The sequence below is a fragment of the Streptomyces sp. NPDC014889 genome (genome assembly GCF_043081205.1).
GTDB lineage: Bacteria > Actinomycetota > Actinomycetes > Streptomycetales > Streptomycetaceae > Streptomyces.
The window spans coordinates 45,189-499,794 of sequence record NZ_JBIBWH010000002.1 but is presented as its reverse complement, the minus strand read 5'-3'; the positions used below and the strand labels follow the sequence as shown (position 1 = coordinate 499,794).

Genomic DNA, 454,606 nt, shown 5'->3' with positions numbered 1-454,606 from the left:
AACCGCATGGGGAGGGGGATGCATGGCAGCGTCAGGATCGATCCCGAACGTGACCGATGAACGCCTGTGCTGGCTCATCGTTCGCGATGAACTCCGCCGGAAGAGCAGCAAACTGCGCTTCCTCGGATGGTTCACAGTGCTCGCCAGCCGCCAATCCGTGGGCGCCGAGATCGGCGGAGACATTCGACGCGAGCGGCTGTCGGACAAGATGACCGACTACTCGATCGCTGTAGACGCCTCCGCGCAGACACTTTCCCCTGATGAGCGCCAGCACTTGCGGACGGCCGCTCAAGTGCCCGACTGGTTCATGGCGGACGTTGAGCGGCGGTACCAGGAGATCCGCAAGCGCCGTTGACGCTGCACCAGCGCTGCCGAACCTCAGCGCCCGCGGCGCAGGCGCTTGGCAGCGGCCTTGCCACCCCGACAGTGAAGTACCGTCAGGGGCCTGATCCAGTTAGTGGATCAGGCCCCTGACGGGTTTCCGGCACGCTCACTGAGGCCGCCGGAACAGCGTTGGCGACGTGAACCCGCCGCTCAGCCCCCGTGAGGCCGGGCCAGGCCGTGGTCGTAGGCGAAGATCACCGCCTGGATGCGGTCGCGGGCGCCGATCTTGGCCAGGACGCGGCCGACATGAGTCTTCACCGTGGACTCCGACAGGACGAAACGGGCGGCGATCTCGCCGTTGCTCCAGCCCTTGCCGATGGCGACGAGGATCTCGCGCTCACGGTCGGTGAGGGAACTCAAGCGCGGGTCCTCGGCGGAGCCGTCGCCGCCGACGGGCACGAGACGGGCGAACTCGTGCAGGAGACGACGGGTGAGTGCGGGGGCGATCACGGCGTCTCCGACGGCCACGGCCCGGATGCCCGCGAGGAGTTCCTCGGGGCGGGCGTCCTTGAGGAGGAAGCCGCTGGCTCCGGCGCGCAGGGCCGCATACACGTACTCGTCCAGGTCGAACGTGGTCAGCACCAGGACGCGGGAGCGACCGCCGGCGGCGACGATGCGGCGGGTGGCCTCGATGCCGTCCATGCCCGGCATGCGTACGTCCATGAGGACCACGTCGGGGCGGAGTTCGGCGACCTTGCGCACCGCTTCCGCTCCGTGAGCGGCCTCGCCGACCACCTCCGTCTCGGGCACGGAGTCCAGGAGCATGCGGAAGCCGTACCGCTGGAGCGGCTGGTCGTCGACGACGAGCACGGTGGTCACCGGGCATCGCCCTGGGGAGTGAGGTCGAGTGCCGCCCGTACGGTCCAGCCGCCACCCGTGGGACCCGCGCTGACGTGTCCACCGTAGAGAGTCGCTCGTTCCCGCATGCCCACCAGGCCGTGTCCTTCCTCGTTCGCCGTGCCGGGACGGTCGGCCGGGACGACTGGGCCGGAGTCCTGGACGGTGATGGTCAGCCGCGTGTCCTCCACGGCGACAGCCAGGTTCACACGCGCGCCGGCACCGGCGTGTTTCAGGGTGTTCGTCAGAGCCTCCTGCACGATGCGATGGACCGTGAGCTGGACCCCGCTGTCGAGAGCGTCGACGTCTCCGGCGGTACGGTAGACGACCTCCAGGCCGGCGGCGCGCACCCCTTCGCACAGCGCGCCGATGTCCGCGAGACCGGGCTGCGGGCTCAGCTCGGGCTCGGTCGGCCGTCCGTCCGCCTCGCGCAGCACGCCGAGTACCCGGCGCAGTTCCCCCAGGGCCTGGCGACCTGTGTCGCCGATGAGGTGCAGGGCCTCCTTGCCCCGCTCCGGAGCGGCCCCGGCTGCATAGGCACCCGCGTCGGCGAGCGTGATGATGACGGACAGGTTGTGACCGACGACGTCGTGCATCTCGCGGGCCACCCGCGCCCGTTCGGCCGCGACGGCGAGTCTGCCGCGCTGGTCGCGTTCGATCTCCAGCCGGGCCGCACGGTCCCGAAGCCCGGCCAGCTGGGCCCGCCGGATACGGATCATCAGGCCGAGCGCGAGGGCCGCGGTCGCCGTGCTGAGCAGGAAGAACAGCGCGTCCCCGACCGACACCGCCGGCGACACCCGTGCCGCGACCAGGCCGAGCGCACCCGCCGTGGCCGCGCAGGCCCACGGCAGCTGCCGTAGCCGCCCGTGCAGGGCCAGGCTGTACAGGGCGACGAAGAGGGCGACATCCGCACGGAGCGCGGCGCCGAGGGACCACTGGAGGGCGAACACGGCCATGACCGCGCCGAACGCGACGGCGGGCGCCCGGCGCCGCCACAGCAGCGGCAGCACCAGCCCGGCCTGCAGGGCCAGCATGCCCGCCACGGGCAACCGGGTGAACACCAGGCGGAAGCGGCGCGGACCGTCGCCTTCCCCGTCGATCGCGCCGACCTCGTGCAGCAGGTCCGGCAGGCAGAACATCAGGATGACCAGCACCACCACCGCGGTGTCCAGCACCCACGGACGGGCCCGGTCGGCGTGCCGGAGCCGCTGGCCGGTCCGGCCGAGCCGGGCGACCAGCGGCCCCATCCCGCTGAGATCTTCGGTGGTCACGGAGTTCACCAGACCATGATGCGGGTGGCTGCCGCTCAGACGTCGCTGCGCAGCAGCCGGTACGCCGCTCCGGCCAGCGCCAGTGCCGTCCAGCCGAGAAAGACCCAGAGCCCGGCGACCGGCGACAGGGTGGTCGAGTCGTGGGTCAGGGCGAAGATCGACTCGCCGGCGTGGCTGGGCAGGTAGGGGTCGATGTTCCCGCTCCATGAGCTGGGCAGCAGGGAGATCAGTCCGGGTACGAGCATGAAGGCGGCCACCAGGACCGAGATGCCGCCGGCCACGGACCGCAACAGCGCGCCCAGGGCGGTGCCGATCACACCGACCAGGCCCAGGTAGAGCCCGGCGCCCAGCAGACTGCGAAGGACACCTGCGTCGCCGAGGCTCATGGCGGCCGGCGTGCCGGAGACGACCTGGCTGCCCACGAGGAAGGCGACGAACGCGCCGACGGTGGCGATCACCAGCGCGACCAGCCCGTACACAGCCGCCTTGAACCACAGCACGGGCAGCCGGCGTGGCACCGCGGCCATGGTGGAGCGGATCATGCCGGTGGAGTACTCGCCCGCCATGACCAGTACGCCGAGCACGCCGAGGGCCAGCTGGGCGAAGTTCGTGCCGAAGAGGGACAGACTCACGGCCGTCGCGTCGGCGAAGTGGCCGTCCATGGGGCGGCCGGAGTCGATCCCGGACTTGTAGCGGCTCGCGGCGATGATGCCGAAGGCGACGAGGAACAGCAGGCCCAGGCCGAGAGTGATCCAGGTGGAGCGCAGCGACCACAGTTTGGCCCACTCCGAGGCCAGCACGCGCCGTCCGGTCACCCGGTAGGCGGGGCGGGCCGGCGTGGCCCGGGCGGTCTCAGGGGATTCGGGGGCTGCCGTGAGGGTGCTCATGCCGCGCTCCCGGAGATCTCGTTGCGGGTCGTGGAGCCGTGGTACTCCACGGCGTCCCTGGTCAGTTCCATGAATGCCTCCTCCAGCGACACCGCCTTCGTGGTCAGCTCGAACAGCGGGATCCCGTGCTCGGCCGCCTTCAGCCCGATCTCGCGGGCCGACAGCCCGGTCACCTGCAGTTCCTCGGAGCCCACGCGGCCGGTGATCTCCACGCCGTGTCCGGCGAGTACGTCCCGCAACCGAGCGGGGTCGTCCGTCGCGACCTTCACGGTGTCGCCGCCGGCCTCGCGGACCAGGTCCCGTACGGTCGTGTCGGCCAGCAACCGTCCACGTCCGACGATGATCAGGTGATCAGCGACCAGTGACACCTCGCTCATCAGGTGCGAAGAGACGAACACCGTGCGCCCTTCGCTCGCGAGGGAGGTGAGCAGGTTCCGGATCCAGAGGACGCCCTCGGGGTCCAGTCCGTTGACCGGCTCGTCGAGCATCACGGCCTGCGGATCGCCGAGCAGAGCGGCCGCGATGCCGAGCCGCTGGCCCATGCCGAGGGAGAAGGCACCGGCCCGCTTCTTCGCGACGCTGCCGAGGCCGGCGAGTTCGACGACCTCGTCGACCCGGCGGCGCGGAATGCCGTGGGTGAGGGCGAGGGCCCGCAGGTGGTTGTAGGCCGAGCGGCCCGGGTGGATCGACTTCGCCTCCAGCAGCGCCCCGACCTCCTGGAGCGGCGCCTGGTGGCGGGCGTAGCGTTGCCCGTTCACCGTGACGGAGCCGCTCGTCGGCGCGTCGAGCCCGACGATCATGCGCATCGTCGTCGACTTGCCCGCTCCGTTGGGGCCGAGGAAGCCGGTCACCGTGCCCGGCTTCACGGTGAAGTCAAGCCCGTCGACGGCTGTCTTCTCCCCGTACCTCTTGGTGAGCTGCTGTGCCTCGATCATTCGCGTTCTCCCCTTCGGACTCCGGCGCGCCCTGTACGCCTGACGCCTCCTCCGTCACGCTAAGTCCGCGATCTGCCGGATCCGGTGGTACCGGGGGCTGAACACTGTCAGGCAGGTGGTACCGGGGTACTACGGCCTGGTGTCCCTCGATCACTTTGAGACTGGTTGCCCGTTCGACCCGCGTGGGCCCACCCCGTCGACGAGATTCCGAACCGGGCGCGGAAGCGCCTGGACCCCGCGTGCGGCGGGTGTGATGATCGCCGGGACGTGGTCGGGGATGGGGGGGGAGCCGATGGCAGCGCGGGCGATGGCTCGCAGTGCGGGCAGACAGCCGAACAGGAACGGTGCAAGCCGGAAATCGCCGTGAGTACCTGGCAGATCACCGTCGTGAAAACAGAGGAGACCGGCACCAGATCCAAGACCTACAAGGCGACCCTGAAGTACGAGGGATCCTGGCAGGGATACGTGGATTTCCATAGCCAGGGGCCGCTTTTCGAGCGGCTGAAGCCGGGTGACCAGGTCACCGCCACCCTCTGGCGCCGCCGCATCGTGGCGCTCAGCAAGGACGGCGTCGAGCAGAACACCACTGAAGTACCCGGGGACGACCTCCAGATGAAGGCCGCCCTGGGCACGCTCGTCGCGCTCCTCGCGGCTGAGATGCTGGTGTTCGGCGCGGTACGCCTTGTCAGGCCTCGTTCCCACGAGCCCTTCACCTTTTACCCCTACGGTGGGCAGATCCTCTTCACGGTCCTCGGCGCCTGCCTCGTGGTGGGGTTCCTGGCGAATTGGACGGGCGTTCCGTGGTGGTTCGTGCCTCCCGCCGCAGTCGTGGTGTGCGTGGCGGTGATGCTGTGTCCCCCCATGCGGCGCAGGCCCCCAGTCCGATGGCCGGAGGAACGCCGCAAAGCGGTCTGAAGGCCTGCGGCCGTGCCGCCGGCCGTCCGCCCCGCCCGCGCCCCGCCCGCGCCTCATCGCGTCGGAGTGAGCGGAAGGGCGTCGGTGTAGGCGTTCGCCGGCTTGGGGATCTTGTGCACGGAACGGCCGTCGAGCGCGGCGGGTGCGGAGCTCGTGCCCAGGGTTCCGCCGGGGTGCCAGGTGCCCGTGACGGCCACCCAGGTGTTGGCCGGCGGGGCCGGGGTGCCGTGGATCCGTACCTTCACGGACTGGGCGTCCGCCGCACAACAGGAGATGACGATCCGGGTCAGGGTCCAGCCGTCGCCCTGCTTGCCGGAGCCGGCGAAGCCGGTCAACCGGACCGTATGCCCCTCGATGGCCCCCGTGCGGTCCTGCTGCACACGGCGGATGAAGTCCGAAAGCGTCATCGGAAGCGGCGAGGTCGCGGGCAGCGGGTCGAAGTCGTCCTCGTGCGTGATGGCCTTGGGCGGCTGACGGGAGGCGGTGTACGCGCCAAGGGCGGGCGGGGCGTAGAACAGCAGGCTCAACGCCGGGAGGAACAGCAGCCACGCGGCCCCAGGTGCCCCTGAGTGGTGGTGCCCGTGACCGTCGTCGTTGTCCTCATGGTCGCCGTGGTCCGTGTGTTCGTCGCCCTCGCCCCGTCGTGCGTACGACACCGCGTCCGCCATGCCGAGCAGAACCAGCAGGGCGCCGGAGGCGATGAGCAGCCAGCGCATCCCCTCATTGACGTACCGCAGGTACAGGTCGGTGAACAGGGACACGCGCAGCAGACCGACGCCGCTGAGGACGAGCAAGGTCATCTGGAGCGGGCGTCTCACAGCAGTGCACCTCCGATCAGCGCGCTGAACACGACCGCCACCACCACCGTTGTGGCGGAGAACCGGACCGCGAAGGCCCGGCCGAACGTCCCCGCCTGAAGGGCGAGCAGCTTCAGGTCGACCATCGGGCCGACGACCATGAACGCCAGCCGCGCGACCGGCGAGAACCCGGTCAGCGAGGCCGCCACGAACGCGTCCGCCTCCGAACACACCGCCAGCACGATCGCCAGCCCGGCCAGGAACAGCACCGAAAGCCAGGGCGAACCGGAGAACGCGTCCAGCACGGAGCGAGGCACCGCGACATTGAACGTGGCCGCCGCCATCGCGCCCACCACCAGGAAACCGCCCGCGTGCAGGAAGTCGTGCTGGAAGCCCTCCCGGAACTCCCGCCACCGGCTGCCACCCGCCCGATGGCCACCGTGCCGCACGACCGGCCGCAGCCACTCGGCCCGCCCCAGCCAGAGCCACAGCCAGCCCACCCCCAACGCCGTGCCCAGCGAGGCCAGCAGACGGGCCGCGACCATCGCCGGGTTCCCGGGGAAGGCCACCGCGGTCGCCGTCAGCACCACCGGGTTGATCGCGGGCGCCGACAGCAGGAACGCGAACGCGGCCGCGGGCGGGACGCCCCGCCCGATCAGGCGGTTCGCCACCGGCACCGACGCACACTCGCAGCCCGGCAGCACGGCTCCCGCCACGCCGGCCACCGGCACGGCGAGCACCGGCCGGCTCGGCAGCGCGCGGCTGAACACCCCGGCCGGCACGAACGCGTTGATGGCGCCGGAAAGGGCCGTACCCAGCAGCAGGAAGGGCAGCGCCTGAACGGTCACCGCAAGACACACGGTCCGCCACGCCTGCATCGCCGGTGTCTCCATCCACCGGCCCCCGAGGTAGAGCACCGCGCCGGGAAAGGTGGCCGCCCCCAGTAACAGGAGCGGCCAGTACCGGGGCCAGCCGGCAGCGGCGTCGTCCCCCGCCGCTCCGTCCGCGTCGGCGGTCTCCGCCTCCTCGACCCGTTCTTCTGATCTCTGCATGCCGGCCCCACCTGTCGGATGTTCCCGTCAACATAGCGGGCCCCGAACCGACGAACGGTGCTCAAACAACCTCACTGAAAGGGCAACGGACCTCCGCCCAGACCGTCTTGCCCAGCGGTTCCCTCGGCGTGCAGCCCCAGCGTGCGGCCAGGACGTCCACCAGGAGCAGGCCGCGGCCCGACTCACCGTCGGGGTGCGACGAAGGGGCGGTCACCGGCGGGCGTTTGGCCGAGGCGTCCGCCACCTCGACGCGCATCACGCCCGTCGCCGCGTCGAGGGCGAGCCTGAGAGCGAAGTCATGTCCCGGCGCCCGGCCGTGCCGTACGGCGTTCGCCACGAGTTCGCCCACCACCAGCGCGATCGTGCACGACGTGTCCGAGTCCGGTGGATACCCCCACTCCTCGATCTGCCGCACCGCCAGGCGCCGGGCCAGCCGTGCGCCTCGCGGAGTCGCGGCGAACTGCGCCGCGACGTGACGGGAATCGGGCGCTACGCCCTCTTCCGGTGTGGTCGTTCCTGCCCGCACGGCCTGCCTTCCTTCCCGCCAAGTACACGAGTCGTCACGTTCCGTGCTCAAGAGTCGTCCACCGGCCCTACGCTCGGAAGACGGCGCAGCCTTACCTTTCAGCTCGTAAGAAACGGAAGTAACGCCTTGGCCAAGGGAATCGACCCCAGTACCTCCATGGCGGCGCTGTTCGGTGCGCGGGTGCGCAGACTCCGCATCGCGGCCGGACTCACCCAGGCGGAACTCGGAGCCATGACACACGTGGTGAGCAGCCGGATCACCCAGATCGAACGCGCCTCCGGGGCCAGGCCGACCCTGGAACTGGCCCGCGCGCTCGACGTGGCCCTCGGCGCGGACAACCTGCTCGTCGAGTTGTGGCCCTATGTGTATCGGGAGGCGTTCCCGGACTGGTCGAGGGCGTTCATGGCCTACTCCGAGCGCGCGTTGTCCATCAGGCAGTACGCGGCGCACGTCGTGCCGGGTTTGTTCCAGACGGAACAGTACGCGCGAGCCGTTCTGAGCCTGGACGCGCTACTCGCCGACGAGGACCAGTTGGAGGAACGCGTCGCGGCCCGGCTGGGGCGACAGGAACGGCTCCGCTCACCCGACCGACCGGAGCTGTGGGTGATTCTCGACGAGGCCGTGCTCCGGCGTCCGATCGGCGGCCTGGCCGTGATGCGGGAGCAGTTGGGGGAACTGCTCAATGCGGCAGCGGACCGTCGCACCACCGTGCAGGTGCTGCCCTTCGACCAGGGCGGCCACGAGGCGATGGGCGGATCACTGACACTTCTCACGCTCCCGGACGGTTCAGAGGCCGCCTACACGGAGAGCTCGGACTATGGCCGACTCATTGAGGAACCGACCAACGTCAGTCGCTACACGGTGATTTACGATCGGCTACGGGCAGCCGCCCTGCCCCCTCTCATGTCGCTCGACATGATCCGAAGCGTGATGGAGGGCAACCACCGTGGAGCCAACGTCCCGTCCCGATCCGAACGACGCCGCTTGGCGCAAGAGCAGCTACAGCAATCAGGCAGGGGGCGACTGCGTGGAGGTCGCGGACGCGGTCAAGGACATCGTCCCCGTCCGTGACAGCAAGGCCCCGGACGGCCCCTCGCTGGCCTTCGCCACCGGCTCCTGGGCCTCGTTCATAGGCGAGTTGAAGTCCGGCGCCACCGCATCGAACTGACGCCGGGCGCGGGTGGTTGAATGCGGTGGCCGTGAAAGATCACGGCCACCGAATTCATTTATGACCTGCAATTCTCACGCTCTCCCCACAACCCGGTCGAACATTTGCACTCTCTCCACAAACAGCCGACACATGCCCGCAGCCTGCGGGATCATGAGACCTGATCGCGATCAAAGCCTGGTTGCCGGGCGGAAAATATCCGGACATCAGAGGCAGGCGAAGGGATCTTTCGCGTGGCGTATATCACTGGCCGATGTCAAGCAGTTCGGCCGGAAAACCCAGTCGGGTTGCCCGGGGTACCGGGAAAGTGGTTCCATCACGGCTGAACGCGGTGACCGGCAGTCACAATGCGGCTCTGTGCCGAATTCCCGGACGTTTTGTGATCGTCGATCGGGCGCGGCAAGGACAAGAACCAGGAAACGGCGACCGCCCTTCGTTCACGGGTGGCCCGCGCCGGTCAGGAGGGAGCAACGTGGGTTGCTCGCACGCCGTGGCATGCCCCCTTTTCCCCTTGCTCAGGGCGAGCTTGCAGGGTTGGCGCGACTACTACTGCGACAGCGCGGACCAGTGGCACGACTGTGCCCGCTACCGGTTGTCGCTCACCGGCGAGCGGGTGCCGATCAGCCTGCTGCCCAACGGAGCGACGGCGCGGCACCTCGAAGGCGAGAACCGTGCGGGCCGGTCCAGCGCGACCAACCGCACGCAGGCGCCCCGGCAGGCTCCGCCGCCTCAACCCCAGCCACACCCGTACCCGCAGCCGCAGCCGCACCCGGACGCCTGGTCCCAGGCGGTACCGGCCGGTCCGCCTGAGCCGGTGTCACCTGGAACCGAAGACCGGGGAAGCTCGGCCTGGTTCGGGGCGGCGCCCCCGGCGCCGGTCCGGCCCCACCAACCGTCACCACCGCACATACCGACCCCCCGGCCTTCGGACCGCCCCGCTCCGCACACGGGGCGAACTCCCGGTCCGAAGCGCGGGCTGCTGGGTCGGCTCGCCGACTGGATGAGAGGTCCGGCATGAACTACTGGCCCTGGTGGGCGGGCGCGGTCGGGCTCGCCCTCGTCACCGTCAACTACACCCTCACCACCGACCGGTCCTTCGGAGTGTCGTCCGCCTGGGACCGTGTGCTGCACTGGCGCAGCGAACGCCGTCTCGAGAAGATGGACGACGAGTTCGCCGACGATGAGGCGCTCGCCGAAGCCCTCGCCGCGGCCACCGCGGAGCACTTCGGAACGCTGCCCGGCGCGCCGGCCTCGTACACGGAGTCGCAGGCCCCCTACGCGGAAGCCCCGTACGCGGAATCGCACGCCCCGTACGCGGCGCCGCCGCAGCCTCCCGCGCCCGACCCCGGCGTCGAACCGGTCACCAGCCAGCGCCCCGCCCCCCTCGTCACGCAGGCCGCCCTGCTGGTGTCGATCTTCCTGGGCGGGCTGATCGCCTCGCTCGTGTCCGGGCGGTTCGAGATCCGCCACGACATGGGCCCGGGTTTCCGGGACCTGGTCACCTCCGACCCGGTCACCATGGTCGGCCTGCTGTTCCTGGGCGGCGTGCTGGTCGGCTTCGGCACCCGGCTGGCCGGCGGATGCAGCTCCGGCCACGGGCTGAACGGCTGCGGCCGGCTGCGCCCGGTCAGCATCGTCGCGACCGCCGTGTTCTTCGGCACCGCCGTCGGGGTGTCGTTCCTCCTGTGGAAGGTGATCTGATGCGTACGCGCGGCGCGATTCTGCTGGCCAACGTCATCACCGGGCTGGCCCTCGGCTTCACCGTCTCCAACATCGGCTTCGGCGACTACGCCGAGCTGAACCGCATGTTCACCTTCCAGGACCTGCGGATGTTCCTGTCCTTCGCGGGCGCCGTCGCGATCATCGTGGTCGCGTTCGCCCTGCTGCGGGTGCGCCGGACCCCCGGGCGCATCCATGCCGGTGTGATCCCCGGCGCGGTGCTGTTCGGTACGGGGTGGGCGATCTCCGGCGGCTGCCCGGCCATCCCGATCGTCCAGGTCGCCGCGGGTTATCTGCCCGCCCTGGTGACCATCGCCGGTGTCGCCGTCGGCATCTGGCTGTGCCGCTGGGCCAACGCCCGGTTCTTCCACCTGGACCGCGGCTCCTGCGGGCTGTGATCGGGGGCGTCCACGCCCCACCCGTGAGGTATTTGCCCCGTTTTGACCTAAATCGCCATCCGATTCCTGATCCGGGACGTATCCCCTAAGAGACATGTTCCATCAGGAGGAAAGCCATGGCGATCTTCACTGCACTCTTCCCCGCTCTGAACCGTGATCACGGTGGCGGCCACGGCGGCGGCCACGGTGGTGGCCACGGCGGCGACCACGGCGGACGCGGCGGACGCGGCGACCACGGCGGACGCGGCGGACGCGGCGGACGCGGCGGCCGTAGCGGACGCGGCGGACGCGGCGGACGTGGCGGACGTGGCGGCTACTGACTTTGGCCCCCCAAGCTGACTCGGAGCGGAGCGGACCGGAGCCCCAGGGAGCCGGTCCGCTTCGTCAGTACGTCCTGAGTCGCCTGTTGTCGGTGGGGGCGGACGACCAGACCGTGGTCACAGCCGCTCCGCCGCTGCCCCTGCGCGAGGTGTTCCGGCGTTTCTGGCCCTACACCCGGGGGCGCCGGGGATGGCTCGCGCCGCTTCTCCTGCTCAGCACGACGGGTCCCCTCGTCGACGCGGCCGAACTGTGGCTGTTCAAGATCCTGGTGGACGAGGTCCTCGTCCCGCGGGACCTGCACCCCTTCGTCTGGATCGCGCCCACCTACGTGGGACTGATCCTCTTCTCCGGCATCCTGGGGTTCGCCGACGACCTGACCTCCGCGTACGTCAGCGAACGCTTCCTGCTCTCCTTGCGCACCGATGTCTTCCGGCACGTCCAGAGGCTGTCGCTGGGGTTCTTCGAACGGCGGCGGCTCGGCGACGTGCTGTCGCGGATCACGGGGGACGTGGACGACGTCGAGACGTTCCTGCTCTCCGGCGTGGCGGACGTGTTCTACGACCTGCTCCAACTGGGCGTCTTCCTCGGCCTGCTCTTCTATCTGAGCTGGGACCTCACCCTCCTCGCGATCGTCATCGTGCCGCTGTTCTGGGGCGCCGCCCGCCACTTCTCCCGGCTGACCAAGCAGGCGTCGCGCGAGCGCACGCGCCGCACCGGCTCGCTGAGCGCGGTGGCCGAGGAGTCGCTGGGCAACGTGACCCTGGTGCAGGCGTACAACCGGCAGGACTGGGAGCAGCAGCGCTTCGAGCGCGAGAACGTGGGCCGCTTCCACGCCGCGATGGCCACGACGCGGATCCGGGCCGTGTACCGGCCGCTGGTGGAGCTGATCGAGGTGTGCGGCGGCCTCGCCGTCATGGGGCTCGGCACCTGGAAGCTCACCCAGGGCCAGCTCACCCTGGGCGGGCTGCTGGTGTTCCTGGCGCTGATCGGCAAGCTCTACGGCCCGGTCCGCGACCTGTCCCGCCTCGGCCCCGCCTTCTACGCCGCCTCCGCCTCCGCCGAACGCATCGTGGAGCTGCTCGACCAGCGGCCCCAGGTCCGCGAGGCGCCGGACGCGCGGCGGATCGGCCGGGCCCGCGGCGAGGTCGAGTTCGACGCCGTGTCCTTCCGCTATCCCGAGACGTCCCGCTGGGCGCTGTCGGACGTGTCGTTCCGCGTCCGCCCCGGCGAGACGCTGGCCCTGGTGGGCGCGAGCGGGGCCGGGAAGTCCACGGTGGCCAAGCTGCAACTGCGCTTCTACGACCCCGACCAGGGCACCGTCCGCCTCGACGGCACCGATCTGCGCGAGCTGGCACTGACCGATGTGCGCGACAGTGTCGCGGTGGTGCTCCAGGAGACGCTCGTCCTGCACGGCACGGTGCGGGAGAACATCGCCTACGGCCGGCCCGACGCCAGCGACGCGGAGATCGTCGAGGCGGCCCGCGCCGCGGACGCCGACGAGTTCATCCGGCTGCTGCCGGACGGCTACGACACCGTGGTCGGCCAGCGCGGCCGGACGCTCTCCGGCGGACAGCGCCAGCGGCTCGCCATCGCCCGCGCGATGATCAGGGACGCGCCGGTGCTGCTGCTCGACGAGCCCACCACCGGCCTGGACGCCCTGTCCGGCCGCCGGATCCTGGATCCGCTGCGCCGGCTCATGGCCGGCCGGAGCACCGTCGTCATCTCCCACAACCTGCTCACGGTCCGCGACGCCACCCGGATCATGGTGCTCGACCACGGCCGGGTCGTCGAGTCCGGGACACACGACGAGCTGTTCGCGCGCGGCGGCACGTACGCGCGACTGCACCGGCTGCACACCGCGGCCACGCCCACGGGGCCGCCGCCCCAGGGCACGGTGCTGTCATGACCGCCACCACGAAGGCGGCCGTCGAGCCGCCACTGCCCGCGGGCGCCCGCCCGCTCCCCGGCTACGAGATCCTCGGGCATCTGGACCGCACGGCGTGGCTGGACCTGTACGACTCCTGGAGCGAGGAGCGGGCCTGCCGCTGCGTCATCAAGGTGCTGCGCCCGGACCTGCGCGACGATCCGGAACTGGGCGCCGAGCTGCTGCGGGAGGGCGGGTGGCTGCGCGACTTCACCCACCCGCACCTGGTCCGCGCGTACGAGACGTTCGCGGAGCCCGAGCCGCTGGTCGTCATGGAGACGCTGACCGGGGAGACGCTCGCGCATCTCCTCGGCCGGCTGCGGCGCCGGCCGGGCGCCACCGACGTGGCACTGCTCGGGGTCCAGCTCTGCTCCGTGGTGCACTACCTGCACGGCCGGGGTTTGCTCCACCTGGACCTGAAGCCGTCCAACATCGTCGTGGACCGCGGACACGTCAAGGTGCTCGACCTCAGCCTGGCCCGACCGCCCGGGAACGCGCCGCGCGGGACGGGCACGTTGTACTACCGCTCGCCGGAGCAGGCGCGCGGCGGCCCGCTGACGGCCGCGGCCGACGTGTGGGGCATCGGCGTCACGCTGTACGAGGCTGCGTGCGGCGACGTGCCCTTCCCGGACGAGGACGACGAGGACGACGAGGACGAGTACGGCACGGAAGGCCTCCGCTGTCCGCAACTGGAGGACGCCGCCCCGCCGGTCGCGTCGCACCGGCGCCTGCCGCGCACGCTCGCCGAGGCCGTCGACGCCTGTCTGAGCCTCGATCCGGCGGACCGGCCCACGCTGCCCCGACTGACGGCGGCCCTGAGCACGGTGCTTCCAGCTCTGTGAGCAGCCCTCCTCGGCAGCCCTCAGGACGTCTCCTCGCCCGTGGCGAAGTGGGTTCTGGCCAGGACCATGCCGTCCGGGGCGAGGATCCGGGCGCCGGCCAGCTTCGCCGGGTCGACGGTGGCCGGGCCGCCCCAGGAGCCGCGGCCGTGGTGCAGGGTGAAGTCGCCGACGCGGACGGTGGTGCCGTCCTTGCGCACCAGCCGGCAGGTGACCTTGCCCTCGTGGGGCGTGCCGGTCCTGGAGAGGTCGACGGTCATGTAGATCCAGCCCGGGGAGCCGGGGTGGGCGTAGACCTCGCCGGCCGGCTTTCCGGCCGCGTCGGCCGAGGTGAAACCGCCCCACAGCATGCCGGAGCCGACGGCGGCGGTCGCGGCGGGCCCGGCCATCGTGGACTCGATCGCCGTGCCGACCGCCCAGCCGCCGAAGCCGACGGCGAGGACGACCGCGCCCGCGGCGGCGGCGACCCGCGGCCGTACCCAGCCGAGCACGCCCGGACGCGGGATGCCCGGCGCCCGGGTGTGCGCACCCTTCTCGTGCGCCGCCCGCTGCGTCAGCGCCTGCGCCACCCGGCTCTCGAACCCGACCGGTGGCTCGCTCCCCGGCAGCAGACCGATCAGCCGGTCGCCGAGGAGAGTCAGCTGTGCGACGTACTCGCGGCAGTCCGCGCACCTCTCCAGATGCGCGACGGCGCCGGCACGCTCGCGGCCGGGCAGCACGCCCAGCGCGAGCTCGGCGCCGATCTCGCGGAGCTTCTCGCAGCTGATCTCACTGGCCATGGTCGCCTCGCTGGAAGGACGCGAGGGTGGTGCGCAACTTCCCCATCGCCGTCCTGACCCTGGTCTTGGCGGTGCCCAGCGGAATGTGCTCCCAGTCGGCGATCTGCTGGGCGGTCATGCCGTAGATACCGGCCATCACCAGGGCACGGCCCTGTTCGCGCGGCAGCTCGGCCACTGCGGCCCGCAGCCGGGACGACGCCTCGTCGGCCAGTGCGTGCCGCTCGGGGGTGTCGCTGACGACGTCCAGGATCGCGTCGAGGTCCTCAGGAGCCACCGGCTCCTGACGCCGTGACCGTACGGCGTCGATGGCGAGGTTGTGGGCGATGGTGGTCAGCCAGGTCGTGACCGACCCGCGGCGCGAGTCGTAGATCTGCGCGTGCCGCCATGCCCGCTCGAATGTCTGTTGTGCGATGTCCTCCGCCAGTTGGGGATCCCCGGTGACCGCGACGGCGACACCGAAGACCCGGTGCTGAAACCTTCTTACGAAACTGACCGCGAGTTCCGGATCACCGGTGGCGAGCCCGGACAGCAGAGCCTCGTCCGGGAGCCGGCCCACGGGGAACCAGAATCTCGACACATCCGTATATACGGACCATCCCCGCCCAGGGATTGCCCGACCGAAACGGAATCCCATGCTCCGATTCTCTCGCGGTACCGCCCTCCCCGCGCTCTGTCGCGGAACGGCCCAGGACAGACGGCCTTCGAGATGACCGCGCGGAGCCGGGGTGGAGGGTGGAACCACCCGTCCAGGTACGGCAGTCTCTTCCCTCGTGGCAAGCGTTCCGTATCAGGGTGGTGTGCCGGACGGCACGGGCGCGCACATGGTGGTGTGCGGGGACGACGGGCTCGCGCACCGGCTGGCCGCCGAGTTGCGGGGGGTGTACGGCGAGCATGTGACGCTGGTCGTGCCGCCCTCGGAGCGCACGGTGCGGCCGCCGGTGGTGGGCCGGACCCGTACGGCGTCGGCGCTCCTGGACCGGGTGGACCGGGTGGTGAGCGCGGCCGTGAGCCGGGCGGGAGTCGGGGCCGGGGGCGGGGGCAACGGCGGGGGCAACGGCGCGGGCGGCGGCACCGGCGGTCAGCCGACCGGTCCGGACCGGCTGCTGGAGGCCGCCGAACTGACCGATGCCGTGCTCGCGGACGCGGGCGTGGAGCGGGCCGCGGCGCTGGCCCTGGTGTACGACGACGACGAGACCAACATCCGCGCCGCACTGACCGCCCGCCGCCTCAACCCGCGGCTGCGGCTCGTGGTGCGCCTGTACAACCGGCGGCTGGGCCAGCACATCGAGGAGCTCCTCGACCAGGCCGCCGCGCTGGCGATCGGCGGCGACGCGACGGCGGGCACCGACGCGTCCACGACCGTGCTGTCCGACGCGGACACCGCCGCGCCCGCGCTGGCCGCCAGTGCCGTCGTCGGCACCAGCAAGGTCGTCCAGACCGACGGACTGCTGCTGCGCGCGGTGGAGCGGCCGCCGCCCGCGCCGGGACACGTCGCCGACCCCGGGCTGTGCACCCTGGCGCTGCTGTCGGCGACGAGCAGCGACCCGGCCGGCGCGGACGGCTCCGAGGACAGCGGCGACCAGCGGCCGCAGCTGCTGCCGGACGAGGCCGCGGTGGAGGCGGCCACCGGGCGCGGGACCGTGGTGCTGGAACAGGTCTCGTACGGCGCCGGTGAGCCGCTGTCCGCCCGGCGCGTGGTGGCTGCGGCCGTGCCTCCCCTGACGTCGCTGTTCTCGCGGCGGCTGCGGTGGACGGTGGCGGGGCTGCTGGCGTGCGTGTTCGCGCTCGCGGTGGCGCTGTGGGTGGTCGCCGGGGTCCATCCGCTGGGCGCGGTGTACCTGACGCTGCTCGACCTGTTCGCCATCGACGACCCCGCGCTCGGCGAGCCGGTCGGACGGCAGCTCCTTCAACTGCTGACCGGCCTGGTGGGCGTGCTGCTGCTGCCCGTGGTGCTGGCCGCTGTGCTCGAGGCGCTGGGCACGTTCCGTTCGGCGTCCGCGCTGCGCAGGCCGCCGCGTGGGCTCGGCGGCCACGTCGTCCTGCTGGGACTCGGCAAGATCGGCACCCGGGTGCTGACGCGGCTGCGAGAACTGCGCATCCCCGTGGTCTGCGTGGAGTCGGACCCGGAGGCGCGCGGTGTGGCCACGGCGCGGCGGCTGCGGGTGCCGGTGGTGCTCGGGGACGTCACGCAGGAGGGCGTGCTGGAGGCGGCGAAGATCCACCGCGCACACGCGCTGCTCGCCGTGACCAGCGCGGACACGACGAACCTGGAGGCCGTGCTGTACGCGCGGTCCGTGCGCCCCGACCTGCGGGTGGTGCTGCGTCTGTACGACGACGACTTCGCCACCGCGGTGTACCGCACCCTGCGGGCCGCGCACCCGCACGCCCTGACCCGCAGCCGAAGCGTGACGCACCTGGCGGCGCCCGCGTTCGCCGGCGCGATGTTCGGCCGGCAGATCCTGGGGGCGATCCCGGTGGAGCGGCGGGTGCTGCTGTTCGCGTCCGTGGACGTGGGCGGGCATCCGCAGCTGGAGGGCAGGACGCTCGCGGAGGCCTTCCGGCCCGGGTACTGGCGGGTGCTGGCACTGGACGTGGGGGTGACCGCGGACGAGCGGCGGGAGCCGGCCGCGCCGGAGGCGGCCGACCACCCGGACCGGGCCTCGGGCCTGGTGTGGAACGTGCCCGGCACCTACGTCCTGCGCGGGGAGGACCGGGTGGTGCTCGCGGCGACCCGGCGCGGGCTGGCGGAGCTGCTGGGCCGCAGGCCGCGGGAGCGGACGGGTACGCAGGGCACGCAGGGGCTGTAGGAGGCGCGGGGCGGACACGGGTGGCTCACGGGTGCTCCGTCCTGAGCCGCCCCCGCCCCGCGGCGCGGGACTCCCTACTTCGGCAGATGCCGCTCCGCGAAGTCCAGTTCCAGGCGGATCTGCTTGATGCGTTCGTCGACGACCAGGGAGCCGTGCCCGGCGTCGTAGCGGTACACCTCGTGGATGACCTCGCGCGCCTGAAGGCGCTTGACGTAGTTCTCGATCTGGCGGATCGGGCAGCGCGGGTCGTTGACCCCGGCGGAGATGTAGACGGGCGCCCTGACCTGGTCGACGTACGTCAGCGGCGAGGAGGCCTCGAAGCGCTCGGGCACCTCCTCGGGGGTGCCGCCGAGCAGGGTGCGGTCCATGGCCTTCAGCGCTTCCATCTCGTCGTGGTACGCCGTGACGTAGTCCGCGACGGGGACCACCGCGATGCCCAGCGCCCACAGCTCGGGCTGGGTGCCCAGACCGAGCAGGGTGAGATAGCCGCCCCAGGAGCCGCCGGTGAGGATCAGGCGGGCCGGGTCGGCCAGTCCCGAGCCGACGGCCCACTCGCGGACCGCCGCGATGTCCTCCAGCTCGATCAGGCCCACCCGGTGCTTGAGCGCGTCCGTCCACGCCCGGCCGTAGCCCGTCGAACCGCGGTAGTTGACCCGGACCACCGCGTACCCGTGGTCGACCCAGGCGGCCGGGCCCGCGGCGAAGGAGTCGCTGTCGTGCCAGGTGGGGCCGCCGTGGATGTCGAAGACCGTGGGGAGCGGCCCGGTCGCGCCCGCGGGCCTCTGCACCAGGGCGTGGATGCGGCCGCCGGGGCCCTCCACCCACACGTCCTCCACCGGCACCGAGCCCGGGGACTTCATGCCGGGAGGGTCGAGGACCACCCCGCCGTGCGTCGAGCGGACCGCGGAGGGCTCGGCCGACGAGGACCACAGGTACTCCACGCTGCCGTCCGGGCGGGCGGTCGCTCCGGAGACCGTGCCGGGCGGGGTCGGGATCCGCGTCAGCTCGCGGGTGGCCAGGTCGTAGCGGAACAGCTCGCTGCGGGCCTCGAAGCCGTGCACCACGAGCAGGCCGCCGCCGTCCGGGCACCACTCGGCGCTCACGTCACCGGGCAGGTCGAGGGCCAGGTCGTGCTCCTCACCGGTGGCCACGTCCCACACCAGCGGCTCCCAGCGGCCGCGTCTTTGGTGGCCGACGAGCAGCCGCGTGTCCCCGTCGACCGGGGCGAAGCCCAGGACCTCCAGGCCCAGCTCGACCGTCCCGCCCTTGGTGTCGTCCAGCTCGGCGACCGTCGTGCCGTCCGGGCGGAGCACGCGCAGCGCCGAGTGCATCGCGTCGCCGTGCTCGGTGTGCTCCAGGGCGATCAGCGAGCCGTCGTGGGAGAGGTCGCCCACGCCCGCCGACTCGCGGTGCCGGTAGATCTCCGTCACCTGCCCGTCGCGGGCCAGGTGGAGGGTCGTGCCGTCCTCGTCCGTGGAGCGCCCCACGACCGCCGTGCGGCCGTCCCGGCCGAGCGCGAGCCCCGCCGGATACGACGCGCCGAGGCCGGGCACGGCCGCCTCGTCGGGCCCGCCCTCGAAGGGCTGCCGCCGCCAGACGCCGAACTCGTCGCCGTCCTTGTCGTCGAACCACCAGATCCAGCGCCCGTCGGGCGAGAGCACACCGTCCGTCGTGCCGTTCGGCCGATCGGTGACCTGCCGTTGGCCACCCGTCACCCGGTCCCAGGCGTACAGCTCGTACGTCCCCGTCGCGTTCGACACGAACAGGGAGCGTTCCGGCGCGTCCTCGGCCCAGTCGGGCAGCGACACCCGGGGCGCTCGGAAGCGCTTCTCCCAGTCCGGCATCTCCTCGATGAGTGGCCGCCGGTCGAGCTGCTGCGGCGAGTCGGACCCGTTGCTCTCAGTCATGACCCCATACTGCACGCTTCCGGGGACAACGCGCTGTGCGGTCTCCCCAGCCTGTGGAAAACTCCGCCCGGACCCTTCGCATTCTCTTGCCGTTTCCACACCGTTCCCGCCCGACCGGAGCCCCGCGGCCCGTCCGCCGGGCGCGGCGCCCGGCCGACCCCGCGACCGGAGTGCGGCGCGCGGCACCGTACCGTTGAGGGCGTGTACCGGTTTCTGCTGACACCTCGCTGGTGGGGCATCAACGTCTTCGTGCTGCTCGCCATCCCCTTCTGCGTGTTCATGGGGTCCTGGCAGCTCAGCCGGTTCGAGGCGCGGGTGCAGGACCACCGGACCGCGAACGAGCAGGCCGCCTCCTACCGCAAGGAGACCCCGCGCCCGCTGGACCGGCTGCTGCCCGTGGACAAGCGCACGTCCGGCATGCAGACCACCGCGACCGGCCGGTACGGCGATCAGCTGCTGGTCCCGGACCGCGATCTCGACGGCACGTCCGGGTACTACGTGCTGACGCTGCTGCACACCGGCTCCGGAAAGGCGCTGCCGGTCGTACGCGGCTGGCTGCCGGGGAAGCCGGACCCGGCCAGGGTCCCGGCGCCGCCCGCGGGCCAGGTCACGGTCACCGGGGCGCTCCAGGCGTCGGAGACGCCGGGTGACAACGGGGTCAGCTCCCAGGGCGGGCTGCCGTCCGGGCAGACCGCGGCGATCAGCGCGGCCTCGCTGGTGAACCTCGTGCCGTACCGCGTCTACGACGCCTGGGTCACCCTCAACCACGCGGACGCCGGGATGACGGCGGTACCGGCGAAGGCCCCGGACAACACCGGCCTCGACCTGAAGGCGTTCCAGAACCTCGGCTACACCGGCGAGTGGTTCGTCTTCGCCGGCTTCGTGGTCTTCATGTGGTTCCGGCTGCTGCGCCGCGAGGTGGAGGCCGTACGGGACGCGGAGCTGGGCCTCGCGCCCGAGCAGGCCCCGCTGCCGGCGCCCGCGTCGAGCGGCGCGTCCGGCGCCTGAACGGGCCCCCGCCCGAGCGGGCCCTCGGCCGACCGGAGCCGGCACTAGGACGCCGGGAGCACCCCGGTCCGGTAGACCGTCCCCGCGCACGCGTTCGTCACCGTGACCGAGTCCGAGGGCGAGCCGGCGTCCGGGGTGTGGGAGACCACGACGCTGCCGTCGGCCGTGCCGTCCGCCAGGAGCATCTGGGTGGAGACGCCGGAGTCGCCGCCCGTGGTCGCGGCACCCGTGGTGCTGACACCCTGGGTGGGGGACGGGTCGGACGAGGGTCCGCCGGTCTCGGTGCCGCCGCTGCCGCCGCCGCTGGTCGGACAGGTCTGGGAGGGCACCCAGGCGAACTTCACCTCGTACGCCGAGCCGGACGGCAGGAGCAGTCCGGGCACCTCCGTGGAGGGGTCGGGCAGCCCGGCCGCCCCGTCGCCGGAGGTGTGGGCGACCACGACGATCCTGGTGGGGTCGGCCGCGCCCTGGGCGAGGGTGCTCACCGAGCCGGAGCCGCCGACCCGGCAACTGCCGACGGAGACGTTGGTGACGCGGAAGGTGCCGTAGACGACACCGGCCGAGTCGGGGGCGTCGACGGTGGCGGTGGCGGATCCGAGCTGGGAGGCCGCGCACACCGGGGCGTCGCTGCCCGAGGCTGCCACGGGGCTGTCCGGACCGCCGGTGGGCCCGCTGTCGGCGGCGCTGCCCGGACCGTCCTTGCTGTCGTCCTTCCGTTCCTTCTCACCGCCGCCGACGGCCTTGCCCGAGGAGCCGCCGATGCCGCTCTCGCCGCCGTCCGGGCCCTTGCCCTGGCCCGCGCCGGCCTGGGGCTTTGAGGCCTGGCCCGCCATGGCCGGGTTGGCGTCGGAGTCGGCGGTGTCGGAGACGTGCACGAGGGCGGGGATGGCGGTGCCGACGAACAGGGCGGCGGCCGCCATGCCGACGGCGGCCTGCCGCTTGCGGGCCCGCCGCGCCGGGACCGCCCGCCGCAGGTGGTCCAGCGTGCCGTCCCGGGGCTCGACGTCCTGGACCGCCTCGTGCAGCATCCTGCGCAGTGCCAGCTCGTCCGAGTCGAGCCCGCCCGGGCCGAGTTCGTCGGGGCTGTGGTTCACGGTTACGTTCCCAGCGTGCGATGACGTGTGCTCTTGATGGTCCGGCTCGCGGGACGCGTCGGGTTCGTGTTCCCCGGACGCGTCACGGTCCTCGTCGTGCTCCCTCATGCCGACGCCCCCATCGCGACCCGCAGCGCCGCGATGCCGCGCGAGCCGTAGGCCTTGACCGAGCCCAGCGAGATCCCGAGGGTCTCGGCGACCTGCGCCTCGGTCATGTCCGCGAAGTAGCGCAGCACCAGGACTTCGCGCTGACGGCGCTGGAGGCCCTTCATCGCCTTGATCAGGGAGTCGCGCTCCAGCTGGTCGTAGGCGCCCTCCTCGGCGCTGGCCATGTCCGGCATCGGCTTGGACAGCAGCTTCAGGCCGAGGATGCGGCGGCGCAGGGCCGAACGGGACAGGTTGACGACCGTCTGCCGCAGGTAGGCGAGGGTCTTCTCCGGCTCCCGGACGCGTTTGCGGGCGGAGTGGACGCGGATGAAGGCCTCCTGGACCACGTCCTCGCAGGAGGCGGTGTCGTCGAGGAGGAGCGCGGCCAGGCCCAGCAGGGAGCGGTAGTGCGCGCGGTAGGTCTCGGTGAGGTGGTCGACGGTGGTGCCGGCCGCCACGGTGTCCTCGGCGGCCTCACGCTGACTGGGTATGCGGGCGGGCCGCGCGGCAGGCATGGGCGCGATCACCGGCATGCCGCCGGGCACGCGCGGACGGAGCGCCGCGCGGGGCGGTCGCAGGGCGGCACCGCGGGCCGCCGCCGGGGATGCCCCCCGCTCGAAGAGCTTGGGGGTGAACTCGAGAACCTCTGCCACGCCAGTTGGACACGTCTCCCCCCACTGAGGTTGTACGTGCCGGGCAAGTCGATTGCGCCATATGACACGTCCGGCACCGTTCTCGTGGCAGGTGGCACAACCGAACGCGCCCTGTATGCCCTCATACGTCCCGCTCATCCCCTATGCCTGAATCGCCGGGACGTCCCCACGTCCCGCAGCGTCCCCACGCCCGCGAAGGGCGACCGCAAAGACGCTCCCCGTCCTTCGCGCGGTTGCAAAGGGCGGGGAGGCAAATCATCGGCCGCCGAACAGCGAACAGCATGGGTCAAGTGGCCCAGCCCACCAGCCGGATCGATTCTCACATGGATCGTACAAACGGAAAGGCCCCTGGCCACGGTATTTCCGGCGGCGACGCCCTCGTGCGACAGGAGTCACGGTGTCTCGGCGGCCACCAGCTCCGCGATTTGCGCGATGTTCAGCGCCGCCCCCTTGCGCAGATTGTCACCGCACACGAAGAACTCCAGCGCCGTGGGATCGTCCAGCGCCCGGCGCACCCGCCCGACCCATGTCGGATCGGTGCCCACCACGTCGGCGGGCGTGGGAAACTCGCCCGCAGCCGGGTCGTCGTAGAGCACCACCCCGGGTGCCGTGGCAAGGATCTCCCGTGCCCCGCCGACCGTGACCTCGCCCTCGAAGCGGGCGTGCACGGTCAGGGAGTGGGTGGTGACCACCGGGACACGCACACAGGTCACGGCGACCGGCAGCCGCGGCAGCCCGAGCACCTTGCGGGACTCGTCCCGCAGCCTCATCTCCTCCGAGGACCAGCCCTCCTCGCACAGCGACCCGGCCCACGGCACGACGTTCAGCGCCACCGGCTCCGGGAACGGACCGGTGTCGTCCCCGACGGCCCGCCGCACGTCACCGGGGCTGGTCCCCAGCTCGGTGCCCGCCACCAGGGACAGCTGCCGGCGCAGGGTCTCCACGCCCTCGTCCCCGGCCCCGCTCACCGCCTCGTACGAGGAGAGGACCAGCTCGCGCAGGCCGAACTCGGCGTGCAGCGCGCCCAGCGCCACGATCATGGACAGGGTGGTGCAGTGGGGGCTGGAGACGATCCCGCGCGGGCGCCGCCGCACCGCGTGCGGGTTGACCTCGGGCACCACGAGCGGCACCTCCGGATCCGCGCGGAAGGCGCCCGAGTTGTCGACCACCACCGCGCCCCGGGCGGCGGCGAGCGGCGCCCAGTGCGCGGTGGCCTCGTCGGAAAGGTCGAACAGGGCGATGTCGACCCCGTCGAAGGCGTCCTCGGCGAGCGCGGCCACCTCGACCTCCTCGCCGCGCACGGTCAGCCTGCGGCCGACCGCGCGCTCGGGCTCCCCGCCGGCCGGACGCGGGTGAGAGCCCGGGGAAGAGCCCTCAGCAGGGGCGAGCAGGCGGATGTCACCCCAGATGTCCGCGCGCTGGGACAGGATCCGGAGCAGTACCGTGCCGACGGCTCCGGTCGCTCCCACGACCGCGAGCGTCGGTCGGTCGCTCATCGCCCGGTGCCTCCGTAGACGACGGCCTCGTCGCTGTCGGAGTCGAGCCCGAAGGCGCTGTGCACGGCGCGCACGGCCCCCGGCACGTCGTCCTTGCGGGTGACGACCGAGATACGGATCTCGGAGGTCGAGATCAGCTCGATGTTCACCCCCGCGTCGGACAGCGCGGTGAAGAAGTCGGCGGTGACGCCCGGGTTGGTCTTCATACCCGCGCCGACCAGGGAGATCTTGCCGATCTGGTCGTCGTAGCGCAGGGAGTCGAAGCCGATGCCGGCCCGGTTCTTCTCCAGCGCGTCGATCGCCTTGCGGCCCTCGGCCTTCGGCAGCGTGAAGGAGATGTCCGTCAGGCCGGTGGAGGCGGCGGACACGTTCTGCACGACCATGTCGATGTTGATCTCGGCATCGGCGATCGTACGGAAGATGGAGGCGGCCTCGCCGGGCTTGTCGGGCACGCCGACGACCGTGATCTTGGCCTCGGAGGTGTCGTGTGCGACACCGGAGATGATGGCCTGCTCCACCTTCTTGACCCCTTGCTGAATCGGCTCGCTGCTGACCCACGTGCCCTGCAGCCCGCTGAAGGAGGAGCGGACGTGGATCGGGATGTTGTACCGGCGCGCGTACTCCACACAGCGGTGGAGCAGCACCTTGGAGCCGGACGCCGCCAGCTCCAGCATGTCCTCGAAGGAGATCCAGTCGATCTTCCGGGCCTTCGCCACCACGCGCGGGTCGGCGGTGAACACACCGTCGACGTCGGTGTAGATCTCGCACACCTCCGCGTCGAGGGCGGCCGCGAGCGCGACGGCGGTGGTGTCGGACCCGCCACGCCCCAGCGTGGTGATGTCCTTCCCCGCCTGGCTGACGCCCTGGAAACCGGCGACGATGGCGATGTTGCCCTCGTCCAGCGCGGTCCGGATACGGCCCGGCGTGACGTCGATGATCCGGGCTTTGTTGTGCACCGAGTCGGTGATGACACCTGCCTGGCTGCCGGTGAACGACTGGGCCTTGTGACCCAGGTTTTTGATCGCCATGGCCAGCAGGGCCATGGAGATCCGCTCTCCGGCGGTCAGCAGCATGTCGAGCTCGCGCCCGGCAGGCATCGGGGAAACCTGCTCGGCGAGATCGATCAGCTCGTCCGTCGTGTCGCCCATCGCGGAAACCACGACAACCACGTCGTTGCCGTTCTTCTTGGCTTCCACGATCCGCTTGGCGACGCGCTTGATGCCCTCGGCATCGGCTACGGAGGAGCCTCCGTACTTCTGCACGACAAGGCCCACGTGCGCTCCTCGCTCAGTCCGTGTCCATCGCACTCGCGCATACGCGGTGCGGTCGGCTCAGTCTATCGAGCGTCCGAATTTCCCCTTCGCGATATCGCATGGTGAGATACCCGGCCGCCCGCTGGTCAGAACGGCTCATGCCCAGGCACCGGGGCACCACTCGGAAAGTGCGCCGGGTCACACCGGGCGGTCGGCGCGGTCGGCGCGCAGTCCCAGCGGGTTCGCGATCTCCTGCGCCATGACCCTGCCGGCCTCGAACTCCAGCGTCTCGTCGCCCATGCCCTGGTCGGTGTCCAGGCCGTCCAGCTCCTCCAGGGGCTGGTTGAGGCGGACGTGGGCGACCAGGGACTGCAGGGCGCGCAGGGTGGCGGAGGCCGTGGAGCCCCAGTTGGAGAAGTAGGAGAACTGCCACCACCACAGGGCCTCGGTGGTGCGGCCCGCGCGGTAGTGGACCATGCCGTGCCGCAGGTCGGCCACGACGTCCGCCAGGTCGTCGGAGATACGGGCGGGCACGGGCGCCCGGCGCGGCTCGTAGGGGTCGAAGACCTCGGAGTAGACGTCGATCGGCTCCAGCAGGCGCGCGAGGTTCTCGCGGAGCTGGTCCACGTCCTGCTCCGGTCCCGGGTCGGGTTCGTAGCGCTCGTCGGGGACGATGTCCTCGTGCGCGCCGAGCCGGCCGCCGGCCAGCATGAGCTGGGAGACCTCCAGCAGCAGGAAGGGCACCGCCGAGTCCGGCTCGTCGCCCTTGGCGACCTCGGTGACCGCGACCAGGAAGCTCTCCACCTGGTCGGCGATCTGGACCGCGAAGTCGTCCGGGTTCTGGCTGGTGGCGTGCAGCGTGGCGTCAGACATCTAGGAGTCGTCTCCCCTCGAAGGCGCGGCCGAGGGTGACCTCGTCCGCGTATTCCAGGTCACCGCCCACCGGGAGGCCGCTGGCCAGGCGGGTGACCTTCAGGCCCATGGGCTTGATCATGCGGGCGAGGTACGTCGCCGTCGCCTCGCCTTCGAGATTCGGGTCCGTGGCCAGGATCAGCTCGGTGACCGTGCCGTCCGCCAGACGGGCCAGGAGTTCCCGGATGCGCAGGTCGTCCGGGCCGACGCCCTCGATGGGGCTGATCGCTCCGCCGAGGACGTGGTAACGACCGCGGAACTCACGGGTGCGCTCGATGGCGACGACGTCCTTCGGCTCCTCGACCACGCAGATGACCGAGAGGTCGCGGCGGCTGTCGCGGCAGATACCGCACAGCTCCTCCTGCGCGACGTTGCCGCAGGTGGCGCAGAAGCGGACCTTCGCCTTCACCTCCAGCAGGGCCTGGGCGAGCCGCCTCACGTCCGCCGGTTCCGCCTGGAGGATGTGGAAGGCGATCCGCTGCGCGCTCTTGGGACCGACGCCGGGCAGCCGCCCGAGCTCGTCGATGAGGTCCTGGACCACGCCTTCGTACAACGGACTGCCGCCCTTCCTGGGTCGCTTCGGTACGTACGGTAGTTGCCCGGCGGCCGCCTCAGAAAGGCAGCCCCGGGATTCCGGTGCCGCCGCCCATGCCCTGGGCCAGCGGGCCGAGCTTCTGCTGCTGGAGGGTCTGGGCGTTCTCGTTGGCCGCCTGGACGGCGGCGACGATCAGGTCGGCGAGGGTCTCGGTGTCCTCCGGGTCCACCGCCTTGGGGTCGATCTTCAGCGCGCGCAGCTCGCCGGCGCCGGTGACGGTGGCCTTCACCAGACCGCCGCCCGCCTGGCCGTCGACCTCGGTCCGCGCCAGCTCCTCCTGGGCCCGCTGAAGATCCTGCTGCATCTTCTGGGCCTGCTGGAGCAGCTGCTGCATGTTGGGCTGGCCACCACCGGGAATCACGATCAGCTCCTGCTTTCGTACGACTGTCCGGGCGGGGCCGATGGGCCGGTTCCCCGCTGGCACGAGCCTACGTGGTCCGGGCATGCAGCGCCCCGCCACTCTTTCGAGTGAGTCGCGGATGAGCCCTGTACCTGATCAAGGCCCTCTTACGAGCGGAAAAGCCGTGCTTCCCGGCGCCTCGCCACCCATTGGGGGGTAGGAAGGGTCCGGCGTGTGAGCCAGCGTCACGGATCGTGATCATTAGGGAGTGCCGGGTGGGTCAGCCGGAGATGCAGCCCGAGCGTCCGCCGCAGGACGGGCGGGGCGACGGGGCGGCCGGGCTGCGGCCGGGCGATCTGACCGGGCGGCCGTTCCCGCTCGGCGACTGGGGCGAGCCGGCGCAGCGGCTGGACGAGCTGTACCGCTGGGTCGAGCGCGGGGCGCTGCAGACCGTGGCCTGGTATCTCGGGGAGCGGGTGTGGAAGCGGCGCGGGGCCCGTGCGCTGCGGGTCGGGGCCGCGGCCGGGGCGGTGACCGGGGCGGCGCTGCCCCTGCTCGATCCGGGGCGGCCGACGGCGCGGCGCCGTGGGGGTATGTGGCGCTGCTGCTGTGCGTGGCGTGCGTGGGGATCGACCGGTACTTCGGGGTGACGGCCGGGTGGATGCGGGACGTGGCGACCGCGCAGGCCGTCCAACGCCGGTTGCAGGCGCTCCAGTTCGACTGGGCGTCCGAGAACGTGCGGGAGGTCCTGGGCCCTGCGGAGGGGACGGCCGGTGAGGCCGCCGAGCGGTGTCTGGGGGTGCTGCGGCGGTTCTCGGAGGACGTCACGGAGCTGGTGCGCACGGAGACGGCCGACTGGATGGTGGAGTTCCGCATCGGCTCGGCGCCGATGGGACTCCAGGCGGCGGGGCCCGGGGCCGCCGGGCGGTCCGAGCCGGGCGGCGGGCACGGGCGCCTGCCGCTGCCGCCGGGTGCCGCGCGGCCGAACATGCCCCGGCAGCGGCCGCCGGAGCCGCGCTGACCGCGGTCGCTGTCCGGTGCGACGGCTTCCGGTCACTGCCTGGTGTACGTCAGCTTCTCCCCGCTGCCGGTGTTCACGCGCTGGAGCGTGCCGTCGGGCAGCAGGACGACCTGCGTGGCCGCGCCCGGGTTGCACCCCTGGCTCTGCCGTCCGGTCGTGACGACCGAGGGGCCGATCTCCAGCGGTCCGCCGCCGCTCGGCCGCTGGGCGAGCCGGGCCTCGAACACGCAGTGGTAGGTGCCGCCGCCGTCGGTGGGGCCGTCGGCGACGAGGGTGAGCACGGTGTCGCCCACGTTTCCCTGGGTGATGGTGAGCCGGCGGCTGTTCGCGCCGTAGGCGTTGTCGATGGTCGCCGTCCAGCTCCCGAGGTAGCCGGTCGGGACCGCGCCGTCGGACGGTGACTCGGACTCGGACGGGGACTGGGGTTGCGAGGCTGCCGGGGACGGGTCGGAACCGTCGGGGCCCGTGGCGTCGTGCGTGGACGCGCTGACGGTCGGCGTGGGGCCGGGCCCGCCGCCCTTGTCGTCGCCGTCACCGCCGCCCCGCATCAGCGCGTACACGGAACCGCCGGCGCCGAGCGCCACCACCAGGGCCACCGCGACGAGTGCCGCGGTGGAACGGCCGCTGCGACGCGGCTCCCGCTCCGGGGACGGACCCGGACCGTAGGGCGGTGTCGAGCCGATCGGAGGCGGGCCGTACGGCGGGGTCCGGGCCAGGCCGCCGTACGGGTGATGCCCGGCCTGCGGGTAGCCGTAGGCGGCGGGCTGGGGGTGCTGGTGGGGGTAGCCGTACGGGGCGGGAGCGGGCGGTGGCGCCTGCCCCGCGATCATGGTGGGCGGGTGGTCCACCGGCGGCGTGTGCGCCCCACCGCCGGTCTGTCCGGGCGGCGGCACGGAGGCATCGGCGACGGCCGCGTGCTCGGCCGACCCGTACGGCGGCGCCCAGACGGCACCGTCGGGCGCCCCCGGCCCCTGAGCGCCGGAACGGGCCCCGACGTCGCCGAAGGCACCGGACGGCGCGGACGGTTCCTGAGCGCCGGCCCCACCCGAAGCGGCGCCCTCGAACCCGGCCCCAGCTACACCGGGGGGTGACGCGGATGATCCGTGCGGGCCGGGCGCAGCCGACGCGGCGCCGGGTGCGTCGGAGGCCGCAGGCGCACCACGAGGGCCGGGCACACCCGGAGCCCCGACGGCTCCCGGAGTTCCGGCGGATCCCGGTGCGCCGGGCGGCGTGGACGGTCCGTGCGGGCCGGATACGCCCGAGGCGGCAGCCCCGGCGGGCCCGATCCCGGCAGCGGGCACGCCCGACACGCCCGCGTCCTCACCGGCTCCCGAGGCGCCGGGCGCACCGGACCAGGCAGACGGTCCGTGAGGGCCGGGCATACCCGGAGCCGGCCCGGCAGCCCCGGGCGCGCTGCCCGGCGCGGGAGCCCCGGAGGCGGCTGACGGTCCGTGAGAACCCGGTGCTCCGGAACCGGGCGTGCCCGGTACCGACCCGGCGGCAGACGCCGCCCCAGCGCCCCCGGGAATCCCGGGTGCGCCGGACGGCGCGGCCCCGGATGCGCCGGACGGTCCGTGAGCGCCGGGCGCGGCGGGACCGGGCGTGTCCGGTGCCGGAACGGCGCTCGACGCCCGGGGCTCTCCCGCCGCCGGCGCAGCGCCTGCCGGCTGGGCTGCGGGGCCCGTTGGCTGCTGGGCTGCGGGGCCCGTCGAGCCCGTCGGCTGCTTGGCGAGGGCAGCGGGTGCCCCCGGCACGGCCGCGGGGGCGCCCGGCGTGCCGGGTGTGCCGAGCGCGCCGGACGACGGGGACGTGCCAGGTGTGCCGGGCGGCGGGGTGGCGCCGGGCGTACCCGATGTGCCCGGCGACGGAATCGCGCCAGGTGTACCCGGCGTGCCGGGTGGCGGGGTCGTGCCCGTCGGCTTTCCCAGTTCCTCCGGGTTTTCCGTGTCGAGGAGTTGGACCGCGTGGCGGCCGAGTTGGGCTACCAGGGCGCCCGGGAGCCAGGGGTCGCGGAGGCGGCCGTCGGCGATCGTGTCCTCGGCGCCGGTGCGCTGGATGATCGAGTCCACGGTGGGCCGGGCCGCCGGGTCCTTGCGCAGGCAGGCGCGGACGAGGTCGGCGATGCCCTCGGGCAGCGCCCCGAGGTCGGGTTCCTGCTCGGCGATGCGGTACATCAGCGCGTGCACTCCGCTGTCGGCGCCGCCGAACGGAAGCGCGCCGGTCGCCGCGTACGCGAGGACCGAGCCCAGGCAGAAGACGTCGCACGCGGTCGTGACCCGGTCGCCGCGCACCTGCTCGGGCGCCATGAACCCGGGCGAGCCGACCAGCGCGCCGGTCCGTGTGAGCCCGCCGTCCGTGACGGTCTCCAGCGCGCGGGCGATGCCGAAGTCGATGACGCGCGGCCCGTCGATCGTGACCAGCACGTTGGAGGGCTTGAGGTCGCGGTGGATGAGACCGGCGGCGTGGATGTCCTTCAGCGCGGCCGCCAGGCCGGCCGCGAGGATCCGCACCGACCGCTCGGGCAGCGGACCGTGGTCGCGTCCGATGACCCGTTGCAGGCTCGGCCCGGCGACGTACCCCGTGGCCACCCACGGCACGTCGGCCTCGGTGTCCGCGTCCAGCACCGGCGCGGTCCAGTACCCGCCGACCTGCCGCGCAGCCCGCACCTCCTGCCGGAACCGCGCCCGGAACTCCTCCTGCTGCGCCAGTTCCCGCCGCACCAGCTTCACGGCGACGGTCCGCCCCCGGTCCGACCGGGCCAGGAACACCTGCCCCATGCCGCCGGCCCCGAGCCGCGCCAGCAGCCGGTAGGCACCGATCTCCTGCGGATCGCCAGGCCCCAGCCTGTCCATGGCCGAACCGCCTCCCCCCGACATCCCCCGAAACGGTCCCTGTGCGTCAGACCGAGAATAGTGCGGCGGCCCGGCGGGCCGGGCGACCCGGCGTCTACGGTTCCGTAACAGGTCCGCCCCGCGCGGGCCACTCCCGACAACCTGTCGCTAAAACCCCGCGTCCACAGACAGGCCGCCGATGTCGCGCCCCCGGCCGCGCCGTTTACCCTCGGCCGCATGACCCCTCAGCCGAATCCCGAAGCCGGCGCAGTCGTCAAGGCCGCGGACCGGGCGCACGTGTTCCACTCCTGGTCCGCACAGGACCTCATCGACCCGCCGGCCGTGGCCGGTGCCGAAGGGTCCTACTTCTGGGACTACGACGGCAAGCGTTTCCTGGACTTCACCAGCGGACTCGTCTTCACCAACATCGGCTACCAGCACCCCAGGGTCGTCGCCGCGATACAGGAGCAGGCCGCCACCCTGGCCACCTTCGCGCCGGCGTTCGCCGTCGAGGCCAGGTCCGAGGCGGCGCGGCTGATCGCCGAGCGGACACCGGGCGACCTGGACAAGATCTTCTTCACCAACGGCGGCGCGGACGCCGTCGAGCACGCGGTGCGCATGGCGCGGCTGCACACCGGGCGCCCCAAGGTCCTCTCGGCGTACCGCTCGTACCACGGCGGCACGCAGCAGGCCATCAACCTCACCGGCGACCCGCGGCGCTGGGCGTCGGACGCCGGCTTCGCGGGCGTGGTGCACTTCTGGGCGCCGTTCCTCTACCGCTCCCGCTTCTACGCCGAGACCGAGGAGCAGGAGTGCGCGCGGGCCCTCGACCACCTGGAGGCGACGATCGCCTTCGAGGGCCCCGCAACCATCGCCGCGATCATCCTGGAGACCATCCCCGGCACCGCCGGGATCATGGTGCCCCCGCCCGGCTACCTGGCCGGGGTGCGCGAGCTGTGCGACAAGTACGGGATCGTCTTCGTCCTGGACGAGGTCATGGCCGGTTTCGGACGGACCGGTGAGTGGTTCGCCGCGGACCTCTTCGACGTCGTGCCGGACCTGATGACCTTCGCCAAGGGCGTGAACTCCGGATACGTGCCGCTGGGCGGCGTCGCCATCTCCGGGAAGATCGCGGAGACCTTCGGCAAGCGGGCCTACCCCGGCGGTCTGACCTACTCCGGGCACCCGCTGGCGTGCGCGGCGGCCGTCGCAACGATCAACGTGATGGCCGAGGAGGGCGTCGTCGAGAACGCGAAGCGGCTCGGCGCCGAGGTCGTGGAGCCGGGGCTGCGCGAGCTGGCCGAGCGGCACCCGAGCGTCGGCGAGGTGCGCGGCACCGGCATGTTCTGGGCCCTGGAGCTGGTGAGGGACCGCGAGACCCGCGAGCCGCTGGTGCCGTACAACGCGGCCGGCGAGGCGAACGCCCCCATGGCGGCCTTCGGCGCCGCCGCGAAGGCGAACGGCCTGTGGCCCTTCATCAACATGAACCGCACGCACGTCGTCCCGCCGTGCAACGCGACCGAGGCCGAGCTGAAGGAGGGCCTGGCGGCCCTCGACGCCGCGCTGACGGTGGCCGACGAGCACACGGTGTAGCGGCGCGGGCGGCGACGAGCCGGATTCGGGGGCATCCCGAACGCGTAAGGTGGCGTGCTCGTAGACATGGACGTACGAGTACGCCACCCGCACGCGCAAGGAGACGCCCCGACCATGCCCGGCATCAGCGGCTACGGCGCCGTGACGCGCAGCACCCTGCGGCAGCAGATCGCGGACGCGCTCCGGGACGAGGTGCTGGCCGGGCGGCTCCAGCCGGGGCAGGAGTTCACGGTCAAGGAGATAGCCGAGCAGTACGGGGTGTCCGCGACCCCGGTGCGCGAGGCGCTCGTCGACCTGTCCGCGCAGGGCCTGCTGGAGGCCGACCAGCACCGCGGCTTCCATGTGCGCGAGTACTCGCTGCACGACCTCTACGACATGATCAAGGCGCGTGCCCTCATCACCGACGGCATGTTCCGCGCCGTCGTCTCGGCGCCCCAGGAGTTCCGCCGGCCCGACGAGCCGTACGTCAAGGCCACGCTCACCGGGGTGCGCCGGCGCGGCGAGGAGGCCCAGCGCGCGGCCAACGCCGGCGACCTGACCGTCCTGATCGGCTACGACCTGCGGTTCTGGCGGGAGCTCGGCGCCCTGTTCGGCAATCCCTACCTCTCCGACTTCCTCAACCGGCTGCGCGTGCAGTTCTGGGTGTGCGCGGTGCAGCACCTGCGCCGCCGCGGCGATCTGCGCGGCCTGCTGTGGTCCTCCCACACCGAACTCGTCGACGCCATGACGAGGGGCGACGCCCCGGCCGCACGGGCGATCGTCGCCGCGTACAACGCGCACGACCTCGCTCTCGTCGAGCGGCTGGCCACCGCATGAGCGCGACCGTCACCGAGGCCGTCGACCTGTCCGTCGTCATCCCGGCCTACAACGAGGAACGACGCCTCGGCCCCACACTCGACGCGGTCACCGCGTACCTGGCCGGCCACGAGGACCGCTTCGGCTCGTGGGAGGTCGTCGTCGCCGACGACGGGTCCACCGACGGCACCGGCGGCCTCGTCGCGGACCGCGGGGACCCGCGCGTCCGGCTGGTCGCCGGCGACCGCAACCGCGGCAAGGGCCACGCCCTGCGCCTCGGGGTGGCCGCCACCCGCGGCCGCCGGGTGCTGGTCACCGACGCCGACCTCGCCGCCCCCATCGAGGAGCTGGAACAGCTCGACAAGGCGCTCGGGGAGGGCGGCGCGGCCGCGATCGGCTCCCGCTCGGTTCCGGGCGCGACGATAGCCAGGCGCCAGCACCGGGTGCGCGAACTGCTGGGCCGCGCCGGGAACTTCCTGATACGGCGGGTCGCGGTGCCCGGCATCCGCGACACCCAGTGCGGCTTCAAACTCTTCGAGGGCGAGCAGGCCCGCGAGGCGTTCGCCGCCTCCCGGCTGAGCGGCTGGGGCATCGACGTGGAGGTCCTCCAGCACTTCCGCCGCCGTGACTGGCCGGTGGCCGAGGTGCCGGTCCGCTGGGCGCACCAGTCCGGTTCGAAGGTCGCCCCGCTGGACTACCTGCGGGTCCTCGCCGAACTGGGCCGGCTCAAGGCCCGCTCCGTCCGCCCGGCCGACCTGCTGGCCGGCGCGCTGTTCCTGCTGATGGCGGTCACCCTCTACTCGGGCCGTCTCTTCGACCCCGGCCACCGCTACCTCCCCGACTCCCTCCAGGACCAGAACCAGTGGGAGTGGTTCTTCGCGGTCACCGCCGACAGCGTCGCCCATCTGAGCAACCCCCTGTTCACCGACCTCCAGAACTTCCCGGACGGCGTGAACCTCATGGCCAACACGGTCATGCTGGGGATGTCCGTCCCCCTCGCCCCGGTCACGCTGGCCTACGGACCCGCGGTCTCGCTGACCGTCTGCATGACCCTGGGGCTCGCGGCCACCGCGGCCGCCTGGTACTGGCTGATCGTCAAACGGGTCGTACGGCACCGGGGCGCCGCCTTCACCGGCGCCTGCCTGGCCGCCTTCGCCCCGCCGATGGTCAGCCACGCCAACGCGCACCCGAACTTCGTGATCCTGTTCATGATCCCGCTGATCGTCGACCGGGCGCTGCGCCTGGCCGGGGGCGCCCGGGTGCGGCGGGACGGGATCGTGCTCGGCCTGATGACGGCGTACCAGGTCTTCCTCGGCGAGGAGCCGCTGCTGCTCGCCGCGATCGGCATGACCCTGTTCGCCGCCGCCTACGGCGTCGTCCGCCGGGAGGTCGCACGGGCGGCCTGGCGGCCCCTGCTGAAGGGCCTGCTGATCGCCGCGGCGGTGTGCCTGCCGATCGTCGCCTACCCGCTGTACTGGCAGTTCGCGGGACCGCAGAGCTACAAGAGCGTGCTGCACGGCGACAACGCGGGCAACAGCCCGCTCGCCCTGATCTCCTTCGCCGAGCGCTCCCTGTTCGCGGGCGACGCCCAGAAGGCGAACGCGCTCTCCCTGAACCCCACGGAGCAGAACGCCTTCTACGGCTGGCCGCTGCTGCTGCTCGCCTTCGGCATCACCGTACGGCTGTGGGAGCACGCGCTGGTGAAGGCGCTGGCGGTCACGACGGCCGCCGCGGCCCTGCTGTCCCTGGGGCCGAAGTTCCGCGTCCCGCTGACCGACACGGTCTACCCCGGCCCGTGGGCGCCGCTCGCCCGTCTGCCGCTGTTCGAATCGGTCATCGAGGGGCGTGTGGCGATGATCTGCGCGCCGGCCCTGGGCATGCTGCTGGCGATCGCCGTCGCCAGGATCACCGCCGCCGGCCGCGTCGGCACGCTCTACGGCGGTCTGCTGACGGTCTGCCTCGCGCTGCTGCCGCTGGTGCCCGCCCCGCTGAAGGCCGAGGACCGCGCCCCGGTGCCGGAGTTCATCACGGCCGGCCTGTGGAAGTCCCACGTCCGCGACGGCGAGTCCCTGGTGCCGGTGCCGCTGCCCGACCCCGGCAACGCAGAGGCCCTGCACTGGCAGACCGCGGCCCACCTCGGCTTCAAGCTGCCCGGCGGCTACTTCAACGGCCCTTACGGCCCCGACCGAGTCGGCATCTACGGCGCCGTCCCCCGCTACACCTCCAACCTGCTGCGGGACGTGAGCTACACCGGGTCCGTACCGGCCATCGACAAGGAATGGCAGGCCCAGGCGCGGCGGGACTTCGCCGACTGGCACGCCGGCGTCCTGGTCCTGGCGCCCCAACCGCACGAGGAGCCGCTGCGGGAGGCGGTGACGAAGCTGGTGGGCCGTCCGGGCACGTGGACCGGCGGGGTGTGGGTATGGGACCTGCACGAGGTGAGCTGAGCGGCTCCGCACCGACTAGGCTTCTACACTCTTCGACCACCGAACACGCTGAACGTCCTGCCCTCCCCGAGGAGCCCTCTTTGGCCTGTGACCTGTGGCTGGTACCGCTCGTCGACGTCTTGTGCCACACCCCGGACAACCCGTTCGCCGAGGAACTCGCGCAGTACAACAAGGTGCTCGCCGAAAACGGACTCCCACCGGTGCCGGTGTACCAGTACATGCCCGGCCTGTCCGGGGAGGTGGCACCGGTGGCCGGCTTCGACTACGACGCGCTGCACTTCCTGCGCCGCGCCCACCTCCTCCAGGTCTGCGGCCTGCCGCTGACCCCGGTCGACGAACTGGGCGGCGACTACGAGCAGTTGCTGGAGATGTTCGAGACGACGGCCCAGCAGTCCCACCTGGTCTGGCACTACGACCACGCCGGCGCCTACGTCCCGCTGGACTTCCCGCACCCCCTGTCCAACGAGGAACTCCTGGCAGCCGGAGGGCCGTTGGGCTCCTCGCAGGCGCTCCTGCGCGAACTGGAGCACGTGGCACCGTCGTTGGGTATCGATCCGGCCAACCCGCCGACGGCTCCCGACCCCCCGCTCGGCCCCACGGAACTGGAACAGCCGGCCGCCCCCGCCCCCTACGACCCCAGCCCGTTCGCCCGGGAACGCCATGTCTGGCTGGGCCTCCACGCGGCGGCGACGCGGAGCCTGGCCCAGGGCTCGATGATCGTCTTCAGCTGAGGACCCCGGCTTCGAGCTCTTGCGGCCGGGTGACGGCGTCGCCGTCACCCGGCCGCAAGAAAGACGCGTCAGATGAACGAGTTGATCTCGATCGTCTCGTCGCGGCCCGGACCCACGCCGATCGCGGAGATCGGGGCGCCGGACATGTCCTCCAGGGCCTTGACGTAGGCCTGGGCGTTCTTCGGGAGGTCGGCGAAGGCCTTGGCCTTCGTGATGTCCTCCTGCCAGCCGGGGAGGTACTCGTAGACGGGCTTCGCGTGGTGGAAGTCGGTCTGGGAGTACGGGAGTTCCTCGACGCGCTCGCCGTCGATCTCGTAGGCGACACAGACCGGGATCTGCTCCCACCCGGTGAGGACGTCGAGCTTGGTGAGGAAGAAGTCGGTCAGCCCGTTGACCCGGGTGGCATAGCGGGCGATCACCGCGTCGAACCAGCCGCAGCGGCGGTCGCGGCCCGTCGTCACGCCCCGCTCGCCGCCGATCCGGCGCAGCGCCTCGCCGTCCTCGTCGAACAGCTCGGTCGGGAAGGGGCCGGAGCCGACGCGGGTGGTGTAGGCCTTGAGGATGCCGATGACGCGGCTGATCTTCGTCGGGCCGACGCCGGCGCCCGTGCAGGCGCCGCCCGCGGTCGGGTTGGAGGAGGTGACGAAGGGGTACGTGCCGTGGTCGATGTCCAGCAGCGTGCCCTGGCCGCCCTCGAAGAGGACCACCTTGTCGTCGTCCAGCGCCTGGTTGAGGATCAGGACCGTGTCGGCGACGTACGGCTTGATCTGGTCGGCGTAGCCCAGCAGCTCCTCGACCACCTGGTCCACGGCGATCGCGCGCCGGTTGTACAGCTTGGTGAGGATCTGGTTCTTGACGTCGAGGGCCGCCTCGACCTTCTGGGTGAGGATCGATTCGTCGTACAGGTCCTGGACCCGGATGCCGACGCGGTTGATCTTGTCTGCGTAGGTCGGGCCGATGCCCCGGCCCGTGGTGCCGATCTTCCGCTTGCCGAGGAAGCGTTCCGTCACCTTGTCGACGGTGACGTTGTACGGCGTGATGACGTGGGCGTTGCCGCTGATCAGCAACTTGGACGTGTCGACGCCGCGCTCGTTCAGACCGCTCAGCTCGGAGAGCAGGACCGACGGGTCGACGACCACACCGTTGCCGATGACAGGCGTACAACCGGGCGAGAGGATTCCGGAAGGGAGGAGGTGCAGTGCATACTTCTGATCACCGACGACGACGGTGTGGCCGGCGTTGTTTCCGCCTTGGTATCGCACTACATAGTCCACCGAGCCACCGAGCAGGTCGGTGGCCTTCCCCTTGCCCTCGTCACCCCACTGAGCACCGAGCAGCACAAGTGCGGGCACGCGCGTACACCCCTTCCGGGCGGGGCATGTCCAGGGTCAGGGGCGTACGCGGAGGGTTCACCGCCGCGTGCACCGCGACCGTCGTCGGCCGCTCAACCGTCGGACCGGATGCCCCGGAATAGACGAAGCCCCTGGCGCAATAGCGCAAAGGGGCTCTTGCACAAAGATGCTACCCGAGGAAGCGAGGCAGGACCGAGGTGGCGACTTATCCGACGTCCGATCAGCTGCTGGTGGTCATCGACCCGGTCGCCCGGAGGACGGACGGTGAGTCCGTACGGATCGCGAAAGACGTGCTCAGCGCGGGTGCGGCCGCCAAGGTGTGCCTGCCGGACGGTCCGGAGGAGTTCACCCGCGCGCTGGCGCGGCGCGGCTCGCGACGGCCGGTGGTGGTCGGCGACGACCGTGCGCTGCTGCGGGCGGTGTCGGCGCTGCACCGGCAGCGGGAGCTGGCCGGCTGCGCCCTGTCGGTGGTGCCGGTCGGCGGCGCCCTGTCGCTGACCCGTGCGCTGGGGGTGCCGACGGGGCCGGTGGCGGCGGCGCGGGCGGTCCTGGAGGGCGCCGAGCGGCGGCTCGACCTGCTCGTGGACGACAGCGACGGGGTGGTGCTGGGCACGCTGCGCATCCCGCCGGTCTCCGCGCGCCAGGAGGATCCGGACGGGGCCGCGGCGCTCCCGCCGGGGCAGGGGCACCCCTGGCTGCGGACCTGCCAGTCCCTCGTACGGACGCTGGTGACCCGCCCGCCGAGGGCCACGGCGGTCGCCGGGCCCGGTCCCTCACGGCTGCGGGTCGAGGTCGACGGCGAGACGGTCGTGGACCTGGAGCAGCCGGTGGAGGCGGTCTCGGTCACTCCGGGCGGCACGGGGAAGGCCGAGGTGGAGGTGCGGCGGCTGTCGGTGGGCGCGGAGGCCTCGCCGCTGCTGGCCCGGGGGCGCACGGTGACCGTCTCGGGAGCCGGCTTCCGCTACCGGGCGGACGCGGTGGTGTCGGGACCGGTGCGGACGCGGACGTGGCGGGTGGTGGAGGGTGCGTGGGGCCTGACGCTGCCGGTGGCGGGGTGACGTCGGCCGGCAGCGGGGCGACGCCCCCGGTGACACCCGGACGCCGCCGGTGGCGGGGTGAGCCGGGTCGGGGAGTCCGGCCGGGTCAACCGCCGAGGTTCTCCTCCTGGTGGCGGCGCCAGCGCTCCATGATTCCGGCGACGTCCCGCTCGATGAACTCGAAGAAGGCCAGCGTCTCGGCCAGCCGGCGTCCCGCCGGGGTCTCGGCCCCCAGGCCGGCCACACCGTCCCGCAGGGCGTCCTCCCAGCGCTTGATGAGCGCGTCACGGCTGGTGAGCGCCTCGTACCACTGGTCGCTGCGGACCCGGTAGCGCTCCCGCCGCGAGCCGGGCTCCCGCTCGCGGGAGACCAGGTGCACCTGGGCGAGGTAGCGCACCGCGCCGGAGACGGCCGCGGGGCTGATCTTCAACTGGGCGCCGAGCTCGGCGGAGGTCAGGGCGCCGGTGTCGGAGGCGAGCAGCGCGGCGAAGACCCGGGCCGGCATGCGCGGCACGCCCGCCTCGACGAGCTGGGCCGCGAAGTGCTCGACGAACTGCGAGACCACCTCGGGGTCCCGCTCCACCGCCGTTTCCCGCTCCGTCATCCGGGCCCCTCTCCCCTGCTCAGCCTGTTGGACGCACCATCTAGTCTAACCTTGCTTTTATACGCTTCCTTAACTTCACAAATTTGTGAAGTTCACGTACGTTCCAAAGCATGACCACGGCAAACTCCGCCATCGAGGCGTCCGGCCTGTGCAAGTCGTTCGGCGGCACGCGGGCACTGGACGGCCTCGACCTGAACGTCGCCGCCGGCGAGGTACACGGCTTCCTCGGCCCCAACGGCGCCGGCAAGTCCACCACCATCCGGGTCCTGCTCGGCCTGCTGCGCGCCGACTCGGGCGCCACGCGGGTGCTGGGCCGCGACCCCTGGGCGGACGCGGTCGAGACGCACCGCCGGATCGCCTACGTGCCCGGCGACGTGACCCTGTGGCGCAACCTCTCCGGGGGAGAGGTCATCGACCTGTACGGCAGATTGCGCGGCGGCCTCGACGGGCGGCGCCGGGACGAGCTGGTCGAACGGTTCGAGCTGGACCCGACCAAGAAGGGGCGGACGTACTCCAAGGGCAACCGGCAGAAGGTCGCCCTGGTCGCCGCCTTCGCCTCCGACGTCGACCTGCTGATCCTGGACGAGCCGACCTCGGGCCTGGATCCGCTGATGGAGGAGGTCTTCCAGCGGTGCGTGGCCGAGGAACGCGACCGGGGCCGCACCGTCCTGCTCTCCTCCCACATCCTGAGCGAGGTCGAGGAGCTGTGCGACCGGGTGAGCATCATCCGGGGCGGCCGCACGGTGGAGAGCGGCTCTCTGGCCGACCTGCGCCACCTCACCCGCACCAGCGTCACCGCGGAACTGGCGGGACCGCCGGGCGGGCTCTCCGGCCTGCCCGGCGTGCACGACCTCGACGTACAGGGCCGGCGGGTCCGCCTCCAGGTGGACACCGACAAGCTGAACGAGGTGCTGCGCTCCCTGAGCGAGTCGGGCGTGCGGTCGCTGACCTCCACCCCACCGACGCTGGAGGAGCTGTTCCTGCGGCACTACCAGGACGAAAACGGGGCCGGGGCCGGGGCCGAGGCCGGCTCCGGGACGGACGCGGAAGCCGCGGATGTGGCGCGATGACCGCCGCGGTCACCACGCCGGCCGCCGTGCCCGCCGGCCGCTCCCGCAACCTCGCCGGCACCGGCACGCTGCTGCGGTTCGCGCTGCGCCGCGACCGCGTGATGATCCCGGTGTGGGTCGCGGTGAACGCACTGATGGTCCTGTCCATGCCGAGCACGCTGGAGGGCCTGTACGCCACCCCGGCCGAGCGCGCCGACCTGGTCCGCCAGATGACGACGAACGCCTCCCTGCGCGCCATGGTCGGCCCGGTGTTCGGCGATTCGCTGGGCGCGCTGACGGCCTGGCGGGCGGGAGTGTACGCGGGTGCCCTCGCCGCCGTCATGAGCCTGCTCGTCGTCGTCCGGCACACCCGGGACGAGGAGGAGAGCGGACGGCAGGAAATGGTGTCGTCCGGGATGGTGGGCCGCCGCGCACCGCTGACGTCGGCGCTGCTGGCCGCGGCGGTCGCGAACGCGGCCCTGGCCCTGCTGATCACGGCCGGTCTCGCCGGGCAGGGCGCCGCCGGTGCCCTGGCCCTCGGACTCGGGGTGGCGGGCGTGGGCATGGTCTTCGCCACGATGGCGGCGATCGTCGCCCAGCTCACGGAGAGCGCCCGGCTGGCCCGGGGCCTGACGTCCGCCGTCCTGGGCGCCGCCTTCGTCTTGCGGGCCGCGGGCGACTCGGGTACGGACGACGGCTCGTCCGTGCTGACCTGGCTGTCCCCGCTGGGCTGGCTGGAGGACATGCGCGCCTTCGCCGCCGAACGCTGGTGGGTGCTGCTGCTGTTCGCCGCGGCGACCGCCCTCCAGGCGGGCATCGCCTACGAACTCGCCGGGCGCCGGGACATCGGCATGAGCTTCCTGCCCACCCGGCCGGGCCCCGCCCGGGGCCGCCTCGCCACGGCGGGCGCGCTGGCCTGGCGCCTGCAACGCGGCAGCGTGCTCGGCTGGAGCATCGGCTTCTTCGTCGCCGGAGTCGTCTACGGCGGGCTGGCGGACGGCGCGGCCGAACTCGTCGGCGACAACGCCAAGGCGCGGGAGATCTTCGAGCGGATGGGCGGGCAGTCCGGTATGACGGACGCCTTCCTCGCCGCGATCACCGGGATGCTGGGCATGGTCGTCGCGCTCTACGTCGTGGCGTCCGTGCTGCGCCTGAACGGCGAGGAGACCTCCGGCCGCGCCGAACCGGTGCTGGCGGGCGCGGTGGGCCGGCTGCGCTGGGCCGCCGGGCACCTGCTGATCGCCTTCGGCGGCTCCGCGCTGATCATGCTCCTGGCCGGACTGGGCATCGCGGCCGGCCACGGCAAGCAGGTCGGCCCGGTGCTCGGCGCGTGCCTCGTGCAGGTGGCCGGGGTGTGGGTGATCGGCGGCATCGCCGTCCTGCTCTACGGCGTCCTGCCGCGGGGCGCCGTGGCCGCGTGGGGAGTGGCCGGAGCGGTCCTGCTGATCGGCTGGATCGGCCCCGCCCTGAACGTCCCCCGGTTCGTTCTGGACCTCTCCCCCTTCGGCCACCTGCCCAAGCTTCCGGGCGGCCGGATGGAGTGGGGGCCGGTCGGCGTCCTGCTGGCACTCGCGGTGCTCCTGGTGACCGGAGGGCTGGCGGGTCTGCGCAGACGGGACATCGCCGGCTGAGCCTCCGGCTCAGTCGACGTACCCCTTGAGGTCCTCGGTGTCGAGTTCGAATCCGAGGGGTTCGGGGAGGGTCGCCCTTTCGCCGAGTTCTACGACGCGGACGTTGTGGTAGCCGATCCGCGGGTCCGGGTCGCTGTGGACGACGATCTTCAGTCGGTCACGGTCGATCAGAAGGTAGACCGGGATGCCGGCCTCGCCGTATGCCTGGGGCTTCTCGACCCGGTCGCGGCGGTGGGTGTCCGAGTCGTACGACGTGATCTCGACAACCATCAGGACACCGTCGGGAGCGGCCCATTCACCCTGTCCGTTGAAGTGGCCCACCGGGGCGAGCACGGCGTCGGGCCGTGCTCGCCCGTTCCGGTACGCCTCGACCTTCAGCCCCTGACCAGTGGTGTTGAGCGTGAGATCCGGCCGAGCATGCTTGCACTGGAAGACCAACCACATGGCGATCTCACCGTGACTGCCGTTCGTCATGCCCTTGATCCCGACCCGTCCGTCGACGAATTCCAACCTGACGGCGACGAACCTCTCGGCCACGTGTGCGGCGAGTTCCTCGAACTCCTCCACGGACATCTGGGACGGCATGTGCTGCGCCATAACCGTCATGGTGCCTCCTCCCGCAGGCCGGCACCAGCTTGCCGGGCCTGCTGTCACGACCGGACGTATCCGTACGGAGATCAGCCGAACGGGTGAGCTGGGCCGCGGCGTCAGCCCACCGTCACATTCAGGCCCTCCAGTCCGCGGATCACGAAGTTGGGCTTCCGCTGGGGTTCCGCGGCCAGGGCGAGGGTGGGGGCCTGGTCCAGGAGGGCGGCCATGGAGGCGGCCAGTTCGATGCGGGCCAGGGGGGCGCCGATGCAGTAGTGGATGCCGGCGCTGAAGGAGATGTGGGGGTTGTCCCGGCGGGCGAGGTCCAGGCGCTCCGGGTCGGTGAAGACCGCCGGGTCGTGGTTGGCCGAGCCGAAGAGCATGGCGATCTCCGTGCCCCTCGGGATCGTGGTGCCCGCTATCTCGATCTCGTCCAGCACCCAGCGCTCGAAGAGCTGGAGCGGGGTGTCGTAGCGCATCAGCTCCTCGATCGCGGAGGGGATCAGGGAGTGGTCCGCGCGCAGGGCCGCCAGCTGCTCCGGGTTGCGGAACAGTGCCCACCAGCCGTTGACCGTGGCGTTCACGGTCGCCTCGTGACCGGCGTTGAGCAGCAGCACCGCAGTGGAGATCATCTCCTGCTCGGTCAGCCGGTCGCCCTCGTCGTGCGCCGCGATCAGTCCCGAGACGAGGTCCTCGCCCGGCTCCTTGCGGCGCTCGGCGATCAGCTCCCGCAGGTAGCCGGAGAACTCGACCGACGCCCGTACCGCCTTCGCCGCCGTCTCCTCGGACGGGTTCAGCTCGTACATCCCGCAGATGTCCGCCGACCAGGGCCGCAACTGCGCCCGGTCGGACTCGGGGATGCCCAGCATCTCGGCGATCACGGCCACCGGCAGCGGTTCGGCCACGTCCCTCAGCAGGTCACCGCCGCCCGCCGCCACCAGTGCGGAGACCAGCTCGCCCGCCAGGTCGTGCACATACGGCTTGAGCCGCTCCACCGTGCGCGGCGTGAACGCCTTCGACACCAGGCGCCGGATCCGGGTGTGGTCCGGCGGCTCCAGGTCGAGCATCCCGTGGTCGTTGAGGACGTGGAACGGCTCGTGCTCCGGCGGGGGCGGCGTACGGCCGAAGTCCTCGTGCGTGAAGCGGTGCTGGTACGTCCGGCCCAGCCGCCGGTCCCGCAGCAGCGCCGAGACGTCCGCGTGGTGCGGAACCAGCCACTGGTCGGTGGGCTCGTAGTGGAGCACACGGCCCCGCGCGCGCAGCTCGGCGTAGGCCGGGTACGGGTCGGCGAGGAACGCCGGGTCCCACGGGTCGAAGGCGAGGCCGGAAAGAGCGGACATGCCCGGACGTTAGCCCGGCCACCGCCGATCCGACCAGGGGAGGTCGGTCACAGACCTCGCGCGGCGCGCCCCGGCCCGTGGGCGCCCCGGGGACCGGCCGGGACGGCTCACCTCGGTGTGACCAGTCTCGCCTCGTAGGCGAACACCGCCGCCTGGGTGCGGTCCCGCAGGCCCAGCTTGACCAGGACCCGGCTGACATGGGTCTTGACGGTCGACTCGGCGACCACCAGCCGCCCGGCTATTTCCCCGTTGGACAGTCCCTGTGCGATCAGCACCAGCACCTCCGTCTCCCGCTCGGTCAGCTCCCCGTACGCCGCCTGCGCGGTGGCCGCCAGCCGCGGGGGCTCGGTCAGCTTCGAGAACTCCGTGATCAGCCGCCTGGTGACCGAGGGGGCGAGCAGCGCCTCGCCGGCCGCGACCACCCGCACGCCGTCGGCGAGCTGCCGCGCCGAGGCGTCCTTGAGCAGGAACCCGGAGGCCCCGGCCCGCAGCGCCTGGTACACGTACTCGTCCAGGTCGAACGTGGTCAGCACCAGCACCTTCGCGGTGCCGTCCGCGGCGACGATCTCCCGGGTCGCCTCGATGCCGTTCAGCTCCGGCATGCGGATGTCCATCAGCACGACGTCCGGGGCCAGTTCGCGCACCCGCTCCACCGCGTCGCGGCCGTTGACGGCCTCGCCGGCGACCTCGATGTCCGGCATCGCGTTCAGCAGGACCGAGAAGCCCTCGCGCACCATCATCTGGTCGTCCGCGACCAGCACCCGGATCGTGCCCGTTCTCATGCGCCGGCCTCGTCGTCGTCCGCCGTCTCCACCGCCGTGGCGACCGGCAGGAACACCGCCACCTCGTATCCGCCGTCGTCGGCCGGGCCCGCCGTCATCTCGCCGCCGAGCATCGACACCCGCTCCCGCATGCCGGTGATGCCGTGCCCGGACCCGGGCGAGGGCTTGAGCAGGGACGGCTCGGGCACCGGGCCATTGACTATGCGCAGGGCCAGTCCGCCGAGTACGTAGCCGATCTCGACGCGGGCGCTCGCGCCGGGCGCGTGCCGCAGGGTGTTGCTCAGGGCCTCCTGGACGATCCGGTACGCCGACAGCTCGACGCCCTGCGGGAGTTCGCGCACCGCGCCCATCGTGGTTCTGTCCACCGCCAGGCCGGCCTCCCGCACGTTCTCCAGCAGGGTGCCGAGATCGGCGAGTGTGGGCTGCGGGGCGTCGGGGGCCTCGTAGTCCTCCGCGCGGACGACACCGAGGACGCGCCGCAGCTCGGTGAGGGCCGCCACCGCGTTCTCCCGGATCGTGGCGAAGGCCTTCTCCAGCTCAGGCGGCGGGTTCTCCACCCTGTAGGGGGCGGCCTCGGCCTGGATGGCCACGACGGACATGTGGTGGGCCACGACGTCGTGCAGCTCGCGGGCGATCGTCGTGCGCTCCTCCAGCAGGGTGCGGCGGGAGCGCTCGTGCGCGGTCACCGTCTGCTGGGCGGTCACCTCCTGCTCGGCGTCCTTGCGTATGTGCCAGACGGTGACGGCGAGCAGGACGAGTGCGGAGAGGATCAGCAGGGGCGCCGAGTTGTTGCCGTAGGCGTAGCCGAACAGCCCGTCGGCGATCACGGCGTAGAACGCGGTGGTCGCCCACATCCACGCCGCCGTGCGCGGCCGGGTGCGTATCGCCACCACCGTGAGCACCGCCAGGTGCGCGATGTAGCTGCCGGGCTGCCACGGCCAGTCCGCGGGGTTGCCGACGACCCACGCCGAGGCCGTCGCCGCCATCAGGGAGACCCAGAACGCTCCGACCGGGCGGGTCAGGGTGAGCAGCACCGGGGCGAGGGCCAGCAGACCCGCCACCGGGGCCGCCCTGTCCGCCCAGCCGACGAACAGCGCCAGCAGGCCGACCGCCGCCACCACGGCGTGCCGTCTCCAGGCCGCGTAGGGACGCAGGCGGTCTGGCAGCCGCCGGATCAGCGGGCCGTCGACACCCGCGGGCCGCAGCGGACGGTAGGCGAAGGCGTCGTGGAACAGGCCTTGCCTCAGCCCGCGCAGAGCCTTCGCGGCGAGCTTGTACTCCGGGCTGCGCGGCTTGTATGGGCTGAAGGCGCCGTCCGGCGTCGTCTGCTGCGTCTGCTGCGTTTCGGTCACGCTGAAAAAGGTAGGCGCAGGCGGTGGCCGCGGTCGTCCCCTGCGAGGGGGGTCCTGCACGGTCCGTCTCAAGTACTACGGGTATCGCCTCTTACGGGTGTCGCCTCTTACTGGTATCGCCCTGCTGCCCGCGCTCAGTGCCCGGAGGGGCGGACCAGTCCCGACTCGTAGGCGAACACCGCCGCCTGCGTGCGGTCCCTGAGGCCCAGTTTCACCAGGATGCGGCCCACGTGGGTCTTCACGGTCTGCTCGGCGACGACGAGATGCCCGGCGATCTCCGCGTTGGACAGGCCCTGCGCGATCAGTGCGAGTACTTCCGTCTCTCGCTCGGTCAGTACGCCGACGCGCGCCTTCAGCGGGGCGCGCGGTGCGTCCTTCTTCAACCGGGAGAACTCCGCGATCAGCCGGCGCGTGATCCCCGGTGCCAGCAGCGCGTCTCCGGCCGCGATCACCCGGACCGCCTCGGCCAGCTGGTCCGCGGAGGCGTCCTTGAGCAGGAAGCCGGACGCGCCGGCGCGCAGCGCCTCGTACACGTACTCGTCCAGGTCGAAGGTGGTGAGTACGAGGACCTTCATGTCCGGGGTGGCGGTCGTGATGCGGCGGGTGGCCTCGATGCCGCCGAGTTCGGGCATGCGGATGTCCATCAGGACGACGTCCGGGGAGACCTCGGCGGCCCTGGCGACGGCGTCCAGGCCGTCCACCGCCTGGCCCACCACCTCGATGTCCGGCTGCGTGTTGAGCAGCACGGTGAACCCCTGTCGCACCATCTGCTGGTCGTCGGCGATGAGGACGCGGATGCTGCCGCTCGTCATGGAGTGTCCTCTCCTGTCGGGGACGGTGAGCCGGGAGCGGGCGCGGCGTCGTCAGGGCTGGGGCTGGGGGCGGTGACCGGGGCGGGGTCGGCGGGCGCGCCGGGCGGCTCGACGTGGACGACGGGGCCGTCGGGCGGGTCGGTGTAGATGACGGGCAGGCGGGGCGGACTGATCCCGGTCAGGGGCGCGATGCCGTCGTGCGGGAGGAAGGCCGTGACCGCGAAGCCGCCGTGCAGTGTCCTGGCGGCCGTGACGTGCCCGCCCAGCATGGTCGCCCGCTCGCGCATGCCGAGCAGGCCGTGCCCGGCGCCCGGGGAGGGCTGGACGGGCCCACGGGGCCGGGAGTTGACCACGCTCAGGAACAGGCCGTCGGGCACGTGGCTGACTTCCACGCGGACCGTCGACCCCGGGGCGTGCCGCAGGGCGTTGCTCAGGGCCTCCTGGACGATGCGGTACGCCGACAGCTCCACGGCCGGCGGATACGGCCGTTGCTCACGCCGCGAGTCCTCGATGTCCATGGTGACCGTCAGACCGGCGGCGCGGGTGTTCTCGACGAGGGCGTCGAGGCGGTTCAGGGTGGGCTGCGGGGCGTCCGGGGCGGCCCAGGTGCCGGGTTCGCCGAGGCCGTAGGGGTCCTCGGGGTTTTCCGAACGGAGCACGCCGAGCACCCGGCGCAGTTCGCCGAGCGCCTCCAGCGCGTTCTGCCGGATGCCGTCGAGGTTCTCCTTCAGCTCCGGCGAGGGGTCCTGTGTGAGGTGTGGTGCCACCTGCGCCTGGATGGAGATCACCGACATGTGGTGGGCGACCACGTCGTGCAGCTCACGGGCGATGCGGCTGCGCTCCTCCAGGAGCGTGCGGCGGGCCCGCTCCTCCGCGGTGAGCGTGGTCTGCTGCACCAGTTGCGCACGGGCCTCGCGGCGGCCGTGCAGGGCGGTGCCCAGCACCACCACGACCGCGAACAGCGCCAGCGCGAGAACACCGGTGGGCTCGTAGCGCGGGGCGCCCCACACGCCCTGGAGGACGTAGGTGACCAGGGCGGTCAGGGCCAGCGCCTCCGCGGCGACGCGGGTGCGCACCCGCAGGGCGAGCAGCAGCAGGACGAACAGGTGGGCGATGATCCCGGACGTGGTCCAGGGCCAGGTGAAGCCCTGCAGATCACCGGCGACCAGCGGGCCGTGCAGGGCCACCGCCCCCAGCAGCGTGGCCGCCATGGACAGCCACCACGCCGGGATGGGCCGCCACAGGGCCAGCACCATCGCACCGGCCTGTCCGAGCGCGACGAGGAAGGCATACCCGAAGGCCAGCCGCGCGCCGCTCCAAAGGTGGCCCGCGGCGCCCAGCAGCACCGCGAACGCGGCCAGCCACACGACGCCGTGCGGAAGCCAGCGCAGCCAGACGGACGGGGGCAGCGGATCCGGCCGTGCGGTCCACAGGTCGTCGCGCAGCACCCGCAGCCCACGCCTGACGCGGCTTTCCCATCGCATCACGCGCCCACTTTAGGGTCTGGTGCGGTGGCCGTCCCGGGACGGTGAGCCCGGACCACCCGGGAACGGCGCCGGCCACCGCCCTGCTCACAGGTGCGGAACGCGGTCCAGCAGACGGCCAGCGCGAGGGCGAAGACCGGGAGCCAGGCCAGCCGGGCCACCACCCAGCCGGGGCCGTCGGGAAGCGTGTGCAGTCCCGGGAGGCGGCCGGCGAGCAGGCCCGTGGCGGAGGTCGCCATCAGGGCCGTCTGATGCCAGAGGAAGATCGTCATCGCGGAGAGGTTGACCAGTGCCACCGCCGCCCAGGCGAGCGGGCGGGACATCGCGCGGCGCAGCCGCTCGCGCAGCAGCAGGGCCAGTCCGCACTGGGCCAGGCCGAAGGTGACGGCCGCCAGTGTCGGCGGGTTGAGGTTGGAGACCGCGGCCCCGGGAACGCCGACCATCGACGCGGAGTAGCCCGCCCAGGCGACGAGGGCCGCGGTCGCCGCCGCGCCGCAGATCAGCAGGGTCCAGCCCGCGCGGCGGCGGTCCAGCTCACCGCGGGTCCAGGCCGCTCCCAGGGTGTACGGCACGAGCCAGCCGGCCGGCAGGTTCAGCCAGCCGAGCCAGGAGGGGGCGCCGAGGCCGAAGCGGAGGAGGTCCACGTGCAGGACGACGGCCAGGGGCCACAGGGGGCTGAGCCGGGTGAGCAGCGGGGTCGCCGCCGTCAGTACGGCGAAGACCAGGAGGAACCAGAGGGGGGACAGGGCCAGCTTCACGAGGGTGTGGACCGTGTCGAGGTCCGCGCCGGTCAGGAGGAGGGCGGCGGCGGTGACCGTCCACAGGGCCAGTACGGCCGCGACCGGCCCGAACAGACGGGACAGGCGGGCACGGAGCCACTGCGGGTAGCCGGTGCCGCGGGCACGGGCCGAGAGGTGGCTGCGGGTGGCGACGTGCCCGCCGACGAGGAAGAACACGGCGAGGGTCTGGAACGCCCAGGAGATCGGGGCCAGGGCGGGCATGTAGTGGAGGGGGCTCGCGGTGTGCAGGGTGGGGCGGGGCTGGGTGCTTGTGTCCGCGACCAGGGCCGTGACCAGCCAGTGCCCCAGGACCACACCGAGGATGGCGAGTGCCCGCAGGGCGTCCACCGCACGGTCCCGGTCCGGCGGGGTCCGGAGGTGGAGGCGGTGGGCTGCGGCTCGTATGCGGGTGAGTGCTGGTGGGAGGCGGTCAGTCACCTTGCACCTCGTTCGTGGCGCCCAGGACTATCCGGGCCAGGTTGGTCAGGGACGGGGAGCCGGGGGTGAAGTAGGCGCTGTGGCCGCCGCTGCCGGCCGTGAATCTGCGGGCGCCGAAGGCCGGGTCCATGGGGTCGGCGCCCAGGCCGACGGTCGTGCCGAAGAGGTCGGCGCGGACGTGCGGCACGTTCGCCACCCAGTCGCCGGCGCCGCGGGCCGCCCAGACGCGGGCCCGGGTGTGCAGGGCGGGTACGGAGTCCGCGCCGGTGCCGGGGCTGCCGATGAGGGCGATGTCGTCCACGTCCAGGCCGGACGCGGCGCGGCCGCACACCACCGAACCGTAGGAGTGGCACACCAGGGTGATGTGCGGCGCCCGGCCCGCCACGGCGCGCAGGTCGCGTATCAGCTCCCTCAGACCTGGGGCCGCCTGTTCGGCGCGGCCCGTGGTGAGCACCGTGGTGCTGACCGTGCCCGGCGTCTCGTAGCCGAGCCAGGCGACGACCGCCGGGTGCGAACCGGGCGCGGCCTCGCGGCCGAGTTCCTGGTACAGGGCGAGCGCGCCCTTGCGGAAGCGGTCGTAGGTGTCCAGGGAGGTGTCGGAGCCCGGGACCAGGACCGCTGTGCGGTCGGCGTGCGCCAGGTCGCCGAACACCTCCGTCGCGCGACCGGAGCCTCGGCCGTCGAAGGCGAGCAGTCGACGGGATGCCGACGCCAGCGCCCGGTCCACGGCCGCGCGGTGCGTGTCGCCGTGCGCCGCGGCCATGTCGGCGGCGCGGGCGGCGTCGGCGCGGTTCGCCCCGTAGGCCGCGTCCAGGGTGGTCGGGGTCAGGGGCGCGAGAGTCGCCGGGGCGGGCGCGGGAATCCGGGGGCGGGCCGCGGCCGACAGGGGCACCACGAGGGCACTGGTCACGAGGAGAGCGAGCAGGACCCGACGCCATCTGCCACCCCCGGCCCCGACACCGGGCATCGCACGCGGGCCGGCACTCGGGTCCGCACCCGGACCGGTACCCGGACCCGCGCCCGGGCCGGCACTAGGTCCCGGCCCCGGCCCCGGCTCGACATTCGGACCCGCCCCTGGACCGGCACCCGGGTCCGCGCCCGGGCGGGCACTCTTGCCCGCCCCCGGGCCGGCGCTCAGGCCCACTCCCGGGCGCGGCCCGGCTCCCCGCGCGGCACTCGGACCGGCCTCCGGGCCCATCGCCATGCCGGCATCGGAGCCCGCTCCCGGGCCGGATTTCAGGTCTGCTCCCAGGCCGGCACTCGGCCCCAGGCCCACGCCGGTACTCGGCCCCGTTCCCGGGCGGGAACTCAGCTCTGCTCCTGAGCCGGCACTCAGCCTCGCCACCGGGCCGGCATATGGCCCCGCACCCAGACCTGCGCTCGGCCTCATCACCGGACCGGCATGCGGCCCCGTCCCCGGACCAGCACCCGGCCCGGCACCCGGCCCGGGCTCCGCACCCGCACCCCGTCCCCCAACCTCGCCCAGGCCCGCGACCTCGCCGCCCAGGCCCGCGGCCCCGCCCGGCCTCGCGGCCACGCCCCGCCTCTCCCGCTCACGCCCCACGGCTCATTCCCCTCCGGCTTCGTCCGGCCAGTGGGCCGGGATGGGAGGGAAATTACGGAGCCGGAGTCGTAGCTCGCGTCACGCCAGGGAGGTGTTCGCGGCCGTAGCTCTCAAGTACTACGGGTACGACCACTACGGGTACGACCGGGACCGCGGTGCCCGGGCGGAGTCACCACGCGAGCTGGGCGATCTCCTCCGCCACCACCGCGCACGCGTCGGCCGCCGGGTCGATCAGGGGGAAGTGGCCGACCCCCTCCAGGAGGGTCAGGCCCACCACCTCGCCCGCCTTCGCCGCGGCCTCGGTGTAGGACTCCGCGACCACCTGCGGTACGTCCAGGTCCTCGCGCCCCTGGACGAGGGCAGTGGCGATGCCGGTCGGCAGCAGCAGAGCCGGGTCGGCGTAGGGCTGCCGCTCGACGAACCCCTCCTCGCCGCCCAGCAGTTGACGGGCCGCCCCGCCGCACACGTCCAGCTTCTCGGCGACCGCGAAGTCGGCGATGGGGGCGAGCGCGACCACGCCCCGCAGGGGGGCCGGACCGTCCGTGCGCCAGGGCGCGTCCGCGGGCAGGACGTGCCGGGCCGCCGCCCACAGGGCCAGGTGGCCGCCCGCCGAGTGGCCGGTGAGCACCGTGCGGCGTATGTCGGCCTGCGGGAGCGCCTCCCGGGCCAGCGCGGGCAGCGCGTCGAGCGCCGCCGCCACGTCGTCGAACGTGTCCGGCCAGCGGCCCGCGACCGGCTCCTCGCCCGGCCCCGCCGGGGTGGCGCTGCCGCGCCGGTACTCCACGCAGGCCACGGCGAAGCCCCGGCGGGCGAGGAAGTCCGCGAACGGGGTGATGTGGCGACGGTCGTACGGGGCCCGCCAGGCGCCGCCGTGCAGCACCACGACGAGCGGGGAGGACCCCGAGGGGCCGGCCGCGCCGCGCGGGCGGTAGAAGTCGACGACCTGGTCGGGGTGGTCGCCGTAGGCGGCCGTACCGTCGGGTTCGACGGGCGCGTGCGAGAAGACCGACTCCTCCTCCGCGGCGGCACGCGCGGCCGCGTCACGGCCGCCGGTGTTCCCCGGTTCCGCGGCGGTGGGGTTTCCGCCCGTTCGCTCGGACTCGAGCGCTCGGGGGAGGGGGGCGTCGGCTTCCGGCATGCTCCAACCTCTCAGCGGTGAAACGGTTTTGGGGATCCGGGAAAGAAATCAACCGGCTGTTGGCCGGGACGGTATCAGGCGGGTGACGTGCGCCGACATGGGGATGTCACGCTGGGTGAGGCCAAGCGGTCCTGCCGCACGATCCGGGACCGTGCGGCAGGAAACCTCCGTTCCGGTACGCCCGGCAGGGGCCACCGGCACGACGGCGCGGAAGCCGGCCGTACCGCGGCGCGGAAGCCGGCCGTACCGCGGCCCGGAGGCCGGCCGCCCGCGCTACGTCAGCCGGCCAGTTCCTCCGCCAGCGCCCGCGCCGCCCGCTCCACGTCCGCGAACCCGACGTAGAGCGGGGTGAAGCCGAAGCGCAGGACGTCGGGGTGCCGGAAGTCGCCGACCACCCCGCGTCCGATCAGCCGCTTCATCACGTCCCCGGCGTCCGGGCAGCGCAGGGCCACCTGGCTGCCGCGCTCCCCGTGGGCCGCCGGGGTCAGCACCTCCACGCGCCCTGCGGGGACGTACGCGGCGACGCACTCCAGGAAGAAGTCCGTCAGCGCGAGGGACTTGGCGCGTACGGCCTCGACCGTCACCCCGTCCCAGACCTCCAGCGCCGCCTCCAGGGCGAGCAGGGAGAGGATGTCGGGGGTGCCGACCCGGCCGCGCAGCGCGCCCGCCGCCGGTTCGTAGCCGGGCCGCATGCCGAAGGGCTCGGCGTGCGAGTTCCAGCCTGGCAGCGGGGACTCGAAGCGGTTCTGCACCTCGTCGCGGACGTACAGGAAGGCCGGCGAACCCGGACCGCCGTTCAGGTACTTGTAGGTGCAGCCGACCGCCAGGCGGACCCCGTGCTCGTCCAGCCCCACCGGCAGGGCGCCCGCGCTGTGGCACAGGTCCCAGACGGCGTACGCGCCCGCCGCGTGCACCGCGGCGGTCAGGGAGGGCAGGTCGTGCAGCCGGCCGGTGCGGTAGTCGACGTGGTTCAGCAGGACCGCGGCGGTGCGCCCGGACAGCGCGCCGGGCACATCGGCCGGCGTCAGCGGGCGCAGCACGCAGCCCGTCATCCGGGCGGCGGACTCCGCGATGTACCCGTCCGTCGGGAACGTCGTCGCGTCGACCAGGATCTCGTCCCGCTCGCCCGCACCGGACTCCCGGGCCATCCGGACCGCCGCCACCAACGCCTTGAACACGTTCACGCTGGTCGAGTCGCCCACCACGATCTGGCCCGGCGCGGCCCCGACCAGCGGGGCGATCCGGTCGCCGACCCGCTCGGGCGCGGTCCACCAGCCGCTCTCCGTCCAGGAGCGGATGCGCAGCTCGCCCCACTCACGGCGGACGACGTCGCCGACCCGGTCCGGGACGTGCGCCGGGAGCGCGCCCAGCGAGTTGCCGTCCAGGTAGACGCCCTCGTCGAGGACGAACCGGTCGCGCAGCCCGGCGAGTTCGTCGGCGGCGTCCAGCTTCTCCGCCCTGATCGTCGGCTCAGACATGGGACCTCGCCGTCCACAGCTCGGGGAAGACGTTCTTCCGGGCCCGCTTCTCCAGCCAGGCCACCCCGGCGGAGCCGCCCGTGCCTGCCTTGGCTCCCATCGCGCGGCGGGTGGCCACGAGGTGGTCGTTGCGCCAGCGCCACACCAGTTCGGCGACGTCTGTCAACGCCTCGCCGAGCCGGGCGAGTTCGTCGTCCTGGTCACCGGAGTAGAGCGCCGTCCAGACGGCCTCGACCTCCTCGCTGGGCTCGTAGCGCAGCGACACGTCGCGGCTGAGCACGGCGTCCGGGACCGCGTGCCCGCGGCGGGCGAGCAGCCGCAGCACCTCGTCGTACAGGCTCGGCTCGTGCAGCGCCTTCTCCAGTTCCGCGTGGACGCGGGGGGCGCCGCGGTGCGGGACGAGCATCGAGGCGGACTTGTCGCCGAGCAGGAACTCCATGCGGCGGTACATCGCCGACTGGAATCCGGAGCCCTCGCCGAGGGCGCCGCGGTAGCTGTTGAACTGGGCCGGAGTGAGTCCGGCGAGCGGCTTCCAGGAGGCGTTCAGCGCCTGGAGCTCCCGTACGGAACGCTTCAGCGCGGCGATCGCCGTCGGCACGTCGTCCGAGCGCAGGGCGCGGGCCGCGGTCTCCCACTCGTGGACGACGACCGTGAACCACAGCTCCATCACCTGGGTGGTGACCAGGAAGACCATCTCTCCGGGGTCGTCGGAGAGGGTGTGCTGGAGGTGGGTGAGCACGTCCGCCTTGACGTAGTCCTCGTACGGCGTCGTGCCCGCGAAGTCGAGATGCGGGGTCTCGGGCTCAGAAGCCTCAGCGGGCTGAGGAGTCGGGTGAGCCGGTTGGGACATCGCTGTCTCCTGTTGTACTCCGGGTAGCGGTCCGCCCCTGCCGATTCCGGCACGGGGGCCCCGGTCCCCATCCGCATCCTGCGCATCACGTGGACAGATCGCAAGGCCCGCCCGGTCGAGGGGGCGGGCCTCACACGCGTACGGGGTCAGCCCAGCGTCTGCGCGGCCGTCTCCGAGGAGTCCTTCAGGAACTGCGTGCAGCGCTGGTACTCCTCCTGCTCGCCGATCGCCTGGGCGGCGCGCGCGAGGGCGTGCAGGGCGCGCAGGAAGCCACGGTTGGGCTCGTGCTCCCAGGGGACCGGACCGTGGCCCTTCCAGCCGCTGCGGCGCAGGGCGTCCAGACCGCGGTGGTAGCCCGTACGGGCGTACGCGTACGACTCCACGGCGGCCCCCCGCTCGAAGGCGTCGTCGGCGAGTTGCGCCCAGGCCAGCGACGACGCCGGGTACCGCGCCGCCACCTCGGCCGGCGAGGTCCCCTTGGCGAGGAGCTCACGGGGCTCCGGGTCGTCGGGAAGGTGCGTGGGCGGCGGACCGCCCAGGAGGTTCTCGTGAATGCTCATGGGGTCCAGTCTGATGCATGGCCCGCCGCCGGTGACGGCCGATCCCGGCCGCAGCGGAACGGCCCCTTCCACGACTCATGGAGCCGGACCGGCGCCGGGGGCCGCACCCCCGCGGCCCGTTTCCAGCGGCGGTGTCGTCACACTGCCGTGGATGCGGCACTCGGGCCGGCGGCAGCCCTTGGCCGGGCGGCGGACGGCCGCGAAGGCGAGGACCGCCCCGACCACCAGGATCGCCGCGCAGATCGGCATGGCCCGGCGGAACGCGGCGTCGAAGGCGTCCGCCGAGCGGTACGCCTCCGGGCCCATCCCGGCCAGCAGCGGCAGCGCGGCCACCGCGATCAGACCGGCGGCGCGGGCGGCGGCGTTGTTGATGCCGCTGGCCAGCCCGGCACGGGAGGTGTCCACCGAGGCGAGCACGGTGGCGGTGAGCGGGGCCACCAGGGTGACCATGCCCGCGCCCATGACCAGCAGGGCCGGGAGCACGTCCGTGAGGTAGTCCGCGCCCTTGCCGACCCGCAGCATCAGCAGCATCGCCACCGCGCACAGCAGCGGCCCGACGGTGAGCGGCAGGCGCGGTCCGATGCGGTCGGCGAGGGCGCCCGAGCGGGCCGAGAACAGCAGCATGAGGACGGTGGTCGGGAGGAGGGCGGTGCCCGCCTTCAGCGGTGAGTAGCCGGCCACCACCTGGAGTTGCAGGGCGGTGAGGAAGAAGAAGCCGCCGAAGGCCGCGTACACGCACAGGGTGACCAGGTTGACGGCGGTGAACTGGCGGGAGGCGAAGATGTCCGGCGGCACCATCGGATCGGCGCGATGCCTCTCCACGTACACGAAGGCGACGGCCGCGAGCACACCCGCGGCGGCGGTCAGGGCGACGGCCAGGGTGCCGTGGCGGGCCTCGATCAGGGCGTACGTCACCAGGGCCAGGGACAGGGCGCCGAGGGCCGCGCCCAGCACGTCGAAGCGGCCGTGCGCGGCGCCTCCCCCGGGACCTCGGCCGCGCTCGGGCGGGGCGGCGCGCCCGGCGGCGGCACCGGCCCCACTGGACTCGGGGACGTGGCGCACGGCGACGGGGGCGCAGACCAGGGCCAGCGGGACGTTGAGCAGGAAGACCCAGCGCCAGCCGGGGCCGGCCACCAGCCAGCCGCCGAGGAACGGGCCGACGGCCGCGCCGATGCCGCCGAAGCCGGACCACAGGCCCACCGCCCTGCCCCGGTCGTCCGGGTGGAAGGAGGCCTGGATGAGGGCGAGCGAGCCGGGGGTGAGGAGGGCGCCGCCGATCCCTTGCAGGGCGCGGGCGGCGACGAGGATGCCCACGTTCGGGGCGAGGCCGCACAGCAGGGAGGCGGTGGCGAACCAGACGACGCCGAGCACGAAGATCCTGCGGCGGCCGTAGTGGTCGCCGAGTGAGCCGCCGAGGAGGATCAGGCCGGCCAGGGTGACCATGTAGGCGTTGACCGTCCACTGCAGCGCGGCGAGGTTGGCGTCCAGGTCGCGGCCGATGCGGGGCAGGGCGACGTTGACGACGGTCGAGTCCAGCATGGCCATGCTGGAGCCGAGCACGGTGGTGAGCAGGATCCAGCGGCCGGTGGGACTGGAGATCCTCACGGCGGGGGCGTGCTGTGCGGTGACAGCCATGAGGGGATCATCCCGCGCCGGCCGGCTCCGGGCCAGACGAGCGGGCTCGCGGACTCGCGGACTCGCAGACTGACAGGCGGCCGGAACGGACGACGGGTCCGGTGCCGTGGCACCGGACCCGTCGGGAAAGACTCGCGGGAGAGCGGGAGTTACTTGATCTTCGTGCCGGTGGAGCGGAGGTTGCCGCAGGCCTCCACCACGCGCTTGGCCATCGACGCCTCGGCCGGCTTGCCCCAGGTGCGCGGGTCGTACGTCTTCTTGGAGCCGACCTCGCCGTCGACCTTGAGGACGCCGTCGTAGTTCTTGAACATGTGGTCGGCGACGGGACGCGTGAAGGCGTACTGGGTGTCGGTGTCGATGTTCATCTTCACCACGCCGTTCTCCAGCGCCGTGCGGATCTCCTCCTCCGTGGAGCCGGAGCCGCCGTGGAAGACGAAGTCGAACGGCTGGCTGCCGGCCGGGCGGCCGTACTTGGCGGCGACGCCCTCGTTCAGCTCCTTCAGCAGGTCGGGGCGGAGCACGACGTTGCCCGGCTTGTACACGCCGTGCACGTTGCCGAAGGACGCGGCGAGCAGGTAGCGGCCCTTGTCGCCCAGGCCCAGGGCCTCGGCGGTGCGGATCGCGTCCTCGACCGTGGTGTACAGCTTGTCGTTGATCTCGTGGGTGACGCCGTCCTCCTCGCCGCCCGTCGGGGTGATCTCCACCTCGAGGATGATCCGGGCGGCGGCGGTGCGGACGAGCAGTTCCTGGGCGATGGCCAGGTTGTCGGCGAGGGTCTCGGCGGAGCCGTCCCACATGTGGGACTGGAACAGCGGGTTGCGGCCGTCCTTGACGCGCTCCTCGGAGATCGCGAGCAGCGGACGCACGTACCCGTCGAGCTTGTCCTTCGGGCAGTGGTCCGTGTGCAGCGCGATGTTGACCGGGTACTTCTCGGCGACGATGTGCGCGTACTCGGCCAGGGCGACGGCGCCGGTGACCATGTCCTTGCTGTACTGGCCGCCCAGGAACTCCGCACCACCCGTGGAGATCTGGACGATGCCGTCGCTCTCCGCCTCCGCGAAGCCGCGCAGGGCCGCGTTCAGGGTCTGGGAGGAGGTGACGTTGATGGCCGGGTAGGCGAACTTGCCTGCCTTCGCCCGGTCGAGCATCTCGTTGTAGACCTCGGGGGTTGCGATGGGCATCTGTCCGCTCCTTGTATGTGCGGGGTGCGTTCTGCGTACTTACGGCCCTGACCTAGGGAGTGACGTCATCGTCGGCCCCATCTTCGCAGACGTTGCCTGTTGTGGAGGACACCCTGCCCGGCCGGTGGGCGACCGGGTCGCGCGGTGCGGACCCGGGCCGTCCCGGTCCGGTCCGGCTCAGTCGAGTCCGAGGTCGTCCTTCGAGTACGCGAAGACGTAGGGCACTCCGGCGCCCTCGCTGATCTTCTCGGCCGCGCCCGTGGCCCGGTCGACGATCGTCGCAACGGCGACCACCTCGGCGCCCGCCTCGCGGACCGCCTCGACGGCGGTGAGCGGGGAGCCGCCCGTGGTGGAGGTGTCCTCCACCACCAGGACGCGGCGGCCCCTGATCTCCGGGCCCTCCACGCGCCGTTGCATACCGTGCGCCTTTGCGGCCTTGCGGACCACGAAGGCGTCGAGCCTGCGCCCGCGCGCGGCGGCGGCGTGCAGCATGGAGGCCGCGACGGGGTCGGCGCCCATCGTCAGGCCGCCCACCGCGTCGAAGTCGAGGTCGGCGGTCAGGTCCAGGAGCACCTGACCGACCAGCGGGGCCGCCTCGCCGTCGAGGGTGACGCGGCGCAGGTCGATGTAGTAGTCGGCCTCAAGACCGGACGACAGCGTCACCCTGCCGTGCACCACGGCCTTGTCCTTGATCTGCTGCAGCAGCTCGCCGCGAACGTCGCTCATGACAGTCAGCTTAAGCGCGGTGCCAGGTCCAGGTCGTCGAGGCCTCCAGCGGCTCCAGCGGGGTGACCAGGCGCGGGAGGGTGTTGAGGCCGTTGGGCGGGCCGGTCTGCGGTTCCACGCACACCGCGGCCTGCTGCTCGTCGTAGACGACGACCCATTCCTCACGGCTGGTCACCCTCAGCTCCAGCTGTCCGGGCCAGGTGAGCGTGACGTCGACTCCGCCGGGCATGCCGAAGCAGTCGTCCCAGGGGCCGGGCTCGGGCTCGACGCGGTGGCCGGTGGGCAGGTGGTCGTCGCCGCGCTCCTCCTGCCAGGCGGGCTGGAAGGCGACGCGGGCGTCCTGGGCGCCGGGACCTTCGAGGGTGCGGTTGAACCAGGGGTGCCAGCCGATCTGCGCCGGGAAGGAGGACTCGTACGTCTCCACGGACATCGTCAGCGTCAGGGCGTCCTCGGTCAGGGCGACGGCCTGGGTGACGCGGCCGGGGTAGGGCCAGGGGGCGACGAGGTCGTACGTGATCACCGCCTCGGTGGCGGAGGTGCGGGCGGTGCGCCAGGCGCCGTCGCGGGCGGTGCCGTGGATGGCGTGCGGTGGGGAGTTGAGCGGCATCTGGTGGACGGTGGCGCCGTCGTGGAAGCGGCCGTCGCGGATCCGGCCGCACCAGGGGACCATCGGGAAGCAGCCGAAACGCTCTCCCTGGCGGAGCAGTTCGAGCCCGCCGACGCGCAGACTCCCGACGCGCCCGCCATTGCCCGGCTGCACGACCGCTTCCGCGTCACCCGCGGTCAGCGTGATGTCTTCGTTACTCACCCCACGAGGCTAGCGGGCAGATCAAGAAGGCGTTTTGCGCCGCGGTCGGGTGGGGGGCGGGAGCGATGCGGGAGGGGCCGCGCTCAGCGGCGACGCCTGAGGCTCCGACCCACGACGATCGTGGACGCCACGACCGCCGCGGGCGCCGCCCGGCGGAGGGTCGGACCGGCGGAAACGGTCGGCGGCGCCGGGACAGGAGCGCGAAGCCGCGGGCGGCGCTCAACGGCCGGGCCGGGCGGGAGACGTGGCGTCCAAGCCGCCCTCAGCGGCCCCGCCCGGGGCCGCCCATCGGGGGCCCCGGGGCGGGGACGGAAGCGCAAAGCGGTAAGGACGCCGCTCGGCAACCGAGCGGGAGGCACGGCGCCGGGGCCATGCTCAGCGGCGGCGCCTCAGGCCCCGGCCCACGACGAACACCGACGCCACGACCAGCGCGCCGCGGGCGCCGCCCGACGGAGGGGCTCGGCGAAAACGGCCGGCGCCGCCGGGACCAGAGCTCGAAGCTGCGGGCGGCGCTCAACGGCCGGCCGGGAGACGCGGCATCGAGGCCACCCTCAGGACGGCACCTGAGGCCACGGCCCATGATTGATCACCGACGCCACGACCAGCACCGCCGCGGGCGCCGCCCGGCGGAGGGTCGGACCGGCGGAGACGGCCGGCGGCGCCGGGACAGGAACCGCGAAGCCGCGGGCGGCGCTCAACGGCCGGGCGGGAGTCGCGGCGTCGGGGGCTCGGCGGGGACGGCAGCGCAAGCCGTGAGGATGCCGCTCGGCGACCGAGCAGGCGGCACGGCGCCGGGGCCGTGCTCAGCGGCGGCGCCTCAAGGCCCGGCCCGCGACGATCACCGACGCGACGACCAGCGCCGCCGCGGGGACCGCCCAGCGGAGGGTCGGGCCGGCGGAGACGGTCAGCGGGGCGGGGACGGGGGCGTAGCGGCCGCGGGGCGGGGCGTGGTCGACCTCCTCGGCGCTGCGGCCGATCATCGTCCGCCGGGCGTGGGCCGCCTCGGCGGGCGGCTCGGCGGTCTCGGCGAAGTCGTCGGAGACGGGAGGCTCGTCGTCCTCGTCCTCTTCGTCGGCCAACGGGTCGAGGGAGGAGGGCGGAACATCGGCGTCGAAGAGGGAACCGCGCCCGGACGGTCCGGCCGGGCGGGCCCCACCGTCGTCCCCGAGCGGCGGCGCGGGGGCGTCGTCCGCGTCCGGCGCGGCCTCGAAGTCCCCACTCGACAGCGGAGCGAAGTCCTCGGTCGCCTCCTCGGCCAGCCCGACGACCCCGTCGTCCTCGGACGGATCGGATCCTTCCGGTTCGGGCTCCTCCGGCTCCCCGCCGCCGTCCGAGTCGTCGGCAGCCGACTCGGCGGCCTCCTGCCCGCTGTCCTCCGACCGGGCGGCCGCCGGCTCGGCCCCCTCCCGCTCCGCGCCGTCCGAGTCCGCGGTGGCCGGTTCCGGCTGCTGCGAGCCCGAGGACAGGTTCTCCGTGAAGCGGGTCAGGAGGCGGTTCGCGGCGGTGTGCACGGAGTCCGCGGGGAGATCGGTGACGCGGCCATCGGCCGAGGCCGTGCCGTCGAAGGTGACGGTGGAGCCGCCGTCTGTGTCGCGGAGGCGCAGCGTGAGCGCGAATTTCACGGAGCCGCTGCCGCGGGACTCCGTCGCGTCGCCCTCGACGGCGTAGGAGCCGTCACCGAGCGCGCGGACACGCAGCGTGCCGCGGTACGTGATGGAGTGGCCGCCGATCCGCAGCTTGAGCCGGCCGGTGACGGGCTCGCCGCCCGCGTCCTGCTGGAGCCCGGGAACCGCCCGGGCAACCCGCGCCGGATCGGCGAGCGCCTTCCGCAGTTGCCGAGCCGGAACCGGAACGAACACCTCGTGCTCCATGTCAGCCGAGGGTACCCAGTGCCGCCCCCGATTACCCTCCCCTCGCCCACAACCCGTCCCCCCTCCTCGCGTGCCGGCCGCGCATCCCGTTCAGTCCGTGTACCGGGGGTGAACGAGCGTCGATGGCGGAACGCCGGGGACGCGGGTGCGGGCCGCCGCGCGGGCGGCCGCCGTGAGCGACTCCGGCGTGAGTGTGCGGGGAGCGGGCGCCCGCGGGTCCAGGCGGAGGGCGGGCGGCATACGGGACGCCAGCACGAAGCCCCAGTCACGCGGGGGGCGCGAGACCGTACCGTCGGGCCCGGCCGCCACACCGGAGTCGCGGCCGTCCACGCGGTACGGCAGCGTACGCAGCCCGGCGGCCCGGACCGTGGCCTCCACCGTCCAGAACGCCCGGGGCCGGGAGGAGACCGGCCCGGCGTGCACCACCAGCCGCCCGCCGGGTGCCAGCGCCCGCCGGGCGAGGCCGTAGAACTCCTGCGCGTACAGCTTCGTGCTCGCCGTGATGGCCGGATCCGGGAGGTCCTCGATCACCACGTCGTACGCCGCCGCCGGCGCCCCGCGCAGCCAGTCGAAGGCGTCGGCGGTGCTCACACGCACGCGCCGGTCGTCGAAGGCGTGCTCGTCGAGCCGGGCCAGTGCCGGGTCGCCGCGCGCCAGCCGGACGAGGGCCGGGTCGCGCTCGACGACGTCCACCCGCTCGACGCCGGGGTGCCGCAGCACCTCGCGCGCGGCGAGTCCGTCGCCGCCGCCGAGGATCAGCACCCGCGCGTGCGGCCCGGTCATCGCGGGGTGGACCAGCGCCTCGTGGTACCGGAGCTCGTCGCGGCCGCTGACCCGCAGCCGCCCCTCGAGGAACAGGCGCAGCGGACGGCCCCGGGTGCCGCCGGTGAGGACCACCTCCTGCTCGCCGGTCCGCAGCGCCACCCGGACGTCCCCGCCGTACATCGCCTGCCGCGCGGCCCGTTCGAAGTCGCCGACCAGGGCGGTGAGCGAGGCGAGCAGGCCGAGCACGGCGAGGTTGGCGACGATGAGCAGCCAGCGGCCGCGCGGGGTCAGGTCCCGTGCGAAGAGGCCGAGTACGAGGACGCCGCCCGCCACGGCGTTGACGGCGCCGGTCACCAGCGCCCCGGTCAACTGCCCGAGCAGCGGCAGCAGGAGGAACGGGAAGGCGAGACCGCCGACGAGCGCGCCCACGTAGTCCGCCGCGAACAGGTCGGCGACCGCGCCGCCCGCGTCCTGGCGCCGGATCCGCTGGATCAGCTCCATCAGCAGCGGCACCTCCGCCCCGATCAGCAGGCCGATGGCCAGGGAGAAGGCGACCAGCAGACAGCGCGGACCGTTGGCCCACACACCGCCCCAGCCGCCGGTCCAGGCGAACACCGCGTACAACGCCATGGCGCTGCACCCGCCCACCAGCGCGAGCGTCGCCTCGATCGCGCCGAAGGCGACGGCGGCGTGCCGGCGCAGCCGCTTCGCGGCGAGCGAGCCGATGCCCATCGCGAACACCATGACGGACAGCACGATGGACGCCTGGGTGACCGAGTCGCCGATCAGGTACGAGGCCAGCGCGACGAGTTCGAGCTCGTACACGAGTCCGCAGGCCGCGCAGACGAACACCCCCGCGAGGACGAGGAACCGGCCGGTTCCCGGCCGGACGGGCAGTCGCGCGGGGCCGCCGAAGGGCGGCGCCGCGCCGGGCGGGGCCGGGGCGTGCGATTCGATCACCCCAGTGACGTTACGTCACAGGAGTGGGACGCTTCGTCACCCAAACGAGTGGGGACGGAAGTTGACGCTCAGCGCAGGTTTACCCGCGCTCAACTCGCTCCCGCCAAGGCGGAGCGGCGCACCCCCACTCTGGTCCTGGTCGCCACCAACTGCCCGTCCTGCGGGTAGGCGTGCCAGGTCCGCCAGTGCACCTGGCCGTCGTGCCACTGGGCCAGCATCGCGGTGAACGCGTTCGGGCTGCCCGGGAAGACGCCCGCCAGGCCGTGCGGATGCTCGGAGACGAGGGCCAGCAGCTCCTGGGCGCGGCCGGTGAACGAGCCCGGCGAGAGGAACTCGACGCGGGCGGCGAACTCGTACTCCCAGTCGTCGGACCGCTTGGCGACGCCGAGCGGCAGCGGGGTGCTGGAGCCCGGGATGCACGCCACGGTCTCCGAACAGCTTCCCCGCTCCTCCTCGAGGAGCACCTGGTGGGACGCGCCGAGGAGTCTCAACTGGAGTTTGGCCCCGGCGTGTTCGAGGTCGAGGGTGGCCAGTGCGGGCAGCGGCTCGCGTCCCAGGGCCCAGGCGAGGTCGGCCGCGCGCGTGTCGGTGTAGGAGGTGTTCAGGGTCGTGAGCATGGATCGGCTCCGCTAGCACGCAAAGAAAAAGAAAGGGAGGAACGGGCCGGCACGCCCCGGTGGACACGGGGACGGCGGTCCGGTCAGCCCAGCTCGGGAGGGGGGTGTGCGGGACGTCCGAGGGGCTGCGTCGGTAGAGGCAATCATGAACTGCGGTTCCACCACAGGGTTTTTACCCAACTTCGTGCGGTTTCCATCCCTCAGAGGGCCCCACAGCTCAACTGTTCAACCTCGGCGAGTGGCAGGAGCCGCGTGCCGGGGCCGGTGCGCCCGCCGGAGACTGCCTCCCGACGGGCGCGCCGGCCCGGATGCGGTTCCCCCGTGGAGCTCGGCTGCCCCGTGTCAGCTGCCTCCCCCGCATCCGCCTCCTCCGCACGACGATCCGCCCCCGCACGACGAGCCTCCTCCACAGGAGTGACCCCCACACGAGTGATGTCCCCCGCCCGAGTGACCCCCTCCCGAGTGATGGCCGCCACCGGACGAGCAACCGCCACCACTGTCCGACGAGGCCCACCAGCCGGCGGCCCCGCCCCTCACGCCTCCCCCGGCCGACCCCGTGCGCCGGCCGCGGTACGACTTGGCGAACCGGTCGCGGCGGGCCCTGCGGCGCCCCGCCGCCGCGGCCGCCAGGCACAGCACCGCGATCACCGCCAGGACGATGCCCAGAACCATGGCGTCACCCTCCCTCCGGCCCCGGAACCCGCCGACCGCGTCGGGGACCGTTCCCCCGGACGCCCGCCGGACACCGCCGGGACGTTGTTGCCGAAGCGACCCCCCGTGGGCGCCTCGCAGCGTGCCCGGGAGATGCCCGGCCACCGGACCGGCCAAAGCACACTTGAGCAACTTCTGAGGCTCCCTGCGATGAAACCGCGAGCGCACGGCGAGCGCCTCGTGGGTGGCCTGTGCGCTCGACGAAACAGGGACAGTCACCGATGTCAACTGACTTGATTTGCCTGGTAGTTGACGTCTTGCCATGCCCTGGTAGAGCTGCAACCCCCCGGGCTAGCATCCCGAGGTCCGTCAATCAGAGATACAAGGAGCCTCATATGAGCATGCTCAAGAAAAGCCTGACGACTGTGGCCGTGGCCGGCGCACTGCTGGGCGGCACCTTTGCCACACCGGCTGCGGCGGCCGATCCCAATACCTGCCCGAAAGGGAACGTCTGCGGATGGTCGGGGACGAACAGGACCGGCACCAGGACCGTTATGTCTGTAACGCCCGGTTGCTACCCCTTCACGGGCGCCAAGTCCGTCTCGAACCAGACGTCCTACCGCATTGAGTTCTGGCACATCACGCCCGGCACCGGCTGCGGCTACGGCACCCGGCTGGTCACTCTGCAGCCGGGCTACTACTCGGACAACCCCGGTAACACCGTCACGGGGATTGAGGTCTGGGCGAAGTAGTACCACCTCATGAATTGCTCTTAGGAGAGGGGCAGGCCGGCGGTACGCACGCCGCCTGCCCCTTTCAAAACCCTGGGCCGCAACGCGGCGGACACCGGGCCGTCCGTGGGCCGTCCGGTCCGTGAGGGTGAGTTGAGGAAGTCCAGGGCTTGGACGGAGGATGGCCGCATGACCTCCAGCGCACGCCCGCTCCTCAACCGCCGGCTCGCCGAGTTCGGTACGACGATCTTCGCCGAGATGTCCGCGCTCGCCGTGCGGACCGGGTCGATCAACCTGGGGCAGGGCTTCCCCGACACCGACGGCCCCGAGGAGATCCGGGAGGCGGCCGTGCGCGCCCTGCGCGACGGGCGGGGCAACCAGTACCCGCCGGGGCCGGGCGTCCCCGAGCTGCGCACGGCGGTCGCGGAGCACCAGCGGCGGCGGTACGGGCTCTCCTACGACCCGGACACCGAGGTGCTGGTCACCGCGGGCGCCACCGAGGCGATCGCGGCGGCGCTGCTGGCACTCCTGGAGCCCGGCGACGAGGTGATCGCCCTGGAGCCGTACTACGACTCCTACGCCGCCTGCATCGCGATGGCGGGCGCGAAGCGGGTGCCGGTGACCCTCCGGCCGCACCACGGGGAGAACGCCGGGTTCCGGCTCGACCTGGACGAACTGCGCGACGCGGTGACCCCGCGGACCCGGCTGCTGCTCCTGAACACCCCGCACAACCCGACCGGCACCGTCCTCACCCGCGCCGAGCTGGCCGAGATCGCACGGCTCGCCGTCGAACGCGACCTGCTCGTGGTGACGGACGAGGTGTACGAGCACCTGGTGTACGACGACGCCGAGCACATCCCGCTCGCCATCTTCCCCGGCATGCGCGAACGCACGGTCGGCATCTCTTCGAGCGGCAAGACGTTCTCCTTCACGGGATGGAAGGTCGGCTGGGTCACCGCCGCCGCTCCCCTGGTCGCGGCGGTCCGCTCGGCCAAGCAGTTCCTCACCTATGTGAGCGCCGGGCCGTTCCAGTACGCGATCGCCGAGGCGCTCGCCCTCCCCGACAGCCACTTCAGCGGCTTCCGCGACGACCTGCGCGCCAAGCGCGACCTGCTCGCCTCCGGCCTGGCCGACGCGGGCTTCGAGGTCTTCCGCCCCCGGGGCACGTACTTCATCACCACCGACATCGCCCGGCTCGGCGAGAAGGACGGCATCGCCTTCTGCCGCGCCCTGCCCGAGCGCTGCGGCGTGGTCGCCATCCCGAACGCCGTCTTCTACGACGACCGGGAGGCCGGCCGCACCCAGGTCCGCTTCGCTTTCTGCAAGCGGACGGACGTCCTGAGCGAGGCCGTGTCCCGCCTCGGGAGCCTGTGAGCCGGGATCCGCGCCACCACGGCGAAGAGCCCGGTCCCGGACACGGTCAGTGCTGACTCGCGTCCGGGGCCGGGCTCCCGCCGTTGTGCGTGACGGGCGGGGGACTACTCCTCGTCGTCCTGGGGCTTGTCCGCGTCGTCGACGTCCTGTTCAACGGGCTTGTCCGCCTCGTTGAGCTCCTCTTCGAGGCCGAGCTGCTCGACGAGCCACCGGTCGAACTCGATGGCGGCCCGCACCCAGCTGACCGTCGAGGAGACGAAGTGCTCCAGGCTCACGCCCATGCCGATCAGCATCTGCGCCTCGCCGATGAGGCGGACGGTGCCGTCGTCGTGGGTGTGGGTGTACACCTTGGGCCACAGGGTCCGCCGGTTCCAGTCGTCGACGGACTCCAGCAGCTGCGGCTTCTCGTCGATCTTGTGGGACCGGTCGTAGAACGTCCGCACCGAGAAGACCTGCTGGTCCGCCTCGCCGCGGAACATGAAGTACGTACGGAACTGCTCCCACGGCGCCGCGAGGTCGCCCTCGTCGTCGACGACGTACTTGAGCTCCATCTGGTCCAGGAGCTGCTTCACGAGGTCCTGATCCGGGACGACGGGGCCCGCCGGTCCCTGGGGCTGCGGCTCGGGCTGGCCCCCGAAGTTCGGAATCGAGGACGGGTCGATGCTCACCGTGTTTTTCCCTTCGTACGGATCTCGCCATCCTCCCTCATCCGGGGAGGGGGGTGGCAAGCCCTCCGGGAGGCTGTCAGCCGTGGGCTGACATGATCCGGCCGTCAGGTGGACGTCCGGCGAACGGAGGGGGAGGCCATGAGGGTGCTGTCCGCCTCCGAGTACCCACTGAACGGCCGACCCACGGCACTTCCCGCGCCGGCCCTGACACGGTTTCCGGCGTTCACGGTGTGACGCGGTCCGCCACCCGCCGTGGTGGCGGACCGCGCGGGGCCAGGGGGTGTCTGACACATGAGCGCGGGCGACGCCGCGGGCATGTGTCAGACACCGGTGTATTGACCTGGAGCGTTGTTGACGCGGCTGATCGGTGGCTTGCCTCCGAGTGCGGTGTGGCAGCGGTGGTGATTGTAGGTGTGCAGGAAGTCTGTCAGGGCGTCGGTGCGTTCGGTGTTGCTGGTGTAGGGCCGCAGGTAGGCCCATTCGTCGAGCAGGGTGCGGTTGAAGCGTTCGACCTTGCCGTTGGTCTGCGGCCGGTAGGCGCGGGTGAGCTTGCCGGCCGCGCCGAGGTCGTCCAGCGCCTGCCGCCAGGCGAAGCTCTTGCGGTAGGGCCACGCGTTGTCGGTCAGTACGCGTTCGATGCGGCCGATGCCGCAGGTGGCGAAGAAGGCTGCGGCCCGGGTCAGGAAGGCCGCGCAGGTGGCGGCCTTCTCGTCCGGGTGGACCTCGCTGTAAGCCAGGCGGCTGTGGTCGTCGACAGCGGAATGGATGTAGTCGAAACCGGTCGTGCGCCGTCGGTCGGGGCAGGCGGCTCGGCCGTGGACGCGCCAGCCTCCGCCGTCGGGGATGCGGCCGAGTTTCTTGACGTCGACGTGGATCAGTTCGCCGGGCCGGCTGCGCTCGTAGCGGCGGATGACCTGTCCCGTCGGCCGGTCCAGGAAGGCCAGACGGTTCAGGCCGTGCCGGGCCAGGACCCGGTGCACGGTCGAGGCGGGCAGTCCCAGGATCGGACCGATCCGGGCCGGACCCAGCTTGCGGTCTTGTCGCAGGCGGCAGACCTGGGCCTCGATCGCAGCGGGAGTGCGGTGCGGCGTCTTGCGGGGCCGGCTGGACCGGTCGTACAGACCGGCTTCCCCCTCCTGCCTCCAGCGGCGCAGCCACTTGTGGGCAGTGGGCCGCGAGATGCCCATCTCGGCGGCCACATGCGCGACGGGACGGCCAGAGCGGACACGCTCGATCAGCAGCCGCCTGCCGTGAACGGTCAGCCGGGCATTACGGTGGGACACGAAGGCCTCCGTGCGGTGAAGATTCGACACCTCCACCACACACGGAGGCCTTCGCCGTGATCAAGCCTGGCCCGCGTTAACAACGCTCGTGATCAATACACCTAGAGCGTCTTGCCGGTCGCTGGGCCCACCAGCAGGCCCTCGCCGAAGCGGTCGACGCGGACCGTGTCGCCGTCCTTGATCTCGCCGGAGAGGATCTCCTTGGCGAGGCGGTCGCCGATGGCGGTCTGCACCAGGCGGCGCAGCGGGCGGGCGCCGTAGGCCGGGTCCATGCCCTCCTCGGCGAGCCAGGCCAGGGCCTCGGGGGTGACGTCCAGGGTCAGGCGGCGCTCGGACAGGCGGCGGGCGAGCCGGTCGATCTGGAGCCCGGCGATCCGGCTCAGCTCCTCCTTGGACAGGGCCGAGAAGACCACCAGGTCGTCCAGGCGGTTGAGGAACTCCGGCTTGAAGGAGGTGCGGACCGTCTCCAGGACCTGCTCCTTCTTCTCCTCCTCGCTCGTCAGCGGGTCGACCAGGTACTGGCTGCCCAGGTTCGAGGTCAGCACCAGGATGGTGTTGCGGAAGTCGACCGTGCGGCCCTGGCCGTCCGTGAGGCGGCCGTCGTCCAGCACCTGCAGCAGGATGTCGAAGACCTCCGGGTGGGCCTTCTCCACCTCGTCGAGCAGCACCACGCTGTACGGGCGGCGGCGCACCGCCTCGGTGAGCTGGCCGCCCTCCTCGTAGCCGACGTAGCCGGGCGGGGCGCCGACGAGCCGGGCCACGCTGTGCTTCTCGCCGTACTCCGACATGTCGATGCGGACCATGGCCCGCTCGTCGTCGAAGAGGAAGTCGGCGAGCGCCTTGGCGAGCTCGGTCTTTCCCACGCCGGTCGGGCCGAGGAAGAGGAACGAGCCCGTCGGCCGGTCGGGGTCCGCGATGCCGGCCCGGCTGCGGCGTACCGCGTCGGAGACGGCGCGCACCGCCTCGGACTGGCCGATGAGCCGCCGGCCGATCTCCTCCTCCATGCGCAGCAGCTTCTGCGTCTCGCCCTCCAGCAGACGGCCGGCCGGGATCCCGGTCCAGGAGGCGACCACGTCGGCGATGTCGTCGGGGCCGACCTCCTCCTTGACCATGGTGTCCTTGGCGGCCTCCTCCTCGGCCTGCGAGGCGGCCTCCAGCTCCTTCTCCAGGTCCGGGATCTCGCCGTACAGCAGCTTGGAGGCGGTGTCGAAGTCGCCGTCGCGCTGGGCACGTTCGGCCTGGCCGCGCAGGTCGTCCAGCCGTTCCTTCAGCTCACCGACCCGGTTGAGGGCCTGCTTCTCCTTCTCCCAGCGGGCGGTCAGGCCGCGCAGCTCCTCCTCCTTGTCGGCGAGGTCGCGGCGCAGCTTCTCCAGCCGCTCGCGCGAGGCCGCGTCGGTCTCCTTGTCGAGCGCCAGCTCCTCCATGCGCAACCGGTCGACACCGCGCTGGAGTTCGTCGATCTCCACCGGGGAGGAGTCGATCTCCATGCGCAGCCGGGAGGCGGCCTCGTCGACGAGGTCGATCGCCTTGTCGGGCAGGAAGCGGGAGGTGATGTACCGGTCGGACAGGGTCGCGGCGGCCACCAGCGCCGAGTCGTTGATCTGCACCTTGTGGTGGGCCTCGTAGCGGCCCTTGAGACCGCGCAGGATCGCGATGGAGTCCTCCACGCTGGGCTCGGCGACCATCACCTGCTGGAAGCGCCGCTCCAGCGCCGGGTCCTTCTCGATCCGCTCCCGGTACTCGTCGAGCGTCGTGGCGCCGACCATGCGGAGCTCGCCGCGGGCCAGCATGGGCTTGAGCATGTTGCCGGCGTCCATCGCGGAGTCGCCGCCCGCGCCCGTGCCGACGACGGTGTGCAGCTCGTCGATGAAGGTGATGATCCGGCCGTCGGAGTCCTTGATCTCCGCCAGGACGGTCTTCAGCCGCTCCTCGAACTCGCCGCGGTACTTCGCCCCCGCGACCATCGCCCCGAGGTCCAGCGCCACCAGCCGCTTGTCCTTCAGGGACTCGGGCACGTCGCCCTTGACGATCCGCTGGGCGAGGCCCTCGACGACGGCCGTCTTGCCGACGCCGGGCTCGCCGATGAGGACCGGGTTGTTCTTGGTGCGGCGCGACAGCACCTGCACGACGCGGCGGATCTCCTGGTCCCGGCCGATCACCGGGTCGAGGCGGCCCTCGCGCGCCGCCGCGGTGAAGTCCGTGCCGAACTTCTCCAGGGCCTTGTACTGGCCCTCGGGGTCGGGTGTGGTCACCCGGCGTCCTCCCCTCGCCTTCGAGAAGGCGTCTTGCAGCTTCCTGGCGTTGGCGCCCTGCCCGGACAGCACCTCGCCGGCCGCGCCGCCCTTCGCGGCGATGCCGATGAGCAGGTGCTCGGTGGACAGGTACTCGTCCCCGAGGTCGGCCGCCCTGCTCTGCGCGTCCGCGATCACGGCGAGCAGCTCGCGGTTGGGCTGCGGCGGCGCGACCGTGGAGCCGGTCACGCTGGGCAGGGACGCGAGCACGCGCTCGGCGCCTGAGCGGACGGAGGCCTGGTCGGCGTCGACGGCCGACAGCAGATCGATGATGTTCTCGTTCTCCTGCCCCTCGAGCAGGGCGAGGAGCAGGTGGGCGGGGGTCAGGTCGGGGTGCCCCTCCCGTACGGCCCGGTTGCCTGCCGCGTTGATCGCGTCACGGCTCCTGTTGGTCAGCTCGGCGTCCACGGTCGCTTCTCTCCTCCTTGACGAGCGCTCTCTGCCACATCTCCCAGTGCTGACTCAATCAGCGTACACAAACTTGAGTCTATTCCACTCAAGGTGAAGCCGGAGCTTTCCCGGGGCAGGAAGGGCGAGGAAGGAGTGCGCCTCCGCGCGGCGGCACGCGGAGGCGAGGCGGCGGTACGCCGGGCGGTGGCCATTTTCGGCCAGTGATCGAATCCGCCGGTACCCGAAGATTTCCGGGGAAAACAACAGCGGCGTCACCGTGTTCAGGTCACGGTGACGCCGCTGCGGGGGGAAGCACCTGAGCGATCTGTTACGACGGGGGAATCGCGTCAGGCACTGCGGGGGGTGGCGGAGATGGTTCTGAGGACCGAGGGTGGTGCCGCCACCTGGCGGTGGTCCCTCTGGTCCAGATTGACGAAGATCATTCCGTAACGGACGGCACACCGTACGGGCTGCGGCGCCCCCCGAGGCCGCCGCAGACACCGGTACGCCCGGACGTCACCGTCCTCGTCCCTCGTCACGACGACCGGTTCACCGAAGACGGTCACCATCAGCGAGTCGCCGCTGTGGGGGATGGCGGTGACCAGGTCGATGAAGTGCCAACCGGAGCGATAGGCCGTGGCCATCTCGCGGCGGAAGGAACGGTCGTCGGGTGGAGTGGTCACATCAGCTCTCCGGATTCAACTGCCGCGGGAGAGCCCGGCCAGTGCGAGTCGGCAGGACCCGCGATCACGACTGCCGGCCAGTGCGAGTCGGCAGGACCCGCGATCACGACCGCCGGCCAGTGGCTGTCCGCCCGATCGTCGCTCTTAGCTCCGGAGTGACCACTCATCGCTCCGAAGACCGCAACGGCGGAGAAGGCGGCCACAAGCACCGAGCGAAGCATTCTCTTACGCATAGTCGGCTTCGTCCTCACTTGAAAGTCTCCTTTTCCCCCGTCGGATAAGACGATGGCTCATTCCAGCACGTCATGGCCACAGGATCGATGCATCATGTTCCTGCATGTTCAGGACCCTGGGGGGTGGAGATTTCGTGGCAAATCAGACTAAGGCGACGCATCCCCATGCGGTGACCGAACTTTGTGAGGAAGGTGGCCGACTTTACGCGAACGCCCTCCGCCGGGGGAGGATCCGCCGGGCGGATGCCGAAAGTGCCCCCTGCCTCGTGGAGTTCGACCTTCTCCACCCGGATCCGGACGACACGGACTGGCTGTGCCCCGTACACCCGTCGGTCGCGCTGGCCGAGCGACTCCACCCGATCGAGCGGGAGATCACGGACCGCCGACGGCTGTCCATCCAACTTGCGGACCTCTTTGAGCCGTTCCTCGCGCTCAGCGCGCAGTCGGCGACGACCGACCACTCCATCACGGTGCTGGAGGGAGGCGCGCGGATCAACGCCGCGCTCAACGCGGCCACGGCCCAGTGCCACACCGAGATGCTCACCATCCAGCCGAGCGACGACCGCTTCTCCGAGCGCAGCCTCACCCAGGGCCTCGAGCGGGACCGGCCGCTGATCGAGCGCGGCGTGCGCATCCGGACCCTCTATCAGCACACTGCGCGCTACAGCCCCGAGAAGCTGGCCTACGTGGACCAGTTGTCGAAGGGGAAGGCCGAGTACCGCACCATCGACGAGGTGGTGGAACGGCTCATCGTGTGCGACGAGACCGTCGCCTTCATCCCCGCCCGGGACGATCAGCAAGTCGCTCTGGAACTCCGCCATCCGGGCCTCGTCCGTTACCTGATCAGGGTCTTCGAGTTCATGTGGGGCCGCTCGGTCCCCCTGAGCGCGGGCGCACCCTACGAGACCGCGCCCGGCGGTATCAACGACATCCAGCACTCCATAGCGAAGCTCCTCATCGAGGGCCACGTCGACGAGGCCATCGCCCGCCGCCTCGGAATGAACGTCCGTACCTGCCGGGCCCACATCGCCAAGCTCGCCGCCATCCTCGGCAGCGGCAGCCGCGCCCAGCTCGGTTATCTGATTGCCCAGTCGGGGATTCTGCAGCAGAAGCACTGAAGCCACAGGGAGGACCGGGGTGGGCCCGACACGTCATCCGGAGCACGGCCCGGAGGACCTGTGCCCGGCGGGCGCGGAGGTGTACGAACGCGCCCTGCGGAGCGGATGGGTGCGTGCGGGGGAGGCGGACGAGGCCCCCTGCCTCATCGACTTCGGTCTGCTGCACCCGGCGGTCGAGGATCTCGGTCGGCTGGAGCCCGTGGCGCCCGCCGCCGCCCTCCACCGACTACTGCGCGCCGCCGAGGAGCGCATCGCGGAGGAGCGACGGCGCGAGGACCGGCTGGCCCGGACCTTCGAGCCGCTGATGCGCATCGACGGCCGGCGCACCGGGGAGCCGGACACCTCGGCGCTCGTGATCCTCAGCGGTACCGCGCGGATCAACCAGGCCATCACCGAGGCCATGGCCGAGGCGAGCGAGGAAGTCCTGTGCGTACAGCCGCACTCCGGTCTCCTCGGCCGCAGGGGCGAGGCGGCACACGGAGTGGCGCTGGACCGCGATCAGGCGCTGCTGGACCGCGGCGGGCGTATTCGTACCCTCTATCAGCACACTCTGCGCCATGTCCCCGCGATACCCGCCTACCACGAGCAACTCACCGGTGATGTCCAAGCCCGCTCCCTCGACGAAGTCACCGACCGGCTCATCGTCGTCGACCGCAGAGTCGCCTTCGTCCCCGCCAACGCGGACGGCACTCTCGCTCTCGCGGTCCGCCACCCCGCCCTGGTCGGCTACTTCGCCACCGCCTTCGACCGTTTCTGGCGCCTGGCCACGCCCATGTACCCGCTGATAGTCCATCAGCCGTCGCCCGGAGGCGTCACCCGCCGCCAGCGCGCCATCGCCGCCCTCCTCGTCGAAGGGCACACCGACGCCGTCATCGCCGACCGCCTCGGCATGAACGTACGCACCGCCCGTGAGCACATCGCCAAGCTCGCCGCCACTCTCGGCAGCGGCAGCCGCGCCCAGTTGGGCTACCTCATCGGACAGTCGGGACTTCTTGACCCGGAACCGTGAACGGCCCCACGGCGGCGGTGCGCGGCGGCCCGTCGAGCCCCGCCTGGGCGATCTTCACGCCCAACTGCGTACGACTGGCGGCGCCCAGCGTCTCCGACAGCCGGGCGATGTGGGCCCGGCAGGTGCGGACGCTGATGCCCAGCCGCTCGGCGATCACCGCGTCCTGGTGGCCCTCGGCCAGCAGCGCCGCGATGGACCGCTCGCGGTGGGAGATGCCCTCGATGCCCGTGTCGGGCAGCGGAGCGGTCAGCGGGATCGCCAGCCGCCAGAACCGGTCGAAGACCGTTCCCAGGTACCCCACCAGCGCGGGATGGCGCAGTTCCAGCGCCATCGTGCAGTCGGCGTTCGCGGGCACGAAGGCGACCGTGCGGTCGAAGAGGATCAGCCGGTCGATCACCTCGTCCAGCGTGCGCGCCTCGACCGCGTCGCCCATCAATTCCAGGTAGTTGAGCAGCCCCTGGCCGTGCCGGGCCACATGCGTGTACAGGTCCCGCATGCGCACCCCGCGCCCGCGCAGCGCCAGCGCCCGGTGCAGCCCCTCGGACAGCTCGTGCTCGCGACGGATGCCGCCCGGCTGGACGGTCAGCACCTCGGTGGTGCACGCCTCGGTCGCCTCGTCCATGGCCGCCTGGATCCGGGACAGGCCGTCCAGGACCCGGATCGCCGTGCCCTCCACGGCCGCGGAGGGTACCCGCGCCCGGCGGCCGAGCCCGCCGTACCGCTCGACGGCGGCCACCACCGAGCCCACCCGCCGGTGGCTCTCACTGATCTCGTCGTACATCCCGCGCAGCAGCCGGGTCATGACCTCCTGCGGCGCGGTCGGCACCAGGAAGCCCATGTCGTCGGGGTCAGGGTGCAGCAGGGCGAGTTCGAGCAGGCAGGGCACCGGTTCGGCGAGCCGGCGCGGGACCCTGCCCCGCCGTACGGCCCGGGCGTACACGTGCTCTCCGGCCTCGCACAGTCGGTCGGCACCGTGTGGATGCTCCTCCGTCCCGTGCCCGGTCATGCCCCATCACACCCCCGGTCTCCGCGTCTTCCGCAGCGCAACTATGCGCGGAGCGTACCGGCTGTGCAACACGGCTCTTCCCCGCGCGATCCTCGAAAACCAGCGGTTTCGACCGGTGTGTACCGGGCCTGTTTTCGGCGGATCGCGGCGGGGCCGCGGCTGCTGTCGCACCCGAACGGGCCGGGCCCGCCCGGCAGTTACTTCACGAGGCCGATCGCCCTGCAGGACGCCAGGTACTTCGGGGTGCAGATGTCGTCCACCTTGTAGATCTTGTCGGTGACGACCGTGCCCTTGATGTTCTTCTGGGTCAGGGCCACCACGGAGACCAACTGGGCCGGAATGTTCTTGTGGGTGGGGCTGCTGACCCGGTCCCGGGTGAGGGAGTCGAACTGGATGTCCTTGCCCTGGACCTTGGCGACCGCCATCTGGGCGGCCGTCTCGGCCTCCGTCGGGTAGGACTTGTACACGCTCATGTACTGCTCGCCGGTCACGATCCGCTGCACGGCGTCGAGTTCGGCGTCCTGGCCGGTGATGACCGGCAGGTCGGTGAAGCCCTCGTCCTTGTAGGCCTTGATGACGCCCGCCGCCATGCCGTCGTTGGCGGAGTAGACGGCCGCGATGTTGTCCTTGCCGAGCTGGGCGAGTGCCTGCGCCATGTTCGCCTGGGCGTTCTCCGCCTTCCAGTCCTTGGTGTCGTAGGACTTGGCGATCGTGACCTTCCCGCTGAGCTGGGAGAGCGCGCCCTCCTTGAACTGCTTGGCGTTCGGGTCGGTGGGCGAGCCGTTCATCATGACGATCTTGTCGGATGGGCCGGCCTTGGAACCCAGCGCCTCGATCAGGGAGCGGCCCTGCACCTCCCCCACCAGTTCGTTGTCGAAGGAGATGTACGCGTCGATCGGGCCCTCGGAGAGCCGGTCGTAGGCGATGACCGGGATGCCCGCGTCCTTGGCCTTCTGCACCGTGTCGGCGATGGCGTGCGAGTCGACGGCGTCGAGCAGGATGACGTCGACCTTGTTGTCGATCATCCGCTGCATCTGGCCGGCCTGCCGGCTCGCGTCCGCCTCCGCGTTGGCGTACTCGACCTTGCCCTGCTTCCCGGTCAGCTCGGCGACCTTCTCCTTGATGATGGGGTAGTCGAACTTCTCGTACCGGGTGTTGTCCGTCTCCGGCAGCAGCAGGCCCACCGTCAGGTCGTTGCCCTTGGTCGGGCTCGCGTCACCAACGCTCCCCGACCCGTCGAGCGCCCCGCAGGCGGCGAGCGAGAAGGTCAGTGTGGGCGCGGCCACGGCTATGGCGATACGACGCATCAAGGTGCTCACTTCTGGTGCCTTCCGGACGAGGGCGCAGCATTGCGACCCAGGTGACTGAAAAGCCAACGCGGAGGCGCCCATCGGCGTCAAGCGGAACCACTTAACGAGATGGCAACGTAACGCTCCGCTGCGATGGTGAAGACTTCGCGGAGCCTTGCGGAATCATCTCCAAACTCCCTTTACGGGCGCGCACGCGAAAGACACGACGAGGGGCCGGGAGGCTGTACGGCCTCCCGGCCCCTCGTCGTCGTTCATGACCGAGTGCGTGTCAGTCCGGCTGCTGCCGCTTCGGCCGCCACACCACCAGCGCGCTGCTCTGCTGGACCTCCTGATACGGGACCAGGTCCCGGCGGTAGGAGGCGTGGACGGCCGCCTCGCGCTGCCGCATCGCGGCCGCCGCGCCGTCCAGCGCCGCCTGGAGCTCCGCGATCCGGGACTGGAGCGCCGCGACTTGGTTCTCCAGTTCGATGATGCGCTTGATTCCAGCCAGGTTGATGCCCTCGTCCTGCGACAACTGCTGCACCTGGCGGAGCAGTTCGATGTCGCGGGCCGAGTAGCGGCGCCCGCGCCCGGCGGTGCGGTCGGGGGACACCAGGCCCAGCCGGTCGTACTGACGGAGTGTCTGCGGGTGCAGTCCGGACAGCTGGGCGGCCACCGAGATGACGTACACCGGTGTGTCTTCCGTCAGTTCGTACGGGTTGCGGCGGCGGCCGTCCATCTCACTCATGCTCCCTTCGCGGCCTCGAACAGCTCGGCCCGCGGGTCCTCGCCCGCGGAGGCCTCGCGATACGCCTGCAGCGCGTCACGAGCCTTCCCCGACAGGTCCTTCGGGACACTCACCTCCACGGTGACCAGCAGGTCCCCGTGGCTGCCGTCCTTGCGGACCGCGCCCTTGCCGCGGGCCCGCATCGTACGCCCGTTCGGAGTGCCCGGGGGCAGCTTCAGCGTCACCGGCGGACCGCCCAGGGTGGGCACGCGGACCTCGCCGCCGAGGGCCGCCTCGGCGAACGTGACCGGCACGGTGACGGTGAGGTTGTCGCCCCGCCGGCCGAAGACCGGGTGCTCCCCGACGTGCACCACCACGTACAGGTCGCCCGCGGGTCCGCCGCGCTCGCCCGGGGCGCCCTTGCCGCGCAGCCGGATGCGCTGGCCGTCGCTGACCCCGGCCGGGATGCGGACCTGCATCGTGCGGGACGACTTGGCCCGCCCGGAGCCCACGCAGACCTCGCAGGGGTTCTCCGCGATGAGCCCGCGGCCCTTGCAGTCCGGGCACGGGTCCGTCAGCGAGAACCCGCCGCCGGAGCCGCGCGCCACCTGCCCGGTGCCGACGCAGGTCGGGCACACCCGCGGGGTGCCGTTCTTGTCGCCGGTGCCCGAACAGGCCTTGCACGGCTGCTGGCTGGACATGCGCAGCGGCACCGTGGCGCCCTCGATGGCCTCCGTGAAGCTCAGCGTGACCTCGGACTCGATGTCCTGGCCGCGCCGGGGCTGGGCGCGCGTGGTGCCCGCCCCGCCCCGGTTGAACAGGCCCCCGAAGACGTCACCGATCCCGCCGCCGAAGCCGCCGCTCCCGCCGCCGCCCTGGGCGCCTCCGAAGAGGTCGCCCAGGTCGAAGTTGAAGGAGCCGCCGCCGGCGCCCGGCCCGGGGCGGAAGCCGCCGTTGCCGAACAGGGCGCGGGCCTCGTCGTACTCCTTGCGCTTCTTGGCGTCGCCGAGCACGTCGTTCGCCTCGGAGATCTCCTTGAAGCGCTCCTCGGCCTTGGCGTTGCCCTTGTTGGCGTCCGGGTGGAACTCGCGGGCGAGCTTCCGGTACGCCTTCTTGATCTCGGCCTCGGTGGCGTCCTTGGGGACGCCGAGGACCTTGTAGTAGTCCTTCTCGATGAAGTCCTTGGTGCTCATCCCCGACGTCCCTCCTCTCGTGCGTCGTCCGTTATCGCGTCAGCCCTCCTCCGGGCCACCGTTCTCCTCGTCCTCGCCCTGCTCGGCTGCCGGGGCCGCGTCGGACTCCTCGGCCGGCTTGACCGTCTGCGCGCCGGGCTGGGGCTCGGCCACCGCCACCCGCGCGGGGCGGATGGTGCGCTCGCCGATCCGATACCCGGGCTGCAGAACCGCCACGCACGTCGTCTCCGTGACGTCCGGTGCGTAGGAGTGCATCAGGGCCTCGTGGATCGTCGGGTCGAAGGACTCGCCCTCCTTGCCGAACTGCTGCAGCCCGAGCTTGGCCACCACGGTCTCCAGCGACTCGGCGACGGACTTGAAACCGCCCACCAGTTCGCCGTGGTCGCGGGCGCGCCCGATGTCGTCGAGCACGGGCAGGAGCTCGGACAGGATGTTCGCGACAGCGACCTCCCGTACCGCGATCCGGTCCCGGTCGACGCGGCGCCGGTAGTTCTGGTACTCGGCCTGGAGCCGTTGCAGGTCCGCCGTGCGTTCGCCGAGCGCCTTGCGCACCTGGTCGAGCTGCGCCGTCAGCGCGGCCGACTGGTCCGCTTCACCGGCCGGGGCCGCGCCCTTGTCCTGGGCGGCGGCCTGCGCGGCGTCCTCCGAGGCGCCGGAGGCGGCGTCGGACTGAGGCGGAGGCTGCGGCTGATGCTCCTCGAAGCCGGGGGTCTCCTCCGTCACGCCGCACCGTCCTTGCGCTCGTCGTCGACGATCTCGGCGTCCACGACGTCGTCGTCGGCCCTGGCCTGGCCCGCACCGGCGTCACCGGCACCGCCCGCGGCCTGCGCGGCCTGGGCGTCGGCGTACATGGCCTGGCCGAGCTTCTGGGAGACGGCGGCGACCTTCTCCGTGGCCGTACGAATCGCGGCGGTGTCCTCGCCCTTGAGCGTCTCCTTCAGCTCGGCGACGGCGGACTCCACCTCGGTCTTGATCTCGCCGGGGACCTTGTCCTCGTTGTCCTTGAGGAACTTCTCGGTCTGGTAGACGAGCTGCTCGCCCTGGTTGCGGACCTCGGCGGCCTCGCGGCGCCTGTGGTCCTCCTCCGCGTAGCGCTCGGCCTCCTCGCGCATGCGGTCGACCTCGTCCTTCGGGAGCGAGGAGCCGCCGGTGACGGTCATCTTCTGCTCCTTGCCGGTGCCGAGGTCCTTCGCCGTGACGTGCATGATGCCGTTGGCGTCGATGTCGAAGGACACCTCGATCTGCGGGACGCCGCGGGGCGCCGGCGGCAGACCGGTCAGCTCGAACATGCCGAGCTTCTTGTTGTACGCGGCGATCTCGCGCTCGCCCTGGTAGACCTGGATCTGCACCGACGGCTGGTTGTCCTCGGCCGTGGTGAAGATCTCCGAGCGCTTGGTCGGGATCGTGGTGTTGCGCTCGATCAGCTTGGTCATGATGCCGCCCTTGGTCTCGATGCCGAGGGACAGCGGGGTGACGTCGAGCAGCAGGACGTCCTTGACCTCGCCCTTGAGGACACCGGCCTGGAGCGAGGCGCCGATGGCGACGACCTCGTCCGGGTTCACGCCCTTGTTGGCCTCCTTGCCGCCGGTCAGCTCCTTGACGAGCTCGGCGACCGCGGGCATACGGGTGGAACCACCGACGAGCACGATGTGGTCGATGTCGCTGACGGAGACGCCGGCGTCCTTGATGACGTTGTGGAACGGCGTCTTGCAGCGCTCCAGCAGGTCGGCCGTGAGCTGCTGGAACTGGGCGCGGGTGAGCTTCTCGTCCAGGTGCAGCGGGCCCTCGGCGGACGCGGTGATGTAGGGCAGGTTGATCGAGGTCTCGGTGGACGAGGACAGCTCGATCTTGGCCTTCTCCGCCGCCTCACGCAGACGCTGGAGGGCCATCTTGTCCTTGGACAGGTCCACGCCGTGACCGGCCTGGAACTGCTTGACCAGGTAGTCGACGACACGCTGGTCCCAGTCGTCACCACCGAGGTGGTTGTCTCCGTTGGTGGCCTTCACCTCGACGACACCGTCGCCGATCTCCAGCAGCGAGACGTCGAACGTACCGCCACCGAGGTCGAAGACGAGGATCATCTGCTCGTCCTTGTCGAGGCCGTACGCCAGGGCGGCGGCCGTCGGCTCGTTGACGATGCGCAGCACGTTCAGACCGGCGATCTCGCCGGCCTCCTTGGTGGCCTGGCGCTCGGCGTCGTTGAAGTACGCCGGGACGGTGATGACCGCGTCGGTGACCTTCTCGCCCAGGTAGGCCTCGGCGTCCCGCTTCAGCTTCTGCAGCACGAAGGCGCTGATCTGCTGCGGGTTGAAGTCCTTGCCGTCGAGGTTGATCTTCCAGTCGGTGCCCATGTGGCGCTTGACCGACCGGATGGTCCTGTCGACGTTGGTGACGGCCTGGCGCTTGGCCACCTCACCGACCAGCACCTCGCCGTTCTTGGCGAAGGCGACGACGGACGGCGTGGTCCTGGCGCCCTCGGCGTTGGTGATGACGGTGGGCTCGCCGCCTTCGAGAACGCTGACGACGGAGTTAGTCGTGCCCAGGTCGATGCCGACCGCACGTGCCATGGTGAATTCCTCCAGCTGACTTGAGTGGAACGGACTCAAGTGTGCCCGAGGCTCCTCGCCGGGTCAACAGACCTGAGCCCACCCGACTCAAGACTTATCCATCCCTTATGCGCAAGGGAGCTCTGACCTGCGGCGATGTGGATTGCCGGGGCGGAGGGGGCGGATATTCAAGTCGACGACGGGGGGTCTGCACCCCGGCTGCACCGGGTCCGCCGGCCTCCGCGTCGTACGGGGCCCCCGCACCGGACTGCCGCTGGCCGCGGAGGACGGCCCAGAAGGGCTCGCCCCGCGCGCGCGAGCCGGGGGCGCCGGCACGCGCGCGTGGCGGCACCGCACCGGACGCCTCGCCGCGCGGGCGCGTGGCACTCCCGGCGGCGGGAAGGGCCCGGGCCGTGCGTTCCTCGGGCCGTCCCCGGGTGCCGGGCACCCGGGTCTGCCCCCGGCTCCCGGGAAGCCGGGACTGTTCCCGCGTGCCGGGCACCCGGGACTGGGTCCGCGTACCCGGGACCGGGAACTGCGCACGGGCGCCGTTGAGTTCGGTCGGGCGCCGCGACGCGTACGCCGGCACCCGCAGCAGTCCGAGGACGGCCACCAGGGCAGCCCCGGCCACCCACGCCACGGCCCGCGGTCCGGCCCAGCCCGTGTGCACCAGCACCCCGACCAGGACCGCGCCGAAGGTGCCGAGGCCGAGCAGGACGGTCGCGCCGGGCGGGGTGGGCCCGAGCCGGCGTAGCCGGTGCGCGAGATGGTCCGGGCCGCGGCGCAGCAGGGGACGCCCGGCCAGCTTCCGCGACACCAGGACCAGGACGGCGTCGGCGCTCGCCGTGGCGGTGAGCGCGAACAGCACCGCCACGGTGGAGACCGTGTCGTACCCGGTTCGGGTGAGCAGGGCCGCGGAGGCGAGCACGAAGCCGGTGAACAGCGAGCCGCCGGACCCGAACGCGACCCGCGCCGGATGCCAGTTGTGCATCAGGAAGCCGGTGAGGGCGGCGGCCAGCACGCTCAGCAGCACCGCGAGGTCGTCCATCACCTCGGCCGCCGCGCACGCGCCCACCCCGAACGCGGTGAGCACCCCCACCGTGCCCGCGAGGCCGTCCGCGTGATCGAGCCCCCGGAAGGCGGCGGCCACACAGGCGATCCAGGCCACGGCGGCGACCCCGGCCACCGGCCCGGTCTCGTCGTACGGCACCACGCAGGCCGCCGCGAGGGCTGTACCGACAAGGAGGAACGGTGTCTTCAGCCGCCACACGTCCGCGGCGGTCCCGAGCAGGGCGACCGCGGCGCCCGCGGCGAGCAGCCTGCCCACCCCGTCACCCAGCGGGGCGGTGCCGGTCCAGCCACCGGCCGCGGCGACCAGGCAGGTGCTGAGCACCACGGCCAGGCCGCCGAGCAGCGGCAAGGGGCGTGAGCGCCTCCTGCGGTCGACGAGGCCCAGCCGTAGCGCGAGCACTCGGAGCAGCGCCGAGAGCAGGGCGGCGAGGAGGAGAGCGGTGATGGCGGTGGCGATCCCGTAGAGCACGGTTCTTAAATTAGGGGTATATGGGGCGATCGGGTGCGAATAACACGATCGGCACGCAACCGGATCCCCTGGGGACCCTCCGGTACCCCCGGACGGCCCCCCACGAGGGCTCTCAGCGACCCAGATCACCCCGCGCCCGGCTGCATTGCGACAGAAGATGGGGGTAGTCTCAGACGGACTACATAAGTTACCGCTCAGTAATCTCGAGGCCGCCTCAGGAGCCCCCATGCAACTCGCCGCGATCATCGTGTCGCTGGTCCTGACCGTGGTCGGCGTCGCCCTGCTCGCCCGTGCCATCGGCCAGTTCGTCCGGTACTTCAAGCTGGGCCAGCCCGTACCCGCCGGCGCCCGTACCGACAACCCCTACCAGCGCAGCGTGACCCTGGTGAAGGAGTTCCTCGGCCACACCCGGATGAACCGCTGGGGCATCGTGGGCGTCGCCCACTGGTTCGTGGCCATCGGCTTCCTGACGCTGCCGCCCACCCTCGCGCAGGCCTTCGGCCAGTTGTTCCGGGCCGACTGGACACTGCCGGTCATCGGCGACTTCCTGCCGTTCGAGATGTACATCGAGTTCATCGGCGTGATGACCGTCCTCGGCATCGCCGTGCTGATCGCGATCCGGCTGCTGAGCCTGCCGTCCCGGCCCGGCCGCAAGTCCCGCTTCGCGGGCTCCAAGGCCGGCCAGGCGTACTTCGTCGAGTACGTCATCCTCACCATCGGCCTCGCGATCTACGTCCTGCGCGGTCTCGAGGGCGCGCTGCACCACGTGGGGCACTACGAGGCCGGGTACTTCGCCTCGTACCCGCTGGTGCTCGCCTTCAAGGGCCTGTCGGCCGGCACCCTGCAGAACCTGGTCTACCTGACCGCGATGATCAAGATCGGCACGTCCTTCGTGTGGATGATCGTGGTCTCCCTGACCACCAACATGGGTGTGGCCTGGCACCGCTTCCTGGCCTTCCCGAACATCTGGTTCAAGCGCGAGGCCGAGGGCGGTACGGCCCTGGGCGCCCTGCAGCCGATGACCTCCGGCGGCAAGCCGATCGACTTCACCGACCCCGGCGACGACGACGTCTTCGGCGTCTCCCAGGTCGAGCAGTTCTCCTGGAAGGGCCTGCTGGACTTCTCCACCTGCACCGAGTGCGGCCGCTGCCAGTCGCAGTGCCCGGCCTGGAACACCGGCAAGCCGCTCTCCCCCAAGCTGCTGATCATGTCGCTGCGCGACCACGCGCACGCCAAGGCCCCCTACCTGCTGGCCGGCGGCGGCAAGACCATGGAGGGCGAGGAGAAGGCGAGCGAGGAGCAGCTGGCGGGCGTGCCCGCCTCCGCCCTGGCCGAGGCCGAGCGCCCGCTGATCGGCACGGCCGAGGCGAACGGCGTCATCGACCCGGACGTGCTGTGGTCCTGCACCACCTGCGGCGCCTGCGTCGAGCAGTGCCCCGTCGACATCGAGCACATCGACCACATCGTCGACATGCGCCGCTACCAGGTCATGATCGAGTCCTCGTTCCCGTCCGAGGCGGGCACGATGCTCAAGAACCTGGAGAAGAAGGGCAACCCCTGGGGCCTGGCCAAGAAGCAGCGCCTGGAGTGGACCAAGGAGGTCGACTTCGAGGTCCCGGTCGTCGGCAAGGACATCGAGGACCTCTCCGAGGTCGAGTACCTGTACTGGGTCGGCTGCGCCGGCGCCCTGGAGGACCGCGCCAAGAAGACCACCAAGGCCTTCGCCGAGCTGCTGCACATCGCGGGCGTGAAGTTCGCGATCATGGGGGGCGACGAGAGGTGCACCGGTGACTCCGCCCGCCGCCTGGGCAACGAGCCCCTGTTCCAGGAACTCGGCATGGAGAACGTCGCCGCGCTGAACATGGCCTTCGGCGAGGAGACGGACGACGAGGGCAACGTCACCCCCGAGTCCAGGAAGCCGAAGTCGGCGAAGAAGATCGTCGCCACCTGCCCCCACTGCCTCAACACGCTCGGCAACGAGTACCCGCAGCTCGGCGGCGACTACGAGGTCGTCCACCACACCCAGCTGCTCCAGCACCTGGTGGACGAGGGCAAGCTGGTCCCGGTCACCCCGGTCGAGGGCATCATCACGTACCACGACCCCTGCTACCTGGGCCGCCACAACAAGATCTACACGCCTCCGCGCGAGATCATCGGCAAGGTCCCGGGCCTCAGGAACGAGGAGATGCACCGCCACAAGGAGCGCGGCTTCTGCTGCGGCGCCGGCGGCGCCCGAATGTGGATGGAGGAGCGGATCGGCAAGCGCATCAACGAGGAGCGCGTCGACGAGGCCCTCTCCCTCAACCCGGACATCGTCTCCACGGCCTGCCCGTTCTGCCTGGTCATGCTCACCGACTCGGTCAACGGCAAGAAGAACGACGGGAAGGCCAAGGAGTCCGTCCAGGTCGTGGACGTCGCCCAGCTCCTGCTGGACTCCGTCAGGACGCCGGTCGACCCGGCGGGCGAGGCGGCCGACGAGACCGAGCCGGAGCCCGAGCCGGTGAAGTAGCCGGTCGGACCAGGTTCTGGCGGGCGGCCCGGCCGTCCGACGTCCGACGCCCCCGTGTCCGTATGGGCACGGGGGCGTCGCCGTGTTCACGGGAGCGGTCTGCGGGGGTGTCTCCGGGAGGGCTGCGCGCCCGGGCTACGCGCTCTTGGGCGCGGCCTGCTGCACGACCTCGAACGACCACAGTGTGGAACCGGAGGCCGCGGGCTTCGGCCGCTCCCCTCCCTCGCCCGCGCCGGCGCCCTGGTGCGCGGACTTCATCGGCCCCTCCATCCAGGCCTGGAACGACTCCTCGTCACGCCAGCGCGTGTAGACGAGGTAGGTGTCGGTGCCCTCGACAGGGCGCAGGAGCTCGAACCACTCGAACCCGTCCGAGTTCTCGACCGCGTGCGCCCGGGAGGCGAACCGCTTCTCCAGCGTCTCGCGCTGCTCGGCGGGCACGGTCAATACGTTGATCTTGACTACGCTCATGGTCCCATCCTGCCCGGTGGTCCCCGGACCGCCACTCAGCGCCTCGCGAGCCGGGAAGCGGTGCCTGCGGGCATCCCGGGAACGCCCCTGAGAAGCGCCCGGAACGCCCCTTAGGGGATGTCACAGCTCGGACCCAAAGCCCTGCCGGAACACCCGGGCCCCGCACGCGATTCGGCGGGCTCGGGTACGTTCGATGACGTGGCTGGATTCAGGAGCGGACGCGGCGGCCGGAACGACCGGGCCCCGCAGGCGCGGACCCAACGACCTCCGTACGGGCAGCAGGCACCCCAGGCCCCCTCGTACGGCTATCCCCCGGCGCAGCAGCCGTACCCGCAGCAGCGGCCGCCGTACGGAGGCGGGGGTGCCCAGTGGCCCCAGGCCGACGGCGGTGGCTACGGCGAGCCGGAGTACTTCGGCGGCGGGCACCCGCAGGGCGGCCCCGACCCGTACGCGGCCGACCACCCCGGCCACACCCAGGCCTTCGCGGTCGGCGAGGACCCCTACAACCAGAGCGGGACCTACCGCGCGGGCTCCGCGCCGGCCGGCCCGATAGGCCCCCGACTGCACTGGACGGACCTGCTGCGGGGCATAGTCCTGTCCCCCAACCAGACCTTCCTCCAGATGCGCGACTACACGATGTGGGGCCCCGCCCTCATCGTGACGTTCCTCTACGGGCTGCTCGCGGTCTTCGGCTTCGACGGCGCCCGTGAGGAGGCCATCAACGCCACCCTCACCAACGCGATCCCGATCGTCCTGATCACCGCCGTGGCGCTGGTGATCAGCGCCTTCGTCCTCGGTGTGGTCACCCACACCCTGGCCCGCCAGCTCGGTGGCGACGGGGCCTGGCAGCCCACGGTCGGCCTGTCCATGCTGATCATGTCGGTCACGGACGCGCCGCGTCTGCTCGTCGCGATGTTCCTCGGCGGTGACGCGGGCTTCGTCCAGCTGCTCGGCTGGGCCACGTGGGTCGCGTGCGGCGCCCTGCTGACCCTCATGGTCAGCCGCTCCCACGACCTGCCCTGGCCCAAGGCCCTGGGCGCCTCGGCGATCCAGCTCATCGCCCTGCTGTCGATCGTGAAGCTCGGTACGTTCTAGCATTCCGGCCTTCCAGCAGCCCACCAGCACACAAGGGGCCCGGCGATGCGCCGGGCCCCTTGCTCGTCTCTGCTGGTCTTCGCTCGTCTCTGCTGGTCTTCGCTCGTCTTCGCTCGACTCAGCCCGTCAGAGCTTGCCGCCGATCTCACACGCCCGGCACGGCGGCTGCCCACAGGTGCACTGCATGACGGCCTCGACGACGCCTCGGTCGTGGTAGAGGCACTGGTCCTTGCAGGTGTGGCGCGGTATGAACCCCGCCGGGATCTCGCCGGGCCACGGCTCGTGGCCGTCCCGGCAGCGGGCGAACCGCTCGGGGTCGGTGGCGTGCAGGTCCTGCATGGTCGACCGTGCCTTGTCCTCCAGCTCCCGCACCCGCTCCACCAGGCTCTTCAGCTCGGTGGCGATACCGGCGTACTGGTCCGTGCCGGTCCTGACGTGTGCGGCCCGCAGGGCCATCGCCGCGTTGCCCAAAAACCTGCCGGCGTCCTGGAGGTCGGTCACGTGATGCAACTGAATGCCGTTCACGCCTCGTACCCACACGGCGTCCATGTTGCTCACCGATCCGCCCTCCTTGGTTTTCTGCGAGACACTATGCGAGGCACCGATGCCTCCGCACAAGGGAAAATCAATCTATTTACCGAAGCTAAAGGTCTCGGTTGCAACCGTCCAGCAAAATTCGGAGTGAGTCGGCTCACAGCGGGCTTCGAGGCCGCAGCGGACACGGCATGTCCAAGGTCCATTACTCCCGCACGTTTTGGATCTTCTCGCGGTACCACGCGGCATCCGACTGATCAACGCGGTCGCTCGGTTCAGCCGACTTCCGGCGGTCCTTGGCGCACGTCGCCGGCCGTGCCGGAGCAAGAGAGCGGCGGGCGACCCGCCCCGACTTGACACGCCCATTGACGAGACGTCTCCTTGAAGAGAGGAAACATCCGCGGCACACGCTTTTCCAGGCGCGCCGCCAATCGTTTCGTAAGCGTCGGCGATTTCCGGAGCGATAATGGCCACTTACGAATATCTGTGCAGCCAGTGCGGCCCTTTCGATGTGAAACTGACGATCGGAACGGCCCCCAGGACGCATGGCTGCCCTGTCTGCACGAACGCTGCGCGGCGCGTGTACTCCGCGCCCGGCCTGTCATCGGTTTCGCCCGTGTCCGCCGCCCTCCGCGAACGGGAGGAGCAGGCCCGTGAGGCCCCGGCAGTGGTTTCCGAAGTGCCCTCGCGCACAAGGCCGGAACGGCGACCGCACCCCGCGCTCTCGCGGCTGCCGCGCCCCTGACTTGTCTCTATCCCCCTCCGGGTCAGGAGGTGCGTCATCGTGGGGAATGTGGGACTGCTCTTTGTCGGTGCGGTGCTCTTCATCAATGGGCTGCTGCTTCTCGGCAAGGTCGATGCCCGGTCAGGAGCAGTGTTCAATCTTTTCGTAGGCACACTGCAGGTACTGACGCCGACCTATCTCATCTTCACCGCCGGCGACGACCCCAAGAAGATCCTGGCGGCATCCGGCCTCTACCTGTTCGGATTCACCTACCTGTATGTGGGTATAGGCCTTCTCGCCAACCTCGACACCACCGGGGTCGGCTACTACTCATTGTTTGTGGCAATTGCCGCGCTGGGATATTCGTACGTCAATTTCCGGCTCCTGAAGGACTATCCCTTCGGAGTAATCTGGCTCTACTGGGCTCTGCTGTGGCTCCTGTTCTTCCTGCTGCTCGGTCTCAAGAAGGAGCACCTCACGACCTATACGGGCTGGATCACCGCGATCGAGGGCTGGGTCACCGGTGTCATTCCCGCGGGGCTGCTGCTCTCCGGCTACTGGAAGCACCCCACCGAGACCGCCATCGCCCTGGGGGTGTTCGGCGTGCTGATGTTCGTGGGGCTGTGGCCGCGCACCCATCAGTCCCCTCAGCCGGCCCAAGCCGCTCCGCCGGCCAGCGGTACGGGCCCTCCAACGTCACCGGATCACAAGTGAGGAGCTGTCATGCCCGAAATCATCTTCAGTGTGGACCAAAGCAAGTCGATGCGTGAGCAGGACGTTCCCGGTCACAACAGGTGGCACCCCGACATTCCCAACGTCACCATGGTGAAGCCGGGAGCGGAGTTCCGGATCGAGTGCCGCGACTGGACCGACTGCCAGATCGGCGACAACGACTCCGCCAACGACGTGCGCGACATCGACCTGACCATCCCCCACATGCTCAGCGGGCCGATAGGCGTGGAGGGCGCCGAACCCGGCGACCTGCTCGTCGTCGACATCCTCGACCTCGGTCCCGTGCCGCAGCAGAGCGGGGACGCGGCGGGCCAGGGCTGGGGCTACACCGGCATCTTCGCCAAGGCCAACGGCGGAGGCTTCCTGACCGACTACTTCCCGGACTCCTACAAGGCCATCTGGAACTTCCACGGCCAGCAGGCGGTCTCCCGTCACCTGCCCGGCATCCGCTACACCGGGATCACCCACCCCGGACTGTTCGGAACGGCCCCGTCCGCCGAGATGCTCGGCCGCTGGAACGCCCGTGAGAAGGCGCTGATCGACACCGACCCGAACCGGGTTCCGCCCCTCGCCATCCCTCCGGACGCCACCCACGCGCTCGCCGGAACGGCCACCGGAGACATCGCCACCCGCATCGCCGAGGAAGGCGCACGCACGGTGCCGGCCCGTGAGAACGGCGGCAACCAGGACATCAAGAACATGACCCGTGGTTCGCGGGCCTTCTTCCCCGTGTACGTCAAGGACGCCAAGCTCTCCGCGGGCGACCTGCACTTCAGCCAGGGCGACGGAGAGATCAGCTTCTGCGGCGCCATCGAGATGGGCGGCTTCATCGACTTCCATGTCGACCTGATCAAGGGCGGCATGGAGAAGTACGGCATCACCACCAACCCGGTGTTCATGCCCGGTAACGTCGAGCCGCGCTACACGGAGTTCATCAGCTTCATCGGGGTCTCCGTCGACCACGACACGGACACCAACTTCTACATGGACGCGACGCTGGCGTACCGGCGGGCCTGCCTCAACGCCGTCGAGTACTTCAAGCGGTTCGGCTACAGCGGCGAACAGGCCTACCTGCTGCTCGGCTCCGCGCCCATAGAGGGACGCATCAGCGGCATCGTGGACATCCCCAACGCCTGCTGCTCGCTGTACGTCCCCACCGCCATGTTCGACTTCGACGTCCGGCCCTCCGCCGCCGGCCCGACGAAGGCCGACCGCGGCCAGGCCGCGCTGACCAGCACCTGACCACCACCTGACCGGACCAGGCACAGGTACGGCCTCGCAGCGGCAGACGCTGCGGGGCCGTACGGCGTTCGACGCTGCCGCGGGGCCTCTCGCTACAGGGCGTCCTTCGAGGGCGTGATCGGCGTGCCGGCCTTGCGGCACGGGGGCAGCACGGACCAGGCTGACTTAACTGGATGACAGTAGTAACCTGACCCCTGCTCAGGAGGTAGGGGAGGGCCGAACGTGGCACGCAGGGTGGGGATCTACACCCGCATCTCGCGGGACGACGAAGGCGAAGCGCTCGGTGTCGGGCGACAGCAACAGGACTGCGAGCGTCTAGCAGATCTCCGATCCTGGCAGGCCGTGAAGGTCTACGAGGACAACGACGTATCCGCGTTCAAGCGCAACGTCGTGCGCGAAGAGTTCGAGCTGATGTTGAAGGATCTCCGCGCCGGCCTCATCGACGGCATCGTGGCGTACGACCTTGACCGACTGACTCGACAGCCACGCGACCTTGAACGCCTCATCGAGATCTACGACGAGCGTCCACGGCTGGAGTTCGCCACCATCACGAACGACATCAACCTCGGGACGCCGGACGGCCGCACCATGGCGCGCATCATGGTCGCGTTCGCCAACAAGTCGTCACACGACGCCTCACGCCGTATCAAGCGCAAGCACTTGGAGTTGGCCCAGCAGGGCAAGGACAGCGGCGGGCCAGCACCGTACGGATGGAGAAAGGACGATCGCACGAAGGTCGACCCGGAGGCGGCCAAGGCGATCCGCGAGGCACAGCGCGAGATCCTTGCCGGCGTCCGCATCGGCACCATTCGCACCCGGTGGCAGGAGCAGGGCTTGGGTAACCCTCGGGAAGGCACCAAGCGGATGGCTCACCACGGGGTCGAGCAAATCCTGACCAATCCCAGGCTCGTCGGCTACCGGACCTACCACGGCGAGATCCTTTACGGCGACGACGGCCAGCCCGTCATGGGCGAGTGGGAAACAATCAACACTCTCGAAGATTGGGAAGCAGTGTGCGCCGCCGTCGCTGAGCGGAAGCAGAAGCACCCTGGCAGGTCGCTCGCTCGTAAGTATCTGCTCTCAGGGGTCGCTCGTTGCGGCCTGTGCAAGGCGAAGATCCGGGGCCAGGTCAACCAACGCTGGAAGCCAGGGTCAAAGGCGGCGAAGTTCAGTTATCAGTGCTCGGTGGTGAATGGTGGCTGCGGCAAAGTCGCCCGCATCGGCGAACCCGTTGACCGGCTGATAGCTCAACTCGTGCTTGAGGAGCAGCGCTCACGAGCGTTGGTGACGGCTGCCCCGGCCGACCAACGTTGGCCGCGAGAGCCCGACTTGGAGCAAGTCAACGAAGACATCGCCCAACTGGTCGAGGCCGAGAGGACGAAACAGATCACCGTTTCCACTCTCCTGCAGCTCTTGCCCGCCAAAGAGCGCTTGCGCGACGAGCTGAAGTTGGAGCGCGCCCGTTTCTACAAGGAACAGAGGCAGGCGGAGACCAAGGGCGATGCGGCGAACCTGACGGTTGACGAGTTCTTCGGTCTGCCGATCGAGCGCCAACAGGAAATCACCTTGCACAGCCTGTCGGCCGTGATCATTCACCCGGCAGGGCGGGGACGGCGCATTTTCGACCCCGGCCTGATCGAGCCGGTGTGGCGATAATTTGAGCCTCTACCTCTCAGTACGCGACTTTTTGAGAACTAGGCCAATCACGCCAGAAATGACGGCAACGGCCACCACAGGGACAGCAATGAGCAGCGCCACTCCATGTCGGACATCCAGGATGTTGATAACGCCAGACACGACAGCCGCGGCTACGGAAGCCCCTGAACTCACCACAGACAAAACTAGCACCGCCCTGCTCTGGCCGCGAGGTTCCCTAGGCTCCATACGTCTTCACTCCCGCGACGACCGAGGAGAACAAGAAAGCCATGCCAGCTAGATCCAGGCCGACAATATGCTTCCACCCTTTTATGTTTCCGCTCGCGTCATAACAAAGATCACGAACAAAGTTGGGCAGCATCCCGACACCGAGAATTCCGACAATCAGAGCAATACTGACCGTCATTGGCTCAACAGGCTTATGCTTCAAGGATGCGTCGATCAAAGAATAACAAAGGGCAACGGCAGAAGTGACGGTCCAGTCAATATAGAAGACCCAATCGTCCTTTTTCAGCCCATGGCTACTCGCCGTCTTACGCGTGACCCATTTCCAATAGGTCTGGATCGCAGCTACGAGGAGAGCCAAAGCTCCCGTCAAGATCCAAGTGGCCAACCCCAAGTCCCCCACACAAGCAGCATCGTTGCTGCGCCTAGGGTGTCAGACGTTCCATCAGCCCGCACCCCTTTCACTGAGCGTTTTCAGCGTGGCCACCGGTCGGGTGACGCCGGTGAGGTCGAGGTGAGGGCCGCAACGTACAAAGCCCCCGGGCCGTTGGGGGAGGTGTTCGAAGTCTCAACCCATCGGCACAGGAGCCCTGTTGGTTCCCTATCCTGCCGCACTCGACCTCCCGCATGCCCTCGTCGAGTGGGTCACGATGCTCATCGTGACCCGTGAGGGTGACCGACGGTGCAAACTCCCGCCGCACCAGCGGGCGCTCGTCGCTCTGGTGTACCTACGCCGCCACGACACCCTTACCCGGCTCGCATCCGGCTTCGGGATATCCGTCGGCACCGCCCACGCGTATGTCACCGCCGTGACCGCCCTGCTCGCCGAACGGGCCCCGGGCCTGATCAAGACTCTGCGCGAACATGATCCGGAGTTCGTCCTGCTGGACGGGACCCTCGCCGAGTGCGACCGCGTCGGCGACAGCCGAGCCGACTACTCGGCCAAGCATCGCCGGCACGGCGTGAACGTCCAGGTCGTCACCGACCCCGCCGGTGAGGTCCTGTGGATCTCGCCCGCGCTGCCGGGCCGCACCCACGACCTGACCGCAGCCCGCACCCACCGCATCATCCGGATCTGCGAACGCCAGGGTGTCCCGATCCTCGCCGACCGGGCCTACCAAGGTGCCGGCCCCTGGGTCACCACCGGACTCAAACGGCCACCGGGTGGTGAACTCACCCACACCCAGCGCACCGTCAACCGGGCCCTGGCCGCGGCGAGAGCACCAGTCGAACGCGGCATGGCACGGCTGAAGTCCTGGCAGATCTTCCGCAGGTCCCGGATCAGCCCCAACCGCATGACCGTCATCACCAAAGCTGTCCTCGCCCTGGAGAGACAACGCTGAAAACGATCAGTAAATGCTGTTCGGATTTGCTTCTCAGCCGACGAGGTACTCGATGTCGACACGGTCGGTGTGGCCCGGCCATGACAGGGTGAACTGCCAGCAGCCTGGTTTCGGCATGTCGATCAGTGAGGGGCCCGGCCCGCCGGCTACCGAACGTGACACCACCTGGCCGGAACCCGTTAGCGTGGCCTTGATGGTCAACTTGGCGTCCGGGGAGTCCTGGCCGCCCGACGACTCCTTCGCGACCCAGAGAATCTTGTTCGCGCGACCGTTGCCAGCAGGAGCGTGGTACGGGTAGCCGAAGAGCACCGCCGCGATCTCGCCGTTGTCACCGACGATGTGCCGCGTCGAACTGGTCCCCGAGAAGCCCCTGCGGGCCCACGCCGGGAGTTGGCCCTGCTCGACAGCGGGGTGGCACGTGCTGTGCGCGCTTGGGGCTGTTTGTGCATGAGCCGACTCCGTTCCCTTGGTCGAGGCGGTGCAGCCACTCACGAGGATCGCGAGCACGACGACGGACAGCACTGAGCATCGGCCGGGACTGGCAGGCATCCACATCTCCACTTCGGCAAGGAGTCAGCCAATGGGGGGTAAAGAAAGGAGAGCGGCTGAATTGTTTCTGATCAGCACTCAATTACCATTTCATGACTCCATGGCAGGGACACCCGGCTAACCGGTCATGCGTCAGCGGGCTCCCTGCAGGGCGCCCGGGGCAAGAGATGGGACTTCCGCATGCGGGACCTGGTCCGGCAGGCGTGATCCGTCGGCTTCAGTCCGAAATCTCGAATACCGCAGTCGGGCTTCATCGCAGGCATGGCTCCGTGCCAGAGATCTGCTCCGCATAATGCTGAGCGACCCTTCGGCCTTGAGATTCCACTTCGCAGTCCTCGGGTTCGGCCGGACCGGGGTCGTGGGCTCAAGGGGGTGCCGAACGGCTGTCTCGAAATCGACGGCCCGCTGTGGGGTTGCTGTGCATGACTGTCATCACCAAAGCTGTCCTCACCCTGGAGAGGCAACGCTGAAAACGCTCACTCACACAACCCCTTAGCTGCGGCCATGGAGGATCAGTACGCGACGAGCCCACTCCTCATCGCGTTGTGGAGCCCGCCGGAGATGCATGGCTACCCACTCCTCAGTCGTCATGATCTCCGGAGCTGCCACATCCCTCCTGCATCGATGCTCCTTACCTTCCGTCCTCACTGAGCCCACCTCCTGTCAGTTGCTCGCGGGCGATCTCGCGGCCTTGTTGGATGTCACGGCGGATGTTGGCGGCGAGCCAGGATTCGCCGGGAGTGTGGCCGTGGCCGGCGTAGATCCAGTGGGCAAGGGTGAGGGTGGTCGCTGCGTCCTCGTCGTCGGGGTCAGGCAGGCCGAGGGCTTCGCGTTGCTGGGCGGCGCGGTAGTCGGCGCGAACCTGACGGAGAGCGCCGAGGGTGGTGGAGTAGCGGCGGGACTTGGTGGAGAAGTGGCCGCGGAAGCCGAGCATGTGAGCCCAGTCCCGTAACTTCCGGTCCGGGTAGAGCGCGTGCAGGTCGAGGCATGCAGCGATGAGCCGGGCTGGATGCTCGGGGACGCCGAGCAGGTCAAGGGCTTCCTTGTTGCCGATGCGGCGGTCCACGGTGCCGGTGGTTTCGGCGGCTTTGGTGGCGTACTTGGCCACGTAGGAGGCGACGGCCTGTTCGGTGATCTCTTCGCCGTGGCCGAAGGCGCCGATGGGCTGTACGTCGAGCTGGGTGCCCCACCGCAGTGTGCGGGCGGGTTGGTCCCCGGCCGGGGGCACGTCGACTGCCACGCGGGCGGCAGCGGCGTGGATGGCGTCGGTGAGCAGGTCGAGGGTGGCCCAGGCCGGCGGGGGGTCGTCGGGTCCCTCGGGTCCGTCGAAGCGGATCACGGCGTGGAAGTGGACGGCTCCGCGCTTTTGGTATTCGGCGACCTTGCCGAAGGAGACGCGGGACTGTTCGCGGGCGGCTTTCTGGGTGAGGCCGGCCCGGCGGGCGATCTCGCGGCGCAGGTAGATCGTGAAGTAGCGCCACAGGTCGGATGCGTGGTTGTTCCACAGCACGGCGCCCGCGTAGTCGTAGGTGTCCGGGTCGAGCGGGGTGCCCAGTTCGGGGGCGTCTTCGGCGTGGTGGGTGCCGCAGCGGCACGGCCGGTTGCCGGGCCGGTTGTGGACCGGGCCGAACGAGGGGGCGGTGAGGGTGGCGAACACCCGCGGGTGGTCGCGGATCGTCTCGGGGGTGCCCTTGTCGGGGTCGCCGACGAGGCCTGCGCGGATGAGGTGGTAGGTGTCCCCGGCGTAGGTCCAGGCGCAGGCCGGGCAGCGCGAGGCCCGGCGGTTGCCGCACGCGACGCGGAGGACGCCACCCGGTTCGGTGTCGGTCGTGTACGAGTGCAGGACGTGCCCGGTCACGCGGTCTCGGGTGACGGTGGCGCCCTGGAGATGAATCGGGTCGGTGCAGCCGCCGGTACGGCGGATCTGGTCTTGGATGCGGTCGAAGCCGGTGGACCCGGCCAGCCTCAGCACGTCGGCGAGGGTGGCCGGGTCCAGGCCCGCCATCGTGGCGGTGTCGGTCACGCGTCACCGTCCGCGGCAGTGTCGGCGATCTGGTCGAGGGCCGTGGCGGCTTCGTCGGCGGCACGGGCGAGGGCGCGCAGGGCGTCGGCGGTGCCCGGTCGGGCGATGAGCGCGATGTCGACCCGCTCGCCGCCGATGCGGAGGCTGACGAAGGGCCCGCTGTCGTCCGTCACGCCGAACACGCTCACGCGGCTGGTGCTGTCCGGCTCCAGGTGCGCTGAGGCGGTCAAGGACTTCACTTCTTGTCCTCCTTGGGCGGGTGGCGGTCGATCCACTCCTCGGCGCAGACCTTGTGCACGGGCTTGCCGCGGTCGGAGCGGAGCGGGGTGGGCTTGGTGCAGATCACGCACGGCTTGTCACCGCTGTGGTCGAAGTGCTCGGGCGAGCGCCAGTCGAGGAGCGCCACGGCGGTCACCTCCCCGCGCGGGCGAAGTCGGCGGCGGGGGTGGTGTGGCCGGTGCCCTTGCAGGTCGGGCAGGTGACGCGGAGGGTGGCGCGGGTGCCGTCGTTGTGGCGGGTGCCGGTGGTGATGGCGACGGAGGCGAAGCCGTCGCAGTCGCGGCAGACGCGCGTGTTCTGGGCGCGCTGGGGCATCATGGGATCTCCCTTTCGGGTCCGTTGGATCTGGAAGGTGGGAAGGCGCCCGGAGCGGCGGAAACTTGGCGGTTGAGGCCGCTCCGGGGGCCGTCAGCGTCGGCGGGTGCGGCGCTTGGGGGTGACCGGGGGGATCGCGTCGTAGGACTGGCGGCCCTGCTCGAACGAGGCGTGGTCGTTGTCGCTCATGTCGGCGGTGCCGATCTGCCGGTTGATGCGGTTGACGGCCTTGCGGTCGCCGTGGCGCTTGGCGATGGCGTACTCGCGGCCCAGTTCGGCCATCTCGGGGTTGGTCGGGGCGTCGTTGCTCTTACGGCCGAAGAGGCCCATGTCAGCGCTTCCTCTCCTGGCTGATGAGCGAGCGGACGACGAGGGCGCACACCGCCACGGACATGCCGGTGATGGCGACGGCGAGGAGCATGGAGACGAGGACCGCGCCGACGACGAGGACGACGGCGCCGCCGCCGGCCGCGAGGGCGAGCGCGCTGCCCGGGGTGAGCTGGACGGTGGGCCAGGCCGGGGCCGGGACCACCGGAGCCGGGGCCGAGGCGGGAACCGGGACCGGGGCCGGCGTGGTGGTGGCCGAGGTGTCGGTCACGGGCGCCGGGGCCGGGGCCGCGGGGGCGGTGTCCGGGGGCGGGTACTTCGGAGTGAACACGGGATCTACCTCCTGTCAGGCGTTGCAGCGGTGGGTGCGGGCGGCGAGTTCGGCGGCCGAGCGGTCGCGGTGCTCGGTGGAGAAGCCGCAGCCGGGGGCGGTGCAGGCGGCGGTGTGCCTGGTCTGGCCACGGCCGTTGTGGTAGGTGCCGACCTGGACAGGCCCGATGCGGATCACGTCGTAGAAGCGGTTCGGGCGCACGGTTGAACCTCCTTCGGGTGTCAGGTGAGTTGGAGTTGGGCGGCGATCGCTTGGCAGGTCGGGGCGGGCAGGCCGAGCCGGGCGGTAAGGGCGTCGGCGGTGATCGGCTGACCCGTGGTGTTCCGGTGTGCGTCGGCGATCGATCGGGCGTGGTCGAGCAGGGCCGGCGGGACCGCCGGACCAGAAGCGGGCGGCTTGACCGAGGGCGGGTCCAGTTCCGCCGTCGGGGCGGAGGCCGGGGCCGGGGCGGGTGTGTCGGTGCGGTGCATCTCGACTTCCGGCGCCGCCGGTTCGCGGTCCGGCTCCGGGGCCGGTTCCGGGGTGGCCGGGGCCGGGGTGGGGGCGTGGACCAGGAGGGTTCCGCCGAGGAAGGCCAGGGCAGGCCAGCCGGCGACGAGGATGCGGAGCCAGGCGGGCACGTGGTCCAGGTCGAGCAGGCCCGCGGTGGCGATGTTGGCGCCGAGCGAGGCGGCTAGGGCGATGGCGAACCAGGTCCAGGAGGAGCGGTCCCGGCCGGCGCGCAGCCGGCGCCAGGCGGCGACCAACAGCAGGTCAACGGAGATCGGGTAGGCCCATGCCTTCCAGCCGGACTGTCCGGCAGCGGCGGCCAGGTCGTGTAGGTGGGCGAAGGACAGCGCTCCGGCGATCACAGCCTGAATGAGCACGGCGTCGGGACGGATCGAGCGGTTCACGGTCTTCACCTCCTTTGAGGAGTTGGGCCGGGTGGGAGCGGGGATCAGGTCGCCCGCCCCTGTCCGGCGGGTTCAGTCGGCGGGGGCGTTGCCGGAGCCAAGGCAGTTCAGGCACAGGCCCGCCTGTTCGCCGACCGCGCGATGCTTACGGCCGACTCGGACCGTGCGGGACACCTCTCCGGTGCCGTGGCAGACCGAGCACTTCGCCGGTTCCGGCACGGTGGTCTTGCCGCGGGTGGTGGTCTTCCGCACGGTCACGGTCACCACCCCTCGCCGGGGTACTTGGGGCCGTCGTTGGGGTCGAAGCCGGGCGGGAAGACGCCGGGCGGCGGCTCGGGCAGCGAGGCCGACAGGGCGGGGCCCACGGCGTCGATGAACTCCGGGTCGGCGCCGGGGACGTGGGTGTACACGGCCAGGGCCACGAGCAGGGACACGGTGCGGTGGAAGTCGTCGACGGACTCACACATGGCGGTGGATCTCCCTTCTTCAGGCATGGCAGGGGTAGGGACTTGGCGCGAAGCGGTCGCGCCGGCCGGTGAGCAGGTGAGAACTACGTGGTGACGGGCAGGGCCGGCACGGTCTCCGCATCCGATGCGAGTCGGGAGACGGGCCGGAAGGGGGCGAGGAACGGCAGTTCCGGTGTCAGGTCGGCGAAGTCACGGCAGACGGCCGCTGCTTCGTCGGGGGTAATCTCCGGGGTGCGGATGCGGGACCAGCGGCCCGAGGAGTCACCGGCGACCGCGATGCCGGGACGGTCCGGCCGGATCGTGGTGACCGCAGCCACCGCGTCCGGGGCGATGTCCCCCAAGCCCATCTCGGCGGTCTGCTTGTCGTTGACCCGGTGCACGACCCGGCCGGTGAGCTGAGCCCGCAGCGCGGTCGCTCCCTTGCCGAGATCGGACCCGAAACGCTGCCCGCAGACCTCCAGGTAGATGCCGACCGCACGGGCCATCTGACCGAGGCGGACCAGTTGCATGACGGTGTGGTCGCGGGCCGGCTCCTCCTTCTTGGAGGTCACCCAGAACAGTTCCGCCACCTCATCGATCAGGACGACCAGCGGAATGGGCCGCTCCTTCTCGGGCAGGTCCCACATGTCCGAGACGCCGTAGAGGGCGAGCAGGTCGAAGCGGTCTTCCATCTCGCCGACCAGCGCGTCGATCAGGGTCCCGGCCGTCTGCGGGTCGGTGGCCAGGGCCGACAGGCGGGGCGCGTACCGGTTGTGCTCCACACCGCGCTTGCAGTCGATCCCGACCAGGCCGACCGGCAGGCGAGCCAGGCCCGTGATCAAGTTGCGCTGATACATCGACTTGCCGGACTGGTTGGCGCCCAGGGTCAAGGCCATGGGGACCTTGCGGTAGTCCCGCTCATAGACCGTGCCGTCCTCGCGCAGCGCGACCGGAACGACCAGGTCACGGGCGCGGGCGGCACGCGGCATGCGGACCCGGCGGAGCACGTCGTACCCGGTCATCCGCAGCTCGACATACCCCGGCCTGGTCTCCAGCACGGACACCGACTGCACCCCGAAGGCGTGCCGAAGCCGCTCGGACGAAGCCACGATGTCCGCCGGCTCCAGGCCGGCCGGAAGGCGCAGCGTGATCCGCAGACCGGTCGACGTCGGCGAGATGCGGCGGACCTTCGGCGGGACCGGCCGCACCTCCCGGCGAGCCACGTTCCGGGTCACGAACGCCCGCAGCCGCGACGGCTGCACCGTCAGCCCACAGACGTCCATCGTGGAGCCGTAGTTCCAGGTGAACCGGCCCCAGGTGACCGGTAACCCGACCAGCGACCAGTACACCCGCGGCGCGCGGACCTTCGCGTAGCCCAGACCACCGGCCCCCGCGAGGGCGCCCGTGGCCTCCAGCCACATCGTCAGGTCGCCCATGGTCAGGCCACCGAGGTGATCGCGACCGCGCGGAACGAGATCCCGTGCCGCTTCTGGCCGTTGAACTCGTTCTCCCAGTCACGCGCCTTGAGGCCGATCACCTTCACCGGCATACCCGGCGCCAGACCCTCCGGGTAACCGGTCTCCGGGATCGTGACCTGGTACAGGTTGCCCTCCCCGTCGTCCGAGACCAGCAGGCCCACCGTCGACAGGCCGGCACCGGTCTCCCGGTCCATCGCACGCTCACCCGTCTTCGCGTTGGCCAGCTTCGGCGTCGGCGCGGTCGCCACGAACACCACAGCGGTCGAGGTGTCGATCTTGAACGAAGGCATAGCTCACTCCTGAGCACGTCAGAGTTGGGCCTCTTGGACCCCTTGCTCAACTTGTTGGTACAAGCTGACACCTAGAGATTGACGCATGGAGAGTGAGGCGTCAAGCACTTCTGCGGCACATGTACCAACAAGTTGGCTTGGTGCGTCATGATGGAGCAATGAGTAAGCAGCCGAAGTACCAACAAGTGGCCGACGCGCTGCGTCGTGAGATCGACAACGGCACGTACGCGCCTGGGGCTCGGCTGCCGTCGGAGGCCGAGTTGGCCATCCGCTTCGACGCGTCCCGGAACACCGTCCGCGCAGGTCTAGGCGCGCTCGTGAGCCAGGGACTCATCACATCGAGCCAGGGGCTGGGCTACGAAGTGCGGAAGCACGAGGTGTTCAAGCTGAACGCTTCCCGGTTCGAGAACCTGACTTTCCCGCAGAACGGCGACGCCTACTCAACCGACGTGACGAACGCTGGCCGTCGCCCTCACCAGACATTCCGGGTGGAGGTGACGACCACCCCCGGGGACGTCGCCGAACGGTTGAAGGTCGAGGCAGGCTCTCGGTCAGTACTCCGGTTCTGCCATCGCTTCGTGGATGACGTGCCGTGGTCGACGCAGGCCACGCACTACCCGGATTGGCTGGTGCAAGAGGCACCCCGACTGACCGACCCGGGAGACATCGACGAGGGCACCACCCGCTATCTCGCCGGCCTAGGCGTTGAGCAGGTCGGGTACGCGGACGAGATCTCCACTCGTATGCCCACTCCCGAGGAGGAGCGTCTGTTGGAGATCGGCAGGGGGGTCCCTGTCCTGATCTGGACGCGCACCGGCTACACGACCGAGCGACCCGTAAGGTGCACAGTCACCACCTTCCGCGGCGACCTCAACCGCATGAACTACGAGATCGGCGACCTGTCCGCCCGGGATGAGAACGAAGCCCAGTGAGAATCACCAACGCCACACCGGCAGACCTCGACCTGTTGCTCACCTTCCGGAAGGAAGCAGCGGGGTGGATCAGCAAACTCGGCAGTGACCAGTGGAGTCGTCCCTACCCGGCGAACCGCCTCTTGGCCACGATCGAGGCCGGAACGGTCTTCATGCTGCGGGATGGCGAATGCACCGCTGGCACTATCACCCTTACCCCGGAAGCGGAGGAGGGGCTGTGGTCCGCGGAGGAACTGGACGAGCCCTCCATGTTCATCAACAAGTTGACGGTCGCGCGAGGCTACGCAGGTCGGAACCTCGGTGGTGTGCTGCTCGATTGGGCCGGCGATCGCGCGTACCGCGCGGGCGCAAAGTGGTTGCGACTCGACGCGTGGACCACCAACACGCGGCTACAGCGGTACTACTTGGATCAAGGCTTCCAGCATGTGAGGACCGTCCTCGAAGGCAGCGCCGTCAACGGCGGACCGCGTGTCTCTGGTTGGCTTGCCCAGCGGCCCACCCGGCCAGCCGAACACGATCTCAGCGACGAGACACCGGCTCCTGAGCCGCTACGCGCCTGAGCTGTTACAGATTTCTCTACCTCATCAAGGCCCGCGCACGGCGCGGGCGCGCGCCGCCTCTGCGGCGCGGCCTGCCTCCTGTCTCCGCCCCGGCTGGCCGCGCCCGGCGGCGCGCTGCGTGCATGCGGGCAAGGGCGGGATGCCATCCGCGGGTACAAGATGATGCCTCCGGCGGGGGATCGGCCGGCACCGGGATGGAGGGGGCGCCGTTCCCGGCTGCGGGCCTCTAGGGGCGTGCGTGGGGAGCTCCCATCCCGTCCACCGTCGACCCAGGCGGAGCCGAGCAGACGCGGCCCCTGGCGTCCAGGTCGTTCGTACAGTGGCGCGCTCCACCTGGACGCCAGGAACCACGCCCGCTCCACGGTGTGTGGGTCGACGGCGAACGGGATGGGAGCTGGGGTAGGTGTGTGGTTGAGCTGGTCAGGCGAGGGACAACCGGATCCGGTCGATGGCGCGCAGAACCTCATCCCTGTTCTTCGCACTCTTGATCCAGGTTGGTAGCCGCGCGACGAGCGTCATCTTCTTTACTTGCGCATCCCATGGGGCTCGCTCACGCAACGGCGCCTGTACGAACTTCCGGATCAGCTCCAGGTGTTCCGGGTTGTAGGCCCACAGCCAGCCGTGTCGCATCTCTGCCTGCAACCACAACGGCAGACCGAAGTAGGGGTCTGTCGCTTCGCCTCGCCCCCGGAAGAGGCGGAACCCTCCCCCAGCGACATCTCGCGACAGACCGCACGCCCTACAGACGAGACGGCGGCGCGCGAACACCGAGGGAACCGCGTCCTCAGCCACCGGGGCAACGTGTGCAATCCCAGCGCACTTCGGACAGCGCACGAGCACATGATCAATGAAGTGGTACTTCGTGTGCTGGGCATCCCGGAACCGCTGTGGCGAGAGCATGACGCCAGTATGCGATCCCTCTGCCTGCCCATGCTCATGCACGGAACAACCGTGCCCCTTCCGTGCCCGATCAGGCGGGGAATCGCGGGGAACCACGGTCGCTCGCGGCGAGGAGGAACGAGGAGAGCCTCCGACCGAACCAGCTGGTCAGAGGCTCTCCATCACTGCGGTGGGTGTGGGATTTGAACCCACGGTGGCTCGCGCCACGACGGTTTTCAAGATTGCTTAGGAGCTCACCACGTACTCCAGTGGCCCCAGCGCCCCGCTGTAGGGCAATAGAGCAGGTCAGAGCGCTTCCTTGTTCTGCTTGACCGCTTCCCCTGACCTATGTACTGGAGGCAAAACACTCCACGGGAAGTTGATCCAGTCGTCAGTGCGCTTCCAGACGTACTCGCACTTCACCAGCGACTGGGACTTCTCGTAGATGACGGCGCTGCGCACCTCGGCGACGGTGTCCAGGCAGAAGTCGCGGACCAGCTTGAGCGTCTTGCCGGTGTCGGCGACGTCGTCCGTGATCAGGACCTTCTTGTCGGAGAAGTCGATGACGTTCGGCATGGGCGCGAGCATGACGGGCATCTCGAGCGTGGTCCCGACACCGGTGTAGAACTCGACGTTGACCAGGTGGATGTTCTTGCAGTCGAGGGCGTAGGCGAGACCGCCCGCGACGAAGACACCGCCGCGCGCGATGCTGAGCACGATGTCCGGCTCGTAGTCGTCGTCGGCGATGGTCTGCGCGAGCTCGCGCACGGCGATGCCGAAGTCCTCGTAGCTGAGGTTCTCTCGTATCTCGGTCATGTCGTGGGCGCCTCTCACACCTGCGTGCGGTGGAAGTTGAGGTAGGAGCGGGAGGCGGTGGGACCGCGCTGCCCCTGGTACCGGGAGCCGTAGCGCTCACTGCCGTACGGGGCCTCGGCGGGCGAGCTGAGCCGGAACATGCACAGCTGGCCGATCTTCATCCCGGGCCACAGCTTGATCGGCAGGGTCGCGAGGTTCGACAGCTCCAGGGTCACGTGCCCGGAGAAGCCGGGGTCGATGAACCCGGCGGTGGAGTGGGTGACCAGCCCGAGCCGCCCGAGCGAGCTCTTGCCCTCCAGCCGGGAGGCGAGATCGTCGGGAAGCGAGATGACCTCGTACGTCGACGCCAGGACGAACTCGCCGGGGTGCAGGATGAACGGTTCGTCCCCCTCCGGCTCCACGAGCCGGGTGAGGTCGGGCTGCTCGACGGAGGGGTCGATGTGGGGGTAGCGGTGGTTCTCGAACACCCGGAAGTAGCGGTCGAGCCGCACATCAATGCTCGACGGCTGCACCATGGATTCGTCGAAGGGATCGATCCGCACCCGCCCGGCGTCGATCTCGGCCCGGATGTCCTTGTCTGAGAGAAGCACGTAGCGAGGATACGCAAGGCGCGCGGAGCCCCCACAATCAGGACGACTCCACGCGCCGGTACCGCGTTGCTGCCGCTGCCGCTGCTGAGCCGCCGCTACCGCTTCTGAAGTCCCACAGGCACCACACTGCGGAGCCTGGCACACCGTGGACACCTCATGAGCCGGCCGGGGCCGAGCCGCTCGGCCTGCTGCATCGGGAACGAAGCGGTACTGAACACGTGCCCCTCGGCACAACGGACGACGGTGCGCTCCATCAAGTCCCTTAAGTCCCTTCCCCAGAACCGCGTCTGGCCTCTCGCCGCCTGACGACAAAAGCCACAGTACGGGATCAAAGAGACGTGCCACCAGACGGCACTCCGGCCCCACAGGACCCCAGCCGCGCACCCCCACCGTACGCCCCAACTCCGTTCCCCCGCAGCGCCGCTCCCCCTTTCGGGAACGCACGCCGGCCCCACGGTTCGAGCACCGGGGGCCGGGGATGGGGTACAGTGAGCGCCGGACCCGAACTCCGGTCGGCGTCTTACGCGGGTGTAGTTTAATGGTAGAACATCAGCTTCCCAAGCTGAGAGCGCGAGTTCGATTCTCGTCACCCGCTCCATGCGAAACCCCCAGGTCAGAGACCCGGGGGTTCTTTGTTGTCCAGACCAGCGGATGGGTGCCGCACCACGACCGCACCATCAGCTCTCGGACGGCTCCGCCCTGCGGTGCACGGGATCGTTCTTGCGGTCCTTCGCACGTTCGGCGCGAACGAGGCCGCCGAGCCCGGCGGCGACTTCGCGCTGCGGGTCCTCGTCGGAGTAGGGCCAGGCATCGGCCATCACGAAGGAGACGACCGTTCCCCCGAAGCGGCTCGGCCCGGAGCGCCAGGATTCGGCAATGGAGTCGACCAGGAGCAGACCGCGCCCGTGCGTGTCGTCGGCGTCCGGCCGGCGGGACGCACGCTCGCCGGGAGTACCGGGTTGTGCACCTCCACCCGCAGCGAAGCCCCCTCCCGGAACCATTCCACCCGTACGAGCCACTCCTCGTCCGACCGTCCGTAGCGGATCGCATTGGTCACCAGCTCCGAGATCATCAGCATGCAGTCGTCGACCGAGCAGAGCGTCACCGGCGGGACTTCGCCACCCTCGGCGTGCCCGCGCAGCCGGCCGCCGATCTCGCATTACTGACCGCTCACCGCACTGACCTGGTCACCGACCGGGTGCGGACGGTCAACCGGCTTCGCGACGTGCTCACCGGCATGTTCCCCGCCCTGGAGCGGGCCTTCGACTACTCGGCCCGCAAGGGCGCGCTGGTGCTGCTGAGCGATTCCGGTCGCCGCACAGGCAGCCTGCACCGCCCCAAGCGCTACAGCCGCTGCCTACGCAGAGTCTTCTACCTCTCCGCGCAGACCAGCATCATCCGTGATGCCCCCAGCCGGGAGTACTACCTCAAGAAACGCGGCGAGGGCTGCAAACACGTCCAGGCCGTCATCGCCCTCGCACGACGCCGCACCAGTGGGCTGTGGGCCCTCCTACGCGACGACCGGGCCTTCACTCCCAACCCGCCCATCACGCAGACGGCTTGACTCAGCCCGAGGCCACAAAGCCGGCAGCGTGGCTGAGGCCGGCGGGGCCCAGTGAGACACACGCGCACCTGATCGGTCGGCGCGCCCGCCGTCGTGGCTGACTTCCGCTGGCTGAGGCACAGACGATTTCCAAGACGAGGTGCCGCCCGCGCGGCTGCAGCCAGGCCCAACGCGCCGACCATGCGTTGGCTGGGCAGGGCCGATGCCATGGATGTGGCAGAAGCCACTTGAGAGGCCGCTGTGATGCTTGCTAAAGCTCCAGCGCTTACTTAGTGAGGCTTGACGGCCTCCCCAAAAGCAGCCCTCAAGGACGGCTACCGCAGGTCGGCCCGTGACTGGGCCGACCTGCGGTAGCCGTCTGGGTGACCAGGTCCTTGGAGCTGGAGTCACGCGGGGTGCTGTCCGGCACGGACCAGGTACACGCAGGTCACCGCAGTGATGGCCAAGGGGGAGATGGCCGCTGCGAGGATCGTCCACTCACCCCCCGCGACGCCACTGGTGGCGGTCTCGAGGCCGAGCAGGAGGCCGAGCAGCGCGAGCAGGATCGGCACCAGCAGGGCGGCTGCCGTGCCGATCACCTTGTCGCGGGTCTGCCACTGCGGGGTCGCCCACAGTGCCACGACGGCCACGATCGCCAGGACGACACCCACCGCGGGTGCGGTGACCGTGGCTATCCCTGCGAGTGCCAGCAGCACCAAAGGCACGACGGTGTGACGACGGCGGGCGGGTACTGCGGCAGGGCTCTCTCCCAGCGCGCTGGCCGCGATCGAGCGGGGGTCGCCCAGGCGCGCGAGCACGGCGCGGATCGCCTGGTCATCGGGGTCGGCCTCCTCGGCCAGGGCGACGGCGATGTGTTCGTCCAGGTCGGCGATCAGCTCATTGCGGTGCTCCTCGTCGAGTTCGGCCGTCTCACGTGCCACGGCGGCCAGGTAATTCTTCACCAGCGGATGCTGTGCGGTCTTCATGGTGGCTTTCCCTCTCGGTCGGCGGATCAGCAGGCCGGGTGATGAGACGGCTGTCAGGGGGCGATGAAGTGGTCGACGCCGTCACGGAAGCGCGGCCACACGGTGGCGAATTCGGCGAGGGCGGCCTGCCCCGTGGCCGTCAACTCGTAGTAACGGCGCGGTGGTCCACTGGGAGACTCCTGCCAGCGGGTGTCCACGAGGCTGTCGCGGCGCAGCCGCGACAGCAGCGGATAGATGGTGCCCTGGCTGGTGGTCATCACATCCACCGCGCCGAGCGCCTCCAGCAGCTCCACCCCGTAGCGCGGGCCGTCCCGCAACAGCGCGAGCACGCAGTACTCGAGCACCCCTTTGCGCAGCTGGCTCTCCGCCTTGCCCCCAGCAAGCTTGGCTGCATCGTCAGGTTCCATGCAAAGCATGGTACCTGGTGTCAGCTATGACCGGGAGAGGCGCGCCAGACCCGTGCCAGATCGGGCGGGGAACCACGGGGAACAGCGGGGATCGCCACAGAGACTGGCCGCAGCCCGAGACCTCTCGGCTGCACGTCAGGGCGGCGACCGACCCGAGATTTACCTGAGCTTCCCAAGCTGAGAGCGCGAGTTCGATTCTCGTCACCCGCTCCATGAGAAACGCCCAGGTCAGAGACCGGGGCCTTTTTGCTTTCCGCGGCGATCACTCGCCGCGTGCCAGATTCGTGCCAGAAGGTTTGTCGGCCGCCTTCTCGCCACCTCATTCTCGGAGGTCTGCCCGGCGCGCACCATCGTGTCCTTGAGGGTGGCACCGGACCGCGTGGACAGCGTGTGCCCCGTGTGGCGGAGATCGTAGAACCGGAAGCCCTCGGACATGCCGACGATCTCACACGCCCGTCGCCACTTCCGCCCGAAGGTGCTGCGCCGGAACGGCGCTCCCTTCGCAGGAAGCGGGCCGTCGAGAGTCACCTTCGGACTGGCGGCGTTTTGTCGGGTTGCTGCTTTCTGGTGCACATCTGGGCCATCAGGGTGATGCTGAAAAGAGAACGTCCGATTCGATATCCGCAGGAGATCCAATGGTGGACGCAGCAAAGGTTGAGCTGTACGCAGTGGACCTGACTGATGTGCACTGGGTCAGGAGCAGCTACACCAACAGGTGGACAAAGACGTGTGTGGAGGTCGCAGACCTCGGCGACGGGGCGGTTGCGGTCCGTGATTCAAACAACAGGGAACTGCCGCCGCTGCGATTCACCGCAGAGGAGTGGGCAGCGTTCCAACGGGGCGTGCGTGACGGCGAATTCGGCTAGGTGGTACCTTCCGCGCGCTAATATCGACATGAGCGATGCTGCGCCGTCCCGGTTTGAAGCTCTGGACCGGTGGATCGCGGAGGAGGAGCAGCCCCCGCCTGTGAGCGTCGTCCGCCTCCGGATGCCGGCTCCCCTCCCGGAACCACTCGATGCGCACCAAGCGAGTAGCTCATGGCAGCGGACTTACGCTCGCGCGGGAGCGCCCCGCGGCGCGTGGCTGCGGGGCGCCTTGTGGGGTTTAGTCGACCGGCTGCCCGTCGTACTTACCGCCCTTGCAGGGGTTGCCCGGCTCATTGATCATGGGCGTCCCGCCGCCCTGCTCGCACTGAGAAGGGGTGACGTAGGACGGGGCACCCTGTGCGGTCGCGGCGGTGGCGGTGGCGGCGCCTGTGAGGCCGAGTCCGGCGAGGGCTGCCGTGGCGATGACGGCGGCGAGGCTTCGTCGAATGCGCATTTGGTTCCCCTTTCACGGATGCCTCGGTTGGGGCACTAGCCAGCGTGGCTTTCACCCATGTGGGCGGCACGCCATGTTGCGCCATTCGGGTGACAGCGCTGGCGGGCGCGGGGTCGGTGACGCGACCCGTCGGACAGGCCCCAGAACGAAGAGACCACTCCAGCCGGATGGGTGGTCTCTTCGTTGTTCCGGAGGGGGCAGCGCCCGCAACGAGCCCCACGCTAAAAGCCGGGTTGAACTGCGGAACGCACCCTTGGGTGACCGCTGGGATCACCAGAGTCTTCACGTGGGAGGAAGGCGCACGCATCGAGGTCCGCGACCTGGGCGGAGAGATGAGAGGTGCGACGACGAATGACTCGTGCCGGACGCGTGCCAGGTTCCCGCCAGAACCAGTGCGACGTCGTTGATCTTCGGGTGGATCACCTCGACCAGCACTGCGGCTGAGGTGATCACTGGCAGGTCCGCGTCGCGAGCCGCCGTCAGCCACTCGTGGATTTCCCGATCACGCTGTACAGCCTTCTCCGGGCCCTCGCTGTCCAGGACCAGGGCACGGCTCACTCGGCCGCCCCAACAGAGGCGCCGCCGGTCAGCCGGGCGTGCTTGGCGGCCAGGGCCTCGGGGTCGGCCGGGCCGTGCACCTTGTCGAAGTCCGAGATCAGCTCGTCCAGGTTGTCCCGCTCGATCTGCCGCTGGGCCGCCTTCTCCAGGTACGCCGAGACGCCCCGCTTGCCGACCCGCTCACGGATCGCCTGCAAAGTTCCGGTGGTCAGGGTGACGGAGATACCGCTGGTGGGGTCATCGCCGGGCAGGAAGTCGACGTCGTCATCAGCCACACTCCAAGTATGCGATTTAAAAATTGCATAACGGGTGGCGAGTACGCCACGAGGCTCTGCCCGGGTGACGAAGGGGCCCGGTGCCGGGGAGCCGCGTCGACCAGTAGCCGTAGTACCTGGGACGGTTGGTGGCTATTCCGCTTGCGAGCGCCGAGGGCAGCTGGGCCATGATGATCCGATGAGCATGGACACGGACAGCGTGGCTGAGGCGATCGCGCGAGAATTGCAACTGATGAGTCCCGGCGTCCGGGCGTCGAGGGCACTTGCGGATCAGCTTCTCGATCCGGAATTTACAGAGGTGGGTGCCTCGGGGCGCAGGTGGGACCGTGAGGCGATGCTTTCTGCACTGCCGGATATGCAGGGTGCGGACGAGGGTGGCCCGCAATATGAACCCACGGGCATGACAGGCACCGTCCTGGCACCCGGGTTGGTGCATCTCACCTACGAAACCACGCTCGACGGACGGCGAGCGCGAAGAAGTTCGATCTGGCGGAAGCTGGATGACGCTTCCGGTTGGCGGATGTACTACCACCAGGCCACTCCCGTTCCTGGCGAACAGACGCGGGGTCGTGGAACGGGCCCCTGACCATTGCACCTGGTCAGGGGCCGTTCACGTGCGCGGTGGCTACCCGGGGCGATGTCACCAGTCGATGGCGTCGTCCATCGACTGCTGCCAGAACGTGACCTTGAGCGAGTCGTCGACGTAGACGCCGTTCACGGGCAGCGACGGGTGGGCGCCGGTACCGACGCTCTCGTTGCCGGAGGGGCCGCGGAAGTAGACGGTCAGGGACTTCACGGTGTGGCCGTTCGTGCCGCTGCCGTCGGCGGCGGACAAGTTCACGGACGCGTACCCGGACTCGCCCGGCTTGAGCGTGACAACCGCCTGCGGCTGCGACTCCTCGATGACCGGAGGCACGGCCTGGGCCTCCCCGAAGCGGACGGCCGGGTAACCGTAGAGGTAGCAGCTCTTGCTCCCGGTGTTGGTCACCGTGAGCAGCATGTGGTTCACGGGGCGGTTCAGCGGGGCCGCGACCGTCTTGGTGTTGGACCCCTCGCAGGTGACCGGCTTGCCGGAGGAGGCGGGCGCCTTCGGCGCGGGAGTCGGTGTGGACCTCGAATCGGCGGCCGGCGTGGCGTTGGAGGAGCCCGAGGCATTCGAGGAGCCCGCGGAGGAGTCCGAGCCGGAGGAGGAGTTGGAGCCGGAGTTTGAGGAACCGGCGCCGGAAGAGGGGCTCTTGGTGGTGGAGGGCGGTGCGGTCGTGCCGGTGGTCGCCGCGGCGCCCTCGTCGTGGGCGCCTGTCCCGTCGCTGCACGCGGTCAGGGAGAGCGCGGCGAGAACGACGGTCGCGGCGGCGCCGAGGAGACGGGTACGGGGGTTTCGGATGCTGGACATGCAGTCGTGCCCTTTCGCTGTCCGGGTGGGTGCGGTGCTTGGATGACTGGAGCTTGTGGGGTGATCCGTCCCAGCCGCCAGGCACGGCGGGCAGTTGGGGATGCTGGAACACCGAAACGTGCTGTGACCAGGGGGAATACGGTGTCCTTGGAACGCCTGAATGGGACACGGGGAGAGGGTGGAACGGGTGTCAGGGGCTGCGGGGGCCGGGAGGACCGACGAGTTCGCGACGCTGCTCCGGGAGCTCAAGGACCGCTCGGGCCTGAGCTACGGGGTGCTGGCCAAGCGGCTGCACATGAGCACGTCGACACTGCACCGCTACTGCAACGGCACCGCGGTCCCGAACGAGTACGCGCCGGTGGAGCGCCTCGCACGGGTGTGCCGGGCGACGCCGCAGGAGCTCGTGGAACTGCACCGGCGCTGGATCGTGGCGGACGCGGCACGGGGGCGCAAGGCGGACCAGGCCGCGGCGACACGGGCGGGGGCGGGCGGCGCCGGCGCGGAACCCACCACAGCGAACGACGCGCCCCAAGGGGGCGGTTCGGCCGGGGTGGCTCCTGCGGCCGGTTCGCCGCGGACGGTGGACACCGGACCGGGCGAGGGCGGTGAGCCGGGTGAGCCGGTTGTCGTCGACGTGGCGGGAGGACCCGCGCTGCCACGGCGTCGTCGCACGGCGCTGATCGCTTCCGTCGCGGTGGCCGTCGTCGTGGGAGCGGTGGTGCTCGTCGTGCAGCCGCTGTCGGGCGGAGGCAGGAACGACGCACGGAGCGAGCAGGCAGCCGGCGCCACCGCGAGCGCCGGCACGGCCGACGTCAAGGAGCCGGCCCCCTCGCCGGCCGCGAGCGGGCAGAGCCGCACACCGTCCGCGCCGGCCTCCGCCTCCGCCACCGGGTCCGGCAGGGCCGGCTCCGGCGCTTCGCGCGGCGGCGGCGAGCAGAGCGTGGCCAAGCCCGCCGACGGCACCGGCGCCGTCCCGCTCACCGTCGGCACCCGCCCGTACGTCTACGACAACCCGTGCAGCCAGCACTTCCTCGTCGACAGCGAACCCGAGCAGGTCGGTCCGCCCGCGAACGAGCAGGACGCCCCGCGCTGGGCCGCCGCGTACGGTGCGGTCTCCTCGGGCGAACAGCGAGTCGCCCTCACCGTCCAGGGCACCGGCGCGGAGACCGTCGTCCTGGAGGCACTGCACGTACGCGTCGTCAGCAAGGGCGTGCCGCTCGCCTGGAACGACTACGCGATGGGCGTCGGCTGCGGCGGCGGCGTCGACACCAAGTCGTTCGACATCGACCTGGACAACGGCAGCCCCACGGTCACCGTCAAGAACGGCCAGCGCGACTTCCCGTACAAGGTCAGCGAGTCCGATCCGGAGGTCTTCTACGTCACCGCCCACGCCAAGGCGCACGACGTCCGCTGGGATCTCACCCTGGACTGGTCCAGCGGCAGCCGCCGCGGCACCGTCCACATCGACAACAACGGCACCGCGTTCCGCACCAGCGCCGACAGCGGCCGTCCCGGCTACGACTACCCGCTGGGCGGCGGCGAGTGGATCAAACGGGAGAGCTGACAGGCCCCGGGCCCGAGGACCGCGGCGAGGGCCCCGCTGGGGGTCCTCGCCGCGGTCCACCTCTGCACAACGCGGCGGAGCAAAAACTCGTCGCACCTGCTCGCCTCGCCCGGTACGGTCTCGATCGCATGCCCGCTGCGGGGAGCCCAGGAGTTCCGCGCGGCCGCACCGGCAGTTCCCAGGCTGAAAGTAGGTTCGTCCATGGCATGTCGTATCAGTGAGGTCGTGCTCGGTTGCCACGATCCCGAGGTGCTGGCGCGGTTCTGGTGCGAGGTCCTGGACTTCGTGGTGCTCGAGCGCGAAGGGAACGAGTGCATCGAGATCGGGCCGCGCGAAGGGTTCGGCGGCCCGCAGCCGACGATCATCCTCAGCCGCAGGGACGAGCCGGAGCCCGGGAAGTCCCGGCTGCACATCGACGTCAATGCCACCGACCGCGATCAGGACGCCGAACTCGAACGCCTCCTGAAGCTCGGGGCGCGCCCGGCCGACATCGGCCAGACCGGCGAGGAGTCGTGGCACGTTCTCGCCGACCCCGAGGGCAATGAGTTCTGCCTGCTCAAGGCGCGCCTCAACCCGCTCTGACGGCGGGAGCGCGCAGCGGGCTCGCCCCGGTGTGTGCCTTACGGAGTCGTGACGTGCGGGTGCGAACCCGTGGTGCGGTGGCGGTGCGGGCCTAGCGTGGCCGTATGCGCGTACTGGTCACCGGCGGTGCCGGGTTCATCGGGTCCCATGTCGTCGCCGCGCTCCGGGAGCGCGGACACGACCCGCTCGTGTTCGACGTGCGGGAGGTCCCCGGAGCCGACGTGCGGGACCCCTCGGCCGTCGGCGGCGCCCTGGCCGGTGTGGACGCCGTGTGTCACCAGGCCGCGATGGTCGGGCTCGGCGACGGGGTCGCCGACGCGGCGGAGTACGTCTCACGCAACGACCTGGGCACCGCCGTGCTGCTCGCCGCCATGGCGGAGGCCGGCGTCGGGCGCCTCGTGCTGGCCGGGTCGATGGTGGTCTACGGGGAAGGGCGGTACGAGTGCCCGCGGCACGGGGTCGTACGGCCCGGGCCGCGTTCCGTCCCCGACCTCGACGCCGGCCGGTTCGAGCCCGTCTGCCCCGCGTGCGGGGACGGCCTCTCGCCCGGCCTTGTGGACGAGGACGCCCCGGCCGATCCCCGGAACGTGTACGCGGCGACCAAGCTCGCCCAGGAGCACCTGGCCGCCGCCTGGGCCCGCTGCACCGGCGGATCGGCGGTGTCGCTGCGCTACCACAACGTGTACGGGCCCGGAATGCCCCGCGACACCCCGTACGCCGGCGTCGCCTCCTTCTTCCGCTCGGCCCTCGCCCGGGGCGAGGCACCGCGCGTGTTCGAGGACGGGCGGCAGCTGAGGGACTTCGTGCACGTCCGGGACGTGGCGGCGGCCAACGCGGTGGCGCTGGAGGCGGAGGCCGCCCGGGGTGCGCTGACGGCGTACAACACCGGCAGCGGTGAACCGCACACCGTCGGCGAGATGGCGCGGGCGCTGGCCGCCGCGTACGGCGGCCCCGAGCCGGTCGTCACCGGCGAGTACCGGCTCGGGGACGTACGGCACATCACCGCGGACTCGTCGCGGCTGCGGGCCGGGCTGGGCTGGAAGCCGGAAGTCGGTTTCGGGGAAGGCATGACGGAGTTCGCGCGGGCCGGGATGCGCGGGGCGTAGGCGCGCGGTCAGGGAGCGGCGGCGGTGGGCAGCACCACCTCGAAGCGGCAACCGCCGGGAATGTTGCGCACGGTGGCCCGGCCCTGGTGCGCCTCCACGATGCCCCGGACGATGCTGAGGCCCAGGCCCGCGCCGGCCGGGGGCGTCCGCGCGTGCGTGCCGCGCCAGCCGGTGTCGAAGACGCGCGGCAGATCCTCCTCGGGTATGCCGCCGCAGCCGTCCGTCACCGACAGCACCACGCCCTCGGGGGAACGCTCCGCGGCGACCGCGACCGTGCCGTCGGCGGGAGTCCGGCGGATGGCGTTGACCAGCAGGTTGCCCAGCACCCGGCTCATCTCCTTGCCGTCCACCTCCACCGGTACCGGCTCGACGCGGTCGCCCACCAGCCGCACCCCGTGCTCCCGGGCGAGCGGGTCGGCTCCCGCCAGCGCGTCTCCGACCAGGTCGTACAGGGAGATCCGGGTGGGAACCAGGGCCAGGGTGCCGGCGTGGATGCGGGAGAGCTGGAAGAGGTCGCCGACCATGTCGTTGAGGCGCTCGACCTCGGTGCGCATCTGCCGCAGGTAGCGGTCGGGGTCGGCGGCGACACCGTCCTCCAGAGCCTCCGACATGGCGCGCAGGCCGGCCAGCGGGGTACGCAGGTCGTGCGAGATCCAGGCGACGAGTTCGCGCCGGGAGGTCTCCAACGCCCTTTCCCGCTCCCGGGATTCGGCGAGTCTGGCGCTGGTGGCGACCAGTTCGCGGCTCAGTTCGTCCAGTTCGGCGGTGGTCGCGCCCCGGGGTGCGGCGAAGTCGCCGCCGTCGCCGAAGGAACGTGCGGCCACGGCGAGTTCGCGGCTGCGGGCGACGACCCAGCGGCCCAGCAGCAGCGCGGTGGCCAGGGAGACGACGGCCGCCATGGCGACGACGGTCGTGACGACGGTCAGGTCGTGCGGCGACAGGAACATCGCGCGGGCGACGGCGAGCGTGCCCGCGAGCATCGCGACGACCCCGACCGTCGCGACCACGGCGAGCGAGGCGGTCAGCGAGCGGCGCCGGATCAGGCGCAGTACGCCCGCTCCGGCCAGGCCCGTGGCGGCGGCGCCGGCGAAGGCGTACAGGGCGATGAGGAGGGTGTCACGCACGGTCAGTCCTCGTCCTCGGTGGGGCCGAAGCGATAGCCCACGCCCCACACGGTCTGGATCAGGCGGGGCCGGGCCGGGTCGTCCTCCACCTTGCCGCGCAGGCGGCGTACATGGACCGTGACGGTCGACAGGTCGCCGAAGTCCCAGCCCCACACCTCGCGCATCAGGTCCTCCCGGCCGTAGGCCCGCCCCGGATGGCGCAGGAAGAAGGAGAGCAGGTCGAACTCCCGGAGGGTGAGCGCGAGTTCGGTGCCGTTCTTGGTGGCCCGGCGGGCCGCCGGGTCGACGGTCAGACCGGCCGCCCCCAGTCGGTGTCCCGCGGCGGCGGGCCTGCTGCGGCGCAGCACCGACTCCACGCGCAGCACCAGCTCGCGGGGGCTGAAGGGCTTGGTGACGTAGTCGTCGGCGCCGACTTCCAGGCCCAGGATGCGGTCGTCCTCCTCACCGCGGGCGGTGAGCATGATGACGGGCACGGGTCCGTGACCTCGGATACGCCGGCACACCTCCAGGCCGTCCATGCCGGGCAGCATCAGGTCGAGCACGACCAGGTCCGGCCGGTGCGCGGTGGCGCGGGCAAGGGCCGCCGGGCCGTCGTCGGCGCGGTCGACGAGGTAGCCGGCGCGGTCCAGATACCCGGCGACGACCTCGGCGACGGTCGGATCGTCGTCGACGACCAGGATGCGGGGGGACCCGTCGGCGGCTTGCGCCCCGAGGCGCTCGTACGGCTCCTGCTGCATGCCTCCAGCCTGGCACCGCGCCGTCGCGGGGGCGCACCCGAAGCCCGCCCCGGCCTCGGACGTCCGCGTTTCGTAAGGAGCGAACGCCCGGTATGCCCCGATTCGCATTCGTAGGGTGAGACCGTGACGACGACTCCTTCGGACGTCGACGTGGTGCTGCCCTGCCTGAACGAGGCCGAGGCCCTTCCCTGGGTGCTCGAACGGATTCCGCCGGGCTGGCGCGCGCTCGTCGTCGACAACGGTTCCACCGACGGCTCGGCCGAGGTCGCCCGCGCGTGCGGCGCCACCGTCGTGCACGAGCCGCGCCGGGGCTTCGGCGCCGCCTGCCACGCCGGGCTGACCGCCGCCACCGCCGACGTGGTCTGCTTCTGCGACGGCGACGCCTCCCTCGACCCGTCGCTCCTCGTCCCCTTCGTCCGTGAAGTGCGGGACGGCGAGGCCGACCTGGTGCTCGGCCGACGGCGTCCGCGGGGCCGGGGCGTGTGGCCCGCGCATGCCCGGGCCGGCAACCTGGCGCTCGCGCGGTTGCTGCGCCTCCGCACCGGGCTGCGCCTGCACGACCTCGGTCCCCTGCGCGCCGCCCGCCGCGAGCACCTGCTCGCCCTCGGCCTCACCGACCGGCGCAGCGGCTATCCGCTCCAGATGGTCGTGCGCGCGGCCGACGCCGGCTGGCGGATCGCCGAGCACGACGTGCCGTACCTGCCGCGCACCGGGGTCTCGAAGGTGACGGGCACCTGGCGCGGCACCTGGCAGGCGGTACGGGACATGAGCCGGGTGTTGAGCGAACCCCCCGCGCACAGAGGAGGAACCGTCCGTTGACCACGCTCCTCGTCATCGCCAAGGAGCCGCGGCCGGGCCGGGTCAAGACCCGGCTCACCCCGCCGTTCACGCCCGGTCAGGCGGCTCGGCTGGCCGAGGCGGCCCTCGCGGACACGCTGCACGCCGTGGCGGCCGCGCCCGCCTTCCGGCGCGTCCTCGTCCTCGACGGCGCCCCCGGCCCCTGGCTGCCGCGCGGCTTCGACGTCGTACCACAGTGCGCGGGCGGTCTTGACGAGCGGCTGGCGGACGCCTTCGCGCGCTGCGCCGGCCCGGCCCTGCTCATCGGCATGGACACCCCGCAGGTGACGCCGGAACTGCTCACCGTGGACTTCACCGGCTGCGACGCCCACTTCGGCCCCGCCGAGGACGGCGGCTTCTGGGCGCTCGGCCTGGCGCGCCCCGAACCCGGCCTGCTGCGCGGCGTGCCCATGTCGACCTCGGTGACGGGAGCCGCCCTGCGGGACCGGCTCCGCACCGCCGGTCTGCGGGTGCGCGACCTGCCCTCCCTGCGTGACGTCGACACCGCCGCCGACGCCCACGCCGTCGCCGCCCTGGCCCCGCACGGCCGCTTCGCGGCACGGCTGGCCCGGTGCACGGCGGTCGTGGAGCCGGCCCCGAACCCGGCCGGGCGCCGATGAGCGCCCGTGCGCCGATGAGCACCCCGCCCTCCACCGCCCTCGCCTGGGCGACCGCCGACCCGTACGACGCCGCCCTGCGCGCCGGCCGCGGCCCGCTGTTCCTGCGCCGCGCCGACGGCTGGCTGCTGCCGCTGGAGGTGGAACGCTGGTGCGCCCGGGCCGACGCGGTCGACCGGGACGTACTGGACCGCTGCGAGGGAACCGTGCTGGACGTGGGGTGCGGGCCCGGGCGACTGGTGGCGGAACTCGCCGCCGGGGGCCGGACCGCCCTCGGCATCGACGTCAGCGAGGCCGCGGTGGACCACACCCTGCGACTCGGGGGCCGGGCGCTGCGGCGCTCGGTCTTCGAGCCGCTGCCCGACGAGGGGCGCTGGGGCACCGTCCTGCTCATGGACGGCAACGTCGGCATCGGCGGTGACCCGCGTGCGCTCCTGGACCGGGTGGCCGGGCTCCTGCGCCCCGGTGGCCTGCTCATCGCCGAGACCGCCCCGGTGGACGTCGACGAACGCGCCCAGGTGCAGGTCGTCGACCTCACCGACGCCGGTGGAACCGACGCCCTCTTCCCCTGGGCGCGGCTCGGCACGCGGGCGCTGCTCCGGTACGCGCAGGGCTGGGAACCGGCCGGTCAGTGGACGGCCGGCGGACGGTGCTTCGCCGCCCTGCGCAGCCGCAGCACCAGCAGCAGCGCGGAGCCGCCGAAGAGGACGGCGGTGATCAGCAGCCAGCGGGCGAGGAACACATCCACCGGCAGCCCGGTGGCGAGCCGGTAGCGCCGCTCCACCATGCCGCTGATCAGCGGAAACCACACGAGAAGGAGCAGCCCGGAGAGGGCCGCCGGTACGCGCACGTACGACGCCCGCCCCCACTGCGTCCCGGGCGCGGCCGGTGCCCCCTCGCGGCGCCGGACCGCGCCGAGCCCCCGTACGACCGCACGGTCCGCGACCGCGTAGAGGGGCAGCAGCACGAGGTCGTGCAGCAGCGCCACCCCCACGAACCACAGCGTCACGCCGAACCAGTCGTCCGCGAGCAACCGCACACCCGCGTAGGCGGCGAGCGCGAACGAGCAGGCGAGCAGCAGGAGTTGCAGGGGGCTGCCGCCGAGCGGAATGCGGGGAAGCCGGGAAAGCCGGGGAAGCATCACAGGTCTCCGAACGTCATCCGGGCCACCCACTTGGTGTTGAGCACACCGGGCGCGGCGGGCACGATGATCCGCGCCGGGTGGCCGTGGTCGGGGGAGAGTTCCTCGCCGTTGACGTACAGGGCGAGCAGGGAACGCGGGTCGGCCACCTGGTTGGCGCGCAGGGCGGCCTTCCGGAAGGCGCCGCTCCGCTGGAGGGACTCGACGAACAGGTCCGGCGGGTCGTCGTACCCGACGAGCGCCGCGAGGTCGCGCAGCCGCACCCCGCGCCACCACTGGTCCGACGTCGACCAGCCCTCCACACAGGCGATGGGCAGTGCCGCGCTGTACAGGGGGAGCCGGAGCAGCTCCTCCCGGCGGAGGCGGACGGTGCCCGTGCGTCCCGTGACGACGAGCCGCCATGTGTCCTCGCCCGTCTCGGCCGTGTCGATCCCGGCGTAGGCGGCGGTCTTGTTGATCTGGAAGCCGTTCGGGCCACTGCCGGGATCGCCGCCGCCGTGCGGCGCGAGGAGCGCGGTACGCCGCAGCGGACCGTCGAAGCTCCGTCCCACCGTGGTGGCGAACAGCAGCAGCGAGCCGCCCCCGACGAACCACAGGGCGCCCCTGCGGGAGACGGTCGGCTCGGCGGGGCGCGGGGACACCAGGTCGTTCCCCTCCTCCCGCGTGCGCCGCAGACTGTGCAGCGCCGTGGGCGTCTTCAGCGCCGCGTGGGCGGCGAAGGCGGCGAAGAACACCCACGCTCCGTAGAAGTGCAGCGGGTAGAACGAGCCGGGGAAGACGTAGTCGAGCTGGACGTTGAGCACGCCGGTCACGAACTCGAACAGGGCGCCGCCCACCAGGAGCAGCAGCGATATCCGCTCCAGGGCGTGCGTGAGCGAGCGGGCCGGCGGCAGCGCGAACAGCCTCGGCACGACGGACCACAGCTTGGCCAGCAGGACGGGGATCAGGGTGATGCCGAGGGTGACGTGGACGCCCTGGGTGAGCCGGTACAGCCAGTGCGGGCTCGTCGGCCAGGCGAAGAGGTAGAAGCCGAGGATCCCCTTGTCCGGCGTCTTGTCGTTCACCGGCGACAGACCGGGGTTGTAGGCGGCGTACGAGACCAGGCCCGTCACGAACAGCACGGTGATGCCGACGAGCAGGACGAGGCCCAGCACCGAGGTGAACCAGGGGCCGCGCAGGGGGCTGCGCCAGAAGCCGGGCGAGGAGGGAAGCCGTGGGGCGTCGCGGTCGCGCATGTCCCGACGGTAGGCCGGAAGCACCGCGCGAAAGGCCGCGCAACCCATGACGAAATGCTGACGTCGGGGCCGGACAGCGGTCCGTGGCCGGCCGTGCGGCCTAGCGTTCCGGTGTGATCCGCACCATGACCTCCACCGAGCCCGGCACCACGCGCTCCGGCGTGCCCCGTGGCCGTCGCCGTGACCTGTACGCAGCCGGGGCCGCCGTGCTGCTCGTGACGACGGCGGTGCTGGTCGGCCGCCACATCCAGGGGACCAGCCGTACGCTGTTCGTCGACTGGCCCCCGCTGCTGGCGTCCTGGGAACCGCATCTCGGCCCCGGCACCCCGATGGCCGTCCTGGTGGCGCTCGCCACCGTGGCGTACGGGCCTGGGCTCGCGGCCCGTCTCCCCTGGCGGGCCCTGGTTCCCCTGACGTGGGGCACGGCCATGGCGTGGATCTACTCCCTCGCCCTGATCGACGGCTGGCAGCGGGGCATCGCCGGCCGGCTCACCACCGGCAACGAGTACCTCCAGGTCATCGACCGCTTCCAGGACATCCCGGCGGCGCTGCGGGGCTTCACCCAGCACATCCTGCTCGGCTCCCCCGACAACTGGCCCGCCCACGTCGCCGGCCACCCGCCCGCGGCCACGCTCACCTTCGTCCTGCTCGACCGGGTCGGGCTGCGGGGCGGGGGCTGGGCCGGGGCGTGGTGCATCACCGTCGGGGCGACGGCCTGCGTGGCCGTGCTGATCACGGTCCGCGCCCTGGCCGACGAGTCACTCGCCCGAGGGGCGGCGCCCTTCCTCGTCCTGGCCCCGGCGGCCGTGTGGATGGGGACCTCGGCCGACGCGTACTTCGCGGCGGTGGCCGCGTGGGCGGTCGCGCTGCTCGCACTGGCGGTCACCGGACGGTCCCTGTGGTCGGCGGGGGCGTCCGGGCTGCTGTTCGGCCTGACCTGCTACCTGTCGTACGGCCTCACGCTCGTCGCGCTGATAGCGGCGGCGGTACTGGTGCTCGGCCGGCACGGGATCCGGGGGCGCCCCGCCCTGCTGGTGCCCCTGATCGCCGGGCTGGCCGTGGTCCCGACGGCGTTCATGCTCGCCGGGTTCGACTGGTGGGAGGCGTACCACCTGCTGGTCACGCGCTACTACCAGGGCGTGGGCGGGGTCCGCCCCTACGGCTACTGGGTATGGGCCAACCTCGCCTGCACGGTGCTCATCACGGGCCTGGCGACGGCGGCGGGCCTGCGGCGGACCGGTGCGGTGCTCGTCCGGCGCCGCGGCGACGACGCCCCCGGCCGGACGGCCGAGGCCCGCCTCGCGCTCCTGGTCTCCGCCGCCCTCCTCGCCCTGCTGGCCGCCGACCTGTCCGGCATGAGCAAGGCGGAGACGGAACGCATCTGGCTGCCCTTCGCGCTGTGGCTGCTCCCGGCGTGCGCGTTCCTCACCCGCCCCCAGGCTCTCGGTTCCACCCGAACATCCTGGGCTTCCACCCGCGCCTGGCTCACCACCCAGGCACTGCTCGCGCTACTCCTCAACCACCTGCTGCTCACGGGGTGGTGACCGCCACCGAGGAGGTCGGAAGGGCCCGGTCGCTTCGGCTGGATGCCACAGCCGTCACCCTTGACAAGAAGATTCTGGCGAGGGCCGAGGTCATCCCGGCCGGCCGACAGTCCGGACGTGCCGGCGATCTCCCGGCATGACGACCCGCTCCCGGACAACTCCCACGCCGTACTGGTGGTCAACGCCTCCGAGTGACCCACCGGAGGCCCGTCCCGGGAACCCCGGTTCACCAGGGCCTCGGCGAGACGTCGGCACGTGATCAGGTGTCGGACGGGCCTGGCGTGGGGCGGGGGGATTCCAGGCGCTGGACCAGGGCGCGGAGGGCGTGGAGTTCTGCGTCCAGGGCCTGGGCGCCGGGGCGGGTGAGGGTGATCCAGGTGCGGGGGCGGCGGCCGGCGTAGCCCTTCTCCAGGGTGATCAGGCCGGAGTCCTCCAGCACCTTCAGGTGCCGGGAGAGATTTCCGTCGGTGACGGCGAGCTGCTTCTTCAGAAAGCCGAACTCGACGCGGTCGGCCTCTCTGGCGATGGTGAGGATGCCGAGCCGCACGCGCTGGTGGACGGTGTCGTCCAGCGACCGGGTCGGATGGAGTCCTTCCTGTTCGGCCCGCTCAGCGGTCGAGTCCCCGGCACTCATGGGGCAACCGTACCCGCGTCGGCGGGGCCGGGCGTGGCGCGCCGACGGGCCGCCGCCCGCTCGGCCAGGCCGGCGACCAGCAGGACGGCGGCGAGCAGGAGCGCCTTGGCCTGCGGTCCGTCGGTCCAGCCGGGGTGGGCGGGGTGCTGCCAGGGAAGCAGTCCGGTGCCCCAGGAGGCACTGAGGTAGGCGGTGAGCAGCAGGGCATGCGCGATGCCGGCGACCGCGGCCGTCCAGTTGCGTTCGGCCGTCCCTAGGGCGAGCAGTCCGATGCCGACCAGGTACCACGGGGAGGCGTAGCTGTTCTCCAGCAGCTCAACCTCCCAGGGCTGGTCCCTGGCGAACAGCAGGCACAGCAGGGCGCCCGTGATCACCACGGTGGCGATGGCGGTGGTGCTGAGCCACATGCCGCGGCGGGGGACGACCCCGCGGGCCTCGCCGCGCAGGCGGTACCGGCGGGCGAAGACGAACCAGGCCAGGGGGAGGAGCGCGAACCACACGCCCCATCCCACGAAACGCAGGAAGGCGCCGTCGAACTCGCCCCTCAGACAAGGGGTTCCCGGTTCGTGGACGACGCACAGACCGGTCAACTCGGCGTAGGCGAAGGCCGGATAGGAGCCGATGTTCCGGCCGTGGGCTCCGAAGTTGAAGGCGTACCGGGCGATCGGAGCGGCCGCCAGCGCGAGAAGGCCGAAGCCGAGGAGGGAGACCCATGAGCCGTTCATCTGCGCGCGGGTACTGGCCCGCAGGCCTTCCGTCGCCGCCAGCAGGCCGGCCGCGCGCGCCCTCGGTCCGGATTCCGCGCTGATCGGCGACGGTGTTCCCATTCCCACGATGTCCCCCTTGTGGTCGCGCCCGGGCGGCGCCCGGTGGCGGGCCGCCGGTCCGCCGCCCGCTCATGATCCTCATTTACTCTGCATTACAAAGTACATGGCATGCAAGAGTAAGTTGCCGCGCCGGGGAAGCGGGGAGGCAGGAAGGCGGGCACATCAGCTGCGCTGTTCGGGCCTTCGGGGCTCTGCCGTGTGCGCGGCCGCCAGTTCCCGCAGTTCGTCGACCGACCACTGGTCGTAGGCGTGCTCGCCGTACTTGGCGGCCAGGACCCGGCCGTCGGGCGCGACGAGGAAGTCGGCGGGGAGGCCGAGGCGGCCGCCGTGCGGGCTGGTGGCGGGCAGGTGCTCCCGCCCGCGGACGACCTCCCGCAGACCGCTCACGACCGCCCGGAGGATCGGCCACCAGGCGCGCGGATCGAGCAGGGCGCGGGGCGAGCTCTCCACGCCGAACTCCCGGTACAGCCGCCTGTCCGGGTCGGCGACGACCGCGAACGGAAGATCGGCGGTGTGGGGCAGCAGCTCGTCGGCGGGCGAGTGGAAGACCACGACCTCGCGGACACCGGCCGCCTCGATCTCCTCGTGACGCCGCACCACCGAGCGCAGATGCAGGTTGCAGACCGGGCAGCCGGCGAACCGCCGGAACTGGAGGTGGATCAGCCGACCGGGATCGGGCACGGCGACCCGCTCGCCGGAGACGGCGGTGAGACGCCTTTCCCGGACGGTCGAACAGGGCCTCACCGGACTGCGGGACATGGGCACGACGCTCCCCCTTCGTAGGCGTACGGCATACGCTTACCAGCGTAGGCGTATGCCGTACGCTGTCAACCGCCATGCCACGCCCACGTTCACTCACGCCGGACCAGCCCGCCACGGCCGCCCTCGCCGTCATCGACCGGGACGGACTCACCGGACTGTCGATGCGCGCCGTCGCCAACGAACTCGGCATGAGCACGATGGGGCTCTACCGGTACGTGGACGACCGCGAGGAACTGGAACGGCTCGTCGTCGAACTCGTACTCGCCGGTGTGGACGTCGAGCCGCCGGACCCCGGCATGCCGTGGCGCGAGCGGGTCGAGGTCATGGTGCGGCGACTGCGCGACGCGGTTGCCGCCCACCCGGCGATCGTCCCGCTCGCCATCACCCACCGGCACCACTCCCTCGGGGTGCTGCGCTGGTCGGAGGCGGTGCTCGCCGTCCTCACCGAGGCGGGCGTCGAGGGCGAGCGGCGGGTCGTCGCCCTGCGCGGACTGCTCAGTTACGTCATCGGAGCCATCCAGCTCGAACACCTCGGGGCCCTGTCCGGTGCGGGCACCGTGGCCATCACCGAGCTGCCGGCGGCCGAGTTCCCGCACATGACGGAGACCGCCCGGCACGCCCGGAGAGTCGGCGCCGACCAGGAGTTCCTTGGCGGGCTCGCCCTGCTCCTCGACGGCCTCGGCGGTCCCGGCGACCTCGGCGCCTGAACGCAGCCGGAGCCCCCTGCGAGAAGGTTTCCCCGGGCGGGCCCTGTCCCGCCCGGCCCCGTCCTGGCCGGACCCGTCGGCCGGAGCCCGGTGTGACGGGAGACGGTCTCCATACGCTGAGGCAGTCGGAATGAGCAGCGAGGGCGTCGGATCCGTAGAGCGTACGAGTAGCGACCTCATGGAATGGACACGGGTATGGGCGACCGACACAGCGACGGTGGGGGCACGGACCGCCGACGCGCCGGCACGGGCGGCCACGGGTCCGGGGCCGACGACGACACCCGCGCCGCCGCGCTGGAGCCCGTGCTCCGCCGCGCCCTGCGCGCCGAGGCCCTCGACGCGTCGGCCGAGCGGCGGGCCGTGGCCGCGTTCCGGGCCGCCCGGGAGGAAGGCGTCCACCGGCAGGCACGGGCGCGGAGGCGGGACGACTGGCGTTCGCGGCGCGTCCTGGGGCGGCGGTCGCTGCGGACCGCCGTCGCCGTGCTCCTCGCCGGCCTGACGTTCAGCGGCGTGGCGATCGCGGCGATCGGCTCACCGGAATCCGACGGGAAGGCGGAGGACGACGGCCGGGTACGGCGGCACCCGTCGCCCACCGCTCCCCGGGCCCCGGCTCCCGCATCGACACCGGCGACCGCCGGCGCCGCACCGTCCGAGCCCGGCTCCCCCACGCCCACGCCCACGCTGACCGAGACCCGGGACCGCCCGCCCACGGCCAAGGACATCCAGGCTCACTGCCGCGCGTACGCGTCGGTGAAGGGGAGGGGCAAGGCGCTGGAGTCGACGGCCTGGAAGCGGTTCATCGAGGCCGCCGGGGGCGAGGACAACGTCGACGCCTACTGCGCCGACCAGCTGTCGCAGGCCCGGACGGGCAACGCGGGCCACGCGGGCAACGGGAACGCCTCGGGCGGCGGGAGCGGCCCGGACAAGGAGAACGGGCAGTCGAACGGCAACTCGGCCGACGAGAAGAACGCGCAGAACGGGAAGAGCGCGCAGAACGGGAAGAACGCGAACAACGACAAGCCCGGACAGGCCAGTCCGCCGGGTCACGCCCCCCAGGCCGGTGCGGCGAAGACCGAGTGACGGATTGGGCGCATCGCCGCACAGTTGTGTTGACTTCGTGCCAGTGCCCCCGCACCCGTGACAGTCGGCGCTCGCGCGACGCTGAACCCAGTGACCCCCGCGCGGGGTCGGGCCGCCTGCTCTCCGGGGGGAGGCACGCGGGCGGCATCATGCAGGGGCAGACTCGTTCGCACCCCCCGTGGCGGGTCTGCCCCTGCCTCAGCCGCATCAGCGGCTTCGAGAGGCGTTCATCACGTCGGGGGCAATGCGACGGCGCCTGAGGCAACCGGATCCCCAACTGCTACCGTCTACCAATCTGTAGACGTTCATCCCTCGGACGGCCCGGCTTCACGAGGGTTCCACTTCTGCGTCCGCGTGTGTTCGCACGCGTTCCCCGGAGCGCTCACGCACGTGGACCCACGGCCCGGAGATCCACCTGATGACGACTTCCTCCCCGCCCGCCACGGGGCTCGACGGCGCGGCCATCGACGGCGGCCTCTACACCGACGTCACCAACTTCGCTCGGGACACGCACTGGCTGAACGAGCCCGCCGCGGTCTTCTCCGACCTCGGCATGGGCCTGTTCGCGCTCTTCCTGCTGGTGGCCTGGTGGCGTGCCCGGCGCCAGGGGAACACGGTCATGACCGCCGTCCTGGCCACGCCGTTCGCCGTGATCCTGGCGTACGTCGTCAACAGCGGGATCAAGAACGTCTTCCAGGAGCCGCGCCCCTGCCGGGCCCTCCCGCACGACTTCCTCATCGAGGCGTGTCCGCCGGTCGACGACTACGCCTTCCCCAGCAACCACACCACGGTCGCCTTCGCGTTCGCGGCGGCCCTGCTGCTCATCAGCCGGTGGCTCGGGTCCGTCGCCCTGCTCGCGGCCGTGGCGATGGGGGTCTCGCGCGTCTACGTCGGCGCCCACTACCCGCATGACGTCGGCGTCGGCGCGCTGGTGGGGACCGTGGTCACCCTGGTCGTCGTCCTGCTGGCACGGCGGCTGGCCGTGCCGCTGATGGAACGGATGAGCACCGGGCCACTGGGCCCGCTGCTCGTCGCCAGGACCGCGAAGCGGGCCCGCCCGACGTCCCGCGCGGCAGCGCGGGCCCGGGTGTAGGGCCACTCGTTCGCATTCAGGATCGGACGGCCCGGCCGGCCTTGGCCCAGTTCGCGTGCAGCTCGTCGAGGTAGGACCGGGCCTGGCTGCCGGGGGTGGCCCCGCGGGCGAAGGCGAGCATGTTGCCCTGGCCGGTGTTGTAGCCGAGGGCCAGCAGGTCGTCCCTGCTGTACGGGGCCGCCCACCGGGCGGGCAGCACGGCCGCGAGGTCGTGCAGGTACCAGGCCGCGGCCTCGATGGCGAGGTCGCGGTCGTCGGGCAGTTCGTCCCAGGAGCGGTTCGCGAAGTCACGGTCCTTCTTCGTGGCGTCGAAGGTCGCACGGTGCATGTTGGCGATGCCGAAGGCGGCGTCCGGCTTGTACTTCTGCCAGGCCCGTTCGAGACCGGGCTCGTGGGGTTTGTACGACTCGTTGTAGAGGATCGCCATCAGCAGCCGGGCGCTGACGCCCGCCTGGCCGGCCCTCCGGCGCACCTGGGCGGCCTGGTCGGCCGGGTCGTACGGACCCGCGGTCGCCGCCGTCGAGGGGCGTGCCGGGCCGGTGGGCGAGGCCGGGGCCGGGACCGTCGGTACGGGCCGGGGAGCGGATCCGGAGGGCGGCAGGCCTGCCGCGCGCACGGCGACGTAGCAGGCAGCGGCCAGAAGCACCACCGCCGGCCAGCGCCGCCGCGACCGGGTACCGGTCATGTCCGCCCTCCCTGCTCCGCTCCCCTGCCCCGTTCCCCGGCTCCATGGGAGCCGGTCACTCCTCGTAGTAGTTGTTGATCACCACGTCCGGCTCGTCGTCGTCGAACGCCTCGTTCAGCAGGGCCCCGCCGACCAGACCGGCCGCGCCGGCGCCGATGAGCGCGCCGGTGCCGAAGCGGCGGCCGCCCTGCTGCTGGTCGCCCTGGGGTGCCGGGTAGCCCTGCTGCGGGTAGCCCTGCTGAGCCTGGGGATATCCCGGGCTCATCGGCTGGGGCGGTGTGTAGAACGGCGGCGCGGTGGTCTGGACGCGCTGCGCGCACTCGGCGCACGTCTGGACCGGCCGGGGCACGCCCCACTGCGGGTACCAGTGGACGCTCGTCGTGCCGGGGCCGTGGCCGGGGTCGAAGAAGCAGGTCATGGCGGGACTCCTCGTGGGCTGCGGGGGTGCGGTGACGGTCGGCGGCAGCGGGGACACCAGGGTCGGCGTCGGTGTCACGGGGACCGCGGGCGCGGGCGGGGCGGGCGGCGCGGGAACCGGTGGGGGCGTCGTGGGCATCGGGGCCGGCGGGGCCGGGGCGTACGCAGCCGGGCCGGCATCCGGGCCGGACGCGGCTGGGCTCCCGTCCGGGTCGGTGGTCTCCCGCAGGATCTCCACGCCGTAGTCGGCGGCGATGCCCGCGAGGCCCGAGGCGTAGCCCTGGCCGACCGCTCGGAACTTCCACTCCGCGCCGTGCCGGTACAGCTCGCCGAAGACCAGCGCCGTCTCACCGGACAGGCCGCCTGCCGCCAGGTCGTACCGGGCGAGTTCGGCGCCGCCCTCCTGGTCGAGCACGCGGATGTGGGCGCGCCGCACCTGGCCGAAGGCCTGCCCGCGGGCGGCTCCCTCGTAGAGCGAGACCGGGAAGACGACCTTGGTGACCTCGGCGGGCACGCGGGTCAGGTCGACGTCGATCCGCTGGTCGTCGCCGCCGGCGGGGCTGCCGCCGCCGTGGCGGACCGAGCCGTCGGGGCTGCTCAGGTTGTTGAAGAAGACGAAGTGCCGGTCGGACAGCACCTTTCCGGACGCGTCGCACAACAGTGCGCTGGCGTCCAGCTCGTATCCGGCATCCGCCTCCCAGCCCAGCCCGACCGTGACCGCCGTCAGGCCGGGGGCCTGCTTGCTCAGCGAGACGTTGCCGCCCTTGGTCAAGGGCACACTCATCGAACTCCTCCGCAGCTTTTCCGGTCCCCCGTGTTCATGTGGATCAACGCGCTCGCCCTCCCCGGCAGTTCCGGAGTTGCGCAAGGATGAAAACATGTGGCCGATACGGGCCGGCCGGGCAACCGCCGGCGCCTGGCCTCGCGTCCTGGCCATTGCGGGCATCCGGAACCACGCGACCGGGCAACCAACACTCCTGGAGAAGAGGCGACGTGAGCATCATCGGCTGGATCATTCTCGGACTGCTGGCCGGGGCCATCGCCAAGATCCTCCTGCCGGGGCGGGACCCGGGCGGGCTGATCGGCACGACACTCATCGGCATCGCGGGCGCGTTCGTGGGCGGGTGGCTCTCCGCCAGGTTCCTCGACCGGCCCGTGGAGAGCAACTTCTTCGACCTCTACACCTGGGGCGCGGCCGTCGGCGGTTCGCTCGTGCTGCTCATCGGCTACCGCCTGCTGTTCGGCAACTCGCGGAACTGATCCGGCGGCGCCGTACGGGAGGCGCTCACTCCTCCTCGGCCGGCGACGTGCACCGGTAGGCGTGGGCGCGGCGGCGGTCGCGGCGCACCAGGACGGTCGTACTGGCCGCCACGATCAGCGTGGCGGTGCTGAGCGGGACCAGGAAGGGCGTCATCACGGCCATCGCCGCGGTGACCGCCGTCATCGTCTCCATCGTCGTCACTCCTCCGTTCCGGGTTCGGCCGCGTGCCGGGCCCGGGAGGCGGCGCGGCCCGTGAGGGCGGCTTCGATGGCGCCCATCCGGTCGGCCAGCAGGGCAAGGGCGGCGCTCGCGCGCGTGAGGGGGTCCCCGGCCGGGCCGCCGAGGGCCTGCGCGCGGATGTGGGCGGACTTCAACTCGGCCCAGCGAGTGGCCTGTCGCGGGGTCTGGGTGCCGCGCAGCTCGCCGAGTTTGAGCAGGTTGGCCTCGGCTCCCGTGGTGAGGGTCTGTGCCTCGGCGGTGAAGTGGTCGTCGAGGACGGCGGACAGTTCGGCGTCGTTCATGACGGGCCGCAGCCGCTGGGCGATCTTGTTCATGGTGCGGTAGGAGCCCTGGAGCCGGAACGGCGGCTCGGTGCGCGTCTCGTCGGACTGGGCGGCGGAGGCGATGTAGGCGGCGTTGACCGCGAGGACCGTCTCGCGCGCGCTGAGCAGATGGCGCAGCACGGACACGATCTGCTCGACCTCGGCGGGTGCGTAGGGGTGCCCGAGCCGGTCCGCGCGGGCCGCGGGGTCGTCGCCCGCGAGCCGGAGGAACAGGTCGAGGTCGCGGCGGTCGCGGCCGGCCAGCGGGGCCAGCACCGGGTTCGCGGTGAGCGCGTTCTCCAGGAAGCTGAGCGCGAAGACGTCCTCCTTGCCGGTCAGCACGTCGCCGAGGTTCCAGACGTCGGCTCGGTTGGCGAGCATGTCGGGGACGCGGAAGCGCTCGCCGGACTCGGTGTAGGGGTTGCCGGTCATGCAGACGGCGAACCGCTTGCCGCGCAGGTCGTAGGTGCGCGCCTCGCCGTTCCACACGCCCTCGACCCGGCGGGTGGCGTCGCACAGCGGGATGAACTTCTGGAGCAGCTCCGGCGAGGTGTGCTGGATGTCGTCCAGGAGCAGCAGGGTGTTGTTGCCGGCCGCCAGCGCGAAGTTGATCTTCTCGATCTCCTGGCGGGCGGTGGCGTTCGGGGCCTCGGCCGGGTCGAGCGAGGTGACGGTGTGGCCGAGCGCCGGGCCGCTGATCTTGACGAGCATCAGGCCCAGGCGGTCGGCGACGTACTCCATCAGCGTGGTCTTGCCGTAGCCGGGCGGCGAGACGAGCAGCAGCAGGCCGCCGGTATCGGTGCGCTTGGTCTCGCCCGCGGTGCCGAGCTGGCGGGCGAGGCTGTCGCCGATGAGGGGCAGGTAGACCTCGTCGATGAGCCGGTTGCGGACGAACGCGGCCATGGAGCGCGGGCGGTGGTCGTCCAGGCGCAGCCGGGCGCGTTCGGCGTCGACCAGGGCGGTGCGGCGGCGCTGGTAGGCGCGGAAGGCGGGGGCCTCCCGCGTCTCGAAGCGTTCGGTGCGGGCCAGGAACTCGTCGATCCGCAGGGTGAGGGTGCGGTTCACGATGCGCGGGTGGGTGCCGAGCAGGCCCTCGACGGTGGTCTGCGGGGAGACCTCGGACTCGTAGCGGGGCAGGTCCGGGCACAGCCCGGCGGCCACCGCCTCGGCCAGGTCCCCGGCGGTGATCTCGGTACCGGTGGAGGTGACGTACGCCGACAGCCACGCCCCGGCCAGTTGGCGGCGCGCGGCGAGGTCGCCGAGCGCGGCCAGGTCCTCGTCGTAGGCGGAACTGCCCACGGTGCGGCGGAACTTGTCGAGCAGCGTGCGGGTCGCCACGCTGATGACGAACCCTTCGGGCCCGCTCGTCAGCTCCTCGAAGAGGTAGGCCGCGGCCGCGGGCGCGAGCTCGCCCGCGCCCAGCGGAGCGGGCCCGCGGCCGCCGCCGGCCCCCGGCCCGAAGCCGTTCGTCACCGCTGCCGCGTGTCCGCCCCCGGACACCGGACCGAAGCCGCCCGCCGGGGAGGGACCGCCGGTGGCCGGCAGCCCGAAGCCGTTCGTCATCGCGGCCGCGTGTCCGCCCCCGGACACCGGACCGAAGCCGCCCGCCGGGGCGGGACCGCCGGTGGGCGACGGCCAGGTTTCCAGGGCCGTCGCGAGTTCCGCGACGAGTTCGGCGATCGCGGGGGACGGGCCGAAGGTGTCGCGGGCGCGGGCCAGGGAGGCGGCGCGGCGGGTCCAGGCGGTGCGGGCCTCGACGGTGGTGCCGTGTGCCCAGAAGAGCTGGGCGGCGGCTCGCGCGGCGGGCTCGTGGCGCAGCGGGCCTGCCTGCTCGTACAGGGGCAGCAGGGCGGTGAGGATCGCCGTCGCGTCGTGGTCGTGGACGCCGCGCTCGTAGCCCTCGTCGTACGCCTCCTCCGCGGCCCCGCGCACCAGGGCGGGCAGGTCGGCCGGGGCCGGCGCGGCCGCGCCGTGGCGGCGCAGCAGGCGGGCGGCGAGGTGTTCGGCGCGGTAGACCTCGGGCGACTCGGACGGCAGCCGCCGGTCCCAGTACGGGCGTGTGTCCGCGAACGCCGGATCGGTGACGGGGGCGCGGTAGTCGGTGCCGGACAGGGCGAAGGCGAGGCCGTCGCCGTGCGGGACCAGGGTGAGGTCCAGCGGGCGGGTGGTGACGGCGAAGCGGTGGGTGCCCAGGCGGATCGTGCGGCCGCCGTCGGCGTACAGGTCGGTGCGGTCGCGCAGCGCGCGGGCCGCCTCCTGGCGGGCCGACTTCAGGCGGCCGTCCAGCTCCTCGGCCCGTACGGGGTCGCCGAGTTCGCGCAGTTCCTCGGCGGTGCGGCGGGCCTTGGCGACCAGCGGGTCGGAGGCGAAGAAGGTGCTGACGGCGTCGGTGTCGGCGAGCGTGGCCGCGCGCCGGGCGATCGTCTCCAGCACCCGTCCCGCGGACGCGGCGAGTTGTTCGGCGCGGCGGGCGCGGGCGTCCAGCAGGCCCTGCTTGCGGCCGGAGAACGCCTCGTAGATCTCGGTGCGCTTGTCGGCCAGTTCGCCGAGGAAGTCGTCGAACTCCGCGAAGCGGGACTCCAGGTTCTCCAGCCGCACCAGCAGGGAGGCGAGCTGCTCGTCGCAGGCGTCCGGATCGTCCGCGGCCGCGAGCGCGCCGGTGACGGCCTGGCCGAGCAGCGCCGACTCGGCCGCGAACTCGGCGCGCCCCTCCCGGTCGCTCAGTTCGCGGCGGCGGGCGTCGAGCAGGGCGCGGGCACGGTTGACACCGCCCAGCACCTCGGCGATGCGCTCCAGGACGGAGGTGCGCACGGTGGCGTCGCCGATGTCGAGACCGGCGACGACCTCCGTGACCGTGCGCAGCGTGCCGGCGAGGTCGTCGAGCCGGCCGGCGACCGGTGCCGCCTCGGCGACGCTGCCGATCGACTCGGCGTCCGCGGCGAGGCGTTCGACCTCCTCGTGGTGGTCGGCGAAGGCGTCCTCGCGGGCCAGGAAGGCGACCGCCCGCTGCCCGAACGTGGCGAGGTCGGCCTCCGCCTCGGCGGCGAGTTCGTCGATACGGGCGGTGTCCGCGTACCGCATCTCCTTCAGGGTCAGCAAGTGGCCCTGCGCCTGCCGCAGTTCGCTCAGGCCGCCGACCCAGGCGGCGGCGCCGCGCGGCGCCTCGCCGCGCAGCCGGCGCACCACCGCGGCGAGCCGGCCCGCGGCCGCTTCGAGCGCGTCGGCGGCCTGCCGGGTCAGCGTCTGTACGGTGCGGAACTCCTCCAGCACCTGCTCGGCGGTGGCCCGTACGGCGTCCAGCGGGGTGCGCAGGTCGCCCAGCTCCTCCTCGCCCAGCCAGTGGTGGGTGTCGAGAGCGCGGACGCAGGCGGCGGCCAGTGCCTCGTACACCTCGGCGGTCGGCGTGGTCTCGGCGACGGCGCGGCCGATGGACAGGCAGTCGGAGATGCCGCGTACGAGGTCGGCGTTGCCGATCCGGCCGAGGGGTCCGGTGCCCGTGGCGGCGGCGTGGGTGTCGGAGACGTAGGGGGAGCTCCAGAGCTGGAGGGGGTGCACGCGGCCCGGCTCGTCGGGTCCGGCCGACGGGTCCGTGCGCAGCGCCATCAGTGTGCCGTCGTCGAACAGCGCCCAGCCGTGGCAGGACAGCGGGGTGGCGACCTCCTCGCGGATGGTGTTGTACGACAGCAGCAGGCTGCGTCCGTCGGCGGGCGCGTGGAAGGCGTACAGCACGTCCTCGCCGTAGGGCGAACGCACCTCGCGCTCGAACTCCAGCCCCGCGCCGTCGAGTTCGTAGGTCTTGTGGGCGCCGGTGGCCAGGCAGTAGCCGCCGGGGAACACGATGCCCTGGTCGTCGGGCAGACGGCGGCATGCCTGCCCGACGCCGTCGATGCGGACCACGGTCCTGGTGAGGGTGTGGAAGACGAGGTGGCGGTGGGCCTGCTCCTTGTAGGGGCGGATCCGCAGCAGGATCAGCGGGCCCACGCTCGCGTACGCGATGTCCGCGTCGGCGAGGGCCTGCAGCGGCTCGTCGACCGGCTCGCTGTGGATGCCCTCGCCGGTCTCGGTGTCGTCCTCCGTCTTGACGGTGAGGCGGCCTCCGACGGTGGAGACGAAGACCTCGCCGCGCACCGAGACGTGCGGGTGGCGGCCCAGGACGTGGTCCTCGCGGCCGGTCGCGGTCCACTCGAAGTCGTGCGACGGCGGCGGCACGTGGTCGCGCTCGCCGCGCCCGTCCAGGAACGTCGCCCGGCCGTCGGCGGTGAGCGTCCAGCGCAGCACCCGGATGTCGCCGGCCTTCTCGCCGGTCCGGAAGACGGCAAGCAGCCGGCCCTCGGCACGGCGCAGGCTCAGCAGCCGGGCCTGCCGGTAGTAGCGGTGCAGGGCCTCGAACTCCCGCACGAAGGCGGGGTCGTCGAGCAGGCCGGGCACCGCGTCCTCGGGGAGCCGGTTCAGCTCCCGGTCGTGCAGCGCGAGGACGTCGCCGACCCGGGGTTCGGGCAGGTTGCCGTTGTATCCGAACAGCAGGCGGTCGCCGACGGCCACGACGTCGCGGGGCACGCTGGGGTGCTCGGTGCGCAGCCGGCCGGTGCCGGTGAGGTCCAGGCGCGTGGCGCCGAACTCCTCGGCCCGTCGGGCGTTGAGTCGCTCGGCACCGCGGGCGAGCTCGGCGGCCTGCGCGGTCAGCCGGTCGCGCAGCACCTCGTACGTTCCGGTGTCCACGGAGTCGTACGAACCCGTCTCCAGGGCGGTGGCCATGGGTGGTGCGTCCCTTCGCGAAGAGGTGCGGGCCCGGGGTCCGGCCCGTCCGGTGGATCAGGCGGGACCCCGTCGGCGGGGCCGGTTCCCGGCCCCCGAATCCGGCGTGATCCGTGGGGCGGGCCCCCGGCCGCGGTGTTCAGGCGGCGGCTTGGGGGCCCTCCGCTCGGGTCGTCAGGCCCGGACGGCGCCGTTGAGGGCGGTGAGCGGGGTGTCGGCGAGGCCCAGCTCACCGGCGCGGTCGAGGAGTTGCTGGAGCTGACCGGCGTTCGTGCCGCCCGACTGCATCATCTTCATCAGCAGCGCGGAGACCGTCAGGTTCTTGACGTCGGCCGAGCCCAACTGGCCCAGGATTTTTCCGAGGTCGTCGGTGAAGTTGGACGAGCCGTCCAGCCAGGGCGCCGCAAGGGCCTGCGCGGTGCGGGAGTTCTCCATGAACCCGTCGACGCCCTTGCCGAACGAGATCGCGCTCATCAGCCGGTCGAAGAAGACCGACTCGCCGCCGACGATGTCGATGTCGGCGTGCTCGAGACCGGTCGCGAGGACCGTGGCCTGCGCCTCGGCGACCTGCCGCTGCGCCTCCAGACCGGCCAGCCGGATCTCCTTCTCCGCCTGGAGCCGCAGCCGGTACTCCTCGTGCTCGCGGGAGGCCTCGTCCAGGGCGGCCATCGCCGCCGCCTTCTCGGTCAGGCCCGCCGCCTCGGCCTTCAGCTTCTCGCCGATCGCGGCGGCGTCGGCGAGCGCCTTCGCCTGGGCGCCCTCGGCCTCCGCGCGCAGCCGGGCCTCGGTGCCCCGGGCCTCGGCCAGCGCCTTGGCCTGCAACGCCTCGGCCTCGGCGCGGCCGGCCTTCTCGATGACCTCGGCCTCCTGCTCGCGGACCTGGATCGCGGCCAGTCCCTCCGCGGCGGCCTCGGCCTTGACGGCCTCCGCCAGGCGCAGCTTGGCGCGGGCGTCGAGGTCGGCGGTCTTCAACCGGGCCTCGGCCAGGGTGAGTTCCTCGGCGGCGCGGTGGGTGGCGGCCTGCTCGGCGGCCTCGGCTGCCTTGATGTCCTTGACCAGCTTCTCCTGCGCCTCCGCCTCGGCGGCGATGATCACGGCCTGGCGCTCGCGCTCCGCCTCCTCCACGGCGCGCAGCTTCTTGATGGACTCCTCCTGCTCGGCGACCGTGCGGTCCACCGCGACCCGCTCGCGGACGACCTCGGCGATCTCCCGCTTCTCCGCCTCGACCTCCTTGTCGGCGGCGATCCGGGTGAGCTGGGTCTCCCGCTCCCGGGCGATGACCTCCAGGAGGCGGTCCTTCTCGATGCGCTCGTTCTCGATGGCGATGACCCGCTCGCGGTTCTTCGCGGCGACCGCGACCTCACGGGCCTGGTTCTCGCGCTGGACGCCGAGCTCCTCCTCGGTGTGCAGGAAGGCGCTCTGCGCGCGCAGCCGCTCCTCCTCCACCACGCGTGCGGTCTCGGCCTCCTCGCGGGCGCGGGAGGTCTCGATCTCCCGCCTCTGCTTGATCTCGGCGTCCGCCTGGCGGCGCTCCAGCTCCAGGATGGCCTCGCGCGCGTCGACGTTCTGCCGGGTGATCTCCTTCTGCTCGGTGCGCTGCGCCTCGTTGGTGCGCACGTGCTCCACGGCCGTCAGCTCGGTGATCTTCCGGATGCCCTGGGCGTCGAGGACGTTGCCCGGGTCGAGCTGGGTCAGCGGCGTCTGCTCCAGGTAGTCGATCGCCGCGTCCTCGAGGTGGTAGCCGTTCAGGTCGACACCGATGACCTCGATGATCTGGAACCGCAGTTCCTCACGCTTGGTGTAGAGGTCGGTGAAGTCCATCTGCTTGCCGACGGTCTTCAGCGCCTCGGAGAACTTGGCGTGGAACAGCTCCTGCAACGTGTCCCGGTCGCTGGCGCGGGCGGTGCCGACGGCCTGCGCGACCCGGACGACGTCCTCGACGGTCTTGTTGACCCGTACGAAGAACGTGATGCGGATGTCGGCGCGGATGTTGTCCCGACAGATGAGCCCCTCACGGCCGGTGCGCGTGATCTCGATGGCCTTCACCGAGATGTCCATGACCTCGGCCTTGTGCAGCACCGGCAGGACGACCTGGCCGGTGAAGGTCACGTCGACCTTGCGCATCTTGGAGACGATCAGGGCCTTGCCCTGCTCCACCTTCCGGAACAGCCGGGAGAAGGTGAACAGCAGGAGGAGAACCACGAGCAGGCAGCCCGCGACGAGTGCGCCGATGACATCCATGGCATACGTCCTTGACGGTAAGGAACGGTGAGTAAGGGAGAGACCGGGTGGCCGGGTGCGACCCCCGCGGTGTCCCGGCGGCTCGGGCGCCGGGAGACGGCGGGAGGCGGGTGCGCCGCGGAAACGTCAAGCCCCCTCTTCCCCCTGCGACGCACCGTGCGGCGGTACTACCCGTGCCGGCTCCGGCACCGGACATCTGCCGGTGCCCGGCACCGGAACCGTCCGCGGTGCTCCCCTGGCGACATGATGCCCGACCGGTACCGCCTCGCACATTGCCGGTTTCCGGCAGTGTTCGACGGGGCTTCAGTGCCGGTGGGACGACAGGGTGCATCAAGACCGGCCGGGCCGGGGCGGGGCACCCCACGAGATCACGGGGAGGGCGTCCAGCCGGGTGCGGTGCGGGCCCAGGCGCTGTCCCAGGCGGCGAGATTGCGGCGGCGGAGCAGCAGCCCGGCGGCGCCGTACACCGCGGCGCCGGTGACCGGGACGGCCAGGGCGGCGAGGATCGCCCAGCCCCGGCTGTGACTGCGTACCTGAGTGGTGGTCAGGGGCGGCTCGGTGATCCGTCCGTCGGTGTCGGCCCACACGTCGACGGGGCTGCCCGCGGGCAGTCCGGGCTCGACGTGGGTACGGGCCGTGCGGGCGAGCCCGCCCGGGTCGGTGAAGCGCACCGGTACCGGGTAGCGGGTGTTCCTGGCCTCCTCCGAGCCCGGCTCGGGATGGCGTGGAGCGTCGTGCAGGAGGACCGCGGTGGTCTGCCACCGCGTCCTCTCCTGGTGCTCGGCCGCCCGCTCGTAGTGACGCAGGGCCCTGTCGCCGGCGAAGAAGAGGGCCACGGGGGTGCCGGCCAGCACGGCCAGCAGGATGCCGAGGCCGATCCACGCCTGGAGCAGGTCGCTCGGGCGGCGCATCGGGTTGCGCCGCAGGCGCCAGAGCACGCGGCGGGGCGGTTCGTCGGGGAGCGGGTCGTCGGGGGACAGTCCTTCGGGGGGCGGCTGTGCCCGAGGGATGCCGCCGGCCATGGCGCGGCCCTCCTTCTGTGTCCTCGTTCTCCCTGTGCGGTGGGGACGGGGGCTGGTCTGCGGGTCTACGGGGCTACGGGTCCGCGGGTCTACGGATCTACGGGTCTACGGGCCGGTCGGCCCGGAGGGGTCGCCCGCCGGGCCCGCGGCGAGGTCGTGCGCGGAACGCAGCAGGGTGGCGGCGCCACGGACGGCGGCGGTGTGCGGCGCCGCCACGGCCTTGAGCGGCGCGTGCAGCCTGCCGGTGAGGTGGTAGGTGATCTCCGGGCGCAGGGCGCCGCCCCCGGCCAGCAGCGCGCCCCGGCGCAGGGCGTCCACGGTGAGCGACGTACGGTCCTGCCGCAGCATCGCGGTCACCATCGTGGCCACCGCCTCGCAGATCTGCACCGGTGAGGTGGATTCGAGGTCGCTGGTGCCCAGCGCGGTGCGGCGCGCGTCGACGACGGCGCCCTCCGAGAGCAGCACCACCTCGGTCAGGTGCGCGCCGATGTCCACCACGAGCAGCGGGCGGGCCAGGTCCGCACCCGCGGCCAGGGCGACGGCCCGCGCGCTGGGAATGGTCAGCACCCCGCGCGGCCGCAGCACCTCCACCGCCGTACGGGCGTCGTTGCGGAAGGCCACCCCGTCCAGTACGGGGGCGGTCAGCACGACCAGGGGGCGGGTGAACCGGGGCAGGCGGTTGCCGAGGAGGCGGTCGAGCATCCGGGCCGTGCCCGCGGTGTCGATGATCGTGCCGCGCTGGATCGGATACACCGCCCCGGAGCCGGGGAACGTCACCGTGGGGACGTCCAGGACAAGACCCCGCCCGGCGACCCAGGCGCGGGTGCGGGCGCTGCCCATGTCGAGGGCGACGCCGCAGCCCTGTCGGCCCAGCGGCCACGGCCGGTGCCAGGTGGCCGCGGCGGCACGCGAACGCTGGGTGACGGTCACCGCCCTGCCTCCCTGACCTGCTGGCAGCGCGCGCAGTAGCGGGCCTGCGGCACTATCTCCAGGCGTTCCCGCGCGATGGGACGCCGGCACAGGTGGCAGATGCCGTAGCCGCCCTCGTCCATGCGCGCCAGGGCCGCCTCGACGTCGGCGAGGACCATGCGCGCGGAGGCCGCGAGTTTCACGCGGACCTCCACCTGCGAGGCGGCCTGCTGCTGGAGCAGGGCGTCCGCGCGGGACGTCGCGGCGGCCGAGATCTGCTCCAGCTGCTCCTGGCGGAACAGGCGCTGCTCGTCGAGGTTCGCGCGCAGCGCGGCGAGGTCCTCGGCCGTCAGATGCGCGTCGCGGTCGCCGATGATCTGGTTGTTCACCGTTTCACCCCTCGGGCAGGGCGGAGGACGAAGGCAGGACGGACGGGGGACCGGTTCGGGCGGTCCGGTTCAGGCGGTACGGCGCCGGCACGAGACGCAGTGCCCCGTGTACGGCAGGATCTCCAGGCGCTCCGCCGGGACCGGCTTGCCGCATTCCAGGCAGGTCCCGTAGGTGCCGTCCTCGATACGGGCGAACGCCTCGTCGATCTCCTTCAGCACCCGCTGGATGGCCTCGCGCTGGGAGGACGCCAGGTGGTCGTCCGCCGTCTGCCCGGTCTCGCCGAGGGCTTCCAGCTGGACCAGCCGGGTCCCGCGGGCGTGTTCAAGGCGCCGGCGGGCCTCCTGAGCGGACAGGCGCTCGCGGGGTTCGGTCCGGGCGGCGTCGAGCGACATCGTCAGTGCCTTTCTTCGTACAACGGGGGACGGGGGTCGGTCACACCTCAACCCTGGTCGAGCCGGCCGTGCTTTCCCATCGGGTCCAGAACCCATTTGCGGCCGGTCGGGGGATCCACTCGACCCGTCCATGGGTAGGCCGCACCCGGCGAAATGGGGACCGAGCCCCATCGATCCCGGCGGCCGGCGGACGGCAGACTGGCGGCAGGCCCGGTCGGGACCAGGGGCCGCGGCTCGTCCGGGATGCGCGATGCCCGACAGTAGAGGCAGACCGCATCACGGAAGGAGGCGTGACCCTGGTGTCCCTGTTCTGGCGGATCTTCGGGCTCAACGCCGTGGTGCTCGGCTCGGCCACCGCGCTGCTGCTGTGGGCCCCGGTGACCGTCTCGGTGCCGGTCGTGCTGACCGAGGCCGTCATCCTGGTGGGCGGCCTGGCCGTCATGCTGGTCGCCAACGCCGCCCTGCTGCGCTGGGGACTGGCCCCGCTGGACCGGGTGACGAAGCTGATGACCACCGTGGACCTGCTGCGCCCCGGCCAGCGGCTGCCCGAGCAGGGCGGCGGCGAGGTCGCGGAGCTGATCCGCACGTTCAACGCCATGCTCGACCGGCTGGAGAACGAGCGGGCCACGAGCAGCGCCCGGGTGCTGCTCGCCCAGGAGGCCGAGCGGCGCCGTATCGCGCAGGAGCTGCACGACGAGGTGGGCCAGAGCATGACCGCGATCCTGCTCGCGCTCAAGCGGGCCGCGGACGAGGCGGCCCCGCCGCTGCGCGACGAGCTGCACCAGGCGCAGGAGATCACCCGGTCGAGCCTGGACGAGGTCCGCCGGCTGGTGCGCCGGCTGCGGCCCGGCGTCCTGGACGACCTCGGTCTGGTCGCCGCGCTGACCTCGCTGACCCACGACTTCGCCACCCACACCGGGCTCCAGGTGGTACGGCGCTTCGACACCGACCTGCCCGCCCTGGAGCCGGAGACCGAGCTGGTCCTCTACCGTGTCGCCCAGGAGAGCCTGACCAACGTGGCCCGGCACGCGGACGCCGAACGGATCGAGGTCAGCCTGCGGCGCACCGACGACGCCGTGGTGCTGGCCATCACCGACGACGGCCGCGGCATCAAGGCCGCGTGCGAGGGCGCCGGCATACGCGGTATGCGCGAGCGGGCCCTGCTCATCGGGGCCGGCCTCGACATCGCACCCGCCCCCGCGGCCGGAACCGAGGTCCGGCTCACCGCGCCCGTCGTCCCCAGGAAGCAGACCTGATCATGTCCGACCCGACCACGATCCGCATCCTGCTCGCCGACGACCACGCGCTGGTACGGCGGGGGGTGCGGCTCATCCTCGACCAGGAGCCGGACCTCGAGGTGGTCGCCGAGGCCGGTGACGGTGCGGAGGCCATCGAGATGGCCCGCACCCACGACATCGACCTGGCCGTGCTGGACATCGCGATGCCCCGGCTGACCGGGCTCCAGGCCACCCGCGAACTGGTCGCGCTCAAGCCGGACCTGCGCATCCTGATGCTCACCATGCACGACAACGAGCAGTACTTCTTCCAGGCGCTCAAGGCCGGAGCCAGCGGGTACGTGCTGAAGTCCGTCGCCGACCAGGACCTCGTCGCCGCGTGCCGGGCGGCGATGCGGGACGAGCCGTTCCTGTACCCGGGCGCGGTGACCGCGCTCATCCGCAACTACCTCGACCGGGTCCGCCACGGCGAGGAGACGCCGGACCAGGTCCTCACGCCCCGCGAGGAGGAGGTCCTGAAGCTGGTCGCGGAGGGGCACTCCTCGAAGGAGATCGGCGAGATCCTCTTCATCAGCATCAAGACGGTCCAGCGGCACCGCGCCAACCTGCTCCAGAAGCTCGGGCTGCGCGACCGCCTGGAGCTCACCCGCTACGCCATCCGGGCCGGTCTGATCGAACCCTGACCGCCCGCCCACGACCACCTGGGGTCCCGGCTGTCCACTCCCCGGCCGGGACCCCGGGTACGACACCCGCGTCCGACCACGAGTGCCACACGAAAGGGGACGGTGGATGCACCCGGCGCCGAGCACCGCCCCCACCTCCCGTGCCCTGGCCTTCCTGACGGCCGCCCTGCTCACCCTCCTGACGGTCTTCACCACCGGCAGCCCCCCACCACTGCCCGCCACCACGGCGACGACCTCCCCCGTGGACCTGGCACCCACGGGCCCGGGAACAGCCGCGTCACCCGTGGCCCGCCTGGCGCCTGGAACACCTGGAGACCCCGCAGCACCCGCGGCGCCGGAAGCACTCGGAGCGCTGGGCGAACCTGCAGCGCCCGCAACGCCCGCAGGGCCTGGTGAAGCCGCAGCACCTGGAAGGCCAGGCGAACCTGGCTGGCTCGAGGCACCCACAGCGCCCGCGGCGCCGGGAACACGCGGAGCGCCCCGGGCACCCGCAGCGCCCGCGGCACTTGGCGCGCCAGGCGAACCCGAGGCGTCCGCCGCGTCCGCAGCACCAACGCCGCCCGGAGAACGCGGAGGCGCCCCCGCGCCCGGAGACCCCGCAGCGCCCACAGGGCCTGGCGCGGCCGGAGCACCCGCAGGGCCCGGAAACGCACCCGCGCCCGCAGCACCAACGGCGCCCGTAGGCGCCTCCGCGCCCGGAGATGCCGTAGCTCCCGGGGATCAGTCCGGGCCGGTGCCCGGCTCCGCTCCCGGGAACGGCGGCGCCGGTGCCGGTGGCCGCGGATCCGGTGGGGGGCCGCTGGATGCCCCGTATGCCGGGCAGGGGTGCACCGTCGTGTGCTCCGCGCAGGACGGGACCCGGCAGGAGTTCCACGGGGACCGGCCCTTCGCGCACGGGCAGTTCGCCACCACCGAGGACGTCACGGACGTCCCCCTTCCCGTACCCGGGCGGACGCGTCCGGTCCCGGTGACCGTGGCCGCGCGCACGGTGCACGTGGTGCAGGACGGCGGCCGGGCGCCGCCGCGGGCCTTCGGCATCTGACGTCCCCCGTTCGCCCCTCGACCGCCGTGACCGCGTCGGCCGCAGTCGCGGCGTGCCTGCCGGAGGCCTCCGTTGACCCCCAAGACACGCATGAAACGCACAAAACGCACATCCCGGGTGAGAGCGCTGTTCGCCCTCGCCGTGATCGCCCTGTCCGTGTACGTCACCGCCACTGTCCCCGTCCGCCTCGGACTCGACCTGCGCGGCGGCACCCAGATCGTCCTGGAGACCCGCTCCACCGCGACCACCAAGGCCGACCGCGAGGCCACCGACCGCGCCCTGGAGGTACTGCGCGGCCGGGTCGACGCGCTCGGCGTCGCCGAACCGACCCTCGTCCGCTCCGGCAGCAACCGGATCATCGTCGAGCTGCCCGGCGTGCAGGACCCGAAGAAGGCGGCCGACGTGCTCGGCCGTACCGCCCAGCTGACGTTCCACCCGGTGGTCGGCGTCGCCGACGGCACCGAGGACGCCGCCGAGTCGAAGAAGCCCGAGGCCCCGAAGAAGCCCGAGGCGTCGAAGGAGCTCGTGCTGCCCGACGAGTCGGGGCAGAAGCTGCGCCTTCAGGACAGCGCCATGACCGGCAAGGACGTCAAGGGCGCCCAGGCACGCTTCGAGCAGGAGACGGGCGCCGGCTGGACCGTCACCGTCGACTTCGACAAGGCGGGCCGGTCCGCGTGGGCCAAACTGACCAGTGAGGCCGCCTGCCGCCAGGTCGGCGACCCCGCGCGCCGGGTCGCCATCGTGCTCGACGACCGGATCATCTCCTCCCCGCAGGTCGCCCCGTCCGTCGCCTGCGGCACGGGCATCGCGGACGGCTCCACGCAGATCACCGGCTCCTTCGACGACGCCGAGGCCCGCGAACTGGCACTGCTCATCAACGGCGGCGCCCTGCCCGTACCGGTCGAGACGGTCGAGCAGCACACCATCGGCCCCACCCTCGGCGCCGGCGCCATCAAGGCCACCGCCTGGGCCGCGGTGATCGGCACCGCCCTGACGATCCTGTTCATCGTCACCGTCTACCGCCTCACGGGCTTCCTCGCGGCCGTGGCCCTGCTCTGCTACGGAGCGATCTCCTACGCCGCCCTGGCCGCCCTCGGCGCCACCCTGACCCTGCCGGGCCTGGCCGGTTTCGTCCTGGCGATCGGCATGGCCGTGGACGCCAACGTGCTCGTCTTCGAACGCGCGCGTGAGGAGTACGCCGGTATGCACCGGCCGAGCCCGCGTTCGGCCCTCACCGCCGGATTCCGCAACGCCTTCAGCGCGATCGCCGACTCCAACATCACCACGCTGATCGCGGCCGGACTGCTGTTCTTCCTGTCCACCGGGCCGGTGCGCGGCTTCGCCGTCACCCTCGCCATCGGTGTCGGCGCGTCCATGATCAGCGCGCTGGTCATCACCCGGGTGCTCGCCGAGTTCGCCGTGGACCGCGCCTGGGTGCGCCGCCGCCACCTGCTCACCGGCCTGGCGACCACCGGCCGGGTCCGCGATCTGGTCATGCGCCGCAACCCGGACCTGATGAGCCACCCGCGTCGCTGGCTGGCCGTCTCCGCGGTCCTGCTGGTGCTCGCCGGCTCGGGCATCGCGGCCCGGGGCCTGAACTTCGGCCTGGAGTTCACCGGCGGCCGCCTGATCGAGTACACCACCACGACCCCCGTGAACCCCGACCGCGCCCGCACCGCCCTCGCCGACGCGGGCTTCCCCGGCGCGCTCGTGCAGTCGTCCAACGACAACGGCCTGACCGTGCGCACCGAGGACCTGACCGACGCCGAGGCCGCCAAGGTCACCGGGACCATCGGCGAACTCGGGGGCAAGACCGAGAAGGTCCGTGACGAGCTGATCGGCCCGAGCCTGGGCGAGGAGCTGCGGCGCAACGCGCTCATCGCCCTCGGCGTCGCCCTCGGGGCCCAGCTGCTGTACCTCGCGGCCCGCTTCCGCTGGCTGTTCGGCACCGCGGCGGTCGCCGCGCTCGCGCACGACGTCGTCATCCTCGTCGGCGTCTTCGCCTGGCTCGGCAAGCCCATCGACGGCGTGTTCCTGGCGTCCCTGCTCACCGTCATCGGCTACTCCGTCAACGACTCGGTGGTCCTGTTCGACCGCATCAGGGAACTGCTCGGACGCGACCGCAGGACACCGCTGGAGCAGATCACCAACCAGGGGATCCTGCAGACGCTGCCCCGCACGATCAACACGGGCATGGGCGCGTTGCTGATCCTGGTCTCCCTGACGGTCTTCGGCGGGGACTCACTGACCGACTTCGCGCTCGCCCTCCTCATCGGGCTCGTGGTCGGCACCTACTCCTCGGTGTTCACCGCCTCCCCGCTCGCCATCGAGCTGCACCGCCACGAGCGCGGCAGCCGGCGCCGCGGTGGGGGCGGCGGCTCGGGCGGCGGCAGGCCGGCCCGGCGCAGCGCACCGGCGGCGCGGGTCTGAGGTCCGGCCGGTGGGCGGCGGTGCACCCCGCCGCCCACCGGAAATGGGTACTGCGACCGATGGCCGCTTCGTCTTCACGCGGCCACGCTGGAGGGTCAGGAGGGGGGCCGTACGTCACCGCGGCCCCCCTCGTCACCGGCTCTTTTGCCAGAAGGGACCGTATCGCCGATGTCGTGGGAGACCACCAGCAGTGCCTCCGCGGCCGAGCGCCTGAGCGCGCACGATGCCCGGCAGCGCCTCGAACACGAGCGCAACTCCCGCCTCGCCCAACTCCGGGCCGTCCAGGAGACCGAGGACAGCGGTCAGGAGGCCGACGACCTCCTGAGCGCGCAGAAGAACGCCCTGAAGCAAGCGCTGAAGGACATCGAGGCCGCCTTCGCGCGGCTGGACGGCGGCTCCTACGGGAACTGCGAGGACTGCGCCAAGCCCATCCCGGTGGAGCGCCTGGAGATCCTGCCGTACGCGCGCTGCTGCGTGCCCTGCCAGCAACGCGCCGGCTGATCCCCCTCCCCCCGCGCCCGCGTCCACTGCCCGAGGCGAAGGAGGCCGACCGGTGATCCTCGGCGACAGCACGGCGACCGCCGCCCCGGGGGGCCGCGGGCCCGAAGGCCCGGTCCGCGTGCACGGTTCGGGCGTCGCCCTCGACCTGGGCAGTGCCCGGACCCGGGTCTGGACGGAGGGCCTCGGCGGCATCGTCGACGTGCCCACCGTCACCCACCGGGGCTCCACCGCGGCGCGGCCCGTCCGGCGCGGGACCATCGTCGACCCGGCCGGTGCAACCCGGCTCGTCTCCCGGCTGCTGGCCGACCGCGTACCGCACGACGCACGGCCCGTCGTCGTCCTGACCACCCCGGTCCTGAGCGGTCCGCGGACCCACGCCACCGCCGTCGGCGTCCTCCGGGTCCTGCGGCCGCGGGCCGTCCTGACCCTCGACGGCGTCCGGGCCGCCGCCCTGGGCGCGGGCGCCGACCTGTCCGGAGTGCTGCTCGTCATCGACGTCGGCGCGCAGCTCAGCGAGGTGGCCCTGCTCACCGACGGCCGGGTGGCCGCCGCCCGCCGGGCCACCGCGGGCACCGACGACGTGCGCGCCGGCGCCCTCGGCGAACTGGTCACCACCGTCGCCGCACTGGTCACGGGGCTGCTGCGGGACGATCCACGGCCCGCGCTCGTGGACGCTCTCGACCGGGGCCCCCTGCTCACCGGCGGCGGCGCCCTGCGCCCCGAGTTCGCCTTCCGGCTCTCCGCCCGACTGCGCAGCCACGTCCGGGCGGTGCCGAAGCCGCAGACCGCGGCGGTGCGCGGCGCCGTCGAAGCCCTGCACTCGGTCCTGCGCCATCCCGCGCTGAGCCCGCCGAGGCCCCTGCCGCCGCTGTGAGGCCGTCTGTGGCAACGCGGCGGCCTGGATTACGGTCCATACGGTTGTGCGCACGGGGTGGGGGAACTGCTAAGGAGCCGAACGGCGGTGCAGCAGCACAGCGATGTGAGGGACACGAGGGAACGGACAGGACGTCCGGAGCGACCGGGGAGACCGGAGCTACCGGGGAGTCCGGGGGGATCGGCGCAGCGCGAGCGGCGGGACCCCGGACGGCGGAACGAACGGGCGGACACCGGACGGACGGACACCGGACGGACGGGCAGCGGGACCCCGGACGGCGGACCGGTGCGGGTGCGTGATGTGGCCGCCCGGTGCGCACGGTTCACCGTGCGGACGCTGCGCGGCGAGTGGCACGGCATCGTCGTCGACCCCGTACGGCGGTTGGCGCACCGGGGGCTGTCCGGGCTGGTGCTGGCCTTCGTAGCGGCCTTCGGCGTCATCTTCTTCCACGCGGTGGCGCAGCGGCCGGCCGGGGAGGCGGTGGTACGGATCGCCGGCGGTGTCCAGGCCGACCTGCCGCTGTGGCTGGCCCTGCTGCGCACCCCGGTGTCGCTGTACGTCCCGGCGCTCGACCTGCCGGTGTGGGCGGGGATCACCCAGCTCTTCCTCGCCTTCGCGCTGGCCGAACTCACCCTGGGCCGGGGCCGGACGCTGTTCATCTCGTACGCGACCACCCTGGCCGGCACGCTCACCGTGCGGGTGATGATCGCGCTCGGGCCGGGCTGGTGGGGCCTGGGGCTGCCGCCCGAGGCGGGGCGGGTTCTCGACACCGGGCCGTCCGCCGCGGTGGTGGGCCTGTTCACCTATCTGTCCGTGGTGCGGCGCGCCCCGGTCGTGTTCTTCCTGACCGGCGGCTCGATGGTGGTGGAGTCGGTGGTCAAGCCCAACCTCGCCGGCCGCGAACACCTGATCGCGGTGGCCGCGGCGATCGTCCTCGCGCTCTTCCACGGCCGCGGCCCGGGACGGCTGCCGGGCCGGGCGGCCGCACTGGCCCGGTGGCGGCGCTCCCCGGCGCCTTCGGCCGCCCCGGCGGCCGCCCCGGCAGGCCCGCGTCCGCACCGGCCGCCGCGTCCGCGACGCCACCCGGTCCTGCCGGGCGCGAATGTCCGGGATTCCTCCTAAAATCACGAGGGACTCCACGGGGGAAGGGTGAGGGCCGATGGGCTGGATCTGGTGGGTGCTGATCATCTTCTGGACCGGTGGTTTCGCCTGGCTCGGCGACAACATCCGCACCGCGCTGCGCAACCGGCACGAGCGCAAGCTCGAACTGATGGAGGCGGCGAAGGCCGAGCGGCTGGCCGTCGAGGCGGCGCACAAGCCGCCGGAGCCGGTGTGCGGGTGCACCCACCATCTGGCCAAGCACGACAAGAGCGGCCGGTGCCACGAGCGTGTCGAGGTGCCGACGGCCTGGGACGAGAACAAGAAGCCGCTGCGCTTCGAACCGGGGCAGTGCAACTGCCAGCAGTACGTGGGGCCGCAGCCCCTGTCGCAGGTGTACGCGGACGAGCTGACCGACCTGGCCTGACGGGCCGGCCGGGTCCCGGTGCCGGGAATCCGCGCAGGAGCGTCACACAGGCTGCACACAGTCCACCGCGAGCCTTGTTAGCGTGACTGGCCGCTCGGCAGGCCTAGTCAGGAAGACCGGATGGACTACTGCTCCACGTGCCGTAGGCACCTCAACGGCGCCCTGGTGTGCCCCGGTTGCGGTGCGTACGCACCGGACATAGCACCGGATGTCACCGCGCCCCTCACGACCGACACCGCGGCCGGTTCACCGACCGGCACCGCGGCCGACATCGCGGCCGTTCCCGCGACGGCTCCCGGAGCCGGCCTCGCGGCGAGGGGGGCCGCGGGCTCCGCCCCGGGCCTCCCACCCGTCGGCGGCCCCGGCGATGTCCTTGGCGACGTTCCCGCCGACGTGACGGACGCTCCGTCACCGCGGCAGCGGCCCGGGCGGGCGGCGCGGCGCCGTCAACTGGCCCGGTGGAAGAAGACCCAGCGCAGGGCCCTGGTGGCCACCGCCGTCGCCCTCGTCGGGGGAGGTCTGACCGTCGCCTCGATGGACCGGCAGTCCACCGACCGCACGCAGGCGGCGCAGGCACCGGAGGTCCCGCACACGGGCACCGTGGGAGACAGCCGGCCGGCGCAGCCCGGCGACCCGGCCGCGACCCCCTCCGACTCCGGGCAGACGTCTCCCGCCGCGGGCGCCCCGCACCAGCGGTCGGTGCCGCGCAGTGCCACGCCGCAGGACGTGCACCCGGACGCCATCGTCTCCCGTACGGCGCAGACCGCTCCGTCGGCACCCTCCGACGTGCCCGAAGCGCCGGCCCGGACGGTACTGACCGCCCCGCAGCCCGACGACACGGCACCGGCCGCCGGAGACTCCTCCGCCGCCGACCGGTCGACCCAGTCGGTTCCGGCGGACCAGTCGAGCCAGTCGGCCTCCCAGTCCTCCTCGACGGCGACCCAGCGGACGGCTCCCGGGTCCACCGCGTCCGACGGCACCGCCCAGCAGGCCCCGCAGGCCCCGCAGACGAGCCCCACGGACACGCGCACCTCGCCGTCCCACCTCTGCCTGCTGGTGATCTGCCTGGGCTAGTGCCGCTCGTCGAAGCTGGCGAAGTACGCCGCGGCCATGTCCTCGTCGGCATGGCCGCGCGCGGCGGCGCGGGCGAAGCGTTCGGCGCTCGCGGCGGCCACGTCGAGACGGACGCCGTGGGCCTCGCCCGCCTCGACGATCAGCCGGGCGTCCTTCTCCGCGGTGGCCACCGCGAAGCTCGGGGGCAGATACGCGTCGTTGAGGATGAGATCGGCCTTGGCGTGCAGGTAGCCCATGTCGAGCGGGCCGTCGACGATGAGGTCGAAGAAGCCCTGGGGGTCCACGCCGAGCCCCTTGGCCAGGGCGAGCGCCTCCCCGGTCGCCGCGGTGGCCGCGACGACCCAGCTGTTGGCCACCAGCTTCAGCCGGGTGGCGGTGGCCGCCGCGGCGTCCTCGCCGGTCCACACCGTGCGGGAGCCGACCGCCTCGAACACCGGCGTCACCGTCTCCCGGCCCTCGGCGGGACCCGCCGCCAGCACGGTCAGCCGGCCCGCCTCGGCGGGCTGCCGGGTGCCGAGCACCGGGGCGTCGTAGAGGACCAGTCCGTGCTCGCGGGCGAGGGCGGCCAGCTCACCGGCTGACTCCAGGCCGACCGTGGTCGACTGCGCCCAGACCGTGCCCCGGCCCAGCGCGGGGGCGGCCTCGCGCATGACCTGGAGCACCGTGCCGCCGTCGTAGAGCATCGTCAGGACCACGTCGGCGTCGCGCACCGCCTCGGCAGGGGTGCCGGCGACGTGCGCGCCGTCGGCGGCCAGCGGCTCGGCCTTGGCCCGGGTGCGGTTCCACACCCGGACGGTGTGCCCGGCCTTCACGAGGTTGCGGGCCATCGCGGAGCCCATGATCCCGGTGCCCAGGACGCCCACGGTACGGGTGTCGGTCATGTCGTCCTCCTCGTGGTCGATGCGGTGGGTGTCGCAGGTGCGGGTACCCGTACCCGGTCGTTCGCTTCCGGGCACCGCCCCGGACCAGCGCGACACCGCCGGGGTCAGGCCATCCAGAAGAAGACCGCCGTCATGCGCTTGTCCTCCATGCTCCGGCCGCAGTAGCCGGTCGCGCTGTGCACGAGGTTGGCGTGGTAGAGGAGCAGCCGGTTGGCCTTGTGCGGCACGCGGACGTCCTCCTCGAAGGCGTCCGGCGCGACGAACCGCGTGCCGAGGGCCTCGACCAGGTTCTGGTGCGGGGGCTGCACGACGTTGCCGCCGAGCCGGCCGCCGGGCAGACGCTGCCGGTAGAAGCCGGTCCCGCAGTCCTTGGGCACCGAGGGGTTGAGGTAGAGGACGGCGGCGTACCGGCACAGCGCCCGCGAGTCGGTGTGCGGCCTCGGCTCGCTCTCGCCCTCGCCCACCACCTGGACGCAGTTGTGGTTGAGGGTGCCGCCGCCCGGCGCCTGCTGCACCCACAGCTCCTTCGCCCCGGTCGCCTTCCTCACCAGCCTTTCGACGCGGGCGAGTTCGGAGGGCTCAAGACCGGGCATGGTCCGCAGTCCGGGCCAGGTCTGGGAGGTGTACGGGTAGCCCTTCACCCAGTCGTCCGCGGCCAGGCAGCGCTGCCGTACGGCGTCCGCGTCGGGCAGGACGTCGTCCAGCACCCAGTAGTCACGGCCCTTGGTGGGCTTGCGGTAGGGCAGGACGGTGAGCGCGGCGGGCACACCGCGGGGCTGTGGGGGCATGCGGCCGAATGTAGGGCGGACCCTCCCCAGGCCTCTCCCCACGGCCGGTCAACATTTCGTCAACCTTGATCAAGGGCAGGGAACTTGGCCACGGCGATCGGCGAAGGGGGCCCAACTGCCCATCCGCGTGAGCAGCCTCACCTCGTGTTCGATATTTTTTACCGAATCAAAAGGTTCTTCGGGCTTCCGGCCCCGTACATCTGGGTGTTCGAACCGCCCACGGCGGGACCACGACCGGGCAGGAGGCACGGTGCGCTTTTCGCGGAACGCGACGGGAACTCTTTTCGTGGGCGGGGCGCTCAGCCTGACCCTGGTCGCGCTCGCCTATCCGAGCATGCTGGGCCTTGAGAAGGTCTCCAGCGACGGCTCCCGGATCATCGCCCAGACCCAGTGGGGGCCGCTGACGGAGAGCGACCGGGACTTCGTGGTCAAGGTGCGCGCGGCCGGGCTGTGGGAGTACCCCGTCGGCGAGATGGCGGTGAAGAAGGGGACCACCAAGGAGGTGGTCAGGGCGGGCGAGCACCTGATCGACGGACACGCGGCGCTGGACGTCAGCTGCCGCAGGATCGCGCCCATGCTCAACATCACGCTGCCGAACGTGGCCAGCCCCCAGCAGCAGGGCTTCGTCACCCAGCTCGCCGCGGACAACGGCAAGCAGTTCGACTCCGACATGGCCAACATCCTGCGGGTGACACACGGCTCGATCTTCAACACCATCGCGAAGATCCGCTCCACCACCAAGAACAGCCTGGTCCGCGAGCTCGCCAACCAGGCCAACGCCACCGTCCTCGACCACATCACGGTCATGGAGGAGACCGGCCTGGTCAACTTCGACCAGGTGCTCTTCATGCAGACGACCCCGCCCAAGCTGCCCAACTCGGACCTGACCCCGCCGCCCCCCTCCGGCGGGCAGCCCGAGGTCGTGCTCACCCCGCCGCCGAACGCCACGTCGAGCCCGCTGGTGCTGCCCGGCGACCCGAGCCCCAGTCCGGCGGCGGGCTGAGCCGGAACCCGCGCGCGGGCCTACGCGAGCCACACGGTGGTGTCCGGGTCCAGCCGGCGCCCCGTCAGCGGTGAACTGCTCAGCAGCACCTCCCCCGGCGGCAGCGGAACGGCCCGGTCCGACAGGTTGGTGACGCACCGCCGGCCCCCGGAACGGGCGAACGCCAGCACCCCGGCCGGGCCGTCCTCCACCCAGGTCAGCGTCTCGCCCTCCAGCAGCTTGCGGCGAAGCCGCAGCGCCGAGCGGTACAGCTCAAGGGTCGAGCCCTCCACTCCGTCCTGCGCGTCGACGGCGTACGCGGCGAAGCCCGGCGGCTGCGGCAGCCAGGCGGCGCCCGGGCCGAAGCCGTACGACCGTCCGGTGCTCGTCCACGGCAGCGGCACCCGGCAGCCGTCGCGCCCCTTGCGGGCGTGGCCGGTCTGCTCCCACACCGGGTCCTGGAGGACCTCGGCGGGCAGGTCCGCCACCTCCGGCAGGCCCAGCTCCTCGCCCTGGTAGAGGTAGGCCGAGCCGGGCAGCGCCAGCATCAGCAGCGTCGCCGCGCGGGCGCGGCGCAGCCCCGCGGCCTCGTCGACGGCCGGGGCGCGGCCGCCGGACAGCAGCCAGGCGTTCTCGTCGGTGCCGGGCGGGAGCATCAGGCGCGAGGCGTGCCGTACGACGTCGTGGTTGGACAGCACCCAGGTGGCCGACGCGCCCGCGGCCCGCGCCGTGGCCAGGGAGTCGGTGATGACCTGCCGCAGTTGCCCGGCGTCCCAGCCGGCTTGCAGGTACTCGAAGTTGAAGGCCTGGCCCAGTTCGTCCGGCCGGGCGTACAGCGCCCGCCGGGCGCCCGGCACCCAGGCCTCGGCGACCGCCGTGCGCGGCGGGGAGTAGGAGTCGAGGATCCGCCGCCAGTCGCGGTAGATCTCGTGCACTTCGTCCCGGTCGTAGTACGGATGGCTGCCGGGCGGCACGAGCAGCAGCGCTCCCTCGCCGGTGGCGCCGATGTCCCCGACGTCCCGCAGCGGCTCGTCGAGGTCCTTCGCCAGCGCGTGCGCCACGTCGACGCGGAAGCCGTCCACGCCGCGGTCGGCCCAGAACCGCAGCGTGGCGCGGAAGTCGGCGCGCACCTCCTCGTTGCCCCAGTTCAGGTCCGGCTGTTCGGGCGCGAACAGATGCAGGTACCACTGCCCGTCCGGCACCCGCCGCCAGGCGCTGCCGCCGAAGACGGACGGCCAGTCGGTGGGCGGGAGTTCGCCGTGCGCGCCGCGGCCGTCGCGGAACACGTAGCGGGCGCGGGCCGGGGATCTGGGGCCGGACCGCAGCGCCTCCCGGAACCAGGGGTGCCGGTGGGAGGTGTGGTTGGGGACGAGGTCGACGATCACCTTCAGGCCCAGGCGGTGCGCCTCGGCGGTCAGGGCGGCGAAGTCGTCCAGGGTGCCCAGGCGCGGGTCGACGTCGCGGTGGTCGGCGACGTCGTAGCCGCCGTCGGCCAGCTCGGAGGGGTAGAAGGGGCTGAGCCACACGGCGTCCACGCCGAGGGCGGCCAGGTGCGGCAGCCGTGCCGTGACACCGCGGAGGTCGCCGAGTCCGTCGCCGTCGGAGTCGGCGAAGCTGCGGGGATAGACCTGGTGGACGACGGCCTGCCGCCACCAGTCCGGGTTCCTGGACGACAGGTCGGAGGCGGTGTCCTGCGGGGAGTCGTGCGTGGTGGCGGGGTCGGTCACGCGGTCTCCTCTTCGGTGCGTACGCGGGCGTACGGATGGCTACGGGCGGGACGAGAACTCTGTCCGCAACTCAACAAGTCTGTCCACATGGCCCGGAAAGTGAACGCGGCCGCGCGGCAGGGCGGGTCGCCCCCTATGTGACACAAGTGTGATGAAGGCGTGAAGTCCCTTTGTGGCCCGGCAGATTGACAGGTTCGTTCGCACACACGAGCATGACCTCACACTGTGGCGCATGTGACCGATGGGCCCGCTGTCCTCTTCGGCCTTCCGTCGGCCCGTCCTGGTCCGTGCCGTTGCCCCGCGACCAGCCACCCCGCGCACAAGCAAGATGGGATCCGTATGTCGATAGCCAGTCGTGTCTCCGCCGCCCGCCTGCTGGGAACGGGCGCCGCGACGCTCGCCCTGTGTGCCGCCTCCGTCGCCGCCGCCTCCGGTGCCTGGGCCCACAGCGCGCCCGGCGGCGAGGGCTGGAAGGGCGGCGGCCGCTACCAGCCCGGCACCGGCGCCGGCACGGTCACCGAGAGCGACCGCTGCCAGTTCTCGCTGGACGGCAAGAACTTCTTCGACGCCGTCAAGGTCGACGACCAGAACCTGCGGCCCACCGAGGACGGCAAGGTCCACATCAAGGTCCGCACCGCCCACGACGCCACGACCTGCACCGCCTCCCTGGCCTCCTACCTCGCCCACGGCGCGACCTTCGCCAGCTCCGGCGAGCAGGTGTTCGTCGACTTCGACACGGTGACGGTCAAGCGGGGCCAGACGGACTCCCTCGACATCGCCGTCCCGGACGCGGGCTGCTTCGCCCAGATCGACCTGTACCGCGGCGCGGTCAAGTTCGACGGCAAGAAGGACGCGAACGACGGCTTCGAGCACGGCGACGTGCCCAAGGGCCCGGACCGCCCGGTCATCAAGGACAAGCTGATCGCGGCCTGGAACGGCGGCACCAAGGACTGCACGGCCACCGAGGAGCAGCCGCCGTCCACGCCGGCCCCGTCCGAGTCCGAGTCCGAGTCCTCCGAGCCGTCGTCCCCGGCCGAGGAGCCGACGACTCCGGCCACCCAGAGCCCCGCCGAGACGGAGAGCCCGTCGTCGGCCCCGGCGACGCCGTCGAGCGAGGCCCCGGCCCCGTCGGCCTCCGAGTCCACCACCGCGCCGGCCCCGGCCCCGAACGGCGGCAGCGGTGACCTCGCCGAGACCGGCGGCGGCAGCGGCACCGGCCTCATCGCCGGCGGCGCGGCGGTGCTGCTGGCGGGCGGCGCCGCGCTCGTCGTCATCACCCGGCGCCGGGCGGCGAAGCAGTCCGCCTGATCCCCGCGGGGCGGCTCGCGGAACACCGGCCACCACGGTTCGCCGACGGTGGCCGGTGTCAGGGCAGTTGACCTAGGCACCGTCCCCGGTGCCCTCGACGGTGGCCAGGTACAACCGGACGTACCGCTCGGGGTCGACGTCCAACGCCACGTCCACCAGGGTCTGTTCGCGGGCCTCGCCGTGCAGTTCCGCCTCGCCGGGGCGCGGGCGGCGGTCGACGACCGTCTGCCCGCGGGCCGGGCCGGGCGCGAGGTTCACCTCCACCGGCAGCCGGTGGGTGGTCAGCCCGTCCGGGTCGGCCACCGAGCACACGGTGCCCGCGTCGCCGAGCCCGCCGTGCGGGACTTCGTCGCCGGTGGCCGGGCCGGGGTGGGACAGCAGCCGTCCGGCCAGCCGGGCGCCGGGCTCGTCGCGCCCGCACAGCCGCCGCAGGTCCGCCTCCGGCACGAGCACCCGCTGGAACACGTCGAGCCCGTACATCGTGATGGGCACCCCCGCGGTGAGCAGGACGGCGGCGGCCTCCGGATCGTGCCAGACGTTGAACTCGGCGACCGGCGTGGCGTTTCCGGTGGCCACCGCGCCCCCCATGAACACGATCCGCTCGATGTTGCGGGTGACCCCGGGGTGGGTGCGCAGCAGCAGGGCGATGTTCGTCAGCGGCGCGGTGGGGACCAGGGTGACCGGGCGGTCACAGGCCAGGATCTCGCGGTGCAGCAGCGTCACCGCGTCCACGTCGACGGGCCGGCGGGCCGGCGCGGGCAGCCCGAGGTCGCCCATGCCGTCGTTGCCGTGCACATGATGGGCGGTGCGCAGGGGTTCGAGCAGCGGCCGCTCGGCACCCCGCGCGACCGGCACGGCGGGAGCGCCCGCCTGCTCCAGGACCGTCAGCGTGTTCCGCACCACCTGGTCCACGTTCGTGTTCCCGGCCACGCAGGAGACCGCGCGCAGGTCGAGGCCGGGGTGGCGGACGGCGAACAGCAGGGCGAGCGCGTCGTCGACGCCGGTGTCGCAGTCGATGATCACGGGCGTGGGCCGCGAGGTCACAGCACGCTCCTTCCGTCGTCGAGGTCCGTCGTACGCGGTCCGCCGTGCGAGACCCGTCGTACGCGGTCCGTCATACGGGGCCACCACCATCGTCACGTGCCCGGCCCGCCACCGCGCGCCCGGCCCCTTCCCCGCCCCCGGTGGCGCCGCTCACCCGGACGGACCGGCGCGCTGGTGGGCGGGGCCGCCCGGTGATGCCGTGGAAGGAGCGCCACCGCCCGGACGCCAGGTCCGCAGTGCGGGTCCCGTCCGTCTGGAGGCCTCCATGTCCCGTACCCCGGCCCGTGTCCTGGCCGCCTCCGCGCTCGGCGCGGCCGTCCTGCTGACCGGGGCCGCCTGCACCGCCGGGCAGTCTGGCGGCACCCTCCGCGGCACCGCGCCGGCGGCCACCCGTCAGCCGGGCCCCGCCGCCGCGGCCCCGGCCGCCGCGCTCACCCAGGACCAGGCGCAGGCCGCGCTGCTGACCGAGGCCGACCTCGGAACGGCGTGGGCGCCGACCCAGGGCGCGGCGACCTGGCGGGACGGCATGCTCAAGGCACAGGCCGACAGCTCCGAGTGCGGGCGGCTCCTCGACGCCCTCTACACCGAGCAACCGTTCGGCGCCCCCTCGGGCGCGCACGCGGTGGCCGCCTACGACGACGGCGAGGACGAGGCCCAGTTGCGCCACCAGGTGCTCGCCCTGCACGCGCAGGACGTGGACCGCATCCTCACCTGGCTCAGGACGATGCCGCAGACCTGCGCGGGCTTCTCCGCCACGACCGCGAACTCGGACGTCCTGGACGTGCGGGTCGCCGGCCTCGCCCTGCCGAACACCGGCGACGCCCGCCAGGGCCTGCGCCTCACCCTCACCGACGCGTCGTACGGGGACACGCTCACCCTGGACCTCGCCACGGTGCGCGTCGGCGACGACGCGATCGTCCTCACCACCGGCGCCCTGGGCACGCCTCCGCAGGACACCACCGAACAGGCGGTCCAGCACGCCGTCGACCGGCTGACGGCGGTGCACCGCAAGGCACGGGCCCAGGCCTGAGCGGCGGTCCGCGGGGCCCTACTCGCGGTCGAATCTCATCCTGTGCGTGATCACCTCGTGGGCCACGTCGAGTGCCGTGCGGCCCTGCGCGAAGGCGTGGGCGCGCAGCAGGGCCAGCGCCTCGTCGGCGCAGACGCCGAGCTGGGCCATGATCATGCCGATGGCCTGGTAGACCTCGTCCTGCTCGGCGGCGACCACGTTCAGCCAGGACGCCTCGGCGGCGTCCTCGTCGTCCTCGTCCAGCGGCAGGGACATCAGGGCCAGCGTCATCACACCGGCCACGAGCCGCGCGGTGTGCAGCTCCCGCCCGCTGAGCTCGTGCGGTGCGTCGCCGTACAGGTCGAGCGTGCCCACGCAGACGGCGTCGTCGCCCAGCGGAACGGAGTACACGGCCCGTACGCCGGCCTCGGCGGCCTGCTGGGCGAACACCGGCCAGCGCCGGGCGTCGCGGCCCCCGGTCAGGTCGGAGGCGAGCACGGGGGCGCCGGCCTCCGCCGCGTACAGCGAGGGCCCGTCGCCCAGGGTGGCCTGGATCTCGGCCAGACGGGCGGCCGCCGCGTCGCTGGCGCCCATCCGCACGGGCATGCCGTTGCCGCGCAGCGAGACGCTGGCGCCGGTCACCGGCAGCAGTTCGACCGCGACCGCGCACAACCGGCGCGGGATCTCGGCGGCCGGTACGCCCCGCACGCCATCGGCGATCACGTCGGCGACGTCCAGCGGGCCGCCCGCCCGGTCCTGTTCGCGTGGCGTCCCGCCCGCGCGTTCCCGGTGGCGCTCGTCCCCGCGGCCGGCCGGGCCGTCCCGGCCGGGTTCCTCGTCCGGGACGCCGAGGCCGTCGTCCCTGGACCTCACGGCCACCGCCTCCTCACGTCGTCGGCGCGGCCGTCGTCGCGCGTCCGCGCACCTCGCCAGGACCGGACGCACCCGCACGCGCCGAACGACGAGGACCGCGCGAACGCGGGTCCCCGGACCGGGGCACGCGGCGGGTACCCCCGGCCCATACCGGGAAACCGCCCCGAAAACCGCCCCCGCGCACACGGAACCCGCCCCGGCGGTGGCCGTCACAGCGGCGGCTGCGCCGGGGCCGGGCCCAGGGTCGTGGTGCCGGGGGCGGTGCGGTGCCCGAGGCCGGTGCGGTAGGCGTCCATGGCCGCCTCCACGCGGCCGGTGCGGCGCAGCAGATCACCGAGGAGGCGGCACAGGTCGGCCAGGTCGCCGGCCGCGCCCGCCCGCTCCAGCAGGCTCAGGGCCCGCACGTAGTGCTCCTCGGCGGTCTCCGTGTCGCGGGCGTCCTCGGCGATGATGCCGAGCAGCCGGTGCGCGGCGGCGGCGTGCACGGCGCCGCGCTCGGGGGAGAGGTCGCCCAGGACGTTCCGCAGCAGGTCGGCCGCCTCCTCCGACTTGCCGCACCGGTGCAGGACGTCGGCCAGCTCGACCGCGACCTGACTGGTGTAGAGCGCGGCCCGCTTGGCGGACAGCATGGACTGGGCGGCCCTCAACTCCTGTTCGGCGCGCTCCAGTTCGCCGTTCTGGGCGCAGACGTAGCCGCGCATCCAGTGGCAGTTGGCGAGTTCGGTGCGCAGTTGGAGGGTCCGGTACAGCTCGGCGGCCTTGGCGAGCGAGGCGTCGGCCTCGGCGATACGGCCCTCGGCGAGCAGGGTGCGGGCCACCGACCGGTGCATCCGGGCCACCAGCGCGGGATCGCCGGCCTGCGGGGCCAGCGCGAGCGCGAACTCGGCCGCCTGGGCCGCCCGCGCGTGCGCCCCCATGTCCATGTACGGCCCGATGACACCGGCGTAGAGCAGCAGCAGCGCGTCCGGGTCGTGCAGTCCGCCCCGGTTGAGCTCGTCGAGGGTGGACTCCATCAGATAGACGGCGTACCGCAGTTCCCCCGCCAGGTAGTGGGAGACGGCGCGGCCACGCAGCGCGGGGACCCGGGCGGGCAGCGGCGCGTCGGCGAGGGCCTGTTCGGAGCGCTCGAAGAACTGCCGGCCGCTCTCCAGCTCGCCGGTCTCCAGGGCGCACTCTCCGAGTCCCAGCAGCGCCTCGGCCTGGACGTCGACGAGTTCGTGCTCCTCGGCCTCCGCCAGCAGCCGGGCGTACTGCTCGGCCGCCTTCTCGGACTCCCCGGTGGCGAGCGTGCGCCGGGCCTCGGTCATCCTCAGGCGCAGATCGGTGGCGAGGTGGGCGGGGCGTCCGGTGGCGAGCTCGTCGAAGCCGACCCCGAGCCGCTCGGCGACGTGCCTGAGCGCCTCGTCGGAGGGCCGGACCCGTCCCGCCTCGAGCGTGGAGATGTATGCGGGGGTGTACGCCGGCTCCGCCAACTGCCGCTGGGTCAGGCCCTGTTCCCGCCGCAGCCGCTGCACCCTGCGCCCGATGGTCTCCGGGTCGTCCCGCTTCGCCATGCGCTTCATCATGCCAGTAAGCCGACTGGTGAAGAGCCCTGTCGGACTGACCTGGGGTCAGCACCGGACCTTACGCCCAGCGGCTCCCAACTCACCCTGGCGCCCTTTTCGTGCGGCCTTCTCACCCCCTACGTTGGAGACAGCGTTAAACGCGCTTAATCCATCACTGTCGTTGCGAGGTCGGTTGCCGTGCTCGGACGCACTGTCGCGCGCCAAGGACACTTCCCCGCACGTTGCGTCAGGGGATTCGGTGCGGCCCTCATAGCCGTCGCCGCCCTCGTCGCGGCGGCCAACGCCGGACCGGTCGCCGCGACGGACCCGGCCCCCGCCTCGCAGGCCGTGCAGAGCCGCTGACCCCCCCACGGCGGCACGCCCGTCGCCTCGCGCTCAGCCCGGCAGCGCCCGGCGCAGCGCCTCGTCCAGCCGTCCGGCCAGCACCGCGTCACTGGGCGGGTCGTCGGTGAACAGGGCGCCCAGCTCGGCGGTGAAGGTCTGGGTGAACGCCCCGTAGAGCGGGGTGCGCGGGCGGGAGACCGCCCGCTGGAGGGCGGGCAGCAGGATGCCGCGGGCGTAGCCGGGACGGCCGGCCGCGTCGCGGGGCATGTGGTCGGTGCTCTCGCCGGTGGGCGACGCCGACGGCGAGCCGCCGGAGGCGGGCACGGACGTGCAGCGGACGTGGTCGTCGGTGTACGCCGACGTACGGGTCGCGGCGAAGCCCGCGTCCAGCAGGCAGCGTTCGCTCTGGGGGCTGGTGAGGAACGTGATCAGCTCGGCCGCCTTCCCGGCCCGCTGCGAGGACCGGGTCACCGCCAGGTTCTGTCCGCCGAGCACCGCCCGGCCGGGCAGCGGGGCGACGCCGAGCTGCTGCTCGGTGAAACTCTGGTGCAGCGCGCCGTAGGCGTACGGCCACTGCCGCAGGAAGGCGGTGCGGCCGTCCTCGAAGTCGCTGAGCGAGGACGCCTCGTCGGAGCTCAGCGCGCTGTCCAGGGTGTACGGCTTGTCGGTGCGCCGGCGCAGCTCCGCGATGCCGTCGGTCAGCTCCCGCAGATCGCCGGTGTAGCGGCCGGAGCCGTCGGTGAGCGCGAAGTCGTCGGTCGCCGAGGCGAACGCCTCCACGGCGTTGACCGTACGGCCCTCGTAGGCGGCGAGCTGCGTGGTCCAGAGCTTCTCGTACCCCTTGGGCGGGCGCGCGTCGAGGGTGTCGCCGAGGCCGAGCAGGTCGTGCCAGGTGCGGATCGCGTCCGGACCGGTGCGCTGGACGCCCGCCCGGCTCAGATAGTCGCGCCGGTAGTAGAGCAGGCCGACGTCGCTGTTGAACGGCACCGCGTACACCTTGCCCTTCCAGCGGGCGGTGTCGGCCACCGACGCGATGACGTCGTCGACGGCCTCGTCGGGAAGCTGCCCGACCAGGTCCGCCTCGGCGAACTCCGGCACCCACGTGACGTCCAGGTTGACCACGTCGTAGTGGGCGCTGCCCGACTGGAGGGCGCCCAGCAGCTGGCTGCGCTGCTGGTCGGCTGAGCCCGGCAGTTCCACCAGGCGGGCGTGGTAGCCGGAGTCCTGCTGCTCCTGCTGCCGGTTCCAGGCGTCGATGAGCTGCTGGCGGACGCCGTTCTTGCCGGTCACGTCACGGCCGCTGGCCACCACGATGTCCCCGGGCACGTCGGCGGCGGGCGTCCGCACGTCCCGCGGCCCGCCCCCGGTGCAGGCGGCGACCGCGAGCAGCGGCGGCACCAGCAGCCGGGCGAGCGTCACGGCAAGTCGTCGTGCCATCAGTGCTCCCCCGTCCCCACTCGGGCGACCTCGTCGCGCAGGCCCCTGCCGGGATCGTCGCCCGCGTCCAGGCAGCGGCCGCCGCTCGCCTCGGCGATCCGGGCGTCCGGCCGGTCCGCGTCGCAGGAGCCGCTGATCAGGGACACCATGTCCACCGGCACCTTCGCCTTCCGCGCCCGGGCCAGCACCTCGTCCAGGTTCTTGCCGGTCAGCCGGTTGTTGTCCTCGTCGTCGGTGATGTAGACGATCAGCTGCGGCCGCTGGTCGTCGGTGCCGCGCCCGTCCATGTCGTCCAGCGCGTCGAGCAGCGCCGCGTGCGGGTCGGCCTCGGCGTCCCGCACCTGCGCCTCGGCGTCGACGACATGCTCGGCGTCGGCGCGGCGGTGGTGCCCGAAGGGAAGCAGCTCCTGGTGGGACCGGCCGCCGGAGGTGCCGTAGACCGCCCACACCCCGTAGTCGTCCTGGGCGCCGAGCCCGCCGAGGGACTGCTTCAGGATGCCGGGGCCGCCGCTGGGCCCCGGCCACCGGGTGTTCATCGAACCGGAGCTGTCGAGGAGGTAGAGGACCCGGCCGGGTCCGTGGGCGTTGCGGTACCGCGTGAGGGCCTCCTCCATCGCCGTGCGGCGGGCCGCGCCCGGCAGCGGGCCGGGGCCGCGCAGCACGCCCACGCCGACGTGGGCGGCGTCGAGCAGCGGATGGCCGGATTCCGACGCCGACCGGAAGCCGGCGGTGGCGAACGCGGCCAGGCCCTCCTTCCCGGTGAGCCAGGCGCGGAAGCGGCCGACGGCGTCGTCCCGGGCCGCCGCGTCCCGGTCGCCGCCCTCCCAGCGGACCCGCACGAAGGTGGGCGTCAGCGCCGGTACGTCGACGGGGTACTCGGCGATTCGCGACACGCGCGTCGTCCGCGCGCAGCCCACCCCGCTCCTGAGCAGGAACTCCGGGACGAGCGCGGCGGTACGGCCGTCCGCGGCACGGTCGGCCGGCAGCGCGCACAGCAGCCCGGCGGCGGTCGGCGAGGGCGGTCCCGCGGGGCGTACGCGCTGCTCGGCGGCGCGCGAGTCGGCGGTGTCTCCGTACAGGCCGATGGTGGCCAGCAGGGCGGAGTCGGTGAACTCCGGGTCGGGCCGCAGCACTCCGGCGTTCCGGTCCTGCTTCGTCAGGTTCGCGATCAGCCGGGACAGCGGCAGCCCGACGCGCTCGTCCAGTTCGGCCCCGGCGAGGTTCTGCGGGACGGCGAGCACGAGCGGCGAGTAGACGAACGGCTTCTCGTCCGGCTGGAGTTCGACGTAGCTGCGGGTGGTCCAGTCGGTGGTGACCCGGGCCGCGTCGGTGCCCGAGGCGGGGATCCACACGTCCGGCTGCGGCCCGACGTCCCGCTGCGGGTTGGTGTCCTCCACACGGGGCTCCTGCCAGGCGTCGCTCTGCCGGCGCAGCGCGGTGACCGCGGCGGTCGCGCCCGCGCTGTAGACGGTGATGCCGCTGCGGCGGCAGCCGTGCCCGGTGGTGTTGGCCCGCGAGGTCAGATACGCGTCGGAGGCGGCCCGGACCGTCGGCTCCAGGTCGGGATCGGTCAGCAGGCGCAGTTCGAGCGGCGGCGCGCAGGGGTGGCCGCCGCCGGGCCCGAGGAGTTCGTAGCCGCCGGCACCGAGCGCGGCGAGCGCGAGCGCCAGCAGCGCGCTCACCACGATCCGGGCCCTGATGCGCAGTCCGAGGAACCAGTCGATCACAGCACGCGCCCGGGCGCGCAGCGCGGCGAGCAGGGCCACCAAGAGGCGGACCGGGGCCCCCGCGCCGGTCTCCGGCCGGGAGCCGGACTGCCCGCCCGGCGGCTCGGTGCGCGGGGGCTCGGTGCGCGGTGGCTGTTCGGAGGACTGCGTCGAGGGCCCGGGCTCCTCGGACGACTGCGCCGGGTCCGGTGCGGGCGAGGACGGCTCCTCCTGGCCGTCCTCGCGGCCTTCCTCCCGCTCGTCCTCCCGCGCCGTCAGCAGTACGTCAGTGCCCGGCTCGGCAGCGGACTGCGGCTCCCACAGGTCCCCGAGCGGGGTGGTGCGGCCCGCTTCGGCCATCTGCCCGCGTAGCTGATCGAACAGCTCCACAAAGGACAACTCCCCGTCCACGTCGAGGAGTTGTACGAGCTCTTCGGTGAACGGGGTGGCTCTCATGCCGTCGCCCGAGTCGATGAGCCGGTTGGCCTGCACGCTCATCAGCAGCAAAATCCGGTGCCGGCGGTCGGCGAAGTCGTGCCACACCTTGCCGGCGTTGCCCGCGTAGCAGCAGTCGAGGATCACCACGATCCGCTCGGCCTGGCTCCCGGCGAGCACGGTGAGCACCCCGGTGAACGCGTCCGCGCCGGGGAACACGGCCCGGCCGCCGGCGACCACGCGCGCGTTGCGCATCTGCAGGAACAGCTCGTTGCCCGCGCTCGGCACGGCGCCGTGTCCGGCGAAGTAGCACAGCAGCAGTCCCTCGGCGTCCTGGGCGGCGGTGCGCAGCGCCTCACTGAACTGGTCGAGGGAGGGCGAGCGCAGGACGGTGATCTCCTCGCGCCCGTCGCCGTCCCCCTGCCCGTCGCCGGCCTCGCGCCCGCCGAAGATCCCGCCCCGGCGCAGCACGTCCTCCAGCCGCCCGAGGTTGTGCCGGACGGCCGGCAACTGGCCGGGCACGCCCTCCGGGTCGTCCGGCTGCGTGTGCTCGTACTCCTCCACACCGACCAGCAGCGCCCGGTTCACCCGCCCGCGCGGGTCGAAACGGTCCACGGGGCTACCCCTCGTCGTGGTGCACCGGATCGACGTGGGTCTCGGGTGAGTCGCCGGACTCCACCCGGCGGCGGTTCTCCAGCCAGGCCGCCACCGCCCGCCTGGTCTGCGCCACCAGCTCGTCGAACACGGCCTCCGCGCCCGCGCCGAGCAGGAACAGCAGGATCTCCATGCCGGCGCCCATGCGACCGGGCGGCACGTCAGAGCGCGGCCGCTCGTCGATCCGCAGCCGCCCCTGCCGGACCAGGTCCTCCAGCGGTTTCTCCCGCTCCAGCCACGCCTTCAGCGCGCCGACGTCCTTGCTGCTCGCACTTCCGTCCAGCCGGACCCGTACACCTCGGCCGGCCACGCCATCCCCCTCAGCCATAAGTCACCATTCTGGCACCGGGGCACAACTCTCCGGGAGGGCGCATTTCGGCCACAGCGGAAGCGGACCGGCACTACGGAACCAGGGCCGGGCCCGAGCCGCACCCCTGTGCGAGAGCCGCGTCAGGTGTACGAGAGCCGCGTCAGGCCTGCGTCTGCAACTGGCTGAGCTGGCGGCGCACATGGTCGAGCGCGCCCTGCCGCCGGCCCGGCACCCGTCCACGCAGGTCCGCGAGCACCGAGCCGAGTTCGCGGGCGCGTCCGGGGTCGTGGATCAGCCCCCACTGGTGGTGGGCACGGTCGACGGCGGTCTCGACCGCCACGGCGTCGGCTGCCTGGCCCATGTCCAGGCGGGTGGCGGCCACGGTCAGCCAGGCCCGGCAGCTTCGGGCGGCGTCGCCCGCGAACATCGCCAGGTCCGCGCGGACCTCGGCCCAGTGCAGCGCGTCCTCCGAGGCCGCTCCGTGCGCGAGGGCGGCGGCCCGCTCCCAGCGGGCGGCGAGCGCGTCGGCGTCGCCGTGCCGGCCGGACCGCACACAGGCGGCGATGGCCGTGTGCGGGTCGGCCGGCGCCGTCCCGGGCGCGGTGAGCACGAGGCCGGGGCCGCCGTCCTCCTCGGTCAGCCGCGCCAGCGCCTGCTCGTGCAGCTCCGCGGGCGGCGGCCGGTGCCCGCTGCGCAGGATCGTCGCCACCGCCTTCATGTACGCCGGTGCCGCCACCGTGCGCCGGGCCGGCGGCGGTGCGACCCGGCCGTACAGGGCGATGTTGCGCCCGCAGTCCAGGGGGCGCCCGCGCAGCAGCGCCCAGCTCTCCGCGTCCGCGTGCAGATCGGCCACGACCGTGGTCGTGCCGTCCGGGCGCAGCCGGAGTTCCTCGCGCAGCCAGTGCCAGGGCAGGGCCGTGTAGCGGACGGTCGCCGGTGCGGTGCGGGCGAGCGCCAGGTGCAGCAGGTGCTGGCGGCGGTCGAGCTGGAGCTGGCCGGCGACGAACACGGTCAGCGGGCCGGGCGCCGCCGCGGCCGCGCGCAGCCGGGTGAGCACGGCCTGCGGCTCCAGCGGATCGGCGAGTTCCACCACGGTCGCGGTGTCCGTGCCGGACAGCACGGAGGGCGCCACGGCGGCCAGCACGGGCAGCACGGACGCCGCGTCCACCAGGCGTCCCCTGCCCACGGGCGCGGCCGCGAGCAGCAGCACGGTTCCGGGCATCGTCCCCCCCGTGTCGTGATCCGGTCGGTCGATTACGTCAGCACGTTAACCGCTCCACCGACTTGCCAGGGCCCCTTCCCCGGTGTGCTCTGGTAGGCGGGGGCGAGGAGAGAGAGGAGCGCTCTCATGGCTCACGCGGCACCAGCGTCCGGTATCACCACCCGTACCACCCGCCCGCCCGATCTGTTCAGCGCCCGCGCCCATGCCATCGGCCGGTGGGCGGGACCGCTCGCGCTGGGGCTCGTCTACGGCTACTGGGCCGCGGCCGACCGGCGCCACGGCGGGCCGATCACGGGCTGGAACGTGCTGTTCGGCTTCGTGACCACGATCGTGTTCACGGTGCTCCTGGCGGCCGTCCTCATGGTGGGCCCCCGGTTGCGGCGGGAGCAGCACGCCGCGCTGTGGTTCGCGTTCATCGGCGTGGCGTTCGGCTTCCTCTACAGCCAGAGCGGCCACGCGATCATTTCGGCGGTCGGCCTGTCCCTGGGGATCGGCATCGTCGCGGGCCTCTTCTGCTTCTACTGGTTCTACACGCACGAGGACGAGGCGGGCCATCGCGTCGGTTGACCCGCCGGGGCCCGACCCGCTGACGCACGCCGGCCGGCCCGGGACCGGCCGGCCCGCCCTCCCGTCACCCGAATGCCGTCCCTCCGCTCGCGCGGGTGCGGGTGACGGCCTTCGCTGAGTACGTGTCCCGACGTATGCGAAGCGGCCTGTCGGCCGTGCTCATCGCGCTCTCGTGCCTGCTCGTGCCGCTCGGCGCGCTGTCGGCCTGGGCGGCGTACGGGCTCTCCGACACCAGCCGCTACGTCACCGCCATGGCGCCGCTCGCCGACGACCCGGACGTGCGCGACGCCATCGCGGACACCGTCGGGAACGGGATCGTCCAGGAGTTCGGGCAGCAACTGGACGCCCACGTGCGCCGCGGCACCATCACCCCCTTCGTGCACGACGCGGTGCGCTCGTTCACGCAGACCGAGGCCTTCCGCACGGCGTGGAACGAGGGCAACCGGGCCGCCCACGACGCCGTCCTGCGGGCCCTGCGCGACGAACCCGGCCGACGTGAACGCCCGGTCACCGTCGACCTCGCGCCCGTCACCGCCCAGGTCAAGGCCCAGCTCGCCCAGGACCACGTACCGCTCGCGAACCGCATCCCCGTCCAGCACACCGAGGTCGACCTGCTTCCGGCCCAGCAACTGGGCCGCCTGCGGAAGGGGTTCCACGTGCTCGAAGTCGCCGGTTTCTGGCTGCCGATCGCGGCCGTCGCGTTCGCCGTGGCCGGCATCGCCCTGGCCGCCCGCCGCCGCCGTGCGCTGACCGCCACCGCGCTCGGCACCGCCCTGGGCGGCGCGCTGCTCGCCCTCGCCGTCGCCGTCGGACGCAGCCTGACCCTCGCCGACCTGCCCGCCGAGGTCTCCCAGCCGGCCGTCGGCGCCGTCTACGACGCCCTCACCGCCACCCTGCGCACCACCTCGTGGATCCTCGTCGCCCTCGGCCTGACGGTGGCCGCCCTGACCTGGCTGACCCGCCGCACGCGCCTGCCCTTCCGCCGCCGGCCGCCCACGGCCCCGACCACCCGGAGCCGCCCCGAGCAGCCGCCGCCGCGCGTGCGCGTCTGACCCGGCGCCCGGCCTCGCGCACAGGGCGCCCGGTGCCCGTGCCGACCCCGTAGGCTCGTCGTCGTGACCAAGCAGGGGGGACGGTTCGCGAGCTGGTGCGCCGGGCTGATGTTCGCCGGGGTGAGCGTCGTCGTCGGGTGCCGGATCGCCGACAGCGACGGCATCACGCCGGTACCGCAGCTCCTCGCCTTCCTGCCGTGGCTGCTCGTGCCCACCGGGCTCGGCCTGGCGTTCACGCTGCGCGGGCGCTGGTGGGTCGGGGCGGTGTGGGGCATGGCCCTGCTGGGGCTGCTGGCCTGGTACATCGAGCCGTACGGCAGAGTCTCCGCACCGGCCGGCCCTGCCGTGGCCGGAGTGCGGGTGCTGACCTCGAACGTGCAGTTCGGACGCGGCACCCCGGCCCTCGTCCCGGTCATCCGCCGCGAGCGGCCCGACATCGTCTTCGTCGAGGAGTGCGAGTACACCTGCCAGTCGACGCTGGACCGGGAGGTCGGCGGCGACTACCCGTACCGGCGGGCGGTCCGGGCGGGCGGTTCGGAGGGGTCGCTGATCCTCAGCCGCTACGCGCTGCGCGGCACCGCCGGGGTGCGCGGCACGATGGGCATGCCGGGCGCGGTCGCCGACGTGCGCGGACACCCGGTGCGCCTCCAGCTCGCGCACCCCATGCCGCCGCTGCCCGGCCAGGTCGCGCTGTGGCACCGGGAACTCGCCCGGCTGCGCGCCTTCGCGGCGGCGGACCGTACGACGCCGACCGTGCTGGCCGGCGACTTCAACGCCTCCCAGGACCACGCGGCCTTCCGCCGCATCATGGACACCGGTCTGCGCGACGCGGCCCGTCTGTCCGGCGCCGAGCGCGACCCGAGCTGGCCGGCCCGCACCACGCCCGCCCTCGGCGCCCAGATCGACCATGTGCTGGTCTCACCGGACTTCTCCGCGACCGGAGCCCGCTTCCTCGCCGTGGCCGGCACCGACCACCGCGCGCTGCTCGTCGACGTCACGCTGCACGACGGCCGGGGAGCGCGTTGACAGGAGCCGCCCGCGAGTGCTTGCCCCTGCCCAAGATCACTACTGAGGGCCGCTAACCTTACGTGTCCGTCCTGGCCAGGGATTGACGGGCATCAACTCACGAAGGGTTGCGCACATGGGCATTCTCACTCTCCTGCGGAACGCGTTCGGCCGACCACGCAAGGGGCCAACAGCCGAGGCGGAGGGTGCGGAACAGGCTCCTGCCCAGGAGCCGGCACCCACCGCTGCCCGGCAGCCGGAACCGAAGGTCCCCGCGCAGTCGTCCACGGACGACGAACACGAACTGGTCTCGGCCGCCTTCGACAACATCGCGGTCCCCAAGCCCGCGGCCCCCGCGGACACAGCCGAGGCCCCGACCGAGACCCCGGCCCCGGAACCGGCAGCCGAGGAGCCGGAGTCGGAGCCCGAACCGGCCCCGGAGCCGGTGGCGGAGGAGCCGACGCCGGAGCCCGAGGCCGCGCCCGAGCCCGAGGCGGTGGCGGAGGAGCCGACGCCGGAGCCCGAGGCCGCGCCCGAGCCCGAGGCGGTGGCGGAGGCGGAGGCGGAGCCTGAGGCGGACGCACCGCAAGCCGCCGACGGCGAGCAGGCCCCACAGGGGCCACCCGCACCCGACAACGAGACCCGCACGGGTGGTGCGGGTGGGAACGACCCGGCCGAAGGCGAAGCCGAGGCCGAACAGCCACCGTCGGACCCGGAACCCACCGCCGAGGCGGAGCCTGAGGCGGACGCACCGCAAGCCGCCGACAGCGAGCAGGCCCCACAGGGGCCACCCGCACCCGACAACGACCCGGCCGAAGGCCAATGCGAAGCCGAGGCCGGAACCGAAACCGAACCCGCGGCCGAGGAACCGCAGCCGGCCGCCGAAGAGACCGCGGCGCCCGCAACCCCCCTCACCCGGCTCAAAGACCACGCCCCCGCCCTCACCACCGCCTACTACGCCGCCGCATCCGCCCTCGCGAAGTACGACCTCACCGGCACCCGCGCCAAGGTCTACCTCGTCCTCGACCGCTCCGCCTCCATGCGCCCGTACTACAAGGACGGCTCCGCACAGGCCCTCGGCGAGCAGACCCTCGCCCTCGCGGCCCACCTCGACCCCGAGGCGACGGTCCAGGTCGTGTTCTTCTCCACGGAGGTGGACGGCACCGGCGAGCTGACCCTCGCCGAGCACGAGAACCGCGTCGACGACCTGCACGGCGGCCTCGGCCGCATGGGCCGCACGAGCTACCACGCCGCCGTGGACGCCGTACTAACCCACCGCGCGGAGTCGACCGACGACCCGGCGACCCCCGCGCTGGTGATCTTCCAGACGGACGGCGCGCCGGACGCGAAGACGCCGGCCACTCAGTCCCTCACCGACGCGGCGAAGAACCACCCCGGCGTCTTCTTCTCCTTCGTCGCCTTCGGCGAGCACGACAACAAGGCCTTCGACTACCTCCGCAAACTGAAGACCGACACCGCGTCCTTCTTCCACGCGGGACCCACCCCCCGCGAGCTCACCGACCAGGAGCTCTACGAGGGCGTACTGGCCAACTGGCGCCCGTGACCCACGGGACCACGCGCCCGTGACCCACGGGACCACGCGCCCGTGACCGACGGGCCCCGCGCCGCACCAGGGCCGCCCCTTCCCACCTCTTGAAACGGGAAGCGGGCGGCCCACCCGTGTCGGCTACGATTTCAAGGTTCCGTAGACGACCCGCACCCCCACGAGATCGTCACCCCACGTAGCGACTTGGGAGCAGCCCGCGATGGCTCGACACCTCATCACCAGCGCCCTTCCGTACATCAACGGGATCAAGCACCTGGGCAACATGGTGGGGTCCATGCTCCCGGCGGACGTGTACTCCCGCTATCTGCGCCAGCGCGGCCACGATGTCCTGTACATCTGCGCGACGGACGAGCACGGCACCCCGGCGGAGCTCGCGGCCAAGGAGCAGGGCCTCCCGGTCGACGAGTTCTGCGCGCAGGCGCACGACGCGCAGAAGGCGGTCTACGACGGCTTCTCGCTGGCGTTCGACTACTTCGGCCGCAGCTCGTCCCCGCAGAACCACGAGATCACGCAGGAGATCGCCCGCGAGCTCAAGGCGAACGGGTTCATCGAGGAGCGGGCCATCCGCCAGGTGTACTCCAACACCGACGGCCGCTTCCTGCCCGACCGCTACATCATCGGCACCTGCCCGCACTGCGGCTACGACAAGGCGCGCGGCGACCAGTGCGAGAACTGCACCCGGGTCCTGGACCCGACCGACCTGATCGAGCCGCGCTCCGCGATCAGCGGCAGCAGCGACCTCGAGGTCCGCGAGACCAAGCACCTCTTCCTCCTCCAGTCCGTGCTGGCCGGCGAGGTCGAGGCCTGGGTCGACGAGCGCGCCGACAACTGGCCGGTGCTCGCCTCCTCGATCGCCCGCAAGTGGCTCACCGAGGGCCTGCACGACCGTGCGATCACCCGTGACCTGGACTGGGGCGTCCCGGTCCCGGCCGACACCTGGCCGGACCTGGCCGCCGAGGGCAAGGTCTTCTACGTCTGGTTCGACGCCCCGATCGAGTACATCGGCGCCACGAAGGAGTGGGCGGACCAGGACCCGGAGAACCGGGACTGGCGCTCGTGGTGGTGGGAGTCCGACGCGGACGTCCACTACACGCAGTTCATGGGCAAGGACAACGTGCCCTTCCACAGCGTGATGTTCCCGGCGACCCTCCTCGGCACCCGCTCGCCGTGGAAGAAGGTCGACGTCATCAAGGCCTTCAACTGGCTCAACTACTACGGCGGCAAGTTCTCCACCTCGCAGCGGCGCGGTGTCTTCACGCACGACGCGCTGGAGATCCTCCCGGCCGACTACTGGCGCTACTTCATGATGGCGAACGCGCCGGAGTCCGACGACTCGTCCTTCACCTGGGAGCACTTCACGGCCACGGTGAACAAGGACCTGGCGGACACGCTCGGCAACTTCGTCAACCGGGTGCTGTCCTTCTCCCGCAAGCGCTTCGGCGACGCGGTCCCGGAGGGCGGCGAGCCGGGCGAGGCCGAGGCGCGCCTCGGTGAGGAGATCGCCCGCCTCCTCGCGGAGTACGAGGAGCACATGGAGGCCATCCAGTTCCGCAAGGCGGCGGCCTCCCTGCGCGCCCTGTGGTCGGCGGGCAACTCCTACCTGGAGGAGAAGTCCCCCTGGCTGGAGATCAAGACCGACAAGGACGGCGCGGCCCTCACCCTGCGCACCGCGATGAACCTGATCCACCTCTACGCGGTGGTCTCGGAGCCGTTCATCCCCACCTCGTCGGCGGCCATGCGCGCGGCGTTCTCCCTGGACGGCGACACGGCGGCCTGGGTGACCCCCGCCGAGGCGGCCTCCCTGACCACCGTCCCCGCCGGCACCCCGTTCACGGTCCCGCCGGTCCTCTTCGCCAAGCTCACGGACGACGACCTGGAGACCTACCGGGAGCGCTTCGGCGGCGAACCCGCGTAAAGCGGGAGCGCACGGAGCACCACGGCTCCCCGTGACCGGACGTCCGGTCACGGGGAGCCGTTTCCCCACGTTCGCGCTCCCTCCCGTGGTTCCTCACCGGCCCGGGGCGCGTGAAAAGAGCTGGAAAACTCCTGGTAAGGTCCGCCCACTTGGGCGAGGGCAGGGGACCTCGCCGGGAGGGAACCTCACGTGGGCAGACATGCCCTGGGGCGGGGCGGACTGGCCGCCGCCGTCACCACACTCACGGTCGCCGTGGCGGCCGCGTCCGTCACCGTCCTCACGGGAAGCGGCGACGCCGCCCGGGCCGCGGGCGCGCAGAGCGCGGCCGGCACCACCGAGATCACGCTCACCGCCCCGACCTCGTCCACGGCCCAGCCGCGCTTCGACCAGCCGTTCGCGGCCGGTCCCGGCGGCTTCCTGCACGGACAGTCCGGGATCGCCGGACTGCTGTGGACGAGCTACGCCGACGGCACCACCGTCCGTGTGCGGACGCCGGACGGCCCCTTCGAGCCGACGGGACCGTGCAGTACCTTCAGCTCGACGTGCCAGCAGGCCTGGTACGGCTCGGACGGCGACCTCGTCGCCCTGCCGTCGAGCACGTCCGACACCACCGTCACCCTGTGGGATCCGGCCACACGCAAGACGTCGACCGTGACGTCCCAGTACCCCTACCGGGCGCTGGCCGGGAACACCGTCGTCACCAGCCGCACCCTCATCGACACCGTGGACGGCGAGCGCCGCGAACGCTCCTTCAGCCCCGCCGACATGACGGTCAACAACGGCTACGTCATGGCCGCCGACGCGGCCGGGGTGCTGGTCAGATGGGGCACCAGCCTGTACTACATCGACGTCGAATCGGCCGTCGTCACCAAGGCGTTCAGCGCTGTCTCCGCCACCGCCCCCGCCGTCCTGAGCGAGGGCCGGCTCGGCTACTACGGCGACGGCGGTCTGCACGTCAAGCCACGCACCGACCCGGGCGGCGAGGAGGAGTTCGTCGCGCTGCCGGGCCCCTATCAGTTCGCCAGGCCCGTCCTGACGGGTGACTGGCTCCTGCTGCCTCCGCAGACGGGTGCCGGCACCAGTACCACCGCTCTGACGGCCTTCTCCCTCGTCGACGGCTCGTCCCGCACCCTGCTGGACAAGGCCGGCAAGTCCGCGGTCCACGGACCCGGCGACACGGCTCTCGTCACCGGAGGCGGGAGCCCCACCGACTGGTGGGTGCAGCGGGTGAGCCTGACCGCGGACGGCACGCCGAAGCTGACGAAGCTGTACCAGGTGCCCGCGAAGGAGAACGACAAGACGGGCATCGCCCTCAGCCGCGGCAGCCTGCGGGTCGCCGAGCGCGACCCCAAGGTCACCAACGGCTTCAGCACCACCTCCGTACGGACCCTGACGACCAACGGCGGCACGGCGCTCACCGCGTCCGCCGCCACCGAGAGCGTCAAGTTCCTCCCGAAGTGCCCCTCCCCGGACACCCCCTGCCCGGCGTTGTGGGGCAACACGGTCACCTCGCCCAGGGACGTCTACCTGGAGGAATCCTGGGCCGGCCCCGCGCCGGCGGACTCGGACCAGCTGGTCTCGATCGGCTACCACCCCCTGGGGTTCAACACCACGGGCGGCAGCATCGTCGACGTCTCCGACGACTACGTGGTCTACAACTCCGGCGGTGCCGCCCCGGCCCAGTACGTCGGCCGGTTCGGCTACGGCCAGTTGCTGAAGCGCCCGGTCCAGACGGCCGCCCTCAACGGCCCCGTGCTGTGGAGCGCCGCCACCACCGCCGGCAAGGTCACCTCCTACAGCCTGACGGAGAAGAAGACCCTCAGCACGGTCACCGTCCCGGGCGCGGGCTGCGTCCCGAGCGAGTTGCAGGCGGCGGGCCGCTGGCTGTACTGGGCGTGCGGCACCGCCTCGGCGGGCGTGTACGACACCAAGGCCGGCACCTCCCGTGCCGTCGCCCCGGGTGACGTGCTGCTCGGCGACGGCTTCACGGTCCGCCACGACCACGCGGGCGGCACCCTCGTCCTGACCGACGCGGCCACCGGCGCCACCCGCGTACTGGCCACCGAGGTGCCGGACACCGGCCCGGCCGCCGACCGCCGCCAACGCTGGACCGTGGACGAGTACACGGGCCTGGTGGCCTGGTTCGACGCGTACGAGCGCACCCGTGTCGTCACGACCGGGTTCACTCCGTCGGCCCTGACCGCGATGGAGACGGACGCCGGCGCCTGGGCGCAGCCGGCCTCCTCGGAGCCCTGGACCGGCACCTGGCTGCTGTCCCGCCCCGTCACCTCCTGGTCGCTGACGTTCACCTCGGCGGAGAGCGGCGAGACCGGCAGGGCCACCCGCACCTTCACCGGCGGCGCGGCCACCGCGCAGGTGACGGCGCAGTGGAACGGCAAGACGGCGGGCGGCGTGCGCTTCCCCAACGGGCAGTTCAAGTGGACCCTGAAGGCGACCGGCCTCGGCACCTCCACGGCCGTGACCGTCGGCAGCGGCAGCGGCAGCGGCACGCTGAGCGGAGGCTCGCCCGTACGCCACGACTACCTCGCTTCGGACGGCATCGGCGACCTGCTCACCATGAGCTCCAAAGGAGCCCTGACCATCCACCGGGGAACGGCCAAGGGCACCCTCACGACCAAGGTCGGCGGCACCGGCTGGCCGAAGGGGACCACGGTCGTGCCGTTCGGCGACCTGAGCGGCGACCGCTGCAACGATCTCGTCGTGCGGCCGGCCAACGGCTCGCTGCGGCTGTACAAGCCGAAGTGCGGGGCCGCGCTGAAGGCGTCGACGCCGTACACCACACTCGGCAAGAGCGGCTGGAACCAGTACGACGTCATGGTCTCGACCGGTGACATCACCGGGGACGGACTCCCGGACCTGATCGCCCGCAAGGCCTCCACCGGGGAGATGTACCGCTACAAGGGCACCAGCGCGGGGAAGCTCTCCGCCCGCGTCAAGATCGCGAGCAACTGGAAGCAGTACAAGAAGATCGTCGCCGTCGGGGACATCACCGGTGACGGCATCGGCGACCTGATCGCCCAGGACAAGTCCAACAACCTCTACCGCTACGACGGCAAGCGCACCGGCACCTTCAAGGCCCGCGTCAAGATCGCCACCAAGTGGGGAGCCTCGTACAACGCCTGCGTCGGCGTGGGCGACCTCAACCGCGACGGCATCGGCGACCTGATCTGCCGGGACACCTCCGGCAAGCTGTTCCGCCTCTACGGCAACGGCAAGGGCGGCTTCGGCGCGCGCACGCAACTCGGCACCGGCTGGGGCGGCTACAAGGCCCTGTACTGACCCCGCCCGAACAGAACGAAAGCGGCTCGGAACCGAACACCGGTTCCGAGCCGCTTCCATGCGCGTGACGTTCGCTCCGCGGCTTCGTGCGCGCAGGTGACGCCCGTCAACAGCATCCGGGAGACCTTGCGGGCGAAAGGCTCGGCGGGGAACGGGCCGTGCCGGATCAGTTCCCCGTCGTTGAAAAAGTGAGCCCTGCACCGGCCTGGCTTCCCCCGTCCGCCGGAACTCGACCACCGGTCTCCGGAACCCCAGTCAAACCGGCTGCGACGTGAACGTTTCTCCGGTCCTCGAAAGAGTGAACACTCCCGATCTTCCGAACAACCCACTTCTTGAGCGACCTAGGTTGCCCGCATGGTCACTTCGACACACGAGGCCGCACACCGGATCTTCCAGGAGCATCCGGAGGTCCTCGCCCCCGTCTTCGAGGCGCTGGGCCTGCCACCGCCGGTGAAGGCGGACATTGCAGCGCTCTCACCCGACGTCACGGAGTTCCGCCCCATGGAGCGCCGCGTGGACACGGTGCTCAAGGTCGAGCCCACTGACGGGGACGGCTTCATGGTCGCCGTCGAGATGCAGACGAAGCGCGCCCCGGACAAGGGCGCCAACTGGGCCTACTACGTGGCGTATATGCGCGCCAAGTACGACCTTCCCGTGCTGCTCGTCGCCGTCTGCAAGAACCGGCCCACGGCTTCCTGGGCGGCCGGGCCCTTCGAGTGCCGTGTCGGCCCCTGGGCGACCCAGGTCACACGTCCGTTCGTCCTCGGTCCGGACACGGTTCCGGAGATCACGGACGAATCGATGATTGTGCGGGAGCCTGCGCTGGCGACCATCGCGGCCATCGTGCACAGCGAAAGCAAGCACATCGCCGCCATACTGGACTTGCTGGCCCGCGGCATGCGGTCCTTCGACAAGCCGACGGCGAAGTACTGGTGCGAGTTCCTGGAAGTCGGTCTGGAGGACACTCCGGCCAGAGAGACATGGAGAGGATTGCAGAAGATGGTCGCCACTTACTTCCCCGGCCGGGGAACCCTCTTCGAGGAAACGTACCTGGAGGGCAAGGCGGAAGGCGAAGCGAAGGGCGAGGCCAAGGGCGTCCTGCGCGTTCTCGAGGTGCGCGGTCTCCATGTCTCGCACGATGCCCGTGAGCGCATCACCTCGTGCACCGATCTCGATCGCCTGGCCGACTGGCTGGACCGGTCCGGCACGGTCGAACGCGCTGAGGACCTGTTCGTCGGGAATCCGGAGATCTCCGAGGACGACCCCGGCAATGCCTGAGCCCCGCACATCCCACTCCCGCGACTGCATCGCCGCATGAGCCTGGGCCGCCGGTTTCGCCGAGGGGCGGGCCACGGCAGTCCTGCGGCTCCTGCAGGGTCGGGACATCGAGGTCACCGGAAACACCTGGGGACGCGTGACCGCCTGCTCCGATCTGGCCACCCTCACCCGGTGGTTGAGGCTGGCCACCACGGTCACCCATGCCGAGCACCTCTTCGCCGAGTCCCCGGACTGACTTCTCGGTGACCGCTCATACAGACGGAGCGGCCCGGAGCCCTCGAGGGGGTTCCGGGCCGCTTCCCTGTCCGGCGACCTACTTCGGCTGCGGCTTGCGCACCGACAGGTGGAGTTCCCGCAGGCGGGACTCGTCCAGTTCGGTCGGGGCGCCCATCATCAGGTCCTGGGCGTTGCCGTTGAGCGGGAAGGCGATGGTCTCGCGGATGTTGGGCTCGTCCGCGAGGAGCATCACGATGCGGTCGACGCCCGGCGCGATGCCGCCGTGCGGAGGGGCGCCGAAGCGGAACGCGCGGAGCATGCCGGCGAACTTCTCCTCGACGGTCTCACGGTCGTAGCCCGCGATCTCGAAGGCCTTGAGCATGATGTCCGGCTCGTGGTTCCGGATGGCGCCCGAGGACAGCTCGACACCGTTGCAGACGATGTCGTACTGCCAGCCCAGGATGTCCAGCGGGTCCTGGGTCTGAAGGGCCTCCAGGCCGCCCTGCGGCATCGAGAACGGGTTGTGGGAGAAGTCGATCCCGCCCGTCTCCTCGTCCTTCTCGTACATCGGGAAGTCGACGATCCAGCAGAAGCGGAAGACGTTCTCCTCGAAGTGGCCGGCGCGCCTGGCGGTCTCCACCCGCACCGCGCCCATGATCTTCGAGACCTCGTCGAACTCGCCGGCGCCGAAGAACACCGCGTGGCCGGGGGCCAGCGACAGCCGCTTGGTCAGCTCCGCGACGTTCTCCTCGGTCAGGAACTTCGCGATCGGGCCGGTCAGCGCGCCGTCCTCGCCGACCCGCACCCACGCCAGGCCCTTCGCGCCCTGCTCCACCGCGTACTCGCCGAGCTGGTCGAAGAACTTGCGCGGCTGCCCGGCGGTGTCCGGCACCGCCAGCGCGCGCACGTGCTTGCCCGCGAACGCCTTGAACTCCGAGCCCGCGAAGACGTCGGTGATGTCGACGAGCTCCAGCTTGGCGCGCAGGTCCGGCTTGTCGGAGCCGTACTTCAGCATCGCCTCGCGGAACGGGATCCGCGGGAAGGGCGAGGTGACGTGGCGGCCGCCGCCGAACTCCTCGAAGAGCTCCGTCATGAGCTTCTCGATCGGCTGGAAGACGTCCTCCTGCTCGACGAAGCTCATCTCGACGTCGAGCTGGTAGAACTCGCCCGGCGAACGGTCCGCGCGGGCGTCCTCGTCGCGGAAGCAGGGCGCGATCTGGAAGTAGCGGTCGAAGCCCGAGATCATCAGCAGCTGCTTGAACTGCTGGGGAGCCTGCGGGAGGGCGTAGAACCGGCCCGGGTGGACCCGGGAGGGGACCACGTAGTCGCGGGCGCCCTCGGGGGAGGTGGCGGACAGGATCGGCGTCGCCATCTCGTTGAAGCCCATCGCCGACATCTTCTGGCGGATGGCGGAGATGACCGCCGTGCGCAGCAGGATGTTGCGGTGCATGCGCTCGCGGCGCAGGTCCAGGAAGCGGTACTCCAGGCGCCGCTCCTCGTTGACCCCGTCCTCGGTGTTGATGGTGAAGGGGAGCGGGGCCGCCGCGCCGAGCAGCTCGACCTCGGTCACCTCGACCTCGATCTCGCCGGTCGGCAGGTCCGGGTTCACGTTCTCGGTTCCACGTGAAACAACGGCGCCGTCGACGCGGACCGTGGACTCCTTGGAGAGCTTGTCGAGGGCCTCGTAGGCGGGCGTGCCGGGGCGGGCGACGAGCTGCGTGATGCCGTAGTGGTCGCGCAGATCGATGAAGAGGATGCCGCCCAGGTCGCGCCGATTGTGCAGCCAGCCACTCAGCCGGACGTCGGAGCCGACGTCAGAGGAGCGGAGCTCGCCGCAGGTGTGGGACCTGTACCGATGCATCGTCGTTCATCCAGTCTTCGCGGATCGGGGATCACCGGGCGGGCACGGCCCGGACCTACCAAGCGTACCGGGCAGCTCAAGATCGGCTCCCCACAATAAGGAGCGGTCCCCGTACGGTCCCGGGCGGCGCCGGGGCGGTACGGCCGTACACCCATCGGTGGCAGTGTCCGATCGCCTCTTCATACAGTGGGGCAATGCGCACTGGTGAGCCCCTGCCCGCCGTGGGGGACGTACTCGCCTCCCTCGCGACCGGGATGTGGCACTGGGACACGGCCACCGGCCTGGTCTCGGTCGACGCCGAGGCGGCCCGGCTGCTCGGGCTGCCTCCCGAGGAGACCACGCTCAGGGAAGCCCAGGTGCGCGCCCGCCTCCACCCGGTCGACTGGAACGAGATCACCGGCGTCGTGCAGCTCGCCGTCGCCGAGGGCAGCCTCGCCGAGGTGCGCATCCGCATCATGGACGAGCACAACCGGATCATCCGCGTCGTGCGCAGCCGCTCCAAGCCGACCTTCGACGCCGGCAAGAAGGCGTACAAACTGATCGGCACCCTTCAGGAGGTCGCCGAGCCGGCACCCGGCTCGCCCGCGGGGCGGCGCGCGGTCACCGGCGACTGGCGGCGCTCCCGGGAGGCCTTCCTGCTCGACGCCGGCCGGGCGCTGGCCGAGGCGCGCTCCACGGCCGAGGTGCTGCGGGTGGCGGCCGGCCTGTCGATGCCGGGGTTCTCGCCGGACGGGCTCGCGGTCTTCGGCGTCCAGGGCGACCGGCTGACGATCATCGGCCACCACGGGCAGCGGCCCGGCGACGAGGGTCCGTTCCTGAACATGGCGCTGGAGACGGACTACCCGGCCGCCGAGGTGGTCCGCACCGGGCGGGCCGTCTACCTCTCCTCACCGGGGCAGTACAAGGCGCGCTATCCGCTCACCTGGCCGCTCGCCGAACGCTTCCACCGCCACTCGTGGGCGTTCCTGCCGCTGACCGTCGCCGGCCGCACGATGGGCGCCTGGCTGGCCGCCTTCACCTATCCGGTGGCCTTCACCCCCGACGAGCGCTCGGTGCTGACCACGGTGGCCCGCATGCTCGCCCAGGCACTGTCCCGGGCCGAGACCGCCGAGAGCGAGCGGGAGCTGAGCGAGGGCCTCCAGCGCGCGATGATGCCCACGCTGGGCCCCGAGGTCCCCGGCATGGACATCGCCGCCCGCTACGTCCCCACCGGCGGCGGCCTCCAGGTCGGCGGCGACTGGTACGACATGATCCCGCTGCCCGGCGCCACCTCGCGGTCCCGCACGTCCTCCGGATCGGGACGCTTCGCCCTGGTCATGGGGGACGTCCAGGGCCACGACGTGCGCGCCGCGGGGCTGATGGGCCAGCTGCGCATCGCCCTGCGCGCCTACGCCTCCGAGGGGCACCGCCCGGACGCGGTGCTCGCCCGCGCCTCCCGCTTCCTGCACGGCATGCTCTCCGGCGACGGCGACGGCGGCGACGACGGCGGCGGCGGCGACGAGGACGATGACGATGTTCCCGACCTGCGCTTCGCGACCTGCCTGTACGCCGAGGTCGACCCGCGCACCGGGGTCCTGGAGGTGGCCCGCGCGGGACACCCGGACCCGGTGATCCGGATGGCGGACGGCACGGTGCTGCAGCGGCTGACGGCGGGCGGGCTGCCGCTCGGCATCGACCCGGACGCCGACTACCCGACCACCCGGTTCACCCTGGAGCCGGGCGAGACGATGATGATCTGCACGGACGGCCTGATCGAGACCGGCGGCCACGACCTGGACACCGGCTGGCAGCGGATCCGCACGATCCTGGAGCGGCACGGCGGCGACGCCGAGGAACTCGCCGACGCGCTGGTGCAGGCCGTGCACGGGCCCTCCTCGCACCACACCACCGGGCCCCTGGCCGACCGCCGCGAGGACGACATCGCCGTGCTGCTGCTCAGTCGGCACCGCGACGGCCGGGTGGCCCGCCCCAGGCTGCGGCACACCCTGATGACGGTCGCCCAGGCCGAGCCCGAGCGGGTCTCCGTGGCCCGCCGGCAACTGCGGGATCTGCTGCACGACTGGTCGAACGAGGAGCATGTGGACTCGGCGGTGCTGCTGCTGTCGGAGACCCTCGCCAACGTCCTGCTGCACACCGACGTCGACGCGCTGGTGCTGGCCGAGGTCAGCGGGGAGAAGGGGGAGCGGCGGCTGCGGGTGGAGGTCACCGATGCCGGCGACGACCTGCCGCACAAGCGCCGGCCCGGGGAGCTCGCCTCCTCCGGGCGCGGACTGGTGCTGATCGAACTGCTCGCGGACGCGTGGGGCGTCGTGCCGCGCGGCAAGGGCAAGAGCATCTGGTTCGAGCTGTACGAGTCCTCGGCGGCCAGGTGAGCCTCTTTCCCGGTGCGCCCTACGACGCCGCCGCGTACCGTTCCCGCAGTTCGTGCGCGGTTCCGAAGGCCGCCGCCGTCAGCGGCACCGCCAGCAGCATCCCCACGATCCCGGCGACCGAGGCGCCCCCGGTGATCGCCAGCAGCACCGCGGCCGGGTGCATCTGCACGGTCCGGCTCTGGATCACCGGCTGGAGCACGTGCCCCTCCAGCACCTGGACCGCCAGCACCACCCCGAGCGCCCACAGCCCGACGACGAACCCGCGGTCGGCGAGCGCGACCAGCACGGACACCGTGCCGGAGAGGAAGGCGCCCAGGTAGGGAAGGTAGCCGCCGATGAAGACCAGCGCGCCGAGGCCGAGCGCGCCGGGCACCCTCAGCACGAGCAGGCCGACGGTGATGCAGCCGGCGTCGATCAGCGCGATGAGCGTCGTGCCGCGCATGAAGCCCTCCACGGCCGCGAAGGCGCGCCGGGCCATGGCCTCCGCGGTGTCGCCGGTCCCGCGCGGTGCGAGCGTGCGCAGAACGGCGGCGGCCTTGTGCGAGTCGCGCAGGAAGAAGAAGAGGAGCAGCAGGGCGAGTACGGCCATGGCGAGCGACTCGCCGACGACGCTGACCCCGCTGATGACGTTGGAGGCGGCCGTCCCGGCGAACTTCTCCAGCAGCCGCCTGCCGTGGGAGGCGAGGTCGTCCAGCGAGGTACCGGCCGCCCCGAAGTGGGTGGCGAGCCACTGCGCGGCCTTCTTGAGCGAGGCGACGATCTGGCCCCCGCTGTCGATCAGGGCGGCCACCACGATGTACACCGCCCCGCCGACGACCACGACGACCACCACACAGGTGATCCCGGCGGCGAGCGACCGGTTCATCCCCGCGCCCGCGAGCCGCCGGAAGAGCGGCCGCAGCAGAGCCGTGCCGAGCAGCGCCAGCAGCACCGGGATCACCGCGGTCCGGAACACCACGCACAGCTCGGCCCCGATCCACACCACCCCTGACACCAGCAGAACGGCGGCGCACCAGGCGGCGAGACGCCGGACGGGCTCGGGCAGCAGCGGAGCGGGGGCCTGCACGCCTCAAGACGACCACACCCCGGGCGGGCTGTCCTGCACGGGCGGCCCGCCCGGGTGACACCGCGTCAGCTAAGGGCGGCGCGGGACCGGCGACGGAAGGGCCCCGCCCACAGGTGGACGGGGCCCTCGCGCGGCGGGAGAGGCCTACAGCCCGCCCTCGCTCATCCCGTGGACCGCCGGGACCGTGCCGAGGCGGCCCTTCTTGAAGTCCTCGAAGGCCTCCATGAGCTCCTCCCGGGTGTTCATGACGAACGGGCCGTAGTGGGCCATCGGCTCCCGGATCGGCTGCCCGCCGAGGAGGACGACCTCCAGGTCGGGCGTGTGGGAGTCCTGCTTCTCGTCCGCGCGGACGGTCAGCGAGGAACCGGCGCCGAAGACCGCGGTCTGGCCGAGGTGGATCGGCCGGCGCTCGGCGCCCACGGTGCCGCGTCCCGCCATCACGTACGCCAGCCCGTTGAAGTCCTCCCGCCAGGGCAGGGTGACCTCCGCGCCCGGCGCCACCGTCGCGTGGATCATCGTGATCGGCGTGTGCGTGATGCCGGGGCCCGCGTGACCGTCCAGCTCACCGGCGATGACGCGCAGCAGCGCGCCGCCGTCGGGGGAGGTGAGCAGTTGGACGCTGCCGCCGCGGATGTCCTGGTAGCGCGGCGCCATCATCTTGTCCCTGGCCGGCAGGTTCACCCACAGCTGGAGTCCGTGGAAGAGGCCGCCGGACACCACCAGCGACTCCGGCGGGGCCTCGATGTGCAGCAGTCCGCTGCCCGCCGTCATCCACTGGGTGTCGCCGTTGGTGATGGTGCCGCCACCGCCGTTGGAGTCCTGGTGGTCGAAGGTCCCGTCGATGATGTACGTGACGGTCTCGAAGCCACGGTGCGGGTGCCAGGGAGTGCCCTTGGGCTCGCCCGGCGCGTACTCCACCTCACCCATCTGGTCCATCATGATGAACGGGTCGAGGTGGCGGTAGTTGATGCCGGCGAACGCCCGGCGCACCGGAAAGCCCTCGCCCTCGAAGCCGCTCGGCGCGGTCGTGACGGTGAGCACGGGGCGGGCGACGGCGTCCGCGGACGCGGCCACACGGGGCAGCGTCAGCGGGTTCTCGACGGTCACTGCAGGCATGTCGGTTCCTCCTTGTGCGCTCACTTTAGTTGAGCGTTGAACTTTCTGCCAGCCCCAACAGAAGAAGCCCGGAGGGCATTCCCTCCGGGCTCCACGACACCCACGTGCCGACTTCTAGCCGTACATCCGGCGCATCGCGAAGTCGACCATCTGCTCGACCGCCTTGGCGTCGAACACCATCCGGTGCTCGCCCTCCATGTCGAGCACGAAGCCGTAGCCGGTCGGCAGCAGGTCGATCACCTCGGCGCCGGTGATCACGAAGTACTTGGACTCCTTGCCCGCGTACCGGCGCAGCTCCTTGAGCGAGGTGAACATCGGGATCACCGGCTGCTGGGTGTTGTGCAGCGCCAGGAACCCGGGGTTGTCGCCGCGCGGGCAGTACACCTTGGAGGTCGCGAAGACCTGCTGGAAGTCCTCGGCGGCCATCTGCCCGGTGGTGAAGGCGCGCACCGCGTCCGCGAGCGAGGGCGGCGAGGGCTCGGGGTAGGCCGGGGCCTGCTGGCCGTACCCGCCGACACCGCCGGGCATCTGCTGCTGCGGAGGGACGTACCCCTGCTGTGCCGCCCCACTGTCCATCGGCTGGCCGTATCCGTACATGAGCCACAGCGTACTGACCCGCACGAGGGCTCGGTCACACATGGCGGCATCGGGGTTGCTTCTTATTACCGACGGGTAGCATCATCGGAGCTACTAGTTGGTACGTGAACAAGATGCGAGGAGTCAGTGCCTCGCCAAGTCCTCGACGGGAGCCGTGGCCATGGGGCACTACAAGCCGAACCTCCGCGACATCGAGTTCAACCTCTTCGAAGTGCTCGGACGCGACAAGCTGTACGGCACCGGTCCGTTCGAGGAGATGGACGCCGACACCGCCAGGAGCGTCCTCGAGGAGCTGACCCGCCTGGCGGAGAACGAGCTGGCGGAGTCCTTCGCCGACGCCGACCGCAACCCGCCGGTGTTCGACCCCGAGACGAACACCGCGCCCGTGCCGGCGACCTTCAAGAAGAGCTACAAGGCCTTCATGGACTCCGAGTACTGGCGGCTCGGCCTGCCCGAGGAGATCGGCGGCACCACCGCTCCCCCGTCCCTGATCTGGGCCTACGCGGAGCTCGTCCTCGGCGCCAACCCCGCGATCTGGATGTACTCCTCCGGCCCGGCGTTCGCCCGCATCCTCTTCGAGGAGGGCACCGAGGAGCAGAAGAAGATCGCCTCGATCGCGGTCGAGAAGACCTGGGGCTCCACCATGGTGCTCACCGAGCCCGACGCGGGCTCCGACGTCGGCGCCGGCCGCACCAGGGCGGTCCAGCAGGAGGACGGCTCCTGGCACATCGAGGGCGTGAAGCGCTTCATCACCTCCGGTGAGCACGACATGGAGGAGAACATCCTCCACTACGTCCTCGCCCGCCCCGAGGGCGCCGGACCCGGCACCAAGGGCCTGTCCCTCTTCCTCGTCCCGAAGTACCTCTTCGACTTCGAGACCGGCGAACTCGGCGAGCGCAACGGCGTCTACGCCACCAACGTCGAGCACAAGATGGGCCTGAAGGCCTCCAACACCTGCGAGATGACCTTCGGCGACCGCCACCCCGCCAAGGGCTGGCTGATCGGCGACAAGCACGACGGCATCCGCCAGATGTTCCGCATCATCGAGTTCGCCCGCATGATGGTCGGCACGAAGGCGATCTCCACGCTGTCCACCGGCTACCTCAACGCGCTGGAGTACGCCAAGGAGCGGGTCCAGGGCCCCGACCTGGCGAACTTCATGGACAAGTCCGCCCCCAAGGTCACCATCACGCACCACCCCGACGTGCGCCGCTCGCTGATGACGCAGAAGGCGTACGCGGAGGGCATGCGCGCCCTCGTGCTGCACACCGCCGCGGTCCAGGACACGATCGCGGTCAAGGAGGCGAACGGCGAGGACGCCTCGACCGAGCACGCCCTCAACGACCTGCTCCTGCCCATCGTCAAGGGCTACGGCTCCGAGAAGGGCTACGAGCAGCTCGCCCAGTCGCTGCAGACCTTCGGCGGCTCCGGCTTCCTCCAGGAGTACCCGGTCGAGCAGTACATCCGGGACGCCAAGATCGACACCCTGTACGAGGGCACCACGGCCATCCAGGGCCAGGACTTCTTCTTCCGGAAGATCGTCCGCAACCAGGGCGCCGCGCTGAACTCGATCGCCGAGGACATCAAGGAGTTCCTGGCCCTCGGCACCGGCGGCGAGGACCTGGCCGGCGCCCGCGAGCACCTCGCCAGGGCCGCCGCCGAGCTGGAGGCCCTCGTCGGCCTGATGCTGACCGACCTCGCGGCCACCGAGAAGGACGTCAAGAGCATCTACAAGGTGGGCCTGAACACCACCGGCCTGCTGCTCGCCTCCGGTGACGTGATCGTCGGCCACCTGCTGCTCAAGGGCGCCGCGATCGCCGCCGAGAAGCTGGAGACCGCGTCCTCGAAGGACCGGGCGTTCTACCAGGGCAAGATCGCGGCGGCGAAGTTCTTCGCGGCCAACGTCCTGCCGGGCGTCACCCTGGCCCGCAAGGTCGCCCAGAACGTCGACCTGGACCTGATGGAGCTGGACGAGGCCGCCTTCTAGAAGGGCCCGGCACCGGCGCCCGTCCCCACCTCGCCCGCGCCCGCCCCACCCCACGAGGGTCCGCTCCCGGCACCGGGAGCGGACCCTCGTGACGTCGTTAAGGTGAACCCATGAGTACAAGCCAGCGCTTCGACCGCGGCCACACCGACGACCTGATGTCCTTCCTGGCGGCCGGCCCGTCGCCGTACCACGCCGTGGCGAACACGGCCGAGCGGCTGGAGAAGGCCGGCTTCCGCCAGGTCTCGGAGACGGACGCGTGGGACGGCACCGCGGGCGGAAAGTACGTGCTGCGCGGCGGGGCGATCGTGGCCTGGTACGTCCCCGAGGGCGCCGCACCGCACACCCCCTTCCGCATCGTCGGCGCGCACACCGACTCCCCCAACCTGCGCGTCAAGCCGCTGCCCGACACCGGGGCGCACGGCTGGCGCCAGATCGCCGTCGAGATCTACGGCGGCCCGCTGATGAACTCCTGGCTCGACCGCGACCTGGGCCTGGCCGGCCGGCTCACCCTGCGTGACGGCTCCACCCGCCTGGTCAACGTCGACCGTCCGCTGCTGCGCGTCCCCCAGCTCGCGATCCACCTGGACCGCCAGGTCTCGGCGGAGGGTCTCAAGCTGGACAAGCAGCGGCATTTGCAACCGGTGTGGGGCCTGGGCGACGACGTCCGCGACGGCGACCTGATCGCCTTCCTGGAGGCGGAGGCGGGGCTCGCCGCGGGCGAGGCGGCCGGCTGGGACCTGATGACGCACTCCGTGGAGCCCCCCGCCTACCTGGGCCGGGACCGGGAGCTGATGGCCGGGCCCCGGATGGACAACCTGCTGTCGGTGCACGCCGGAGCGGCGGCGCTCGCGGCCGTCGCGACGGGGGCGCCGGAGCTGCCGTACATCCCGGTGCTGGCCGCCTTCGACCACGAGGAGAACGGCTCCCAGTCGGACACCGGCGCGGACGGCCCGCTGCTCGGAGGCGTGCTGGAGCGCTCGGTGTTCGCGCGCGGAGGGTCCTACGAGGACCGGGCGCGCGCCTTCGCCGGCACGGTCTGCCTGTCCTCCGACACCGGCCACGCCGTCCACCCCAACTACGCCGAGCGGCACGACCCGACCCACCACCCGCGCGCGGGCGGCGGCCCCATCCTCAAGGTCAACGTCAACAACCGCTACGCGACGGACGGTTCGGGGCGCGCGGTGTGGGTGGCGGCCTGCGAGAAGGCCGGTGTGCCCTTCCAGTCCTTCGTCTCCAACAACTCCATGCCGTGCGGCACGACCATCGGCCCGATCACCGCGGCCCGGCACGGCATCCGCACCGTCGACATCGGCGTGGCCATCCTGTCGATGCACAGCGCCCGTGAACTGTGCGCCGCCGACGACCCGTTCCTGCTGGCGAACGCGCTGGTGGCGTTCCTGGAGGGCTGAGCGGCCCGGCCCCAGGCCCATGAGATGCCGTCTCCGCATGGTCACCCGGCTTGCGGGTACCCGGAGTTGACCGGAAGGGACCGGCACGGCCCGGACCCGCCGGATCCGACACCGGACAGGGAGGCGACACTCATGGGCCTCGGCGGCTGCATCATCCTCATCGCCGTGGGAGCCATCCTCACGTTCGCGACCGACTGGCACATGCAGGGGGTCAACCTGCACATGGTCGGCGTCATCCTGATGATCGTCGGCCTCATCGGCGTCACGACGTTCAGCAGCATCTACCGCCGCCGCCGCGTCATGGTGCCCCCCACCACGGTCGTCGAAGAGGACCACCACCACGCACGCGACGGCTACAGCGACGGCTACGGCCTCTGACCCACATCCCGGGCCGACCCCGTCGGCACGGAACATGACGGACAGTCGGCGACAAGCTTGAGCATTCCGTTACGCCCACCCCCTTGTCGTGTTGTGTGAATATCGTGAAGACTTGGCGTCCTTGAGTCCGCAGGGGAGAAACCGGGCGTCAAGTCACATCACGACGGGGGACTGTGCCGTGCTCGACTTCGCCGCACCCGGCGGCGCCCTCGGCGCTGCGCCGACAGCGCGGCCGCGACCCACGGGGCGGCACGCCGCCCGCCGCGCGCACGCCGCCGAGGAGGAGCCGCCGGGCATACCGCGGCTCGCGGTGCTGGTCCCCGCCCACAACGAGCAGGACCGCATCGCCGCCGCGATCGAGGGCCTGTGGCGGCAGACCCGGCGGCCGGACCTGATCGTCGTCGTCGCCGACAACTGCACCGACGACACCGCCCGGATCGCCGTCGCACACGGCGCACAGGTCTTCCACACGCAGGGCAACACCCACAAGAAGGCGGGCGCCCTCAACCAGGCCATCGCCTGGATACTGCCCCACCTCGACGACCGGGACCTGCTGCTGGTGCAGGACGCGGACACCGTGCTCAACCCGTGGTTCGCCGAGACCGCCCTGAGCACCTTCAACCGCAAGGTCGGAGCCGTCGGCGGGGTCTTCTACGGCGAGGAGGGCGGTGGTCTGCTCGGTCTGCTCCAGCGCATGGAGTTCCACCGCTACGCCTGGGAACTGGAGCGCACCGGGGGCAAGGCACAGGTGCTCACCGGCACCGGCACCATGTTCCGGGCCCGTGTGCTGCGCGAGGTGCGGACGGCCCGCCGCGCCGGAGTCATCGGCGGCGGCAACGGCTACTACAGCCTCGCCTCCCTCACCGAGGACGACGAGATGACCAAGGCGGTCAAGACCCTCGGCTACCGCGCCATGTCACCGGCGGGCTGCGCGGTCACCACCGAGGTCATGCCGACGCTGGGCAAACTGTGGCACCAGCGGCTGCGCTGGCAGCGCGGCGCCCTGGAGAACCTCCGCGACTACGGCTGGACCCGCGTCACCGCCCGCTACTTCGTCCAGCAGTTCCTCATGGGGTTCGGTGCGCTGTCCTTCCTCGTCTACCTGACCTTCATGATCACGTCCATCACCCTGTACGGCCCGCCGGGCCTGTCGCCGGTGTGGACCTCGATCGGTCTGATCTTCGTCGTCGAGAAGGTCGTCTCCGTGCGCCGCGCCGGCCCCCTGCCGATGCTGGTGGCGCTGCTGATGATCCCGGAGATGCTCTACGACCTCTTCCAGCACGCCGTGTACTTCTCCTCGCTGTGGGGCCTGCTGCGCCGCAGCGAGGAGAAGTGGGTGGCCACCTGACCACCCCCACGCACCCCCACACCCGGCGCCGCACCCACGGCGCGATCTCACCGCACCCGCACCAGAGCAAGGAGAACGACATGTACGGACGAGTCGTCGGCGCCGGCACCACCGGCGCCGGAGGCGCCACGCTGGCCGCCACCGGCGTGTGGATGAACAGCATGGCCATGATGGTCGCGGCCACCACCCTGGTGGCCGCGGGAGTGGCCCTGTTCAAGCTGGCGCCGCGCCCGCGGCGCCGCTAGTAGCGACAGGCGACGTCTGCCCCGTCGCGGCACCAGAACCCTTCGGCGATCAGCCCGCCGCGGTCTCGTCCATGCCCGCGAGGACGAGCGGCAGCCGGTCCGTCGCGCCCTCGGTGAGGCGGACCGGAACGCCCCAGTCCTGCTGGTGGACGTGGCAGGCGGGGTACTCGTTCGCGGGGTCGTCGTCGCACGACGCCGCCATCGCGGAGATGTGCAGGACACCCTCCGCGACGGCGGGGTTCAGCTCCAGTTCGCGGCACAGGTCGGTGTCCGCGCCCTCGCCCTTCAGCAGCAGCTCGGGCGGGGTCGAGGAGACCAGCAGCCGGGTCGACGGCCCGTACCGGGTGTCGAGCTTCTGACCCGCCGGGGCCTGGAAGATCACGTCGAGGCGGAGGCGGCCGGGGGCGACGTCCGTGGCGGAGCGCTGGGTGCGGTGGGCGACCGCCTCGACCCGTACCGCCTCCTCCGGCAGGCGCAGCCGGGTCAGCCGGTGCCGCGCCGACTCCACCACCACGATGTCGTCGCCGACGAGCACCGCGTCGCTGGGCTCGCGCAGATCGGTGGCGAGCGTCGTGACCTCACCGGTCGCCGGGTCGTAGCGGCGCAGGGCGTGGTTGTAGGTGTCGCTGACGGCGACCGAGCCGTCGGGGAGCGCGGTGACGCCCAACGGGTGCTGGAGAAGCGCCTGTTCCGCCGCGCCGTCCCGGTGCCCGAAGTCGAACAGACCGGTGCCGACGGCGGTGTGGACGTGACCGTCGAGGTCCACCCAGCGCAGCGCGGACGTCTCCGAGTCGGCGAGCCACAGCCGGTCGGGCGTGGCCGCGAGCCCGGAGGGCTGCGCGAACCAGGCGTCCGGGCCGGGCCCGTCGACGAGCCCCTCGTTCGTGGTCCCGGCGGTCACGGCGACGGTGCTGTCCGCCGGGTCGTAGGCCCAGAGCTGGTGCACGCCCGCCATGGCGATCCACACCTTGCCGTTCCACCAGGCCACGTCCCAGGGCGAGGACAGCTTCACGTCCAGGGCGGGACCGGACGTGGCCTCGCCCTGCATCCACTGGTGTCCGGTGCCGGCCAGCGTCGTGGTTTCGCCCGAGTCCGGGTCGAAGCGCCGCAGGGCGTGGTTGACGGTGTCGGCGACCACGACGGTGCCGTCCGGCAGGAGCGCGAGCCCCTGGGGCTCCTGGAACCGGGCCCGGTCCGGGGCGCCGTCGGTCATCCCCCGGCCGCCCTGGCCGATCCGCCGGACCACGGTCTCGCCGTCCGCCGCCAGCTCCACGAGCTGGTGCCGGGTGGTGTCGCTGACCAGGAAGGTCCCGGACGGCAGCAGCAGTGCCTTGCCCGGGAAGCGCAGGGTGGTGGGCTCCGGCTCCGGCGCCACGTACGGCCCGTCACCGCGGCGCAGGGTGCCCTTCGCCCCGTGCTCGGCCTCCAGCTCCTCCACCAGCCGCTCGATCGCGTGCGCGTGCCCCTCGCCGGCGTGCTGCGCGACGACGTAGCCCTCCGGGTCGATGACGACGAGCGTCGGCCAGGCCCGTACCGCGTACTGCTTCCAGGTGGCGAGCTCCGGGTCGTCGAGCACCGGGTGCTCCACCCCGTACCGCTCCACCGCGTCGACCACCGCCCGGTGCTCGGCCTCGTGCACGAACTTCGGCGAGTGCACCCCGACGACCACGACCGTGTCCCGGTGCCTCTCCTCCAGCTCGCGGAGCTCGTCCAGGACGTGCAGGCAGTTCACGCAGCAAAACGTCCAGAAATCCACAACGACGCACTTGCCGCGCAGGTCGGCGAGCGTGAGGTTCTTCCCGCCCGTGTTGAGCCAGCCGCCCTTGCCGATCAGCTCGGGGGCGCGTACGCGGACGCGTCGGGGTGCCGTGTCGTTCATGGGACCAAGGGTGCCACCCGTCCGGCGCGGTGCCGTACTGGGCCCGTCGGACCACCGGCGGCGTCGCGGGGGCGGAGCCGGGGAAGCGGTGAGGACATGAGATTCCTCGTACGCGACCGGATTTTCGGCATCGGCGACGACTACTGGATCGAGGACGAACACGGCCGCAAGGTCTTCCTCGTCGACGGCAAGGCGATGCGGCTGCGGGACACCTTCGAGCTGAAGGACGCCCACGGCCGGGTCCTGATCAACATCCACCAGAAGATGCTCGCGCTGCGGGACACGATGGTGATCGAGCGGGGCGGGGAGGCCCTGGCGAAGATCAGGCGCAAGCGGCTGTCGCTGCTGCGCAACCACTACCGGGTGTCCCTGGTGGACGGCACCGAGCTCGACGTCAGCGGCAAGATCCTCGACCGGGAGTTCGCCGTGGAGTACGACGGCGACCTGCTCGCGGTGATCTCCCGGCGCTGGCTGAGCGTCGTGGAGACCTACGGCGTCGACATCGTGCGCGAGGACGCCGATCCCGCGCTGCTGATCGCGGTGGCGGTGTGCGTGATCCACCTGGCGGAGAAGGAACGCGAGGAGCGGTAGGCACCGGGAAGGAGCCTGGGCGCGAGGGGCGGTGGGCGCCCAGGCGGAGCCCGGCCGCCAGGAGTCGTCCTGGCCACGGGGCGGAGCCCGGGCGCCACGAGTTGCCCTCGCGGCGCGGAGGAGCCCAGGCACCAGGAATCCTCCCGGCCACGCGGCGGAGCCCGGGCGCTAGGAGTTGTCCTCGCGGCGTGGAGGTTCCAGGCCGAGGACCCGGTCCTTCAGGGCCGGGAACTGGTCCCGGGTGGCCGCCACCCTCGCCGGGTCGAAGTCGACCATGAGGACCTCCTCGCCGGGCCCGGCCTCGGCCAGCACCTCGCCCCACGGGTCCACCACGATCGAGTGACCCGCCTGCGGAACTCCGGCGTGCGTCCCGGCCGTTCCACAGGCGAGCACGAACGCCTGGTCCTCCACCGCCCGCGCCCGGGCCAGCAGCGTCCAGTGCGCACGCCGGCGCTCGGGCCAGCCCGCCGGGACCACCAGGGTCTGCGCCCCGGCGTCGACGAGCCCGCGGAAGAGTTCGGGGAAACGGAGGTCGTAACAGGTCGCGAGGCCCAGGGTGGTGTCCGGCAGAGGCACCGTCACCAGTTCCCGCCCCGCGCTCATCAGCACGGCCTCGCCCTTGTCGAAGCCGAAGCGGTGGATCTTGCGGTAGACGGCGGCCAGTTCGCCGGAGGGGGAGAAGACCAGGGAGGTGTTGTAGAGGGAGTCCGCGCCCAAGGCCGGGCCGCCGTCGGACGCGGCGCGCTCGGGGATCGAGCCGGCGTGCAGCCACACACCCGCGTCGCTCGCCGCCTTGGCCATCGCCTCGTAGGTGGAACCCTCCAGCGGTTCGGCCTCGCGTTCGAACTCCGCGAAGGCGAAGGCTCCGGTGGTCCACAGCTCCGGGAGCACCACCAGATCGACCCCGGCCTGCTCGCACACCAGTGCGGCCGCCCGCCGACGCCGCGAATCGACCGATTCGCCCTCGTCCACGGCAATCTGGATCAGCGAAGCGCGCACACTACCACCGTCCTGGCACTCGAGTCGTCCGGACGGGCCTACGATCGTCACACGAAAGCACTGCCGGGCTGCCTCACAGCAGCGTAACTTAGCGTCTCAAGACACCCGCCGACCGCAGCCACCTGCCCACTGGCAATGCCATCACATCCTGCCCGTGTACCGACCGCCGAGGGGTCCCGTTCCGTGAGTCTGCATCCCACCCTCCAGCCCTACGCCGATGCCTGGACCCACTCCGTCGAGGCGATATCGGAGCTGATGCAGCCCCTGGTGGAGGCCGATTGGAACCGGCGCACCCCGTGCCCCGGCTGGTCGGTCCGCGACGTGGTCTCGCACATCATCGGCATGGACTGCGAGATGCTGGGCGACCCGCGGCCCATCCACGCGCTCCCGCGCGACCTGTTCCACGTCACCAACGAGCACCAGCGCTACATGGAGATGCAGGTCGACGTCCGCCGCCACCACACGTCGCCGGAGATGACCTCCGAGCTGGAGTACACGATCATCCGCCGCAACCGCCAGCTGCGGAACGAGTCCCGCGACCCCGGCACCAAGGTGCGCGGCCCGCTCGGCGCGGAGTTCACCCTCGAAGAGGCCATGCGCTACCGCGCCTTCGACATCTGGGTGCACGAGCAGGACCTGCGCGTGGCCCTCGGCCGCCCCGGCAACCTCGACTCGCCCGGCGCGCACGTCGCCCGGGACCACCTGCTGGCGGCCCTCCCGGACGTGGTCGCGGTCAAGGCGGACGCCCCGCGCAGCTCGGCGATCGTCTTCGACGTGAACGGCCCGGTGGAGTTCCTGCGCACGATCCGCGTCGACATCCAGGGCCGCGGCACGCTGGAGACGGCCCCGGCCCTCGGCCCGGCGGCGACCCTGACGCTCGACTGGGAGACCTACGTCCGCCTGGCCTGCGGCCGGACCACCCCGGACGCGGTCGCGGACCGGGTGAAGACGGAGGGCGACCTGGACCTGGCGGCGGCGATCCTGCGCAACTTCGTGGTGACGGCCTGAGACCTGGCGGGCGTGCCTGCCTCTGGGTGCGCTGCCTCCCCCCCGCTCCGTGAGGGCCGGGGGGAGGCGCTTTCCGGCCGGGCGAACACACCGGCTCCGCCCCGGCCCCGCCTCGCGGCGGCCCAGCGCACGGTCACGCCGGCACGTGCACCGTCTCCACCCGGCTGGCGACCAGCCGCTCCCGCTCCCGGCGGGCCGCCCTCCTGCGCAGCCGCAGGATCTGGCTCACGCCCAGCGCCTGGAGCACGAACACCACCGAGAAGGCGATCCGGTAGTCGTCCCCGGTCGCGTCCAGCAGCACCCCGACCGCGAACAGCGTCGTCATCGAGGCCACGAAGCCGCCCATGTTGGTGATGCCCGACGCCGTCCCCTGACGCTCCGACGGATTCGCCGGCCGCGCGAAGTCGAACCCGATCATCGAGGCCGGCCCGCACGCGCCGAGCACCAGGCACAGCACGACCAGCAGCCACACCGGCGCCCGTCCGCCCGGATACGCCAGCGTCACCGCCCACATGGTCGCGGTCGCCGCCACCGTGCCGAGCGCGAGCGGCAGCCGTGCCGCGTGATGGCGGGCGACGATCTGCCCGTAGACGAGCCCGACGGCCATGTTGGACACCACGACGAGCGTGAGCAGTTCCCCCGCGTCCGCCCGCGACAGGCCCTGGGCCTCGACCAGGAACGGCAGCCCCCACAGCAGCAGGAACACCATCGCCGGGAACTGCGTGGTGAAGTGCACCCACAGCCCGAGCCGCGTCCCGGGCTCCCGCCAGGCCGCGGCGATCTGCCGGCGTACGTAGGCGGCGCCCTGGTGGGGCAGCGGCTCCGGTTCGTGGCCCTCCGGGTGGTCCTTGAGGAACAGCACCAGCAGCACCAGCACCACCGCTCCGGCCAGCGCGCTGCCCGCGAAGGCGGCCGTCCAGCCCACCCCGTGCAGCAGCCGGGCCAGCACCAGCGTGGACACCAGGTTGCCGGCCATTCCGACCAGCCCGGCGAGCTGGGCGACCAGCGGACCACGCCGGACGGGGAACCAGCGGGTGCCCAGCCGCAGCACGCTGATGAACGTCATGGCGTCCCCGCAGCCGAGCAGCGCGCGTGAGGCCAGCGCGGTGCCGTACGACGGGGAGAACGCGAAGCCGAGCTGACCGGCCGTGAAGAGCACGGCGCCGATGGCCAGCACCTTCTTGGTGCCGAGCCGGTCGACGAGCAGGCCGACCGGTATCTGCATGCCCGCGTAGACGAGGAGTTGAAGGATGGAGAACGTCGACAGCGCCGAGGCGCCCACGTGGAAGCGGTCGGCGGCGTCGAGACCGGCCACGCCCAGGGAGGTGCGGAAGATGACGGCGACGAAGTAGACGGCGACGCCGATGCACCAGACGGCCACGGCGCGCCGGCCGCCGGGCGGATCACCGGGCAGGGCGGCCGGCGAGGACGCCGACGAGGACGAGGCGCTCACCGGACCTCACCCCGTGCGAGGTGGGAGAACCAGTTGACGTGCCGGTGCACGACCTCGACGGCCGCCTCCGCGTCCCCCGAGCGCAGCGCGTCCAGGATCTGCTCGTGCTCGGCGAGCGTCTTGGCGAGCCGGTCGGGGTGGGAGTGCATGACGGCGACGCCCATGCGCAGTTGCCGGTCGCGCAACTGGTCGTAGAGCCGGGACAGGATCTCGTTGCCGCCGCTGCGGACGATCTCGGCGTGGAAGCAGCGGTCGGTGACGGCGGCCGCGGCGAAGTCACCGGCGGCGGCCTGCTCCTGCTGCTTCAGCAGCAGTTCCTCGAGCCGCTCGATGAGCCCCGGCGGCGCGGGTACGGCCTTCCTGGCCGCGTGCTCCTCGACCAGTTGCCGGGTCTCGACCACATCGGCGATCTCCTGCGCGGAGACCGGCAGGACGAGGGCGCCCTTCTTCGGGTAGAGCCTGATGAGCCCCTCGACCTCCAGCCGCAGCAGAGCCTCGCGCACGGGCGTGCGCGAAACCCCGACGGCCTCGGCCAGCTCACCCTCGGTCAGCAGGGTGCCGCCCTCGTAACTGCGGTCGAGGACGGCTTGTTTGACGTGTGCGTACACGCGGTCGGCGGCGGGGGGCTGCTTCACGGCCAGGCTCATGCCCACAGCATAGATACAACACGTACGCAAGGCCCGCCCCATCCAGCATGCGGACCATACGGGCCCGACGGGAAATCCACCCCGGAAGCCGCACAACCTTCCATGGCACCCGTGAGTCAGACAGGTGCGGCCCCACCTTGTGGGCTCTCAACTCTGCCGCACCGCAGAGGAATTCGACATAATCGGGGTACCTCACTTGAAAACCGGCATCCAGGGCATCCGTATCCGCAGAGCCGCCGCAGTCGCCGTGACCGCGGGCGCCGTGCTCGCCGCCGGAGCCCTCACCGCGGCACCCGCGCAGGCCGTCGCCACGCCCTCGATCGTGGCCAAGGGCGGCTTCGTGATGGACGACGCGACCGGCAAGTCCCTCTACACCAAGGCCGCGGACACCACGCGCTCCACGGGCTCCACCACGAAGATCATGACCGCCAAGGTCGTGCTGGCCCAGCCGAAACTGAACCTCGACGCCAAGGTCACCATCCAGAAGGCGTACAGCGACTACGTCGTCAAGAACAACGCCTCCCAGGCCCACCTGATCGTCGGCGACAAGGTGACCGTCCGCCAGCTGCTGTACGGCCTGATGCTGCCCTCGGGCTGCGACGCCGCGTACGCGCTGGCCGACAAGTACGGTTCGGGCTCGACGCGGGACGCGCGGGTGAAGTCCTTCATCGGCAAGATGAACAGCACCGCCAAGAGCCTCGGCATGACCAAGACGCACTTCGACTCGTTCGACGGCATCGGCAAGGGCAACAACTACTCGACGCCGCGCGACCTGACGAAGCTGGCGCGCAGCGCGATGAAGAACTCCACGTTCCGCACGGTCGTGAAGACGAAGTCGTACACGGCCAAGACCGTCACCAAGACGGGCAGCACCCGCACGATGGGCAAGTGGACGAACACGAACACGCTGCTCAGCAGCTACAGCGGCGCGATCGGCGTGAAGACGGGCTCCGGCCCGCAGGCCGGCGCCTGCCTCGTCTTCGCCGCCACCCGGAACGGCAGGACCGTCATCGGCACGGTCCTGGCCTCCTCCACGTACGCGCAGCGCGCGACGGACGCGACGAAGCTCCTGAACTACGGCTTCGCCACGAAGGGCTGACCGCCGCTCACCGGCCCCACCGGGCCAGAAGGGCCCGCCGCTGACACCAGCGGCGGGCCCTTCTGCTGTGCCCCGCACCTCCGTCCGAGGACGCGGGGCCCCGTTTCGCCGTGGGCCGTCAGGCCCAGGTGATCAGGCGCTTCGGCTGTTCCAGGATCGCGGCCACGTCGGCCAGGACCTTGGAGCCGAGTTCGCCGTCGACCAGGCGGTGGTCGAAGCTCAGTGCCAGCGTGGTGACCTGGCGGGGCTTGACCTTGCCCTTGTGGACCCACGGCTGGAGCTTGATCGCGCCGACCGCGAGGATCGCGGACTCGCCGGGGTTGAGGATCGGCGTGCCGGTGTCGACGCCGAAGACGCCGACGTTGGTGATCGTCACCGTGCCGCCCTGCATGGCCGCCGGGGACGTCCTGCCCTCGCGTGCCGTGGCCACCAGCTCGCCGAGGCCCTCCGCGAGCTGCGGCAGCGTCTTGGCGTGGGCGTCCTTGATGTTCGGCACGATCAGGCCGCGCGGGGTCGCCGCCGCGATGCCCAGGTTGACGTAGTGCTTCAGGACGATCTCCTGGGCCGCCTCGTCCCAGGACGCGTTGATCTCCGGGTTGCGCTTGATGGCGACCAGCAGGGCCTTGGCGATCAGCAGCAGCGGGTTGACCCGCAGCCCCTGCATGTCCTTGTCCTGCTTGAGCTCCTCGACCAGCTTCATCGTGCGCGTCACGTCCACCGTCACGAACTCCGTGACGTGCGGGGCTGTGAACGCCGAGCCGACCATCGCCGCCGCCGTCGCCTTGCGGACGCCCTTGACTGGGATGCGGGTCTCGCGCGCCCCGTCGAAGCCCACGACGGGAGCCGGAGCCGCGGCCACCGGGGCCGGCGCCGTCTGCGGTTCGGGCGCAGCGGGTGCGGCCGTTGCCGCCACCGCCGCGTGCACGTCCTCGCGGGTGATGATGCCGTCCGGGCCGGACGGCACCACCGTGGCGAGGTCCACGCCCAGGTCCTTGGCCAGCTTGCGCACCGGGGGCTTGGCCAGCGGGCGGGGCCCGGCGGGCGCCGCGGCCGCCGCGGTGCCGTGCCCGTTCAGCTCCGCCCTGGGTGCCGTAGCCGCCGGGGCGGCCGCGGCCTCCGGGCCCTTGCGCGGACGGCGCTTGGTGGAGGACACCGAGACGCCGTAGCCCACGAGCACCGGCTGGCGGCCCTGCGGCTTCTCCTCCCCGTCCGTGCCCGGCTCGGTCCTCGGTTCGGCCACCGGAGCGGCCTGCGCCGGGACCTCGGCCGGGGCCGCGCCCGCCACCTGCACCGCGATGATGGACGTGCCCACGTCCACCGTGGTGCCCTCGGCGAAGTGCAGCTCGCGCACCACCCCGTCGTAGGGGATGGGCAGCTCGACGGCCGCCTTGGCGGTCTCGACCTCGCAGACCACCTGTCCGTCGGTGACCGTGTCACCGGGCTGGACGTACCACTTGAGGATCTCCGCCTCGGTCAGACCCTCGCCGACATCCGGCATCTTGAACTCGCGCACGGACGCATCGGTCATCGTCGTCACGAACCTCTCCCTCAGTACGCCAGCGAGCGGTCGACGGCGTCGAGCACGCGGTCCAGGTCCGGCAGGTAGGACTCCTCCAGGCGGGCCGGCGGGTACGGCGCGTGATAGCCGCCGACCCGGAGCACCGGGGCCTCCAGGTGGTAGAAGCAGCGCTCGGTGATCCGGGCGGCGATCTCCGCGCCGGAGCCGAAGAACACCGGCGCCTCGTGGACCACGACCAGACGGCGCGTGCGCTCCACCGAGGCCTGGATGGTGTCGAAGTCGATCGGGGAGACCGAGCGCAGGTCCAGGACCTCCAGGGACTTGCCCTCCTCGGCGGCCGCGGCGGCGACCTCCTGGCACAGCTTCACCATCGGGCCGTAGGCCGCCAGGGTCAGGTCCGTGCCCTCGCGGACGACCTGCGCCTTGTGCAGCGGGGCGGGGATGGCCTCGGTGTCGACCTCGGCCTTGTCCCAGTAGCGCCGCTTGGGCTCGAAGTAGATCACCGGGTCGTCGCTCTGGATGGCCTGCTGCATCATCCAGTACGCGTCGGACGCGTTGGAGGGGCTGACGATCTTCAGGCCCGCCACGTGCGCGAACAGCGCCTCGGGGGACTCCGAGTGGTGCTCGACCGCGCCGATGCCGCCGCCGTAGGGGATGCGGACGACGACCGGCAGCTTGACCTTGCCCAGCGAGCGGGCGTGCATCTTCGCGAGCTGCGTGACGATCTGGTCGTACGCCGGGAAGACGAAGCCGTCGAACTGGATCTCCACCACCGGGCGGTAGCCGCGCAGGGCGAGGCCGATCGCGGTGCCGACGATGCCGGACTCGGCGAGCGGGGTGTCGATGACGCGACTCTCGCCGAAGTCCTTCTGGAGGCCGTCCGTCACCCGGAACACACCGCCGAGCTTGCCGACGTCCTCGCCCATGATGAGGACCTTGGGGTCGTTGTCCAGGGCGCGGCGCAGCGACTCGTTGATCGCCTTGGCCAGGGCCATCTTTTCCGCAGCCATGTTCAGACCCCCTCTGCGTCCGCGAACGACGCCTGGTAGGCGGCGAACTGGGCGCGTTCCTCGTCGACGAGCGCATGCCCGTCCGCGTACACGTTCTCGAAGATGGCGAAGAGGTCCGGGTCGGGCATGGCACGGACCGCTTCGCGCACTCGTCTGCCCAACGCCTCGCTCTCGGTCTCGAGTTCCGCGAAGAATCCCTCGTCCGCGTGGTTTGCGGCCTCCAGGTGGCGGCGAAGGCGCAGGATCGGGTCCTTCGCCTCCCAGGCCAGGCGCTCCTCGTCGCCCCGGTACCGGGTGGGGTCGTCGGAGGTGGTGTGGGCGCCCATGCGGTAGGTGAACGCCTCCACCAGGGTGGGGCCCTCGCCGTTGCGGGCGCGCTCCAGCGCCCACTTGGTGACCGCGAGGCAGGCCAGCACGTCGTTGCCGTCGACGCGGACACCGGGGAAGCCGAAGCCGGCGGCCCGCTGGTAGAGCGGGACCCGCATCTGCTTCTCGGTCGGCTCGGAGATCGCCCACTGGTTGTTCTGGCAGAAGAACACCACGGGGGCGTTGTAGACCGCGGAGAAGGTGAAGGCCTCGGCCACGTCGCCCTGGCTGGAGGCGCCGTCGCCGAAGTAGGCGATGACCGCGGAGTCGGCGCCGTCCTTGGCGACGCCCATCGCGTAGCCGGTGGCGTGCAGCGCCTGGGAGCCGATGACGATCGTGTAGAGGTGGAAGTTGTTGCTGTTGGGGTCCCAGCCGCCGTTGTTCACACCGCGGAACATGCCGAGCAGGTTGGTCGGGTCCACCCCGCGGCACCAGGCCACGCCGTGCTCGCGGTAGGTCGGGAAGACGTAGTCGTCCTCGCGGGTGGCGCGGCCGGAGCCGATCTGGGCGGCCTCCTGGCCGAGCAGCGAGGCCCACAGCCCCAGCTCGCCCTGGCGCTGCAGGGCGGTGGCCTCGGCGTCGAAGCGGCGGGTGAGCACCATGTCGCGGTACAGGCCGCGAAGCTCCTCGGCGGTGATGCCGGCGACGTACTTGTCGTACTCGGCGTTCTTGACGCGCTCGCCCTCGGGCGTCAGCAACTGCACGAGTTCGGGGTCGGCGCCCTTCTTGGCGCCGGTACGCCGCCTGGTGCCGGCGGCTTTCGTGCCGGCCGCTCCGGCCTTGCTTGCGGCGCTGCGTCGCGATGTGCGCGCGGCACTGCTCTCCACGGTCACGTGTGCTCCTCCGTCGGTCCGGCCCCGGGGTTGCCGGTGGCCTGGGGGTCCCCCCTGCTCGCCAGAGCTCGGGGGAGGCTCACCTGTTTCCGGACCACCGGGCACGGGGTGGGTGCCACTCGGCCGGGAACAGGCGTGACAGGTGCCCCGGCGAGCGCCCTGCAGCAGTCACGTTACCCAGTGCTCCACAATTCTGGGAAACCCCTCCTGACCTGGGCGTTTCATTGGATTTCCAAGTATTTTCGCTTGGACGTCCAAGTACCTCGCCGGGCAGTCGGAGCAGCCGCTGGTCACAGCCGTGCAGGGGGCCGGAACACCGGCACGTTATCCCGGTCACCCCTGAGTCGGGAAGGGTCGACGAATGGCCGGAACTGCTCTTGATGGATGACCCCACCCGGGGGATGGCGAAAAGGGACGCGGCCAGGGGTCGAACGGGGCCCGCCTGCGGCGACAAGGGGGACTCGGACATCGGCGCACCGGCGCACGGCGAGTAGTCGCGGGACGGCATCGCGACCTCATGTGACCGAAAGCGACCATCGATGACCGTCTGTGACAAGCCCCAGCTCACGGCCGTCGACGGTGCCCTAGCATCTGGCGCGTGCCGCGCCCATGTGTACCACCCCCCGTGCCCCACGCGCCCCCTCTGAGCGCCTTGCTGCGCCAGTACGCCGCCGGTTCCCCGCTCACCTGCGAACCGGTCGACCAGGGCCTGCTCAACCGCGGCTACCGGCTGTGCACGACCCGCGGCCGTTATTTCCTCAAGCACCATTTCGATCCGGACACCGCCGATCCCGACGCCATCGCGCGCCAGCACCGCGCCACCCAGCGACTGGCCGACCTCGGCGTCCCGGTGGCGCCGCCGCTCACCGGCCGCGACGGGCGTACGGTCGCCGTCGTCGGCGGCCACGCCTACGCCCTGCACCCCTGGATCGACGGCCGGCACCGGCACGGCGGCCAGCTCACCACCAAGCAGTGCACCCGCCTGGGCGCGCTGCTGGGAGCCGTGCACGCCTGCCTGGAGCGGGTGATGCCGCCCAAGAGCCGCACCCGCCCCGCCGCGAGTCCCCACCCCGTGGAGAGCGCCGATCCCTCCGACACCTTCTCCCTGATCGACGACCTGCTCGCGCACGTCCGCCGCCACCGGCCCGCGGACGCCTTCGACGAACTGGCCAGGCACCGGCTCCTGGAGCGCCGGGAGCTCCTGGAACGGCACGCGGACCGGCGCCCGCCGCCCGGCGGGCCCGTCGGCTGGGTGCACGGCGACTTCCACCCCTTCAACCTGCTGTACCAGGGGGACGCCCCCGCCGCGATCGTCGACTGGGACCGGCTCGGCGTGCAGCCCCGCGCGGAGGAGGCGGTGCGCGCCGCCGCGATCTTCTTCGTCCGGCCCGCCGGCACCCTGGACCTGCCGAAGGTCAGGGCGTACGCACGCGCGTACCGGCTGTCGGCCGGCGCCACCGCGTCGGAGCTCGCGGCGGCCGTGCACCGCGTGTGGTGGGAGCGCCTGAACGACTTCTGGATGCTGCGCTGGCACTACGAGCGCGGCGACACCCGCGCCGACCCGCAGTTCCCTGCCGCCTCGGCGCTCGCGGTCTGGTGGACGCGGGAGTACGGCGCGGTGTGCGGCGCGTTCGCGGAATGACACACGGGGTGACGCCGGGAAAGCCGCAGAAACACCACGCGCGCGTGGAGCCCGTACGGCCCCACGCGCGCGTGAAGGATGATCGGCCCCCTGCGGGACTCAGGCGCCTCCGCCGACGTTCCCCACGGTCCCCGCGGAGGTACCGGCGGCGTCGCCGCCACCGCCGCCGCCGCCGTCCCCCGTGCCGTCGCCCGAACCGCCGCTCGTGTCCGTGGGCTGCGACGCGGGCGGGGGATCGGCCGGTTCGCTGGAGGTCTGCGGGTCGGACTGCTGGTCGGAGGTCTGCGGGTCGGACGGCTCGGACGGGGTCCACGACGGCCGGGACGACGGCGTGTACTTCCAGTTGCCGCCGCCCGAACCGTAGCCCCGGCCCGTCGACGTGTCCGACGGCTGCTCGTTCGACGAGTCGCTCGGGGTGGTGCTGGGCTGCTCGTCGCCGGTGGACTGCGTGTTCGACGGCGACTTGGTGGTGTCGACCTCGCCGCCGGTGTCGCCACCGGTTCTCTGCATCGCGAGCGCCACGCCCGCGGCGATGGCGATCACCGCGAGGACGGCCAGGATCCACAGCTTGCCGCGCCCGCTGCCCTTGTTGCCGTGCCCCTCGAAGCCGCCGTCGTCGCCGGCGCCGTACCCGGCGGGCAGGATCGGCTGGGGGATCTGCGTGGTGCCGGAGCCGAGGTCGGTCGGGTGCGGCATCACGCTCGTACCCGCGAAGCCCGCCGCCGGGGTGTGCCGGCCGTCGTGCGCGTCGACCGGGCCGGTGTTCCAGGTGCCGGTGTGGCCGCCCTGGTCGTACAGCATCTGCAAGCCGTACTGGACCAGCCCGCGCATCTCCTCGGCCGTCTGGAAACGGTCGTCGGGCTCCTTGGCCAGCGAGCGCATGACCAGGCCGTCGAGCTCCGGCGGGCAGGTGCCGCCGGGGATCTGCGAGGGCGGCACCGGCATGTCCTGGACGTGCTGGTAGACCACCGACAGCGGGGTCTCGCCGGTGAACGGGGGCCGCAGCGCGAGGAGTTCGTACAGCAGGCAGCCCGTCGCGTACAGGTCGGAGCGGTAGTCGACGGCCTTGCCGAGGGCCTGCTCCGGGGAGAGGTACTGCGGGGTGCCCATGACCATGCCGGTCTGCGTCATCGTCGTGGACGCCCCGTGCAGGGCGCGGGCGATGCCGAAGTCCATCACCTTCACGGCGCCGTTGTCGGTGATGATGACGTTGGCCGGCTTGATGTCGCGGTGCACGATGCCGTGCTGGTGCGAGTAGGCCAGCGCCTCCAGGACACCGGAGACGATGATCAGCGCCTGTTCCGGGCCGGGCGCCTCGGCGTTGAGCAGCAGATCGCGGATGGTGCGGCCCTCGACCAGCTCCATCACGATGTACGGCACGGCCTGGCCGCCCGCCTGGTCCTCGCCGGAGTCGTACACGGCGACGATCGCGTGGTGGTTGAGGCCGGCCACTGACTGGGCCTCACGTGTGAACCGGGCCTTGGAGACGGGGTCCTCGGCCAGGTCCGCGCGGAGCAGCTTGACCGCCACGGTCCGACCGAGACGCACGTCCTCGGCGGCGAACACCTCGGCCATGCCGCCCCGGCCGAGTCTGTGCGTCAGCCGGTACCGGCCGTCGCCGACCACGCCGTCGTTGCCCCAGTTCTCCGGCGCGTCCGACATACCGCCGCCACTCGCCTCGGGGTCGGACGGGCCCTGGGCGCGATGCTGCTGTGCCATCAGTCCTCGCCGTCGTTTCTGCCCGCGGTGCGCGCGGTGTTGTCACGGTCTCCGTCGGCCACGCTACAGGCTCCGCGGGGGCCGCCGGTCCAGGATCGTCGCGGTGAGCACCGCCGGAACCGGCCCGAGACGGACCGGCCATGAAACCCCCTGCGGGTGCCGTGGTGCAAATTGCGTGTACCAGCGGTACGCCCGCTGTAACGCTTCCGCGACGCTTCTTTCGCGTACGGTCACGGAACGGGCACTGAGCTTGACGTGTCAGTGCCCTCGGGCAGACTTGGCCGGGAATGACTCATTCGATCAACGAGGGCGCCTGACGGCCTAGTGGGGGACGCGGAGACATGAGCCAGGACGGCGCACACGGCCAGTATCCGGGACGGGCACTGGCCGGCGGCCGCTACCAGCTGCGCGACCTGCTCGGCGAGGGCGGCATGGCCTCGGTGCACCTCGCCTACGACTCCGTGCTCGACCGCCAGGTCGCGATCAAGACACTCCACACCGAACTCGGCCGCGAACAGGCCTTCCGCGAGCGGTTCCGCCGCGAGGCCCAGGCAGTGGCGAAGCTCACGCACACCAACATCGTCTCGGTCTTCGACACCGGCGAGGACGATGTGGACGGCATGGCGACGCCCTACATCGTCATGGAGTACGTCGAGGGCCGTCCCCTCGGCTCCGTGCTGGAGGAGGACATCCGGCAGTACGGCGCGATGCCCGCCGACAAGGCCCTGAAGATCACCGCGGACGTGCTCGCCGCACTGGAGATCAGCCACGAGATGGGCCTGGTCCACCGCGACATCAAACCGGGCAACGTGATGATGACCAAGCGCGGCGTCGTCAAGGTCATGGACTTCGGCATCGCCCGCGCCATGCAGTCCGGCGTGACGTCGATGACGCAGACCGGCATGGTCGTCGGCACCCCGCAGTACCTCTCGCCGGAGCAGGCGCTCGGCCGGGGCGTGGACGCGCGGTCCGACCTGTACTCGGTCGGCATCATGCTGTTCCAGCTGACCACCGGGCGGCTGCCGTTCGACGCGGACTCTCCCCTGGCCATCGCGTACGCGCATGTGCAGGAGGAGCCGGTGGCGCCCTCCTCCGTCAACCGCTCGCTCCCTCCGGCGGTGGACGCGCTGGTCGCCCGCGCGTTGAAGAAGAACCCCAACGAGCGCTTCCCCAGCGCCGAGTCCATGCGCGACGAGTGCCTGCGCGTGGCGGCCTCCTTCCAGGCGGCCGCGCCCAGCATCGTCCCCGGCGCCCCGACGGCGAGCGGCGCGGGCGTCGGCTCGGCCGTCTTCCCGCCCGTCGACCAGACCGGCCCGGTGCCCCAGGGCCAGGTGCAGACGCCGTACCAGCCGGCCCCGACGCCCAACCCCTACAGCACCGGCGCCCCCGGGAGCCCCGGCTACGGCTACCCGCAGCAGCCCGGCTACCAGACGCCCGTCGCGTCGCCGTACGCGCAGCAGCAGGCACCGACCCCGCCGCCGTACGGCGTCCCGTCCCCGCACACGCCCCCGCCGGGCGGCGGCAGGAACACCAGGCCCGTGGTCATCGGATCGATCGCCGTCGCCGCCATGGCGGTGCTCGGCCTGGTCGTCGCGCTGAACCTGGAAAGCGGCGGCGGTGGCGACGCCAAGGGCGGGGGCGGCGGCGCGAGCGCGTCCACCTCGGCGGTCGAGGGCCACCGCGGTCCGGACACCTCGCGGACGATCAAGTCCGACGAGTGCAAGGAGCCTCGGCAGTCCTATGACGACGAGAACAAGATCAGGCTGCCCGACTTCCGGTACAAGAACCTCGCCTCGGTCAAGGAGTGCCTCCAGGCCGGGGGCTGGAAGCTGAAGAAGGTCGACGTCGACGAGAACACGTACGGCCAGGACACGGTCCTCAACCAGTTCCCCTCGGCCGACACGGACGTCGACCCGAAGAACATGCCGGTGATCCAGCTCGACGTCTCGACCGGCAACCCTCCCTCCTCCTGACCGGAATTCGCCGGTCACGGCGGCGGCGGTCACGCAAGTCGAAGGCCCCGGCAGGACTGCCGGGGCCTTGGCACGTCGGTGTCGCGAGAACGGGTGCGGGTGCGGGCGGGTGCCTACAGGTACGGTCCGCCCGAACGGCCGCCCGTGCGGGGGTCGTCGCCGCCGTCCGGTCCGATGCCCGGGGGAAGGGCACGGCGCATCTGCTCCAACTGGGCGCGTGCGGCCATCTGCTGGGCGAACAGGGTCGTCTGGATCCCGTGGAAGAGACCCTCCAGCCAGCCCACCAACTGGGCCTGCGCGATGCGCAGTTCGGCGTCGCTGGGGGTTCCCTCGTCGGTGAACGGCAGAGAGAGCCGCTCCAGCTCCTCGACGAGTTCCGGCGCCAGGCCGTCCTCCAGCTCCTTGACCGAGCTCGCGTGGATCTCCTTCAGCCGGACCCGGCTGGCCTCGTCCAGGGGAGCCGCGCGCACCTCTTCGAGAAGCTGCTTGATCATGCTGCCGATCCGCATGACCTTCGCGGGCTGCTCCACCTGCTCCGTCACCGGGGTCTCACGGGAGTCGTCGTCCCCGCCTCCGCCGAGCGCCATGCCGTCCTGGCCCACGACCAGGATCTGCGGATTCTCCGGCGACCGTTCGTTCCTCGGCATCTCCATGCCCCCATTGTCTCGCACCCGTGCCCGCCACCTCCCTGGTGCCCCCACGGAAAGCGGTCCACCGCGTGGCCGAACCTGGAATGCCGGATTGATCCAGCGATGTGACCGTGGTCGCAGGAATGATCCGATTCGCCGGCCAGACACCGTGAGGGGGTCCCCGACGTGATTCCAGAGCCGCGCGCTCCGCTGCGCGCGACGGTACTGCTGATCGCGCTGGCCGCGGCCGTCCCGACCGGTGGCTCCGCCTGGGCGCACGGCGCCGTGCCCGCGCTTTCGGCCTCCGCGGCGCCGTACGACATCGCGTCCGCGGCCGCCACGGATCCCTCCGGCGCCTCTGCCTCCGGCACCTCGTCGTCCGGCACCGTCGCCCCCGGGCCGGCCGCCGGTTCCCGGTCCTCGCAGGCCCGGGCGTCCTCACCGTCGTCCGCGCCGTCTCCCCCTGCCTCACACGCGGCCTCACCCCCTGCCTCACCCCCGGCCCCGTCCCTCTCCGCCTCAGCCTCTCCCCCGTTGCTGCCCTCCGACGACCCGTCGCGGGCCGGGAGCCTGCCGGGTGAGGGGCGGCTGCGGCCGGGGCGGCCGCACGATTGGCGGACGGAACGGGAGGACGACGACTCGGACGGACCGGGGGAGCACGCCCACCGCGGTGGGCGCTTCGGGGGCGACAGCGTGACCCCGGAGGCGCCGAGCGTTTCCCCGTCGGGTCAGGAGGCCGCTCCCCTGCCGTCCGGAACGGGCAGCCCCGGCGACCTGCCCGTCGCGCAGGACGAGACCGGGACCGGCCCCGTGCTGCGGTATCTGCCGCTGGGCAGCGGGCTCGTACTGATCGGCCTCGGCCTCGGTCTGGCGTTCATCGCTCTACGGATGCGCCGGAGCTAGTGCCTCAGGGCGTCACCAGGAGCACCTTGCCGATGTGGCCGCTCTCCTCGACGATCCGGTGGGCGGCCGCGGTGTCGCTCATCGGGAGCTCCTGGTCGACCACGGGCCGGACGTGCCCGTCGGCGATCAGCGGCCAGACGTGTTCGCGTACGGCGGCGACGATGGCCGCCTTCTCCCCGAGCGGGCGGGCGCGCAGCGAGGTCGCGCTGATCGCGGCCCGCTTGCTGAGCAGCGTCCCGAGGTTCAGCTCGGCCTTGATTCCGCCCTGCATGCCGATGACGGCGAGCCTGCCGTTGACGGCGAGAGCCCGGACGTTGCGGTCCAGGTACTTGGCGCCCATGTTGTCGAGGATCACGTCGGCGCCGTTTCCGTCCGTGGCCCGCCGGATCTCCTCGACGAAGTCCTGCTCGCGGTAGTTGATCAGGATCTCGGCGCCCAGTTCGGCGCAGCGCTCCAGCTTCTCCTTGGTGCCCGCGGTCACGGCGACCTTCGCGTCCACGGCCCGGGCGAGCTGGATCGCCATGGTGCCGATGCCGCTGGAGCCGCCATGCACGAGCAGCGTCTCGCCGGGGCGCAGCTGGGCGACCATGAAGACGTTGGACCAGACGGTGCAGGTGACCTCCGGCAGTGCCGCGGCCTGCCGCAGACCGACGCCGTCGGGCACGGGCAGCAGCTGACCTGCCGGGACGGCGACCTTCTCGGCGTAGCCGCCGCCCGCGAGCAGCGCGCACACCTCGTCGCCGACGGCCCAGCCGGACACCCCGGGGCCGAGCGCCGCGATCCGCCCGGAGCACTCCAGGCCGGGGTAGGGGGAGGTGCCGGGCGGCGGGTCGTAGAAGCCCTGCCGTTGCAGGATGTCGGCCCGGTTGACGGCACTGGCCGCCACCTCGACCAGCACCTCACCCTCGCCGGGCACGGGATCCGGTACCTCGTCCCACACCAACGCCTCGGGCCCACCGGGTTCGGGAATCGTGATCGCATGCATGGGCCCGACGCTACTGCTTCGCCCGCGGCGGCGTCAGTCCTGGCGGAGCGGCCGGATGTCCGGGGTGACCTTCGTGCCCGGTGTGGCCCGGACGATGGTGATCAGACGGTCGGTCAGTTCCAGCTCCCGCACCGACGGGTCGTCGTATCCCAGTACCCGGTGCCCGCGCAGGACGCTCACCACCAGGTCGTCCATGTCCCGTGGATCCTGGCCCACCTCGGCCTTTATGACGGGCCGTTCGACGATGTCCAGGCCGCTGCCCTGCTGGATGAGGTCCTCCAGGACCATGCTCGCGGCCGGGCTGAGCACGGACAGCCCGAGCAGCCGCCCCGCCGCGCTCGCGCTGGTGACGACGGCGTCGGCACCGGACTGCTTCAGCAGTGGCGCGTTCTCCTCCTCGCGCACCGCCGCGACGATCTTCGCCGCCCGGTTGATCTGCCGGGCCGTCAGCGTGACCAGCACGGCGGTGTCGTCCCGCTGGGTGGCGATGATGATCTGCCGTGCCCGCTGTACCTCGGCCCGCATGAGCACCTCGCTGCGGGTGGCGTCTCCGACCACGCCCGCGTAGCCCTCCGCCGTGGCCGCGTCGACCACCTTGGCGCTGGGGTCGACCACGACGACCTGCTGCTTCTTCAGTCCGGCCGCACAGACGGTCTGGAGCGCCGACCTCCCCTTCGTGCCGAATCCGACGACGACGGTGTGATCGCGCAAAGTGGACCTCCAGCGATTCAGACGCCATTCCTCACGGGTGCGTTCGGTGAGGACTTCGAGCGTGGTGCCGACCAGGATGATCAGGAAGATCACGCGCAGCGGGGTGATGACGAAGATATTGGTGAGGCGCGCGCTGTCGCTGACGGGGGTGATGTCCCCGTATCCGGTGGTGGAGAGGGTCACCGTCGCGTAGTACGCCGCGGCGATGAGATCCACCGGGGCTTCTTTGGCACTGTCCTGGTATCCCTCACGGTCGACATAGACGATCAGGACCGTCAGGAGCAGCACCAGCACCGCCAGGAACAGCCGTTTGCCGACCTGACGTATCGGGCGCTCCACCACTTTTCGGGGCAGCTTCACCCGATGGGTCACGAGATGCTCGTCCGCCTGGCGGGCGATCGCGTCATGGCCCGGAAGTTTCACGTGAAACACACCCCGATTCCGGCGGCGGCCCAGGGCAGGTCGAGGAGTTCGGCCTCCTCGCCCGGCCGGGCACCACCCGGCGGTACGACGGCGAGGGCATCGGCCGCCGCGACGCCGCGCAGCATGGCGGGGCCGTTGTAGTGCAGCGGAACGGCGTGGTCGCCGCGCAGCACCACGGGCACGAGCCGGGTGTCGTCCGGATGCCCGTGCACCACGTCCGTCAGCGGCAGCGTGTACGGCTCCGGCGCGGGGCGCGCGGCCAGCGTGCGCAGCAGCGGTTCGGCGAGCGTCAGCAGTCCCGAGACGGCCGCGAGCGGGTTGCCGGGCAGGCCGACGAGGTGCTGGTTCTCCTTGGTGCGGGCCAGGAGCATGGGGTGGCCGGGGCGCACCTGGACGCCGTCCACCAGCAGTTCGGCGTCGATGCGGCGCAGGGTGGGGTGGATGTGGTCGACCGGTCCGGCGGCGGTTCCCCCGGTGGTGACGATCACGTCGGCCTTCGACCCGGTGATCGCCTTGTGCAGGGCCCTGGCGTCGTCGCCGATCCGGCGCACGCCGGTGACCTCGGCGCCCAGCGCCCGCAGCCACGGCGGCAGCATCGGGCCGAGCGCGTCCCGGATCCGTCCGTCGTACGGCAGGCCCTCGGTGAGCAGTTCGTCGCCAAGCACCAGGACGTCGACGCGGGGACGGGGGACCGTGGTGACGGTGTCGTACCCGGCGGCCGCGGCCAGACCGAGCACCACCGGGGTCACCAGGGTGCCGACGGGCAGCAACTGGTCCCCGCTGCGGCACTCCTGCCCGCGCGGGCGGATGTCCTTGCCGTGCCCGGACTCCTCGGTGGCGTACAGCCGGCCCTTGGCGTCGGTGCGGCCGTGTTCGCTGCGCAGCACGGCCGTGGTGTCCTGCGGGACGCGGGCGCCGGTGGCGACCCGTACCGCCTCGCCGTCGGTCAGGGGCTCGGGCTCGTCGTGCCCGGCCAGGACGCCCTTGTCGCGTACGTCCCAGGGGCCGGGGCCGGCGACCGCCCAGCCGTCCATGGCGGAGGTGTCGAAGGAAGGCAGGTCGCACAGGGCGGTCAGGGGCGCGGCCAGGACCAGCCCGAGGGCGGCGTCGAGGGGCACCGGGACGGGGGCGCGGCGGGCGCCGGCGCGGGCCGCGCGGGCGGCGGTCTCGCGGGCCTGCGGCCAGGCGATGACCTGGCGGTGGGCTTCCCCGGAGTGCGCGGTGTGCGGGGTGCCGGGACCGGCCGCGGCGCTCCCGTGCTCCTCACGGGAGGCGGACGTGGGGGAGCCGCCGTGTGCCGCCCGGCCCCGGCCGGGCTCAGGAGCACGCCGGCTGCTGCCTTCGTTCACCAGGGCGAGCGCCTCCTCCACATCGAAATCCTCGGCGTCCTCGGCGGTCTCGGCATCCTTGCCGACCCGCGCGCCACGAGCGGGCATCAGACGTCCGGGCGGGTGTCGGGCCTGGCGTCGGGCGCCACGCCGGGCCCGCCGGTGGTCTCGTCGGCCCAGCGCCGGGCGAGGGCGGCGGCCTTGCGGGAGGCCTCGGCGACGGCTTCGGGGCCGCCCTTGCCCTGCGCGGCCGCATACCCGACGAGGAAGGTGGTCAGGGGTGCCGCGGGCCGGTCCACGCCGTGGGCGGCGTCCCGGGCGAGGTCGAGCAGGGCGCGGATGTCGACGTCCAGCTCGATGCCCAACTCATCCTTGACTGCGGAAATCCATTCGTCCAACACGTTCCCATGCTCCCTGATGCGTGCCCTGGCGATGGCGATGTCGTCCCAGGTGTCGCAGTCGAAGGACGCGACGTCGTCGGGGACGCGGGTGAGGTCGAGTGCGGCGGTCAGCCGGCGCAGTGGCAGCCCGGTGAGGGCCCCGCCCTCGTCGGGGCCGTCGGACGCGGTGCGGGCGAGCGCGGCCAGCGCGCGGCGCAGCGCCTGCGCGCGGTACGCGGCCACGAGGGGCTGGTCACGGCCGTCGGAGTCGGTGATCAGCACGCCGTCGGTCCGGCCGGCCCGCAGGGCTGTCAGCAGCCGCCGGACCGTGTCGCGTTCGAGGAACGGCAGGTCGGCGGAGAGAACCACGACATGGTCCGCCGTGGTGTGGCGCAGCCCGGCGTCGAGCGCGGCGAGTGGTCCGGCGCCGGCCGGTTCCTCGCGGGTCCAGCGCACGGGCCGCGCGGTGGGGCGGGGGTCGGCGACCACCACCGTCGTGTGCGCGTCGGCGCAGGCGTCGAGCACACGGTCGAGCAGGGCGCGGCCGCCGACGCGCAGGCCGGGCTTGTCCGCGCCGCCGAGCCGCCGGGCGGCTCCTCCGGCGAGCACGACTGCGTCGTGAGCGAGGGGCTCGTAGGAGGTCACCCCACGAGTATGCGTCCCGCCCGCGATCAAGGGGAACGCGGGCGGGACACTGTCGTCACAGCGTGCGCAGCAGCACCGCCGGCTGTTCCACGCAGTCGGCCACATATCGCAGGAAACCGCCCGCCGTACCGCCGTCGCACACCCGGTGGTCGAAGGTCAGCGAGAGCTGGACGACCTGCCGCACCGCCAGCTCGCCCTCGTGCACCCACGGCTTGGGGACGATGCGGCCGACCCCGAGCATGGCGGCCTCGGGGTGGTTGATGATCGGTGTGGAGCCGTCGACGCCGAACACGCCGTAGTTGTTCAACGTGAAGGTGCCCCCGGTGAGTTCGGCCGGGGTGAGGGTGCCGGCGCGGGCCGCCTCGGTCAGCCGGGCGAACTCGGCGGTCAGCGACTCCGCGTCCCGCGTGTGCGCGTCGCGTACGACCGGGACGACGAGTCCGCGTTCGGTCTGCGCGGCGAAGCCGAGGTGCACGGCGTCCAGCCGGACGATCTCCCTGGCCTCCAGGTCGACCCGCGAGTTGAGCTCGGGATGGCGGGCGAGGGCGGCCGTGCAGATCCGGGCCAGCAGCGCGAGCAGGGAGATCTTCTGTCCGCCGGAGGCGTTCATGGCGGCCCGGGCGCGCATCAGCTCCGTGGCGTCGGCGTCCACCCAGCAGGTCGCGTCCGGGATCTCGCGACGGCTGCGGGAGAGCTTGTCGGCGACGGCGCCGCGCACCCCCTTGAGCGGAACGCGGGAGCCGGAGCCCTGCGCCGGCCCGGCAGCGGGCGCAGTCGCGGGAGCGGCCGGTGCGCCGACGCTGTGGCCCTGTGCCGCGTCGGCCCTGAGCACGTCCTCGACGTCCGCGCGCAGGATCAGCCCCTCGGGCCCGGAGCCCGTCAGCTGCCGCAGGTCCACGCCGTTCTCCCGCGCGAGGCGGCGCACGAGCGGCGAGATCACGGGGACCGGACCGTCGACGGGCCGCCCGGCCACCGCGGCCGCCGGGGCGCCCGTCGTCCGCGCGGTCCCGTTGGCGGCCGGTGCCGCGGGCGCCGAAGGCGCCGCGGCGGCGCTCGTACCCGGGCGCGAGCCCTGCGCCATCGGTGCCGGGCGCACCCTGCGGCGGCGCGCCGGAGGCGCGCCCGTGCCGTAGCCGACCAGGACGTTGCCGGAGCTCTCGGTGTCGCCACCGGTCCCACCGGCGTCCTGCTCCCCGACCGCCACCGTCAGCAGGGGCGCTCCCACGGGCAGTTCCGTGCCCTCCTCGCCGAAGCGGGCGGTGACCACGCCGGCATAGGGGCAGGGCACCTCGACCATCGCCTTGGCCGTCTCGACCTCCACGACCGGCTGGTCGATGGCGACCACGTCGCCCACCTCGACCAGCCAGCGGACGACCTCCGCCTCGGTGAGCCCCTCCCCGAGGTCGGGGAGCCTGAACTCCAGCACCTGTGCCATCAGCTCTCCGCCTCCCACTGCAGACGCGCCACGGCGTCCAGGATCCGGTCGACGCCGGGCAGGTGGTGCCGCTCCAGCATCGGCGGCGGGTAGGGAAGGTCGAACCCGGCCACCCGCAGCACCGGCGCCTCCAGGTGGTGGAAGCAGCGCTCCGTGACCCGGGCCGCGATCTCCCCGCCCGGGCCGCCGAACCCGGTCGACTCGTGCACGACGACCGCGCGCCCGGTGCGCCGCACCGACGCGCACACCGTCTCGTCGTCGAACGGGACCAGCGAGCGCAGGTCGACGACCTCCAGCTCCCAGCCCTCGGCCCGCGCCGCCTCGGCGGCCTCGAGGCAGACGGGCACGGACGGGCCGTAGGTGATCAGCGTGGCGCTCCTGCCGGTGCGCCGCACCACGGCGCGGCCCAGCGGCTCGACGGTCTGCGGGTCGTCCGGGTTCCAGGTGTCCTTCGACCAGTACAGCCGCTTGGGCTCCAGGAAGACGACCGGGTCGTCGGACTCGATGGAGGCCCGCAGCAGCCCGTAGGCGTCGGCGACGGTCGCGGGCGTGACGACATGGAGCCCCGGAGTCGCCATGTAGTACGCCTCGGAGGAGTCGCTGTGGTGCTCCACACCGCCGATGCCGCCGCCGTAGGGGATGCGGATGGTGATCGGCAGGGGCATCTTGCCGCGGGTGCGGTTGCGCATCTTGGCGACATGGCTGGCGAGCTGCTCGAACGCCGGGTAGGCGAAGGCGTCGAACTGCATCTCGACCACCGGACGCAGCCCGTACATGGCCATGCCGACGGCGGTGCCGAGGATGCCGGCCTCGGCCAGCGGGGTGTCCGTGCAGCGGTCCTCGCCGAACTCCTTGGCGAGGCCGTCGGTGATGCGGAAGACACCGCCGAGGGTGCCGACGTCCTCGCCCATGACGTGCACGGCGGGGTCGGCGGCCATCGCGTCGCGCAGCGCGCGCGTGAGGGCCTGGGCCATGGTGGCCGGCTTGAGCGCGACGGTGGTCATCGGGCCGTACCCTCCTCCGACTCGGCCTGGAGCTCGGCGACCAGCTGGTCGCGCTGCTCGCGCAGCTGCGGGGTCGGCTCCGCGTAGACGTGGGCGAACAGGTCCATGGGGTCGAGCGGCGCGTCCTGGTTCATGCGCTCGCGCAGCCGCGCGGCCATCGCCTCGGCGTCCTCGCGGGCGGCGCGGACGCCGTCCTCGTCGAGCAGGCCGCGCCCGGTCAGCTCCCGCTCCAGGAGCTGGACCGGATCGTGCTCGCGCCAGGCCTCGACCTCGGCGTCGCCGCGGTAGCGGGTGGCGTCGTCGGCGTTGGTGTGGGCGTCGATGCGGTAGGTCACCGCCTCGATCAGGGTGGGGCCGCCCCCCGCGCGCGCGTGCCGCACGGCGTCGGCGAGCACCTCGTGCACGGCGGCGGCGTCGTTGCCGTCGACCAGGCGACCCGGCATGCCGTACCCGACGGCCTTGTGGGCCAGGGACGGAGCCGCGGTCTGCTTGGCGAGCGGGACGGAGATCGCGAAGCCGTTGTTCTGCACGAGGAAGACGACGGGGGCCTGCCAGACGGCGGCGAAGTTCAGCGCCTCGTGGAAGTCGCCCTCGCTGGTGCCGCCGTCGCCGATCATCGCCAGCGCGACCACGTCGTCGCCCTTGAGGCGGGCGGCGTGCGCGAGGCCGACGGCGTGCGGGAGCTGGGTGGCGAGCGGCGTGGACAGCGGGGCCACACGGTGCTCGTAGGGGTCGTAGCCGGTGTGCCAGTCGCCGCGCAGCAGCGTCAGGGCCTCGACGGGGTCCACGCCGCGGGCCACGACGGCGAGCGTGTCGCGGTAGCTCGGGAAGAGCCAGTCGCGCTCCTCAAGGGCCAGCGCCGCGGCGACCTCGCAGGCCTCCTGACCGGTGCTGGAGGGGTAGACCGCCAGGCGGCCCTGCTTGGTCAGGGCGGTGGCCTGCGTGTTGTAACGGCGGCCCAGGACCAGCTGCGCGTACAGACGCCGCAGCAGCTCCGGATCGGCCTTCGCGGCCGCCTCCGTCCCCAGGACGCGGTAGGGCTCCGCGTCGGGCAGCAGCGGCGCGGGGTCGGTACGGGGCTGCCAGGCGGGCGGCGGCGAAGGCCGGTACGCGCCCCGCTGCTCCATGACCGTCATGACGGCACCTCCTCGTGGGAGCGGCTACGAAGGGCGCGTCGGCTGTGACGCGCCCCACCTACCGATTGTTCGGTCGCCGGCACATTTTGGCTACAGGCGGGCCCAGGCTGTGGACAAACGGTTCTCCACAACCTGAGATGTACGCACTACGTCCACAACGGAAAGGCGGGGGGACATGGCACCTGAACAAATGGCCGAGAACGCCGGGACCGCCGAGAGCAGGGACGGCGCCCTGCCGCCGCCGCGCCCGCTGGACGCGATCGACCAGGACATCCTGCGCATGCTCCAGACGGACGGGCGCGCGTCGATACGGTCGGTCGCCGAACGGGTCCACGTCTCGCGCGCCAACGCCTACGCCCGGATCAACCGGCTCATCGAGGACGGCGTCATCCGCGGCTTCGGCGCCCGCGTCGACCACGAACGCGCGGGCCACGGCACATCCGCGTACGTCACGCTGAAGATCGTGCAGAACACCTGGCGCACCGTGCGCGAGCAGCTCAGGCAGCTCCCCGGCGCCCATCACATCGCGCTGGTCGGCGGCGACTTCGACGTCCTGCTGCTCGTGCACGCCCCGGACAACCGGGCGCTGCGGGAGCTGGTCCTCACCCGGCTCCAGGCCATCCCCGAGGTGCTGAGCACGCGCACGCTCCTGGTGTTCGAGGAGGAGGACCTGGAGCCCCAGGGGTGAGGCCGGTGCGGGGTCAGTCCCCGCGCAGCCCCGAGAACACCAGCCGCGTCACCGCGTCGGCGACCTCGCGCTCCGACATGCCGCGCCCGTCGGGCCGGTACCACTCCACGATCGAGTTGATCATCCCGAAGACGAGCCGGGTCGCCAGCCGCACCTCCACGTCGGCGTGCACGTCCCCCTCCTCGGCCGCCGCCCTCAGCAGATCGGCCACGCGGTGGTCGAAGTCGCGGCGCCGCTCCAGCGCCCAGCGCTCGGTCTCGGTGTTGCCGCGCACGCGCAGCAGCAGCGTCACGTAGGGCAGCTCGCCGATGAGCACCTCGACCATCCGCCGCACCACGTACTCCAGGCGCTCGACGGCACGCCCCGTGCGCGCGTGCTCCTCGTCGAGGATCCCGAACAGCTCGTCCAGGGCCCGGCTGACCGCCCGGCGCAGCAGCTCCTCCTTGCCGGCGACGTGGTGGTAGATCGACGACTTGGAGATGCCGGCCGCCCTGGACAGGTGCTCCATGGAGGTGCCGTCGTAGCCGCGCTCGTTGAACACCCGCACGGCCACGGACAGCAGCGTCTGAGGGGTGTACGTGTCGCGCCTGGCGGTGGTCATGAGGTGCCCTCCCGCTTGTCGGTGGCGTAGGCGTGGCGGTAGAGCGCGAGCGACGGCGCGTAGCGGCCGGACGGCTCGCACTCGTGCAGGTTGTCCAGCACGGAGCAGGCCCAGGTCCCGCCGAGTCTGCGGCTCCACTCGAAGGGCCCGAGCGGGTAGTTGACGCCCAGGCGCATCGCGGTGTCGACGTCCTCCTCGGTGGCCACGCCCTTGGCGACGGCGTCGTGCGCCAGGTCGACAATCCGGGCGACCGTGCGGGCGACGATCATGCCGGGAACGTCCCCGATGACGCTGACCTTCTTGCCGAGCGCCTGGAAGAGGCCGATGGCCTCGGCGACGGTCCGCGGGGAGGTGTCCTGGGAGGCGGACAGGGCGATCCGGGTGGCCCTGCGGTAGTCGAGGGCGAGGTCGAAGTAGACGACGTCCCTGAACTCCACGGATGTCTGCCCGTCGGCGAGCACGAGCTGGCCGCCGCTCGGCAGCACCAGGCGGGTGCCGTGGTCCTCGTCCTCCTCGCGCACCTGGATGCCCGCCTCCCGGATCATCGCGAGCAGCTCCGAGGCGGGCCCGAGGTCCCCCTCGGCGACCACGTGCGCGGGCGGCGCCTCCTGTTCCGCGGTGTGCGGCTCGGGGCGCTCGGCGCCGTCGCGGTGGTCGTACCAGCCCCGGCCGCTCTTCCGGCCGAGCCGGCCGGACTCGACCAGGCGCCGCTGGGCGAGCGAGGGCGTGAAGCGCACGTCCTGGAAGAACGACCGCCATACCGAGTGGGTGACGGACTCGTTGACGTCCTGCCCGATGAGGTCGGTCAGTTCGAAGGCGCCCATCCGGAAGCCGCCCGACTCGCGCAGGACGGCGTCGATGGTGGCGGGGTCGGCGGCCTGGAACTCGTACACCGCGAAGGCCTCGGCGTAGAAGGGCCGGGCGATCCGGTTGACGATGAAGCCGGGGGTGTCCGCGCAGGCCACGGGGGTCTTGCCCCAGGCGCGGGCCGTCTCGTACACGCGCGTGGCCGACGTGACGTCGGTGGCATACCCGGAGACCACCTCGACCAGCGGCATCAGCGGGGCCGGGTTGAAGAAGTGCAGGCCCACGAGGCGGCCCGGGACGCGCAGCGCACCGCCGACGGCCGTCACCGACAGGGAGGAGGTGTTGGTGGCGAGCAGGCAGTCGTCGCCGACGATGCCCTCCAGCTCCTTGAGCAGTTCCTGCTTGACGTCGAGCCGCTCCAGGACGGCCTCGACGACCAGCGCGCAGTCGGCGAGCTCCGTGAGGCCGTCGGCGGCCAGGAGCCGGGCGCGGGCCGCGTCCCGCTCGGCGCCGGTCAGGCGGTCCTTCTCGACGAGCCGGTCGAGCCGGGCGCCGATGGCGGCGGCCGCCTCCCGGGCCCGCCCGGGCACGGCGTCGTACAGGCGTACGGTGTGGCCCGCGACCAGCGCGACCTGGGCTATGCCCTGGCCCATGGTGCCGGTGCCGACGACGGCCACGGGACTGCTGAGGTCGAGTGCTGTCATGTGCGCGATCCTCCCGCACGGCGCCGTCCACGGATGCGGCGGACCCCTTGTACCGACCGATCGTTCGGTTACTCTAACTCTGACCGCCTGTCCCTGCCCATGGCCGTGACCATGGAGATGCCAGATCACGGGCTCGACGAGGAGCTCTTGAGACGAGGAGTTGGTCCCGCATGGCCGCCGAACTGACCGCACACGAGCTGATCGCCAGGCATCGGCCCACCCTGGACCAGGCGCTGGAGGCGATCCGCACCCGCGCGTACTGGTCGCCCCACCCCGAGCACCCCAAGGCCTACGGGGACAACGGCAGCCTCGACGCGGCCGCCGGCAAGGCCGCCTTCGACGCCGTCCTGGGCACCCGACTCGATCTCGGCCAGCCCGGCACGGACGACTGGGTGGGCGGGGAGGTCTCGCCGTACGGCATCGAACTGGGCGTGAGCTACCCGCACGCGGACGTCGACGTGCTGCTGCCCGCCATGAAGGCCGGCCAGCGGGAGTGGCGGGACGCGGGCGCGGAGGCGCGCGCCGTGGTCTGCCTGGAGATCCTCAAGCGGATCAGCGACCGGACGCACGAGTTCGCGCACGCGGTCATGCACACCTCGGGACAGGCCTTCATGATGGCGTTCCAGGCGGGCGGCCCGCACGCCCAGGACCGCGGCCTGGAGGCGGTGGCGTACGCGTACGTGGAGCAGGTGCGCACCCCCGACACCGCCGAGTGGACCAAGCCGCAGGGCAAGCGCGACCCGCTCGCCCTCACCAAGCACTTCACCGCCGTCCCGCGCGGCATCGCGCTGGTCATCGGCTGCAACACCTTCCCCACCTGGAACGGCTTCCCGGGCCTGTTCGCCTCCCTCGCCACCGGCAACGCCGTCCTGGTCAAGCCGCACCCGCGCGCGGTGCTGCCGCTCGCGCTCACGGTGAAGACCGCCCGCGAGGTGCTCGCCGAGGCCGGCTTCGACCCGAACCTGATCGCGCTCGCCGCCGAGCGGCCCGGCGAGGGCATCGCCAAGACGCTCGCCACCCGCCCCGAGATCAGGATCATCGACTACACGGGCTCGACGTCCTTCGGCGACTGGCTGGAGGCCAACGCCCGCCAGGCGCAGGTCTACACCGAGAAGGCCGGCGTCAACACGGTGCTCGTGGAGTCCACCGCCGACTACAAGGGGATGCTCGCCAACCTGGCCTTCTCGCTGTCCCTCTACAGCGGCCAGATGTGCACCACCCCGCAGAACCTGCTGATCCCGCGCGACGGCATCCGCACCGACGAGGGCCCCAAGTCCTTCGACGAGGTGACCGCCGACCTCGCCAAGGCGGTGGACGGCCTCCTCGGCGACGACGCGCGCGCCAACGCGCTGCTCGGCGCGATCGTCAACCCGGACGTCAAGGCCCGCCTGGAGGCCGCCGCGGGACTCGGCGAGGTCGCCCTCGCCTCCCGCGAGATCACCAACCCGGACTTCCCCGGCGCGGTCGTCCGCTCGCCGGTGATCGTGAAGCTGGACGGCGCCAAGCCGGACGCCGAGGCCGCCTACATGAGCGAGTGCTTCGGCCCCGTCTCCTTCGCCGTCGCCGTCGACTCGGCCGCCGACGCGGTGGAGCTGCTGCGCCGCACCATCCGCGAGAAGGGCGCGATGACGGTGGGCGCGTACACGACCGACGAGGAGGTCGACCAGGCGGTGCGGGAGGTGTGCCTGGAGGAGGCCGCCCAGCTCTCGCTGAACCTCACCGGCGGGGTGTACGTCAACCAGACCGCCGCCTTCTCCGACTTCCACGGCTCCGGCGGCAACCCGGCGGCCAACGCGGCCCTCACCGACGGCGCGTTCGTCGCCAACCGCTTCCGCGTGGTGGAGGTCCGCCGGGAGGCGTAGGGCCTTTCGTTCGGATCAGGCCCGCTCAGGACGCGGGTGCGCCCCCGGTGGCGCTCCAGTGGTACAGCGTCATCGCCACACTGGTGGCGAGGTTGTAGCTGGAGACCTGGGGGCGCATCGGCAGCGCCAGCAGGTGGTCGGTGCGCGAGCGCAGCCCGGCGGACAGGCCGCTGCGCTCGGAGCCGAAGGCGAGCACGGCGTCGTCGGGCAGCTTCACCCCGCGGATGTCCTCGCCCTCCGGGTCGAGCGCGAACAGCGGTCCGCGCGGGAGCTCGCCGACGTCCAGCCGCTCCACCGCGGTCGCGAAGTGCAGCCCCGCCCCGCCGCGCACCACCGTCGGATGCCAGGGGTCGAGGGTGCCCGTGGTGACCACTCCGGTCGCCCCGAAACCGGCGGCCAGGCGGATCACCGCGCCCGCGTTGCCCAGGTTGCGCGGCTGGTCCAGGACGACGACCGGCGCGCTGCGGGGCGCGTGCGCCAGCCTCCGCAGGTTGGCCTCGCGGGACGGCCGTACCGCGAGGGCCGCCACGGCGGTGGGATGCGGGCGCGGCACCAGGGAGGCGTACGTCTGCCGCGGCACCTCGCTCAGCAGCGCGTCCAGCGCGTCCCGTACGTCCGGCGCCAGTTCGTCGGCGAGGGCGAGCGCCGCGTGCCGGTCGGCGGTGACGGCCACCGGCACCTCGGCCCCGAAGCGCAGGGCGTGCTTGAGGGCGTGGAAACCGTCGAGCAGCACGGAGCCGCCGGCCAGCCGGTGCCAGGCGCGTACGGGGTCGTTCATGCCGGGAAGCCTACGCGGGCCGGCCCGGTGTCCTCCGGGGAGCGCGGATCCTTCGCGGCGGGCCGGTCCCCGCCCCGCCGCAGCCGCGTACGCGCGCGTGCCGCCAGACCGCCCAGGCGGCGCAGGAAGGAGGTCGGCAGGAACACCGCGTCCGCCGCGATCATCGCCAGCGAGAAGAACGGCAGGCCCAGCACCACCGCGATCACGGCGTGCTCGGTCATCATGACCGCCAGCAGGACGTTCTTCACCCGCCGGTCGAACAGCGTGAACGGGAAGGCGACCTGCGCCATCACCGTCCCGTAGGTCACCAGCATCACCAGCGTGCCGCTGGCGGACAGCAGACCGGCCAGGGCCGGCCAGGGCGAGAAGTAGTCCAGGTGGAGCGGGTAGTAGACGGCGGTGCCGTCCTGCCAGCGCGAGCCCTGGATCTTGTACCAGCCGGCCGTGGCGTAGATCAGGCAGGCCTCCGCCATGATCACGAGCAGGGCGCCGTTGTGGACGACGCGGGCGACGACGTCGAGCAGCATCCGCGGCTGCGCCGAGCGCGCCCACCGCCCGACCGCCCACCACAGGGCCAGGCCCAGCCACACCGTCCACAGCAGGACGGGCACGAACGGCTCGCCCTGCGTCCGGCCCGCCGCGGTGACCACGGCCAGGAACAGTCCCAGCACGCCCCACAGGAGGGGGCCGGCCCGGTCGGGCACCCGCTCCCCGCGCGCGTGTGCCGCCCGTACCCGCGCGGCCCGGCGCGCGTCGAGCGACCAGACCTGGCCACAGCGGGTGAACACCAGGTACAGCGACATCAGGTGGAGCACGTTGTCGCCGCCGTCGCCCACGAAGACGCTGCGGTTCTGCACTGAGAGCACGCCGACCATGAAGAGCACGGACGTCGTGCGGGTGCGCCAGCCCAGCGCGAGCAGCAGGCTCGCCAGCACGGCCAGCGCGTAGCAGGTCTCGAACCAGAGGCTGCCGCGGAACCACAGCAGGGCCGTGAAAGCGCCGTTGTCCGAGGTCAGCTGTTGGGCCAGGTTCCAGCTCCAGGGGCCGTCGGGGCCGTAGAGCTCATGGCGGTGGGAGAACTCGCGGAGCAGGAACAGCAGCCAGGTCAGTGAGAAGCCGATGCGTATGACGGCGGTCTGGTAGGGGCCGAGGGCCGACTCGGTGACCCGGGCGATCCCGCGCGAGAGCGCCGGCGCGAGACGGTTCACCGCACGCCTCCCCGGGCCTCGCCGGCCGGCACCGTCCACCAGGGCAGCGTGCGGTAGGCCGGCTTGCCCGTCGCCTTCTCGTCGCTCCACGGGGGCGGGGGCACGTTGCTGGTGCGGCTGCGGACCTGGACGCGTTCGAGGGAGCCGCCCGCGCCGGCCGCGTCACCGCGTTCCAGGCGCAGCACCACGATGCGGCGCAGGTACTGCTCGGCCAGGGCGCCGCGCAGGCCCACCGCACGGTTGTCGGCGTCGTGGGCGGACCCGTAGAAGTCCCAGGCGCGGCGCAGCTCGTTCTGCTGGGTGTGGCTGGGCAGCAGATTGCCGTCGATGGCCCGGCCGTCCTCGGCGGACAGGTCGTACCAGCCGGTGGTACGAGTGCCGCCGTCCGGCGTCCCGACCTCCGCGCGCACCTGGACGGCGATGTTCTGCTGGAGCGGGTTCGGCGCGAACAGCTTCCAGTTCTGCTCGAACTCCGGGTAGATCCACCCGTCGACGGCCTCGGCGTGCTGCCTGTTCACCGTGTTCGACGGCGTGATGTGCAGGAACACCATCCCGAGGTGCACGCACACCGCGACGGCGACCGCCGCGAGCGCCAGCAACGCACCCACCTGATACGGCACGGCCAACGCGGCGACACCAGCGGGGGGCGCCGCCGGATCGCCGGGGGCGGGAGCGGGCTCGGGCTCGGGGACGGGAGCAGGCACCCCGGGTATGGGGGCGGGAGTCGGGGCCGAGCGGGGAGCAGGGAGGTGGACGGAGGCCTGGGCGTCCCGGCCCTGACCTGCGACGGTCTGGGCGTTCCCGTCCGGGCCGTCCGCCGGGCCGTCCGGCGCGTTCGTCGGGCCGTCCGGGCCGTCAGCGGACCCGACGGCGGTCCGGGACGCCTCGTCCGGCCGGGCGCCCGGGCGGCCGGGGGCGCGTGAGGCGGTCGAGTCGTCGTCGTGCGCGTTCATCCCGCCCCGTTTCCGCTCCCGGTCCGTCCTTCGGCCGCCGCCCGGCCGCGGGGCGCCGTACCGCCGCGGGCACCGCTTGCCGGCGCCGTACCGGAACGGTACTCAGGGCCGCCCTCCGGGCACACCCCCGGGGCGTACCGGGCTCTCACGCGCGTCCCGCCCGTCCCGCGTCCGACACGACGTCAGGTACCCCTGCGGTACTCGTGGTTCAGGCTCGGGTCCGGTGTCACACCACCTGGCCGGGACGCCCCTCGTCGGTCACCACGGGCCGGCCCGAGGCGGCCCACACCTGCATGCCGCCGTCGACGTTCACCGCGTCGACTCCCTGCTGGACCAGGTACATGGCGACCTGGGCCGACCGCCCGCCGGAGCGGCAGATCACATGGATCCGCCCGTCCTGGGGCGCCGCCTCGGTCAGTTCGCCGTACCGGGCCACGAACTCGCTCAGGGGGATGTGCAGCGCCCCCTCGGCGTGGCCCGCCCGCCACTCGTCGTCCTCGCGGACGTCCAGCAGGAAGTCGCCGTCCTCGAGGTCCTGAACGCCGACCGTGGGCACACCAGCTCCGAAATGCATGCTGCGACGCTACCCGAAGCGCGCCGGAGGGGTCCGGAACGGACCCGCCCCCCGATCACGCACCGAGACGCGGGTGACGCGGGTCACTCCTGGCCGACCAGCTCGGCCAGTTCCGCCTCCCGCTCCGTGATCTCCTTGCGCAGCTGCTCGGCGACCTCGTCGAGGAGACCGTCCGGGTCGTCGGGGGCCAGCCGGAGCATCCCGGCGATCGCGCCGTCCTCCAGTCCCTTGGCGACCAGCGTGAGCACCTCCTTGCGCTGCGCGAGCCATTCGAGGCGGGCGTAGAGCTCCTCGCTGCGGCTCGGCGGCTGCTCCTTGGGCTTCGGTCCTGCCGCCCACTCCGCGCCCAGCTCCCGCAGCTCGTCCTCGTCGCCGCGCGCGTAGGCGGCGTTGACCCGGGTGAGGAAGTCCTCGCGCCGCTTGCGCTCGTCGTCCTCCTGCACCAGGTCGGGGTGGGCCTTGCGGGCCAGCTCGCGGTACAGCCGGCGGGCCTCCTCGCTGGGGCGCACCCGCTGCGGCGGCCGCACCGGCATGTCGGTGAGCATCGCCACGGCCTCCGGGTACAGACCGCCGGAGTCCATCCAGCCGTTCAGCAGCTCGTCGACCCCGGGGATCGGCTGCAGCTCCGCCCGCGCCTCCTGCGCCTTGCGCAGGTCCTCGGGGTCACCGGTGCGCGCGGCCCGGGCCTCGGCCGTGAGGACCTTCAGCTCCTCCAGCCGGGCGTAGAGCGGTCCGAGTCTCTGCTCGTGCAGGCGGGCGAAGTTCTCGACCTCCACGCGGAAGGTCTCCACCGCGATCTCGAACTCGATGAGCGCCTGCTCGGCGGCCCGCACGGCCCGCTCCAACCGCTCCTCGGGCCGCGCCGAAGCGCCTTCGGACGTCGCCCGGTCCGCCCCGGCGACGTCACCCTGCTCAGCTTCCGGGGTCGTCACCCGACCAGACTAGTGCCCCAACAGCCGACGTTGGCCCCTTGGCACCGCCGGGCCCCCGAGGCACCCGCCCACCACGTGAGATACCTCACGCGCCCGCGAGCCGCCCGCCGTGTGCGTTCCCTCACATGCGCCGGCACAACGAGAAACGGGCCCCCACCGTGACTTCCGTCACTGGCGGAGACCCGTCCATCGGTATCTCATGGTGCGCGAGGGGGGAGTTGAACCCCCACGCCCTTGCGGGCACTGGAACCTGAATCCAGCGCGTCTGCCTATTCCGCCACCCGCGCATTGGGTGTGTCCTCCGGCTCCGTCCCCCTGGGGGCCGGCGCCTTCCGACACGCAGAACATTAGCACGCCCCGGACGGTGGATTCACATCCCTTTCCCCAGGGCAGGCGCCCGGCTGTGCCCGCTGCCGGTGCGCCCGCGGCGGCGGCCCGCCGGCCCCGGCCGGGCCGTCCGGACAGCGTCCCGTTCCATGTCGAGGGGCACCCGTTCACGTATCAACCTCGTACCGGTCACCCCCGTCTGCCCCCGAGCCGGGCAAGGTCGGTCGCCGGGTGCGGGACACTGGTCTGCGACCCCCTCTACGATCCTGGGCAGAAGTACCGAGCGACACCGGGCACGCGACAGGCGTCGACACCCGCCGACAGGGCCGACAGGGGGAACCAGCCGATTCACCGGCGCGTGGATACGATCAGTAAGCAGTACCAGGCAGGCAATACGCAGCACGACGGCAAGACCCGCAGCGACGGCAACTACGGAGGAGGTGCCCCATGGGAGTCCTGAAGAAGTTCGAGCAGCGTCTCGAAGGTCTGGTCAACGGCACCTTCGCCAAGGTCTTCAAGTCCGAGGTCCAGCCCGTCGAGATCGCAGGCGCGCTCCAGCGCGAGTGCGACAACAACGCGACGATCTGGAACCGCGACCGCACCGTCGTACCCAACGACTTCATCGTGGAGCTCAGCGCGCCCGACTACGAGCGGCTGAGCCCCTACTCCGGCCAGCTCGGCGACGAGCTGGCCGGCATGGTGCGCGACTACGCCAAACAGCAGCGCTACACCTTCATGGGACCGATCAAGGTCCACCTGGAGAAGGCGGAGGACCTGGACACCGGCCTCTACCGGGTGCGCAGCCGTACGCTCGCCTCCACCAGCAGCCAGCAGGCGCCCCAGGCCCCCCCGGCCGGCCCGGCAGGCCGTCCCGCCGCCCCCGGCGGATACGGCTACCCGCCCGCCGCGGGCCCCTCGGCGGCGCCGCCCATGCCGGCCGCGCCGCCGCCCGGCGCCCGCCCCGGCGGCTACGGCTACCCGCCGGCCGCCCAGCGGCCCGCGCCCGCCCCGGCGGCCGGCGGCCGCACCCGCTACTGGATCGAGGTCAACGGCACCCGCCACCAGATCTCCCGCCCGACCCTCGTGCTCGGCCGCAGCACCGAGGCCGACGTACGGATCGACGACCCCGGCGTCTCCCGCCGGCACTGCGAGATCCGGACCGGAACGCCCTCGACGATCCAGGATCTCGGGTCCACCAACGGCATCGTGGTGGACGGGCAGCACACCACCCGCGCTACGCTCCGCGACGGCTCGCGGATCGTCGTGGGCAGCACCACCATCATTTACCGGCAAGCCGAAGGGTGAAGCGGGGGCAATGTCAGAGCTGACCCTCACGGTCATGCGGCTGGGTTTCCTGGCCGTACTGTGGCTGTTCGTGATCGTGGCCGTGCAGGTCATCCGCAGCGACCTGTTCGGTACGCGCGTCACCCAGCGGGGGTCCCGCAGGGAGCCCGCCCGGCCGCAGCAGGCCGCGCGCCAGGCCGCGGCACCGCCGCAGCAGCGCGGTCAGCAGGGCGGCGGCCGCCAGCGCCGCAACGCCCCGACCAAACTCGTGGTGACCGAGGGCATCCTCACCGGCACCACCGTCGCGCTGCAGGGCCAGACCATCACCCTGGGCCGCGCGCACGACTCCACGATCGTGCTGGACGACGACTACGCCTCCAGCCGCCATGCCAGGATCTACCCGGACCGCGACGGCCAGTGGATCGTCGAGGACCTCGGATCCACCAACGGCACATACCTGGACCGGACCCGGCTGACGACCCCCACACCGATTTCGCTGGGCGCGCCGATCCGCATCGGCAAGACCGTCATCGAGCTGCGGAAGTAGTACGACTAATGAGCGAGCGGAGCGAGCACGCAGCGGCGGCCGGCACCCCGGGCCTCGGCGCGCTCCCGACCGGAGGGTGGGCACCGTGCGGATGTACCCGGAGCCGACGGGCGAGGTGCGCATGAGTCTGTCACTGCGCTTCGCCGCCGGATCGCACAAAGGCATGATCCGCGAGGGCAATGAGGATTCCGGTTACGCCGGCCCGCGCCTGCTCGCGATCGCCGACGGAATGGGCGGCCAGGCCGCCGGCGAGGTCGCCTCCTCCGAGGTGATCTCCACCATCGTCGCCCTCGACGACGACATCCCCGGCTCCGACATCCTCACCTCGCTCGGCACCGCCGTACAGCGCGCCAACGACCAGTTGCGCGCCATGGTCGAGGAGGACCCCCAGCTGGAGGGCATGGGCACCACGCTCACCGCCCTGCTGTGGACCGGCCAGCGCCTCGGACTGGTGCACGTCGGCGACTCGCGCGCCTACCTCCTGCGCGACGGCGTGCTGACCCAGATCACCCAGGACCACACCTGGGTGCAGCGCCTCGTCGACGAGGGACGCATCACCGAGGAGGAGGCCAGCACCCACCCGCAGCGCGCCCTGCTCATGCGCGCCCTCGGCAGTGGCGAACGCGTCGAGCCCGACCTCTCCATTCGCGAGGTGCGCGCCGGCGACCGGTACCTGATCTGCTCCGACGGCCTCAGCGGCGTCGTCTCCCACCAGACGATGGAGGAGACCCTCGCCGGCTACCAGGGCCCGCAGGAGACCGTGCAGGAACTGATCCAGTTCGCGCTGCGCGGCGGCGGCCCCGACAACATCACCGTCATCGTCGCCGACGTCCTCGACCTGGACACCGGCGACACCCTCGCCGGACAGCTCTCCGACACCCCGGTCGTGGTCGGCGCGGTCGCCGAGAACCAGAACCACCTGCACGACAACGGCATCATGCAGACCCCCGCCGGACGCGCCTCGGGCCTCGGCCGCCAGGTGCCCGGACAGGGCGGCGGTGGCGGCGAGTTCGGCCCGCCCGGCTCCGGCGGCGACACCGCCGGCTACGCCCCCGCGGGCGGCTTCGGCGACTACGGCGAGGACGACTTCGTCAAACCCCGCAAGAGCCGCAGGTGGCTCAAGCGCTCCTTCTACAGCGTGCTCACGCTCGCGGTCCTCGGCGGCGGCCTCTACGGCGGCTACCGCTGGACGCAGACGCAGTACTTCGTCGGCGCCAACGAGGAGCACGTCGCCCTGTACCGGGGCATCAGCCAGGACCTGGCCTGGCTGAAGCTGTCGAAGGTCCACACCGACCACCCCGAGATCGAACTCAAGTACCTGCCGCCCTACCAGCAGCAGCAGGTCAGAGCGACGATCACGGCGGGCGGTCTGGCCAACGCCCAGAAGAAGGTCGACGAGCTGTCCGTGCAGGCCTCCGCGTGCAAGAAGGAGGCCCAGCGCCGCACCGCCGAGGACAAGAACGGCGCGAAGACGGAGGAGGGCCGGGCGGGCGGTACCGCCGGCACCGACGCCACCACGGGAACCACCCGCACCGCCTTCACGTCCAAGGCGACACCGGCGCCGAACCCGTCGTCGACGGCCAAGTCCCCGTCCTCCCCGTCCACGTCCGCCACCGCGTCCACTCCCAGCCCCGGCCCCACTCTCTCGGAGGAAGAGCAGAAGGTCGTCTCGCTGTGCGGTAAGCAGTAGGCAAGCCGTGAGAGGCCCTGTCACACGATGAGCAGCACTACCAACCCGTCGACGCAACACACGTCCACGATCGGCGCGATCGGCGCGCCCAGCCGCCGCAACACCGAGCTTGCGCTGCTGGCCTTCGCCGTCGCCATCCCGGTGTTCGCCTACGCCAACGTGGGCCTGGCCCTCAACGGCCAGGTGCCCGCGGGTCTGCTGAGCTACGGCCTGGGCCTCGGCCTGCTGGCCGGCGTCGCGCACCTCGTCGTCCGCAAGTTCGCCCCGTACGCGGACCCGCTGCTGCTGCCGCTGGCCACGCTGCTGAACGGGCTCGGACTGGTCGTCATCTGGCGCCTGGACCAGTCGAAACTGCTGCAGGCCATCGACCAGGCGGGAACGGCCGCGCCCCGTCAGCTGCTGTACACGGCGCTGGGCATCGCACTGTTCGTGGTCGTGATGATCTTCCTCAAGGACCACCGCGCCCTTCAGCGCTACACCTACATCTCCATGGTCGGCGCGCTGATCCTGCTGCTGCTGCCGCTCGTGCCGGGCCTCGGCGCCGACATCTACGGCGCCAAGATCTGGATCTCGGTCGCCGGATTCTCCATCCAGCCCGGTGAGTTCGCCAAGATCGTGCTCGCCATCTTCTTCGCCGGCTACCTGATGGTGAAGCGGGACGCGCTCGCCCTGGCCAGCCGCCGCTTCATGGGCCTGTACCTGCCCCGCGGCCGCGACCTCGGACCCATCCTGGTCGTCTGGGTGATGTCGATCCTCATCCTGGTCTTCGAGACCGACCTCGGCACCTCGCTGCTGTTCTTCGGCATGTTCGTCGTCATGCTGTACGTGGCCACCGAGCGGACGAGCTGGATCGTCTTCGGTCTGCTGATGTCCGCCGTCGGCGCCGTCGGCGTGGCCAGCTTCGAACCGCACGTCCAGCAGCGCGTCCAGGCCTGGCTCGACCCGATGAAGGAGTACGCGCTCAGCCAGAAGGGCGTCAGCGGCCACTCCGAGCAGTCCATGGAAGCGCTGTGGGCGTTCGGCTCCGGCGGCACCCTCGGCTCCGGCCTCGGCCAGGGCCACTCCGACCTCATCAAGTTCGCCGCCAACTCCGACTTCATCCTCGCCACCTTCGGCGAGGAGCTGGGCCTGGCCGGCCTCATGGCGATCCTGCTCGTCTACGCCCTGATCGTGGAACGCGGCGTGCGCACCGCGCTGGCCGCCCGCGACCCCTTCGGCAAGCTGCTCGCCATCGGACTGTCCGGCGCCTTCGCCCTCCAGGTCTTCGTCGTGTCCGGCGGCGTGATGGGCCTCATCCCGCTCACCGGTATGACGATGCCCTTCCTGGCGTACGGCGGTTCCTCCGTGCTCGCCAACTGGGCCCTGATCGGCATCCTTATCCGGATCAGCGACACCGCCCGCAGACCGGCGCCCGCACCCGCCTCCAACCCCGACGCCGAAATGACCCAGGTGGTCCGCCCGTGAACAAGCCCCTGCGCCGAATCGCGATCTTCTGCGGTCTCCTCATCCTCACCCTGCTCATCCGGGACAACTGGATCCAGTACGTCAAGGCGGACACCCTCAAGAACGACAAGCACAACCGCCGCGTCACCATCGCCCGATACGCCACCCCGCGCGGCGACATCATCGTCGGCGGCAACCCGATCACCGGCTCGGTCGAGACCAAGAGCAACGGGCTCAACGACCTCAAGTACAAGCGCACGTACAAGGACGGCCCCATGTGGGCGCCCGTCACGGGTTTCGCCTCACAGTCCTACGGCGCCGACAAGCTGGAGAGTGTCGAGGACGGCATCCTCACCGGCAACGACGACCGGCTGTTCTTCCGCAACACCCTGGACATGATCACGGGCAAGCCCAAGCAGGGCGGCAACGTGGTCACCACGCTCAACGCGGCCGCGCAGAAGGCCGCCTACGACGGCCTGAAGAAGGTCGGCGGCAAGGGCGCCGCGGTGGCCCTCGACCCCGCCACCGGCAAGATCCTCGCCCTGGCGTCCTACCCGTCCTACGACCCGTCGTCGTTCGCCGGCAGCTCCAACAAGGACGCCGAGGCCTGGAACAAGCTCCAGAAGTCGGCCGACCCCAACGACCCGATGCTGAACCGGGCGCTGCGCGAGACCTACCCGCCGGGCTCCACCTTCAAGGTGGTCACCGCGGCCGCCGCGCTGGAGAACGGCCTGTACAAGTCGGCGGACGAGGCCACCAAGTCGCCGCTGCCGTGGATCATGCCGGGCACGACGACGCCGCTGCCGAACGAGGGCAACATCCCCTGCGAGAACGCCACCATGCGCGTGGCGCTGCGGGTGTCCTGCAACACCGTCTTCGGCAAGATCGGCGCGGACCTCGGCAACGACAAGATGCTCGAGGAGGCGAAGAAGTTCGGCTTCGACAGCGAGCAGTTCACGCCGGTGCGCAGCAACGCCTCGGTGTTCTCCGACAACATGAACGCGTCGCAGACGGCCCTGTCCTCCATCGGCCAGTTCAACACCGCCGCCACCCCGCTCCAGATGGCCATGGTCGCCTCCGCCGTCGCCAACGACGGCAAGCTGATGAAGCCGTACATGGTCGACAAGCTCCAGTCGCCCAACGTGGACACCCTGGAGCAGACGGAGCCGCAGGAGCTGAGCCGGCCGCTCAGCTCGCAGAACGCCCAGATCCTGCAGTCGATGATGGAGACCGTCGTCAAGGACGGCACGGGCCAGAGGGCGCAGATCAACGGCGTCACGGTCGGCGGCAAGACCGGTACCGCCCAGCACGGCGTCGACAACAGCGAGAAGCCGTACGCCTGGTTCATCTCCTACGCCAAGCTCGCCGACGGCAGCTCGCCGGTCGCCGTGGCCGTGGTGGTCGAGGACAACAACGCCAACCGCGACGACATCTCCGGTGGCGGCCTGGCGGCGCCCATCGCGAAGAACGTCATGGAGGCGGTCATCCGCGCCAGGCAGTGAGCCCCGTCACGTCTCCTTCACATCGGTGCACGTTGCGATACCGGTCCTGTATCGGGTGACGGGCTTGGCCAGGTCACACAGAGCGAGCCGGGTACGGTAGGCCCGGACAGCAGCCTCCGGCGGCACAAGGGTGCCGGTCGGGACCGACGGAGAGGGCTGGTAGGTAGCTATGGAAGAGCCGCGTCGCCTCGGCGGCCGGTACGAGCTGGGCCATGTGCTCGGCCGTGGTGGCATGGCGGAGGTGTACCTCGCGCATGACACCCGGCTGGGACGCACCGTGGCGGTGAAGACGCTCCGCGCCGACATGGCGCGCGACCCTTCCTTCCAGGCCCGGTTCCGCCGGGAGGCCCAGTCGGCCGCCTCGCTCAACCATCCCGCGATCGTCGCGGTCTACGACACGGGCGAGGACTACATCGACGGGGTCTCGATCCCGTACATCGTGATGGAGTACGTCGACGGCTCCACGCTCCGTGAGCTGCTGCACAGCGGTCGCAAGCTGCTGCCGGAGCGGTCCATGGAGATGACCATCGGCATCCTCCAGGGCCTGGAGTACGCCCACCGCAGCGGCATCGTCCACCGCGACATCAAGCCGGCCAACGTCATGCTGACCCGCAACGGCCAGGTCAAGGTCATGGACTTCGGCATCGCCCGCGCCATGGGCGACTCCGGCATGACCATGACCCAGACCGCGGCCGTCATCGGCACCGCCCAGTACCTGTCTCCCGAGCAGGCAAAAGGCGAGCAGGTCGACGCGCGCTCGGACCTGTACTCGACGGGTTGCCTGCTCTACGAACTGCTGACGGTCCGGCCGCCCTTCGTGGGCGACTCCCCGGTCGCGGTGGCCTACCAGCACGTCCGCGAGGAGCCGCAGCCGCCGAGCGTCTTCGATCCCGAGATCACGCCCGAGATGGACGCGATCGTGATGCGGGCACTGGTCAAGGACCCCGACTACCGCTACCAGTCGGCCGACGAGATGCGTGCCGACATCGAGGCCTGCCTCGACGGCCAGCCGGTCGCGGCCACGGCCGCCATGGGCGCGGTCGGCTACGGCGGCTACCCCGACGACCAGCCGACGACCGCCCTGCGCCCCGACGCCGGAGCCGCGGGCGCGACGACGATGCTGCCGCCCATGAACCCGGACGACGGCGGCTTCGGCTACGACGACCGCCCCGACCGGCGCCGTCAGAAGAAGTCCAACACCTCGACGATCATGCTGATCGTCGCCGGCCTCCTGGTCCTCGTCGGCGCGATCTTCATCGGCATGTACGCCTTCAGCGGGAACGACGCCGGCAACGACAAGCTGACCGTGCCCAACTTCATCGGCCAGACGAAGACCGAGGCGCAGAACTCGGCCGACAACGCCGGCATCGAAGTGGCCTTCACCCAGGACACCTGCGACGACCAGCCCAAGGGCAAGGTCTGCTCGCAGGACCTCAAGTCCGGCGAGGACATGAAGAAGGGCGACACGGTCAACCTGGTGCTGTCGACCGGGGCACCGAAGGTGACGGTGCCCAGTGTCCTCGGCCTGAGCTTCGACGCGGCGCAGTCCCAGCTGAAGGACGCGGGCCTCAACGTCGAGAAGGAGACCCAGGAGTCCAACCAGGAGCCCGGCGTCGTCATCGCCCAGGACGTCAAGGGCGACACGGAGGTGGAGAAGGGCTCCACCGTCACCCTCACCATCGCCAAGCCCGTGGCGAAGTCGACGGTCCCGGACGTCACCGGCCAGACCTGCGACGAAGCTGTGGCCCAGATGGAGCAGAAGGACCTCAAGGGCGAGTGCGTCGAGGACCCCACGCCCGTGACGGACCCGAACCAGGACAACAAGGTCACCTCGACCGTTCCGGGCGCCAATGAGTCGGTCGACAAGAACTCCAAGGTGACCATCAGGATCGGCAAGCTCCAGCAGCAGAAGGCACGGGTGCCGAAGGTCGTAGGCCTGCGCCTGGCGGACGCCAAGCAGCTTCTGGCGCAGAACGGCTTCACCCAGATCCAGTTCGCCGAGGGAAGCAACCAGGACGACAACGCCCTGGTCTTCAAGCAGGATCCGCCGGAAGGCCAAGAGGTCGACGACCCCGGCAGCACGCCGATCACGCTGACCGCCTTCGGAGGCGGCGGTAACAACGGCAACGGCAACGGCGGCTTCTTCGGCGGCTGACCTCGCCCCACCGACACGCAGAGCCCCGGTTCCCCTCCTGCGAGGGGAACCGGGGCTCTGCGGTACGCCAGGTCAGCTCACCGCAGTTCCGCCGGCGGAGTCCGCTCGGCGTCCACCTTCTCCGTGCGGACCAGTTCGCCCCAGACCACGTACCGGTAGCGGGAGGTGAACACCGGGGTGCAGGTCGTCAGGGTGATGTAGTGGCCGGCCTTCTTGACGCCCGACTCCTCGGGGACCGAGGACAGGACCTGGACGTTGTACTTGGAGGTCTCCGGGAGGATGTCGTAGACCTTGTAGACGTACCACTTGTCCTTGGTCTCGAAGACGACCGGATCGCCCACGCGCACCTTGTCGATGTTGTGGAACTTCGCGCCGTGGCCGTCCCGGTGGGCGGCGAGGGTGAAGTTGCCGGCCTTGCCGGACGTCGGAAGGGTCGCCTTGGCGGGATCCACGTAGTAGCCGGCCACCCCGTCGTTCAGCACCTCCGCCGACGTGCCCTTCTTGATCAGGACCTCGCCGTTGTGCATGGACGGCACGTGCAGGAAGCCGATGCCGTCCTTGGTGTCCAGCGCTCCGGGGCCGCCCGGCACGGAGTGGGCCCATTCGTCGCGGACCTTGCCGCCCTCCCGGTCGGCCTTGCGGTCCGCCAGGACGTTCGTCCACCACAGGGAGTAGACGACGAACAGGCCGAGGACCAGACCCGCCGTGATGAGGAGCTCACCGAAGACGCTGACGGCGAGGGCCAGCGGGCCGGTACCCCGGGGGCGCCGCCCCCGGCGGGCGCCCGACGCGTCACCGTCCCCTTCGCGGCCCTCGGTGTGCCCTGCCGTGTCGTCCGTGGTCGCTGCCACTGTTCATCCGCCCTTTAACTGACGAGCGCATCCGGCTTGCCCTTGCTGCGCGGCCGTTCCTCGACCATCTTGCCCCAGACGATCATCCGGTACTTGCTGGTGAACTCCGGTGTGCAGGTGGTCAGCGTGATGTAGCGGCCGGGCCCGGTGAAGCCCGATCCCTTCGGAACGGGATCGAGGACGCTGATGTTGGCCGGCGAGGTCACCGGCAGGATCGACGCCATCTTGTAGACGTAGTACGTGTCCTGCGTCTCCACGACGATCGGGTCGCCCGGCGAGAGCTTGTTGATGTACCGGAACGGCTCACCGTGCGTGTTGCGGTGGCCCGCCAGCCCGAAGTTGCCCGTCTTCGCGTCCGGCATCGCCGTGTTGAGGTCGCCCTGCCCGTAGTGCCCGACCATGCCCTTGTCCAGGACCTTCGCCTTGCTGGTGCCCTCCGCGATGGGGACCACGACATCCAGCTTCGGGATGTGCAGGAGGGCGAAGCCCTGCCCCGGCTCGAACGTCCCGGGGCTGCGCTTGCCGCTCGCCCAGTCGTCCTGCAACTGGTGCGCCTCACTGCCCGCCTGCGCGTGCGCCCTGACGTTCGTCCACCACAACTGGTAGGTGACGAAGAGCAGCATCACCACACCGGTGCTGATGAACAGCTCGCCGATGACGCGGCTCGCGATCACGGCCGGGCTCGCCCTGCGCGCCCGCGCCTGCCGCCGCGCCTCCACCCGGGACAGCGGCGCCGACGGCCGGTCCGCCGGGCTCTCCTCCTCCGGTACCGGGCCGCCCTCGGCCCCACGACGGCCGTGACGGCGCCTGGCGGCCTTTCTGCGGGCCGCGCGCCCACCCGGCGGGGGTTCGGCGGCCCGCGCCCCGGAAGACGCGCCAGGCGGCGGTTCCGGGATCCGCAGCGCCATCGTCTCCTCGTCGACGGGAGGCAGATACGCCGTCGCGTCGCCCGAGGACCCGTACGACGCCCCCGCCGCGCCCTGCTGGGGCGCCGCGCTCGACTGGGGCACGTTCTTCTGCTGGGGCGTCGCCGCCTGAGGTCCGTAGGAGGGTGCGTAGGGGTCCTGGGGCACGCCCTGCGCTCCGGCGCCGTACCACTCCTCGAACGCGTCCGGCCCCCCGTACGACTGCTGCCCGTACGAGGTGTCCGTCTCGCGCTCGGGGCGCAGCGCGGTCACGCCGTGGCCCTGCCCACCACCGGGGCGAGCCCCGCCGACCTCGCCACGGCCTCCTTGTCGCCGCACTCCGCCAGCCAGTTGGCCAGCATCCGGTGCCCGTGCTCGGTCAGCACCGACTCGGGGTGGAACTGCACGCCCTCGACGGGGAGTTCACGGTGCCGCAGGCCCATGATGATGCCGTCGTGGGTGCGTGCCGTGACCACCAGCTCGTCGGGCACGGTCGCCGGCTCGGCGGCCAGGGAGTGGTAGCGGGTCGCCGTGAAGGGCGAGGGCAGGCCCGCGAAGACGCCCGTGCCCTCGTGCTCCACCAGCGAGGTCTTGCCGTGCAGCAGCTCGGGCGCGCGGTCCACCACACCGCCGTAGGCCACCTGCATCGACTGCATGCCCAGGCACACGCCGAAGACGGGGACACCGGTCGCGGCGCAGTGCCGGACCATCTCCACGCAGACACCGGCCTGCTCGGGCGTGCCCGGCCCCGGTGAGAGCAGCACGCCGTCGAACCTGTCCTGCGCGTGCGCCGTCGACACCTCGTCGTTGCGCAGCACCTCGCACTCGGCCCCCAGCTGGTACAGGTACTGGACCAGGTTGAAGACGAAGCTGTCGTAGTTGTCGACGACGAGAATCCGCGCACTCACTGGTTGTCCACCGTCACATCGTTGAAGGGAAGCAGCGGTTCGGCCCACGGGAAGACGTACTGGAACAGGGCGTAGACCACGGCCAGGACGAGCACCAGTGAGATCAGGGCCTTCACCCACACGTTCCCCGGCAGATGCCGCCAGATCCAGCCGTACATGCCGTCCCTTCCGTCTCCCACGGCACCAGACTCACGCCGTACGCCACCAGACTAACGGCGCGGCGCCCGAGGTTTCCCGGCCTCCGCGAGCCGTGCGGAAACCGCCTGCGCCCGGACGTACGTGGCAACAGCGTCGATCACCTCAACGACCGCGGACCCTGTTTTGTACGGCCCTTTGTCGATCCGATACGCGAACCAGGCCGTTTGGTTCACCAGTGCGACCGACGCGCCTACTTCACGGGCTTCGCGTAGTGCAGGTCCACCGTGCCCGAGTAGCCGGGCAGGGTCGCCGTTCCGTCGTCGGTGACCTTCCAGCCCAGGCCGTAGACGTTGACGTACACCATGTAGTTCTGGATCGCCGGGGAGTCCGCGAGCGCCTTCTGCAGCTTCTCCGGATCGCCCACCGCCGTGATCCTGTACGGCGGCGAGTAGACGCGGCCCTGGAGGATCAGCGTGTTGCCCACGCAGCGCACCGCGCTGGTGGAGATCAGCCGCTGGTCCATCACCTTGATGCCCTGGGCGCCGCCGTTCCACAGCGCGTTGACCACGGCCTGGAGGTCCTGCTGGTGGATCACCAGGTAGTCGGGCTGCGGGTCGGGGTAGCCGGGGAGCTTCGCGGTGGCGTCCGGCGGGGCGTCGTTGAGCGTGACGGTGATCGCCCTGCCCTTGAGCTTCTGTGTGCCCGCGCCCTTCTCCAGGCCGGTCAGCCTGCCGTCCTGGGGCTTGCCGCCGTCGTCGCGCGCGGCGAGGGACTCGATGTCGTCGCGCAGGGCGGCGTTGGACTCGTCGAGTTCCTTGTTCTTCCGGCTGCGCTCCTGGACGAGGTCGGACAGCTTCAGCAGGGACGTGTCCGTGCGGATGTTGGTGCCCTTGGCCGTGTTGAAACTGGTGAAGAAGATCAACCCGGCGAGGGCGAAGACGGCCACGGTCATGATCCGCACGGGCCTCGGGCGGCGCGTGCGGGCCGGGCCGGCACCCGTCCCCGGGAAGTCGGCGGAATTGCTCAACGTACCCTTATCTCCTTCGGCGCCGCGGAAGCACTACGCTAACGGACGTCCGGGGGAGTGCTCAGTGTGCCCTTGTACGCTGCTCCGGAGCCAGCCCAGTTCCCTGCGCGGCCACCAGCGCATCGACAGGAGAGACCCTCGTGCCGAAGTCACGTATCCGCAAGAAGGCCGACTACACGCCGCCGCCCGCCAAGCAGGCGGCGAGCATCAAGCTGGAGGGCCGCGGCTGGGTCGCGCCCGTCATGCTGGCGCTGTTCCTCATCGGCCTGGCCTGGATCGTCGTCTTCTACGTGACGGACGGCTCACTGCCCATCGAGGCCCTCGGCAACGTGAACATCGTCGTGGGCTTCGGCTTCATCGCCGCCGGGTTCGCCGTCTCCACGCAGTGGAAGTGACGTCGTCCTGCCGGTGAACGCAGCACTGCCCACGACTGTCCGCTGAGTTATCCACAGGCCGGTGAAAATTTCCACATGCGGCCTGGGGAAAACGCTGATGATCTGTGGATAACCCGCCTGCCGTTGACACCGGTATGACTGTCACACTGCTCATCCAGAACGCGCACGCCCCCTGCCTGACCTGCGGCAACACAGGTCATCGGCAGGGGGCACACGCGTTCCCGCACGCTATGCACAAGATCCGACACCGGCTGTGGACAACGGACGCTCTCAGGTGAGCTGAACCGTTCTGAGCAGCGTCAACACGACGACGACCGCCAGCACCAGCGCACAGGTGCCGTACTGCACCAGGTTCCGCCGTTCGCGGGGAGCGTGCACCATCGCGTACCCCACCACCAAACCGGCGACCAGACCGCCGATGTGCGCCTGCCAGGCGATGTGGAAGCCCGGGGTGAAAGTGAAGATCAGGTTGATCACCAGCAGGACGATGATCGGCCGCATGTCGTAGTTGAGCCGGCGCATCAGCACCGCGGTGGCGCCGAACAGGCCGAAGACGGCCCCCGAGGCGCCGAGCGAGGCCTGGTCGGGCGAGGCGAGCAGATACGTCAGCGCTCCGCCCGCGAGCCCGGAGACGAAGTACAGCGACAGATAGCGCAGTCGGCCAAGGGCCGCCTCCAGGGGGCCGCCCAGCCACCACAGGCTCAGCATGTTGAAGCCGATGTGCCAGATCTCCTGGTGCGTGAACATGGAGGTCACCAGGCGGTACCACTCGCCGTCCGCGACACCCGAGGTGGGGGTGAAGGGCGCCGGCGGCCAGGCGCCGAGCAGGACCAGATCCCCCAGGAGCGAGGAGTCGACGTTGACCGCGATGAACACGGCGACGTTGATCCCGATGAGGATCTTGGTGAGCAGACGGGGGTCGGCGGTCATGGTGCCGCCGGCCAGCGTGCGGGGCCGGGTCGCGGCGGGCGGGTGGCCGGTGCCGGAGCCGCCGCGGACGCAGTCCGGGCACTGGAAGCCCACGGACGCGTCGACCATGCACTCGGGGCAGATCGCCCGGTCGCAGCGGGCGCAGCGGATTCCGGTCTCGCGACCCGGATGGCGGTAGCAGGCCGGCAGGCGGTGGGCGTCCGGCGGGTTCTGGTCCGCCGGGTCCTGGCCCGTCGGGCTGCCTGGTGCCTGGTCCATGGGGTTCCCCTCGATTCGTCCTGCTGGTCCTCCGCGAAGCACGGCCGCGGCTGCTCGTGGGCAACGCACCGCCCCGCCCATCCTTACGGACAAGCGGGGCGTTTGGTTCCCTCGCGGAGCTGTCGGGACGAGCCCTTCACTCAGCCTTCGCGGGTCTCGACGACGACCGACTCGATGACGACGTCCTTGAGCGGCCGGTCGGTGCGCGGGTTGGTCTGCGCGGCCGCGATGGAGTCGATGACCTTCTGGCCGGCCGTGTCGGTGACCTCGCCGAAGATGGTGTGCTTGCGGTTCAGCCAGGCCGTCGGAGCGACGGTGATGAAGAACTGCGAGCCGTTGGTGCCCGGACCCGCGTTGGCCATGGCCAGCAGGTAGGGCTTGTCGAAGGAGAGGTCCGGGTGGAACTCGTCCTTGAACTGGTAGCCGGGACCGCCGGTGCCGTTGCCCAGCGGGTCACCGCCCTGGATCATGAAACCGCTGATCACCCGGTGGAAGACCGTGCCGTCGTAGAGCTTCGCCTTGGACTTCTCGCCCGTGGCGGGGTGGGTCCACTCACGCTCGCCAGTGGCGAGTTCGACAAAGTTCCGGACCGTCTCGGGAGCGTGGTTCGGCAGGAGCCGGACCTCGATGTCGCCGTGGTTGGTCTTCAGGGTGGCGTAGAGCTGCTCAGCCACGATCTGCCTTCCGTTGTCTTCCTGTGACTCCCCGATCCTCGCACGGCCCGTGCCGTGCGTCGCCCGGCGGTCGGTTCCTCGGGCGGATCCGCCGGATTCGGTTGCGGAAAACCGGGCTGCTTCTCCCGGGCGGGAGCGCGGCGCGGCGATCCGTGGCATTGTCGACGACAAGCTCCTGTTGCTCCGTATTCATCCCCCACGACTGATCCCCTGCCGCACGTGGCCGTCTACGGGCGGACTCCCGATCGGCAGGGCCGGCGCGGTGACCACGGTCGTCACTCGTGACCCGGATGCCCGGTCGCACATGCCGCCGGGCCCGTTGGCAGGCATGATCCGTAAAAGGGTGGAAAGTCGAATTACCGTACGCCACCGAGGAGGAGGAACCCGTGACCCGCATCAACAGCGTGCGCGCCGCGACCGGCTCGGCGAAGGACAGCGTGCTGCACGCCGCGGAAGTGGTGGCGCCCTACGCCGACACGGCCAGGGAAAGGGCCGCGCACTACGCACACGAGGCACGCGTACGGCTCGCGCCGAAGGTGACGCTGGCCGCCGACCAGGCCCGCGTCCAGTACGGCGCCTATGTCGCACCCCGACTGGAGCAGGCCCGTACGCAGGCCATGGCCCATGTGCCGCCCAAGGTCGATCAGGCCGCCCAGGACGCCGCCGAACGGACCCGCCGGGCCGCTCGGCAGGCCGCCGAGTACTCCCGGCCGCGGATCGAGCAGGCGCTGGCCGCGGCGACGCCGGTCGCGGACGAGGCCGCCGCGCGCGGTGCCGCCGCGCTGGTGGCGCTGCGCGGTCAGGTCCCGGCCCGGAAGATCCAGAAGCTGGCCCGCACGCACCAGCGGCGTGCGCGGGCCGGCCGTGTGGTGAAGCTGCTTGCGCTGGCGGGCGCGCTCGCCGGCGGCGCCTTCGCCGCCTGGAAGTGGTGGGACAAGCAGGCCAACCCCGACTGGCTGGTGGAACCGCCGGCCGCGACGGAGGTGCCCGAGTCGGGCCGGCTGACGTCCGTGGACGGCACCGGCCAGTCCGTCCTCGACCCCGAGGTCCAGGCGAAGCAGGACGAGGAGGCGGCCGACCGCGACGAGCAGGGCTGACCCTCCGCCACCGACGAAAGAGCCCGCCCGACCGGTGTTCCCACAGGTCGGGCGGGCTCTCGCCGTGTTCGCGCGGCTCACGAAAAATGCCCCCCGAAGCCGCGTTTTCGCAGGTCGGAGGGCATTTCACCGGTGGAGCCTAGGGGAGTCGAACCCCTGACATCTGCCATGCAAAGACAGCGCTCTACCAACTGAGCTAAGGCCCCGGATGCCGACATCCGGCCGGAAGATCCGTCCACCGGTCGGGTGCCGCAGACCAGAGTACCGGGTCACCCCCCGGATCTCGCAAAAAGATGGGGGCTCCCCGCGGCCGACCACTCTCCGTAAGATGCTCCGCGTGGTTCGCTACAGCGAACCGCGGTATTTGGGGAAGCGATGGGGAGACGCAATGGACGCCGCACAGCAGGAAGCCACCGCAAAAGCGCGGGAACTGCAGCGGAACTGGTACGGGGAGCCGTTGGGGGCGCTCTTCCGTAAGCTCATAGACGACCTCGGGCTCAACCAGGCCCGGCTGGCGGGGGTTCTGGGACTGTCCGCCCCGATGCTGTCGCAGCTCATGAGCGGCCAGCGCGCGAAGATCGGCAATCCGGCGGTGGTCCAACGGGTGCAGCTGCTCCAGGAGCTGGCGGCCCAGGTGGCGGACGGCAGTGTCAGCGCGGCCGAGGCGACCGAGCGCATGGACGAGATCAAGCGGTCGCAGGGCGGCTCGGTGCTCAGCAACTCCACGCAGATGTCGAACACTTCGGGGGCGCCGACGGTCAAGCGGGTGGTCCGCGAGATCCAGTCGCTGCTCCGCTCGGTCGCGGCGGCCGGTGACATCATCGATGCCGCGAACACCCTCGCCCCCACCCACCCCGAACTGGCGGAATTCCTCCGGGTGTACGGCGCGGGCCGCACCTCGGACGCGGTCGCGCACTACCAGTCCCACCAGAACTGACGCCCCCGGGGAGTCGTATCGCGCGTCGGGGGGATGCGAGGGGGACAGCCGCAGGGGGAGGAGCGACGCACAGCCATGGGTGAGGTCTTCGCCGGCCGGTACGAGCTGGCCGACCCGATCGGGCGCGGTGGAGTCGGCGCGGTCTGGCGGGCCTGGGACCACCGCCGTCGCCGGTACGTGGCCGCCAAGGTCCTTCAGCAGCGCGACGCGCACTCCCTGTTGCGGTTCGTGCGGGAGCAGGCGCTGCGGATCGACCACCCCCATGTGCTCGCACCGGCGAGCTGGGCCGCCGACGACGACAAGGTCCTGTTCACCATGGACCTGGTGGCCGGCGGCTCCCTGGTCCACCTGGTCGGGGACTACGGTCCGCTGCCCCCGGCGTTCGTCCGCACCCTGCTCGACCAGTTGCTGTCGGGCCTCGCCGCGGTGCACGCGGAGGGTGTCGTGCACCGCGACATCAAGCCCGCCAACATCCTGCTCGAGGCCACCGGGACCGGCCGGCCCCGGCTGCTGCTGTCGGACTTCGGCATCGCGATGCGGCTGGGCGAACCCCGGCTGACGGAGACCGACCTGGTGGTGGGGACGCCGGGTTACCTCGCTCCCGAGCAGATGATGGGCGCCGAACCGGACTTCCCCGCCGACCTGTTCGCCACCGGTCTGGTCGCCCTCTACCTGCTCCAGGGTGCCAAGCCGGACGCCAGAGCGCTCGTGGAGCATTTCGCCGAGCATGGAACTCCCGGTGCGCCCAAGGGCGTTCCCGAACCGCTGTGGCAGGTCGTGGCCACCCTGCTGCAACCCGATCCGCAGGCCAGGTTCCGTACGGCGACGGGCGCGCGCAAGGCTCTTGTCGCGTGCGCCGAGCTCCTGCCGCAGCCGGGTCCCGACGACGAACTGATCGAGATCTTCGACCAACTCGGCCCGCTGCCACCGAGCTTCGGACCCGAGGGTCCACTCACCCGGAGCCCTGGGGTGACGGTCGGGCAGGCGGCGGCGTCCGCTTCCGCCGGTTCGGACACTGGTTCCGGGGCTCCCGGTGCCGGGGGCGTGCCGGATCCGCGTCCCGACCCCCGGGTCGGGACCGGGACGGGGCCGAAGGCGGCCGGCAGCGGTGTGCCGCCGGGGCCGCCCCAGCCCTCCACCATGTCCGACACGGGCAGCTTCCACCTGCCACCGCCTCGGACCGCCGCCCCGGCACTGGAGGTCCCGCCGCCCCAGGCCGCTCCCCCGCAGGCTGTTCCATCCCCCGCTGTGCCCCCGCGGGCCGTCCCCCCGGCACCCACGGCCCCGCCCGCGGTCCACGTCTCCCCTCACGACCCCACCCAGGTGCCGTCCTCCCCCGAGCCGCGGCAGCGCGCCGATGTCTCCACTGCTTCGTACACCGCCCAGGACCCGCGTGTTCCCGTTCCGGCGCGGGGAAGCTCGCGCCACCGCGCCGGACGCCCCCGCCGCCCGGGCCCGCCCAAGGCGGTGGCGATCCCGCTGCTGCTTCTCGCGCTGACCTGCTACGCCGTCGGTTTCTGGGCGCTGAGCCGGTTGTAAGGCGCGCCACGGGCCGCCCTACGGGGCTTCGGCCCTGCGCCGGGCGAGCACGGTCCACACCCCGAGGACGGCCAGCAGGACCGTTCCCGCGCCGATCCCGCCCACGGCGAGCGCCCGGAGCGCCGCGGAGCGGTCCGCCGCCCCGGCCGGGGCCGCCGCGGCCCGGTCGTGGGCGGTGACCTCGAAGAGCTGCTCCGGTTCGGGCCGGCCCGCGTAGTCCGGCCCTGGCTGGGCCGTGCCGTCCACCCGTACGCGCAGGACCAGACCGTAGGGCCCCTCACCGAAGGAGTCGGCGGTCTGGGCGGCGAGGTGCACGACCAGGTAGTGGAGGCCGGCGAACCGCATCCCCTTGACCTGGGCGGTGATGCCGTGGCGGTTGGCGTGGGCGACCGGCGGCACGGGTGCGAGGACGGCGGACGTCTGCCGGCCGCTGTAACCGGCGTACGCCTCCTCGACGTATCCGCGCACCGGGTTGTAGAGCGACAGGGTCAGCGCACCGTTCACGTAGCCGCTGCCGCCGCTGGAGCTGCCCAGTTCGGCGCCGGCGTTCAACTGCTGTCCCCAGTCGACCGGGACCTGGTAGAAGAGGGTCTGGCCGGGCCGGATCCGGGTGCGCCACACGCCTTGCCCGACCGTGCTCGCCCCGGCGAACCCGGCGCCGCCGGCCCGTTCGGCCGCCTGGCCGGTGACCGGCTCGGGCGAGGCGGAGTTCCAGGACCCGGGTGCGCTCGTGGCCGCGGCGCCTTTCAGCGGCGGCTCCGAGACGGCGGCGAGTTCCAGGGGCCAGGTGCCGGACGAGGATCCCTCGGCGCCGACGCGTTCAACGAGGACGTAGTACGAACCGGCGCCCTGGCACAGGGTGCGGCCGGAGGAGACCTCGCGCGCGCCCCACACGGCGACGGGATGCGGACTGCGGCTCGGGCCGAAGCGGGCGGTCTGCGCGGAGCAGGAGGCGCCGCGGGCGTCCTGGACCGAGATCCTGAGGCCGTCGGTGGCGGCGACCTCGGTGCCGGCTCCGGGCACCGCCGTGGCGGAGACGTAGGCGGTGGAGGCGGCGTCCAGGTCGAGGCGGTAGTAGAGCCCGCCACTGCCCGGCAGGGAGCTCCGGTAGGTGTGGCCCGGTTCGAGGCGTGCGGCGTCGGTGGTGCTCGTGGCTCCCGCGACGGACCGGGCGCCGTCGGCGAAGGCGTACGGGTCCGGTTCGCCGGCCGCGAGGGCGCTCGGCCCGGGGGCGGCCGCCGCGAGGCACAGCGCCGCCGCGGCCACGGCCAGACGCACGGCGAGGCCCCGCAACGGATGCCGGTCACGCCGGGGGCGCCCTGCCGTCGCCTGCCGTCCCGCCCCACGCCGTACCATCCCGCGCCACCCCTCGCGTTCCGTCCCTCCGGACGTCGCCCATCATTCCCCGAGGGCCGCTACGCCATCCGCACCTTCACTGGGCGCACAGGCAACAGCGGTCTCAATAAGCGACGCCTACCCCACCCTCCGCGACCCCGCAACACGAGAACCGGCCCTCCCCAACCCGGGGCCCCACAACACAAAACCCCGACCGCTACGGCGGTCGGGGCCTGCTCAGTTCGGGATGTCGGTGCTCACGAACCCGTGGGCACGGAGTCAGTCGCCTCCGTCCACAGATCCTGCTCGGCGCGATCCGCCTGGATCTGGCGGTACACGAGGAGCCCGCCGATGGCGGCCAGTGCGACCAGGAGAAGCTTCTTCACCGCGCGACCTCGTCTTTCCTTGACGTAGGGGACCTCTGGCGCCCGACTATACACACCGGCCGATACCGATCGGTGACCTGCGTCGGCTGTCAACTGCCGTGCGCGCGAGCGCAGTAGGCGAGGACAGGACCGCTCCGCTCGGAGGGTGATCGCACCCGTACGGACGGTCACTTTGGCCACCCTCCTCCCGGCTTCGCACCTTTTCACCGCTCATGCGCCCATCCGAGTGGTGTTCATCCGAAGAACGCCGCGCCACGAGCGTCGGTCCACCACTTCGCGGCGCTCATACACATGATGAGCAAAGTACGCAAATCGCCCAACCCGAAAGTGAGGGGCCATGGACCAGCACAAGATCATGAAGCTGTGGACCGCCATCGTCACCGCCTTCCTCGCGCTCTGCACGGCGCTCGGACTCATCACCACGACGGCCGCCTCCGCCGCCGCGGCCGCACCGCAGCCCGAGGCGGCGCCCAAGAGGACCGCACCGGTGCCGGCCCAGACGACGTCGTCCTTGTCCAAGCCCCACACCCCGTCACTGCCCCCGACGATGAAACAGCGCATTCGCGCCGAGGCCCACGGAAGAACCCCCGGCTGCCGTCACCGCCCGCCGACCGACGCCTTCTCCCTCGCCGCAGAGCCCCGATGCCTCCCGGCCGAACCGCCGGCCCGGCCGACCATCCCCCTCCAGCGCTGACAGGACCGCACCGGCCCGGCCGGTGCACCATCCGCACCCATGACGTAACGGCGATTCGCGTACAGCACCAGCCGCAGAACGCGAAGCTCCCCGGCCACCACGGCCGGGGAGCTTCACCTGCGTCCTCACCGGCGTCCTCCAGATTCCCGCCACCGGTCCAGCGGCTCTCCGTCCGCGCCGGACACCTTTGCTGAAGCCCCCTCGACACTCGGCAAGGACGCCCGCACCAGGCGCACGCGTCTCCGTCCCCGCCTCCACGACGGGGAATCCGGCCCCTCCACCCACCACGTGGCCCGACGGCTGATTGTCGGCCCCTGAACGCCGAAAACCCCCAACCGTGATCGGTTGAGGGTCTTCATGCTGGTGGGGCTAACAGGATTTGAACCTGTGGCCTCATCCTTATCAGGGATGCGCTCTAACCAACTGAGCTATAGCCCCGCCGCGCTCTGCGGTGTGTGTCCCGCGCGCTGACTCCTGAAGATTAGCGCACGAGGGGGGCAGTCCCAAAATCGGTTGTCGCAGGACCTTCAGCGGACGTTTCGCGACACTGCGACAGGCGCCGCCAAGGCACCACAGGGGGACCGTGGAGGCGCCGTCGCCCGGTCCTACTCGTCCTCGGCCAGCGTCAGCTCGACGCCGCCGACGAAGCCCGCGGAGAGGTTGTAGATGAAGGCTCCGAGGGTCGCGAGGGCCGTCGCCAGGACCACGTCGATCACGGCGATGATCGAGGTGAACATCAGCACGTGGGGGAGGGACAGGAACGTCTGGAGGTCGAAGCCGTTCGACTCGTTCGAGCCGGTGGCCTCGGAGATCGTCCCGCCGACCGTGGAGAACACGCCCATCGCGTTCATGACCATCCACAGCACGGCGGACGCCACGATCGTGCAGATGCCGAGGGCGATGGAGAGCAGGAAGCTGACCTTCATCACCGACCACGGGTCGGCCTTCGCCACGCGCAGCCGGGCCTTGCGGGTGCGCGGTGCGGTACGCGCGCCCGTACGCGGCCGGCGCACCGCCTGGGAGGCGGGCTCGGCCGCCGGGTAGGCCTGCGGCGGGTGGTACGGCCCGGAGGGCTGCTGCGGCTGCCGCTCACCCGGCAGCGGCGAACCCGCCGCCTGCTGACCGGCCACGGGATTCGCCTGCTGGGCCTGCGGGCCTCGGGTGTCCGTCACCGGTCCCCCCTGGGATCCATGAGTGTGGGGCGTGTGCGCGTCGGTCGCGGGCGACTTGATCGCTTGCAGATTGGTCGTATGCGTGTCCGTCGCAGGCGCGGCGGAGCCACGGCCGCCGCCGTCCGCTCCCGTACCCGTGGAGGTACCGGCCGATCCGGCGCCCGTGGCTCCGCTCACGATGACTCTCTCCTCGTGCTACTCGGCCGAGGACACCTCGCCCTCGTCCGTGCCGCTGGTCGCGGCCCCCTCGACGGTCTCGTCCACGGCCACGTCGCCGTCGACTTCCTCCGCCTCGCGCCCCGCCTCGGCGTTACGTGCGATACCGACGACGGCATCGCGCTTCCCCAGATTGATCAGTTGGACGCCCATGGTGTCACGGCCCGTCTCCCTGACCTCGTTGACTCGCGTACGAATCACACCGCCCGAGAGCGTGATGGCGAGGATCTCGTCGGTCTCCTCGACAATCAGCGCTCCCACGAGCGAACCGCGGTCCTCCACGATCTTGGCGGCCTTGATGCCGAGGCCGCCGCGACCCTGGACGCGGTACTCGTCGACTCGGGTCCGCTTGGCGTACCCGCCATCGGTGGCAGTGAACACGAACGTACCGGGTCGAACAACATTCATCGAGAGCAGTTCGTCGCCACCGCGGAAACTCATGCCCTTGACACCCGAGGTGGCACGGCCCATCGGACGCAGGGTGTCGTCGGAGGCGGTGAACCTGATCGATTGCGCCTTCTTGCTGATCAGAAGCAGATCGTCATCGGCGGAGACCAGCTCGGCTCCGATCAGTTCGTCGTCGGAACCGTCCTCCTGCTCACGCAGGTTGATCGCGATGACGCCACCGGAGCGAGGAGAATCGTAATCCTTCAGAGGCGTCTTCTTGACCAGGCCCGCCTTGGTGCCGAGCACCAGGTACGGCGCCGCCTCGTAGTCGCGGATCGCGAGGATCTGGGCGATCGCCTCGTCCGGCTGGAAGGCCAGCAGGTTCGCCACGTGCTGGCCGCGCGCGTCCCGGCCGGCGTCCGGCAGCTCGTAGGCCTTGGCCCGGTAGACCCGGCCCTTGTTGGTGAAGAACAGCAGCCAGTGGTGCGTGGTGGAGACGAAGAAGTGGTCGACGATGTCGTCTTCCTTCAGCTTCGTACCGCGCACGCCCTTGCCGCCGCGCTTCTGGGCGCGGTAGTCGTCGGTCTTGGTCCGCTTGATGTAGCCGCCGCGGCTGACCGTGACGACGATGTCCTCTTCGGCGATCAGGTCCTCGATGGACATGTCGCCCTCGTAGGGGATCAGCTTCGTCTTGCGGTCGTCGCCGAACTTCTCGACGATCGCCGCCAGCTCCTCGCTGACGATGCCGCGCTGGCGGACCGGGGAGGCGAGGATCTGGTTGTACTCGTTGATCTTGGCCTGGAGCTCGTCGTGCTCCTGGACGATCTTCTGCCGCTCCAGGGCGGCCAGTCGCCTCAGCTGCATCTCCAGGATGGCGTTGGCCTGGATCTCGTCGATCTCCAGCAGGCTCATCAGGCCCTCACGCGCGACCTCGACGGTCGCACTGCGCCGGATCAGCGCGATGACCTCGTCGATGGCGTCCAGGGCCTTCAGCAGACCGCGCAGGATGTGCGCCCGCTCCTCCGCCTTGCGCAGCCGGAACCGCGTACGGCGGACGACGACCTCGATCTGGTGCGTCACCCAGTGCCGGATGAACGCGTCCAGCGACAGGGTGCGCGGCACACCGTCGACCAGCGCCAGCATGTTGGCGCCGAAGTTCGTCTGCAGGTCGGTGTGCTTGTAGAGGTTGTTCAGGACAACCTTGGCGACCGCGTCCCGCTTCAGGACGATCACCAGGCGCTGACCGGTGCGCGAGCTGGTCTCGTCGCGGACGTCCGCGATGCCGCCGATCTTGCCGTCCTTCACCAGATCGGCGATCTTCTGCGCGAGGTTGTCCGGGTTGACCTGGTACGGGAGCTCCGTGACCACCAGGCACTGGCGGTTCTGGATCTCCTCGACCTCGACCACGGCGCGCATGGTGATCGAGCCGCGGCCGGTACGGTACGCCTCTTCAATGCCCCTGCGGCCGACGACGAGCGCGCCGGTGGGGAAGTCCGGGCCCTTGATCCGCTCGATCAGCGCGTCGAGGAGTTCCTCGTGGGATGCCTCCGGGTTCTCCAGGTACCACTGGGCACCGGAGGCGACCTCGCGCAGGTTGTGCGGCGGGATGTTGGTCGCCATGCCCACCGCGATACCGGCCGAGCCGTTGATCAGCAGGTTCGGGAAGCGGGCGGGCAGTACGGTCGGCTCCTGGGAGCGGCCGTCGTAGTTGTCCGTGAAGTCGACGGTGTCCTCGTCGATGTCGCGGACCATCTCCATCGACAGCGGCGCCATCTTGCACTCGGTGTAGCGCATGGCCGCCGCCGGGTCGTTGCCCGGCGAACCGAAGTTGCCGTTGGAGTCCACCAGCGGCATCCGCATCGCCCACGGCTGCGCGAGGCGGACCAGCGCGTCGTAGATCGAGGAGTCGCCGTGCGGGTGGTAGTTGCCCATGACGTCGCCGACGACGCGGGCGCACTTGTAGAAGCCGCGGTCGGGGCGGTAGCCCCCGTCGTACATCGCGTACAGCACGCGGCGGTGGACGGGCTTGAGCCCGTCCCGGACGTCCGGCAGCGCACGCGAGACGATGACGGACATCGCGTAGTCGAGGTACGAACGCTGCATCTCCGTCTCGAGCCCGACGGGCTCGACGCGCATGGCGAGGTCGCCGCCCTCTTCAGGGGTGACTGGAGTGTTCTCGTCGGCCATTGCTGGTGAGGATCCTTCCTGGTGCGGTCAGCTGAGACCGACTCAGATGTCGAGGAAGCGGACGTCCTTGGCGTTGCGCTGGATGAACTGGCGGCGGGCCTCGACGTCCTCGCCCATCAGGACCGAGAACAGGTCGTCGGCCTGGGCGGCGTCGTCGAGGGTGACCTGGCCGAGCACGCGGTGCTCCTGGTCCATGGTGGTCACGCGCAGTTCCTCGGCGTTCATCTCGCCGAGACCCTTGAAGCGCTGGATCGAGTCCTCGCGGACCCGCTTGCCGCGCTGCCGGCCCATCTCCAGGAGCGCGTCGCGCTCCCGGTCCGAGTACGCGTACTCGACGTCCTCCCGGCCCCACTTGATCTTGTAGAGCGGCGGACGGGACAGGAACACGTGCCCGGCCTCGACCAGCGGCCGCATGAAGCGGAACAGGAAGGTCAGCAGCAGGGTGTTGATGTGCTGGCCGTCGACGTCGGCGTCCGCCATCAGGATGATCTTGTGATAGCGGAGCCTCTCGATGTCGAAGTCCTCGTGCACACCCGTGCCGAACGCGGAGATCAGCGCCTGGATCTCCTGGTTCTGCAGGATCTTGTCGATCCGCGCCTTCTCGACGTTGAGGATCTTGCCGCGGATCGGGAGGATCGCCTGGTACTCCGGGTTGCGGCCGGACTTGGCCGAGCCGCCGGCGGAGTCGCCCTCGACGATGAAGATCTCGCACTTGGTCGGGTCGTTCGACTGGCAGTCGGAGAGCTTGCCCGGCAGCGAGGCGGACTCCAGCAGACCCTTGCGGCGGGTGAGGTCGCGGGCCTTGCGGGCCGCCACGCGCGCGGTGGCCGCCTGGATACCCTTGCGGATGATGTCCGCCGCCTCGACCGGGTTGCGGTCCAGCCAGTCGTTGAGGTGCTCGTAGACGGCCCTCTGGACGAAGGTCTTCGCCTCCGTGTTGCCCAGCTTGGTCTTGGTCTGGCCCTCGAACTGCGGCTCGCTCAGCTTGACCGAGATGATGGCGGTCAGACCCTCGCGGATGTCGTCGCCCGTGAGGTTGTCGTCCTTGTCGCGCAGCAGCTTCTTGTCGCGCGCGTACTTGTTGATCAGGCTCGTGAGAGCCGCGCGGAAGCCCTCCTCGTGCGTGCCGCCCTCGTGGGTGTGGATGATGTTCGCGAAGGAGTACACGCCCTCGCTGTAGCCGCCGTTCCACTGCATGGCGACCTCGAGGGACAGGCTCTTGTCCTTGTCCTCGGCCTCCAGGTCGATCACGGTGGGGTGCACCACGTCTCCCTTGCGGGAGTTGAGGTACTTCACGAAGTCGACGATGCCGCCGTCGTAGCGGTAGACGACCGCCTTGACCTCGTCCTTCTCGTCCGCGCCCGCCTCGTCCGCGCCGGAGGTGGCCTTCGCCGACTCGCGCTCGTCGGTGAGCTTGATCGTCAAGCCCTTGTTGAGGAACGCCATCTCCTGGAAGCGCCGCGACAGCGTCTCGAAGGAGTAGTCGGTGGTCTCGAAGATGTCCGGGTCGGCCCAGAAGGTGACCGAGGTCCCCGTCTCCTCGATCGCCTCGTGCTGGGCCAGCGGCGCGGTCGGGACACCCATCTTGTAGTCCTGCGTCCAGCGGTGACCGTCCGTCCTGACCTCGACGGAGACCTTCGAGGACAGCGCGTTCACCACCGAGACGCCGACGCCGTGCAGACCGCCGGAGACCGCGTAGCCGCCGCCGCCGAACTTGCCGCCCGCGTGCAGCACGGTGAGCACGACCTCGAGGGCCGGCCTGTTCTCGGAGGGGACGATGCCCACCGGGATGCCACGGCCGTTGTCGACGACGCGCACGCCGCCGTCGGCCAGGATCGTCACGTCGATGGTGTCCGCGTGCCCGGCCAGTGCCTCGTCGACGGAGTTGTCGACGACCTCGTACACAAGGTGGTGCAGACCGCGCTCGCCGGTGGAGCCGATGTACATACCGGGTCGCTTGCGGACCGCGTCCAGACCCTCGAGGACGGTGATGGCGCTGGCGTCGTACGAGGCCGCCGTGGCCTCACCGCTCGGAGAGGCCACCGGCTCATCGGCGCCGGTGTCGGTGGACGGGATGTTCTCGTTGGGGTTGCCGGAATCGGCCACGAAGCGCCCTTTCTGGCACAGCACGAGCCGGGCTCCTGGGGGTGCCCCCTCCGGGGGAGGGTTGCCGGAGCGGCTGCGGCATGTTGCGTTGGTAAGCCTTGATCAGCGTTGCTCAGCTTTTCCCGGACGGTCCCCACGATTGGGGCGGGATCGCCTTCCAGTCTACCGGTAGCGCCGACAGTGATGGGTGTTTGCCGGTACCTGAGTACGCATGTGGCGCCCTCAACCGGTCTTGGCCGGGTCCCGATATGTACAAGGGGTCTCCAAGAGGCTCACAGCGGCACTCAGCGCTTCCGGGCGTCAACACTTCGCTACTCCCGGGTCAGGTAGGGATTCGCAAGAGCGTGCGGGTGCACGAAGGACGGTCGTCACGCGCCCCGAAAGGGCCGCCGGGGCCTCTTTGTGTGACGTCTGTCACCCATAGGTGTCGCCGGGCCCCGTACTGCCCGGAACCCGCAGCGGACCGTACCGGCGACCACCGCCGCCCGGCCCGAACACCTTGATCGTCCGCACCGCGCCGTGCCCCAGGTCCTCGTTGAGCCTGGCCACCAACGTCGGAGCGAGCAGCCGCAGATTCGTCGCCCACGCCGTCGAATCACAGCGCACCGACAGCACCCGCTCGTCCTCGTCGTACCGGTCCGGCACACAGTGCTTGGCCAGGTCCGCGCCGACGATCTGCGGCCAGCGCCCCATCACACCGCCCACCGCGGCCGGCGCCTCCCAGCCGCGCTCGGTGATCAGCCGGTTGATCGCCGCACCGAGAGCCATCGGGTCACGGCCGTCCGCCCGCGCCCCGGAACGCAGACCACCACGCCGCGCCTGCCTGCGCTGCTGCGCCGCGTCCCCACGCGCGCGTGCCGCCTCCTTCGCCGCACGCAGCGCCACACGCGCGAGGTCCACGCCCGACGGCTCGGGCGCCTTTCCCCGGCCCGCGTCCCGCTCGCCGCTCATACGCGCTCCACCGTCCCGTCCGACACGGCGAACCGCGTACCCGCCAGCACGTGCGGCACGTCGTCGTCGACGGCGGCGGTCACCAGCACCTGCTCACCGGGCGCCACCAGCTCCGCCAGCCGCTCACGGCGACGGCTGTCCAGCTCCGCGAAGACGTCGTCGAGGATCAGCACCGGCTCATTGCCCTCCGCGCGCAGCAGGTCGTACGACGCCAGGCGCAGCGCCAGCGCGAACGACCAGGACTCCCCGTGCGAGGCGTAGCCCTTCGCCGGCAGCGGGCCGAGCCTGAGCACCACGTCGTCCCGGTGCGGCCCCACCAGCGTCACGCCCCGCTCGATCTCCTGCTTGCGGACCTCCGCCAGCGCGGCCGTCAACTGTGCGAAGAGATCCTCACGCGTGTGCGCCTCGCCCGGCGCCGACGGCTTGTACTCCAGCACCACCGGACCGCCGCCCGGCGCCAGCTGCTCGTACGCCTTGTCCGCCAACGGCTGCAGCGCGCCGACCAGGTCGAGACGCTGGGCGAGCAGCTCGGCGCCCGCCCGCGCCAGATGCTGGTCCCACACGTCCAGCGTGGACAGGTCCATCGAACGGCCGCCGTGCCGGCGCGCCAGCGCGGCCGACTTCAGCAGCGTGTTGCGCTGCTTGAGCACCCGCTCGTAGTCCGAGCGCACCCCCGCCATCCGCGGGGAACGCGCCGTCACCAGCTCGTCGAGGAAACGCCGCCGCTCCCCTGGATCGCCCTTGACCAGGGCCAGATCCTCGGGCGCGAACAGCACGGTCCGCACGATGCCCAGCACATCCCGCGGCCTGACCTGCGAGGACCGGTTGATACGGGCGCGATTGGCCCGGCCGGGGTTCAGCTCCAGCTCGACCAACTGCTGCCGCTCGCCCTGCCGCACCTGTGCCCGGACCACCGCGCGCTCGGCGCCCACGCGGACCAGCGGGGCGTCGGAGGTGACCCGGTGACTGCCGAGCGTGGCGAGGTAGCCGATCGCCTCGACAAGATTCGTCTTGCCCTGGCCGTTCGGGCCGACGAACGCCGTGACACCCCGGTCCAGCGGCACCTCGGCCCGGACGTACGAGCGGAAGTCGGCCAGCGACAGATGCGTGACGTGCATGGTCGTTCGCCGACCTCCCCCGGCGTTGCGGACCGCCGAGGCGGCCCGGTGAACTACTTCTTCTCCACGGCGTGACCGCCGAACTGGTTGCGCAGCGCGGCGATCATCTTCATCTGCGGCGAGTCCTCCTGACGCGAGGAGAACCGCGCGAACAGCGAGGCCGTTATCGCGGGCAGCGGGACGGCGTTGTCGATGGCCGCCTCGACGGTCCACCGGCCCTCGCCGGAGTCCTGCGCGTAACCCCTCAGCTGCTCCAGGTGCTCGTCCTCGTCGAGGGCGTTCACCGCCAGGTCGAGCAGCCAGGAGCGGATGACGGTGCCCTCCTGCCAGGAGCGGAAGACCTCGCGGACGTTCTCCACGGAGTCGACCTTCTCCAGCAGCTCCCAGCCCTCGGCGTAGGCCTGCATCATCGCGTACTCGATGCCGTTGTGGACCATCTTGGCGAAGTGGCCCGCCCCGACCTTGCCGGCGTGCACCGCGCCGAGGTCGCCCTCGGGCTTGAGCGCGTCGAAGACCGGCTGCACCTTGGCGACGTTCTCCGCGTCGCCGCCGTACATCAGCGCATAGCCGTTCTCCAGGCCCCACACACCGCCGGAGACGCCGCAGTCGACGAAGCCGATGCCCTTGGCGGCCAGCTCCTCGGCGTGCCTCTCGTCGTCCGTCCAGCGGGAGTTCCCGCCGTCCACGACCACGTCGCCGGGCTCCAGCAGCTCGGCGAGGGCGTCGATCGTGCCCTGCGTGGGCTCGCCGGCCGGGACCATCACCCAGACCACGCGCGGGCCGTGCAGCTTGCCCACAAGCTCTTCCAGGCTGTGGACATCGGCGAGGTCCGGGTTGCGGTCGTATCCGATGACGGTGTGGCCTGCGCGGCGGATCCGCTCGCGCATGTTGCCGCCCATTTTGCCGAGGCCGACGAGACCGAGCTCCATCAGTTGCGTTCCTTAGGTTTCACGACGTGGCGTTCCGGCACTTTCGTACCTGCGTCCGAGCCTAGACCCGGACGCTCGCGCACATCCGTGGGCATACCCGCTCATACGTATGCCCGGACCTGGGGCCGCCACCTGTGGAGAACGCGCCCGGTCGGCAGCCCGCTCAGCCGCTCAGGCGCACCGGCATGATCAGGTACTTGTAGGCCTCGTCCGCCTCGGCGTCCACCGCGGGCTTGCCGCTGAGCAGCGCCGGCTTGGTGGACGTCGTGAAGGACAGCTGCGCCACCGGGGAGTCGATCGCGCTGAGGCCGTCCAGCAGGAACGTCGGGTTGAAGGCGATCGAGATGTCGTCGCCCTCGAGCTGCGCGTCGACCCTCTCCACAGCCTGTGCGTCGTCGCTGGAGCCGGCCTCCAGGATCAGCACGCCCTGCTCGAAGCTCAGGCGCACCGGCGTGTTGCGCTCGGCGACCAGCGCCACGCGCTTGACGGCCTCCACGAAGGGGGCGGTCTCGATGACGGCCACGGAGTTGAACTCCGTCGGGAACAGGGTGCGGTACTTCGGGAGGTCGCCCTCCAGCAGCCGCGTGGTCGTACGCCGTCCGGCGCCCTCGAAGCCGATCAGGCCCTCACCGGCGCCCGAGCCGGACAGTGCCAGGATCACGCTGTCGCCGCTGGTCAGTGCCTTGGCGGTGTCCAGCAGGGTCTTGGCGGGCACCAGGGCGACCGCGGAGGCGTCCGGGTTCTCCGGCTTCCACAGGAACTCGCGGACCGCGAAGCGGTAGCGGTCGGTGGAGGCCAGCGTGACGGTGTCGCCCTCGATCTCGATGCGGACACCGGTCAGCACGGGCAGCGTGTCGTCGCGGCCGGCCGCGATCGCCACCTGCTGCACGGCGGAGGCGAAGACCTCGCCGGGGACCGTGCCCGTCGCGTTCGGCATCTGCGGGAGCGCCGGGTACTCCTCCACAGGCAGGGTGTGGAGGGTGAAGCGCGAGGAGCCGCAGACCACCGTCGCCCGTACACCGTCTGTGGAGATCTCCACCGGCCGGTTGGGCAGGGCGCGCGAGATGTCGGCGAGCAGGCGTCCTGAGACCAGGACTGTGCCCTCCTCCTCGACCTCGGCCTCCACGGACACGCGCGCCGAGACCTCGTAGTCGAAGCTGGACAGGCTCAGCTGGCCGTCCTCCGCCTTGAGCAGCAGGCCGGCGAGAACAGGCGCCGGCGGACGGGCCGGGAGGCTGCGTGCCGCCCACGCCACTGCCTCCGCGAGTACGTCGCGTTCCACCCGGATCTTCACCGTAAGCCGCCTCCTGCTGTTGCTACTGAGTCCTCCGACTCGGTGTCACCGCCCACTGGGACGGGAAGGACACCGGGGACCAGTCTGACGCACGGCACTGACAGTAGGCGCCTGTCGGGGTCAAGTCGCTGCGAGGCGCGGTCGGGCTCAAGAGCTCGAGTTGTGCACAGGCCCCGCTTCGAAACGGATTCCGCTCTCTCTCTGGTTGGGAGTAGTAGTAGGGCCTGTGGATACCGTGGATAACCACGTTTGCCCAGCTCAGCGCGGGAATTTTGTCCACCGGCCCTGTGGGTGGGACCGGTGGACAACTCACCGTCTCTGTGGAGAACGGGAAGTTCTGCACACCCCGCCCACAGGCTGAGGGCAGTTCTCCCCAGCTGCGTCCCCAGCTTTACCCGGGTTTCCCACATGCCAACCGCGCAGCTCGGTGTGACGGCTTTCACTCGACGCGGTGACCGGGGGCATCGCGTTGCCGAACAGTGGACAGGGGTGTGGAGAAGCAGCCGAATCTTGGGGACAACGGCCCCCAGCCTGTGGGTTGCCGGTGGACAACTGCGGCGGCGGCCTGTGGACATCCACTTCGTCCACAGTCTGTGGAGATCGTTCGTCCACCGTTCCACAGGCCTTTGAGCTGGGCGGATCATGAGCCGGCCGCACAGTCTGTGGATGCGATCTGGACAACTTCCCGGTCCCCAGGATGTGGACGGAAAAAAGTCGGGGAATCTGTGGAGGGCGGCCGTAACCCGCTGCGGATTCGAACAGCGGCGGACTCCCACAACGACTCAGGGCGCCTCCGGGATCCGCTCCCGGAGGCGCCCTGAGCGCCGTTGCAGGTGTTCTCAGCCGTTCTTGATGCGGTTGGTCAGCTCCGTGACCTGGTTGTAGATGGAGCGCCGCTCGGCCATCAGCGCACGGATCTTGCGGTCCGCGTGCATCACGGTGGTGTGGTCGCGGCCGCCGAACTGGGCGCCGATCTTCGGCAGCGACAGGTCGGTCAGCTCGCGGCACAGGTACATGGCGATCTGGCGGGCCGTGACCAGCTGGCGGCCGCGCGAGGTGCCGCACAGGTCCTCGACCGTGAGGCCGAAGTAGTCGGCGGTCGACGCCATGATGGCCGTGGCGGTGATCTCGGGGGTCGAGTCCTCGCCGCCGGGGATGAGGTCCTTCAGGACGATCTCCGTCAGCCCCAGGTCCACCGGCTGCCGGTTGAGCGAGGCGAACGCCGTCACCCGGATCAGGGCGCCCTCCAGCTCGCGGATGTTGCGCGAGATCCGGGAGGCGATGAACTCCAGCACCTCGGGCGGGGCGTTCAGCTGCTCCTGCACCGCCTTCTTGCGCAGGATCGCGATGCGGGTCTCCAGCTCGGGCGGCTGGACGTCGGTGATCAGGCCCCACTCGAACCGGTTGCGCAGCCGGTCCTCCAGCGTCACCAGCTGCTTGGGCGGCCGGTCGCTGGAGAGCACGATCTGCTTGTTGGCGTTGTGGAGGGTGTTGAAGGTGTGGAAGAACTCCTCCTGCGTCGACTCCTTGTCCGCGAGGAACTGGATGTCGTCGACGAGCAGGATGTCCATCTCGCGGTAGCGCTTGCGGAAGCTGTCGCCCTTGCCGTCGCGGATGGAGTTGATGAACTCGTTGGTGAACTCCTCGGAGCTCACGTAACGCACGCGCGTGCCCGGGTACAGGCTCCGCGCGTAGTGGCCGATCGCGTGCAGCAGGTGCGTCTTGCCGAGCCCCGACTCCCCGTAGATGAACAGGGGGTTGTACGCCTTGGCGGGGGCCTCGGCGACGGCGACCGCGGCCGCGTGCGCGAAGCGGTTGGACGCGCCGATGACGAACGTGTCGAAGAGGTACTTGGGGTTCAGGCGCGCGGTCGGCTCGCCGGGGCCGGCCGCCGGTGCGGGCTTCGCCGCCATTGGACCGGGGGCGCCGGTGGCGGGCAGGTTCGGGCCCACCGGGCCGCCACGGTGCACAGGGCCGGGGCCGGCCGGCTCCGGCGGCTCACGGTGGCCGGTGTCGCGCTGGTCGTAGTCGCGCTGGTCGTAGTCACGGGCGTCGTACTCGCCGCGGGACGGGTCGTAGTCGGAGCGCGGCTGGTCGTACGGCGGGCGCTCCATCGACGGGGAGCGGTAGTCCTGCCCGTAGGAGTCCTTGGCCGGCCCGTACCCGTCCTGATGGCCGTAGGCGTCCTGGGACGGTGAGGCATAGGGGTCCCGCTCGGGGAAGCCGAGCCGCTGCTGCTGCCACCCGTAGTCGTCCTGGTGGCGGCGCGGCCAGGCGCCGGGCTCGGGACGCTGGTACTCGCCGTACTCCGAGGGGTAGGCGGGGCGGGCGGTCGGGAGGTGGTCGCCGCCCTCCGCCGGCTGCCCCGTGCGCGGGGGCGGCATCTGGTCGCCCTGGGAGCCCTGGTACGGGTCGGGGCGTGCGGGGCGATGGGCGTCCGCCCGGCGCCGGCCGTAACCCTCGTAGCCGCCGCCCTGGCCCGTGGGCGGCTCCTGGTCCTCGTAGCGCGGTGCCGGGGCGGGCGCGGGGGGCTGGGACTCGCCGACCGAGCTGTCGACGGTGATCGCGATACGGATCGGGCGGCCGCACTCACGGCTCAGCGTCTCGCTGACGGCCGGGGCGAGGCGCCCTTCGAGTACGCCCTTGGCGAATTCGTTCGGCACGGCGAGCAGGGCGGTGTCCGCGACCAGCGCGAGCGGCTGGCAGCGCCGGATCCAGTGCTCGTCCTTCACCTCGACGCCCTGTCCGCGTCCTTCGCCGAGAAGCTGCTCCAGAACTCGTGGCCACACTGCGGCAAGATCGGCAGGTACGTCAGCCACAGGGCACGCTCTCTCACAGGTCCCACGCACGTGTGGTGCGGGACAGGTCGGTATCTAAACGGGTGGGGCGGGGGACATGGGAACGAATCGGAGTCCAGTCACGGTAGTCAGCGCGACGGCTGCGGTTCAAGTCGTTGTCCCCAGGCTGTGGACAGTGTCCCTCGCGGGCGGCTGGTTTGACCGGATGGCGTAGCCGCGCGTACCGTAACCAGGTCGAGTTGTCGATGGCTGCTGCCGCCTGCCTCCGAAGGGCACAGATCGCGCCAAGGGTGATCGGAAAGCGGTGCACTCGAGCGTTACTGCGAGCTACTCGTGGGCGCACGGTGACAGCCAGGACGGCACCCCGCCACTACTGATTCTTTCTGGAGCCCCCGAGTGAGCAAGCGCACCTTCCAGCCGAACAACCGTCGTCGCGCAAAGACCCACGGCTTCCGGCTGCGTATGCGCACCCGTGCCGGCCGCGCGATTCTCGCGTCTCGCCGTAGCAAGGGTCGCGCCCGTCTGTCCGCCTGATTCCGGTCAGGTCATGACATCGTGCTGCCCACCGAGAACCGGCTGAGGCGGCGCGAGGACTTCGCGACCGCGGTACGACGAGGGCGTCGAGCCGGACGCCCGCTTCTCGTCGTCCATCTACGCAGCGGTGCCACGGACCCGCACGCGTCAGGGGAGAGCGCTCCCCCGCCGCGTGCGGGTTTCGTCGTGAGCAAGGCGGTGGGTGGCGCGGTCGTCCGCAACACGGTGAAGCGCCGACTTCGCCATCTGATGCGTGACCGAGTCGCCTTGCTGCCCCCCGGTAGCCTGGTAGTCGTACGAGCGCTGCCCGGTGCGGGCGACGCCGATCACGCACAGCTGGCCCGAGACCTGGACGCCGCTTTTCAACGGCTGCTGGGAGGGGGCGCGCGATGAAGTACCCGCTGCTGGCTCTGATCAAGCTGTACCAGTGGACCATCAGCCCGTTGCTCGGGCCGGTGTGCAAGTACTACCCGTCGTGTTCCCACTACGGCTACACGGCCATCGACCGGCACGGTGCGATCAAGGGAACGGCGCTCACAGCGTGGCGCATCCTACGGTGCAATCCGTGGTCGCTCGGCGGTGTGGACCATGTTCCGCAGCGCAAGCGTCCGCGGTGGCACGAAATGCTGCGCGACGCCTGGCGTGCGCGCAGGGGCGGGCCCTCCGCCGCCGAAACGGCCACCGACGGGAAGATGCCGGCGGTCCCGGCCGCAGAGACCTCGCCCCATGCCCAAGGAGCATGATTAGTGGACACGATTGCCAGCCTCTTCAGTTTCATCACCTGGCCCGTCTCCTGGGTCATCGTCCAGTTCCACACGGTGTACGGGACGATCTTCGGGCCGGACACCGGGTGGGCCTGGGGCCTGTCCATCGTGTCCCTGGTGATCCTGATCCGCATCTGCCTGATCCCGCTCTTCGTGAAGCAGATCAAGGCGACCCGGGCGATGCAGACGCTCCAGCCCGAGATGAAGAAGATCCAGGAGCGCTACAAGAACGACAAGCAGCGCCAGTCCGAAGAGATGATGAAGCTGTACAAGGAGTCGGGTACCAACCCGCTCTCCTCGTGCCTTCCCATCCTGGCGCAGTCGCCGTTCTTCTTCGCCCTGTACCACGTGCTCAACGGCATCGCGACGGGCAAGACGATCGGCGTCATCGACGATCAGCTGCTCGCCAGTGCCCGTAAGGCGCACATCTTCGGCGCCCCGCTCGCCGCGAAGTTCACGGACAGCGCCGACAAGGTCGCCCAGCTGGGTGCCTCGCTGACCGATGTCCGGGTCGTGACCGCGGTCATGATCGTGCTGATGTCGGCGTCGCAGTTCTACACGCAGCGCCAGCTGATGACGAAGAATGTCGACACGACGGTGAAGACGCCGTTCATGCAGCAGCAGAAGATGCTGATGTACGTCTTCCCGGTCATGTTCGCCGTCTTCGGCATCAACTTCCCGGTCGGTGTCCTCGTCTACTGGCTGACCACCAACGTGTGGACCATGGGCCAGCAGATGTACGTCATCCACAACAACCCGACCCCGGGTTCCAAGGCCCAGGCCGCGTACCTGGAGCGGCTCTTCAAGCACGTCACGCACCATGGCAAGACCCGCAACCGGCGGGAGAAGGCCATCGTCAAGGCGATCGTCGTCAAGGGCCGTGACCGCAACGACTTCGAGCGCAAGTTCATCAACGGTCTGAACAAGGCGGGCCTCGCGGCCCAGGCCGACGGCTCCGTGATGAAGAGCGAGAGCGCCGCCGTCGCGCAGGCCGAGGACGGTACGACCACTACCGCCACCGCCACCGCCACCGCTCCCCGGCGTCAGCAGCCCAAGCGGCAGAGCAAGGCGCAGCGTCAGTCGGGCGGTACGAAGCCTGCCGAGGAGGCGACGGAGTCCTTGTCGCTGACCAAGTCCGACGCGCCGCAGGACGCTCCGGCCGCCCCCGGCAAGAAGGCCGCCTCGAAGCCCGGCAACGGCACCCGCAGCAAGGCCCAGTCCGGACAGCGTAAGGGCCCGCAGCGGCCCAAGTCCCCGTCCAAGAAGTAAGAAGGAGCCCATCCCGTGACGGAAGGCACCACCTCCGCCGCTGCCGAGGGCGCGGACGCCCTGACCCGCCTGGAGCAGGAGGGCGAGATCGCGGCGGACTACCTCGAGGGTCTACTGGACATCGCCGACCTCGACGGTGACATCGACATGGATGTCGAGGCCGACCGCGCCTCTGTCTCGATCATCAGTGACGCGGGCGGTCGCGACCTGCAGAAGCTGGTCGGCCGGGACGGCGAGGTGCTGGAGGCACTGCAGGAGCTCACGCGCCTGGCCGTGCACCGGGAGACCGGCGACCGCAGCCGTCTGATGCTGGACATCGCGGGCTACCGCGCCAAGAAGCGGACCGAGCTGTCCGAGCTGGGTGCGAAGGCCGCCGCCGAGGCCAAGAGCAGTGGCGAGCCCGTGAAGATGAAGCCGATGACTCCGTTCGAGCGCAAGGTCGTGCACGACGCGGTCAAGGCCGCCGGCCTGCGCAGCGAGTCGGAGGGCGAGGAGCCACAGCGCTTCGTCGTCGTGCTTCCCGCCTGAGCGGTCCCGCGTTCCACCGGCCCCGTCTGTTGCGCAGGCGGGGCCGTACTTTGTCAGCCTGGTAGTTCTGATGGTCGGCGTCGTGAGCGTCGATGCGGTACGGAAGGACGGTCCCCGTGACGGCGGAAGCGGAGCTCCCCCCTGCACCTGAGCAGGCACGTGACGTATTTGGTGATCGCTTCACGGATGCGGTCCGGTACGCCGAGCTGCTGGCCGAGGCAGGAGTGCAGCGAGGGCTGATCGGCCCGCGTGAGGTACCCCGTCTGTGGGAGCGGCATCTGCTGAACTGTGCGGTGCTCTCCGAGGTGGTTCCCGAGGGGGTGACGGTGTGCGACGTCGGCTCGGGCGCAGGCCTGCCGGGCATTCCCCTGGCCCTGGTCCGCGAGGACCTGAAGATCACGCTGCTGGAGCCGCTGCTGCGGCGCACCAACTTTCTCACCGAGGTCGTGGAGCTGCTGGGTCTCGACCACGTCACCGTCGTCCGGGGGCGTGCCGAGGAGGTGATGGGCCAGCTTCCGCCGGTCCATGTGGTGACCGCCCGTGCGGTGGCGCCGCTGGACCGCCTGGCCACGTGGGGCATCCCGCTGCTGCGGCCCTACGGGGAGATGCTCGCCCTCAAGGGAGACACCGCCGAGGAGGAGCTGAAGAGCGCGGCCACCGCCCTGAGCAAGCTCGGCGCGGTGGAGACGTCCATCCTGCATGTGGGTGAGGGCGTGGTGGATCCGCGCTCCACGGTCGTGCGGGTCGAGGTCGGGGAGAGCCCGGGTGGCGTGCGCTTCGCGGCCAAGCGGGCGAAGGCGGCGCGGACGGGACGGACACGACGGCGCCGATAGCCGGCCGTACTCCACACAAGCTGCCAAACCTCCGCATGTCGGAGTGTCGCGACAGTCCGGCCACGGCCGCTGTGCATCGTGTTTCACGTGAAACGTCGCTCACTGCTGCACGGCATCATCAACCGTGGCCGCGCTGCGGCCCAACCTCGCGACCGTAAGCCTCTCGGTTCGCTCGGACAGGGAACAGGGTTGTCCACAGAGGTGGATTTCTCCACAGAACGTCAGGCCTCACTGGTTCGCGACCCCGAAGGCATGGGAGGCTCTGTGCATTGCGAGCCTGAAGTCGAGGAGAGTGAATCCTTGCGGTCCGACGCCAACATTGCGGGACCGATGACCGATCCGGTCCCCGGTCCCCGTACCGAATCAATGGGGGAGGATGTTTCACGTGAAACGCCGCCCCCAATGGACGACACTCCCATCGGTCGTGCTGCCCAACTGGCGGTCGAGGCTCTGGGTCGCGCCGGCGAGGGTCTGCCCCAGCCCGAACAGACCCGGGTCATGGTGGTCGCCAACCAGAAGGGCGGCGTGGGCAAGACGACGACGACCGTCAACCTTGCCGCTTCGCTGGCTCTGCACGGCGCCCGTGTCCTGGTGATCGATCTCGACCCGCAGGGCAATGCCTCCACGGCGCTGGGTATCGACCATCACGCCGAAGTCCCCTCCATCTATGACGTCCTGGTGGAGAGCAGGCCGCTGTCCGAGGTCGTTCAGCCCGTCCCCGATGTAGAGGGTCTCTTCTGCGCCCCCGCCACGATCGATCTCGCCGGTGCGGAGATCGAGCTGGTGTCCCTGGTGGCGCGGGAGAGCCGGCTTCAGCGGGCCATCCAGGCCTACGAGCAGCCGCTGGACTACATCCTCATCGACTGCCCGCCCTCGCTCGGCCTGCTGACGGTCAACGCGCTCGTCGCCGGCCAGGAGGTCCTCATTCCGATCCAGTGCGAGTACTACGCGCTGGAGGGCCTGGGCCAGTTGCTGCGCAATGTCGACCTGGTCCGGGGGCACCTCAACCCCACTCTGCATGTGTCGACCATTCTGCTCACCATGTACGACGGCCGGACGCGCCTTGCGTCCCAGGTCGCGGAAGAGGTGCGCAGCCACTTCGGTGAGGAGGTGCTGCGGACGAGCATTCCTCGCTCCGTCCGTATCTCCGAGGCGCCGAGCTATGGGCAGACGGTGCTGACTTACGATCCAGGGTCAAGCGGTGCCCTCTCCTATCTGGAGGCGGCACGAGAAATCGCGCTGAGGGGCGTCGGCGTCAGCTACGACGCCACGCACGCCCACGTCGGCGCACAGGGTGATCCGAACATGGTGGAGGGGATTCAGTGAGTGAGCGACGGAGGGGGTTGGGCCGTGGTCTAGGCGCGCTGATCCCTGCTGCCCCGACCGGGGAGAAACCGCCGGCTCAGGCGACGGCTGGAGGCGCGGGTTCCCCGTCGTCCACGGCCGTCCCGGTGCTGACCGGTGACCGCGGTGATCGGGGGGTGGCGGCGGCGAAGGTGACCACGCTGCCGTCTGTTTCACGTGAAACATCGCAGCCGCAGGCGAACAGCCCGGCCGAGATGACCGCGTCGGTGATGGGCGCCCACTTCGCCGAGATTCCCCTCGACGCCATCACGCCCAACCCGCGCCAGCCGCGTGAGGTCTTCGACGAGGACGCGCTGTCCGAGCTCGTCACCTCCATCAAGGAGGTCGGGCTCCTCCAGCCCGTCGTCGTCCGGCAGCTCGGCCACGCGCGCTATGAGCTCATCATGGGTGAGCGGCGCTGGCGGGCCTGCCGTGAGGCCGGGCTCGCGGCCATTCCGGCGATCGTCCGGGCCACGGACGACGAGAAGCTTCTCCTGGACGCCCTGCTGGAGAACCTGCACCGGGCTCAGCTCAACCCGCTGGAAGAGGCAGCCGCCTACGACCAGCTCCTGAGGGACTTCAACTGCACGCATGACCAGCTGGCGGACCGGATCGGCCGTTCCCGCCCGCAGGTCTCCAACACCCTGCGTCTGCTGAAGCTCTCGCCCGCCGTACAGCGCCGGGTCGCCGCCGGAGTTCTCTCGGCCGGACATGCGCGGGCGTTGCTCTCCGTCGAGGACTCGGAGGAGCAGGACCGGCTGGCCCATCGGATCGTCGCCGAGGGCCTGTCGGTTCGGGCGGTCGAGGAGATCGTGACCTTGATGGGGTCGCGGCCGACGGCGGCTCCCCGGTCCAAGGGCCCGCGTGCCGGTGGGCGGGTCTCTCCGGCGCTGTCCGATCTTGCGACACGTCTGTCCGACCGCTTCGAGACGCGGGTGAAGGTCGATCTGGGACAGAAGAAGGGCAAGATCACCGTCGAGTTCGCCTCCATGGAGGACCTGGAGCGCATCCTCGGCACGCTGGCACCGGGCGAGGGCCCGGTCATGCAGAAGAGCCTTCTGGACGGCGAGGAGCCGGAGGAGGAGACGGAGGGCTGAGCCCGTCCCAAGGGACGGTTCTGCTCGATCGATCGGCACAGGCGGGTCGTGTCCGGTGTGTACCGGAACACGGCCCGCTCTTTGCTTTCAGGCGGTATCGATGCAATCGCATCGTCGATACGATGCGTTCGGGTATGACGCATCCACCCGGCGGTACCTCTAGAGGGAGGCAGGGCATGCGAACGGTGAGCCGCACCGGAATGCTCGGCGCGGTCCTGGGGCTGGGTGCGGTCGGCGGATTCGTCGGCAGCCTCCTCAAGGAACGCAGCGCTCTGACAGCCGCGCGTGGCGTCGCGGGCGAAGGAAGCGAGGAACAGCCTTCATGGGCCGTAGGCTCGTACCGCTCACGCTGGACAACCTTCAAGACCTCCCCCAGCGCTGCCGCGCGTGCGTCTTCTGGGAGCTCGACCCCGTCAGCGGTGAAGCAGCGCTGAAGGCCGGCACGGCCACGGCGGAAAAGGAAGCGTGGATCTCCGCCGTCCTGCTGGACTGGGGCTCGTGCGGCCGCGTCGTCTACGTCGACGACGTCCCCGTGGGCTTTGTGCTCTACGCTCCCCCCGCCTACGTCCCTCACTCCACGGCGTTCCCCACGAGCCCCGTCTCTCCGGACGCCGTGCAGCTGATGACGGCGTTCATCATGCCGGGCTACCAGGGACAGGGTCTGGGCCGTGTGATGGTCCAGACGGTCGCGAAGGATCTGCTGCGGCGGGGCTTCAAGGCCATTGAGGCATTCGGGGACGCCCGCTGGAAGGAACCCGCCTGCGTGCTCCCTGCCGACCATCTGCTGGCCGTGGGGTTCAAGACGGTCCGGCACCATCCGGCCCACCCGCGGCTTCGGCTGGAGTTGCGGTCGACGCTGTCCTGGAAGGAAGACGTGGAGATGGCGATCGACCGGCTTCTGGGAGCGGTGCAGAAGGAACCGGCGCTGAGGCCGCTGTGAGCGAGCCGCCCCAAACGAACTGCTCCATACGCACTGCCCCATAAGAATGGGCCAACCCTTCAGGGTTGGCCCATTCGTGTTTCACGTGAAACATCGCCGCCGTCTCGGCGGCCCTGCCGCGTCTACTCGGCGACGAAGTCCTCGAGGTCGCGGACGATCGCGGCCTTCGGCTTCGCCCCCACGATGGTCTTGGCGACCTCGCCGTTCCGGTAGACGTTCAGGGTCGGGATGGACATGACCCCGTACTTGGCGGCGGTGCCCGGGTTCTCGTCGATGTTGAGCTTCACGACCTCGATCTTGTCGCCGTACTCGGCGGCGATCGCCTCGAGGGACGGAGCGATCTGGCGGCAGGGACCGCACCAGGCGGCCCAGAAGTCCACCAGGACGGGCTTGTCGCTCTTCAGGACGTCCTGCTCGAAGGAGTCGTCGGTCACGTTCTTCAGGGTGCCGGCCACAGCGGGCTCCTTAACTGGTCGTGCGATGGGGTGGTGGGGGCTCAGATGGTGGACTTCTCGGGCTCGGCCTTCTGCTCGTTGTCCGCGAGGGCCGCGAGGAAGCGCTCGGCGTCGAGGGCGGCGGAGCAGCCGGTACCAGCCGCGGTGATCGCCTGGCGGTAGGTGTGGTCGACCACGTCGCCGGCGCCGAAGACGCCGGTCAGGTTGGTGCGGGTGGACGGCGAGTCGACCTTCAGGTAACCCTCCTCGTCCAGGTCCAGCTGACCCTTGAAGAGCTCCGTGCGCGGGTCGTGACCGATCGCGATGAACAGGCCGGTCACCGGCAGGTCCGACAGCTCGCCGGTCTTGATGTTGCGCAGCTTCAGTCCGGAGAGCTTCTGCTCGCCCTGGATCTCCGCGACCTCGCTGTCCCAGACGAACTTGATCTTCGGGTCGGCGAAGGCGCGCTCCTGCATCGCCTTGGAGGCGCGCAGCGTGTCCCGGCGGTGGACGACGGTGACGGACTTGGCGAACCGGGAGAGGAAGGTGGCCTCCTCCATGGCGGTGTCACCGCCACCGATCACGGCGATGTCCTGCTCCCGGAAGAAGAAGCCGTCGCAGGTGGCACACCAGGAGACGCCGCGGCCGGAGAGCGTGTCCTCGTTCGGCAGGCCGAGCTTGCGGTGCTGCGAGCCGGTGCTGACGATGACGGCCTTCGCGCGGTGCACCGTGCCCGCGGTGTCCTTGACGGTCTTGATCTCACCGCTCAGGTCGACGGAGACCACGTCGTCCGGGATGAGCTCCGCGCCGAATCGCTCGGCCTGCGCACGCATGTTGTCCATGAGCTCGGGGCCCATGATGCCGTCGCGGAAGCCGGGGAAGTTCTCCACATCGGTGGTGTTCATCAGGGCACCACCCGCGGTGACCGCACCCTCGAAAACCAGCGGCTTCAGCGACGCGCGCGCGGTGTAGAGCGCCGCCGTGTAGCCGGCGGGCCCGGAGCCGATGATGATCACGTTACGGACATCGCTCACGGCTTGATTCCTCGTCTCTGGACTGTGTCGTACGGCCGGGGGAGCCTCTCTCACAGCTCTCACCCCACCCAACGGATCCTAAGGGGCATGCATTCCCGGCGTGCCGGGGCACACGGAGGCGCGACAGTGCACGGGATGCCGTGCGGAGCGACGACCGAGCGTGCCGGCTCAGGAACGCGCGTAGGAGTGCGACAGCAGCACCTTGGCCGTGATCGCCGGGCGGCGGACACAGGTCGCGTCCACCAGGTAGGCCGTGACGCGGGTGCTGTCGCCGGAGGCGTCGGGCAGCACGACGAGATAGGCGTCCTTGCCGTCATAGGTGCCTGCCCGGGCGGCGAGCGGGGTGCCGCTGCCGTTGATGCCCTGCCGTACGCACGAGGGCACGGTCGGCGGGCTCTTCAGCAGCTTGGGCCTGTCGGTACCGGCAGCGGATTCCACGCCGAAGTCATGGGGTGTGTGGGCGTCTCTGCGCGGCTGCTGCTCCCGGGCGAGGAGATCGGCGACCTCGCTCTTGAGGGTGCTCGCGGAGAAGGTGTCCGCGGACGCGCTTGGACGATCGTGCGCCGCGGTGTCGGACCGCTTGTCGTCGTGGAGCGTCGCCAGGACCACGGATGTCACCCCCAGGGCGGCGAGGGCGACGACGGAGCCGAGAACGGCGCCCCTCCGGCGTCCCCGGCGGATGCCTGTCCTGCGACCCGGGCCAGTGCTGGAGGCGCGGGGGCGACCCGAGGGTCGGTCCACGGCCGATGTTTCACGTGAAACACGCGCGCCACCGGTGACAGGAGCCCCCGTGGCTGGGGCCTCGGCGGCGAGAGCCGCGTCGATTCGGTCCGCCACGTCGGCCGGCATGGCGGGCACATCCGGCAGGGCGCCGAGCAGAGCACGGATCTCCGTCAGCGACGCGTGGACGTCGGCGCACAACGCGCACTCGTCCAGATGCCGCTGGAGGTCCTCGGCCCGGGAGGGGGCGAGGAGGCCCTCGGTGAGGTCGGAGATCTCCGTGACGTCCGGGTGCCCGGCCGCGTCTGTCGTGGAAGTCACGCTCGCCCACCTCCGCCCTTCACAGCAGCTGAATCGCCTGATCCTGTGCCCTGCGCGTCTCTGCCCTCGGGGCGCGTGCCGCCAGGATCCGTCTTCGGTGGGACGGATGTCCCCTGGGCCCGGTTCCGTCCCGCGCCCGATTCCTTCTCCACACGGGTGCGCCCCGGTCGCAGATGGGTGAGCAGCGGCAGGAGTCTCGCTCTGCCCCTGGCGCAACGGCTCTTCACCGTTCCGGTCGGCACCTCGAGGATGCGGGCGGCCTCGGCCACCGGATAGCCCTGCATGTCCACGAGCACCAAGGCGGCCCGCTGATCCGAGGGGAGAGTCTCCAGCGCCTCGACGAGCTGCCGCTGCACGTCGTTCCTCTCGGCGGGCGCCGAGGCCGACTCGTGCGGCTCCAGCAGCTGCTCCAGGCGCTCGGTGTCGTTCACAGGGGAGGTCTTGCGGGAGGCGGCCTTGCGGACCCGGTCCAGGCAGGCGTTCACCGTGATCCGGTGCAGCCAGGTCGTGACGGCCGACTGGCCGCGGAAGGTGCCGGCGGCCCGGTAGGCGGAGACGAACGCGTCCTGCACGGCGTCAGCGGCCTCCTCACGGTCGCCCAGCGTGCGCAGGGCAACCGCCCAGAGACGGTCACGGTGACGGCGCACGAGCTCACCGAAGGCTTCGGGGTCGCCCTCCACATGGCGGGCGAGCAGCTCCTGATCGCTCGCTCCGCCGTATCCGGCGCCGTCCGCCATCTGACCCCTTCCCCCTCGGTGGGACGTCAGCCCGTGAACTTCACGTCGGTGATGGCCTGTTTGTAGCCGGATCCGCTGAAGCCGTCACTGGGTGCCAGGGGCACGTCCGTGATCCACAGGAGCACGTACTGCGTCTTGATCGGCTTGGTCGCCTTCACCGTGAGAGAGGACCCGCTGGTGGTCGCGGTTCCGATCTCCTGCATCCCGTCGACGCCGATGGAGGGGCTCAGGGAGTCGGTGGCATAGAGATGGACCGTCGTGTGGTCACCGGCGTAGCGCAGCCCTATCGACGCCGTCGAGATCTCCTTGTCCGCGCCGAGGTCGTAGACGATGCCCACACCCGGTTTGTAGGGAGCGAGCCGGGGGCCGTCGTTGTAGCGCTTGGTTCGCCAGTACGTGGAGCTGTCCCCGTCATACGTCTTGTCGACGTCTCCGGGAGCCTGTGCGTCACCGCTGGCGATGTACTCCTGCGCCCCCTGGATCTGGAGCGGCTTGGTCGGCTTCGGCTGCTCCTCGTTCTTGTCGCTGCCGTCCTGGGTCTGCGTCTGGGTGTCGTCGGACGTGCCGCCGTGGTCCAGGAGGGCGTCCGCGAGCTGCCAGCTGCCGAGGCCCAGGGCGGCGATGAGGAGGGCCGAGACGGCCCACTTCAGGGCCTTGCCGGTGCGGCTCTGCAGCGGGGGCGGCGGGGTCGGGACCGGCTGGGTGACCCCGGGACGCGGTGCCGGACGGCCGTAGGAGCCCTGCTGGTAGGAGGTGCCCTGGTACTCCGGCGGTGCGGTGAACGTCGGCTCAGGCGGCCGGACGCGCGGCATCTCGCCGATCGCCTTGACCAGTTCCTCCGGAGTGGTGCACGCCGACTCATGCCGTGAGGCGGTGGCGCCGTCGTTGACGAGGGCGCGCATGGCGAGTTCGGACAGGCCGCGGTGGACGCCCGCGCGTACTTGGTCGGGAGCGATGAGACCGATGTCCTTGGGCAGGCCGGACATGCCGTAGGCGTCGTTTTCGTACGGCCAGCGCTGAGTGAGCGCCGCGTACAGCAGTGCGCCGATCGCCTCGGTGTCGGTGCGCTGCGGGGTGTCCGAACTGATGCCGCGCAGCGCGGCGTTCACGGCGAGGCCGCGAACCCGCCACTGACCGGTGGAGGTGCGCAGTACGGCGTTGGGGTTCAGACGCAGATGGGCCAGGCCCTCGCGGTGCGCGGCGGCCATGGCGGAGGCGATCTGGCTGACCAACTGATAGGCGTCGTGCGGCTCCAGAGGGCCCGCGGCGAGAAGCGTGGTCAGCTCCGTCGCGTCGGGCAGCCACTCGTGGACGACGTAGACGAGGTCGTTCTCCTCGACGGCGTCGAGTACCTGCACGAAGCGGGGATCGCCGAGCAGTGCGGACGAGCGGGCCGCGGCCAGCACGGACCGGGCTCGCGCGTGGTCCGCGGGCAGGATGTGCACGCCGACGGCGCGACGGAGTTTCTCGTCGACGGCGCGCCAACTGCTGAATCCGTCCAGACGGGTGACGCATTCCTCGAGGCGGTAGCGTCCGGCCAGCTTGTGACCGCTGTGAAGATCGGGCGGTGCGGCCTTCCTCCCGGGGCTGTCCGTCCTGTCGCTCCCTTGTGCCTCGTCGTTCTCCGTGCCCCGCTCCCGGTGCTGGGCCACCCCGTCGGACGTGGACTGGTCCGCCTCGGCGGTCAGCGACTGCTCGCCGCTGTTGTCTGCCACGTCGACGGCAGCCGTGATCCGTTCCGCCACCGTCGCTCCTGCCTCCCCATCCATCGCGCGCTGTCCGACGCCGAATCCAATTGTGCCCACAGTCCGGCGCTATGCACGACACACAGCTGCGGACGATGGTTGTGCGCCTACCCCCGACTCAACGCCCCAGGCGCCCGCGGACCATACCCACGAGCCCGTTGATTTCCTCGATGCGCATCCGGCGGGCGGCGACGAAGAAGACTCCCAGCAGCAGTGCGCCACCGGCCAGCAGCGCGACGAACGACCCGAAGGCGCCCTGGCCCAGCGTGTGGCCGATGCCGTAGCAGGCCGCGCCACTGATCAGTGCCGCCGGCACCGAGGCGATGCCCAGTCGCGCGTACGTCCGCAGCACACGGGAGCCGTCGAGGTCGCCGCCAAGCCGCTGGCGCAGCCGGCGCCAGGCGACACCGACGCCGATCGCGTACGCGAGACCGTACACGGCCGCCATGCCGGCCACGGACCAGCGGGCCGGGAGCAGGAAGTAACACAGGAGCGAGGCACCCGCGTTGACCGCGGCCACGATGACCGTGTTGTAGAAGGGCGTGCGGGTGTCCTCGTAGGCGTAGAAGGCGCGCAGGACGACGTACTGCACGGAGTACGGGATCAGGCCGAGTCCGAAGGCCATCAGCATGTAGCCCATGTTGGTGGCGGCCGCGGTGCCCGAGGAGCCGAAGATCAGCGTGCACATCGGGATGCCCAGGGCGAGGAACCCGAAGGCGATCGGCACGATGGCGACCGCCGTCGTGCGCAGACCCTGCGAGATGTCGTCGCGGACCGCGCCGGCGTCGTTCTCGGCGGCCGAGCGCGAGATGCGGGGCAGCAGGGCCGCCATCAGCGAGACCGTGATGATGGCCTGGGGCAGTCCCCAGATCAGCTGGGCGTTGGCGTAGGCGCTGAAGCCGGTGCCGTCGATGTGCGTGCTGGCCACCGAGGCGGTGGCCAGCTGGGTGACCACCAGGGCGCCCGCCTGGTTGGCGAGGACGAAGAGGACCGTCCACTTGGCCAGCATGGCGGCCTTGCCGAGGCCGTGCCCCTTCCAGTCGAAGCGCAGACGGATCCTGAACCCGGTCTCGCGCAAATAGGGGATCATCGCGAGCGCCTGCACGACGAGGCCGAGGAGCACGCCGACGCCCAGCAGGCGCTGGCCCTCCGGCGGGATGTTCGTGACGGTCATGTGGGAGTTCGCGGATGTGCCGTAGACCCACAGGAACGTGCCGAGCGTGAAGATGATCACGATGTTGTTCAGGACCGGCGTCCACATCATCGCGCCGAACCTGCCCCGGGCGTTGAGGATCTGCCCCATCACCACATGGACGCCCATGAAGAAGATCGAGGGCAGGAAGTACCGGGTGAAGGTGATGCCGACCTCGTTGGCCGCCGGATTGCTGGCGACCGGATTTGAGAGCATCCGGACCAGGAGCGGCGCCGCGAACATCGTGAGGGCGGTGAGCGCGCCGAGTGCGACCATCACCAGGGTGAGCAGCCGGTTGGCGAACGCCTCGCCCCCGTCGTCGTCCTCCTTCATGGCGCGGACGAGCTGGGGGACGAACACGGAGTTCAGACCGCCGCCGACGGTCAGGATGTAGATCATCGTCGGCAGCTGGTAGGCCACCTGGAAGGTGTCGCCCAGCAGGGCCGTGCCCAGCGCGGCCACGATCATCGCCGAGCGGATGAACCCGGTGAGCCGGGAGACCATCGTGCCGGCCGCCATGACGGCGCTCGACTTCAGCAGTCCCGAGGCCTTCCCGCCCTTCTTCGCCGCCGGAGCGGGGGCGGGCTCGGCCGCCGGGGCGGGGGCCTCGGCGACGGCCGGTGCGGGCGCGTACGGCCCCATCGGTCCCTGACCGGCGGCCGGGGCCGGGGCGGGGCCGGGAACCGAGGGGACGGCCATCTGCGGGCGTCCGCCCATGTCCTGCGGTGGCCGGTAGCCGTGCTGCCCCGGACCCTGGTGGCCGTAGCCGCCCTGGCGCATGTCCGGACCGCCCTGCTGCTGGTCGCGGAAGAGATGGGCGAAGGCGTCCGGCTCGTGGCGGTCCTCGCCGGAATGGCTGACCAGGTCGTCGACGCCGACGAACTCAGTGGTGCGGGGATCCTCGCCGTGCGGCAGGTACTGGGTGGTGCCCGACGGCTCCGGCGGCGGGGTCGGCGCCCACACGCGCGGGTCGGGGGCGTGGGGCGACTGTGCGGGGCGGCCGTACAGCGGCTGCTGCGGCCCGTTCGTGCCCGGGGGAGGCGGGGGGTGCGCGGCGCGGTCGTACAGCGCCTCACCGACCGGGTCCTGGGCCGTGAGGTCCTGTGCCCGGTAGGGGTCGTCGTCGTAGGCGTCCTGGAGGTACGGGTCCACGGGAGGCTGCTGCGGCGGCGTCCGGCCGTTTCCGGGCGGCGGCGCGTCGGGGTGGCCCGAGCCGCCCACGGCCTGGCCGCGGTCACCGTCGTACGGCGCGTTCATGCTTACCCCACCTCATCGTCCCGGGCCCTCCGGGCCACGACATCCTCAACGGTCCACCTTCTCACCCGTGCCGGACGGGTCTGCGCTTTCCGCTGCGGTGTCCGGTGTCGGGTCACTCGGCTGCTCCGGGTCGTCCGCCCGGGACCGGGAGCCGGACTCTTCCGTGCCTTCCGTGGGACGAGCGGCGGCGCCTTCGGGGTTCTCGGGCCCGGCGCCTTCCGGCCCGTCCTCGCTGTCACCGGCTTGTCCGTCGCCGTCCTCGCCGCCACGCGCTTCCTCGGCGTTGTCGGTGTTCTCAGCGTTCTCGGCGTTCTCGGCGTTCTCGGCCGTTTGGGGGTCCTGAGCGGCCTGGTTGGCCGCCGCGCGCTTGCGCTGGGTGTACATGCGGAAGCCGGCGAGGACGAGCAGCAGGACACCGCCGCCGATGACCAGCATCACCGTGGCCGTGATCTCCGTGACCTTCACGTCGAAGGTGACGGGCGCGCCGTACTCCCGGCCGTCCTGCGTGTAGAGCTGGGCCACCACCGTCACGGGGCCGTTGGCGTTGGCCGACGTGGTGAACTTCACGGACTGGCTGTGCCCGCCGGAGACCGCGACGGGCTGCTCCGAGTACGCCTTGCCGCGGATCTTGAGGCGGGTGGGGTTGGTCGAGGTGAGCCGCAGCACCAGGTGGTCGACGCCCTGCACCAGGTTGTTCTGCACGGTCACCGGGATCGTGGCGCTGTGGCCGGAGAGCTTCGTCTCCGACTTGTCGATCAGCTTGACCTGTTCGGAGAGGTCGTCGAGATACGCCTCCACGCCGTCCCGGAAGTCCGTCGCCCCGCCGGACCGGCCGCGCCACGACGTGGCCATCTCCCGGTTCATGGCCCGCCCGAAGGGCGTGACGACCCGGGACGGGTCGGTCAGGACGACCCGGAAGTTGTCGACCTTGTCCTGCGTCCTGGCGATCGCCCTGAAGGCGGCAGGCCTCAGTTCCTTCCTGCGCAGCGAGGAGGGGTAGTCCGCGCCGGACGGGATCTTCGTGGTGGCGCCGGGGTCCGGCTTGGCCGCGGCGGCCGCGGCCAGGTCCTGCGACTGCGACCAGTTGCTCTGCTGGAGTGCCGTCAGCGCCTGCGCCATGGCCTGAGCCTGGCTCGCGCTGGGCATGCGCTGCGGGGCCACGACGATGCTGCGCCGGCGGCTCGTCTGGTTGTCGATCTCCAGGCTCTGGGCGAGGAACTCCTGCACGGCGAGCGTGGAGGCGCCGGCCTGTGTCAGGTCGCCCTCGAACGCCGTCGACAGGCGGGCGTCCGTGACGATCGCCGTGGTGCCGCCGCCGATCGGGCGGGCGGCAGAGGGCGTGTAGGGCAGCCCGCCGGTCTCCTGGAGGCTGTCGCTGCGTGTGATGATCTTGTCGGCACCCGCGGAGGTGGCGACCTTGACGATGGACGGGTCGACGGCGCCGTCCACGGGCCAGGCGAAGTCCGTGCTCGGCTTCACGTGGAGCACCGTCTCCACCGTGCTGGCGGCGACGTCGGTGGCGTCCTTGAGCTGGCTCAGCGAGCCGGTGGCGCTCGTGCCGTGGTGGGCGAGGGAGGCCAGGTCCGGGTCGGCGAAGGGCAGTGCCACGACGTCCTTGCCGGTCACCGCCTGCTGGAGTCCGGAGAGCCACTTCTTGGCGACGTCCTGGTGGGTGCCCGGCACAGCCGTGCCGTTGGCGCCCTGGACGCGGTAGGTGCGGGTCATGGCGTCGACGGACGCCAGCAGGTCCGGGTCGATCACCCAGGTGACGTCGAGGTCCTTGCCCAGTGACAGCATCCGTTCCAGGCGTCCGCCGGGCGAGAGTTCCTTGGCGAGGTCGTCGTTGAGGAAGACGGGCGTCTGCAGTGCTCCGGGGCTCGTCTCGGCCGTCATGTGCACACTGGACACCAGCGGCCACAGGTAGGTCGTCTTCGTCTTCGCGCCCGCGTCGTTCGGCTGCCACGGCAGGAACGTGCGCTGGATGCCCAGGACCTGCTCCCAGGGCTGGACGGACGTCTGGCCGGACAGCGAGACGGAGAACTCGTAGACCCCGTTCGTGCCGAGGTTCAGCTTGTCGACCGGCACGGAGATGCTGAAGTGCTCCGCGACGCCCGGAGCGAGCTGCGTGAACTTCTGGACGTACTTGTCGCCGACCTCGGGGCCGTCGGCGCCCGGATCGAACTGGGTGCGCTGAGCCACGGTGTCGATCGCCGAGCGGGTGTTCAGCTCCGGGCCCAACCGCAGACCCACGTGGGCGTCGGTGACGGCCTGCTTGCTCTTGTTCGTCACCGTGCCGGAGACGGTCAGCGTGTCCCCGTCCGAGGGGGCGCTGGGGCTGAACGAGTCGACGGAGACGGCGACCGTGCGCGAGCCCGACGCGGTCTGCGGGGACTCCTGCCCGGCGGCGTGTGCGGACGGTGCCGCGGGCAGTTGGAGCAGGGCGGCCAGCAGCGGTGCTCCGGCGAGCAGCGCCCCGGCACGCCGCAGCCTTCGGCGGGCAGGTGAGGGACTGGTCCCCTGGAAGTCTGCCGCCTCGGCCACGCGCTCGCCCGTCCCTCGTCGTCAGTGGTCGTCGGAATGTGCGTCCCCGCATGGTAACGATGTGCGCCGAGGGGATGTGCCTCGGAGGCGGTCACAAGATCGCTGGACGCGGGTGGACGCCCTGGATGTGCCCGTATCCGAGGATGCTGTTTGTTCCGTCACAAAGGCATGGGTTGAGCAGGTAATAAGGAGCGGATGAGCAGATGGAGGAGGGGGTCTGCCGGGGTGCCCCGCATGACGTCGCTGCCGCACCGGCCCAGGCCGGCGCCGAACAATGACGGCGCGCTCCGGCGCCCGGGCCACGTACCCTTTTCTGTTGTGCCGAACGCCAACGAACACACTTCCCCTGCCCTGAGCCAGGTGCAGCAGCGCGCGGTGAGCGAGCTGCTGCGGGTGGCCCCTGTCGCCGACGACCTCGCACGCCGTTTCCAGGAGGCCGGGTTCTCTCTTGCCCTGGTCGGCGGCTCGGTCCGGGACGCGCTGCTCGGCCGGCTCGGCAACGACCTGGACTTCACGACCGACGCCCGCCCCGAGGACGTACTGAAGATCGTGCGGCCCTGGGCGGACGCCGTCTGGGAGGTCGGAATCGCCTTCGGCACGGTCGGGGCGCAGAAGCAGGCCCGCGTCGGGGACGTCGACCGGTGCTTCCAGATCGAGGTGACCACCTACCGGTCCGAGGCCTACGACCGCTCCTCACGCAAGCCCGAGGTGGCGTACGGCGACTCCATCGAGGAGGACCTCGTCCGCCGTGACTTCACGGTGAATGCCATGGCCGTGGCGCTGCCGGAGAAGACGTTCATCGACCCGCACGGCGGGATCGGCGACCTCGAGGCACGTGTGCTGCGCACCCCGGGCACACCCGAGGAGTCCTTCTCCGACGATCCGCTGCGCATGATGCGGGCCGCGCGCTTCGCCGCCCAGCTCGACTTCGATGTCGCCCCCGAGGTCGTCACGGCGATCAAGGAGATGGCGGGACGTATCGAGATCGTCTCGGCCGAGCGGGTCCGGGACGAGCTGAACAAGCTGATCCTGTCGGCCCACCCGCGCAAGGGCCTGACCCTGCTCGTCGACACCGGTCTGGCCGGCCATGTCCTGCCCGAGCTGCCCGCCCTGCGCCTGGAGAGCGACGAGCACCACCGGCACAAGGACGTCTACGACCACACGCTGATCGTGCTGGAGCAGGCGATGGCGCTGGAGGAGGAGCCCGATCTGACGCTGCGCCTCGCCGCCCTTCTGCATGACATCGGCAAGCCGTGCACGCGTCGCTTCGAGAAGGACGGCCGGGTCTCCTTCCACCACCACGAGGTGGTCGGCGCGAAAATGACCAAGAAGCGTATGACCGCGCTGAAGTACTCCAACGAGCTGGTGAAGGACGTTTCGCAGTTGGTCGAACTCCATCTGCGTTTCCATGGCTACGGCACCGGCGAGTGGACGGACTCGGCTGTCCGCCGCTATGTCCGCGACGCGGGCCCGCTGCTCGACCGCCTTCACAAGCTGACCCGCTCGGACTGCACCACCCGCAACAAGCGCAAGGCGGCCGCACTGTCCCGGGCGTACGACGGTCTGGAGGAGCGCATCGCCCAGCTCCAGGAGCGGGAGGAGCTGGACGCGATCCGCCCGGACCTCGACGGCAACCAGATCATGGAGGTCCTCGGCGTCAAGCCCGGACCGGCCGTCGGGAAGGCGTACAAGTACCTGCTGGAGCTGCGGCTCGAGAACGGTCCGATGGACCACGACGCCGCGGTGGCGGCCCTCAAGGAGTGGTGGGTCGAGCAGGAGGAGCAGGGCTGAGGCCGTGTGAAGAGGGCTCGTGTTTCACGTGAAACACGAGCCCGGGCAACACCGAGGGGCGATGTTTCACGTGAAACATCGCCCCTTCGCTGGGTGCCGACAGGCTGACCGGCTACGCGTTCTTGAAGGTCTTGTACGTCACGGAACCGTAGACGTTGGCCTCCATGGTCTGCTTCTTGTCTACCTGGAACTCATAAGACGGACCAGAGACGGTGCCCTCCCACACAACTGATGCGCCAGCGAGGTGGCCGTGACTGCACGGCTTGCCCTTTTTGCAGAGCTTCCACTGGCCGAGCCATGTCTTCGGACTGTCGTGGGCGACCTTGATTAGGCCACTCAGATTCTTCTTGGACGCCTCGGCGTAATTGACCTTGGTGACGTCTTTTCCATTACTGTGGAAGTTCACCGAGAGCTTGAGCTTGAGCACGGTGATTCCCTTGATCTTGAGGTCCTGGGTATAGCTTGCCCAGTGATTGCCCTTCGGGAGGGGCTTAGCCGTCGACGTCGCTGCGGTGATGTCACGCCGCGACACGAAGGTGACGTCTCCCCCCTTCACTGTGGTCGTATGGCTGCTGTTGTACGTGGAGGCGGTGATTCCCTCTTCTTGCTTCACAGGCTGATTCAGGAAGGAGGCGAACAGAGCCGGGTCGTGGAGGTGGGTGACAAACTGCTTCTGCTCGTTTGGAGACAGAGCATCGAAGGCCTTGCTTGCCTGTGCTGCTCCGTCTTCGTTCGAGTGACGGAGGTAGTCGGCGTAGGCGGCCGGGGTGCTCGTCGTATCAGTCTTCACCAGGTCGGTGGCCAGCGCCTGCGTAGTGGATCCTGCCAAAAGCGTGAACGTGCCGAATCCTACTGCCAGCCTGCGTATGCTTCGCCTGTTCATGTGCGCTCCCCGTCTTCTGCGGTCTACTTGTTGCCGTATGGACTGGTCATGTCCACGTAGGTTGATGTTCCTTGGTGCGGTCCCTTAAACGCAACGGAGTTGAGGTTTTTCAGAGCCTTGGCGGTAAAGGGGGTAAGGCTCAAGGGCAGTTGCTTCGGTGGGCCATAGCGGCCGCAACCGCCCCATAGATCACGGCGACCATCACGACGAGCACGGCCGAGCGGCCGTCCGATGGCAGCATCAGCGCGGCGACCCCCGCGGCGCCGACGAACGCCACGTTGAAGAGCACGTCGTACACCGAAAAGATCCGGCCGCGGAAACCGTCGTCGACTGCGGACTGCACCATCGTGTCCGTGGCGATCTTCGCGCCCTGGGTGGTCAGCCCCAGCACGAACGCCGCGACGAGCAGGGGGCCGGTGGCGAACGGCAGGCCGAGGGCGGGCTCGAGAACCGAGGCGGACCCGGCGCACACGGCGATCCAGCGGGCAGGTCCGAGCCGGCCCGCCGCCCAAGGCGTCATCACGGCCGCCGCGAAGAACCCGGCGCCGGAGAGGGCCAGCGCCAGCCCGAGCAGACGCAGTCCCTCCCGTGTGTTCGAGGTCAGGCCGTAGCGGCACAGCATCAGGACCAGGACGGTCAGGGCCCCGTAGCAGAAACGCATCAGGGTCATCGAGGCCAGTGCCCACGCCGCCTGCCGCCGAGACGGCGCGGCCAGGTGCCGTACGGCCGCCATCAGCTCGCGCGCGGTGACGTTCAGCGTCGCCGCCAGCCGTGGCCGCCGCGGTCCGCGGTCGGGCCCGAGCAGATCCGGTGCCATGAGCAGGGAGGCCAGGGCCGCGCACAGATACAGGGCGGCCCCCAGCAGCACCACGGCCGCGTCGGAGTCCGCTCCCACCAGCCGCACGACGAACGCGAGGCCGCCACCCGCGAACGCGGCCAGTGAGCCGGCGGTCGGCGACAGCGAGTTGGCCATCACCAGCCGCTCGGCGTCGACCACGCGCGGCAGCGCGGCGGACAGCCCGGCGAGCACGAAGCGGTTGACGGCGGTGACGCACAGCGCGGAGACGTAGAACAGCCAGGCCGGCACGGCGGCGACCATCAGCACGGCCGTAACGGTCGCCATCACGGCACGCGTCAGGTTGCCGTAGAGGAAGACCTGGCGACGGCGCCAGCGGTCCAGCAGGATGCCGGCGAAGGGGCCGACCAGCGAGTACGGCAGGAGCAGCACCGCCATCGCGGAGGCGACCGCGGCGGGCGAGGTCTGCTTCTCCGGGGAGAAGACGACGTAGGTGGCGAGCGCGACCTGGTAGACGCCGTCGGCGCTCTGGGAGAGCACCCGCACGGCGAGCAGGCGTCTGAAGTTCCTCAGGCGCAGCAGGACACGCAGGTCACGGACGACGGCCATGGGGCACAGCCTCACATGTGGGAGGGCCCCCGGGTGCACGCGCGGCGTACACGGACGGGGGCCCAACAGCCCTGGCAGGAGCGGTTTTGTGAAGCGCTCTCTAGCGCTCGACCTCGCCGCGGATGAACTTCTCCACGTTCTCGCGGGCCTCGTCGTCGAAGTACTGCACCGGCGGGGACTTCATGAAGTACGAGGACGCCGACAGGATGGGACCGCCGATGCCCCGGTCCTTGGCGATCTTCGCGGCACGCAGGGCGTCGATGATGACACCGGCGGAGTTCGGGGAGTCCCAGACCTCGAGCTTGTACTCCAGGCTCAGCGGGACGTCGCCGAAGGCGCGGCCCTCGAGGCGGACGTACGCCCACTTGCGGTCGTCGAGCCAGGCCACGTAGTCGGACGGGCCGATGTGGACGTTCTTCTCGCCGAGGTCCCGGTCGGGGATCTGGGAGGTGACGGCCTGGGTCTTGGAGATCTTCTTGGACTCCAGCCGGTCGCGCTCCAGCATGTTCTTGAAGTCCATGTTGCCGCCGACGTTCAGCTGCATGGTGCGGTCCAGAATGACACCGCGGTCCTCGAACAGCTTCGCCATGACGCGGTGCGTGATGGTCGCGCCGACCTGCGACTTGATGTCGTCGCCGACGATCGGCACGCCCGCCTCGGTGAACTTGTCCGCCCACTCCTTGGTGCCGGCGATGAAGACCGGGAGGGCGTTGACGAAGGCGACCTTGGCGTCGATGGCGCACTGGGCGTAGAACTTCGCCGCGTCCTCGGAGCCCACCGGCAGGTAGCAGACCAGGACGTCGATCTGCTTGTCCTTGAGGATCTGGACGACGTCGACCGGGGCGTCGGCGGACTCCTCGATGGTCTGCCGGTAGTACTTGCCGAGACCGTCGAGGGTGTGGCCGCGCTGAACCGTCACACCGGTGGTGGGCACGTCGCAGATCTTGATGGTGTTGTTCTCGGAGGCGCCGATGGCGTCCGCGAGGTCCAGGCCGACCTTCTTCGCGTCGACGTCGAAGGCGGCGACGAACTCGACGTCACGCACGTGGTAGTCGCCGAACTGCACGTGCATGAGGCCCGGGACCTTGGACGCCGGGTCGGCGTCCTTGTAGTACTCGACGCCCTGCACCAGCGACGCGGCGCAGTTGCCCACGCCGACGATGGCTACGCGAACCGAACCCATTCCGGTTGCTCCCTGTGTGTAATCGGTGAAGCCCCGACGGGACCTCACGTGGCGGTGTCGTCGGGCGTATCCGGCCGGGAGGAGTCCCCGGACCGGGGCAGGCCGCCCGTCGCTCCAGTGGTGGTGTCCAGCGACGCGGGTTCCCCGGAGACGGAACCCTTGAGGTCCCGCCCGGCCCGCTCGCTCTCGATGAGCTCGTTCAGCCAGCGCACTTCGCGCTCCACGGACTCCATCCCGTGGCGCTGGAGCTCGAGTGTGTAGTCGTCGAGGCGCTCCCGGGTGCGCGCCAGGGAGGCACGCATCTTCTCCAGACGCTCCTCCAGCCGGCTGCGGCGGCCCTCCAGTACGCGCATGCGTACGTCGCGCGACGTCTGCCCGAAGAAGGCGAAGCGCGCGGCGAAGTGCTCGTCCTCGTACGTGTCGGGGCCCGTCTGCGAGAGCAACTCCTCGAAGTGCTCCTTACCTTCGGCCGTCAATCGGTAGACGATTTTGGCGCGGCGGCCCGCGAGCGCGGCGGAGACGGCGTCCTCAGGAGCGCTCCCAGGCTCCTCGATCAACCAGCCGTTGACGACCAGCGTCTTGAGGCAGGGATAGAGCGTCCCGTAGCTGAACGCACGGAACACACCCAGTGACGTGTTGAGTCGTTTGCGCAGCTCGTAGCCGTGCATCGGGGATTCACGGAGCAGGCCGAGTACGGCGAACTCGAGGATGCCGGAACGCCGGCCCATCGTCGCCTCCTCTCTGCCGTGGATCCGGTGGCGGCGGGGGCCGCTCCGGGTGCCGTGACGATGCTTATCTCGCGCTGATGTATCGACTCGATACATCACGACGATAGATCCCAGCCCCGGATGCGACAAGAGGGGGTGGGGTGAGCGGGGTCACATCGCCGGTCGGTCGGAGGCAAGTTGCCTGGTTTGGGGTGAACTTCGGGGCTCAACGGGTTTTGCCAGTGCGTAGTCTGTGCGCCATGCAGACCGCCGGGAACCGAGTGACGCGTGGGGAACGTCCTTGTCCTCGGTGCGGTACGGGTGAATGTGTGACCGACCACATCCGTACTTCGGGGGGACCGGAAAACAGCCGCCGTCTCCAGGCGTGCAAGAGCGCGCCTGCCCGAGGAGTAATCGTTCGATGAGCGAGCACCGTCGCAAACCGCCGCAGCCGCAGGGAGGCGGACGCGCCGCGGCCCGACGTGGCCAGTCCGGCTCGTCCTCCGGCCGCCGAGCGGCACCGCGAGGCGCCACCGGATCTCCTGCCGATTCCGGTTCACATGGCGCGGGAGGTGGAGAGCGCCCGTACGGCAGCCGTGCCGAGGCCCGGCGGGCAGCGCAGAGAAACAGCGGCCGACGTGGCCGGCCGGACGGTCCCGGACGCGGCCGGGGGCGGCCGGAGACGCCCGCCAAGAAGCGGTTCATCGACTACCCGCGCGCGGGAGCGGACGGATGGCGCCGCTGGATACCGTCCTGGAGGCTCGTCTCCGGGCTGTGCATCGGCTTCGTCGGCAGCATCGTGGCCGTCGCCGGCGTCGGGTACGCGATGGTGAGCGTGCCCAGTGAGGCGCACGCCGCGGCGGTGTCGGAGAACAACGTCTACTACTGGGCCAACGGCCAGCAGATGGTCGCCACCGGCAGCGGTCAGAACCGGCAGAACGTGACGATCGACAAGATTCCCAAAGCCATGCAGCTCGCGGTGATCTCGGCCGAGAACAAGAGCTTCTACAAGGACTCGGGTGTCGACCCGATGGGTATCGTCCGCGCGCTGGCCAACATGGCGACGGGCGGTGACACGCAGGGCGGTTCGACGATCACCCAGCAGTTCGTGAAGAACACCTACCTGAGCCAGGATCAGACCGTCTCCCGGAAGTTCAAGGAGATGTTCATCTCGATCAAGGTGGGCACGAAGCTCTCCAAGGACGACATCCTCCAGGGATACCTGAACACCTCGTACTACGGCCGGGGCGCGTACGGCATCCAGGCCGCCGCCCAGACGTACTACGGCAAGGACGCGAACAAACTCACGCCCAGCGAATGCGCCGTACTCGCCGCTCTGCTCAAGGGCCCGACGTACTACGACCCGGCGGGCAACGAGAACCTCGACTCCACGGCCACCGCCGAGGCCAACCACAAGCGTTCGGAAGTGCGGTGGAGCTGGATCCTCGAGCAGATGCACAAGTCCGATCTGGAGGATCACCTCACGGACGCCCAGTACCAGGAGGCGATCAAGAAGTACCCCGAGCCTCAGGGCCGTAAGGCGGTCAAGGGTATGACCGGGCAGGTCAGCTACCTCGTCGACGCGGCGAAGCGGTACGTCCTGAAGCACTCCGAGCTCACGGAGGCGCAGTTCGACCGGGGCGGGTACCAGATCTACACCACCTTCGAGAAGGACAAGGTCGACGCGCTGGCCAAGGCCGTGAAGAAGGTGGAGAAGGAGAACATCGACCCGAAGCGCGAGCTGGACAAGCATGTCCAGTTCGGTGCGGCGTCGGTGAAGCCCGACGACGGTGCGATCGTCGCCCTCTACGGTGGCGTCGGCTTCGAGAACGGCCACTTCACCAACAACGCGGACACCTCGGGCGTCCCCGTCGGCTCGACGTGGAAGCCGTTCGTGCTCGCCGCGGCGATGCAGTACGGCACCTACAAGACCGATGGCGTCGGGGTCTCACCGCTCAGCAAGTACAACGGTAACGACCACCTGAAGATCAGGAACAACGACGGATCCTTCGTCCTCAAGAAGGACAACACGCCGTTCTTCCAGGCGAACGAGAGTCCCCATCCGTGGGGCTACATCACACTGCGCAAGGCGATGGAGCAGTCCATCAACACTCCCTTCGTCCAGCTCGGCATGGACGTGGGGATGAGGAACGTGGCTGACGTGGCGGAGAAGTCGGGCATCCTGAAGGACAGCTTCGCCGACCTCAACGCGTCGTTCGCCCTCGGTACGTCGACTCCCAGCGCGATCCGCATGGCCGACGCCTACGCGACGTTCGCGGCCTCGGGGAAGCAGGCCGACCCGTACTCGGTGACGATGGTCAAGCACGACGGTTCGGAGATGTCCGGCTTCGAGAAGCCGCGCATCAAGCAGGCGATGCCCGAGGCCGTGGCCGACAACGTCACCGACGTCCTCGAGAACGTCATCGAGAACGGCACGGGTACGAAGGCGCTCGCCCTGGGCCGCAAGGCCGCGGGCAAGACGGGTACCACCGACAAGAACAAGTCCGCGTGGTTCGTCGGCTACACCCAGCAGCTCTCGACCGCGGTGACGATGTTCCGCGAGGAGCCCAAGACCCACAGTCTGCTCTCCATGAACGGCACGGCGGGCAAGGACTCGATCCACGGTGGTGACATCCCCACCCAGGTGTGGACCGAGTACATGCAGGCGGCCCTGGAGGGGAAGAACGACCCCGGCTTCCCCAAGGCCGAGAAGATCGGCGAGATCGCGGACGGGATCGGCGCACCCTCGCCGACTCCGACCCCGACGGCCACCGAGACCGCGGAGGAGAGCCCGACTCCCTCGCCCACGCCCACCCAGTCCGAGCCCGACCCGCTTCCCTCGCCGACCCGGAGCCGCTGCGGCTTCTTCGGCTGTGACAACACCGGCGGTCAGACCGGCGACGGCGGCGTGGACGGCGGCACCGACACGAGTCCCTCGCCGACCGAGTCGGACGGCAGCAACGGCAATGGCAACGGAGGCGGCGGCAACCGGGGCAACGGCAACGGAGGCGGCGGTCTCTTCTCAGGGCCGACCGGCGGTTGATCCCCAGCGAGCGCGCGCCCCGGCCGATGGTCGGGGCGCGCGCTCGTTCGTGTGAGGGGGCGTTTCGGGTGCGGCCTCGGCGAGGCGGACGCACCGTTGCGCCCTCCGCGGTGCCGACCGGGCACATGCCCCAGGGTCGTACGGCAGGATGTGCCTCATGCCCAGTGCTGAATCGACGCAAGCGAGCGTGCACGAGCCGGACCCGGTGCGGCCCACCAAGGAGGACGAGGTCGCGGCGGCCGGCAGCGAGCTGATCGGCGGCCCCGTCGGCAGGCGGGCCCTGCTCGGGAAGTCCTGGTGGACCCCCGTACGGGTCGTCGCGCTCGTCGCGATCGGCATGTTCGCCCTCGGCCTGGTCCAGAAGGTGCCCTGCTACCACGGCGCCTGGTTCTTCGGCGCGAGTTCCCAGTACACGAAGGCGTGCTACTCGGACATTCCGCACCTCTACCAGGGCCGCGGCTTCGCCGAGGGCCTCGTGCCCTACTTCGACCGGCTCCCCGGCGACATGCCGTACCTGGAGTACCCCGTCCTGACCGGGGTCTTCATGGAGGTGGCCTCCTGGCTGACCCCGCACAGCGGCAGCATCCAGCACCAGGAACAGTGGTACTGGATGGTCAACGCCGGGATGCTGATGGTGTGCGCGGCCGTCATCGCCGTCTGTGTGTCGCGCACGCACGCCCGGCGGCCGTGGGACGGGCTGCTGGTCGCCCTGGCGCCGGCCTTCGCGCTGACCGCCACCATCAACTGGGACCTGCTGGCGGTCGCCCTGACGGCCGCCGCGATGCTGATGTGGTCCCGGGGGCGCTCGGTCGCCTTCGGCGTCCTGCTGGGCCTCGCCACGGCCGCCAAGCTCTATCCCGTCTTCCTGCTCGGCCCGCTGTTCGTGCTGTGCTGGCGGGCGGGGAAGTGGCGGGACTTCGGCAGGGCGCTCGCGGGCGCCGTCGCCGCCTGGCTGGTGGTGAACCTGCCGGTGATGGCCTTCGCCTCGGAGGGCTGGTGGCAGTTCTACAGGTTCAGCCATGACCGGGGCGTCGACTTCGGCTCCTTCTGGCTCATCTGGGCCCAGAACTCGACCAGTCCGCCGAGCACCGACTTCGTCAACACCACGGCCACGCTGCTGGTGGTGCTGTGCGCCCTCGGCATCGCGGCGCTGACGCTGTACGCCCCGCGCCGCCCGCGCTTCGCCCAACTCGCCTTCCTGATCGTGGCCGCCTTCATCGTCACCAACAAGGTCTACTCGCCGCAGTACGTCCTGTGGCTGGTCCCGCTGGCCGCGCTGGCCCGCCCCAAGTGGCGCGACTTCCTGATCTGGCAGGCCTGCGAGGCCGCGTACTTCCTCGGGATCTGGATGTACCTCGCGTACACGACCAGCGGAGACGCCCACAAGGGTCTGCCGACCGACGGCTACCACTGGGTGATCGCCGTGCACCTGCTCGGCACGCTGTACCTGTGCGCGGTCGTCGTGCGCGACATCCTCATGCCGGAGCGTGACGTGCTGCGCCGGGCCGGCGACGACGACCCCTCGGGCGGTGTCCTCGACGGTGCCGAGGACGTCTTCGTGCTGGGCACCCGGGCCCGTCCACCGCAGGAGGCGGACTTCGGCGGACCGCAGGTGGAGTGGGGCGGACAGGGCCCGGCCGCGCCCCGGAGCGGTTCGCTCTGAGCGAACACCGCTTCAGGAGGTCATGCGAAAGGCCGTGTCCGGCAGTGCCCGACACGGCCTTCGTGCGAGAACGAGTCCCGGTACCGCCGCTCAGTGGTCCATGAGCCGGTCGAACTGCGTGGTGGTGTGGCGCAGATGGGCCACCAGCTCGTCGCCGACCTTGGGCTCCTGCGCGTCCGAGGGGACGAACAGGATCGACACCTGCATGTGCGGCGGCTCCGCGAACCAGCGCTGCTTGCCGCTCCAGACGAACGGGGAGAGGTTGCGGTTCACCGTGGCCAGCCCGGCGCGGGCGACGCCCTTGGCGCGCGGCATCACGCCGTGCAGCGCCTTGGGGGCCTCCAGGCCCACCCCGTGCGACGTACCGCCCGCCACGACCACCAGGAAGCCGTCCGAGGCCGCCTTCTGCTGGCGGTAGCCGAAACGGTCGCCCTTGCCGACCCGCGTGACGTCCAGGACCGCGCCCCGGTACTCGGTGGCGTCGTGGTCCCCCAGCCAGAGCCGCGTGCCGATGCGGGCACGGAAACGCGTCTGCGGGAACTGCTGCTGCAACCGGGCAAGTTCATCCGCCTTGAGGTGGCTGACGAACATGGTGTGCAGCGGCAGGCGGGCCGCGCGCAGCCGGTCCATCCAGCCGATGACCTCCTCCACCGCGTCCGAGCCGTCCGTGCGGTCCAGCGGCAGGTGGATGGCGAAGCCCTCCAGCCGGACGTTCTCTATGGCGGCGTGCAACTGCGGCAGGTCCTGCTCGCTGATGCCGTGCCGCTTCATCGAGGACATAACCTCGATGACGACACGGGCCCCGACGAGGCCGTACACCCCGTCGATCGACGACACCGAGCGGACCACGCGGTCGGGCAGCGGCACCGGTTCCTCGCCGCGGCGGTACGGCGTCAGCACCAGCAGGTCACCGCCGAAGAAGTCCTTGATGCGTGCGGCCTCGTAGGTCGTGCCGACGGCGAGGATGTCGGAGCCCAGCCGGGTGGCCTCCTCCGCCAGCCGCTCGTGCCCGAATCCGTAGCCGTTGCCCTTGCAGACCGGGACCAGCCCGGGGAACTGCTCCTGCACGTGCTTGTGGTGCGCCCGCCAGCGCGCGGTGTCGACGTAGAGCGTGAGCGCCATGGCCGGACCTGGAACCTCTCTCGTGGATGCGGTGTATCAGAAGTATGGAAGGCGTCGACGGGGTCGAAGCGAAGGGCGCCGGGTCAGCGGCGCGACATGTAGATGTCGAGCGCCTTGTGGAGCAGCTTGTTCAGCGGGAAGTCCCACTCTCCGAGGTACTCGGCGGCCTGGCCGCCGGTGCCGACCTTGAACTGGATCAGACCGAAGAGGTGGTCGGTCTCGTCCAGGGAGTCGGAGATGCCGCGCAGGTCGTAGACCGTGGCGCCGAGCGCGTAGGCGTCGCGCAGCATCCGCCACTGCATCGCGTTCGAGGGCCGGACCTCACGGCCGATGTTGTCGGAGGCGCCGTAGGAGTACCAGACGTGCCCGCCGACGATCAGCATCGTCGCCGCCGCCAGGTTCACGCCGTTGTGCCGGGCGAAGTACAGCCGCATGCGGTTGGGGTCCTCGGTGTTGAGGGCCGTCCACATGCGCTGGAAGTACGACAGCGGGCGGGGCCGGAAGTGGTCGCGCACCGCAGTGATCTCGTACAGCCGCTGCCATTCCTCGAGGTCCTGGTAGCCGCCCTGGACGACCTCGACCCCGGCCTTCTCCGCCTTCTTGATGTTGCGGCGCCAGAGCTGGTTGAAGTTCTTGTGCACCTCTTCCAGGGACCGGTTGGCGAGCGGCACCTGGAAGATGTAACGGGGCTGCACGTCGCCGAAGCCGGCGCCGCCGTCCTCGCCCTGCTGCCAGCCCATACGGCGCAGCTTGTCGGCGACCTCGAAGGCGCGGGGCTCGATGAAGTCGGCCTCCAGATCGCGCAGGCGCTTGACGTCCGAGTCCTGGATGCCCTTCTTGATGGTCTCGGCGTTCCAGCGGCGGATGATCACCGGCGGGCCCATCTTCACCGAGAAGGCGCCCTGCTGCTTCAGGTGCGCCAGCATCGGCTGGATCCAGTCGTCGAGATTCGGCGCGAACCAGTTGATGACCGGGCCTTCGGGCAGATAGGCGAGATACCGCTTGATCTTGGGCAGCTGGCGGTACAGGACGAGACCCGCGCCGACCAGTTCGCCGGTTCGTTCGTCGAACCAGCCCAGGTTCTCCGAGCGCCACTCCGCCTTGACCTCTGCCCAGGCCGGGACCTGCATGTGACTCGCCGCGGGCAGGTTCTGGATGTAGGCCAGATGCTGCTCTCGACTGATGGTCCTCAGGGTCAGGCTCATTCGGGGCGCTCCTCGGGCTGGCTTGTCCCCATGGGTACAGGGGCTCCGGCTCTCGCGCCGAAGCCTACTGCGCCCCGGGAGCGCGCAGACTGGCCGCACGCAACCTTCGGCCCGGCCCGTTCAGAGCCGTGGCGTCGGCCGTGCGGTCTTACAGGCGGCGTCCGCGGTGTCCGGCGGACGCCGTCCCCGAGCAGCGGCCGGGCGTGCCCGGTCTCAGCTGAAAAGGCCGCCGAAAAGGCCGCCGTGCGCCAGGCCGAGGTAGAAGCCGACCGCGGAGGCGCCGAGGCCGAGCACCAGCCCGAAGCGCTCGCGCGTCGTCACGGAGATCCACTGGCCGTACGCGCCCGTGAGGATCCCCGCCAGGCCGGCCCAGGAGCTCAGCAGGTGCAGGCTGTGGAAGAGGAGCCCGGTGATGAACGCCAGCACGCCCAGTACCAGGGTCACCACGAGCAGGGTGTCCTGGACCGGGTGGGACTTGCCGTCGGTGGCGAAGAGGCCGCCGCCCGCGGCGGTGTTCGGTCGCATCGTCTGTGCCATGGGGCACCTCCAGCGAAAAGCGGCGCATCCTAGCGCCGTGCACACCCGAGGTGTCCAGGTTGACGGGTCCGACGCCCCGATTTCAACCGGAAGCAGGTGTGCGGGTAGTCTGTACGTTCTGCACGGTGTCTGCCCAGGCTGAGCCACGGCCAATCTGGAGAGTCCGTCAGCGGCCCTCGTTGTCAGTGGCGGCTGATGTACTGCAAGCACTGTTGCGTACGCATCACAACCCTCCTGCCACGGAACGACCGTGGCCGTTGAGTCCAGAGGAGGTGGGTTCCACATGCGTCACTACGAGGTGATGGTCATCCTCGACCCCGATCTCGAGGAGCGTTCTGTCTCCCCGCTGATCGAGAACTTCCTTTCCGTCGTCCGTGACGGCGGCGGAAAGGTCGAGAAGGTCGACACCTGGGGCCGTCGTCGTCTCTCGTACGAGATCAAGAAGAAGCCCGAGGGCATCTACTCGGTCATCGACCTGCAGGCCGAGCCTGCGGTCGTCAAGGAGCTCGACCGCCAGATGAACCTGAACGAGTCGGTCCTCCGGACCAAGGTCCTCCGCCCCGAGATGCACTGAGCCCTTCGCTCAGCTGATCTCGGGATTCGAGTAGCAAGCAGCCAGAGCAAACCCGCCGAGAGGTTCCCCCATGGCAGGCGAGACCGTCATCACGGTCGTCGGCAATCTTGTCGACGACCCCGAGCTGCGCTTCACCCCGTCCGGTGCGGCGGTCGCGAAGTTCCGCGTCGCGTCCACTCCCCGCACCTTCGACCGTCAGACGAACGAGTGGAAGGACGGCGAGAGCCTCTTCCTGACCTGCTCGGTCTGGCGTCAGGCGGCGGAGAACGTCGCCGAGTCGCTCCAGCGAGGCATGCGCGTCATCGTGCAGGGCCGGCTGAAGCAGCGGTCCTACGAGGACCGTGAGGGCGTCAAGCGCACGGTCTACGAACTGGACGTCGACGAGGTCGGTGCCAGCCTGCGCAACGCCACGGCCAAGGTCACCAAGACCTCGGGCCGCGGTGGCCAGGGTGGTTACGGCGGCGGTGGCGGCCAGGGCGGCGGCCAGGGTGGCGGCGGCTGGGGCGGTGGCCCCGGTGGCGGCCAGCAGGGCGGTGCTCCCTCCGACGACCCGTGGGCGACCGGTGCTTCCGCCGGTGGCAACCAGGGCGGCGGCGGTGGCTGGGGCGGAAGCTCCGGTGGCGGTGGCGGCTACTCGGACGAGCCCCCCTTCTAGGCGGGCCGTACCCCAACTTCTTGATCACACAGGAGAAACACCATGGCGAAGCCGCCTGTGCGCAAGCCTAAGAAGAAGGTCTGCGCTTTCTGCAAGGACAAGGTCACGTACGTGGACTACAAGGACACGAACATGCTGCGGAAGTTCATTTCCGACCGCGGCAAGATCCGTGCCCGTCGCGTGACCGGCAACTGCACGCAGCACCAGCGTGACGTCGCCACGGCCGTCAAGAACAGCCGTGAGATGGCGCTGCTGCCCTACACCTCCACCGCGCGCTAAGGGAAGGGTGAGCCAAACATGAAGATCATCCTCACCCACGAGGTCTCCGGCCTCGGTGCCGCGGGCGACGTCGTGGACGTCAAGGACGGCTACGCTCGCAACTACCTGATCCCGCGGAAGTTCGCTATCCGCTGGACCAAGGGCGGCGAGAAGGACGTCGAGCAGATCCGTCGTGCTCGCAAGATCCACGAGATCCAGACCATCGAGCAGGCCAACCAGATCAAGGCCCAACTCGAGGGCGTGAAGGTCCGTCTGGCCGTTCGCTCCGGCGACTCCGGCCGCCTGTTCGGTTCCGTCACCCCGGCCGACATCGCCTCGGCGATCAAGGCCGCCGGCGGTCCCGAGGTCGACAAGCGCCGCATCGAGCTGGGCGCGCCGATCAAGTCCCTGGGCGGTCACGAGACGTCCGTGCGTCTTCACCCCGAGGTTGCCGCCAAGGTCAACATCGAGGTTGTCGCCGCGTAAGGCGTTCCGCTCTGCTTGAGCAGTGAAGAAGGGGCCGCATCCGTCGACGATGCGGCCCCTTCCTCGCGACTGAGGTCGCAGCGGCAGCGGCGTTTCATGTGAAACGTGACATCCGATCGTGTTTCACGTGAAACAGTCAGCGTGTCGCTCCTGTGACGATCCAGCGGCCCGAGCGGGAACGCAGCCACAGCGTCAGCATCCGCACCGCCATCATCAACGTCATGGCCGCCCAGAGCGCGGTGAGCCCGCCGCCCAGAAAGGGCACGAGCAGGGCCACAGGTGTGAAGACCGCCAAGGTCACCAGCATGGCCCCGGCGAGATAGGGACCGTCCCCCGCACCCATCAGCACACCGTCCAGGACGAAGACCACGCCGCAGATCGGCTGGGAGAACGCCACCAGGAGCAGTGCTCCCAGTGCCGTGTCCTTGACGAGGGCGTCACTGGTGAACAGTGACAGGAAGAGCGGTCGGCTCAGGATCACCATGAACCCCAGGGCGAATCCGACGGCTGTTCCCCACTGCACCATGCGCCGGCAGGCCTCGCGAGCACCCTGGGGATCGTCGGCGCCGAGATAGCGGCCGATGATGGCCTGTCCAGCGATCGCGATGGCGTCGAGGGCGAATGCGAGCAGGCTCCACAGGGACAGGATGATCTGGTGGGCGGCGATGTCCGCGTCACCGAGGCGGGCCGCCACGGCTGTGGCGATCATCAGGATCGCCCGCAGGGAGAGCGTACGGACGAGCAGTGGGGCGCCGGCCTGTGCGGATGCCCTGATGCCGGCGCGGTCGGGCCTCAGGGAGGCATGGTGCCGGCGGGCTCCACGGACGACCACGCAGAGGTAGACCGCCGCCATGCCGCACTGGGCGATGACGGTGCCCCAGGCCGAACCGGCGATGCCGAGCCCGGCTCCATAGACGAGCCCGACATTGAGGACGCCGTTGGCGACAAACCCGGCGACGGCCACATACAGCGGTGTCCGGGTGTCCTGAAGTCCACGAAGGACTCCGGTCGAGGCCAGCACGACGAGCATGGCCGGAATGCCGAGTGAGGAGATGCGCAGATAGGTCGTCGCATAGGGCGCCGCTGTGGGCGAGGCGCCGAAGAGGTCCACCAGGGCGGGAGCGGTGGGCAGGACGACCGCGATGACGGCGGCCCCGAGCAGCAGCGCCAGCCAGATGCCGTCCATGCCCTGGCGGATGGCGGCCGGGATGTCACCCGCGCCGACGCGGCGGGCGACCGCCGCCGTGGTGGCGTAGGCGAGGAAGACGAAGACGCTGACGGCGGTGGTCAGAAGGGCCGAGGCGATGCCGAGTCCAGCGAGTTGCGCCGTGCCGAGATGGCCGACGATCGCGCTGTCGGCCATCACGAAGAGCGGTTCGGCGACGAGCGCGCCGAAGGCCGGAACGGCCAGCGCGACGATCTCTCGGTCGTGCCGGCGCCGGGTGGCCGGGCGGCGTGCGGGGGCCTGTGTCATGAGCACTAATGTAATCGTCCACAGGTAAGAGATGCAAAGCCTGTGCAGTCCTTACTTGGGCTTGGGTGGCGTTCGCTTGTGCGTACCGTTCGAGGCGATCTTGGTCCGACTGGGAAAGTTTTTCTTCTGCACAGCCGGTGGATGGGAAAGTGGCAGGTCAGAGGGGGTCCGTGCGTGGTGCCGAGTGCTTTTTCACAGGGCTGTCCACCGGCTCGTGCACAGGTTTCGGCGAGTTCTCCACAGCATCGGGGCGGTCGTCCACATGGCCTGTGGATAACCAGATTGGCTGACGCCGTCCTGGGCCCTACCGTGGTCCGGCGCCCGCTCCGTCCGCCGGCTTCCAAAGCGTCATAAACCTGACGCGCCTGAAGCGGAGTTGGGCCTCTCATTTTGTCAGTGCCGTCCCGTACAAAAGAGGGGCACGGCGAGGTCCGCTCGGCGGACGGGAGGAGGCTGCTCGGTGAGCATTTCCGAGCCCTTGGACGACCCGTGGGCCGACAGCGGCCCAAGTGATCGTCTGCCCGCCTCCCGCCGGCGCCCCGACACGGACCGCGGCCGGGACGACCAGCACGACCGCGGCCGGGAGAACGGCACGTGGGACGACGGGGGCTCCGCCTTCGAACGCGTTCCCCCGCAGGACCTCGACGCCGAACAGTCGGTGCTCGGTGGCATGCTCCTGTCCAAGGACGCCATCGCCGACGTGGTGGAGATCCTCAAGGGCCACGACTTCTACAAGCCGGCCCACGAGACGATCTACCAGGCGATCCTCGACGTCTATGCCAAGGGCGAGCCGGCCGACCCCATCACCATCGCCGCCGAGCTCACCAGACGCGGGGAGATCAACAAGGTCGGTGGTGCCTCGTATCTGCACACGCTCGTACAGACGGTGCCGACGGCGGCCAACGCCGCGTACTACGCCGAGATCGTCCACGAGCGTGCGATCCTGCGCCGCCTGGTCGAGGCGGGTACGCGCATCACCCAGATGGGATACGCGGCCGACGACGACGTCGACGAGATCGTCAACCGCGCCCAGGCCGAGGTCTACGCGGTCACCGAGCAGCGCACCAGCGAGGACTACCTGCCGCTGGGCGACATCATGGAGGGCGCGCTCGACGAGATCGAGGCGATCGGCTCACGCAGCGGGGAGATGACCGGTGTGCCCACCGGGTTCACCGACTTCGACTCGCTGACGAACGGTCTGCACCCGGGCCAGATGATCGTCATCGCCGCGCGACCCGCGATGGGCAAGTCGACGCTCGCGCTGGACTTCGCGCGGGCGGCGTCGATCAAGAACAACCTGCCCAGCGTCATCTTCTCGCTGGAGATGGGGCGCAACGAGATCGCGATGCGTCTGCTGTCCGCCGAGGCCCGGGTCGCCCTGCACCACATGCGTTCGGGCACGATGACCGACGAGGACTGGACGCGGCTGGCCCGCCGGATGCCCGACGTCTCGGCCGCTCCGCTCTACATCGACGACTCCCCGAACCTGTCGATGATGGAGATCCGGGCCAAGTGCCGGCGCCTGAAACAGCGCAACGACCTCAAGCTGGTCGTGATCGACTATCTCCAGCTGATGCAGTCCGGCGGTTCCAAGCGTGCCGAGAGCCGGCAGCAGGAGGTCTCGGACATGTCCCGTAACCTCAAGCTGCTGGCCAAGGAACTGGAGATCCCGGTCATCGCGCTCTCGCAGCTCAACCGTGGCCCCGAGCAGCGCACCGACAAGAAGCCGATGGTCTCCGACCTGCGTGAGTCGGGATCCATCGAGCAGGACGCCGACATGGTCATCCTGCTGCACCGCGAGGACGCATACGAGAAGGAGTCGCCGCGCGCAGGCGAGGCCGACCTGATCGTCGCCAAGCACCGAAACGGCCCGACCGCGACCATCACGGTCGCCTTCCAGGGCCACTACTCACGCTTCGTGGACATGGCACAGACCTGATCCGGCGGCTTGTGGCGTGAGACAGCGGGAAGCTGCTCAGCGCCTCGTCTCGTACCTGGTCACGACCACGCCGCCGGGAAACGTCCGCGTCTCCACCACGTTCAGGTTCACCCAGCTGTCCAGCGTGGTGAAGAACGGCGTGCCGCCGCCCACCAGGACCGGATGGGCGGCGATCACGTACTCGTCGATCAGCCCGGCGCGCATGGCCGCCCCGGCAAGCGTTGCGCCGCCGATGTTCATTGGGCCGCCGTCCTCGGCCTTGAGCCGGGTGATCTCGTCGATCGCGTCGCCGGTGACCAGGCGGGTGTTCCAGTCGACCTTGTCGATCGTCGAGGAGAACACCACCTTCGGCGTGTCTCGCCAGTTCCGCGCGAACTCGATCTCCGCCGGAGTGGCGTTGGGCTGCTGGTCGCCGGTCGGCCAGTAGGAGCTCATCGTCTCCCACAGCTTGCGCCCGTACAGCGACAGGCCACTCGCCTGCTCGTGGTCGAGCCACCACTGGAACAGCTCGTGGCTCGGCGGTCCGCTCCAGCCGATGTCGTCGCCGGCCGCGGCGATGTAGCCGTCCAGAGTCAGGTTCATGCCGTAGATCAGTTTCCGCATGGCCCAGCCTTCCGTCCGTGGGTGTCCGTCGTATAGACCGGCGCGGCTCGGGAAACTCATCGGTGCGCGATCCGGGCTCGCCGGTAGTCCTCGTGCTCGGGGCTCAGCGTGGTGTACTCGGCCGACACGGGCAAGCCGCCTGATCTCGACCTCGCCCTCGCGAGGAGATCGGCGGCAGCCAGGGCCGGGGCGGCGGCAAGACCGCCGGCAGCCGCAGGACCCGGATGAGCACGTCCGGAGAAATGTGCTCGACGTGTGCCCGGTGCTCCGGGTGGACTGAGGGCATGACGACATCTCAGGACGACCTGCTTCCCAGTACTCGCCGGGCGTTGCTGCACCGGATCGCCGTGGCCCAGGCCGAGGGGCGGGCGCCGTCGCTCGTCGCCGCGGTCGTGCGGGAGGGGCGGACGGTCTGGTCCGGTGCGCGGACGTCGGTGGACGGACACGCACCGGACCAGAACACGCAGTACCGCATCGGCTCGATCACCAAGACCTTCACCGCCGTTCTCGTTCTGCGGCTGCGCGACGAGGGCCTGCTCGACCTCGCGGATCGGCTGGAGAAGCATCTGCCGGGCACCGGTGCGGGGGAGGCGACCGTGGCTGAACTGCTGGCGCACACGGGCGGGTTGGCCGCCGAGTCGCCGGCGCCCTGGTGGGAGAGGTCACCGGGCGCCCTGCGTCCCGAACTGGCCGATGTGCTGGGCGAGGAGCCGTTGCGGCATCCGGTCGGCCGGCGGTTCCACTACTCGAATCCCGGCTACACCCTGCTGGGCGCGCTCGTCGAGGAGTTGCGGGGCGCTCCCTGGGAGGAGGTTCTTCGGCGGGAAGTGCTCGAACCCCTGGGTCTGCACCGCACGGGTGCCCGTCCCGAGGCGCCGCACGCGGGCGGCTGGGCGGTGCATCCCTGGGCCGATGTGCTGCTGCCCGAGCCCGCCGAGGACCTCGGGCGGATGGCTCCGGCCGGGCAACTGTGGTCCACGACAGGGGATCTGGCCCGCTTCGCCGCCTTCCTGGTGCAGGGGGACGACCGGGTGCTGAGCGCCGGGTCGCTTCGCGAGATGAGGACTCCGGCGGCGCCGCCCGAGGCGGCGGACGTGGCGTCCGGGTACGCGTACGGTCTGGGGCTCGAGGTGCGGCGGTGGGGCGAGCGGCTCCTCGTCGGGCACGGTGGGTCGCTCCCGGGCTTTCTGGCCTCGCTCACCATCGGCGTGGAGGACGACGTGGCCGCGGTGGTGCTGGCGAACTGCACGTCCGGGCCGGCCCTCGCCACGGTGGCGGCCGACCTCGTGCGGATCGTCGCCGACGCCGAGCCGCGGATCCCGGAGCCCTGGCGGCCGCTGCGGAAGGTTGAGCCGTCGGTGCTGGAACTGGCGGGGCAGTGGTACTGGGGGACGTACGGCTTCGGCCTGCGGCTGACGGCCGACGGGCTCGCCTCGCTGGAGCCGCTGTCCGGCAACGGCCGGCGCTCGCGGTTCCGGGCGAACGGTGACGGGACCTGGACGGGGCTGGAGGGCTACTACGCGGGAGAGGTGCTGCGCGTGGTGCGGCGGCCGGACGGGTCCGTGGACCATCTGGACCTCGGGTCGTTCGTGTTCACGCGTCAGCCGTACGACGTGGAGGCTTCCGTGCCCGGCGGTGTGGACCCGGAGGGGTGGCGAGGCATCGGATAGCGCCAGGAAGGCCCCCACGACCAAAGGGTGGGCGTTTCACGTGAAACGCCCACCCCTCGGCTTGTTTGTCTTCGTCGTACTCACAAGGGGAGCTTGAATCCCACGTGTGAGGCTTCGAAGCCCAGCCGCTCGTAGAAGCGGTGGGCGTCGGTGCGGGTCTTGTCCGAAGTGAGCTGGACCAACTGGCAGCCCTCACGTCGTGAGGTGTCGACGGCCCACTCGATGAGCCGCGTGCCCAGCCCGCTGCCGCGCTCGTCCGCGTGGATGCGGACGCCTTCGATGATCGACCGGGTGGAGCCGCGCCGGGACAGGCCCGGAATGATCGTGAGCTGGAGCGTGCCGACGACACGGCCCTCCCGTTCGGCGACCATCAGGTGCTGGTGGGGATCGGTGCTGAGCCGCTCCAGCGCGGCCAGGTAGGGCGCGAGGTCGTCCGGGGACTCGCGCCGTGCCCCCAGTGGGTCGTCCGCGAGCATGGCCACGATGGCGGGAACGTCGGCGGCGACAGCGGCTCGTATGGCGAGATCTTCCATGGTCCGCACCCTATGCGGTGGTGCGGTTCCCGCCGGGGCTATGCCGGGGCGGTCGCGTGCAGGGACTCGACGGCCCGGACCAGGGGTGCCAGATCCGGGTTCTTCGCGGCTTCGTCGAGTGCCTCGCGCAGGGCCCCGTCGTTGGTGGGCCGGGCCTCCGCCAGGAGCTTGAGGCCGGCTTCGGTGACATTGGTGTAGATGCCGCGGCGGTCGGTGGGGCACAGGTAGCGCTCCAGGAGACCGCGGTCCTCGAGCCGGGTGACCAGACGGGTGGTGGCGCTCTGGCTGAGGACAACCGCGTCCGCGACCTGCTTCATCTGCAGATGGCCGCCCTCGCCGTCGTGCTGCCGGCTGAGCACGTCGAGCAGGGAGTATTCGCGCACGCTCAGATCGTGCCCGGCCTGCAGGGCTCGCTCGATGCGCGTCTCGATCCTGCCGTGCAGCAGGGCGAGCGCGGACCAGCCCTGGGCAAGGGCGGTCAGCGCGGGATCCGTCGCTGTCATGGGCGTCTCCTCCGTCCCGGAGCGGCTGAGTCCAGGATAGAGCAGCGCAGCAATAGACGGCCTTTAAAGATATCGCGTGCCTGCAACTACTGAGCTCGTCTCTCAGCCCGCCGCGACAGTGAGCGGAGCGAACCGGCGGGTCCAGTCCCCGGGCGGCTCCGTGATGCCGTACATCATGACGTCGTTGCTGGACACCGGTGCCAGCCCGCGTTCCGTCACCCAGGACAGCAGCTCCTCGTGGCGTACGTCGATGTCGGTACGCAGCCGGCGGTCGGTTCCGGCGGCAAGGGAGGCGATCAGGGCCTTGGCCGTCTCCGTGTCCTGGGCGATCAGGGGGCCCACGACATGGGTGTCCATGTTGGGCCAGGCCGCCGCGTACCCGATGATCCGGCCGCGTTCCTCGGCGACGCGCAACTGGTCGGCGAACGCGGGCAGTCGCGTGATGGCCGGGGTCCGATCGACGCCGAACACCTCCTCGTCGAGCCGGAGGATGCCCGGGAGGTCCGCCGCGGTGGCCGCGCGCGTGGCGATACGAGATCGCGGCTCGTCCGGCCCGTCCGGAGAGAAGTGCCCGACCACCATCTCCGCCCTGCCGGTGACCTTGAACCCCAGCTCTTCGTAGAGCGGGCGGCCGAACGGTGTCGCGTGGAGGGTGAGGGGGGTGCTGCCCATCGACGAGACGACATGGCGCATCATCCGCCGTCCGATTCCCTGGCGGGCATGTCGTTCGGCGACCAGGACCATGCCGATGGCGCCGAGATCCGGGCGGCCCTGCGGTCCGTACTCGCTCACGACACACGCGGCGACGAGCCCTCCGGCCAGGTCGTCGATGCCGTAGCCCGTCCCGGCCGTCAGGAGGAAGCTCCACTTGTGCTCCTCCCGCGGCCATCCCCGGTTCTCGGACAAGTCGGCGCAGGCGGTGAGATCGCGGAGCGTCAGGCGGCGGATGGGGAAATGCGCGGGAGAAGGAGTCGACACGCAGGTCAGGCTGTCCGAAGGACCCCCTCGGCGTCCACCTGTTTGGGATCACACATACGTGCTTTTGGCCACGCGGGGCCGATCGGTGTCTCAGCCGAGGTCGGGAGCGTGCATGGCCCGCACGCCTTCGATGTTCCCGTCGAGGTAGTGGCGCAGCGACAGCGGGACCAGGTGGACGGAGGCGATGCCGACCCGGGTGAACGGCACACGCACGATCTCGTACTCCCCGGCGGGCTGGTCCACCTCGGGGCCATGCCGGTGGGCGGGGTTCATGGACTCCAGCCGGCAGACGAAGAAGTGCTGAACCTTCACACCGGTCGCGCCGCCGTCCTCGCCGATGTGCTCCACGGTGTCCACGAAGCAGGGCACCACATCGACGATCTTGGCGCCGAGTTCCTCGTGCACCTCGCGGTGCAGGGCGTCGACGACAGTCGCGTCTCCGGGCTCGACCCCGCCCCCGGGAGTGACCCAGTAGGGATCGACACCTGGCTTGGTGCGCTTGATCAGGATCAGGTCGTCACCGTCGAGGAGAACGGCGCGTGCGGTGCGCTTGACCACGGGTCGGACGGTCATGGGGGAAATGTGGCCCGGCTGGTTCCACGTGAAACATTGCACGCCGCCTCGGTCTCACTCCGCGCCCCTCTCTTTCGCTCAGTACCAGGCGGCCGCCGCCCGCAGCAGCCACTCATGGGCCCGCGCGATGTGCGGCAGCGCCAGCGTTCCGGCGCGGACCGCGAGGAAGTAGGTGCGCAGCGGCGGTACCGCCGGCTCATGCAGGGGCACGATCTCGCCCCGCCCCAGGGCGGCCGCGCACAGATACCGGGGCAGCACCGCGAGCCCCGCGCCCGCCACCACGCAGGCGAGGACCGCACGCAGATCGGGGACGATCACCGTGCCGGAGGCCGCGGGCCGGGTGTCGAAGACCGAGCCCCAGTAGCGGGAGGTGAAGGGGAGCGACTCGTGGACTTCGATCACGGGGATGGTCTCCAGGGCGGGCGCGACCGTGTGGCGCGGTGTCGCCGGGGCGATCCGCTCGGCCCAGCGCGGAGCGGCGACCAGGACGTGCTCCTCGTCGCACAGCGGAGCCGCCGTGAGCAGCCCGCCGCGCGGCCGGGCCGTGCTGATGGCCAGATCGTGATGTCCGGCGGACAGTCCGGCCAGGGCCTCCTCGGCGGTCCCGAAGGAGGTGCGCAGCGCGAAGCCCTGACCGTCGTCGCCGGTCAGCCCGGTCAGTGCGGGAAGGGCCCGTTCCGCGACGAACTCCGGCGGCCCGGCCAGATGCAGTGTGCGCAGGGAGGACTCTTCGTCCAGGCCGGTCTCGGTGATCTCCACGAGCGCGTCCAGGTGCGGCGCGGCCTTGTGTGCGAGCTCGTCGCCGATCGTCGTGGGCGTCACACCACGGGCCCTGCGCAGGAACAGGGGACGTCCCAACTGCCGTTCCAGCGTGCGGATCTGTGAGGTGACGGCCGGCTGGGAGAGGCCGAGGAGCGCCGCGGCGCGGGTGAAGGAGCCCGCGCGGTGCACGGTCACGAACGTGCGCAGCAACGCCAGATCCATGGCACGCCCACCCCTCTTGGTGCCCTGTCGCACACGACCCCCCGGCCCCGCCCAACTATAAATATGTCGATAGGTCTCTGTCGCTACCGTGATTGGACACTGACAGAGAGTCAACTAGCCTGGTTCGCGCGGTTCTTGCGCGCGGAACCGAAGGCGGTCCGAGCCACGAGGGGGGAGGCTCGGACCGCCTGCCGTACAAGGACGAAAACGGACGGGAACGGACGGGAACCGACGGCGAGTCAGGGATCCGCGGGGCGGTCCACCAGGGACCCACCGGGAAGCGGCTGCTGTCCGGGAAGCGGTCAGTGGGCCGACTCCGCCGACTCCTCCAGAGCCCGCAGCACATCCGCCACCAGGTCCTCGGCGTCCTCCGCGCCCACGGACATCCGGATGAAGCCCTCCGGCACCGCGTCGCCGCCCCAGCGTCCACGCCGCTCGGCGGTGGAGCGCACCCCGCCGAAGCTCGTCGCGGGGTCCACGAGCCGCAGCGCGTCGAGGAAACGCTCGGCACGCGCACGCGTGGGCAGCGTGAAGGACACCACGCACCCATAGCGCCGCATCTGCCGTGCGGCGGTCTTGTGCGAGGGGTCGTCGGGCAGCCCGGGGTATCGCAGCCCGGTCACCTCGGGGCGTCCGCGCAGCGCCTCGGCGAGAGCCAGGGCGGAGGCGTTCTGCCGGTCGACCCGGAGTTGCAGGGTGGCGATCGACCGGTGGGCGAGCCAGGCCTCCATCGGCCCCGGGATCGCGCCGACGATCTTGCGCCAGCGGCGTACGGCCGCCATGGCCTCGCCGCCACGGCCCACGACGTACCCCAGCAGGATGTCGCCGTGCCCGGTGAGCTGCTTGGTCCCGCTGGCCACGGAGAAGTCCGCGCCCAGGGCCAACGGCCGCTGCCCGAGCGGGGTCGCCAGCGTGTTGTCGACGGCGACCAGGGCGCCACGCGCGTGTGCCGCCTCGACCAGCCGCCGGATGTCGCACACGTCCAGGCCCGGGTTCGACGGGGACTCGATCCACAGCAGCCGTGCCCCGTCCAGCGCGTCGAGCTGGGCGTCCCCGCCGGTCGGTGCCGTACGCACCTCGATCCCGTACTCCTGAAGCTGCTCGCGCACCAGGGGCAGCGCCTGGTAGCCGTCGCTGGGCAGCACCACCGCGTCCCCGGCGCGCAGCTGGGAGAAGAGCACCGACGAGACGGCGGCCATGCCGGAGGCGAACACCAGCGTCTCGACGCCCTCCTGCCCGGGTGCCTCCAGCTCGCCGATGGCGCGCTCGAGCAGCGTCCAGGTCGGGTTCTCGTCGCGGCCGTAGGTGTAGGGGCCCGTGGGATCGCCCGGCAGATGGAAGTGGGCGGCGAACACCGGCCCCGGCAGCGTCGGTTCGTGCTTGACCGGTTCGGGCAGACCGGCCCGCACCGCACGTGTGCCGTCGCCCGCACCGGTGGGGAAACGGGGCTGCCCCCGCGTGCCGTTCGGGTCGTCCGCAGCGGAGTGGTTCATGCCGGCCTGCCTTCCTTCGCCTGCTGTCGTCCTGCGGTGGGCCGAGCGCGGCCCGCCGCCCACTTCTCTCTCGGGCTGCTTTCCCGGCCCCTCGGGTCAGTCCTCGTCCGGCAGGACCAGGTTCAGCGCCCAGGAGACGACCGAGACGATCAGGCCGCCCAGGACGGCCGTCCAGAAGCCCTCGACGTGGAAGCTCAGATGGAGCCTGCCGCACACCCACGACGTCAACAGCAGCATCAGCGCGTTGACCACCAAGGTGATCAGGCCCAGTGTCAGGATGAACAACGGGAAGGTCAGCACCTTCACCACCGGCTTGACCAGGAAGTTCACCAGGCCGAAGATCAGGGCGACGACGATCAGCGTGCCGGCCTTCTTGGCGGTGCTGTCCCCGGTAAGGGTGATCTTGTCGAGCACCCACACGGCGACCGCCAGGGCACCCGCGTTGGCGATCGTCTTGACTACGAAATTCTTCATGTGTCTGATCGTGGCAGACCAGATCGATTACGAGTACGGGCGAGGACGATGAAGGCATTCCGGCTGGACGAACTGGAGGCGGAACGAGCCGCCAACGAGGGCGCCTACCTTCAGTTCCTGCGCGAGCGGAACATGTCGGTCGGTCTGTACGCGCTCGACGCCGGCGGGCACGACCCGCAGAAGCCGCACAGCCAGGACGAGGTGTACTTCGTCGTGAGCGGCCGTGCCTCGATCACGGTCGGTCTGGAGACGACCGAGGTGGCCCGCGGCAGCGTCGTGTACGTACCGGCCGGAGTCGCCCACAAGTTCCACCACATCAGCGAGGATCTGCGGGTCCTCGTGGTGTTCTCTCCCCCGGAAGCCTGAGGCGGCGTCTCGGGGTTCCCTAGGGGACCGGTCAGGGCAGGACAAGGGATGCGAGGGCCCCGCGGGCGCCTTCTCGGCTCTAGCATCGAATGCAGAACACCGGCAGGGCCCGCACCGGGGAGTGCGGGCCGCCGACAGGACCCGGCCCCGCGCCGGCGGAGAGATGAGGACGAGGGCAATGCGAGAGATCTTCGCGGGTCTGCCGTGGTGGGTGAAGTGGATCGCGGTGCCCGTCATCGCTCTGGTCGTCTTCGGCGGCGTGATAGCGAGCGTGATCGGCTTCGTGGTCTGGCTGCTGTTCAAGGTGCTGATCTTCGTGGCCCTGGTCGGCGGGCTGATCTACATCGTGCGCAAGTTCCTGGCGGGTTCGTCCTCACGCAGCGACTGGTGAGTGGCAGGGGGCACCGGTGACCGGTAACGGGAATCGCCGGTTCCCTCGCGGGAGGGAAGTTTCCCGGACAAGCCGTCCGTGTGCGGTGACAGGCGGATAAGGTCCGGAGATCGACGCGGGGACCGGCCCCCGCGGGCGGCGCACACCCCCTTCGTGTTCCCGCACGGCTGCCCCCTCGCGCTACGGGAGTGACCCCTTGGCCACGGTTGACACCGCACCCGCAGAACGGCACGTGCCGCCCGTACCCCGGGAGCCGTCCCGCTCGACGGCCCTCCCGGCGCAGCCGCGTTCGTCGGCCCCCGTGGAACGGCCCGGGTCCACCGTCCCGGAGCAGCCGCAGCCCCAGCAGCCCCCGACCCTCATCGGGTCCGTGCAGCGCGCGATGCGCCTGCTGGAGACCGTCGCGCGGCACGAGCACGGAGCGCCCGCCAAACAGCTCGCCCGTGAGACGGGCCTGGCCCTGCCGACCGCCTACCACCTGCTGCGCACCCTCGTCCACGAGGGCTATCTGCGCCGTGACCGGGGCCTGTTCTTCCTCGGCGAGGCCGCTGAACGGCTGAGCAGCAGCGGCGCCGCGCAGAAACGTCGCTCCACGATCGTCGAGGCGCTCGCCCAGTGGCGGGATTCCATCGGTGCCCCGGTGTACTACGCGATGTACCGCGAGGGCGAGATCGAGCTCATGTGCGTCTCCGCCACGGCCGCCGCACCGGCGGTCGAGGAATGGGCCGGCTTCCGCGAGACCGGGCACGCGCACGCGATCGGCCAGTGCCTGCTGTCCCAGCTGGACGACAGGGACCGCCGTGACCATCTCGACCGCTACCCCGTGCAGTCCCTCACCCCGTACACGGTCCGTGACGGCCACTCGGTGCTGCGGCGCCTGGAACGGATCCGGCCGATGGAGCCGGTCACCGAGCGGCAGGAGTACGCGCTGGGGGCGGTCTGCGCGGCGATCCCCATCACGGTGGGCACCACGGCGGCCGCGATGGCCCTCTCACTGCCGGCCCATCAGGCGGATCGGCTGCTGCCCGCGGCGCGCCAGTTGCAACGCGAGGTCGGGCGGCGTCTGGGCTCTCTGGCGCTCTCTATCAGTATCTGAAAACTCACTCCTTGTGATCCGATGTGTACGTTCAGCAAGATGCACCAGTCACGGGATGGATTCCCGGCCAGTCGACGGCAAACACCGGGGTAACGATGCGCGAGTCCGTACAGGCAGAGGTCATGATGAGTTTTCTCGTGTCCGAGGAGCTCTCCTTCCGCATCCCGGTGGAGTTGCGGTACGAGACCTGCGATCCCTATGCCGTGCGGCTGACCTTCCATCTGCCCGGAGACGCCCCGGTGACCTGGGCGTTCGGGCGGGAGCTGCTGATCGACGGGGTGGCGACCCCGTGCGGGGACGGTGATGTGCGCATCTCACCGGCCGGCCGCGACTCGCTGAGCGAGGTCCTGATCCGGCTTCAGGTCGGCTGTGACCGGGCGTTGTTCCGCTCTTCGACGGCGCCCCTGGTGGCGTTCCTGGACCGCACGGACAAGCTGGTGCCCCTGGGGCAGGAGGGTGCGCTGGCCGACTTCGACGCCCACCTCGACGAAGCCCTGGACCGCATCCTGGCGGAGGAACAGAGCGCGGGCTGAGACCTTGCGGCAGGGGATTTGGGCGTAACGCTTCGCCTCGGCCTCAGGGGGTGCAGGAACGCTTCGCCGACCGCCCCGAGGGCGGACCGCCCGGAGGCCGACGGCCCCCGGCCCCGGCGTCAGCGCCTGCGGCGCCTGCCCCTCCCCCCGCGTGCCGGGGCGGGCAGGGCGGCCGGTGCCGCGGCCTCCAACCGCCCCGGACGGTCGGCCGAGACCACGAGTGCCGCCAGCGCCGTGGTGACCGGCACCGAGGCGACCAGGCCGATCGAACCCACCAGTGTGCGCACGATCTCCTCGGCGACGAGCTCACTGGTGGCGACGGTCGTCACACCGCTCTGCGCGATGGAGAACAGCAGCAGCAACGGGAGCGCGGCACCCGCGTACGCGAGGACGAGGGTGTTGACGACCGAGGCGATGTGGTCGCGTCCGATGCGGATGCCCGCGCGGTACAGCCCGCGCCAGCCCATCGCGGGGTTGGCCTCGTGCAGTTCCCAGACCGCCGAGGTCTGGGTCACCGTCACATCGTCCAGGACGCCGAGCGAGCCGATGATGACACCGGCGAGCAGCAGGCCGCTCATGTCTATCGACGGATACAGGCCGTGGATCAGGCCGGTGCTGTCGTCGGTGTTGCCGGTCAGCGCCGCCCATCCGATGAACAGCGAGCCCAGGAAACCGATCAGCATCAGCGAGATCAGTGTGCCGAGCACCGCGACCGAGGTACGGGCGGACAGGCCATGGCACATGTACAGCGCGATCAGCATGATGGCGCTGGCCCCCACCACCGCCACGACCAGCGGGTTCGAGCCCTGAAGGATCGCGGGCAGGATGAAGAGGTTCAGCACCAGGAAGCTGATGGCGAGCGCGACCAGCGCCATGACGCCCCGCATCCGCCCGACGACCACGACGGCGAGTGCGAAGACACCGGCCAGCAGCGCCATGGGGAAGCGCCGGTCGACGTCCGTGACCGAATACTGCAGGTCCGCGGGTGCCGAGGGCTCGTAGGCGACCACGACCTTCTCGCCCTGGTGCAGTTGCCGCGACTGGTCGGGCTGTACGACCTCGGTGAAGGTGCGGCCCTTGTCCTTGCCGGTGTCCACCCGGATCGTGGCCTTCTTGCAGGCCCCGGACTGCTGCTGCTGAGCGGAGGAACCCTCGGCGGTGGAGGTGTCGCCGGTCGGGGTGTCCCCGGAGGCGTTCACCGACCTGCAACTGACCGCGAGCACCTCCACGACGGTGGCCTGCTGGGTCTGCCGGTCGAAGCCCACGCCGGTGCGCTCGTGCGACGGGGCACCGCCCGGCCACAGCGCGGCGAGTCCGGCCACCACCAGGGCGGCGAACGGAATCAGGATCGCCGCGATCACCTTGCGGAGATGCTTCGACACCGGTGCGGCCGGCCCGTGGCTGTGACTGTGCCCGTGCCCGCCACCGCTGCCCGGGCCGTGCTCGTGGGCGTCCCCCGGGCCGTGCCCGCCGCCGTGCCCATGGTCGTCCCCCGGGCCGTGCCTGGCGCCGTGCCCGTGGCCGGTGCCGGTGGCTTCCTGGCCGTGCCGGAAGTCCTGTTCGCGTCGGGGTTCGGGCGGCGGATGGGGGAACTGCTCTGTCGTGGTCACCGCCCGATCATCGCAAGAACGGCACAGGCCCACTGTTCACCGCGCCACAAAGGACGCTAGCGTGGAGCCACCTTTGCACACGCGGGAGCTCGGAGCACCGGGCTGAGAGGGCGCTGACCTCCGTCTTCGCGATGTTTCACGTGGAACGTGCGATGTTTCACAGGAAACGCCGACAGACGGACACCGCTGCGTCGACCGCCGAACCTGTTACCGGGTAATGCCGGCGTAGGGAGTAGGTCTCATGACCAACAAGGACGTACGCACGCCTGCCTCCAAGGAGATCTCCAGCGACGCGGAGCAGATCGCATCCGCCGCTTCCGACGGGGAGGCCGGGAAGTCCATCGGCTGGCACAAGGGTTACGTGGAGGGCTCACGGCCCGATCTGCGGGTGCCGGTCCGTCAGGTGCACCTCACCAACGGGCAGTCGGTCACGCTGTACGACACCTCCGGCCCGTACACCGACCCGCTCGTCGGCACCGATGTCCGCAGGGGCCTGCCGCCGCTGCGGGAGAACTGGATCGTGGCCCGCGGCGACACCGAGGAGTACGCGGGCCGTCCGGTCCGCCCCGAGGACGACGGGATCAAGCACACCTCGCCACGCGGCGGTCTGCGCAACCTCGACGCGGTGTTCCCCGGACGGCCGCGTCAGCCGCGCCGCGGGCGCGGCGACCGAGCCGTGACACAGCTCGCGTACGCGCGCCGTGGGGAGATCACTCCGGAGATGGAGTTCGTGGCCATCCGGGAGAACGTCGCTCCCGAGACCGTCCGCGAGGAGATCGCGGCGGGCCGTGCGGTACTGCCCGCCAACGTCAACCACCCGGAGATCGAGCCGATGATCATCGGCAAGCGGTTCCTGGTGAAGGTCAACGCCAACATCGGCAACTCCGCGGTGACCTCCTCCATCGAGGAGGAGGTGGAGAAGATGACCTGGGCGACCCGCTGGGGCGCCGACACGGTCATGGACCTCTCCACCGGCCGCAACATCCACACCACCCGGGAGTGGGTGCTGCGCAACTCCCCCGTCCCCATCGGCACGGTCCCCCTCTACCAGGCCCTGGAGAAGGTGGACGGCAGGGCCGAGGAACTGACCTGGGAGATCTACAAGGACACCGTCATCGAGCAGGCCGAACAGGGCGTGGACTACATGACCGTCCACGCCGGGGTGCGCCTCGCCTACGTGCCGCTCACCGCGAACCGCAAGACCGGCATCGTCTCGCGCGGCGGCTCGATCATGGCCGCCTGGTGCCTGGCGCACCACAAGGAGTCGTTCCTCTACGAGAACTTCGAGGAGCTCTGCGAGATCCTCGCCGCATACGACGTCACGTACTCGTTGGGAGACGGGCTTCGGCCCGGTTCGATCGCGGACGCCAATGACGAGGCCCAGTTCGCGGAACTGCGCACGCTCGGGGAACTCGGGCGGATCGCCAGGCGTTTGAACGTACAGACCATGATCGAGGGCCCGGGCCATGTCCCGATGCACAAGATCAAGGAGAACATCGACCTTCAGCAGGAGATCTGCGATGAGGCTCCGTTCTATACGCTCGGCCCGCTGACGACGGACGTCGCACCGGCGTACGACCACATCACCTCCGGCATCGGCGCGGCCATGATCGCCTGGTGGGGCACGGCGATGCTCTGCTACGTCACGCCCAAGGAGCACCTGGGCCTGCCCAACCGCGACGACGTCAAGACCGGCGTCATCACCTACAAGATCGCCGCCCATGCGGCCGACCTCGCCAAGGGGCACCCGGGCGCGCAGGAGTGGGACGACGCCCTGTCCGACGCCCGCTTCGAGTTCCGGTGGGAGGACCAGTTCAACCTCTCCCTCGACCCGGACACGGCACGGGAGTTCCACGACGAGACCCTCCCGGCGGAACCCGCCAAGACGGCCCACTTCTGCTCGATGTGCGGCCCGAAGTTCTGCTCGATGAAGATCTCGCAGGACATCCGTCGTGAACACGGCGCCGGCCGGGACGAGATCGCGGAGGGGATGGCTCAGAAGTCGAAGGAGTTCGCGGAGGCGGGGAACAGGGTGTACCTGCCCATCGCGGACTGAGGGAGCGACTGGGCAGCTCTCCCTCGGGCCCCGGCCCGCAGTGCGGGACGGGGTGGTGGGACGCGCTCCGGGCGTCGGTGGGCGGCGGGAGCGCGGCCTCCGGCGATGACGCCGATGGTGGTCACTCCGGCTGGTTTTCCGGGCCTCCGAAGTCCGGGCTGGTGAAGTCGGGGCTGGAGAAGCGCGGGCGGCGGGTCGGGGCCCCGTCGTCCGGGCTGCTGAAACCTGGCCGGTCGTAGCCAAGTTGAGGCATGCGGCCGGTCGGTGCGGCCGGCCCCGCGTACCCCGGTGCGGGGGAGCGGGAGTCGGCGACCGCGTCGCGCAGGAACGGCAGGATGCCCCGTTCGAGCAGAGCCTCCTGCCAGGCGTCCCTCGCCTGGGCGACCTCTTCGCCGAGTTCGGCGTAGGCGCCGCTGTCGAGCGAGGGGCGGTTGCGCAGCGCGGTGAGCAGCAGCCCGGCGGCGGCGGCGAGGATCGCGGCCGCGGTCAGGGCGCCGAACACCCAGCCCGCCGTGATCATGGACTGGGCGAACGCCTGGGCCGGGTCCAGCATCCTCAGGATGTAGCCGACGAGCAGGAAGAGGGCCGCGGCGGTTCCGGCGAGGACGGGGGCGAGCACCGCGACGACGGCGCCCGCGCCCGCGCCGTGGGTCTCGGCGGTCTCGCCCATGGTGGCCGCGAGCCGGACCGGCGCGCCCGGCTCGGCGGAGCCGGCCTCGGTGAGGGAGGGCGGGACGGCCGGCGCCGGCCGGCGCAGTTCCTCGCGGATCTTGACGTAGTGGTGGTACTCGGTCGCCGCGGCCGCCGTTATGACCGCGGTGGCGCTCAGCGCCATGGTGCGCAGTTGTTCCGAGTTGAGCCGCTGCCCGGCAGCGGCCAGTTCCGGGTCGTGTGGGGCGGAGCGCAGCGCCTCATCGAGGATCCGCTCGTATTCCTGGCGGTCCTCGCTCAGCAGGTGCTGCGGAACGCTGTTCATGTGCATCCCCCGATGCTCCGTAGGGCTTGGGGCTCGCATGGCGGCGAGCCGTCGGGCAGAAACGGAGGGGAGCCTGCTACGGATAAGCCGATGGTAGAGCCGTGACGGCGCGCGGTGACAGGGGGTTTCCACAAATTGGGTGGCGACCTGCGCGGTCGTCTCCGCTGGGCGGGCTGCCCGGTGAACGGTCAGGCGTCGAGGGGCAGTTGCTGGACCAGCAGTTTTCCGGCCATGGTCACGCCGCCGTCCATGGCGATGGCGAGTCCGTCGGCGTAGACGTGCGGTCCCTCCACGACCGGACCCGCGGACTCCTCGCCCTCCTCGGAGCCGACTTGGCCCAGCAGATAGGGAATGGGGCTGTGGCCGTGAACGATACGGGTACCGCCGTACGTATCGAGCAGGGAGCGTACGGCGTCGGCGCCGCCCTCGTCCCGGAAGGAGAAGCGCTTGGTGAACTTGCGGAACAGTTCCCAGACTTCGTTCACGTCGTTGCGCGTGAGCGTCTCGCGGACGGTGTCGTTGACCTCTTCGATCGAGGCACCGTAGTCGAGGTAGGAGGTGGTGTCCGAGTGCACGAGCAGGTAGCTGTCGACCGCCTCGATGGCGTCGAGCCGGGCCATCCACTGCAGGTGGTGGTCCTGGAGGCGGTCCATGTCGGACTTCTGGCCGCCGTTGAGCAGCCAGGCCGCCTGGAAGGTCGCGGTGCCCGCGCCGGAGTTGACGGGGGTGTCGCCGAACCGCCTGGCGCCGAGCAGCAGCAGCTCGTGGTTGCCCATGAGGGCCTTGCAGTAGCCGCCGGCCGCGGCCGCCTCCGCGGACAGCCGCATCACGAGGTCGATGACGCCGATGCCGTCCGGGCCGCGGTCGGTGAAGTCGCCGAGGAACCACAGCCGCGCGGTGCCCGCGCACCACTGGCCGGCGGAGTCGACGAGCCCCTTGGCCTGGAGCGCGCCGACGAGCTGGTCCAGATAGCCGTGCACGTCACCGACGACGTAGAGCGGCCCCGGGACGGCGGCGGACTGCCGGGGCTGCGCGGCGGCCGGGTCGGCCGCGGCCTGAAGCGTGTCACCGCGCTTGATGACCGGCAGATCGCGCTCGGTGGGCGTGTACGCGGCCGAGTAGCCCTTCTTGGGCGCCGCGGGCGCCTCCCCGGCCGACCGGACCGTTTCGGCGGGATGCGTGCCGTGGTCGTACGGGCCGGTCTCGTTCACGTACGCGGGAACCCGGAAGTCGCGCAGCGTAGCCGCCCGCTCCACGTCGGGTCCCTGACCGGCCCCCTGAGTCATCGACCCCTCCACCATCGCGCCGCCTCTGCACCGCTTCGGACTGCCTGGTCGCAGCGGCCCGCGGTGTCGTGGGCCCATCATAGGAACGCGGATCGCGCCATGTGATGACCCAGGGGTGGTGAATCGGCACTGGACTCCGGTTCACCGTGGCTTTCGCCCCGATTGGGCAGTCTTCGGCGACCCCGCGGCCACCCGTGTCCCGGGCGGCCGCGGGGTCACTCGTGTCCTGCGCGGCCGGTGGCCGCACGTGTCCTAACGGTCCTCCGACACGCGGGGCGGGCTGACGGTCCTGCGCTGGGTGCGCCGCTGGGACGAGGTGCGCACGATCAGCTCGGTCGGTATGACCTGCTCGACCGGCCGGTCCGACTCGACCCCTTCGATGGCGTCGATGAGGAGCTGGACGACCGCTGTGCCGATCCGGCGCGGCTTAAGGGAGAGCGTGGTGATGGGCGGCTCGGTGCTGGCGTACACCGTGGACTCGCTGCAGCACACCAGCAGCAGGTCGTCGGGGACGCGCAGGCCGTAGCGGCGGGCGGCGGCGAGCAGATCGGTGCCGTTGGGGTCGAACAGTCCGTAGACGGCGTCGGGCCGGTCGGGGCGGGCCAGCAGCCGGTCGGCGGCGACGGCGCCCGCGCACGGGTCGTGGGCGGGGTAGGCCTCGTACACCGGGTCCTGGCCGACGCGCTTGCACCACTGGAGGTAGGCGGTCGTCGACAGGTGGGTGTAGGTGTCCGTCGTGGTGCCGGTCAGCAGACCGATGCGGCGGGCGCCGGCCTCGGCGAGGTGGTCGAGGATGCCGAGGACGGCGGCTTCGTGGTCGTTGTCGACCCAGGCGGTGACCGGGAGCGCGCCGGCCGGGCGGCCGTCGCTGACCACCGGTAAGCCCTGCCGCACCAGTTCGCTGACGACGGGGTCCTGGTCGGAGGGGTCGATGACGACCGTGCCGTCCAGGGCGACGTTCGACCACACGTCGTGGCGCGAGGTCGCGGGCAGGATGACGAGGGCGTATCCGCGGGCGAGCGCGGCCGAGGTGGCGGCGCGGGCCATCTCGGCGAAGTACGCGAACTCGGTGAAGGTGAAAGGTTCATCCCCGTACGTGGTCACGGTCAGACCGATGAGGCCCGACTTGCCGGTACGGAGCGTGCGGGCCGCGGCCGAGGGGCGGTACCCCAGCCGGTCGGCGACCTCGCGGACATGGCGCCGGGTGGCGTCCGGGAGCCGTCCCTTGCCGTTGAGGGCGTCGGAGACGGTCGTGATGGAGACTCCGGCGGCGGCGGCCACGTCTCTGATGCCCGCCCGGCCCGGCCGGCTGCCTCGGCGTGAGGTTTCCGCGCGGCTCACCTGGTGCTTCCCTGCTGCTGTCATGGCGAGCCGATAGTAGGGCTCTTGCGGTGGGGTAGTGCGGACGCATATGCACGCGTTGACAGGCACGTTTCTGCATGGTCGTTGGGGGTCAAGTGCCTTTGAAACCATGTCAGTTACCCGGCATCAGGTTAGGACGTGACGTGGTGGCACGCATGGGCCTGTCGACCCTTCGATGTTTCGAAGAGGTCTCAACTCACCTTCACGGGGGACGCGCGCCACGGCGCAAGCCACCGGCGCATAGATATATGTGTGACGCGCCCCCCAATTCGTACGTGTTCGTACGTGCGTGCCGCCGATGTCGGTGTGACGGAAGAGGCCGGTCCTCGCACGAGGTGATGGTCGCCGACCCATACGCAGCGGCGCCCAATCCTCTTAAGGTGTGCAGTATTGGATGCCGGTGGTGGTCACGAGGAGGACTGCGGTGAGTGAGACAAGCCCGAAGCTGCGTGCCGAGCTGGAGGGTATCCCCACCTACAAGCCGGGGAAGCCCGCCGCGGCCGGCGGCCCGGTGGCCTACAAGCTGTCCTCGAACGAGAACCCCTATCCGCCGCTGCCGGGGGTCATGGAGACGGTGACGGCGGCGGCCGCCGCCTTCAACCGCTACCCGGACATGGCGTGCACGGGCCTGACCAGTGAACTGGCCGAGCGCTTCGCGGTGCCGGCCTCGCACGTGGCCACGGGCACCGGTTCCGTCGGTGTCGCCCAGCAGCTGATCCAGGCCACCAGCGGGCCCGGCGACGAGGTCATGTACGCCTGGCGGTCCTTCGAGGCGTACCCGATCATCACGCAGATCAGCGGGGCGACCTCCGTGCAGGTCCCGCTGACGCCCGGTGACGTGCACGACCTGGACGCGATGGCGGACGCGATCACCGAACGCACGCGTCTGATCTTCGTCTGCAACCCGAACAACCCGACCGGCACGGTGGTGCGGCGGGCCGAGCTGGAACGGTTCCTCGACCGCGTCCCCTCCGACGTGCTGGTGGTCCTGGACGAGGCCTACCGCGAGTTCATCCGCGATGCCGAGGTGCCGGACGGGGTGACGCTCTACCGCGACCGGCCGAACGTCTGCGTGCTGCGCACGTTCTCGAAGGCGTACGGCCTCGCCGGGCTTCGCGTCGGCTTCGCCATCGCCCACGAGCCGGTGGCGGCGGCGCTGCGCAAGACGGCCGTGCCGTTCGGCGTGAGCCAGCTGGCACAGGAGGCGGCGATCGCCTCGCTGCGTGCCGAGGACGAGCTGCTGGGCCGGGTCGGCTCGTTGGTCTGCGAGCGCATCCGGGTGGTCGACGCGCTGCGCGCACAGGGCTGGACGGTGCCCGAGACGCACGCCAACTTCGTATGGCTGCGGCTGGGGGAGCGGACGGTCTCCTTCGCCGAGGCCTGTGAGCGGGCCGGCGTGGTGGTCCGGCCGTTCGCGGGTGAGGGCGTGCGGGTGACCGTCGGGGAGGCCGAGGCGAACGACATCTTCCTGAAGACGGCGGAGGCGTTCCGCAAGGAGCTCTGATCCGGCCGGACACGCGCCGGTCCTCGGCCGGCCGAGGACATCGCGGCAGCGTGTAAGAAGGGGGTTCCCCAGGTTCTGGGGGACCCCCTTCTCCGTCTGAAAATCGGTGGGTCATAATTGCTTGTGAATGTGAACGCGTTCACAAGCGAGTCCGATTGTTGCCTGTTGTGCAGGTCACATCGGGATGAATCGCCACCGTGATCGCGGTGACGTAAGGAGAGTGACGACGTGAACCTGGCTTTGGCGCCGGAGACACTGGCGCGCTGGCAGTTCGGCATCACGACCGTCTACCACTTCATGTTCGTTCCCCTGACGATCTCGCTGGCCGCCCTGACGGCCGGGCTGCAGACCGCCTGGGTGCGCACGGAGAAGGAGAAGTACCTCAGGGCCACCAAGTTCTGGGGCAAGCTCTTCCTGATCAACATCGCCATGGGCGTGGTCACCGGCATCGTGCAGGAGTTCCAGTTCGGCATGAACTGGTCGGACTACTCACGCTTCGTCGGTGACATCTTCGGCGCCCCGCTCGCCTTCGAGGCGCTGATCGCGTTCTTCTTCGAGTCCACCTTCATCGGACTGTGGATCTTCGGCTGGGACAAGCTGCCCAAGAAGATCCACCTGGCCTGCATGTGGATGGTGTCGCTCGGCACGATCCTGTCGGCGTACTTCATCCTCGCAGCCAACTCGTGGATGCAGCACCCCGTCGGCTACCGGATCAACGAGGCCAAGGGCCGTGCCGAACTCACCGACTTCTGGGCGGTGCTGACCCAGAACACGGCGCTCAGCCAGGCCTTCCACACGCTCTCCGCCGCCTTCCTGACCGGTGGCGCCTTCATGGTCGGCATAGCCGCCTACCACCTCACCCGCAAGAAGCACGTGCGCGAGATGAAGACCTCGCTGCGGCTCGGCCTGGTCACGGTCGTCATCGCCGGCCTGCTCACCGCGGTCAGCGGCGACGTCCTCGGCAAGGTCATGTTCAAGCAGCAGCCGATGAAGATGGCCGCGGCCGAGGCGCTGTGGGACGGACAGCAGCCGGCGCCGTTCTCGGTCTTCGCCTACGGCGACGTCGACAAGGGCCACAACACGGTGGCCATCGAGATACCCGGCCTGCTCTCCTTTCTCGCCAACGACGACTTCACCTCCCACGTCCCCGGCATCAACGACGTCAACAAGGCCGAGCAGAAGCGGTTCGGGCCCGGCGACTACCGGCCCAACATCCCCGTCGCCTACTGGGGATTCCGCTGGATGATCGGCTTCGGCATGGCGTCCTTCGCCATCGGCCTCGCGGGACTGTGGCTGACCCGCAAGAAGTTCCTGCTGCCGCAGCACCTGCGCGTCGGCGACGACGAGGTGCCCCATCTGGTGCTGCTGCCGAACAAGGCGCTCAGCCCGAAGCTGACCACCTGGTACTGGCGCATCGCGATCTGGACGCTGGCCTTCCCGCTGATCGCCAACTCCTGGGGCTGGATCTTCACCGAGATGGGCCGCCAGCCGTGGGTCGTCTACGGCGTCCTGCAGACCCGGCACGCGGTCTCCCCCGGCGTCTCCCAGGGCGAGGTCCTGACCTCGATGACCGTCTTCACACTGCTCTACGCCGTTCTCGCCGTGATCGAGGTCAAGCTCCTGGCGAAGTACGTCAAGGCCGGCCCGCCCGAGCTCACGGAGGCCGACCTCAACCCGCCCACGAAGATCGGCGGCGACGAGCGTGACGCCGACAAGCCGATGGCCTTCTCGTACTAGGCAGAGGGAGCTGCACAGCCATGGAACTGCACGACGTCTGGTTCGTTCTCATCGCCGTCCTGTGGACCGGCTACTTCTTCCTGGAGGGCTTCGACTTCGGGGTCGGCATCCTCACCAAGCTGCTGGCCCGGAACCGGCCCGAGAAGCGGGTGCTGATCAACACCATCGGCCCGGTCTGGGACGGCAACGAGGTCTGGCTGCTCACGGCGGGCGGCGCCACCTTCGCCGCCTTCCCGGAGTGGTACGCCACCCTCTTCTCCGGTTTCTACCTGCCGCTGCTCGTCATCCTGGTCTGCCTGATCGTGCGCGGAGTCGCCTTCGAGTACCGGGCCAAGCGGCCCGAGGAGAACTGGCAGCGCAACTGGGAGAACGCGCTCTTCTGGAGTTCGCTGATCCCCGCCTTCCTGTGGGGCGTGGCCTTCGGCAACATCGTGCACGGTGTGAAGATCGACCGGAACCTCGAGTACGTCGGCGGGGTCGCCGACCTGCTCAACCCGTACGCGCTCCTCGGCGGAGTGGTCACCCTGACGCTGTTCACCTTCCACGGCACGGTGTTCACGGCCCTGAAGACCGTCGGTGACATCCGTGAGCGGGCGCGGAAGCTGGCCCTGCGCGTGGGGCTGGTGACGGCCGTGGCGGCGTTGGCCTTCCTGCTGTGGACCCAGGCCCACTCGGGCAACGGCAGGAGCCTGGTGGCGCTCGTCGTGGCGGTGGTCACCCTGGTGTCCGCGCTGGCGGCGAACCAGGCGAGGCGTGAGGGCTGGGCGTTCGCGCTGTCGGGCGTCACCATCGTGGCCGCCGTGGCGATGCTGTTCCTGTCGCTCTTCCCGAACGTCATGCCGTCCACGCTCAACGGGGACTGGAGCCTGACGGTCACCAACGCCTCGTCCAGCCCGTACACCCTCAAGATCATGACCTGGTGCGCCGGGATCGCCACGCCGATCATCCTGCTCTACCAGGGGTGGACCTACTGGGTGTTCCGCAAGCGGATCGGCACGCAGCACCTCGCCGAACCCGCGCACTGAGTCCGATGAGGGTGTGTTTCACGTGAAACACACCCTCGGGGCCGAAGGGCATGTTCTCCATGAAACCGATTGATCCGCGACTTCTGCGTCACGTCCGTGCCACCCGGTTCTTCCTCGCGGCTGTCGTCGGGCTGGGCGCCATCGGGGCATGCCTGGTCATCGCTCAGGCGATGCTCATCGCCGAGGTGGTGGTGGGCGCCTTCCAGCACCGGATGCCGGTCGGCGAACTCCGCACTCCGCTGCTGCTGCTGGCCCTCGTCGCCTGCGGCCGGGCACTGGTCGCCTGGCTGACCGAGCTTGCCGCGCACCGGGCGAGCGCGGCGGTGAAGTCCGAGCTGCGCGGGCGGCTGCTGGAGCGTGCGGCGGGGCTCGGCCCCGGCTGGCTGAGCGGCCGGCGCACGGGCTCGCTCGTGGCGTTGGCGACGCGGGGTGTCGATGCCCTGGACGACTACTTCTCGCGCTATCTGCCTCAGTTGGGGCTGGCCGTGGCCGTCCCGGTGGCGGTGCTCGCCCGGATCGTCACCGAGGACTGGGTCTCGGCGGCCATCATCGTCGCCACCCTGCCCCTCATCCCGGTCTTCATGATGCTGATCGGCTGGGCCACGCAGTCCCGCATGGACCGCCAGTGGCGCCTGCTGTCCCAGTTGTCGGGGCACTTCCTGGACGTCGTCGCCGGGCTGCCGACCCTCAAGGTGTTCGGCCGGGCCAAGGCGCAGGCGGAGTCGATCCGGCGCATCACCGGGGAATACCGGCGAGCGACCATGCGCACGCTGCGGATCGCCTTCCTGTCCTCCTTCGCCCTGGAACTGCTCGCCACCCTGTCGGTGGCGCTGGTCGCCGTGACGATCGGCATGCGGCTCGTGAGCGGCGACATGGACCTCTACATCGGGCTGGTCATCCTCGTGCTCGCGCCCGAGGCGTACCTGCCGCTGCGCCAGGTGGGCGCGCAGTACCACGCGGCGGCGGAGGGCCTGGCGGCCGCCGAGGAGATCTTCGCCGTGCTGGAGACCCTCGTGCCGGAGTCCGGCACCGGGGCCGTACCCACCGGGGCCCTGACCTTCGAGGACGTGAGCGTCCGCTATCCCGGGCGGTCCGCGGACGCGGTGACGGACGTGTCCTTCTCCGTGCGGCCGGGGGAGACGGTCGCGCTCGTCGGGCCGAGCGGCGCGGGCAAGTCGACGCTGCTGAACGTCCTGCTGGGGTTCGTGAAGCCCAGCGCCGGCCGGGTGCGCGTCGCGGAAACGGATCTCGCCGACATCGACCTGGAGCAGTGGCGCTCGCGCATCGCCTGGGTGCCGCAGCGGCCGCACCTGTACGCGGGGACGATCGCCGAGAACGTACGGCTGGCCCGGCCCGACGCGGACGACGCCGCCGTGCGCGGGGCGCTGGCCGACGCCGGCGCGCTGGAGTTCGTGGACGCGCTGCCGGAGGCAGTGGAGACCCGGCTCGGGGAGGACGGGGCCGGGCTCTCCGCCGGGCAGCGGCAGCGGCTCGCGCTCGCTCGGGCGTTCCTCGCCGACCGGCCCGTCCTGCTGCTCGACGAGCCGACGGCCGCCCTGGACGGAGCGACCGAGGCGGAGGTCGTGGACGCGGTGCGGCGGCTGTCCGCGGGCAGGACGGTGCTGCTTGTGGTGCACCGGCCCGCACTGCTGGACGTGGTGCACCGGGTCGTGCGTCTCGACGGGACCGAGTCGAGCGGGCCTGCGCCGGCCAAGGCTCTCACCGCCGAAACACATGTCGCCGAAACACGCACCGACGAAGCACGCACCGCCGAAACACGCTCCACGCCCGGGGCGGAGACCGGACCGCTCTCGGCGCCGGCCGGACCCGGGACCGAGGGCGGCCCCGTCGCGCGAGGCGTCCTCTCACGGGTGCGGGCCATGTCGGGCCCTCGACGCGCTCGGCTCGCCCTCGCCCTGCTGCTGGGCAGCCTGGCGCTCGGCAGCGCGGTCGGGCTGATGGCCACCTCCGGGTGGCTCATCTCCCGGGCGTCCCAGCAGCCGCCCGTGCTCTACCTGATGGTGGCCGTCACGGCGACCAGGGCCTTCGGCATCGGGCGTGCGGTCTTCCGGTACGCGGAGCGGCTGGTCTCGCACGACGCGGTGCTGCGGATGCTCGCCGACACACGGGTGGCCGTCTACCGGAGGCTGGAGCGGCTGGCGCCCGCCGGGCTGCGCCGGATGCGCCGCGGTGACCTGCTGACGCGGCTCGTCGCCGATGTGGACGCGCTCCAGGACTACTGGCTGCGCTGGCTGCTGCCCGCCGGTGCGGCACTGACCGTGTCCGCCGCTTCCGTCGCCTTCACGGCCTGGCTGCTGCCGGAGGCCGGGGCGGTGCTCGCGGCCGGACTGCTCGCGGCCGGGGCAGGCGTCCCGCTGATCACCGCGGCCGTGGCCAGGCGCGCCGAGCACCGGCTCGCCCCCGCGCGCGGCGCCCTGGCCACCCGTGTGACCGAACTGCTCACCGGAACCGCCGAACTGATCGTCGCCGGCGCCCTGCCGGCCCGTACCGCCGAGACCCGGCGGGCCGACTGGCTGCTCACTCGGATCGCCTCGCGCGCCGCCACCGCCACCGCGCTAGGCGACGGGCTCACCGCGCTGGTCTCCGGACTGACCGTCGCCGCGGCCGCCCTGGTCGGCGCGCAGGCGGTCGCCGACGGGCGGCTCGGCGGCGTGGCCATGGCCGTCGTCGTCCTCACCCCGCTCGCCGCCTTCGAAGCGGTCCTCGGCATGCCGCTCGCCGTGCGCCACCGGCACCGGGTACGCCGTAGCGCGGAGCGGGTGTACGAGGTGCTGGACGCCCCCGAGCCCGTCCGTGAACCGGAGCGGCCGCGGCCGGCGCCCGCCTCGCCGTTCCCGCTCGTCGTCAGCGACCTGACGGCGCGGTACGCGGGGCAGGACCGGGCGGCGCTCACCGGACTCGGCCTGACGCTCCAGGAGGGCCGCAGGGTCGCCGTGGTCGGCCCGTCCGGCTCCGGCAAGACGACGCTCGCCCAGGTACTGCTGCGCTTCCTCGACGCGGAGACGGGCACGTACACCCTCGGCGGCGTCGACGCCCGCGCCCTGGCCGGCGACGACGTACGGCGGCTGGTCGGGCTGTGCGCCCAGGACGCGCACCTCTTCGACAGCTCGGTCCGCGAGAACCTGCTCCTCGCGCGGAAGGACGCGACCGAGGCCGACCTGCGGGACGCCCTCGCGCGGGCCCGGCTGCTCGGGTGGGTCGACGCCCTGCCCGACGGGCTCGACACGCTCGTCGGCGAGCACGGCGCCCGGCTGTCGGGCGGCCAGCGTCAGAGGCTGGCCCTGGCCCGCGCGCTGCTCGCCGGCTTCCCGATGCTGGTGCTCGACGAACCCGCCGAACACCTCGACGTGGCGACCGCCGACGCGCTCACCGCCGATCTGCTGGCCGCCACCGAGGGCCGTACGACGCTGCTCATCACCCACCGTCTGGCCGGTCTTGAGGCCGTGGACGAGGTGATCGTCCTCGACGAGGGGCGCGTCGTCCAGCAGGGACCGTACGCGGAACTGGCCGCGCTGCCGGGACCGCTGCGGCGGATGGTCGAACGGGAGGCGCAGACGGAGCTGCTGGTGGGCGTGGGGTAGCGGCCCGTTCCCGGACCGACCCCGGCGGTTGGCCCGCCCGTTACGGCCGCTCCCCCAGCAGCCGCTCGATGACGACCGCGACGCCGTCCTCGTTGTTGGCGACCGTTCGTCCGGACGCCGCGGCGACCGCGGCGGGGTGCGCGTTGCCCATGGCGTAGGACCGGCCGGCCCAGGTGAGCATCTCCACGTCGTTCGGCATGTCGCCGAAGGCGACGACCTCCTCGTGGGAGATGCCGCGCTCGGCACAGCACAGGGCCAGAGTGCTCGCCTTGGAGACGTCCGGACCGCTGATCTCCAGCAGGGCGCTGGGGCTGGAGCGGGTGATGGTGACGTGCGCGCCGGCGGCGAGGCGGGCGACGGTGAGGAAGGCGTCGGGGTCCAGCGCGGGGTGGTAGGCGAGGATCTTCAGGATCGGCTGGTCCGCACCGACTCCGCCCGGCGCCAGCAGTTCCTCGGCCGGCGCGAGGACGTCGGGTGTCTCCATGTGCAGCTTCGGATAGGCCGGCTCCTGGTGGAAGCCGTAGGTCTGCTCGACCGCGAACACCGTCCCCGGTGCCGCCTCGCGCACCAGCCGTACGGCGTTCAGCGCGTTCTCCCGGGCCAGGTCCCGCACCTTCACGAAGCGGTGGGCGCCGGGGCCGCCGTGCAGGTCGACCACGGCGGCCCCGTTGCCGCAGATCGCCAGACCATGGCCGTGCACATGGTCGCTGACCACGTCCATCCAGCGGGCCGGGCGGCCGGTGACGAAGAAGACCTCGATGCCCGCCTCCTCGGCCGCCGCCAGGGCGGCGATCGTGCGCGGGGAGACCGACTTGTCGTCGCGCAGCAGGGTGCCGTCGAGATCGGTGGCGATCAGCCGAGGCGGAACGCCGGGGGTGCCCCCCGGCTCGAACGAGGTCGAGAGCTGGGATGAGGCCGGGGTCTCTGGCTGTCGAGTCGCTGAGGTCACCGCGTCATTGTCGCCTATATGTCCGCACGATCGTGCGAGAGTTCGCACATTTGAGGGGTTGTCTCGGTCACGTCAGCTGGGAGGGCGCTTCCATGGCGATCCGTTCGAAGACCTTCTGATCCGCGGCGAAGTCCGAGCCGGGGATGGGCCAGTGGATCACGATCTCGGTGAAGCCCAGCTCCTGGTGGCGGCCCGCGAAGTCGACGAACGCGTCGAGGGACTCCAGCGGACGACCGCGGTCGGGGGTGAAGCCGGTGAGCAGGACCTTGTCGAGCGCGGAGGCGTCGCGGCCCGCCGCGGCGCACGCGTCCGCGAGCTTCTCGGTCTGGACGCGAAGGGCCTGGACGGACTGCTCCGGTGTGCCGTTCTCGTACAGCTTCGGGTCGCCCGTGGTCACCCAGGCCTGCCCGTACCGTGCGGCGAGCCGCAGCCCTCGCGGCCCGGTCGCGGCCACGGCGAACGGCAACCGGGGCCGCTGCACACAGCCGGGGATGTTGCGCGCCTCGTGCGCCGAGTAGAAGTCGCCCTCGTACGACACCGCTTCCTCGGTCAGCAGCCGGTCGAGCAGCGCGACGAACTCGGCGAAGCGATCGGCCCGCTCCCGCGGCGTCCAGGGTTCCTGCCCGAGCGCGGTGGCGTCGAAGCCGGTGCCGCCCGCGCCGATGCCGAGCGTGATCCGGCCCCCGGAGACGTCGTCGAGGGAGATCAGCTCCTTGGCGAGGGTGACCGGGTGCCGGAAGTTCGGCGAGGTCACCAGGGTGCCCAGCCGCATCCGCTCCGTCACGGCCGCGGCGGCGGTCAGCGTCGGTACGGCCCCGAACCACGGGCCGTCACGGAAGCTGCGCCAGGACAGGTGGTCGTAGGTGTAGGCGGCGTGGAAGCCGAGCTGTTCGGCGCGCGTCCATGTCGCACGGCCGCCCTCGTGCCAGCGGCGGTACGGAAGGATCACGGTGCTCAGGCGCAGACTCATGGACCCGAGCCTAGACACTCGCGGGTGTTTCACGTGAAACGGTCACCGCGGGTGACCGGCGGCGACGGGCTGGGACGGGTCAGCGGGTCTCGGAAAACCGCAGGTACCGGGGCGGCACGGACTGCGTCAGCCACACACCGTTGGCACTGACGTGGAAGACATGGCCGTCGCGGTGCATGGCGGCCGCGTCCACCGCGAGGACGACCGGGCGACCGTGGCGGGCGCCGACACGGGTCGCCGTCTCGCGGTCGGGCGAGAGGTGCACGTCATGCCGCTCCATGGGCCGCAGCCCCTCGCTGCGGATCGCCTCCAGCTTGCCGGCCACGGTCCCGTGGTAGAGGTACGGCGGCGGCATCGCGGCCGGCAGGTCGACGTCGACGTCGACGGTGTGGCCCTGACTGGCACGGATGCGGCTGCCCTCGATCGCGAACCGCCGCTTGTCGTTGGTGGCGACCACGTGGTCCAGTTCCTCGCGGGTGAACCGGAAGCCGTGCGCGGCCGCCGCCGTGATCAGTGCGTCGATCTCCACCCAGCCGCCCTCGTCGAGCGTGAGCCCGATCCTCTCGGGCCGGTGGCGAAGGTGTTTGGAGAGGTACTTCGACACCTTCACGGCGCGTCTTTCGTCCATGCCACCAGCGTGCCGGGAGAGACGCGCATCACGCAGGTCAATTTCGCCCCGGAGGTTTGATCCACAGCAAAGCCATGTTGTCCACAGGCCGGGAGCCCCACGCTGTGGACAACTGGCCGCCGATTCAGACGCGTTGGCCCGGATCCGCGGTACCCAGGGGCGGTTTCGCCCTCGCGAGCCGGCGCCGCGCCCGCGGGCTGAAGCGGGACATCGCGCGCAGGAGACGGGCCTCCGGCGTCACCGGCACCACCGCCTCATTGCGCACCACCGCGCGCAGGACCGCGTCGGCCACCTTCTCCGGCGGGTAGCCGCGCAGTCCGTACAGACGGGCCGCGCGCTGTCGCCGACGCTCCTCCTCCCCGGCGTCGACGCCCGCGAAGTGCGCCGTGGATGTGATGGCGGTATCGACGAAGCCGGGACAGACCGCCGTGACGCCGATCCCCTGTCCGGCCAGCTCCGCGCGCAGGCACTCGCTCAGCATGAGCACCGCCGCCTTGGAGGTGCTGTAGGCGGGGAGGGCCTTCGACGGCTGGTACGCCGCCGCGGACGCGGTGTTGACGATGTGGCCGCCCTGCCCCCGCTCGGCCATCCGCCTCCCGAACAGGCGGCAGCCGTGGATCACTCCCCACAGATTGACGTCGAGGACCTTCCGCCAGTCCTCGGGGGTGTGGTCGAAGAAGGAGCCGGACAGGCCGATGCCCGCGTTGTTCACCAGGACGTCCACCACGCCGTACTCGGCGTGGACCTTCTCGGCCAGCTTCTCCATGGCCTGCTCGTCGGAGACGTCCACCGTATCGGCCCAGGCGGCCGGAGCGCCGAGCTGCCGGGACTGCTCGGCCGTGCGGGCCGCGGCCCCGGCGTCCCGGTCGACGGCCACCACGCGCGCGCCTGCCCGGGCGAACGCGTACGCCGTGGCCCGTCCGATGCCGCTGCCCGCGCCGGTGACCAGGACGAGCTGCCCGGCGAAGCGGTCGGTGTACTTCCCGGTGGCGGCGGGCTGCGGCTGCCCGCCCTCGGTGGCGGTGACGAACTGGGCGATCCAGGCCGCCAGCTGGTCGGGCCGGGTGCGCGGGACCCAGTGCCCGGCGGGGAGCGTGCGGCGCACCAGGCCGGGGGCCCACTGCTCCAGGTCGTCGTACAGGCGCTCCGAGAGGAAGGCATCGTCGAGCGGCGTGATGAGCTGCACCGGCGCGTGCGCGTGGGCGTCCGCCCGTGGTCCGCGCAGCCGGGCCCGCACGTTGTCCCGGTACAGCCAGGCGCCGTGGGCTGCGTCCCGGGGCAGCGACGAGGTCGGGTAGTCGTCGCCGGGGATCTTCTCGACGCGCCTCAGGAGGTCGGGCCAGCGCCTGCCGAGCGGGCCGCGCCAGGCCAGCTCGGGCAGCTTGGGCGTGTGCAGCAGGTACACGTACCAGGACTTGGCGCCCTGGCCGAGGAGTTGGACCGCCCGGCGCGGGGTGGGGCGCCTGACGCGCCCGGCGATCCAGTGGCCGACGTGGTCGAGGGACGGGCCGGACACCGACGTGAAGGAGGCGATCCGGCCCTCGGTGCGCCGGACGCTGACGAACTCCCAGGACTGCACCGAGCCCCAGTCGTGGCCCACCAGGTGCACCGGCCTGCCTGGGCTGACCGCGTCCGCGACCGCCAGGAAGTCGTCCGTCAGCTTCTCCAGGGTGAAGCCCCCGCGCAGGGGCCGCGGCGCGGTGGAGCGGCCGTGGCCGCGGACGTCGTAGAGCACGACGTGGAAGTGGTCGGCGAGGCGCACGGCGACCGTGGACCAGACCTCCTTGCTGTCCGGATAGCCGTGCACCAGGACGACCGTGGGCCGCCCGGCATCGCCCAGTTCGGCCACGCACAGCTCGACCCCGCCCGTGCGCACCCGGCGCTCCCGCGCGCCCTTCAGCGTCGTCACTTCTCCTCCGCCCGGGTCGGATCCGACTGCCGTACCTACCTGTGCTGTGTCTGTGCTGTTCCTGTGCTGCGGTCCCGGCGACTCTGGCACTTGTTAGACCAGTCGTCAACAGCGTTGTCCGGGTGCCGGAACCCCCGGGCTGCCCCACCCTCAGGGGCCGACCCCTAGGGTCCCCGTAATACTCGAGGGGGACTCCAAGACGGCTCTGGGGTCTGACGACCGGCGTGGTCCGGATCACTACCGTCTAAGACGTGACTGTGATCGCGACCGAAAGCCTGAGCAAGCGGTTCCCCCGGGTGACCGCGCTTGACCGGCTCTCCGTGGACGTCGGACCGGGTGTGACCGGGCTCGTCGGCGCCAACGGAGCCGGCAAGTCCACACTCATCAAGATCCTGCTGGGTCTGTCCCCCGCCACCGAGGGCCGCGCCGAGGTGCTCGGCCTCGACGTCGCCACCGAGGGCGCCGCCATCCGTGAGCGCGTCGGCTACATGCCGGAGCACGACTGCCTGCCACCCGACGTCTCGGCCACCGAGTTCGTCGTCCACATGGCGCGCATGTCCGGCCTGCCCCCGACCGCCGCGCGCGAGCGCACCGCGGACACCCTGCGCCATGTCGGCCTGTACGAGGAGCGCTACCGCCCCATCGGCGGCTACTCCACGGGCATGAAGCAGCGCGTGAAGCTCGCCCAGGCCCTGGTGCACGACCCGGAGCTGGTCTTCCTCGACGAGCCGACCAACGGCCTCGACCCGGTCGGCCGCGACGACATGCTCGGCCTGATCCGCCGCATCCACACCGACTTCGGCATCTCCGTCCTGGTCACCTCCCACCTGCTGGGCGAACTGGAACGCACCTGCGACCACGTCGTCGTCGTCGACGGCGGCAAGCTCCTGCGCTCCAGTTCCACCACCGACTTCACCCAGACCACGACGACCCTCGCCATCGAGGTCACCGACAGCGACGAGCACCCGGACGGCACCCGCGCGGTGCGCGAAGCGCTGCACGCGCGCGGGGTGGAGACCGAGGACGGCACCGGCCTGCCGGGCGCGGGACACGTCCTGCTCCTCACCGCCCAGGGCGACGAGACGTACGACCTGGTGCGGGACGTGATCGTGGACCTCGGCCTGGGCCTCGTGCGCATGGAGCAGCGACGGCACCACATCTCGGAGGTCTTCCGGGACAGCGACGAACAGCACGACACCCAGCGGAAGGAGGCGGTCGGCCATGGCGGTTGAACACACCGCGGCAGCGCCCACGGGTGACCAGACCCGTATCCACAACATCGGCTACCGCAGCTACGACGGCCCCCGCCTCGGCCGCGCCTACGCCCGCCGCTCGCTGTACTCGCAGTCCCTGCGCGGCGCCTACGGCCTCGGCCGCTCGGTGAAGTCCAAGGTGCTGCCCATGCTGCTGTTCGTGGTGATGTGCGTGCCCGCGGCCATCATCGTCGCCGTCGCGGTCGCCACCAAGGCCAAGGACCTGCCCATCGAGTACACGCGCTACGCCATCATCATGCAGGGCGTCATCAGCCTGTACGTCGCCTCGCAGGCACCCCAGTCCGTCTCGCGCGACCTGCGTTTCAAGACCGTGCCGCTGTACTTCTCACGCCCCATCGAGACCGCCGACTACGTGCGCGCCAAGTACGCGGCGCTGGCCTCCGCGCTGTTCATCCTGACCGCCGCCCCGCTGCTCGTGCTCTACGTGGGCGCGCTGCTGGCCAAGATGGACTTCGCCGACCAGACCAAGGGATTCGCCGAGGGAGTCGTCTCCGTGGCACTGCTCTCACTGCTCTTCGCCGGCATCGGCCTCGTCATCGCCGCCGTCACCCCCCGGCGCGGCTTCGGCATCGCCGCCGTGATCGCCGTGCTGGTCATCTCCTACGGCGCCGTCTCCACCCTCCAGGCCATCGCGGAGGTACGGAACAACTCCGGCGCCATCCCCTGGATCGGCCTGTTCTCACCGGTCACCCTCGTCGACGGCGTGCAGACCGCCTTCCTCGGCGCGACCTCCTCGGCACCCGGCGGCGTCGGCCCGGGCAGCGGACAGGGCATCGTCCACGTCCTGGTCGCCCTGGGTGTCATCGCCGCCGCATACGGCCTCCTGCTGCGCCGCTACAAGAAGGTGGGACTGTGACGACCCTCAGCATCGACCACGTCTCCCGCTGGTTCGGCAACGTGGTCGCCGTCAACGACATCACCATGACGATCGGCCCCGGCGTCACCGGACTGCTCGGCCCCAACGGCGCCGGAAAATCCACCCTGATCAACATGATGGCCGGCTTCCTCGCCCCCTCCACCGGCACGGTCACCCTCGACGGGCAGCCGGTGTGGCGCAATGAGAAGATCTACCGGCACATCGGCATCGTCCCCGAGCGGGAGGCGATGTACGACTTCCTCACCGGCCGCGAGTTCGTCGTTGCCAACGCCGAACTGCACGGCCTGGGCGCCAAGGCCGCCCAGCAGGCGCTCGCCACCGTCGAGATGGAGTACGCGCAGGACCGGAAGATCTCCACCTACTCCAAGGGCATGCGCCAGCGCGTGAAGATGGCCTCCGCGCTGGTCCACGACCCCTCGCTGCTCCTGCTCGACGAGCCGTTCAACGGCATGGACCCGCGCCAGCGCATGCAGTTGATGGACCTGCTGCGGCGCATGGGCGACGAGGGCCGCACCGTGCTGTTCTCCTCCCACATCCTGGAGGAGGTCGAACAACTCGCCTGGCACATCGAGGTCGTCGTCGCCGGACGGCACGCCGCCAGCGGCGACTTCCGCAGGATCCGCCGCCTGATGACCGACCGGCCGCACCGCTATCTGGTGCGTTCCAGCGACGACCGGGCACTGGCGGCCGCGCTGATCGCCGACCCGTCGACGTCCGGCATCGAGGTCGACCTCGCCGAGGGCGCGCTGCGCGTCCAGGCCATCGACTTCGGCCGGTTCACGACCCTGCTGCCACGGGTCGCGAGGGACCACGGCATCCGGCTGCACACGGTCTCGCCCTCCGACGAGTCCCTCGAGTCCGTCTTCTCGTATCTCGTCGCGGCGTAGGAGGCCGAAGATGTACGACCCCACAGTCGCCCGGCTCACCTACCGGGCCCTGCTCGGCCGCCGCCGAGCACTCATCCTCGGCGCGCTGCCGCTGCTGCTGATCGTGATCGCCACGGCCGTCCGCGCCCTCGCCGGAGCCGACGACCAGACCACGGTGAACGTCCTGGGCGGGTTCGCGCTCGCCACCATGGTGCCGATCATCGGTGTCATCGCCGGCACCGGAGCGATCGGACCGGAGATCGACGACGGCTCGGTGGTGTACCTGCTGTCCAAACCGCTCAAGCGGCCGACGATCATCTTCACGAAGCTGATCGTGGCGATCGCGGTGACCATGGTCTTCTCCGCGGTGCCGACCCTGGTCGCCGGGCTGATCCTCAACGGCAACGGGCAGCAGATCGCCGTCGCCTACACGGTGGCCGCGCTGGTCGCCTCCATCGCCTACGCGGCCCTCTTCCTCCTGCTGGGCACGGTCTCCCGGCATGCGGTGGTCTTCGGGCTCGTCTACGCGCTGGTGTGGGAGGCGCTGTTCGGCTCCCTGGTGGCCGGGGCGCGCACGCTGAGCGTCCAGCAGTGGGCGCTGGCCGTGGCGCACAAGGTCTCCGGCGGGGACATGGTCACCTCCGACGTCGGGCTGCCGACGGCGACGGTGCTGCTGGTGCTGGTGACGGTTCTGGCCACCTGGTACGCCGGACAGAAGCTGCGGTCGCTGACCCTCGCCGGCGAGGAGTGAGGCATCCGTTCGAGGCCGGGCGGTCCTGCCCGGCCTTGACGGGGGCTTCACCTCCACCCCGGCACACTGGGCAAAGCGGATGAAACGGCAGGAGGGTGTGATGGCGGGCGACGTGCCGGAGAGCGAGAGCCGGGGGGCGACCGGGGAAACCTGGGACGACGTCGTCCTGGACGCCGACTTCATACGGGCCGCCGGGACCGCCGAGCCGTCCGCCCGGGCGCGGATGCTCGCCGCACGCTGGCGGCGCGAGGAGCCCGAGCCCCGGCCGTGGCGCTCCGACGAGCCGCCCGCCGGATGGTTCTTCAGCAAGGCCCGCCGGCGTCGGTGGCGGCGCAGGTGAAGTGGCCCGGGGCGCCCGGTAATTCGGTGGCGCCGAAGCGGTCGTAACGGCACAGTGGTGGTGTTCACCGCGCCGGATCGGGCCGGCGCCACGTTCTGGGAGAGGAGTTGGGCGATGCCGATGCACGGCAGTACGCCGAGCTCCCGACAGGGCAGCCCGCGGCGGGTTCCGGAGTAACTACCGGCTCCGTCGAGCCCGCCCCGCACGGGGAGCTGCCCGGGGCGGCCGCTTCGAGCACGCGAATCCTTCGCGTGGGCCGCCCACCCGGAGGATTGGCCGAGTGGCAAGGCACCGGCTTGGTTCAGCCGCGGTCGGGGGTCACCCCCGCGCACGTTCGATCCGTGCATCCTCCGCCGAGACCGAAGGTTCAGCCCGCCAGCTTTTCCAGCAGCACCGCGATGCCGTCCTCGTCGTTCGAGGCCGTCACCTCGTCCGCGACCGCCTTCAATTCCTCATGGGCGTTGGCCATCGCCACGCCCCGGGACGCCCAGGCGAACATCGGGACGTCGTTGGGCATGTCGCCGAAGGCGATGGCGTCCGTGGCCTTCAGGCCCAGCCGCCGCGCGGCGAGCGAAAGCCCCGTCGCCTTCGACAGGCCCAGCGGCAGCAGTTCGACGATGCCTTCGCCGGCCATGGTGACCGAGACGAAGCCACCGGCGGTCCGGCGGGCCACTTCGGCCAGTTCGTCGTCCGTCAGGTCCGGGTGCTGGATGTAGATCTTGTTGAGGGGCGCGCTCCACAGGTCCGCGACGTCCGTGAACGGCGTCGCCGGAAGCGGGCCCACGACCGCGTAGCCGGGACCGACCAGCACCTCGCCGTCCAGGCCGTCGCGGCTCGCCGCCAGATACAGCGGACCGACCTCCGCCTCGATCTTGGCCAGGGCCACCGCCGCCAGTTGCCGGTCCAGGGTCACCGAGGTCAGCAGGCGCTGCTCCCCGGCGTCGTACACCTGGCCGCCCTGGCCGCAGACCGCGAGGCCCCGGTAGCCGAGGTCGTCCAGGACGTGCCGGGTCCACGGCACCGCGCGACCGGTGACGACGAGGTGCGCGGCACCCGCCGCGGTGGCCGCGGCGAGCGCCTCACGGGTGCGCCGGGAGACCGACCCGTCGGAGCGCAGGAGCGTCCCGTCGAGGTCGGTCGCGATCAGCTTGTAGGGGAACGGCCCGGCGGCGGGTCTCACTTGGCCACCGGTTCCAGGACCTCCCGGCCGCCGAGGTAGGGGCGCAGGACTTCCGGCACCCGCACGGAGCCGTCGGCCTGCTGGTGGTTCTCCAGTATCGCGACGATCGTGCGCGGGACGGCGCACAGCGTGCCGTTGAGCGTCGCCAGCGGGCGGACCGCCTTGCCCTCACGGAAGCGGATCTGGAGCCGGCGGGACTGGAACTCGGTGCAGTCCGAGGTCGAGGTCAGCTCGCGGTACTTGCCCTGGGTCGGAACCCACGCCTCACAGTCGAACTTGCGCGAGGCCGAGGCGCCCAGGTCGCCCGAGGCGACGTCGATCACGCGGAACGGCAGCTCCAGCGAGGTCAGCCACTGCTTCTCCCACTCCAGCAGCCGCCGGTGCTCCTCCTGCGAATCCTCGGGATTGACGTAGGAGAACATCTCGACCTTGTCGAACTGGTGGACGCGGAAGATGCCCTTGGTGTCCTTGCCGTGCGAGCCGGCCTCGCGGCGGAAGCAGGGCGAGAACCCGGCGTACCGCAGCGGCAGGCGCTCGGCGTCGATGATCTCGTCCATGTGGTACGCCGCCAGCGGCACCTCGGAGGTGCCGACCAGATAGAGGTCGTCCTTGTCGAGGTGGTAGACGTCCTGGGCCGCCTGGCCGAGGAAGCCCGTGCCTGCCATCGACTGGGGGCGGACCAGCGCGGGGGTCAGCATCGGCGTGAAGCCGGCCGCGGTGGCCTGGGCGATCGCCGCGTTCACCAGCGCCAGCTCCAGCAGGGCGCCGACACCGGTGAGGAAGTAGAAGCGCGAGCCGGAGACCTTCGCGCCGCGCTCCACGTCGATCGCGCCGAGGAGCTGGCCGAGCTCCAGGTGGTCCTTGGGCTCGAAGCCCTCGGCGGCGAAGTCGCGGATCGTGCCGTGCGTCTCCAGCGTGACGAAGTCCTCCTCGCCGCCGACGGGCACCTCGGGGTGGATGAGGTTGCCGAGCTGGAGGAGGAGCTCCTGGGTCTCGGCGTCGGCCGCGTCGCGCTCGGCGTCGGCGGTCTTGACGTCGGCGGCGAGCCCGCTTGCCCGCTTCAGCAGCTCGGCCTTCTCGTCACCCGAGGCCTTGGGGATGAGCTTGCCCAGCGCCTTCTGCTCGGCGCGCAGCTCGTCGAAGCGGACGCCGGACGACCTGCGCCGCTCGTCGGCAGACAGGAGGGCGTCGACGAGCGCGACGTCCTCTCCACGGGCACGCTGCGAGGCGCGCACACGGTCGGGGTCCTCACGGAGCAGACGAAGGTCAATCACGCGGTCAAGGCTACCGGTGCGAGGTTCCACCCCACGACCCAGTATTCCGAACCATGCCTTACGTACCGTTATGGGGGAATTGCTTCCCGTGTCAATAATGGAGGCCTGCCTCCCTGGAACGAGGCAGGCGACGGGCGCCGGGTTGACCTGATTCCCTTGTGCGGAACGGGACTTGGGGGTGAGTTGTCCACAGGATCCACAGCCGCCGGAGAGTTATCCACAGGCTGTGTGGAAGATCTGTGGATTTCGGAATTGATCACTCCGGAAGCGTGGGGCGGAGGGAGGAATTCCCGTCTCGATGCGCCTGGACGCCCACTTTCGGGTGGAAAGAGGTCGCCCCAAAAGATGAACCAAAGGAGACAGGTGGACGAAGGGTGACCTGTGGGCTCCCGACCGCTCTTGTGGCCTGAAGGGCGATTTGTCGACCGAGTCCCCATTGGATGTCGACTTGTCCCCAGGTCGAGAGCGGCGAGAGCGGGAGGGTGTGGATAACTTCTGTGGACAACGCACATCCGCAGGCAGCACCGGCCGGAATCGGCGGGACCGGCTAGAACGGGACCGGCTAGAACGGGACCGGCTAGGACGCAACCGGCTAGAAACGGCCGTCCTGGCAGCGTGCCACCCAGTCCGCCGCCGCCACGAACTCCTCGTCCGAGGTCCCGGCCGGCGGAGGCCGCAGGTCCGCCGTGTCGGCGTCCGCCCGCGGGTACGAGCCCAGGAAGCGCACCTGGAGGCAGATCCGCTTGAGCCCCATCAGCGCCTCCGCCATCCGGCGGTCGGTGATGTGCCCCTCGGCGTCCACGCAGAAGCAGTAGTTGCCGATACCGGCGCCCGTCGGACGGGACTGGAGCAGCATCAGGTTGATACCACGGGTGCTGAACTCGCCGAGCAGGTCGCGCAGCCCGCCGGGATGATCGTCGCGCTGCCACAGCACCACGGACGTCTTGTCCGTGCCGCTCGGTGCGGCGGGCCGCGCGGGCCGGCCGACCAGCACGAACCGGGTCTGCGCGTTCTCCGCGTCGTGGATGTTCGTCTCCAGGGGCACGAGCCCGTAGCGCGCGGCGGCGAACTCACCGGCGAACGCGGCGTCGTAGCGGCCCTCCTGGACCAGGCGGGCGCCGTCCGCGTTCGAGGCGGCCGACTCCCACACGGCGTCCGGGAGGTTCGCCGAGAGCCAGTTGCGCACCTGCGGCTGGGCGGCCGGGTGGGCGGTGACCGTCTTGATGTCCGACAGCGTCGTACCGGGCCTGACCAGCAGCGCGAAGGTGATCGACAGCAGCACCTCGCGGTAGATCATCAGCGGCTGGCCCGCGACCAGTTCGTCGAGCGTGGTGGTGATGCCGCCCTCGACGGAGTTCTCGATCGGCACGAAAGCGGCCTCGGCCTCGCCGGCCCGGACGGCGTCCAGCGCCGACTGCACGGACACGTACGGGACCAGTTCCCGGGTGGCCGTCTCGGGAAGGGTGCGCAGGGCGACTTCGGTGAAGGTGCCCTCGGGGCCGAGATACGCGTAGCTCGCTGGCATGACCTCACCCTAATGGCCCCGGCCGGACCCGGCTCGCGTGTCTCACGGACGCCCCTCCGGCGGGTGAACCTGGTGTGACGGGTGTGATCCCGCCACCTCCCGCCGCACTCACCCCTCCAGCAGTCGCTGCCCCACGTACTCGCCCTTCGCCGCCCCGCCCGGGACCGCGAACAGACCGCTCGCCTCGTGCCGGATGTACGCCGACAGCGCGTCGCCGCGGTCCAGCTTGCGCTGCACCGGCACGAAGCCGCGCAACGGGTCCGCCTGCCAGCAGATGAACAGCAGGCCCGCGTCCGGGGTGCCGTCGGCGTCGAAGCCGTCGTGGTAGGAGAAGGGGCGCCGGAACATGGCCGCGCCCCCGTTCTGGTCGGGCCGGGTGATCCGGGCATGGGCGTTGACCGGGACGACGTAGGCGCCGTCCTCGCCGGTCTTCTCCAGGTCCATCGCGGTGGTCTCGGAGCCGCCGCTGAGCGGCGCCCCGTCGGACTTGCGGCGCCCGATGACGTCCTCCTGCTGGATGAGCGACAGCTTCTCCCAGTCGTCCAGGAGCATCCGGATGCGGCGTACGACGGCGTAGGAGCCGTTCGCCATCCAGGCCGGCTCGCCGTTCGCCGGCACGAAGAGGCGCTGGTCGAAGTCCGGGTCGGCGGGCTTCGGGTTGCGGGTGCCGTCGATCTGCCCCATCAGGTTGCGGGCCGTCATGGGACGCGCGGTGGCTCCGGGGGAGCGGTTGAAGCCGTTCATCTGCCAGCGCACGCGAGCGGCGCCGCCCGCGTCCTTCTGGAGGGCGCGCAGGGCGTGGAAGGCGACCAGCGCGTCGTTCGCGCCGATCTGCACCCACAGATCGCCGTTGCTGCGGGCTTGGTCGAGCCGGTCGGAGGAGAAGTCGGGCAGCGGGTCCAGAGCGCCGGGCCGCTGCCGGCTGAGATCCGTCCGGTCGAAGAAGGAGTGCCCGAAGCCGAAGGTGACCGTCAGCGCCGAGGGGCCCGCGTCCCGAGCCACGTCGGTGTCGTCGTGCGAGGCCGGTTCGCCTGCCATCAGCCGCTCGGCCGTCGCCGACCAGCGGCGAAGCAGCGCGGCGGCCTCCCTGCGGCCGGCTCCGGGTACGAGGTCGAAGGCGACGAGATGGCCGCGGGCCTGGAGGGCGTCGGTGATGCCGGGCTGATGTTTCCCGTGAAACATCGCCCGGTCCGCGCCGAGCGAGGTGAGCGGGGTGGCACCGGCGGGCGCCGCGGTGTAGCCGAGGCCCGCGCCGGCCGCGCCGAGGACGAGCCCGGTGGCTCCGGCCGTGCCGAGCAGCCGCCGTCGCGACACGCCGGCTCCGGTGCCGGTGCCCGTGCCGGCCTGCGCGGCCGCGGTCGCCGCGCGTGCGGCGTGGGGGGAGGTGGCCTCCGAGGTGGACTGGTCGATCATGGTGCGGTTCAGCCGATCTGCGCGTTCTTGGTGACGGTCACCTGGTCGATGTCGGAGGTCCGCACGGTCGCGTCGACCTTCCAGTCGCCCGCCATGGGGATCTGCACTCCGCTCGCCACCCAGTGTCCGGTGGTGACGTGCTCCGGGTTCACCGGGAGCGGTCCGATGTTCTTCGTGGCCAGGGTGAAGGTGATCTTGAGCTCGGCGACGTCGCGGAGGCGCCCGTTCGGCCCGAGGGCGAAGATGTGCAGCTCGTTGCCGCCCACGCGTGCGGGGTCGATGTCGATCCGTACGACGCCCTTGCCGTCCTTGCCGCCGGTGTCGAACGGCATGTCGAGGGTGACCGCGCCCGCCGCGGAGGACGAGGACGACGACGTGGCGGCCTTGGCCTCGGTCTCCGTGCGTCCCGGTTCGGTCTGTGTCAGGACGGTGGTGACGACGAGCAGTACGACGGCGACACCCGCTTCCATCAGCACGGACCGGCGCAGTCCGAAGCGGTGGGGGTCGGAGTCCCGCAGCCTCTTCTGCTGGGCGGTGTCCACGGCGGCCTGCTGCCGGGCGAGCTGGGCGGCCCGCCGGGCGGCCTCGCCCTTCGCCGCCTTCCCACCGGCCTGCGCCTTGCCGCCGGCCTTTTCCGGGGCCGCGTCCTTCCCACCGGCTCCGGCCTGCCCGGCTCCGGCTTTCCCGGCCTCCGTCTTCCCGACCCCGGCTTTTCCGCCCACGGACTTCCCGGCACCGGTCTTCGAGCCGGTGTCGGCGGCGGCCTTCGCGTCCGAACCGGACTTCCTGCCCGCGGCCGCCGCCACCTTCACGCGTGCCTTGCCCGGCGCCTTCGTGGTGGCCGCTTCTGCCAGTCGGCCCGTCCAGCGGCGGGAGGTGGCGGCGATGCCCACCATCAGCAGCACCAGGGCGACCTTGACCAGGAGCAGCTGCCCGTAGCGCGTATCGGTGAGCGCCGACCAGGAGCCCACCTGGCGCCAGGACTGATAGGTGCCGGTCGCGACCAGCGCGAGGACCGATCCGAAGGCGAGGCGGGAGAAACGGCGTACGGCCGCGCGCTCGATCGGGGTCTCGGCCGGTGCCCGGTACAGCGCGACCAGGAGCGCGGCGAGCCCTCCCAGCCAGGCGGCCACGGCGAGCAGGTGGATGACGTCGACCGGCATCGCGACGCCCGGCTGGAGCCCGGTCGAGGCGTGCTCGGCCATGGCCCAGCTCGCCGCGAGGCCGACGGCGACCACGGTGCCGCCGATCGCGAGCCCGAAGGTCAGGTCGCGCTTCTCGTCGTCCGCGCGCTTCTGGTACTCCCCGAAGAGCACCGCGACGAACAGCGCCGCCGCGGCGAGCAGCAGCAGCCGGGAGACGAGGGCCGCGCCGGTCTTGGTCTGGAGCACCTGCCCGAGGAGCGTCAGGTCGAAGACGTCCCCGATCTTTCCGGAGGTGGTGTAGGAGCCGCGCAGGAGCAGCAGCGCGAGCGTGGCCGCGGTGAGGGCGACCCAGCCGGAGACGACGAGCCGTTGCACCGCCCGCACTCCCGAGCCGCGCTGCCAGCAGGCGAGTACGAAGGCGGCGCCGCCGGCCAGGACGATGAAGCCGGCGTACGACACGTACCGCCCGACCCCGTAGAGCGCGCCGACGATCCCGCCGCCCACCGTCTGGTCGCCGACCGTGGCGGACGTCTTGGAGGGGGCGCCGATCGAGAACGTGTAGGCACCGCCGACGGGGTGGCTGTCGGCCGAGACCACCTGGTAGGCAACGGTGTAGGTGCCGTCCGGCAGTCCGCTGTGCAGGCGCACGGCGTACGTCGTCCCGCTGACGTTGGCGGGCTTCCCGGTGTCGACGCGGTTGCCCTTGGGGTCCAGGACGCGCAGCGAGTCGTCGTTCATCGCGACCTGCTCGGAGAAGGTCAGCGACACCTGGGAGGGAGCCTTGTCGACCACCACCCCCTGCTGCGGATCGCTGCCGGTCAGCGCGGCGTGCGCGGAGGCCGGGGCGGCTCCGGCGAGGAGCACGCCGGCGACGGCCAGGAACAGCAGCATCAGGGCCCGGAAGCGTGGGGCGATGGTCTGCGACAAGGTGGTCCCTCCCTCAGTGTCCGGTCGCGGGGTTGTACGTGGCCGACTTCACCGGCATCTCGACCTTGACGGTGCCGGATTCGGCGAAGTGCAGTTCGACGGGGACCGTCCGGCCCTGCCGGGGAGCACTCTTGAGCTGGTCGAACATCAGGTGGTTGCCGCCGCTCCTGAACACGAGCCGGCCGTGGGCGGGGACGGTCAGGGGGCCGGCTTCCTTCATGACCCCGCCGCTCGTCCGGTGCACGGTGACGTCCTCGGCCTCGGTGCTGGTGACCGAGGTGAGTTCGTCCTTGGCGTCGCCCTTGTTCTCGACGGTCAGGAAGCCGGCCGCCATCGTGGCCGAGACCGGCTGGGGCATGTAGGCGGAGTGGACGGACAGCTCGGGCTTCGCGTCGCCGGTGCCCGAGGACGAGCCGCAGCCGGTCAGCAGGCCGGTGCCGGTCAGGGCCGCGGCCATGACCGCGGCCGCCGCTGTCGGCCGCCTCACGGGTTCTCTCCCTTGACGATCCGGGGGAGATCCTTGGTGTAGTCGTCGGCGGTGGCGTCCTCGCCGTAGAGGACGTACCCGGCGTCGGTCTTCGGTGAGAACGCGATCACCTGGGTGCCGTGCATCGACACGAGCTTGCCGTTCTTGTCCTTCGTAGTCGGCTCGATGGAGATGCCCAGGGTGCGCGCACCGGCCTGGATGGTGGAGAAGTCGCCGGTCAGTCCTATGAACTGCGGGTCGATCATCTTGAGCCACTTGCCGAGTTCGGCCGGGGTGTCGCGGTCCGGATCGGTGGTGACGAACACCACGCGCAGGTCGTCCTGCTGGGCCTTGGGCAGCGCCTTCATGGCGAACGCGATGTTGCTCATGGTCAGCGGGCAGGCGTCGGGGCAGTGGGTGTAGCCGAAGTAGACGAGCGTCGGGTGGCCGGCGGTCTCCTTGCGGAGGTCGTACTTCTTTCCCCGGGTGTCGGTGAGGACCAGGTCCGGCTTCTCGAACGGCTGGTCGAGGACCGTCGCGGCCCTCTGCGAGCTGTCCTCGGAGACGACGGCGACGGGCTTTCTGCCGTCGTCTCCGCTGTCGCAGGCGGAGAGGGTCATGGTGGCCGCGGCGAGCAGCGCGGCCGCGACGAAGGTCTTGTTGCGCATAGAGAAATGTCCCAGATGTGATGACTCCGGCGCGCACCGGGGGCCGTACGCGGAAGTCGGACGACCCCCGGAGCGCGTGACGGAACGAGCCGCGGATCAGGCGGTGGTGCGCCTGCGGCCGGCGAGCACGCCGTAGGCCACGCCGGCCGCGCCGACGAGGATGCCGACGATGCCGAGAACGCGGGCGGTGGTGTCGCTGCCGCTCTTGGTGGAGTCGGCGGCGGTGGTCTGGGCGGCGGGCTTGGTGTCGGTGGCGTCCTTGGCCGACGCGTCGTGTCCGTCACCGTCCGAGGCCGCGGTCAGCTGAAGAACCGGCGCCGGGGTGTCCGGCTCCTCCTGGCCCTTCTGCGGCACCTCGATCCAGCGCACGACCTCCTTGTTGGAGTACGTCTGGATCGCCTTGAAGACGAGCTGGTCGGCGTCCTCCGGCAGCGTGCCGACGGAGACCGGGAACTTCTGGAAGAAGCCGGGCTCGATGCCCTTGCCGTCGGCGGTCCAGGTGACCTTGGTGACGGCCTCGGAGATCTTCTTGCCGTGCATCTCCAGCGGCTTGTCGAGCTGGGACTTGGTGACGTCGACCTTCCAGCCGGGCACCGGCTGCGGCATCACGGAGGCCAGCGGGTGGTCGGTCGGGAAGTTGACCTCGAGCTTGGTGGTGGAGGCGTTGTCGCGCTCGTTGGGGACCTTGAAGTCGACGACGGCGTAGCCGCCCTTGGCGGCGGCGCCCTCCGGCTGCACGCTGACGTGTGCGAACGCGGGGGCGGACAGGGTGAGGACGGCCGAGCCGGCGACGGCGGCGGTGGCGACGAGTCGGGAAGCCTTCATAGGGGTGCACTCCACTTCGAGTGGGTTCCGGTGTGTGGGGGTGCGCGTGCGGGGCGGGGGACCAGTGGTGTTCCCGCCGGGCGGGCACGCGCGCGCGTACCGCACGACGGCGGCCGCTCCCCCGGCGGAAGCCCGCTCGGTGGGGTGGTGGTCGCGTCGCGTCAGGCAGCGAGGGCGAGTGCGGCGGCGGCCGGCGGGCCGCGGCGGATCACCGTGTGCTGGAGTGCGGTGGTGTGCGGGGTGAGGGGTGCGGAGTCGGCGGTGCGCGGCAGGCGCGGGCCGGTGCCGGTGGCCGTGGGCAGCCCGGCGCACAGGGCGCGCGCCAGGGCGAGCGCACCGCGCAGGGACCGTACGAGCGCGGCCTCGGCGACTCCGTGCGCCGACAGTTCGATCAGCCGCAGCAGGGCCAGGTCGCCACGCCGCAGCACCCAGCCCGTGGCGATGGCCGCCAGGACGTGGACGAGCAGCATCGGCAGGGACGGCAGCAGGGCGGCCACGCCGCTGGGGAAGGGGGAGGCCGCCGGGTGGTGCGGGGCGTTCGGGCCCGCGCCGGCGCCGTTGTAGGCGTGTGCGTCGACGAGTATCCGGTAGGCCTGGGCCGGGCTGATCACGGCGGCGGTGGCCCCGCAGACGTACCGGGCGGCCCGCTGGACGAGTTCGGCGTCGGACAGCGCGGGCGCGGAGCCCGTCGATCCGGCGGAGCCCATGGCCATGGCGCCCATGCCGCTCTGCCCCATGCCGAACAGGGCGTGCAGCACGGTCTGGCCGACCACCAGCAGCGCCGCGATCCCGGGCAGGGAACGCGCGCGCCCGGCGAGCGGTGCGACCACGACCAGCGCCCCCAGGAACCCGGCGCCGAGCGTCCACAGCGGCACCGTGGCGCAGGAGGCCAGCGTGTGCCCGGCCGCGGCCAGCACGACGCAGACCGCGGCGAACACCGCGGCCCGCAGGATCCTGAGACCGCGTCCGGCGGGTGCCGTGCGCGGGTGGAGGGCAGACATGGCGGCCTCATCATCCCACTGCACCCGGGTCCGCCGTATGGCAGGTCCACAAGATGCGGTAGATCCGGAACGTCATGGTCTGATGACGTCGGCCCGCACATACACCGATTCACCGTCCCGTCGCGTCCGCCGATTGTGCGGTGTCGAGTCAACGCCGTGCTTATGGGCGGGCACTCGGGGCAATACGTAACGGTATGTCGAGCCGCGGCCGGGAGGCTGGAGCATGAGCATCTGGTGGTCACTCCATCTGCGGCGTGACGCCGCGAGCGTGCCGCTCGCCCGGCGGCTGCTGGTCGGCACGATGGAGACCGCGGGCGTCGACCCCGAGATCTCCTACGACCTGTCCGTGGCCCTCAGCGAGGCCTGCGCGAACGCGGTGGAGCACGGCGGGGACACCGGGTCCTCCGACGCGTTCCGGGTCACCGCCTTCCTCGACGGGGAGAAGTGCCGCATCGAGGTGGCCGACACGGGCCCCGGCTTTCCGCCGGCGGGCCGCCGGCGTCCGGTCCGCGCCGCGCGCGCCGAGGCGGAGCACGGCCGCGGCCTGTACCTCATCCAGGAGCTCGCCGACCATGTCCACATCCGCAACAGGCCGGGCCGGGGCGGCGCGGTGGTGATCTTCGACAAGATCCTCAAGTGGCGTGAGGACGCCCCGCTGGTGGCGGTGTAGCGCAGCGAAGGAGGCCGGCCGGACCATTCGGCGTGTCCCGGGTCCGACGTGTCCCGGGTCCGGCGCGGCCTCAGGAGTCCGCCAGGAGCTTCGCCAGGGCTTCGAGGGCCTCGGGGTAGACCCGTTCCCGCGGAGTGCCGTAGCCGACGACCACGCCCTGGGCGCGGTCCCCGCCCGGGGTGTGCCAGTGCTCGGCCAGGCTGCCGAGGGCCAGGCCCTCCGCCTCCGCGCGGGCCAGCGTCTCCGCCTCGTCGGCGACCTCCACCAGGGCGTGCAGGCCGGCCGCGATGCCGCGCACCCGGCGGGGGCCCAGCCGGCCCAGGAGCTGGTCCCGGCGGCGCCGGTAGCGAAGACGGCACGCGCGTATGTGCCGGTCGTAGGCGTGGCTGTCGATCAGTTCGGCGAGCGCCAACTGGCCGATGGTCTCGGTGTGGTGGTCGCTGTGCAGTTTGGCCTCGGCCACCGCGTCGACCAGGTGCGGCGGCAGCACCATCCAGCCCAGTCGCAGGGCGGGCCCCAGGGTCTTGGACGCGGTGCCCAGATAGGCGACCTGACCGGGTGCCATGCCCTGGAGCGCGCCCACCGGCTGGCGGTCGTAGCGGAACTCGCCGTCGTAGTCGTCCTCGACGATCAGCCCGCCACGCGCGTGTGCCCAGTCGGTCAGTGCCCGCCGCCGCTCCGGGTGCAGGGTCGCGCCGGTCGGGTACTGGTGGGCGGGGGTGACGACGACGGCCCTCTGCTCGCCCAGGTCCCGTGTGCACACTCCCCGTTCGTCGACCCGGACCGGGACCACGCTGCCGCCGGCCCGCCGCACGACCTCCCGGTGGAAGGGCAGTCCGGGGTCCTCCATGGCGACCTCGGCGCCGTCCAGGACGCGGGTGAGGAGCGCCAGCCCCTGCACGTACCCGGAGGTGATGACGATCCGTTCGGGCGGAGCGATCACGCCGCGCGCCCTGCCCAGGTAGCCCGACAGCGCCGTGCGCAGCTCGATCCGGCCGCGCGGGTCGCCGTAGTCGTACGTCAGTGAGGGCGCCGTCGCGATGGCGCGGCGCAGGGCGCGCAGCCAGGCCGCCGCCGGAAACGTGCCGACGTCGGGGCTGCCCGGCCGCAGGTCGAATCGGGGAGCACGCGCGCGTGCCGCGGCTCCCGGCTCCTGCGTGTCGACGGCCGGCAGGTCGGCGACCCGGGTGCCCGATCCCTGCCGCGCCGTCAGATAGCCCTCGGCGACCAGTTGGTCGTACGCCGCCTTGGCGGTGCCCCGCGAGATGCCGAGTTCGGCGGCCAGCCGGCGGGTCGCCGGGAGCCGTGTGCCGGGTGCCAGCCGTCCGTCCCGCACGGCGTCGCGGAGCGCCTTCTCCAGCCCCGCCCGGCGGCCCGCCGTCGCGTCCGGTTCCAGATGCAGGTCCAACCCGGCGCCGGACCAGGAGTCGTCCACGAGAACCCTCCCCCCAGGTACGTGAATTCACCGGGCACGGCCCGGCGCGGGAAGGCCGGGCACCCCGCGGGTACCCGGCCTTCCCTCCGTGTCAGCCCTTCAGCGACGCCATCCAGGCCTCGACCTCGTCGGAGCGGCGCGGCAGGCCCGCGGAGAGATTGCGGTTGCCGTCCTCGGTGACCAGGATGTCGTCCTCGATGCGGACGCCGATGCCGCGGTACTCCTCCGGGACGGTCAGGTCGTCGGCCTGGAAGTACAGGCCCGGCTCGACGGTGAGGACCATTCCCGGCTCCAGCGTGCCCTCGACGTACGTCTCGGTGCGGGCGGCGGCGCAGTCGTGGACGTCCATGCCGAGCATGTGGCCGGTGCCGTGCAGCGTCCAGCGGCGCTGCAGACCGAGTTCCAGGACCCGCTCGACCGGGCCCTCGACCAGGCCCCACTCGACGAGCTTCTCCGCGAGCACGCGCTGGGCGGCGTCGTGGAAGTCGCGGTACTTGGCGCCCGGCTTCACCGCCGCGATGCCGGCCTCCTGGGACTCGTACACCGCGTCGTAGATCTTCTTCTGGATCTCGTCGTACGTGCCGTTGATCGGCAGCGTGCGCGTGACGTCGGCGGTGTAGAGGGTGTGCGTCTCCACGCCCGCGTCCAGCAGGAGCAGGTCGCCGGAGCGGACGGGGCCGTCGTTGCGTACCCAGTGCAGCGTGCAGGCGTGCGGGCCGGCCGCGCAGATGGAGCCGTAGCCGATGTCGTTGCCCTCGACGCGGGCGCGGAGGAAGAACGTTCCCTCGATGTAGCGCTCGCTGGTCGCCTCGGCCTTGTCGAGGACCTTCACCACGTCCTCGAAGCCGCGCACGGTGGAGTCGACGGCCTTCTGCAGCTCGCCGATCTCGAACTCGTCCTTGACCAGGCGGGCCTCGGAGAGGAAGACGCGCAGTTCCTCGTCGCGCTCGGCGGTGACCTTGTCGGTCAGGGCGTCCTCGACACCGGCGTCGTAGCCGCGCACGACGCGGACCGGGCCGGTGGCCTCGCGCAGCTTGTCCGCCAGTTCGCGCACGTCGGAGGTCGGGATGCCGTACAGGGTCGCGGCCTCGGACAGGGAGTGGCGGCGGCCGACCCACAGCTCGCCCTGGCCGGAGAGCCAGAACTCGCCGTTCTCACGGTCGGAGCGCGGCAGGAGGTAGAGCGTCCCCCGGTGACCGTCCGCGGTGGGCTCCAGGACCAGGACGCCGTCCTCGGTCTGGTTGCCGGTGAGGTAGGCGTACTCGACCGAGGAACGGAAGGAGTACTCCGTGTCGTTCGAGCGGGTCTTCAGGTTGCCCGCGGGAATGACCAGGCGCTCGCCGGGGAAGCGTGCGGACAGCGCGGCGCGGCGGCGGGCGGTGTGCTCCGCCTGGGCGACCGGTTCGAGGCCGTGCAGCTCGGTGTCGGCCCAGCCGGACTTCATGTTCTCGGCGAGCTCGTCGGACACGCCCGGGTACAGGCCGTTCTTCCGCTGCTTGATCGGTTCTTCTTCGGCGGTCTCCGGGGTCTCCGGCAGCTTCTGCGCCACGGTCTTCCTCCTCGATACAGCCACTGGGCCGTCCCCCATCGTACGGTCGTGCGGAAGGGGGCCAGAGGCGGAAGCGCCTGTTACCGGGCGGCCTACTCGAAGCGCGCCGCCAGCAGCGCCACGTCCTCCGTGCCGTCGGTCATGTCCAGGCCGTTCGGCAGGACCGTGTGCAGCACGTGGTCGGCGACGGCCGCCGGGTCGTGGCGCAGCGCGCGCGGGACGCCGGCCGCTGCCGTGTGCAGCCGGGCGAAGGCGCGGTCGACGGGGTCGCCGGTGCGGTGCAGCAGCCCGTCGGTGTACAGCAGCACCGTCTCGCCCTCGGACACCCGGAACTCCACGCTCGGTGCCTCCCAGCAGGCGAGCATGCCCAGCGGAGCGGACACCGACGTCTCCACGAACTCCGTGCGCCGTTCGCCGAGCACCAGCGGCGGGCAGTGCCCGGCGCCCGCCATCGTGACGCGGCGCAGGGCGGGCTCGCAGTAGGCGAACAGGGCCGTGGCGGAGCGGGCGGGCTCGGTCAGCCGCAGGAGCAGTTCGAGGTCGGACAGGACGGCGACGGGATCCTCGCCCTCCATCACCGCGTACGCCCGCAGGGAGGCCCGCAACCGGCCCATCGCGGCGATCGCGCCCGGCCCTGCGCCGGTGACCGAGCCGACCGCGAGGCCGAGCGCGGCGTCGGGCAGCGGCAGCGCGTCGTACCAGTCGCCGCCGCCGCGCGGCCCGGTGCGGTGCCGGGAGGCGAGCTGGACACCGGGGACGCGGGGCAGCCGGGAGGGCAGCAGCTCCTCGTAGACCGTCGCCATGCACGCGCGCGTGCGCTCGGTGTCGAGCAGGCGCGCCAGGTGCTCGGTGGCGAAGCGGAGGTAGAGGCCGACGAGGTGGCGCCGGCGCTCGTCCGGTTCGGCGGGCTCGTCGTAGAACCAGACGGCGGCACCGAGGCGTCCGGCGGCCTCGGTGGACAGGGGCAGCGCGTAGCTGGCGGCGTAACCGAGGCGGCCGGCCACCTCGCGGTGGCGCGGATCGAGGCCGGCCTCGGCGAACAGGTCGGGGCGCACGTCCTCGCCGTCGCCGCCGGGCAGTCCGGCCGCGGTGTCCAGAAGCGTCCCGTACGGCATGGCGCTGCGCGGCACGGTCTCGATGTGGCCGAGATCGGCCCGTGCCAGGCCGAGGCCGATGGTGGTGTCGGGGCCGAGTCCGTCGTCCGGTTCCAGTACGGCGAGGCCGCGGCGGGCGCCGACGAGGGCGGCTCCGGCGCGCAGCAGTTCCTTCAGGGCGGCGTCGAGTCCGTTCGTACGGGCCAGCCGTTCGGTGAGCTCGTTCAGGGTGGTGAGGTCGGAGACCCAGCCGGCGAGCCGGTCCTGGAGGAGGGCGCCCGGTGCGCGGGGGGCGTGCGGGCCGGACGGACCGCTCGGGGAGGGGTCCGGGGCGGCGGGTGAGGGCGCGACAGTGTGTGCGGGTGCCGGGACCGTCGAATCGATTCCAGCCACTTTCGGAGGGTGGGGGGCGTTCATGGCGCCCGGCCTTCCGACCGGTGCGTATTGCTGAAAAGCATCGCAAACCCCCATGTCATTCTGCGCCGCCAGCAGTGTCTCCACATGTACACGCACTCGTGAGGGGATGTCCAGCATTGTCCTGCCGGGATTCCTGGTGTCAGAGGGCTTCTCGGGGTCTTCTTCCCGAGCTCTTGCTAAAAAGGGAAGTTGGCTTGAAACTGCCTCGGGTGACGGCCTGTTGCGGTCGACTGGGTCCGCTCGACAGAGCGTCACAGCGGTCGTGATGGGTACGTACTCGGAGAAGGCCAGGGGTGGTTGGGGGCCACCCGGAACCTGGCGACGGACCCGGGCGTCTTAACCACCGACGACCGTGCCCCATCCTTGCGCGACGGCGGCGGAGAGCAGAAGACAAGACGGCGTAACGCCATGCTCCGCCACCCCGCGCCACGCCCATGCTTCTGGTAGACGCAGTATGGACGGGGCTGCCGTGGAAGCAGCCGATGCTCGGCCCATAGGGGTTCCCCGTGCCTGAAGGCAGGGGTGTGATGCGCCAACAGGTACGCACAGTCAGTGATCGACACATGGTGTGAGTGGTCCACGGTGTTGCCAGCGGTGCAACGGAAAGGAACGAGCGCTCATGCGCGAGATCCCCGGAAGGCGACGCGGGCTCCTGTCCCAGCGCAGCGACGAGAGGCCTGAGCCGATCAGCGCGGCCCTGACCTTCGCGACCCGGTGGCAGTGGCCCGTGCTGCCGGGCGTGGCACCGGACACGCGGCGCAGCGGCCGCTGCGGCTGCCCCGACCCGGAGTGCACGGTGCCCGGCGCGCACCCCTTCGAACCCGGCCTCCTGGCCGCCACCACCGACGCCCGCATGGTGCGCTGGTGGTGGACCAACCGGCCCACCGCGCCGATCGTCCTGGCCACCGGGGGCAAGGCCCCCTGCGCGGTGAGCCTGCCGGCCCTCCCGGCCGCCCGTGCCCTCACCGCGCTCGACCGCGTCGGCATGCGCCTCGGGCCGGTCGTCGCCTCGCCCAAGCGCTGGGCGATCCTCGTCAAGCCCTACTCCATGGAGCAGTTGGGCGAGCTGCTCTACGCCAAGGACTTCGTCCCCGGCTCGCTCCGCTTCCACAGCGAGGGCGGCTACCTCGCCCTGCCCCCTTCCGAGACCGGGACCGGCCCGATCCGCTGGGAGCGCGCCCCGCTGCCCGGCTCCGCCTCGCCCTGGGTGCCCGACGTGGAGGCCGTGGTCGACGCGGTGGTGGAGGCCCTCACTCGTACGGGTGTGAGCGCCCCCGAGTTGTAGGGGTGTCGCGGCCGCGGCGGGCGAAGCGCCCGTTCCGGGTCGTTATCGTCCCCTCATGCTGTGTCCCCCCGCCGGACCCGGAAGCCGAGTGCCGGGCGGCGGCCCCGATCCCCGGCGCGTCCGCCTGCTCGCCCTCCTGGGCGTCGTCGGCTGCGCCCTCGTACTGCCGCTGGCCGGCGCGTCCGCCGGCCAGGTGGGCGAACGGAGCGGCGGGGACGCCCGGTCCGCGGTGCGCGTCCTGCCGGGCGACGACAAGATGCCATCCGCCGCGCCCGCCCGTTCCCCGCGGGTGCTCGGCCTGGGGCTCGCCACCGCCGCGCGCTGCGGCCCCGAGGTCACCTCGCCCGGCGGAGTCGAGGCGCAGACCTGTGTGCTGACCCAGGGCGGGGACACCTGGGCGCGCACCTACTACCGCAACGCGCCCGGACGGCCCCTGGACGCCGGCCTGACCCTCATGGGTCCGGGCGGGCGCACCGTGCGGACGCACTGCGCGCCGGCCGGGGGCGAGGAGCCGGAGACCTGTGAGACGCCGCGGGAGCGCAGCCGGGGCGCGGCGGCGGCGTACAGCGCCGTCGCGGAGTTCGCCGAGCGCGGCGGGCGGGCCGCGCTGCTGCTGCGGTCGGGGAGCAACTCGCCGATGACGACGGGCGGTTGACACGCGACTGCGCTCGGTGAGTGACGGCGGACACGCAAGCGCCCGGTTGCTGGCGACGGGGGATGCACCAGCAACCGGGCTACTGGAACGGTAACAAGAGATCGGCAGTTCGCAAATTCGATCCCGGCTTTCCAGTCACCGGGCGTACGGCCTTTCCGGTCACCGACTCGTCCGCGCCGTCGGCTCGTTGTGACGGGGGTCACCCGCTCCGCGGGAGCCGGGCGGCCGATCGGACGGCGACCGGACGACTGGCCGGCTCACGCGGAGCGGGCGGCCGATCGAGGACCGGCCGCCCGGTCGTCGTCTCAGCTCAGAGTGACCTGCCGGTTGGTCAGACCGCCGCGGGCCCGGCGCTCGTCCCCGGTGAGCGGCGCCTCGCTGGCCAGCGCGGAGGCCAGTTGCTCGGCGAACTCGGCGGCCGGCTTCTCCACGTCCTGGGCGCCCATCCCGCTCGGCAGGTCCCACACGGGCACGGTCAGGCCGTGCGCCCGGAAGGAGCCCACGAGACGGGTGCTCTCACCGAGGTTCGAACGGCCCGCCGCGTGCAGCCGCGCGAGGGCGTCCAGAAGCTGCTCCTCCGGGTGCGGCATGACCCAGCGCAGGTGGTTCTTCTCCGGCGTCCGGCACCAGTACGCCGCCTCGACGCCCTCCAGGCGCACGGTCGGAATGGCCGCCGCGTTGGCCCGCTCCAGGGAGGCGGTGACCTCCGGCGTCGCGTTCTCCGCGTCCGGCACCCAGAACTCGAAGCCCTCGTGCACCACCGGCTCGAAGGGCGCCTTCAGGTCGAGCAGGTCCTGCAGTCGCGGGCCGTCGGCCGGCGCGCGGCGGCCCTGCACCGGGGTGCCGGGCTTGGCCTCCAGGGCGCGCAGCAGAGTGTCGGCGAGGTCGCGGCTGATGTCGCCGGACGCCGTGTCGTTCTGCAGGCCGAGCAGCACCGAACCGTCGTCGCGGCGCAGCGCGGGCCAGGCCATCGGCAGGACCGTGGCGAGGGTGACGGCCGGGACGCCGTCGGGCAGGCCGTCGCGCAGGGCCAGCCCGGCCGTGGCGGCGGGGACCAGCTCGCGCAGCGCCACCCAGTCGCACTCGCCGGGCAGTCCCTCGAAGGGGCGCTGCACCAGCTCGGTCACCGCGTGTGCGGCGGCCCGCCCGTGGCATGCCTTGTACCGCCGGCCGCTGCCGCACGGGCAGGGCTCGCGCGCACCGACGACCGGGATCTCTCCATCCGTGAGCTGCGGGCGCTTGGCCTTCGTCTGGGGTCGCTTCTTGGCCATCTGGGTGTCTCCCGGTTACGGCTCGTCTCGTACGGGCGCGAGCCTAGCCGTTCACGCCGTCAACGACGGGACCCTGTGGACGCGCCGGGAAATGTGGACAACCGGGCGGCCCCGCGGGCGGGCGTCCGAGGCGGAGCACGCCGACCGACCCGAGGTCTCCCTCCGGCCGGCCCCGCGGGCACGCGCCCACGGCGCCTCCGGCCCGGGCGGTGCCCGGGCGCGGCGTACGCGTGCGTGTGTCAGTCCAGGTCGCCGAAGGCGTCCGTGAAGCCCAGGTCGGGCACCGCCGTCACCACCGCCGGCGCGGTGATCCGGGAGGCGAAGTCGTCGCGACGGTGGCCGGCGTCCGGGTCGTGCACGTCGTCGTGGACGACCACCCATACGGTGACCTCGCCGCCGACGCCGTCCCGTACCCCCCAGTCGTCGCAGAGCGCGCTGATGATGTTCAGCCCGCGGCCGCCGTGCGCGGTGACCGAGGGGGTGGCCGGGGACGGGCGGGTCGGGCCGCCGCCGTCGGTCACCTCGATGATCAGCCTGCCGCCCGCGTCCACCCGCCACGCGGCCCGGACGTCGCCGTCGCCGGCCAGGGCGCCGCGCAGCGGCCGGCCGTGCTTGCAGGCATTGCTCAAGAGTTCGGAAAGGATCAGTACGGCGTCGTCGATGACCGATTCCGCCACGCCACCGCCGCGCAGTTGATCACGCATCCGGTGTCTTGCTTCCCCCACGCCCGCAGGGCCATGGGGTACGGCCATGCTCGACGACGTGGGCACCTCCTGTGCCACCACAAACGCCACCCCCGAGACCTCCTTCGCCCCACGCCACGGAGTGGATGCCCCACCGGCCTGTACCGGAAACCGGCCGAATCGCGTCCGGCGACGCATTTGGAACGATCGGTCACTCACCGAACGCGCCGGAGCACTCCCTGTCATCATGGCTGGATCCGAGGCAGGTCAGCGGCCGAGCCGGTGCAGGACCGCGCGCGGGCGGTTGGTGATGATGGCGTCCACCCCGAGGCCCACGCAGAGGTCGACGTCCTCGGGCTCGTTCACCGTCCACACGTGCACCTGGTGTCCCGCCTGCTTGAGCCGCTCCACGTACGCCGGCTGGTTGCGCACGATCCGGATCGAGGGGCCCGCGATCCGGATCCCCGCCGGCAGCCGGCCGTCCCGCAGCCTCGGTGTGACGAACTGCACCAGGTAGACCGTCGGCAGTGCCGGCGAGGCCGCCCGCACCCGGTGCAGCGACCGCGCCGAGAAGCTCATCACACGGACCGGCGACCTCGCCGCCGAGGCGGGGGCGTCCAGTCCGAACCGCTTCAGGAGCGTCAGCAGCCGCTCCTCGACCTGCCCCGCCCAGCGCGTGGGGTGCTTGGTCTCGATGGCCAGCTCCACCGGGCGCCCGGCGTCGGCGACGAGTTCGAGCAGCCGCTCCAGGGTGAGGACGGAGGTGTCCTCGGGGTCCTCGGGCCGTACCTCCCAGTCCGGCTCCTCGGCCCGGCCGCGCCAGGACGCGCGCGTGCGCCACGACCCGAAGTCCAGCGCGGCGAGGTCGGCGAGCTCCAGGGCGGACACCGCACCGCGGCCGTTGGACGTACGGTTGACGCGGCGGTCGTGCACGCAGACGAGATGACCGTCCGCGGTCAGGCGCACATCGCACTCGAGGGCGTCCGCGCCGTCCTCGATGGCCTTCCGGTAGGCGGCCAGCGTGTGCTCCGGGGCGGCTTCGGAGGCTCCGCGGTGGGCGACGACCTGGATGTGGTGCTGCCGTGCGTGGGTCACCGAGTCATGGTGCCACCGCGGCGGAATGGGAGGGACGGCGGAGAGCCGTCGATAATGTGTCCGTTTCATGTGAGATGACCTATATAAAGAATGCACCCGGACCCACAGCATCGGCTTATGGTGCTCTGACGGCCCGTGGGAAAAGCTGACTACGTACATCTGCAGCACATGCACAGCTGAGCGCGCCGGGTCGCCGGCGGGCATGACGAGCGTGACCGAGTGCGACCGACAACAACAGCCGTGGACCAAGGAGAAGAGCTGTGAGCACCGAGAACGAGGGCAACACGGTACCGCCGGCGCCGTCCGCACCTCCCGTGCCGGTGGAGACTCCCGCTGCTTCCCCGCACCCGGCCGCCCCCCAGGGCGGCCCTGCCGCACCCCCGCCCCCGGACGTGCCCCCGTACGTCCCGGGAGCCCAGGGCGGCCCCGCACCGCAGGGTCCCGGCGCGCCCGTCGACGGCTCCTGGCCGCCCCCGTCGCCCGCCACGCCCGCCTACATGGACGGCGGGGACGGCGGCGCCGGAGGCTCCGGCTGGGGCGCGGCGTACCAGCAGCAGCCCGCGCCCAAGCCCGGCAGCCGGCGCGGCGGCCTGGTCGCCGCGGTCCTGGTGGCCGCGCTGGTCGCCGGCGGCCTGGGCGGCGGCCTCGGTTACACCCTGGCCAGGAACGACGACAGCGGCTCCACCACGGTCTCCGCCTCCGACACCGGTGCCTCGCAGGTCAAGCGCGACCCGAACTCGATCGCGGGCGTGGCCGCCAAGTCCCTGCCGAGCACGGTCACCATCGAGGCCGAGGGGAGCGGCGGCCGGGGCGGCACCGGCACCGGCTTCGTCTTCGACACCCAGGGCCACATCGTCACCAACAACCACGTGGTGGCCGACGCCGTCGACGGCGGCAAGCTCAGCGCCACCTTCCCCGACGGCAGGAAGTACGACGCCGAGGTCGTGGGCCACGCCCAGGGCTACGACGTCGCGGTCATCCGGCTCAAGAACGCCCCCTCGGACCTCAAGCCGCTCGCCCTCGGCGACTCCGACAAGGTGGCCGTCGGCGACGAGACGATCGCCATCGGCGCGCCCTTCGGCCTCTCGAACACGGTGACGACCGGCATCATCAGCGCGAAGAACCGTCCCGTCGCCTCCAGCGACGGCGGCTCGGACAGCAAGGCCTCCTACATGAGCGCCCTGCAGACGGACGCCTCCATCAACCCGGGCAACTCCGGCGGCCCGCTCCTCGACGCACGCGGCGCGGTCATCGGCATCAACTCCGCCATCCAGTCCGCGAGCAGCGGCGGTCTCGGCAGCGCCGGCCAGTCCGGCTCGATCGGCCTGGGCTTCGCCATTCCGATCAACCAGGCCAAGTACGTCGCCCAGCAACTCATCAAGACCGGCAAGCCCGTCTACGCCAAGATCGGCGCGTCGGTGTCCCTGGAGGACACGATCAACGGCGCCAAGATCACCGACCAGGGCGTCAGCGGCTCGGCCCCGGTCGAACAGGGCGGCCCCGCCGCCGAGGCCGGCCTCAAGCCCGGCGACGTCATCACCAAGCTCGACAACCGGGTCATCGACTCCGGCCCCACCCTCATCGGCGAGATCTGGACCCACAAGCCCGGCGACAAGGTCACCGTCACCTACAAGCGCGGCGGCAAGGAGCACACGGCGGAGCTCACCCTCGGCTCCCGCATCGGCGACAGCTGATCCCACGCCCGCCTGCCAACCCGTTAGTCTTGTCCCCGCGCCGCCGCACACGAGCGGCGCCGGGTGGGTTGCCCGAGCGGCCTAAGGGAACGGTCTTGAAAACCGTCGTGGCAGCGATGTCACCGTGGGTTCAAATCCCACACCCACCGCACATGTGAACGGCCCCTGACCAGGTCATATGGTTTGGGGCCGTTGTGCTGCACGCTGCCCGCTCGTCACCGTGTTTCCCCGCGGTTTCCCGCTCGATCGGGCACGGAAGGGGCACGCCAGGGGCACGGTGAACAGCGTCGGCGCCTGCACCTCAGTCGCCCGCGAACCACACGTAGCTGCCCGGGGTTGCCACGCACTGTTCCAGTACCGCCGCGAGATCATCCAGTGCCGCGCGTTGTCGCTCGTCCGCACATTGCTTGCTCAGGCCCGGCAACTCGCTAAGGGCTGCTGCGGCTTCCTGCTCGTTCATTACCGTGTCCCCGTAGGGATCGACGGCGGGAAGCCGACCGCGGACGCCGAGATAGTGAAGCGAGCCAAGTGCGTCGGCCAACGCGTCGCCGTGGCCGTAGCACCCTTGCAGGAATGTCCGGCGCGCCTTCTTCCAGTCGCGGGCCGGCCGAGCCGAGTGCAGTTCCACATCAATTCCCACGCCCGCCATGATGCCTGTTGCGGCGAGTCCCGTGTGGGGTGAACGATCAGCGATTGATCGGGATCTCGTAGACGATCTCGCAGTGAGCGGCAGGCACCACGATGTCCGCGGTCTCCACCGGCCGCCCCTGGTCGCTGTAGTACGTCCGCCGGATGTGCGTGACGAGCGCGGCCTTCTGAATGCCGAGTAGCGACGCCTCCTCGGCGGTCGCCTGCCTGGGCTCCGGCTGCTCCACGGTATGGCTGACGGTGATCCCGATGGCGGCCATGCGGTTCACGACGCCTGCCCCGGCGTGGGGGCCTCCCTCGGGGAGGACGACGAGGGTGCCGACGGTGAGGTCGTACGGCTCCCAACTGGTCGACAGCTGTACGGGCCTGCCGTCGGCCAGGAACTCGTACGCGGTCCGGACACACAGGTCGCCCTCGTCGATACCGAGTCGGGCAGCGATTCCCGCCGGGGCCGGCACCTTGGCGTCGGTCCTGCTCTCCCAGTCACCCTGCCTGCCGACGGCCTTCATGTCCGCCCGGAACGGCGAGCCTTCGGGCTGCTCACGCGCCGACGACCGGACCACGCGCACGCGTTGCCGGGGCTCGGCGACGTACGTACCCGACCCGGCGCGGCCCTCCAGCACGCCTTGCGAGATCAGCAGCTCCTGAGCCCTGCGGACCACGTTCTCGCCCACGCCGCACTCCTGGCCGATCTGGGCGCGGGAAGGAAGTCGGTCCCCCGGCTCCCACACGTGCTCCGCGATCCGCCGCCGTAGTTCGTCGGCGATGCGGAGATAGGGCGGCTGCTCAGGCATATGGAAAATCTAGTCCACTAGCCCTAACCTAGTTAACTAGCTTCACTCAAAGTGATCGCCGGTAACGGAGGCTGCCCTGTGCCCGCTTCGGGATTGAGCGCGGCGGCCCTTGCCGCCCGGCTGTCCGCCCTCGGGTTCTCCACGCGAGTGGAGGAACACCCCTGGCACACGTCGGTGGAGGCGGAGTTACCGGAATCGCTCTCCACCGAGAGCTGGCGGGAGGTCCTGGACGCGGTGGCTCCGGCCGACCGGTTCGGCCTGCTCGCCACCAGCATGAACGGCCGCACTCTCTGGGCGGTCGTACGCAGAACGGTCCCCACGACGGGCGATGTCGGGGGACCGGGCCATCAGCGATAGGAGCTGACCAGCGTGCTCAACCGTATCCGCCGTGCCCTCTCCCTCACCAGGGTGCGGAACTCCTCCAGTGGCAGGCACCGCCGCCCCTTAACGCCCTCTTCGCTTCCGGTGGTTCCTGCCGTCTCCCCTGAACCCGGCGGCGCGCTGATCCCCGCGCTGAGCCGGGACACTGCCGGGGCAGCGGGGCGACCCCTGCTCAGGGGTGAGGACGTCGCACTCGTCCGCCCGTACGTTCTGGCCTGGGAGAGGCGTGAGCGGACCCGCACGGTCATCGTCGCGCCCCACTTGCCGGCTGATGTCTGGCCCCCGGTCCTCGTGGGGGTCCGCTGATGTCCCCCGGCCGGAAGTCGCACCTCACGGGCACCTCGTCCGTCCCCTACCGCTCGGCAGCCTGCCGGATCGGCACACACCCCGTCTGCGCGGAGTCCTCCCCGGTATCAGCACCGATCGACGTACCGGTGATCTACGAGGTGTGCGACTGCCCGTGCCACTCGGCGGTAGACCTGTCCACGCCGGTGGGGGTGGCGTCGTGATCGACCGAATTCTCGGCGGCGCGCTGGTCTCCAACGTCGAGATCACTGCGGCCACCGTGCAGCGAGGCGACATCATCCAGCTCGGTGGCCGGGCCTGCCGAGTGAGAGACCTCTTCCAGCTTCCCCAGGGAGCGAAGCAACTGGTCTTCGATTCGGGTGAGCTGCTGACCATACACACGCGTACCCGGCTCGTCGCCGTGCGATCGCTGAGAAGGCGGTGAGCGGACTCGTGCCTTCCCGTCACCACGACATCGCCGACGACCTCCGGCAACAGATCACGACCGGCCGAGTCCAACTGGGCGAACGGCTGCCGTCCGAAACCGTTCTGGCCGAGCGATACGCGGTCAGCACGGTGACACTGCGACACGCCCTCGCGGTGCTCCAGGGCGAAGGCCTCGTTGAGAAGATCCACGGCAAGGGCAACTTCGTCCGCCGCCCTCTACGGAAGATCACGTACGTGGGTGGCTGGGGCATCCTGGACCCCTGGACCGCCGCTGAGCCGTCCTTGCGCGTCACCGTTCGCAGCGCCACGGTTCAGGCCGCCGCAGACCTGTCGGCCCTGTTGAGAGTTCCCTCGGGCAGTCCCCTCGCGGAGTTCAGCTGCCTCAGCCTCGAAGGGGAGTCACCGCGCGGGTTGGCCCGCATCTACATGCCGCGAGATCTGGCTCCTGCTGGAGTGCTCGACGACGAATCCGGTTGCCGGGCGGCGGTCAGACGCTTCGCCGTTCTCGGTCCGCCGCCAGCCGCCGTCCGGGAGACGGTGTGTGCTCGTCCCCCGACGCCGGACGAGGCAACGGCCCTCCGGGTCGGCGCCACCGCGGCCGTGCTCGCGATCACCCGCATCACAACTGACGCCGCCGGCCGCGTCGTCGAGGCCGCGCTGTTGTCGTTCCCGGGGGATCGCGTCGACGCCGTATTCACCGTTCACCACGTGACCGACGACAGGAAGACTCGGGGATGACCACACCGAACAAGCTGCGGCTACTCCCATGGACGGGTCCGGAGGGCAAGCCCTGTTACCTGAGCACCGACGACCGGGGCGGTTACATGTCCCGCCTTGCGGACAACATCGAAGCGGTCCAGCTCGGTTCAGCAACCGATCTGCTGGAGCAGGCGTTGGAAGTCCTCGGCGACAAGGACACAAACCCGGCGGAAGTCCAGCGACTGGCGAGGGAGCTGACCAGGGCTCTCCGAGACGTCCTTCGCGTAGCTGCCAGCCGCGGTCACCGTCTGGCGACGGGTGAACCTCAAGGGCTCTGAAGGGCGGACTCGAACGACGCACCTGCAGATGACAACTCTCCCGAGGGGGAGGGGAGCCGACAACGCACCGCGGCTCCCCTCCCCCTCGGGTTTGTGCCGACCCTGGCTCATGCGCCAACGTCGATGCCGAGAGCCGCTGGCGCATGCCCGTTCGCACCTCAGCCGACGACAGCCAACCACGCTGGTGAGAACGCCAACGGACCACGTCCGCGTGTGCCTCGAAGTAACTCCACCCCGCTCAGCCACGCTGATCTGTGTCGCCGACTTGAGCCATGCGCGTCCCTGCCCCAAGGACAGACGAAGACCAACACGCTTTCCAACTCTATTGGTGCGATGGTGGCGCTTGTACAGAGCCGTTCACCTGTGCTCATGGATGGCCCGCCACCGGGAGAGTGTCGGCTCCTGGTCTTGGTTGGACGCCGGTGAACCAGGCTGAACGAGACGGAACCGAGATGGGGCGCTCCTGCCCGTCCATCGCGCTATCGGGCATCCGGGCAAGCTGGCGTCGCGGGTTGGCGAGTTGAGAGCCCTATGAGCAGGGACGCTTGTCGGCTGTCCGTGCGACTGTCGTGTGCGCCACTGTGACCACTCCCTGCGGAGGCCCAACGAAGACCGGCATGCCCTCCGCAGTGAACACATGGTTCACGACGTCCGTCACCCGCGGGTCGAGGCGCCACAGGAGGAGTTCGTATTGCTGTCCTTCTGGACTGGTGGCGCCGCCGACCTGGAGGGAGCCGACGATCCAACCACTGCCGCTGGCATCCGGCTGGACCTGCCGGGACAGGTAGTAGCCCCGGTTGCCGATTCCATGAACCACGAGCCATAGTGTCCCCTCTTTCGGCACGTGGCCGGCGCCCTTGACGGAGCGGAGGCAAAGACCGATGCGGTCCGCTTCACCGGGCGTTGTGATCGAGTACCCCGTGGACGTCTCCTTCGGCGAGGCAGGAACCGCGAGGTAGATGCCCAGGCCGCTGAGAGTCAACGCGGCGATCCCGGATGTAACAGTCCAGACGTTCATGGTCAACCAGGCAGGTCGAAGCCAGGCCATATTGCCCCCTATGCGCGTGTTAGCCAGACAGTAAGGGGCACTACTGAAGTCTCGTAGCGGCCTGACCACATTTGATAGGGAAGTTAATGGTCATGAGTTAAGTAGACGGATTTCATCCGAATTGAACTGCGCTCCTGGCAGGACATATCACCCTGAACTGACATTTTCAGCTTTGGAAGCTCGGGTGATTCAGGAGTGGGGACCTTGCTGAACTGCGGCAGAACGGCGCCGACACTCGATGGCCGCGGATCGCGTCCCCCGTCGCTGCCTGCACTATCTGCCACGAGCAGCTGGGAGGGTGCGTGACCACTTTCGTGGAAAGAAACACCCCATCTTGCCGTACCGCCACCCCTGGGAGGAAACGCGTGCGGTCGGGGGGCTGTGACCTGGGGTTTCCCACTAGTCGTCCTCGACTCGCCTGTCACTGCCGGTCACCATCGGTCGATCTCGGCCACCCTCGCACGGCCCAGAGACGGCCCAGGACAGGGAGTGTCGCCGCCCTGCCACGTCGGACTATGGTGCGGCCGTGACAAGCGCAGCGGAGCGCCCCATCCTCTTCCTCGACGTCGACGGACCCCTTATCCCGTTCGGGACCGGCTCCAGCGGCCTGCAAGCCCCAGCTTCCGACTCTGAGGTGTCCATCGACCAGGGGAACCCCCTGCTTGGGCGTCTTGACCCTGATCTTGGATCGCGCCTCACGGCCCTGGGCTGTGATCTCGTGTGGGCCTCGACATGGATGGAAGAGGCGAACGAGGTCGTCGCCCCACGCATCGGACTACCAAGGCTGCCCGTGGTCGAGTGGCCGGACGCCTGTGCCGACGGCAGTCCGCGGGGCCTGCACTGGAAGACCCGTCATCTCGTCGAGTGGGCCAACCGCCGGCCGTTCATCTGGGTCGACGACGAGGTCAGCAGCATGGACCGCCTCTGGGTCGCCGCCCAACATGCCGGGCCGTCTCTTCTCCATCGCGTCGACCCGTCGAAGGGCCTGGAAGACACCGACTTCTCCGTGCTCGCCGATTGGCTGGGTGCACTGAAGGCGAGCTGAGGGGCAGGCGCTTAGAAGATGCGGGCAAGCCCTGATAGTCCGGTCCGATGGCACCCTGCAGGAACCGTGCCAGGATGCCGGGTGCCGCTGTCGTCCGCCGTCGTTGCCGTCATTGCCGTCGGCTGCGGCGTCGTGTGAGCACCGTTTCAGGAGCGAGGTTGGCGATCAAGGGCCTGGCCGGCGGGTCCCGCCTTGGACGGAGCCCGGCACCACGTACCCCTACATACCCTGATTCCCCGTGAGTCCCCGTTCCATCTGGCACGACTGTGGCGGGCCTGTCAGCTACTCCGCGCATAGAGGCTGACGGGACCTCAGGGTTTCCTGAGATCCACCTGGGCAGGCAGCTGGGGCGGGCGAAGCCGACCGGATTCGAACCGGCGTCCTCGCGATTTTGGAGACCGCGCGCGACGACCTCTGCGCTACGGCTTCGCCCGGCGGGGATCCTAGCCCATCGCGTTCGGGACAGACCCGGCTTTCGGCACTCCCAGCGCTGCTAGGTCGGCGGGGTCTCAACGACCGAGTCAAGTCGTTGGGCTGACCCTCGATGCGAACTATGGGCAGGGTGGTCGCAGAGGTCTGGCCGGCGCGTCAGACGGTCGCTCAGGGCCGTTGATGTTCGGGGCTGATTGCGCTGGTTGCTGTACTTCCGTGCTGTACAACAACCGTGCTGACCACCGCTTTAGGAGTTCGATCTCCCCTCGGCCTGGTCGGGTCCCGCCTCGTGCACCGGTGCCATGACCGGCTGCGGTGTGTCGCCGCCGTCCGGGGTCGTTGATGTCAGCGTTGGATGTCAGCGGAACAGCTCCGGCACCGGGCAGGCCTCCAAAGGTGCGTCGGGCTGGTCGGCCCAGCGCCACCAGACATGCCGACCGGTACACCTCCATAGCGTCCGGCAGGTCCGCCGGCCGTCGTCCTCCCGTTGAGAGAGGACGAAGCCGCCGGACCTCATGGGCTGGCTGCACTCGGGACAGGCCGGGGCGTCGTCGGTCATGCCGCGCACCTTAACGGAGCGACCGCTTCGTCCCGAAGCAACTTGGGCGGGGGCTCTGCCTTGGGTTGGTGTCCCCCTCACCTGCTGCAATGGTCCGCAGGCGTCCGCACTTGTCCGCCGCTGTTCGCCTGCGTTGTCACGCAGTTAGACACTCACTCGGGACGCGAACCACTTGGAAGGCGCTGCGAGGATTCGACGGGGAGCCTGCTGCTCGCGTCAGATGGCTGTGCCGTCAAGGCACGAGAAACCGTGCTGCTCACGGGTGGCCCGTGCGCGTACCGGCGGTCTGAACCATGGGGGTGGAAGTCTGTGTTGTACGCACACGAGGTGATCCTGAACGAACTCGCACAGGGGCGTAGACCGGTGACCGAGGGCGTTGAGTGGTTCGAGGGCCTCTCAGAGGCTGACCAACGCAAGGTCCTGCACGCACTGGTGCTGTTCTGCGGGCAGGCCCGCGCCTGCGAGGAGGACGTGCTGGAGAGCATCGCGCGTTCCGGCATTCGCCCCACCCACACGCCGGCGGTGATGCTGACGAAGTGGCGCTTCGGGATGGAAGCACTTCCGGCCTACGAACTCAACAAGTCCTTCCGCCTGCTCGTCGCCCTCTTCAGCATTGCGGACACCCGCAGGCGGTCGCTGTACTGCGCTGGGGGATGTGGCCACGCGTGGCACAACCTGCCGGATCCACCACGGGACGTAACCCCGGTTCGACGTGCGTTCGACAGAAGCCAGTGATTGCTCCGGGACGGCGGAGGGCCGGTCTACGTGCGCCGCGCCCGCGGCACCGCTGATGCGGACATTCCGGGCCGAATCTAGACTGACCAAGGCATAGAAAGTCCTGAACTAGGGAGATGTGCACCGTGGCTAAACGAGGTAACAAGCGACGCGGCCGTAAGAAGAAGAAGGCCAATCACGGCAAGCGCCCCAACGCCTGAGCCAACCTGAGCAAGACGGCCGAGGGGTCCACCCCCGCCGGACGGCGGTGATCAGGTCGTGCGGGTCGGCGAACGCGTGGTTGGCCGTGGTGGTGCGCCGAAGTGCCGAACGCACCGGCCCGCCCGGTCGAGCCGCGCAACGTCTACCGCTCCTTCACCCGCGTCGCCCAGTCCGCCGGCCTCCGCGTCATCCGCCTGCACGACGCCCGCCACGGCACCGCCACCCTCCTCACGGCGGCCGGGGTCGCACCCCGCGTCGTGATGGAGATCCTCGGCCACTCCCAGATCAGCATCACCATGGATGTCTCCACGCACGTCGTGCAGGACACCCAGCGCGAGGCCATGGCTGCTGCGGAGGCGCCCTGGGCGTCAGTGACCGCCCCCGTTGGTGTCAAAGATGTCAAAAGGCCACCTACCAAGATCGGTAGGTGGCCTTTGACTGGTGCCCCCGGCAGGATTCGAACCTGCGACACCCGCTTTAGGAGTTCGATCGCTCCTCGGCACTGCCGGGGAACCACCCGGTCACACTGGCCGTGTCGGACCGCCTAGGAGTGCTGGCGTCCGGCTTCGTTGATGTCACTCGTGGATGTCAGAACGCAGCAACCCGCGCGCTCGCTGGCACGATGATCCCGTGGTTGACCTGGAGCGCATCAAAGCAGAGACCGTGGCGTACTTCCGAGCACTCGATGAGAACGCCACCCTGCGGCACCACTTCCGCGGCACTGACGAGGAGGGCGGCTTGTGGTACTTCGAGGCCATACCCGACCGCGGCGAGTTGATCGCCGTCAAGCAAGCCGAGCTGACTTCAGCCAGCCAACTCTACCGGTACAGCTGGGAGCACCTGGAGGACGAGCACGGCTTCCTGACAGACCAAGCGATCGACCCTGAAGAGGACTTGCTGGAGACCATCCCGGCCGAGGAGTTCCAGCGGGTGTGGACTCGGTGAGCGGGCTGGACAACCACTTTAGGAGAGAGGCTGGGTTATCTCCCTCCTGAGCTGCGGCTTCACCGGGCCAGGAAGGGGGCGAGTACTCGCCCATGAGGCACCGGTGTTGGCCGTGGCTGACCCCTGAATCTGGCACGGTTGTGGCACGCGACCTCTTCGCGGCGAGATGCACCACTGAGCGGCTGCGATGGTCCGTGGAGCCTTGCCGCGAGTGCTGCGTCAGGAGCTCAGGTGCTGGGCTGTCCTTCTGACGCGGTGGCGCTCACCGACTCAGGGCCTGCTTGGGACCGTTCTAGGCGCCGCTGACGGGCACGGGCCACGCGAGCTGGGGACTGAAACAGGTCGTTCAGCACCTCATCCATGAGGGTCAAGATTTCTTCGGCCGCCTCGTGATCAACGCGGGAGAGATCGCCATGGGCTACCTCATTGCCGCCGAAGCGCACCTCGTGTGCTGCTTCCTTGATGTGCCCGCGCAACAGACCTAGTTGGTGGAGCTCATCGATCTTCGCGATCAGGCTCCCTCTGGTAACACCCTTTTCCTTCGCGGACGCCTCGACCACTGCACGGGCTAGTGCCACGGCAGCTCGGTCAGCCATGATGGTCAGACAGTCGTGCGCCTCAACCGCGAGCGACTCGATCGCTGCAGGGACATCTGGGAACGTCCTGTTGGACTTCGCCGGGGGAAGCCATCGTGGCTGCTGGGCCTGAGGATGGTCCCAGAGATCAGAAGGTGCGTCGTCCCAATCATTCGTAGGCTTGAAGTCGGTCCACCCGTGGGCGAGGACCAGCCGGCGGCAGTTGGCACATCGATAGGCTTCGAATCCCACGTTGAGGCGGCTGTTCTGATCGGGGACCACTTCGGCATCGCCGACCGGTCTCATGTGAGCCAGCCGTCCGCACCATCCGCATGTCGTGCTCGCCATAGTCGGAGACTAGTGCGCAACGCCCCGATGGGCATGGGGTTTGTACCGTTGTGCTCGCTGACCAGAGCAAGCCGCAGTGCAGGCCCGTGCCAACAGCTTCGGAGCTTTCAGCTTGGGAAGCTGAGGTGATCCAGGGGCCGGCATGAGCTTGGCCTGCGGTGGGTGCCGACTTGCGCCGTGCCTCTGACTTGTTGCCTGGTGTTTCCCGTGATTCCCCGCACGATCAGGCACACCTAGCACGTGGGGCCTCGGGCAGTTGCGGTCTCGCGGTTGTTGATCAAGTGCACAGGCCCGACCCTGCGGCTCCCCGTCACCGCCGTGACGAGCTGCCCGGGGCCGTCGCCGTCCGCGGGCGTTGCCGTCGGCCGCCGGGTGCCGTACGGCCTTGCTGAACCGTCCGCAGACGGCAACGCGACGAGCTGATATCGGGAGCGAAGCTATACGGCGATATTAGAGTCCGGACCACCTAGGTCTCTGACATTCACGTCAAGCTCAGAAACAGCTCGCAGCTTGGGCCAATCTTCCCACGCTTCAGTGTAGGGAGATTGAGAGCCGATTTTGAACCTGAGAGGTGCCGTCGAGCCAGATATCACTGCGCCGGTAAAAATGATTTGCTTACTGCGCAGTGGCGGCATGCCGGCGCCAGCTAGGCCTGCTGGAGTTCGCATCACATATTCACGTCCGCGATAATCGGTGTATGAAAACGACCCTCGTCGAGCCGAATCGGCCGAGTATCCGGCACAACTGAAAACCATGGGGTAGATGCCAGATTGCTCGATGAGTTCGAGGAAATCCTCGATCGCCCTAACGCATCGATTCATCTCCTCTGCGTCGGGGAAGTCCTCTCGCTGGTGCTCGAGCCGGTTTCTCACGCCAGCCACTTGCCCCAATTCAAGAATCTTTGTAGCCTCGCCGAGGTTTACTAGCAGTTTCTCCTGCGATTCCTCGTCGAGATTCAAAAAAGGTAGCTTATAGGGGAATGCGAAGGGAGTTAGTTCAGCCTTCTGCGCATAGCTCGGCATTTCATTCGCGTCACGCAAGTAAATCTCCCGTTCGTCCATCTGTGCGGACAGGTAGTCGCGAAGACGTGAGAAACCAGAGATGAGAGGAAAGAGCGTGTTCAGTCCCTGAGGTGAGTAGATAATTGCATCACCCCCCTGAGCGGGCGCTCGACTGAGGATATGGGCCATTTGGGCTCGGCCATCCTTAGTGAGGTACACAAAGCGTGGATGAGCAGCCCAATGATCGTGCGTCAATGCCCATACGCAGTAAGAGAGAGCCGCATCAAGAGTGTGCTCCAAGGCAACGAACAGATTCGGCGAATAACTCCGAATTCGTGAGCGATCTGATTCGCTGTAGCCTGCGAAATTGGCTACGACTTGAGAAAACATTTCGCGACGCTGGCGAAGAATGCCAGCGTTGCCGTCGGATCCTACTGGCTCAAACCCTAGCTTCCAAAGGATAGTGTTGCTGAGTTCTTCGTCATCCATGGCGCTCGCTTCGATCTGGCCAGAAATGCCGCACATGCGGGCGGCGGTTGCGAAGGAGCTCGGACCAACCAGGACTAGGTCACGAATCACATTGCTAGGCTGTTCATCGGTTAGGTAGCTGTCGAGTTTGTCCTCTAGCGAACTTCCCTCAACGCGTCGCAACCGCCAGCTCAGATTCTCGTGAGCGCGAGAGTCATTAAGGTCGTAGATACTGAGTACGAGTCGCTTCAGCCTGAGAACTGCCAGCGATGCGTCGTTCGGAATAACGCGGGCTCCGAACCTGGAGCACTCGGATGTTGTACTGTAAAACCCTGACTTGATGGGCATGATCCGAGGCACGCGGACTTCAGCAGGCGGGATTTTAATATCCCCCTCATGTATTGCAGAATCGATGCAGGCGTATAGATGTTCGCTTTTCATTAGAAGTAGAGACTGAATGACCCCCGCCTTACTTAGGGGTTCGAGGAAATCTTTGGGGTCCCGTACGATGATCTGATTCGCTGTCAAGTTACTGCGCAAGTACGACTGTCGGCCCTTGAATCCGCGCATTGCGATTGCGTCGAGCTCTTCGCGCGTGAAGCACTCATCAAGGAAAGCAATATCGTTGGCCGTCCTCATGTCGTCGTAATATCCAACTAGCGGGTGGGTGACTTCATTTAGGAAGAGCGCAAACTGTGACACCTTGCCGTACTCTTTATCGAGGATTTCAGATGCCTTAGCTCGCACTTTGTGGATCTGACTTTCAGTGGTGCGGAGGTAGGTCCGATGCACTTTTATGCAGCTAACTTTGGAGCAGTGGAATAGCGGCACATTAACCGAAGCCGGAAGCAGTCTGAATTCTTCGCTTCGAAGGATCCCCAGTGGACCCGTGACAAGGTCCATTTCTTGGAAGACTCCCCTGGGTGTTCCCTCGAGGAGTCGTGCGGTCTCTGCCGCGGATACCTGAGAGGGTTCGTGAGGGAAGAGGTCGTATGCTTTGTCATACAGACCCCTGCCCCAAATGTAGGGGTGGACGATCTTTCCCTCAGAGATTTCGCTGTTGAGTGCCGCGATTAGCGCGGGAGTGTCCGTTTTTAGATGATCTACAAATAGCTCTTCATGGTAGAACTCTAGAAAACAGGCGAGGCGCACCTCGGGCCATTTAAAATTGCGCACCCGAATTAGCCTCTTGCAAAAATCATCCCCGCGAGAGGTTAGTGCGATAGGATCGTGAAGGGAGGAGGGAACTCGGTACCTGTACGGCAGAATCGAGCTTCCCATTAGGTTGCTGATCCCGTAAAGCCGAACAAGGTTTTTTCGTTCCTCCGGGTCAGAGTAGAGAGAATGCAGCTCGGCCGCGCTGTAACTCATTGTGTGCCCCCTCCACGTGGACCCCATATAGGGTACTTACGGGGGGTGCTGGTGTCAGCGGGTTGCCAGAATCTGACGAGCTGGAGTACGTGAGGTCGGCGGAGCGGGTTTGGCCGGTGGCCTGCCCGGTCTGGGGTCGAGCATGATCAGGGGGCCGTACGCTGGTTGGCAACTCGGGCAGGCTTTGGACCTGCCCGCAATGTGCACGAGTGGCCCCCTGGTCTTGCTCGACGCGGGACCCGGACCGGGGAGGTGGCTAAAGCCGTGGAGCCGACCGGCCTCAGCCACAGAGGGTTTCCGCCGCTCTGCCCGCTGCACGTAGCGCGCCGCCGGGCGCGGCCAGCCGGGGCGAAGACAGGAGGCAGGCCGCGCCCGGCGGCGCGCGCCCGCGCCGTGCGCGGGCCTTGATGAAGTAGGGAAAGTCTTATGCTGTCTTGTCTCGGTTGATGTGTCTTGTCTCGGTTGATGCTTGACGTTGTGGCTTCACCTGATGCTTGACACCGCTTGCCTCGGCTTGGCTGTGCGCATCTGATCCGCGTGCAGGGAGGGCCGGGGCCGTGCTGGTGGAGTTGAGCGTGGTCGAGCAGCGGTATCACGCGGTGATGGAGGTCGCCGCGGGGGTTCCGGTCACCCAAGTCGCCGCCCGGTATGGGGTGTCGAGGCAGTCGGTGCACTCCTGGGTGCGCAAGTACGAGCAGTCGGGCCTGCCGGGATTGGCGGACCGGTCGCACCGGCCGGCCTCGTGTCCGCACCGGATCGCCGGGGAAGTGGAGGCGGTGGTGTGTGAGTTGCGGCGCCGGCATCCTGGCTGGGGTCCGCGCAGGCTGGTGCACGAGCTGGAACGCAGGGGCATCACGCCGGTGCCGTCCAGGGCGACGGTCTACCGGGTCCTGGTCCGCAATGCTCTGGTCGAGCCGGGAGTGCGCAAGCGGCGCCGGTCGGATTACCGCAGGTGGGAGCGGTCGACGGCGATGGAACTGTGGCAGATGGACATCGTCGGCGGGATCCTGCTGGCAGATGGCAGCGAGTGCAAGATGGTCACCGGGATCGACGACCACTCCCGGTTCATGGTGATCGCGAAGGTGGTGCAGCGGGCCACGGCCCGGGCGGTGTGTCTGGCCTTCGGCGAGGCACTGGTGCGGTTCGGAGTGCCCGGCGAGGTGCTGACGGACAACGGCAAGCAGTTCACCGCCCGCTTCAGTCCCGGCAAGCCCGGAGAGACGATGTTCGACCGGATCTGCCGGGAGAACGGCATCGCTCACCGGCTGACGAAGCCGCAGTCCCCGACGACCACGGGGAAGATCGAACGCTTCCACCAGACCCTGCGGCGTGAACTCCTCGACGACCACGATCCGTTCTCCGACGTGGCGACGGCGCAGGCGGTGGTGGATGCCTGGCTGGAGGACTACAACCGGATGCGGCCGCACCAGGCCCTGGACATGGCCGTCCCGGCCAGCCGCTTCGTTCCCAGGCCTCGGTCCGAGCAGGACGCGTTGCCGGTGGTGCTGCCCGCCCGTCTCGACCCGGTCCCGGCTCCGGCATCCGCGGCGCCTGAGCCAGAGCCCGTGCCGCGGGCCTGGCCGATGGCCGAAGGCGAGGTCGGTGCGATCGAGGTGGATCGGGTGGTTCCCGCGTCGGGGAACCTGAGCCTGCGCGGGCAGCAGATCTGGTTCGGGCCGGCCCTGGCCGGCACCACGGTGACCTTGCGGATCGACGTGAACCGGCTGCACGTCCTGATCGGCGGCGGCCGGCACAAGACCCTGCCCTCGAAGCTGTCTGGCCGGGATCTCAAAGCCCTGCTGGCAGGCGGAGGCGCCCGACCCGCCGGCCCCTGGGCGGACGACCCCGGCCTGGCGAAGGACACGAAGGGGGCGGTGGAGGTTGACCGGACCGTCAACGCGGTCGGCTACGTCGGTCTGGCAGGTGACAAGGTCCTGGTCGGCTGGCCGTTCGCCGGACAGCGGGTCACTCTTCGGCTCGACGGGAAAGTCCTGCAGGTCCTGGACGAGCAGCGTGTCCTGCAAGCCACCCTGCCCAGCCCGCTGCCGCCCTCGGCCTGCGGACGTCTGCAAGGCGCTCGTCCGGCCGGGCCGTCACCGCTGCTGCCTCCGCCCGCCGAGCAGATCGCCGAGCGGACGGTCAGCAGCGTCGGCGGCTTCATGGTCGCCGGACAGCGCGTCCAGCTCGGCCGCGGCTATGCCCACCAGGTCGTCACCGCCCACCTGGACGAGGAAACGATCCGGGTCTTTCACAGCGGCGAGCTGATAACCACCGTCCCGCGTGTCACCAGGAAGGAGGTGGTGGTCCGCAAATCCGGCGAACACAACCGCCGGAAGATCGTCTAGGGCAGACGTCAAGCATCACCCGACGCCAACCCGTCAACCATCAACTGAGACTCGACAGGGATGAGTTGCTTGCCGTCGTGGCTCCGTACGTGGGGGCCGTTGCCGTCCAGGGCGTCCAAGAGCCGGATCGCGTAGACCTCGGACATGCGCTCGCTGACCTCGTCGGGCGTGAGCCAGGAGACGGCTGTCGACTCGCTTGAGGTGCGTTCGGTGCCGCCGGAGGGCTTGCAGCGGAAGACCAGGGCGACGACGCCTCGTGTCGTGTTCTTGTAGACGCCGGTGAGTTCGTCTACCTCGACGTGGATGCCCGTCTCCTCCCAGACTTCGCGGGCGACGCCGGCCTCTGGGGTCTCGTTGAGTTCGAGTACGCCGCCGGGGAGTTCCCAAGTGCCGTTGTCGGCTCGGCGGATCGCCAGGAGGCGCCCGTCTTCGCGCACCACTACCCCGGCTACGGATACGGAGTGCAGGGGCGTCGACGTTGCTTCCTGTGGTTGACTCATGTACAGGAGCATAGGAGGCAGAGAAGGACTATGGGAACCGCGCTAGAAGGGGGCAGGTCCGGGCCTCGGTACGTGCAGATCGCGGATGAGATCGTGCAGCAGATTCGGGCGGGTGTGCTCAAGCCCGGTGACATGGTGCCGAGTGAATCGGAGCTGGTGGAGCGCTACGGCGTGTCCGGCGGCACGATCCGTAAGGCCATGGTCGAGGTGCGGGCGAGTGGACTCGTCGAGACCCGGCACGGCAAGGGCTCGATCGTGAAGGACCGGCCGCCGGTACGGCACCGCTCCTCCGACCGCTTCCGGCGCTCGCTCCGCCAGAGCGGCAAGGCCGCGTACCTCGCGGAGTCCGCACAGTCCGGCGCCACCGCCAAGGTGAGCGTCCTCTACATCGGGCCTATGGAGGCCCCCGCGGATGCCGCCCAGCGGCTGGGCGTCCCCGCCGGCACTCAGGTGCTCGCCCGGCGGCGTCTCTACTTCCGCAACGGCACCCCGGTCGAGACCGCCTCCTCGTATCTCCCGTGGGACGTCGTCAAGGAGATTCCGGAGCTGTTCGCCGAGAACCCCGGCGGCGGTGGCATCTACGCCCGACTCGAAGACCACGGGCATGAGTTCGCCGAGTTCGTCGAGACGCTGCAAGCTCGACCGGCCTCCAAGGCGGAAGCCTCCGAGCTGGCGCTCAGCCCGGGTGCGCCGGTGGTTCACCTCATACGGGAGGCCCGTACGACGGCCGGCATCGTGGTCGAGGTCTGCGACACGCTTATGGCTGCTGACCAGTTCGTTTTCGAGTACCGGATCCCCGCCGACGACTGACGCCCACTCAACTTCCTGCAACCCGTCGTGACTTCGATGTCGCGGCGGGTTGACTCATGTACAGGAGTGGTGCACTCTTCTTCATGTCACTCATGTACATGAGTGGCGGAGTCCAACATCTATAGAGGAGTGATCCGCTGTGCGTCAGATCCCCGTCGACACCTCCGGCGCGACCGTGATGGTTGCCAAGGCCCCGCAGCTCAAGGTTCGTGACCGCCGTACCGGTGAGATCGCCACCGACGCCGAGACCGGCGCGAAGCTGATGACCGTGGACGTGATGTTCGCGGCGAACGACGAGGTGGAGATCCTGTCCGTCACCGTCCCGGAGCCCGGCATCTCCGGTGACCTGGTCATGGGCACCCCGGCCGCGCTCACGGGGCTGATCGCCCGGCCGTGGGAGAACGAGTTCAACGGCCAGAAGCGGCACGGAATCGCCTTCCGCGCCGTCGCCGTCACCTCGCTGGCCACCACGGGCACTGGCTCGAAGGCGGCCTGAGCCATGACGTGGCCGATGGTCTTACTACTGGTGGTCGTCGCCGCTGCGGGTCTCCTGCGGTGGCGGCGTCCCACCTGGTACTGGTTGACCTTCGGGGTCACCCTTGCTGCCGTGCGGGTTCTGGTCCGGTACGGCTCGGTCATGGAGGCCTGCGGGCTGACGGTCCCGCCCTCGCGCTGGCGGCTGGTGCTGGCCCGGATGGCCAACCGCCCGGCGCCGGAATCCCGCGCACCGCGCATCCTGCGGCTGCGGCCCACCCGGACCGGCCTGGTCCTCAGGCTCAAACTCCGCCCGGGACAGGACGCCTTCGACGTCGCTGCAGCCTCGGACCGGTTGCGCCACTCCTTCGGGATGTACGGCGTGACCTCCCGTGAGCTGCGCTCCGGTGTGGTCGAGATCCGGATGACCGGATACGACGTGCTCAAGCGGGTGCAGATGCCGGCCAAGACCGATACCCGACCGATGCGTATCCCGGTCGCGCTGCGGGAGGACGGCTCGGTTCACTACCGCGACTACCGTGCGGTCCCGCACGGTCTGACCCTCGGTGCCACGGAGTCCGGCAAGTCCGTCTACCAGCGCAACCTCGTCGCCGGGCTCGCCCCGCACCACGTCGCGCTGGTCGGCATCGACTGCAAGCAAGGGGTCGAACTGTTCCCGCTGGCCCGCCGGTTCTCCGCGCTCGCCGACAACCCTGACACCGCGCTGGAGCTGCTGGAGGCGTTGGTGTCCCACATGCAGGACGTGTATCAGCTCATCCGTGCCGAGCAGCGGATCAGTGTCGCCGTGCCGGATGGGGAGATTGCCGCCGACATCTGGGACCTGCCCGAAGATCTGCGGCCGGTATCGGTCGTCGTCCTGGTCGACGAGGTCGCCGAACTCGCGCTCTTTGCCAGCAAGGAGGAAGAGAAGCGGCGGGACCGGATCATCACCGCCCTGGTCCGCCTCGCCCAGCTCGGCCGCGCGGCCGGCGTCTACCTGGAGATCTGCGGGCAGCGGTTCGGCTCCGAACTCGGCAAGGGCATCACCATGCTCCGCGCTCAGCTCACCGGCCGCACGGCGCACCGCGTCAACGACGAGACGTCCGCGAACATGGCCTTCGGGGACATCGCCCCGGACGCCGTCCTCGCCGCCATCCAGATTCCTGCCGAGACGCGCGGCATCGCGATTGCCGGGGATTCCACCGGCGGCTGGCACCGCATTCGTGCCCCGCACACCTCGCTGCGCCAAGCCGTGAACGTCTGCAACAAGTACGCCGACCGCACTCCCGAGGTGCCCGCCCTCGCGCCCTTCCGGCCCGTGGTCGCCCCGCTACCCTCGGCCGCCCGGGTGTCGCTGGTCAAGACAGCCCCCGCCACCGCCTGACCCACCCCCTCCCACGGTCGGCGCGACCGTCCTTCGCGCCGGGTCCCTACCCCCGTCATGCCTGATCACAGGAAGGAGCCGTGATGGCCCGCCCCGCCCTCCGTATAGACGCCGTGCTCGTACAGGCCGTCATCGCCGGGGCACTGTCCTTCGCCCACCTACACGACCTCGCCGCCGCTGCCGGACAGACCGGCTGGAAGGCCTGGGCCTACCCGGTCAGCGTTGACCTGCTCCTGGTCGCCTCCTGGCGTCGGCTGCGTGCCGATGGGCCGTCCCGGCTGGCCTGGTGCTGGTTCCTCATCGCCCTGGTCGCCTCGCTGGGCGCTAATGTCGCCACCGCCGGACTCCTCGACCTGAACGACGTCCCGGCCTGGCTCCGGATCCTTGTCGCCGCCTGGCCCGCCCTGGCCTTCATGGGCGGCACCCTCCTCGCCCACTCGCCCGCGGACTCCTCCCCGGCCCCGCCGGCACTCTCCGACCCGACTCCGGACCCCGCGCCCGAGATGGAGCCCGAACCAGCCGCCGTCATTGAGCCGGACCGGGTGCCTGAACCCGTCGCCGTCCCGGAGACCGAGGAAACCCCGGCCCTGCCCGCGACCGTGCCGGTCCCGGCCGCGCTGGTCGACCACGCGCGCAAGGTCGCCGACGACCACCACGCCCGCACCGGCGCCCGGATCGACACCGACACCCTCCGCGCCCGCCTCGGCGTCCCACCGCAGCTCGCCGACGCCATCGCCGCCCAACTCACCTGATCCGGAAGGCAGACACGCCGTGATCCGCGGCCCGGCCGACCTGACCACCGCCGACTACCTCGACGGCGCCCGCGAGATGACCGCCGCCAACCGGCCCTACCTCGCCCACCTGCTCGCCGAGGAAGCCGCCCAGCGCACCACTGACCCGGCAACCGCCGCCGGCATCCGTGCCTCCTTCCCCGACCCGACCACCACCCGAGAGGAGACCGCCTGACATGCCCGCCCGCGACTTCTTCCACTCCGTGATGCGAATCGGCCCCGTGCAGATCGGCACCCACCGCGACCGCCGCGGCCAGACCAAGCACGCCGCCGTGTGCACCAACGACCGGTGCGGCTGGTCCGCCGACTACTCCAGCCAGTCCGCCGCACAGCTTGCCGCCCGCACCCACCGCTGCCGCGTCAACTGACCGAAGGATCCGTCATGGACGTCCCGCTCTGGCTCGCCCTGATCATCGTCGGCTGGCTCGGCGTCAAGCTCATCCGCCCGCCCTGGTGGCTGATCGCCGTGCTCCTCCTCGGCGGCTACCTCCTTGCCGACAGCCTCCTGTCCCCGGTCATCGGCACCGCCGTCAAGTAGTCCCAGGAAGGGGATCAGTTGATGTTCCGGCCCAAGCTCCCGACCATGCCCCAGCCCACTGGCCTGGTCACCCCGCTCACCGTCGTGGAGCCGACCACGGTCACCCCGGGCACCCCGACCACGCCGCCGGCCCCCATCGCCCCGGCTCCGGTCCCGGCCTCGACCCGGCCCACGGTCCAGCTCACCCCGGGTACCGCGCTCGCCCTCGTCGGCGGCGGTACGGCTGTCGTCCTGGTCGTCGGCGCCGTCCTGGTCTCCATGCTCCTGGCGGTCGCCATCACCGGCGTCTCGGTCGCCGTCTGCGCCCTGGTGATCCGCTCCCTCGTCCACGCCGACGCCAAGCGACGCTGACCGGCTCCCGGGCGGCCTCGATACCGCCAAGCATCCGCCGCCCGGGCGCCGTCCCTGTCCGATCTCACAACCGGAAGGAAGAACCCAGCATGGCGCATCGCGCCTCGCCCGTGCCTGCCCCGCTGCTCGACCCGACCACCCTCGGCGACCTCCTACGGGTCGCCTCGGCCCCCGACTACACCCGCTGGGAAGACCAGATCCGCCGCACCGGCGGCTGCTCCGACCCCATCCACCTGACCGGCTGGACCCTCCACAAGGACAAGACCACCGGCGAGACCCTGCACCACTACACCACCGCCAACGAGCCCGGCGGACGCCTCCGCGTCGCCTGCGGCAACCGCCGCGCCTCCCGCTGCCCCTCATGCGCCTGGACCTACGCGGGCGACACCTACCACCTCATCCGCGCGGGCCTGGCCGGAGACGACCGCCGTGACGTCCCCACCACCGTCCGGGACCACCCCCGCGTCTTCGCCACCCTCACCGCACCCTCGTTCGGTCCGGTCCACAACCGGCCCGACCACGGCACCTGCCGCTGCGGTGCCCAGCACGCCCCCGATGCCCCGGAGCTGGGCACTGCCCTCGACCCCACCACGTACGACTACGCGGGCGCCGTCCTGTTCAACAACCACGCCGGACAGCTCTGGCAGCGCTTCACCACACGCCTGCGTCGCGAACTCGCCGCCCGCGCCGGCCTCACCCGCCGTGAACTCGCCGACCGCCTCCGCGTCTCGTACGGCAAGGTCGCCGAATTCCAGAAGCGCGGTGCCCTGCACTTCCATGCAGTGATCCGGCTCGACGGACCGGAGGGGCCGGGTACGCCGCCGCCCGCCTGGGCAACGGTCGATCTTCTCGCCGACGCGATCCGTGCGGCTGCGGCGCACTCGTACACGTCTGTCTCCGTTCCGGCTGCCGAGGACCAACCGGCCCGGTCCTTTCGTTGGGGCACTCAGCTCGACGTCCGGCCGGTGAAGGCCTTCGGTGACGGCTCCGACATCACCGAACAGGCGGTCGCCTCGTACGTCGCCAAGTACTCCACCAAGGCAGCCGAGACCACCGGCACCCTGGACCGCCGTATCGGGGAGCTCGCCGAACTCGACCGGCATCAGGTCCCGGACCACACCCGCCGACTCATCACCACGTGCCGCGACCTGGATCGCCTGTATCCGGACCGGCGCCTCTGGGCCTGGGCCCACATGCTCGGCTTCCGCGGTCACTTCTCCTCGAAATCCCGCCGGTACTCCACCACCCTCGGCGCCCTCCGCCAGACACGCGCCGACTACCGCGCCACCCAAGAGGCCGCTGTCCTGGGCCTGGAGGACCGCGAGCCGGACACCGTCCTCGTCCTCGCCGACTGGCAGTACGCCGGCCACGGCCACACCCCCGGTGAATCCGCGCTCGCCGCCTCCATCGCCCGGGATCTCCAGCTCAACCGAGAGACGGCACGCGACGCCTTGGCCGGACTGCCCGCAGACGAGGGGGAGTGGTGACCATGGACCGACTTCTCACCGTGGACCAGGTCGCCGAACGCCTCGGCACGGGGGTCCGTTTTCCGCGGCGCCTCATCGAGGAACGCCGCATCACCTTCGTGAAGGTCGGCCGGCACGTCCGGATCCCGGAGACCGCCGTGGAGGCGTACGTGAGCGCCAACACCGTGGAGCCGATCCTCCTGCGGCCCACGGGGCTCAGGAGGGCTGCCTGATGGCGGGCAAGCGCAAGACCCGCCGGAGCTTCGGCCGTGTCCGCAAGCTGCCGTCCGGCCGGTTCCAAGTCCGCTACCCGGGGCCGGACGGAGTGCTGCGCCCTGCGGACCGGACGTTCGCCACGACCACGGACGCCGATCGCTGGCTCATGCGGAAGCGCATCGAGATCGAAGAGGGGCGCTGGCTTGATCCGGCCGAGGGGCAGACGACCGTCCGCGACTGGGCGGCCCGCTGGCTCGCTGCCGTTTCGCCGCAGCTCAAGCACAAGACTCAGGCGTCGTACCGGTCCCTGATCAACTCGCTGATCAATCCGGCGCTCGGAGATCGTGAGCTGTCCAGCCTTCGGCCGATCACTATCGCCGAGTGGGTCGGCGGGATGAAAACCAAGGGCCTCAGCGCATCGCGGATCAGGCAGGCGTACCGCGTGCTGTCGCAGATCATGCGGTCGGCCGTGGACAACGACATGATCCCGCAGACGCCGTGCCGAGGCGTGAAGCTGCCTCGGATGCCGCAGACCGAGCCGCATATCCTCACGCCGCTCGAAGCGTCACGGGTCGTGCGGAACGCGGTGGCTCCCCATGACCTGCTGATCGCGCTTCTCGCATACGCGGGGCTGCGGGTGGGGGAGGCGTTCGCGCTGCGGCGGGCGGATATCGACGTCGCTGGCGGCTTCGTCCTGGTCGACGAGAACTTGGCGGAGGCGAACGGGGAGTTGGTCTTCGACACCCCCAAGACGCATCAGAAGCGGCTCCTTCGGGTCGGGCCTTCGCTGGCGAAGCGGCTCGGCCGGCACCTGGACGGGTTGCCCGGCGGGGAGGACGCCCTGTTGTTCACCACTCCGGACGGGAAGCCCCTGCGCTACAACCAGTGGCGCAAGGCGTACTTCGACCCGGCGGTGTCGGCGGCCGGACTGACGGACGTCACCCCGCACGACCTCCGTGCCTCGCACGGCACCTGGGTCGCCGACCGGTACGGCGTGATGACCGCCGCTCACCGGCTCGGCCACTCGAACGCGAGCGTGACGACCCGGCACTACGCCCGGCCCGTCGCCGGCCGTGACGCCCAGGTGGCAGAGGCTGCGGACGCCTGGCTCACCGGCGGTAACGAGACCGGCGTCGCTGACTGAGCTTCCACCGCATGCGAATGCCCCCTGACCACTGGATCGGTCAGGGGGTTCGTGCTGTCCCGTGTCGGGTCTGCTTCGGGCATGAGGAAATCCGCTACAGAAAGTGACTGGTTACCGTCTGTTGAGGTCGACGGCCGGTCGCTACTGTGCGTGGTCATGGGCAAAGTGGTGCGTCTGTACTGGGGATACATGGTGGCTGCGGCTCTGATCGTTGGGTGGAGCCAGCAGTGGGCGTTGCCGGTCATCGCGGTTCTGTCGATCGCTGTATCGGCCTATGCCGCCTTTCAAGTGCCGGTCTGGTGTGGTGCGGTCAACCGTGACGGGCGAACGTACTGTCGCAACAATGCGTACGGCGTCCTGATGGGGTGCGGAAAACGTCAGCATCGGTGGCAGAAGCTCAAGATGATCGTTATGCGCAACAAGGTCGGCGACTTCAGCCGCTCCGCGTTCCCGACGGCCAAGGAGAAGTTCAACGCCTTCCTGGCTGTCGGGGGTCTGCTCTCGGCTGTTGCTGCGGTGATTGTTCCTGTGGTGACCGGCTGAGACTCGTCCGTCGGGAGTGCTGGGGCAGTTCACTCCTGGCTCAGCGGGCACGACGGCCAGCGAGGGGCACGCAAGGGGCACAAGGGAGACGGTGACGGGGTCGCCGGAGTCCTGGCGCCCGTCTGACCTGCGACGGAGTCGGGCCGCCACTTGGCTGCCGAAAGGTCTTGAAAACCGTCGTGGCGCGAGTCACCGTGGGTTCAAATCCCACACCCACCGCAGCAGGTCAGAAGGGGTGCCACTCTCAGGAGCGGCACCCCTTTCGTGTGACCTTGCTCAGAAGAACACCCAATACCACTTGATCGTTGATGGGCAGTTTCCGTGCGTGTTCGGCAGCTCTGTAATCTTCGCGCTCTCAGCTCCCGAGTCACCGAGGAAGTCCACGTGGGTGAAGTGCCCGATCTTGTTCCAGATGCCTCAAAAGGTAACTGGCTCACCCAAATCCGGATTCTGCCCCGATGGCAAGGCGTACTCGCGGCCCTTCCCCTGGGGTTGGCCCTCATCTGTGGACTGATCGGTGGCCTCATTGGCGTGCTCGGCGCGGTCGTCAACCTGAAAATCGCACGCACCGCTCTGGCCCCCACCTTGAAAGTTCTCGCCATGACGGGCGTCATCCTCGGGGCCGTGATTGCTTTCTTCTTGATTGCTGCCGTACTGGTGGGGTTCTAGGACGCGTATGGGCGCGCCAACACCCGATCCGGGCCGGAAGCCTGGGGTTCCAACGCGCCGGGCCTACGGGTGGTGGCCCGTCAGGCGGGCCGCGGAGGCTGTGGTGGCGCGGGCCTCGCGTTCGGTCAGGCCGGTGTGGAGGGCCGCGGCGACCAGGGCGTCGACGAGAAAGGGGCCGATGCCGTTCTCGTAGGCGCGGCAGGCGGCCCAGAACAGGCGGGTGTTGCGCTGGCCCTCGCGGGCGTCCAGGACGAACCGCACCAGGCCCTGGCCGTGCCGGCCCGCCGAGGGCGGTGCCGGGTGTCGAAGGGCGCGGGGCGGCGGGAGCAGGAGACGCAGGAGGGCGCGCGGGCAGGGGGCCGGGGCGAGGTGCGCCGTGCCGGGGGCGGTGGCGTAGACGCCGTGGCCGGTGCGGGAGCCGGGGCCGACCAGGTAGCCGCCGGCGCCGCGGATGTCGATGCCGGGGGCCAGGCGTCCGGCCGAGTTGGGGACGACGACGTCGGGCGGCCCGCTCAGCCACAGGTGGCGGCCCCCGCTGGGGGTCAGCACGACCACCGTGGCGGGGATGGTGAACAGATGGCGCAGGGCGAGCTCACGCAGGGCCGCCGAGGCGTCCGTGCCGGTCTTGGTGTCCAGGTCGACGCCGATCAGATGGTGCGGGCGCAGTCCGCAGGCGATGCCGTGGCCGGTGGCCCAGGGCGCGGCGGCGAACAGTTCCCGGACCCGGGCCGGGTCGCTGGAGGCGTCGTACACCCCGTGGCCGAGGCGGCCGCACTCGCCGTGGCAGGGCGGACCGGGCGGGCCCGCCGGGTCGGGGGCGTCGCGGTGCGGGGAGCGCAGGGCCGGGAGTTTCGTCCGGGCCAGGGGGATGACGGCCAGCCCGCGTTCGGCGGCTGACAGGGCGTGCGCGAGGGCCAGCGTCGTGGCCTGCCGGTCGATGGTGGCCATGCTTCTATGTTCGTACGTACGTTCGAGAAAGGGAAGGGGGCGGGCACGGCGCGCCGTGCTGCCGGGGTTTCGGGCGGCTTCCTGGAAGATGTCTCGGCCCCTTGCGGCCCCTTGCGGCGCTTGGGGAGCAGCGGTCCCCGCCGTCCCCGCCGGGACCCGTGGCGACAGAAAAGGTGGCGAAAGGGGTTTATCGACTTGTCCTCACGCTTGCGTGCGAATCGGGCGCTCCGGGGTGGTTCGCCGGGTTCCGGTGGGCAACTCTGATCTCGCGACGTCGTGAGAAGGCCCGGGTGGTCGGCCAACTGCCCAGGTGAAAGCCGTACTTCATGTACGCCCGGCAAGGCAGCCGGCGCGTACCTCGTACTGGAGGAGCAACATGGCAAGCATCCGTACCGCCCGTGTTCTCGCCGCCGCCGCGGCCATCCCCCTCGCCGCGGCGCTCTTCACCGGCGTCGCCGTCGCGGACACGGGAGCCATCGCGGGCGACGGATCGAACGCGGGCGTCGCGGGCCTCGTCGGCAGCGGGGTCGGCCGCGACAACAGCGGCAACTCGTCCACCACGCAGCAGCAGGCGGTCGGCTCGGGCGCCACGAACCAGAGCAACACCGCACAGGTCAACCGTTCCGCGTTCACGGCCATCCAGCAGGGCAACAGGAACGTCGTGGTCCACTTCACCCGGCTGTGGTGAGCCGGGGCGGGCCGGCGCGCAGTTCGGGGACCAGCCGGCCCTGACCTCTCCTGGTGGGTGTGCTCGTGGGGACGCAACACACCACTGCGCGGCGGTACTCCGGTACCGCCGCGCAGTCGTGTTCCCAGGGGCACGCGGCAGGGTCGCCCGGGATGCCGGCCTGGACGTCCCCCAGGGGTGAACCCGCAGTACACGCGCCCCGTTTCTCCACCTATAGGAGGTGCGGCCGGCCCCGCCCCTACAACCTGAGGCGGAGTCTGCTGCGGGACCTGCGGGCGATCCGCGGGAGCGGGTGCCGCTCCTAGCGTGGAGCCATGACCACATCCGTCTGCACCAGCGTGTCGAAAGCCGCCGTACCGGCGACCCGGGCCGCGGCGTACCCGTCCTTCGCGTCGTACGTGCGGGACCGGCAGCCGGTGCTGCTGCGCGCCGCCCGGTCGCTGACCGCGAACCCGAGCGACGCGGAGGACCTGCTGCAGACCGCGCTCACCAAGACGTACGTGGCGTGGGAGCGGATCGAGGACCACCGGGCGCTCGACGGCTATGTGCGCCGCGCGCTGCTGAACACCCGCACCTCGCAGTGGCGCAAGCGGAAGGTCGACGAGTTCGCCTGTGACGAGATGCCGGAGCCGGAGCCCGCGCCGGGCGCGGCCGATCCGGCGGAGCAGCAGGCGCTGCGCGACGCCATGTGGCGGGCGATCATGAAGCTGCCCACCCGGCAGCGGGCGATGGTCGTCCTCAGGTATTACGAGGACCTCTCCGAGGTACAGACGGCCGAGGTGCTCGGAGTGTCCGTGGGGACGGTGAAGTCGGCGGTGTCGCGGGCCCTCGGCAAGCTGCGGGAGGACCCGGAGCTGGGCCGCGTGCGCTGACCGCGGGGGAACGTTGTGTGATCGATCGTCCGGGGCTAGTGACATACCGCGCGGTATGTGAGCAGAATCAACGCATCCGTTACCACCGCGTAGGCGACGCTGCCCCGGGAGGACGCCGTGCTGAGCACCATGCAGGACGTACCGCTGCTGATCTCGAGGATCCTGACCCACGGGTCGACGATCCACGGGGCGTCGCAGGTGATCAGCTGGACCGGTGAGAGCGAGCCGCACCGCCGCTCCTTCGCCGGGATCGGCGAGCGCGCGGCCCAGCTGGCGCACGCCCTGCGCGAGGACCTCGGGGTCGCGGCCGACGACCGCGTGGCCACTCTCATGTGGAACAACGCCGAGCACACCGAGGCTTACTTCGCGATCCCCTGCATGGGCGCCGTGCTGCACACCCTCAACCTGCGCCTGCCCGCCGAGCAGTTGGCCTGGATCGTCAACCACGCCGCCGACCGCGTCATCATCGTCAACGGCTCCCTGATCCCGCTCCTCGGCCCGCTGCTGCCGCATCTGAAGACGGTCGAGCACGTGGTCGTCTCGGGCCCCGGCGACCGCACCCCGCTCGACGGGTCCCACGCCCGGGTGCACGAGTACGAGGACCTGATCGCGGCCAAGCCGGTCACCTACGACTGGCCCGAGCTGGACGAACGCCAGGCCGCCGCGATGTGCTACACCTCCGGCACCACGGGCGACCCCAAGGGCGTGGTCTACAGCCACCGTTCGGTCTACCTGCACTCCATGCAGGTCAACATGAGCGAGTCCATGGGCCTGACCGACCGGGACACCACGCTCGTGGTGGTCCCGCAGTTCCACGTCAACGCCTGGGGCCTGCCGCACGCCACCTTCCTGTCCGGCGTCAACCTGCTGATGCCGGACCGTTTCCTCCAGCCGGCCCCCCTCGCCGAGATGATCGAGCAGGAGAAGCCGACCCACGCGGCCGCCGTGCCCACCATCTGGCAGGGCCTGCTCGCCGAACTGACCGCCCGGCCCCGGGACGTCTCCTCCCTCTCCCAGGTCACCATCGGCGGCTCGGCCTGCCCGCCCTCCCTCATGGAGGCCTTCGACCGGCTGGGCATGCGGGTCTGCCACGCCTGGGGCATGACGGAGACCTCCCCGCTCGGCACGGTGGCCCGCCCGCCGGCCCACGCGATCGGCACGGACGAGGAGTTCGGCTACCGGCTCACCCAGGGCCGCTTCCCGGCCGGAGTCGAGGCCCGCCTGACCGGGCCCGGCGGCGAACGCCTCCCGTGGGACGGCGAGTCAGCGGGCGAGCTGGAGGTCCGCGGACCGTGGATCGCCGGCGCCTACTACAACGGCCCCGGCGCCGAACCGCTGCGCCCGGCCGACAAGTTCAGCGAGGACGGCTGGCTGAAGACCGGCGACGTCGGCACCATCGGCCCCGACGGCTTCCTCACCCTCACCGACCGGGCCAAGGACGTCATCAAGTCGGGCGGCGAGTGGATCTCCTCCGTCGATCTGGAGAACGCCCTGATGTCCCACCCGGACGTCGCCGAGGCCGCCGTCGTCGCCGTCCCGGACGACAAGTGGGGCGAGCGCCCGCTGGCCACCGTCGTCCTCAGGGAGGGCGCCACCGCGGGCTTCGAGGCACTGCGCGCGTTCCTCCAGGAGGAGGGCGGGATCGCCAAGTGGCAGCTCCCGGAACGCTGGACGATCATCGAGACCGTGCCGAAGACCAGCGTCGGCAAGTTCGACAAGAAGGTGCTGCGCAGGCAGTACGCGGCCGGGGAGCTCGACGTCACCCGGCTCTGACCGCGGGCGCGCCGGCACACGCGCGCGTACGCGTACGACGCCGGGCGGGGAGCGTGCGTGCTCCCCGCCCGGCGTCGTACGCGATGTGGGCCGGCCGGTCGGTCAGTTGGTGCCGACCCGGGCCAGCAGATCGACGAGCCGGCTCTGCACCTCGTCGCTGGTGGACCGCTCCGCGAGGAACAGCACCGTCTCGCCCGAGGCGAGCCGCGGCAGGTCGGCCTGGTCGACGGAGGCCGTGTAGACGACGAGCGGGGTGCGGTTGAGCTGCCCGTTCGCGCGCAGCCAGTCCAGGATCCCGGCCCGGCGCCGGTGCACCTGCATCAGGTCCATCACGACCAGGTTCGGCCGGAACTGCCCGGCGAGCGTCACCGCGTCGTTGTCGCTCGCGGCCCGCGCCACCTGCATCCCGCGCCGCTCCAGCGTCGCCGTCAGCGCCAGCGCGATCTCCGCGTGCTCCTCGATCAGCAGCACCCGCGGCGGGTGCTGCTCGCTGTCGCGCGGTGCGAGCGCCTTCAGCAGGACGGCCGGGTCGGCGCCGTAGGCCGCCTCGCGCGTCGCCTGCCCGAGTCCGGCCGTGACCAGCACCGGCACCTCGGCGGCGACCGCCGCCTGCCGCAGCGACTGCAGCGCCGTGCGCGTGATCGGACCGGTCAGCGGGTCGACGAACAAGGCGGCGGGGAACGCCGCGATCTGCGCGTCCACATCCTCGCGGGAGTTCACGATGACCGGCCGGTAGCCGCGGTCGCTCAGCGCCTGCTGGGTGGTGACGTCGGGGGCCGGCCAGACCAGCAGCCGGCGCGGGTTGTCCAGCGGCTCCGGGGGCAGTTCGTCGTCCATCGGCTGCGGCCGCGGGGTGTCCGCGACCTCCACCGCGCCGCCGGGGCCGTCCAGCGGCTCGGGGCCCTCGGCGGCGTTCTCGTCCGGGGCCCCGATGGCGTACGACCGTCCGCCGCCCTCGGTGCCGGGGACCACGGCGGGCCCGCCCAGGGAGGGTTGCGCGGGGGGCTGCTCGGCCGACGGGTGCGGGCGGGCCGTCTGCTCCGGCCGCTGCGCCTGGGCTTGGGCCGGTGTCTGCGTCTGGGCCTGCGTCTGCGGGGCCGCGGCGGCCGGGTCGGTCCGCGTGCCCAGCTTGCGGCGGCGGCCGGAACCGCCGCTCGCCTGCGGGGGCGGGGTGGCCGACGGCGGCTGCGGCGCCTGCGCCTGGGCCGCCTGACGACTGAACGGTACGCCCTGTCCCAGCGTGCGCACGCTGATCGCCCGACCCTGCGTCGAGTGGGGATCGACGGGCACGGCGGCCTCGGCGGGCAACGGCTGGGCCGCGCGCGGTGCCGCGGCGCCGGGGCCGGGCTGCTGCCCGGTCGGCTGGGCCTGTACGGCTGCGTGCTCGGGCGGGAGAGCGGTGCCGGCCGGGACGCCAGGGGCAGCGGGGGCGGCCGGCTGGGGAACGGCCTGGGCCGGGGGCATGGGGGCGCCCATGGCGTGTGGCGGCACGGGGCCGCCGGCCGCCCCGGGCACCGGCTGCGCGGCGGGCACCGCCTGAGCCGGGGCCCCCGGGGCCGGGACGCCCTGCGCGGGAACGGGCTGTCCGGGGAGCGGTCCGGCGGGGGGCTGCGGGGCCGGCGCCGGGGCCTGGGCCGCGGGGTTCTGCATGTGCGCGAGCGCGGGAGGCTGCGGGGGGAGCGGCTGACCGGCGATGCCGGGAGCGGGCACCATGCCCGCGGCCCCGTGCTCCGGCGACGGCACCTGTGCGGGCAGGGCCGCCTGCCCGGACAGGTGCGGCGCGGGCAACGCCTGCCCCGGAACGGGCTGCTGCCCGGGAACCTGCGGCGCGGCACCCGGCTGCACGGGGGCCGCCGACGGCACGGCGGGCTGGCCGGGCAGGCCCTGGGGAGCGATGGGTTGACCGGCGTTCACCTGCGGCGCGGCGGGTTGGCCGGGGGGCACTTGGGCGGCGGTGGACTGCCCCGGGGCGCCCTGCGGGACGGGCTGTCCCGGCACCGCCTGCGGCGCGGCGGGCTGAACGGGGACGCCCTGCGGTGCTGCGGGCTGACCAGGGAGAGCCTGTGGTGCTGCGAGTTGACCCGGCGCACCCTGAGGCACCGGAGCGGGCTGGCCGGGCAGGCCCTGTGGTGTGACGGGCTGACCGGGAGTCACCTGTTGCGCGACGGGTTGTCCCGGTGCCCCCTGCGGCGCGACGGGCTGAGCCGGGACGCCCTGCGCTGCCGCGGGCTGCCCAGGCATGCCCTGCGGCATGACGGGCTGGCCGGGCAGACCGTGGGGAGCGACGTGCTGAGCGGGGGCCACCTGTGGCGGGGCGGCCTGTACGGGTACCCCGTGAGCGCCCGGCGGCACGGCAGGCTGCCCCGGAGTCATCTGCGGAACGGCCTGCGCGAGCGCCTGGACGCCACCCGGTGCGGCCTGCACCGGAACGCCCGGGCCCGCCGCCGCCTGCGCGGGCGCCCCCGGCAGGGCCACGGGACCGGCCCCGGCAGGCACACCGGGCGCAAGGGGCACAGCCGGCGCACCAGGCGCCCCTTGCACACCATGCGCCTCCTGCACAGGAGTTGCGCCGGCCGCCGCGGCGTCCTGCGGCTGGGCCACCGCCCGCCGCCGGCGTCCCGTGGGCGAGCTCGTGGGATGCGGCTGCGGCGGCGTGTGGTCGCCGGCCTGGTCGTGGGGCACGGCGTCGTGCTGCCCGTCGCTCCCCAGGGGAACGACGGCGACGGCACCGTGCGCCGCCTCCGGGCCCTCGGCGGTCCGGTCCGCCTCCGCGGGCGGCAGGGCGAACACCGGACGGGGGGCCGCCTCCTGCGCGGTGGCACGCTCGGTCGCCGCGGCCAGGGCGCGCCGACGGCGCCCGGTCGGCTGCTGGGCCGGATCTGCCGTGTTCTCGCCGCCCGCCGCCCCGGTCTGCGCCGCCTCCGCCTGTGCGGCCTCTGGCTGCGCGTCGCCGGCCGCGGGCAGCGCCGCCGGAAGTGCCTCGGGCTGTTCGGTCCCACGTCGCGTGCGCCGCCCGGCGGACGCGGTAGGCGCGGGCACGCCCTGCGGCGGCACCGTACCGCCGAGTCCCGTACCCGAGGCCGCCGTTCCCGCCCCGTGCTCGCCCGCCATGACCACGGCGCCCTCGGACACGCCCGCCGCGTCGTCGGCGGACCGTCCGCGCCGCCGTCCCGTACCGCCGGAGCCGTCCGCGGCCTGGACCGGAAGCTGCCCGGTTTCCGGCGACGACTCGGCCCCACGCCGCCTGCGCCTACCGGTCGGAGCCGTAGGTGCTCCGGTGGCCTCCGCGTCACTGTCACTCTCGAGGAACGCGTCCGTCGAGGACCGGCGGGCCCGCCGCCGCCCGCCGCCCGGAGGCTGCTCGGGCACGCCGGGCTCCGCCGGGGCCGGCTGTTCGACGGCCGGGGCCGGCTCCAGGGCATGGACCGGCGCCGGAGCCGGGGCCGCGACGACACCCGCGCCGCCGCCGAGCGGCACCTCCAGGACGTACGCGCTGCCGCTCATGCCCGGCACCTCGTGGGTCTGCAGGACACCGCCGTGCGCCCGGACGATTCCGCGCACGATCGGCTCGTGCACCGGGTCTCCCCCGGCGTACGGCCCGCGCACCTCGATCCGTACGACCTCACCGCGCTGCGCCGCCGCCACCACCACGGTGTTGTCCATGTAACCGCCCGCCGAGACGGGCGAGTTCCCGGTCGCGTCGACGCCCGCGACGTCCGCGACGAGGTGCGCGAGCGCGGTGGCCAGACGCCGGGGGTCGACCTCGGCCTCGATGGGCGGCGCGTGCACGGCGAACTGGACCCGCCCGGGGCCGATCAGCTCGACGGCGCCGTCGACACCGGCGGCGACGACCGCGTCCAGCATCACGTTCGTCCGGATGATCTCCTCGCTGCCGGCGTCGAGACGCTGGTAGCCGAGGACGTTGTCGATCAGCGTCGTGATCCGGGCGTACCCGGCCGACAGGTGGTGCAGCACCTGGTTGGCCTCGGGCCACAGCTGCCCGGCGTCGTCGGCGGCGAGAGCGGCCAGCTCGCGGCGCAGCTCGTCCAGGGGGCCGCGCAGGGAGCCGCCGAGCAGGGTCAGCAGTTGCTCGTGCCGGCCGGCCAGCGCCTCGTAACGGTCCTTCTCCCGCTCGCCGAGGGCGGCGTAGCGCTCCTCGTTCGCGGCGAGTTGCTCCGCGTGCCGCTCGGTGAGCTCGTCGATCTCGGCGACGTGCTGCTGGCGCAGGGCGGTGAGCTCGGAGGCGTGCTCCTCGGCGAGCTGCTCGAGCTGCTCCTCGTGGCGCTGCTCGTCGGCGGCCTTCTCGTCGGCGAGCTGGTCGTAGGGGCGCCGGTCGGTGAAGGTCATGACGGCGCCGACGAGCTGGTCGCCGTCCCGCACCGGCGCGGTGGTCAGATCGACGGGAACCTTGTCGCCGGCCTTGGACCACAGCACCTGCCCGCGCACCCGGTGCTTGCGTCCGGAGCGCAGGGTGTCGGCGAGCGGGGACTCCCCGTACGGGAAGGGGGAACCGTCGGGGCGGGAGTGCAGGACGAGGGTGTGCAGCTCGCGGCCGCCGAGCTCGCCGGCCCGGTAGCCGAGAATCTGGGCGGCGGCGGGGTTGACGAGCACGATCCGCCCGTCGGTGTCGGTGCCCACGACACCCTCGGCGGCGGCCCGCAGGATCATCTCGGTCTGCCGCTGCGAACGGGCCAGTTCGGCCTCGGTGTCGACGGTGCCGGACAGGTCGCGGACGACCAGCATCAGCAGTTCGTCGCCGCTGTAGCCGTGGCCGTCGTAGGCCTGCTGGCTGTTCTCCAGATTCGCGCTCGTGACCTCGACCGGGAACTCCGAGCCGTCGGTGCGCCGCGCCGTCATCCGGGTGGGCTTGGTCCGCCCGCGCGGGTCGATCTGGTCGGGCCGCCGCATGGAGCCGGGGATCAGCTTGGAGTCGAACTGCGGCAGCAGATCGAGCAGTCCCCGCCCGACGAGGGCGGTCCCCGGCGTCTCGAAGGCCTCCAGCGCGATGGTGTTGGCGTTGACGACGGTGCCGTTGGCGTTGACCAGCACCAGGGCATCGGGCAGCGCGTCGAGTATGGCAGCGAGGCGAGCAGCGCCTCGGGATGGCCTGCTGCTCACGAGACGCTTCCTCCCTGTCACCGCACCTTGCCGACCGCGGAGGCCATCTTGCCAACCGGCCCGCAGCGTGTCACGCGAGGGAGTCTATGCGCAGAGGTTGCTGCCGCGACGCCGGATGAGAGGGAGGTCGCACGGGGAGTTGACGTCGAACCTGTGACCGGACGACTTCGCTTCGCACGACCTTCGCGAGACCTTTACGGACTCCCGGCCCACGGCACCCGCGGCAGACGCCCGCGTGCCGGTGGGCGTGCCTGCGCACATGTACCCGCCGACGCGCCGGCAGGGAACCCCGCGCCCGTGCCCTGCCCGGCAGGTGGTGGCCCTGTGTTCGTCCCCACCCACGCGCCGGTACGGGACTTGGCGCCCGCCCCGCCCACACGCCGATACGGGACGCCGCACCTGTTTCTGCCCGGCCGGCGGGGACTCCTCTGCCCGCCGCCGGGCCCACACGCCGGTACGGGGCGCCGCGCCCGTCGCCGCCTACGCGCCGGCGCGGGACACCGCGGTCGGCCTCGGGGTGCCGAGGTCGGGCAGCAGCGGCACGAGCCGGTTCCAGCGCTCGATCCGGCAGCCGTCGCCGCGGTCGTAGGTGGCGTCGACGCGGCGCCCGGCCCACGTCCCGGTGATGTGCGCGGTGGCCGGCCCGCCGTACTGCATGGTGCACATGCTGCCGTCGGGGACCGGCGCGAACGGCTCCCGCCCCCAGCGCGTGTTCCGGTCGAGCACGTCGCAGGCCCGCCGGGCCTCCGGGTGACTGCCCCCGGCCGGGTGGCAGGACAGCCTGTACGTCCCGTCCCTGGCCGCGCCCGCGTGCCGCACGGTGACGACGAGGTGGTCGCCGACCCGGTCCTCGGCCCGGACGGGCGGCGGCGCCGCGGCGGAGGCGGCGGGCACGGCCGAGACGGAAGCGAGTCCGGCGAGCACGGCGGAGGCGCCGAGGGCCAGGATCTGCGCGACCGCGGAACGCCGCGCGGGGAGAAATCCGATCTGCGTCATGCCCGGACTAACGCCTCGCGCCCCGGGACGTTGCGCCCCCGTCCGGCCCCGGCCCGCCGTCCGCCCGACGCCGGCACAACGGCTTTGCCCTGGGCCCCACCGGCCTAGTACCGTAGGGGGCGATTGGTGACACCCCACTCGGCTGTGTCATCATCTGCACGCACCACTCGCGCGCTCGCGTGAGCGGTTGTGCTGGAGGCGTCGCCTAGTCCGGTCTATGGCGCCGCACTGCTAATGCGGTTTGGGCCTTAAAGCCCATCGAGGGTTCAAATCCCTCCGCCTCCGCGCGTGATCACCGAAGCCCCGGTCTCTCCAGACCGGGGCTTCGGCGTTACCGGTCCAGGACCGCTCTCAACCTTGTTTCCGCAGGTCACAAGGGGTGGGGGGAATGGATTTCACATGACGGCGGCAGTCATGTAATGTTCTTCCTGTCGCCGCGAGCGGCCCGGAAGGGCCCGAAGCGAAGACAGAAAACAGAACAAGCACTCGTAGCTTAACGGATAGAGCATCTGACTACGGATCAGAAGGTTGCAGGTTCGAATCCTGCCGAGTGCACACAGGTCAAAGGCCCCTCAGGATCATCCTGAGGGGCCTTTGACATCAATGGCTGACATCAACGCAGCCCGAAGCGACGATCACTCCTCGGTGTGCGGCTCCTGATCGCCGTCTGATTCCTCCGCCGGCTCGTCCAGGCCCAGCGCGTCATCCATCCGGGCGGCGGCGGCCTGGAGCGTCGTGCTCATGACGTGCGCGTAGGTGTCCAGCGTCATCGTGATCGTGCTGTGCCCGAGCGTTTCCATGATCGTGCGAGCGTCCACGCCCTGGGCGAGCAGAAGCGACGCGCATGTGTGTCGGAGGTCGTGCACCCGCACCCGCCGTACGCCGGCGTTCCGACACAGGATGGTGAGCATCCGGTTCAGGCTGCGGGGGTCCGTGACGCGACCGGTCGTCGTGGTGAAGATCAGCCCGTCCGGCTGCCCCGGCGTGGGCAGCCATTTTTTCCCCGCGACCTTGCGTTCCCGTTCCTGCTGGGCTTGGTGCCGTGCGAGTGCCCGCATGCAGTGCTTCGGGAGGGACACCGTACGGATGGAGCGCATGGTCTTGGGGCTGCCGAAGATCAGCTCACGCCGGATGCGCTGTACGTTCCGGCGGACGCGGAGTTGTCCGTTCGTGAGGTCGACGTCCGCCCAGGTGAGGGCGAGCGCCTCACCCCGCCGCAGACCCGTGGACACGAGCAGCAGCCACAGGGCGTAGAGGCGGTGGGAGCGGGCGGTCTTGAGCATGATGCGAGCCTCTGCGGCGTCCAGCGGACGCACCTCCTTGCGGGGGACGCTGGGGGTCTCCACGATCCGCGCGACGTTCCGCGCGATCAGCTCTTCCCGAATCGCCTGCTGAAGCGAGGACCGGAGGACGGCATGGATGTACTGGACGGTCCGGGCGGACGGGCGACGCTTGCAGCAACGGCCTACGGCGCAGCACGAGCGCTTGCCCTCCGGACGCTCCGCGTCAGCACCCCGCAGGCAGCACAGGCAGGAGTCCTTGAACTCCGTAAGGAACCGGCGCACATCCGCCGGCGACAACCGGTTCAGTCGCTTCTTACCGAGAGCGGGTCGGATGTACAGGCGGGTCAGACCCTCGTAACTGTTCAGCGTTGACGGCTTGAGCCGCTGGGGCGCGATGGTGGCGAGCCAGTAGGTGAGGTAGTCACCGAACGCCATGGTGGACTCGGCGGCCGGAATGCCCTGGCGAGTCTTCTCCTGCAACTCCGTCAGCTTCTCGGCCACTTCCGCGCGGGTCTTGCCGTAGACGAACTTCCGGGTGCGGGTCCCATCAGGGCGGTAGACGTAGGCAGCGGCCTGGTAACGGCCGTCCGCACGCTTGGTGATCGTTCCTTCGCCGTTGGCGCGACGCTTGGCCATTAAGCGGCTTCCTCCATCCGGTCATGCATGTACTGGCGAACTGCGTCGACCGAGACGCGGCGGGCCCGGCCGGACGTGTAGCTGTGGAGCTGTTTGGTGCGAATGAGGTCGTAGACCTTGCTGCGGCTCAGTCGCAGAGCGGTCATCACCTCGGGGACGGTGAGGGCTTCGGGTGCTGCGGGCATGGCGGTGCGCACGACGAACCTCCTGGGATGCGGGGGCGTCGTCGGCCCCCCTCTGGGAAGTCCGCTACTTCCGCTACCGCCGCTACCGTGCAGGTCAGAGGCCTGTTGGAGGTAGCGGGAAGGGGTAGCGGTAGCGGATGGGTAGCGGCGCGGTAGCGGCAACCGGTGCCGGTTGCCGCTACCGCGTTAGTGCTGGTCAGGCCGCGTTTTCGGTGCCCGGTAGCGGAGGTAGCGGACTTTCCGGGGGAGGGGGGCAGTAGCGGGCCCACGCGTCCCACAGATCGGCGCTGTAGTAGCCCTTCAGGACGCTCCCGGCGGCCTTGATGTTGCGGGACGCGATCGGCTCGTTGTCCGCTGTCATGTACTCGGCGAGCATCTTGGAAAGGCGCCGGTTGTCGAGCGGCTTGCCGTGCAGGTCCGCCCACGGGGCATCGTCCAGGGCGTTGAGCCGATCCAGGATGGCGACGGTGGGCAGGCGGTCGATACCGACCATGACGTGATCACGCAGGTCGGTCAGCAGCCGGACCCCCAGACTGCCTTTGTCGTTGGCCTTGGACGCGGTCACCAGGGTCACGCAGGCTTCGCGGGCCCTGGTGGGCCAGGCGCCGCCGGCCGCGTCGGCGATGGCGAGCAGGGGTTCCCAGACGTCCGCCGGCCGGTCGGTCACGCCGTCGGGCATCTCTGGCCAGGCCCCCATGACGGACGGGCGGGCCTGCTCCGTCCACTGGGCGAGTCGGTCACGGAGCTTGTGTCCCTCGGCTTCGTGGAGGCGGGCGCGGAAGGCTTCCACGCGTTCGTTGCGGGCCCGGCGCCGCATCCGGATCACGACGGAGCGGGTCATGATCGTGTCCGGCAGTGCTCCGAGTCCGGCGACCGCGACCGCGCAGTAGGACGGGAAGGCTTGCACGGTCTGGTTGCCGCCGTCGCCGATGCATCGGTACGTCACGCCGGTGCGGCGGTGGCCGGCGTTGAGGAATCCGCGCAGTTCCTCGTTGTCCCCCGCTTTGGGGCCGAAGATGGTGTCGATCTCGTCGAACAGGATCGTGGGCCGACCGTTGGGGTTGGACACGGACCGAAACAGGGCGGCGGCGGACGCGTTGACGGCCGTCATGGGCTGGGGAACGAGGGTTTCCACGACCTCCAGTGCCCGCGACTTGCCCGATCCCGGCTCCGGGGACAGGAAGGCGATCCGCGGCGTGGAGTCGAAGCAGTCGAGCAGGTGGGCGTGTGCGTCCCACAGCGCCACGGCGATGTAGGCGGCCTCGTGCGGGAAGACGTTGAAGCGGCGGTGGAAGGCTTCCACCTCGTTGAGCAGCGCGGCCCCGTCAATGGTGGGGGTCATGCGGCGGCCCTCCCTTCGGCGGGTACGGCAGGCTTTCCGGTGCAGGCGGACTTGTGGGCGGCGTACTCGGTGACCAGGGCGGCGACGGCGCGGGGGCCGGTGGCGGTGCCGGTCTGCCCGCAGGTGCAGGCGTAGGCGGCGGTGGGGGTGTCGCCGTGGCGTTTGGACCAGCGGGCGCCGTCCCAGTGGTCGCGGTAGACCGGTGGGGCGTAGATGCGGATGCCGGGCTGGTCCGGTGTCGGGTCTTCCGTGCCGTGGCGGGCCTCGTCGGTCCGGTACCGGTCAGAACGAAGAGCAGTTCGGACGCCCTGACGGGCGACGTCCTTCGGCTCGCCCACGGCCGCCGGGGGCGCGGCCGGTTGGGCGGCGCGCGGGCGGTCCGGGGTGGTGGTGATGCTCTTCAGGCGGGGGCGGGGAGGGGTGTTCATGCCGCGTCCCGCCTTGCCTGGTTGTGGGCGATGGACCAGTTAAGGGCGCTGCGGAGGGTGGAGCGGCACTCGGACGCGGACAGTCCGGCCGCCTCGCCCCCTGCCTGAAGAGCCTGCTCGACCACCGACCGGGTGAGGTCGCCCCACGCGACGAACCGCCCCAAGGCGCGCGCCGCGCGGAACAACTTCGCTTCTCGCTCGCCGACTTGGGCCGTGGCGACGTTCCGTGCCTCGTTGGCGAGTGCTACGTCCGCGTATCGGCGGGATTGCCCCGCTGTGGCCGTCGAGGGTGCCTGGGACGGCTTGGGGGCCGGTTGCAGGATGGCTTGCAGCCACGCGGGCAGTGCGGCCGTCTCAGGGCCGCACAGGGCTTCGTACGGTCCGGCGGGGGTGATGCTGCCGGCGGCAACGACGTAGCCGCCCCATCCGCGGGTGTCGACCGAATCGGCAACCGTCCCCGCGGTGTTGGCCAGCCGAACGCCGGACGGGGCGGTGAAGTACAGGTGTTGGCCGCCGCTCGGGGTCCGGGTGCGGTAGGTGGTGGGGACGGCGTGCCCGGCGCGCTCGCAGAGCGCCCCGAAGGTCGTCGCGCCGTCAGGCGCGTCCGAACTGCCCTTGTGCTCTGGCGTGTCCAGGTCCACGACCACCAGCCCAGAAGGGCCGGTAGCAATGCCGACGTTGAACGGCGCCCGCGACCACGCGGCGCGGATGCGGGTCGGGTCGGTGGTGGCACGCTGCTCCCACTTGCGATGCCCGTTGGTGCACGGCCCCGTTCGGGTGCAGGTCTTCTCGCCATGCAGGGCGGGCCGCTTGGCGCCGGGTCGCAGGGGGAAGACGTGCCAGCCGCGGGCGGCGGCGTCCAGCGCTGCGGACAGCAGCGCTAAACGGTCGTCATGGGTCATGCTGGAGGTCTCCAGTTCTCTTGGCAGTGCTGGTGACAAGGGCGGCCCCGCGACTTTGGCGAGACGAGGGGGCCGCCCTTGGCGTAGCTAGTGGTTGGTGGTGCGGGCGAAGAGTCCGCGGGTGTGGGTGGTGGTGTTCTCCTGGCGGACCGGGCCGGCGTAGTGGTGGTGGTGTTCGGCGTGGGTGGCCTTGAGGGCCCGCAGGGCCGATCCGACGGCCGCCACGATGGCGGCCATGGCGGCGATGGGCAGGGTGACGAACAGGACGGACGCGAGGGATACGGCGGCGAATCCCTGGCAGGCGAGCCAGACACCGCACCCGACGCCGACGCACGCGGCGCCGACGCCGATCCCGGCGACCGCGGTCCCGGCGGCCCAGGCGGGGACGATCCGGCGGTCCGGCTGCGGCACCGGCGGCGTGCTGCCGTAGGCGGGCAGGGGGCTGGTGTCGCGGTAGGACGTCGGCACGTCCGGGGCGGGCCGGTAGGCGTCGGCGATGATCCGTCGCGCCTCCGCGGCGGCCTGGTCGTCGGTCATCCGGTGGTCCGGCCGGCTCGTGCTGGGGGTGGTCTCGGGGGTCATGCGGAATCCCTTCCGGTGCTCGGTGAGGGAGGCGGAACCACCCCCTTGCGGGGTGGCTGTGGAGGGGTGTTTCAGGGGTCTGACCTGCGTGCCTCCCTGACTCCCTGAACGATCATTTGCGCTGGTCAGGGCAAGGGAGGCGGGTCAGGGAGGCGGTCAGGGAGTTCTCCCTGGCTCCCTGGCCCGGACGAGGTCGCCTCCCTGTCACTCGGAGGCGGAAGCGGAACCGTCCGTGTCGCGGTTGGTGAGGGCGCGGGCGACGCGGTCCCGGCCGACGACCATGCGGCCGTCGGACTTGTACGGCTCGGCTCCGGCGTCCTCCAGCACGCGCTTGAGGTCGCCCGGCGTCCACCGCCCGTACGCGTCCGCGTTGAGCGCAGACAGTCGCTTGAGGACGTCCGCGGTGAGCACGCGCGGCGCGTCCCCGAGGACGGCGAAGATGTCGGCGAGCGGGTCCCGCTCCTCGCGCCGCTCGATGACGTGCAGTGTGGTCACCCCGTCGCGCAGTGCCTTGGCCCGCTCCGCGATCTCAGTGGCCGTCTCGGTGTCGATGTAGTGGGTGCGCACCGTGATGGACGCCTGTCCGGCCGGGATCTCGATGCCGTCGGAGGCGACGACCAGGGTTCCCTTGTCCAGACCTTGCCGCAGCAGGTGCGGAGCGGCCCCGCCGTCCACCGCCTTGTCCCCCAGCGCCATGCGGGACTGCGACTCGGTACCGAGGGCGAGGGAGGCGCGGGTGTGGGCACCCTCGCGGACGAGCTTGGGGAGGTTCTGGTCGGTGGGGTCCTGCGTGCCCTGCCAGAGCAGCACGTTGACCGCACGGCCCTGGTTGTGGATCTTCCGGGCGGCCGTGAAGTACCGGGACGTGGCCTTGCTGCCTCCGTACGGGCGCTTGTCCTCGTCCTTGGCCGGGCACATGAACGCCACCTGCGCCTCGTCGACCAGCAGGATCAGCGGCGGGAAGTCGGCACCGTCCGGGGCCTGGAGACGCCGGTTCATCTCCTCCACGCCTCCCTCGACCATCTCGGTCGCCTCGATGACGTGGTCATCGGTCGGGCCCTGGATCAGGACGGTGGCGAGCCCGTCGAACATGGCCCAGTCGCCGGCGCCCTTGAGGTCGGCGATGCGGAATTCCACGGTGCGGTCCAGGGCGAGCCACAGGGCGAGCGCCCGCAGCGCGGCCGTCTTGCCCTGGTTCGACAACCCGGTGACCAGGAGCATGCGCTGAAACAGGCTCAGCAGAGCCGCATCCCCGCGCAGGTCCTGCCCCCAGGGGGCGCGGCCCTTGGCGTAGTCGGCGGTCATGGTGTCGTCGGTGGCCAGCGGGGACGGGCCGATCGGCTCGTCCAGCGCTCCCGAGTCGGCGATCCACAGCCGCACCGTGCGGGCGGCTTCGGGGAGGGTGATGAACACCTCGTGCTCGTGCCGCGTCAGGTTCTCCGCGAGCTTCCGCCGCCGGTTCTGCACCTCGACCGTGGACACACCCGACGGCAGGGTCACATCCACCTCGACGCCGCATCCGGCGATCCGGATCGGTCCGAGCATGGACGCGCCCGCGTCGCCCATCTCCTTGATGGCGTTCCGCAGGGCCGGGACACCGAGGTCGCGCAGGGCCTTGACCACGATGGACGGGGTGATGGGCTCGCCCGCCGTGTCGCGGACGTTCACCGGGAGCGCCCATTGGGGTGCGGCTTGCTGGTGGCTGCCGACGGCCCACAGGGCGAGCAGGGCCAGGAACGGGCCGATCGAGACGAGCGGCCCCCACACGATGGTCACGATGGTGATGAGCAGGCGGATGAACTCCACCACCGCCATCAGCGGCGTGACCACGTCGGTGGCGTCCTTGTTGGCGATGGCCAGGACGACCCCGAGGGCGACCAGGGAACCGATGCCCATACCGGTGCCGACCAGCACACCCTTCGCCGCGTCCACCGGGGAGTGCAGCAGGTCCATGCGGCGGCGGTGCCGGGCCTCGCGGAAGCGCTGCCCGCGCTCCTCCCACTCCGCCGCGGCCTCGTAGTTCCCGGCCGCCTCCGCGGCTCGCAGCATGCGCTCGTAGCGGGCGGCGGTGCGGCCGTCCCAGGTCCGGCGGGCAACGATCCGCGCGCCACCGAACACGTAGAGGCCGTGCCGGGCGGCGCCGCGCGCGGCGGCCCGGGTCGTCTCGTGCGTGACCACCGTGCGGATGGCGCGGCCGGACCGGACCCACAGCGGCACGACCGGGGCGACCGGCGGCTCGGGAACGATGGTCAGGGTCGGGCGGGTGTCGACGGCGGTGGGCGGGTCGGTGTGCTTGTGCAGGTGAACGACGTTGCCGCTCATAAGGGAAACGCTCCTGACTGCCCCGGACCGGGGCGAAGTTGAAGGGGGAGGCGGCGGGCCGGCCGGGCCGGTTCGGACCCGGCCGGCGGTGCGGTCACCACCAACCGGAAGACTTCTTGGCGGACTTGGCGGCGGCGGCCTCGGTGACGATGCGCTGCCGCTCCGTCTGCAAGGCCGTGATCTCCGCGATCAGCCGGGTCTCAGCGCTGCTCCACGCGGACTCAAGGCGGCGTTCGGCCCGGTCGGTGCCACGGCCGCGCAGGACCCCGTACGAGCCGCCGGCCATCGCCGCGACGATCGCGCGCCGCTCGCGGCCATCCAGCGGCCACATCTCCCGCTCGCGCACCGCCTCCAACTTGCGGTTCGTCTTCTGGATCTCGCGGTCCAGACGGCGGGTGTCGGGCTTGCCCATGTCAGGTACTCCTCGGAGATTCGGAGGGTTCGGGGAAGGCGCAGGGAACGCACGCGCCGAGCGAGGGCGGGATGACGTATCCGGCATCGCGTCGGCACTGCGGGCAGATGCGGCGGGCGGCGTTGGCCTTCGCCAGAGCCGCCCGCCGGGCCGGGGTCATGGGCCGGACGGGCTTGGCCAGGTCTACCCGGTAGAGGTAGGCGACCAGCGGGCCGCGGCGGCGGCGCGGCCGTTCGAGCTGAGCGGCCACGCCCTGACCACCGGGCCGCAGACCACGGGCCCGGAGTTGGCGGCGGGTGGCGTAGCCGTCCGGGGCCAGGCGCCACCGGAACACCGGCAGCGCCCCCATCACGCGGCCGTCTCAGCCGTGGCGGCGCGGTCGGCGAGAATCGTGTCCCGCAGCATCCGGGCGTTGGCCGGCGAGGTGTGGAGCTCCCGACGGATGGCCTCTGCCGTGATCTGTCCAGTGGGCCATCCGGCCGTTGCCTTGCGTGCCTCGGTCAGCAGTTGCTCGGGGGTGCGGCGGGTACGGGTCGACTTCGCCGATTCCGGGACACGGCCCGTGGCGCGGCGCGGTCGGGTCGATTCTGCGGGGATCGATCGGGCGGAAGTCGTCTTGATCGGTACCGGCTCGATGGCCGGTGCGACCGTCGGAACCGGCTTCCCCGCGGTGTCCGACTTGCCCAGATCGCAGGGCAGCGGATCGGGCACCGGGAGCCGAGTCAGTGTGACCGTGACCGGGGTCGATTCCGGCTGGTCAGCCGTAGACCGTTCTCGACTGTTCTCGGTCGATTCCTCCACATTCGTGGAGTCGGTTGAAGCGAGAGGGGGAGACGGGGTCTCGTCGACCGTCACGGCGCCCCAAGCGGGCAGGTCCCATCCGGTGGCGACGCTCGTCAACGCCCGGCCGGTACCCTCGCCCTGCCGGGCCCCCTCCAGCTCCGACCAGGCCCCGGCGAGTTTCCCGGCGGTCTTGGCCTGGACGCGGGCGACGCGAGCGCCGGCCGCCGTCACGGCCGCCAGCCGGGTCTCCTCGGTCACGGCTCCCGCCCGCAGTTGGGCACGGGCCACGGCCGCCTTGTCGCGGGCATCCTGCTGAATGCTGCGGATGGCATCCAGCGCGCTCGGGGTGAGGGCAGTGCGTTCCCACAACCCGTGCACCAGCCACAGGGCCTTCGCGGCGATCGGCAGCCAGGCCACGGCCAGCCACGCGCCGACGGCATGGTCGGCGGTAAGCGCGTGAGTGACCAGGACACCGGTCGCAATCAGCCCGAACGACCAGCCCACGGCAGTCACGGAGCGGGAGTGGTCGCCCTGTGCCGCGAGGCGGCGTTCATAGGCGAGCGTGGCCAGCCATCCGCCGTCGATACCGAGACCGACGACCAGGGCGACCGGCCACGGCATCGCCGTGCCCAGCCAAATCACGACCACGGCCAGGGTCAGGACCATGGACACGGCCGTCATGGCGACGGCGGGCAGAACGGTCTTGGCCTTCATGCCGCACCGCCCATCGGCCGGACGTCGACCGACGCCAGCAGTTCCACGCGGTCCATCGGGCCGTTGGCGATCTCCTGCCACTCCCACAGGGCGCCGTCCGGGACGACGTAGCCGAGCAGAGCCAGTGCGCTCGCCCGCTCCTGCACGGTGGGCACCGGCGCGGTCCGCTCGAAGGAGTGCTCAGGCCATTCCAGACTCGTGCCGTCGGTGACGACGTACAGCTCCCACTCGCCAATGAAGCTGTTGGTCATGCGGGCGCTGTACGTCACGCCGCACCCCCGATCGTGAGCAGGGCGGCGAGGATGAGCAGGGCCCCGCCGGTGTAGGTGAGGTCGACCGCGCGGCGCAGGCAGGTGAACTTGGCGACGGCCAGCCGGGACAGGCCGGCGACGTCCGCCGCGAGATCCCCGTCGTTGACGGTGGTGGTGATCTCGTCGGGGGTGAGGGTGGCCCACAGCGGGAAGCCGTGCCGGCCGCCCAGGTTCGGGCGCACCGAGCGCAGCAGCATCCCCGCCGCGGCGACCAGCACCGCCAGGCCACCCCCACCGACGATGGCGGCCGACAGGGTCAGGGGCAGGTCGCGGGCGACCGTCCACGCGCCGGCCAGCACCGCGCCGACGAACGCCAGCAGCAGCCCGGTCTTGCTGTCGGTCCGCGCGATCTCCGCCTTCACCTCGGCGTGCGCGGCACTCAGGTTCCGGCCGGTGTCGCTCACGCGGCACCCCCGGGCACCATCGCGCCGGCCGTGCGGTTGAGCAGGGCCACGCGGGCGGCGAGCGCCCGGCGGCGGGCGCGGCGGATGCGGCGGGCGTCCAGCTCGGACGGCGTGCGGTCCAACGTGACGATCTGCGCGTCCAGCAGGTCGACGTCCGCGAGGATCACGGGCATCTCCAGCTCGATCGCGTCCAGCTCCGCGGCCGTCGGCTCCATGAAGTCGGCGAACGCGGTAACAGCGTCCTGAACAGTGACGATGTGTTCCATTGGGTCGTGTTCCTCTCGCGTAGGAACGGCCCGAACAGCGGCCCCGGTGTTCCAGCACCGGGGCCGCGCGCCGTTGAAGTCGGAACATCCGGCTCCCCTCAGCGCTGCTCGTACGAGACGAGCAGCGGAGGCAACCGGCCGCAGCAGTGCTGCGGAGATTGAGTCGCGCTGTACCTCACACGGGGGACCCCGTGTGGCCGCCTACTTGGCCGAGGAGAGGCGGCGTGATCCCCATTTAGTTGTCAAGGAACTTGCGCTTCCTTCGTACTCACCCCGCCTGAGCTGGGGACTTTCCTCCGGGCGCACTCGTACGATAGAGCCGTACGTGACACCCCGTCCGGCTTGTCTGGAGGAGTGCCGCAGCAAGAGATTGCACGAGTTCTGCTTGGAGAGTCAAGCCCCCTGGTCTAACTTGTACGGAGGAGTCGGAGCAGAGGGGATGCCTTGGCAGTGCGACGCGGTATGACGAAGGCGCAGGAAATCGCCTATGACCTGCGCGAACAGATCCAGTCCGGCCGGCTGGCACCGGGTGAGGCCCTGCCCAGCGAATCCAGGATGATGAGTCAGTACGGCTACAGCCGCGAGACCATCCGCGCCGGCGTCCGCCTCTTGATTGAGGAAGGCTTGGTCGTCACCGGCCAGGGGCAGGGGAAGTACGTCCGCGAGGACTACCCCCCTGTCGTCTGGAACTGGACGACGCTCGAAAGTCGGAGTCGCCACGCGAATGCCGTGGAAGGGCGGACCGCCGGCGACCAGTGGGCGAGCGCAATCGCGGAGAACGGAAACGCTCCCCGCCAAGAGATCTCGGTCTCGATCGTTGTGCCCCCGCCCCACGTCCGAGAGCGCCTTGGGCTCCCCGCAGACGGATTGGCTGTGGCGCGCAAGCGCATCCGGTTCATAGACAACCGGCCCTATGCGCTCGCCGACTCGTACTTCCCTCAGGAACTCGTGGTTGGCACACCCCTGATGGAGCCGCGAGACGTCTCGGCGCCCGGCGGCATCCTCGCCTCCGTGGGACTCGTGCAAGCCAAGTTCGTGGACGAAATCTCAGTCCGTATGCCGACTCACCAGGAAGCGGAGCAACTTGGCCTTCCCGCAGCCACTCCAGTCGCAGAGCACACCCGAACGGGCTATGACGCGGACGACCGCCCCCTCCGCTGCATGGTCACCATCCTTCCCGGAGACAGGCACAAGATCCTCTATGAAGTCAGCACGGACTGAGTACCTCCGCCCCGCAGCGGCGCAGGACGTACCCGCCCTCTTGGCCCTACGCGCAGAGGCCGAAGGGTGGCTACGCACCAAGGGAACCGACCAGTGGAGCGATCGGGAGACCGGCGAGCGCGCTATCTCGAAGTGGCGCGCGAGCATAGACGAGGGGCGGGCATGGGTCGTCGTCGGCGAGCGAGACAAGGTGCTCGCCACTGTCAGCCGCGGCCCTGTCGACCGGGACTTCTGGACCGATGCCGATCGTCCCGAAACAGCGCTGTACCTCTACAAACTGATCGTTGCCCGTGAAGCGTCCGGCCGGCAGCTCGGAACACGGGTCATCGACTGGATGTCCCGGCTTGCCGCCCTGGAAGGACGAGCCTGGGTCCGCATCGACACGTGGCGCACGAATACCGGGCTGCACGCCTACTACGAAGGGTTGGGGTTTCAGCACGTACGCACCGAAGCGCCGTCCCACAGGCGCTCGGGGTGGCTTGCTCAACGCCGGGCCGGTGAGGTGGCTCTGCCGCATGACCTCTTGCCTGTTGGGCCCGGAGAGGGGCGCCACGGGGATGTGACAACGCTCCTCGAAGTGCCTCACCAGAGGGCGGACGCAGGGACCAACGGTGACTTGACCAGCGGAAACGGGACGACCCCCTGACATCAAAAGCCACGTACGGCAGCGCACAACAGGAGACCAGTTCCGGCCCACCGTCCTGAACTGACAGCGCTGAATGGACGGGTCGGCGCCACACACATCCGACCCGGAGGTCATCGAAGCCGTGACTGTCGCACAGGGCTTCCTCAACGACTGCGTGGGGCGTCGATAGTTAGTGCGGGCGCGCGATAACCCATCAGGTTAAGGGATGCCACTGACAGTCGGGAGAGTTCACCATTCCCCATCTGAGGCGGCCGCGAGCAAAACCCTTCAGGATAAGGGGTGTCGCTGACAACGCAAGGTGTTCATCAAACCTAAGGTGAAACACTCGCCTCGGTGTGAATTGGGTCACCTGATCAAAAAGGTAAAACCGCAGGTCAGGGCTGCTCGTCGTAATTTGCCTGGGGGGCTAGGCGTTCATTTTCGCGAGGCCAGCACTCAGAAATGCCACGGCTCTGTGGATAGTGGTGGGGCAACGCCGGTGACGGTCTGTCATGCTGCTGAGGCAACTCCCGCTCAGTGTCCGGCTGTCAGTGCCGGTGCGCTAGCGTTGCTGCTACCCAAAAAGGACTGGGGGTGCCCTCCTCCGACCAAGAAGTTCGGGCACCCCCACTGGATGAACCAAGGAGAACTATGGCGTCACCCCAGGCTCGAAATGCGCTCCGCCTAAGCGGAGGCATGCTGTCCCGTACTCTCGCACACGGCACCGAGAGCCGCAACCGCTATTCGATCTTGCTTGGAGTCACTCTGAGCTGCGTGATCAATGGCGACACCATGTACGCGATATTGCGGCAAGCTACGTGGCTGGTCGTAGCCGTGATCGTCCTCGTCGTGGTCCAGATCTTGAGTGGCTGGCTGAGGAGTCGGTTCCTTAACGCGCATCATCCGCTGTGGCCGTACAGCGCTGCCCTACAGCAACTGTGTTGACTCCGCTCTGTGCTCCCTAAGCTGAGCGCATGACTCAGTGGGCGAAAGATCCAGAGACGTGCGACCACTCCGCCGGTTTCATCAAGGAGCGGTACCTCGGGTCTCAGACTGGCGACTACCTGTGCAACGCGTGTGGGCAGGACTTCACCCCCGCCGAGCGGCGGGCGATCCTGGACAAGCGCCAGCCTGAGTAGGCCCCAGGGCGTCTCTGGACCGTCTGCGTAGTACGTACCGGGCGCGGTGGCATGGACCCCTTGACATCAGCGCCTGACATCAACAGCCACGTACAGCGGCGCACAACGGCAGACCAGTTCCGGTCCACCGCTCTGAACTGACGGCGCTCAATTGCTGGTCGGCGCCATACGCATCCGGGGTTAACGCGCCTACGGATCAGAAGGTTGCAGGTTCGAATCCTGCCGAGTGCACACAGGTCGAAGGCCCCGGAGAGATCCGGGGCCTTCGGCGTTTCAGGGGAGTACAGCAGCGAAGTAGTGGTGAAGATCAGGTCACGGGTGCCCTGCCACAGCTCCCCGGCGGCCTTCTGGCCGTGAGGCCCCACCGGTAGTGCGCTGGTTGAGTGCGGTAACTGCTCGCCGACTGTTCAGTGCGAGCGGTAACTGAGGAGATCGCCCGGCTGGCACTCCAGTACCTCGCAGAGGCGGCTCAGGGTGGTGAACCGCACGGCCCTTGCCCTGCCGTTCTTGAGGATCGACAAATTCACGTGGGTGACCCCGACCCGATTGGCGAGTTCCGTCAAAGTCATCCCCCGCTCCTCAAGTAGCCGGTCGAGATGCACCTCGATCGCATGCTCCTCCTTCTCCTCGGACATCAGACTGTCCCGTCGAGGTCCTCGCGCATGGTGATACCGACGCGCATGATCCGGGCGAAGGAGAGGACGCCGAGGCCGGTGAAGATCGCCATGAAGGGAACGTCCCACGACAACAGTCCCAAGACGGCACTGATGTCACTGTCGAGGCTCAGGGAGGCGATGAGAGCCTTCTCGGCCATCGACGTAGCAATCGCGGTGAGCACACTGCCTGCCAGCAGCCACCAACCCAGCCGGCGCAGCCGCTCTGCGGTCTGTGTGGTGTAAAGGCCTTCGCGCGCTGCACCTCGGATCACCCAGAGGGCGAGCAGGAGCGCCCCGACGACGAAGATGAAGGGAGCCAGCTGGGTTGCGGTGTTGAGCAGGCTCTGCACCGTATTGGGGGCTTCCGTGCAGTACTCCGGGTGGGCGTCCGTGGTGAACGTGGCCCCCGGTGCGGGTGCGAAGTCCGGGCTCGGCTGCCCATCGTCGCCGATCCTCGTGTTGGCATCCGTGGCACAAATGAACTTCTCGCCGATGCTGAGAACATGCACGTTGTCGGCGAACAGCGAGGCGAGCAGTCCCATGCCCATCAGCGCTGCGAGCAGCGTCAGGACGCCCGTAACCGCCGTCGACATCGGCTCCAGAGGATTGCGGACCTTCGGCATGACAACACCCACCCCTATCGATTATCGATGCTATCGAAAAACGATACAGGGTCTCCATGGACTCGACAATCCATGGACTCGACAACCGCCTTCTTGGAGGACGGCGTGAGGACCGAGTGCGCAACAGACCAGAGGCCCTGTGGAGTGATCCACAGGGCCTCTGGCTTCGGCATTGCGTATGTGGTCGCCCTCAGTTCGCGCGGGCACGGCGGGCCTCGGCCACGATTCTCCGGGGCAGCCCCGGCCCCGCGCACGCGTAGTCGATCAGCAGGTCTCGGTAGGAGGTGTTCGTGAGTTCCGGCGCCAGGGCGATCAGGACCCGCAGGTCGTCGGACGAGCCGGACAGACGCGTGCGATATGCGGCACCCGCCGCACGCAGGGAGACTTCGTGCGGTGCGTGCTCCAGGCCCTGTTCGACGAGGCTCACGGCCGCGGCGAAGTCGCCCAGCTCGGCACGTACGTCGGCGAGGTCCAGGTGGAGAGACCAGTTGGCAGGGTCCAGGGCCAGGGCGCCTTCGAAGGCCATTGCTGCCTGGTCCAGGTCGCCCATCACGCGCCAGGTGGCCGCCCGTGCAACCGCGGTCCACATGACCGGCTCGACAGCGTCGGCGCGGTCGCAGAGGGCGACAGCCAGCTCGTAGCGGCCGCAGGCACGAGGCAGACGGGCCATGGCCGCCAGCGACTCCGGTACGGGACTGCGTTCGGAGACCACGTCGAGGGCATGGAACCAGGGCGCGAACCGCTCCCGCATCTCTTCGGTGTCCAGGTTGTGGCCGTAGTCCAACGTCCGCAGGCATGCCTCCGCCAACGCCTCGGCACTCACCGCGCCGAGGAACCGCGGATCGCCGAACCAGGGGGCGGTGCCCCACGCCACGTCGGGCCGCACCCCCGTGACCGAGCCAAGGGCCATCACCGCGTCGTCCATGTCCCCGTCGAGGAACCGGAAGTACGCCTGCGCCAGCACGGCGCTCAAGGAGCCGTCCCCTTCGAGGACCTCCTCCAGCTCCGAGCGCCGGTCCCGCCACAACTCGGCGAGGGCCGCATAGGGCTCCGGGGCCGCCGGCGCGGAGGCTGTCGCCCCCACCAGATACTCCACGGCGCCGATCAGGCTCCCACCGCAGTGCGCCATCACACCGGCGAGAGCGACTCCCGCTGTCACTGACTGACTCGACGTCCTCGGAGGAAATCCGTGGCCAAGGCCAAAGGTTCTGTGACGGAAGGGCTGACGTGCCTCACAGCCAGGGGAGCCACTGTCGCGGTCGCGGTGTTGTCAGCGGGGACCCGTAATCTCGCAAGGGATGACGCGGCTGTGGAAGTGCTCGGGGTTGCGGTGGTCGGCGGACGGTCCCGTGCTGGTGTGGGACGGCGGGCGGTCGAGCGCGCTGCCGTGGGGAAAGCGGGTGGCCTTCGAGGTCGAGGAGGGGGGAGTACGGACATGCGTGGGAGCACGGGGGCACGCGTGTCCGCTCCGGGCGGCGGTGCCGGGGCGGAGCGCGGGGGCACGGTGCGAGGAGTGCGCGCGGCTGGACCGGGCGCACTCCGTGGCGGCGGACACGTTCGCGGACGACCCGCGGCCCTACCACGTATATCTGGCGTGGTTCGGGCCCGGCATGGTCAAGGCCGGGATCACGGCCGTGGAACGGGGTTCCGCGCGGCTGCTTGAGCAGGGGGCCGTCTGCTTCAGCTGGCTGGGCGCGGGTCCGCTCATGGCGGCGCGGCGGACCGAGGAGATGCTGCGCGCCGCGCTCGGGGTCCCGGACCGGATTCCGTACGCGGAGAAGCGGGCCGTACGGTCCGCGTTGCCGGTGACCGAGGCGGAGCGGGCCGCCGAGGTCGAAGAGCTGCACGCGCGGGCCACCGCGCTCGGCGGCTGGCCGGAGTCGCTGGAGCGGGAGCCCTTCCGGCCCGTCGACCACGCCGGGATCTTCGGGCTGGCCGGTCTACCGGCCGCCGTGGGCGAGGTGAGCGAACTCGTCGCGGGCGGGGTGGTCAGCGGCGAACTCGTCGCGGCCGCCGGCCCCGATCTCCACCTGGCCGCCGTTGGCGGGGTCGTCGTGCTGGACACCCGGCTGATGGCCGGCTGGGGTCTTCGGCCCGCCCCCAGCGTGGGATTCACCGTTCCGGTACGGGAGTTGCGCGATCCGGCGGGTGTGGAGGAGCGGCTGCAGGACGGCTTGTTCTGAAGCGCGCGGGACTGAAGTGCCGTGCCGACAGGAAGACTTCCGGCCGCCGGGGCGTCACGGCCGCCGCGGTTCGGTACACGTGCCTCCCAGGTGCTCCCTGAGAGCCGCCTGTGGGTTTCTCAGAGAAATCACAGACGGGTGAAAGTCTGCTCTCAGAGGCTCCCTGAAAGGTGTCCCGCATGACCACGACCTCGCCCCAGGGGCACACCGAACTGCTGAGGCCGGACGGGAGCCCCGTCCGGGTGCTCGTGGTGGACGACGAGCAGTCGATCACCGATCTGCTGTCCATGGCCCTGCGCTACGAGGGCTGGCACATCCGCAGCGCGCGGGACGGGCGGGACGCCGTTCGCAGTGCGCGCGAGTTCCGGCCCGACGCCGTCGTCCTGTCCATGACGCTGCCCGACACGGACGGACTCACCGTCCTGGGCCGGCTGCGCACCGAACTGCCCGGGGTGCCCGTCCTCTTCCTCACCGCCAAGGACACCGCGGAGGACCGTGTCGCCGGGCTGACCGCGGGCGGGGACGACTGCGTCACCAAGCCGTTCGGCGTTGAGGAGGTCGTGGCGCGGCTGCGCGGGCTGATCCGGCGCTCGGATGCCGCCGACCGGCGTTCCGCCTCCGTGCTCGTGGTCGGCGACCTCAGTTTGGACGAGGACAGCCACGAGGTGTCGCGGGGCGGGGAGGACATCCACCTCACCGCCACCGAGTTCGAGCTGCTGCGCTTCCTGATGCGCAACCCGCGGCGCGTGCTCAGCAAGGCGCAGATCCTGGACCGCGTCTGGTCGTACGACTTCGGCGGGCAGGCCAACGTCGTCGAGCTGTACATCTCCTACCTGCGGCGCAAGATCGACGCCGGCCGGGAGCCGATGATCCACACCCGGCGGGGGGCCGGTTACCTGATCAAGCCCGCTGCCTGAGGGGCGCCCACCTCGGCGCCCGTCGACGCCCGTTCGCCGCCACACGCGCCGGCGAGCGCCGTAGAGCGCCGTAGAGCGCCGTAGAGCGTCACTATACGGTGTATAGCATGTCGACGACCTCGCCGGAGCAGACCTCCTCCCCGGCCGCCCAGGGCCACCCCCAGCGCTGGCTGATCCTCGGCGTCATCTGCCTCGCCCAGCTCACCGTGCTGCTGGACAACACCGTTCTGAACGTCGCGATCCCGTCCCTCACCCGTGAGCTGCACGCGGCCACCTCCGACATCCAGTGGATGATCAACGCGTACTCGCTCGTGCAGTCCGGGCTCCTGCTGACCGCGGGCAGCGCCGCCGACCGGTACGGCCGCAAGAAGATGCTGGTGGCGGGGCTGGCCCTGTTCGGCATCGGTTCGCTGGCCGCCGCGCTCGCCGACTCCACCGGGCAGCTCATCGCCGCCCGCGCGGGCATGGGCGTCGGCGGCGCGCTGCTGCTGACCACCACGCTCGCCGTGGCGATGCAGATCTTCGCCCCGGCCGAGCACCCCAAGGCGATCGGCATCTGGAGCGCGGTCAACGCCCTGGGCTTCGCGATCGGCCCGCTGATCGGCGGCTTCATGCTGAACCACTTCTGGTGGGGCGCGATCTTCCTGATCAACCTGCCGGTCGCCCTGCTGGGCCTGGTCGCGGTCCTCGTCCTCGTCCCGGAGTCCAAGAACCCCCGGGGCGACCGCCCCGACCTGCTCGGCGCGCTGCTGTCCACGATCGGCATGACCGCGCTGGTGTACGCGATCATCTCGGGCCCCGCGCACGGCTGGACGTCGGCGCGGGTGCTGGTCACGGCGGCCGTGGCGGTGGTGGTGCTGGCCCTGTTCGCGCTCTACGAGAGCCGGATCCCGTACCCCATGCTCGACCTGCACTTCTTCCGCGACCGCCGCTTCACGGGCGCGGTCGCCGGGGCGGTGCTGATCACCTTCGGCATGGGCGGCGCGCTGTTCCTGCTCACCCAGCACCTCCAGTTCGTCCTCGGTTACGGCCCCCTGGAGGCCGGACTGCGCACCGCGCCGCTGGCCCTGACGGTGGTGGCGCTGAACTTCACCGGACTCGCGGCCCGGTGGACGACGCGGCTGGGCACTCCGGTGGCGATCGGTCTCGGCATGGTGCTGATGTCCGGCGGGCTGGTGTCGATCGCCATGCTCGCCTCCGGCGGGTACGGCGGCACCCTGCTGGGGCTGCTGCTCATCGGCGCGGGCTGCGCGATCGCCAACCCGGCCATGGCCCACGCCATCATGAGCGCGATCCCGCCGGCCAAGGCGGGCGTCGGCGCGGGCATCAACGGCACGCTGGCGGAGTTCGGCAACGGACTGGGGGTGGCCGTCCTGGGCGCGGTGCTCAACTCCCGGTTCGCGGCGGTGTCCCTGCCGGGGGCCCTGGCCGCGGCGGTGTCGGCCGCGGAGAAGAAGGAGGTGACCGACGCGTTCTCCGCCGGTCTCCGGACCAGTCAGCTCGTGGGAGCGGTGGCCGTGCTGCTCGGCGGCCTGCTGGCCGCCGCGTTGCTCCGCCGGGCTGAGCGGGCAGACTCGGGGGTGGTGGTGGCCCACTAGTGCCGCCTGTCGGGGCACTGGGGTCCGTCGTCCGGATCATGTGCCTCTCTCGTGCGGCGCGGCGAAGCGTCTGCCGGGCACCGCCCCGCGCGCCCGCGGGCGCGCCGGTACGTCCGGCGGTTCAGGAGTCGAGGAAGGTGCGCCATGGTGAAGGCAGCCCAGGGGGCCAAGCGCGCGGCGCGGACCAGCGTCTGGCTGGAGGGCAAGGCGCCCCGCGGCGGGCGCGGCGGGCAGCCGTCCGGTCTCGACCGGGAACGGATCACCGGGGCCACGGTGCGGCTGCTGGACGCCGAGGGCCTGGCGAAGTTCTCCATGCGCCGGCTCGCCGCCGAGCTGAACGTGACGGCGATGTCCGTGTACTGGTACGTCGACACCAAGGACGACCTGCTCGAACTCGCCCTCGACGCCGCCTTCGGGGAGCTGCGGCTGCCCGAGCCGGACGAGGAGGCGGACTGGCGCGAGCAGTTGCGCCGGCTCGCCACCGAGTACCGGGCACTGCTGGTGCGCCACCCCTGGCTGTCGCCGCTCGCCGGGACGTTCCTCAACATCGGCCCGAACTCGCTCGCCTTCTCGGGCACGGTGCAGCGGGTCATCCGCCGTACGGGGCTGCCCGAGCAGCGGCTGACCGGGGCGATCTCCGCCGTCTTCCAGTTCGTGTACGGCTACGGCACGATCGAAGGCCACTTCGTGGCCCGCTGCGCCGAGGCGGGCATGGCCCCGGACGACTACTTCCGGCACGCGATGAGCGCGGCGACCCGGGCGCCGGACGCAGCGGAGGTGCTCCGGGAGTCCGCGATCCTCATGGCGGCCCGCGGCGGCGACACGGTCGCGGAGATGCTGGACCGCGACTTCGCCTTCGCCCTTGACCTGCTGGTCGCCGGCATCGAGGCGATGGTCGCCCGCGGTTGACCAGGAGTACGCCTGAGGAGTGCGGCTGACTGAGCGAGCGTGCGGCCGCCCGCGATCGGCTAAGCGTCGCGCGGCGCGAGCCGTGCCGGGAACCCGCCCGTCGCCACCGGGCCCCAGCGCCGGGGAGTGATCCGGATGATCGACTTGCCCTGACTGACCATGGCCTCCCGGTACTCGTCCCAGTCCGGGTGCTCGCCCGCGATGTTGCGGTAGTACTCCACCAGGGGTTCCACGGAGTCCGGCGCGTCGATCACCTCGGCCGTGCCGTCGATCTGCACCCACGGTCCGTTCCACTCGTCGCTCAGCACGACGATGCCGACCCGTTCGTCCCGCCTGGCGTTGCGGGTCTTGGCGCGCTCCGGATAGGTGGAGACCACCATCCGCCCGGAGTCGTCGACTCCGCAGGTCAGCGGTGAGGCCTGCGGGCCGCCGTCGGACCGCCGGGTCAGCAGCAGGGCGCGGTGGCGGGGGCGTACGAAGTCCAGCAGCTCATCCAGCGAGACGCGGGTGTTGGTCGCGATGTCCGGTGCCATACCGGCAGCCTAGGGCCGGCCCTGGGCCGATGGCGTCTTCGACGCCGGTTCGCGGGGGCGGAGGCCGACCGTCGACCAGGGGAAACTTGGTGGGAGGAACGAGATAAAGTTCTGTTCGTCCTGTGCTCGCAGTCGGGAATGTGCTGCGGAGCTCTCCTGCGCATGGCCGTGTGGCCGTGCATGCCGAAGAGGTTCGTGGTGCCTGCCTCCGACTTTTCTGAATTGCCCCGTTTTCCGGGGGATCTTGAGCTGGCCGAAGCACTGACGGCGGCGGCTCAGCAACTGCACGACACCGCCACCCCGCACAGCACCATGCAAGCCGCCGTACGGCTCGCCGTGCGTCTGCTGCCGGGCGCCGAGCACGCGGGCATCTCGGTGCTGGAGCGCGGCACGGGCCGCCGTCCGGCCGCCTGGACCGACGAGGTCGTGCGCGCCGCCGAGGCATCCGCCGGCGGTGACGGGGGCGATCCGGAGCCGTACTGGGATCACCTGTGGCACGCGCCTGTCGTGCACCTGGCGGACAGCGAGGCCGACGACGGCGGCGCGTCGCTGGCCGGCCTGGGCCTGCGCTCCGCGCTCGCGCTGCGGCTGCGCGCCGACAAGAGGCGGCTGACCGTGCTCACCGTCTACGCCCGCAAGCCGGGCGTCTTCGACGACGCCGCGACACGCGTCGGACGGCTGTTCACCGCGCACGTCAGCCTCGCCCTCGACTCGGTGACCGTGCGCGAGCAGCTCACCGAGGCGATGCGCACCAGGGACCTGATCGGCCAGGCCACCGGCATCCTCATGGAGCGGCTGAACATCGACGCGGCGGAGGCCTTCGACAGCCTGGTGCGCGCCTCGCAGCGGGAGAACGTCAAACTGCGCGACCTCGCCCGCCGGATCGTCGATGCGAACAACGCCACATGAGCGAGGGCGAGTTGATCGGCGGCAGGGGGACACACGCAACTGCATGAGCCCCGAGACGACCCCTGACCCGCTGGAGCGGGCGATCGTGCGCAGCGGCGGTCTCGACACGCTGCTGCGGGATCTGACCGACCGCGCGGTCGAGGACGTGCCCGGCGCCGCCGCGTGCAGCATCACCGTCCGCCGGGACGAGCGGCTGCTGACCCTGGCGGGCAGCGGCGGTCTGCCCGGCGGCCTCGACCTGCGCCAGTACGAGAACGGCGACGGCCCGTGCGTCACCGCCGCCGAGACCGCCACCGAGCAGTACGCGCCCGACCTGGCCGCCGAGCCCCGCTGGCCCGCGTACACGCCGTACGCGCTGTCCGTCGGGGTGCGGTGCGTACTGGCGCTTCCGCTCGTCGTGACCGGCGAGACGGGCGCCGCGATCAACTTCTACGGCGCCGAGCCCGGCGCACTCCGGGCGGGCCGGCACAAGGCCCGTACGTTCGCCGCCCGCGCCGCGGACGCCGTCGACCTCGCCCTGCGCCTCGAACGCGACCGGGCCTCCGTGTCCGACGTGCGCACGGCACTGCTGTCCCGCAGCGTCATCGACCAGGCGATCGGCGTTCTGATGGCCCGGGAACGGGTCGACGCGGGCAGGGCCCTGGAGCGGCTGCGCCGTATCTCGCAGCACCGCAACACCAAACTCCGCGACCTGGCCACCGACCTGGTCTCCCGCGTCACGGACCGGGGCCGCCCGCCGTCCGGCGGCCGCTAGGGCCGCGGGTCCGTGGACCGCGTCGGCTACGCCGCGGGGAGCGCTGTGCCCTGGACCGCCTGGATGTCCAGTTCGACCCGCAGGGTGGTGCCGATGGCCGCGATGCCGGCCTGGAGGACCTGGTTGTAGTTCATGGCGAAGTCCTCGCGGCGCAGCTCGGTCGTCGCGCGGAACGCGGCGCGGGTGCCGCCCCAGGGGTCGGCGCCGGTGCCGAGGTAGGCGAGGTCGAGGTCGACCGGGCGGACCACGCCGCGCATGCCCAGCTCGCCGTGGACGGTCCAGCGGTCGGGGCCGGCGGCGGTCACACCGGTGGAGCGGTAGGTGATCCGCGGATGCCGCTCGACGTCCAGGAAGTCGGGGGACTTCAGGTGGCCGTCGCGCATGCCGTTGCCGGTGTCGATGGAGTCGGCGCGGATGACCGCCTCCACCCGGGACTTGGTGACGTCGTCGGGGGCGATCTCGACGGTGCCGGCGAAGTCCGTGAACCGGCCGTGCACGCTGGAGATCCCCAGGTGCTGGGCGACCGCGGCCACCGAGGAGTGCGCCGGGTCGATGGTCCACGGCCCCGGCGGGGGCAGTTCGCTGCCGCCCTGCCGGGCCAGCGTCACCGTGCCGACCTCGGCCCTGCCGCTCGCGGTGACGATCGAGCTGGAGGCGGCGGGCGCGTACCCGACCGCCGTGACGATCACCGTGTACGCGCCGGGTGCCAGCGCCGTCGCGTCCCGTACGGCGCCCTCCGCGTCGGCCTCGGCCCGCAGCACCTGCGTGCCGGTCATGTCGGTCATCGTGACGACCGCGTGCGACACGGCCCATCCGTCCCGGGTGCGGATCCTCGCGGTCAGTCCCATCCCGTTTTCTCCCTGCACAGCCTTGCCAAATGGTCGGAAAGCGGCCGGCCCGCGGCGCGGCGCGGCTCCCCTCGGAGCGCGCCCCGCCACGGGCCGGACCGTGACCCGGGATCCCCGCCCGGGTCTCATGGGCACCCTGGCCCGGGGTTACTCGCCGGGGTGGGCGAGCTCGATGTCGTGGTCGTCGACACCGGGTCCGGTGACCGTCAGGGCGGTCGCCACGGGCGGGTAGCCCGTCGCGATGACGGTGTAGTCACCGCCGTTCAGATCGGTGAAGGCGTACGCCCCGTCCGCACCGGTGGTGGACGTGCCGACCACGTTGCCCGCCGCGTCGACCAGGGTCACCCTGGCGTCCGCGAGGGGCCCGTGCGGAGCCCGGACCACGCCCTGCAGCCGCGCCCCGGCCTCCAGATCGATCTCGACCCGGGTGACCCCGGTGCCGCCGACCTCGACCGGCAGCGCCCGCGGCCGGTACCCGGCGGCGTTCACCGCGACGGTCACCGCGCCCGGCACCAGCTCGGCGAAGGAGAACTCGCCGCTCTCCCCGGTGGTCCCGGTGGCCAGCAGGTCGCCGCGCACATCGGTGACGATCACCATGGCGTCCTTCACCGGCAGCCCGGATCCGGCGGCCCGGACCACACCGCCCAGCCCGCTGGTGCCGCTGAGCAGGATGTCGTACGCCACCGGCCCGCTGTTGACGACCACCGTGGACGCCTGCGGCTGGAAGCCGTCGGCGGAGGCGATCAGGACGTACGAGCCCGCGCCCGGCGCGTCCACCGTGTAGGCGCCGTCGGCCTGCGCGACCGACCGGCCCAGCTGGCGGCCGGCCAGCGAGATCAGCGTGACCGCGGCCTGCGGCACCGGCGCGCTCTCGGCGCCCCGGACGAAGCCGTGCACCGGGATCCCGCCGCCGGCACCGGCACCCGGCGCACCGGGTGCCACCGTGGCGACCGCGGCCGGCCGCTGCGTGCCCTCGGGACCGGTCCCGGCGCCCTCGGTGGGGGAGGCGGCCATCGCCCAGCTCGGCACCCGCTCTCCGGCGGAGCCGGGCGCCGTCTCCAAGGAGCGGGCCTCGGCGACGACGGGGGCGGCGGCCGGGTCGACCGGCGCGGACTCGGCCTCGGCGGTCTGCGCCAGCCCGCCCTTGGTCCGCAGCGGGACCTCCTTGATGAACAGCGAGACCAGGAAGGCCACCGCAGCCAGCGCGGCCGCGATCAGGAAGATGTCGGCGATGCCGTGCCCGTAGGCGCTCTCCATGACCGTGCGCAGCGGCTTCGGCAGCGCGTTCATGTCCGGAATGGTGTCGCTCGAACCGGAGGCGGACAGGGCGGCCGCGTACTTCGGGCTGAGATCGGCCAGGCCGTCCCTGACGTAGTCGGTGATCCGGTGGGCCATCACAGCGCCGAGCGCCGAGACGCCGACCGCACCGCCGAGGGAACGGAAGAAGGTGACCGTGGAGCTGGCCGAGCCCAGGTCGCTCGGGGCGACCTGGTTCTGCGTGCACAGCACCAGGTTCTGCATCATCATGCCGATGCCGAGGCCCAGCAGGGCCATGAAGACGGCCGTCTTCCAGTACTCCGTGTCGTAGCGGATGGTGCCGAGCAGGCCGAGACCCGCCGTCACCAGCACGCCACCGCTGACCAGCCAGCCCTTCCACCGTCCTGTACGGGTGATGAACTGCCCGGAGACGGTGGAGGAGACGAACAGACCACCGATCATCGGGATGGTCATGACGCCCGACATGGTCGGGGACTTGTCGCGGGCGAGCTGGAAGTACTGGCTGAAGAACACGGTGCCGCTGAACATCGCGATACCGACGAACAGCGAGGCGACCGACGCGAGCGTGATGGTGCGGTTGCGGAACAGCCGCAGCGGGATGATCGGCTGGCTCGCCTTGGACTCGACCAGCACGAACAGCAGACCGAGGACGATCGAACCGGCCACCATCGCGTACGTCTGCCAGGACAGCCACGCGAACTTGTCACCGGCGAAGGTGACCCAGATCAGCAGCAGCGACACGGCGGCGGAGATCAGGAACGCGCCGCCCCAGTCGACCTTGACCTCCCGCTTCACCACGGGCAGGTGCAGGGTCTTCTGCAGGACGATCAGCGCGATGACCGCGAAGGGCACGCCGACGTAGAAGCACCAGCGCCAGCCCAGCCACGAGGTGTCGGTGATGACACCGCCGAGCAGCGGGCCGCCGACGGTGGCCACGGCGAAGGTGGCGCCGAGGTAGCCGGAGTAACGCCCGCGCTCACGGGGCGAGATCATCGCGGCCATGACGATCTGGGCCAGGGCGGACAGACCGCCGGTGCCTATGCCCTGCACCACACGGCAGGCGATCAGCATGCCCGGGTTCTGCGACAGGCCCGCGCAGGCCGACGCCAGGACGAAGATGACGAGCGCTATCTGGACGAGCGCCTTCTTGCTGTAGAGGTCGGCGAGCTTGCCCCACAGGGGAGTGGCCGCGGTCATCGACAGCAGGGCGGCCGTGACCACCCAGGTGTAGGCGGACTGACCGCCGCCGAGGTCACCGATGATGTGCGGCAGCGCGTTGGAGACGATCGTGGACGACAGGATCGCCACGAACATGCCGAGCAGCAGCCCGGAGAGCGCCTCCATGATCTGCCGGTGCGTCATCGGAGCGCTGCCGGAGGAGCCTCCCCCGTGCTTGGCGTGAGCCCGCACACCGGCTGGTGTGGTCGTTGCCATGGGCTTCCTTTACTTACGTGCTTGCGGGTGTACGGGTGGTCTTGGGGGCAACGGGCGCGGGGATCCGGGCCGGAGCGGAACGGCAGTCGCCGAAGCTGTCGCGCAGGCGCGCCATCAGCCGGATCAGCTGGCCGACCTCGTCGTCGGTCCAGTCGCTCAGCCGCTCGCTGAGCAGGCGGGTGCTCCGCCGGGTCAGCTCGTCGAGCTGGTCGAGACCCGCGGGCGTCAGGCGCAGGATGCGCGAACGCTTGTCCGCCGGGTCCGGGATCCGCTCGATCCAGTCGCGCGCGGCGACGTGCGCGACATGCCGGCTGGTCACCGACATGTCCACGGCGAGCAGCTCGGCGAGCTTGCTCATGCGCATGTCCCCGTGGCGGCCGAGCAGGGTCAGCACGGCGGCCGAGCCGGCCGGGCAGTCGGGCGGCAGGATCCGCCCCATGTCCCGTTTCACGGCTCCGACGGCACTGAGCTGACGCGCGAGCTCTTCGTACTGCGCCTGCTCGGCCATCACACCTCCCCGAATTCGTTGCTCAGGGCAACCGTAGGGGTGGTTGGTTGCCGCAGGCAAACAAATCGGGCCTCAGCGGTGCAAAAAGTTAGCAAAGGCAAGTATTGGCGAATGTAAATCCGCAGGTGGGGTGGGGTCCACCGGTCCGCGACCAGGACGCGACCCGGCCGGTGTCCGGGAACCCGTCCGGCCGCCCCTTCCTCAGGTCCCCGCCAAGTGAGCCGCAGGGCCCCGCGCTTGGGCGGCGGCAGCGTTTTCGCTAGGGTCTCGGGCCATGGCTAACACCCAGGGCCCGCAGGGCAACTACGACCCCGCCGGCAGCACCCAGATGTTCCGCGCGTTCGTCGACGACGCGCCTCCCCAGAGCACCCAGCAGCAGGCTTCCTCCGGCCCGCGCATCGGCCTGATCGTCGGTGTCGTCGTCCTGGTCGCGGTCGTCGCGGCCGTCGCCTGGCTCGCGCTCAAGTAGGGCGGACCACTCCTTCTCCGTACGACTTCGCCGGCCCCGCCGCCCCCGCGCGCGCGGCCGGGAAACGGCTCCCGGACAGACCGCGGCCGCCGACGCGCCCGCAACGGCGCCTCGGCGGCCAGGAGTCGACGTCACCACGGCATCGCGCCGTGCTGCCCGTCGCACGTCCGGCGCCCCGTCGGGCGGGACGGGCCGGACCGTGCGGATCAGTCGTTGATGAGCCCCTCCCGCAGCTGTGCCAGGGTCCGGGTCAGCAGCCGGGAGACGTGCATCTGCGAGATGCCGACCTCCTCGCCGATCTGCGACTGGGTCATGTTGGCGAAGAAGCGCAGCATGATGATCCGGCGCTCCCGGGGCGGCAGCTTGGCCAGCAGCGGCTTGAGCGACTCGCGGTACTCCACGCCCTCCAGCGCCGTGTCCTCGTAGCCGAGGCGGTCGGCCAGGGAGCCCTCGCCGCCGTCGTCCTCCGGGGTCGGGGAGTCGAGCGAGGAGGCGGTGTAGGCGTTGCCGACCGCGAGGCCGTCGACCACGTCCTCCTCCGACACGCCCAGCACGGTGGCCAGTTCCGTGACGGTCGGGGAGCGGTCGAGCTTCTGGGAGAGCTCGTCGCTGGCCTTGGTGAGCGCCAGTCGAAGCTCCTGAAGGCGCCTGGGCACGCGCACCGACCACGAGGTGTCGCGGAAGAAGCGCTTGATCTCGCCCACGACCGTCGGCATCGCGAAGGTCGGGAACTCCACGCCCCGCTCGCAGTCGAAGCGGTCGATCGCCTTGATCAGGCCGATGGTGCCGACCTGGACGATGTCCTCCATCGGCTCGTTGCGCGAGCGGAAACGGGCCGCCGCGTAACGGACCAGCGGGAGGTTGAGCTCGATCAGGGTGTCCCGGACGTAGGCGCGCTCGGGACTGTTCTCGTCGAGTGCGGCGAGCCGCAGGAACAGGGAGCGGGACAGGGTGCGGGTGTCGATGGTCTCCGAGGCCGGCGGGGCCGGCGCGGACGGAACAGCCGGGGCGGGAGCGGCCTCGAGGGCCGCCACGTCGTCGAGGGCGTCGAGCGGCTCGAGCGCCGGGGAGGGCGTCTCGCTCTTCGTGAGCGTCAGCACCTTGGAGCTGCCCTGGTCTGCGGACATGCCACCCCCTCTGGGTCGCGGGACGGTCGCGGCCACGCTCTCTGACGAGGAGAACGCAGCCCTCACCTGAATACCGGAGCCGAAGCCACGGCAAACGCGCTTCCCGCAGAATGTCACATGTCGGCAACGCGCTGTAGGGACTTGTCGACAAGTCAGAACGGAATCGACCCTGGAAAGAAGGGGTCTGACGACTTTTCAGCCCGAAGATGTCGGGAACAGCCCTGATGGGTGATTCGCTCGTGCCGGTTACGCCTCGATCCTGTTTGCGGATCGCAATCGCTGGAAGCTACGCGCGAGTAGCCGGGACACGTGCATCTGGGAGACACCGAGCTCCGCACTGATCTGCGACTGGGTGAGATTGCTGTAGTAGCGCAGCAGCAGGATCCGCTGTTCCCGCTCGGGAAGCTGGACGAGGAGATGGCGGACGAGGTCGCGGTGCTCGACGCCGTCCAGGGCCGGGTCCTCGTAGCCGAGCCGGTCGAGCAGCCCGGGCAGTCCGTCGCCCTCCTGGGCCGCCTCCAGGGAGGTCGCGTGGTACGAGCGCCCGGCCTCGATGCAGGACAGCACCTCCTCCTCGGTGATGCGCAGCCGCTCGGCGATCTCGGCGGTCGTGGGGGAGCGGCCGAAGGCGGTCGTCAGGTCCTCGGTCGCGCTGTTGACCTGCACCCACAACTCGTGCAGCCGGCGCGGGACGTGGACCGTGCGGACGTTGTCGCGGAAGTAGCGCTTGATCTCGCCGACGACCGTCGGCATCGCGAAGGTCGGGAACTGCACGCCCCGGTCCGGGTCGAAGCGGTCGATGGCGTTGATGAGACCGATGGTGCCGACCTGGACGACGTCCTCCATCGGCTCGTTGCGGGAGCGGAAGCGGGCGGCCGCGTAGCGCACGAGCGGCAGGTTCGCCTCGATGAGCGCCCCGCGCACGCGGGAGTGCTCGGACGTGCCGGGTTCGAGCTCCTTCAACTGGGTGAAGAGCACCTGCGTGAGGGCCCGGGTGTCGGCGCCGCGGCGCTTCTCCGGAGCCGGGGCCGGGGTGGGAGTCGCAGTCGGATCCGCGGCCGCGGTCGCGGTCGGGGTCGGGGTCGGGGCGGTCGGAGTCGAGGCCGGGGCGGCCGAAGTCGGGGCCGTGGTGGCCGGAGTCGGGGCGGCCGGTGCCGGGGCCGAGACGGGATCCTGGGGCGGCGCAGTCTTGGCCGACACGGTCAACGCCACCTCTTCGTCGATCAACTCATCCGTCAAAAGCGGTCATAGCATCACAAGACAGGTGCATCGTGTTCAAGCACCGCATATGCACGTGTTGAGGGATGAAATAGGGCATAAGACGTCGAAAAGCCCCGCACCGTTCCGATGCGGGGCCGAGCGTGCAGCCGTACGGCCGTAAGACTGAGACGGTACGGGCCGTCAGAACTCGTAGTCGGCGATCACCCACGTGGCGAACTCGCGCCACTGGGCCACGCCGGCCTGGTGGGCCGGGTGCTCCAGATACCGGCGCAGCGCGTCCGCGTCCTCGACCGCCGAGTTGATCGCGAAGTCGTGGGCGATGGGCCGGTCGCTGACGTTCCAGCCGCACTCCCAGAAGCGCAGGTCCTCGATCTGCCCGCCGAGGGCGCGGAAGGCCTCGGCCCCGGCGACGACGCGCGGGTCGTCCCGCTCGACGCCTTCGTTCAGCTTGAAGAGGACCAGGTGGCGGATCATCATTTTCCTCCGTTGGCGGCCCACGTCATGAAGTCGCCTATCGCCTTGGCGGCGTCCGAGATGCCTTCGAACCCTATCTCGACGTAGCCCGCAGCCCCCTTCGGATCTGTGATGATCACATACAGCACGAAGACCACGATCACATAGACGGCGATCTTCTTGGCGTTCATCACCATCGCGGCCTCCCCCTGTCGCTGAATCCCTGTCGCTGAGTTGCCTTGAGTCGGTACCGTCCGGGCCGAGCGCTGTAGATGATCGCACGAAGGGCCCCGTCCTTGCGGACGGGGCCCTTCTCGAGCGGTAGCGGAGGGATTTGAACCCTCGGTGACTTGCGCCACACTCGCTTTCGAGGCGAGCTCCTTCGGCCGCTCGGACACGCTACCGAGGGAGACCTTACAGCACACCGGGCCGTGGTCCGAAATCCGTTTCCGTCCCGCCCGGGGCCCGGGGTCAGCGGCCGCGGAAGAAGTCGGTCAGCAGCGCGGCGCACTCCCCGGCGAGCACGCCCTCGACCACCTCGGGCCGGTGGTTGAGCCGCCGGTCCCGTACGACGTCCCACAGGGAGCCGGCGGCGCCCGCCTTCTCGTCACGGGCGCCGTAGACCACCCGGTCCACCCGGGACAGCACGATCGCCCCGGCGCACATCGTGCACGGCTCCAGCGTGACCACCAGCGTGCAGCCCGAGAGCCGCCACTGCCCGGTCCTCGCGGCGGCCCGCCGGATGGCGAGCACCTCCGCGTGGGCGGTCGGGTCGCCGGTGGCCTCGCGCTCGTTGTGGCCGACGCCGAGCACGGTCGTGCCGTCGTCGGCCAGCAGGACCGCGCCGACCGGCACGTCCCCGCCCGGGACGGCCCGCCGGGCCTCGTCCAGAGCGAGCCGCATCGCGGCCCGCCAGGGGTCCCGCACGGGGTCCGGGACCCCGGCCGGGTCCGGAGTCCCGTTCGCCCGCAGCGCGCCGGCCCCGGTCAGCGGACGGTCTCCAGGACCTCCGAGGCGCCCAGGGCCTCGGCGATGGCGCCCAGCGCGTCGTCCGGGTCCAGGGTGCGCAGTTCCTTCGGGCCGACCCCCAGATCGTCGAGGATCCCGCCGTCACCCAGCGGGCTGTGCGTGATGGCCTCGCCGGACGACTCATCCTCGTCCTCGGCGGACGCCGGTTCACCCTCCTCCGTGCCGTCGAGGTCGAGGGAGTCCAGGTCGGGACCGTCGTCGCCGGGATCCCGGCCGAGCAGTTCGTCGGTGAGCAGGATCTCGCCGTACGAGCTGCGGGCGGCGGCGGCTGCGTCGGAGACGTAGATACGAGGGTCGTCCTCGCCGTCCACGCGGACCACGCCGAACCACGCGTCCTCCTGCTCGATCAGGACGAGCACCGTGTCGTCGTCGGTCGAGGCTTCCCGGGCCAGGTCGGCCAGGTCGGCCAGCGTCTCCACATCGTCGAGCTCCGTGTCGCTCGCTTCCCACCCGTCTTCGGTGCGCGCGAGCAGTGCGGCGAAGTACACCGTGACTCTCCCACTGGTCATAGGCGTGCCGGTTGGGGGTCCCCCCGGCGGAGGTTCTGGGCGGGGGAGCTGGGCTCCGAGCCCCACCCACTCGGAATCGTGGCAGAAACAAGGCCTTCAGGGGACGTCTTCGGCTCCCTGTGTCCGGCAGTTTTACCGCACGCCGGTAAACGACTCACCAGCGCACACGTTGCCGCCACCAGCGGATCGTACGCGGCTTTCCTCCGGTGGCCACGCACACCCACCGTCGGTGGCGTCCGTGCGGGTGCAGGTGGCGTCCTACCAGCGGAACGTGCGCATGCGCATGGCGTGCCGCAGCCGGGCGGTCCTGGCGCGGCGGGGCTGGACGCGGTCGCGCAGGGCCCGCGCCTCGGCGAGATCGCGCAGGAACCGGGCCCGGCGGCGGCGCCGCTCGGCCTCGGAGTCCACCGCGCCGGCCGTCTCCGGGATGTCCGCCGTCTCCCGCCGCGCGCGCCGCGAGAGGTCCTTGTCAGGTTCCCGTTCCCGATCACGCATCGGCTCACCACCCCAGTCCGTCACTCCCACCTTCCCTCCGATGGTGGGTTTGATGCCACAACAGCGCACGGTGGCGGGGGTGCGGCCCCGGCCGCACCCCATGGGGCAGCGGGCGGGCGGGCCGGATCGGGGCCCGATTACTCTTGGCTCATGCGTCTCCACGTCGTCGACCACCCGCTGGTCGCTCACAAGCTCACCACGCTGCGCGACCGCCGCACCGACTCCCCGACCTTCCGGCGGCTCGCCGACGAACTGGTCACCCTGCTCGCCTACGAGGCGACCCGCGACGTGCGCACCGAACAGGTCGACATCAACACGCCGGTCGCCCCGACCACCGGCGTCAAGCTCTCCCACCCGCGGCCCCTGGTGGTGCCGATCCTGCGGGCCGGCCTCGGCATGCTGGACGGCATGGTGCGGCTGCTGCCGACCGCCGAGGTGGGCTTCCTGGGCATGATCCGCAACGAGGAGACGCTCCAGGCCTCGACGTACGCCACGCGCATGCCGGAGGACCTCTCCGGACGTCAGGTCTACGTCCTGGACCCGATGCTCGCCACCGGCGGCACGCTGGTCGCGGCCATCCAGGAACTGATCAAGCGCGGCGCCGACGACGTGACCGCGGTCGTCCTGCTGGCCGCCCCCGAGGGCGTCGCCGTCATGGAACGCGACCTGGCGGGCACCCCGGTGACCGTGGTGACGGCCTCGGTCGACGAACACCTCAACGAGCACGGGTACATCGTCCCGGGCCTCGGAGACGCGGGCGACCGGATGTACGGCGCCGCCGAGTAGCCCCGGCTCACCGTCCGACGCCCCTCAGCCGACGCGTTCCGCGGCCGTCCGGCGGCCGGCCTCGGAGCCTCAGCAGCCGCTCTTCTCGGCGGTTGCCTCCGGCTGCGGGGCGGTCAGGGCGGTCAGCGCCTCGTCGGCGGCCGCCTGCTGGGTCAGCGCCTTGAAGCCGGTGCCGATGATCAGGTCCACGTCGGTGCCCTTGCGGGTGTCGGTGCGGCTCTCCGCCCCGGCGAGCTGGGTGGCGAGGACGGGCAGCGAGGTGTTCAGCGAGGACGCGGGGCCGAGGAGGAGTCCGGCGCCCTTGACCTTCTTGTCGAAGGTCTCGGTCGCGTTGCCCACCTGACCGATGCGGAAGCCGCGCTTCTTCAGCTCGTCCGCGGTCTGCTTGGCCAGTCCGCTGCGGGGCGTGGCGTTCAGGACGTTGACCGTGATCTGGCCCGGCTTGGGCAGCGCCCGGGCCGCGTCCGTCGCCGACGGGCTCGCCGCGGGCGATGCCTTGGTCGAGCAGTCGCTGCCGGCGCCGGCCGCCGAGGCCTTCCTGCCGCCGGTGAAGACGTCGATGAGCTGCCACGTGCCCCAGCCGAGCACGCCCAGCACCGCGACGGAGGCAACGGCGAGGAACGCGAGCCTGCCGCGTCGCCGGGGCTTGCGCATCCGCGGGTATCTGTTCCCCGTGATCCGGTACTTCCCGCCCATGCCGGGGGGAGTCAGCATGCTCATGGGCGCAGCGTAGTGGGCGTGAGCGGTGATTCCTACTAGATGATCATTGGTGGCCGCTCAGCAGAACCCAAAAGGTCCAAACCGTCGTCGAACGGCGGTCCGGAAGGCGGCCTTGACGGTCCGGCAGCTCAGTCCAGTTCCAGTACGCGCGCGTGCAGCACCTGGCGCTGCTGGAGCGCCGCCCGCACCGCGCGGTGGAGGCCGTCCTCCAGATACAGGTCGCCCTGCCACTTCACGACATGCGCGAAGAGGTCGCCGTAGAACGTCGAGTCCTCCGCGAGGAGGGTCTCCAGGTCGAGCTGCTGCTTGGTGGTCACGAGCTGATCGAGGCGGACCGGGCGCGGCGCGACGTCCGCCCACTGCCGGGTGCTCTCCCGGCCGTGGTCGGGGTACGGCCGGCCGTTTCCGATGCGCTTGAAGATCACACGGAGAGCCTACCGGCCCAGACCATCCGGGCGCAGCCCGGCCGCCGGAGTGCGGCGCTGGAAATGCCGCGCCAAAACCGGGCGAACCGGGAAGGGGGTGGAAGTTCTCGCCGTGCGACGGTTGTGCACAGGCTGTGGACAGCGGCTGCTCACGCGGTACGCGGGACGCGCTGGGCGTGCCCGTGGATGCGGAAGGCGGTGACGATCTCGAAGATGCCGACGACCACCAGCCACCATCCGCCGAGCACGATGAGCAGAGCGGCCGACTGCAGGGGGGAGTCGATCAGCACGATCCCGGCGATGAAGGTGAGCACACCGAGGAAGATCTGCCAGCCGCGCGCGGGCGCGCCGCGGTCGTGGACGGCGGCGATCGTCAGGGTGATGCCGCGGACCAGCCAGCCGATGCCGATCCACAGCGCGAGCAGCAGGATCGACTGCGTGGCGCCGCGGAAGCACAGCAGGCCCAGCAGGATCGACAGGGTGCCGCTGATGAAGGCCAGCACGCGCAATGAGGTCGTCTTGTGGGTGCCGAACGCGGAGACCAGCTGGAGCACGCCGCTGACCAGCAGGTAGATCCCGAAGAGGACTCCGGCGGCCAGCAGGGAGGCGCCCGGCCAGAGCAGGACCAGGATGCCGAGGATCAGCGCCGCCGCACCGGTGGCGAGGACGGCCTGCCAGGCGGCGTGGGACATCAGGTGCAGGGGCCCTTCCAGCGGTGGTTCGACCTGAGGGGGCGGCGAGGTCCGCGGGTCCCGTGCGGCGTGGACGCGGCGATCGTCGTACCCCGCGCCTTCGGGGCCGCTGCTCGGTGGCTCGCTCATGGTCCATGCTGCGAACGGGCGTGCGCCCGCCGCCACCCGGGACCGGCCAGTCGGCTGACGTCCGCCGCAGGGCCCACCCGGGGCGTGCGTACCGCCGTCCCGTCACTTCCCGGAGGACTTCGACCCCTTACTACTCGTACTACTCGTACTGCTCGACTTGCTCGACTTGCTCGGCTTCCCGGCCCCGGCCGACTTGGCCGCCTTGGCCGCCGCCTTCAGCTCCTGCTTGTGCGCCCGCACTCTGGCCAGCGACTCGGGCCCGGTGATGTCGGCGACGGACCGGTAGGAGTCCGGCTCGCCGTACGCTCCCGCCGCTTCCCGCCACCCCGTGGGCCGCACACCGAGCTGCTTGCCGAGCAGCGCCAGGAAGATCTGCGCCTTCTGCTTGCCGAAACCGGGCAGCTCCTCGAGCCGACGCAGCAGTTCCCGCCCGCTGCCGACGTCCCGCCAGATGGCCTCGGGGTCGCCGTCGTAGTGCTCGACGAGGTACTGGCACAGCTGCTGGATCCGCTTGGCCATCGACGCCGGGTAGCGGTGCACGGCCGGCTTGTCCGACAGCAGCCGGGCGAAGGTCTCCGGCTCGAAGGCCACGATCTCGTGGGCGTCCAGGTCGTCGATGCCCATGCGCCTGGCGATCGTCGCCGGCCCGGTGAACGCCCACTCCATCGGGATCTGCTGGTCCAGCAGCATGCCGACCAGCGCGGCGAGCGGACTGCGGCCGAGGAGCGCGTCGGCCTCGGGGTCCTGGGCGAGGTGAAGGGTGACGTCCATGTCCCGATGGTCGCCCGCCGGACGGCGCGACGCAGCCGGAGGACCCCGGAGGACGCGGGGATCCCCGATCAGCAAGACTCGGTGAGCAGAACGCCGCCTTCGTCCGTACCCATCCAGAAGCCGGCGAGTTCCAAGACGGAGAAGTGACGTGACCGGACGGCGGGGCGAAGATCGGGACGGCGTTGCGCGCCGTGGACGCGTACGGCGGCGGCGACTCGGGAAGCTGACGCTGCTCGGCGCGGTACTGGTCCTCATCCTCCTCGGCGGCGCCGGACCCGCCTCGGCCCACGCCGCCCTGCGGGGCGCGGACCCCGCCGACGGAACCGTCCTCAAGACGGCGCCCGGCACGGTCACCCTGACCTTCACCGAGTCCGTCAGCCTGCTCGACGACTCCTTCCGTCTCTTCGACCCCGAGGGCCGGCGGGTGCGCACGGGCGAACCGGAGCACGCGCCGGGACGTCCGGACACGGCCCGGGTGGCGTTCCCGGAGGGGCTCGGCGAAGGAACGTTCACCGTGGCGTGGCGGATCGTGTCGGCGGACAGCCACCCCGTCTCCGGCGCCTTCACCTTCTCCGTGGGCAAGCCGTCCCCGACGATGGCCGCGATCGACACCGGCCCGGCGGAGAACCCCGCGACCCGCGGCCTGCACGATCTCGCGCGCTACACCTCCTACGGCGCCGCCGCCCTGCTCATCGGCACGGCGGCCTTCGCACTGCTGTGCCGGCCGCCGCACACGGGTCCGCTGCGCAAGCCGCTGATCGCGGGCTGGTGGGCGCTGCTGGCCTCCACGCTCGCCCTGCTGGTGCTGCGGGCGCCCTACGAGACCGGGGCCGGTCCGGCGTCGGCCTTCGACCCCGCGGCCTTCGCCCGCATCCTGACCGGCCGCCCCGGTCTGATGCTGCTGGCCCGCCTGGCCCTGCTCGCGCCGGCGGCCCTTCTTCTCGTACGGATGTCCCGGCGCCGACCGGAGGAGAGGCCCTCGCGCGCGATCCTGGCGGCGGGCACCGCGCTGGCCCTCGCCCTGGCGCTGACGTGGGCGGGGTCCGAACACGCCTCGGCCGGCATCCAGGTCCCGGTCGCGATGACGTCGTCGGTGCTGCATCTGCTGGCGATGGCGGTCTGGCTGGGCGGCCTGACAGCCCTCCTGACCACCCTTCAGCACGCCACACCGGACGAGCCGCGGGCAGAGCACGGCACGCCGCCGCCCACGCGCCGGGAACCGGCCCCCGCTTCTTCGGGCGGTGACCGGGGGCCGGAGGCGGAGGCGGCTGTCTCGGTCGGCTCCGAGGGAGGTGGCGGCCGTACGGCGGTCGCGGCCCCGGTCGCCGACGCGGCCACGGCGCCTTTCACCGACGGCCCCGCGCTGACCGCCGCTGTGGTGCGCTTCTCGCGGATCGCCTTCGGCGCGGTCGTCGTCCTCGTGGTCACCGGCGTCTACCAGTCCTGGCGCGGTCTCGGCTCCTGGACCACGCTCACCGGAACGGCGTACGGCCGGCTGCTGTTGGTCAAACTCGTGGTGGTGGTACTGCTGCTGGCCGTGGCGGCCCGCTCCCGGCGCTGGACGGCACGGCTGGTCACAGCGGACGCGGACCCGGCCGCATCCGACGGGCAGACCCCGGCGGCCGGCCCCGACGCCTGCCGCCGCGCCCTGCGCCGCTCGGTGCTGGCCGAGGTCGCCGTGGGCATCGCCGTCCTGGTCCTCACCACCGTGCTGGCCGGCACCCTGCCGGGCCGCGCGGCCGCCGAGGCGGCCCGGGCCACGCCCGAAGCCGGGGTTCCGGGCGCCTCCGTCACTGTCATCCCGTTCGACGTCGGCATCCCCGGCGGCCACGGCAAGGTGCAGATCACCCTGGAACCGGGCCGCGTCGGCCAGAACGCGGTGGAGGCCGTCGTCTACGGCCCGGACGGCGGCCTGACCATCGTCCCCGAACTGCGCCTGTCCCTGTCCCTGCCCGCACGGAACATCGGCCCCATCGACGCCGCGCTGACCAACAGGGGCGGCTACTGGGGCACCGACTCCCTCAACCTTCCGATCCCCGGCACCTGGACCATGAAGGCGACCGTACGGGTGTCGGACATCGACCAGACGAGCGAGGAGCGGAAGGTCCAGGTCCTGCGCTAGCGGCCGAGGACGCCGACCCGTGCGTCGCCCGTGCGGAACGCGGCGGGTCGGTACCCGTGACATGCGGCTGCGTGGACGTATGGTCGACGTGCCGCGCACCGAACGGCGGCTCACCGGCCCATGTCCGTCTCTTCATTTGTACGGATGAGACATCCGATCGCACATATGGAGCTAATCAGGGAATTCCTTCACCCGTTTGCCGCGCATCCGGGGAAAGTCGGACGGCGTTAGTCGAGACATGACTAAGGCAACCAGGGAAGGGTACTGGAGTCTGTTCGGGGGTCAGGAGCGAGAGGACCCGGTCGCCGCGCACGCGGTGGCGCTGGGTCCCTACACCTACCTCCCCGCCCCGGTGCACTCGTCGGCCACTGTCAACGGCACCCTGACCAGAGGCGGTTTCCCGGTCGCCCTCAAGGTGACCGAACCCCTGCTGCGGGATTTCCTGGACGCGATGAGCACACTGGAAGCCGACCTCGCCCGCCGCTGGCTCGGTCCGGTGGGCCGGTCCCGTTTCTCGGGAGCGGAATAACCGGCCGGGATATGTACGACGAACGTATCGATCACCGTTCCGGCCATTCGACAGATTATTCGGGCCATCCCGGTTACGCAGGCGGATACGAGGGGGCGGGCACCGGCAGGCACCGGGGTCCGGCGGAGTTCTTCACGTCTCCCCTGGAGCCGCCGGACGCGACCTGGGACCCGGCCGAGGAACTGGCCTTCATGCTCCAGGACGCGATGGAGGAGCACCGGCCGGACATCCACGTCGCCCGCGACGAGCCACCGGGCACCGAGCCCGCCCCGAACACGCCCCTGGAGAACCTCCACGCGATCACGGAGGAACTGCCTCCCCTGAAGGCGGTCGCACGACGCCATCGAAAGGTCCGGGAACGCAAGCGCCCGAACGTCCTGCGGACCGCCAGTCACGTCATCGCCGCGCTGGCCGCGGTCATCGCTTCCTCGGTGAGTTTCTTCGGCGGAATGGTTGCCTACGATCCCCTCCGCGTCGTGGCCGTGGCCCGTATGGAGGACGGCATCGCCTCCTGGTGGCCCCTGCTCGTCTACGGTCCCTGGCTGGTCGCCTCGCTGTCCGTGCTGCGGGCCGCGCTCCACCAGCGCCGCGCCGTCCACTCCTGGAGCGTGGTGCTGGCCTTCTCGTCCATCGCGATGCTCCTGTGCGTGCTGCAGGCGCCCAGGACGATCGTCGACATCGCCGCGGCCGCCCTGCCGGGCCTGGCCTCCCTGGCCTCCTTCCAGCAGTTCGTACGCCAGATCACCCTGACCCGCCCGCCCCGGCGGACCACGCCCCGCCACCGTCAGCCCCGCACCCCGCACACCGAGACCCCGCGCAGGTCCACGTCCACCGCCCGTGAAACCCGCCGCACCACGACCACGGCACGACCGGCGCGACCGGCCGGAGGCACGGCGCGCAAGAGGTTCTGAGCGGACCGCTCCCCGGCGCCGGGCCCCACCTTCGCGGTGCCGGGGGCACCATGTAGGTGGATGGAGTGTGGCGGACGCGAAGGAGGCCGCCATGGCAGCAGCGCAACTTCCGGCTTCGCCCTTGATGATCAGGGCGACCGACGGCCGGCGGGCCGAGCTGGCCCTCACCGGGGACATCGGGGCTCAGGCCCTTCGGCCACTGGAGGAGCGGCTCGCGGCCCCGCCGCTGAGCGAGGCCGACGAGTGGGTCGTGGACATGAGCGGGGCCACCCACCTCGACCTCGCCTGCGCCTACGCCCTGCTGCGGGGCGCCACGCGGTGGCCGGCGACCGCGCTCACCATCCGCGGAGCCCGGCGCACCGTGCACCGGACCCTCCACCGGGCGGGGTTCGACGCGGTCGCGGTGATGGAGGACTGAGGGGGCGCTTCCGCGGTCAAGGGCGTGCCGTTGCGGCAGGGCCGGATGGGACGGAGCCCGAATAGTTCGGTGACCGATGTAATCTGGAGTCATGGCTCCGGACACGCACACCCCGTCCCGTCCGCGCTGGCCCGCCGTGCTCACCGCGGAGCGGGCCCGCCCGGAGGGGATCCGGTCGCGGCCGGACGCCTGGCGGCTGGCCGTGGCCACGGTGTGCTTCGGGGCGTTCATGGGCCAGCTGGACGCAAGCATCGTGACGCTGACCTACGGCAGCCTGCGCACGGAGTTCCACACCTCGCTCGCCGCGGTGGAATGGGTGTCGCTGGCGTATCTGCTGGCCCTGGTGGCGCTGCTGGTGCCGGCCGGGAGGCTGGCGGACGCCCACGGCCGCAAGCTGCTGTACCTGTACGGGTTCGCCGTCTTCACGCTGGCGTCCGCCGCCTGCGGACTGGCGCCCACCCTGGCCGCGCTGGTGGGCTTCCGGGTGGTGCAGGCGGCCGGAGCGGCGTTGATGCAGGCCAACAGCGTCGCGCTGGTGACCACCAGCGCGCCCCGCGGGCGGATGCGCAGCGCGCTCGGCGTGCAGGCCGCCGCACAGGCGCTGGGGCTCGCCCTGGGGCCCACGGTGGGTGGCGCGCTGGTGTCCACCCTGGGCTGGCGCTGGGTGTTCTGGGTGAACGTGCCGGTGGGGGTGGTCGCACTGGTGAGCGGGCACTATCTGCTGCCGCGCACCAGGGCCCGTACGAGGGTGGCCCGCTTCGACTGGACCGGACTGGCGCTGCTGGCCGTGGCGACGACCTGCGCGCTGCTCGGCGTGTCCGCGGCCTCCGGTCTGCCCGTGCCCGGCTGGAGCGTGGTCCTAATGTTCGGCGTGGCGGCTCTGGCCGGCTGGGGCTTCGCACGCCGGCAGCGGCGGATCGCCGCGCCCCTGCTCGATCTCGCGCTGCTGCGGGTGCGCGCGGTGGCGTTCGGGCTGGTCGGGGCGCTGAGCGGATATCTGGTGCTGTTCGGCCCGCTGGTGCTCGTGCCGGTCGTGCTGACCGCGCGGGGGGCCTCGGAGCTGACCGCGGGGCTGGTGCTGACGGCGCTGCCCGCCGGATTCGCCCTGGGCGCCACCGGCGGCGACCGGCTGCTGCCCCGTTCCCTCAGCGACCGTGGCCGGTGCCTGACCGGCGCCGGTGTCTTCCTCCTGGCCACGGCCTCGCTCCTGGCCGTTCCGCTGACTCTCGCCTGGCTGGTGCCGCTGCTGGCCCTGGTCGGCGCCGGGCTGGGGACGTTCACCCCGGCCAACAACGCTCTGATCATGGGCGCGATCCCGGCCCGTTCCTCCGGCACCGGAGGCGGCCTGGTCAACATGACCCGCGGTCTGGGCACCGCCCTCGGGGTGGCACTGGTGACCCTCGCCCTGCACCTGGCGTCCGGCGGCGGGACGGAGGCCGGCGCCCGGTGGTCCGCGGCGATTCTGGTGGCGGTGTCGGCCGTCGCCGTCGTCGCGGCCCGGCTGGGGCCCGAGCGGGGCGACCACCGGCGGCCCCAGCCCGGACTCGGGGCGTGAGGGGGTGTGAAACCGGTGAACCAGCCGTGTGAGCCGATGAATTGCCCGGCGCCGGTCCGAGCCGGAGGGCGCGTACGGGGACCCGGCTACCCTTGCCGCATGTCCGCGCAGCCCCGTTCCGAGCTTCCCCTGCCCGGCCCCGGCGCCGAGGCGCCGGACGCCCGTCTGCTGACCGAGGCTGTCACCCGCCTGCGCCGCGCCCTGCGGGCCTCGATCCGCACCGACTACCCGTGGGAGAAGCTGCCCATGGCCCAGGTCGAGCTGCTCCAGGTCCTCGGCGAGCACTCGCCCGCCCGGATCAGCGACCTCGCGGCCCGCCAGCGGCTCGCACCGAGCACCGTCAGCGGACTGATCGGCCAGATGATCACCACGGGCCTGGTCGCGCGCGAGGTCGACCCCGCGGACCGCCGCGCCTCCGTCGTCACCCTCACCGACGCCGGCCGCGACCAGCTCACCGCGTGGACCACGGCCCACGAACGCCGGATGGACGCCGCCCTGGCCTCCCTGGACGACACGGCCCGCTCCGCCATCGCCACCGCCCTGCCCGCCCTCTTCCAACTCGCCGAACGACTCGGCCGGTTGGACGACGACGCGACGGCGGACTGACGCGACGAGGACCCCCACGGGAATCCGGTCGGGTTCCCCGCGAGCCATCCGCCCCGACCGCGCCGGTGTCACGCGTTCGAACGGGAGATCGACCTACCCTTGCCTCTGAACAGGCCGCCACGAACAGACCGCCCGCGAGACGGCCGTGGCGGGGCGTTTGCGTGTGTTTGTGGTGGTTCAATACCGTTGGTCGCGGGGGCAACCGACGTTCGGGCAGGGCAGAGCGATGACCGTGAGTCCGTCTTCGCCGCGGTCGGCCGCACACCGGGAGCGGGCGCCCCTTCATCTGTCGTCGCTGGTGAAGCGCCCCGTGGTGGACCCGGGGGGCCGGTCGCTCGGCCGGCTCTCCGACGTGATCGTCCGGCTGCGCGGCGCCGACTATCCGGTGGTGACCGGGCTCGTGGTCGGCGTGGGCGGCCGTGAGCTGTTCGTCCCGGTCGAACAGGTGGCCGCTCTCGACGCCGAAGGACTCGTGGCACTCGAGACCGCCCGGCTCGACCTGCGGCCGTTCGGGCGGCGCGAGGGCGAGGTGCTGCTGCGGGCCGACGTGCTGGGCCACCGGCTGATCGATGTCGGCGAGGCCCGCCTGGTCCGCGCGCAGGACGTGGAACTGGCCGAACGCGACGACGGCCAGTGGCTGCTGTCGGGCGTGGACACGCACCGCCCGCACCGGCTGCTCGGGATCTTCGGGGACCGTTCGACGGAGCACGCGTGCCGCGACTGGAAGGTGTTCGAGCCGCTGATCGGACACAGCCGCAGCGCGCTGGTCCGCCGTCCCACGGCCCGGATCCGCCGCCTGCGCCCGGCGGAGATCGCCGACCTGCTCGAGGACGCCTCCCGGGACGAGGAACGCGAGATCCTCGGCGACGTCCGGCAGGACCCGGAGCTGGAGGCCGACGTCTTCGAGGAGCTGGAGGAGGACCGGGCCTCCCGGTTGCTCAACGCCCGCACGGACGAGGAGATCGCCGCCGTCCTGGCGCGGATGCGTGCGGACGACGCGGCCGACGCCATCGACGATCTGCGCCAGGGCCGCCGCCGTACCGTGCTGGACCTGCTGCCCGCCGGACAGCGGGCCAAGGTGCTGACGCTGATGGGGTTCAACCCCGCCAGCGCCGGGGGCCTGATGGGGATGGACTTCCTGGCCCTGCCCCCGGACACGACGGTGAGCGAGGCCGAGGCGGCGGTCAGGCGCGCGAACCGGCTCCAACCGGAGGCGCTGACCAGCGTCTACACCGGCGACGAGGACGGCCGGCTGCTCGGCTGGGTCCGGCTGGTCACCATCCTGCAGAGCGATCCCGGACTCCGGCTGGCCGAGGTGAGCGAGGCCGATCCCGTGCGCGTCGGCCCGGACACGGACCTGGTCGACGTCGCCCTGCTGATGACGGACTACAACCTCATCACCCTGCCGGTCGTGGACGACGAGGGAGTCCTGCTCGGTGTGATCACGGTCGACGACGTGCTGGAGGCGACGCTGCCGGAGGACTGGCGACGCCGCGAGGTGGCCCCGCCACCCGACGCCCACCGGACCGCTGAGGCCGGAGGCATCACGGACTCCGCCGAGGCCGGGAGTGTCACCGGTACCGCCGCCGAGGCCGGCGGCGCCAGGGGCCCGGAGGCGCGTGAGGAGCCCTCACCATGAGGGATCCCCGGCCCGACCGTCAGCCCGACCGCCGGCCCGACCGGCACCCGCCGCAGCCGCCGCCCGGCCCCCGCCCGGAGGAGGGTGCGCCCCAGTCCGGCGCCCGCCCGGAGGACCGTCCGCGTGCACCGGGTTCGCGCCCGGACGCGCCGAAGTCCGGCAGCCCGCCCCCGGACGCGCCGAGGCCCAGCCGGCCCCCGGACGGGGGCCGGACCACGCCCGCCCCGCGCCCACAGGCGCCCGGCGGCAGCGCGCGCCCCGCAGCCCCGGACAGGCCACGCGTCCCACCGGTCGGCCCGGGCACCAGGGGACGCGCCCGGACGCCGGAACACGAAGGCGCCCCCGGTGACCGGACCCCCCCACCGACCCCCGCGACCCCGGCCCCCCTCCCGGATGCCGACACCACCCCCACGACGCCACCGGCAGGCCCCCGCCCCCGCCCGCGCTCCACAGCGGTGCTGGACGAGGCCCACCTCGGTGACATCGAGGGCGCGCTGGGACGTATCCGGCTGGAGGAGGCGGACTCCAGCCACAGCCTCAAGCGGCGGCTGCTGACGTTCCTGGCGATCGTCGGCCCCGGCCTCATCGTGATGGTGGGCGACAACGACGCGGGCGGGATCTCCACGTACGCCCAGGCGGGCCAGAACTACGGCTACAGCCTGCTGTGGGTGCTCCTGCTCCTCATCCCCGTCCTCATCGTCAACCAGGAGATGGTGGTCCGGCTCGGCGCCGTCACCGGGGTCGGGCACGCCCGGCTGATCAACGAGCGCTTCGGCAGGTTCTGGGGCTGGTTCAGCGTCGGCGACCTGTTCGTGCTCAACTTCCTGACGATCGTCACCGAGTTCATCGGCGTCTCGCTCGCCCTCGGCTACCTCGGCGTCGACAAGTACATCGCCGTGCCCGTCGCCGCCCTCGCCCTGGTCGCGATCACCGCCTCGGGCAGCTTCCGGCGCTGGGAACGCGCGATGTTCGCCTTCATCGCCGTCAGCCTGCTGCTGGTGCCGCTGGCACTGATGTCCCACCCGCGCTACGGGGCGGCCGTCCACCACCTGGTCGTCCCGGGCGTGCGAGGCGGGGTCACCTCGGAGGCCGTCCTGCTGATCATCGCGATCGTCGGTACGACCGTCGCCCCCTGGCAGCTGTTCTTCCAGCAGTCCAACATCATCGACAAGCGCATCACACCGCGGTTCGTCGGTCATGAGCGCGCGGACACCGTGCTGGGCTCCCTCGTCGTGATCGGCGGCGCCGTCGCGATCGTCGTCGTCGCCGACTACGCCGTGAGCGGTACGAGCGCGGCCGGGCACTTCACCGACGCGCTGGGGGTCGCCGAGGCACTGGGCGGGCACAGTCACGTGCTGGGAGTGATGTTCGCGGTCGTGCTCATGGACGCGTCGATCATCGGCGCCGCGGCCGTCACCCTGGCCACCAGCTACGCCTTCGGTGACGTCTTCAACCTGCGCCACTCCCTGCACCGAAGCTTCCGCGAGGCCAAGGCGTTCTACGGGACCTACGCCGGGATGGTCCTGCTCGCCGCCGCCGTCGTGCTGATCCCCGGCGCGCCTCTCGGACTGATCACGACCGCCGTCCAGGCCCTGGCGGGACTGCTGCTCCCCTCCGCGTCGGTCTTCCTGCTGCTGCTGTGCAACGACCGGGCGGTCCTCGGCCCCTGGGTCAATCCGCGCTGGCTCAACGTGGTGGCGTCGACCATCATCGCGGTGCTCCTGATGCTGTCCGGGATCCTCGTCGCGACGACCCTGTTCCCGTCGCTGGACACCACCCGGGTCGCGCTGTGGCTCGCCGGAGTGCTGGTCGTGGGGCTGCTGGGCGCGGCCGTGGGACTGCGCGTCGTCCGCGCCCGCCGAGGTGGGGCTCTGCCTCCGCCTCCTGCGGTTCCCCGTTCCGAACGCGAGAGCTGGCGCATGCCTCCCCTCGCCCTGCTGGAGCCGGTCGTCTGGTCCCCCGGCCTCAAACTCGGCATGGGCCTCCTGCGCGGCTACCTGGTGATCGCCGCGCTGCTCCTGGTGGTCAAGGCCATCCAGATCGGCTGAGCGGGGGGCCGGGCCGGGGACCTGGCAGGGGACCCGACACGGGGTGAGGATGGAGAGGTGAGGGAGGCCCTGATGTGATCCTGCCCTACCCGCACCACGGAGACCGTGTGGTGGCATACCTGCTGCCGGTGTGGACGCGGCTCCCCTCCGCCGGTCGCGGGGGCGTGGCCGCCGCCGTGCTGGCCGTGGCGCTCGTCACCCTGGTCGTCGTCACGAGGGTGCGGCGGAGCCGTTCCGGTCCGCTCAGGCACCCACGGACCCGCCGGCCCGCCGGCCCGGTCGACACGACGTGGTTCACCGCCCACACCCTTGACGGCTTCCCCGAGGAGGCGGTCCGCGCCACCCTGAGGACCCCGACCGCCCCGTCCCGCGAACGCCTCTACGCCGCCTGGGTCCTGGCCACGCACACCCAGGGCACGGACGCCGTCTGGCTGGAGAAGAACCTGGCCCTCCCCGCCGACGCGGCCCACCTGATCACCGACGCCGCCGAAGCCAGACGCCGCGAGATGTCGGCACGGGAGACCCACGACACGCAGGCACGCGACAGAGACTGTCCCGACTGAGCCCTGGGTGGCTGGGCCCGTGGGCGGAAGCGTCCACAGCTAGGGCATGGCGCCGCCCTGCCGATTACGGCCCGCGCGCCGGCCCGTCGCCATCACGAGGAGGCCGATCAGCATAAGCGCGATGCCGGACCCGGCCCGCCACTCCCGGGCGTACGGGCCGCTGATCAAAACGCCAAGGGCGGCCCCCACTCACGCCAATGAAACGGGGCCGCCCTTGTCCAATGACAAAGACCCAGGTCAGAGTGGGTGACCTGGGCCTTTCTGGGGGAGCCGCCTTCGGGATTCGAACCCGAGACCTACGCATTACGAGTTGTCCGATCTTGGTCCGGGGGCGTCCGTGAGCGTACACAGGGTCGGTTCCCTGCCTGCTCGGCGGCGTCCCAGACTCCGGGGAACAAGGGCGGACGCTCGCGGAACACGCAATGACTGAGACCGGAACTGAGACCGCGGCGCCCGTAACGCGCCAATGTCATCCGGGGAGGGCTCGGCGTTCCGCTGGTACCGCTGTCGATTTTCGCCTTCTTTCACTTCGTCATGGGGGATGTGTGCCCGGCGGATGGCGAGGAGGGCGACGTCGTCGCCGAGGCGTCCGCCGGTGTGGGCGAGCAGGTCCCGTTCGATGTGGTGGAGCAGCGCCTCCGGAGGTTGGTCGGTCCACTGGGCTGCGCGTACCGCGAACGGGTAGAAGGCGCCGTTGAGGTCACGAGCTTCGATGACGCCGTCGGTGTACAGGACCAGCGTGTCCTCGGGGCCGAAGGGCACGACATCGACGACGTGGTCGTCGGGATCCGTGACGCCGACGCCAAGCGGGGGCCCGGGGTGGAGGCGGGGCATGTGGACGGTGTTGTCCGCGCCGAGCAGCAGGGGTGCAGGGTGACCGCAGCTGGTCATGCGGACCAGGGGCTCGCTGTCGGCGGTCTCGACCAGAAGAGCGGTCACGAAGCGTTCTCCCGCCTCGCCCTCCGGTTCGAAGTCGGCGAGGTAGCGGGTCATGCTCCGTTCCAGGGAAGCGGCCAGGTCGGGCAGGGAGGCCTGCTGGTGGGCGGCCTCGCGGAAGGCGCCGAGCAGGAGGGCGGCCTCGCCCAGGGCGGGCAGGCCCTTGCCCCGCACGTCGCCGATCATCACGCGGACCGCGCTGCCGGTGCGGGCGGCGGCATACAGGTCGCCGCCGATAGCGGCCTCCTCCTCGGCAGCCAGATAGACACAGGCGAGCCGCAGCGGGCCCAGCCGGCTCGGCAGCGGCCACATCACCACCTGCTGGGCGGCCTCGGCGACCGACCGGACCCGGGCCATCTGGCGTATGTGCCGGTCGCGCACCGCACACAAGACCACGATCAACAAGGTGATCACCGCGATGGCGATCACCTCCACCATCACGTTCCGCGAAGTCACCCTTCCGGCGTACCAGCCGTTGGCCGCCTCACCTGCCATGGCCAGGATCCCGATGCCGCCCGTCGTCCAGGGGCCCGCGAACCACGCGGTGAGCGTGGGCGCGACCACCAGCAGGGGACCGAGGACGACGTTTGGCCCGGTCGCGATGTCCGCGGCAGTGATCACAACGATGAGCACGACAGGGATCAGCAGCAGCAGGTGGCTCGGCTGCCACGGCTGCTCGAGACCCACACGTCCCTGCCTGGAGCCCACGCCTTCCACATTGCACCGCTCCCGTGGCTCGCGCCACGACGTTTTCAAGACCACCCAGGATGGCCGCGAGGTGCTACGGCTCGCCCGACGGGAGTCAGTGGCCGGCCTGTGTCTCACCACTTACGGCTCGTGTCCTCCTGTGGAGGGTGATCGCACGGTGGGCACACACAACCGCCAGGAGCGCAAACCAGGTTCCCCCCAGGCATGGCCCGGGAAGGGCCCACCAGTCCACTACCGGCTCCGTAAGAACCCTCACGACCCTCCCGACGTCGTAGGTCACGATGCCGGTCAGCACCACAGTCAGGAGAGCCGTCGTCCACCAGCGCTCAGGCCAACCCTTGCTCACGCTTCCCCCGCCAAAATCGCCCCTGCAGACATCGCCCAGTGTGCCGTGCCCCCCGACGTACGCTACTGCGGGTATCCCTGCTCGGTCATGCACTGCTGGAACGTCTTCTCGTGCATGGTGGTGAGGGTGTCGGCTGCGTAGTCGCCGGTGGAGGAGTTGCCGGGTATGCCTGGGTGGCGACGGCCTCGCAGTGGGCGCGGGCTTCGGTTTGGGTGAACTGCACGTGGTCGTTGCTGTCCCCCGTGGGGATGGCTGCGGTGCTGGGGCCCCCTGTTTCCAGGGGGCCCTTCGACATCGTGCCCGGTGAGGCACTGGCGGAGGATACGAGATTCGAACTCGTGAGGGGTTGCCCCCAACACGCTCTCCAAAGGTTCGTCTGGAGGTTCTGGGGCGTGCGGCAACGTCCTGACCTGCGGTGCAGCCGGTCCGGGCCGGGGTTCTGAACGGTGCTGCACGCCGGTGAATGCAACCAGAACTGCAACCACGGAAGTGGAGCAGCGTGAGTGTGTCCAGCTTCTGCTCGTGGTTCCTGGGCAGCGGGGAGTCGCCTCCTTACCCGCCGTTCTGCGACCAGACCGCGGTGAGCGCTGTGACCGCGTCACTGTCGGCTGGTGCCGCGGGCCACCATTCGCCGTCGTCGTCCTGGAGGTAGGGGTACCAGCGGGCATCGGGTCCCAGACGCAGTTGGATGCCGTGGTGGGTGAGGGTGATGCGGTTGCGCCAGGTTCTGATGTGTGTGGGGGAGTCGGTCATCTCGGCGAGGGCCGCTTCCAGGGCGGTGCGGGTGGCCTTCATCACCGTCGGGTCGGGGGTGTGGGGCTGTTCGGCGACGGTGATGCCCGTGGGGCCACCGTGGCGCCAGGCGCGCGTGAGGCGTGCGAAGGCGGTGGGGTTGATGCCGGTGTTCTGGATCAGGTGGTGGAACCACTCGGGTCCGGGGTTGCCTGCGGCGATGCGGACGGCGTCCTTGTGCTGGGTCAGGTACAGGTCGGCGGTGTCGCCCGCGAGGAGCCGGGCGGCGCGCGCGGTGGCGTCGGCCATGAGGCGTTCCAGGTCCGCGGCGGCCAGGCCGCTGCCGGGAGGCGGGGCGACGGGCAGTGCTGTGGTGTGGGCGGCGGGTTCCGGGAGTTCGGGCAGTTCGGGAGACTCTTCGGCCCAGTGGGCGTACGCAGCGGCGGCCGGGATGCCGGCCGGTGCCGGTGGGACGACGGTTTCCTGTGCTGCCGTACGGAGTGCGCGCAGCTGGGCGAAGACCTCCTCGCGACCGCGGCCGCGCAGTGCGAAGAGCACGAACGGGTCGGTGTCGATGGTGGCGGCGATGGCGTAGCAGAGCGCGGCGGCGTGCTTGCAGGGGTGTCCCCAGTCGGGGCAGGAGCACTCCGGATCGAGCTCGGTGGGCAGTGGGAGCAGGGGAACGCCCGCGTGCCGGGCGTCGTCCACGAGTTCGGCGGGCATCTCGTCGTCGAGAAGTGCTGCGAGATGCCCGGCGCGGGCCGCGATCGTGGCGAGCAGGGTGTCCCACTGAGGGTCGGTGAGGACGGGCAGGTGGACTGAGGAGCGGTACGGGCGCGGGCGGCTGCCCTGGACCGCGGCAGTGACCTTGCCCGGAGTGACGGTGACCGGGCCGACCATGCCCTTGCGGGCGTAGGTGCGTCCGCGTGAGAGCCGTCCGGCGTCCAGGGTGGAGTCCTCCAGGGCGGCCACCCATGCCTGGCCCCACCAGGTCGCGGCGAAGGCTCGCTTGCCGCGGGCGGGCGCACGGCGCGGGCCGGGGACAGCGGGGCTCATGACTGCCTTCCCAGGGCGACGAGTTCGGCGAGGTCGGCGTCGGACAGTTCGGTCAGGGCTGCCTCGCCGGAGCCGACGACGGCGTCGGCGAGGGCGCGCTTGGCTTCGAGCAGCTTCGCCACCTTGTCCTCCACGGTTCCCTCCGCGAGGAGCTTGTGTACCTGGACGGGTTTGTCCTGGCCGATGCGGTAGGCGCGGTCGGTGGCCTGGTCCTCGACGGCCGGGTTCCACCAGCGGTCGTAGTGCACGACGTGGCTGGCGCGGGTGAGGTTGAGTCCGGTGCCCGCCGCCTTCAACGACAGCAGGAATACCGGCACTTCACCGCGCTGGAAGCGGTCCACCATCTCCTCGCGCCGTGCGACGGGGGTGGCACCGTGCAGGAAGAGAGTGGGGAGGCCGCGCTCGGCGAGATGCTTCTCCAGCAGCGCCGCCATCTGTTTGTACTGCGTGAAGACCAGCACGGATTCGCCTTCGGCGGTGATGGTGTCGAGCAGTTCGTCGAGCAGGTCGAGCTTGCCGGAGCGGCCCCGCAGGGGAGTGGACTGGCGCAGGCTGTGCTCTTTCAAATACTGGGCGGGGTGGTTGCAGATCTGCTTCAGCGCGGTGAGCAGCTTGAGTACCAGACCGCGTCGGGCGATGCCCTCCGACTCCGCGATCTTCGCCATGGTCTCGCGGACCTGTGCCTCGTACAGGCTGGTCTGCTCGGCCGTCAGCGGGACGACGTGGTCGGTCTCGGTCTTGGGCGGCAGTTCGGGCGCGATTCCGGGGTCGGACTTCTTGCGGCGCAACAGGAAGGGTCGTACGAGACGGGACAGGCGCTCGGCTGCCTCGGGATCCTCACCCGCCTCGATGGCGCGGGCATGCCGGTCACGGAAGGCGGTGAGTGAGCCGAGGAGCCCGGGGGTGGTCCAGTCGAGCAGTGCCCACAGCTCGGAGAGGTTGTTCTCCACGGGAGTACCGGTGAGAGCGACGCGGGCACGGGCAGGCAGGGCACGCAACTCGCGGGCGGTGACGGCGTAGGGGTTCTTGACGTGCTGGGCCTCGTCGGCGGCCACCAGCGACCAGACTGTCTCGGCAAGCGCTTCGCGGTCGCGGCGCAGCACCCCGTAGGTGACCAGGACGATCTCGTCGCCGGCCAGGTCCCCCAGGTGGCGGTCGCCGCCGTGGTAACGGCGTACGGGGGTGAGCGGCGCGAATCTGGCGGCCTCGCGCTGCCAGTTGCCGAGCAGCGACGCCGGGCAGACGACAAGGATGGGGCCCGCGGTGGCGGGGTCGCTCTGGCGGTGCAGGTGCAGAGCGAGCAAGGTGATGGTCTTGCCCAGGCCCATGTCGTCGGCGAGACAGCCGCCGAGGCCGAGTGCGCACATCTCGGCCAGCCAGGCCAGGCCCCGCTTCTGGTACTCGCGCAACGTGGCCTTGAGGGCGGCGGGCTGGGGCACGGGGGTGCGGGACTCGGGATCGCGGATACGAGCGACCAGGTCGCCGAGCGCACCGACCGCCGCACAGGGGACCGGGTCGCCGTCCCGCTCGGCCTCGCCGGTCAGCGCGGCGCTCAACGCCTCCATCAGGGTGAGCGGTTCCATCCGGCGGCGCTTGGCGCGGGCCACCAGCTTCGGGTCGGCGACCACCCACTGGTCGCGAAGCCGGACGAGGGGCCGGCGTGACTCTGCGAGAGCATCCATCTCGGCCTCGGTGAGCGGCTCGCCGCCGAGGGAGACCTGCCAGCGGAAGTCGAGGAGGGCCTCGGTGTCCAGCAGGCCGCCCGCAGTGGAACCGGGGGCCGTGCGCTGCCCGATCTCCGCGGTCGCGGTGAGCGCCTTGACCAGGTCGCGCGGCCAGTGCACGTCGACACCGGCCGCGCGCAGCGCGTCCGTGGCGTCCCCAAGGAGATCGAAGGCTTCGTCGTCGGTCAACCGGAGCTGATCGGGAGCGGCATCGCCCAGCAGCCTTTGCAGCGGGGGCCAGGCGCGGGCGCCGCGGCGCAGGGCGAGAAGGGTCTCGGTTTCGGCGCGTGGGCCGAGCAGCCGCTCCACTGCGGTCGGCTCGCTCCAGAGTCGTGCGGCCTCGATGACGAGCGCCGGGTCCGCCGCGGTGTGCAGTTGCAGGACGGTCCGGAACTGCCGTCGGCGTCCTTCGGGTACGTCGACGCGCAGGGAGACACTGACCTCGGCGGTGAGCGCCGCCTGGGTTTCCTCGGCCCATTCACGCAAGGTGGGTACGGCGCGGGCCTCGCGCCAGGCGTACGGCAGCGCTCCCATGGCGAGCGGCGCGGCCGGCGTACGGACCAGATCATCGGCGACCGCGTCGCAGAACTGGCGTACCAGCGCCGCCGGTTCGGCGATCCGTACCGGCGCAGGGCCTGGCTCGGGCAGGCAGTGGGCGTGCGGCGGGAAGGCGGCGGCCAGGGCGCCCAGCGTCTGGCGCTGGGCGGCGGTGCAGGGACCCACCTGCCAGGTGTCGTAACCGGCGGGGGTGATGGCCGGGTGAAGGCGGCCGTCGGCGAGCAGCCGCAGCGCGAAGCGAGTGGCGGCCTGCCAGGCGGCGCCGGAGGGATGCGTCGGCTCCGCATCGGCCAGGGCGGAGACAGCGACGGCGACAGGCAGCGCGTAACCCTCGACCCTGCGCCGCCTGACCGAGCGGCCGTGCGGCAGGACCAGCTCCACCGTCTCGGTCTCAAGGTCGGTGGGCGCCATACTGTCTCCGGCTGTTGCCCCGGTCGGCTTCCACAGCAGCAGCCGCCCAAGGCGGGCGGGCTCACCGGGCAGGAACACCGCCGCCCATCCGGCGCCGAGCAGTTCCCTCACGAAGGCGGACGTTTCCTGCCGGGTCGGCGGCGGTGCGCTCCTCGCGCCCGTACTCGGCTCTCGTGCGACGACTCGTGCCACTCTCTTCCGCCCTGTCGCTTGCCGGGCCTTCCCCTGGGCCCTCACTACCGAACCCCACCAGGCAACGTCACACGCTGGCAACCATGGGCCTTGGCTTGACTGCCGGCGACGGCGCCACGACGGATACGCCGCCGCTGAACACACCGGTCCTCAACCGTACGGTGCAGCGCCACGGTGAGGCATGAGCACCTGGGATCCAGCCGCGCTGGAGGCGTTGGTCGAAGAGGCCACCGTCGACGCCCACGGCGTACAACTGCCCAGCTGAGCCCCTGCTCGAATGGACAGTCGCCCCGACTGCACTGACCGGACCGACTGCGAGGAAACAGACAGCACGTAGCGCGCATACCGCAGTATGCTTGCGGCTATGGCTGACACCACACGGATCACGGTGACACTCCCCACCGAGCAGGTGGCGGAGCTGAAGAAGATCACGGACAACATCTCCGGCTACGTGGCCGAAGCGGTCGCCAGGCAGATCCGGCACCAGCTCCTGGGGGCCGACCTGCGCAGTCACACAGACGAGCACGGGGCCTTCAGTGAGGAAGAGCTGGCCGAGGCGCGGGCGCGGATCTTCGGTACGACGTCGGCCGCCGGCGGCGCGAGCGCCGCGTGAGCGGGCACATCGAGACGGTCGTCCTGGACAGCGAGGGGCTGTCGGCCTGGGTGGAGCAGGACCGAAAGGTTCTGGCGATGTTCCAGGTGTTCCACGACATGGGAGCGGACCTTGTCGTCAGCGCCAACACCATCGTGGAGGTGAGTCACGCCAGGGTGAACCTGCCCCGACTGCAATGGGCTCTCTCCCGGGTCAAGGTGGAGCCGATCACGGAGGCAGCGGCCAAGGCAGCGGCCCAACTGCTCAAGGGCGCCGGTCTGCACGGACACAAGTACGCGATCGACGCCACCGTCGCGGAAGCGGCCTTGCGTCAGCCTGGCCCGGTCGCTGTCCTCACGTCGGATGTCGATGACATGACCCGGCTGTGCGGCAGCAACGTCCGGATGATCGGGCTATGAGCGCGACATCGTGGGGGGAGCGGCGCGGATGCGCGCGCGGTGCATGCATGTGACCGGGGCCATGCTCCGCAAGGTCGCTCAGCAAGTCGGAGACGCGCTCTGGGTGCTGCCCGGCGTCGGAGAAAAATCCGACTGAGACGGAAACCGAGACGGACAACGTCGAAGGGCCCCACCGCGAACGGTGGGGCCCTTCGACATCGTGCCCGGTGAGGCACTGGCGGAGGATACGAGATTCGAACTCGTGAGGGGTTGCCCCCAACACGCTTTCCAAGCGTGCGCCCTAGGCCTCTAGGCGAATCCTCCGCCGGAAACATTACATGACTCGGAGGAGTGCTCGCGAACTCGTTGCCGGTGCCCGGGATCGGGTACTCTTTGCGGAGCCCCTCACGCGGCGCTATCTGACTGAACTCCCCCAGGGCCGGAAGGCAGCAAGGGTAGGTCGGCTCTGGCGGGTGCGTGGGGGGCGCTTGCGTCCACGGGCCGGACACGTTGTCGGTGGGCGCCTATAACCTCGTATGCGTGTCGTCTCTCGCGCTGTACCGCCGCTATCGCCCGGAGTCGTTCGCCGAGGTCATCGGGCAGGAGCATGTCACCGACCCGTTGCAGCAGGCGCTGCGGAACAACCGGGTCAATCACGCGTACCTGTTCAGCGGTCCGCGCGGGTGCGGCAAGACGACCAGCGCGCGGATCCTCGCCCGGTGCCTGAACTGCGAGAAGGGGCCGACGCCGACCCCCTGCGGGGAGTGCGACTCGTGCCGTGACCTGGCCAGGAACGGGCCGGGGTCCATCGACGTCATCGAGATCGACGCCGCTTCGCACGGTGGTGTGGACGACGCCCGTGACCTGCGCGAGAAGGCCTTCTTCGGGCCCGCCCGCAGCCGGTACAAGATCTACATCATCGACGAGGCCCACATGGTCACGTCGGCCGGTTTCAACGCGTTGCTCAAGGTGGTCGAGGAGCCGCCGCCGCATCTGAAGTTCATCTTCGCCACGACCGAGCCCGAGAAGGTCATCGGGACCATCCGGTCGCGCACCCACCACTACCCCTTCCGTCTCGTGCCGCCGGGCACCCTGCGGGACTACCTCGGCGAGGTCTGCCAGAAGGAGGACATCCCCGTCGAGGACGGGGTGCTGCCCCTCGTCGTGCGGGCCGGCGCGGGATCCGTGCGTGACTCCATGTCCGTCATGGACCAGCTCCTCGCCGGTGCGGGGGAGGAGGGCGTGACGTACGCCATGGCCACCTCTCTCCTCGGGTACACCGACGGCTCCCTGCTCGACTCCGTCGTCGAGGCCTTCGCCTCCGGTGACGGCTCAGCCGCCTTCGAGGTCGTCGACCATGTGATCGAGGGCGGCAACGACCCCCGCCGGTTCGTGGCCGACCTGCTGGAGCGGCTGCGAGACCTGGTGATCCTCGCCGCCGTTCCGGACGCCGCCGAGAAGGGGCTCATCGACGCCCCGGCCGACGTCGTCGAGCGGATGCAGGCCCAGGCCCGGTCCTTCGGCGCCGCCGAGCTGAGCCGCGCCGCCGACCTCGTCAACGAGGGCCTGACCGAGATGCGCGGCGCCACCTCGCCCCGCCTCCAGCTCGAACTGATCTGCGCCCGCGTCCTGCTGCCCGCCGCCTACGGCGACGAGCGGTCGCTGATGGCCCGCCTCGACCGCATCGAGCGCGGTGTCAGCTTCTCCACCGGCGCGGGTGCGCCCGCGATGGGGTACGCGCCCGGACCCGACGTGCACGGGGGAGCGCCGACCGGGACGGCGCCCGGCGCGGGCGCGACGCCTCCGGCTCCTCCTGTCCCGCCGGGCGGTGGGGTCGCCGCGGCTCGGGCGGCCGTACGGGGCGCGGGCGCCCCTGACCCGTCCCCCGCACCCGCCGTAACCCCCGCGCCGTCCACGCCCCCTGCGCCGCCCGCGGGTGATCATCCCCAGGAGACGGCTCCGACCGCCGCACCCACCGCCACGCCGCCGGCCGCCGCACCCACCGCGCCCGGCGCCTGGCCCACCGCGGCGGCCGCGGGGGGTGGCCGCCGGCCGGGCGGCTGGCCCACCGCGGCAGCCCCTGGCGGCGGGCAGGCGCCGGGCGCTCCGAGTACGTCCAGCGCCCCCGCGCCCGTACAACAGGCACCCGCGGCGAGGCCCGCCGCCGCACCGGCGTCTCCCGCCCCAGCAGCCCCGGCGGCCGGCGGGCTCGACCCCCGTGCCCTCTGGCCGAACATCCTCGAAGCGGTGAAGAACCGCCGCCGCTTCACCTGGATCCTGCTCAGTCAGAACGCGCAGGTCTCCGGCTTCGACGGCACCACCCTCCACATCGGCTTCGTCAACGCCGGCGCCCGCGACAACTTCGCGAGCAGCGGCAGCGAGGACGTGCTGCGCCAGGCGCTGGCCGAGCAGTTCAACGTCCAGTGGAAGATCGAGGCGGTCGTCGACCCGACGGGAGGCGGCGGCTCCGCTCCCCCGCCCCCGGGCGGCGGCTACGGCACGGGCCCAGGAGGCGGCGGCTACGGCAGCGGCGGTGGCGGCTACGGCGGTGGGGGCGGCGCGGCAGCGCAGCGCCCGCCCGCTCCCCAGCCCACGGCCGCGCCGGCCCCCGCCCCCGCCGCGTCCCCGAACCGGCCGCCGTCCGCGGCGGCGCCCACGCCTGCCCCCGCCCCGGCAACGCGGCCCTCCGCCCCCGAGCCGGCCCCCGTCGCTCCCGAGGACGACATCCCCGAGGACGACGACCCGGACCTCGACGAGTCGGCCCTGTCCGGTCACGAACTGATCGTGCGGGAACTGGGCGCCACGGTGGTCGAGGAGTATTCGACGGAGTAGAGGAGCAGGCGGGCCCATTCCGGCTCGACTTTCTCGAGCGGTCCGGCTCGGCCTGGTCGAACCGTCCCTGCTCGGAGGAACCTACGAACGCCCTTCCGCCCTCCCCTCGGCGGCCCGCACAAAGGGCCCCCGGCCGCTGCCGTTAGGCTGACCTCGTGAAGGTCCTCGTCATCGGCAGCGGCGCCCGCGAGCACGCCCTGTGCCGTTCCCTGTCCCTCGACCCCGCCGTGACCGCGTTGCACTGCGCGCCCGGCAACGCCGGCATCGCCGAGGTCGCCGAGCTGCACCAGGTCGACGTCCTCGACGGCGCGGCGGTGTCCGCGCTGGCCGCCGAGCTGGATGCCGGCCTCGTGGTCGTCGGCCCCGAGGCCCCGCTGGTCGCCGGGGTCGCCGACGCCCTGCGCGAGGCGGGCGTCCCGGTGTTCGGCCCCTCCAAGGAGGCCGCGCGGCTGGAGGGCTCCAAGGCCTTCGCCAAGGACGTGATGGCCGCGGCCGGCGTGCCCACGGCCCGTTCGTACGTCTGCACGACGGCCGAGGGGGTCGACGCGGCCCTCAGCGCCTTCGGCGCCCCCTATGTCGTCAAGGACGACGGGCTCGCCGCAGGAAAGGGCGTCGTCGTCACCGACGACATCGAGGCGGCCAGGGCGCACTCGGCGGCCTGCGACCGCGTGGTGATCGAGGAGTACCTCGACGGACCCGAGGTCTCCCTCTTCGCCGTCACCGACGGCGAGACGGTCGTGCCGCTCCAGCCCGCCCAGGACTTCAAGCGCGCGCTCGACGACGACGAGGGCCCCAACACCGGCGGCATGGGCGCGTACTCGCCGCTGCCCTGGGCCGACCCCAAGCTCGTGGACGACGTCCTGCACACCGTCCTGCAGCCCACCGTCGACGAGATGCGCCGCCGCGGCACGCCGTTCTCCGGACTGCTCTACGCGGGGCTCGCCATCACCAGTCGCGGCATCCGCGTGATCGAGTTCAACGCCCGCTTCGGCGACCCCGAGACCCAGGTGGTCCTCGCCCGCCTCCAGACCCCGCTGGCAGGAGTCCTCATGGCAGCCGCCACCGGTGGTCTCGCCCATCTGGAGCCCCTGCGCTGGAGCGACGACGCGGCCGTCACGGTGGTCGTCGCCTCGCACAACTACCCCGGCACCCCGCGCACCGGTGACCCCATCACCGGTCTCGACGAGGTGGCCGCGCTGGACGCCCCGCACGCGTACGTGCTGCACGCCGGCACCCGGCGCGAGGACGGCGCCGTCCGGAGCGCGGGCGGCCGCGTGCTGTCCGTCACGGCGACCGGCAAGGACCTGACCGAGGCCCGCGACCGCGCGTACACCGCCGTCGCCCGGGTCCGCCTCGACGGCTCCCAGCACCGTTCGGACATCGCGGCGAGGGCCGCGGCGGACGCCTGAGGCGGCACCCGCCCTTCCCCCGCCCCGATCCCCTTCTTGAACAGCTTCTTGAACAGCACGTTCCTTGAACAGCAGGCCCCGGCTCCCCGAGTCGGGGCCTGATCATTGCGCTCTGTCGTCCGGCTCTGACCAAAGCCATTCCATCGGGTGACCAATACTCCATCCGGCTGACGCGGGCCGGGGGCCGAACTAGGGTGCGCGCAGGCATTCCGGCACTTGGCCCACCGGCATTGCGATGTCAGTCATGGGTGCCACAGTGGGGGAATGAGCAACGCCAGGACAGTCGGGAGGGGGTGACGGGCGGTCGTGACCGGTATGGGTGTGGAGGTCGGTGTGCGGGCCGCGCGCTCCCGGGCCCTGGCCGTGCTGCGCGTGCGCAGCCGGGCGCTCGCCGTCGCCCTGCTGCCCGCCGCCCTCGCCGTGATTCTGCTCGCCGGCGGCTCGTCCGGGCACCTCGTGGGCCCGGGCTGGGACCTCGCCCGCTGGGTGGTCGGCGTCGTCGCGGTCGTCGTCCTGCTCCTGGCCGCGGGCATCGGGCTGGTCGTGGCCCGCGCCCGCCCCGCGATGACCCCGACCGTCCCGATAGCCGAGAAGTCGGCCCCGGACCTGTACCGCCTGGTGCGCGACCTGGCCGACCGCCTCGGCGTCCCCGCCCCGTCGGCCATAGAGCTCACCCCGGACTGCGACAGCTGGCTCGAGGACCGTACGCACCCGGCCCACGGCCCTCCCCCGGGGCGGGACCACCCACGCGACGAGCCGGACGCGCCGCGCGGCCCGTCCTCCCCTCGCCCGGGCCGTACTGCGGAGACGCCCGTCCTCGTCATCGGTTCCCCGTTCCTGTGGTGGATGCGCGTCGGCGAACTGCGGGCCGTGCTCGCACCGGTCGTCGCCGGCACCGGACCCTCGGCGCACCCGGACATAGCCGCGGCCCGGCGTTTCGTCCGCGGTCTCGACGCGGCGGTGGCCGTCGCCTCGGCCCCCGGCAGCGGTCCCCTGGTCCGCTCGGTGTGCGCCGGACTCGGCTGGGTGGCCCGGCTGCTGCTGCGCGGCTGCCGGGAGCACGCGGCCCTGATGGAGCGCGGCGTGGCGGCCGCGGCGGCGGAGCGCGCACAGGCCGTGGACTACGGGCTGAGGATCGCCGCCCAGGAGCAGGTGGGCCTGGCGTACGCGGGCTGGGACCGGCTGCTGACCAGGGTCGCGCTCCCCGCATGGCGCATGGGCCGCTGGCCCTCCCGCCTCGACGCCGGTGTCGTCGCGGCCCTCACCGAGCTGTCCCGCCGCGACCGCCTGGCCGAGGGCTTCGCCTCCCGGCTCGGTGAGCGCCCGGCCTGCGACCTGCTGGAGGAGCCCGGCGCCGTCGACGAGGCCGCCTCGCTGCTGGCCGCGCGCCTCTTCCACGGCGGCCCGGCCGAGCGCGGCCGGGACTGGTGCCCGGTGGACTGGCAGGAGTACCCGGACGAGGTCGTCGACCGCAAGTGGCGTACCGACGCCGCGCGCCTCCACCGCGTCCTGGACCGCCTGGGCGTCCGCCGCGCCCCCGGCTCCGCCTCCGATCCGCACGGACCCACCCTGGCCCGCGTCCTGGAGCACCTGTCCGCCCCGTCCCCCTCCGGCACCCCCGGCAAGCTCCGCGAGCGGACGGTCCTCCCGGCCGACGACCTTGCCGACGACACCCGACCGGCTTACGACGCCGAGGCGCATGGCGCGCACCACCCGTCCGGCGAACACGACGAACACAGCGGACACCAGGACCACGACGAACACCGAGAGCCCGCTGACCACGTACACCACGTACACCACGTAGACCACGCGGAACGCGAAGAACCCCCCGAGTCGGCAGCAGAGCACAGCGGCCACGCGCCCACCGAGGAACCCCCCGCCCCCGAGGCCCCCCTCACCCCGGACGATGGCCCCCGCCTCGGCAGTGAGCGAGGTGCCGCACTCGCGGCCGGCATCAGCGCCGAGCTGGCCCGTGAGGAAGCCTCGGCGCCCCCGGCGGGCACGACGCCGGCGGGAGCCGACCAGCTCGGTGGCACGCCGTCGGGGAACGAGGACTCGCTGCCTCTCTTCCCGCTCGAAGCGCCCCGCACCGGCCGCGAACTCCTCGCCGACCACGTCACCGCGATGGTGTGCTGCGCCGCGATGGACACCGCCGACGCCGCACCGGGCCTCGACTGGCTCGACGGTCCCGCCCTCCTGATCAACGGCGAGCGGGCGGCCGACCTGAGCCCCAAGGTCCTCGCCCTGGTCGAGGACGGCGACCCGGTTCCGCTGCGGACCTGGCTGGTCGACTCGGGCATACGTCCGGAGAAGCCTGTACGGCTGGCCTGACCTGGGCCGACGCCGACCCGGCGCCCGTTCTACCGGATCCCCCGCTTCCACTTTCGGTCAATTCGCAACGAATAGTGACAGCATGCGCGCGTTATGTGATGTGCTGGGACCGATAGCGCACGCGGCAAGCGCGTGCGACATACGACAGACAGCCACAGCCGAACACGCCGACCGTCACTCGCCGACCGGACAGGCCGGCCATCGCGGCCACCGACAGACCCGCACCGCCGCAGGACACACCACGGGGGCACGAGGGAGGGGACCGGGCATGGGATCGGAGCAGATTCGCCGCTGGGAGTCGGGGGCTCTCGCGCACGCCGTGACGGACCCCTTCGGCCTGGGCCCCGTCCCCTGGCTGCGCGGCAGCGAGACGTACTTCGACGACACCGGCCACGTCGTCCCCTGGTACGTCGATCCGCTCCCGCAGACGCCCCCGCGGACGCCGTTCCCGCGGGCGAGGTCCGGCGGCCCCCGCGTCCCCGCCCCCCGTGTCTCCGGCGGCGGTCCCCGTTCGGCCGACGACGTCCACCGGCAGATCAAGGGCTTCGTCTCCACCGGCGCCGTCACTCCCGGCGAGGCGATCGACTTCCACATCACCGTCGACCCTCCCCAGCAGTTCGGCGTGGACATCTACCGCATCGGGCACTACGGCGGCGACGGCGCCGCCAAGATCACCAACAGCCCGCGCCTGTCCGGCATCGTCCAGCCCCCGCCGCTCACCGCCGACCGCACGGTCTCCTGCCACCACTGGTGGCTGTCCTGGCGGTTGCAGGTGCCGTCCCACTGGAGCGTCGGCGCGTACGTGGCCGTGCTCACCACCGACGACGGCTACCGCTCCCACATCCCCTTCACCGTCCGCGACGACCGCCCCGCGGACCTGCTGCTGCTCCTGCCCGACATCACCTGGCAGGCCTACAACCTCTACCCGGAGGACGGCCACACCGGCGCCAGCCTCTACCACGCCTGGGACGAGCACGGCCGGCTGCTCGGCGAGGCCGACGCCGCGACCACGGTCTCCTTCGACCGCCCCTACGCGGGCGCGGGCCTGCCCCTGCACGTGGGCCACGCCTACGACGTCATCCGCTGGGCCGAGCGCTACGGCTACGACCTCGCCTACGCCGACGCCCGCGACCTGCACGCCGGCCGTGTCGACCCCACGCGCTACCGCGGCCTCGTCTTCCCCGGCCACGACGAGTACTGGTCGGTGAGCATGCGCCGCACCGTCGAACTCGCCCGCGAGCACGGCACGTCCCTGGTCTTCCTCTCGGCCAACACCATGTACTGGCAGGTCGAGCTGGCCCCCTCCCCGTCCGGCGTCCCCGACCGCCTGCTGACCTGCCGCAAGCGCAAGGGCCCCGGCCGGCCGGTGCTGTGGCGGGAGATCGACCGGCCCGAGCAGCAGACGGTCGGCATCCAGTACGCCGGCCGCGTCCCCGAGCCGCACCCGCTGATCGTCCGCAACGCCGACCACTGGCTGTGGGAGGCGACCGGGGCCGAGGAGGGCGAGGAGATCGCGGGCCTGGTCGCGGGCGAGGCCGACCGCTACTTCCCGCGCACCCCGCTGCCCGAGTACCAGGACCGCATCCTCCTCGCCCACTCCCCGTACACGGACGGCGAGGGCGTGACGCGCCACCAGGAGACGTCCCTGTACCGCGCGCCGTCCGGCGCCCTGGTCTTCGCCGCGGGGACGTTCGCCTGGTCCCCGGCCCTGGATCGCCCCGGCCACGTCGACGCCCGTGTCCAGCGCGCCACCGCCAACCTCCTGGACCGCATCTGCAAGCGCGACTGACCCGCTGCCCGGGGTCGATGTCCGATACGGGAGAATCGATCCATTGGCCCGCCCGTCTCCCACCACCACCCTGTTGGAGCCCTGCGGGCCCTCCTTTTCTTCAACCACGGGGAGGAACCGTGTCCGGATTCGTCGAAAAGCCCGAGCCGATCCAGGTTCCGGGCCTGGTGCATCTGCACACCGGCAAGGTGCGCGACCTGTACCGGAACGAGGCGGGTGACCTCGTCATGGTCGCCAGCGACCGCCTGTCCGCCTACGACTGGGTGCTGCCGACCGAGATCCCCGACAAGGGCCGCATCCTCACGCAGCTCTCCCTGTGGTGGTTCGACCGGCTCGCCGACCTGGCCCCGAACCACGTCCTGTCCACCGAGGTGCCCGAGGGCGCCCCCGCCGACTGGGCGGGCCGCACCCTGATCTGCAGGTCCCTGCGGATGGTCCCGGTGGAGTGCGTGGCCCGCGGCTACCTCACCGGTTCGGGCCTGGCCGAGTACGAGCAGACCCGCACGGTCTGCGGCCTCGCCCTGCCCGAGGGCCTGACCGACGGCTCCGAACTGCCCGCCCCGATCTTCACCCCGGCCACCAAGGCCGAGGTCGGCGAGCACGACGAGAACGTCTCCTACGAGGAGGTGGCCCGCCAGGTCGGCGCGGAGACGGCCGCTCAGCTGCGCCAGGCGACGCTCGCCGTCTACGGCCGGGCCCGGGACATCGCCCGCGACCGCGGGATCATCCTCGCCGACACCAAGTTCGAGTTCGGCTTCGACGGGGACGCCCTCGTCCTCGCCGACGAGGTGCTCACCCCGGACTCCTCCCGCTTCTGGCCGGCCGACCAGTGGCAGCCGGGCCGCGCGCAGCCCTCGTACGACAAGCAGTTCGTCCGTGACTGGCTGACGTCCGCCGAGTCCGGCTGGGACCGCGGGAGCGAGCAGCCCCCGCCGCCGCTGCCTCAGCCGGTCGTGGAGGCGACGCGGGCGAAGTACGTGGAGGCGTACGAGCGGCTGACGGGGACGAGCTGGGCGTAGCGACGAAAAGACCCCGGTCCAGTGGACCGGGGTCTTTTTCCCGAGCGGACGACGAGGCTCGAACTCGCGACCTCAACCTTGGCAAGGTTGCGCTCTACCAACTGAGCTACGTCCGCATTGCGCCGTGGCGCGAGGCCAACTATACCCAACCCCGCTCCCGTGCGAGCCGTACTGCCGCATGTCGGTTCTCCGCGCCGAGTTTGGTCACGGCCGACGACAGGTAGTTCCGTACGGTCCCCGGGGACAGCGCGGCCCGCTCGGCGATCTCCGCGACCGGCGCCCCGTCGGCGGCGAACTCCAGCACCTCGGCCTCCCGCGCGGTCAGCGGGGAGTCCCCGGCGGAGATCGCGTCGGCGGCCAACTCCGGGTCGACGTAGCGGTTTCCGGCGTGCACGGTGCGGATGATCTCGGCGAGCCGCTGGGCGCTGACGGTCTTCGGGACGAACCCGCGCACACCCGCGGCAAGCGCCCGCTTCAGATGTCCGGGCCGTCCGTGACTGGTCACGATCAGCACCCGGCAGTCCGGCAGCTCGGCCCGCAGGGATGTGGCGACCTTCACACCGTCCGCGCCCGGCATCTGCAGATCCAGCACGGCCACGTCCGGCGCGTGCGCCCGTGCCATGGCCAGCGCCTCCGGCCCGCTCGCCGCCTCCGCGACCACCAGCAGGTCGTCCTCCAGCGACAGCAGGGCGGCGAGCGCGCCGCGGATCAGGTGCTCGTCGTCGGCCAGCAGCAGCCGGACGGGCACGGGGGACGTCGTCATCGGGTGGCCTCGCTCATCGGACGGGCGGTGTCGGAATCGGCGTCGGGCGGCGGCAGCGGCACCTCGGCGGTCAGCCGGAAACGGCCGCGGCCCGCGGGCCCCGCCCGCAGGGTGCCGTCGAGTTCCGACAGCCGTTCACGCAGACCGGCGAGCCCGGAGCCCGGCCGGTCACCGGCGGGGGACTCGGGCACCCCGTCGTTCTCGACGGTCAGCTCGGCCCGGCCGCCGGCGACGCGCACGGACACGGTGCACCGCCGGGCGTCTCCGTGCCGGAGCACGTTCGTGGCGGCCTCCCGGACGACCCAGCCGAGCGCGGACTGCACCGGCGCGGGCAGTCCGGCCGGCGAGCCGGTGACCGCGCAGTCGATGCCGGCCGCAGCCAGGACGCCCTGGGCGCCGGCGAGTTCCGCGGCGAGGTCGGCCTCCCGGTAGCCGCGGACCACGGCACGCACCTCGCGCTGGGACTCCTGGGCCAGCCGCTGCACCTCGATCATCTGCTCCACCGACTCGGGGCGGCCGCGCCGGCCCAGTTGCACGGCCAGTTCCGCCTTCAGCGCGATCACCGCGAGGTTGCGCCCCAGCACGTCGTGCAGATCCCGCCCGAACCGCAGGCGCTCCTCGGCCACGGCGAGCCGGGCCCGGGTCTCCCGGGCCTCGTCGAGCGCGTAGACGGCGTTCAGCAGCCAGACGGAGAAGACGGAGGTGAAGGCCAGGGACGCGCCCCCGACCAGGACCATGACCACGTTGGCCAGAGCGGCCGGGCCCGGCATCCCCAGGGGGAAGGCGACGATCCCGGATCCCGCCGCGAAGCCCGTCACCACCGCGGCGACCCGGCGCCGGGTGCGCACCCCGAGGGCGATGGTGCCGGCGCCGAAGACCAGCACGCACGCGAAGGCCACTCCCGCCGCGGTGTCCGCGTTCTCGCCCGGGCCGTGCGCGTGCACGCCGAGCGCCAGGACCGCCAGCGCCGCGGTGACCGTGCCGAGCGTCCACAGCAGCCGCAGGGGCTGCTCACGCCGGCCGCGGGTCCAGTCGAGCGCGCGGGACGCGGTCACCGCGCAGAGTGCGGCGTGCCCGGCGACCGCTGCCGCCGGCCAGGCCGCCGGTTGGGGGCCCACCTGGCGCAGGACCAGCAGCCCGCCCATGAACGCCTCGATCAGCGCGAAGATGTGGAACGACCACCGTGTGTACGTCTCGACCTTCGCCGGCGTGGTCTTGCCGCGCCACCAGCCGACGGGCCCGCGCATGGCCTCTCCCCCCACCTCTCCCGGCCCCTCCAGGCCCTCTCTCAGCGCCTCGGCTCCCAGCGGAACCGGCGCCGTACAGCAAACACGGCGAGCGCGATCCAGGCCAGCGCGATACCCGCGGCCCGCAGGGCGTCGTAGCCGCTCAGGTCTCCGGTCCAGCCGCCGCGGACCAGCGTGATCACCGGGGTCAGCGGCAGCAGCTCGCAGCACCGGGCGAGCCGCTCGGGGAGCAGTTCCAGCGGCACGGTCATCCCGGAGCCCACCATCGAGACCAGCAGCAGGGGGAGCGAGGTGACCTGGGAGCTCTCGGTGGTCCGGGTGAAGCCCGCGGTGACGGCCGCCAGGAGCACACCGAGCAGCAGGCCCAACAGCAGCCCGGCGACGGCGAGATGGGGCGCGCGCGGGGCGGGGACGTGGAGCAGCGCCGTGCACGCGCCGATCAGCAGGAGGCACTGGACGAGGCCGGTGACGACGGCCGGCAGCGCGGACCCGGCGAGGATCTCGGTGTCCCGCGGCTCGCCCGTGCGCAGCCGCTTGAGGACCAGTTGCTCACGCCGGGCGACGAACACGCCGACCAGGGTGGAGTACACGGCGAACAGCACGGAGAAGCCGATCGCGGCGGGCAGGATGACCAGCCCGACGGTCAGCCCGGCGTCCTCCAGGTTCAGCTGCGCGGCCGCCGACCGCACGGTGAAGGGCAGCACCAGCGGCAGGAGCACGCCCGCCACCAGGGCACTCCGGTTGCGGGCCAGCAGGACCAGCTCGGCGCGCGCGAGCGCGGCCATCCGGCCGGCGGGGGTGGTGACGGCGGCGCTCATGCGGCGTACTCCTTCGTCCGCGGCGCGGCGGCGTCCCGCGCGATGCCGAGGAACGCCTCCTCCAGTGAGGCCGACCGGACGTCAAGACCGGCCAGTACGACTCCGGACCGCCGGGCCCACAGCAGCATTTCCGTGGCGGTCCGCTGGAGTTCGCGGGTGCGCAGCCGTACGGCGCGGCCGTCCACCTGGTGGTCGCACACGCCCAGTGCGGCGAGCGGGGGCAGGTCGCCCAGGAAGTACCCGGCGGGCAGGTCGAAGGAGATACGGGACGGCTGCGCGGCGGTCACCTCGGCCGGGGTCCCGGCGGCCGCGACGCGTCCCTCGTGCAGGATCGCGATCCGGTCGGCGAGCCCTTCCGCCTCCTCCAGGTAGTGCGTGGTGAGCAGCACGGTCGTCCCGCCGTCGCGCAGTGCCCGCACCAACTCCCAGGTGTCCCGGCGCCCTTCGGCGTCCAGCCCGGTCGTCGGCTCGTCCAGGAACAGCACCTCGGGCTCGCCGAGCAGCGCGAGCGCCAGGTCCAGGCGGCGCCGTTCACCGCCGGACAGCTGCTTGACCCGTACGTCCGTGCGCCGCTCCAGACCGACCAGCGCGAGCACCTCGCGGGGCGGGCGGGCCCCGCTGACGCAGCCCGCCCACATCCGGGCGGTCTCGGCGACGGTCAGCTCCGAGGGGAAGCCGCCTTCCTGGAGCATCACCCCGGTGCGCGGCCGTACCAGCGCCCTCTCCGTGTACGGGTCGTGCCCGAGGACCCGCACCCGGCCCGAGGTCGGCGCCGCCAGGCCCTCCAGGAGTTCGACCGTCGAGGTCTTTCCGGCGCCGTTGGTGCCGAGGAGGGCGAAGATCTCCCCCCGGTCCACGCGGAAGGAGATACCGCGCACCGCCTCGAATCCGCCCTCGTACTCGCGGTGGAGGCCGGTCACCTCGATCACGTTCTCGTCCGTGTCCATGGATCCAGCGTCCCGGCGGGCGGGGCGGCACAGCAGTGCGCGGTGTCATCGCCCCGCATGACAAATGTCAGAGCGGACAAACGACGACGGACAACGACGGACTACGACGGACAGCGACGGACGACGGTAGATGACGGTGGGCAACGAAAAGACCCCGGTCCGATGGACCGGGGTCTTTTTCCCGAGCGGACGACGAGGCTCGAACTCGCGACCTCAACCTTGGCAAGGTTGCGCTCTACCAACTGAGCTACGTCCGCATTGCCTCCGACCGGCTCCCACCGATCGGCGCGAACACCAGCCTACCTGATCCACATCAGTGGTCCGGACCGGCGGTGCAGAGCGGGTGACAGGAATCGCACACTGCGCCTTCCCCCTGGAAGGGGGATGTTCTACTACTGAACTACACCCGCATGGACTCCGTGGGTCTCGGCCTCCCGGCCTCGCCCCTCGGCGTGCTCCAGACATTAGCTGATCAACAGGGGGGTTGCGCAAGTCGGTTGTCCCCAGGGCCCGCTGACGGACCCTGGGCCACGGCCGGCCGCCCGGGAGCGGCCCGCTCACTGGGCCGCGCTGAACGCCTCGTAGACCTTCTTGGGGATGCGGCCGCGCGCCGGCACGTCCATTTTGTGGGCCTGCGCCCAGGCGCGGACGGCGGCGGGGTCGGGAGCGACCTCCGTCTGCCGGTACGTCTTGCCCGACTTCGACCGTTTGCGGCCTGCTTCCACGTACGGCGCGAGCGTCTTACGCAGTTTCTTGGCATTGGCTTGGTTCAGGTCGATCTCGTAGAACTTGCCGTCCAGTCCGAAGGCGATCGTCTCCGCCGCTTCCGAGCCGTCGATGTCGTCAAAGAGAGTGACCACGACACGCTGCGCCACGAATATCGGTCCCTTCGTGCGACACCTCTGCGGCTCACCTGCTCCGCCATGCCGTGCATGACGTGCGGAGATGTTCGGAGATGCCGACTGTCCGCCTGTTATCGGGAAAAGTATCGGCTGTTGCCAATTCATTTGTACAGTGCCGGGCATTGCAATGGGAAGCCCGACTAAATCTGTCCGCGTGTCCCGGCGCAATACCGGATCAGACGCCGAACCCGAACTTTCCCAGAACTTTTCACGAAGACCGGCCATCGGTGTGGGACCGTGACCGGCGTCACGTAGTTTCCTACGAGTCTACTCGCGTAGAAATTTTGTACGGGTAGTCTGAAGGAACCTGCTCAGCACCACACACCGGGAGTGCCAGTGGCACGCGTCGTAGTCGACGTCATGCTCAAGCCGGAGATCCTCGACCCCCAGGGCCAGGCGGTGCAGCGCGCACTGCCGCGGCTGGGTTTCGAAGGCATCTCCGACGTCCGTCAGGGAAAGCGATTCGAACTGGAAGTGGACGGGCCCGTCGACGAGGCCGCGCTCGCCCGCATTCACGATCTTGCCGAATCCTTCCTCGCCAACACCGTGATCGAGGACTTCACCGTCAAGGTCGAGTCCGATGACGTAGTCGCGGGGGCCGCGAAGTGACCGCTCGTATTGGCGTCGTCACTTTCCCGGGCAGCCTGGACGACCGTGACACCCGGCGGGCGATCCGCCTCGCCGGCGCCGAACCGGTCGCCCTCTGGCACAAGGACAAGGACCTCAAGCAGGTCGACGCGGTCGTCCTGCCCGGCGGCTTCTCCTACGGCGACTACCTGCGGGCCGGCGCCATCTCCCGCTTCTCGCCGGTGATGGGGACCGTCATCGAGCAGGCGAGGGCCGGACTGCCCGTGCTCGGCATCTGCAACGGCTTCCAGGTGCTCACCGAGGCCCACCTCCTCCCGGGCGCGATGCTCGGCAACGACCACCTGCACTTCATCTGCCGCGACCAGAAGCTGCGGGTGGAGAACGCGTCGACCGCCTGGACCAGCGACTACAGCGAGGGCCAGGAGATCCACGTCCCGCTGAAGAACATGGACGGCCGGTACGTCGCCGACGCGTACACGCTGGACAAGCTGGAGGCCGAGGGCCGCGTCGCCTTCCGCTACCTCGACGTCAACCCGAACGGCTCGCTGCGGGACATCGCCGGCATCACCAACGAGGCCGGCAACGTCGTGGGCCTCATGCCGCACCCCGAGCACGCCACCGAGCCGCTGATCGGCACCGGCCGCACCGACGGCCTCCCGTTCTTCACCTCGATCCTCAAGAAGCTGGTCACCGCATGAGCAGGACGCCTCTGGACACGGTCGAGCACGCGGCCGCGACCCCCGACGTCGAGCTGCCCTGGGCCGAACTCGGCCTGAAGAAGGACGAGTACGAGCGGATCGTGGAGATCCTGGGCCGCCGCCCGACCGGCGCCGAGCTCGCCATGTACTCCGTGATGTGGTCCGAGCACTGCTCGTACAAGTCCTCCAAGGTGCATCTGCGCCAGTTCGGCGAGAAGGCCCCCGAGAACGACGCCCTGCTCGTCGGCATCGGCGAGAACGCCGGCGTGGTGGACGTCGGCCACGGCTACGCGGTCACCTTCAAGGTCGAGTCGCACAACCACCCCTCCTACGTCGAGCCCTACCAGGGCGCGGCCACGGGCGTCGGCGGCATCGTGCGCGACATCATCGCGATGGGCGCGCGCCCGGTCGCCGTCGTCGACCCGCTGCGCTTCGGCGCCGCCGACCACCCCGACACCAAGCGGGTGCTCCCCGGCGTGGTGGCGGGCATCGGCGGCTACGGCAACTGCCTGGGCCTGCCCAACATCGGCGGCGAGGTCGTCTTCGACGCCTGCTACCAGGGCAACCCGCTGGTCAACGCGGGCTGCATCGGCGTGATGCGGCACGAGGACATCCACCTGGCCAAGGCCTCGGGCACGGGCAACAAGGTCATCCTGTACGGGGCCCGCACCGGCGGCGACGGCATCGGCGGCGCGTCGATCCTCGCCTCGGAGACCTTCGACGACGCCAAGCCCTCCAAGCGCCCCGCGGTCCAGGTCGGCGACCCCTTCCAGGAGAAGCTGCTCATCGAGTGCACCCTGGAGGCCTTCGCCGAGAAGCTGGTCGTCGGCATCCAGGACCTCGGCGCGGCCGGCCTGTCCTGCGCGACGAGCGAGCTGGCCTCCAACGGCTCCGGCGGCATGCGCGTCATCCTGGACGACGTCCCGCTGCGCGACTCCACGCTCTCGCCCGAGGAGATCCTCATGAGCGAGTCGCAGGAACGCATGTGCGCGGTCGTCGAACCGGAGAAGGTCGACCGCTTCCTGGAGATCTGCGAGAAGTGGGACGTCATCGCCACCGTCATCGGTGAGGTGACCGACGGCGACCGGCTGGAGATCTACTGGCACGGCGGCAGGATCGTCGACGTCGACCCGCGCACGGTGGCCCACGAGGGCCCGGTCTACGAGCGCCCGTACGCGCGCCCCGAGTGGCAGGACGCCCTCCAGGCCGACGACGCGAACAAGCTGCCGCGCCCGCGGACGTCCGAGGAACTGAAGGACCAGGTCCTGAAGCTGGTGGCGTCCCCGAACCAGGCGTCCAAGAAGTGGATCACCCAGCAGTACGACCACTTCGTGCAGGGCAACACCGTGCTGGCCATGCCCGAGGACTCCGGCATGATCCGGATCGACGAGGAGACCGGCCTCGGCGTCGCCCTCGCCACCGACGGCAACGGCCGCTACGCCAAGCTCGACCCGTACACGGGCGCGCAGCTCGCGCTGGCGGAGGCGTACCGCAACGTCGCCACCACGGGCGCGAAGCCGCTGGCCGTCTCCGACTGCCTGAACTTCGGCTCGCCCGAGGACCCGGCGGTCATGTGGCAGTTCGCGGAGGCCGTGCGCGGTCTGGCGGACGGCTGCAAGCAGCTCGGCACCCCCGTGACCGGCGGCAACGTCTCGCTCTACAACCAGACGGGCGAGGCCGCCATCCACCCGACCCCGGTGGTCGCCGTCCTCGGCGTGATCGACGACGTCGCCCGCCGCACCCCGGTCGCCTTCCAGGAGGAGGGCCAGCTGCTGTACCTCCTCGGCGACACCCGCGAGGAGTTCGGCGGCTCCGCCTGGTCGCAGGTGGTCCACGACCACCTCGGCGGTCTGCCCCCGAAGGTCGACCTGGAGCGTGAGCGCCTGCTCGCCGAGATACTGATCTCCGCCTCCCGCGACGGCATGATCGACTCCGCGCACGACCTGTCCGACGGCGGCCTCGTCCAGGCGGTCGTGGAGTCCGCCCTGCTGGGCGGCAAGGGCGCGCGTCTGGTCGTCCCCGACGGCCTGGACGCGTTCACCTTCCTCTTCTCGGAGTCGGCCGGCCGCGCCATCGTCGCCGTGCCCCGCTCGGAGGAGGTCCGCTTCAACGACATGTGCGGCGCCCGGTCCCTGCCCGCCACCCGCATCGGCGTCATCGACGGCGACACGATCGAGCTCCAGGGCGAGCTCGAACTGCCCCTGTCCGCACTGCGCGAGGCACACGAGGGGACGATCCCGGCGCTGCTGGCGTAAGTCCCTTCCGTATACGCGGTGGGGCCCCCCCCCGCCCCCCGCGGGGCCGCCCCCCCCCCCCCCACCTAACAGCCCCGGGGTGCCCGGCCCGGGAAGCAATACGCGCCATGTCAATTCACTAGAAATCAACAG

At 71.2% G+C, this 454,606-nt stretch carries 414 protein-coding genes, 15 tRNA genes, 1 other RNA gene, 8 pseudogenes and 1 riboswitch; of the genes and pseudogenes, 188 read left to right on the top strand and 250 right to left on the bottom strand.

Features of this window, described 5'->3' with window-relative positions; genetic code table 11:
• Window positions 1-49 precede the first annotated feature (49 nt).
• Complete coding sequence (locus tag ACF09J_RS05450) at window positions 50-355, top strand: hypothetical protein (RefSeq protein WP_392304040.1); 306 nt, start codon at window positions 50-52, stop codon at window positions 353-355.
• A 179-nt stretch (window positions 356-534) separates the two neighbouring features.
• Here ACF09J_RS05450 and ACF09J_RS05445 read toward each other — a convergent pair whose 3' ends face one another.
• The 4 genes from ACF09J_RS05445 to ACF09J_RS05430 are packed head-to-tail and all read right to left on the bottom strand — an operon-like array spanning window position 535 to window position 4,314.
• Window positions 535-1,203, bottom strand: coding sequence for a response regulator (locus ACF09J_RS05445; RefSeq protein WP_392304039.1), 669 nt, complete (start codon window positions 1,201-1,203; stop codon window positions 535-537).
• Window positions 1,200-2,468, bottom strand: a complete 1,269-nt coding sequence (locus tag ACF09J_RS05440) for a sensor histidine kinase (protein ID WP_392304180.1) — start codon at window positions 2,466-2,468, stop codon at window positions 1,200-1,202. Before ACF09J_RS05440 ends, ACF09J_RS05445 begins: the two co-directional genes overlap by 4 nt.
• Before the next feature lie 59 nt (window positions 2,469-2,527).
• Complete coding sequence (locus ACF09J_RS05435) at window positions 2,528-3,379, bottom strand: ABC transporter permease (protein ID WP_392304038.1); 852 nt, start codon at window positions 3,377-3,379, stop codon at window positions 2,528-2,530.
• Entirely contained in the window at window positions 3,376-4,314 is a 939-nt protein-coding gene (locus tag ACF09J_RS05430) for an ATP-binding cassette domain-containing protein (protein WP_392304037.1), read from the bottom strand. The genes ACF09J_RS05435 and ACF09J_RS05430 overlap by 4 nt, the downstream gene beginning before the upstream one ends.
• Before the next feature lie 363 nt (window positions 4,315-4,677).
• On the opposite strand from ACF09J_RS05430, the gene ACF09J_RS05425 reads away from it, so the two are divergent.
• Window positions 4,678-5,229 (top strand): hypothetical protein, encoded by a 552-nt coding sequence (locus ACF09J_RS05425; RefSeq protein ID WP_392304036.1) that lies wholly within the window; start codon window positions 4,678-4,680, stop codon window positions 5,227-5,229.
• Window positions 5,230-5,282: 53 nt separating this feature from the next.
• On the opposite strand, the gene ACF09J_RS05420 is transcribed toward ACF09J_RS05425, so the two are convergent.
• The 3 genes from ACF09J_RS05420 to ACF09J_RS05410 form a co-directional block, all read right to left on the bottom strand.
• Window positions 5,283-6,047: a TIGR03943 family putative permease subunit gene (locus ACF09J_RS05420; RefSeq protein ID WP_392304035.1), complete on the bottom strand. Its 765-nt coding sequence runs from the start codon at window positions 6,045-6,047 to the stop codon at window positions 5,283-5,285.
• Complete coding sequence (locus tag ACF09J_RS05415; RefSeq protein ID WP_392304034.1) at window positions 6,044-7,078, bottom strand: permease; 1,035 nt, start codon at window positions 7,076-7,078, stop codon at window positions 6,044-6,046. Before ACF09J_RS05415 ends, ACF09J_RS05420 begins: the two co-directional genes overlap by 4 nt.
• A gap of 61 nt (window positions 7,079-7,139) precedes the next feature.
• Window positions 7,140-7,604: an ATP-binding protein gene (locus ACF09J_RS05410; RefSeq protein WP_392304033.1), complete on the bottom strand. Its 465-nt coding sequence runs from the start codon at window positions 7,602-7,604 to the stop codon at window positions 7,140-7,142.
• 156 nt (window positions 7,605-7,760) lie between these two features.
• Between ACF09J_RS05410 and ACF09J_RS05405 the strand changes: the two genes are divergently transcribed.
• The 7 genes from ACF09J_RS05405 to ACF09J_RS05375 all read left to right on the top strand — a co-directional run bounded on the left by ACF09J_RS05405 (window position 7,761) and on the right by ACF09J_RS05375 (window position 13,976).
• Window positions 7,761-8,675: a Scr1 family TA system antitoxin-like transcriptional regulator gene (locus ACF09J_RS05405; protein ID WP_392304179.1), complete on the top strand. Its 915-nt coding sequence runs from the start codon at window positions 7,761-7,763 to the stop codon at window positions 8,673-8,675.
• Window positions 8,632-8,772: a DUF397 domain-containing protein gene (locus ACF09J_RS05400; protein WP_392304032.1), complete on the top strand. Its 141-nt coding sequence runs from the start codon at window positions 8,632-8,634 to the stop codon at window positions 8,770-8,772. Before ACF09J_RS05405 ends, ACF09J_RS05400 begins: the two co-directional genes overlap by 44 nt.
• Before the next feature lie 1,014 nt (window positions 8,773-9,786).
• Entirely contained in the window at window positions 9,787-10,473 is a 687-nt protein-coding gene (locus ACF09J_RS05395) for a YeeE/YedE family protein (RefSeq protein ID WP_392304031.1), read from the top strand.
• The gene (locus tag ACF09J_RS05390; protein ID WP_392304030.1) at window positions 10,473-10,889 is read left to right on the top strand and encodes a YeeE/YedE thiosulfate transporter family protein; all 417 of its coding nucleotides are present in this window, start codon (window positions 10,473-10,475) and stop codon (window positions 10,887-10,889) included. Before ACF09J_RS05395 ends, ACF09J_RS05390 begins: the two co-directional genes overlap by 1 nt.
• Before the next feature lie 153 nt (window positions 10,890-11,042).
• The gene (locus ACF09J_RS05385; RefSeq protein ID WP_392304029.1) at window positions 11,043-11,228 is read left to right on the top strand and encodes a hypothetical protein; all 186 of its coding nucleotides are present in this window, start codon (window positions 11,043-11,045) and stop codon (window positions 11,226-11,228) included.
• A 73-nt stretch (window positions 11,229-11,301) separates the two neighbouring features.
• Window positions 11,302-13,116 (top strand): ABC transporter ATP-binding protein, encoded by a 1,815-nt coding sequence (locus tag ACF09J_RS05380; RefSeq protein WP_392304028.1) that lies wholly within the window; start codon window positions 11,302-11,304, stop codon window positions 13,114-13,116.
• Window positions 13,113-13,976, top strand: a complete 864-nt coding sequence (locus ACF09J_RS05375; RefSeq protein ID WP_392304027.1) for a serine/threonine-protein kinase — start codon at window positions 13,113-13,115, stop codon at window positions 13,974-13,976. The genes ACF09J_RS05380 and ACF09J_RS05375 overlap by 4 nt, the downstream gene beginning before the upstream one ends.
• Window positions 13,977-13,996: 20 nt before the next feature.
• Here ACF09J_RS05375 and ACF09J_RS05370 read toward each other — a convergent pair whose 3' ends face one another.
• On the bottom strand, window positions 13,997-14,752 hold the full coding sequence (locus ACF09J_RS05370; protein ID WP_392304026.1) for a hypothetical protein: 756 nt from the start codon (window positions 14,750-14,752) through the stop codon (window positions 13,997-13,999).
• Window positions 14,742-15,329 carry an RNA polymerase sigma factor gene (locus ACF09J_RS05365; RefSeq protein WP_392304025.1) on the bottom strand — a complete coding sequence of 196 codons (588 nt, stop codon included), beginning with the start codon at window positions 15,327-15,329 and terminating at the stop codon, window positions 14,742-14,744. Before ACF09J_RS05365 ends, ACF09J_RS05370 begins: the two co-directional genes overlap by 11 nt.
• Window positions 15,330-15,573: 244 nt before the next feature.
• Here ACF09J_RS05365 and ACF09J_RS05360 point away from each other — a divergent pair, with 244 nt between their 5' ends.
• Entirely contained in the window at window positions 15,574-17,559 is a 1,986-nt protein-coding gene (locus ACF09J_RS05360) for an NAD-binding protein (protein WP_392304178.1), read from the top strand.
• A gap of 74 nt (window positions 17,560-17,633) precedes the next feature.
• On the opposite strand, the gene ACF09J_RS05355 is transcribed toward ACF09J_RS05360, so the two are convergent.
• Window positions 17,634-19,466: a prolyl oligopeptidase family serine peptidase gene (locus ACF09J_RS05355; protein ID WP_392304024.1), complete on the bottom strand. Its 1,833-nt coding sequence runs from the start codon at window positions 19,464-19,466 to the stop codon at window positions 17,634-17,636.
• Between the two features lie 201 nt (window positions 19,467-19,667).
• Between ACF09J_RS05355 and ACF09J_RS05350 the strand changes: the two genes are divergently transcribed.
• Window positions 19,668-20,474: an SURF1 family protein gene (locus ACF09J_RS05350; protein WP_392304023.1), complete on the top strand. Its 807-nt coding sequence runs from the start codon at window positions 19,668-19,670 to the stop codon at window positions 20,472-20,474.
• Between the two features lie 44 nt (window positions 20,475-20,518).
• On the opposite strand, the gene ACF09J_RS05345 is transcribed toward ACF09J_RS05350, so the two are convergent.
• The 7 genes from ACF09J_RS05345 to ACF09J_RS05315 all read right to left on the bottom strand — a co-directional run bounded on the left by ACF09J_RS05345 (window position 20,519) and on the right by ACF09J_RS05315 (window position 26,985).
• Window positions 20,519-21,568, bottom strand: coding sequence for a hypothetical protein (locus ACF09J_RS05345; RefSeq protein WP_392304022.1), 1,050 nt, complete (start codon window positions 21,566-21,568; stop codon window positions 20,519-20,521).
• A gap of 104 nt (window positions 21,569-21,672) precedes the next feature.
• Window positions 21,673-22,368, bottom strand: a complete 696-nt coding sequence (locus tag ACF09J_RS05340; protein ID WP_392304021.1) for a SigE family RNA polymerase sigma factor — start codon at window positions 22,366-22,368, stop codon at window positions 21,673-21,675.
• A 392-nt stretch (window positions 22,369-22,760) separates the two neighbouring features.
• Complete coding sequence (locus tag ACF09J_RS05335) at window positions 22,761-23,864, bottom strand: aspartate-semialdehyde dehydrogenase (protein ID WP_392304020.1); 1,104 nt, start codon at window positions 23,862-23,864, stop codon at window positions 22,761-22,763.
• Window positions 23,861-25,138 (bottom strand): aspartate kinase, encoded by a 1,278-nt coding sequence (locus ACF09J_RS05330; protein WP_392304019.1) that lies wholly within the window; start codon window positions 25,136-25,138, stop codon window positions 23,861-23,863. The genes ACF09J_RS05335 and ACF09J_RS05330 overlap by 4 nt, the downstream gene beginning before the upstream one ends.
• A gap of 177 nt (window positions 25,139-25,315) precedes the next feature.
• Window positions 25,316-25,990, bottom strand: a complete 675-nt coding sequence (locus ACF09J_RS05325) for a DUF5063 domain-containing protein (RefSeq protein WP_392304018.1) — start codon at window positions 25,988-25,990, stop codon at window positions 25,316-25,318.
• Entirely contained in the window at window positions 25,983-26,582 is a 600-nt protein-coding gene (recR, locus tag ACF09J_RS05320) for a recombination mediator RecR (RefSeq protein ID WP_100568436.1), read from the bottom strand. Before recR ends, ACF09J_RS05325 begins: the two co-directional genes overlap by 8 nt.
• 58 nt (window positions 26,583-26,640) lie before the next feature.
• The gene (locus ACF09J_RS05315; protein ID WP_392304017.1) at window positions 26,641-26,985 is read right to left on the bottom strand and encodes a YbaB/EbfC family nucleoid-associated protein; all 345 of its coding nucleotides are present in this window, start codon (window positions 26,983-26,985) and stop codon (window positions 26,641-26,643) included.
• A 254-nt stretch (window positions 26,986-27,239) separates the two neighbouring features.
• Here ACF09J_RS05315 and ACF09J_RS05310 point away from each other — a divergent pair.
• Window positions 27,240-27,985: pseudogene (locus tag ACF09J_RS05310) on the top strand (SLATT domain-containing protein).
• A gap of 1,445 nt (window positions 27,986-29,430) precedes the next feature.
• Here the strand turns inward: ACF09J_RS05310 and ACF09J_RS05305 are convergent.
• Window positions 29,431-30,837, bottom strand: a pseudogene (locus tag ACF09J_RS05305) (serine/threonine-protein kinase); the annotation flags it as partial.
• Window positions 30,838-31,053: 216 nt separating this feature from the next.
• Here ACF09J_RS05305 and ACF09J_RS05300 point away from each other — a divergent pair.
• From ACF09J_RS05300 to ACF09J_RS05285, 4 genes are all read left to right on the top strand, one after another.
• Window positions 31,054-32,409: an aspartate aminotransferase family protein gene (locus ACF09J_RS05300; protein WP_392304016.1), complete on the top strand. Its 1,356-nt coding sequence runs from the start codon at window positions 31,054-31,056 to the stop codon at window positions 32,407-32,409.
• A 114-nt stretch (window positions 32,410-32,523) separates the two neighbouring features.
• Complete coding sequence (locus ACF09J_RS05295; protein ID WP_392304015.1) at window positions 32,524-33,225, top strand: GntR family transcriptional regulator; 702 nt, start codon at window positions 32,524-32,526, stop codon at window positions 33,223-33,225.
• Window positions 33,222-35,651, top strand: a complete 2,430-nt coding sequence (locus ACF09J_RS05290) for a glycosyltransferase (protein ID WP_392304014.1) — start codon at window positions 33,222-33,224, stop codon at window positions 35,649-35,651. Before ACF09J_RS05295 ends, ACF09J_RS05290 begins: the two co-directional genes overlap by 4 nt.
• Window positions 35,652-35,731: 80 nt before the next feature.
• Complete coding sequence (locus tag ACF09J_RS05285; RefSeq protein WP_392304013.1) at window positions 35,732-36,382, top strand: hypothetical protein; 651 nt, start codon at window positions 35,732-35,734, stop codon at window positions 36,380-36,382.
• A gap of 68 nt (window positions 36,383-36,450) precedes the next feature.
• On the opposite strand, the gene ACF09J_RS05280 is transcribed toward ACF09J_RS05285, so the two are convergent.
• The gene (locus ACF09J_RS05280) at window positions 36,451-37,734 is read right to left on the bottom strand and encodes an adenylosuccinate synthase (RefSeq protein WP_392304012.1); all 1,284 of its coding nucleotides are present in this window, start codon (window positions 37,732-37,734) and stop codon (window positions 36,451-36,453) included.
• Window positions 37,735-37,931: 197 nt separating this feature from the next.
• Between ACF09J_RS05280 and ACF09J_RS05275 the strand changes: the two genes are divergently transcribed.
• Window positions 37,932-38,792, top strand: coding sequence for a diacylglycerol kinase family protein (locus tag ACF09J_RS05275; protein ID WP_392304011.1), 861 nt, complete (start codon window positions 37,932-37,934; stop codon window positions 38,790-38,792).
• Window positions 38,793-38,877: 85 nt separating this feature from the next.
• Here the strand turns inward: ACF09J_RS05275 and ACF09J_RS05270 are convergent, their stop codons facing one another.
• On the bottom strand, window positions 38,878-39,375 hold the full coding sequence (locus tag ACF09J_RS05270) for a GbsR/MarR family transcriptional regulator (RefSeq protein WP_392304010.1): 498 nt from the start codon (window positions 39,373-39,375) through the stop codon (window positions 38,878-38,880).
• Between the two features lie 110 nt (window positions 39,376-39,485).
• Here ACF09J_RS05270 and ACF09J_RS05265 point away from each other — a divergent pair, with 110 nt between their 5' ends.
• Complete coding sequence (locus tag ACF09J_RS05265) at window positions 39,486-40,445, top strand: ATP-binding cassette domain-containing protein (protein WP_392304009.1); 960 nt, start codon at window positions 39,486-39,488, stop codon at window positions 40,443-40,445.
• Window positions 40,442-42,055 carry an ABC transporter permease gene (locus ACF09J_RS05260; protein WP_392304008.1) on the top strand — a complete coding sequence of 538 codons (1,614 nt, stop codon included), beginning with the start codon at window positions 40,442-40,444 and terminating at the stop codon, window positions 42,053-42,055. Before ACF09J_RS05265 ends, ACF09J_RS05260 begins: the two co-directional genes overlap by 4 nt.
• A 9-nt stretch (window positions 42,056-42,064) precedes the next feature.
• Here the strand turns inward: ACF09J_RS05260 and ACF09J_RS05255 are convergent, their stop codons facing one another.
• The 19 genes from ACF09J_RS05255 to ACF09J_RS05165 all read right to left on the bottom strand — a co-directional run bounded on the left by ACF09J_RS05255 (window position 42,065) and on the right by ACF09J_RS05165 (window position 63,783).
• The gene (locus ACF09J_RS05255) at window positions 42,065-42,661 is read right to left on the bottom strand and encodes a Uma2 family endonuclease (protein WP_392304007.1); all 597 of its coding nucleotides are present in this window, start codon (window positions 42,659-42,661) and stop codon (window positions 42,065-42,067) included.
• Between the two features lie 101 nt (window positions 42,662-42,762).
• Window positions 42,763-43,983 carry a cytochrome P450 gene (locus tag ACF09J_RS05250; RefSeq protein ID WP_392304006.1) on the bottom strand — a complete coding sequence of 407 codons (1,221 nt, stop codon included), beginning with the start codon at window positions 43,981-43,983 and terminating at the stop codon, window positions 42,763-42,765.
• A gap of 107 nt (window positions 43,984-44,090) precedes the next feature.
• Entirely contained in the window at window positions 44,091-44,765 is a 675-nt protein-coding gene (locus ACF09J_RS05245; RefSeq protein ID WP_392304005.1) for a response regulator, read from the bottom strand.
• Window positions 44,762-46,117, bottom strand: coding sequence for a sensor histidine kinase (locus ACF09J_RS05240; protein WP_392304004.1), 1,356 nt, complete (start codon window positions 46,115-46,117; stop codon window positions 44,762-44,764). The genes ACF09J_RS05245 and ACF09J_RS05240 overlap by 4 nt, the downstream gene beginning before the upstream one ends.
• A 134-nt stretch (window positions 46,118-46,251) precedes the next feature.
• Window positions 46,252-46,929 carry a response regulator gene (locus tag ACF09J_RS05235; protein WP_392304003.1) on the bottom strand — a complete coding sequence of 226 codons (678 nt, stop codon included), beginning with the start codon at window positions 46,927-46,929 and terminating at the stop codon, window positions 46,252-46,254.
• The gene (locus tag ACF09J_RS05230; RefSeq protein WP_392304177.1) at window positions 46,926-48,413 is read right to left on the bottom strand and encodes a histidine kinase; all 1,488 of its coding nucleotides are present in this window, start codon (window positions 48,411-48,413) and stop codon (window positions 46,926-46,928) included. The genes ACF09J_RS05235 and ACF09J_RS05230 overlap by 4 nt, the downstream gene beginning before the upstream one ends.
• Entirely contained in the window at window positions 48,413-49,597 is a 1,185-nt protein-coding gene (locus ACF09J_RS05225; RefSeq protein ID WP_392304176.1) for an acyltransferase, read from the bottom strand. Before ACF09J_RS05225 ends, ACF09J_RS05230 begins: the two co-directional genes overlap by 1 nt.
• 25 nt (window positions 49,598-49,622) lie before the next feature.
• Window positions 49,623-50,597, bottom strand: a complete 975-nt coding sequence (locus ACF09J_RS05220; protein WP_392304002.1) for an alpha/beta hydrolase — start codon at window positions 50,595-50,597, stop codon at window positions 49,623-49,625.
• A 766-nt stretch (window positions 50,598-51,363) separates the two neighbouring features.
• Complete coding sequence (locus tag ACF09J_RS05215; RefSeq protein WP_392304001.1) at window positions 51,364-52,332, bottom strand: alpha/beta hydrolase; 969 nt, start codon at window positions 52,330-52,332, stop codon at window positions 51,364-51,366.
• Window positions 52,333-52,610: 278 nt separating this feature from the next.
• Complete coding sequence (kynU, locus tag ACF09J_RS05210) at window positions 52,611-53,810, bottom strand: kynureninase (RefSeq protein ID WP_392304000.1); 1,200 nt, start codon at window positions 53,808-53,810, stop codon at window positions 52,611-52,613.
• On the bottom strand, window positions 53,803-54,660 hold the full coding sequence (locus ACF09J_RS05205) for a tryptophan 2,3-dioxygenase family protein (RefSeq protein ID WP_392303999.1): 858 nt from the start codon (window positions 54,658-54,660) through the stop codon (window positions 53,803-53,805). The genes kynU and ACF09J_RS05205 overlap by 8 nt, the downstream gene beginning before the upstream one ends.
• 146 nt (window positions 54,661-54,806) lie before the next feature.
• Window positions 54,807-55,220, bottom strand: coding sequence for a DUF3151 domain-containing protein (locus ACF09J_RS05200; protein WP_392303998.1), 414 nt, complete (start codon window positions 55,218-55,220; stop codon window positions 54,807-54,809).
• Between the two features lie 75 nt (window positions 55,221-55,295).
• A complete protein-coding gene (locus tag ACF09J_RS05195) occupies window positions 55,296-56,855 on the bottom strand; it encodes an MFS transporter (RefSeq protein ID WP_392303997.1) in 1,560 nt (519 codons plus the stop codon).
• Between the two features lie 149 nt (window positions 56,856-57,004).
• The gene (fbaA, locus tag ACF09J_RS05190) at window positions 57,005-58,036 is read right to left on the bottom strand and encodes a class II fructose-bisphosphate aldolase (protein WP_392303996.1); all 1,032 of its coding nucleotides are present in this window, start codon (window positions 58,034-58,036) and stop codon (window positions 57,005-57,007) included.
• A gap of 177 nt (window positions 58,037-58,213) precedes the next feature.
• Complete coding sequence (gene pyrE / locus ACF09J_RS05185) at window positions 58,214-58,762, bottom strand: orotate phosphoribosyltransferase (protein WP_392303995.1); 549 nt, start codon at window positions 58,760-58,762, stop codon at window positions 58,214-58,216.
• A 10-nt stretch (window positions 58,763-58,772) separates the two neighbouring features.
• Window positions 58,773-59,570, bottom strand: coding sequence for an aldose 1-epimerase (locus ACF09J_RS05180; protein ID WP_392303994.1), 798 nt, complete (start codon window positions 59,568-59,570; stop codon window positions 58,773-58,775).
• 803 nt (window positions 59,571-60,373) lie between these two features.
• Complete coding sequence (locus tag ACF09J_RS05175; RefSeq protein ID WP_392303993.1) at window positions 60,374-61,441, bottom strand: SRPBCC domain-containing protein; 1,068 nt, start codon at window positions 61,439-61,441, stop codon at window positions 60,374-60,376.
• Between the two features lie 90 nt (window positions 61,442-61,531).
• Entirely contained in the window at window positions 61,532-63,166 is a 1,635-nt protein-coding gene (locus tag ACF09J_RS05170; RefSeq protein ID WP_392303992.1) for a polyamine aminopropyltransferase, read from the bottom strand.
• Between the two features lie 89 nt (window positions 63,167-63,255).
• Entirely contained in the window at window positions 63,256-63,783 is a 528-nt protein-coding gene (locus ACF09J_RS05165) for a DUF2617 family protein (RefSeq protein ID WP_392303991.1), read from the bottom strand.
• 1,046 nt (window positions 63,784-64,829) lie between these two features.
• Between ACF09J_RS05165 and ACF09J_RS05160 the strand changes: the two genes are divergently transcribed.
• Window positions 64,830-65,186 carry a peptidase inhibitor family I36 protein gene (locus tag ACF09J_RS05160; protein WP_392303990.1) on the top strand — a complete coding sequence of 119 codons (357 nt, stop codon included), beginning with the start codon at window positions 64,830-64,832 and terminating at the stop codon, window positions 65,184-65,186.
• Window positions 65,187-65,354: 168 nt separating this feature from the next.
• Window positions 65,355-66,539 carry a pyridoxal phosphate-dependent aminotransferase gene (locus ACF09J_RS05155; RefSeq protein WP_392303989.1) on the top strand — a complete coding sequence of 395 codons (1,185 nt, stop codon included), beginning with the start codon at window positions 65,355-65,357 and terminating at the stop codon, window positions 66,537-66,539.
• A gap of 104 nt (window positions 66,540-66,643) precedes the next feature.
• On the opposite strand, the gene ACF09J_RS05150 is transcribed toward ACF09J_RS05155, so the two are convergent.
• From ACF09J_RS05150 to ACF09J_RS05135, 4 genes are all read right to left on the bottom strand, one after another.
• Window positions 66,644-67,207, bottom strand: coding sequence for a YbjN domain-containing protein (locus ACF09J_RS05150; protein WP_392303988.1), 564 nt, complete (start codon window positions 67,205-67,207; stop codon window positions 66,644-66,646).
• Window positions 67,208-67,527: 320 nt separating this feature from the next.
• On the bottom strand, window positions 67,528-68,490 hold the full coding sequence (locus ACF09J_RS05145; protein WP_392303987.1) for an IS481 family transposase: 963 nt from the start codon (window positions 68,488-68,490) through the stop codon (window positions 67,528-67,530).
• A 101-nt stretch (window positions 68,491-68,591) separates the two neighbouring features.
• Entirely contained in the window at window positions 68,592-71,189 is a 2,598-nt protein-coding gene (gene clpB / locus ACF09J_RS05140; protein WP_392303986.1) for an ATP-dependent chaperone ClpB, read from the bottom strand.
• A gap of 329 nt (window positions 71,190-71,518) precedes the next feature.
• Window positions 71,519-71,854, bottom strand: a complete 336-nt coding sequence (locus ACF09J_RS05135) for a hypothetical protein (protein ID WP_392303985.1) — start codon at window positions 71,852-71,854, stop codon at window positions 71,519-71,521.
• Window positions 71,855-72,191: 337 nt separating this feature from the next.
• Here ACF09J_RS05135 and ACF09J_RS05130 point away from each other — a divergent pair, with 337 nt between their 5' ends.
• The gene (locus ACF09J_RS05130) at window positions 72,192-73,205 is read left to right on the top strand and encodes a helix-turn-helix transcriptional regulator (protein WP_392303984.1); all 1,014 of its coding nucleotides are present in this window, start codon (window positions 72,192-72,194) and stop codon (window positions 73,203-73,205) included.
• A 19-nt stretch (window positions 73,206-73,224) separates the two neighbouring features.
• Window positions 73,225-74,214: a helix-turn-helix transcriptional regulator gene (locus tag ACF09J_RS05125; RefSeq protein WP_392303983.1), complete on the top strand. Its 990-nt coding sequence runs from the start codon at window positions 73,225-73,227 to the stop codon at window positions 74,212-74,214.
• On the opposite strand, the gene ACF09J_RS05120 is transcribed toward ACF09J_RS05125, so the two are convergent.
• The 7 genes from ACF09J_RS05120 to ACF09J_RS05090 form a co-directional block, all read right to left on the bottom strand.
• Window positions 74,177-75,220 carry a LuxR C-terminal-related transcriptional regulator gene (locus ACF09J_RS05120; protein ID WP_392303982.1) on the bottom strand — a complete coding sequence of 348 codons (1,044 nt, stop codon included), beginning with the start codon at window positions 75,218-75,220 and terminating at the stop codon, window positions 74,177-74,179. The genes ACF09J_RS05125 and ACF09J_RS05120 overlap by 38 nt on opposite strands.
• Window positions 75,221-75,417: 197 nt before the next feature.
• A complete protein-coding gene (locus ACF09J_RS05115) occupies window positions 75,418-76,527 on the bottom strand; it encodes a sugar ABC transporter substrate-binding protein (RefSeq protein ID WP_392304175.1) in 1,110 nt (369 codons plus the stop codon).
• A gap of 271 nt (window positions 76,528-76,798) precedes the next feature.
• The gene (locus tag ACF09J_RS05110) at window positions 76,799-77,248 is read right to left on the bottom strand and encodes a heat shock protein transcriptional repressor HspR (protein ID WP_392304174.1); all 450 of its coding nucleotides are present in this window, start codon (window positions 77,246-77,248) and stop codon (window positions 76,799-76,801) included.
• Between the two features lie 5 nt (window positions 77,249-77,253).
• Window positions 77,254-78,429, bottom strand: a complete 1,176-nt coding sequence (dnaJ, locus tag ACF09J_RS05105; RefSeq protein ID WP_392303981.1) for a molecular chaperone DnaJ — start codon at window positions 78,427-78,429, stop codon at window positions 77,254-77,256.
• A gap of 39 nt (window positions 78,430-78,468) precedes the next feature.
• A complete protein-coding gene (grpE, locus tag ACF09J_RS05100) occupies window positions 78,469-79,152 on the bottom strand; it encodes a nucleotide exchange factor GrpE (RefSeq protein WP_392303980.1) in 684 nt (227 codons plus the stop codon).
• Window positions 79,149-80,996 carry a molecular chaperone DnaK gene (gene dnaK, locus ACF09J_RS05095; RefSeq protein ID WP_392303979.1) on the bottom strand — a complete coding sequence of 616 codons (1,848 nt, stop codon included), beginning with the start codon at window positions 80,994-80,996 and terminating at the stop codon, window positions 79,149-79,151. Before dnaK ends, grpE begins: the two co-directional genes overlap by 4 nt.
• A gap of 94 nt (window positions 80,997-81,090) precedes the next feature.
• Entirely contained in the window at window positions 81,091-82,515 is a 1,425-nt protein-coding gene (locus ACF09J_RS05090; RefSeq protein ID WP_392303978.1) for an undecaprenyl/decaprenyl-phosphate alpha-N-acetylglucosaminyl 1-phosphate transferase, read from the bottom strand.
• A 226-nt stretch (window positions 82,516-82,741) separates the two neighbouring features.
• Between ACF09J_RS05090 and ACF09J_RS05085 the strand changes: the two genes are divergently transcribed.
• Window positions 82,742-85,024, top strand: a complete 2,283-nt coding sequence (locus ACF09J_RS05085; protein ID WP_392303977.1) for a (Fe-S)-binding protein — start codon at window positions 82,742-82,744, stop codon at window positions 85,022-85,024.
• A gap of 135 nt (window positions 85,025-85,159) precedes the next feature.
• Here ACF09J_RS05085 and ACF09J_RS05080 read toward each other — a convergent pair whose 3' ends face one another.
• Entirely contained in the window at window positions 85,160-85,492 is a 333-nt protein-coding gene (locus tag ACF09J_RS05080; protein WP_358736997.1) for an antibiotic biosynthesis monooxygenase, read from the bottom strand.
• Between the two features lie 117 nt (window positions 85,493-85,609).
• On the opposite strand from ACF09J_RS05080, the gene ACF09J_RS05075 reads away from it, so the two are divergent.
• The gene (locus ACF09J_RS05075; RefSeq protein WP_392303976.1) at window positions 85,610-86,587 is read left to right on the top strand and encodes a Yip1 family protein; all 978 of its coding nucleotides are present in this window, start codon (window positions 85,610-85,612) and stop codon (window positions 86,585-86,587) included.
• A 126-nt stretch (window positions 86,588-86,713) separates the two neighbouring features.
• Here ACF09J_RS05075 and ACF09J_RS05070 read toward each other — a convergent pair whose 3' ends face one another.
• Entirely contained in the window at window positions 86,714-87,136 is a 423-nt protein-coding gene (locus tag ACF09J_RS05070) for a hypothetical protein (RefSeq protein ID WP_392304173.1), read from the bottom strand.
• Window positions 87,137-87,587: 451 nt separating this feature from the next.
• On the opposite strand from ACF09J_RS05070, the gene ACF09J_RS05065 reads away from it, so the two are divergent.
• The 4 genes from ACF09J_RS05065 to ACF09J_RS05050 all read left to right on the top strand — a co-directional run bounded on the left by ACF09J_RS05065 (window position 87,588) and on the right by ACF09J_RS05050 (window position 91,475).
• Complete coding sequence (locus tag ACF09J_RS05065; RefSeq protein ID WP_392303975.1) at window positions 87,588-87,866, top strand: FmdB family zinc ribbon protein; 279 nt, start codon at window positions 87,588-87,590, stop codon at window positions 87,864-87,866.
• A 39-nt stretch (window positions 87,867-87,905) separates the two neighbouring features.
• On the top strand, window positions 87,906-88,559 hold the full coding sequence (locus ACF09J_RS05060) for an AmiS/UreI family transporter (RefSeq protein WP_392303974.1): 654 nt from the start codon (window positions 87,906-87,908) through the stop codon (window positions 88,557-88,559).
• A 9-nt stretch (window positions 88,560-88,568) separates the two neighbouring features.
• Entirely contained in the window at window positions 88,569-89,819 is a 1,251-nt protein-coding gene (fmdA, locus tag ACF09J_RS05055; protein ID WP_392303973.1) for a formamidase, read from the top strand.
• Between the two features lie 222 nt (window positions 89,820-90,041).
• Window positions 90,042-91,475 carry a recombinase family protein gene (locus ACF09J_RS05050; protein WP_392303972.1) on the top strand — a complete coding sequence of 478 codons (1,434 nt, stop codon included), beginning with the start codon at window positions 90,042-90,044 and terminating at the stop codon, window positions 91,473-91,475.
• 217 nt (window positions 91,476-91,692) lie between these two features.
• On the opposite strand, the gene ACF09J_RS05045 is transcribed toward ACF09J_RS05050, so the two are convergent.
• Window positions 91,693-92,088, bottom strand: a complete 396-nt coding sequence (locus ACF09J_RS05045; RefSeq protein ID WP_392303971.1) for a hypothetical protein — start codon at window positions 92,086-92,088, stop codon at window positions 91,693-91,695.
• A 205-nt stretch (window positions 92,089-92,293) separates the two neighbouring features.
• Between ACF09J_RS05045 and ACF09J_RS05040 the strand changes: the two genes are divergently transcribed.
• On the top strand, window positions 92,294-93,043 hold the full coding sequence (locus tag ACF09J_RS05040) for a transposase family protein (protein WP_392303970.1): 750 nt from the start codon (window positions 92,294-92,296) through the stop codon (window positions 93,041-93,043).
• 33 nt (window positions 93,044-93,076) lie between these two features.
• On the opposite strand, the gene ACF09J_RS05035 is transcribed toward ACF09J_RS05040, so the two are convergent.
• From ACF09J_RS05035 to ACF09J_RS04975, 13 genes are all read right to left on the bottom strand, one after another.
• Window positions 93,077-93,592 (bottom strand): hypothetical protein, encoded by a 516-nt coding sequence (locus ACF09J_RS05035; protein ID WP_392303969.1) that lies wholly within the window; start codon window positions 93,590-93,592, stop codon window positions 93,077-93,079.
• A gap of 631 nt (window positions 93,593-94,223) precedes the next feature.
• The gene (gene repSA, locus ACF09J_RS05030; RefSeq protein WP_392303968.1) at window positions 94,224-95,615 is read right to left on the bottom strand and encodes a replication initiator protein RepSA; all 1,392 of its coding nucleotides are present in this window, start codon (window positions 95,613-95,615) and stop codon (window positions 94,224-94,226) included.
• A complete protein-coding gene (locus tag ACF09J_RS05025) occupies window positions 95,612-95,854 on the bottom strand; it encodes a hypothetical protein (RefSeq protein ID WP_392303967.1) in 243 nt (80 codons plus the stop codon). Before ACF09J_RS05025 ends, repSA (ACF09J_RS05030) begins: the two co-directional genes overlap by 4 nt.
• Window positions 95,851-96,021: a hypothetical protein gene (locus ACF09J_RS05020; RefSeq protein ID WP_392303966.1), complete on the bottom strand. Its 171-nt coding sequence runs from the start codon at window positions 96,019-96,021 to the stop codon at window positions 95,851-95,853. The genes ACF09J_RS05025 and ACF09J_RS05020 overlap by 4 nt, the downstream gene beginning before the upstream one ends.
• A gap of 5 nt (window positions 96,022-96,026) precedes the next feature.
• Window positions 96,027-96,209, bottom strand: coding sequence for a hypothetical protein (locus ACF09J_RS05015; RefSeq protein ID WP_392304172.1), 183 nt, complete (start codon window positions 96,207-96,209; stop codon window positions 96,027-96,029).
• A gap of 93 nt (window positions 96,210-96,302) precedes the next feature.
• Window positions 96,303-96,539: a hypothetical protein gene (locus ACF09J_RS05010; protein ID WP_392303965.1), complete on the bottom strand. Its 237-nt coding sequence runs from the start codon at window positions 96,537-96,539 to the stop codon at window positions 96,303-96,305.
• A 1-nt stretch (window position 96,540) separates the two neighbouring features.
• The gene (locus ACF09J_RS05005; RefSeq protein ID WP_392303964.1) at window positions 96,541-96,867 is read right to left on the bottom strand and encodes a SpdD protein; all 327 of its coding nucleotides are present in this window, start codon (window positions 96,865-96,867) and stop codon (window positions 96,541-96,543) included.
• 15 nt (window positions 96,868-96,882) lie between these two features.
• On the bottom strand, window positions 96,883-97,068 hold the full coding sequence (locus tag ACF09J_RS05000) for a mobile element transfer protein (RefSeq protein ID WP_392303963.1): 186 nt from the start codon (window positions 97,066-97,068) through the stop codon (window positions 96,883-96,885).
• A gap of 20 nt (window positions 97,069-97,088) precedes the next feature.
• Window positions 97,089-97,760 (bottom strand): DUF2637 domain-containing protein, encoded by a 672-nt coding sequence (locus tag ACF09J_RS04995; protein ID WP_392303962.1) that lies wholly within the window; start codon window positions 97,758-97,760, stop codon window positions 97,089-97,091.
• 72 nt (window positions 97,761-97,832) lie between these two features.
• Window positions 97,833-98,018 (bottom strand): hypothetical protein, encoded by a 186-nt coding sequence (locus ACF09J_RS04990; RefSeq protein ID WP_392303961.1) that lies wholly within the window; start codon window positions 98,016-98,018, stop codon window positions 97,833-97,835.
• Between the two features lie 2 nt (window positions 98,019-98,020).
• Window positions 98,021-98,227 (bottom strand): hypothetical protein, encoded by a 207-nt coding sequence (locus ACF09J_RS04985; protein WP_392303960.1) that lies wholly within the window; start codon window positions 98,225-98,227, stop codon window positions 98,021-98,023.
• An 83-nt stretch (window positions 98,228-98,310) separates the two neighbouring features.
• A complete protein-coding gene (locus ACF09J_RS04980; RefSeq protein WP_392303959.1) occupies window positions 98,311-99,642 on the bottom strand; it encodes an FtsK/SpoIIIE domain-containing protein in 1,332 nt (443 codons plus the stop codon).
• A gap of 2 nt (window positions 99,643-99,644) precedes the next feature.
• Window positions 99,645-99,974 (bottom strand): hypothetical protein, encoded by a 330-nt coding sequence (locus tag ACF09J_RS04975; RefSeq protein WP_362350879.1) that lies wholly within the window; start codon window positions 99,972-99,974, stop codon window positions 99,645-99,647.
• A gap of 158 nt (window positions 99,975-100,132) precedes the next feature.
• On the opposite strand from ACF09J_RS04975, the gene ACF09J_RS04970 reads away from it, so the two are divergent.
• Window positions 100,133-100,906, top strand: coding sequence for a GntR family transcriptional regulator (locus ACF09J_RS04970; protein ID WP_392303958.1), 774 nt, complete (start codon window positions 100,133-100,135; stop codon window positions 100,904-100,906).
• The gene (locus tag ACF09J_RS04965; RefSeq protein WP_392303957.1) at window positions 100,903-101,466 is read left to right on the top strand and encodes a GNAT family N-acetyltransferase; all 564 of its coding nucleotides are present in this window, start codon (window positions 100,903-100,905) and stop codon (window positions 101,464-101,466) included. The genes ACF09J_RS04970 and ACF09J_RS04965 overlap by 4 nt, the downstream gene beginning before the upstream one ends.
• 420 nt (window positions 101,467-101,886) lie before the next feature.
• On the opposite strand, the gene ACF09J_RS04960 is transcribed toward ACF09J_RS04965, so the two are convergent.
• The 3 genes from ACF09J_RS04960 to dcd all read right to left on the bottom strand — a co-directional run bounded on the left by ACF09J_RS04960 (window position 101,887) and on the right by dcd (window position 103,751).
• Complete coding sequence (locus tag ACF09J_RS04960) at window positions 101,887-102,366, bottom strand: hypothetical protein (RefSeq protein WP_392303956.1); 480 nt, start codon at window positions 102,364-102,366, stop codon at window positions 101,887-101,889.
• A 285-nt stretch (window positions 102,367-102,651) separates the two neighbouring features.
• Complete coding sequence (locus tag ACF09J_RS04955) at window positions 102,652-103,161, bottom strand: phosphoribosyltransferase (protein WP_392303955.1); 510 nt, start codon at window positions 103,159-103,161, stop codon at window positions 102,652-102,654.
• 14 nt (window positions 103,162-103,175) lie between these two features.
• Window positions 103,176-103,751 (bottom strand): dCTP deaminase, encoded by a 576-nt coding sequence (dcd, locus tag ACF09J_RS04950; RefSeq protein ID WP_392303954.1) that lies wholly within the window; start codon window positions 103,749-103,751, stop codon window positions 103,176-103,178.
• A gap of 524 nt (window positions 103,752-104,275) precedes the next feature.
• Here dcd and ACF09J_RS04945 point away from each other — a divergent pair.
• Window positions 104,276-104,349, top strand: a tRNA-Gly gene (locus ACF09J_RS04945).
• 202 nt (window positions 104,350-104,551) lie between these two features.
• Here ACF09J_RS04945 and ACF09J_RS04940 read toward each other — a convergent pair.
• Window positions 104,552-104,847: pseudogene (locus tag ACF09J_RS04940) on the bottom strand (ATP-binding protein); the annotation flags it as partial.
• Between the two features lie 33 nt (window positions 104,848-104,880).
• Between ACF09J_RS04940 and ACF09J_RS04935 the strand changes: the two are divergent.
• The gene (locus tag ACF09J_RS04935) at window positions 104,881-105,315 is read left to right on the top strand and encodes a hypothetical protein (protein WP_392303953.1); all 435 of its coding nucleotides are present in this window, start codon (window positions 104,881-104,883) and stop codon (window positions 105,313-105,315) included.
• A gap of 386 nt (window positions 105,316-105,701) precedes the next feature.
• Here ACF09J_RS04935 and ACF09J_RS04930 read toward each other — a convergent pair whose 3' ends face one another.
• From ACF09J_RS04930 to ACF09J_RS04920, 3 genes and pseudogenes are all read right to left on the bottom strand, one after another.
• Complete coding sequence (locus tag ACF09J_RS04930; protein WP_392303952.1) at window positions 105,702-106,280, bottom strand: HAAS signaling domain-containing protein; 579 nt, start codon at window positions 106,278-106,280, stop codon at window positions 105,702-105,704.
• 53 nt (window positions 106,281-106,333) lie between these two features.
• Window positions 106,334-106,687: a PadR family transcriptional regulator gene (locus tag ACF09J_RS04925; protein ID WP_392303951.1), complete on the bottom strand. Its 354-nt coding sequence runs from the start codon at window positions 106,685-106,687 to the stop codon at window positions 106,334-106,336.
• A 324-nt stretch (window positions 106,688-107,011) separates the two neighbouring features.
• A pseudogene (locus ACF09J_RS04920) lies at window positions 107,012-107,188 on the bottom strand (site-specific integrase); the annotation flags it as partial.
• Window positions 107,189-107,322: 134 nt separating this feature from the next.
• Between ACF09J_RS04920 and ACF09J_RS04915 the strand changes: the two are divergent.
• Window positions 107,323-107,553, top strand: coding sequence for a DUF397 domain-containing protein (locus ACF09J_RS04915; protein WP_392303950.1), 231 nt, complete (start codon window positions 107,323-107,325; stop codon window positions 107,551-107,553).
• A 238-nt stretch (window positions 107,554-107,791) separates the two neighbouring features.
• On the opposite strand, the gene ACF09J_RS04910 is transcribed toward ACF09J_RS04915, so the two are convergent.
• The 3 genes and pseudogenes from ACF09J_RS04910 to ACF09J_RS04900 form a co-directional block, all read right to left on the bottom strand.
• Window positions 107,792-108,007 (bottom strand): hypothetical protein, encoded by a 216-nt coding sequence (locus ACF09J_RS04910; RefSeq protein WP_392303949.1) that lies wholly within the window; start codon window positions 108,005-108,007, stop codon window positions 107,792-107,794.
• A 390-nt stretch (window positions 108,008-108,397) separates the two neighbouring features.
• A pseudogene (locus ACF09J_RS04905) lies at window positions 108,398-108,565 on the bottom strand (DNA-binding protein); the annotation flags it as partial.
• Entirely contained in the window at window positions 108,562-108,840 is a 279-nt protein-coding gene (locus ACF09J_RS04900) for a hypothetical protein (protein WP_392303948.1), read from the bottom strand. The gene ACF09J_RS04900 and the pseudogene ACF09J_RS04905, both read right to left, overlap by 4 nt.
• 178 nt (window positions 108,841-109,018) lie before the next feature.
• Between ACF09J_RS04900 and ACF09J_RS04895 the strand changes: the two genes are divergently transcribed.
• Window positions 109,019-109,426, top strand: a complete 408-nt coding sequence (locus ACF09J_RS04895; RefSeq protein WP_392303947.1) for a DUF4440 domain-containing protein — start codon at window positions 109,019-109,021, stop codon at window positions 109,424-109,426.
• Window positions 109,427-109,480: 54 nt separating this feature from the next.
• Here the strand turns inward: ACF09J_RS04895 and ACF09J_RS04890 are convergent, their stop codons facing one another.
• Window positions 109,481-110,233 carry a DUF4232 domain-containing protein gene (locus tag ACF09J_RS04890; protein ID WP_392303946.1) on the bottom strand — a complete coding sequence of 251 codons (753 nt, stop codon included), beginning with the start codon at window positions 110,231-110,233 and terminating at the stop codon, window positions 109,481-109,483.
• Between the two features lie 187 nt (window positions 110,234-110,420).
• Here ACF09J_RS04890 and ACF09J_RS04885 point away from each other — a divergent pair, with 187 nt between their 5' ends.
• From ACF09J_RS04885 to ACF09J_RS04875, 3 genes are all read left to right on the top strand, one after another.
• Entirely contained in the window at window positions 110,421-111,797 is a 1,377-nt protein-coding gene (locus ACF09J_RS04885; RefSeq protein WP_392303945.1) for a helix-turn-helix domain-containing protein, read from the top strand.
• Between the two features lie 201 nt (window positions 111,798-111,998).
• Complete coding sequence (locus ACF09J_RS04880) at window positions 111,999-112,379, top strand: VOC family protein (RefSeq protein ID WP_392303944.1); 381 nt, start codon at window positions 111,999-112,001, stop codon at window positions 112,377-112,379.
• Between the two features lie 104 nt (window positions 112,380-112,483).
• Entirely contained in the window at window positions 112,484-113,485 is a 1,002-nt protein-coding gene (locus ACF09J_RS04875; RefSeq protein WP_392303943.1) for an NAD-dependent epimerase/dehydratase family protein, read from the top strand.
• Window positions 113,486-113,493: 8 nt separating this feature from the next.
• Here the strand turns inward: ACF09J_RS04875 and ACF09J_RS04870 are convergent, their stop codons facing one another.
• Together ACF09J_RS04870 and ACF09J_RS04865 are read right to left on the bottom strand one after the other, a co-directional pair.
• Entirely contained in the window at window positions 113,494-114,609 is a 1,116-nt protein-coding gene (locus tag ACF09J_RS04870) for a sensor histidine kinase (RefSeq protein WP_392303942.1), read from the bottom strand.
• A 2-nt stretch (window positions 114,610-114,611) separates the two neighbouring features.
• Window positions 114,612-115,346: a response regulator transcription factor gene (locus tag ACF09J_RS04865; RefSeq protein WP_392303941.1), complete on the bottom strand. Its 735-nt coding sequence runs from the start codon at window positions 115,344-115,346 to the stop codon at window positions 114,612-114,614.
• Between the two features lie 123 nt (window positions 115,347-115,469).
• On the opposite strand from ACF09J_RS04865, the gene ACF09J_RS04860 reads away from it, so the two are divergent.
• The 3 genes from ACF09J_RS04860 to ACF09J_RS04850 are packed head-to-tail and all read left to right on the top strand — an operon-like array spanning window position 115,470 to window position 117,573.
• Window positions 115,470-116,165, top strand: a complete 696-nt coding sequence (locus ACF09J_RS04860; protein ID WP_392303940.1) for a glycosyltransferase family 2 protein — start codon at window positions 115,470-115,472, stop codon at window positions 116,163-116,165.
• Entirely contained in the window at window positions 116,162-116,803 is a 642-nt protein-coding gene (locus tag ACF09J_RS04855) for a DUF2064 domain-containing protein (protein WP_392303939.1), read from the top strand. The genes ACF09J_RS04860 and ACF09J_RS04855 overlap by 4 nt, the downstream gene beginning before the upstream one ends.
• A gap of 14 nt (window positions 116,804-116,817) precedes the next feature.
• Window positions 116,818-117,573 (top strand): class I SAM-dependent methyltransferase, encoded by a 756-nt coding sequence (locus ACF09J_RS04850; protein WP_392303938.1) that lies wholly within the window; start codon window positions 116,818-116,820, stop codon window positions 117,571-117,573.
• A gap of 367 nt (window positions 117,574-117,940) precedes the next feature.
• Here ACF09J_RS04850 and ACF09J_RS04845 read toward each other — a convergent pair whose 3' ends face one another.
• Window positions 117,941-119,176 (bottom strand): molybdopterin-dependent oxidoreductase, encoded by a 1,236-nt coding sequence (locus ACF09J_RS04845; protein ID WP_392303937.1) that lies wholly within the window; start codon window positions 119,174-119,176, stop codon window positions 117,941-117,943.
• A 125-nt stretch (window positions 119,177-119,301) separates the two neighbouring features.
• Between ACF09J_RS04845 and ACF09J_RS04840 the strand changes: the two genes are divergently transcribed.
• A complete protein-coding gene (locus ACF09J_RS04840; RefSeq protein ID WP_392303936.1) occupies window positions 119,302-120,720 on the top strand; it encodes a hypothetical protein in 1,419 nt (472 codons plus the stop codon).
• A gap of 259 nt (window positions 120,721-120,979) precedes the next feature.
• Here the strand turns inward: ACF09J_RS04840 and ACF09J_RS04835 are convergent, their stop codons facing one another.
• From ACF09J_RS04835 to ACF09J_RS04825, 3 genes are all read right to left on the bottom strand, one after another.
• Window positions 120,980-121,354, bottom strand: a complete 375-nt coding sequence (locus tag ACF09J_RS04835) for a transcriptional regulator (protein WP_392303935.1) — start codon at window positions 121,352-121,354, stop codon at window positions 120,980-120,982.
• Window positions 121,351-122,181 carry a hypothetical protein gene (locus tag ACF09J_RS04830; RefSeq protein WP_392304171.1) on the bottom strand — a complete coding sequence of 277 codons (831 nt, stop codon included), beginning with the start codon at window positions 122,179-122,181 and terminating at the stop codon, window positions 121,351-121,353. Before ACF09J_RS04830 ends, ACF09J_RS04835 begins: the two co-directional genes overlap by 4 nt.
• Before the next feature lie 162 nt (window positions 122,182-122,343).
• On the bottom strand, window positions 122,344-122,940 hold the full coding sequence (locus ACF09J_RS04825; RefSeq protein ID WP_392303934.1) for a peroxiredoxin-like family protein: 597 nt from the start codon (window positions 122,938-122,940) through the stop codon (window positions 122,344-122,346).
• Window positions 122,941-123,017: 77 nt separating this feature from the next.
• Between ACF09J_RS04825 and ACF09J_RS04820 the strand changes: the two genes are divergently transcribed.
• The 3 genes from ACF09J_RS04820 (at window position 123,018) to ACF09J_RS04810 (ending at window position 125,823) form a co-directional block, all read left to right on the top strand.
• Complete coding sequence (locus ACF09J_RS04820) at window positions 123,018-123,650, top strand: TetR/AcrR family transcriptional regulator (RefSeq protein WP_392303933.1); 633 nt, start codon at window positions 123,018-123,020, stop codon at window positions 123,648-123,650.
• 195 nt (window positions 123,651-123,845) lie between these two features.
• Complete coding sequence (locus ACF09J_RS04815) at window positions 123,846-124,730, top strand: hypothetical protein (protein ID WP_392303932.1); 885 nt, start codon at window positions 123,846-123,848, stop codon at window positions 124,728-124,730.
• 418 nt (window positions 124,731-125,148) lie between these two features.
• On the top strand, window positions 125,149-125,823 hold the full coding sequence (locus ACF09J_RS04810; RefSeq protein ID WP_392303931.1) for a phosphatase PAP2 family protein: 675 nt from the start codon (window positions 125,149-125,151) through the stop codon (window positions 125,821-125,823).
• Between the two features lie 16 nt (window positions 125,824-125,839).
• On the opposite strand, the gene ACF09J_RS04805 is transcribed toward ACF09J_RS04810, so the two are convergent.
• Together ACF09J_RS04805 and ACF09J_RS04800 are read right to left on the bottom strand one after the other, a co-directional pair.
• Entirely contained in the window at window positions 125,840-126,508 is a 669-nt protein-coding gene (locus tag ACF09J_RS04805; protein WP_392303930.1) for a transglycosylase SLT domain-containing protein, read from the bottom strand.
• Between the two features lie 55 nt (window positions 126,509-126,563).
• Complete coding sequence (locus tag ACF09J_RS04800; RefSeq protein WP_392303929.1) at window positions 126,564-127,709, bottom strand: TerD family protein; 1,146 nt, start codon at window positions 127,707-127,709, stop codon at window positions 126,564-126,566.
• A gap of 209 nt (window positions 127,710-127,918) precedes the next feature.
• On the opposite strand from ACF09J_RS04800, the gene ACF09J_RS04795 reads away from it, so the two are divergent.
• Entirely contained in the window at window positions 127,919-128,185 is a 267-nt protein-coding gene (locus tag ACF09J_RS04795; RefSeq protein WP_384426986.1) for a GlsB/YeaQ/YmgE family stress response membrane protein, read from the top strand.
• A 25-nt stretch (window positions 128,186-128,210) separates the two neighbouring features.
• Here the strand turns inward: ACF09J_RS04795 and ACF09J_RS04790 are convergent, their stop codons facing one another.
• From ACF09J_RS04790 to ACF09J_RS04760, 7 genes are all read right to left on the bottom strand, one after another.
• Complete coding sequence (locus ACF09J_RS04790) at window positions 128,211-128,378, bottom strand: hypothetical protein (protein ID WP_392303928.1); 168 nt, start codon at window positions 128,376-128,378, stop codon at window positions 128,211-128,213.
• 5 nt (window positions 128,379-128,383) lie between these two features.
• On the bottom strand, window positions 128,384-133,483 hold the full coding sequence (locus ACF09J_RS04785; RefSeq protein WP_392303927.1) for a DNA repair ATPase: 5,100 nt from the start codon (window positions 133,481-133,483) through the stop codon (window positions 128,384-128,386).
• Window positions 133,484-133,657: 174 nt separating this feature from the next.
• The gene (locus ACF09J_RS04780; RefSeq protein WP_392303926.1) at window positions 133,658-135,724 is read right to left on the bottom strand and encodes an SPFH domain-containing protein; all 2,067 of its coding nucleotides are present in this window, start codon (window positions 135,722-135,724) and stop codon (window positions 133,658-133,660) included.
• A gap of 368 nt (window positions 135,725-136,092) precedes the next feature.
• On the bottom strand, window positions 136,093-136,746 hold the full coding sequence (locus tag ACF09J_RS04775; RefSeq protein WP_392303925.1) for a hypothetical protein: 654 nt from the start codon (window positions 136,744-136,746) through the stop codon (window positions 136,093-136,095).
• Between the two features lie 105 nt (window positions 136,747-136,851).
• Window positions 136,852-137,676: a rod shape-determining protein gene (locus ACF09J_RS04770; protein ID WP_392303924.1), complete on the bottom strand. Its 825-nt coding sequence runs from the start codon at window positions 137,674-137,676 to the stop codon at window positions 136,852-136,854.
• A complete protein-coding gene (locus ACF09J_RS04765) occupies window positions 137,673-138,044 on the bottom strand; it encodes a TraR/DksA family transcriptional regulator (RefSeq protein ID WP_392303923.1) in 372 nt (123 codons plus the stop codon). Before ACF09J_RS04765 ends, ACF09J_RS04770 begins: the two co-directional genes overlap by 4 nt.
• 69 nt (window positions 138,045-138,113) lie before the next feature.
• Window positions 138,114-138,437, bottom strand: coding sequence for a TraR/DksA family transcriptional regulator (locus ACF09J_RS04760; protein ID WP_392303922.1), 324 nt, complete (start codon window positions 138,435-138,437; stop codon window positions 138,114-138,116).
• Window positions 138,438-138,736: 299 nt separating this feature from the next.
• On the opposite strand from ACF09J_RS04760, the gene ACF09J_RS04755 reads away from it, so the two are divergent.
• The 9 genes from ACF09J_RS04755 to ACF09J_RS04715 all read left to right on the top strand — a co-directional run bounded on the left by ACF09J_RS04755 (window position 138,737) and on the right by ACF09J_RS04715 (window position 147,801).
• Window positions 138,737-139,693, top strand: a complete 957-nt coding sequence (locus tag ACF09J_RS04755) for a HAMP domain-containing sensor histidine kinase (protein WP_392304170.1) — start codon at window positions 138,737-138,739, stop codon at window positions 139,691-139,693.
• A 2-nt stretch (window positions 139,694-139,695) separates the two neighbouring features.
• Complete coding sequence (locus ACF09J_RS04750) at window positions 139,696-140,355, top strand: response regulator transcription factor (protein WP_141359772.1); 660 nt, start codon at window positions 139,696-139,698, stop codon at window positions 140,353-140,355.
• 835 nt (window positions 140,356-141,190) lie between these two features.
• Window positions 141,191-141,397, top strand: coding sequence for a hypothetical protein (locus tag ACF09J_RS04745; protein ID WP_392303921.1), 207 nt, complete (start codon window positions 141,191-141,193; stop codon window positions 141,395-141,397).
• 90 nt (window positions 141,398-141,487) lie between these two features.
• Window positions 141,488-143,827: a protein translocase subunit SecD gene (gene secD, locus ACF09J_RS04740; RefSeq protein WP_392303920.1), complete on the top strand. Its 2,340-nt coding sequence runs from the start codon at window positions 141,488-141,490 to the stop codon at window positions 143,825-143,827.
• Window positions 143,828-143,995: 168 nt separating this feature from the next.
• Window positions 143,996-144,328: a TraR/DksA family transcriptional regulator gene (locus ACF09J_RS04735; RefSeq protein ID WP_392303919.1), complete on the top strand. Its 333-nt coding sequence runs from the start codon at window positions 143,996-143,998 to the stop codon at window positions 144,326-144,328.
• 52 nt (window positions 144,329-144,380) lie between these two features.
• Window positions 144,381-145,202, top strand: a complete 822-nt coding sequence (locus ACF09J_RS04730) for a rod shape-determining protein (protein ID WP_392303918.1) — start codon at window positions 144,381-144,383, stop codon at window positions 145,200-145,202.
• Window positions 145,203-145,493: 291 nt separating this feature from the next.
• On the top strand, window positions 145,494-146,324 hold the full coding sequence (locus ACF09J_RS04725) for a hypothetical protein (protein WP_392303917.1): 831 nt from the start codon (window positions 145,494-145,496) through the stop codon (window positions 146,322-146,324).
• Window positions 146,325-146,361: 37 nt separating this feature from the next.
• Window positions 146,362-146,727, top strand: a complete 366-nt coding sequence (locus ACF09J_RS04720; protein ID WP_392303916.1) for a hypothetical protein — start codon at window positions 146,362-146,364, stop codon at window positions 146,725-146,727.
• A gap of 393 nt (window positions 146,728-147,120) precedes the next feature.
• Window positions 147,121-147,801, top strand: a complete 681-nt coding sequence (locus tag ACF09J_RS04715; protein ID WP_392303915.1) for a hypothetical protein — start codon at window positions 147,121-147,123, stop codon at window positions 147,799-147,801.
• On the opposite strand, the gene ACF09J_RS04710 is transcribed toward ACF09J_RS04715, so the two are convergent.
• Window positions 147,798-148,682 (bottom strand): NAD(P)-dependent oxidoreductase, encoded by an 885-nt coding sequence (locus tag ACF09J_RS04710; protein WP_392303914.1) that lies wholly within the window; start codon window positions 148,680-148,682, stop codon window positions 147,798-147,800. The genes ACF09J_RS04715 and ACF09J_RS04710 overlap by 4 nt on opposite strands.
• A gap of 104 nt (window positions 148,683-148,786) precedes the next feature.
• Complete coding sequence (locus tag ACF09J_RS04705; RefSeq protein ID WP_392303913.1) at window positions 148,787-149,470, bottom strand: DUF6445 family protein; 684 nt, start codon at window positions 149,468-149,470, stop codon at window positions 148,787-148,789.
• 286 nt (window positions 149,471-149,756) lie between these two features.
• Between ACF09J_RS04705 and ACF09J_RS04700 the strand changes: the two genes are divergently transcribed.
• Entirely contained in the window at window positions 149,757-150,473 is a 717-nt protein-coding gene (locus tag ACF09J_RS04700) for a DUF4142 domain-containing protein (protein ID WP_392304169.1), read from the top strand.
• 20 nt (window positions 150,474-150,493) lie between these two features.
• Here the strand turns inward: ACF09J_RS04700 and ACF09J_RS04695 are convergent, their stop codons facing one another.
• Window positions 150,494-152,179: a glycoside hydrolase family 13 protein gene (locus ACF09J_RS04695; protein ID WP_392303912.1), complete on the bottom strand. Its 1,686-nt coding sequence runs from the start codon at window positions 152,177-152,179 to the stop codon at window positions 150,494-150,496.
• 339 nt (window positions 152,180-152,518) lie between these two features.
• On the opposite strand from ACF09J_RS04695, the gene ACF09J_RS04690 reads away from it, so the two are divergent.
• Window positions 152,519-153,487: an LAETG motif-containing sortase-dependent surface protein gene (locus tag ACF09J_RS04690; protein WP_392303911.1), complete on the top strand. Its 969-nt coding sequence runs from the start codon at window positions 152,519-152,521 to the stop codon at window positions 153,485-153,487.
• Between the two features lie 72 nt (window positions 153,488-153,559).
• Here ACF09J_RS04690 and ACF09J_RS04685 read toward each other — a convergent pair whose 3' ends face one another.
• Entirely contained in the window at window positions 153,560-154,531 is a 972-nt protein-coding gene (locus tag ACF09J_RS04685; RefSeq protein WP_392303910.1) for a nucleoside hydrolase, read from the bottom strand.
• Between the two features lie 265 nt (window positions 154,532-154,796).
• On the opposite strand from ACF09J_RS04685, the gene ACF09J_RS04680 reads away from it, so the two are divergent.
• Window positions 154,797-155,561, top strand: coding sequence for a hypothetical protein (locus tag ACF09J_RS04680; protein WP_392303909.1), 765 nt, complete (start codon window positions 154,797-154,799; stop codon window positions 155,559-155,561).
• 18 nt (window positions 155,562-155,579) lie between these two features.
• Here the strand turns inward: ACF09J_RS04680 and ACF09J_RS04675 are convergent, their stop codons facing one another.
• Together ACF09J_RS04675 and ACF09J_RS04670 are read right to left on the bottom strand one after the other, a co-directional pair.
• Window positions 155,580-156,413 carry a GAF and ANTAR domain-containing protein gene (locus tag ACF09J_RS04675; protein ID WP_392303908.1) on the bottom strand — a complete coding sequence of 278 codons (834 nt, stop codon included), beginning with the start codon at window positions 156,411-156,413 and terminating at the stop codon, window positions 155,580-155,582.
• Window positions 156,414-156,622: 209 nt separating this feature from the next.
• Window positions 156,623-157,966, bottom strand: a complete 1,344-nt coding sequence (locus ACF09J_RS04670; protein ID WP_392303907.1) for a tetratricopeptide repeat protein — start codon at window positions 157,964-157,966, stop codon at window positions 156,623-156,625.
• A 189-nt stretch (window positions 157,967-158,155) separates the two neighbouring features.
• On the opposite strand from ACF09J_RS04670, the gene ACF09J_RS04665 reads away from it, so the two are divergent.
• A complete protein-coding gene (locus ACF09J_RS04665; protein ID WP_392303906.1) occupies window positions 158,156-158,320 on the top strand; it encodes a hypothetical protein in 165 nt (54 codons plus the stop codon).
• Between the two features lie 33 nt (window positions 158,321-158,353).
• Here ACF09J_RS04665 and ACF09J_RS04660 read toward each other — a convergent pair whose 3' ends face one another.
• The 4 genes from ACF09J_RS04660 to ACF09J_RS04645 form a co-directional block, all read right to left on the bottom strand.
• Window positions 158,354-159,739, bottom strand: a complete 1,386-nt coding sequence (locus ACF09J_RS04660; protein WP_392303905.1) for an extracellular solute-binding protein — start codon at window positions 159,737-159,739, stop codon at window positions 158,354-158,356.
• Entirely contained in the window at window positions 159,739-162,495 is a 2,757-nt protein-coding gene (locus ACF09J_RS04655; protein ID WP_392303904.1) for a caspase family protein, read from the bottom strand. The genes ACF09J_RS04660 and ACF09J_RS04655 overlap by 1 nt, the downstream gene beginning before the upstream one ends.
• A 4-nt stretch (window positions 162,496-162,499) precedes the next feature.
• On the bottom strand, window positions 162,500-162,862 hold the full coding sequence (locus ACF09J_RS04650) for a hypothetical protein (RefSeq protein WP_392303903.1): 363 nt from the start codon (window positions 162,860-162,862) through the stop codon (window positions 162,500-162,502).
• A gap of 142 nt (window positions 162,863-163,004) precedes the next feature.
• The gene (locus ACF09J_RS04645; protein WP_392303902.1) at window positions 163,005-164,066 is read right to left on the bottom strand and encodes a hypothetical protein; all 1,062 of its coding nucleotides are present in this window, start codon (window positions 164,064-164,066) and stop codon (window positions 163,005-163,007) included.
• Between the two features lie 126 nt (window positions 164,067-164,192).
• Here ACF09J_RS04645 and ACF09J_RS04640 point away from each other — a divergent pair, with 126 nt between their 5' ends.
• The 7 genes from ACF09J_RS04640 to ACF09J_RS04610 all read left to right on the top strand — a co-directional run bounded on the left by ACF09J_RS04640 (window position 164,193) and on the right by ACF09J_RS04610 (window position 174,750).
• A complete protein-coding gene (locus ACF09J_RS04640; protein ID WP_392303901.1) occupies window positions 164,193-164,633 on the top strand; it encodes a hypothetical protein in 441 nt (146 codons plus the stop codon).
• A 122-nt stretch (window positions 164,634-164,755) separates the two neighbouring features.
• Window positions 164,756-165,685, top strand: a complete 930-nt coding sequence (locus ACF09J_RS04635) for a hypothetical protein (RefSeq protein WP_392303900.1) — start codon at window positions 164,756-164,758, stop codon at window positions 165,683-165,685.
• Window positions 165,686-165,793: 108 nt separating this feature from the next.
• Window positions 165,794-166,711, top strand: a complete 918-nt coding sequence (locus tag ACF09J_RS04630; RefSeq protein WP_392304168.1) for an endonuclease/exonuclease/phosphatase family protein — start codon at window positions 165,794-165,796, stop codon at window positions 166,709-166,711.
• A gap of 115 nt (window positions 166,712-166,826) precedes the next feature.
• Window positions 166,827-168,254 (top strand): VWA domain-containing protein, encoded by a 1,428-nt coding sequence (locus ACF09J_RS04625; RefSeq protein WP_392303899.1) that lies wholly within the window; start codon window positions 166,827-166,829, stop codon window positions 168,252-168,254.
• A 202-nt stretch (window positions 168,255-168,456) separates the two neighbouring features.
• On the top strand, window positions 168,457-170,172 hold the full coding sequence (metG, locus tag ACF09J_RS04620; RefSeq protein WP_392303898.1) for a methionine--tRNA ligase: 1,716 nt from the start codon (window positions 168,457-168,459) through the stop codon (window positions 170,170-170,172).
• Window positions 170,173-170,361: 189 nt separating this feature from the next.
• Window positions 170,362-173,472 carry an FG-GAP repeat domain-containing protein gene (locus ACF09J_RS04615; protein WP_392303897.1) on the top strand — a complete coding sequence of 1,037 codons (3,111 nt, stop codon included), beginning with the start codon at window positions 170,362-170,364 and terminating at the stop codon, window positions 173,470-173,472.
• 354 nt (window positions 173,473-173,826) lie between these two features.
• Window positions 173,827-174,750 carry a hypothetical protein gene (locus tag ACF09J_RS04610; protein WP_392303896.1) on the top strand — a complete coding sequence of 308 codons (924 nt, stop codon included), beginning with the start codon at window positions 173,827-173,829 and terminating at the stop codon, window positions 174,748-174,750.
• Window positions 174,751-175,063: 313 nt separating this feature from the next.
• Here ACF09J_RS04610 and aspS read toward each other — a convergent pair whose 3' ends face one another.
• Entirely contained in the window at window positions 175,064-176,827 is a 1,764-nt protein-coding gene (aspS, locus tag ACF09J_RS04605) for an aspartate--tRNA ligase (protein WP_392303895.1), read from the bottom strand.
• Between the two features lie 194 nt (window positions 176,828-177,021).
• Between aspS and ACF09J_RS04600 the strand changes: the two genes are divergently transcribed.
• Complete coding sequence (locus ACF09J_RS04600; RefSeq protein ID WP_392303894.1) at window positions 177,022-179,199, top strand: SpoIIE family protein phosphatase; 2,178 nt, start codon at window positions 177,022-177,024, stop codon at window positions 179,197-179,199.
• 19 nt (window positions 179,200-179,218) lie between these two features.
• Here ACF09J_RS04600 and ACF09J_RS04595 read toward each other — a convergent pair whose 3' ends face one another.
• From ACF09J_RS04595 to ACF09J_RS04585, 3 genes are all read right to left on the bottom strand, one after another.
• A complete protein-coding gene (locus ACF09J_RS04595) occupies window positions 179,219-180,265 on the bottom strand; it encodes an AI-2E family transporter (RefSeq protein ID WP_392303893.1) in 1,047 nt (348 codons plus the stop codon).
• A 144-nt stretch (window positions 180,266-180,409) separates the two neighbouring features.
• Window positions 180,410-181,381 (bottom strand): pirin family protein, encoded by a 972-nt coding sequence (locus ACF09J_RS04590; protein ID WP_392303892.1) that lies wholly within the window; start codon window positions 181,379-181,381, stop codon window positions 180,410-180,412.
• Between the two features lie 114 nt (window positions 181,382-181,495).
• A complete protein-coding gene (locus tag ACF09J_RS04585; RefSeq protein ID WP_392303891.1) occupies window positions 181,496-181,978 on the bottom strand; it encodes an SseB family protein in 483 nt (160 codons plus the stop codon).
• Window positions 181,979-182,138: 160 nt separating this feature from the next.
• On the opposite strand from ACF09J_RS04585, the gene ACF09J_RS04580 reads away from it, so the two are divergent.
• The 5 genes from ACF09J_RS04580 (at window position 182,139) to ACF09J_RS04560 (ending at window position 187,345) form a co-directional block, all read left to right on the top strand.
• Window positions 182,139-183,965, top strand: a complete 1,827-nt coding sequence (locus tag ACF09J_RS04580; RefSeq protein WP_392303890.1) for an acyl-CoA dehydrogenase — start codon at window positions 182,139-182,141, stop codon at window positions 183,963-183,965.
• Between the two features lie 110 nt (window positions 183,966-184,075).
• A complete protein-coding gene (locus ACF09J_RS04575) occupies window positions 184,076-185,374 on the top strand; it encodes a M18 family aminopeptidase (protein WP_392303889.1) in 1,299 nt (432 codons plus the stop codon).
• A 132-nt stretch (window positions 185,375-185,506) separates the two neighbouring features.
• The gene (locus ACF09J_RS04570) at window positions 185,507-185,752 is read left to right on the top strand and encodes a DUF6458 family protein (protein ID WP_392303888.1); all 246 of its coding nucleotides are present in this window, start codon (window positions 185,507-185,509) and stop codon (window positions 185,750-185,752) included.
• Between the two features lie 295 nt (window positions 185,753-186,047).
• Complete coding sequence (locus tag ACF09J_RS04565; protein ID WP_392304167.1) at window positions 186,048-187,100, top strand: glycosyltransferase; 1,053 nt, start codon at window positions 186,048-186,050, stop codon at window positions 187,098-187,100.
• Window positions 187,085-187,345, top strand: coding sequence for a hypothetical protein (locus ACF09J_RS04560; RefSeq protein WP_392303887.1), 261 nt, complete (start codon window positions 187,085-187,087; stop codon window positions 187,343-187,345). The genes ACF09J_RS04565 and ACF09J_RS04560 overlap by 16 nt, the downstream gene beginning before the upstream one ends.
• Window positions 187,346-187,394: 49 nt before the next feature.
• Here ACF09J_RS04560 and ACF09J_RS04555 read toward each other — a convergent pair whose 3' ends face one another.
• Window positions 187,395-189,224: an NHL domain-containing thioredoxin family protein gene (locus ACF09J_RS04555; protein WP_392303886.1), complete on the bottom strand. Its 1,830-nt coding sequence runs from the start codon at window positions 189,222-189,224 to the stop codon at window positions 187,395-187,397.
• Window positions 189,225-189,320: 96 nt separating this feature from the next.
• On the opposite strand from ACF09J_RS04555, the gene ACF09J_RS04550 reads away from it, so the two are divergent.
• Entirely contained in the window at window positions 189,321-189,815 is a 495-nt protein-coding gene (locus ACF09J_RS04550; RefSeq protein ID WP_392303885.1) for an LURP-one-related/scramblase family protein, read from the top strand.
• A 168-nt stretch (window positions 189,816-189,983) separates the two neighbouring features.
• Here ACF09J_RS04550 and ACF09J_RS04545 read toward each other — a convergent pair whose 3' ends face one another.
• Window positions 189,984-190,814, bottom strand: a complete 831-nt coding sequence (locus tag ACF09J_RS04545) for a carbon-nitrogen family hydrolase (protein ID WP_392303884.1) — start codon at window positions 190,812-190,814, stop codon at window positions 189,984-189,986.
• Between the two features lie 183 nt (window positions 190,815-190,997).
• On the opposite strand from ACF09J_RS04545, the gene ACF09J_RS04540 reads away from it, so the two are divergent.
• Window positions 190,998-191,822, top strand: a complete 825-nt coding sequence (locus ACF09J_RS04540) for a maleylpyruvate isomerase family mycothiol-dependent enzyme (protein ID WP_392303883.1) — start codon at window positions 190,998-191,000, stop codon at window positions 191,820-191,822.
• Between the two features lie 133 nt (window positions 191,823-191,955).
• On the opposite strand, the gene ACF09J_RS04535 is transcribed toward ACF09J_RS04540, so the two are convergent.
• Both ACF09J_RS04535 and ACF09J_RS04530 read right to left on the bottom strand, forming a co-directional pair.
• A complete protein-coding gene (locus tag ACF09J_RS04535; protein ID WP_392303882.1) occupies window positions 191,956-193,275 on the bottom strand; it encodes a nitrate/nitrite transporter in 1,320 nt (439 codons plus the stop codon).
• Window positions 193,272-193,922 carry a GntR family transcriptional regulator gene (locus tag ACF09J_RS04530; protein ID WP_392303881.1) on the bottom strand — a complete coding sequence of 217 codons (651 nt, stop codon included), beginning with the start codon at window positions 193,920-193,922 and terminating at the stop codon, window positions 193,272-193,274. The genes ACF09J_RS04535 and ACF09J_RS04530 overlap by 4 nt, the downstream gene beginning before the upstream one ends.
• A 196-nt stretch (window positions 193,923-194,118) precedes the next feature.
• Here ACF09J_RS04530 and ACF09J_RS04525 point away from each other — a divergent pair, with 196 nt between their 5' ends.
• A complete protein-coding gene (locus ACF09J_RS04525; RefSeq protein ID WP_392303880.1) occupies window positions 194,119-195,021 on the top strand; it encodes a D-alanyl-D-alanine carboxypeptidase family protein in 903 nt (300 codons plus the stop codon).
• A gap of 118 nt (window positions 195,022-195,139) precedes the next feature.
• On the opposite strand, the gene ACF09J_RS04520 is transcribed toward ACF09J_RS04525, so the two are convergent.
• From ACF09J_RS04520 to pdhA (ACF09J_RS04510), 3 genes are read right to left on the bottom strand one after another with little or no spacing between them, the layout of a single operon-like run.
• Window positions 195,140-196,558, bottom strand: a complete 1,419-nt coding sequence (locus tag ACF09J_RS04520) for a dihydrolipoamide acetyltransferase family protein (RefSeq protein ID WP_392303879.1) — start codon at window positions 196,556-196,558, stop codon at window positions 195,140-195,142.
• Between the two features lie 11 nt (window positions 196,559-196,569).
• Entirely contained in the window at window positions 196,570-197,550 is a 981-nt protein-coding gene (locus ACF09J_RS04515; protein WP_392303878.1) for an alpha-ketoacid dehydrogenase subunit beta, read from the bottom strand.
• A gap of 2 nt (window positions 197,551-197,552) precedes the next feature.
• Complete coding sequence (pdhA, locus tag ACF09J_RS04510) at window positions 197,553-198,749, bottom strand: pyruvate dehydrogenase (acetyl-transferring) E1 component subunit alpha (protein ID WP_392303877.1); 1,197 nt, start codon at window positions 198,747-198,749, stop codon at window positions 197,553-197,555.
• 625 nt (window positions 198,750-199,374) lie between these two features.
• Here pdhA (ACF09J_RS04510) and ACF09J_RS04505 point away from each other — a divergent pair.
• Window positions 199,375-200,391: a phosphotransferase gene (locus ACF09J_RS04505; RefSeq protein WP_392303876.1), complete on the top strand. Its 1,017-nt coding sequence runs from the start codon at window positions 199,375-199,377 to the stop codon at window positions 200,389-200,391.
• Between the two features lie 99 nt (window positions 200,392-200,490).
• On the opposite strand, the gene ACF09J_RS04500 is transcribed toward ACF09J_RS04505, so the two are convergent.
• Entirely contained in the window at window positions 200,491-202,110 is a 1,620-nt protein-coding gene (locus ACF09J_RS04500) for a protein kinase (RefSeq protein ID WP_392303875.1), read from the bottom strand.
• Window positions 202,111-202,451: 341 nt separating this feature from the next.
• Between ACF09J_RS04500 and ACF09J_RS04495 the strand changes: the two genes are divergently transcribed.
• The gene (locus tag ACF09J_RS04495; RefSeq protein WP_392303874.1) at window positions 202,452-204,083 is read left to right on the top strand and encodes a protein kinase; all 1,632 of its coding nucleotides are present in this window, start codon (window positions 202,452-202,454) and stop codon (window positions 204,081-204,083) included.
• Between the two features lie 113 nt (window positions 204,084-204,196).
• Here ACF09J_RS04495 and ACF09J_RS04490 read toward each other — a convergent pair whose 3' ends face one another.
• Entirely contained in the window at window positions 204,197-204,736 is a 540-nt protein-coding gene (locus ACF09J_RS04490; RefSeq protein WP_392303873.1) for a bacterial proteasome activator family protein, read from the bottom strand.
• Window positions 204,737-204,898: 162 nt separating this feature from the next.
• Here ACF09J_RS04490 and ACF09J_RS04485 point away from each other — a divergent pair, with 162 nt between their 5' ends.
• A complete protein-coding gene (locus tag ACF09J_RS04485) occupies window positions 204,899-205,615 on the top strand; it encodes a hypothetical protein (RefSeq protein WP_392303872.1) in 717 nt (238 codons plus the stop codon).
• Window positions 205,616-205,619: 4 nt separating this feature from the next.
• Here the strand turns inward: ACF09J_RS04485 and ACF09J_RS04480 are convergent, their stop codons facing one another.
• Genes ACF09J_RS04480 through pdhA (ACF09J_RS04450) form a run of 7 tightly spaced genes read right to left on the bottom strand, consistent with a single transcriptional unit; the run spans window position 205,620 to window position 213,662 of the window.
• Window positions 205,620-206,600: an NAD(P)H-quinone oxidoreductase gene (locus tag ACF09J_RS04480; RefSeq protein WP_392303871.1), complete on the bottom strand. Its 981-nt coding sequence runs from the start codon at window positions 206,598-206,600 to the stop codon at window positions 205,620-205,622.
• 33 nt (window positions 206,601-206,633) lie between these two features.
• On the bottom strand, window positions 206,634-207,734 hold the full coding sequence (locus ACF09J_RS04475; protein WP_392303870.1) for a potassium channel family protein: 1,101 nt from the start codon (window positions 207,732-207,734) through the stop codon (window positions 206,634-206,636).
• Entirely contained in the window at window positions 207,731-209,170 is a 1,440-nt protein-coding gene (locus ACF09J_RS04470; RefSeq protein ID WP_392303869.1) for a molybdopterin molybdotransferase MoeA, read from the bottom strand. Before ACF09J_RS04470 ends, ACF09J_RS04475 begins: the two co-directional genes overlap by 4 nt.
• On the bottom strand, window positions 209,170-210,087 hold the full coding sequence (locus tag ACF09J_RS04465; protein WP_392303868.1) for an NTP transferase domain-containing protein: 918 nt from the start codon (window positions 210,085-210,087) through the stop codon (window positions 209,170-209,172). The genes ACF09J_RS04470 and ACF09J_RS04465 overlap by 1 nt, the downstream gene beginning before the upstream one ends.
• A gap of 55 nt (window positions 210,088-210,142) precedes the next feature.
• Entirely contained in the window at window positions 210,143-211,522 is a 1,380-nt protein-coding gene (locus ACF09J_RS04460; RefSeq protein WP_392303867.1) for a dihydrolipoamide acetyltransferase family protein, read from the bottom strand.
• Window positions 211,522-212,526, bottom strand: coding sequence for an alpha-ketoacid dehydrogenase subunit beta (locus tag ACF09J_RS04455; protein WP_392303866.1), 1,005 nt, complete (start codon window positions 212,524-212,526; stop codon window positions 211,522-211,524). The genes ACF09J_RS04460 and ACF09J_RS04455 overlap by 1 nt, the downstream gene beginning before the upstream one ends.
• Window positions 212,523-213,662, bottom strand: a complete 1,140-nt coding sequence (gene pdhA / locus ACF09J_RS04450; RefSeq protein ID WP_392303865.1) for a pyruvate dehydrogenase (acetyl-transferring) E1 component subunit alpha — start codon at window positions 213,660-213,662, stop codon at window positions 212,523-212,525. Before pdhA (ACF09J_RS04450) ends, ACF09J_RS04455 begins: the two co-directional genes overlap by 4 nt.
• A 175-nt stretch (window positions 213,663-213,837) precedes the next feature.
• Between pdhA (ACF09J_RS04450) and ACF09J_RS04445 the strand changes: the two genes are divergently transcribed.
• Window positions 213,838-214,350, top strand: coding sequence for an Lrp/AsnC family transcriptional regulator (locus ACF09J_RS04445; protein WP_392303864.1), 513 nt, complete (start codon window positions 213,838-213,840; stop codon window positions 214,348-214,350).
• Between the two features lie 13 nt (window positions 214,351-214,363).
• On the opposite strand, the gene ACF09J_RS04440 is transcribed toward ACF09J_RS04445, so the two are convergent.
• On the bottom strand, window positions 214,364-214,951 hold the full coding sequence (locus ACF09J_RS04440; protein WP_392303863.1) for a TetR/AcrR family transcriptional regulator: 588 nt from the start codon (window positions 214,949-214,951) through the stop codon (window positions 214,364-214,366).
• Window positions 214,948-216,462 carry a 3-hydroxyacyl-CoA dehydrogenase gene (locus ACF09J_RS04435; protein ID WP_392303862.1) on the bottom strand — a complete coding sequence of 505 codons (1,515 nt, stop codon included), beginning with the start codon at window positions 216,460-216,462 and terminating at the stop codon, window positions 214,948-214,950. The genes ACF09J_RS04440 and ACF09J_RS04435 overlap by 4 nt, the downstream gene beginning before the upstream one ends.
• A gap of 170 nt (window positions 216,463-216,632) precedes the next feature.
• Between ACF09J_RS04435 and paaN the strand changes: the two genes are divergently transcribed.
• Complete coding sequence (gene paaN / locus ACF09J_RS04430; protein ID WP_392303861.1) at window positions 216,633-218,324, top strand: phenylacetic acid degradation protein PaaN; 1,692 nt, start codon at window positions 216,633-216,635, stop codon at window positions 218,322-218,324.
• A gap of 25 nt (window positions 218,325-218,349) precedes the next feature.
• Here the strand turns inward: paaN and ACF09J_RS04425 are convergent, their stop codons facing one another.
• The 6 genes from ACF09J_RS04425 to ACF09J_RS04400 all read right to left on the bottom strand — a co-directional run bounded on the left by ACF09J_RS04425 (window position 218,350) and on the right by ACF09J_RS04400 (window position 223,056).
• On the bottom strand, window positions 218,350-219,102 hold the full coding sequence (locus ACF09J_RS04425) for a TrmH family RNA methyltransferase (RefSeq protein ID WP_392303860.1): 753 nt from the start codon (window positions 219,100-219,102) through the stop codon (window positions 218,350-218,352).
• A complete protein-coding gene (locus ACF09J_RS04420; protein ID WP_392303859.1) occupies window positions 219,099-220,310 on the bottom strand; it encodes an HTTM domain-containing protein in 1,212 nt (403 codons plus the stop codon). Before ACF09J_RS04420 ends, ACF09J_RS04425 begins: the two co-directional genes overlap by 4 nt.
• Window positions 220,307-221,263: a DUF5819 family protein gene (locus tag ACF09J_RS04415; protein ID WP_392303858.1), complete on the bottom strand. Its 957-nt coding sequence runs from the start codon at window positions 221,261-221,263 to the stop codon at window positions 220,307-220,309. Before ACF09J_RS04415 ends, ACF09J_RS04420 begins: the two co-directional genes overlap by 4 nt.
• Before the next feature lie 226 nt (window positions 221,264-221,489).
• Complete coding sequence (locus ACF09J_RS04410) at window positions 221,490-221,819, bottom strand: rhodanese-like domain-containing protein (protein ID WP_390828995.1); 330 nt, start codon at window positions 221,817-221,819, stop codon at window positions 221,490-221,492.
• 101 nt (window positions 221,820-221,920) lie between these two features.
• Window positions 221,921-222,769, bottom strand: coding sequence for a hypothetical protein (locus ACF09J_RS04405; protein ID WP_392303857.1), 849 nt, complete (start codon window positions 222,767-222,769; stop codon window positions 221,921-221,923).
• Between the two features lie 200 nt (window positions 222,770-222,969).
• Window positions 222,970-223,056, bottom strand: a tRNA-Leu gene (locus tag ACF09J_RS04400).
• 487 nt (window positions 223,057-223,543) lie between these two features.
• Between ACF09J_RS04400 and ACF09J_RS04395 the strand changes: the two genes are divergently transcribed.
• From ACF09J_RS04395 to pknB, 6 genes are all read left to right on the top strand, one after another.
• Entirely contained in the window at window positions 223,544-224,401 is an 858-nt protein-coding gene (locus ACF09J_RS04395; protein ID WP_392303856.1) for an FhaA domain-containing protein, read from the top strand.
• Between the two features lie 10 nt (window positions 224,402-224,411).
• Window positions 224,412-224,927, top strand: a complete 516-nt coding sequence (locus tag ACF09J_RS04390; RefSeq protein ID WP_392303855.1) for an FHA domain-containing protein — start codon at window positions 224,412-224,414, stop codon at window positions 224,925-224,927.
• A gap of 121 nt (window positions 224,928-225,048) precedes the next feature.
• Window positions 225,049-226,617 carry a Stp1/IreP family PP2C-type Ser/Thr phosphatase gene (locus ACF09J_RS04385; protein ID WP_392303854.1) on the top strand — a complete coding sequence of 523 codons (1,569 nt, stop codon included), beginning with the start codon at window positions 225,049-225,051 and terminating at the stop codon, window positions 226,615-226,617.
• Window positions 226,618-226,644: 27 nt separating this feature from the next.
• Complete coding sequence (locus ACF09J_RS04380) at window positions 226,645-228,081, top strand: FtsW/RodA/SpoVE family cell cycle protein (protein WP_392303853.1); 1,437 nt, start codon at window positions 226,645-226,647, stop codon at window positions 228,079-228,081.
• Window positions 228,078-229,562, top strand: coding sequence for a peptidoglycan D,D-transpeptidase FtsI family protein (locus tag ACF09J_RS04375; RefSeq protein ID WP_392303852.1), 1,485 nt, complete (start codon window positions 228,078-228,080; stop codon window positions 229,560-229,562). Before ACF09J_RS04380 ends, ACF09J_RS04375 begins: the two co-directional genes overlap by 4 nt.
• Window positions 229,563-229,731: 169 nt before the next feature.
• Window positions 229,732-231,717 (top strand): Stk1 family PASTA domain-containing Ser/Thr kinase, encoded by a 1,986-nt coding sequence (pknB, locus tag ACF09J_RS04370; RefSeq protein ID WP_392303851.1) that lies wholly within the window; start codon window positions 229,732-229,734, stop codon window positions 231,715-231,717.
• Window positions 231,718-231,794: 77 nt separating this feature from the next.
• Here the strand turns inward: pknB and ACF09J_RS04365 are convergent, their stop codons facing one another.
• The 5 genes and pseudogenes from ACF09J_RS04365 to ACF09J_RS04345 all read right to left on the bottom strand — a co-directional run bounded on the left by ACF09J_RS04365 (window position 231,795) and on the right by ACF09J_RS04345 (window position 235,546).
• A complete protein-coding gene (locus ACF09J_RS04365) occupies window positions 231,795-232,568 on the bottom strand; it encodes a class E sortase (protein ID WP_392303850.1) in 774 nt (257 codons plus the stop codon).
• Window positions 232,569-232,582: 14 nt separating this feature from the next.
• Window positions 232,583-233,746: a class E sortase gene (locus tag ACF09J_RS04360; protein WP_392303849.1), complete on the bottom strand. Its 1,164-nt coding sequence runs from the start codon at window positions 233,744-233,746 to the stop codon at window positions 232,583-232,585.
• Window positions 233,743-234,381 (bottom strand): aminodeoxychorismate/anthranilate synthase component II, encoded by a 639-nt coding sequence (locus ACF09J_RS04355; RefSeq protein ID WP_392303848.1) that lies wholly within the window; start codon window positions 234,379-234,381, stop codon window positions 233,743-233,745. Before ACF09J_RS04355 ends, ACF09J_RS04360 begins: the two co-directional genes overlap by 4 nt.
• Window positions 234,378-234,586 (bottom strand): annotated as a pseudogene (locus ACF09J_RS04350) (hypothetical protein). Before ACF09J_RS04350 ends, ACF09J_RS04355 begins: the two are co-directional and overlap by 4 nt.
• 183 nt (window positions 234,587-234,769) lie before the next feature.
• Entirely contained in the window at window positions 234,770-235,546 is a 777-nt protein-coding gene (locus tag ACF09J_RS04345) for a DUF881 domain-containing protein (RefSeq protein WP_392303847.1), read from the bottom strand.
• A 140-nt stretch (window positions 235,547-235,686) separates the two neighbouring features.
• On the opposite strand from ACF09J_RS04345, the gene crgA reads away from it, so the two are divergent.
• Window positions 235,687-235,941 carry a cell division protein CrgA gene (gene crgA, locus ACF09J_RS04340; protein ID WP_392303846.1) on the top strand — a complete coding sequence of 85 codons (255 nt, stop codon included), beginning with the start codon at window positions 235,687-235,689 and terminating at the stop codon, window positions 235,939-235,941.
• 270 nt (window positions 235,942-236,211) lie between these two features.
• Here the strand turns inward: crgA and ACF09J_RS04335 are convergent, their stop codons facing one another.
• Together ACF09J_RS04335 and ACF09J_RS04330 are read right to left on the bottom strand one after the other, a co-directional pair.
• Window positions 236,212-237,129 carry a rhomboid family intramembrane serine protease gene (locus ACF09J_RS04335; protein WP_392303845.1) on the bottom strand — a complete coding sequence of 306 codons (918 nt, stop codon included), beginning with the start codon at window positions 237,127-237,129 and terminating at the stop codon, window positions 236,212-236,214.
• 140 nt (window positions 237,130-237,269) lie between these two features.
• Window positions 237,270-237,803, bottom strand: coding sequence for a peptidylprolyl isomerase (locus ACF09J_RS04330; protein ID WP_392303844.1), 534 nt, complete (start codon window positions 237,801-237,803; stop codon window positions 237,270-237,272).
• A 386-nt stretch (window positions 237,804-238,189) separates the two neighbouring features.
• On the opposite strand from ACF09J_RS04330, the gene ACF09J_RS04325 reads away from it, so the two are divergent.
• The gene (locus ACF09J_RS04325; RefSeq protein WP_392303843.1) at window positions 238,190-238,900 is read left to right on the top strand and encodes a DUF5324 family protein; all 711 of its coding nucleotides are present in this window, start codon (window positions 238,190-238,192) and stop codon (window positions 238,898-238,900) included.
• Between the two features lie 133 nt (window positions 238,901-239,033).
• Here the strand turns inward: ACF09J_RS04325 and ACF09J_RS04320 are convergent.
• A tRNA-Ala gene (locus ACF09J_RS04320) sits at window positions 239,034-239,106 on the bottom strand.
• 182 nt (window positions 239,107-239,288) lie between these two features.
• Between ACF09J_RS04320 and ACF09J_RS04315 the strand changes: the two genes are divergently transcribed.
• Together ACF09J_RS04315 and ACF09J_RS04310 are read left to right on the top strand one after the other, a co-directional pair.
• Window positions 239,289-239,837 (top strand): helix-turn-helix domain-containing protein, encoded by a 549-nt coding sequence (locus tag ACF09J_RS04315; protein WP_392303842.1) that lies wholly within the window; start codon window positions 239,289-239,291, stop codon window positions 239,835-239,837.
• Window positions 239,838-239,912: 75 nt separating this feature from the next.
• Window positions 239,913-241,376, top strand: a complete 1,464-nt coding sequence (locus ACF09J_RS04310) for a serine/threonine protein kinase (protein WP_392303841.1) — start codon at window positions 239,913-239,915, stop codon at window positions 241,374-241,376.
• Between the two features lie 18 nt (window positions 241,377-241,394).
• On the opposite strand, the gene ACF09J_RS04305 is transcribed toward ACF09J_RS04310, so the two are convergent.
• On the bottom strand, window positions 241,395-242,732 hold the full coding sequence (locus tag ACF09J_RS04305; protein WP_392303840.1) for a hypothetical protein: 1,338 nt from the start codon (window positions 242,730-242,732) through the stop codon (window positions 241,395-241,397).
• 236 nt (window positions 242,733-242,968) lie between these two features.
• Complete coding sequence (locus ACF09J_RS04300; protein ID WP_003999697.1) at window positions 242,969-243,097, bottom strand: DLW-39 family protein; 129 nt, start codon at window positions 243,095-243,097, stop codon at window positions 242,969-242,971.
• Window positions 243,098-243,434: 337 nt separating this feature from the next.
• On the opposite strand from ACF09J_RS04300, the gene ACF09J_RS04295 reads away from it, so the two are divergent.
• Window positions 243,435-243,791 (top strand): DUF6344 domain-containing protein, encoded by a 357-nt coding sequence (locus ACF09J_RS04295; protein ID WP_392303839.1) that lies wholly within the window; start codon window positions 243,435-243,437, stop codon window positions 243,789-243,791.
• A gap of 361 nt (window positions 243,792-244,152) precedes the next feature.
• Here the strand turns inward: ACF09J_RS04295 and ACF09J_RS04290 are convergent.
• The 9 genes from ACF09J_RS04290 to dnaA all read right to left on the bottom strand — a co-directional run bounded on the left by ACF09J_RS04290 (window position 244,153) and on the right by dnaA (window position 256,970).
• Window positions 244,153-244,229, bottom strand: a tRNA-Ile gene (locus ACF09J_RS04290).
• 167 nt (window positions 244,230-244,396) lie between these two features.
• Window positions 244,397-245,140 carry a DUF3566 domain-containing protein gene (locus ACF09J_RS04285; RefSeq protein ID WP_392303838.1) on the bottom strand — a complete coding sequence of 248 codons (744 nt, stop codon included), beginning with the start codon at window positions 245,138-245,140 and terminating at the stop codon, window positions 244,397-244,399.
• Window positions 245,141-245,158: 18 nt separating this feature from the next.
• On the bottom strand, window positions 245,159-247,753 hold the full coding sequence (gene gyrA / locus ACF09J_RS04280) for a DNA gyrase subunit A (protein ID WP_392303837.1): 2,595 nt from the start codon (window positions 247,751-247,753) through the stop codon (window positions 245,159-245,161).
• Window positions 247,754-247,795: 42 nt separating this feature from the next.
• Window positions 247,796-249,883: a DNA topoisomerase (ATP-hydrolyzing) subunit B gene (gene gyrB, locus ACF09J_RS04275; RefSeq protein ID WP_392303836.1), complete on the bottom strand. Its 2,088-nt coding sequence runs from the start codon at window positions 249,881-249,883 to the stop codon at window positions 247,796-247,798.
• 390 nt (window positions 249,884-250,273) lie between these two features.
• A complete protein-coding gene (locus ACF09J_RS04270) occupies window positions 250,274-250,810 on the bottom strand; it encodes a DUF721 domain-containing protein (RefSeq protein WP_392303835.1) in 537 nt (178 codons plus the stop codon).
• A complete protein-coding gene (gene recF, locus ACF09J_RS04265; protein ID WP_392303834.1) occupies window positions 250,807-251,928 on the bottom strand; it encodes a DNA replication/repair protein RecF in 1,122 nt (373 codons plus the stop codon). The genes ACF09J_RS04270 and recF overlap by 4 nt, the downstream gene beginning before the upstream one ends.
• A gap of 53 nt (window positions 251,929-251,981) precedes the next feature.
• Complete coding sequence (gene gnd / locus ACF09J_RS04260; RefSeq protein ID WP_392303833.1) at window positions 251,982-252,857, bottom strand: phosphogluconate dehydrogenase (NAD(+)-dependent, decarboxylating); 876 nt, start codon at window positions 252,855-252,857, stop codon at window positions 251,982-251,984.
• 163 nt (window positions 252,858-253,020) lie between these two features.
• Window positions 253,021-254,151 carry a DNA polymerase III subunit beta gene (gene dnaN, locus ACF09J_RS04255; RefSeq protein ID WP_362350929.1) on the bottom strand — a complete coding sequence of 377 codons (1,131 nt, stop codon included), beginning with the start codon at window positions 254,149-254,151 and terminating at the stop codon, window positions 253,021-253,023.
• Between the two features lie 839 nt (window positions 254,152-254,990).
• Window positions 254,991-256,970: a chromosomal replication initiator protein DnaA gene (dnaA, locus tag ACF09J_RS04250; RefSeq protein ID WP_392303832.1), complete on the bottom strand. Its 1,980-nt coding sequence runs from the start codon at window positions 256,968-256,970 to the stop codon at window positions 254,991-254,993.
• 375 nt (window positions 256,971-257,345) lie between these two features.
• Between dnaA and rpmH the strand changes: the two genes are divergently transcribed.
• From rpmH to ACF09J_RS04205, 9 genes are all read left to right on the top strand, one after another.
• Entirely contained in the window at window positions 257,346-257,483 is a 138-nt protein-coding gene (gene rpmH, locus ACF09J_RS04245) for a 50S ribosomal protein L34 (RefSeq protein WP_003956500.1), read from the top strand.
• Between the two features lie 21 nt (window positions 257,484-257,504).
• Window positions 257,505-257,876, top strand: a complete 372-nt coding sequence (gene rnpA / locus ACF09J_RS04240; RefSeq protein WP_392303831.1) for a ribonuclease P protein component — start codon at window positions 257,505-257,507, stop codon at window positions 257,874-257,876.
• Window positions 257,873-258,226, top strand: a complete 354-nt coding sequence (yidD, locus tag ACF09J_RS04235) for a membrane protein insertion efficiency factor YidD (protein WP_392303830.1) — start codon at window positions 257,873-257,875, stop codon at window positions 258,224-258,226. The genes rnpA and yidD overlap by 4 nt, the downstream gene beginning before the upstream one ends.
• A gap of 3 nt (window positions 258,227-258,229) precedes the next feature.
• Window positions 258,230-259,516, top strand: a complete 1,287-nt coding sequence (gene yidC / locus ACF09J_RS04230; protein WP_392303829.1) for a membrane protein insertase YidC — start codon at window positions 258,230-258,232, stop codon at window positions 259,514-259,516.
• A 15-nt stretch (window positions 259,517-259,531) separates the two neighbouring features.
• Complete coding sequence (locus tag ACF09J_RS04225) at window positions 259,532-260,044, top strand: protein jag (protein WP_392303828.1); 513 nt, start codon at window positions 259,532-259,534, stop codon at window positions 260,042-260,044.
• Window positions 260,045-260,160: 116 nt separating this feature from the next.
• Complete coding sequence (gene rsmG, locus ACF09J_RS04220) at window positions 260,161-260,877, top strand: 16S rRNA (guanine(527)-N(7))-methyltransferase RsmG (RefSeq protein ID WP_392303827.1); 717 nt, start codon at window positions 260,161-260,163, stop codon at window positions 260,875-260,877.
• Window positions 260,878-261,129: 252 nt separating this feature from the next.
• Entirely contained in the window at window positions 261,130-262,203 is a 1,074-nt protein-coding gene (locus tag ACF09J_RS04215; protein ID WP_392304166.1) for a ParA family protein, read from the top strand.
• Window positions 262,200-263,318 (top strand): ParB/RepB/Spo0J family partition protein, encoded by a 1,119-nt coding sequence (locus ACF09J_RS04210; protein ID WP_392303826.1) that lies wholly within the window; start codon window positions 262,200-262,202, stop codon window positions 263,316-263,318. The genes ACF09J_RS04215 and ACF09J_RS04210 overlap by 4 nt, the downstream gene beginning before the upstream one ends.
• A 322-nt stretch (window positions 263,319-263,640) precedes the next feature.
• Window positions 263,641-264,258 (top strand): GNAT family N-acetyltransferase, encoded by a 618-nt coding sequence (locus tag ACF09J_RS04205; RefSeq protein ID WP_392303825.1) that lies wholly within the window; start codon window positions 263,641-263,643, stop codon window positions 264,256-264,258.
• Window positions 264,259-264,380: 122 nt separating this feature from the next.
• Here ACF09J_RS04205 and trxA read toward each other — a convergent pair whose 3' ends face one another.
• The 7 genes from trxA to ACF09J_RS04170 all read right to left on the bottom strand — a co-directional run bounded on the left by trxA (window position 264,381) and on the right by ACF09J_RS04170 (window position 274,239).
• A complete protein-coding gene (gene trxA / locus ACF09J_RS04200; RefSeq protein WP_326803252.1) occupies window positions 264,381-264,713 on the bottom strand; it encodes a thioredoxin in 333 nt (110 codons plus the stop codon).
• A gap of 41 nt (window positions 264,714-264,754) precedes the next feature.
• Complete coding sequence (gene trxB, locus ACF09J_RS04195; protein WP_392303824.1) at window positions 264,755-265,726, bottom strand: thioredoxin-disulfide reductase; 972 nt, start codon at window positions 265,724-265,726, stop codon at window positions 264,755-264,757.
• Between the two features lie 168 nt (window positions 265,727-265,894).
• Window positions 265,895-266,767 (bottom strand): hypothetical protein, encoded by an 873-nt coding sequence (locus ACF09J_RS04190; protein WP_392303823.1) that lies wholly within the window; start codon window positions 266,765-266,767, stop codon window positions 265,895-265,897.
• A complete protein-coding gene (sigM, locus tag ACF09J_RS04185) occupies window positions 266,764-267,504 on the bottom strand; it encodes an RNA polymerase sigma factor SigM (RefSeq protein ID WP_392303822.1) in 741 nt (246 codons plus the stop codon). Before sigM ends, ACF09J_RS04190 begins: the two co-directional genes overlap by 4 nt.
• A 26-nt stretch (window positions 267,505-267,530) precedes the next feature.
• Window positions 267,531-269,249, bottom strand: a complete 1,719-nt coding sequence (locus tag ACF09J_RS04180) for a serine/threonine protein kinase (RefSeq protein ID WP_392303821.1) — start codon at window positions 269,247-269,249, stop codon at window positions 267,531-267,533.
• A 118-nt stretch (window positions 269,250-269,367) separates the two neighbouring features.
• A complete protein-coding gene (gene murJ, locus ACF09J_RS04175) occupies window positions 269,368-271,698 on the bottom strand; it encodes a murein biosynthesis integral membrane protein MurJ (protein ID WP_392303820.1) in 2,331 nt (776 codons plus the stop codon).
• Between the two features lie 45 nt (window positions 271,699-271,743).
• Window positions 271,744-274,239, bottom strand: a complete 2,496-nt coding sequence (locus ACF09J_RS04170) for a DUF6049 family protein (RefSeq protein WP_392303819.1) — start codon at window positions 274,237-274,239, stop codon at window positions 271,744-271,746.
• Between the two features lie 318 nt (window positions 274,240-274,557).
• Here ACF09J_RS04170 and ACF09J_RS04165 point away from each other — a divergent pair, with 318 nt between their 5' ends.
• On the top strand, window positions 274,558-276,030 hold the full coding sequence (locus ACF09J_RS04165; protein ID WP_392303818.1) for a CCA tRNA nucleotidyltransferase: 1,473 nt from the start codon (window positions 274,558-274,560) through the stop codon (window positions 276,028-276,030).
• Window positions 276,031-276,142: 112 nt separating this feature from the next.
• On the opposite strand, the gene ACF09J_RS04160 is transcribed toward ACF09J_RS04165, so the two are convergent.
• From ACF09J_RS04160 to ACF09J_RS04145, 4 genes are all read right to left on the bottom strand, one after another.
• Window positions 276,143-276,913: a hypothetical protein gene (locus ACF09J_RS04160; protein WP_392303817.1), complete on the bottom strand. Its 771-nt coding sequence runs from the start codon at window positions 276,911-276,913 to the stop codon at window positions 276,143-276,145.
• A 139-nt stretch (window positions 276,914-277,052) separates the two neighbouring features.
• Entirely contained in the window at window positions 277,053-278,318 is a 1,266-nt protein-coding gene (locus ACF09J_RS04155; RefSeq protein WP_392303816.1) for an MFS transporter, read from the bottom strand.
• Between the two features lie 100 nt (window positions 278,319-278,418).
• Window positions 278,419-279,501 (bottom strand): inositol-3-phosphate synthase, encoded by a 1,083-nt coding sequence (locus tag ACF09J_RS04150; protein WP_392303815.1) that lies wholly within the window; start codon window positions 279,499-279,501, stop codon window positions 278,419-278,421.
• A 44-nt stretch (window positions 279,502-279,545) separates the two neighbouring features.
• Complete coding sequence (locus tag ACF09J_RS04145) at window positions 279,546-280,229, bottom strand: helix-turn-helix transcriptional regulator (RefSeq protein WP_392303814.1); 684 nt, start codon at window positions 280,227-280,229, stop codon at window positions 279,546-279,548.
• 400 nt (window positions 280,230-280,629) lie between these two features.
• Between ACF09J_RS04145 and ACF09J_RS04140 the strand changes: the two genes are divergently transcribed.
• Window positions 280,630-283,251, top strand: a complete 2,622-nt coding sequence (locus tag ACF09J_RS04140) for a transglycosylase domain-containing protein (RefSeq protein ID WP_392303813.1) — start codon at window positions 280,630-280,632, stop codon at window positions 283,249-283,251.
• A 157-nt stretch (window positions 283,252-283,408) separates the two neighbouring features.
• On the top strand, window positions 283,409-284,914 hold the full coding sequence (locus ACF09J_RS04135) for a glycosyltransferase family 87 protein (RefSeq protein WP_392303812.1): 1,506 nt from the start codon (window positions 283,409-283,411) through the stop codon (window positions 284,912-284,914).
• Between the two features lie 90 nt (window positions 284,915-285,004).
• On the opposite strand, the gene ACF09J_RS04130 is transcribed toward ACF09J_RS04135, so the two are convergent.
• The 3 genes from ACF09J_RS04130 to ACF09J_RS04120 form a co-directional block, all read right to left on the bottom strand.
• Entirely contained in the window at window positions 285,005-286,036 is a 1,032-nt protein-coding gene (locus ACF09J_RS04130) for an alanine racemase (RefSeq protein WP_392303811.1), read from the bottom strand.
• An 83-nt stretch (window positions 286,037-286,119) separates the two neighbouring features.
• Window positions 286,120-287,241 carry a peptidoglycan bridge formation glycyltransferase FemX gene (femX, locus tag ACF09J_RS04125; protein WP_392303810.1) on the bottom strand — a complete coding sequence of 374 codons (1,122 nt, stop codon included), beginning with the start codon at window positions 287,239-287,241 and terminating at the stop codon, window positions 286,120-286,122.
• Between the two features lie 213 nt (window positions 287,242-287,454).
• Window positions 287,455-287,778, bottom strand: coding sequence for a hypothetical protein (locus ACF09J_RS04120; RefSeq protein WP_388482654.1), 324 nt, complete (start codon window positions 287,776-287,778; stop codon window positions 287,455-287,457).
• A gap of 283 nt (window positions 287,779-288,061) precedes the next feature.
• On the opposite strand from ACF09J_RS04120, the gene rpsF reads away from it, so the two are divergent.
• From rpsF to rplI, 4 genes are all read left to right on the top strand, one after another.
• Complete coding sequence (rpsF, locus tag ACF09J_RS04115; protein ID WP_003975025.1) at window positions 288,062-288,352, top strand: 30S ribosomal protein S6; 291 nt, start codon at window positions 288,062-288,064, stop codon at window positions 288,350-288,352.
• Between the two features lie 70 nt (window positions 288,353-288,422).
• Window positions 288,423-289,007, top strand: coding sequence for a single-stranded DNA-binding protein (locus tag ACF09J_RS04110; RefSeq protein WP_392303809.1), 585 nt, complete (start codon window positions 288,423-288,425; stop codon window positions 289,005-289,007).
• Between the two features lie 42 nt (window positions 289,008-289,049).
• Complete coding sequence (rpsR, locus tag ACF09J_RS04105) at window positions 289,050-289,286, top strand: 30S ribosomal protein S18 (RefSeq protein WP_003949403.1); 237 nt, start codon at window positions 289,050-289,052, stop codon at window positions 289,284-289,286.
• A gap of 18 nt (window positions 289,287-289,304) precedes the next feature.
• Window positions 289,305-289,751 (top strand): 50S ribosomal protein L9, encoded by a 447-nt coding sequence (gene rplI, locus ACF09J_RS04100; RefSeq protein ID WP_362356774.1) that lies wholly within the window; start codon window positions 289,305-289,307, stop codon window positions 289,749-289,751.
• 136 nt (window positions 289,752-289,887) lie between these two features.
• Here rplI and ACF09J_RS04095 read toward each other — a convergent pair whose 3' ends face one another.
• Complete coding sequence (locus tag ACF09J_RS04095) at window positions 289,888-291,225, bottom strand: MATE family efflux transporter (protein WP_392303808.1); 1,338 nt, start codon at window positions 291,223-291,225, stop codon at window positions 289,888-289,890.
• A 460-nt stretch (window positions 291,226-291,685) separates the two neighbouring features.
• Between ACF09J_RS04095 and dnaB the strand changes: the two genes are divergently transcribed.
• Window positions 291,686-293,164, top strand: a complete 1,479-nt coding sequence (gene dnaB / locus ACF09J_RS04090) for a replicative DNA helicase (RefSeq protein ID WP_392303807.1) — start codon at window positions 291,686-291,688, stop codon at window positions 293,162-293,164.
• Between the two features lie 36 nt (window positions 293,165-293,200).
• Here the strand turns inward: dnaB and ACF09J_RS04085 are convergent, their stop codons facing one another.
• Window positions 293,201-293,767 (bottom strand): dihydrofolate reductase family protein, encoded by a 567-nt coding sequence (locus ACF09J_RS04085; protein ID WP_392303806.1) that lies wholly within the window; start codon window positions 293,765-293,767, stop codon window positions 293,201-293,203.
• A 284-nt stretch (window positions 293,768-294,051) separates the two neighbouring features.
• Here ACF09J_RS04085 and ACF09J_RS04080 point away from each other — a divergent pair, with 284 nt between their 5' ends.
• The gene (locus tag ACF09J_RS04080) at window positions 294,052-295,437 is read left to right on the top strand and encodes a serine hydrolase domain-containing protein (RefSeq protein WP_392303805.1); all 1,386 of its coding nucleotides are present in this window, start codon (window positions 294,052-294,054) and stop codon (window positions 295,435-295,437) included.
• Window positions 295,438-295,517: 80 nt separating this feature from the next.
• On the opposite strand, the gene ACF09J_RS04075 is transcribed toward ACF09J_RS04080, so the two are convergent.
• The 7 genes from ACF09J_RS04075 to ACF09J_RS04045 form a co-directional block, all read right to left on the bottom strand.
• Window positions 295,518-295,970: a GNAT family N-acetyltransferase gene (locus ACF09J_RS04075; RefSeq protein ID WP_392303804.1), complete on the bottom strand. Its 453-nt coding sequence runs from the start codon at window positions 295,968-295,970 to the stop codon at window positions 295,518-295,520.
• Between the two features lie 38 nt (window positions 295,971-296,008).
• Window positions 296,009-296,473, bottom strand: coding sequence for a MarR family winged helix-turn-helix transcriptional regulator (locus ACF09J_RS04070; RefSeq protein WP_392303803.1), 465 nt, complete (start codon window positions 296,471-296,473; stop codon window positions 296,009-296,011).
• A gap of 102 nt (window positions 296,474-296,575) precedes the next feature.
• Window positions 296,576-297,451, bottom strand: a complete 876-nt coding sequence (locus ACF09J_RS04065; RefSeq protein WP_392303802.1) for a GNAT family N-acetyltransferase — start codon at window positions 297,449-297,451, stop codon at window positions 296,576-296,578.
• A gap of 90 nt (window positions 297,452-297,541) precedes the next feature.
• Window positions 297,542-298,024, bottom strand: coding sequence for an NUDIX domain-containing protein (locus ACF09J_RS04060; protein WP_392303801.1), 483 nt, complete (start codon window positions 298,022-298,024; stop codon window positions 297,542-297,544).
• A 78-nt stretch (window positions 298,025-298,102) separates the two neighbouring features.
• Window positions 298,103-299,008: a LysR family transcriptional regulator gene (locus ACF09J_RS04055; RefSeq protein ID WP_392303800.1), complete on the bottom strand. Its 906-nt coding sequence runs from the start codon at window positions 299,006-299,008 to the stop codon at window positions 298,103-298,105.
• A 302-nt stretch (window positions 299,009-299,310) separates the two neighbouring features.
• Window positions 299,311-300,501 (bottom strand): cystathionine gamma-lyase, encoded by a 1,191-nt coding sequence (locus tag ACF09J_RS04050; RefSeq protein ID WP_392303799.1) that lies wholly within the window; start codon window positions 300,499-300,501, stop codon window positions 299,311-299,313.
• A gap of 96 nt (window positions 300,502-300,597) precedes the next feature.
• Window positions 300,598-300,975, bottom strand: a complete 378-nt coding sequence (locus tag ACF09J_RS04045; RefSeq protein ID WP_392303798.1) for a phage holin family protein — start codon at window positions 300,973-300,975, stop codon at window positions 300,598-300,600.
• A 48-nt stretch (window positions 300,976-301,023) separates the two neighbouring features.
• Between ACF09J_RS04045 and ACF09J_RS04040 the strand changes: the two genes are divergently transcribed.
• The 4 genes from ACF09J_RS04040 (at window position 301,024) to ACF09J_RS04025 (ending at window position 303,361) form a co-directional block, all read left to right on the top strand.
• The gene (locus ACF09J_RS04040; protein WP_392303797.1) at window positions 301,024-301,341 is read left to right on the top strand and encodes a cupin domain-containing protein; all 318 of its coding nucleotides are present in this window, start codon (window positions 301,024-301,026) and stop codon (window positions 301,339-301,341) included.
• Between the two features lie 178 nt (window positions 301,342-301,519).
• Window positions 301,520-301,732: a DUF5326 family protein gene (locus ACF09J_RS04035; RefSeq protein ID WP_392303796.1), complete on the top strand. Its 213-nt coding sequence runs from the start codon at window positions 301,520-301,522 to the stop codon at window positions 301,730-301,732.
• Window positions 301,733-301,928: 196 nt separating this feature from the next.
• Window positions 301,929-302,828 (top strand): IclR family transcriptional regulator, encoded by a 900-nt coding sequence (locus ACF09J_RS04030; protein ID WP_392303795.1) that lies wholly within the window; start codon window positions 301,929-301,931, stop codon window positions 302,826-302,828.
• A 95-nt stretch (window positions 302,829-302,923) separates the two neighbouring features.
• Window positions 302,924-303,361 carry an SsgA family sporulation/cell division regulator gene (locus ACF09J_RS04025; protein ID WP_392303794.1) on the top strand — a complete coding sequence of 146 codons (438 nt, stop codon included), beginning with the start codon at window positions 302,924-302,926 and terminating at the stop codon, window positions 303,359-303,361.
• A gap of 119 nt (window positions 303,362-303,480) precedes the next feature.
• Here ACF09J_RS04025 and ACF09J_RS04020 read toward each other — a convergent pair whose 3' ends face one another.
• Entirely contained in the window at window positions 303,481-304,971 is a 1,491-nt protein-coding gene (locus tag ACF09J_RS04020; protein WP_392303793.1) for a YibE/F family protein, read from the bottom strand.
• Window positions 304,972-305,042: 71 nt separating this feature from the next.
• Window positions 305,043-305,220: riboswitch (TPP riboswitch) on the top strand.
• Here ACF09J_RS04020 and thiC point away from each other — a divergent pair.
• Window positions 305,213-307,027: a phosphomethylpyrimidine synthase ThiC gene (gene thiC / locus ACF09J_RS04015; protein ID WP_392303792.1), complete on the top strand. Its 1,815-nt coding sequence runs from the start codon at window positions 305,213-305,215 to the stop codon at window positions 307,025-307,027. Its footprint overlaps the riboswitch before it by 8 nt.
• A 121-nt stretch (window positions 307,028-307,148) precedes the next feature.
• Here thiC and ACF09J_RS04010 read toward each other — a convergent pair whose 3' ends face one another.
• The 3 genes from ACF09J_RS04010 to ACF09J_RS04000 form a co-directional block, all read right to left on the bottom strand.
• Window positions 307,149-308,009: a hypothetical protein gene (locus ACF09J_RS04010; RefSeq protein ID WP_392303791.1), complete on the bottom strand. Its 861-nt coding sequence runs from the start codon at window positions 308,007-308,009 to the stop codon at window positions 307,149-307,151.
• Window positions 308,010-308,191: 182 nt separating this feature from the next.
• Window positions 308,192-309,289, bottom strand: a complete 1,098-nt coding sequence (locus ACF09J_RS04005; RefSeq protein WP_392303790.1) for a metallophosphoesterase — start codon at window positions 309,287-309,289, stop codon at window positions 308,192-308,194.
• Window positions 309,290-309,541: 252 nt separating this feature from the next.
• On the bottom strand, window positions 309,542-310,654 hold the full coding sequence (locus tag ACF09J_RS04000) for a LacI family DNA-binding transcriptional regulator (protein WP_392303789.1): 1,113 nt from the start codon (window positions 310,652-310,654) through the stop codon (window positions 309,542-309,544).
• Between the two features lie 421 nt (window positions 310,655-311,075).
• Here ACF09J_RS04000 and hisC point away from each other — a divergent pair, with 421 nt between their 5' ends.
• The 4 genes from hisC to cydD all read left to right on the top strand — a co-directional run bounded on the left by hisC (window position 311,076) and on the right by cydD (window position 318,519).
• Window positions 311,076-312,155 (top strand): histidinol-phosphate transaminase, encoded by a 1,080-nt coding sequence (gene hisC / locus ACF09J_RS03995; RefSeq protein ID WP_392303788.1) that lies wholly within the window; start codon window positions 311,076-311,078, stop codon window positions 312,153-312,155.
• A gap of 228 nt (window positions 312,156-312,383) precedes the next feature.
• Complete coding sequence (locus ACF09J_RS03990; protein WP_392303787.1) at window positions 312,384-313,892, top strand: cytochrome ubiquinol oxidase subunit I; 1,509 nt, start codon at window positions 312,384-312,386, stop codon at window positions 313,890-313,892.
• Between the two features lie 20 nt (window positions 313,893-313,912).
• On the top strand, window positions 313,913-314,917 hold the full coding sequence (gene cydB, locus ACF09J_RS03985; protein ID WP_392303786.1) for a cytochrome d ubiquinol oxidase subunit II: 1,005 nt from the start codon (window positions 313,913-313,915) through the stop codon (window positions 314,915-314,917).
• Window positions 314,918-314,976: 59 nt separating this feature from the next.
• Window positions 314,977-318,519 (top strand): thiol reductant ABC exporter subunit CydD, encoded by a 3,543-nt coding sequence (gene cydD, locus ACF09J_RS03980; protein ID WP_392303785.1) that lies wholly within the window; start codon window positions 314,977-314,979, stop codon window positions 318,517-318,519.
• Between the two features lie 40 nt (window positions 318,520-318,559).
• Here cydD and ACF09J_RS03975 read toward each other — a convergent pair whose 3' ends face one another.
• The 4 genes from ACF09J_RS03975 to ACF09J_RS03960 form a co-directional block, all read right to left on the bottom strand.
• The gene (locus ACF09J_RS03975) at window positions 318,560-319,468 is read right to left on the bottom strand and encodes an HAD-IIB family hydrolase (RefSeq protein ID WP_392303784.1); all 909 of its coding nucleotides are present in this window, start codon (window positions 319,466-319,468) and stop codon (window positions 318,560-318,562) included.
• Between the two features lie 67 nt (window positions 319,469-319,535).
• Window positions 319,536-320,438, bottom strand: coding sequence for an LLM class flavin-dependent oxidoreductase (locus ACF09J_RS03970; protein ID WP_392303783.1), 903 nt, complete (start codon window positions 320,436-320,438; stop codon window positions 319,536-319,538).
• A 79-nt stretch (window positions 320,439-320,517) separates the two neighbouring features.
• Entirely contained in the window at window positions 320,518-321,066 is a 549-nt protein-coding gene (locus ACF09J_RS03965) for an RNA 2'-phosphotransferase (RefSeq protein WP_392303782.1), read from the bottom strand.
• 124 nt (window positions 321,067-321,190) lie between these two features.
• Complete coding sequence (locus ACF09J_RS03960) at window positions 321,191-322,975, bottom strand: SDR family oxidoreductase (RefSeq protein WP_392303781.1); 1,785 nt, start codon at window positions 322,973-322,975, stop codon at window positions 321,191-321,193.
• A gap of 257 nt (window positions 322,976-323,232) precedes the next feature.
• Here ACF09J_RS03960 and ACF09J_RS03955 point away from each other — a divergent pair, with 257 nt between their 5' ends.
• The 6 genes from ACF09J_RS03955 to ACF09J_RS03930 all read left to right on the top strand — a co-directional run bounded on the left by ACF09J_RS03955 (window position 323,233) and on the right by ACF09J_RS03930 (window position 327,436).
• Window positions 323,233-324,207, top strand: a complete 975-nt coding sequence (locus tag ACF09J_RS03955) for an ABC transporter ATP-binding protein (protein ID WP_392304165.1) — start codon at window positions 323,233-323,235, stop codon at window positions 324,205-324,207.
• Window positions 324,197-325,105, top strand: coding sequence for an ABC transporter permease (locus tag ACF09J_RS03950; protein ID WP_392303780.1), 909 nt, complete (start codon window positions 324,197-324,199; stop codon window positions 325,103-325,105). The genes ACF09J_RS03955 and ACF09J_RS03950 overlap by 11 nt, the downstream gene beginning before the upstream one ends.
• Complete coding sequence (locus ACF09J_RS03945) at window positions 325,102-326,013, top strand: ABC transporter ATP-binding protein (RefSeq protein WP_392303779.1); 912 nt, start codon at window positions 325,102-325,104, stop codon at window positions 326,011-326,013. The genes ACF09J_RS03950 and ACF09J_RS03945 overlap by 4 nt, the downstream gene beginning before the upstream one ends.
• 10 nt (window positions 326,014-326,023) lie before the next feature.
• The gene (locus ACF09J_RS03940; RefSeq protein WP_392303778.1) at window positions 326,024-326,743 is read left to right on the top strand and encodes an ABC transporter permease; all 720 of its coding nucleotides are present in this window, start codon (window positions 326,024-326,026) and stop codon (window positions 326,741-326,743) included.
• A 100-nt stretch (window positions 326,744-326,843) separates the two neighbouring features.
• The gene (locus ACF09J_RS03935; protein WP_392303777.1) at window positions 326,844-327,083 is read left to right on the top strand and encodes a hypothetical protein; all 240 of its coding nucleotides are present in this window, start codon (window positions 326,844-326,846) and stop codon (window positions 327,081-327,083) included.
• 266 nt (window positions 327,084-327,349) lie between these two features.
• Window positions 327,350-327,436 (top strand) — tRNA-Thr (locus ACF09J_RS03930).
• A gap of 14 nt (window positions 327,437-327,450) precedes the next feature.
• Here the strand turns inward: ACF09J_RS03930 and ACF09J_RS03925 are convergent.
• The 9 genes from ACF09J_RS03925 to ACF09J_RS03885 form a co-directional block, all read right to left on the bottom strand.
• Window positions 327,451-328,263 carry an HAD family hydrolase gene (locus tag ACF09J_RS03925; protein WP_392303776.1) on the bottom strand — a complete coding sequence of 271 codons (813 nt, stop codon included), beginning with the start codon at window positions 328,261-328,263 and terminating at the stop codon, window positions 327,451-327,453.
• Entirely contained in the window at window positions 328,260-329,537 is a 1,278-nt protein-coding gene (gene serS / locus ACF09J_RS03920) for a serine--tRNA ligase (protein WP_392303775.1), read from the bottom strand. Before serS ends, ACF09J_RS03925 begins: the two co-directional genes overlap by 4 nt.
• A 592-nt stretch (window positions 329,538-330,129) precedes the next feature.
• Entirely contained in the window at window positions 330,130-331,062 is a 933-nt protein-coding gene (gene pheA / locus ACF09J_RS03915) for a prephenate dehydratase (protein WP_392303774.1), read from the bottom strand.
• Between the two features lie 108 nt (window positions 331,063-331,170).
• Window positions 331,171-332,475, bottom strand: a complete 1,305-nt coding sequence (gene efeB, locus ACF09J_RS03910) for an iron uptake transporter deferrochelatase/peroxidase subunit (RefSeq protein ID WP_392303773.1) — start codon at window positions 332,473-332,475, stop codon at window positions 331,171-331,173.
• Window positions 332,476-332,483: 8 nt separating this feature from the next.
• On the bottom strand, window positions 332,484-334,547 hold the full coding sequence (locus tag ACF09J_RS03905; protein ID WP_392303772.1) for a copper resistance CopC/CopD family protein: 2,064 nt from the start codon (window positions 334,545-334,547) through the stop codon (window positions 332,484-332,486).
• 13 nt (window positions 334,548-334,560) lie between these two features.
• Window positions 334,561-335,034 (bottom strand): copper chaperone PCu(A)C, encoded by a 474-nt coding sequence (locus tag ACF09J_RS03900; RefSeq protein WP_392303771.1) that lies wholly within the window; start codon window positions 335,032-335,034, stop codon window positions 334,561-334,563.
• Window positions 335,031-335,681, bottom strand: coding sequence for an SCO family protein (locus ACF09J_RS03895; RefSeq protein ID WP_392303770.1), 651 nt, complete (start codon window positions 335,679-335,681; stop codon window positions 335,031-335,033). Before ACF09J_RS03895 ends, ACF09J_RS03900 begins: the two co-directional genes overlap by 4 nt.
• A gap of 96 nt (window positions 335,682-335,777) precedes the next feature.
• Window positions 335,778-336,506: a YcnI family protein gene (locus ACF09J_RS03890; protein WP_392303769.1), complete on the bottom strand. Its 729-nt coding sequence runs from the start codon at window positions 336,504-336,506 to the stop codon at window positions 335,778-335,780.
• Between the two features lie 161 nt (window positions 336,507-336,667).
• Window positions 336,668-337,507: a hypothetical protein gene (locus tag ACF09J_RS03885; protein WP_392303768.1), complete on the bottom strand. Its 840-nt coding sequence runs from the start codon at window positions 337,505-337,507 to the stop codon at window positions 336,668-336,670.
• 223 nt (window positions 337,508-337,730) lie between these two features.
• Here ACF09J_RS03885 and ACF09J_RS03880 point away from each other — a divergent pair, with 223 nt between their 5' ends.
• Window positions 337,731-338,177, top strand: a complete 447-nt coding sequence (locus ACF09J_RS03880) for an ATP-binding protein (RefSeq protein ID WP_392303767.1) — start codon at window positions 337,731-337,733, stop codon at window positions 338,175-338,177.
• Window positions 338,178-338,247: 70 nt separating this feature from the next.
• Here the strand turns inward: ACF09J_RS03880 and ACF09J_RS03875 are convergent, their stop codons facing one another.
• The 3 genes from ACF09J_RS03875 to ACF09J_RS03865 form a co-directional block, all read right to left on the bottom strand.
• Complete coding sequence (locus ACF09J_RS03875; RefSeq protein ID WP_392303766.1) at window positions 338,248-339,612, bottom strand: PLP-dependent aminotransferase family protein; 1,365 nt, start codon at window positions 339,610-339,612, stop codon at window positions 338,248-338,250.
• Between the two features lie 91 nt (window positions 339,613-339,703).
• Complete coding sequence (locus ACF09J_RS03870; RefSeq protein ID WP_392303765.1) at window positions 339,704-341,200, bottom strand: aminopeptidase P family protein; 1,497 nt, start codon at window positions 341,198-341,200, stop codon at window positions 339,704-339,706.
• A 53-nt stretch (window positions 341,201-341,253) separates the two neighbouring features.
• Window positions 341,254-342,789: a PP2C family protein-serine/threonine phosphatase gene (locus ACF09J_RS03865; RefSeq protein ID WP_392303764.1), complete on the bottom strand. Its 1,536-nt coding sequence runs from the start codon at window positions 342,787-342,789 to the stop codon at window positions 341,254-341,256.
• Window positions 342,790-343,291: 502 nt separating this feature from the next.
• On the opposite strand from ACF09J_RS03865, the gene ACF09J_RS03860 reads away from it, so the two are divergent.
• Both ACF09J_RS03860 and ACF09J_RS03855 read left to right on the top strand, forming a co-directional pair.
• A complete protein-coding gene (locus ACF09J_RS03860) occupies window positions 343,292-343,957 on the top strand; it encodes a bifunctional DNA primase/polymerase (RefSeq protein WP_392303763.1) in 666 nt (221 codons plus the stop codon).
• 55 nt (window positions 343,958-344,012) lie between these two features.
• Entirely contained in the window at window positions 344,013-344,612 is a 600-nt protein-coding gene (locus ACF09J_RS03855; protein ID WP_392303762.1) for a hypothetical protein, read from the top strand.
• A gap of 305 nt (window positions 344,613-344,917) precedes the next feature.
• On the opposite strand, the gene ACF09J_RS03850 is transcribed toward ACF09J_RS03855, so the two are convergent.
• From ACF09J_RS03850 to ACF09J_RS03840, 3 genes are all read right to left on the bottom strand, one after another.
• The gene (locus ACF09J_RS03850; protein WP_392303761.1) at window positions 344,918-345,883 is read right to left on the bottom strand and encodes a DUF5926 family protein; all 966 of its coding nucleotides are present in this window, start codon (window positions 345,881-345,883) and stop codon (window positions 344,918-344,920) included.
• A gap of 239 nt (window positions 345,884-346,122) precedes the next feature.
• Window positions 346,123-346,764 (bottom strand): ATP-binding protein, encoded by a 642-nt coding sequence (locus ACF09J_RS03845; protein ID WP_392303760.1) that lies wholly within the window; start codon window positions 346,762-346,764, stop codon window positions 346,123-346,125.
• A gap of 69 nt (window positions 346,765-346,833) precedes the next feature.
• Window positions 346,834-347,661, bottom strand: a complete 828-nt coding sequence (locus ACF09J_RS03840; RefSeq protein WP_392303759.1) for a glycerophosphodiester phosphodiesterase — start codon at window positions 347,659-347,661, stop codon at window positions 346,834-346,836.
• A 260-nt stretch (window positions 347,662-347,921) separates the two neighbouring features.
• On the opposite strand from ACF09J_RS03840, the gene ACF09J_RS03835 reads away from it, so the two are divergent.
• Window positions 347,922-349,355 (top strand): S1C family serine protease, encoded by a 1,434-nt coding sequence (locus tag ACF09J_RS03835; protein WP_392303758.1) that lies wholly within the window; start codon window positions 347,922-347,924, stop codon window positions 349,353-349,355.
• 62 nt (window positions 349,356-349,417) lie between these two features.
• A tRNA-Ser gene (locus ACF09J_RS03830) sits at window positions 349,418-349,504 on the top strand.
• A gap of 152 nt (window positions 349,505-349,656) precedes the next feature.
• Here ACF09J_RS03830 and ACF09J_RS03825 read toward each other — a convergent pair.
• Both ACF09J_RS03825 and ACF09J_RS03820 read right to left on the bottom strand, forming a co-directional pair.
• Entirely contained in the window at window positions 349,657-350,004 is a 348-nt protein-coding gene (locus ACF09J_RS03825) for a hypothetical protein (RefSeq protein WP_392303757.1), read from the bottom strand.
• Between the two features lie 37 nt (window positions 350,005-350,041).
• Entirely contained in the window at window positions 350,042-350,797 is a 756-nt protein-coding gene (locus ACF09J_RS03820) for a GntR family transcriptional regulator (RefSeq protein ID WP_392303756.1), read from the bottom strand.
• 78 nt (window positions 350,798-350,875) lie between these two features.
• Between ACF09J_RS03820 and ACF09J_RS03815 the strand changes: the two genes are divergently transcribed.
• From ACF09J_RS03815 to ACF09J_RS03800, 4 genes are all read left to right on the top strand, one after another.
• Window positions 350,876-351,154, top strand: coding sequence for a hypothetical protein (locus tag ACF09J_RS03815; protein ID WP_392303755.1), 279 nt, complete (start codon window positions 350,876-350,878; stop codon window positions 351,152-351,154).
• A 529-nt stretch (window positions 351,155-351,683) separates the two neighbouring features.
• Complete coding sequence (locus tag ACF09J_RS03810; protein ID WP_392303754.1) at window positions 351,684-351,908, top strand: hypothetical protein; 225 nt, start codon at window positions 351,684-351,686, stop codon at window positions 351,906-351,908.
• The gene (locus ACF09J_RS03805; protein WP_392303753.1) at window positions 351,905-352,648 is read left to right on the top strand and encodes a GntR family transcriptional regulator; all 744 of its coding nucleotides are present in this window, start codon (window positions 351,905-351,907) and stop codon (window positions 352,646-352,648) included. Before ACF09J_RS03810 ends, ACF09J_RS03805 begins: the two co-directional genes overlap by 4 nt.
• Entirely contained in the window at window positions 352,645-352,947 is a 303-nt protein-coding gene (locus tag ACF09J_RS03800; protein WP_392303752.1) for a hypothetical protein, read from the top strand. Before ACF09J_RS03805 ends, ACF09J_RS03800 begins: the two co-directional genes overlap by 4 nt.
• A gap of 529 nt (window positions 352,948-353,476) precedes the next feature.
• On the opposite strand, the gene ACF09J_RS03795 is transcribed toward ACF09J_RS03800, so the two are convergent.
• A complete protein-coding gene (locus ACF09J_RS03795) occupies window positions 353,477-353,971 on the bottom strand; it encodes a hypothetical protein (protein ID WP_392303751.1) in 495 nt (164 codons plus the stop codon).
• Between the two features lie 550 nt (window positions 353,972-354,521).
• On the opposite strand from ACF09J_RS03795, the gene ACF09J_RS03790 reads away from it, so the two are divergent.
• Window positions 354,522-355,040: an HAD domain-containing protein gene (locus ACF09J_RS03790; protein ID WP_392303750.1), complete on the top strand. Its 519-nt coding sequence runs from the start codon at window positions 354,522-354,524 to the stop codon at window positions 355,038-355,040.
• Between the two features lie 354 nt (window positions 355,041-355,394).
• On the opposite strand, the gene ACF09J_RS03785 is transcribed toward ACF09J_RS03790, so the two are convergent.
• Window positions 355,395-355,469: transfer RNA gene (locus ACF09J_RS03785), tRNA-Trp, on the bottom strand.
• Between the two features lie 889 nt (window positions 355,470-356,358).
• Between ACF09J_RS03785 and ACF09J_RS03780 the strand changes: the two genes are divergently transcribed.
• From ACF09J_RS03780 to ACF09J_RS03765, 4 genes and pseudogenes are all read left to right on the top strand, one after another.
• Window positions 356,359-356,766, top strand: a complete 408-nt coding sequence (locus ACF09J_RS03780; RefSeq protein WP_392303749.1) for a DUF5958 family protein — start codon at window positions 356,359-356,361, stop codon at window positions 356,764-356,766.
• 116 nt (window positions 356,767-356,882) lie between these two features.
• The gene (locus ACF09J_RS03775; RefSeq protein WP_372496954.1) at window positions 356,883-356,966 is read left to right on the top strand and encodes a 50S ribosomal protein bL37; all 84 of its coding nucleotides are present in this window, start codon (window positions 356,883-356,885) and stop codon (window positions 356,964-356,966) included.
• A gap of 120 nt (window positions 356,967-357,086) precedes the next feature.
• A pseudogene (locus ACF09J_RS03770) lies at window positions 357,087-357,314 on the top strand (tyrosine-type recombinase/integrase); the annotation flags it as partial.
• A 283-nt stretch (window positions 357,315-357,597) separates the two neighbouring features.
• Window positions 357,598-357,912, top strand: coding sequence for a hypothetical protein (locus ACF09J_RS03765; protein ID WP_392303748.1), 315 nt, complete (start codon window positions 357,598-357,600; stop codon window positions 357,910-357,912).
• Between the two features lie 227 nt (window positions 357,913-358,139).
• Here the strand turns inward: ACF09J_RS03765 and ACF09J_RS03760 are convergent, their stop codons facing one another.
• The gene (locus ACF09J_RS03760) at window positions 358,140-358,835 is read right to left on the bottom strand and encodes a DUF4145 domain-containing protein (protein WP_392303747.1); all 696 of its coding nucleotides are present in this window, start codon (window positions 358,833-358,835) and stop codon (window positions 358,140-358,142) included.
• 437 nt (window positions 358,836-359,272) lie between these two features.
• Window positions 359,273-361,207 carry a hypothetical protein gene (locus tag ACF09J_RS03755; RefSeq protein ID WP_392303746.1) on the bottom strand — a complete coding sequence of 645 codons (1,935 nt, stop codon included), beginning with the start codon at window positions 361,205-361,207 and terminating at the stop codon, window positions 359,273-359,275.
• Window positions 361,208-362,244: 1,037 nt separating this feature from the next.
• Between ACF09J_RS03755 and ACF09J_RS03750 the strand changes: the two genes are divergently transcribed.
• Complete coding sequence (locus tag ACF09J_RS03750) at window positions 362,245-364,020, top strand: IS481 family transposase (RefSeq protein WP_392304164.1); 1,776 nt, start codon at window positions 362,245-362,247, stop codon at window positions 364,018-364,020.
• An 8-nt stretch (window positions 364,021-364,028) separates the two neighbouring features.
• On the opposite strand, the gene ACF09J_RS03745 is transcribed toward ACF09J_RS03750, so the two are convergent.
• Entirely contained in the window at window positions 364,029-364,532 is a 504-nt protein-coding gene (locus ACF09J_RS03745) for an NUDIX hydrolase (protein WP_392303745.1), read from the bottom strand.
• An 18-nt stretch (window positions 364,533-364,550) separates the two neighbouring features.
• Here ACF09J_RS03745 and ACF09J_RS03740 point away from each other — a divergent pair, with 18 nt between their 5' ends.
• The 13 genes from ACF09J_RS03740 (at window position 364,551) to ACF09J_RS03680 (ending at window position 372,906) form a co-directional block, all read left to right on the top strand.
• Window positions 364,551-365,330, top strand: coding sequence for a GntR family transcriptional regulator (locus ACF09J_RS03740; RefSeq protein WP_392303744.1), 780 nt, complete (start codon window positions 364,551-364,553; stop codon window positions 365,328-365,330).
• Between the two features lie 139 nt (window positions 365,331-365,469).
• On the top strand, window positions 365,470-365,826 hold the full coding sequence (locus tag ACF09J_RS03735; RefSeq protein WP_392303743.1) for a hypothetical protein: 357 nt from the start codon (window positions 365,470-365,472) through the stop codon (window positions 365,824-365,826).
• A gap of 3 nt (window positions 365,827-365,829) precedes the next feature.
• Complete coding sequence (locus ACF09J_RS03730) at window positions 365,830-367,188, top strand: FtsK/SpoIIIE domain-containing protein (protein ID WP_392303742.1); 1,359 nt, start codon at window positions 365,830-365,832, stop codon at window positions 367,186-367,188.
• An 83-nt stretch (window positions 367,189-367,271) separates the two neighbouring features.
• Complete coding sequence (locus ACF09J_RS03725; RefSeq protein ID WP_392303741.1) at window positions 367,272-367,940, top strand: DUF2637 domain-containing protein; 669 nt, start codon at window positions 367,272-367,274, stop codon at window positions 367,938-367,940.
• A 19-nt stretch (window positions 367,941-367,959) separates the two neighbouring features.
• Window positions 367,960-368,154 carry a hypothetical protein gene (locus tag ACF09J_RS03720; protein WP_392303740.1) on the top strand — a complete coding sequence of 65 codons (195 nt, stop codon included), beginning with the start codon at window positions 367,960-367,962 and terminating at the stop codon, window positions 368,152-368,154.
• A gap of 1 nt (window position 368,155) precedes the next feature.
• Window positions 368,156-368,347: a mobile element transfer protein gene (locus ACF09J_RS03715; protein WP_376495179.1), complete on the top strand. Its 192-nt coding sequence runs from the start codon at window positions 368,156-368,158 to the stop codon at window positions 368,345-368,347.
• A 14-nt stretch (window positions 368,348-368,361) separates the two neighbouring features.
• Entirely contained in the window at window positions 368,362-368,517 is a 156-nt protein-coding gene (locus tag ACF09J_RS03710) for a hypothetical protein (RefSeq protein ID WP_392303739.1), read from the top strand.
• A 21-nt stretch (window positions 368,518-368,538) separates the two neighbouring features.
• A complete protein-coding gene (locus ACF09J_RS03705) occupies window positions 368,539-368,868 on the top strand; it encodes a SpdD-like protein (RefSeq protein WP_392303738.1) in 330 nt (109 codons plus the stop codon).
• A 110-nt stretch (window positions 368,869-368,978) separates the two neighbouring features.
• Complete coding sequence (gene repSA, locus ACF09J_RS03700) at window positions 368,979-370,355, top strand: replication initiator protein RepSA (protein ID WP_392304163.1); 1,377 nt, start codon at window positions 368,979-368,981, stop codon at window positions 370,353-370,355.
• Window positions 370,356-370,357: 2 nt separating this feature from the next.
• Window positions 370,358-370,567 carry a helix-turn-helix domain-containing protein gene (locus ACF09J_RS03695; RefSeq protein WP_011029367.1) on the top strand — a complete coding sequence of 70 codons (210 nt, stop codon included), beginning with the start codon at window positions 370,358-370,360 and terminating at the stop codon, window positions 370,565-370,567.
• Window positions 370,567-371,694: a tyrosine-type recombinase/integrase gene (locus ACF09J_RS03690; RefSeq protein ID WP_392303737.1), complete on the top strand. Its 1,128-nt coding sequence runs from the start codon at window positions 370,567-370,569 to the stop codon at window positions 371,692-371,694. The genes ACF09J_RS03695 and ACF09J_RS03690 overlap by 1 nt, the downstream gene beginning before the upstream one ends.
• A 156-nt stretch (window positions 371,695-371,850) precedes the next feature.
• Window positions 371,851-372,237, top strand: a complete 387-nt coding sequence (locus ACF09J_RS03685) for a hypothetical protein (RefSeq protein WP_376495171.1) — start codon at window positions 371,851-371,853, stop codon at window positions 372,235-372,237.
• A gap of 384 nt (window positions 372,238-372,621) precedes the next feature.
• Entirely contained in the window at window positions 372,622-372,906 is a 285-nt protein-coding gene (locus ACF09J_RS03680) for a hypothetical protein (protein ID WP_392303736.1), read from the top strand.
• A 63-nt stretch (window positions 372,907-372,969) separates the two neighbouring features.
• Here the strand turns inward: ACF09J_RS03680 and ACF09J_RS03675 are convergent, their stop codons facing one another.
• A complete protein-coding gene (locus tag ACF09J_RS03675; protein WP_392303735.1) occupies window positions 372,970-373,854 on the bottom strand; it encodes a bifunctional DNA primase/polymerase in 885 nt (294 codons plus the stop codon).
• A gap of 376 nt (window positions 373,855-374,230) precedes the next feature.
• On the opposite strand from ACF09J_RS03675, the gene ACF09J_RS03670 reads away from it, so the two are divergent.
• The 3 genes from ACF09J_RS03670 to ACF09J_RS03660 all read left to right on the top strand — a co-directional run bounded on the left by ACF09J_RS03670 (window position 374,231) and on the right by ACF09J_RS03660 (window position 377,187).
• Window positions 374,231-374,542, top strand: a complete 312-nt coding sequence (locus ACF09J_RS03670) for a hypothetical protein (protein ID WP_392303734.1) — start codon at window positions 374,231-374,233, stop codon at window positions 374,540-374,542.
• 314 nt (window positions 374,543-374,856) lie between these two features.
• On the top strand, window positions 374,857-375,414 hold the full coding sequence (locus ACF09J_RS03665) for a SigE family RNA polymerase sigma factor (protein ID WP_392303733.1): 558 nt from the start codon (window positions 374,857-374,859) through the stop codon (window positions 375,412-375,414).
• A 117-nt stretch (window positions 375,415-375,531) separates the two neighbouring features.
• Complete coding sequence (locus tag ACF09J_RS03660; RefSeq protein WP_392303732.1) at window positions 375,532-377,187, top strand: long-chain fatty acid--CoA ligase; 1,656 nt, start codon at window positions 375,532-375,534, stop codon at window positions 377,185-377,187.
• Window positions 377,188-377,289: 102 nt separating this feature from the next.
• Here the strand turns inward: ACF09J_RS03660 and ACF09J_RS03655 are convergent, their stop codons facing one another.
• Both ACF09J_RS03655 and ACF09J_RS03650 read right to left on the bottom strand, forming a co-directional pair.
• Window positions 377,290-382,305 (bottom strand): PAS domain-containing protein, encoded by a 5,016-nt coding sequence (locus tag ACF09J_RS03655; RefSeq protein WP_392303731.1) that lies wholly within the window; start codon window positions 382,303-382,305, stop codon window positions 377,290-377,292.
• A 480-nt stretch (window positions 382,306-382,785) separates the two neighbouring features.
• Entirely contained in the window at window positions 382,786-383,301 is a 516-nt protein-coding gene (locus tag ACF09J_RS03650; RefSeq protein ID WP_392303730.1) for an SSI family serine proteinase inhibitor, read from the bottom strand.
• A 194-nt stretch (window positions 383,302-383,495) separates the two neighbouring features.
• On the opposite strand from ACF09J_RS03650, the gene ACF09J_RS03645 reads away from it, so the two are divergent.
• Window positions 383,496-383,586: transfer RNA gene (locus ACF09J_RS03645), tRNA-Ser, on the top strand.
• A 197-nt stretch (window positions 383,587-383,783) separates the two neighbouring features.
• Window positions 383,784-383,856: transfer RNA gene (locus ACF09J_RS03640), tRNA-Arg, on the top strand.
• A gap of 80 nt (window positions 383,857-383,936) precedes the next feature.
• Here ACF09J_RS03640 and ACF09J_RS03635 read toward each other — a convergent pair.
• The 13 genes from ACF09J_RS03635 to ACF09J_RS03575 form a co-directional block, all read right to left on the bottom strand.
• Complete coding sequence (locus tag ACF09J_RS03635; RefSeq protein WP_392303729.1) at window positions 383,937-385,220, bottom strand: tyrosine-type recombinase/integrase; 1,284 nt, start codon at window positions 385,218-385,220, stop codon at window positions 383,937-383,939.
• The gene (locus ACF09J_RS03630; RefSeq protein WP_392303728.1) at window positions 385,220-385,417 is read right to left on the bottom strand and encodes a helix-turn-helix domain-containing protein; all 198 of its coding nucleotides are present in this window, start codon (window positions 385,415-385,417) and stop codon (window positions 385,220-385,222) included. Before ACF09J_RS03630 ends, ACF09J_RS03635 begins: the two co-directional genes overlap by 1 nt.
• 184 nt (window positions 385,418-385,601) lie before the next feature.
• Entirely contained in the window at window positions 385,602-386,747 is a 1,146-nt protein-coding gene (locus tag ACF09J_RS03625; RefSeq protein ID WP_392303727.1) for a DUF3631 domain-containing protein, read from the bottom strand.
• On the bottom strand, window positions 386,744-387,175 hold the full coding sequence (locus tag ACF09J_RS03620; RefSeq protein ID WP_392303726.1) for a hypothetical protein: 432 nt from the start codon (window positions 387,173-387,175) through the stop codon (window positions 386,744-386,746). Before ACF09J_RS03620 ends, ACF09J_RS03625 begins: the two co-directional genes overlap by 4 nt.
• Window positions 387,172-388,077: a bifunctional DNA primase/polymerase gene (locus tag ACF09J_RS03615; RefSeq protein ID WP_392303725.1), complete on the bottom strand. Its 906-nt coding sequence runs from the start codon at window positions 388,075-388,077 to the stop codon at window positions 387,172-387,174. Before ACF09J_RS03615 ends, ACF09J_RS03620 begins: the two co-directional genes overlap by 4 nt.
• Window positions 388,078-388,164: 87 nt before the next feature.
• Window positions 388,165-388,659 (bottom strand): hypothetical protein, encoded by a 495-nt coding sequence (locus ACF09J_RS03610; RefSeq protein WP_392303724.1) that lies wholly within the window; start codon window positions 388,657-388,659, stop codon window positions 388,165-388,167.
• Between the two features lie 204 nt (window positions 388,660-388,863).
• Entirely contained in the window at window positions 388,864-390,981 is a 2,118-nt protein-coding gene (locus ACF09J_RS03605; RefSeq protein ID WP_392303723.1) for an ATP-binding protein, read from the bottom strand.
• A 94-nt stretch (window positions 390,982-391,075) separates the two neighbouring features.
• Complete coding sequence (locus ACF09J_RS03600) at window positions 391,076-391,393, bottom strand: hypothetical protein (protein ID WP_392303722.1); 318 nt, start codon at window positions 391,391-391,393, stop codon at window positions 391,076-391,078.
• Between the two features lies 1 nt (window position 391,394).
• Complete coding sequence (locus ACF09J_RS03595; protein ID WP_392303721.1) at window positions 391,395-391,742, bottom strand: RRQRL motif-containing zinc-binding protein; 348 nt, start codon at window positions 391,740-391,742, stop codon at window positions 391,395-391,397.
• Window positions 391,742-392,890 (bottom strand): hypothetical protein, encoded by a 1,149-nt coding sequence (locus ACF09J_RS03590; protein WP_392303720.1) that lies wholly within the window; start codon window positions 392,888-392,890, stop codon window positions 391,742-391,744. Before ACF09J_RS03590 ends, ACF09J_RS03595 begins: the two co-directional genes overlap by 1 nt.
• Complete coding sequence (locus ACF09J_RS03585; RefSeq protein WP_362356052.1) at window positions 392,887-393,159, bottom strand: DUF6303 family protein; 273 nt, start codon at window positions 393,157-393,159, stop codon at window positions 392,887-392,889. Before ACF09J_RS03585 ends, ACF09J_RS03590 begins: the two co-directional genes overlap by 4 nt.
• Complete coding sequence (locus tag ACF09J_RS03580; protein WP_392303719.1) at window positions 393,156-393,605, bottom strand: Pycsar system effector family protein; 450 nt, start codon at window positions 393,603-393,605, stop codon at window positions 393,156-393,158. Before ACF09J_RS03580 ends, ACF09J_RS03585 begins: the two co-directional genes overlap by 4 nt.
• Window positions 393,602-393,871: a DUF6284 family protein gene (locus tag ACF09J_RS03575; RefSeq protein ID WP_392303718.1), complete on the bottom strand. Its 270-nt coding sequence runs from the start codon at window positions 393,869-393,871 to the stop codon at window positions 393,602-393,604. The genes ACF09J_RS03580 and ACF09J_RS03575 overlap by 4 nt, the downstream gene beginning before the upstream one ends.
• Before the next feature lie 462 nt (window positions 393,872-394,333).
• Between ACF09J_RS03575 and ACF09J_RS03570 the strand changes: the two genes are divergently transcribed.
• On the top strand, window positions 394,334-395,092 hold the full coding sequence (locus tag ACF09J_RS03570; RefSeq protein WP_392303717.1) for a GntR family transcriptional regulator: 759 nt from the start codon (window positions 394,334-394,336) through the stop codon (window positions 395,090-395,092).
• Window positions 395,073-395,738, top strand: a complete 666-nt coding sequence (locus ACF09J_RS03565; RefSeq protein WP_392303716.1) for a GNAT family N-acetyltransferase — start codon at window positions 395,073-395,075, stop codon at window positions 395,736-395,738. The genes ACF09J_RS03570 and ACF09J_RS03565 overlap by 20 nt, the downstream gene beginning before the upstream one ends.
• 1,525 nt (window positions 395,739-397,263) lie before the next feature.
• Here the strand turns inward: ACF09J_RS03565 and ACF09J_RS03560 are convergent.
• The 3 genes from ACF09J_RS03560 to ACF09J_RS03550 all read right to left on the bottom strand — a co-directional run bounded on the left by ACF09J_RS03560 (window position 397,264) and on the right by ACF09J_RS03550 (window position 399,294).
• Entirely contained in the window at window positions 397,264-397,491 is a 228-nt protein-coding gene (locus ACF09J_RS03560) for a helix-turn-helix domain-containing protein (RefSeq protein ID WP_392303715.1), read from the bottom strand.
• Window positions 397,491-398,147 (bottom strand): DUF2975 domain-containing protein, encoded by a 657-nt coding sequence (locus ACF09J_RS03555; protein ID WP_392303714.1) that lies wholly within the window; start codon window positions 398,145-398,147, stop codon window positions 397,491-397,493. The genes ACF09J_RS03560 and ACF09J_RS03555 overlap by 1 nt, the downstream gene beginning before the upstream one ends.
• Window positions 398,148-398,325: 178 nt before the next feature.
• Complete coding sequence (locus tag ACF09J_RS03550) at window positions 398,326-399,294, bottom strand: tetratricopeptide repeat protein (RefSeq protein WP_392303713.1); 969 nt, start codon at window positions 399,292-399,294, stop codon at window positions 398,326-398,328.
• Between the two features lie 139 nt (window positions 399,295-399,433).
• Here ACF09J_RS03550 and ACF09J_RS03545 point away from each other — a divergent pair, with 139 nt between their 5' ends.
• The 4 genes from ACF09J_RS03545 to ACF09J_RS03530 all read left to right on the top strand — a co-directional run bounded on the left by ACF09J_RS03545 (window position 399,434) and on the right by ACF09J_RS03530 (window position 403,742).
• Complete coding sequence (locus ACF09J_RS03545) at window positions 399,434-400,318, top strand: DUF2797 domain-containing protein (RefSeq protein WP_392303712.1); 885 nt, start codon at window positions 399,434-399,436, stop codon at window positions 400,316-400,318.
• A 179-nt stretch (window positions 400,319-400,497) separates the two neighbouring features.
• Window positions 400,498-401,235, top strand: coding sequence for a response regulator transcription factor (locus ACF09J_RS03540; protein ID WP_392303711.1), 738 nt, complete (start codon window positions 400,498-400,500; stop codon window positions 401,233-401,235).
• A 107-nt stretch (window positions 401,236-401,342) separates the two neighbouring features.
• On the top strand, window positions 401,343-402,833 hold the full coding sequence (locus tag ACF09J_RS03535) for an MFS transporter (protein ID WP_392303710.1): 1,491 nt from the start codon (window positions 401,343-401,345) through the stop codon (window positions 402,831-402,833).
• A gap of 144 nt (window positions 402,834-402,977) precedes the next feature.
• Window positions 402,978-403,742, top strand: a complete 765-nt coding sequence (locus ACF09J_RS03530; protein ID WP_392303709.1) for a TetR/AcrR family transcriptional regulator — start codon at window positions 402,978-402,980, stop codon at window positions 403,740-403,742.
• Window positions 403,743-403,801: 59 nt separating this feature from the next.
• Here the strand turns inward: ACF09J_RS03530 and ACF09J_RS03525 are convergent, their stop codons facing one another.
• Complete coding sequence (locus ACF09J_RS03525; protein WP_392303708.1) at window positions 403,802-404,275, bottom strand: PPOX class F420-dependent oxidoreductase; 474 nt, start codon at window positions 404,273-404,275, stop codon at window positions 403,802-403,804.
• A gap of 180 nt (window positions 404,276-404,455) precedes the next feature.
• Here ACF09J_RS03525 and ACF09J_RS03520 point away from each other — a divergent pair, with 180 nt between their 5' ends.
• A complete protein-coding gene (locus ACF09J_RS03520) occupies window positions 404,456-405,184 on the top strand; it encodes a GAF and ANTAR domain-containing protein (protein ID WP_392304162.1) in 729 nt (242 codons plus the stop codon).
• Between the two features lie 43 nt (window positions 405,185-405,227).
• The gene (locus tag ACF09J_RS03515; RefSeq protein ID WP_392303707.1) at window positions 405,228-405,938 is read left to right on the top strand and encodes a GAF and ANTAR domain-containing protein; all 711 of its coding nucleotides are present in this window, start codon (window positions 405,228-405,230) and stop codon (window positions 405,936-405,938) included.
• 26 nt (window positions 405,939-405,964) lie between these two features.
• Here ACF09J_RS03515 and ACF09J_RS03510 read toward each other — a convergent pair whose 3' ends face one another.
• The 3 genes from ACF09J_RS03510 to ACF09J_RS03500 all read right to left on the bottom strand — a co-directional run bounded on the left by ACF09J_RS03510 (window position 405,965) and on the right by ACF09J_RS03500 (window position 410,006).
• Window positions 405,965-406,786: a YceI family protein gene (locus ACF09J_RS03510; RefSeq protein ID WP_392303706.1), complete on the bottom strand. Its 822-nt coding sequence runs from the start codon at window positions 406,784-406,786 to the stop codon at window positions 405,965-405,967.
• Window positions 406,787-406,933: 147 nt separating this feature from the next.
• Complete coding sequence (locus ACF09J_RS03505; protein ID WP_392303705.1) at window positions 406,934-409,498, bottom strand: MFS transporter; 2,565 nt, start codon at window positions 409,496-409,498, stop codon at window positions 406,934-406,936.
• Window positions 409,499-409,511: 13 nt separating this feature from the next.
• Window positions 409,512-410,006 (bottom strand): MarR family winged helix-turn-helix transcriptional regulator, encoded by a 495-nt coding sequence (locus ACF09J_RS03500; protein WP_392303704.1) that lies wholly within the window; start codon window positions 410,004-410,006, stop codon window positions 409,512-409,514.
• A gap of 274 nt (window positions 410,007-410,280) precedes the next feature.
• Between ACF09J_RS03500 and ACF09J_RS03495 the strand changes: the two genes are divergently transcribed.
• Entirely contained in the window at window positions 410,281-410,475 is a 195-nt protein-coding gene (locus ACF09J_RS03495) for a hypothetical protein (protein WP_392303703.1), read from the top strand.
• Window positions 410,476-410,681: 206 nt separating this feature from the next.
• Here the strand turns inward: ACF09J_RS03495 and ACF09J_RS03490 are convergent, their stop codons facing one another.
• The 8 genes from ACF09J_RS03490 to ACF09J_RS03455 all read right to left on the bottom strand — a co-directional run bounded on the left by ACF09J_RS03490 (window position 410,682) and on the right by ACF09J_RS03455 (window position 415,309).
• Window positions 410,682-411,602, bottom strand: coding sequence for an RNA polymerase sigma factor SigF (locus tag ACF09J_RS03490; protein ID WP_392303702.1), 921 nt, complete (start codon window positions 411,600-411,602; stop codon window positions 410,682-410,684).
• A gap of 246 nt (window positions 411,603-411,848) precedes the next feature.
• Entirely contained in the window at window positions 411,849-412,802 is a 954-nt protein-coding gene (locus ACF09J_RS03485; RefSeq protein ID WP_392303701.1) for an RNA polymerase sigma factor SigF, read from the bottom strand.
• Window positions 412,803-413,003: 201 nt separating this feature from the next.
• Window positions 413,004-413,297: a Dabb family protein gene (locus tag ACF09J_RS03480; protein ID WP_392304161.1), complete on the bottom strand. Its 294-nt coding sequence runs from the start codon at window positions 413,295-413,297 to the stop codon at window positions 413,004-413,006.
• Window positions 413,297-413,473, bottom strand: coding sequence for a hypothetical protein (locus ACF09J_RS03475; RefSeq protein WP_392303700.1), 177 nt, complete (start codon window positions 413,471-413,473; stop codon window positions 413,297-413,299). Before ACF09J_RS03475 ends, ACF09J_RS03480 begins: the two co-directional genes overlap by 1 nt.
• Window positions 413,474-413,595: 122 nt before the next feature.
• A tRNA-Ser gene (locus ACF09J_RS03470) sits at window positions 413,596-413,680 on the bottom strand.
• 67 nt (window positions 413,681-413,747) lie between these two features.
• Window positions 413,748-414,179 (bottom strand): tRNA adenosine(34) deaminase TadA, encoded by a 432-nt coding sequence (tadA, locus tag ACF09J_RS03465; RefSeq protein ID WP_392304160.1) that lies wholly within the window; start codon window positions 414,177-414,179, stop codon window positions 413,748-413,750.
• Between the two features lie 83 nt (window positions 414,180-414,262).
• Window positions 414,263-414,793, bottom strand: coding sequence for a hypothetical protein (locus tag ACF09J_RS03460; RefSeq protein ID WP_392304159.1), 531 nt, complete (start codon window positions 414,791-414,793; stop codon window positions 414,263-414,265).
• A gap of 279 nt (window positions 414,794-415,072) precedes the next feature.
• Complete coding sequence (locus ACF09J_RS03455) at window positions 415,073-415,309, bottom strand: hypothetical protein (RefSeq protein WP_392303699.1); 237 nt, start codon at window positions 415,307-415,309, stop codon at window positions 415,073-415,075.
• Between the two features lie 150 nt (window positions 415,310-415,459).
• Here ACF09J_RS03455 and upp point away from each other — a divergent pair, with 150 nt between their 5' ends.
• Window positions 415,460-416,095 carry a uracil phosphoribosyltransferase gene (gene upp / locus ACF09J_RS03450; RefSeq protein WP_141359975.1) on the top strand — a complete coding sequence of 212 codons (636 nt, stop codon included), beginning with the start codon at window positions 415,460-415,462 and terminating at the stop codon, window positions 416,093-416,095.
• 69 nt (window positions 416,096-416,164) lie between these two features.
• On the opposite strand, the gene ACF09J_RS03445 is transcribed toward upp, so the two are convergent.
• The 4 genes from ACF09J_RS03445 to ACF09J_RS03430 all read right to left on the bottom strand — a co-directional run bounded on the left by ACF09J_RS03445 (window position 416,165) and on the right by ACF09J_RS03430 (window position 418,832).
• On the bottom strand, window positions 416,165-416,791 hold the full coding sequence (locus ACF09J_RS03445) for a LytR C-terminal domain-containing protein (protein WP_392304158.1): 627 nt from the start codon (window positions 416,789-416,791) through the stop codon (window positions 416,165-416,167).
• A gap of 152 nt (window positions 416,792-416,943) precedes the next feature.
• Window positions 416,944-417,240 carry a type II toxin-antitoxin system VapB family antitoxin gene (locus ACF09J_RS03440; RefSeq protein ID WP_004943146.1) on the bottom strand — a complete coding sequence of 99 codons (297 nt, stop codon included), beginning with the start codon at window positions 417,238-417,240 and terminating at the stop codon, window positions 416,944-416,946.
• A 149-nt stretch (window positions 417,241-417,389) separates the two neighbouring features.
• On the bottom strand, window positions 417,390-418,061 hold the full coding sequence (locus ACF09J_RS03435; RefSeq protein WP_392303698.1) for an HdeD family acid-resistance protein: 672 nt from the start codon (window positions 418,059-418,061) through the stop codon (window positions 417,390-417,392).
• Between the two features lie 102 nt (window positions 418,062-418,163).
• Window positions 418,164-418,832: an HhH-GPD-type base excision DNA repair protein gene (locus tag ACF09J_RS03430; RefSeq protein WP_392303697.1), complete on the bottom strand. Its 669-nt coding sequence runs from the start codon at window positions 418,830-418,832 to the stop codon at window positions 418,164-418,166.
• A gap of 223 nt (window positions 418,833-419,055) precedes the next feature.
• On the opposite strand from ACF09J_RS03430, the gene ACF09J_RS03425 reads away from it, so the two are divergent.
• The 9 genes from ACF09J_RS03425 to ACF09J_RS03385 all read left to right on the top strand — a co-directional run bounded on the left by ACF09J_RS03425 (window position 419,056) and on the right by ACF09J_RS03385 (window position 429,223).
• Window positions 419,056-420,954, top strand: coding sequence for a copper resistance protein CopC (locus ACF09J_RS03425; protein WP_392304157.1), 1,899 nt, complete (start codon window positions 419,056-419,058; stop codon window positions 420,952-420,954).
• Between the two features lie 238 nt (window positions 420,955-421,192).
• Window positions 421,193-421,483, top strand: coding sequence for a hypothetical protein (locus ACF09J_RS03420; RefSeq protein ID WP_392303696.1), 291 nt, complete (start codon window positions 421,193-421,195; stop codon window positions 421,481-421,483).
• Window positions 421,484-421,494: 11 nt separating this feature from the next.
• Window positions 421,495-422,394: a hypothetical protein gene (locus tag ACF09J_RS03415; RefSeq protein ID WP_392303695.1), complete on the top strand. Its 900-nt coding sequence runs from the start codon at window positions 421,495-421,497 to the stop codon at window positions 422,392-422,394.
• Between the two features lie 91 nt (window positions 422,395-422,485).
• Complete coding sequence (locus tag ACF09J_RS03410; protein ID WP_392303694.1) at window positions 422,486-422,812, top strand: STAS domain-containing protein; 327 nt, start codon at window positions 422,486-422,488, stop codon at window positions 422,810-422,812.
• Between the two features lie 91 nt (window positions 422,813-422,903).
• Window positions 422,904-424,367, top strand: coding sequence for an MFS transporter (locus ACF09J_RS03405; protein ID WP_392303693.1), 1,464 nt, complete (start codon window positions 422,904-422,906; stop codon window positions 424,365-424,367).
• A 99-nt stretch (window positions 424,368-424,466) separates the two neighbouring features.
• On the top strand, window positions 424,467-424,973 hold the full coding sequence (locus ACF09J_RS03400; protein WP_392303692.1) for a MarR family winged helix-turn-helix transcriptional regulator: 507 nt from the start codon (window positions 424,467-424,469) through the stop codon (window positions 424,971-424,973).
• A 310-nt stretch (window positions 424,974-425,283) separates the two neighbouring features.
• Complete coding sequence (locus ACF09J_RS03395) at window positions 425,284-426,612, top strand: magnesium transporter MgtE N-terminal domain-containing protein (RefSeq protein WP_392303691.1); 1,329 nt, start codon at window positions 425,284-425,286, stop codon at window positions 426,610-426,612.
• Window positions 426,613-427,067: 455 nt separating this feature from the next.
• A complete protein-coding gene (locus ACF09J_RS03390) occupies window positions 427,068-428,660 on the top strand; it encodes an NRAMP family divalent metal transporter (RefSeq protein WP_392303690.1) in 1,593 nt (530 codons plus the stop codon).
• A 74-nt stretch (window positions 428,661-428,734) separates the two neighbouring features.
• A complete protein-coding gene (locus ACF09J_RS03385) occupies window positions 428,735-429,223 on the top strand; it encodes a hypothetical protein (RefSeq protein ID WP_392303689.1) in 489 nt (162 codons plus the stop codon).
• A 268-nt stretch (window positions 429,224-429,491) separates the two neighbouring features.
• On the opposite strand, the gene ACF09J_RS03380 is transcribed toward ACF09J_RS03385, so the two are convergent.
• The 4 genes and pseudogenes from ACF09J_RS03380 to ACF09J_RS03365 all read right to left on the bottom strand — a co-directional run bounded on the left by ACF09J_RS03380 (window position 429,492) and on the right by ACF09J_RS03365 (window position 435,805).
• Window positions 429,492-429,600, bottom strand: a tRNA-Ser gene (locus ACF09J_RS03380).
• Between the two features lie 232 nt (window positions 429,601-429,832).
• A pseudogene (locus ACF09J_RS03375) lies at window positions 429,833-430,345 on the bottom strand (PP2C family protein-serine/threonine phosphatase); the annotation flags it as partial.
• A gap of 1,420 nt (window positions 430,346-431,765) precedes the next feature.
• Window positions 431,766-433,001 (bottom strand): SWIM zinc finger family protein, encoded by a 1,236-nt coding sequence (locus tag ACF09J_RS03370; protein ID WP_392303688.1) that lies wholly within the window; start codon window positions 432,999-433,001, stop codon window positions 431,766-431,768.
• A complete protein-coding gene (locus ACF09J_RS03365) occupies window positions 432,998-435,805 on the bottom strand; it encodes a DEAD/DEAH box helicase (protein ID WP_392303687.1) in 2,808 nt (935 codons plus the stop codon). The genes ACF09J_RS03370 and ACF09J_RS03365 overlap by 4 nt, the downstream gene beginning before the upstream one ends.
• Window positions 435,806-436,250: 445 nt before the next feature.
• Between ACF09J_RS03365 and ACF09J_RS03360 the strand changes: the two genes are divergently transcribed.
• Both ACF09J_RS03360 and ACF09J_RS03355 read left to right on the top strand, forming a co-directional pair.
• Window positions 436,251-436,499: a hypothetical protein gene (locus ACF09J_RS03360; RefSeq protein ID WP_058850160.1), complete on the top strand. Its 249-nt coding sequence runs from the start codon at window positions 436,251-436,253 to the stop codon at window positions 436,497-436,499.
• Window positions 436,496-436,897 carry a PIN domain-containing protein gene (locus tag ACF09J_RS03355; protein ID WP_392303686.1) on the top strand — a complete coding sequence of 134 codons (402 nt, stop codon included), beginning with the start codon at window positions 436,496-436,498 and terminating at the stop codon, window positions 436,895-436,897. Before ACF09J_RS03360 ends, ACF09J_RS03355 begins: the two co-directional genes overlap by 4 nt.
• Before the next feature lie 215 nt (window positions 436,898-437,112).
• On the opposite strand, the gene ACF09J_RS03350 is transcribed toward ACF09J_RS03355, so the two are convergent.
• Window positions 437,113-437,200: transfer RNA gene (locus ACF09J_RS03350), tRNA-Ser, on the bottom strand.
• 73 nt (window positions 437,201-437,273) lie between these two features.
• Here ACF09J_RS03350 and ffs point away from each other — a divergent pair.
• From ffs to ACF09J_RS03320, 6 genes are all read left to right on the top strand, one after another.
• An RNA gene (ffs, locus tag ACF09J_RS03345) (signal recognition particle sRNA small type) lies at window positions 437,274-437,368 on the top strand.
• Window positions 437,369-437,416: 48 nt separating this feature from the next.
• Window positions 437,417-439,708 carry a DNA polymerase III subunit gamma and tau gene (locus ACF09J_RS03340; RefSeq protein ID WP_392303685.1) on the top strand — a complete coding sequence of 764 codons (2,292 nt, stop codon included), beginning with the start codon at window positions 437,417-437,419 and terminating at the stop codon, window positions 439,706-439,708.
• 155 nt (window positions 439,709-439,863) lie between these two features.
• Entirely contained in the window at window positions 439,864-441,117 is a 1,254-nt protein-coding gene (gene purD / locus ACF09J_RS03335; protein WP_392303684.1) for a phosphoribosylamine--glycine ligase, read from the top strand.
• A gap of 306 nt (window positions 441,118-441,423) precedes the next feature.
• The gene (locus tag ACF09J_RS03330; RefSeq protein WP_392303683.1) at window positions 441,424-443,448 is read left to right on the top strand and encodes a hypothetical protein; all 2,025 of its coding nucleotides are present in this window, start codon (window positions 441,424-441,426) and stop codon (window positions 443,446-443,448) included.
• Window positions 443,449-443,716: 268 nt separating this feature from the next.
• A complete protein-coding gene (locus tag ACF09J_RS03325; RefSeq protein ID WP_392303682.1) occupies window positions 443,717-445,237 on the top strand; it encodes a N,N-dimethylformamidase beta subunit family domain-containing protein in 1,521 nt (506 codons plus the stop codon).
• 119 nt (window positions 445,238-445,356) lie between these two features.
• Complete coding sequence (locus ACF09J_RS03320; RefSeq protein WP_392303681.1) at window positions 445,357-446,256, top strand: phosphoribosylaminoimidazolesuccinocarboxamide synthase; 900 nt, start codon at window positions 445,357-445,359, stop codon at window positions 446,254-446,256.
• Between the two features lie 43 nt (window positions 446,257-446,299).
• Here the strand turns inward: ACF09J_RS03320 and ACF09J_RS03315 are convergent.
• The 8 genes from ACF09J_RS03315 to ACF09J_RS03280 all read right to left on the bottom strand — a co-directional run bounded on the left by ACF09J_RS03315 (window position 446,300) and on the right by ACF09J_RS03280 (window position 450,906).
• Window positions 446,300-446,372, bottom strand: a tRNA-Gly gene (locus tag ACF09J_RS03315).
• Window positions 446,373-446,395: 23 nt separating this feature from the next.
• On the bottom strand, window positions 446,396-447,019 hold the full coding sequence (locus ACF09J_RS03310) for a response regulator (RefSeq protein ID WP_392303680.1): 624 nt from the start codon (window positions 447,017-447,019) through the stop codon (window positions 446,396-446,398).
• Window positions 447,016-448,266 carry a sensor histidine kinase gene (locus tag ACF09J_RS03305; protein ID WP_392303679.1) on the bottom strand — a complete coding sequence of 417 codons (1,251 nt, stop codon included), beginning with the start codon at window positions 448,264-448,266 and terminating at the stop codon, window positions 447,016-447,018. Before ACF09J_RS03305 ends, ACF09J_RS03310 begins: the two co-directional genes overlap by 4 nt.
• A 41-nt stretch (window positions 448,267-448,307) precedes the next feature.
• Window positions 448,308-449,084, bottom strand: coding sequence for an ABC transporter permease (locus ACF09J_RS03300; RefSeq protein WP_392303678.1), 777 nt, complete (start codon window positions 449,082-449,084; stop codon window positions 448,308-448,310).
• Window positions 449,081-450,031 carry an ABC transporter ATP-binding protein gene (locus ACF09J_RS03295; protein ID WP_392303677.1) on the bottom strand — a complete coding sequence of 317 codons (951 nt, stop codon included), beginning with the start codon at window positions 450,029-450,031 and terminating at the stop codon, window positions 449,081-449,083. The genes ACF09J_RS03300 and ACF09J_RS03295 overlap by 4 nt, the downstream gene beginning before the upstream one ends.
• Before the next feature lie 184 nt (window positions 450,032-450,215).
• Window positions 450,216-450,288: transfer RNA gene (locus ACF09J_RS03290), tRNA-Gly, on the bottom strand.
• 81 nt (window positions 450,289-450,369) lie between these two features.
• Window positions 450,370-450,441 (bottom strand) — tRNA-Gly (locus ACF09J_RS03285).
• A 147-nt stretch (window positions 450,442-450,588) separates the two neighbouring features.
• On the bottom strand, window positions 450,589-450,906 hold the full coding sequence (locus ACF09J_RS03280) for an Lsr2 family protein (RefSeq protein WP_384185710.1): 318 nt from the start codon (window positions 450,904-450,906) through the stop codon (window positions 450,589-450,591).
• Window positions 450,907-451,269: 363 nt separating this feature from the next.
• Between ACF09J_RS03280 and purS the strand changes: the two genes are divergently transcribed.
• From purS to purL, 3 genes are read left to right on the top strand one after another with little or no spacing between them, the layout of a single operon-like run.
• A complete protein-coding gene (gene purS / locus ACF09J_RS03275) occupies window positions 451,270-451,542 on the top strand; it encodes a phosphoribosylformylglycinamidine synthase subunit PurS (RefSeq protein WP_190176121.1) in 273 nt (90 codons plus the stop codon).
• The gene (gene purQ / locus ACF09J_RS03270; protein WP_392303676.1) at window positions 451,539-452,219 is read left to right on the top strand and encodes a phosphoribosylformylglycinamidine synthase subunit PurQ; all 681 of its coding nucleotides are present in this window, start codon (window positions 451,539-451,541) and stop codon (window positions 452,217-452,219) included. The genes purS and purQ overlap by 4 nt, the downstream gene beginning before the upstream one ends.
• On the top strand, window positions 452,216-454,474 hold the full coding sequence (gene purL, locus ACF09J_RS03265) for a phosphoribosylformylglycinamidine synthase subunit PurL (RefSeq protein ID WP_392303675.1): 2,259 nt from the start codon (window positions 452,216-452,218) through the stop codon (window positions 454,472-454,474). The genes purQ and purL overlap by 4 nt, the downstream gene beginning before the upstream one ends.
• Window positions 454,475-454,606: the final 132 nt, after the last annotated feature.

Coding starts and splice junctions, on each gene's coding strand:
- ACF09J_RS05440 (WP_392304180.1), bottom strand. CDS start 2,468: ATGGGGCCGCTGGTCGCCCGGCTCGGCCGGACCGGCCAGCGGCTCCGG.
- ACF09J_RS05435 (WP_392304038.1), bottom strand. CDS start 3,379: ATGAGCACCCTCACGGCAGCCCCCGAATCCCCTGAGACCGCCCGGGCC.
- ACF09J_RS05430 (WP_392304037.1), bottom strand. CDS start 4,314: ATGATCGAGGCACAGCAGCTCACCAAGAGGTACGGGGAGAAGACAGCC.
- ACF09J_RS05415 (WP_392304034.1), bottom strand. CDS start 7,078: ATGCAGAGATCAGAAGAACGGGTCGAGGAGGCGGAGACCGCCGACGCG.
- ACF09J_RS05405 (WP_392304179.1), top strand. CDS start 7,761: ATGGCGGCGCTGTTCGGTGCGCGGGTGCGCAGACTCCGCATCGCGGCC.
- ACF09J_RS05395 (WP_392304031.1), top strand. CDS start 9,787: ATGAACTACTGGCCCTGGTGGGCGGGCGCGGTCGGGCTCGCCCTCGTC.
- ACF09J_RS05390 (WP_392304030.1), top strand. CDS start 10,473: ATGCGTACGCGCGGCGCGATTCTGCTGGCCAACGTCATCACCGGGCTG.
- ACF09J_RS05375 (WP_392304027.1), top strand. CDS start 13,113: ATGACCGCCACCACGAAGGCGGCCGTCGAGCCGCCACTGCCCGCGGGC.
- ACF09J_RS05370 (WP_392304026.1), bottom strand. CDS start 14,752: ATGGCCAGTGAGATCAGCTGCGAGAAGCTCCGCGAGATCGGCGCCGAG.
- ACF09J_RS05360 (WP_392304178.1), top strand. CDS start 15,574: ATGGTGGTGTGCGGGGACGACGGGCTCGCGCACCGGCTGGCCGCCGAG.
- ACF09J_RS05355 (WP_392304024.1), bottom strand. CDS start 19,466: ATGACTGAGAGCAACGGGTCCGACTCGCCGCAGCAGCTCGACCGGCGG.
- ACF09J_RS05335 (WP_392304020.1), bottom strand. CDS start 23,864: ATGAGCGACCGACCGACGCTCGCGGTCGTGGGAGCGACCGGAGCCGTC.
- ACF09J_RS05325 (WP_392304018.1), bottom strand. CDS start 25,990: ATGTCTGACGCCACGCTGCACGCCACCAGCCAGAACCCGGACGACTTC.
- ACF09J_RS05300 (WP_392304016.1), top strand. CDS start 31,054: ATGACCCCTCAGCCGAATCCCGAAGCCGGCGCAGTCGTCAAGGCCGCG.
- ACF09J_RS05295 (WP_392304015.1), top strand. CDS start 32,524: ATGCCCGGCATCAGCGGCTACGGCGCCGTGACGCGCAGCACCCTGCGG.
- ACF09J_RS05290 (WP_392304014.1), top strand. CDS start 33,222: ATGAGCGCGACCGTCACCGAGGCCGTCGACCTGTCCGTCGTCATCCCG.
- ACF09J_RS05270 (WP_392304010.1), bottom strand. CDS start 39,375: ATGACGGAGCGGGAAACGGCGGTGGAGCGGGACCCCGAGGTGGTCTCG.
- ACF09J_RS05265 (WP_392304009.1), top strand. CDS start 39,486: ATGACCACGGCAAACTCCGCCATCGAGGCGTCCGGCCTGTGCAAGTCG.
- ACF09J_RS05260 (WP_392304008.1), top strand. CDS start 40,442: ATGACCGCCGCGGTCACCACGCCGGCCGCCGTGCCCGCCGGCCGCTCC.
- ACF09J_RS05255 (WP_392304007.1), bottom strand. CDS start 42,661: ATGACGGTTATGGCGCAGCACATGCCGTCCCAGATGTCCGTGGAGGAG.
- ACF09J_RS05250 (WP_392304006.1), bottom strand. CDS start 43,983: ATGTCCGCTCTTTCCGGCCTCGCCTTCGACCCGTGGGACCCGGCGTTC.
- ACF09J_RS05245 (WP_392304005.1), bottom strand. CDS start 44,765: ATGAGAACGGGCACGATCCGGGTGCTGGTCGCGGACGACCAGATGATG.
- ACF09J_RS05235 (WP_392304003.1), bottom strand. CDS start 46,929: ATGACGAGCGGCAGCATCCGCGTCCTCATCGCCGACGACCAGCAGATG.
- ACF09J_RS05230 (WP_392304177.1), bottom strand. CDS start 48,413: ATGCGATGGGAAAGCCGCGTCAGGCGTGGGCTGCGGGTGCTGCGCGAC.
- ACF09J_RS05220 (WP_392304002.1), bottom strand. CDS start 50,597: ATGCCCGGTGTCGGGGCCGGGGGTGGCAGATGGCGTCGGGTCCTGCTC.
- ACF09J_RS05215 (WP_392304001.1), bottom strand. CDS start 52,332: ATGCCGGAAGCCGACGCCCCCCTCCCCCGAGCGCTCGAGTCCGAGCGA.
- kynU (WP_392304000.1), bottom strand. CDS start 53,810: ATGTCTGAGCCGACGATCAGGGCGGAGAAGCTGGACGCCGCCGACGAA.
- ACF09J_RS05205 (WP_392303999.1), bottom strand. CDS start 54,660: ATGTCCCAACCGGCTCACCCGACTCCTCAGCCCGCTGAGGCTTCTGAG.
- ACF09J_RS05200 (WP_392303998.1), bottom strand. CDS start 55,220: ATGAGCATTCACGAGAACCTCCTGGGCGGTCCGCCGCCCACGCACCTT.
- ACF09J_RS05195 (WP_392303997.1), bottom strand. CDS start 56,855: ATGGCTGTCACCGCACAGCACGCCCCCGCCGTGAGGATCTCCAGTCCC.
- fbaA (WP_392303996.1), bottom strand. CDS start 58,036: ATGCCCATCGCAACCCCCGAGGTCTACAACGAGATGCTCGACCGGGCG.
- pyrE (WP_392303995.1), bottom strand. CDS start 58,762: ATGAGCGACGTTCGCGGCGAGCTGCTGCAGCAGATCAAGGACAAGGCC.
- ACF09J_RS05175 (WP_392303993.1), bottom strand. CDS start 61,441: ATGGAGCACGAGGTGTTCGTTCCGGTTCCGGCTCGGCAACTGCGGAAG.
- ACF09J_RS05165 (WP_392303991.1), bottom strand. CDS start 63,783: ATGCTCACGACCCTGAACACCTCCTACACCGACACGCGCGCGGCCGAC.
- ACF09J_RS05160 (WP_392303990.1), top strand. CDS start 64,830: ATGAGCATGCTCAAGAAAAGCCTGACGACTGTGGCCGTGGCCGGCGCA.
- ACF09J_RS05155 (WP_392303989.1), top strand. CDS start 65,355: ATGACCTCCAGCGCACGCCCGCTCCTCAACCGCCGGCTCGCCGAGTTC.
- ACF09J_RS05130 (WP_392303984.1), top strand. CDS start 72,192: ATGTTCAGGACCCTGGGGGGTGGAGATTTCGTGGCAAATCAGACTAAG.
- ACF09J_RS05120 (WP_392303982.1), bottom strand. CDS start 75,220: ATGACCGGGCACGGGACGGAGGAGCATCCACACGGTGCCGACCGACTG.
- ACF09J_RS05115 (WP_392304175.1), bottom strand. CDS start 76,527: ATGCGTCGTATCGCCATAGCCGTGGCCGCGCCCACACTGACCTTCTCG.
- ACF09J_RS05110 (WP_392304174.1), bottom strand. CDS start 77,248: ATGGACGGCCGCCGCCGCAACCCGTACGAACTGACGGAAGACACACCG.
- dnaJ (WP_392303981.1), bottom strand. CDS start 78,429: ATGAGCACCAAGGACTTCATCGAGAAGGACTACTACAAGGTCCTCGGC.
- dnaK (WP_392303979.1), bottom strand. CDS start 80,996: ATGGCACGTGCGGTCGGCATCGACCTGGGCACGACTAACTCCGTCGTC.
- ACF09J_RS05085 (WP_392303977.1), top strand. CDS start 82,742: ATGCAACTCGCCGCGATCATCGTGTCGCTGGTCCTGACCGTGGTCGGC.
- ACF09J_RS05080 (WP_358736997.1), bottom strand. CDS start 85,492: ATGAGCGTAGTCAAGATCAACGTATTGACCGTGCCCGCCGAGCAGCGC.
- ACF09J_RS05075 (WP_392303976.1), top strand. CDS start 85,610: ATGTCACAGCTCGGACCCAAAGCCCTGCCGGAACACCCGGGCCCCGCA.
- ACF09J_RS05070 (WP_392304173.1), bottom strand. CDS start 87,136: ATGGACGCCGTGTGGGTACGAGGCGTGAACGGCATTCAGTTGCATCAC.
- ACF09J_RS05065 (WP_392303975.1), top strand. CDS start 87,588: ATGGCCACTTACGAATATCTGTGCAGCCAGTGCGGCCCTTTCGATGTG.
- fmdA (WP_392303973.1), top strand. CDS start 88,569: ATGCCCGAAATCATCTTCAGTGTGGACCAAAGCAAGTCGATGCGTGAG.
- ACF09J_RS05035 (WP_392303969.1), bottom strand. CDS start 93,592: ATGCCTGCCAGTCCCGGCCGATGCTCAGTGCTGTCCGTCGTCGTGCTC.
- ACF09J_RS05015 (WP_392304172.1), bottom strand. CDS start 96,209: ATGCCCCAGCGCGCCCAGAACACGCGCGTCTGCCGCGACTGCGACGGC.
- ACF09J_RS05010 (WP_392303965.1), bottom strand. CDS start 96,539: ATGGGCCTCTTCGGCCGTAAGAGCAACGACGCCCCGACCAACCCCGAG.
- ACF09J_RS04985 (WP_392303960.1), bottom strand. CDS start 98,227: ATGTGTGAGTCCGTCGACGACTTCCACCGCACCGTGTCCCTGCTCGTG.
- ACF09J_RS04980 (WP_392303959.1), bottom strand. CDS start 99,642: ATGGGCGACCTGACGATGTGGCTGGAGGCCACGGGCGCCCTCGCGGGG.
- ACF09J_RS04975 (WP_362350879.1), bottom strand. CDS start 99,974: ATGCCTTCGTTCAAGATCGACACCTCGACCGCTGTGGTGTTCGTGGCG.
- ACF09J_RS04970 (WP_392303958.1), top strand. CDS start 100,133: ATGAGTAAGCAGCCGAAGTACCAACAAGTGGCCGACGCGCTGCGTCGT.
- ACF09J_RS04960 (WP_392303956.1), bottom strand. CDS start 102,366: ATGCTCTCGCCACAGCGGTTCCGGGATGCCCAGCACACGAAGTACCAC.
- ACF09J_RS04955 (WP_392303955.1), bottom strand. CDS start 103,161: ATGACCGAGATACGAGAGAACCTCAGCTACGAGGACTTCGGCATCGCC.
- ACF09J_RS04930 (WP_392303952.1), bottom strand. CDS start 106,280: ATGAAGACCGCACAGCATCCGCTGGTGAAGAATTACCTGGCCGCCGTG.
- ACF09J_RS04925 (WP_392303951.1), bottom strand. CDS start 106,687: ATGGAACCTGACGATGCAGCCAAGCTTGCTGGGGGCAAGGCGGAGAGC.
- ACF09J_RS04915 (WP_392303950.1), top strand. CDS start 107,323: ATGGTGGACGCAGCAAAGGTTGAGCTGTACGCAGTGGACCTGACTGAT.
- ACF09J_RS04910 (WP_392303949.1), bottom strand. CDS start 108,007: ATGCGCATTCGACGAAGCCTCGCCGCCGTCATCGCCACGGCAGCCCTC.
- ACF09J_RS04895 (WP_392303947.1), top strand. CDS start 109,019: ATGAGCATGGACACGGACAGCGTGGCTGAGGCGATCGCGCGAGAATTG.
- ACF09J_RS04890 (WP_392303946.1), bottom strand. CDS start 110,233: ATGTCCAGCATCCGAAACCCCCGTACCCGTCTCCTCGGCGCCGCCGCG.
- ACF09J_RS04880 (WP_392303944.1), top strand. CDS start 111,999: ATGGCATGTCGTATCAGTGAGGTCGTGCTCGGTTGCCACGATCCCGAG.
- ACF09J_RS04875 (WP_392303943.1), top strand. CDS start 112,484: ATGCGCGTACTGGTCACCGGCGGTGCCGGGTTCATCGGGTCCCATGTC.
- ACF09J_RS04865 (WP_392303941.1), bottom strand. CDS start 115,346: ATGCAGCAGGAGCCGTACGAGCGCCTCGGGGCGCAAGCCGCCGACGGG.
- ACF09J_RS04850 (WP_392303938.1), top strand. CDS start 116,818: ATGAGCACCCCGCCCTCCACCGCCCTCGCCTGGGCGACCGCCGACCCG.
- ACF09J_RS04845 (WP_392303937.1), bottom strand. CDS start 119,176: ATGCGCGACCGCGACGCCCCACGGCTTCCCTCCTCGCCCGGCTTCTGG.
- ACF09J_RS04840 (WP_392303936.1), top strand. CDS start 119,302: ATGACCTCCACCGAGCCCGGCACCACGCGCTCCGGCGTGCCCCGTGGC.
- ACF09J_RS04835 (WP_392303935.1), bottom strand. CDS start 121,354: ATGAGTGCCGGGGACTCGACCGCTGAGCGGGCCGAACAGGAAGGACTC.
- ACF09J_RS04830 (WP_392304171.1), bottom strand. CDS start 122,181: ATGGGAACACCGTCGCCGATCAGCGCGGAATCCGGACCGAGGGCGCGC.
- ACF09J_RS04825 (WP_392303934.1), bottom strand. CDS start 122,940: ATGTCCCGCAGTCCGGTGAGGCCCTGTTCGACCGTCCGGGAAAGGCGT.
- ACF09J_RS04820 (WP_392303933.1), top strand. CDS start 123,018: ATGCCACGCCCACGTTCACTCACGCCGGACCAGCCCGCCACGGCCGCC.
- ACF09J_RS04815 (WP_392303932.1), top strand. CDS start 123,846: ATGGGCGACCGACACAGCGACGGTGGGGGCACGGACCGCCGACGCGCC.
- ACF09J_RS04810 (WP_392303931.1), top strand. CDS start 125,149: ATGACGACTTCCTCCCCGCCCGCCACGGGGCTCGACGGCGCGGCCATC.
- ACF09J_RS04805 (WP_392303930.1), bottom strand. CDS start 126,508: ATGACCGGTACCCGGTCGCGGCGGCGCTGGCCGGCGGTGGTGCTTCTG.
- ACF09J_RS04800 (WP_392303929.1), bottom strand. CDS start 127,709: ATGAGTGTGCCCTTGACCAAGGGCGGCAACGTCTCGCTGAGCAAGCAG.
- ACF09J_RS04790 (WP_392303928.1), bottom strand. CDS start 128,378: ATGGAGACGATGACGGCGGTCACCGCGGCGATGGCCGTGATGACGCCC.
- ACF09J_RS04785 (WP_392303927.1), bottom strand. CDS start 133,483: ATGGCCACCGCCCTGGAGACGGGTTCGTACGACTCCGTGGACACCGGA.
- ACF09J_RS04780 (WP_392303926.1), bottom strand. CDS start 135,724: ATGGATGTCATCGGCGCACTCGTCGCGGGCTGCCTGCTCGTGGTTCTC.
- ACF09J_RS04775 (WP_392303925.1), bottom strand. CDS start 136,746: ATGGCCGGCGGCATCCCTCGGGCACAGCCGCCCCCCGAAGGACTGTCC.
- ACF09J_RS04760 (WP_392303922.1), bottom strand. CDS start 138,437: ATGTCGCTCGACGCCGCCCGGACCGAACCCCGCGAGCGCCTGTCCGCT.
- ACF09J_RS04750 (WP_141359772.1), top strand. CDS start 139,696: ATGTCCGACCCGACCACGATCCGCATCCTGCTCGCCGACGACCACGCG.
- secD (WP_392303920.1), top strand. CDS start 141,488: ATGAAACGCACAAAACGCACATCCCGGGTGAGAGCGCTGTTCGCCCTC.
- ACF09J_RS04735 (WP_392303919.1), top strand. CDS start 143,996: ATGTCGTGGGAGACCACCAGCAGTGCCTCCGCGGCCGAGCGCCTGAGC.
- ACF09J_RS04720 (WP_392303916.1), top strand. CDS start 146,362: ATGGGCTGGATCTGGTGGGTGCTGATCATCTTCTGGACCGGTGGTTTC.
- ACF09J_RS04710 (WP_392303914.1), bottom strand. CDS start 148,682: ATGACCGACACCCGTACCGTGGGCGTCCTGGGCACCGGGATCATGGGC.
- ACF09J_RS04705 (WP_392303913.1), bottom strand. CDS start 149,470: ATGCCCCCACAGCCCCGCGGTGTGCCCGCCGCGCTCACCGTCCTGCCC.
- ACF09J_RS04690 (WP_392303911.1), top strand. CDS start 152,519: ATGTCGATAGCCAGTCGTGTCTCCGCCGCCCGCCTGCTGGGAACGGGC.
- ACF09J_RS04680 (WP_392303909.1), top strand. CDS start 154,797: ATGTCCCGTACCCCGGCCCGTGTCCTGGCCGCCTCCGCGCTCGGCGCG.
- ACF09J_RS04670 (WP_392303907.1), bottom strand. CDS start 157,966: ATGGCGAAGCGGGACGACCCGGAGACCATCGGGCGCAGGGTGCAGCGG.
- ACF09J_RS04660 (WP_392303905.1), bottom strand. CDS start 159,739: ATGGCACGACGACTTGCCGTGACGCTCGCCCGGCTGCTGGTGCCGCCG.
- ACF09J_RS04650 (WP_392303903.1), bottom strand. CDS start 162,862: ATGGCTGAGGGGGATGGCGTGGCCGGCCGAGGTGTACGGGTCCGGCTG.
- ACF09J_RS04645 (WP_392303902.1), bottom strand. CDS start 164,066: ATGCCCGGAACCGTGCTGCTGCTCGCGGCCGCGCCCGTGGGCAGGGGA.
- ACF09J_RS04640 (WP_392303901.1), top strand. CDS start 164,193: ATGGCTCACGCGGCACCAGCGTCCGGTATCACCACCCGTACCACCCGC.
- ACF09J_RS04630 (WP_392304168.1), top strand. CDS start 165,794: ATGTTCGCCGGGGTGAGCGTCGTCGTCGGGTGCCGGATCGCCGACAGC.
- ACF09J_RS04625 (WP_392303899.1), top strand. CDS start 166,827: ATGGGCATTCTCACTCTCCTGCGGAACGCGTTCGGCCGACCACGCAAG.
- metG (WP_392303898.1), top strand. CDS start 168,457: ATGGCTCGACACCTCATCACCAGCGCCCTTCCGTACATCAACGGGATC.
- ACF09J_RS04610 (WP_392303896.1), top strand. CDS start 173,827: ATGGTCACTTCGACACACGAGGCCGCACACCGGATCTTCCAGGAGCAT.
- aspS (WP_392303895.1), bottom strand. CDS start 176,827: ATGCATCGGTACAGGTCCCACACCTGCGGCGAGCTCCGCTCCTCTGAC.
- ACF09J_RS04600 (WP_392303894.1), top strand. CDS start 177,022: ATGCGCACTGGTGAGCCCCTGCCCGCCGTGGGGGACGTACTCGCCTCC.
- ACF09J_RS04590 (WP_392303892.1), bottom strand. CDS start 181,381: ATGCCTGCAGTGACCGTCGAGAACCCGCTGACGCTGCCCCGTGTGGCC.
- ACF09J_RS04585 (WP_392303891.1), bottom strand. CDS start 181,978: ATGTACGGATACGGCCAGCCGATGGACAGTGGGGCGGCACAGCAGGGG.
- ACF09J_RS04580 (WP_392303890.1), top strand. CDS start 182,139: ATGGGGCACTACAAGCCGAACCTCCGCGACATCGAGTTCAACCTCTTC.
- ACF09J_RS04575 (WP_392303889.1), top strand. CDS start 184,076: ATGAGTACAAGCCAGCGCTTCGACCGCGGCCACACCGACGACCTGATG.
- ACF09J_RS04570 (WP_392303888.1), top strand. CDS start 185,507: ATGGGCCTCGGCGGCTGCATCATCCTCATCGCCGTGGGAGCCATCCTC.
- ACF09J_RS04555 (WP_392303886.1), bottom strand. CDS start 189,224: ATGAACGACACGGCACCCCGACGCGTCCGCGTACGCGCCCCCGAGCTG.
- ACF09J_RS04550 (WP_392303885.1), top strand. CDS start 189,321: ATGAGATTCCTCGTACGCGACCGGATTTTCGGCATCGGCGACGACTAC.
- ACF09J_RS04530 (WP_392303881.1), bottom strand. CDS start 193,922: ATGAGCCTGGCCGTGAAGCAGCCCCCCGCCGCCGACCGCGTGTACGCA.
- ACF09J_RS04515 (WP_392303878.1), bottom strand. CDS start 197,550: ATGGCTGCGGAAAAGATGGCCCTGGCCAAGGCGATCAACGAGTCGCTG.
- ACF09J_RS04500 (WP_392303875.1), bottom strand. CDS start 202,110: ATGGCACAGCAGCATCGCGCCCAGGGCCCGTCCGACCCCGAGGCGAGT.
- ACF09J_RS04495 (WP_392303874.1), top strand. CDS start 202,452: ATGAGCCAGGACGGCGCACACGGCCAGTATCCGGGACGGGCACTGGCC.
- ACF09J_RS04490 (WP_392303873.1), bottom strand. CDS start 204,736: ATGGAGATGCCGAGGAACGAACGGTCGCCGGAGAATCCGCAGATCCTG.
- ACF09J_RS04480 (WP_392303871.1), bottom strand. CDS start 206,600: ATGCATGCGATCACGATTCCCGAACCCGGTGGGCCCGAGGCGTTGGTG.
- ACF09J_RS04470 (WP_392303869.1), bottom strand. CDS start 209,170: ATGCCCGCTCGTGGCGCGCGGGTCGGCAAGGATGCCGAGACCGCCGAG.
- ACF09J_RS04460 (WP_392303867.1), bottom strand. CDS start 211,522: ATGGCACAGGTGCTGGAGTTCAGGCTCCCCGACCTCGGGGAGGGGCTC.
- ACF09J_RS04455 (WP_392303866.1), bottom strand. CDS start 212,526: ATGACCACCGTCGCGCTCAAGCCGGCCACCATGGCCCAGGCCCTCACG.
- pdhA (WP_392303865.1), bottom strand. CDS start 213,662: ATGACGGTCATGGAGCAGCGGGGCGCGTACCGGCCTTCGCCGCCGCCC.
- ACF09J_RS04445 (WP_392303864.1), top strand. CDS start 213,838: ATGGCACCTGAACAAATGGCCGAGAACGCCGGGACCGCCGAGAGCAGG.
- ACF09J_RS04440 (WP_392303863.1), bottom strand. CDS start 214,951: ATGACCACCGCCAGGCGCGACACGTACACCCCTCAGACGCTGCTGTCC.
- ACF09J_RS04435 (WP_392303862.1), bottom strand. CDS start 216,462: ATGACAGCACTCGACCTCAGCAGTCCCGTGGCCGTCGTCGGCACCGGC.
- paaN (WP_392303861.1), top strand. CDS start 216,633: ATGGCCGCCGAACTGACCGCACACGAGCTGATCGCCAGGCATCGGCCC.
- ACF09J_RS04425 (WP_392303860.1), bottom strand. CDS start 219,102: ATGAACGACCCCGTACGCGCCTGGCACCGGCTGGCCGGCGGCTCCGTG.
- ACF09J_RS04415 (WP_392303858.1), bottom strand. CDS start 221,263: ATGAACGCGCACGACGACGACTCGACCGCCTCACGCGCCCCCGGCCGC.
- ACF09J_RS04395 (WP_392303856.1), top strand. CDS start 223,544: ATGGGAGTCCTGAAGAAGTTCGAGCAGCGTCTCGAAGGTCTGGTCAAC.
- ACF09J_RS04390 (WP_392303855.1), top strand. CDS start 224,412: ATGTCAGAGCTGACCCTCACGGTCATGCGGCTGGGTTTCCTGGCCGTA.
- ACF09J_RS04385 (WP_392303854.1), top strand. CDS start 225,049: ATGAGTCTGTCACTGCGCTTCGCCGCCGGATCGCACAAAGGCATGATC.
- ACF09J_RS04380 (WP_392303853.1), top strand. CDS start 226,645: ATGAGCAGCACTACCAACCCGTCGACGCAACACACGTCCACGATCGGC.
- pknB (WP_392303851.1), top strand. CDS start 229,732: ATGGAAGAGCCGCGTCGCCTCGGCGGCCGGTACGAGCTGGGCCATGTG.
- ACF09J_RS04335 (WP_392303845.1), bottom strand. CDS start 237,129: ATGGACCAGGCACCAGGCAGCCCGACGGGCCAGGACCCGGCGGACCAG.
- ACF09J_RS04315 (WP_392303842.1), top strand. CDS start 239,289: ATGGACGCCGCACAGCAGGAAGCCACCGCAAAAGCGCGGGAACTGCAG.
- ACF09J_RS04310 (WP_392303841.1), top strand. CDS start 239,913: ATGGGTGAGGTCTTCGCCGGCCGGTACGAGCTGGCCGACCCGATCGGG.
- ACF09J_RS04305 (WP_392303840.1), bottom strand. CDS start 242,732: ATGGTACGGCGTGGGGCGGGACGGCAGGCGACGGCAGGGCGCCCCCGG.
- ACF09J_RS04295 (WP_392303839.1), top strand. CDS start 243,435: ATGGACCAGCACAAGATCATGAAGCTGTGGACCGCCATCGTCACCGCC.
- gyrA (WP_392303837.1), bottom strand. CDS start 247,753: ATGGCCGACGAGAACACTCCAGTCACCCCTGAAGAGGGCGGCGACCTC.
- ACF09J_RS04270 (WP_392303835.1), bottom strand. CDS start 250,810: ATGAGCGGCGAGCGGGACGCGGGCCGGGGAAAGGCGCCCGAGCCGTCG.
- recF (WP_392303834.1), bottom strand. CDS start 251,928: ATGCACGTCACGCATCTGTCGCTGGCCGACTTCCGCTCGTACGTCCGG.
- gnd (WP_392303833.1), bottom strand. CDS start 252,857: ATGGAGCTCGGTCTCGTCGGCCTCGGCAAAATGGGCGGCAACATGCGC.
- yidD (WP_392303830.1), top strand. CDS start 257,873: ATGAAGTACCCGCTGCTGGCTCTGATCAAGCTGTACCAGTGGACCATC.
- ACF09J_RS04215 (WP_392304166.1), top strand. CDS start 261,130: ATGGGAGGCTCTGTGCATTGCGAGCCTGAAGTCGAGGAGAGTGAATCC.
- ACF09J_RS04205 (WP_392303825.1), top strand. CDS start 263,641: ATGGGCCGTAGGCTCGTACCGCTCACGCTGGACAACCTTCAAGACCTC.
- sigM (WP_392303822.1), bottom strand. CDS start 267,504: ATGGCGGACGGCGCCGGATACGGCGGAGCGAGCGATCAGGAGCTGCTC.
- murJ (WP_392303820.1), bottom strand. CDS start 271,698: ATGAACGCGCCGTACGACGGTGACCGCGGCCAGGCCGTGGGCGGCTCG.
- ACF09J_RS04160 (WP_392303817.1), bottom strand. CDS start 276,913: ATGAACAGGCGAAGCATACGCAGGCTGGCAGTAGGATTCGGCACGTTC.
- ACF09J_RS04155 (WP_392303816.1), bottom strand. CDS start 278,318: ATGGCCGTCGTCCGTGACCTGCGTGTCCTGCTGCGCCTGAGGAACTTC.
- ACF09J_RS04150 (WP_392303815.1), bottom strand. CDS start 279,501: ATGGGTTCGGTTCGCGTAGCCATCGTCGGCGTGGGCAACTGCGCCGCG.
- ACF09J_RS04145 (WP_392303814.1), bottom strand. CDS start 280,229: ATGGGCCGGCGTTCCGGCATCCTCGAGTTCGCCGTACTCGGCCTGCTC.
- ACF09J_RS04140 (WP_392303813.1), top strand. CDS start 280,630: ATGAGCGAGCACCGTCGCAAACCGCCGCAGCCGCAGGGAGGCGGACGC.
- ACF09J_RS04135 (WP_392303812.1), top strand. CDS start 283,409: ATGCCCAGTGCTGAATCGACGCAAGCGAGCGTGCACGAGCCGGACCCG.
- ACF09J_RS04130 (WP_392303811.1), bottom strand. CDS start 286,036: ATGGCGCTCACGCTCTACGTCGACACCGCGCGCTGGCGGGCGCACCAC.
- femX (WP_392303810.1), bottom strand. CDS start 287,241: ATGAGCCTGACCCTGAGGACCATCAGTCGAGAGCAGCATCTGGCCTAC.
- ACF09J_RS04120 (WP_388482654.1), bottom strand. CDS start 287,778: ATGGCACAGACGATGCGACCGAACACCGCCGCGGGCGGCGGCCTCTTC.
- rpsF (WP_003975025.1), top strand. CDS start 288,062: ATGCGTCACTACGAGGTGATGGTCATCCTCGACCCCGATCTCGAGGAG.
- ACF09J_RS04110 (WP_392303809.1), top strand. CDS start 288,423: ATGGCAGGCGAGACCGTCATCACGGTCGTCGGCAATCTTGTCGACGAC.
- rpsR (WP_003949403.1), top strand. CDS start 289,050: ATGGCGAAGCCGCCTGTGCGCAAGCCTAAGAAGAAGGTCTGCGCTTTC.
- rplI (WP_362356774.1), top strand. CDS start 289,305: ATGAAGATCATCCTCACCCACGAGGTCTCCGGCCTCGGTGCCGCGGGC.
- ACF09J_RS04095 (WP_392303808.1), bottom strand. CDS start 291,225: ATGACACAGGCCCCCGCACGCCGCCCGGCCACCCGGCGCCGGCACGAC.
- ACF09J_RS04085 (WP_392303806.1), bottom strand. CDS start 293,767: ATGCGGAAACTGATCTACGGCATGAACCTGACTCTGGACGGCTACATC.
- ACF09J_RS04080 (WP_392303805.1), top strand. CDS start 294,052: ATGACGACATCTCAGGACGACCTGCTTCCCAGTACTCGCCGGGCGTTG.
- ACF09J_RS04075 (WP_392303804.1), bottom strand. CDS start 295,970: ATGGAAGATCTCGCCATACGAGCCGCTGTCGCCGCCGACGTTCCCGCC.
- ACF09J_RS04070 (WP_392303803.1), bottom strand. CDS start 296,473: ATGACAGCGACGGATCCCGCGCTGACCGCCCTTGCCCAGGGCTGGTCC.
- ACF09J_RS04060 (WP_392303801.1), bottom strand. CDS start 298,024: ATGACCGTCCGACCCGTGGTCAAGCGCACCGCACGCGCCGTTCTCCTC.
- ACF09J_RS04055 (WP_392303800.1), bottom strand. CDS start 299,008: ATGGATCTGGCGTTGCTGCGCACGTTCGTGACCGTGCACCGCGCGGGC.
- ACF09J_RS04050 (WP_392303799.1), bottom strand. CDS start 300,501: ATGAACCACTCCGCTGCGGACGACCCGAACGGCACGCGGGGGCAGCCC.
- ACF09J_RS04045 (WP_392303798.1), bottom strand. CDS start 300,975: ATGAAGAATTTCGTAGTCAAGACGATCGCCAACGCGGGTGCCCTGGCG.
- ACF09J_RS04040 (WP_392303797.1), top strand. CDS start 301,024: ATGAAGGCATTCCGGCTGGACGAACTGGAGGCGGAACGAGCCGCCAAC.
- ACF09J_RS04035 (WP_392303796.1), top strand. CDS start 301,520: ATGCGAGAGATCTTCGCGGGTCTGCCGTGGTGGGTGAAGTGGATCGCG.
- ACF09J_RS04025 (WP_392303794.1), top strand. CDS start 302,924: ATGCGCGAGTCCGTACAGGCAGAGGTCATGATGAGTTTTCTCGTGTCC.
- thiC (WP_392303792.1), top strand. CDS start 305,213: ATGACCAACAAGGACGTACGCACGCCTGCCTCCAAGGAGATCTCCAGC.
- ACF09J_RS04010 (WP_392303791.1), bottom strand. CDS start 308,009: ATGCACATGAACAGCGTTCCGCAGCACCTGCTGAGCGAGGACCGCCAG.
- ACF09J_RS04005 (WP_392303790.1), bottom strand. CDS start 309,289: ATGACTCAGGGGGCCGGTCAGGGACCCGACGTGGAGCGGGCGGCTACG.
- ACF09J_RS04000 (WP_392303789.1), bottom strand. CDS start 310,654: ATGACAGCAGCAGGGAAGCACCAGGTGAGCCGCGCGGAAACCTCACGC.
- cydB (WP_392303786.1), top strand. CDS start 313,913: ATGGAACTGCACGACGTCTGGTTCGTTCTCATCGCCGTCCTGTGGACC.
- cydD (WP_392303785.1), top strand. CDS start 314,977: ATGAAACCGATTGATCCGCGACTTCTGCGTCACGTCCGTGCCACCCGG.
- ACF09J_RS03970 (WP_392303783.1), bottom strand. CDS start 320,438: ATGAGTCTGCGCCTGAGCACCGTGATCCTTCCGTACCGCCGCTGGCAC.
- ACF09J_RS03965 (WP_392303782.1), bottom strand. CDS start 321,066: ATGGACGAAAGACGCGCCGTGAAGGTGTCGAAGTACCTCTCCAAACAC.
- ACF09J_RS03950 (WP_392303780.1), top strand. CDS start 324,197: ATGGCGGTTGAACACACCGCGGCAGCGCCCACGGGTGACCAGACCCGT.
- ACF09J_RS03940 (WP_392303778.1), top strand. CDS start 326,024: ATGTACGACCCCACAGTCGCCCGGCTCACCTACCGGGCCCTGCTCGGC.
- ACF09J_RS03935 (WP_392303777.1), top strand. CDS start 326,844: ATGGCGGGCGACGTGCCGGAGAGCGAGAGCCGGGGGGCGACCGGGGAA.
- pheA (WP_392303774.1), bottom strand. CDS start 331,062: ATGCCAGCGAGCTACGCGTATCTCGGCCCCGAGGGCACCTTCACCGAA.
- efeB (WP_392303773.1), bottom strand. CDS start 332,475: ATGATCGACCAGTCCACCTCGGAGGCCACCTCCCCCCACGCCGCACGC.
- ACF09J_RS03895 (WP_392303770.1), bottom strand. CDS start 335,681: ATGCGCAACAAGACCTTCGTCGCGGCCGCGCTGCTCGCCGCGGCCACC.
- ACF09J_RS03890 (WP_392303769.1), bottom strand. CDS start 336,506: ATGAAGGCTTCCCGACTCGTCGCCACCGCCGCCGTCGCCGGCTCGGCC.
- ACF09J_RS03885 (WP_392303768.1), bottom strand. CDS start 337,507: ATGTCTGCCCTCCACCCGCGCACGGCACCCGCCGGACGCGGTCTCAGG.
- ACF09J_RS03880 (WP_392303767.1), top strand. CDS start 337,731: ATGAGCATCTGGTGGTCACTCCATCTGCGGCGTGACGCCGCGAGCGTG.
- ACF09J_RS03870 (WP_392303765.1), bottom strand. CDS start 341,200: ATGGGGGACGGCCCAGTGGCTGTATCGAGGAGGAAGACCGTGGCGCAG.
- ACF09J_RS03865 (WP_392303764.1), bottom strand. CDS start 342,789: ATGCTGGACATCCCCTCACGAGTGCGTGTACATGTGGAGACACTGCTG.
- ACF09J_RS03860 (WP_392303763.1), top strand. CDS start 343,292: ATGCGCGAGATCCCCGGAAGGCGACGCGGGCTCCTGTCCCAGCGCAGC.
- ACF09J_RS03855 (WP_392303762.1), top strand. CDS start 344,013: ATGCTGTGTCCCCCCGCCGGACCCGGAAGCCGAGTGCCGGGCGGCGGC.
- ACF09J_RS03850 (WP_392303761.1), bottom strand. CDS start 345,883: ATGGCCAAGAAGCGACCCCAGACGAAGGCCAAGCGCCCGCAGCTCACG.
- ACF09J_RS03845 (WP_392303760.1), bottom strand. CDS start 346,764: ATGCGTCGCCGGACGCGATTCGGCCGGTTTCCGGTACAGGCCGGTGGG.
- ACF09J_RS03825 (WP_392303757.1), bottom strand. CDS start 350,004: ATGGCGGGCGTGGGAATTGATGTGGAACTGCACTCGGCTCGGCCGGCC.
- ACF09J_RS03820 (WP_392303756.1), bottom strand. CDS start 350,797: ATGCCTGAGCAGCCGCCCTATCTCCGCATCGCCGACGAACTACGGCGG.
- ACF09J_RS03800 (WP_392303752.1), top strand. CDS start 352,645: ATGACCACACCGAACAAGCTGCGGCTACTCCCATGGACGGGTCCGGAG.
- ACF09J_RS03775 (WP_372496954.1), top strand. CDS start 356,883: ATGTGCACCGTGGCTAAACGAGGTAACAAGCGACGCGGCCGTAAGAAG.
- ACF09J_RS03760 (WP_392303747.1), bottom strand. CDS start 358,835: ATGGCGAGCACGACATGCGGATGGTGCGGACGGCTGGCTCACATGAGA.
- ACF09J_RS03755 (WP_392303746.1), bottom strand. CDS start 361,207: ATGGACCTTGTCACGGGTCCACTGGGGATCCTTCGAAGCGAAGAATTC.
- ACF09J_RS03745 (WP_392303745.1), bottom strand. CDS start 364,532: ATGCTCCTGTACATGAGTCAACCACAGGAAGCAACGTCGACGCCCCTG.
- ACF09J_RS03740 (WP_392303744.1), top strand. CDS start 364,551: ATGGGAACCGCGCTAGAAGGGGGCAGGTCCGGGCCTCGGTACGTGCAG.
- ACF09J_RS03730 (WP_392303742.1), top strand. CDS start 365,830: ATGACGTGGCCGATGGTCTTACTACTGGTGGTCGTCGCCGCTGCGGGT.
- ACF09J_RS03725 (WP_392303741.1), top strand. CDS start 367,272: ATGGCCCGCCCCGCCCTCCGTATAGACGCCGTGCTCGTACAGGCCGTC.
- ACF09J_RS03715 (WP_376495179.1), top strand. CDS start 368,156: ATGCCCGCCCGCGACTTCTTCCACTCCGTGATGCGAATCGGCCCCGTG.
- ACF09J_RS03710 (WP_392303739.1), top strand. CDS start 368,362: ATGGACGTCCCGCTCTGGCTCGCCCTGATCATCGTCGGCTGGCTCGGC.
- ACF09J_RS03705 (WP_392303738.1), top strand. CDS start 368,539: ATGTTCCGGCCCAAGCTCCCGACCATGCCCCAGCCCACTGGCCTGGTC.
- ACF09J_RS03695 (WP_011029367.1), top strand. CDS start 370,358: ATGGACCGACTTCTCACCGTGGACCAGGTCGCCGAACGCCTCGGCACG.
- ACF09J_RS03690 (WP_392303737.1), top strand. CDS start 370,567: ATGGCGGGCAAGCGCAAGACCCGCCGGAGCTTCGGCCGTGTCCGCAAG.
- ACF09J_RS03685 (WP_376495171.1), top strand. CDS start 371,851: ATGGGCAAAGTGGTGCGTCTGTACTGGGGATACATGGTGGCTGCGGCT.
- ACF09J_RS03675 (WP_392303735.1), bottom strand. CDS start 373,854: ATGGCCACCATCGACCGGCAGGCCACGACGCTGGCCCTCGCGCACGCC.
- ACF09J_RS03670 (WP_392303734.1), top strand. CDS start 374,231: ATGGCAAGCATCCGTACCGCCCGTGTTCTCGCCGCCGCCGCGGCCATC.
- ACF09J_RS03665 (WP_392303733.1), top strand. CDS start 374,857: ATGACCACATCCGTCTGCACCAGCGTGTCGAAAGCCGCCGTACCGGCG.
- ACF09J_RS03650 (WP_392303730.1), bottom strand. CDS start 383,301: ATGACGCAGATCGGATTTCTCCCCGCGCGGCGTTCCGCGGTCGCGCAG.
- ACF09J_RS03635 (WP_392303729.1), bottom strand. CDS start 385,220: ATGGCCAAGCGTCGCGCCAACGGCGAAGGAACGATCACCAAGCGTGCG.
- ACF09J_RS03625 (WP_392303727.1), bottom strand. CDS start 386,747: ATGACCCCCACCATTGACGGGGCCGCGCTGCTCAACGAGGTGGAAGCC.
- ACF09J_RS03620 (WP_392303726.1), bottom strand. CDS start 387,175: ATGAACACCCCTCCCCGCCCCCGCCTGAAGAGCATCACCACCACCCCG.
- ACF09J_RS03615 (WP_392303725.1), bottom strand. CDS start 388,077: ATGACCCATGACGACCGTTTAGCGCTGCTGTCCGCAGCGCTGGACGCC.
- ACF09J_RS03610 (WP_392303724.1), bottom strand. CDS start 388,659: ATGACCCCCGAGACCACCCCCAGCACGAGCCGGCCGGACCACCGGATG.
- ACF09J_RS03605 (WP_392303723.1), bottom strand. CDS start 390,981: ATGAGCGGCAACGTCGTTCACCTGCACAAGCACACCGACCCGCCCACC.
- ACF09J_RS03600 (WP_392303722.1), bottom strand. CDS start 391,393: ATGGGCAAGCCCGACACCCGCCGTCTGGACCGCGAGATCCAGAAGACG.
- ACF09J_RS03595 (WP_392303721.1), bottom strand. CDS start 391,742: ATGGGGGCGCTGCCGGTGTTCCGGTGGCGCCTGGCCCCGGACGGCTAC.
- ACF09J_RS03590 (WP_392303720.1), bottom strand. CDS start 392,890: ATGAAGGCCAAGACCGTTCTGCCCGCCGTCGCCATGACGGCCGTGTCC.
- ACF09J_RS03575 (WP_392303718.1), bottom strand. CDS start 393,871: ATGGAACACATCGTCACTGTTCAGGACGCTGTTACCGCGTTCGCCGAC.
- ACF09J_RS03570 (WP_392303717.1), top strand. CDS start 394,334: ATGACGAAGGCGCAGGAAATCGCCTATGACCTGCGCGAACAGATCCAG.
- ACF09J_RS03565 (WP_392303716.1), top strand. CDS start 395,073: ATGAAGTCAGCACGGACTGAGTACCTCCGCCCCGCAGCGGCGCAGGAC.
- ACF09J_RS03560 (WP_392303715.1), bottom strand. CDS start 397,491: ATGTCCGAGGAGAAGGAGGAGCATGCGATCGAGGTGCATCTCGACCGG.
- ACF09J_RS03545 (WP_392303712.1), top strand. CDS start 399,434: ATGACGCGGCTGTGGAAGTGCTCGGGGTTGCGGTGGTCGGCGGACGGT.
- ACF09J_RS03540 (WP_392303711.1), top strand. CDS start 400,498: ATGACCACGACCTCGCCCCAGGGGCACACCGAACTGCTGAGGCCGGAC.
- ACF09J_RS03535 (WP_392303710.1), top strand. CDS start 401,343: ATGTCGACGACCTCGCCGGAGCAGACCTCCTCCCCGGCCGCCCAGGGC.
- ACF09J_RS03530 (WP_392303709.1), top strand. CDS start 402,978: ATGGTGAAGGCAGCCCAGGGGGCCAAGCGCGCGGCGCGGACCAGCGTC.
- ACF09J_RS03525 (WP_392303708.1), bottom strand. CDS start 404,275: ATGGCACCGGACATCGCGACCAACACCCGCGTCTCGCTGGATGAGCTG.
- ACF09J_RS03520 (WP_392304162.1), top strand. CDS start 404,456: ATGCCGAAGAGGTTCGTGGTGCCTGCCTCCGACTTTTCTGAATTGCCC.
- ACF09J_RS03515 (WP_392303707.1), top strand. CDS start 405,228: ATGAGCCCCGAGACGACCCCTGACCCGCTGGAGCGGGCGATCGTGCGC.
- ACF09J_RS03510 (WP_392303706.1), bottom strand. CDS start 406,786: ATGGGACTGACCGCGAGGATCCGCACCCGGGACGGATGGGCCGTGTCG.
- ACF09J_RS03505 (WP_392303705.1), bottom strand. CDS start 409,498: ATGGCAACGACCACACCAGCCGGTGTGCGGGCTCACGCCAAGCACGGG.
- ACF09J_RS03500 (WP_392303704.1), bottom strand. CDS start 410,006: ATGGCCGAGCAGGCGCAGTACGAAGAGCTCGCGCGTCAGCTCAGTGCC.
- ACF09J_RS03495 (WP_392303703.1), top strand. CDS start 410,281: ATGGCTAACACCCAGGGCCCGCAGGGCAACTACGACCCCGCCGGCAGC.
- ACF09J_RS03490 (WP_392303702.1), bottom strand. CDS start 411,602: ATGTCCGCAGACCAGGGCAGCTCCAAGGTGCTGACGCTCACGAAGAGC.
- ACF09J_RS03480 (WP_392304161.1), bottom strand. CDS start 413,297: ATGATCCGCCACCTGGTCCTCTTCAAGCTGAACGAAGGCGTCGAGCGG.
- ACF09J_RS03475 (WP_392303700.1), bottom strand. CDS start 413,473: ATGGTGATGAACGCCAAGAAGATCGCCGTCTATGTGATCGTGGTCTTC.
- tadA (WP_392304160.1), bottom strand. CDS start 414,179: ATGCGGCTCGCTCTGGACGAGGCCCGGCGGGCCGTCCCGGGCGGGGAC.
- ACF09J_RS03455 (WP_392303699.1), bottom strand. CDS start 415,309: ATGCGTGATCGGGAACGGGAACCTGACAAGGACCTCTCGCGGCGCGCG.
- upp (WP_141359975.1), top strand. CDS start 415,460: ATGCGTCTCCACGTCGTCGACCACCCGCTGGTCGCTCACAAGCTCACC.
- ACF09J_RS03445 (WP_392304158.1), bottom strand. CDS start 416,791: ATGGGCGGGAAGTACCGGATCACGGGGAACAGATACCCGCGGATGCGC.
- ACF09J_RS03435 (WP_392303698.1), bottom strand. CDS start 418,061: ATGAGCGAGCCACCGAGCAGCGGCCCCGAAGGCGCGGGGTACGACGAT.
- ACF09J_RS03430 (WP_392303697.1), bottom strand. CDS start 418,832: ATGGACGTCACCCTTCACCTCGCCCAGGACCCCGAGGCCGACGCGCTC.
- ACF09J_RS03420 (WP_392303696.1), top strand. CDS start 421,193: ATGACTAAGGCAACCAGGGAAGGGTACTGGAGTCTGTTCGGGGGTCAG.
- ACF09J_RS03415 (WP_392303695.1), top strand. CDS start 421,495: ATGTACGACGAACGTATCGATCACCGTTCCGGCCATTCGACAGATTAT.
- ACF09J_RS03410 (WP_392303694.1), top strand. CDS start 422,486: ATGGCAGCAGCGCAACTTCCGGCTTCGCCCTTGATGATCAGGGCGACC.
- ACF09J_RS03405 (WP_392303693.1), top strand. CDS start 422,904: ATGGCTCCGGACACGCACACCCCGTCCCGTCCGCGCTGGCCCGCCGTG.
- ACF09J_RS03400 (WP_392303692.1), top strand. CDS start 424,467: ATGTCCGCGCAGCCCCGTTCCGAGCTTCCCCTGCCCGGCCCCGGCGCC.
- ACF09J_RS03370 (WP_392303688.1), bottom strand. CDS start 433,001: ATGAGCCCCGCTGTCCCCGGCCCGCGCCGTGCGCCCGCCCGCGGCAAG.
- ACF09J_RS03360 (WP_058850160.1), top strand. CDS start 436,251: ATGGCTGACACCACACGGATCACGGTGACACTCCCCACCGAGCAGGTG.
- ACF09J_RS03325 (WP_392303682.1), top strand. CDS start 443,717: ATGGGATCGGAGCAGATTCGCCGCTGGGAGTCGGGGGCTCTCGCGCAC.
- ACF09J_RS03310 (WP_392303680.1), bottom strand. CDS start 447,019: ATGACGACGTCCCCCGTGCCCGTCCGGCTGCTGCTGGCCGACGACGAG.
- ACF09J_RS03305 (WP_392303679.1), bottom strand. CDS start 448,266: ATGCGCGGGCCCGTCGGCTGGTGGCGCGGCAAGACCACGCCGGCGAAG.
- ACF09J_RS03300 (WP_392303678.1), bottom strand. CDS start 449,084: ATGAGCGCCGCCGTCACCACCCCCGCCGGCCGGATGGCCGCGCTCGCG.
- ACF09J_RS03295 (WP_392303677.1), bottom strand. CDS start 450,031: ATGGACACGGACGAGAACGTGATCGAGGTGACCGGCCTCCACCGCGAG.
- purL (WP_392303675.1), top strand. CDS start 452,216: ATGAGCAGGACGCCTCTGGACACGGTCGAGCACGCGGCCGCGACCCCC.